Source organism: Streptococcus parasalivarius, assembly GCF_054785155.1.
In genome coordinates this window covers 57,672-449,110 of the sequence record NZ_BAABOB010000001.1, presented here as the reverse complement: position 1 = coordinate 449,110, position 391,439 = coordinate 57,672, and the positions used below count along the sequence as shown (strand labels likewise).

Genomic DNA, 391,439 nt, shown 5'->3' with positions numbered 1-391,439 from the left:
CTTTTATGAGAAACGAAAAAGACAATCGACAATAGCTTCAACTAAGCCACATACGATTGCCTCTATACATCGTCTCATTCGAACAATGTATTACCTCATTACGCATAACAAACTTTACGATTACTCTTTAACCCAAAATCGATAAGGCTGTCTATGCCGTATTATTGTAACACCTTGTTTCAAAAAATACCAGATGAGGTGTTTTTTTAGCATGCCCATTTATGGATAAAAAAGGGTTAAAAATAAGACAGTAACCTCAGAATAGCTACTGTCTTATCTCTTTTTTTACTTAAAGCCTTGATAGACTTGACAAATGGTAGAAAAGAGTCATAAAAAAGAATCAGCCAACATCTCTCAATAGCGAGAAATACCCAACTGATTCTTGAGTCTAAATATCTAGAAGAACTTTAATACTATTAGTCTTTTTTCTTAATGTACTGAGCCACTGGATAGTCCGCACTATCCAAGCTACCAGGTCGATTCATGGCCAAATCAACCAGATTTTTTCCAATCAGTGGCCCTGTCGTGAGCCCTGAAGATCCTAAACCAGAAGCAACAAGGACACTCTCAAGCTCTGGAACTTCTCCAAAGAAAGGAGAGAAATCACTCGTGTAGGCTCTCGTTCCCACACGTTCTGAGAAGGACTTAGCCGTACTTAAATCGGGGAAATAGGTCTTAGCCTCTTCCTCCAGACTTGCAAGTACAGTCTCATCAACTGTCAAATCAAAGCCTTGGTCATTTTCGTGGCTGGCTCCTACCGAAATCTTTCCACCAGCAAAGGGGATGACATCTAGTTCGCCCTCTGGCATCAAAACAGGCAACTTACCAGTATCTACCCCCTCAAAGAAATAGTCACGTAATTGACCTTTTTGGGGGCGAACATCTACTTCAAAACCAAGGGGTTCAAGCGTTTGACCTAGCCAGGCACCACAAGCGAGAATGACCTTATCAAAAGTTTGAGCATTAATCTCGTAAGTGCCATTGTCAAGAGGAGAGAGTGTAACTGGTCCCTCCACCTTTTCAAAACCAGAGGCCTCAATCAAGGTAGCTGTCAACTCTGCTCCTTCCACTCTGGCTCCTCCAGAAGCATAGAGATAATGGTCAAATCCAGTGAATTCAGGGAGATCCTCAGCATTTTTTATAGAGAGTTCACCAATAATGGGTGATTCTTCTAGTCTCGTTTTTGCATGCTGGTACAAAGCGTCCAATTTACTATCGTCTTTCTTGAGAAGGGCTACACCAGACTGATTATAGAAGTTCGTGTCATAACCATCCTTTTCAAGATCTGAAACTAAATCTTGGTAAAAATCTGCTCCCAAACGGGCCATGCGATACCAGGCCTTATTACGGCGCTTGGAAAACCAGGGGCTGATAATACCAGCTGCTGCCTTGGTTGCTTGTCCAAGACCATGATCAAATACTGTAACTTCTACGCCTTTTTCTTTTGATAAGTAGTAGGCAGCCGTTGAACCGACGATACCTGCACCAACGATTGCAATTTTCATTTTTTACTCCATCTATTTGAAAAGAGCTGAGTCCTATATCAATAGGCACAGCTTTTTATTATTCTTTTACCCCAAGGCCACGTCCATGACCATCATGACGACAAAGCCAACCATAAGGCCCAAGGTTGCTACGTCAGTATTACCATTGGTTTGTGATTCAGGAATCAATTCCTCCGTTACCACAAAAATCATGGCACCAGCCGCAAAGGCCAAAGCATAAGGAATGATTGCCATCATCCACATGACAAGGGCAGCTCCCATAACAGCCCCTATAGGCTCCACGATGGCTGACATAGATCCCCAATAAAAGGCCTTGATACGAGATTTTCCATCTGCTCGAATAGGAACTGAGAGGGCTGCACCTTCAGGGACATTCTGCAAACCAATACCTATAGCTAGACCAATGGCTCCCATAAGACCCGCGAATGTCATATTGCCACCAGCCAAGGCTCCGAAAGTCACACCGACTGCTAATCCCTCTGGAAAATTATGAATGGTGATAGCCAAAAAGAGCAGGGCTGTCTTGGACAACTTTTTCTTACGAGGTTGAATACCTTCTGCTTTAGAGATGTCATTCCCCAAATGCAAATGGGGAACGACGGCATCAATCAAACGAAGGGCAACACCGCCAAGCAAGAAACCAGATGCCGCAGGGAACCATGACCACTTCCCATAGCCATTTTGAGTCGCATAAGTTAAAGAGGGGTCCAAAAGCGACCAAAAAGAGGCCGCAATCATGACACCTGCCGCAAAGCCCATCATGATATCTAGCAATTTACGGCTAATATTCTTGAAGAAGAAAACAATGGCCGATCCGACAATGGTACAGCCCCAAGTAAAAAGACCAGCAAGCAAGGCCAAAAAGACCACATTTTGATGTAAAAGCCAAGTCACAGACACATCCTCCTACAAATGGTCAAAAGGATTGGTTGAGGACTGACTTTCAAGTATCGTCACATTCCAATCATGCTCAAGTTTCCAAGCCTCAAGTTTCTCAGCAATCTTTGAGATAAAAAGGGATTCGATATGGTGACCGGGATCAATTGCCAAGAGACCATTAGTAATCATTTCCTGTCCTGTATGGTAGTAAACATCACCAGTGATGAAGACTTGTGCGCCCTTTTTCAAAGCATCCTGGTAAAATCCTTGACCGCTACCCCCACAAATAGCCACACGGCTAACTAGAGGATTGTCATGATTATAACGAACCAAGCGAACACTATCTAAGCCAAAAACAGACTTGACTTTAAGAGCAAGTTCTTCAATAGTCTGAGGCACGATATCACCTACTCGACCGATTCCATGATTTTCAGAAGTCTGCGTTAAATAAGTGGTGTCTTTAATGTCAAGTAAGTCACAGAACCAATCATTCAGCCCATCATTAACGACATCAATATTAGTATGACTCACATAGACAGCAATATCATGCTTAACCAGGTCAAGTAAAATATCTCGGTCAGGCGAAGACACCAAATCCTTAACTGGACGAAAAATTGGAGCATGTTTAGCAATAATGAGGTCCACATTTTTTTCAATGGCTTCGGCTACCGTATTCTCACGAACATCCAAGGTGACCATAACCCTCTGAATCTCCTTATCCAGACTGCCAATCTGCAAGCCAACCACATCACCTTCCATAGAAAGCTCCTGTGGACAAAATTCTTCATAAGTCTTAATAAGTTCACTAGCTAACATGATTCAAAACCTCCTTAATGGTTTGAATTTTATCTTCAATAGCTGTACGATCAGCCTGATTGGCCAGTGGAATAGATCCTAAAGCAATCTCTAATTTATTGATTTCGCGTTGCCATTTGAGCTGGAAAACCTGAGATTGGTCTTTCATGAGATGAGGACCAAAACGCACTTCCTTGTCCGAAAGGCTCATGTGTCCAGCTTCTGCCACCATGATTTCGTAGTATTTGCCATTTTCAGTCATGATAGACTCTGCAATAATCTCAAAACCATTTTCCATCAACCAGATACGGAGATCATCTTCACGATTATTTGGTTGTAAAATCAGACGGTCTACGCCCTTAAGTTTGTCCTTTCCAGCATCAAGGATATCCGCAATAAGACGTCCTCCCATACCACAAATCGTGATAGTGGTTACGTCATCAGTAGGCTCAAAGGCAGCCAAGCCATTAGCCAAGCGCACGTCGATTTTATCTTGGAAACCAGAAGCTGAGACATTAGCAAGAGCAGATTCATAGGGCCCTTTTACAACTTCACCAGCAATAGCTGAAGTAATCAGGCCTTTTTCAAGTAAATAAATCGGAAGATAGGCATGATCACTGCCTACATCCAAGAGTTTTGCGCCTTTGGGAACATAGATTGCTACGTCCTTGAGGCGTTGAGATAATTGTACGTACATATTTCATCTTTCTATTTTTTTAAGTCTCTTCAATTATATCAAAAAAGGAGGTTGGTAAGAAATGCTTTTAACACATTTCCTAACAACTTCCTTTTTGCTTATACTTTCTCGCCTGTAAAGACGAAGAATTTAGAAATAATATAGTTCAATACAATGATAAGGACCTGAGAGAAGAGGCTCTCGATACCGTTTACCCAAGCATGACTATGACCAACAAATTGACCAATAATTTCTGGATAGGTATCGACCAAGAAATAGGCCAGAGCCAAATCCAAGACCAAGGTCAATAGGCGAGCACCCACGAACTTAACAAAGCGCGTAACCATACCTGTCTTTTCCTGATTAAAGACAAACATGTCATTTGTAAAAAAGGCAAAGATAATGGCAATCGCATTCGCTAAGACTGCTGAAAGTGTTCCTTGTTGGGCAAACTGGAAAATCAAAGTACGACTGACCATATAGACCAAAGTTGCCAAGACACCAAAGAAAAGGTACTTGAAAACTTCGGTGGCCATGAAGGCTCTGAGCTTAGCTATCATACTTAGTCCAATCCAATTTCTGCACGAACAACATCAGCAATCGTATCAACGTAGTAATTCACTTCATCATCTGTTGGGGCTTCTGCCATAACGCGAAGAAGAGGTTCAGTACCACTTGGACGAACCAAGATACGTCCATTTCCAGCCATCTCAGCTTCCATTTTTTCAATGATAGCTGCAATTGCAGGAACTTCCATAGCCTTATCTTTCATGCTATTTTCCACACGGATATTAACCAATTTTTGTGGATAGATAGTCACTTCTGAAGCCAATTCAGACAAGCTCTTACCTGTTTCAACCATGACTTTAGTCAATTGGATAGCTGTCAATTGACCATCACCAGTTGTGTTGTAATCCATGATAATAACGTGTCCAGACTGTTCACCACCAAGGTTGTAGCCGTTTTTACGCATTTCTTCGACAACATAACGGTCACCAACAGCAGTCACTGCCTTGTTAATGCCTTCACGGTCAAGTGCCTTGTGGAAACCAAGGTTTGACATAACTGTTGTTACAATAGTATTTTTAGCCAACTCGCCTTTTTGAGACAAATGTTTACCAATGATATACATCACCTTATCACCATCAACAATATCGCCATTTTCATCAACAGCGATGAGACGGTCACTGTCACCATCAAAGGCAAGACCAATAGCTGAGCCAGTTTCTTTAACCAAGGCTTGCAACTGCTCTGGGTGTGTCGAACCAACACCAGCATTGATGTTAAGGCCATCAGGTTGATCACCAATAACAGAGATTTCTGCGTTCAAGTCAAGGAAAATGTTACGTGCAGATACCGCAGCTGCTCCATTAGCCGCATCCAAGGCAACTTTCATGCCACCGAGGTCAACACCTGTAGCCACCAAGAATTTTTCGTATTTACGAAGACCCTCTGGATAATCTACAAGTGTTCCAAGTCCTTCAGCCGAAGGGCGTGGAAGCGTATCTTCCGTAGCATCGAGAAGGGCTTCAATTTCCGCTTCACGCGCATCATCCAATTTAAAACCATCGCCACCAAAGAACTTGATACCATTATCAAGAGCTGGATTATGGCTGGCTGAAATCATAACACCAGCGCTTGCATTTTCTGTACGGACCAAGTATGAGACGCCAGGTGTCGCAAGTACTCCAAGTTTGTAGACTTCAATACCCACTGAGAGCAAACCTGCTACTAAGGCAGATTCCAACATCTCACCAGAGATACGTGTATCACGTGCCACAAAAACTTTAGGACGGCCAGTCTCATGTTGGCTAAGCACATAACCACCAAAACGACCTAATTTAAAGGCCAATTCAGGCGTAAGTTCAACGTTTGCTTCTCCACGAACACCATCTGTTCCAAAATATTTACCCATAATTTTATTATTAGTGCTTGAGCACTAAATCCTCCTTAAACTGTGATGCTGTTTAGCAAGAGTCAATCTAGTGAAATCTATCTAGACAATCTAACTTTATAAGATTTCGCCAATATTTTCAACCCTTGATTTTAAACATTTTTAATTGGTTACATTTTTATGAGATTAGTCCCTCTCAATCCCATCCATTATACATGAATTTAGGAAAAATGTAACTCCCCTATTTTTGCGTAACTTTTAAGTTAACCTTAACAGTGCCAGGCTGAACCGTAACACCTTCTGCCTTAAGGTCTATTGTTTTTGAAGTGTCCTTAGTCACTTGGCTAATGTCCACAGGGACTGTAATGCTATCAATCTTATCCATAGCTTCTTGGCTACCAACAATAGTCACATGTCCACGATTAAAGCTATAGCTGATACTAGACACATTGCTAGCCTTATCTCCAGTCAGTTCGACCTTAACAGGAACAGATTTACTTAATTTTCGCAAACTAATCTTGGCATGCACCTTAGCTGGTGAGATTGAACTTGCTAGGACTGTTCCATTTGTCGAAACTGCTTGAAGGACCAAGTTCCCATCATAATCTTCAGACAGGTTGGAATCGCCTTCCAATACTGCTTGAACATGATCAATCTGGTTAATGATATCTTCACTCGACGTCACCTCTACCTTGGTTGCATCCAGGCTAACTTTTTTAACTTCATAGCCATTTGCTAACTTATCTGATGTGATGTTAGCTACGACGTCAAAGGTCTTGCTGGCTTTTTTACCAATAGTCGCCGTCAAGGTTGATGGCGATACTTGCGCAGACATCCCAGCTGGAAGATCCTTAACCTGAATAGGTACTCGACTGGTTCCTTGACCCAGATTCGACAAATCAGCAACTAATTTAAAGTGACGCGTATCACTACTTGTCTCAGTCGTTAAAGCCAGCTGTGTTGTCGCTGTCAAATAGACTTCGGCATCATAGGAATAACCACTGATAAAGTACTTATCACTATCATATTTAATATCCACAGGAACCGACTCAACGGTTTGTGTAAAGGTATTAGATGCACTTGAGCTATTGTTTTTATTTTGCGTATTTCCCGACCATGCCGTGAAAAAGAGTACCACAGCAAAGAAGAGAGCAACTAGCATCTGCCATAAACGATCATTTTTAAAGAAATTTACGAAACGCTTCATTTTTTGCTACCTCCAATCCAACGTTGGAAGAATGACTGACGTGGTTCTTGTTCTTTCAACAAGATAAGACTCAACTCTTGTTCAAATTCTTGAACCGAGAGATCATGGATGAAATCCCCCTTGTAAGCAATTGAAATCGCACCAGTTTCCTCAGACACAACAAAGGTCAGTGCATCTGTCTGTTCTGAAAGACCAATGGCAGCCCTATGTCTAGTCCCAAACTCTTTGGAAATCTTATTAGATTCCGTCAATGGCAGATAAGAACAAGCCGTCGCAACCTTGTTATCTCTGATGATAACAGCCCCATCATGAAGCGGTGTATTTGGGATGAAAATATTAATTAACAGTTCCCCAGTCACCACTGCATCAAGTGGAATACCAGTCGCAATCTGCTCTTGTAAGGTCTGAGTCTGTTCAATAGAAACCAGCGCCCCAATCTTACGAGGACTCATGTACTTAACAGCTTTAACGAAGGCTTGAACCAACTTCTCATCTGAGCTAAGCTCTTTATTTTGCAAAAAATGCTGAGGCGTACGTCCAAAGGTTTCAAGTGCAGAACGAAGCTCTGGCGCAAAGATTACAACCGCCGCAATGGCTCCATAGGTGATAACCTGATTCATCAAATAAGAAATCGTCGTGAAGCCTATAAAATCAGAAATCAGTTTGACTAAAATAAATAAGACAACCCCTTGAACAAGGGTCATAATTTTTGTCCCTCGTAGGGCCCTAATAAAGCGATAAATTAAAAAAGCAACAATCAATATGTCCAAACTATTGACGATAACTTTCAGCGGACTATCAAAGAGTGACCGCCAAAAATCAATATCAATGGACGAAAGTATTCCCATACATATCACACTTTCTTTTAATTTTTAAACAGTTTCTATTATACCACGAATTCTAACTATTTTGAGACTACAATCACTACTTTTTGTGATAAAATAAATTCATGACTATGAAAACTACCATGGGAATTCTGGCGGGAAAAGCTAGCCATTTCGTCCTTTCAAAATTGGGACGTGGCTCAACCCTGCCTGGAAAAATCGCCCTTAAATTTGACAAAGATATTTTAGACACTTTAGCCAAGGATTACGAGATTGTCGTTGTCACTGGAACCAATGGTAAGACTCTGACAACAGCTTTAACAGTAGGAATTCTTAAAGAAGCTTTTGGTGAGATTGTGACCAACCCTAGTGGAGCCAACATGATCACAGGAATCACTTCTACTTTCCTAACAGCAAAAAAAGCCAAGTCTGGTAAGAAAATCGCTGTCTTGGAAATTGACGAGGCTAGCCTTCCAAAAATCACTGAATACATCACTCCAAGTCTTTTTGTCTTCACAAATATTTTCCGTGACCAAATGGACCGCTATGGTGAAATCTATACCACTTATCAGATGATTTTAGATGGTGCTGCTAAGGCACCTGAGGCCACTATTTTGGCCAATGGAGACAGTCCTCTCTTTAATTCTAAAGAAGTGGTCAATCCTGTACGCTTCTATGGTTTTGACACTGAAAAACACGCTCCAGAGCTGGCGCATTATAATACCGAAGGAATTGTCTGCCCTAAATGTGAGAGCATTCTTCAGTATCGCCTCAATACTTATGCTAATCTGGGTGACTATGTATGCCTCAACTGTGACTTCCACCGTCCAGAATTAGACTATAAGCTAACAGAGTTGACTAAAATCACTAACACTACTTCTGAATTTGTCATTGATGGACAAGATTACAAGATTAATGTCGGTGGTCTTTATAACATCTACAATGCCCTTGCTGCCGTCTCTGTCGCTGAATTCTTCGGAGTAGCTCCAGAGCAAATCAAGGCTGGTTTTGATAAGAGTCGTGCTGTCTTTGGACGCCAAGAAACCTTTAAGATTGGTGACAAATCATGTACTCTCGTACTAATTAAGAATCCAGTAGGAGCCAGCCAAGCTCTCGATATGATTAAACTTGCAGATTATCCATTTAGCTTGTCAGTCCTTCTTAATGCCAACTATGCTGATGGTATTGACACCAGCTGGATTTGGGATGCCAACTTCGAAAGCATTCTCGAGATGGATATCCCTGAGATTAACGCTGGTGGTGTTCGCCATTCTGAAATTGCCCGCCGTCTTCGTGTAACCGGCTATCCAGAAGAAAAGATTACGCAAGCAGAAAAACTTGAAGATATTATGGCCTTGATTGAAAAACAAGATTGCGATCATGCCTATATCCTAGCGACCTATACTGCCATGCTTGAATTCCGTGATATTCTTGCCCAACGTCATGCTGTCGGAAAGGAGATGAACTAATGACTTATACTTCACTCAAATCTCCAGAAAATCGTGACTACACCTATGACCTAAATGTTGCCCACCTTTATGGTAATCTACTCAATACCTACGGTGACAACGGAAATGTCCTTATGATCAAATATGTGGGTGAAAAACTTAGTGCTAAGATGACCTTCGACATTGTTTCAGTTGGTGATGACTTCGACAAGGACCACTACGACATGGTCTTCTTTGGAGGTGGTCAAGACTACGAACAATCCATCGTTGCTAAAGACCTCCCAACTAAGCGTGAGGCTATTGGTCAATTCATCCAAGATAACAAAGTAATTCTTGCCATCTGTGGTGGTTTCCAACTTCTTGGTCAATATTACATCCAGGCTAACGGTGTCCGCATTGATGGTATCGGTGTTATGGGCCACTACACCCTCAATCAAGAAAATAATCGTTATATTGGTGACATCAAGATCCATAACGAAGAGTTCGATGAGACTTACTATGGCTTTGAGAATCACCAAGGGCGTACCTTCCTCTCTGATGATGAAAAACCACTTGGAAAAGTGGTCTACGGTAATGGTAATAACAAGGAAGACGGTTCTGAGGGTGTCCACTATAAAAATGTTTATGGTAGCTACTTCCATGGACCAATTCTTTCTCGTAACGCCAACCTGGCCTACCGTTTGGTCACTACTGCCCTTCGCAACAAATATGGCCAAGACATTAAATTGCCAAGTTACAATGACATTCTTTCAAGCGAAGTCGCTGAAGAATACGCAGATACTAAATCAAAAGCAGAATTTGAAAAATAATTCTATGACATAGCAAAATAGCGAAACCCTAAGGGTTTCGCTATTTTTTCATATCTATTTCCAAAGTCGTCTTTTCTTCAATCTGTCTTCAATTTTTCGATTATCAATCCTTAGAATGGCAATCATATCAAACAAGAGCCAAGTTCGTTTAGGATAAACAATGTATTTGGGAGACCAAATTGGAGAGAACTTCTCCTTATAACGTTGGAGCCCACTAAAAGAGTAAAAACGCTGCGCAAAGACATAGACCAAATTGGCAACCTTCTCTTCCAAAAAACTATCTTCTTCAGTACCCACATTTGCGAGTGGAGCCATTCCCATATCAAAGTACTGCTTTCCTTCTGCTTGGAAGTACTGGAAGAGTTTCACAAAGAGGTAATCCATGATGCCTTCAGGTGCCTTTTCAAAGTCATAACGCATAAGGTCAATCGTCGCCACCCGTTTGTTTTTGGTTGGCATGATGTTGGCAAAGGCTACAATTTCTCCCTCCTCACTCTCAACAATAGCAATCGGTGCTTGCTGCAGATAGGCTTCATCAAAGAAACCAAGGGAGAAGCCCTTCTCCTTACGACCGTTAAGCCAAATATCTGAGACAGCCTTCATTTCTTGCATCTGAGTCTCTGAAAATGGAGGGTCAAGTAACTTAAACTGGAAACCTGCTTTTTCAACACGATTGGTTGGCTTACGGAACTTCTTACCATGTTTACCATCAACAGAAAATGACGTCAAATCAACCATGGCATTTTCCCCAAATTTCATAAAATCAAAGCCATAATCATGAAGCATCAGGGTAATACTCTCATCTGCCTCATAAAACAAGGCTTGTAAATTCCAATCCGATAAGGTCTTCAAGAAAGATTCCCAAGCTACTCGGTAATAGTTTTCATTACCTATCGGATTTCCCATAACCACACACTTGTTACTGGTTTGTGCAAATTGGAAAACTACCTGGTCTTGTCCATCGACACGATACCAAAAGAGGCGTTTATCATGTAAATAAGCCAGGGCACTTTCTGATGCACCTCCATATTTCTCAAGGAGAGCTGTGAAGCGCTCATCATCCATGCTTTGACCAAAAGGCCTACGGGGTGCCAAAATTCTCAAGACTCCCCAAACAATAGTTGCAATGATAACTGATGCCAGTAAAATATCAAACCAAATATGAACAAAATGTCCAAGAACATCCCGGTTCTTAGGTGGCAACAAATGAGACCAAAAACCACTGCCACCCAGAACAAGAAGAACCAGAATAGTAAAGGCTAGGAAAAGAAAATCCTTGGTTTTGTCTTCCCAACTATAAACAAAGTAACGATGATACAACCTTTTTCTGATGATCAACATAAGCACCAAAGAGAGTAAAATTAGGAAAGACATGGCCCATGAAATACCATTGAGATTGACATAAATTAAGGCCAAGACAAAGGTTATCAAGGAGGCAACAAAAGCACCCTTAACCCGACGTCTAATGAGACGAGCCATGAAAATAAATAGGGTTCCAAATAGGATACTTGGGAATTGCCAAATCAACTGCTCCTGAATAGGATCAAAACGGCTAATAAAGTAGACATTAGCCAAGCGTTCAGGGATTAAGGCAGACAAAATCAAGAAAATCCCTAAAAAACGTAGCAAATATACGAGAAAACGGTGGAGACTTCCACCAAATACTCGTGAAGAAAGTTTGAAGTATTTCTCATTGATACGTCCTCCCATGTGTTTGAAAAAGAAGACAACACCAAGCAAGAAGGGAATAACGTAGTAGGTTAAACGAAAAAGCAAGAGCAGACTAACCGCAAGAGCATTGCTAACCCCCATAGAGGTCAGACCGGTAATCACAATCAAATCGAAACTACCAATCCCACCCGGAATCATAGAGAAGATACCAATAATAACCGCTAGGAAATAAAGTGGAACCAGATTATAAAGGGGAACATGTAAGCCCATTAAATAAGCCACACTGACAAAGCTCCCTAGGGCAGTTCCCCATTCAGCTGTCGAAGCTAAAAGAAGACTTAGCCTCGTTTTCAACGGTACTTGACCAAAATAGGCTAACTTTTCTCGACTAGAAACAAAGAAAATAAAAGGCAGATAAAGGAAAATACCCAATAAGAGTAACCAATACTTTCTTAAATCCGGACTTAGAGGAAAGAACCAAAAGACAGCGAATACCAAACCACTTAAAAGGGATAGGCCCGACATAAAGTAAGGCAATAAACGAGAAAGTGCCTTAACACCTGTCTTTTCCTGACCATCCTCAGAATAAAAGGAATATCGCAGACCCACATCGACCAAACCAGCAAAACCAGCCAAGTTATTAATAGTATTGACGGCCCAACTTGTTTCTAAGATATAGGATCTGGAATAATCCGTTTCCAGCTCCTTATTCAGTATGATGTCATACAAAAGCATGGGGGAGACAGCGACTAGTCCGATGACAGCCATCAAAACAAGATGCCAAATAGATAAACCGGCCAGAGCTGACTCCAGTGACTCTAAAGTGATGGTCCGTTTTAGGCGAACCAATTCTATGACGACAAGAACCGTAATCGAGATAAAAAAGATGGATTTAACGGCTGCTTTTAAAGGTTGAAGTCTCTCTAAAAGACGCTTCATGCCACCACCTCTTTTCGACTAATTCTCACAAGCTCACGAATCATTTGATTAAAGACCTTATATTTACGTTGAGCTAGACGATGCCCTTCTCGACGTTGGACATAGAGCTTATGAATCGGAAAGAGTTCTGAAATCTCTCTAGAATGCCTAATACTGATAACATCCCTTTGCCCCATAACTACCCAAACAGGATAGGCAGCCTGATGTAGACGTTCCCTATCTAGTGGCAAGTCATGAAGCATCAGACCCGTTACCTGAGCCATGATATCCATTTTAGATGAAAATGGTGACAAGGCTTTTAAGCAAAGATATTGTATATAGACCGCGAATCTTGAGCGTCTCGTCAACCCATTAAAGGTCATATTTCCCGCATTAAGCAAGAGCCCTGCAATCCGGTCAGGATAACGACTAGCATAAACCATAGCCAAATTAGCACCGTCACTATGACCGACAAATAAGGCCTTCTTGATATTCAAATATTGCAAAATTTCCTCCAAATCGGCAGCCATCTGTTCAAAGGTCATCTTAACACTCTGACGACTGGACCTGCCGTGATTACGACTATCAATGAAAATTAAACGATAGTCTCGATACAGAATTCCTTGCTTACCAAAGTAATTCCCTGACAAATTATTGCCATGCAAAAAAACAATTGGAAAGCCTTTACCGAGATCACGATAATAGATGATTTGACCATCTTTCACTTTGAATTCCATAATATTACCTACCTTTTCACTAACGCATTCTTATACGATAATTAGTCTTATAAGGTATTAGGGCTGATGAGTTGGACTTATCACATTCCAAAACCATCTAACCCCCTTCACTCCATTATAACACTTCCACTAGGGAAGAGTCAGAATATTTGTGCATTTTCTGCAAAAAGAAAAAGCCTTTTCAGGCTTCTCCTCTTATTGTTCGAAAGTTTGTTGAGCGATGAGCTTATTATAGTTTTCTTCATCTTCTTGGTTATCACGGACAACTTTAGATACTGTAAATGAAGATGAAATCAAACCAACACATCCCATGAGGTAGTAACCCTTAACCATCAAAGGCTCTTTAAGGGTATAAAGGCCTACCAACATCAAGATTACGAAGAAGGCAAATGATCCCCATGCCATCATGTTGAAAGATGTTGTGTTACGATACACTTTTTTCTTTACTTTGTTCATAAAGTTAGTCTCCTTTTATATACTAAAACTATTATACCAACAATGTAAGCCTTTCACAACTCAAAACATGAAAAGGTTCTCATCATCCCTTAACTTTCCAATTGTTCTGATAGGTCACTCCACTCTTCCATCAGAGCCTCTTGAGAAACTGATAAGTCATCCAGCTCTTTCTGTAAGTCAGACAATTCTGCCACGTCATTTGTTTCAAGCATGGCAGCAGAGATTTCCTCCAATCGTTCTTCAATCGTCTCTAGCTCATTTTCAATTTGCTCAATGCGTCGGCTTAATTTACGCATCTCTTTTTGATTGGCTTTTTGAGCTTGATAATCAGTAGCACCCGCTGAAGCGACTTGGACTTCCTCTGATACTTGATTTTCCTCTGCTTCAAGACGTGCTAACTCTTCAAGCTCCGCCTTCTTCTCAAGGTAGTAATCGTAATCTCCAAGATAAATGGTTGCCCCATCCTCAGAAATTTCCATCACTTTGGTTGCCACACGGTTGATAAAGTAACGGTCATGGCTGACAAAGAGAAGCGTTCCATCAAAGTCAATGAGGGCATTTTCCAAGACTTCCTTACTATCAATGTCCAAGTGGTTGGTCGGCTCATCTAGGATGAGGAAGTTGTTGTTTTCCATTGATAATTTAGCTAGGAGCAGACGAGCTTTCTCACCACCAGAAAGCATGGAAACAGACTTTTTGACATCATCACCTGAGAAGAGAAAGGCCCCCAGACGATTACGAATCTCAACTTCAGGAGTCGTCGCAAAATCATTCCACAACTCATCAAGTACAGTATTTGATGGTGTCAAGGCTGATTGGGTTTGGTCATAATAGCCCACTTCAACATTAGCACCATAGGTTGACGTTCCCTTGATAAAAGGCAATTTACCCACTACCGACTTGATAAAGGTTGTTTTCCCGATACCATTTGGACCAACGATGGCAATGGCATCCATCTTCTTAACATCCAGGGAAATAGGCTCTGAGAGAATCTCATCGTCATAACCAATAGCAGCATCTCTAACTGTCAAGACCACATTCCCAGAGACCTTATCCGCATGAAAAGTCATATTAGCTGACTTCTGGCCTTCTGTTGGCTTATCCAGACGTTCCATTTTCTCTAGCTGTTTACGACGGGCTTGAGCACGCTTAGTTGTAGAAGCACGGACAATATTACGATTAACAAAGTCCTCCAACTTAGCAATTTCCTTTTGTTGTTTTTCGAAGTTCTTTGCTTCAGTGGCCAACTTTTCAGCCTTAAGGTCCATAAATTTTGAATAGTTTCCGACATAACGATCTAAACTATGTTTGGTCAAATCTAGGGTTACAGTCGCCACCTTATCCAAAAAATAACGGTCGTGACTGACAATGATTAGAGCTCCCTGATAATTGACCAGGTAATTCTCCAACCAGGCAATGGTTTCGATATCCAAGTGGTTAGTCGGTTCATCCAGCACCAAGAGTTCAGGCTTCTCAAGCAGCATTTTCGCCAAAGCTAAGCGCGTGTTTTGCCCTCCAGAAAGATCTGAAATAGGCATTTCCCACATGCTTTCATCAAACTTAAAACCATTGAGAATGGCTCTGATATCAGATTCATAGGTAAAACCACCTCGCTGTCTGAAATCCTCAGAAAGGCGATCGTAGTCAGTCATTAACTTGTCCAAGTCTGACCCAGTTAACTCAGCCATCTTCATTTCCATGTCACGAAGGCGTTTTTCGTCTGCACGAAGACCTGCAAAAACATTTAACATTTCCGCATAGATGGTATTGCTAGACTCAAAGCGACTATCCTGAGCTAAGTAAGACAAATTCAAATCACGTTTTGTGTTGATTTCACCACTTGTCGGCGCTTCCTCTCCAACCAAAATTTTCAATAGGGTTGATTTCCCAGCACCGTTACGTCCAACAAGGGCAATACGATCGCGTTCATCTACCTGAATATTAATATTATCAAAGAGCACATCCCCTGAGAAAGAGCGCTCAATCTTGTTTCCTTGTAAAATAATCATAACGTTTCAATTATACCAAAAAAGCCAAGCTCCTGCTTAGGCTTTCTGACTTTCTTTCAAAATGCTTGCTACCTTAGTATTAATCAAATCGATAGCAACAGTATTTGTGACACCTTCAGGAATCACCACATCTGCGTAGCGTTTCGTAGGTTCGATAAACTGGTGGTACATAGGTTTAACCACACTGATATATTGCTCAATGATACTATCCAAGCTACGGCCACGCTCTTCCATATCACGCTTGATACGACGGATAATACGAATGTCATCATCAGTATCTACAAAAAGCTTGATATCCATCAAATCACGCAAGCGTTTATCCTCAAGTACCAAAATTCCTTCAACAATGAAGACGTCCTGTGGTTCCTGACGATAAGTCTTTTCACTACGAGTATGTTGGGTGTAGTCATAAATCGGAATATCCACTGGACGCCCAGAAATCAGCTCATTGATGTGTTCAATCATAAGATCTGTATCGAAGGCAAAGGGATGGTCGTAGTTAGTTGATACACGCTCTTCAAAAGTCAAATGTGACTGATCCTTATAATAAGAATCATGCTCAATCATAGCAATTTTCTCATCTGGAAAATTTGATAGAATGGCACGAGAAACACTGGTCTTACCTCCACCAGAGCCACCCGTAACCCCAATAATAATCGGTTTTTTAGGCATGGTTAATTCCTATCTAATATAGTCTTTCTTATTTATTCTACACTAAATCATGATATAATAAAAGCAAATCCATATAGAAAATGAGACTTTTATGTTTAAAAACTTTCCTGAACAATGGCAAGACCTCCTTAAAGAAAAAGGAATCACTACAGAGACTGCCATTCAAAAAGAACTCTTTGCACCAATCACTGAAGGAGACAATATCCTAGGTATCAGTCCTACAGGAACAGGTAAGACTCTAGCCTACCTTCTCCCATTGCTCCTCTCACTCAAGCCCAAAAAATCTCAGCAATTGCTTATCCTAGCACCCAATTCAGAGCTTGCTGGACAGATTTTTGATGTGACCAAACAATGGGCTGAGCCACTAGGACTCACTGCCCAACTCTTCCTTTCTGGCTCAAGTCAAAAGAGACAAATTGAACGCCTGAAGAAAGGACCGGAAATTCTCATCGGAACACCGGGCCGTATCTTTGAGCTGATTAAACTCAAAAAGATAAAAATGATGAATGTCAACACCATCGTCCTAGATGAATTTGATGAGCTTCTCAGTGATAGCCAATACCACTTTGTGACAAAAATCAGCCACCATGTTCCTCGTGACCATCAAATGATTTATATTTCGGCAACCAACAAAATTGATGATCAAAATCTTGTCGAAAATACCATCGTTTATGACCTATCTAATCAAGAACTTGACACCATCAAACATTATTATATCAGTGTTGATAAACGCAACCGTGTCGAACTTCTCCGTAAGTTCTCCAATATCCCTGACTTCCGTGGCCTTGTCTTTTTTAACAGTCTATCTGACCTTGGGGCTACTGAAGAACGCCTCCAATTTAACGGGGCTTCAGCGGTATCATTGGCTAGTGACATCAACGTCAAATTCCGTAAGGTTATCTTGGAAAAATTCAAGAATCATGAGATTTCACTCTTACTAGGTACTGACCTCTTGGCACGTGGCATCGATATTGAAAATCTAGAGGTAGTCATCAACTTCGATATACCTCGAGATCGCGAAGCCTATACTCACCGTGCAGGACGTACTGGTCGTATGGAAAATGAAGGTAGCGTCATTAGCTTTGTAACCCATCCAGAAGACCTCAAAAAACTTAAAAAATTCGCTAAAGTTTCAGAACTGGTTCTTAAAAATCAAGAACTTCACGAAAAATAAGACACGACAAAAGCACTTCAGTTTACTCTGAAGTGCTTTTAACATATACAGACTAGGCTTTTTTACCAAAGTCCTCAATCATTTGTTCCATTTCCTCACGACTTGGAGTTGTCAACATATAGAGGAAGTCACCTTGCAACTCTGCAAAGGCTGCAGGCATGATTTTCTTAACTTTAAGTTGTTCACGATACTTATCAAAAAGTTCTTCTTCTGAATAAGCATAGTGAGAGCTTGCACGACGTGAAGTCGCCAAACAGTAAAGTGGCTCAAACTGAGAAGCTGGGAATGGTTCGCCAGCAACGATATCCGCATACCCCTTGTACAAATCGAAAGAGTGAGCATAGTTATACACGTCGATTGTGAAACCACCTGCTGGACGGTTGTTATATTCAATAGCAATATAATCGTCACCATCACGGAAGAACTCAATATGGAAGAAACGTTCCTTCATACCAAATTCTTTGACAATTGCCTCACCATACTTACGTAACTTAGGATCCATTTCCTTAAGAACGTAGTAAGAATTATCCATCTTGTAAATCATCAAGTCAAGTGGTGTGTGGGCATAATCAAAAGTTGTCGAGAAGACAATATTACCATCATGATCAATCAAACCATCGAAAGTACAGATTTCGCTTGAAGTTACAAATTTTTCAAAGAAATAAACTGTTTCATGATCCCACTCAGCCTTAAAGTGATTGATATCATCTTCTGTTTCAAGTTTGAAGGTTGCAGCTGCACCAACCCCATTATCTGGCTTAGCAATCATTGGAAGACCGATTTCTTTCACAGCTTTATCCACATCTTCATCAGTTTTAATGACAGCACCAGGTACAACTGGAACTCCAGCTTTTTGGAAGAGTTTTTTCATTTCAGACTTGAATTTAGTCTTCTTAAGATCTTCTGGCTTAGCACCAAAAACATTGAACTGTTCACGAAGAGCAGCATCCAACTCCAACCAGTATTCGTTATGAGATTCGATTCGGTCAATTGGTCCGTGTTTATAGAAAAGAAAGGCTACCGCACGTTTAACTTCATCCAAGTTTTCCAGATTGTCTACACGGAAGTACTCAGTCAAAGCCTCTTTCAAAGGTTGATCCAATTGTTCATAAGGCTCTTGACCAATACCAAGAACAGTGATGCCCTTATTAGCAAGTTCAACTGTAAACTGTTGGAAGTTTTGTGGATAGTATGGTGAAATAACAAGATAATTCATTAGTAATTCCTCTTTTATAGTTATTTAGATGGGATGGACAAAGAAATTATAGGTTCATATTGTCAAGGAAATAAGGCATTTGTTTACGCCACCATTCCCAATCGTGAGCGACATCATGACCCCACTCAGAGAACCAAGCTGGAATATTCTTTTGTTCAAAGGCTTCCTTGAGTTTATAGTAAGATGGAAGACCATCTTGTTCCCAAGCACCAAGACCTGTACATACGATGATCTCAGCTTGACGGTAGCGGTCGATAAACCAACCATCATTTTGGTTCCAGATATAATCTGATGGGGAATTTTGGTAAATAGCTTCGTCCCCTCCAAACTCACCCACAAAGAAACGAGCATCGTAGACACCACTAAGGGCTACTACTTTATTGAAAACATCAGGGTGTTGCAAGAAGAAATTAAGCGCATGGTATGCCCCCATTGAACAACCTGTTGTCATCATTGGATCAAACCAACCAGTTTTGTGTTTGATAAATGGAATAGCTTCTTCAATAACATAACGTTCATAAGCGCGATGCATTTCAGCACGATCATGTGGGTTTTTCCAATCACAAAGCCAGCTTTCACTATCCACACTTGAAAGCGTAAAGAATTGTACGCGTCCTTCTTCGATAAAACGTGCACAGGCATCAATCATACCAAAGTCATAGTATTCGTTATGGCTACCACCTGATGAGGCAAAAACCACAACAGGGATACCAGCGTGCCCGTAACGGTTAACATACATTTCACGGTTAAGTTGACCACTCCAGTGGCTAAGATGTTCGATATTCATATTTATATTCCTTTTCCTAAATTAAATTAATTTGCGTTAATAAAGACTAGTCCCATTTTTCAGCGAAAAAGCGAAGACAGTCTGGTAAATTCTCGGCCCAAGCTTCTTCATTGTGTTCAGCACCAGATTGAATGTGAATCTTGATATTTTCCAAATCAACCCCACGAGCAATCAAATCATGATAATAGCTCAATGAAGAGTCTATATAAGCCTGCTTAATATTACCAGCCATCAAGGTCTTGTCAGTATCATCAGCCTCCTCAGTTCCTACATATATGTAGACACGTTGATCTGAATCGAGCTTTTGACGCGACATGTAACGATCAAAAGCATCCTGATGCAACCAGTTAGCTGAAGAAAATACCCCAAGACAACCAATCTGCTCCTTATAATCAAGCCCCATAAACTGAGTGATATTACCACCGAGAGATGAACCAATCATAGCTGTATGCTGACGGTCAGAGAGGGTACGGTATTCCTTATCAATAAAGGGTTTAACCACATCCATGACAAACTCTGCATACTCTACACCCTTACCTCCGAACTGGACACCAGGGATATTAGATTCTTGGTACTTCCACGCAGAATACTCATTCATACGGCCAGGGCCATCATTATCAATAGCTACAACAATCATGCGCGAAATATCAGGATTACGCTTGATTGTTGGGATAATCTTCCAAGAATAGCCAGAAAATGACTCCTTACTATAAAGAACATTCTGACCATCATGGAAATACACGACAGGGTAAGAACGATCTGTATCCGTTTCATAGTTCTTAGGTAGAAGAACACGCACACGACGAAGTTGACCAGTGTATGGTACCTCTAACTCATGCGTCTTCATAACCAAGTAAAAATAAGATTTATTCATTGTCAGAAAACTCTCTATATTCGAAATTTAGTTCTATTATACCATATTTTAAAAGAAAAAGAGCCCCTATTATTGGGACCCTTTACACTTTTTTAATGATTGAATAGCTGCACTCTTAGTAGTTTGCGATATCAAATACTGTTGATTTCACACGAGTCATAGCTTCGATAGAGTATTTCACACCTTGAGTTCCGGCACCAGATCCTTTAACACCAAGGAATGGGAAGTTGTCTGTACCACGTTGTGTTTTGTTGTTGATGTGAACTGTACCAACTTCAAGTTGTTCAGCAATTGCAAATGCACGTGGGTAGTCTTGTGTGAAGACAGCACCTTGAAGTCCAAATTCAGATTCGTTAGAAATCTTGATTGCTTCTTCAACTGAAGATACACGGATGAATGGCAATACTGGACCAAATGGTTCTTCCCAAGCAAGACGCATATCAGTTGTTACATGGTCAAAGACTGCTGGGTAGATAAGGTTACCTTCACGTTTCAATTCAGTTTTAGCAGTAGCACCTTGTTCAACTGCATCATCAATCAAACCTTGAACGAAATCAGCTGCTTTTGTATCGATAAGTGGTGTAACGCTTGCGCTTTCTTCAGGCATACCAACAGTGATATTACCTACCAAAGCAGTTACTTTTTCTACCAATTCATCTGCAACACTATCCATTACAAGGACACGTTTGATAGCTGTACAACGTTGACCTGAATAGTCAAAGGCACCAGCAACAATGTTTTTAGCAGTCAAGTCAAGATCAGCATCTTCAAGAACGATAGCGGCATCTTTACCACCAAGTTCAAGCATGATTGGACGCATAGCTGCCAAACGACCGATATTTTCACCAACTGGTGTTGAACCTGTAAAGTTGATGAAATCAACTGCTTTGTGCTCAACAATGTAGTCACCGATAACAGAACCACGACCTGTGATAGAGTTCAAGACACCTGCAGGGATACCAGCTTCAACAAATGCTTCAACCAAAAGAAGACCTGAGATAGAACCTTGTGTTGGTGGTTTGAAGGCAACAACGTCACCAGCAATCAAGGCAGGAGCAATTTTAGAACCAGCCAAGTTTACTGGGTAGTTAAATGGAGAGATAGCAAGTACAAGACCTACTGGTTCACGACGAACAACAGCAATTTTTTTCTTGCTACCAGCGTCAAAGGCACCACCTTCAAGTACTTCACCTTCCAAACGCAAACCTTCTTCAGCTGCATAGTGGATGATTTCAGCAGTACGAACGACTTCACCGATTGCAGATTTCAAACCTTTAGAGATTTCTTTAGAAAGAACTTGACCGATTTTTTCTGCATCACGTTCCAAGATATCTGCTGCTTTATGAAGGTAAGCTGCACGTTCAGCATATGAAAGCGCACGCCATGCTGGAAGTGCTGCCTTAGCTGCTGCGTAGACTTCGTCTACTTCAGCTTGGCTCATTGCTGGAACTGATCCAAGTTCCTCACCGTTTGCAGGTGCATAGATAGTAATTTCGTTTTCAGATGTTTTCCACTCACCATTGACATAGTTTTTGTATTGTTTAGCCAAGATAGTAACTCCTTTTATCTATTATAAGACCTATTCTATCATTTTTTTAGAAATATTCCAAGATTTAAACGAGAATTATTCAGAAAATTTTGACAAAAAATAGTTAAAATTGTTAACCTAGGTTAGCCGTATTCTACTCCTAACTAAAGAATGAGTCAATTATTTTGTCTCCGTTTAGATATAAAAAAAGTGAAAGCCTAAGCCTCCACTTTTTTTGATTAGTCTACGTTAACGTATTCTTTTGAAAGTTCAAGAACTTCTTCCATTGTTGCACATTCAGTAAGAGCACGGTTAGCGTATTCTTCCATTTTAGCTGTGTCAAGTTTCTTCATCAAGCTACGTGTACGAAGAACAGATGTCGCTGACATTGAGAACTCATCCAAGCCCATTCCAACAAGAAGTGGAACAGCAGTTTGGTCACCGGCCATTTCACCACACATACCAGCCCATTTACCTTCAGCATGAGCCGCTTTGATAACATTGTTAATCAAACGAAGGATTGATGGGTTATATGGTTGGTAAAGGTATGAAACTTGTTCGTTCATACGGTCAGCAGCCATTGTGTATTGGATAAGGTCATTTGTACCAATTGAGAAGAAATCAACTTCCTTAGCAAATTGGTCAGCAAGCATAGCTGCAGCTGGGATTTCAATCATGATACCTACTTCGATATCGTCTGCAACGGCAACACCTTCAGCAACCAATTTAGCTTTTTCTTCTTCAAGAATACCTTTAGCAGTACGGAACTCAGTCAACAAAGCAACCATTGGGAACATGATACGCAATTTACCGTGAACAGATGCACGAAGCAAAGCACGCAATTGTGTACGGAACATTTGATTACCAGTTTCAGAGATAGAAATACGCAAAGCACGGTAACCCAAGAATGGGTTCATTTCTTTAGGAAGGTCGAAGTAAGGGAGTTCTTTATCCCCACCGATATCCATTGTACGAACGACAACAGGTTTTCCGTTCATACCTTCAAGAACTGCTTTGTAAGCTTCATATTGGTCATCTTCAGTTGGGAAGTCTTGAGAATCCATATACAAGAATTCTGTACGATAGAGACCAACAGCTTCTGCACCGTTATCATTTACACCTTCAACGTCTTTAGGTGTACCGATATTAGCAGCCAATTCGAAATGTTTTCCATCAGCAGTAACTGTTTGAGCATCTTTAAGGAGAGCCCATTCAGCTTTTTGTTTAGCGTAAGCTTCACCAGCTGCTTTGAACTCAGCAATTTGCTCTTCAGTTGGGTTGATAACAACTTCACCAGTAATACCTGAAACAGCCAAAACATCACCATCTTTGACAAGTTCTGTGATGTTATTTGTTCCAAGAACAGCTGCGATTTCAAGTGTACGCGCCATGATAGCTGAGTGACTTGTACGTCCACCGATGTTAGTAACAAAGGCTTTTACGTACTTTTTGTTCAACTGAGCTGTATCAGATGGTGTCAAGTCATGAGCAACAACGATTGATTCTTCGTTGATTGTTGCTGGGTTAGGCAATTTCTTACCAAGCAAGTTAGCAAGCACACGTTTTGTAACGTCACGAATATCCGCTGCACGTTCTTGCATGTATGGGTTGTCTTCCATACCTTCAAAAATAGCGATAAACATGTCTGTTACTTCTGTCAAAGCAGCTTCAGCATTAACTTGTTTAGCACGGATAGTTTCTTTAATTTGACCAGTCATTTCTGGGTCAGCAAGAACCATCAAGTGAGCATCAAAAACGGCTGCCGCTTCTTCACCAAGGCTTTCAACTGCTTTTTCACGGATAACAGAAAGCTCGTCTTGTGACGCCGCTAGAGCAGCATCTAGACGAGCCTCTTCTGCACTTGTATCTTCAACTGTTACAGTTTCAAATGACAAGTCCGGTTGAACAAGCAGATATGCCTTAGCAACTGCAACACCATCAGATGCTGCGATTCCTTTAAGCATTTCTGTCATATTCTTATGCCAATCCTTCTTTTGTCATTGTTTCTGCGATTGCTGCGATTGCGTCATCGGCATCAGCACCTTCTGCAGAGATAGTTACGTCAGCACCTTGACCAACACCAAGGCTCATAACACCCATGATAGATTTAAGGTTAACTGCTTTACCTTTGTAGTCAAGAGTGATATCTGAAGCAAATTTGCTAGCTGTTTGAACAAGCAAAGTAGCTGGACGTGCGTGGATACCTGTTTCTGCAACAATGTGGAAATCTTTAGAAGCCATAATGGATTCTCCTTCTTCATTTGGAATATTTGAGTTATCAATGATAACCCTTACAATTTAGAATTATAACATAGCTAATTGAGATTATCAAGGTTAAAACGTACTTTCTACAAGTTTTTCAAAAGCCTGTCTCTCATTTTACTGCTCATTTTCATTTTTTTAAACATAAGCAAATACTAGTCTCTAGTTATTTACAACATTTTCTGAAAATTTCTTTCACGGTGTTTTCAATCGTTAATTTTCATTTTTGAGCAAAAACAATCACATAATTGAAAGAATTTGATTGCTAAAGGCACTCGTTGAATAAGCTTGTTTCCCAAATGCCAAGTCAGCTGTAAAGATATCGGCTTTAAATGTCTTTTCAATAGCACTTGTAATCAGTTGAGCTGCCTCAGTCCAACCAATATAATCTAGAAGCATGCAGCCAGATAATAGAACCGAGCAAGGATTAGCCTTATCTTGATCCGCGATATCCGGAGCTGTTCCATGTGTTGCTTCAAAAATAGCATGGCCTGTTTGATAGTTAATGTTGGCTCCAGGGGAGATGCCGATACCACCAACTTGTGCAGCTAAGGCGTCACTGGCATAATCACCATTCAAGTTGGTTAAGGCAACAACATCAAATTTTTCTGGATTTAAAAGAATCTGTTGTAGAAAGTTATCCGCAATTATATCATTAATCTCTAAACGACCAGCCAGCAATTCTTCTTTATATTCTTCCTGAGCCACTTCATAACCCCATTTACGGAAGCCACCTTCTGTAAATTTTTGAATATTCCCCTTATGAACCAAGGTCACTTTTTTTAGATTGTTCTTGAGAGCATAGTCAATAGCCGAGCGAATGAGACGTTTACTTCCTTCTATTGAAATCGGCTTGATTCCGATGCTACTTGATTCTGGGAAGCGAATTTTACTAACATTCATTTCTGTCTGGAGAAACTCAATCACGCGCTTAACATCTGCTGTTCCCGCTTCCCATTCAATTCCCGCATAAATATCTTCAGTATTTTCACGAAAAATAGTAATATTCGTTTTTTCTGGTTCCTTAAGCGGACTTGCTACTCCTTCAAAGTAACGAACCGGTCTAACACAAGCGTAGAGATCAAGTTCTTGACGTAAAGCTACATTTAAAGAACGAATCCCTCCACCTACTGGCGTCTCAAGCGGACCCTTAATAGCAACTAAACTTTCTCGAATAGACTCCAAAGTTTCTTTCGGCAACCACTCACCTGTTTCATCATAAGCCTTCTTACCGGATAGAAGCTCTTGCCACTCAATATGACGCTTTCCTTCATAGGCTACTTCTACTGCTTTATCAAAGATTGCTTGGGCATTCTTCCAGATATCATGTCCAACACCATCCCCCTCAATAAAAGGGATAATTGGATGATCAGAAACTTGAAGCTGTCCATTTGTCATTACGATTTTTTCTGCCATATAGCTTTCCTCCCTAGCGTTTTTCTAAAGGAATATAGGTCATATTTTCTTGTCCGATGTACTGTGAGCGTGGACGAATCAATTTGTTATTTTTTTGTTGCTCTTGAATATGAGCAATCCAGCCGGCAACACGACTCATAGCAAAGATAAGTGTGAAGATATCGCTGTCAATTCCTAGAGTATGGTATACGGTGGCTGAATAGAAGTCTACATTGGGAATTAATCCCTTCTTTTCTTTCATGAACTCTTCAATTTCTTGAGACATATTAAAGAATTCTTCATTCTCAGTACCCTCTGTCAACTTTTTGGCCATATCTCTTAAGAAAATTTCACGAGGATCCTGTTTCTTGTATACACGGTGCCCAAATCCCATGATTTTCTCTTTAGAGTCAAGTTTTTCCTGCAAGTAAGCATAAACATCACCTGATTCGCGGATTTCTTTAAGCATATCAAAGACGCGTTCATTAGCCCCACCATGCAGGGGACCTTTTAGAGCACCAATAGCTGTTGTAACACAAGAATAAATATCTGTCAGAGTCGAAGCACAAACACGCGCTGCAAAAGTTGAAGCATTCAACTCATGATCAGCATGTAGAATTAAGGCCTTATTCATAGCCTCAACTTCAATTTCAGAAGGTTCAACACCATTCAGCATGTAAAGAAAATTAGCAGCAAAACCTAAATCTTCTCTTGGTTTGAGGGGCATTTTACCAGTGCGTAAGCGTGCAAAAGTCGTAATAATTGTTGGCAATTTAGCCATCAATTCAATACTTTGCTGATAAACGGCTTCCATGGATCTCTCCTCAGCATCCACATTATATACCCCAAGAAGTGAAACTGTTGAACGTAAAACACTCATTGGGTGCAAATGTGGACGAGATTGGATAAGAATGCATTGTTCTACAGCATCTGAAATGTCATAGTTCTTACGCAACTCAGCTTCAAAATACTTGAGTTCCATTTGCGTAGGAAGATGACCATTCCATAAGAGATAAATCACTTCCTCAAAAGACGCTTTATTTTCCATAAACTCGGAAATATCATATCCTGCATAGGATAAATGGTCATCAATAATAGATGAAATCCTAGTATTACAGGCAATCATATCCTTAAGTCCATTAATTTCAACTGTTGTCATATTAGGCTCCCTTCAATTTTTTTCTTACAACCATTGGTAAGATACCACCATTTTTATAGTAGCGAATATCAGCATCTGCATCGAAGCGTACCAAGGCTTTAAAGGTTTTGGTTTGTTCAGGTGTTGAAGCTGTAACAGTGATAACATCATGGACACCTGGATTTTCTGAAAGATCAAAGCTAAAGGTCTCATGTCCTGTCAATCCAAGACTTTCAGCATTTTCCCCTTCCATAAATTGTACCGGTAAAATTCCCATCATAACTAGATTTGAACGGTGAATACGCTCAAAACTCTCAGCAAGCACTACTTTTACACCAAGGAGATTTGCACCTTTAGCAGCCCAGTCACGACTAGAGCCCATACCATAATCCTTACCAGCAATTACAAGCGTATCTTGATTAGCTTCTTTATATTTCATAGCAGCATCATATATAGGTAGAATATCACCATCATATTTAGTATATCCACCAATTTTTCCATCTGCTAGCTCATTCTTGATACGAATATTAGCAAAAGTTCCTCTCATCATGACTTCGTGATTTCCACGACGGCTACCATAAGAATTAAATTCTTGATAATCAACACCATTCTCAGTCAAATAACGAGCTGCTGGACTATTTCTGGCAATATTACCCGCTGGAGAAATATGGTCTGTTGTAACCGTATCACCAAATTTAGCCAAAACCTTCAAATTATTCAATGGTTTAATACTCAAATCATCTCCTAAAGCATCAAAGTAAGGTGGGTTTTGAATATAGGTAGAGTTTTGATTCCATTTATAATTTTGACTTTGTTCAGTAGGAATGGCATTCCACTTCTCGCTATCAGAAAAGACACTGGCATATTCATCTTGGAAGAGTTGACGGGTGACGTATTTATCAACATAAGTCTCAATGTCATCACGAGATGGCATAATCTCCTCTAAATAAACAGCTTGACCATTGTCGTCAAAGCCTAGAGGCTCAGTTGTCAAATCAATATTCGTGTTACCAGCCAAGGCATAAGCAACAACTAATGGTGGACTAGCCAAGAAATTCGCTTTAACAAGTGGATTAATACGCCCTTCAAAATTACGATTTCCTGATAACACAGCACTCGCTAAGAGATCATTGTCTACAATAGCCTTAGCCACTTCAGGACGTAAATCTCCAGAATTACCAATACAAGTTGTGCAACCATAACCTACCAAGTTAAAGCCAAGCTTATCTAGATAGGTTTGCAAGCCTGAAGCTTTGAGATAACCTGTAACGACTTTAGATCCAGGCGCCAAAGAGGTCTTGACTGTTGGAGAGACTTTGAGCCCCTTCTCAACAGCTTTTTTGGCTAAAAGACCGGCTGCCATAAGAACGTAAGGATTAGAGGTATTGGTACATGATGTGATTGCTGCAATGGCAACATGACCCGTTTGAATTGTTTCTGAATGATCCTCAAAATCAACTTTTGCAGTTTTTGCTAACTCTTCATTATCCAAACCGAAACCACGGACACCTGCTTCACGTACCACTGCATCTTGAAATTCTTGCTTAGCATCAGATAAGAGAATCAAATCTTGTGGACGTTTAGGACCTGAGATAGAAGGTTTAATAGATGACAAATCGACTTCAACAATCTTAGTATACTTGGCTGCTTTACTTGGATCATAGAAAAGATGATTGGCTTTTGTATAGGCTTCAGTGACTTGGATATGTTCCTCATCACGATTAGTTAAACGCATGTAGTTAAGAGTCTCGTCATCAATAGGATAATAACCACAAGTCGCACCATATTCCGGTGCCATATTAGCGACAGTAGCACGGTCAGCTAGAGATAAACTCTTCAAGCCAGGTCCAAAGTACTCAACAAATTTACCAACCACATTTTCAGAACGAAGCACCTGAGTAATCTTGAGAGCCAAATCTGTTGCTGTGGCAATTTTAGGCAGCTCTCCTGTCAGATGTACACCAATAACCTCTGGAATTGGGAAATAAGACGCTTCACCTAGCATAGCTGCTTCAGCTTCAATTCCACCAACACCCCAACCAAGAACGCCAATACCATTAATCATAGTCGTATGACTATCTGTACCAAACATAGAGTCAGGATATAAGAGTCCATCATTTTCAATAATGACATCACTTAAAAATTCAATATTAACCTGGTGAATAATACCTGTAGCTGGTGGAACAGCACGGTAATTTTCAAAAGACTGTTCAGCCCACTTAAGAAATTCATAGCGCTCGTTATTACGTTTAAACTCTAGATTGATATTATCTTCAAGAGCAGTATCACATCCATATGAATCAACTTGGACAGAGTGGTCGATGACCAAATCTACTGGAATCTCTGGATTAATAAATTCTGCTTTACCACCATTAGTTACTATAGCATCACGCATGGAAGCTAAATCAACAACAACAGGAACCCCTGTAAAATCTTGTAAGATAACACGACTTGGTTTAAAAGGTACTTCGGAAATTGTTGGAAAATTCGGAAATTTCATTAGATCAGAAATGTGAGATTCCTTAACATCGACGCCATCTTTTTTTCGGAGGAGACTTTCAAGTAGTATTCGAATGGTATAAGGTAGTTCTCCAACCTTAACATCATGAGATTTTGCTGCTTTTTCGAGATCATAGAAAGAGAATGTCTTACCATTTACAGTTAGATTTGAACAGTATTCTTGCATACTTGAACCTCCATTAGTTAAAAATTTTCTTTATTCTACACTGTTTTTTTTGAAAAAACAAATAGAATTGGCATTTTGATGTCACATTACATGACATTCATAGTTAGATATTTCTTTTTTACCATTTTCATAAACAAATTCTATTTAATTTAGAGAACTTAAAAAAGCCTTTGAAACACAAGATATAGGGTTGTGTTTCAATACTAAACACAAAATATTGTATTCCCTTAAGATATTTAGCTTGATTTTTCCCAATATTTTGGGTATTCTATTAGAGTTGAAAAAGTGGCTCTCTTGGCCACTTAAAATCTTTTTATAAAGGAGTATTTGCAATGGCAAAGATTACATTGTTTTCTAAAAACAACTGCATGCAGTGCAAAATGACTAAAAAATTCCTGGAAAAGGAAGGTGCTGATTTCGAAGAAATCAACATTGATGAACAGCCAGAAAAAATCGATTACGTAAAAAGTCTTGGTTTCACTGCTGCTCCAGTTATTGAAGCAGGCGATATCGTTTTTTCAGGTTTTCAACCGACTAAACTTAAAGAAATCCTTTAATTATCAAGTTTTTATATAGAAAGGAACTTGTTTGCTTAGTTTAATGTTTTAACCTTAATCTACTATTAAACTGAGCCTGGTATCTGTATTATGTCTTTAAAAAATCTTGGCGATGTTTCTTACTTCCGCCTCAACAACGAAATTAACCGTCCTGTTAACGGTCAAATTCCTTTGCATAAGGATAAAGAAGCACTTCGTGCCTTCTTCCTTGAAAACGTTAAGCCAAATTCAATGGCATTCAACAGCATCACAGATAAAATTAATTATTTGATTGAGAACGATTATATCGAGTCTGAATTCATCGGTAAATACGAACCTGCTTTCATCGAAAAGTTGTCTGCAGAAATTCATTCTCAAAAATTCCGCTTCCAATCTTTCATGGCAGCCTACAAGTTCTACCAACAATATGCCCTCAAAACAAACGATGGCGAGTCTTACCTCGAAAGTATTGAAGATCGCGTTCTTTTCAACGCCCTTTACTTTGCTGATGGTGATGAAAACCTTGCTAGTGACCTTGCTAACGAAATGATTCACCAACGTTACCAACCTGCTACTCCTTCATTTCTAAATGCTGGACGTAGCCGTCGTGGTGAACTCGTGTCATGTTTCCTTATTCAAGTAACGGATGACATGAATTCTATCGGACGTTCTATCAACTCGGCCCTCCAGCTATCACGTATTGGTGGTGGGGTAGGTATTAGCCTATCTAACCTACGTGAAGCTGGTGCTCCTATCAAAGGTTATGCTGGGGCAGCATCTGGTGTCGTACCTGTTATGAAGCTTTTCGAAGATAGCTTCTCTTACTCAAACCAACTTGGCCAACGTCAAGGTGCTGGTGTTGTTTACCTGGATGTTTTCCACCCAGATATCCTTGCCTTCCTTTCTACTAAGAAAGAGAATGCTGATGAGAAGGTGCGTGTTAAAACACTGTCACTTGGTGTTACAGTTCCAGATAAATTCTACGAGTTGGCACGTAATAATGAAGATATGTACCTCTTCAGCCCTTACTCAGTCGAAAAAGAGTATGGTAAACCATATAACTACATTGATATTACAGCTATGTATGATGAGTTGGTTGCCAATCCCAATATTACAAAAACCAAGATTAATGCACGTGAGCTAGAAACTGAAATTTCTAAACTCCAACAAGAATCAGGTTATCCATATATTGTCAATGTTGATACAGCCAATCGACACAACCCAATTGATGGTAAGATCGTCATGTCCAACCTCTGTTCTGAAATTCTCCAAGTTCAAACACCAAGTGAACTTAACGATGCACAAGAGTTTGTCAAACTCGGTACAGATATTTCATGTAACCTTGGATCAACTAATATCCTTAACATGATGACATCTCCTGACTTCGGACGTTCGATTAAGGCTATGACACGTGCACTTACCTTTGTTACAGATAGTTCAAGTATTGATGCTGTACCATCCATCAAAAATGGTAACCAACAAGCTCATACCTTTGGTTTAGGAGCTATGGGGCTTCACTCTTACCTTGCTAAACACCATATCGAGTATGGTAGCCCCGAATCTGTTGAATTCACTAATATCTACTTCATGCTTATGAACTACTGGACTTTGGTTGAATCTAACAATATTGCCCGCGAACGTCAAGAAACCTTTGTCGGTTTTGAAAAATCAAAATATGCTGATGGTTCTTACTTTGATAAATACGTTACAGGCCAATACGTTCCTAAATCTGACCGTATCAAAGAACTTTTCGATGGTCACTTCATCCCACAAGCCAAAGATTGGGAAGAACTACGTGAACTCGTTAAGAAAGATGGACTCTACCATCAAAACCGTTTGGCTGTTGCACCAAATGGCTCAATCTCTTATATTAATGACTGTTCTGCTTCTATCCATCCAATCACACAACGTATTGAAGAACGTCAAGAAAAGAAAATCGGAAAGATTTACTATCCGGCCAACGGTCTTTCAACAGACACAATTCCTTTCTACACTTCAGCCTACGACATGGACATGCGTAAAGTTATCGACGTCTATGCCGCTGCGACTGAACACGTTGATCAAGGTTTGTCATTAACCCTATTCTTGCGTAGTGAGTTACCAAAAGAAATTTACGAATGGAAAACAGAAAATAAACAAACAACTCGTGACCTTTCTATCCTTCGTAACTACGCCTTTAACAAAGGAATTAAATCAATCTACTACATCCGTACTTATACAGATGATGGGGAAGAGGTTGGTTCTAACCAATGTGAAAGCTGTGTCATTTAAGATAGTGATTTAACGATAGCAACTTCACTACTCTTATTTACAAAATGCATTAAAAGGTCGGTTCGCCGACTTTTTTAATAGATCAACTCAAAAAACTATATCATGATTTTGAATTATGATAAAATAGTAACGATATCAATAAAGAAAGAGGTTTCTAATGGAAACTTACTACAAAGCCATTAACTGGAATGAAATCGAAGATGCGATTGATAAATCTACCTGGGAAAAATTAACCGAGCAATTTTGGCTAGATACACGTATCCCACTTTCAAATGACCTTGATGACTGGCGTAAACTTTCCACTGAAGAAAAAGATTTGGTTGGAAAAGTTTTCGGTGGTTTAACATTGCTAGATACCATGCAATCTCAAACGGGTGTTGAAGCCATTCGTGCAGACGTCCGTACACCTCATGAAGAAGCTGTATTGAACAACATTCAGTTCATGGAGTCTGTTCACGCCAAATCCTACTCTTCAATCTTCTCAACTTTGAATACTAAATCTGAAATTGAAGAAATTTTCGAGTGGACTAACAGTAACAAATACCTCCAAACCAAGGCGAAAATCATTAACGATATCTATGAAAATGGAACGCCTCTTCAGAAAAAGGTTGCTTCAACATATCTTGAAACTTTCCTTTTCTATTCAGGGTTCTTCACTCCACTCTATTATCTTGGTAATAACAAGCTAGCTAACGTCGCTGAAATTATCAAGCTCATTATCCGTGACGAATCTGTTCACGGAACCTATATTGGCTATAAATTCCAACTTGGTTTCAACGAATTGCCTGAAGAAGAGCAAGAAAGTTTCCGTGAATGGATGTATGATCTCCTCTATCAATTGTATGAAAATGAAGAGCTCTACACTAAATCTCTTTATGACGGTGTTGGATGGACTGAGGAAGTTATGACTTTCCTTCGTTACAACGCCAACAAGGCTCTTATGAACCTGGGACAAGATCCACTCTTCCCAGATAGTGCGAACGATGTTAACCCAATCGTTATGAATGGTATTTCTACAGGAACATCTAACCACGACTTCTTCTCTCAAGTTGGTAATGGTTACCTTCTAGGAACTGTCGAAGCCATGCAAGACGATGATTATAACTACGGACTATAATAAAAAACTAGCTAAGCTAGTTTTTTATTGTGTTCAATACTATATTCGAAAAACAAATAGAAAAAAGAGTTCACGGTGAACTCTTTTTATTTTATTTTGCTTTTACTTCAAAACCTTCTGCTACACCTTCAGCAAAGTTTTCTTCAACAATGCTAGCACAGTGATCACAGATAGTCGCGTTGTAGCTACGTTCTTTAGTAGTTGGATCGATACGACGACAACGGTCACAGACATCACCTGTAGCACGTTCTACTGTGAATGCCACGCCTTCAAAGCTTACAGCAGATTCAGGTGCTTCTCCTTCAGCAATAGTCAATGCTGAAACAATCAAAAGTTGAGCAAGGTTAGTGTTCAAACCTTCAATAAGTTCTTTGACTTCATCATCAGGATAGATAGTCAAATGAGCTTCAAGCGATTTACCAATAACTTTTTCATTACGAGCTTCTTCCAAAGCTTTTTGAGCTTGGCCACGGAAATCCATGAAGGTATTCCATCTTTCAAGAAGTGCATCTTGACCCACAAAATCTTCTGCTTCTGGCAACTCTGACAATTGAACATAGTCTTCTGTTTCAAATTCAAGATATGACCAAATTTCTTCTGCAGTGTGAGGAAGAATTGGTGTCAATAGTTTTGTGATCTTGACAAGAATATCGTAAAAGACTGTTTGCATTTGACGACGTTCAAGTGATTCCGCACTCTCAATATAAACCACATCTTTGGCAAAATCAAGATAGAATGCAGACAACTCAACGTTAATAAAGTTAACCAAGACTTTGTAGATAGTCAAGAACTCAAAGTTTGCATAGGCATCACGAATAGTCTTAACCAATTGGTTAAATCGAATAGTCATGTACTGATCTACAGAACGCAAGTCTTCAAAGGCTACAGCATCAGTTGTTGGATTGAAGTCAGAAGTATTGGCAATCAAGAAGCGGAGTGTGTTACGAATCTTACGATAAGATTCTGATACTTGACTAAGGATATCCATAGAGATACGCACGTCATTGCTTGAGTCAACACTTGTTACCCAAAGACGCAAGATTTCCGCACCAAATTGTTTTTCAACATCGCTTGGAGCAATGGTATTTCCAAGAGATTTAGACATCTTCTCACCTTTACCATCTAATGTGAAACCTTGAGACAAGATTTGCTTGTAAGGTGCTACGCCATGGTTAGCAACAGATGTGATGAGTGATGAGTTAAACCAACCACGGTATTGGTCAGAACCTTCAAGGTAAAGGTCAGCTGGATAAGTCAGATTTGGACGATTCACCAAAACACCATTCCATGATGAACCTGAGTCAAACCAAACATCCATAATATCTGTTTCTTTCTTGAACTCGCCATTTGGAGAACCTGGATGTGTAAATCCTTCTGGCAAGAGGTCTTTGGCATCACGTTCCCACCAGATGATGGAACCATGCTCTTCAAAGAGTTTAGCTACATGCTCAATCGTTTCAGCAGTCATGATAGCTGTACCGTCTTCTGCATAGAAGATTGGAAGTGGAACACCCCAAGCACGTTGACGAGAGATAACCCAGTCACCACGGTCACGAATCATATTGTAAAGACGGACTTTACCCCATTCTGTATGGAATTTCACTTTTTCAATCTCATCCAGGATTTCTTGACGGAATTTTGAAACAGAGGCGAACCACTGTGGCACTGCACGCCAGATGATTGGTTTCTTCGTACGCCAGTCGAATGGGTATGAGTGTGAGATTTCTTCTTTGGCAAGGAGTAAATCGCCGAGTTTTTCCATAACAATTGGAGCCACTTTATCGTAGAACTGACCTTCAAAATCAGGTCCAGCATTTTCCATCATGATACCACGCTCATTAACGGTTACGGCAACTTCAAGACCATTAGCAATACCTACGTTATAGTCATCCTCACCAAAACCAGGAGCCGTATGGACGATACCTGTACCTGAATCTGTAGTAACGTGGTCACCAAGAATAACAAGCTCATCAACTTCTGTATCCCATGGGTGTTCAGTCACAATTTTATTTAATTCTTCACCACGGTATGATTGAAGTACTTCCACATCTGTCCAACCGAATTTCTCAGAAAGACTATTAAGTAATTCAGAAGCAACAACAAATTTGCGGTCTTCTCCAGCAGGTTTTACGAGAACGTATTCGATATCAGCACCAACAGTCAAACCACGTGAAGCTGTTACTGTAAATGGTGTTGTTGTCCAAACTACGATATAGGTATCTGTGTCTAGTACTCCTTTACCATCCTTAACCTTATTGGCATAGTAAAGTGAAGTTGAAACCAAATCATGGTATTCAATTTCCGCTTCGGCAAGGGCTGACTCAGATGACCATGACCAGTAAACTGGTTTTGCACCACGGTAGATATAGCCTTTATTCGCCATCTCACCAAAGACACGGATTTGGGCTGCTTCATAGTCTGGAGTTAAAGTCACATATAAATTTTCCCAGTCACCTGACATCCCCAAGCGCTTGAAATCATCACGTTGTTTATAAACTTGAGAAAGAGCGTACTCACGACAAAGGTTTAAGTACTCAACCAAGTCCATTTCTTTGCGCTTAACACCTTGCTTTGCCAAAACTTGCTCAATTGGCAGACCATGCGTATCCCAACCTGGAATATAAGGTGCGTTAAAACCTGACATAGACTTAGAACGAATGATGATATCTTTTGAGATATGATTCATGGCATGTCCAACGTGGATATTTCCGTTTGCATAAGGAGGACCATCATGCAAGACAAAATGCGGTTTCCCTTCATTTAGTTCTTGACGACGTTGATACATCTTAGCATCTTCCCACTCTTTTTGCCAGATTGGTTCTTTGTTAGGAAGTCCAGCTCGCATTGGAAAGGCTGTCTTACCTAGATTTAAGGTTTCTTTGAGTTTCATTATATCTCCTCTTTAATTTAATTTACTAAATAAAAAGAGCCTTCATCAAAAAGGACGAAAGCTCGTGGTACCACCTTAATTCAGAGCAAAAAGAATTTGCTCCCTCATATGTCCGTAAGGAGGACCATCCTTCTAACTTACTTATTTCAGTTAGAATGCTTGAAAATGATAACTATCCAAATAGGGAATGTAGGACTCACACCATCTCCCACTCGCTGTTAATATACTTGGTAAGTTGTATTTTTCTTATTCGCTAATATTCAATTTAAACGTTTGTGTTTCGTTTAGATTAATTTCACCTGTTGTCTCAGGTTGCAAATCAAAATCTTCATCTACTGGTGCTGAAGTTGGGAAATCTGCCACTTCGCTCTCGAAAGTGTCTGGAATACCAAACTCAACTGGAGTTGAAACAACTTCGTTTGTTTCATCAACTTCTGGACTAGAGAAATCTTCAACTTGCTTATTACTTTCAGCAACGCGACGTTGAAGTTCAGCCATTTCATCAGGAGTGAATTGACGAGTTGCATCAAATGAAGCTGCATCATTTGAATCAGGTACATGCTCATCCAAAACTTTTTCAACAACTTCTTTAAAGGCAGCATCTGAATTTTGAAGATAAATAGCTGTTGGTTGCAACAATTCACCCCATTCTGGAGCACTTGCTAAGCTAAGCTGACCTTCAACTGCAGCCAATAGGCGTTGGTGGAAGACACGACTTTGACGTTTAAGTTCTTCTGTTTCGATGGCAACACGTTTGGCTTCATCTGTTGCATCACGAAGAATTTCAGATGCCTTAGATTTAGCTTCTTCAACCAAATGAGTAGCATTGAAGTTAGCCTTATTAATCAAGTTAGCTGATTCGTCAGCCGCTGAAGCTTTAACTTTTTCTGCTGTTTCTTGAGCCAAAATAACTGATTGACTCAATGATTCTTTCATTTCATCAAAATAAGCCAATTTTTCTTCAAGCTCTTTTACACGAGCAGCAAGTTCACGATTGTCACGAACTAAATCTTCATAATCGTCTACAATAATATCAAGAAATTCATCAACTTCTTGCTCATTATATCCACGAAATTTAGTTGTAAACTGTTTATCTTTAATATCAAGTGCTGTAATAGCCATTACAGGCCTCCTTTATTTTTCATTACCATATTTAATGGTTTAAATTAAATAACTACTTTTTTCTCCGTCTTAACAGACTTTCAATAACGATTTTAGCTTTTCCGGACTTTGAAAATCCGTCTTGTTGAGCTAGTCGAAATCGACCATAACCTCTAACCGAAATCATATCACCAATAATAACCGCCTGATCAGCCTTCTCAACTTGTCTATAATTTAATTTTACTTTTCCTGAAGCAATAAGTTTTAAGGCGTTAGAACGAGATAAGTTTAATACCGTCGCCAACACATTATCAAGACGCATACTGGAAAGTAAGACAAAAGTTTTTGAATACTTTTCTTGATTTGAAATCCAATCGTCTTTACTTACTTCTTTTAGAGTAACCGAAACATTACCAATCTTAGTAATAGTCATTATCGCATAACTTGCTAAATGAGAAGCAATGTAAAATTGAACGCGTCCTTCTTCATCAAGAATAATATCTCCAAATACTTGACGATCAAGACCAAGCTGATTAATCAGTGCTCCCAAAACTTTTGGGTGTGTCAATTTATTGAACTGTCTCGCATATGAGATTTCTAATCGTTTAATTTCAAAGTCATCTTCTTCAAGCTCGTAATATTCGGGAGCAAGTATCACTCTTCCATACTCTTCAGATTCAAGAGTTGAACTCACAAAAAATTTTAAATTGTAATAATGAGCCAACTCTTCAATAATCTGAATTTCACGAGGATTCAAGAAATCAGTTAAGTAAGGACTGTACCTCTCATCAACTAAATGACAAAATCCCCTAACCTTCTCTAGAAAAGGCCGTTCATCTAACGAGTAATGCTGTTCAATTTTTTTAATATCTGACATCAGAGTAGAATAAATCTAAGAATTCTAAGTGAAAAGTTTAGTAGAAGTACAATTACGATTATTGAAAAATCAATACCAGCAAAAGCTAAATTCAGGCGACGAAATGGTGCGAGAATCGGTTGAACAATTTGTCTAATGATTCTTCCAAGGCTAGTATCATAAGCTCCTGGAAACCAGGATAACAAAGCATAGACTACAAGAAGAATCTCTATCACATTAACAACACGTGCCCAAATAACATAAAGTAATACAGACATCACTTAACGTCTCTTCATGTCGAAGTCGAAATTAGCTTCTTGGTTGCCGTGAGCCAAACCAATCTCTTCAATGTCAACTACGACATTAATTGGCGTAAGCAAATACATTGAAGAGCCAACTTTTTGCAAGTTGCCTGTAAGTACCTTGCTAGCACCATCAATAAAGTCAAGACAACGACGAGCTTGCGCTTCCAACATATATTGAAAATCGATTAAAACACATTCATTTTCAATCAATAGTTCTACAATTTCCTGAGCATCTTCATACTTTTTAGGATATTTAATTGCAATTGTTGTTTTAGTTGTATTCATTTGTTGTGGTCCCTGATTTGCTTGTGAACGACTCAGAGGTAAACTACGAAGGACTTGAGTTTCCTGTAAGTCTGAATTAACATGTTGGCGACGAGGAGGGACTGTTGCCTGAGAACGCTCAGGTTGACGTTGCTGACGAGGAGGTGGTGTCTGCACAGGTCTCTGTGCTTTTACTGGACGTGCTTTTACTGGACGTTCTTTAGCCTCTTCTTTAGCAGCATCTTCATAATCTGTTACTTCGTCGGTATCAAAATATGAAACAATTTTATCAATTGCGTCTTTTAATGCCATAAGGTTATTCTCCGTTCTCTTTAAAGAATGCACTGCCTATTCTGACAAAGGTTGATCCATTCTGAATAGCCATGTCATAGTCTCGACTCATCCCCATGCTTAACTGATCACAAGGAACATTCTTTAGTTTTTTCTCTTGAATTGATTGTCTAAGCTCATTTGTCTCAGAAAAAATCTTATCAAGTTCTTGAGCATCTGCATCAATTGGAGCCATGGTCATTAGTCCAACGATACAAATCTTATCAAGATTTTCAATTTGTTTTAGAACAGTATCAAGTTCTTCAGCTGAAAAACCATGTTTTGATTTCTCCCCTGAAACGTTAACTTGTAGGAAGCAATTAATAGTATGGTCGGCACGCTTTTGAATTTCCTCTGCTAATTTAACAGAATCCAAAGCATGAAAATAATCAACTAAATTAATAACATCCTTTACTTTACGACGTTGCAAGGTACCAATAAGGTGCCAAGTCAAATCATAATTTTTTAAAGCTTGATACTTATCTAAGAATTTATCAACGCGATTTTCAGCAATGTGCTTAATTCCCGTTTTAACCAATTCTTCAGCAATATCACTTGAAACATATTTGGTTACGGAAATAATATTGACTTCATCACTAGAGCGATTAGCCTTTTCACATGCTTCTTTTACCGCTTGATAAACATTATTTTTATTCTCTTCTATAGTCATTATTAACGATTTTTAAAGAATGGTGGTGTCTCCAATTCATCATCATCTTCAACATCACTTGAGAATGTAGACATAGTCAATTGACTATCTAGTTGACCAGTTTCAGGACGAGAAATATTATCACGTCTCAAATCCCAATTACCAAAAGCTGACTGCTCTTGTTGAGGAGCTGCCGCTGCAGGACGAACTCCTGGTTGTGGCATTGAAGGTGTTTCATTATAGTCAAAATTTGGTTGACGTTCAAATGAAGGTTGAGAAACTGGACGTTGCTCTTCTTGAGCAACTTGTTGAGTAGGAGCTGATGGTTGTGAAGGAGCTGTAGTCACTTTACGTGGTTGAGCTTTGATACCAGATGCTTTTTCAGCACGATCTTGGCGAACACCAGTTGCAACAACTGTTACACGGATTTCATCTTTCAATGTATCATCGATTGATGTACCAAGCCAAATGTTAACACCATTACCAGCTGCTTGGCCAACAATTTCAGAAGCTTCTTCTGCTTCCGTAAGCGTCATATCAAGACCACCAGTTACGTTAACGATAACATCTTCTGCACCATCAATAGTAGTTTCAAGAAGTGGTGAATAGATGGCTTTGCGTGCAGCTTCAACAATACGTTCTTCACCAGACCCAATACCGATACCCATAAGTGCATTACCTTTATTGGCCATAACTGTTTTCACATCGGCAAAGTCGAGGTTAATCAAACCTGGGTTAGTGATAAGGTCTGTAATACCTTGGACCCCTTGACGAAGAACATTATCTGCTTCACTAAGAGCTTCAAGAAGAGGTGTTTTCTTATCAACGATTTCAAGAAGGTTATTGTTAGAGATAATAAGAAGGGTATCAACTTGCTCACGCAACTCTTGAATCCCTTCGACAGCAAAGGCACCACGTTTGTTACCTTCAAATCCAAATGGACGTGTCACAACTGCAACTGTCAATGCACCCAAACTTTTCGCAATACGTGCAATAACTGGTGCTGCCCCTGTACCAGAGCCACCACCCATACCAGCAGTGATAAAGACCATATCAGCTCCTGTAAGTGCTTCTGTAAGTGTTTCTTCACTTTCTTCAGCTGCCTTACGACCAACTTCAGGTTGACCTCCGGCACCAAGGCCACGAGTCAATTTAGGACCCAATTGGATTACTGTTTCTGCTTTAGAAGAACTGAGTGCTTGAATATCAGTATTAGCTGCAATAAATTCAACACCAGCAAGACCTTCTTCAATCATTCGGTTGATAGCGTTTCCGCCACCTCCACCGACACCGATAACTTTAATTACCGCACCTTGAACTGATGCGCTATCAAATGAAAAACTCATTTTATTTCCTCGCTTTTACTAGATTCAATTAATCAAACATACTGCCGAAAATTCCACGAACACGATCACCAAGTTTTTGTTTTTGTTCATGATTTTCTTCTTCAACTGGCAGAGGTACCTCAATAGTGTTCTCAACAGGAATAGGATTTGGTTGAGGAGCCACTCGAGGTGCTGGAGCAGGAGTTCTATCAAAACTCAAGGAAGGAGCCTCATTGTCGATTGGTTTACGACGTAGATACTCTTCACCAGACACAGCCTGTTGCGCGATGATGTCAACTTCTGTAAGAAGACCAACATACTCAACAAGACTAATCACATTTGCAAACATTGGATTACGGATACCAACTTGGTTTGGCACGTAAAGTTTAACATTTGTTTCAAAAATCTCTTGAGCAACTTCAACCACACCTGGCATGATAGCTGTTCCACCTACAAGGACAATGCCACCAGGCAAATCAAGTAGACGTCCTCGAGTCAAGTCTTGTTTAACTCTATCAAGGATATGCTTCACACGAGCTGAGATAATCTCAGCAAGGTATTTTTCTGTAATTTCAACAGGTGAATTCTCACCTACAACCTCTACTTGGACAGTTTCTGTTTCGCTTGCTTCTTCAATATCTGCATTACCAAAATTGAACTTAAGCGCTTCAGCAATCTGCATTGAAGTCTTCAAAACTTTTGAAATATCCTTAGTGATGTACTCGCCACCTTCAGAATAAATATTGGTAAATTGAAGTTCTTGAGCACGCATGCTTGCAACAGTTGTTTGACCGCCACCCATATCAATAACAGTAGCACCAAACTCACGTTCACCTTCATTTAGAACAGCACGTGTCATTGCCAGAGGAGAGATGATAATATTCTCTACTTGAATACCAGCACGTTCAACTGTCTTACGAAGGTTGTGAAGAATTGTTGTTGGTCCTGTATAAATGAGACCTCTCATTTCAAGACGAATCCCCATCATGCCACGAGGATCACGAATTCCTTGGAAGCCATCAACAATAAACTCTTCAGGAACTAGTGAGATAACCTCACGCTCAGGTGTAATGCTCTTTGTCAAGGCTGAGCGAACAACACTTTCAACATCTTCATCTTTGATTTCTTTTGATTCACTTGTTACAGGAATCATACCTTGTGTAGGCTCAATTTGAAGAAGATTAGCTGGAAGCCCAACGTTCACTTGCTCAATAACAATCCCAGCTTTTTCTTCTGCTTGTTCAATAGCTGTTTTGATTGTTTTCGCTGCAGCGTCAATGTCAACAATGATGCCATCTTTCACACCAGAACTCTTAACATTACTTACCCCGATGACATTCATTGATCCATCAATAAACTCAGCAACAAGAACCTTAATCGAGCTAGTTCCTATATCTAATCCTGTAAAAAAGCCATCTCTAGCCATTCACTCGACCTCTCAATCTTTCCATTCAATATCTTTGTAAACTGTATAAAAACAGAATTATTCGGATACTATTGTACCATAAAAAAACGTAAAATGTCAGCATTTTACGTTTTTTATTATTCAATATTAACCTTGAGCAGGGGAAGGACGAAGAGTTGTTTCTTGACCAACAGTTGGATTTTCTTGTCCTTGAATACCCGGATTTTCAGAATTAGACTCTTCCTCAGAATGCTGTTCAGTTGATGTTGTAGTATCTTGATCTTCTTCAGAAGTTGTATTTTCTTCCTTTTTATCAGTCTTATCTTTGTCTTTCTTTTTATCCCCATCAGTTTTTGATGATTCAACCTCAGGAGTCGTTGTATAAAGTCCAACTTCCATATCAACAATACTTCCATCTGAAAGTTGGCTCTTAATTTTCTCGTAGTAAGGGAGCTTAACCGTTAATTGAGAAAGAGGAACACGAATGGAATTGCCATCATACAGCTCAATCGTTAGTAAATCTGAAGTTGCTTTAGTTGGCGTAAGATTAATAATTTGAATATTATTCTTGATTTTTGAATCAAGTTTATTTAATTCTTTTACTAAATCTTCGATTTTCTTCTCGTCATCCATCTTTAAAGTGATGAATTTATCAGGTAGATTGCTAGTTGAAACCGTTCCTCCTGTCTTACCACTTTCAAGAATAGAAACATAACCATTTGTAGTTTGACGATAAGCAACAATTGGGTATTCTTTTACTGCAATATTAAATTGATTTGGAAAACTATAAGTTACTGTAGCCTTTTTAACCCAAACATTGGTTTTTTCAACAGTTGATGCAATTTTTCCTTGGTTGAAAAAGACATGAGTGATATAGTCTGTATCAAGAATTCCACTTGCAACTTTCACATCTTCTGGTAGAGCATTTTTTGTTCCTGATACAGTGAGAACCTTTTGTTTTGACCAAGGTGAAATAAAGAAAAGTGAAAATACGATTAGGAGTGCAGCGATAAAAATAACTAGTCCCGCAAGATTTTGTTGTGCAATTGGAATATTGCTACTCGTATTCCCTTTTTTTCGTTTCTTCTTTTTGGTCTTTTTTTTCTTTCTAACCTTCTTTTTCACTGGTGGTTGGCTCTCATTTGAAGTCGCCCCTTCTGAATGAACGACCTTTCCATTCGCAAATTCTTCAGAATCTTCGGTTTCTTTTTTTCTCAAAAATTCGAGGTTTCTCTTCTGCCACTCTGTGAGAACTTGTTTTTCTTGTGATTCTTGATCCTTTTTTGCCATGAAATTCCTTTATTTTTTTGAAATACTAGTCACTAATAGGTTATAAAAATCATCAGGAGAAGTAATTTCCTCAGATTTAGCCATAGCTTCTTTGTAAGTCTCTGCATGTTCAACAAGTTGTTCAAGCTCATGATTTAAGGTTTCCCAACTTAACTCTGCTTCCTGTAATTGACGTGCGTAACCTTTTCGTTCAAAATAGGCAGCATTTTCAAGTTGGTCTCCTCGGCTAGCTTCTTTCCCTAAAGGAATAATTAAATGAAGTTTTTTCATAGCTAACAATTCAAAAATCGTATTTGAACCACCACGAGTGACAACTAAATCTGCCGTATCCATAAGAGGTTGATACAAATCTGTCACATAATCAACTCTATAAAGATGACGTTCTAAGGTATTCAATGAAGAGTCCCCAGAAATATTAATGACATTATATTTTTCAGTCAGTTGTGGAGTATTACTAATAAAATCATTAAATACCTTTGCACCAGCTGATCCACCTATGAAAAGGACAGTTTTTAACTTGTCATCAAACTGTACTTTAATCTTATCCAGAGCATCAGACTGATTGGACGTTGCCATCCCTACCTTTGTAATAGCACCTATATGTTTTGTCTTCGCCAATCCTTTAGATTGTTCAAAAGTCGTAAACATAGTAGTTGCAAATTTATAGGCGATCTTATTGGCCAAGCCCATAGAAAGATCAGACTCATGCACATATACAGGAACGCCTAATAACTTAGAAGCAATTACCGGTGGCACTGAGACAAATCCTCCTTTTGAAAAGAGTGCTTGAGGACGAATCTTGGCAATAATTGCAATTGACTGTAGAATCCCCCAACCAACTTTAAAGACATCCAACATATTTTGCCATGAGAAATAACGACGTAGTTTACCTGTAGCAATACTATGGAATGTCACATCCAAGCCAGATTTATCAATTTGCTCGTGTTCAATTCCGTGCTTATCACCAATATAGTGCACTTCCCATCCATCTTTTAGAAATTTTGGAATTAAGATAAGATTTAAAGTCACATGTCCAACAGTTCCACCACCGGTAAAAACAATTTTTTTCGCTTTTGCCATAGCCTATCCCTTCAATTGCTCAACAGTTGTGATAAATTCGTCACCACGCACTTCGAAATTCTTGTACATATCCCAGCTTGCATTTGCAGGGCTCAACAAGACAACATCTCCTGCACTGGCTTGATCAAAAGCAATACGTGTCGCATCTGCCACATCTTTGGCATCAAGATAAGTTACTCCTGCTTTATCAGCAGCACGCTTGACACGATGAGCTGATTCCCCTAAAATCACCATTTTCTTAAGACCGGTAATGTCAGGAATGAGTTCATCAAATTCATTACCACGGTCCAAACCACCAGCAATCAAAATAACTTTACTATTATCAAAACCAGAAAGTGCTTTTTGTGTCGCTAAAATATTAGTTGACTTACTATCATTATAGAATTTCACTTCATCGATAGTATCAACGAATTGGAGACGGTGCTTAACACCACCAAAACTTGCGAGGGTTTCCTTTATAGCTTGGTTTGAAATACCTGACAATTTTGCTACAGCTATAGTTGCCAAGGCATTTTCAACATTGTGACTACCAGGAACGCCAATTTCATCAGCTTGCATCACTAATTCACCTTTGAAGTAAAGAGCACCATTTTCAAGATAGGCACCATCTACTTTTTCCACTGTTGAGAATGGAACTACTTGTGCCTTAGTTTGTGTAGCTAATTCCTTAGCTAAATCTTGATTGAAGTTCAAAACAACAAAATCATCCACAGTCATTTGATTTTGAATATTCCACTTGGCAGCCACATATGCTTCAAAACTACCATGATAGTCAATATGTGTCGGCATCAAGTTAGTAATCACAGCAATATGTGGATGGAAGCTGTCAATCCCCATCAATTGGAAAGAAGACAATTCCATAACTAAGGTATCTTGATTAGTTACTGACTGTGCAACTTCTGACGCAGGGAAACCAATATTCCCAGACAAGACACCCGATTTACCACCATGATTTAGGACATCAGCAATCATAGTTGTCGTTGTTGTCTTACCATTTGACCCTGTAATACCGATAATAGGTGCTTCAGATACTAGATAGGCCAATTCCACTTCAGTCCAAACAGGAATACCTTTTTCTAGACCACGAGCTACCATTGGATTGTCATAACGAATTCCAGGATTTTTCACCATTAATTCAAAATTTTCATCCAAAAGTTCAAGAGGATGTCCGCCGCAAACAACCTTAATGCCTTCTTCAAGAAGGGCTTGAGCCGATGGATTTTCCTCAAATGGTTTACCATCATTTACTGTGACAATAGCACCCAACTTAGCCAATAGGCGAGCAGCTGCTTCACCAGATTTAGCCAAGCCAAGGACCAAAACTTTTTTATTTTCAAATTGTGTTACTGATTTCATAATTCGTCCATTCTCTCAAATTGTATCATAATCATTTTACCCTTTATCCCAAGCTATTTCAAGGAGTTACCTCTTCTTGGTAAAAGAAAAAGCCAATCTATCAGACTGACTTTTAATCTCACGCTACTTATTTATCTTCATGTTCAACTTTTTCATGATTAAGCTCCGACATGGCGAAAAAATCTTTCAAGGTGAAATAGCTCAATACAAGCATTCCAACTGTAACAAAGAACTCACCAGGTAGGCTGAAGAATTTAATGATTGATAGCACTGCCAAAAGTAGGAGCAATGCTAAGGTAGCCATGACAAAGAGAAGATTCATGGTGTTTTTTACCGACTTTGGTGCAATAAAGAAATAGAATGATGCAATCAATACAGCAACAATCAGATAAAACATCTCTTCTCCTCTCTATATATTATTCAGCTTCTGCTGCTTTTTTCTTACGTTTATTGGCTTTATCACGCTCTGCTTTATTCAAAATTTGTTTACGCAAGCGGATAGATTCAGGCGTTACTTCCATGTATTCATCATCATCCAAGAATTCAAGTGATTCTTCAAGAGTTAAGATACGTGGAGTCTTGATAACAGCCGTTTGGTCCTTAGTTGCTGAACGCACGTTTGTCATTTGTTTTGCTGTAGTGATATTGACACCAAGGTCATTTTCACGAGCATTTTCACCAACAATCATACCTTCATAAACTTCAGTACCTGGGTTAACAAAGATTGTACCACGTTCTTCAATACGCATAATTGAGTAAGTTGTCGCTTTACCTGTATCGATAGAAACGAGGGCACCACGGTGACGTCCACCAATTTCACCAGCAACAACTGGCAAGTATTGGTCGAAGGTATGGTTCATGATACCGTAACCACGTGTCATAGACAAGAATTCCGTAGAGAATCCGATAAGTCCACGAGCTGGTACAAGGAAGATAAGGCGAGTTTGACCGTTACCAACCATTTGCATATCAAGCATGTCACCTTTACGTTCTGAAAGGGCTTGGATGATAGAACCTTGGTACTCTTCTGGAGTATCAATTTGAACACGTTCAAATGGCTCACATTTCACGCCATCAATTTCTTTGATGATAACTTCTGGACGAGACACTTGAAGTTCGTATCCTTCACGACGCATTGTTTCAATAAGGATAGACAAGTGCAATTCACCACGACCTGATACAGTCCATTTATCTGGAGAATCAGTTGGATCAACACGAAGAGAAACGTCTGTTTGCAACTCTGCCAAAAGACGCTCTTCAACCTTACGTGATGTCACGTGTTTACCTTCACGGCCGGCAAATGGTGAGTTATTCGCCAAGAAAGTCATTTGAAGTGTTGGTTCGTCAATACGAAGAACTGGCAATGGTTCAACAGCATCAGTTGGTGTAATTGTTTCACCAACGAAGATGTCTTCCATACCTGAGATGGCAATCAAATCGCCAGCTTTTGCTTCTTCAATTTCACGACGTTCCAAACCAAAGAAACCGAAAAGTTTAGTAACACGGAAGTTCTTTGTTGTTCCGTCAAGTTTTGAAAGGGTAACTTGGTCACCAACTTTTACAGTTCCACGGAAGATACGTCCAATACCGATACGACCAACAAAATCATTGTAGTCAAGAAGCGACACTTGGAATTGAAGAGGCTCATCTGAGTTATCTACAGGAGCTGGGATGTGATCAATAATAGTGTCAAAGATTGGAGCCATAGTGTGCTCTTGATCAGCAGGGTTATCTGACAATGATGATGTACCGTTAATCGCTGACGCATACACAACTGGGAATTCCAACTGATCATCATCGGCACCAAGCTCGATGAAGAGTTCAAGAACCTCATCAACAACTTCTTCCGGACGTGCTGATGGTTTATCAATCTTGTTAACAACAACGATAGGTGTCAAGTTTTGCTCAAGCGCTTTTTTCAGCACAAAACGTGTTTGAGGCATTGTACCTTCGTAGGCATCGACAACAAGGACAACCCCATCAACCATTTTCATGATACGTTCAACTTCTCCACCGAAGTCCGCGTGACCTGGTGTATCCATGATGTTGATACGTGTACCGTTATAAGCAACGGCTGTATTTTTGGCAAGAATTGTAATTCCACGTTCTTTTTCAAGATCGTTTGAGTCCATTGCACGCTCATCAAGCTCTTTACGCTCATCAAGAGTGTGTGATTGTTTCAACAATTCATCAACAAGTGTTGTTTTACCGTGGTCAACGTGGGCAATGATGGCTACGTTACGGATATCTTCTCTAAGTTTAGTCATTTTTTCCTCTTTAATTTTTATTTCAACTTTTAAAGTATACCACATTTTCAACAAAATGGCAGAGCTCAGTTGATTGTAAACGTTTTTCAACAAGAAAAAGGTGCTGTCCACCTATAATTGGTCAGACACACCTTCTGTCATTAGTTATCAATTGTAAGTGCAAGACTAGCAGCTCCAATAATACCAGCATCATTTCCAAGCTCTGCTAATTTCACTTTTGTTGTACGGCGAACTTGTGGGAATGCATAACGTGTAAAGTATCCTTCAACACGGCTACGCAAGAATTCACCAGCTGCTGAAACACCACCACCGATTACAACTGAATCTGGGTTAAGAATGTTTGAAATGTTTGCTGTTGCAAGTCCGAGGTATTGAGAGACTTTATCAACAATGCTATTAGCAAACTTATCACCTTCAGCAGCAGCTACGAAGATATCTTTACTTGTCACTTGCTCACCATTATCTACAGCAGCTTTAATAGAAGAGTTTCCTTCGTATCCTTCTGCCAAATGACGTGCTAAACGTACAACACCTGTTGCTGAAGCTACAGTTTCCAAACACCCCTTGTTTCCGCATGTACATTCAAATCCTGTTTCAGGTTCAACAATAATGTGACCAATTTCACCACCAGCACCGGCAACACCATGAATTAAATTACCATCAGCGATAACACCGCCACCAACACCTGTACCCAATGTTACAAAGACAACATCTGGATTGTTAGCACCAGCACCAACCCAACGTTCCCCCAGTGCAGCCACATTAGCATCATTATCAATAGCGAATGGAATACCAAGTTCTTTTTCAATGACAGAGCCAACTTCTTGAGTTTCTGCCCAGTTCAAGTTAAAAGCACCCGTTACTGTTTTATTTTCACGGTCAACTGCACCTGGAGATCCCATACCAATTCCAATGAAGTCTTCAGCAGTAAGTCCATACATTTCCAAACGGTGTTTCAAAGATTCTACAATGTTAGGAACGATGTGGCGACCATTTTCAAGCGTATTTGTCTCAATAGCCCATTTTTCTTGCACTTCACCTTCCGAAGTCAAAATACCAAACTTAACAGTTGTTCCACCAAGGTCAATTCCTAAGAGTTTTTTAGCCATTTTCTTTCTCCATTTCAATGCGATGTTCACGTCGTAAAATCATTTCAGCAGTAAGATAGTTGTCCTTGTCCACTAAACCATTCTGGTAGAGGGCTTCTAATTCAATCTTCATCATCTCGATATCATAGAGCCTTTTACCCAAGTAAACTACTATACCAAACTGCTTCAACAACTGTTGAACGTCATATAATGTTTTCATAGAAATATTTTAGCAAAAAGCTTAAGGCATGACAAGATGAATTTGAAAACCTTTTCAGATTATCATTTAATTAGAAAAAAAGCCCAAGTCTATTTGACTTAAGCTCTTATCTATTGACAATTCGGACAAATGCCATGCAAAATCATCTGCTCACGAGTGATGCGAAATCCTGTTTGCGATTCTACCTCTTCTTTGAAAGACGGGATCGGTAAGTCTAAATCAGTAATTTGACCACATTTTTCACAAACAATGTTTAAGTGGTCATGTCCCATAAAATCATAATAGGTTGTATTATCATTATTAACCTTAATTTCAGAGACAATCCCTTCTTCAACCAACACTTTCAAGTTGTTATAGACCGTCGCTAAACTCATGCCCGGATTATCAGGGAGAAGGTCATAATATATCACATCAGCGCTAGGATGTTGATCAGACATCATCAAATAGCGGATAACAGCTTTACGAGATTCGGTCAATCGAATTCCTTTAGCTTTTAACTGATTCAGGACATCTTCATAAACGCCTAGACTACGTCGATGCTCAGACATATCGCCGCCTCCCTTCTTCTAAAAGTATTTTGTGTCTATTATACACTTTTAGAGGAACTCTTGACAATCATCTTAACTCAAAATTTGATTATTTCAAGCCTGGTGCTTGTCCAAGTTCTGCAGTCAACATCCAGATTGTCTTATCAATTTCTGATTTTGCTGCTGTAAAGATATCATTTGAAGGAGCATCTCCTTCTTCATCTGTGATATCCAAACCAACTTGGAACAAGACAGACAAGTATTTATATGTATCAACCAATAACTGAATTTGATCAGACATTGATTTATCAAATGTACCAGTAGTTTCAGTCAAACCTGAATTAGATGAAAACTCTACCAAAGTTGAGTAAGGTTCACCACCAATGGTAATCAAACGTTCACTAATAACATCAAGATGAGCATTCAAACTATCCATCAATTCATCCATTTTTGGATGAAGATAGAGGAAACCAGGACCACGCATATACCAATGAACTTGGTGAACAATTGAAGCTGCTACAGACAAATCAGCAACTGCTTGATTCAAAACTGCTTTAGTTTTTGTATTTGTTGGAGTTTCAGCTTGTTGGTTAACTGTTTCATTGATTGTTTCTTTAATTGAATCTACCATATTAATTCTCCTTATTTAGAATTACTATTATTTACACTTTTATTTTAGAATATTTCTAAATAATATGCAAGTGAAATGCTTTTTCTCATTCTTTTTCGAATAATTAGGTATGTTAAGCATTATTTATTTTTTTCTAGGAGCCTCTTTAGGCTCATTTATCGGACTAGTTTGTGATCGTTTTCCTGAGAACTCGATTATTTTTCCTAGTAGTCACTGTAGCCATTGCAAACATCAGTTGCGTTTTTCCGAGATAATTCCTATCCTCTCACAACTTTTCTTAAGATCTCGATGTCGTTCATGTCAGTCTCCTATCCCTTTTCGTTACCTCTTTATGGAACTATTTTGTGGGGTAATATGTCTTCTATATTTCTATGACTTTTTAAGTCTTAAAGTAACCTACTTTCTTTACTTCAGCCTTTGTTTATCTATTTTTGATTTGAAACAGAAATCCTATCCACTTCTGATCTGGATAGTTGGAACAGTCCCACTCCTATTCATGGGCAACTATTACCTCACATTTGCTATAGGGATAATCCTCGCTTTCCTTTCTTTTATAAAACATCTAAATATTGGGGAAGGTGATTTTCTCTACTTAGCAAGTGCCTCACTTATTTTCCCATTTTCAAAAATACTTCTAACTATCGAGCTTGCGTGCCTATTAGGGCTAGCGTACTTCCTTATACGAAGAAATCTTAAGGAATGTATCGCATTTGTCCCATTTCTTTTTCTAGGGATTGTACTTCTTACCTTTTATTCAATTGTATAGAAAAAAGCCGATAAACTCGGCTTTCTTTATTAGTTCATATTAACACGGTGCCACTCATTAATAACATAAGAGAGCATTCCTAATTGTTGGAGACCCCAACCGCTGATTTCATCTGAATTTTCAGTTGATCCACCAAGGTAACGTGTATAGATTGCAACCATATAAGGTGTATCTTCCATAACGATAGCATCAACGTTAAGTGCTTCACGGACATAACCTGGTTTTTGATAAATTGTCAGATTAGGAAGATATGTCTTATAGTACTCATTAGGGAATGACTCACCAATGTAGTGGAGAATATCTTTGTAATTATCTTGGTGTTTCCAAAGGTAATCCAAAACTTGGATGTAATAATCCGTCGTTGTCTTATTACCATGCATTTGGATAGTTTTCACTTCACCTTTTGATTTACCATATTTATCAAGCATGCCATAGAATTTTTCCATACCACCAAGGCGTTCCGCCAAAGCATAGGCTGGAGTATTCTCAGAGTAAACAAGAGAATACTCTTGCATTTCTGGAATAGTCATTGAACCACCGAAAGCAGCAACATAATTATCATGTTCGCCTTGATACTCATACTCAGTATTAGTAATATCAAAACGTTCAGTTAAAGAAAGTTTTCCTTTATTAACCTCATCCATGACAAGCATGTTTAGTGGCAATTTATAAGTTGATCCTGCAGTCATTGGCTGAGTATCATTCATAGAGAATTGCTCATTTGTCTTGGTATTTTTATATGAAAAGGCAATTTGGCTAGACTCGATACCTTGGTCAGCCATAAAAGCTTCAACCACTTGGTTCAATGTCATGTTAGCATAATCATAATACAATCCATTACCATACATGGTATCTGCATCTGCTTCCATGACTGCTTGTTTAGCTTCGGCTGATTTATTAGTTGGAGTTACCTTTTCCTCTTTTTCTTTGTCTTCTTTTTTAGTGACTTTAGAACTAGAGCCGAAGATATTTCCAAGGCTACCAGTGTGACCAGCTTGTTTCCCACGTCCTGCTAAAGCAAGCATGGCAACAAACAAAAGTATTACCAGAACACCTAGGAAGGCTAAGATAAGATATGCTTTTTTATCATCACGAGATGATTTTAATTTAGATTTCTTAGAGCGTCTACTTCTAAGTGGCAAGGTTTCAGTTTTTGTTTCTTTTTCCTTGTGCTCAACTGGTACTACTGTTTTTTCAGCTACTTTTTTGTCTGCTGATTTTTTAGAAACCTTTTTTGTATCTTTTTTCGCTTCTTTTTTGTTGGTCTTTTTAGCGCCTTTTTTGACATCTTTTTTAGTATCTTTAGTGTCTTTCTTGACGTCTTGTTGAAGGTCTTGTTTTACCGAATCTTTCTTTTTATCTTTAGTTTTTCGGCGACTTCCACTGTACTTCTTGCTTGAATGTTTTTTCTTTTTTTTCATAACAATAATAGTTTAAGCTATAATTCACTAAAAAGCAAGGAGATTTTACAATCATATTACAAAAAAATTATCCCCAACAGTGAGGATAATTTTAAACTTATTTAGCTGCTGCATAAAGCTCAGCAACTTTATTCCAGTTAATGATTTCAAAGAAAGCTTTGATGTAGTTTGGACGTACGTTACGGTAGTTTAGGTAGTAAGCATGCTCCCAAACATCAAGCGCCAAGATTGGTTTCTTACCGTCTGAGATAGGAGTGTCTTGGTTAGCAGTTGAAACAACTTCAAGTTTACCTTCATCGTTAACAACAAGCCACGCCCAACCTGAACCAAAACGAGTTGTTGCTGCTGCTGTGAAAGCTTCTTGGAAGGCTTCAAATGATCCGAAAGCTTCGTTAATAGCAGCTACTACTTCAGCAGTTGGTTCTTGTTTTTCAGGAGACAAAAGTTCCCAGAAAAGTGCGTGGTTAAGGTGTCCACCACCATTATTAATAAGTGCTTGACGAATATCAGCTGGGATTTGTTCCACATCAGCCAAAAGTGCTTCAAGGTCTTCACCAATTTCTGGGTGTTTTTCAAGAGCAGCATTAGCATTTGCTACATAAGTTGCATGGTGTTTATCGTGGTGAAGAGTCATTGTTTCAGCATCAATGTATGGTTCCAAAGCATCATATGCGTAAGGAAGGTCTGGAAGAATAATTGCCATAGTAAAGGTCCTCTTTTCATTTTTTCTTCATTTTACCGCAAAGTGGTAGAGCTTTCAAAAATTTTGCTTACAAAATCATAGAAAACTCTAAACCTCTAGCGGTTTGATACAATTTTTAAAAGTGCTAAATCAAACAAGTAGTCTTTATCTAAAGTTCCTGTTTTTATCTGGTAATCTGTCTCTACTAAAATCTTAATCGTCATCTTTAAGAATGCTACTGATAAGGGACGGCTATCTCTCAGTGCAAAACGAACCTGAAACTGATTAACTTTACGCCCTAGATAATCTGAGAGACTTGAAACAATTTGCTGCTCACTTTTACCTTGAGCAGATAAAAGTTTAACCTGTAAATAGGTACGAAACTGTCCCAACATAACAGCAATCAACTTAATCTCATCTTCACCCTGTAGCCGTAAATCATGAACCAATTCACGAACGCTCTGAATCTGTCCTCGTATAAGAAGTTGCGTCATATCAAAAATGTTATCTTGCAAACTTTTCGGAATAGCCTCAGCAATGTCCTGTGATGAGATATTCCCTTCAGTTTTATATCCCTTTAGAAAAGCTAAGTTTTTTTGAACATCTGAAAAATCAAAATTTGACTTGATTAAAAGTTCCTCAAAAACTCCTGTATCAAAAGTAAGCCCCTCTTGATGCGCCTGCTTTTGAAAATAGGTTCTAAGTTCTGCATCTTTTAAAGGACTAGCTTCAAGCACCATGGCATCACGTTTGAGAAGTTTGACTAAACGACGCTTTCCATCTAGCTTTCCTGCAGACATTAAGACAAGACGAGTTGTTTCAACAGGAGACTCAAGATAATTTTCAAGACGCTTCAACTCTTTCTCATCCAGATATGACTTTTTAGCAGTAGTCATATCTGCGAAATGATCAAAAATGACCACCTTCTCATCTGCAAAAAAAGGCATACTTTCTAAATCGAGCTCAGCATCTTGATAATCAGTCTCAGACATATCAAAATAAGAATAGGTCAAGTCACTAGGATCAAAACCAATTTGTTTTAAAAATTTTTCTTTAGCCTGACTATACTGTCCTAAATCCTCGCCCGCCAAGACCGTTATCATGGGGAGCTTTGCTTTGGACAGCTTTTCAATCGTTTCCATAGCAATCATGGTTTTATTATAACAGAATTTTCACCATAACAAAAAGCCCACCACTAAAGTGATGAACTTTACTTGATTAACCAGAGTTACGAAGACCTGTTGCAATACCATTGATGGTAATGTGAATAAGGCTAATTTCGTCATCGGTCAAATCATTGTTACGAAGACGTTTAATCAATTCAATTTGGATGTAGTTCAAGACATTGAAGTATGGCAAACGGAAGTCCAAACTTGCTTTAAGTGACGGACTCTCATCTAGGAAGCCATCATGTTTTTCAATCGCAAGAATGACATCTTTAGTCAACTGCCACTCATCCAAAATAATATTGAAGACACTACGAACTTCTTCACTTTCTGCCAATTGTGCATAGTGGAAGGCGATATTCATATCTGATTTTGAAAGCACCATGTCTACGTTTGACAAAAGTGAACGGAAGAATGGCCATGTTTCAAACATATGTTGAAGTTTCTCGAGGTTGCCTTCTTCAGCTTGGATAAAGCGATTAAAGGCAGAACCCACACCATACCAACCTGGGAACATGATACGGTTTTGTGACCATGAGAATACCCAAGGAATCGCACGCAGACCAGAAATCTCAGTAATAGTCTTACGAGCCGCTGGACGAGAACCGATATTCAAACTTGAGACTTCTTTAATAGGGCTTGCTTCAAAGAAGTAATCATAGAAATGTTCGTTTCCAAAGACAAGATTGCGATAGATAACATTAGAATCTTGAACGATACCATCCATCATTTCACGGAAATCAATCAATTCATCTGGATCTGCAATTTGACGTGTTACCATACGGTCAAGGGCAGCTGAAACAAGCATTTCAAGATTGTAGTAGGCAGCATCCTTATTACCATATTTATTACCGATAACCTCACCTTGTTCAGTCAAACGGATACGATCTTTAATGGTACCAAACGGTTGAGACGTAATGGCATCGTATGATGGGCCACCACCACGACCAACAGTACCACCACGACCATGGAAGAAGGTAATCTTAATACCACGCTCTTCACCAATCTTAGTCAATTCGTTTTGAGCTTTGTAAAGCGTCCAACCTGAAGACAAGTAACCACCATCTTTGTTAGAGTCTGAGTAACCCAACATGATTTCTTGGTAGTTATTGCTATTCTTAATCCAACGTTTAACGATATCATAACCAAGGTATTGTTTCATGATATCATTAGAGTTTTCCAAGTCTTCGATAGTTTCAAAAAGTGGAACGATTTGGACACGCGCACGTTCTGTATCAACCAAGCCAACTTCTTTAAGAAGGATAGCCAACTCAAACATATCTGAAACGCTCTCAGTGTGAGAGATAATATGTTGTTTGATGACATCTTCACCAATATAGTCTTTCAAGAGACGAGCTGTACGGAAGATTGCCAATTCTTTTTCAAGAATTTCTGACTTAGGCACATTAGTTGATGACAAAGTACGAGGATCTTCTTGCAATTCTTTGAGAAGAACCGCAACCTTTTCAACCTCAGTCAATTCACTATAGTTATCAACAATATTAGCAGACTTAAGCAATTCTGCCACACAAGTTTCATGAACGCTTGAATCCTGACGCATATCGATTGTAGCAAGATAGAAACCAAAGACTTCTACAGCTTGGAGAAGCTCTTCAAAATCACCTGAAATTAAGACAGCATCGTCGTTTTCAAGAAGTGAATTTTTGATTGCCAAAAGATCATCATGGAAATCCTCAGCTGTTTCATAAAATTCAGTCGTTTGTTGTGAGACAGCTTGAAGACTTTGGCTGAGACGTTGTTGCACGTAATCAGCTACTACTTCACCCGTTGAAGCTGAGCCTAGACGCACATTTTCAGAAAGACGTTTAGCAACTCTTTCCTTGCTAAAGTTTCCTTCTTTAAAGAAAAGAAGTGTCTGAATCAACTTAGACTGGATGTAACTAAAAGCACGACGGTAAGGTTCATTTTCACGATAAACAGATGTATCCGGAGAATGTTTCGCCATCTCTGCTACTGTATCTGAAACCTCAGTCAAGCGTGATGAGAGGGAGAATGAACGGTAAAGATTATCAACTTTTTCGATATAGTAATTGAGGATAACTTCACTTTGTACTGTTGCAGAAAGTTTAAGAGTTTCTGCTGTTACAAATGGGTTCCCGTCACGGTCACCACCAATCCACATTCCCATAGTAATAGGTGTTGGATTGTCAAGTTTGATACCTTTTTCAACCGCTAAACGTTTGAATTCATGCGATAAGTTCGTAATCGCCTTAATCAATGAGGAGTTATAATACTCCATAACGTTAGTGATTTCGTTTTTAACCTTAAGTTTTTTCTCACGAATGATATCTGTTTGCATCATGATTTCTACATAACGACGCAAATCTGCATACCATTTATCCTTGTTGATAAGACCAGCCTTAACATCACGATGCTTACGGAGAAGTTCGTGAATGTGGTTAGTCAATTCAAGCATGGTTTTACGTTGAACCTGAGTTGGGTGGGCTGTCAATACTGGCACGACATTGACATGTTCAAGAATGTCACGTGCATTTTCACTTTCAGCGACAACATCAAAGGTTTCAGACAACTTACCTAGATAAGATTCATCAATATTGTTCTTGTGGTTGACTTCATAAGCCAAATCCACGTCTTCAGAGATATTAATCAAAAGAGGTAACAAAGAGAAATAACGTGATGCAACGACCATATCGTCATTTGTCATTTCTGAAATGGCTTGTGTAAGGGCCACATAGTCACCTTCATCATAAAGTTCAACCAAATGTTGGATAGTTGTGAGACCTTGCTCTCCAGCCATGCCTCGTGTTGCATCATCCAACAATTCTTTCAAGATACCAACTTCTTCAGAGATGATTTCCTGATTGTTACTGCTTTCCAATTTGTTAAAAGCCAAACCTTATTCTCCTTACTTTATGTAGTACCCTCTTATCATATCACTTTTAAAACAAAAGTAAACCATTTTCCTTTAAATCGTCAGTTATTTTGCAATTTTCCGACTTTTTCAAATAAATTTTCAAGGCTATTTCCGAACTTTATTAAAAAAGACTCTGAAACAGAGTTCAGAATCTTAATTATACTTTTCTTGATAGAATTTGATTTCATCGCCATCTTCAACCTTAAGCTGGTTGGCTGCTTTTTCACCAAGTTTACCATTGACATCAAACATCCAATAGATCCCCTTATCCTTGTCTTGAGAAATACCATCAATTTCGGTAATAAAACCATCATTTTCTTGAACAGGATATATTTCTTCTAAAACATCAAGGACCGTATCACCTTTTTGGATTTCTACTGATTTTTTCTTACTTTCCTTATCTGTTTTCAAAATCAAAGTCACTTGACCTTGAACCTTAGACTGATGATTATTTGTGCTGCTAGTAAGTTTAGCTGCCTCATTTTTTCCACAAGCTGCTAGAGTAACAAGTGATAAAGCAAGAAAAATATATGTCGCTAATTTTTTCATTTCAAAAACCTCCTAAAAATAGACTGGATGAATGGATAGAATAGAAGCGTCGATACAGCATGATAGGTGTCGTAAAGTAGACCAGAAATAACAAAGGTAATCCCACTTTTAAATAGGAGGCCATAGCTGTAATCCATGAGAACCCCATAGAGAAAGGACAAGAGAGTTACCAAAGCAATCTGCCAAACAAGTGACAACCTAGGTGCAATCAAACTCCAAAGAGACATCAAGACGCCGAAGGCCAGAATCTGATTAAAGACCCAAGGACCAAAACCAAAGATGAATCCTGAGATGGACATGGTTAAAGCCATAATCAATAGACCATCAACCAAACCCAAATAAAGAACAGCCACAAAAAACATAGCTGTAATAGGCTGAATATTTGGCAATCCTATAAATGCTGATCGCAATCCTACTGCCAGAGCTGACAGAATGGCTATCCGAGCCATTCGTTGAATCGTTAGTTTCATACATCTATTATGCCAGAAATAAGGAAATATGACTAGTTTTTCAAAATAAAAACTAAAGATTTCTTGAAATACAGAGTAAGATCGTACAAATTTTAGAAAATATTGTTCTTTTTCACCCCCTCACAAGTATCAAACAGTCTGATTGGTTAGACTAGTTAATATAAAATGTACTCTCATTCGCTATCCTCTGTCATCTTGATAACACTAAATAATTAAGTTAAGTTAAATTCATAAGTTAACTTGACTTAATTGTTATTTTAAAGTATATTAAACTTAAGGAGGCAGCTAATGATTCAAATTGAAAATATTAATGTGTCTTATCAACAGACATTAGCTTTGGATAATATCACCTTAAACTTGGAGGGACCTAGTATTACTGGGATTATTGGACCAAATGGTGCTGGTAAATCAACTCTAATTAAAGCATTAATTGGTATTATTCCTCACTCTGGAAAAATCCTTTTCAATAAACAACCTATCCGTCAGCAATTGAATCGTATTTCCTATGTTGCACAGAAGGCTGATATTGATTTTAACTTTCCGATTACTGTCAAAGAGTGCATCTCTTTAGGACTCTATCCCAAAACCAAGTTCTTTAAACGTCTATCTAAAAGTGATTTATCTAAAGTCACAGATGCTTTAACACTACTCGGGCTAAATGATCTGGCCCATCGCCAGATAAGCCAATTATCAGGAGGCCAATTTCAACGTGTTCTAATCGCTCGTTGTCTTCTACAAGAGGCAGATATCCTCCTATTGGATGAGCCCTTCGTTGGGATTGATTCCGTTAGTGAAGATATTATCATGGACACCTTGAGAGAACTTAGGAAACAAGGCAAGCTTATTCTCATCGTTCACCATGATTTGAGTAAGGTCCCTCATTATTTTGACCAAGTCATCCTTCTCAATCGGAAATTGATTGCTAGCGGGCCTACTAATCTTATTTTTAATGAGGATAATCTCCGTAAAACCTACGGTAACAGTTTATTTTATAAAGGAGATGCAAATGTTTTCTGAATTTATTGATGGTTTGCTAAATTTCCACTTCTTACAGAACGCGCTTATAACGGCTTTAGTTATTGGAATTGTCGGAGGGGCTGTTGGTTGTTTTATTATTCTAAGAGGCCTGTCGCTTATGGGTGATGCGATTTCACATGCGGTTTTACCTGGCGTAGCTATTTCCTTTATCTTAGGTATTAATTTTTTCATAGGAGCCATCATCTTTGGACTTTTAGCTTCTACAATGATTACCTATATCAAAAGCAATTCCATTATTAAGAGTGACACGGCAATTGGGATTACCTTTTCGAGTTTTCTAGCTCTCGGTATTATTCTCATCGGTGTTGCTAATAGTTCCACAGATCTCTTTCATATTCTCTTCGGGAATATTCTAGCTGTACAAGACATGGATATGTGGATAACGATTATCGTTTCACTTCTCGTACTAGCAACTATTACAATCTTCTTTCGCCCTCTACTCCTAACATCCTTTGATCCAATTTTGGCCAAGTCTATGGGAGTTAAGGTCACCTTCTACCACTACTTACTTATGGTTATTCTAACTTTGGTTTCTGTAACTGCCATGCAGAGTGTTGGTACTATTCTTATTGTGGCACTTTTAATTACACCGGCTGCCACTGCCTACCTTTATGCTCATAGCCTAAAAACAATGATTCTTCTCTCATCAGGATTGGGGGCTCTGGCATCTGTTCTAGGTCTTTTTATCGGCTATAGTTTTAATATTGCAGCTGGTTCGAGCATTGTATTAACGTCTGCTCTACTCTTTCTCATCAGCTTTTTCATCGCCCCAAAACAAAGTGGCATGAATAAAACTTCTAAACAATAAAAAATAGGATGAAAATAATATGAAAAAAATACTATCAACAATAGCACTATTACTTTTAGCGGTAGTTGTTTTAGCAGCGTGTACCAATAAACAAGGCAGTAGCAAGGATAAATTACGAGTTGTTACGACTAATTCCATTATTGCCGATATCACCAAAAATATTGCTGGAGATAAAATCAAACTCCACAGTATTGTCCCCGTTGGTAAGGACCCTCACGAATACGAACCTCTTCCTGATGATGTTAAGAAGACATCACAAGCTGACTTGATTTTTTATAACGGTATCAATTTAGAAACTGGTGGGAATGCTTGGTTTACTAAGTTAGTCAAGAATGCTCATAAGACAGAAAATAAAGATTATTTTGCAGTTAGTGATGGTGTTGAGGTAATTTACCTTGAAGGTCAATCAGAAAAAGGTAAGGAAGATCCCCACGCTTGGCTTAATCTGGAAAATGGGATTATCTATGCTCAAAATATTGCCAAGCAACTGATTGCTAAGGACCCTAAAAACAAGACCTACTACGAAAAGAATCTAGAAGCTTATACTGACAAACTTAGTAAACTGGACCAAGAAGCTAAAGAGACATTTAACAAGATTCCAGATGAGAAAAAACTGATTGTCACTAGTGAAGGATGCTTCAAATACTTCTCAAAAGCCTATGGCGTACCATCTGCCTACATCTGGGAAATCAATACAGAAGAAGAAGGCACACCAGACCAAATCAAAACACTCGTGGAAAAACTACGTCAAACAAAGGTACCAGCTCTCTTTGTCGAATCTAGTGTCGATGAACGCCCTATGAAAACAGTATCTAAGGATACCAATATTCCTATTTATGCAAAAATCTTTACAGATTCTATTGCTGAAAAAGGGCAAAACGGTGATAGCTACTACAACATGATGAAATATAATCTGGATAAAATCACTCAAGGCTTGAATCAGTAAAAATCTTATCTAAGATATGTTCTGTATTCTTCTGATAAATCTGTTATACTAAGATGAGACTATTTTCAAAGGAACAGACATGACACCTAATAAAGAAGACTACCTCAAATGTATCTATGAGATTGGTACTGAAGAAGGCAAAATTAGTAATAAGGAAATTGCGAACCGCATGCAGGTGTCTCCACCTGCTGTGACAGAAATGATTAAGAAATTGATTTCAGAAGACCTCATCATCAAAGATAAAGCCAAGGGCTATCTTCTAACGAAAACTGGTAAAATCAATGTCGCTGAACTCTATCGGAAACATCGCCTCATCGAAGTCTTTTTGGTGGACCACTTGCAATACACTTGCGATCAAATTCATCAAGAGGCAGAAATTTTAGAGCATACTGTCTCTAATCACTTCATCGATGCGCTTGACCGCCTACTCAATTATCCTCAAACCTGTCCACACGGTGGGCAGATTCCTAAATCAGGTCAGCTCATAGAGGAAATCTACAACCAGACTTTTACACAAGACCTTGCTCCTGGAGAATATGTCCTTCGTCGAGTTCAAGATCAAATTGATCTACTCCATTATTTGAAGACTGTCGGTCTTAAAATTGGAACACCTTTTACCTTTGAAGGCTTTGACCCTTTCACACAACTCTACCGACTTCATATTGATGGAAGGGACATCCAAATCCCAGAAGCCATTGCTGGCAATCTTTATATTGAAGCAAACTAAAAAAGCGAGGCTGATGAACACACTTAGAAGTGTCATCAGTCTCACTTTTTTTACATTTGTTTCAAGCGTTCCACCCGTTCTGAAATTGGTGGGTGAGTATAAAAGAGCTTCTGCAAACCAGATTCTTTTTTAGGGTCATTGATAAAGAGGGCTGCGCTAGCATCATCCACGTGATGTTGCATTGGCGCACTATTATCAAGTTTGAGCAGAGCATTAATCATACCTTGTGGGTTACGTGTCAATTCGACGCTAGAAGCATCGGCTAAAAATTCACGCTGGCGTGAAATAGCCAACTGAACCAAGGTAGCTGCCAAAGGCGCCAGAATAATGGCAATCAAAGAAATAATGAGAAGAATAATTTCCAAACCGCTACTTCCATTACGGTCATCATCATTTCTACGACGGCCTCCACCCCAGAACATCATATTACGAGCCATCCCAGCTAGCATGGTAATGGCAGATGCCAAGGCAACTGCTATGGTAGAGATTCGGATATCGTAGTTGCGAATATGACTCACTTCATGTCCGATAACCCCTTCAAGTTCCTCACGATTCATAACCGCAAGAAGACCTGTTGTAGCAGCTACAGCAGCATTTTTAGGGCTAGATCCCGTTGCAAAAGCATTCATTGAAGGATCATCGACAATAAAGACACGTGGCATCGGTATTTGTGCCACCATAGCCATATCCTCAACAACATGATAAAGGTTCGGAGCGGTTTGTTCGTCAACCTCTCGTGCACCATTCATAGCCATAACGACATTGGTTGATTGGAAAATCATGGTAACGGCATAGATAAAACCAATAACTAAGGCAAGAATCAGACCACCAAAGCCTGAACCTAACCAAAGATAGCCGACACCGTAGCCAACAAGGCCCAACAAGAGGAAAAAGACCAGGAGCAAAAGCCAAGTCTTTCTCTTATTTCGAGCAATTTGATCAAATAACATATTAGTTACCTAGTCCACTGAAATCAACCTTAGGCACAGCTTTTTCTTCTTCTGGTGTTTCAAGGAATTCAGCAGCCTTAAAGCTAAACATCTTAGCAATAACATTGCTTGGGAATGTTTCCAATTTCACATTGTAGTTACTTGTCACACTGTTATAAAGTTGACGTGAATAGGCAATTTTATTTTCAGTGTTCGTCAACTCTTCTTGAAGTTGGCTGAAGTTGGCACTAGCCTTAAGATCAGGGTAACTTTCAGCTACGGCAAAGATTCCAGAAACCTGACGAGTCAATTCATCACTGGCACGCATCGCTTCTGCAGGAGAAGTCGCAGCTGCTACTTGATTACGAAGTTCTGCTACTTTTTCAAGCGTTGAACCCTCATATTTTGCATATCCCTTAACAGTTTCAATCAAGTTAGGAAGGAGATCATTACGACGTTTCAATTGAACATCAATTTGACTCCATGCCTCCTTGGTTTGCATACGGCTTTTAACCAAGCCGTTATAACTTGTAATAACAAAAATCACAAGAACAACAATAATGGCAATAATAATCCAAATCATATTTAGTTTCCTTTCTTATACTTAAAAAGAGTCGGTACGACTTCTCTTACAAGTATTTTGATAGTCTCAGTATATCAAATTTTCAGATAAAAGTGGTAAAATGTGAGCCGTTTTACAAAAAAACTGGACATCTTGTCCAGCTTTTTTTATTACTCTTTAGACGTGTGTCGTTTGCCTTGGGCTAGGGCATCTGCTTCTGTCATAGTAACGACATTTGCTTTGTTGGTGTTGCTAGGCATACTATTGATGTCATACCAATAAACATCTGCTGTTCCATGACGCGCCACATAAACTGTTCTATTCTCTTCTTGTATAGGTTGCACAGGCTCTGGTTCAGAACTTGGTTGTTCAGTCACCTGTGAACTCTCAGAACTAGGCTCAGATGGTGCTTCAGTAAATTCAGTTACCGTATTTGTTGCTGTCCCATCTGCATAATTGATTTCTGCATTTGGTGATTGGTTATCCAAGATAACATGCGTAACTCCCTGACTGTCAAGAGTCTCCTTATCTCCACCAAGTTTAATTTCCAAGAGGTTTCCAGAACTATCGATACCAACATACTGAAGTTCCACTTGACGAGGCAACAACTCGTCTCCACTGTAGATAGCTGTTACCTTATAATCTAACCAATAGTTAGGGTGGAGTGCCAGCCAGTTATCCAAGCGATTCTCGTAATAAAGCATGCCTGACTGATTACCTTCGTCGGTTCCTTTATAATTTCCAGAGTTCAACCAGGCAGTCATAGGTACTAAATTTTTACCCTCGTCATTGACACCAGAAAACTGATAGCCAATCAAATGTCCTCGATTCATTAACCAAGATTTTGATTTACCATCACCATAATAAAACTTATAGTTATGCCATCCTACAGGATCATATTTTATTTTACCGGGGCGTTTATTCTTTGGCTCGTCCTTATCTTGTAACTGTATATGAGCACTGTGGGCGCGTCCTAACTGGTCCTTTTCCTCCATGACAAACTGCTTTTGACCATTAAAAGCTAATATACCATTGTTCTCATCCGCTTGAGCTACTTGAGAGCTTACAGTCAACGATTGTTTGCTAGTATCTACTGAAAATCCGAAACCTAAAGTAAATACTAGAACAAGAAGGGCAAATAAACGAATCCTACTATTTCTTTTTTCTTTCATTATCTTCACTCCTTAATTTTTTATCACTTTAATTATACAGGACTATATCAAAGTGGATGATTAAAAATAAAGAATAATGATATTAGCCATCTTAGAACTTGCTTAAAAAACAAGAAACATCCATTTTCTTGGATGCTTCTTACCTATTATTTACCTGCTTTTTTACCTTGTTTTGTAAGATAAATTGTAGATATACTTAGTGCCGCAGCAACTCCGACAAGAAGGAAGACCGTTGTAGTATTAGACTTACCTTTTTCTTTTGAAGTACTAGCTTGACTTTCAGAACCCTTAGCAACCTGGTTTGCCTCAGTTGTTTTATCAATACGGGCGACATTCTTAGGTGTCTCATCCTTCTTGCTTTCCGCCCATTCTGACAAATCATTGCTAATCTCTTTGGCTACACCTTCAGAACTTGTAAGTGATGCCGCTTCTGAGGCTAATGTTTCAGATGCCATAACCGCCATGACTTTACTTGCAATCACATCCACAGATTTCTCATTCAACAGAGAATTAAAGCGAATAGCTTCTGAGGCGAGCTGACTGCTTGTTATAGGAGTTTTTAGGTCATTGTTATAAGCGACCTGACTATTTGGCGAGATGCTGACAACTTCAGATGTACTTGCTGTTGTTGGTGCTTCGGAAACTTTGACGTCAACCTGACTTGTTGAACCTTTTTCAATAACTTCTGAAGAAACCTCGCTTATCGGATCCTTTTGTGTACTTTCTGAAGTTGGAGATTTCTCTGGGCTGTCAGAAGTAATTACTACGTCAACCTGACTGGTAGATGAAGCTACTGGTATTTCCTCACTCTTTGGTGACTCAGAGGCTGGAGCAGTCGAGCTGGCTTCACTCTTTGGTGACTCAGAAACTGAAGTCTCAGAGACCACTTCACTGTTTGATACTTCGGAAACTGGAGCAGTTGAACGTGCTTCACTCTTTGCTGTTTCTGATGCTGAAGTTTCGAATACTACTTCACTATTGGATGCTTCGGAGACTGGAGTACTTGAATCTGCTTCACTCTTTGGTATTTCTGATGCTGAAGTCTCAGATACTGGATTATCGACTGGCTTTGGCTCAGACTTTGTTGGAGAAACTGTTGAAACAGCTCCAACAATCGTCGCCTTATTGTCAATCGTATTATTTGATATACGGATTTCTCCATTACCATTGTCACCCATCTCAAAGTTTTTGGTAATCACCGGCTCAGCCAAGGTATTCAATAGCTTATTATCGTAGATATCAACATTCTTGATTGTTCCACGAACTTGTTGGAAATCAATGGCACCACGATGGAGGTTATAGAGGTCATTAGTTGTCCCTGAACGTAGAATGGTATTGTCATGAATCTTAATTCCAGAATCATTGAGGTCAAAATTGTGGCCTGCAAAGACTGTGTTTACACGGATACCTGCTCCAGCAAAGACGTCCTTGATGAGGTTTCCTGAGATTTCATGACCCTTACCACCAAAAATACCGATACCAGCCGCACGCCATCCTGATTCAATGGTGTTGTTGAAGAATTTATTATTTTCCTCGGCTGCGGCATTTGTCCCATCTGAAATACTTGACCAGATAGCCAAACCATCATCACCATTCCCACGGATGTTAGAGTTTTTAACCGTTGAATTCTTGGTTCCTTGAGCAAAGTTAATACCATCAGCCAAGTTATTACGGATACGAGCGTTTTCAACAACAAGACCGTCCGTATACTTCATATTTCCCGTCTGGTCGTAGTCTCCAATCCACATACCAACTTCAAAATGCTGAACCCAGATATCGTGAATTTTAGAATCCTTACCAAGTGTTCCCGAAATAGCCTTGTACTGTGCATCCTCATTGTAACGAGAAGTCAAGTTGGAATCCATATAGAGATTGCTCAACTCAATACCATTACTGTTATGACCAAAGACAATACCACCACCATAGCGTTTGTCACTTGTGAAGTGTAGTTGCGTATGCCAAACACCGGCACCTGAAATTTTTAGATTATCCGCTTCGATATTAACTTGTTTGTCAAAATTGAAACGTCCTTCTGGAATATAGACAGATTTTCCGCTGGCTTTAGCTTCTTCAACAGCCGTAAGTAGGGCAGCTGTGTCGTCACTATCATCATTAGCAGATGCGCCCTTATCCACGATACTGATACTATTTTCACTTTGGGCAACTGGCGCTGGAGCCTGTTCTAGCTCAATAAAATCAATACCATAAGGGACATTGTCATCTTTCTTCTTAACGAGGGAAATTTTATCACCAGATTTTAATTGGATATCCTTGAGGAGGAGACGTGTCTCATCAAAACGAAAACGTGCACTTGAACCATCAAAAGCTTGATCATACTCATGGTCACCTTTAAGGTACTGCCATGCTGAATGAGATGACAAATCAAGATTACCAACGCTTGATCCATTAACCTGGACATCCAACTGACCTGACGCACCATCAGGTATTGTATAACGCACATTCAAAGCATTGGCTGGCTCAGTAACATTGAAAGTCACTGCCGCATCTTTTTTAGGAAGCTCGACAAAAGTTTGATTAGTCGCTTCCACAGCCGTAGATTCCATATCCGTTGACTGTTGGATTGTAGCGCCATTTTCAACAGTCGCATTTTCTGCCTCGTGAGTCCTATAAGGCATCTTTGCACCGTAACCATCAGTGCTATACTCCTTGCCTTGACCTTGGTCCTCAGTCGCATTGGTTAAAACGTTTGCTGAGGTTTCTTGAGTTTGTGGATTGCTTGCCTCAACCAATTGATCAATGGTAGGAGTCTGTTCAGCTACTTGAACAGTTGTTACCTGAGGTTGAACTGGAGCAATATTGGCAGGTTGCAACGCTTGCACTGGCTCTGCTGACGCTGGCTCTGAAGTTGCCAATTGGGCAGTTGAGGCTGTTTGAGGTGTCTGTACCTGATTTGAGGCATCAGTCAACTCACTAATCGATTGTGCCTCATCAGCCTGAGCTGCTTGCCCATTGGCAAGAGCCATGAACCCAATCAAGGCTGATGCTGCCCCAATGGAATATTTACGGATACTGTACTTTGGTTTCGTTTTTCTTTCTTTAAACAAGTCTATTCTCCTGATACTTTTTTTCACAATCTCTCTATCTTAGGACCAAGCCGTCCTTTGAAAGAAAATAAAGATTCCCTAATATTAAAAATCGCTAATGATTCTGTTGTTTTTCTTATTAAAAACAAACCAAAGTAAATTATAAAGGATGAGAAAACAAAATAAAAGGCTAGGTTATCCAGTTTAACAAGGCCTTAACAAAAATGTCATATTAGAAAGTTCAGTCACTCACCTCTAAATTATAGTCTAAAAATGTCGCACAAAAAGGTAATTTCTTTCACGTGTAAGAAAGACAAACATCTAATTTCCCTCCAATCCTTATTTAGCAAGATCTATCGGCTAAAACAATCAAATTGTTTTAAATCTGTTTTCTCAGATTTCTGTCAAACGTTTGACAGTCTTTTTTAATTTTATCTTTCAAAGTATTATTTTCCGAATGTTTTAGTATTACAAATGTTAAATACCCAAAAATAAAAAAAGAGACAAAAACTGCCTCTGACTTTTCAAAAAATGATTAAATCAACTGATTTTAAGATAACAATGCCTCTAGTTCCTCAAGCGATAGACCAGTCACATCTGATACTACCTCTAGTGAAAGGCCTTTTGACAGCATCTTGCGAATCAGTTCTAATTGTCCCTCATGACGGCCTCGTTCTAACCCTTGCTCCAAGCCTTCTTCACGTGCTTCATCGATAGCTGTTTCCATAGTCATGTCATAATTTTCTTGAATACGTATGCGTTCATCAATCATCGCCTTTTCCTCCTATCGGTTGGCTCTTACGATAACAATGCCTCTAATTCTTCAAGCGATAGACCAGTCACATCTGATACTACCTCTAGTGACAGACCTTTTAACAGCATCTTACGAATCAGTTCTAGTTGTCCCTCATGGCGACCTCGCTCCAAGCCTTGTTCTAGTCCCTGCTCTAACCCTTTCTCTATGCCTTCTTCACGTGCTTCATCAATTGCTGTTTCCATGGTCATGTCATAATTTTCTTGAATACGTATGCGTTCATCAATCATCGCCTTTTCCTCCTGTGTCCAGCTGGATGAATCCAGTAATGAATCGGCATGCGTGACCGCTTGACTAGGTTCCTTAGAAAATGGGAGATTCCCAAAAAACTCTAGCCACTGCCGCCCTTCATCCGTAATATGTTTACCTTTATTATACTTATCCAACTCTAAAAAGGCAATCTGAAGAAGGTTTTGCCGTTTCCCATCCTTATAGAAAGAATACAAAGGCTTGCCCGTCCGACTATTGGCCATCCAATAAGTATTAATCGGGGACTCCTCATCTGGCAACAAGGTCTTCTCCAAGATAGCTATGCCATAGACTGGCTCCATCTGCTCGTACATCTTATGCGTCTGTCCTTGTTGACGTAATTGTTGCACATTTTCCACCAGCTGGTTAGCCAAATAATAATGAAAACGATTGAGAAAATAATGCTGCTTACGCACCTGAATCTCAATAATGACCTCAGTTCCATCATTCAACTTAGCCCGAACATCCACCGAGGTTGAAAAGAGCTCATCCTCGTCAAAGTCCTTTTTATGAAGCTGTGTCCCCTCCAAAATCTGGGCATCCACAACATCCAAATTCAAAATATCTCGAATGAAAGCCACCGTCACCTCAGGCAGGCTAAAAATCTTCTTAGCCATGATATCCAAGGTCGGTGAGACATGCTTGTGTCTTTTTTCCATTTACCTTTCCTTAAGAAAAAATAGAGGGTTGGCCCCTCTACTTCTATTATTCGGAAAAAGCTTTAGAATATGTAGGTTATCTTATTTTATCGCATTTTTTAATGCTTGTTGGAGTTCTTCATCTACGGCATAGACGTATAAACCGTTTACTCCACGTGTCAGCAAAACATTTAACTCATTTCGTAATAATGTTTCTCCATAGTTTATCATTTCACCTGATTCAAGTTTTCTGTTTTGAACAGCACTTTTATTTTTACTCTCAGAAATATCAAATACGATTTTGCCGTTTCTATATTTAACAGATGGACCAATGATGACTCCCACATAATTTAGGTCAAATCCCTGAACGGTAAACGTTGATCCTACTTCATGAATCGTTTGAGACTGTTCTATCCAAGATAAATGCTTCGAGTCTTTTTCTTTTGCAAGTTGTCTGTTCCACGGACAAGACCAGTCTCCGATACGGACACACCAATACTCCGAATCTGTTGGCTTCGATTGGCTACTATATTCCCAATCGTAGGTTGCTGTCAAGCGTGAAATTCCTAAGTTCTGATCGTCATCCTTTTTTATGATAGCTTTTTGAAGCTCTTCAGGAGAGTCAAAAACTCTAATATCATAATCATTATCAATTGGAACCTCATTCACAACTCCAACATCAATCAGATTTCTTATCCACTCAACTGTTTCCTTTGTCGCATGGATACGCATTTGATTGTGTAGTGTAATGAGATTTCCTTTTAGATTTGCCTCGTGTTCTAATTTCAAGAAAGAATCATCTGTCCATATTTGGGATTTGTTCATGATCTGATTTTCATCATAAACAAGTACGACTACTTTTGATTTCGCAAGTAAATCATTTAAATGATTCCCTCCTAGATAAGCTTGATTTTTTGCAGTCAATAATAAATGGCCTTCATCAACCACTACAATTCCAGCATCGCTATTTTCTTTTTTCAGAGCATTCAAAAATTGAGTTGGTTTCATCACAACATTAATATTTGATCCACTCTTCCATTCTAATTTTTTCTCAATTTCTTGGTAAACACTGAGTTGGTCATCATGATTCACAACTAGATTGATATCATTATTTTCACGAATCATCTGAATATCTTCAGAATTCAACAAATCATCAACGAGAGAACTCATCAAAACTGTTTTTCCTGCACCAGCATCACCCTTTACTAAAATTAAAACTCCTGTTTCATTTCTACTGATAACAGAGATGATTTTTAGCAAAATTTCATTTTTGGCCTTTACTTGTTCATCCGTTAACTTGTGAAATGGAGAGGATTTAAATATCGCTGAATTTCGAATAAAACTTTCTGCTGGGAATAAATAATGGTTTTTCCGATTTAGGGTTCTCCATATCTTTGAGAAAATTTCGTCTAATTCTTCAGAAGTATAATATTGATTTTGAGGATTTCCTCTTCTATTCTGAACCCTTTCAACTTGGTCAACACTTGATAGGTAGAGCATTAACCTATTCTCAATATCCAAGGTCAAAGATTTATTGAAATGGTTATGCCCAATGACAAACATTTTTGATGTTTTAGATTGTTCAAATTGTCGCCAGTCTTCTCTATCCTTCTTTATATCATCTGACAAATGCTGATTTGTTCTTCGAATAATATCTGTTGTTTCTCCAACATATACGCTGTATTTGTTTTTAGTTTCATCATTTACGATATATACAGTTGGATAATCAAAAATAAGCTTAGAATGTTTTGGTGCGATAGTTTCTTTTAATTGATCAAATGTTCGACTGGAATAGTCGATTTCTAATACTACGGGTGATTGAATTTTACTCATTTTTTCTCCAAGTCCGTATACTTTTTATTATTTCCTTTGCTTAATTCCACAGGATATTTTTTTGCATTTATTTCAATTTTTTCTTTTATAATTTCTTCTACATCCAGATTCAAGTTATCTGCCATCATAAAAGAATAAATAAATACATCAGCAAGTTCTTCTTTAATTTCTTCAAGTGAGCTCTCTACAACTTCTTCTGAATTTTTCCATTGGAACAACTCAAGAAGTTCACTTGCTTCTAGTGATATGGAAATAGCTAAATCCTTTTCATTATGAAATTTTCGCCAATCTCTATCATCTCTAAATTGATTGATTTTATTCATTAATTCCTTCATTCTGCCACCTCAACACTGTCGTAATCCCTTACATTATAGCATTTTCACAGGTCCTTTCATAGTTTTGGGAAAATTCAAACAAAAAACACAGCTTGATGCCATGTTTTTATCATCTATTTACTCTCCCCTATGAATGGTAAACCCTGTGGCTTGTTGGTTTGCCATAATGGTCATGTCTGAAATCTGAACGCGTCGTGGTTGCTTTGTGACATAGAGGACAGCATCCGCAATATCTTGGGCTTGGAGGGCTTCCAAACCTTGATAAACCTTGGCTGCCTTGTCCTTGTCACCGTGAAAGCGAACTTGAGAAAAATCCGTCTCAACGATACCGGGCTGAATGGTTGTCACCTTGATATCTGTGGCAATGGTATCAATACGCAAGCCGTCACTGAAAGTTTTCACTGCGGCTTTTGTAGCTGAATACACAGCTGCACCTGCATAGGCATAGATGCCCGCCGTAGAGCCCATATTGATGATATGGCCCTCATTGGCAGCTACCATGCTTGGCAAAATCTGACGTGTCACCATCATCAAGCCCTTGACATTGGTGTCGAGCATGGTCAGCATGTCCCACTCCTCATAGTCCTGATAGGCTGTTAGACCTAGTGCCAGTCCTGCATTATTGACTAAAACATGGACTTGCCCCACACTTTTGAGAATGGCTTGGCAAACATCCTTGACCATGTCCATATCGGTAACATCCAGTGCAAAGGTCCAAACTTTTTGATTGGGATAGGTTGCTTGGAGCTCTTCTTTCAAGGCTTGAAGACGCTCCACACGGCGACCTGTTAGGATGAGATTTTCTCCCTCTTTAGCAAAGGCACGCGCCGTTGCTTCGCCAATTCCTGATGTTGCTCCTGTAATAAGTACGTTTTTAGGCATGATATCCTCCACTCCTATAGTCCAGCTGCCCCTAATCGTTATTTGTCAATTCACCCAACTTCTTGATAAAATCAGGAAGTTCAAGCTTGGGCAGGCTAGATTTCTTGTCCCCTGACTTCCAAAATATCGAGAGTAATTGGTTGAAACCATCTTGAAGAACCTTTTTTTGTTGGTCAGTAAGGTTGCCAAATTCTTGCAACAGTTGACCTAGCTTAGGGAGAGTTTTGATACTAATATCGTCTAGACTCTCAATTCCAGAATCAAGAATGGTATCAAAGAATAAATCACAGACTGGCTTAAGTTGTTGATTTGGCAAAGTCTCAATCCATTCTTGGAAGGTCTCTTTCAAGCGTTGACTCAACTCTGTTGACTGGTCCTCATAAACAAAATCATTTGCCACTAAATCAACCTCCCAAGTCAAGGCGTTATGTTGAGCAAATCCAATGCCTTCTGCTGCGACTAGCTGGGCAGGCCTATCCCAGTATAGCATAACTCCCACAACGGAATCTTGAGGTCTGATAACAGTCATCTTGGCTTTCAACCCTTGGTAAGAAGGCTTCTCTAAGAGGGGCTTCATCAATCCCGGAGAATCCAGAAGCAAGAGCTCTGCTATTTGCTCGCGTAGAGCAGTTGAGCCTTGGACAGCCGCATAGAGGGCAAGATTACCACCCTTGGAATGTCCAGAAACAGCAATATGGCCACTGAGTTTTGGCAAGTGCTCAGACAGAAAGGCAATAGCTGAGCGATGGGCTGGAATTTCCCTACTGTAGGTCAGCTGAAAATCCTCCTTCCAGCCAATAACACTATCATCTGTCCCACGAAAAACAATCTGCTGATAGTCCAGTTCCGGCAGGCTAAAAATCATGGCTGCAAACTGCTTTTCGACTTCCTTGTCCAAGACACTACAGTAGTCACTTAGATTAAGTCCAGCGAAACGCTTCGACCTGACCATGGCTTCAGCCAAATCTACCCGTTCCTTAGTCACCATGAAGGTATACTCAGGATTTAGCTCTTTACCCTCGGCATAGTCATGTAAATTGATGGTTTTCTGTAAATCACTTGCTGTGAGGCATTTTTCATAAGTCAGGTAGCCAATTTCATTGATGCAAACCTTATCCAAGAGATTAAGTGGCTCTTGGTCAAAAGGCATATCCTTAACCTTTTCAAGATAATCGATTAGATTGGACATAGTAATCTCCTTGAAGTCTTTCTTACTTTGATTTTACTAGAATTTTCAAAAAATTGTTAGTGAAAAATGTGATATGATAAGAGAGATTATTTATTAGGAAAAGGAAGCTTATGACTATTTCACGATTTTACCGTATTTTACTAGCTCTTTGTGGACTGGTAGGAGTCTCTATCCAAATCCATGACGATGGTTGGGGCATGTTGCTCTACTACACCGTTTTGTCCAATATCCTCGTCTTTTCTAGTTTGATTTTCTTTATCATCTATGACTTCAAAAAAGGGAATGCGACGACTAACACAAAACTCTTGCGTTACAAGGGTGGCGTAACCATGGCCATCCTCATCACTGGAGTCATCTATCACATCCTCTTGGCTCCTATTACAGAACCTGAAAAATTCTGGACCCTCCGCAATTTCTTGGTTCACTATATTGTCCCTTGGGGATTGGTGCTTGATACCCTCATTTTCGATGCTAAGAAAGCCTACCGTCTCCGTGAGCCAATTTACTGGTCAGTGGTCCCTCTGTCTTATTTTGCCTTTGCCCTTCTAAATGGCTTGGTTCTAAAACTCCCAATCCCAGGTGCCAAAGATAGCCCCTTCGCCTACTTCTTTATCAATGTCAATAAATTTGGTTGGAACAAGGTCTTGGTAAATGTCCTAGTCATCAGTGCCGGGTATATCGCTGTCGGCTATCTCTTGTACCTCTTGAAAAAATTTATCGGTCGTAAACCAGCATAAAACACAAACTGAGCTCCCAAACGGAACTTAGTTTTTTCTATTTCAACAAGCCTAATTTCTCAAAAGCCTTATAGAGGCCATCAGCTTCAACATCGTCTGTTACAAAGTCTGCCATAGCCAAGATTTCCGGCCCACCATTTCCCATGGCAACCCCAACCTCACAGTATTCCAACAAAGGGATATCAATCTTGGCATCGCCAAAAGCAATGGTCTCCGAACGCTCACCCCCCAAATGTTCCAAAAGAACATCGATGGCATGGGCCTTGTTAATATCCTTAACACCTAGATCACCAAATAAGGCTGTTTCACCTCGACCTCCCCAAGTATGGGCTTCAAGCTGTGGAAAAGCTTCTTTTGAATCTAGATGGTCCTGATAGGATTCTAAAACGAAACTGACCTTGTTTAGGTCATCACGGTAGAGCTCCCCACCATACTGAAGGCCATGAAGAAAATCTTCTGGCTCCTTACCAGCGACAGACTCTTCTGACTGCCCCTTTTGAATAGCGTAAGTCTTAAGTGTCTCACGTGCTCGCTCCCGAAAATCCGGACTGGCAAAGAGACCATTATTGCTCTCAAGATAAAAAGCTAGATGACGTTGGGTCAACCAATCCACAATCTTAGCAGCGTCTTCCTTGGAAATCAGCTCATGCATGAGGACTTGCCCATGATGCTCTACATAAGAGCCATTACCACCAATCATCCCATCCAAGCCAATTTCCCATAATTCTGGTTGCATTTCTGCCTTGCTACGACCAGTACAAACATAGACCAGATGGCCCTTTTTACGGGCCTGACGAATAGCCTTTACTGCTGATTCTGGAATGCGATTATGATAATCCACCAAGGTCCCATCAACATCTAGAAAAATAAGTTTTGACATGTTTTCACCTCGAGTCTTCTTTTACTTTATTATACCCTGATAATGCGACAAGAGATACTACTATCCTTGGACAAACTGATACTATCCTACGATAGTATTGTCTCCAATCCAATGCATTGCCATTTTGCATGAAAGAAGCTATGATGAAAGTATGAATGATTTAAAAACACTACTGAATCACCTGCCCTATAAATTAGCAGCCTATGATGCACAAGGAAACTTTCTCTATGACAATGGTGGCGCTGACGGTAGTTTCTTCCCCCGTGAGTCTGAAAATCTGCCTGATTGGATCATGTCTGAAGTGCTAGCCTCTCCTACCAAAGAAAGAAGTTATCAGATTCCAACAGACAGTTTTGATCAAGTCCTCATCCAAACCTACCAAGCTGCTATAGACAAAGATGGAAATGTCTTGGGATTTTGGGAGACCATCTATGATTTGAAGCAGCCTCTCAAAACCTATCTAGATAACTCTGCTCAAGCTCTTGTAGCCTGGTCGGATGCCACTAGTGGCGCTAGTTTCAAGGAGGAAACTGACTTTTAAGCTAAATTTCTTGCTTTAATAAATGAAAAATTCACTTAATTCAAGACTAGCTCAAAACACCCTTATTCATAAAATGTGCCTAAGTCAGCACTACAAAGGCTTTTTGGAAATCAGTCACTTTAATATCTCTCACAGAATTTATAAACACTCTATTTTGCATTTTTGCACTATTTAAGGTAAAATGGGAGTAATGAGAAAAAGAATAAAACCGATCGTTGTTTACGTGGTTCTAGCTCTTTTAGGATTAGCATTAGTTATTGCAAATATTCACAATACGTCCAAACAGCAGGCGCATCTCCAAAACGTGAAATCTGCTCTTCCTTATGCTACTACACCAAAAACAACAACCAGTAGTACATCTAGCAGTTCCGACGAGGAGCTGATACTCAATCCCATTATTGACCTTTCGGGGTGGCAACTACCTCAGGATATCGATTACGATGTCTTGTCAAATCATATTTCTGGTGCTATTATCCGCGTCTTCGGTGGATCACAGATTAGTAAGGATAGCAATGCCGCTAGTTCGAATGGGGTCGACAAATCTTTTAAAACACATATCAAAGAACTCAAAAAACGTGACGTTCCAGTTGCCGTCTATTCCTACGCTCAAGGTACTTCTGTTAAAGAGATGAAGGAAGAAGCTCGTATTTTCTACAAAAATGCTTCTCCATACAAACCTACTTATTACTGGATCGACGTTGAAGAAGAAACCATGTCCAACATGGAGCAAGGTGTCCAAGCCTTTCTCGCTGAGCTCAAACGTCTAGGAGCTGAAAACGTTGGTCTCTATATTGGTGCTTATTTCATGCTTGAGCAAGAAGTTTCAACTAAAAACTTTGATGCTGTTTGGATTCCAGCCTACGGTACCGATTCTGGTTATTATGAGGCTCTACCAAATACCGAAATCGACTATGACCTTCACCAGTATACGTCACAAGGAAGCCTGCCTGGTTTCGATAATATCCTAGATCTTAACCAAATCAATCCTGAGAAAAACAAACGTAAAACCTTTGAAAAACTCTTTGGTAAGATTAAGCAAAAACCAACTAAAAATAAGAAGACTACTTCGACAAGTTCATCTAGTAGTCAGTAAAAACCAGTGCCTAAGGCACTGGTTTTCTTCTTGTCAAATTGGCTTAGGCGTACTCGGATGAATGTGTTATAATGGATGGTAGAAAAGTATAACTTTAAAAGGAGATATGACAATGGCTAAGAAAGGCAAAGTCAAGAAGACCTTGGTTGACCAAATTCTTGATAAAGCTAATATTGACCATGATAGCTTATCCTTCAATGGTTTAGAAGGGGAGCTTCCAGAAGATGTGGCGCGTGAGAGCATTTATAAAACCCTCGCCCTTAAGGGAGATAAGACAGGACCAGTCATCGGCATCGTCCCTATCACCGAACACCTGTCTGAAAAGAAATTAGCTAAAATTTCAGGGAACAAGAAAGTTCAAATGATTCCACAAAAGGATCTCCAAAAAACAACTGGCTATGTTCACGGAGCTAACAACCCAGTGGGAATTCGCCAAAAGCATAATTTCCCTATTTATATCGATCAGTCTGCCCAAGAAGCTGGCTTCCTTATTGTCTCAGCGGGGGAAATTGGGCGTTCTATCCGTATCAATAGTCAAAATCTTGCTGATTTTGTTAATGCTGAATTTGCTGATATTAAGGAGTAATCATGAAACTGTATTTTGTACGTCACGGTAAAACCGAGTGGAACTTGGAAGGCCGACTTCAAGGCGCCAAGGGAGACTCGCCTTTGCTTAAAGAATCTATCGAACAAGTACGTGAGTTAGGTCACTATCTCAGTGACACACATTTTGACTTGATCTTCTCAAGTGACCTACCACGTGCTAAAAAAACCACTGAACTCATCATGGAGTCTCAAAAACCTAAAGCTAAAGTTACCTACACTAAAGCTCTGCGTGAATGGCAACTTGGTAAACTCGAAGGGCAAAAAATTGCACTCGTTCAGGCCATCTATCCAAAAGAAATGGATGCTTTCCGTCATAACCTAGCCAACTTCCGTGCCAATGACTTCCAAGCTGAGTCTGTCTACCAGACAACTAAACGTGTGGCCGAATTTGTTAAAACACTTAAAGATAGTGATGCTAAAAATGTCCTCATCGTCGGACACGGAGCTAACTTAACGGCTTCTATCCGTACACTCCTTGGTTTTGAACCTGGTCTTCTTCGTAAGGCCGGCGGTCTTGACAATGCTTCTGTCACTATTCTCGAAACCAATGATTTCGAGCACTTCACTCTTAAATGTTGGAATGATACGTCCTATATAGATGAACAAAACAAGATCAGCTAAATCAGCGACTGACTTCATAAGACAAGCGATCCTGAACAAGGGTCGCTTTTTAGCAGTCAAAAAGCCCTTAAATCTATTATTTTAAGAGCTTCACTTCCATTATTTCCACTTCGGTTCATCTGGCAAACGATTTAATTCGACACCAAAGTCTCGGGCCAAGTCCTCTAGTTCATTTTCAAAATCGTCTAGTTCCTGTGAGACAAGATCATACTGTCCTTCAGACAATAAACGCTTAAAACGGAGACCACGACTCAAGATAAATTCCACGTCTATTTTGGCAGTTCTATGGACATGTTCCCAATAGTTGTTAGCAAACCCTCTTTGCTTTTCCTCAGCATTAAGGTGGTCCACTAATGCATAATAGGAATCCCAAGCAACGCCCTTCATCTGCTCTGCATCTCTAATACCTTCGAAGAGATCGTTACGTTTGGCTTCGAGTGCTTCTACCTCTTTTCTCAAAGCATCACGTTCAGCACTCAGTGCTTCAATATCATGTTTTAAATTGTTGATTTCTACCATTTTCAAACTCCTTATCTCACGTTCTAGACAATAAAACGGCCATACGAGGCCGCTCTATTATCTTCCATATTTCATACGAAGGATTTTTTCCTGGTTCGCATTCAAACGAAGAAGGATAACCACTTTATCAATACTCATATTGCTCTCAAGAAGACGTTCAGCCGCCATCATAAGACCATTATTGATACCTAGTTGAAGGACTGGATTTTCATTATCATTGATATCAAAGATATATTTATTATTTGGAAGATCGAAAAGGACTTTTACCGCTCCAAAGAGTTGCTCAAAATTGTCGATTTCCAAGTCGAAGACTGGCTTAGTACCTGGTTTGAGGCTACGTCCACGGTGGTTAAACCACATAGAATGCCAGCCACCATTGAAGGCACCCATGACATCATTGTCATAAGAATCTCCAACGTAGAGCGTCGTCGATGGATTCATATCAAATTGCTCAGCTGCGAGGTTGAAGATTTCCTTCTCAGGCTTTTGGAAACCTGTCGCCTGACTGACGATGACACGCTTAGGGTCCACATAATCATAAAGTCCCAACTTCTTGACCTTCTTAAGTTGGTGCTCTGTAGGTCCATTGGTAATAATACCCATAGGAACATTTTTTTCCTTGAGGAAATCAAGGGTCATGCGCATCTCATCAAGCATGGTGATATTCTCCAACTCATGCTCGTAAACCTCTTGGAAATGCTTACCCGTTTCTTCATCAATTTCACGGTAGCCAAACTCCAAAAGGGTCTCTTTACAGCGCCAAAAACGGAAATACTCAGTTGTCCACTCACCGGCCATTACACGTGGAAAACCAACATCAGAATAGTGTCGGAAACGAATGTAGGCTTGATTCAGGTGGCTCATATCAAAGTCAGGGAAACATTTTTCCATGGCAATACGGTAAGGTGCCTGTTGGTCATAAATAGTATCGTCAACGTCAAAAACAATAGAAGTAATCATCTGTCCGTTCTTTCTTATATCATTCTCTTGTCAGAGACTTAAATAAATTAGGAAACTAACAACTAAACTACTACATGAGTCAGCTCTTAATTTAATCTTCAGTCTTGCAAAAGTAAGCTTTTAGTCAACTGTCTAGGGCAATCTTACTCGTCTGTTTTTTAACTAAGATGCAATTGCCCAAACAGTCTTATTATACCGTTTTTACCCTTTCTTTTCAATTTCCGACCCCACTTAAGGAAAGATTATTCGTGTTTTGAAGATAGAAAAAGGTTTGGAACAATTTGTCCCAAACCTAATGCATCTTGTCATATTTAGACGCTTATTTAATTTCTTTAAAGGTCATTTTTTGTTTGACTTCACCCTGACCACCTTTGGCAATCTGGTAAAAGAAATCTTTTGATGTGAAGTGGTCGCCATAAGCAAAGACCTTGTTGTACTGCCATTGTGACAATTGATCGTCCTCTTTTTTACCAAGAGTCAATGTTGTTTTTGTCACACTGTATTCCCACTTAGCTGTTTGGTCATTATAGGCCTTGTCAAAATCAGTCTGACTCTTAGCAGCATTAACCACTGTCGTACGATCTTGACTCACAAGCGCCTTGTTCCCACCTTCTTGGAAGGCTACATACATGACACGATTATTGACCTCACCGTTTAGAGTACTTGAGTATTGGTAAACCTTACCAGGTACAACACTATCTAAATGGTGTGTTCCCCAGTAATAGAAAGCACCAAATCCAGCTCCCGTAACCAAGAGACAAGCAAGAACAACACTAATAATGATATTTCTCTTTGACATGTCTTGCCCCTCTCTATTCGTCACCAGTTAGGTCAGAGAAAGTTGCCTCTGAGTCTGTTTCAGTGTGGCTTGAAGAACTTGATGATGAGCGTTCAAGGCTTGATGAGCTTGAACTCATGCGTGTTTCTGTTTGAGAATCATCACTTGATGACGCCTTAGATTCTGATGATTTTTCAGTGCTTGATGATGAACTTTCTTTTTCCTTGTAAACATCAACGTTGAAGGCCCACTTATCACCCTTGTAAGTTACCTTAATTTGCGCATATTTTGCCTTGATAAGCTCTGACATTTTACCACCATTGTTAAGGGTGTCGTAAATCTTTTGAGCGAGAGCTTTGGCATTGGCTTCAGTTTTGGCACCATCTTTAGGACCATTAGCAATATCTTCATCTTTAGCAGTTTCACCTTGACGGTAAAGAGCTGTACTTTCAGTGTCCTTCTTATCGCTAGCATTTACACCAGTCTTATCATCTGCATGTGAGAAGAATTTCCATGCAGGACTACCTGAGCGATTTTGTCGATAAACTTGTTCGAATTCGCTTTGAACCTTGTCTTGGAAAGCATCCTCAGTCAATTCTTTTTCTTTAGAAGCATCTGTGCTTGCTTTACTTTCACTACTGCTTGCTATTGAGCTTGATGCAGAAGCGTCAGAAGAACTTGTTGAACTTGATGAAGCGTCTTTAGATTCTGATGATGACGAAGATGAGTCCTTGCTATCTTTAGACTCTTTAGTATCTTTGTCTTTATCGTTATTATTGTTAGTCGTATTATTTGAGAATGAAACGCTATTGTCAGAATTATCTGGAGCGTAGATCACTGTATTCTTAGAATGGTCATCAGAGACAAAAGTGCTATTATTGATAATCACTCGGTTGTTATCACCGTAGTAGTTGTTGATAACAATCTTAGAATGTGCACAACGGTAACCATTACCAGTGACATGATAACCTGCTGGTACATCACCATCACGTTTCAAGATGAGGACATCACCTGCAAAGATAAGATCAATATTCTGAATATTGTTATCGTAGGCTAATTTTTCAATAGAAATTCCAGTCGCTTGAGAGATTCCCCACAAGGTATCTCCCCATTGAATCACGTACTGTTGGCCATCTAACTGCTGTGGATTGATATTCTGAGTTGTCAAATTATTTGTAATTTGTTCAGGTGTGCTGGCAATCCAGTTTGTAATATCAGCAGCGTGAGCACTCGTTTGATTTTGATAAAAGCTATCTGCTAACACAGATACCGTAGGCATCCCAATAGGTGCTAGTAAAGCGCCAAGCATCACGGCTTTACTAACATAATTTTTCTTTTTCATCGTATTTCCTCCTTATATCATACGAAACTTACTTTGCTATTGTACACCCTTTTTATTATATTTGTCAATAAATTCTATAACTTTCTAATCAAAGGTTAATGCTAGTTAACGATTTGTCCTAAAAATAGACAAATCCTAGCTTTATTTATCTGACATTTAATCATTTGTCCTATCTTTAGAAGGTGATTTATGATACAATAATTACGACTATTTTATGGAGGACTAACATGTCAAATCAACACATGGAAGAATTGAACGATCAACAGATTGTCCGTCGTGAAAAAATGGCGGCCTTGGCTGAACAAGGAATCGATCCTTTTGGTAAGCGATTCGAACGCACAGCTACATCTGGTCAATTAAAAGAAAAATACGCTGACAAAACAAAAGAAGAATTGCACGAAATCAACGAAACTGCTACTATCGCAGGTCGTTTGATGACTAAACGTGGTAAAGGTAAAGTTGGCTTCGCCCACATCCAAGACCGCGATGGTCAAATCCAAATCTACGTACGTAAAGATGCTGTCGGTGAAGAAAACTACGAAATCTTCAAGAAAGCTGACCTTGGTGACTTCCTCGGTGTCGAAGGTGAAGTTATGCGCACAGATATGGGAGAACTTTCTATTAAGGCTACTCATATCACGCACTTGTCTAAAGCCCTTCGTCCATTACCTGAAAAATTCCACGGACTTTCAGACATTGAAACGATTTACCGTAAACGTTACCTCGATTTGATTTCTAATCGTGAAAGCTTTGATCGCTTTGTCACACGTTCAAAAATCATTTCTGAAATCCGTCGCTATCTCGATGCTCAAGGTTTCCTTGAAGTAGAAACACCTGTTCTTCACAATGAAGCTGGTGGTGCTGCTGCTAAACCATTTATCACCCACCACAACGCTCAAGATATTGACATGGTGCTTCGTATCGCAACTGAGCTTCACCTCAAACGCCTCATCGTTGGTGGTATGGAACGTGTTTACGAAATCGGACGTATCTTCCGTAACGAAGGTATGGATGCCACTCACAACCCTGAGTTCACATCTATCGAAGTTTACCAAGCTTACGCTGACTTTCACGATATCATGAACTTGACTGAAGGTATCATCCAACACGCTGCTAAAGCCGTTAAAGGTGATGGACCTATCAACTACCAAGGAACTGAAATCAAGATCAACGAACCATTCAAACGCATCCACATGGTTGATGCAATCAAGGAAATCACTGGCGTTGACTTCTGGCAAGACATGACTTTGGATGAAGCCAAAGCAATCGCTGCTGAAAAGAATGTTCCAGTTGAAAAACACTACACTGAAGTTGGTCACATCATCAACGCCTTCTTCGAAGAATTCGTTGAAGAAACATTGATTCAACCAACCTTCGTTTACGGTCACCCAGTTGCTGTGTCTCCATTGGCTAAGAAAAACCCAGAAGATCCACGCTTCACTGACCGTTTCGAGCTCTTCATCATGACAAAAGAGTACGGAAATGCCTTCACCGAATTGAACGACCCAATCGATCAATTGTCACGTTTCGAAGCACAAGCTGCTGCTAAAGAACTCGGTGACGACGAAGCAACAGGCATCGACTACGACTACGTTGAAGCTCTCGAATACGGTATGCCACCAACAGGTGGACTCGGAATCGGTATCGACCGTCTCTGCATGCTCCTCACTGATACAACAACCATCCGTGATGTCTTGTTGTTCCCAACGATGAAATAAAAAGTGATATCCCATTAATCAAATAATGGGATATTTTTATATGAGGTATAAACGTGTTCAAAAAACTGAAGTCCCTATTTAAGAAAAAATCAATTGTGGGTGAACAGCCTGATACAACAATTAAAGAAAATCAACTAGACTTTCCCATAGACCGATCAGATTATTTTTTCGATCATGCACTTGTATTTTATTGTGAAGAAAATAATATCCCTTCAGAAAAACTAAGCCAATCAGACATGCTAGAGATTAGTAAAAGAGCTGCTTTTCATCTCAGTATCTTCGTCGCCTGGCTAGCAAAACATGATTTTCTGAATCCCCAAAGTGATGGGTTTAACCTTGAGGATGTACAAAAACTCAAGAATGAAACGATTACGGGTACAGACTATCTCTTTAAACATCTTGATGAAAAACTCTATTCAACTGATATCAGTAACACACTCCTTCCCTTCATCTCTGATTTTTATGAAGATTACATGGATTTCTGTTATACAGTCTTGGTTGATGATGTTGCTAGAACTGAATTTGACTGGAAAATCTATCACTTGGTTGAAGATGATATTGACGAGATGTTTACCAGTTACAAAGAACAATTAGTATAAATAGAAAAAAATTCTCTCGTAATTACCGTGAAACCTTCTTCTATATTTTGCTCTTGGAGACCTTACTCAAGTGTCCAAAACTCCCATCACCACTAGCATAGTGGTTAGTAAGCAAATAAGCTGGTTGATTCATCTGGATTGTGATAATAAAACCTACCAAAGTTACTACTATAATTGCAATTAGCACCAAACCATCACCTTCATGTTACTTTCCTAACATAGGGAAGTTGTTTAACTCAAAACTATCAAAAAGTTCTCCCTCTTGATAAACTCTGAGGGAGAACTTTCTGCTATTTAACGTAAGTGTGCAATGGATATGTAGGAAATTCAACTTCACGCGCTTTTTCAGATGTCACATAGCCAGCAGGTGCGTCTAACACTGTAGGGATTCGGTTGACAATGGTCGCACAGGTATGTGCTACTGTATCTGGTTTTGACACTGAAAAGACAAGATTAGGCTCACCAGTAATTTCCCAGTCACACATATCCCCATCATCTTCACGATATACCTTACCGATACACTCCACTTCAAACACAACTCCTTGATGAGTATGAATCGTTGTCACTGCCGACATACCTGTCACGTCACCAGCCTTAATAGTTCGACCAAGAGTTTCAGAATAGACATCCTCATCTAGAACATAAGGAACACTCTTTTGAGAAATATCCTTAATGGTCCAATTCATTTTTGAACAAATAGCTTCAGCGGAATTCCACATATAAGATGGGAAACTTTCAGCACTTGCAATTTCAGCATCAAATCGTTCTAAATCATAACCAGCACCATGAGCTTCTGCAAGGGCAAGTCCGTAGTCTTCTACATTATAGCTAACCTTACCTTTGATCTTATCGATTCTGTTGAGGCCTGCCATGGCAAGACAAGGCATATTAATCCAGTAAATATCTTGCATACCAGATCCCATGATTGTCACGCCATATTTTTTCGCTAATTTATCTAAGCGATTGGTCTCAGATGGTGAGGTTGTCCAAGGATAAATGGCTTCTTCACAAGTTGTTATAACATTGACCCCATGCTTAATAGCTGTTTCGAAGAAATCATACATTTCTGGCATATAGGAAAGAATTGTCACGATAGCGATATCAGCATCACAATTGCTAAAGACTTCCTCCGCATTGTTTGAAATTAGGACACCAGTTTTATAACCGAGTCCTGCAAAATCACCTACATCTTGACCAACAATGTTTGGATTATTATCAATCGCTCCAACGATTTCAATACCATGATCTAACATGTATTTAAAAAGAACTTGAGACATTTTTCCACAACCAAATTGTACTGCACGAATTTTAGTATTTTTCATAGATTTCGCCTTCTTTCTATAAAGGTTGTTATTTATTTCACAATTATATTATAATGTCTCTAGTAACTAGAGAGTCAATAGAAAGTTTGGTGGAAAATGAAAGACATTTTACGGATTGGAGAGTTCTCCAAATTAAATAATATTCCTATTCGTACGCTAAGATTCTATGACCAGATTGGTCTCTTGAAACCATATCAAGTCGACCCTGAAACCAACTATAGAGGCTATCATATCGAGCAATCATCCCTAGTGGATGCCATCCAGTATTTGCGTCAACTTGACTTCTCTTTGGAAGAGATTAAGGAAATCCTGTCTGATATCGAAAATTCACACCTTCACAAACTGATTATCGACAAGTATCAACAACTCATTGAAGAAGAAAAACGTATCAAAAAACAACTTCGAGAAATTGAAATCTATCAATCTGGAGCCTTACTTTACCAGACGAAATCACACTCTCAACACTTGGAAATCCAAACATTTCCTGAACGTTCTCTTTATCGCTTTCAGATTGATTCAAACATCTATCAGATGTCAACTGAGGAATACGAACTCCATTTACGGTGTTTTAAGCAAGAAATCATGCAATACAATCCTTTTTTCAATCATTTTAGTCGAGTAGGTTCAATTATGCCAAAAGAGAATTTCATCAGTCAAAACTTTGATTCTAAAGAGTTTACACTATTTGATGATGAACCCATCTATCACTCTCATTTAACCAAAAGCATACTCCCAAAAGGTAACTACGCTATACGATACTGTAAATCATTCGAAGAAGAAATCAAGCTCTTGCCTCAATTCCTCTTAGATATTCGTGAACAAGGGTATCAAATTATTGGAGACTATCTGTGTGAGGTCATCCATGAGCAGCCAAGCCTAGAAGAACAAAAAAGAGATATGTTTATTCGGATGCAAGTTAGAATTGGAATAAACAGTTAAAAGTTTCTACCTAAACCATTTTCATAACTAGTATTTGCTATAATAGGTTTATCCTGCAACTTAGAAAGGGATTATACAATGCCAGAGGGAATTAATTTATTTCAGGACACTTTGATAAAATCACTTAAGTTTGGTTTTGTTGATAACATTAAATATCAAGAGGGTGGGTATTCTCCTCAAATTCTTGTGAATAATAGTGATGAAAGGCGTTATGTCTTGACTGATCTACAAGAAGAATTGAGTAAGTGTACTGCTTTCTATTTTTCAGTCGCTTTTGTCACTAAAAACGGAATTGCCATGATTAAGTCTCAATTATCAGACCTAATGGACAAGCAAGTGCCAGGAAAAATCTTGATTTCCCCTTATCTAGATTTCAACGACCCTGATGCAATGCGTGAGCTACTAAAACTCAAAAACGTTGAAGTCCGTTTAACACCTGAAAAAATGCAGATGCACGCCAAATTCTATCTTTTCGAACATACTGGTAAACAGGTACTGATTTCAGGTAGTTCAAACCTCACACATACAGCTCTAAAAATTAATTATGAGTGGAATATCAAACTGACCTCTACTCATAACGGGGAGTTTATTCAAAATACCAAATCAGAATTTGACCGTATTTGGGAACAATCAGAGCTACTAACACACGAAATAATAGAGACCTATGCTAAAAAGAGAAAGAAAGTCATTAGTCTCACAAAGATTAATGATGAAGAAAAGCTTCCTTATTCAGCTGAAAAAATTGTTCCTAATAAAATGCAAGAAGCCGCACTAGAAGGACTCAGAAATATTCGGGAACAGGGAAAAGACAGGGCACTCGTTATCAGTGCCACAGGTACTGGTAAGACATTTTTATCTGCCTTTGACGTTAAACAATATAATCCTGAACGCATGTTATTCATCGTCCATCGTGAACAGATTCTCAAAAAATCTTTAATAGATTTTCAAAAAGTTCTGGGCTTTAATCCATCTGAAGGACATATTTATCACTCAGGTGATGATTTAACTGGAAAAAAATATATCTTCGTGACTATCCAAACATTATCACGCGAGGATAACTTAAAAGCTTTTTCAAAAGACTTCTTCGACTATATTCTCATTGACGAAGTGCATAAGGCTGGAGCTGATTCATACAAAAAAGTTATGGGCCATTTTACACCGAATTTTTATCTAGGTATGACAGCAACTCCTGAACGTACTGATGGCCAAAATATTTACGAGATTTTTGACTATAATATTGCCTATGAGATTCGCTTACAAGATGCATTAGAGAATGACATGCTCTGTCCTTTCGTTTATTTTGGTGTTAAAGACATTGAGATTGATGGTCAACTTATTGACGAAAAATCAAATATCTCAAACCTTACATCAGATGAGCGTGTCAAACATATTCTAAATAAAATTGATTTCTATGGTGTTTGTAATAATCAAGTTCGTGGACTTATTTTTTGCTCATCAAAAGCAGAAGCCAGAGAATTATCAAAAAAACTTAATCAACATGGAAAACGTACCATCGCATTGACTGGTGATGACGATATCAACTATCGTGAAAAGGTTGTTAAGCAATTAGAAGATGGGAAGCTTGAATATATCTTGACCGTTGATATTTTTAATGAAGGGATAGACATACCATCCGTAAACCAGGTAGTTATGTTGCGTAACACGCAATCAAGTATCATTTTTGTTCAGCAGCTTGGTCGTGGACTTCGTAAACATAAAAGTAAGGAGTACGTTACTATCATTGATTTTATTGGTAATTACAAAAATAACTATCTGATTCCAATTGCATTATTCGGTGATAAATCTATGAATAAAGATAATTACCGTCGTGAACTACGAGAACCAAATATCTTGAGTGGTTTAACAACCGTGAACTTTGAGGAAGTTGCTAAAGAACAAATCTTCAAATCGATTACAAACACGGTTCTATCTAACATGAAAATTCTCAAAGATGCTTTTACTGATCTTGAAAATAAACTTGGTAGAACGCCTATGCTAATCGATCATTTAACCTTTGATAATATTGATCCGATAGTATTTTTCAACAATAATAGCTTCAAAAACTACTCAGATGTTATTAACAAATTTTCAAACAAGTCAATAGAACTCACTGACACTGAGAGTAACTGGTTGAGTTTTATCACATTTGAACTTCTTCCTGGTAAACGAAAACATGAGCTTCTTCTACTTCAGGAACTCATCAAAAATGGTAATGTCTCGAAAGATAAATTTATTGAGATTCTGGAAACTGAACAATTATCTACTAGAGGCCCAATCATCTCCTCTGTTGAAAATGTATTAAGTCTTCAATTTCTTAAATCTCAAGAGGTAAAAAAATTCGGTACAGAACCTCTGGTCACTCTAGAAAATAATGTTTATAAACTCAATCTTGAGGTTCTTGAGAGTTACAAGAACTCTGACTTCAGCTTGCTTTTCAATGATGTTATTGACGCGGGGCTCTATAAAACGAGAGATTTTCCTGAAATATTTACAATCGGTCAAAAATATTCTCGTCGTGATGTCTGTAAACTTCTTAACTGGTCTAAGGATGAACCTCCACTTAATATAGGTGGCTATAAAATAGACAAGAGTACTAACACTTGTCCAATCTTCATCACCTATCATAAGGATGATGAAATCAGTGATACGATCAAATACGAAGATGAGTTGTTAAACGAAACTACTCTTAAGTGGTTTTCTAAAAACAAGCGCACGCTTGAGTCTCCAGATGTAAAAACAATTATCAATTCACCTGAAAATGGATTAGACCTAAAATTATTTATCATTAAAGATGATGCTGAGGGTGGCGATTTCTACTATTTAGGTGACTTGACCATCGTGCCATCTACCGTTGAAGAATTAGTACGTCCACTTGAAAGCGGAAATGAAAGTATTGTTACTATGAACTTCAAACTAGATAATCCTATTCCTGACACCCTTTATCGTTACATAACTAATAAATAAGAGCACCACGCATGTGATGCTCTTATTTTGATAACAATTCTACAGCTGGTCGGTCTACAGGCGCCCAATTCAAAGTTTTCAAGCGATTAGGCTCTAGCCAAGCTGAATCCTGATGTTCCAACAAATCTAGATTTCCAGAAACGAGTCTGGCATGAAAGGTTTTCATAACAACTGTTCCAAAATCATAATCATAGGAAGCTTCATTAACGAAGGAAATAATCTCAATCTGAGAATTTAATTCTTCATGAATCTCTCGTATCAAAGCTTCTTCAGGTGATTCTCCTTCTTCCAACTTACCACCAGGAAATTCCCAGTATCCTCCTAAACTTTTTCCTTCTGGTCGTTGGGCACAGAAGATTTTTCCATCCTTTTCGATGGCTGCAGCCACAACATTTATGATTTTTTTTGACATGTAACATTCCTCCAGATAGTATTCTATCAAAAAGCAATCACGACAAGCAAACTTTAATTTATAATTTAAAAACGCTTCCCTCAATCGAGAGAAGCATTTTCTTATTTCCAAAATTTTACCTTTGATGCTGCGACCCAAGCTGACAAACAAGCAAGGGCTACTACTGCATAGATAGCGTATTGTTTCGCAAGATAAATCCATGCTTTATTTTCTTCATGCCAGCGAGACTTCCAGAGGCCGATGTAATCTCCGGTCATTCCAGGATTTTTAAGGCCCTCCATGTAATTGACAGGTAGGTTATCAGGCTGATTTATCTGCACGTTAATGATAAAGATAAGCAAAGCAACCACGATGACAACTACGAGTGCCAGGGTAATCTTTTTCTTAGCTGTTAGCTGAAATGTTTTCAATTATTTTTTCTTCCTCATCTATGAAATCATCTTCTCTTATAGTTTAGTATAAAAAGTCAATTCTGAAAAGTCCTCTATGATATCAATGTAGGATAAGTCAATACCTTTCAAAACCTTGCACATCTTCCTCATAGTGTTATAATAAAATTGTCTGTCTGTCTAGAAATAATACACTTTTAGGCAGATATGACTTAGAAAGAGGTGTTTATGACATCTTCAAAGAAGGTTTCCCTTTCTGAGGTAAACCAATCCATAGATACACCAAATAATAATCGATTTTGGCAAAATCTTAAGGCTTTCTTGGGACCTGGGGCTCTTGTGGCCGTGGGTTACATGGATCCAGGGAACTGGATTACCAGTGTCGTCGGTGGGGCGACCTACAAGTATAGTCTGCTTTTTGTCATCTTAATTTCATCTTTAATCGCTATGCAGTTGCAACAAATGGCTGGGAAATTAGGGATTGTGACCCAAATGGACCTAGCTCAAGCGACTGCCTATCACTCGCCCAAATGGTTGCGATACACGCTTTGGGTGATTCTGGAGCTGGCCTTAATGGCGACGGATTTGGCTGAGGTGCTTGGTTCTGCCATTGCTCTTAACCTGCTCTTTGGTATTCCAATTATGGTTGCCATTCTGGTGACAATCCTAGACGTCTTCCTGCTACTGCTCATCATGAAGCTAGGATTCAAAAAAATCGAGGCTATTGTTTCAACCTTGATTTTGACCATCTTGGTTATCTTTGTCTATCTGGTAGCCTTGTCTGAGCCTAGTATTACGGGAATCCTAGAAGGTTATCTCCCTACACCAACTCTCTTTGAGCCTCATGCTGCTGGGCATACCAACCAGTTGACCTTGGCACTTGGGATTGTGGGTGCGACCGTTATGCCACATAACCTATACTTGCACTCATCCTTGTCACAGACTCGTAAGGTTGACTATTCTGATGGCAAAGACGTGACTAAGGCTGTCCGTTTCATGACCTGGGATTCTAACATCCAGTTGACTTTGGCTTTTGTGGTTAACTCCCTCCTCTTGATTTTGGGGGCAGCTCTCTTCTTTGGTCATGCTTCTGATATTTCAGCTTTCTCACAGATGTACAATGCTCTTCAGGACTCTAAGATTGCTGGTGCGGTAGCTAGTTCGACACTTTCAACACTCTTTGCCTTGGCGCTCTTGGCTAGTGGTCAAAACTCTACCATTACTGGTACTCTGACTGGCCAAATTGTCATGGAAGGCTTTCTCCACATGAGGTTACCGCAGTGGGTAATTCGTTTATTCACACGTCTCTTCGCCTTGCTACCTGTTATCGTTGTAGCTATTCTCTACGGTGATCAAGAAAAGACTCTGGATCAACTGCTGGTTTATTCACAGGTTTTCCTTTCACTTGCCTTGCCATTCTCTATCTTCCCTTTGATTTACTATACTTCTAAGAAATCACTCATGGGAAAACACGTCAATGCCAAGTGGAATACTTTCCTTGGTTATGCCATCGCTATTGTCCTAACCATTCTCAATCTCAAACTTATCATTGATACGTTTTAAACAAAATAAGGCCAGCGCCATGCTGACCTTGTTTTAGTTTTTGAAGGCGTCAACGAGAACTTGGAATTCTTCATTGCTAAGGGTAATCCCCTTACCCATCTTGGTATGGTCTGGACTCCATGTACGGATGTCATACTTAGCCGGTGCGCCATTAAAGCTCACACGATTGAGTTCCTTAGTCCAGCCCTTGTCATTCTCAGACAAGACCAAGAGTTTTTCTTCAATTTCAAATGAAAATTCTGCCATTTGCTTACCTCCACTAGCTTTATTCGTTTTTTTCTGTGAAAATTGTGTGTTTTAGAAAGAAGTTATCCACAAAATTTCACCTTTCATGCTATAATTATTTTATCAAGAAACGAGGGAAATGACCATGATAAACTTTTTAGAAGCAGTAAAGCATCAGCTTCATCAGTTTGTGGAAACAGGTCATAGCAAACCTGTCCACCTAATGCATAATCAGCTTATTAACGATATCTATCATGCTATTGATCATAACCAAATGGTCATGCTGACATTTAATCAGAAGACCTATAAGGGCTACATCAACCATTATGACAGAGAGCGACAAGCCATCTTTATCGAGCAAGATAAGATTATCAGCATGATTGAACTAAAAGAAATCAAACGTCTAAAAATCATATCACAACGAGGTTAAGTTTATCAGTTAACCTCGTTTTATTATGAGGTTGACTATTTCAGAAGTACTTGTTATAATAAGTTAACTATTAATTTACGAAAGGTTAACTAAAAAATGACGCAAAATCGTACACTGTCACTCATACTTCCCGCCTTCGGTGCTGCTATCATTGCCGCACTAGCTCAAATTGTTATTCCTATCGGTGCAGTTCCCATTACTCTCCAGACCTTCGCTGTCGGACTTGTTGCTGCCATCCTTAAGCCAAGAGAGGCAACTCTTGCCGCTACCCTCTACCTTATCCTAGGTGCCATTGGTCTACCGGTTTTTGCAGGTGGAGGCGGGGGGCTCCAAGCCTTCTTTGGTCCCTCAGCTGGCTATTTGTTGGCTTATCCATTTTTCGCCTTTGTCACTTCAAAACTAACGCATACTGAGACTCCAATTTGGAAAATCTTTGTGGCTTTTGTTTTGGGAGATGCACTTGTCTTTGTCGGTGGTATCCTTAGCCTACACTTTCTTGGAAAGATGGGGTGGTCTGCAGCCGTAGCTGTCGGTTTGACACCCTTCATCATCCCAGACCTTTTAAAAGGTCTGATTGTCGCTTTGGTGACTAAGCCAATTTTAAAAGCACTAAAAAATCATAGCTACTTTAACTAAAGAAAAAAGATTGAAGACTTTGTTCGTGGGAACAGAATCTTCAATCTTTTTATTTTTCAAAATAAATATCATAATGCTTTGAACAAGCTGGGTTGAAAGCACTGTGACAATTAGGACAAGCTACTGCCTCTTGATACTCCTCAATAGTCATCTCATGCTGACAAACGCCACAGATAAGGACCTTGTCCTGCTTGAGCTGACGAGGATAAGCTCGAAAGCTATGTTCCTCCAAGCTATCATGACACTGATAACAGGCATAATATTTCAGACACTCGAAGCATTTTAGGGCAACAATATCTAGCTCTGTGTGATAATGCTTGCACCTGCTCTCATTATCTACCAAGAGACCATATATTTTTCTCGTCATTAGGCACGAACAGTCTTACTTGACCCGTCTTTTTGGTAGAGGTTAATCAAACCTTCTTTGGTTGAACGAATCATGTCACCAGGTTTAACTTCTTGTGGCACGGTAATCGTAAGAAGTTCCATTGGGTTTGGTGCACGGTCAATCTTATTACCATTTGCATCGTGAAGGTCTTTGATGTCACACTCGAAATGACGGAAGCCTGGTCCGTAGAATTCAACGTGGTCACCTTCGAGGATAACGTTACGTTGACGGATTGTAGCTGTCATAGTGGCTGGATCAAAGTCTACTACTTCACCAACGAATTTGTATTGTGGAATCTTACGACGGGCACCAAAGAGTTGCTCGTTTTCTGTTGGTGTCTTGTAGTAGAAACCTGTTGCCAATTCACGTTGGGCAACTTTCCAGAGTTCGTTAATCAAATCATCTTTGATGGCGTAGAAGGCTTCTGCACTTTCCATGTAAGCGTCACAAGCAGCCTTGTAGCAGTTAGCAACTGTTGATACATAGTGGACAGATTTCATACGACCTTCGATTTTAAGGCTGTCAACGCCATTATCGATAAGGTCTGGGATATTTTCAATCATACACATGTCAACGGCTGACATTGAGTATTCTTCAGGAACTTCACCGTGGATACTCTTTCGCTCTTGGCCGAATGGCATGTCGTAAAGATCATATTTCCAACGGCATGACTGTGAGCAACCACCACGGTTGGCATCACGGTCTGACATATGGTTAGAAAGGGTACAGCGACCTGAGTATGAGATACACATAGCACCATGGACAAAGGCCTCAATTTCAAGGTCCGTACGTTTACGGATTTCAGCCAATTCCTCCATAGTAACCTCACGTGCCAAAACAACACGGGTCAAGCCATACTGTTTCCAAAAATGGAAGGTTTCAACGTTTGTCGCAGATGCTTGCGTTGACAAGTGGATATTTAGTCCTGGAGCGTAGGTTGAACAGATTTCAATCAAGGCTGGGTCAGATACGATAACGGCATCGAGTCCCATATCACGCAATTCACGGAACCACTCACCAGCTCCTTTTTCATTTCCTTCATGGGTAACCATGTTTGAGGCGACGTGCACATCAACACCACGTGCGTGAGCGTATTCGATGCCTTCACGAAGCTCATCCATGGTAAAGTTTCCGGCACGGCTACGCAAACCATAGGCTTGTCCACCAACGAAAACAGCATCTGCGCCGTAATTTACAGCGACTTTTAATTTTTCCAAAGTCCCAGCAGGTACCAAAACCTCTGGGCGTTTTTTAGTTGTAGTCATAATTTCTCCAATTTGCAAGATTGTCGATTTTAGTTTTTAGAAAGCTCCTTCGTTCCCTGAAAATGGAAAACTCTCAAACGAAGGAGGGAGGGTTATTATTTTACACGGTCAGGTTCATAATCATAGAAACCTGTGTCCAAACCACGGTTGGCTGGGTGTAATTTATGAATAGCCTCATCAAAGAGGAAGGCTTGATCTTGTGAAAATTCGCCAGCCTCGATGAGGTCACGAGCCTTCACAAAATACTCGGTGATTTTTACGAAGTTTTCACCTGGGCAATAAACACCGTCCAACTTCCAGTGGTCAAAACCATGTTCAACGAGCTCTGAAAGTTTAGTCATCATATCCAGGTCATTGTTGGCAAAGATATGTGTTCCATGCAAGTCTTCGTAAACTGAGTAGTGCGAATCTGGGTCACCAGGCTCAGAAAGGAAGAGGTCACGTTCTTTGGTAACAGCTTCATCCGTTTTGATAAAGTTGTAATAGTTTTGAAGAAGTGGTCGTTTTGAATGGTGAATGATACTGGCACCGTAAACCAAAACCTCGGCTGGAATTTGAAGATTTTCAGCCATGATGAAGAGTTCCGCAGATGGAATCTCACGGGCCAAAACAGCTTCAGATGCTCCTGCTTGTTTGCCCCAGAAATTAATCTGACGGCTAGAGGTTACCATGGTTGAAGCATCATAAATCATTTTGAAGGGACGTTTGTCACGGTTACAGATGTAGAAAACCCCTGCATCACCAACCGTGATGTAATCTGCCTTGATTTCTTCAAGAAAATCAAGGTAGTCTGGAAGAGCATCCATCATACCTTGGTGCATGAGGGCGTTAACGGCAACAGTCAATTCCTTGCTAGACTCATGTACCAGCTCTGCAATCTTTCGCATCTCTGCGAATGAAAAAGGCTTAGGCAAACGAAGGCCAAAAGCTTTTTCGCCGATGTAAATACGATCTACGCCAAGTTCTAGGAGCTCACGTGCCTGCTCGTAGCTCTCAGCAGTCGCTGTAATCACTATTTTTTCCATAACTCACATTATAGCACAAATGATTTGATTTTTTTAGAATTTTTAGGTTCAAAATTCTGTATCTAAATATTTTAAATTAGTTTTTAAATACTATAATTTTCACAAAAATCAAAAAAAACTTTGCAATATAAAATTTTTATGGTATTATTAATGAGATTCTAAATAGTGAAATACTGACCAAGTATTTTAACCTACACGAAAAAGTGATTTAGATATTTTATATAGAAAGGAGGCAGACATGGCTGACAACTTACACCGTCAATTTGATCACATTGAAGATTTCGAGACTGAGCATCCTCAAACGACGAATTATCAAGATTATCAAAGTCTAAATAGTAATAGTATTAAGCTACAAGATATGATTTTCTTTGGACGTGTCTCAAGCTTCTGTGTTTCAACAGTCCTAGTTGCCTTCCTTTTCTTAGTAGCACAGGTGGCTACCTTCTGGGCCTTCTTCTGGGCAATTACCATTAGCGTCATTGGTCAGATAGGCATTTATGTCCTAATCGAATATTATAAAGCACAAAAACGTTGACTGCTGGTCAACGTTTTTTTTCGTACTAAAAAAAGAAAGCATCATGTGCTTTCTTTATTATTTTGCTTCTGCTGCTTCTTCAGAGATATCTTTAATATCAATGACGATATCATCAACGATAGCTTTTGTTTCTGCTTCAACATCCGCTTGTTCAGGAGTTACTTGAGCTGTTTTCTCCTTGATAAGTTCAAAGCTTTCTTTTGCAAAGTCAGCAACTTGAGCTGTTTTTTCTTGAACGGCTTTTGTCAAATCATCTGCAGTGATGTCGCCGTTTTCAAATTTTGTTTTGTAGTCTTGGAAAGTATCGACTGCCAAATCTTTGTAGTCGCTAGCTTTTTCCACTACTTGATTTTGATAAGCTTTAGGATCTTCTTTGAATGAAGCGATTTCTTCATCGATACGTGATTTAACAGCTTTACCTTTTTCAGTTGTAAAGAAGTAAGCTGCTGCAGCTCCAGAAGCTGCACCAATGATTAGGGTGTTTAAAAATTTACTCATGAAAAGACCTCCTTATTTTTTCTTGTCTTTTTTACCAAATAGTTTTGAAGCAACTTTACCGATAGCAAAGGCTGAACCCGCCTTACCGACACTTGCTCCTGCTGCACTTGCTTTAGCACCGAGGTAACGAGCTTCAGTATTCAAGTCAGAAACACTTTCTGAAAGCTCAGCTACTGCTACAAAGAGAGGATCGATTGTTTGAACTTTTTCATTAACATCTTCAACCAAGACGTTTGCCTTAGCCAAGATTTCATTTGTTTGATGAAGGGTTACATTAATGTCTGTACGAAGCACAGCAACTGTTTCTTCAACTTCTTTGACCACATGGCGGGTACGAAGTAGGGTAGGGATCAATGCAATGAGGAACGCAGCAAGTGCGATTGCGATAATAAGAAATGCAATTTCTGCCATAGTTTAGGACTCCTTTGACCTTTTTAAAAGGTCGCTACAAGAAAACTGAAGTAAAATCTCCAATTTCCAGTGACCTTTGTTATGATAATTTTCATTATATTATAACAAAGTCTGAACTATATGACTAGCTTTTCATTTTATAATCTGCTTTTGGGCGTTGTTTACGGAAATATAAGAGACTAGCACCTAAGATAATGATGGCAATACTGACCCATTGTGAGACACGTAAGCCAGCAAACATGAGACTATCCGTACGCATGCCTTCGATGACAAAGCGTCCAAGACCATACCAGATAAGGTAAAATGAAGTGACATCTCCCTGTCGCAATCCCTTATTAAAACGTCGTAGTCCCAGAATTATGCCAAAACCAACTAGATTCCACAAGCTTTCATAGAGGAAGGTCGGTACACGGTAGCTTCCATCAATAAACATCTGCTGACGGATAAATTCTGGAAGATAATTCAGATGACTAACTGCTTTTCCGTAGGCCTCTTGATTGACAAAATTTCCCCAGCGACCGATACTCTGAGCAAGCATAACACCAGGTGCTGCAATATCAAGAAAATCCAAGACAGCAATGGCATGGCGTTTAGCAAACCAATAGAGGACAGCTGCACCAGCAATCAAGCCACCATAGATGGCAATTCCACCATTCCAAATCGCAAAAATTTCTGAAGGATTATGACTGTAGTAAGACCACTGGAAGATCACATAGTAGAGCCTTGCACCAACAATGGCTATAGGAAAGGCAAGAAGAATAAAATCTAGGATGTTTTCAGGGTCAATTCCCTTTTCGGGAGCCCAACGCTGAGCCAGATAAACGGCTAGTAAAAGACCAGATACGATACAAATGGCATACCAATGAATACTAATGGGGCCAATCCTTAGAGCAATAGGATCAATAGTAGCTAACATTAGTTTTCACCATTCTTACTAATGAGGTTGGTCAAACGTTCCTCAAAGGTTTTGGTTGCATCAAATCCCATTTGCTTAGCACGGTAGTTCATAGCTGCAGCCTCGATAACAACTGATACGTTACGTCCTGTCTTAACAGGAATACGGACACGTGGAATCTTAACGCCTTGCAATTCGATTTCTTCGTTTCCGTTTCCAAGACGATCAAAGATCTTGCCATTTTCAAAATTCTCAAGATAAATGGCCAACTGAACTTGAGAGGAATTACGAACAGCACTAGCTCCGTAGAGACTCATGACATCAATGATACCAACCCCACGAATTTCAAGAAGATGGCGGAGGATTTCCGCGGGCTCACCCCAGAGAGTCTCCTCATCCTTAGCATAAACATCCACACGGTCGTCAGCGACAAGACGGTGACCACGTTTCACCAACTCAAGCCCTGTCTCACTCTTACCGATGCCAGAGTCTCCTTGAATAAGAACTCCCATCCCGTAGATATCTACCAAAACACCATGGACACTAGTTCGTTCAGCTAATTGCGAGTTAAGATACCAAGACATGTCACCTGAAAGCGACGATGTGCCATTTCGTCCTTGAAGAACTGCTACACCATTTTCCTTAGCAGCTCGAAGCATCTCTTCCGGAATCTCAAGACCACGCGCCACGATAACAGCTGGAGTTTCCGCTTTAAACATATTCGCAAAAACAGAATAACGGTTGTAATCAGTCATGGTTTTAAGGTAGGACCACTCCTTCATCCCAACCAACTGAAGTCGTTCAGGTGAATAATAGTCAAAATACCCCGTCATTTCTAAACCAGGACGAGAGATATCAGCTGTTGTTATCGCTTTTGCCAAAAGCTCCTTATTTCCATAGACAACCTTGAGTTTAAGCCTATCAACCAGCATTTTAACAGTTACTGTCATGTTATTTCCTCCGATTAGTTACTAGTTTCATTGTATCATAAAAAGGTTTTCAATGCGTTTCTTAACGCAAAAAAGACCTATGACTAGCACCAAGGCCAATCGCAGGTCAATGTCTTTTAACAGTTACTTACCAATTCCACTCATCTTCGACAGGTTCAGCGTTTTTACGTTTACGTCCATCCTTGAGTTTGATTTCGGGATAAATATCTTCTTTGTAAGGAAGGAGAAAGGCTAAAACCAAGTATAGAAAGATTCCAAACTGCGTTGAAACCATTAGAATAACAGCCAAGATACGAGCCAAAGCTAGGTCCCAACCAAACTTATCTGCCAAACCTGCAACAACACCGGCGACGAGTCTATTTTTTCGTGTCTTATAAAAACGATTTGACATGGTCTTCTTCTCCCATCATTTCTTTGATTTAATTATATGATTTTTTTAAATTAAAAAAATCAGCCCTAGGACTGATTTAGAAAAATGAGCTTGCCTCGACACAGACCGCATCCAAACTTCTGTGTATTGACACGGCGTTTGCGACGGTAGATATGACCACAAGATTGGCACTGATAGAGGTAGTACTTCTCCTTTTGACCTTGCATCTTTGGAGCGTATCTAAGGCCTTCAACCTCGGCTAGTAAGTCCTTAAAATCTCTATCAACATGCTTGTAGCCCTTACCTTGAAAATAAAGGTGATAATGACAGAGCTCGTGGCGGACGATTTTTCGAAAGGTCTCAAGACCATGTTCCTCATAGAGTTTTGGGTTGAAATCTAAGTGTCCATCCTTGGGAAAGAACCGCCCTCCAGTGGTCCGGAGACGCTTGTTCCACAAGGCTTGATGCTTAAATTCCCAGCCAAAATCTTCTATAGAAACAGTCTTAACATAATCAGTTAGATTCACGTGGATTCACCAAGGAAAGATTAAGCTTTTCGTGTTCTAAGTCAATTTTTGACACCCATACGGTAACCAGATCCCCAACAGAAACCACTTGACTTGGATGGTTAACGAAACTCTTGCTCATCTCAGAGATGTGGATAAGACCATCCTCATGGACACCGATATCCACAAAGGCACCAAAGTCCACAACGTTACGGACTGTTCCTTCAAGTTTTTGCCCCACCGACAAGTCTTTGAGCTCAAGAACATCCTGGCGAAGTACCGGTGCTTCAAAATCATCACGCAAGTCTCGACCTGGTTTCAAAAGGTCAGCTATGATATCTTTAAGGGTTTCCTGACCAAGCCTTAACTCTTCTGCTGTGTCTTTAAGATTAAGAGCCTTCAATTTTGCCTTGGCAGAGTCGTCCAAATCTGTGATGTCTAACTGCTTGAAGAGAGCTTTCACCGCTGGATAAGACTCTGGGTGGACTCCCGTATTATCCAAGATATTTTTAGCATTTGGAATACGAAGGAAACCGGCGGCTTGCTCGAAGGCCTTGGCACCAAGACGTGGGACCTTCTTGATTTCAGCACGTGATGTAATCTCGCCATTTTCCTCACGGTAGGCGACAATATTTTCAGAGATAGTCTTGTTGAGCCCTGAGACATGTGACAAGAGGGTACTACTTGCCGTATTGACATTGACACCGACCTGGTTAACCACGGTATCTACGACGAAATCAAGATTTTCAGAGAGTTTCTTCTGGCTAACATCGTGCTGGTATTGGCCTACTCCGATTGATTTAGGGTCAATCTTAACCAATTCCGCCAGAGGGTCTTGAAGACGACGGGCAATAGAAATGGCAGAGCGTTTTTCGACCGTCAAGTCTGGAAACTCATGACGGGCCAACTCTGATGCAGAGTAGACCGAGGCACCACTTTCATTGACAATGACATAAGAAGTTTCTGGGAAATCCTTGAGGACTTCTGCCACAAAAGCTTCACTTTCACGGCTTGCTGTTCCATTACCGATCGCAATAATCTCAATGGCATACTTTTTGATGAGGTCAGTCAAGTCTTTTTTAGCCTGTGCGATTTTAGCCTGACTTGCTGGAGCTACTGGATAGATAACTTGTGTTGTAATGAGCTTACCAGTTTGGTCAACCACGGCCAACTTAGCCCCTGTACGAAAGGCTGGGTCAAAACCAAGTACCATCTTGCCTTTCAGTGGCGATACTAGAAGGAGGCTTCGAAGATTTTGAGAGAAAAGTTGAATAGCACCATCTTCTGCTGCTTCAGTCAATTCGCTTCGGATACGACGCTCCATAGCTGGAATGATTTTCTTCTTGAGAGATTGATTGATAACTTCCTCGATATAGTCATTTTTTTGTTTGAAACGAGCACTGTAGAAACGGTGCATTTTCTCAAGATTGTGCTTAAAGCTTACCTTGATAACGCCTAGTTTCTCACCACGGTTAAGGGCTAACGTACGGTAACCTTGAAGTTTAGACACCTTATCCTCAAAATCATAGTAAATCTTGAAAGTTTCTTTTTCATCCAGCGATTGATCCTTGAGGGTTGAAGTGATGTCACTGTTGTTCCAGATTTCGTTGTAGGTCCAAGAGCGCAAGCTATTGTCCTCAGAAAAGGCTTCAACCAAAATGTCCACAGCACCTGCAAGAGCCTTGTCAGCTGTTGGAAAGGCTTCAGATATCAGCTTTTCAGCTTCAGCCTTGAGGTTGGGACTATTTTGCAAGATAAGACGAGCCAATGGGAAAAGACCTGCTTCACGGGCAATAGTCGCCTTGGTGCGGCGTTTTTCCTTATAGGGGAGGTAGAGTTCTTCCACATCCGCCAACTTTTCAGCAGCTTCAATGGCTGCCTTGAGTTGGTCAGTCAATTTACCCTGAGCCTCAATCTTGGCAAGAACTGTTTCCTTACGGTCTTGAAGAGCCGTCAAGGACTTGTACATATCAATGATGGCCTTGATTTGCGTTTCATCCAGATTGCCTGTTTTTTCCTTACGGTAACGGGCAATGAAAGGAATGGTATTGCCTTCTGCGGTCAATTCCAAAACTGTTTCAACTTGTTGTTTTTTTAGGCCCAATTCCTGAGCCAATGTCTCTAGATTACGATTTTCCATAAGTTCTATTATACCACGAGAGGAGATTTGCTTGGGTAGAAAACCTTGTAGCTGAAGCGAGAATTTTTGAGCAAGAGGTAGTATAATAGAAAGGTAGACCTATTGTTAAGGGCTATTTCTTTCGGAAAATAGATGCATCTTCCTAGAAGCAGAGCTTCTTCGTCTGATGCCCTAATTTTTTGTCAGAAATGACGCCCTTAGTATCTTATTTAAACTCGGAGGCTTTTTATGGCGGTTATTCAGAAAAAAACAAATGAACTTGAAAGCATGATGGCATCTTTTGCGGCTATCCCTGATTTTGAAAAGGCGGGAACTGATCCTAAGAAGGACAAACGTCTTCAAGAAGATAAGAAGAAATAATAGTTATGGCTATTTTTCATCAACTACCAGATAGCGTTTTGCAGCTTCTGGCAGTTTTTCTGTCGATTATTATCGAAGCCCTGCCCTTTGTTTTGTTGGGAAGTATTCTGTCTGGCTTTATCGAAGTCTTTGTGACTCCTGAGAAAGTCCAAAACTTCCTTCCGAAAAACAAGGTCCTGGCTATTCTCTTTGGAACTCTAATTGGTTTTATTTTCCCTTCTTGTGAGTGTGGGATTGTTCCCATTATCACGCGCTTTTTAGAGAAAAAAGTGCCTAGCTACACGGCTATTCCTTTCATGGCAACTGCCCCTATCATCAATCCAGTCGTTCTCTTTGCGACCTATACGGCCTTTGGGAACTCTTGGTACTACGTGATTTTACGTTTCCTCGGGGCTTTCTTGATTGCCATGATTTTGGGAATTCTGCTCGGCTTTGTGGTGGATGACCAGATTCTTAAGGACAATCGTAAGGTCAGTCATGTGCACGACTATAGTGGTTTGTCAGCTGGTAAGAAAATTTTTCAGGCCTTGGTTCATGCGGTAGATGAATTTTTCGACACTGGACGTTACCTGATTTTCGGGAGCCTGGTGGCCGCAGGGATGCAGACCTACCTACCTACCCGTATTCTTACGACAATCGGGCACAATTCGGTGACAGCCATCCTCATCATGATGCTTTTGGCCTTTATCCTCTCGCTTTGTTCAGAGGCGGATGCCTTTATCGGGGCTTCCTTGCTCTCTAGTTTTGGAGTGGCACCAACAGTGGCCTTTCTCATCATCGGTCCTATGGTTGATATCAAGAACCTAATCATGATGAAACACCAGTTTAAGACACGCTTTATCGGGCTCTTTGTGGGAACTGCAAGTCTGGTAACAATCATTTACTGTCTGGTATTGGGGGTGATTTAATGTTACGCTTTCTCATCTTATCTGGCTATTTTGAGCTGGTCATGTACTTACAAGTTTCTGGCAAGCTCAACCAGTACATTAACATCCACTACTCTTATCTGGCTTATATTTCCATGGTGCTTTCCTTCATCCTCGCTGTGGTTCAACTCATCGTTTGGATGAAGCAAATGAAGGTTCACTCGCATTTGTCAGGTCGAGTGGCCAAGGTAGCCAGCATCGTCCTCTTGGCCTTTCCAGTTCTCACTGGGCTCTTGGTGCCAACGGTGACCCTGGATGCCAATACTGTATCAGCTAAAGGTTATCATTTTCCACTGGCGGCAGGGAGCGATCCTAACCAGGCCGACCAAGAGGGAACGACTATCCAGTACTTGAGGCCGGACACCAGCTCCTACTTCACCTCCTCAGCTTATGAGAAGGAAATGACTAAGGAGCTAGCCAAGTACAAGGGACGTGAGACCATCCAGATTACCACGGAAAATTACATGGAAGTCATGGAGCTCATCTACCTCTATCCTAACGATTTCGTGGGCAAGAAGATCACCTATACCGGCTTTGTTTACAATGACCCACAGACCAAGGGCTATCAGTTCATCTTCCGCTTCGGTATTATCCACTGTATCGCCGATTCAGGTGTTTACGGACTAGCGACGACCGGAAGTGACCAAACCTTTAAGGATAATACCTGGGTAAAAGTCACTGGTACCATCACTGTGGATTATTATCAAAATCTTAAACAGAGCCTCCCTATCCTCAATTTGACTGAGGTTAAAGAGGTCGGTCAGCCTGACAATCCCTATGTTTATCGCGTATTTTAAAAAGCCAAGTTCAGTTGAACTGGCTTTTTAAGTTGAATCAAACTGTACAGTTACTTAAATCTTGAGAGTACAAAAACAGGAAGTATTGAAAAGTGGCGCGTGTCATGTTGTACAGTTACTTAAATCTTGAGAGTACAAAAACAAAGGGCTATGTGGTCGATTTGAAAACCATGTTGTACAGTTACTTAAATCTTGAGAGTACAAAAACTGTTTCCAGTGGCAAACGTCTGAATGTTGAGTTGTACAGTTACTTAAATCTTGAGAGTACAAAAACTAAACGTCTTGTTGGTTTCGTTAGACTTGGTTGTACAGTTACTTAAATCTTGAGAGTACAAAAACCAATCAAAAATGTAGATGCTGATGAATTAGGTTGTACAGTTACTTAAATCTTGAGAGTACAAAAACCTGCTAGATAATCAGCAAACGCATTGTCATGTTGTACAGTTACTTAAATCTTGAGAGTACAAAAACGACCTTGACTGTTAAGAATGTCGAGGGGGAGTTGTACAGTTACTTAAATCTTGAGAGTACAAAAACACCCTAATAAATTGAGTGAGTATTTGCAAGTTGTACAGTTACTTAAATCTTGAGAGTACAAAAACCTCAAATGAAATTTTGATGTTTTTATACCCACATAGTGATTATAAAATCAATAACTGTCCTTGTCAATTCTTACTTTCTAAAAATTTCTGTAAAAGTTTTTCATCACATGTTTGTGAATATCTTATACGGTAATTAAAATGAAACAACTGATTTAGAATATTCAAAATCACTGAATCAACAAGTGAGAGACTAGGTTGTCTCGTCATTTTTGTTAATAAATACGGTGTCACAGTCTCTAAGGACATCCTAAAATCCTCTCTCCTTGGAAAATTATTACTTGGATAGTGTTGCACTACCCTTTCATACATAAACTCAACATCATACAAATGCTCCACCTGATCAGATAAAATATTGACGAACTTGCTATTTTCTTCATCAATCTTTAAATAGCCTTGATCACTTGGAAATAAAATAAAGGTTAGGTTTGGATACTTTTTGACTAGCCGACCAATCTGCTTATAAAAACTATCATATGATTCCTCTGAAATAAAACTATCAATATTTTTTAGCACAATGAGATATTTCTCTGTTGTTTGTGACAGAAGGCGGTCTAACATTTCTAAAAAGAGGGATAGTTTATCAGTATTTGAAACCCATTCAAAAGATAGATTCTTATTCTCAATGGCAAAAAATGGACTAAAATTTTTTGTGAGGAGTTGGTCTAGTGTTAGAGGACGATGCTCTAAATGGTATTCCACCTGACCACAGTTTAAGTTTATATGCCCATTCATCACTCCTTCTATAAGCTCTACTTGTTCATTTATTTTCTCCAAATGGGCTACAATATCAACTTTATTGACAATTTTACTAAGGTAACCGTGAGCAAGTGTTCCTTTCTTGTATTCCATCTGCTCCAGTAAATCCTTAAAACTTGAAATGTCGATATAGTGATAGCTACTTCGTTTCACTATTTCACCAGCCTCATCAAGTATGGTAGGCTCCTCATGATTAAAAATGCTTAAGTCCTCACTTGAGTATTTTTTTCCACCAAAATACCAGCTTAAAATCTGCCAAATATAATATTTGTATTCTTTATTTTGACCAACAATTTGAGTGATTTCACCAATATTCAATTCAATACGTTCTTTGTAAGGATGTTGTACAAAAAATTTCATATGACCACCAACTTATTATCACTGACGATTTCTTCTTGCTTAGTTTTGCCACCTATGATTAATGTCATCTCTGAAAATTGCTTTTCAGTAACCGCCAAAAGTCTCACATTTCCAGCAGGTAGATTGCTCATCTTTAACTTCTTATAAAATTTATTTGCAAAGCTTCTATTAGGACAAGTGCGATAGTAGACCGAAAATTGTAACATTTCAAATCCATTTGAAATTAATTCTTTACGAAAATTACGATAAATTCTTTTTTCATCCTTGGATTCCATTGGCAAATCAAAAAAACATAATAATCTCAATGCTTCATACCTCATCTTATTTTCTCCACTCTAAACTTGATACCACCGGACAGTGAAATTTACTACTATCTTTTTCCGAAATATATTTGATAAAGCCTTTGACATATTTATCCATAGCAACTGTCACTGAGCAAGTCTCTTTGCCATATTTGATTTTAGCATTGAGTAAATCTGTCAATCTCAACCTATACTCATATTTAAGAAATTCTTGATCTCGTAGATTATCATAAACCCAAACATCTACAATCTGTCTAAATGGCTCCATCAAGTCATCAACCAAATTAAACTGATTGTATTCATTTTTATGGAAGATACCTAATAGGCCATTTAAACCATAACCCGCCACTATTCTAGCCATCTGTGCCCTCATGATAGCGTAGCCATAGTTTAAGCCAGCATTGATGACATCGGCTTCTTGTTGGGTTACTCTGACAAATTGTTTACCAAAGAGCTCATTAAAATAGACCTTGGCAGCATGTCCCTCTCTATTGGTTCTATCACCTGGTTCTATCTGCTCTTTATAGTCTGAAAGTAGTCTAATGTTATCCAGACTTTTTTCAAACATGGCTAGGACATCCTCTTGGTTATTGATTTTATAGTAAGTCACAATCTGCCATGCCTTGTCCTTTTGTTTCTGAGACCAGTCCATCTGTTCTTTCAAGCGCTTGTAAGCTCTAAAATGGCCATTTTGTGAGTGATAAATCCCTGTTGGTAAATGTTCATTATCACAGACAACTAAGGCAATATTATATTTACTTAGGGCACTTAATAATCGAAGAGTAACAACTGTATCCCCACCTTCAGCAACTATTATCGAAATATCACTAAGTGGCACCGTAAACTCTTGTCCCATCTTTTGCACTAACAAGTTATCAAGCTTTAAGCGCATCTTCTCACTCTGACTGATATGTACAACTCTCCAAGTCATTTCTTCTCCTTTTTAAATAACGAAAACACCCTGCCATAAAATGACAGGGTGTTGATTTCGGCATGAAGCCTTATCTTTGTAGCTTCTGCAAGATTTAAGTAACTGTGTAAGGCGTCCCTTACACGATTATTATAATATATGATAACTATAATTGCAACACTTTTTAACAATTAATATTAAAAATCTAGCTTAGGCTTATCACCCTCATTTTTGATGATATGCTGATTTCCTAGGACATCCGTTCTTACCTTGTAAATAGAAATATTTTCTATCTGCATATTCTTTTGCAATTGATTAGAAGAAGGTGGTACCTTTCCTAATACCTCAAGTTCTTCTCCTTTCTCGAATCTTTCTTTTTCATAAGGTTTTAATTCTATTCTATGCTTTTCAAAACTTTTGGGATTATCCTTCCCAGTACGAGACCAAAATCTAAAGACTTGTTGACGATTTGTTTCAGTATCCTTAATTAAAATTAAATCATTCTTATACAATGTAAACTTAAATTCAGATTTCTTACCAATCCCTTCTTTCTCTCTTATTTTATTATACTTAACTTCTGAAATGCCGTAAGAACCTCCTTTTTCGAAACACAAATCTGCATACTTTAATCCCAAGAATTCATATTTTCTTGTTTCTGTATTGTAGTATACATCTGTTCTCCAAGGGTTCAAAGATAGCAAAGCTACAGGATTTTTACTTTCTGAAGGAGTTATATCAACAAATTTTCCTAGGAGATTATCGTAGTATTTCAGACTTTTAATTTCTGGTCCATTGCCTTTTCGACTATATTTGCGAATAGGTCCATTTTCAGTTCTATATTTTTCAAAAGGATTGAAATCAAACTCTTTTCCATTTTTATCGCATTCTTTAAATGGTTGATATTGTTCCAATATCTTCTCTATTACTTCATCCCAAGTTCTTTTATCCTTCTGAAACATTAAAAATTGGGATTTATCCTTCTTGTATAAATCTAAAAACTTATAAAATCCCGTTTTAGAAGGAGTTTTTGTCCCTAAAGCATAGATATCTTTTATTTTCCCTAAAGTATAAGTATATTCTTTTTTCTCTTTATCTAATTTCGCTTTTCTTGTCGCATAAATAGTGGCATCTGATATTTTACGATTAAACTTAGAATCCACTTGATATGAGAATAAGATACTGTCTTCAAATTGTTTACTCTTCAATGTATCAACAAAATGTTGATAAGGGGCTTTGAATACAGATTCCTTGTACTCATCATCACTAATAAGTTCACCTGTTTCAACATCAAGTAGTTGCTCTTCTGAATAACTTACAAGGGTATTCTTTTGTTTTTTCCACAAATTCAACTGACTTGAAGCAGCAATAATCAGCGCATCCACAGCATGGTGATGATAAGTATCACGAGTCTTATCGATTCCCCAATGGCGTCTCAATTGAGATGTGAATTGCCCACGAACCACGGAAACTTTTGTATCAATTTTGTGAGCTCTAAAGTGTTCTTGAAGGGCATTGAGGACAACTCTTGAAGCGTATCTTGTATCTACAAGATTTCGTTCAATAAATTTCTTTCGAACATCAAATTTTGAAATATCCTCTTCTGTAAGAAGGTATTCTTTTTTCTTGTTTGACAGTGCTTTTGACTCACGTACAAAAGCTTTTAATTCACGGAAAGACCATGCATCATCCATGCTATCTAAAGCCTGATAAGGTGTTCGTTGTCCTTTTTCTTGGTTAGCAGTTGCATAAACCAAAACCTTATTGGCAAGGCTATCATCGAAGGTAATCGAAAGAGGTAAAATATGATCTATTTCAAACTGATTAGGATTATTTATCAAATCATGGATTGAAATTGTCTTACCAGTATAAAGGCAACGTTCTCCTTGCTGATGCCAAAGGCGGATTTTAGTCGCTAATTGCTTATGACCGTGGAAAACGCTATGTGGTAATTCAGCCTTTCCATTATATTGGTTGGCAGCCTTAAGCATTGCTGCATCTTTTTCATCTTTGTTGGCTTTTTGAATCTTTTGAATAGCTTTCTTTTCATCATCTTTATTTGTTTCACGAGCCATTTCGATGACAATATTGTCAAAGTCTCCATATTCTTTAATTGCTGCATTTACGATTTTAATAGCTTGACGGACGGACTTAGCAACAACAGGATTATAGATTTCTTCAGTTAGTAGTCTCTCATCTATATATTTTGTTTTATTCGAAGACGAAGTTGTTTTTTGTTTTCCTAGTCGTGTCAGAATAGTCATTTGTTCTTCTGACGTCGCATATAATTCTGGGATTAATTCCATCATCAGTTTGACAGAAAAATTATGCCAGCCTTTTCCAAAAATGGAACTATTTGCTTTGCGGAATTGAACCAATTCGTCAACTTGCTCCTGACTAAAGGTCCCATCAGCAAACTCATGCTCTATCGCTTCTTGGATACCTTCCTTCTCCGTATTTAATGTTAAGACATAGGCTAATTTATCAAGTTCCTCTCTTGCCATTTTCTTAACATCAAGGGTTTCAAATGTCTTCATTTTTCGATAGGCTTCAAAAGTATGGATCTCAGCCTTATCTGATTTGTCGATACGGTATCCCTTGATATCTGCAAAATCACAAGAAAGTAGCTTAGCGATATATTTAAAGAGTTTCGCTGGACCCATTGCCTTTTCATTTTTGACATAATTAATGATTTGATTCTTCTGTTCTTCGCTCAACTTCTTGGTTTCTGTTGGAACTGTTAGATTGTTCAAATCATTTAGCAAATTGAATTCTTGAGCCGTGTAAGATGCTTTTGCTGCTCTATACTCTTCTGGATAAAATGTACATTTCCCGATTAGGATACCAAAAATATTGTCTAAAGTTATGTACTCATCTTCAGAATCTTTCTTAGTAGTATACCTTCCATAATCAGTCCGTGACTTTTCATTACCTGGTCCATGATAATATTTACGTTTTCCAGTTAAAATTTCGAGATAACGATTAATAAATTCATCTGTAATCTGTGGATTAAATTCTTGTTGGGTTTGTAGTATCCTTAAGGCTTCTGAACGATAAGCTGATGTTGGAAAGACATTAATTAAGCGATGTTTTTTTCCATCTTCCTCAACAGTAAAGTCACCACGTAATTGGCCATATTTTTGGTAGCGTTCCAACTGAATCTGTCCCGGTGTCTTAGTTTCTAATTGTTTACTATTTTCCTTAACAATTTGTGCATAGTCTCCTACTGATGAATTTCCGTCATCACTGGCATCATCGAGGTAACTAATCCCACGGTGTTTCACCATATTTTTAAGAGCGATAAACAATTCTTCATTAGACAATTCATCGATCAAGCCCTTAACTCGTAATTGATATGGGTTAAGATTGATTGAAACCTTCGTAAAATCGGTGATTAATCCACTTTCCTCAAACAGATGATTTAAACGAACTCTACGATGTTTTTTACGTCGCGTCAATCGTCTTCCTTGACGATTCGTTCTACGTACTAGATTATTCTCCGCTTGAGCTGCTGGGAAGATGCGTGAGTTTTTATGGATAATTTCTCCTGTCACTTTATTAAGGATACCTACACCAACAGAGCCTATACCGATATCAAGTCCTAAAACTAAGTCGCTCATTTAAAAATCTCCTTATTCTTTTTTCTAATATTTTACAATAATATCTGAAAATTCACAACATTATTTTGTTAGCGCTGTTAATATTTTAAAAAGCCAAGTTCAGTTGAACTGGCTTTTTCTTCTTGTGCAAAATGGATTTGTCTAGGCTTCTTTTGCTAGGGCTACTGCTTTTTCAAGGGCTTGGTCCGTCGACTCGCAGATATTATCTGGACCGATAGTCTGGATGAAGCCTGATTTTTCGAGAACTCGGTAGGGTTGGGCGTTAACGTGAGAAAGAAGCAAGGTCATGCCACGTTTTTGGCAGATAGCAAGCGTTTCCTCAAGAGCATCCAGACCAGAGATATCCATGGCTGGAACGTTTCGCATGCGTAGGATGAGAACATTCTTAGTTTCATCATTGATCACATTCAAGAAGTTATTGGCTGCACCAAAGAAGAGGGCACCGAAGATTTCATATACGACTGCATTTTTAGGGACTTGTTTCAAGTCGCTGTCCTCAGACAATATAGGATCTTCTAGATTCCCCTTGTCCACCCACTGACGGACTTGGGCTACGTCCGACATCCGTTTGAGGAAGAGGAAGGCTGCCAGAACCATACCGAATTCAATGGCAATCACTAGGTCAAAGAAAACAGTTAAGATAAAGGTTACTATAAGGACTGCTACGTCACTCTTAGGAGCACGTTGAATCATACGAACGACAGTACGCCAACCGCTCATGTTATAACCGACAATCATTAGGATTGAGGCCAGACAGGTCATAGGAATCAATGAGGCATAAGGCATGAGAAAGAGTAAAATCAGAAGCAAGGTAAGGGCATGAACCATCCCCGCTACTGGTGTCCGTCCTCCATTTTTGACATTGGCTGCGGTACGGGCGATGGCACCCGTTGCAGGAATCCCGCCAAAGAGGGCTGACATGATATTCCCAACACCTTGGCCAATCAATTCAGCATTAGAGCGATGATTACCACCAATCATCCCGTCTGAAACAACGCAAGAAAGTAGGGATTCAATGGCTGCTAGTATGGCAATGGTGAAGGCTGGCGACATCATTTGACGAATCAAAGAAAATGATAGATCAGGAACTGTGAAACTTGGAAGTCCTGCTTTGATGGTGTAAAGATCACCAATGGTTTTGACTGGGAGATGACCAAAAGCTACGATGGCTGTGGTTACAAGGATGGCAACCAGGGATCCTGGAATTTTCTGAGAAAGGCGTGGCCAAAAGATTTGAATGACTAGGGCCAAGATACCAATGGCTAGGGTCGCCCAACTAATGCTTGAAAGATGCTCCCCATAAGCTAGAAGTTTTTCTAAGAACTCAGCTGGCACGGACTTCATCTCAAGGCCCAGGAAATCTTTAACCTGTCCAGCCACAATCCCAACAGCTATCCCCAAGGTAAAACCAAGTGTGATGGTTTTGGGAATGAACTTGATCAGGTCACCAAAACGCAGGAGCCCCATGATAATAAGCATGAGTCCCGCCATGAGCGTGGCAAGGGTCAAACCAGCCATACCATACTGGGCAATGATGCCATAGATGATGACAACGAAGGCTGCGGTAGGTCCACCAATCTGAACCCGACTACCTCCTAAAAAGGAAATAAAAAAACCTGCAACAACTGCTGTGTAAAGACCTTGTTCGGGATTGACACCAGAGGCAATGGCAAGGGCAATCGACAAGGGCAGGGCAATGATAGCCACGATAATTCCTGCAATCAGGTCCTTGATGAACTGTCCCTTGGAATAATTCCTGATGGTAGTGAAAAATTTGGGTGTGATATATTTTAAAGCGTCCATTTTTTCCTCCTAACTACTATCCTAAAACTCTTTAACTCAGTGAAATAACTCTTTTTCAATGAGTGTCAGACGCTTATCAATTTTACAATCTTATGATAGCATAGGAAAAGCTCATTTTCTAGGGGATTGGGGGATTTAAAGCTATTATTTCAAGAATTTTTTAACTTTCTTAGTTTAGAAGTGAAGGTATCAAAAAACAAGTCCAGACTATGGACTTGTTTTGAAAGATTTATTATGGATTACCAACTTGTTGGCAAGGAAATCGGAATGTTAAGTTTAACCTTCATCTTGCTATTGGTCACAGAGGCTTGCTCAATTTCATAGCCGATTTCTGGAAGCTTGAGCTGAATTTGGTCATTAACCATGCGAACACCACTGCTGGACTGGGCAATGCTCTTCTTGAGGTAAGGAAGAACCAGTGATTTTGGAACTGGAAGGCGACCCAGGTGGGCACCTGCTAAGTCTAGTAGGATGACTTCCTTGTTAGTGCTGACCGTAAAATCAAGGCTAAATGTTGATCCGATAGGCCCAAGAGATACGGGAACCTTAGCTGTTAGATAGGAATCATTCAACTCTACGCTACTGTTTTGCAAGGTCTCGTCATTAGAATCAGCCATGCTTGCTTTTAGGATTTGACGAAACTGATTACTGTCAAGATTAATCTCAGTTGAAACCCCGCCTGATGAAAGGGACGCCCCACCAATACCAGCCTGGGCTAAATCAGCAAGGGATGTTTGTGTTGATACATTTTTTAATTGGTCCTGACTGTCGATCTTGTCCGGAATAAGTAGAGCCGCCACTGCAAAAAAGAGCACAATGACGAGGACAATGAGTCGTTTAAACCATTTCCACATAGGGATACCTCATTTCAATTTTTCACTTTTGACGTCTATTGTACTGTAATCAAGGGAAAAAAGCGAGTAAGAACTGGAAATTCTCTCATATTTTCTTAATGCAGAAGATATGGCTCCAGAACTTCAAAAACTTTTAAGTAAGCATTGGCATAAAGGTGGACGCCGTCATAGGTGTGCTCAGCCTTCTGCTCTTTCCTATCATTGACCAGCTCAGCATTACAATTAATGAAGTGGCAGCCATAGGTTTTGGCGATTTCCTCAAGAGCCTGGTTACAGCGGTCAAGATTTTCAGGAGTCCGCAGTTTCATCCACTGGATAGATGCCGGTGTCTGCCAAGGCAGATGTAGATTGGCTGGGTAAAAAGCCATCAGGTAAATCTTGGTATGGGGCAAAATAGCAAGTATTTGCTCCAGAATTTGGCTGATATTTGCCGTCATATGTTGGAACCACTGATCTCCATAAGGCTCCTCGGTCATGTCATTGGTACCGATATTGATGAAAACCTTGCTCGGTTGCAGATCCAAAAGTAGAGGATGGATATGCTGGAGAAATTCATCCGTATTCAAACCACTGATGCCTCGATTGTAGATGATATCGTCGATACCTCTACTCCTAGCAATTTCACAAATGGGAAAGAGCTCCATGAGAGAGGAACCCGTGAAGAGCGTCTCCCCCTTGATGGCGACCTCATTTAAGTACTGATAGTTTTTAAGTTTGATATCTTTTAATTCATCCATGATAACTTTCTTCTATATAATTTTATCTAAATGAGGGAGAAGGCAAAGAGAAGGCCTACAATCGTATTGGCCAGTGCGTGGATAAAGACACTTGGAAGAATGGAGCCATTTGCTTTCTTCTCATTGATAGCACCCAAAACGAAAGCTATGAGACTAATAAAGGCAAAAATAGCCATAGCTTTTAGGTCGCCGATTAGTTGGATAAACATATACCCATGGACGAGCCCAAATAAGAGAGACTGAACCAGATTTGCTCCTAGAAATCCTAGTTTTCCTTGCATCCTTTTTAATAGAAAACCTCTAAAGAAGATTTCTTCTGGCAAGGCAGTCCCTAAGATAGCATAGGCTAGAATAGCAGGAAGAGCTCCAATTCCCTTTCCAGAAAAAGCTGCTGTGGGCGTTTGGCTAGAGTCAAACCAACTAAAGACCACAATCGAAAAAAGAAGAAAAAGTAGACTAATACCCAAAATGGTCAGTAGTAATCGCCTCTTCATCTGACTCTCAACTTTCTTCAACCCAATCCAGTCAAAGAAACCGACCTTTTTCCTGCGCCAAATCAGCCAAGTGATAAAAGGAATGACAGAGACTATGAGCAGTTCCATAATACCGCTCATCAGTTTAGACATAAATAGGGTCATAAGTTTGTCCTCCATTTCTAATCAAAAGACAGCTTCGTTCTTTTGAAAACGATTACCTTTACACCTTGATTATACTACTTTTAGGGGAAGAAAAAGCCCATTTTCACCAGTCTTGCCACGTTTCTTTGGCACGAATCACACGGTCTTGCTTATAGTCAATATGGTAAACACGCCACCCACCAATCCAATCGTCCTTCAGCTTGTACTCAACACTTCCTTGAAGATCACTCCCCTTGCCCAAGAGTTTCTCAACTTCTTTTCTCGTCATGCCCTCAAGCTGATACTGCCGGTGAAAACTCCACATGAGTTTATGGCGCATGTGATCTGGGGTACGAGCCCATTTTTCAGGAGTAAAAATCCGGTCTCGCGGGACAATGATAGCAAAATGAACCAGACAAATGATTTCAATGATTAAGCAAAAGCCTTTTAGTCTCTTACGTCTGATTTCTGGGGTAAGATATGCCATAGGACTACCTTACTTTCTCTTGCTTCCAATGGTCGTCCAAAATCACTGTTTGCTCTTTAGAAAAGCGAATAAGGATGTCTCTGGCAACTTGTTGGGATACACGTGCGACATTTGTCAATTCTAATCCTAGCTCAGGTGTGTCGTGTTCCAAGCGATACTTGTCATCCTCGGATTCAACAAAGATAAAACTCATTGACCCTTTTTCGCTATAAGTGAGATAGAGACTATCGTAGGATACTGTAAGTTGCACCAAAGCATCCCAGATATCACTGTCACTTGGGTTTGTAATCGTCGCATAGTCTACCTGATCAGCTGTCGAAATACGCATGACAAGGCCTTCTGCTGCTTTCTTTTTAGATGCTAACCACTTAAATAAATGCATCGTTTTCCTCCTTTAGATGACTATTCCTTTTTGCTTGAGATTGTCCAGACATTCCTCTAAATAGGCAGCATCATGCTCTGGGTAAATGATGACTGGTAGCTTCTCCGCTTCAAGCTTATCGTAGGCTGGCATCTGCTTGCCTCGGTATTCCTTGTCCAACCACTCGGGGCTGACACGATAGCCACGTTCCGCCATTTCTTGCATAATAAGCTCATGGTATTTAAACAAACGATATGGTGAATACTCAAAAACATAGTTAACCGTAGCATGTTTTCGTTGCCATCCCTTACCACGAAGGGCGCAACATTCTCGGTGCTGCCCTAATAATTGCTGACGGGGCAATTTTGAAATCAGCTCTTGATGCCACAATCTCATTTTGCACCCCCATTAATTAAGGTTGACTCCTCCAGATAGCGATTTGGGTACTTGATGAGGAGCTCTTTGACGGATTCTACCAAACACTGCTGAGGAATTTGGCCTGCCGCATAGCTATCCAGTTGGGCCATAAACATTTCCTTCTCGCTGGCAGTCGCCTTTTTCTTAAAATACCCCCAGATATGTTGAAAGGCATTGACGACCTGACCAGGATTTTCAGGAAGGTCCAGGGCTTGATCAATGTAGGCCTGAACCTGATCCAAACTAACCTCATCATTCTTGAGATAGTTACGGATTTCTAAGTAAATCTTGTTTGAATGGCTGAGCACCAGATACTTATTGGCTGCCCAAAGTCGTTCGCACTGGCGACGGGGATTAATTGTTGTCATTAGAGACCTTCCTTAATGGCTTTTTTATCAGTATAGCATAGTTTAAAGGGGGATAATAGAGTATGATTTTGCTAGTGGGGAGTCATTTTGCTAAGGATAGTTGCATCTAGTTTCAGAAAAAGGTTTTTACTTGGTTTATGTATAAGCGTTTGCTATACTTAAGGTATCAAAGAAAGGAGACAAAGCCTATGACATTGTCCAAAAAACTCACACTTTCTCTTGCCTCTATGGCAGTTCTTGGTCTTTTAGCAGCCTGCTCAAACCAGAAAGCTCAAACACCTGAAAGCTCTGCTAGCACCCAACAAAGTTCAAGCAAGGTTTCATCTTCACAAAGTTCTGAAGCCTCTAAACAGACTGAAGGGCTAGATGGTACCTATAAAGGGACTGATGAAAATGATCGTATTACTCTAACCATCTCTGGAAATACTGGAACTTGGGAAGAGGACGAAGCAGATGGCGAGAAGGAAAGCAAGTCTGTGACAGTTAACTCCGACAATCAAAGTTTAACAATTGGTGACGATACCAAACACTATAAACTTGACGGCAATCAGCTGACTATTGAAGATAATGACCGTGATCCAAACGATACGATTGTCTTGACCAAATAATATCAAAAACCTTAGCCAAACCACTCTCTGGAATTTAGCTAAGGTTTTTTATGTTATACTATAGACAGAAAGAAAACGAATACAAACAGGAGGTTTACGATGACTCAAAGAAGATTATGGGTGACGCTATTTGTTGTGTCGATTATTGTAACTCTTATTGGACTGGGATTTTCTGTATATAATTATTATGTCTTTGATAAACCCTTTATGACCACGACTACAAAAGGTTTACTAGCAGCCTTTTTCCTGTGTGCGACAATGGTTGCCATCACCCTATCCAAATCAAGTAAGAAGTAAAGATATGAAAGAGGTATAAGTTTGTAGGCTTATACCTCTTTTGATACAACATTATTTAATCTTGTGTTTGTTCATCTTTTCTTCAAAGATGTCTGTCATGATCTTACGGAGCTCTTCTCTCTCTTTTTCAGCCTTTTGATGATGAAATGTATCCTTGGCCAAACGAGTCACCTCCTAAAAATGAAACTGTGTTATTATATCAACAGATAGGAAAGAAAAGCTCCCACCGAAATTCAGTGGGAGGTTCAACTCTATTTCTATGATTTTCGTACCGCCACCAGCCAAGAGGCTAGTAGGATTTCGAAAATAACCAGAAGGATAATCTGAGTAAGAGAACTCTGAACTAGGATAAGGACAGCCAGACTATCGATCAGCATATGGGCAAGGATACAAGGAGCAGCTCCTTTCGAATACTCTTTGAGAGCTCCAAATAGAAAAGTATTTCCTAAAATCATCAGGTAAAAAATGAGATAGTTGGAGGAACCTGCTGTAATCCAAGGGAGTTGATAGATAGGGATATGCCAGAGGAACCAGACAATAGAAAGAACCATCATTTTAGTTATAAAGTGCTTACTAAAGTAAAGATGTTCTTGTAAAAACCAACGCCAACCTACTTCTTCCAGCCCCCCATATAAAAAGGTCCAGGGAAAATATAGTAAGAAGGCCAAGAGGGTGTTCCCAGTAAAGCTAACATTCCTGAGAAAGAATGAGATTCCATAGTAGATGACTGGAATGAAGAGAGCTAGAATCCAGGACAGGGGACTTTCTTTTTGAAGAAAGACCTTTTTGAAAAATTCACCCAAGGATTTGACTTCACTCAACACAAGAGAAAAGACAGCCGCCATAATCAGGGGAACACAGTTCATTAGGATAAACAGTAGTGAGGCACCCAGACTACTCCTGTCTGGGAAACACCATAGGATAACTTGCCCTACTATATATGTAGCAAAGAGGGCAGACAGTACATACCAGATAGCGACTGATTGTTTTGAAATAAATTTGCTCATTTTTTCTCCGTAACGGGATGGTAAAATTGACAGTATCTCTTTTTTATGGAAGGTTGATTCGTAATTGTAGAAATAAACACATTGTCTTTAAAAATCTTATTTAATCTTGTGTTTGTTCATCTTTTCTTCAAAGATGTCTGTCATAATCTTACGTAACTCTTCTCTCTCTTTTTCAGGAAGGTCCCCTTGGCGCTTAGCCACTGCATAAAGTTCAGGATATTGCTTGGCTACACGCTCGACTGTCTTAGTCGTCGCATGCCCTCTGACAAAGAAAGGAATACGTTTAATCCATTCTTGTGGTACGAGAGCGAGCAACTTCTTAGCCGCTTCCTTATCAGAAATCTCAGCTGTGCTCAAACCTTTTTCGATTTGCTTTTGTTCTTGTTCTGTAAAATCTTTTAATTCCATAACTTGCTCCTCTTTATCTTTATATAGTAAATTTCACACCCATGCATGAGAATATACAACTGATTGGGATGGGATGTTGCTAGCTGTGAACAATAATAGAATTAGGAAAATCATGATTTCTTTTTTCCTAAAATACCGTACAAAAAGATCTGATGAATTTGCTCAACCTCTGTCTCTAAATTGTCACTATGGGCTAAGTGATTTCCCATACCATTAAGAGCATCCATGACATTTAAGATAAGCTCTGTCGATAGGTCTTCAGCAATAAGGCCCTCTGCTTTTCCGAGATGAATATAAGCACGATAGATGTCACGTTTTTTTGCAGTTATTGCTTTCGTTAGGAGAGTTGAGAAAACAGAATCTTCCACCGTTTTATCTTGAAAATAGTCCGAGATTTGCTGACTCATTTTCTCCTGACATAGGGCAAAAGCCTGGTCTAATTTTGTTTTAAAATCTAGATTGCTATTTAAAATGTCCTCAGCTTGTTGGGTTATTTCTTCAAACAAGTCATTAACACAGAGAGCCACCAAATTATCTTTGCTCCCAAAATAATTGTAGATAGAAACAGGTGATACTTCTGCTACCTCTGCAATAGATTTTATACTCGTTTCCTTAAAACCTTTGTCTTTAAACAAACGCAAAGCTGCTTGAATAACCGCTTGCTTCTTTTTCTCAGTCGTCTTTTGATATTGATTCATGTGAACACCTCAGTTACTACCAATTGTAGCATAAGTTTGAAATACATACCTGTATATTTCATTTTTTCTTGCTATTCTTACTAGCTTTCTCTATAATAAAGTTTGAATTTAAATCATCTATATTTCAAACTTTATTTTCAAAAATGGGAGGGAACATGCTCATTCAATATCTTATAAAGCAATCTAGAAATCCGAGTGGTCTTGTTGGCCGAGTGATTACCAACATCTGGTCGTCCTATTTTAAGGAACTCAGCCTTTGGGCAATAAAACAAACCACTATCCCTAACAATAGTCGTATTTTAGAAGTCGGTTATGGCGGTGGTAGCACTATCAAAAACCTACTTGCTTTAGATAAAAATCTTGACATTCATGGCATTGATATTTCCAAGGAGTCTTATCAAACTGCTAAACGGATGCTTTTAAAGTCAATAGAAAACGATAGTGTCCAGCTGATGGTTGGCAAGGTCGAAAACCTCCCCTACCAAAATCACTATTTTGATCTTGTCTTTGCCATTCAGACCCATATTTTCTGGAAAGATTTAAAAGAGAGTTTTCAGGAAATCTATCGAGTCATGTCCAATCATTCTACTCTGATTATTGCTTCCGAAAAAGAAAAAATTAAGTATCATATGACAGATTATGGGACAAGCCATGAATTGAGGCAGTTGTTAACAAGTATTGGCTTTTCAAAGATTGAAGAAAGACAGCATCAAAAATGGGTTTTGTATATTGTCACTAAGGGTGATTAGGAAATTTAATAAGAAACTCCTTAATCAAATCCAATGTCTCAACCCTAGCAAAACACGAAAAGAGAAGACTAATTTTGTCTTCTCTTCATACTAGGTTGTGGAACATCAACAATTACTTTACTTTTCTACCTCTAGCAAGTCCTATTCGTCCACAATTGCATCTTACAAATGGATAATTCTGTTAGAAAATAAGGAGATACGGGTCTTCCAGATAAGATATAACTTGTGCTAAAAATTCAGCTGCTGGAAGGCCATCGATGACTTGATGGTCGAAGCTCAGACTCAATGGAAGATAGTCTTTTTGAACAACCTCTCCCTCCTCATTAAATGCCAAAGCTTGTTGAGTTGCTCCTACTCCAAGAATTGCCACCTCTGGGGAGTTAAGGATTGGTGTAAAGTATTCTACACCTGGCCCCCCTAGATTCGTAATTGAGAAAGTAGAACCACTATATAGGTCAGATGGAAGTGTACCTTTTCGAGCTTGATTAGCCAGAGTCTTAATGCTTTGACCAAGATCTGCTAAAGTCATACGGTCTGCGTCTCGAATCACAGGGACAACCAAACCATCATCCAAAGCTGTTGCCATACCAATATGAATGCGTTCTTGAATCTGATGAATGCCGCCACCATACCAAGCATTCAAAGCTGGAAAATCTCTCAAAGCTTTGGTTACTGCTTTAGTTAATAGAGTTGTGATACCTAGTTCACCATTTTCAAGTGGAGTATGGACCTTGGCCTTAAGTTCTTTACGGAATTTCAAAAGCTCAGTCAAATCAGCCTTACGATGGAGTGTCACTTGAGCAGAAGAATGAAGACTGTTCATCATACGTTCGGCAATAATCTTACGCATGCCTTGGAGTCCCTCACCGTATTGGCCTGAGGTCATAGCTTGTGGTAGAGGTTCTACAACCTTATCAGCAACAAGACTTGGTTGATAAGCTTCTACATCACGTCTTGTAATACGACCATTTCCACCTGTCCCTTTAATAAGGGAGATATCATAGCCTTTCTCAGCAGCCATCTTACGAGCCACCGGTGTAATGAAAATGCGTTCACCACTAGTACGAGCTATAGGTGCTGTAGTAGATTTAGGACTAGACGGTGTTGAATCTTTAGCGACTTCAGTTGGAGCTTCCTCTTGTGCAGGAGCCTCTTGGGTTCCTACATCCTCTCCTTCCTGACCAACCCATCCAACAACTTCCTTACATTTAACTGTAACACCTTCACCATGCACAATGTCTAGAACAACCCCAGAAGCAGGGGATTCGACTTCACTAGTCAATTTTTCAGAACTAATTTCCAATAAAGGCTGACCACTTGTTACTGTATCACCAACTTGGACCAACCACTTTTGAATGAGTCCTTCAGTCATGGTTAGGCCGAGCTTGGGCATTAAAATTTCTGTTGCCATAAGCGCCCTCCTATCCTTTCAAGTCCTGAATCAATTCATCAGCTACTTTCAAAACCTTATCCGCATCAGGGATATAGGCTTGTTCTAAGTTTGTCGCAAATGGAACAGGAGTATTTGGTGCACAAACACATTTCACTGGTCCATCAAGATAATCAAAAGCTTTATCTGAAACTATAGATGCAATATCAGTTGCAGTATTGTTATGTGGGTTGGCCTCATCCACAATAATTAAACGACCAGTTTTCTTCACGGAATTTAACACTGTTTCTTCATCCCATGGAGCAACTGTACGAAGATCAATCACTTCTACAGAAATGTTGTCTTTTGCCAAGCGGTCTGCGACCTCATAGGCTACATACAACATCTTACCAATTGTCACAATTGTTAAATCGTTACCTTCTCTACGAACGGCAGCCTTACCAATTGGTACAGTATAGTATTCTTCTGGCACTTCCCCTTTTAATCCATATAAAGTCTTGTCTTCAGAAAAGATAACTACATTATCATCCTCTATTGATGCTAGGAGTAATCCTTTGGCATCATAAGGGGTAGCAGGAACGACCACCTTAATACCAGGAATCGATCCAAATAAACCGTAATAGGATCCAGAGTGTTGCGCCGCAGCTGAAGCTCCTGCCCCGTGCATAGTACGAACAACCATGGGAACTTTAGCTTTACCGCCAAACATGTAACGCATCTTAGATGCCTGCCCTAATAGGGCATCAAAACAGAATCCAATAAAATCATTAAACATCAACTCTGGTACAGGCCTTAGTCCCGTAAGCGCCATCCCCACCGAAGCTGATAGATAGCCGTGCTCAGAAATCGGAGTATCAATAACACGTTCCCTGCCATATTTCGGCATCAATCCTCGTGTGATACCCATGACACCGCCCCAGGCATCCTCGTTATTATTTTCTAAGTGTTCAACATTAACACCACCTGCGATATCCTCTCCTAGGAGAACAACTCGCTCGTCTCTTTCCATGGCTTGATCGAGCCCTTCATTGATGGCTTTCATAAATAATGTTTCTCTAGTCATTATGAATCCTCCTCAATCAGTCTGCAAATACGTCTTCGTAGAGAGCTTCTTCTTTTGGAATTGGGCTCTCTTGAGCAAAGTGGATTGCATCTTCAACATCTTTTTGTGATTGGGCAACAATCTCATCCAATTCATCTTGGCTAAGGATACCCTTTTCAGTTACCAGGTCACGAAATACTTCCAAGGCATCCACATCTGCCCATTCTTTTTCGATTCCATCTGGTGCTTTGTATTTTTGCTCATCTCCTTCGAAATGGCCATGGTTACGATAAGTAATAGCTTCAATTAACGTTGGACCATCTCCACGACGCGCACGTTCAACGGCCTCTTTAGCCACTTGATAAACAGCAAATAAGTCCTTACCATTAACGCGAACTCCAGGCATATTGTAAGCTTGTGCACGTTCAGCAATTGTTGGAGAACCTGATGAATACCATTGTGGTGTTGATTCTGCAAAAAGGTTGTTTTCATTTACAAATACCACAGGTAGATTCCAAATAGAGGCCATGTTTAAGCACTCATGAAAATTACCTTCATTGGCAGCACCATCACCAAAGAAACATACAGCAACATCATCAGTCTTTAGATATTTGTTGCGCATAGCAGCACCAGTCGCAAGACCAAAGCCTCCGCCTACCATACCATTAGCACCAAGGATTCCTTTATCCAAGTCAGCGATATGCATAGAGCCACCCTTACCTTTACCAAGCCCAGTAGACTTACCAAAGATTTCAGCCATCATTTTTTTAAGGTCTCCACCTTTAGCCACACAGTGTCCATGTCCTCGATGTGTGCTAGTAATGTAGTCTTTATCAGTCAGGTTAGCACATACCCCAGTCGCAATAGCTTCCTCACCTGAGTAAAGGTGAACAAATCCTGGAATTTGACCGATTGAAAAGAAATGTCGTGCATTTTCTTCAAAATTTCGAATATCCCACATTGTCTTATACATGGATTTAGCCTCTTCTTTTGAAACATTTTCCACACCAAGATCATGGGCAGTTTGAACCTTAACTTCTTCCTTGGTTAAGGTTTGTCCCTGATGTTTTTCTTTCATTAGGGCTTGTGGCAATTCTTGATAATGTGTCATATTGTTTCCTCCTTCTATAGAGAGCTTTATAAAAAACAAATATTATTGACAGATATATAGATTTGAAAAAATGAGAATGGCTGTGCTAAACCTATCCATCGACCTTAGGACCTTAAAATCAGTCTTGCAACTTCCTGAACTAACTCAGAAATTGTTGGATGTGCAAAAATTGTCTTATCAAGCTGATCAAGTGTTCCTTCAGCATCTTTCAAGACAATCAAGGATTGTAGAATATCAGTTGCATGTGGACCAACGATAACGGCACCTAATAGTAGATGATAGCGTTTTTCGGAGACAATTTTAACAAACCCCTTTGCTGAATTAGACGCAATGGCTCGACCATTATAAACATAAGGAAGTTGACCAACTGATATATCATATCCTTGTTGTACCGCCTCCTCTTCTGACAAGCCAAAGGAAGCAATCTCCGGCGTTGTAAAGAGCGACCGTGGAACACTTGAATTATCAACCGGTTCCTCAGCCTGACGACAAATGGCTCGAACAGCTTTGATTCCCTCGCTACTAGCAACATGAGCTAACATATATCCAGGAATCAAATCCCCAATCGCATAAACACCTGATTGAGATGACTCGTAATAACTATCTACCTTAATAAAGCCTTTTTCGGTCAGCTCCAAACCCATCATTTGGGCTAACTCAATATTTGGCTTACGCCCAGTTGCTACAAGTAAGTTATCATAAGAGTAGGACTTGCCATCTGCTAAAATTACAGCATTTTCTTTAACCCTATCTATGCTAACTCCCTCCAGAATGGTAATTCCAAGTTGTTCCATCTTTTCTCTAATAATGGAACGTGCTTCGTCATCTTCAGTTGCTAAAATTGTTGGTGCAACCTCTATCACTGTCACATCCACACCAAGTGGAGCCATGGCAAAAGCTAACTCAACGGAAATAATACCTCCACCAATGATAACCAAACGTTGAGGAAGTTCCTTTAAGTTGAAAAAGCTATCTGTTGTCAAATAGTTAACATCGTTAATACCAGGAATAGGAGGAATAAATGGATGACTCCCCGTCGCCAAAATAACAGACTTACCTGAGACTCTTTCACCATTAACTTGGAAGGTTTTATCAGAAATATAAGCTGCCTCACCTTCAATATAGGTAATACCTAATTGTTTAAAACTTGATTGAATACCAGACTGTAGTGTTGCTACGACTTGATCTTTGCGAGCAACAAGTTTTTGAAAATCAAGATTATCATTTAAAACTGTCACTCCATACTGAGAGGCTTCTTTAGCAGCTAATAGCCAATGGGCATGTTCAAGATAGGCTTTGGATGGGATACAGCCAACGTTCAAACAGGTGCCACCTATGGAGTTTTTCTCAATGACAGTTACCTTTTTACCTAAACGGGCAGCTTCTTCAGCAGCAACATAACCACCAGGACCTGCCCCTATAATGAGAATATCACATTGACTCAAAACAATACTCCTTTCTAGAATGGAAGTCGGCTGTTAGCCGAACCACTTCAAGTAGGACAAAAACTCGGAGATGTTTTTGAAAGCGTTTTCTATGCTTTGATTATAAAACTAATACTTATGAAAATCAAGTAATTCACTGAAAATGTGATGTTTTGATAGTGAAAATATTCACAAGTAATGCAAACGTTTGCCATTCCCTATTCGGGATGACGTCAGCACTTATATTTTGCTGATTTTTATAGACACTAGATAAATATAAATTTCCCCTAATCATTAAATAATTCTTCAAAATGTTATAAAAACACTCTAGCGTCTATAGCTTGGATAAAACTATAGAAATTAGAGTGCTTTTACTATTAGAAAGAATATATATATATGGAATTAAAAAGGAATTTTAATTAATCTAAAGAAAGTTGATTTTTCAACTGAATAATATTATAAGAATATCGATTTGTAGTTATTTTGAATGTAATCTTATAAGTGAATAATTAGGAGTAGAATATGACAACCCTATCTTTTTAGTAGAGTAGCTTTTTAGAATTATGTGAAAAATCAATTGACTTTATAACTATTTATCGTCTTTTTTTACCATATTTTTAACGCCTTCGATAGCTCCTTCAATAGCATCTTTGGCGTCTTCAGCAACTTCTTTCACTTTTGAGACTGCTTTTTCCGCAGCACCCTCTTTTTCTATTTTTTTATCACCAGTTAATTTTCCGACACCTTCTTTAAATGCGCCTTTAGCTTGGTTGAGTTTTTCTTCTACTGACATAATTTTATCCTCCTTTGGACATAAAGATTTTTAAATATGAACGCTCTTAAACAATACATTCAAATTTTTGAGTATAAAAAGATAAGTTAAATTATAGCTTTTGTGTTGAAGTCGAGTCATAAACAGCTTGAACACCCTCACTAACGTTATCTTTATTTGCTGATAAACCATTAGCTAGTCCATGTTTACCACTTTTTTAATTTATCGGCACTAAGTTTGCTAGTTGATTGGAGTCTTCCTGTCGAAATATTGAAAACTATTCTTTTTTCCCTAAGAAAAATGATACTACTGCAACAACAATAACTGCCCCTAAAATTGATGGAATTAAGGCCATTCCAGCTAGTCTAGGTCCCCAAGAACCGAAGAGTGACTGTCCAACAGATGAACCAATTAAACCTGCAAAGATATTGGCAATTATTCCCATGGAACCTCCCTTTTTAGTGATTCCACCAGCAATAAAACCTATAAAGCCTCCGACAATAATGGCCCAAAGCATAATGTCTCCCCCTTTCTAAATTGAGGAAAGTTAGATTATTTGGACAATCAAACAATCTAAAAAGTTACATTTTAGCTAAAACATTTTTTATATTAATCTTAACAATCATAAGATTAATGTTAGTATATACCTGTTAATAACAGTATAAGTTAATCAAATTGATAAGTCAATGAAAATGTTTGCGCTTACACAAAAATAGACATGAAAACCATCATTGACCTTTGCAATCGCTTGCATAGTTTTACAATTTCGCTTATCTCATTTTTTATTAAAAATCTACACATACTTCTACTATTATTAGGACTTCCTCTAAATGGATTGATTTATGAATAAAAAGTTTGATTAAACTGGTACATTCATATGATTGATTAACATTTTAGCCACAAAAGAAAATAGCCCTAAGACGTTCGAGTGACGAAAGTAAAAATAAAATGTATAATTGAGACATGTAAGCCCTTACACAATTTTCTTTAAATAGTAAGTATCTAACAAAATAGTATAAATAATACACCAAACACTTCATCACTTTCAGTAGGAGTTTAAAATTAATATGGAGTAGTGAATTGATTACAAATTGAAAGTAGAATATAAAACACGCCCAGGTAAAGAAGTTACAATAATAATGACCAATGATTTAGATACGTCGTCAAAGAGTGAGCTTAAAAAGTTGTTCCCTCAAGATATTCTTTCCTTTCAGAAGAGGTCAAACAGTATTGAGTAACTTCTTAAAAAGTTGACTATAGTAACAAAGAGGGAGTACTGTTATGGAAAAAGTTTTGAAGGATGATAAACTTTATTCTTTAATTGAATTTAGGGAAAAAATCTATGAGGATTTAGAATTATCAAAAAGTGACTTAACCACTTTATTGTGTGCGATGTTGATTGCATCTATTGGTTTGAATATGAATTCTATTCCAACAATCATAGGGGCAATGTTGATTTCTCCATTGATGACACCTATCCTTGGAGTAGGTTTTGCGTTAGCAATATTAGATACAAAACTTCTCAAAAAATCGTTTAAAGTTCTTTTTATTCAAGTTGCAGTAAGCCTTTTAGCCTCTACACTTTATTTTTTACTTTCGCCCATTTCTTACGCAAGTACGGAAATTATTGCTAGAACTTCGCCCACAATTTGGGACGTTGTGATAGCATTTGTCGGTGGATTAGCCGGCATTATTGGAGCACGAAAGAAAGAAGCTAATAACATTGTTCCTGGTGTCGCCATTGCAACTGCTCTTATGCCACCCGTTTGTACCGTGGGGTATTCTATTGCCACAGGAAATCTTGAGTATATGATAGGGGCGTCATATTTGTTCTCCATTAACTGCAGTTTTATTATGATTGCTACATATATTGGCACTAATGTGATGATGATTAAAAATCCTTATGTTAAACATAATCGTGAAGCCTCTAAAATGCGAAAAATATTAATTCTAGTCTCGCTTGTTCTTATTATTCCAAGTTTAGCTTCTGCAACTACCTTAGTTAGAGATACGCTAATCAATGAGTCTATCAATAATTATCTATCTGATCAATTTGAAAACCATACTATTTTGAAAAAGAATTATATTAAAGAAAACAATACACTAAAGCTAACTATTTCAGGTAAGTATCTTTCAGAAGCTGAGTTACAAAGTATCATTAACAAACAAAATGAATATGGTTTGAAAAATATCTCGATTCAGGTTTCACAATTAACAAATGATAGATTAACTGAAAAAGAATTAGTCGACTACATCATTCAATATAAAAACGATGATGATCTTCAACAAATAGAAAAGGATAAGTAAAAAGAATCCCCAAATAACAACAAGTCATGTGAGATATTAATTTGATAAGCATAAGAAACCGTTGAAAAGTATTGTCACTAGTAGTCCATAGGAGAAAATAGCAATGAAAAAAGTAATGATAATTATTAATCCAACTTCTGGAGGAGAAACAGCATTAGATTATAAAGAGAGCTTGGAGAATAAGGCTAAAGAGTATTTTGATTATGTTGAAACTAAGATTACGCAAAAAGCCAAAGATGCAACTCAATTTGCTGAAAAAGCCTCTAAAGAAAAATATGATGCAGTAATTGTTTTTGGTGGAGACGGTACTGTAAATGAGGTTATTTCAGGGATTGCTGAAAAAAATCACATTCCAAAACTTGGGATTATTCCTGGTGGAACTGGTAATTTAATCACTAAGCTATTAGAAATCAACCAAAGTATTGATCAAGCGATTGAAGAACTTGATTTCAATTTTACTAAAACCATTGATGTTGGAAAAGCTAATCAAAATTATTTTGGCTATATTTTTAGTATTGGATCTTTACCAGAAGCTATTCATAACGTTGATATTGAAGATAAAACAAAGTACGGTATCTTTGCATATGCAATCAATACGATGAAGTCCGTTGTGGAAGACGATGTATTTAATGTTCGTATTGAAAGTGAAAATGGCAATTATGAAGGTGAAGCTAGTCAGGTCTTAGTTCTTCTATCTAATTACTATGCAGACAAAAAACTATTTGATGAAAATACAGATGGATATGGAAATATCTTGATTTTAAAAGATGCATCCATCATTTCTAAATTATCGACTATCCCAGATTTGTTAAAAGGGGATCTAGTAGGTAACGATAATATCGAATATATCAAAGCGCGTAATATTAGGATTTCTTCAGAGGTTGAGTTAGAGTCAGATGTTGATGGAGACAAATCGGATAATCTTCCAGTAGATATAAAAATACTAGGGAACCATATCGAAGTATTCTCAGGCACCAAAGTATAGTTTTTTCCCTTCTACTTCTCCAACAAAAAAGTTTTAAATTATATAAGTTACTGCATCAGCAACAATAATAGTCCTGTCCTTTTTAAAGTTAGGATATAAGTCAAAGGTAAGTAAATTACTTTTAATATACGGAGTTAAGGCGTTTTTTGATTCATGTCTAAAAACTTTTCGGAAGCATCAACTGTGATGGTCATAACAAAAAGTAGTGAAGAGATTCCATCGTCGGAATCTTCTTCACTACTTTTCTTCTCTCTTTTCTACTCAATCACCAATAGCAGCATTTCAGAGCTTCCACTCTTCAATCAACCAGTCCGAAAAACCATCATATCTTTCTTGGAGATTATCATGATGACCGTAGGGGTCAAATGCTGAATAAGTGGACAAGCACTGTTTTTTGATGCATTCATGTACTTCTTTGGCAAAGCTAGGAGCCTTGGCCAGTCTATTCTTATGATTAGACCCTTCGGTCAAACCGTTACGTAAATAGACCGAGCAAGACTTATTAATAAGCTGGTGGGATTGACAGTAAGCTACAAAATCTGGATACCAGAAGGATCCACAAATGGAAAAGATAAAAGGCATCTTATCACTGCTATAAAGACTGTGGATAGCAGCCAGTCCACCCAGCGAGTAGCCTCCGTAAGCCATGCGACTGTCATCCAATCGAAACTCCTCTTGGATGCTATTTAAAATATGGCCAAATAGATGGTCATGATAGCTAGCTAGCTTGCCACCAAAATCAGGACTTCCAGGTCTCAAAGCCTGAGCATACCAAGGTGTAAAATCATCCAAGCGATTCTTGGGCTCAAGGCCTACCAGGATAACAGAATCCGCTAGTTTTCCCAGATAATCCAGTTGTCCATCGTTCAGAAAAACAGCTGGATAGGTCTTAGTAGCTTCATAAGACTCAGGAAGGGCAATCGTCACTCGAATGCCATGGCAGACAAAGTCTTTATTTATTAACAAAGTCATTAACCTTCTCAAGAGAATCAATCACAGATGGACCGTAATCCATAAGCTCATCATAAGAAATAGTCATGATTTTCTTGTTTTTAACGGCTGGTACATTTTCAAGAACAGCGTTCTTTTCCATCTTGTCTGTAGCATCCTTGTCCATGGCCTTATTACGGTCACTAGTTACATAGATAATCAATTCTGGTTCCATAGACACGAGATTTTCCAGAGTCAAATCTGATGTTCCTGTCGCAACATTGGTATAGCCAAGCTGATTAAGCATACTTTCTTGAAGGGCAGATTTGTAAGTTCCAAAGGTCTCATCGTTGTAGGCACACATGATCAGAGCCTTCTTCAAGTCTTTGTCAGAAGACTTGTTTTTCTTTTTAACGGCGTCGATACGCTTTTGGAGTTGTCCTGCATACTTGTCTGCCTTGTCTTGAACGTTGAAAATGTCACCAATATTTTTAACATCTTCGATGATATTATTCAAATCTTGTTTGGTTGTTGAAACAGAAGCTTTTTGCGTATAGACGGGAATGTCGTTGCTGTTCCACGTGCTGATGGTTCCCATTGATTTGTCTGAGAACATCATGTTACGACCAATAAGGGCATCAGGTCCGTAAGCCAAGATGGCTTCTTGAGAGATGGTCTTCTTATCACCGATATGTGGGATTGAGGCAATGTCTTCCTTATATTTATCGGTTACTTCATTGTCAGGGTTAAGCATACCGACAATCTTGTCTTTTAAACCAAGCTCAATCAAAATTTCCGTTGATGAAAGGTTGTTTGTGATAACCTTTTCTGGTGCCTTTTTGAAGACTTGATCTAGCTCAGTTCCTTGATCGTCATAAGTTTTGACGGTCAAAGGATACTGGGTTTCTGAGTTGGTCTTTTTCACCGTTTCTTTTGCTGCTGATGACGATGATGTGCTGTTTTTATATGTAGAACTGCATGCTGTCAATGTGAGGACTGCTGCAGCGATTAATGCGATACCAAAAGTTTTCTTGTTCATAAGGCCTTCCTTTCCTAGGCTTATAAATACTGAATCATTGCCTGCTGGTCATCCGTCCAGGTAATACGACTCTGAACATCATAAACCGCCTGCAAGGATTGTGGGGTTACGGCATCCCTTGGGACACCTTGGGCAACAATCTCACCCCCTTTCATTAAGTAAATATAATCTGAAAAACGACAGGCTAATTGAATATCGTGGAGAACTGCGAGAACATTAATGCCGAGTTCCTTGACCAAGGCCAACATCTCCAACTGATACTTAATATCCAAATGGTTGGTAGGCTCATCCAATAAAAGGAGTTTGGGTTCCTGAGCCAAAGCACGCGCTAGGATAACTCTTTGTTTTTCGCCACCTGATAAGGACGAATAATAGCGTGTCTTCTTTTCAGACATGCCAACCTTGTCTAGGGCATCCTGGACGAGCAAGTGGTCCCGCTCCGTTTCTTTTTGTAGAAAGGAAAGGTGGGGCGTTCGACCAAGCATGACAATTTCTTCCACCGTGCAATCAAATTGAAGGGTGTTAAACTGTGTCACAACAGCCATTTCTTTTGCAGTTTCCTTTAGGCTTACCTGATCTAGGCTTTTTCCATCAAGTAAAATCTGACCGCTATCTGGTTTTAACTGGCGATAAATGGTTTTTAGCAAGGTTGATTTCCCACTCCCATTTGGTCCTAGTATGGTCTGGAATTGTCCACCTTCGACCTTTAGGGAGACTCCATTTAGGATTTTTTTCTCTCCAATCGAATAATGAATATCCTTACACTTTACATCCATAAGTCTAAACCACCTTCCTACGATTTTTAGTCACAATATAAATAAAGAAAGGTGCGCCAACCAAGGCTGTAAAGATACCGATAGGTAGCTCTGCATTTTTAACGAGGATTCTAGCCAAGACATCTGCCCAAACCACAAACAAGGAACCTAGGAGAGTTGCCACTGGAAAAAGCTTACGATAGTTAGTCCCGACTATACTTCTAGCAATATGAGGAGTAATCAAGCCCACAAAGCCGATAATTCCACAGCTAGCAACCAAGACGGCTGTTATGACTGCAACGATGGCAATATAAAGATACCAATAGAGTTTAAGTGGGATTCCTAAAGTCAAAGCTGCTTCATCTCCCATCATCATGGCATTGAAGACACGATACTGAGTTGAGAAAAAGAGAAAAGCCAAACCAACCACTACTGCTGGAAGCATCAAATCTGACCAAGATGTTCCTGTCAATGAACCCATGGTCCAAAACTTAATGGTCATGACACTATCTGCTGTCGCTCCAATAGAGATTATAAAATTGGCAAAGGCAATAAAGAGGGCATTAACAACCGTTCCAGATAAAATCAAGCCAGAGGTGGTCACTCTCCCCTGCATAGAGGCAATGATTAAAACAAGAACTGTCGCTAGGATAGCCCCCACAAAGGCACCCAAGCCTACCACAGCTTTAAGGCCTAAAATGATGGCAAAGGTTGCTCCAAAAGTTGCACCCGCCGAGATTCCTAATATATAGGGCTCAGCAATAGGATTATTGACGGTTGACTGCATGACACTCCCAGACATGGAAAGGCCTGCACCAACTATTAACCCCAGGATAACCCTAGGAACTCGCATATTCCAGATAATAGCTTCAAGTGGTTTGGCTATGCTTTGACTGGCAATCGGAAACCCCAATTTTCTGAGGATGACACCATAGGTATCACCTATATCTATAGTGACCGCTCCTAAAGAAACTGCTATAAAAACTGACGCTACTAGCAAAAGTAGAAGCAAACAGAGCAGGCTTAGGTAGCGGGAAAAAACAAGGTGTTTTGTTTTTTTAAAAGGCATTAGCACCTCCTTTCCACCTGTAATGTCAGAAAATTTCGACAATACCTCTCTAGTATAACATGCCTCAAAAAGAAGGGCAAGGTCATTTGAGTATTACATAGAAAAAAGAGCAGTCTTGAACTACTCTTAAGATTTATAAATAATTGAAGGAAAGTGAGAAAAAAGTCGGTTTATCATTTAACTTTCTCCACACTGCTACTAGCAATTCTCATGGCAAGAAGGATTATGAGCACCTTAATCACAAGTGATAGCCATACGCTCTCAGTTGATGACAGTTGCGATAAAGTATTGATCAACGCATGTGTCATCACACAAAGCCAAAGGCTTCTGGTCTTTGTATAAATAGCGGATAAGATGAAACAATTGCTTAATAAGCCTAGCAAAAATGGTAGCAAATGAATCCTTGCCAAAGAGCCATCAATATAAAAATAGAGCAAATGCCATAGTGACCAAGCTACAAATGTACACAGCGTAGACACTAGATAGGTCAACTTTTCTTGCAAAGTAGGCTGGAAAAAATAACGCCAACCGATTTCTTCGATACCACCAAAGACGAGGGCTTTTACAAATAAAATTATGGGGAGATACCAAGTTGGAATAATCATTTCCCCACTAAAGACCTGTGGTAAAAAATCCAAAACTATAAAAATGAGGACTAAGAGATAGTTAAGAGGAGCTTGTTTGACTTGGAAAAAATCTCTGACAAGCTGTTTAAAACTGGAGTGATGATAGCGGATGCTAATAATTGCTCCCCAAATGGCTGAGGACAAGCCACCTAACATAAGGGTAAAGAGGCCAATTGGAGTCCCATAATCAACCCTAACTTCTCCTGCTCTTAGCAGCCAAACAAGGAGACTGACCAGTAAAATCTGTCCAAAGGTCCCTGACAGATAAAGCAACAAGGCTTGTTTTCTATTCATATCTTGATTCCTCTTTCTCCCCTATTCAAACTTTCGTCTCACGATAACCTAGTCCATATCCACCCATTTGCCATTGTCCATGATAAAGGGTTTGGCTAGACCTGGTCCAGTATAGTCCTTGTACTTGGTTGTGAGATACTTGTAGCAATCTTTTTTGCTGGCAAATTTAATGGCTTGGTAGGGCTCTTCAAAGGTCAACTTTTCAACAAATAAGTAGCCATCCGTCATAGGCACCAAGACTCCGACGTGACCGACAAAAAGGGAATCACCATCCAAATTATCGTGGACAACAACCGACAGCATGCGTGCCTTGTCATCAAAGGTGAACTGTTTGTAGTAATCCTCCATATGCTTAGCGTGAACCTTGACATCTTGGGTAGCTTCAGTCTTGACCCTTGAAAAAAGAATGTCAAAGTTTTCCTGGTCCTTGGCATTAAAGAGCTTGCCCTTGTCAATGGCGTCCTTGTCTTGGAAAAGGAGCTCAGTATCACTTTTGACTTGAGGAATCTTGATTTTGCCTTTCAGTAGCGTGTAGGTGTTGATACGGCAGTTGGTACCGATAAAGTCACCATGCTTGGCTGTCCACAGGCTACTGATTTTTTCCACATCATAGTCCGTTTTGGTAAATGGCGCAAAACTCCCAGAAAGACCTACAGAACCCACGGTGTCATTGTAATCAGTGACGAGATTGATAAAGTTATCCACACTCTCCTCGTTCAAATGTTTCGAGAGTATGGCTCGCACCTCACTAATACTAGCCTTACTATTAAGGTTGGAGTAATTTGCTTGCTCCTCTTTTTTGTGGAGATGTGCAAAAACTGCTAAACCGACAAGTAGCAGGCTAGAGATAGATAAAAGAATTAGCGTCTGTTTTTTCAAAGTTTTCATAGGCGCCTCCTTGGCTTCATTATACCAGATTTTGACAGCTACTTATTCTCAGGATACTTTTCCACAATATAAAGGCTTTTACTAGTCTCCAAAACCTTTACTTGTCATTCACAATATTGGCGAAAGCTTCTTGGATGTCCTTATTATTGGTAGGGTACATGTAAAACATGTTTTCAGGATTTCCCTGATTTTGCATGGAAACTAGGACCACTGGTTGACCTTTATGGATGGTGAAATGGTAGAGAATCATGGCAGAACCTGAATAACCGTAGCTATCCACGATGATATAGTCCGCTGTTCCTGTACCATCGTCAGAAAAGGCAACGTCTACCTTTTGTTGGTCGGTCATTGGGGCATTTTGTTCTGTCTTTTCACCTACAATAATGCGGTTATTTTTAGCAAAAGACATGGCACCAAAGAAATCGTCACTTCCGTTAGGTGTTAGCCTTCTATAACTTTCTTGATTCATCTTGTGCCCAAACTCCACCATGTAACTTGCGAGCTTGGCAGCCTTGTCACTATCCCAAAGGGCTGTCGTATTGGTTGGGCTAGTCTGGCTGGACTGGCTCTTGCTTTTCACTCTGTAATAAGACGTGTAAACCACCCCTGGCCCAGCAGACTCTGGAATTTGAACCAAACGATCTGTGTCTTTGACAGAATTGTCCGGAGACGGTGCTGCTTGATTGGCTGGCACAGGCACAAAAGGATTGACCCATGCCCTGGACCATTGTCCGCAAAATAAAACATAGGCTGACCGTTGAAATCTTTAACGACAGTCTTGCCATCAGTACTTCCTGTCTCTTCAGACTTTGTGAGCCCTGACTTGGTAATGGTCACAACATGACCACCGTCAGAAACCCAGTCACCTTCGATGCTTGAAAAATCACCATTTCGAATAGCATCCACATCCATGGCAGGCGTTTTGGCTTCTGATGAAGCATTCTGACTTTGAGAACTAGAACTTGAAGACGAGTCATACGCTTTGGAACTCGATTGTTTAGACTTGTTTGAGGAAGACGTTTGACCACTCTGACTGCTTGACGAAGCTACCGCAAGGGATGACGTCTGTTGCGCTTGTGAATGATGAGAATGCCAAGCAAAAATGGCACCACCACCAAGAAGCGTCATACAAGAAACTGCAAGAACTGACGCTGCGACCTTATGAGTCACAACATACTGACTTAAGGTTTGACAAAAGCTCTTCTTAGATGCTAACAATAAGCTCTCTACTTCTACTCGATTGGCCAAGAGACTACCATTTTGTATCGCCTCGTCGACCTCTGTCATCTTTGGGCGACGTCCATAAATCTTTATAAAATAGGTTAACCATTCTTCTGCTTTCATCTCATCTCCTTTTTGAAGCGTAATAATTTCATTTTAGCATAAATTAGGGATTCTAGTTGACTTGTAGAAAAGAAAAAACTGCAAGCAAGTAGCCGCAGTTAGTGTATAAACTTGATCATTATTTCTGACTATTTCCAAGTTTTTTAAGATAAGTATAGCCCAGATAGAAAAAGAAAAGCGCTAAAAGAATAAAGAACCCCATGACGAGTTTGGTCCCACCTAATTGATAGGCAATGTAAACAAAAGTATTAACCTTGATCTGACCACCCGTTTTTTCCAATAGCGAAAGGCTCTGTGAGTAATAGTGACCAAGCCAAATAGCTCCTAGCCCTAATAACGGATAAATAATGACACCCAAGACAGGGTTCTTTTTTAACAAATTATCTAACATACATCCCCCAATTTTTTTAATGCTATAGTAATAGCTTACCAAAGAATGACTAGAAAAGCAAAGTGCCTTTTTCAGTCCACAAGAAAACTAAAAGGAACCGAGCCGATAAGCTAATCCCTTTAAAATCTAAAAGACGACACGTGTTCCATGAACTTGCTCAAGACCAGGTATGGCAAGAAATTGGTCACGATTAGCCACGGAGATACCACCTCCTGCTAAAATATCCAACTGACCGTCTGCTAGCTGAACCAATTCTGCATAACGTTTCAAGCGTGAGTCTAGAGCAGTCTCAGGAGTTCCAGCACGGGTGAGCAGACGCGTCACACCATTTTCCTTGAGCCACTGGATAGCACTAGGCTGGTCTGCTTTAGGGATTTGGTCAAAGGCCATATGCATGGTGACCTCTAGGTCTCGACTAGCATCTAACAAGGTCTTTAGAGCTTCTGTATCGAGTTGGTTTTCTGAAGTCAAAGCACCTAGTGCAAATCCGTCAACACCCAATTCACGCGCACACTTGATATCTTCTAGCATGATAGCTAATTCCTGCTGGCTATAGACAAAGTCGCCCCCTCGTGGACGAATCATCACAATCACCTTAGCCTGATAATCCTTGGCCAACCCAACAGCCGCCTTTATGACACCATAAGAAGGTGTCGTGCCTCCAACAGCCAGATTATCACACAACTCCACGCGTTGAGCACCGGCTTGAAAAGCTTTTTCTAAGTAAGTCACATTCTCTGCACAAAATTCATATATTGGCATACTGAACCTCCAATTAGTTGTAGTAGCAAGGGGATTGACTTTCAGTTTCTCTTTTGATAACCCCATAACACTATAGCAAATGATAGCAATTGCCATAGAAGGATTCTCACAATCTGCAAACTATCTGCTTCAGAATTTGAAACCACATGAACTAGATTCGAAGCAAGATTGTTGAAAAAATGATCTCCTAACCCAAACCATAAGGAACCTGTCATTTTGTAGAGTAAGGACCATTTGATACTCATCATTCCCGCTAAGATAACATAGCCAATGCCCATGGCGATGAGGTTTACGAGTGACGACTCTCCTTGAAGATAATCTCTTAAGGGCATTACCAAGTGCCATATTCCAAATAGGAAGGCTATAAAGAATAGACTCTTGCGGTAAGAAAGCCCTTCAAGAATTTTTGTGAAAAGGCCACGAAATATTCCTTCTTCCATCCAGACATTTATCAGGTTAAACAACACACTTGAGAGAATAAGTAAGATTCCTACTTGAGATACTTTTTCGCTTGTTAAGGAAAAACCACTGGCGTAAAACGATAAGTGAACATTGCCATGAAGAAAAACGAGAGTAAGACTTTCAATGGCATATGCAAAAACGGAACACACTAAGCCAAAGAGTAGCCCCTTCCCTATACCACTCACTATTCCATCAGAACTGAAACCAATATCTTTCCATCTTAATTTACAAATTGAAAGTACTCCCCACAGTAGAAGAATTCCAAAAAGCTTATGTAGAAAATTCTCAGATAAGAAGGTTTCATCCGTCCTCATATAGAAGTATTCAATTAACCTTGCTACTGAGCAGATAACAAATATAATTGAACAACTTAAAATAGGTTTCTTTATTAGTTGATTTAGCATATCTTCCTTTCAAATAAGTCTTTTATAAAAGTTAATTTCAATATTTCACTCAGTCCAATTCCTTCTCTAGTTCTTTTAGAAAGGTGATTAAAAATTGATGGCGACTTTCTGCCATTTGTTTGGCAGTCTCCGTGTTCATTTCATCTTTTAAGAGGAGCAACTTGTCGTGGAAATGTTGGACGGTATCAGTAAGGGGTCTCCCTTTGTGGCCACCATAGGAAAAAGTTCGCGCAATTCCTACAGCTCCTATCGCATCCAGGCGGTCTGCATCCTGGACAATCTTGCCTTCTAAGGTTTCTGGATGTTTACCACGATTTTTGCTGAAAGAAACAGCATTGATAACCCGACAAATCTGGTCGATTTGGTTTTTAGGAGTACCAATCTCTTCTAGAAACATTCGAGCATTCGCATTATTCTCTGTTTGAAACAATTTATCATCATCAGCATCGTGAAGAAGAGCTGACAAGCCCACTATCTCCAGATCACATGGCCCTTCTGCTTGTGCGATTCTCATAGCATTGCTATAGACGCGAAGGGTATGTTCTACATCATGACCATCCGCTCGATCAGCAAATAAGGTTTTCACATACTGCTTAGCAGCAAGAATTCGTTCTTCGATCATCGTTCTTGTCCTTTGTATAATCTGTGGACAGTTCTATCTATTCATTTGAACTAGTAATGGAGAGGTGCAGTTTACTTAAAACCGCCTCTCAGCGATTACTACTTCTTCTTTTGTGGAAAAAGCGGGAGACCAAGTTTGGCAATCTTTTCAGCTGGGGTCCTCATGCCATCCTTGACCCATTTGGAAATCACTGAGACAATAGCTGAGCTCCAAAAGGAATTGAGGTAACTACCGGCACCATTTGATGAGCTACCATTTCGTTTTTCCAAAAAATCATAAACTGCCTTGGTCAATACCTGCTCAAAATTATAATCAATGGCAAGACTGATGATTTTGGCTTCTTTTTTGACTTCCTTAAGGAGATAAACCCAGACTTGGTAAAGATCCGTCTTGAGATTATAGCCGTCCAAGGACTTAGTAATCTTTGCAATGCTAGACTCAAAAATAGATTTCAAAATCTCTTCCTTAGAACCATAATTGCGATAAAAGGCAGCACGAGATACACCCGCACGCTCAACCAGTTCCGATATGGTAATCTTTTTAAAGTCTTTTTTCTCCAACAATTGCAGGAGAGAAATTTCGATGGATTCTCGTGTAATTGCTTTGTTTTCTTGGTTAAATCGTTTGAGATTTTCCAAGGATTTCTCTGAGATTTTTCTTTCTGCCATAACATTCACTTTCTATCTGTCACGCCTGATGATATACGCTTTCATAGCAATGCACTTCATGATAAAATTGTAAAAGAAGACAAAACACTTGTCAATGTACATTATGCAGATATGAGGTGTAACCTATGAAATGGAAAATTATTGCGGATTCAGGCTGTGACTACCGTTCTTTGGACAATCTGGCACCAGATACGGAGTTTGTCAGTGTTCCTTTGACTATCCAAGTGGGTGAGACCATTTACAGGGATGATGCCCAACTCAATATTGATCAAATGATGGAGGAGATGTATGCGACTACGACTGCTTCTAAGTCTGCCTGTCCGAGTCCTGATGATTATATGAAATCCTTTGAAGGAGCGGAAAATATCGTCGTCGTGACGATCACTGGAACCCTTTCTGGTAGCTACAATAGTGCTGAGGTAGCCAAGAAAATTTATCTGGAAGAGCATCCGAATACTAATATTCACGTGATTGATAGCCTGTCAGCTGGTGGCGAGGTCGACCTTATCGTTCGTAAACTCAATCACTTAGTCGCTGAAGGCCTTGATTTTGACCAAGTCGTTGATGCTATCACAAGCTACAAGTCTAAAACCAAGTTGCTCTTTGTTTTGGCCAAGGTCGATAATTTGGTGAAGAATGGTCGTCTAAGTAAACTTATCGGGACTGTTGTCGGACTCCTCAATATCCGTATGGTTGGGGAAGCTAGTAAGACAGGAACGCTCGAGCTACTACAAAAGGCACGTGGTCAAAAGAAAGCCATCAAGGCTGCTTTTGATGAACTCCTCAAGGCTGGTTATGCTGGCGGGCATATTACCATTGCCCACCGCAACAATGAAAAATTTATCGAGCAATTCTCTGAATTGGTTCGTGAAAAATTTGCCCAAGCAAGCATCGAAGTCCTTCCCACTTCTGGACTCTGTAGTTTTTATGCTGAAGAAGGCGGACTCCTTATGGGGTATGAAATTTAAGAAAACATTGAAAAGAGGCTGGACTACATGTTCGGTCTTTTAAAAATCAGATTATGCTATTTGATAATCAGCAGAATAGGATTTTAAAACTAAAAATTCTTTCTTGACAATCCAACGTAACCGCTTTCATCGCCTCCTTCATTTATGGTAAGATGGAAGTGACGCATTAGTGTCATATGCTTATCAATTTAAATACCCTTATTAAACATGGAGATAGTTTATGAAGCAGAAACATTCACATTTTCTAATCCCTGGAATACTTCTTCTAGGGATCGTTTTGCGGGCCCCGTTCACAACCTTGTCTACGGTCTTATCAGACATTGCTTCTGGTCTAGGTATTGAGGTCAGTTCTCTCGGTCTCTTGACGAGTCTGCCTCTCTTGACCTTTGCGATATTCTCACCTTTTGCGGCTAGCTGGGCCAAACGCTTTGGTATTGAAAGACTCTTCCTCGGTGTTTTAATTGTGATGACACTTGGTTCTGCTCTGCGTACCCTTAATCTCCCTCTTCTTTATGTGGGAACACTGTTAGTCGGAGCTGGGATTGCCTTTATCAACGTCCTTCTCCCAAGCCTAATTCAGGCTAATGAGCCAAATCAGTTAGGATTCTTAACCACACTCTACATTACAGCCATGGGCTTGTCCACAGCTGTGGCTTCATCAGTTGCCGTTCCAATCACTAAGGCAACCTCATGGCAAGGTTTGGTCTGGGTATTGACAGCAGTCTGTGCCCTGGCTCTTGTAGTTTGGCTTCCTAATGTCCGTCACAATCATTACTTAGAACAAGAAACTTCTACCAGCGAAAATTCAGGCAGTTGGTATAAGAGTGGCAAAGTCTGGGCCATCATGATTTTCGGTGGATTACAGTCACTCTTCTTCTATACCACTATCACTTGGCTTCCAACCATGGCCACTCAAGCCGGTGTCGGCGAGGCCAATGCCGGAATTCTAGCTTCCGTTTTCACACTGACGAGTATTCCATTCTCTATGATCGTTCCTAGCCTAATCACTAAACTTTCTGATCGTAACCGCCATTTGATGCTAGTGGCTACCGTCCTAGCAGGACTCATCGGAGTTGCCATGCTTCTAGTCAATACAGACAGCTTTGTGTATTGGTTAGTCCTTAACCTCTTAACCGGAAGTTCTGCTAGTGTCCTATTCCCTTACATGATGGTTTCCTTTTCAATGAAGGCTAGCACGCCTGAAAAAACAGACCAACTATCAGGTTTATCCCAAACCGGAGGCTATATCTTTGCGGCCCTTGGTCCAGTCTTGTTTGGTTCAAGCAAACAACTCTTTAACTCTTGGACCCCTGCTGTTTTAATTCTTCTTGTCTTGACCATAATCATGGGAATTGCCCTTTACAAAGTTGAAAAAACAGACCTTATTTTGTAAGAGAAAAACTAATAAAAGAAAATGCCCCACAGGTTGTGACTTGTGGGGTGTTATTTTGCGTGCGGCGAATGAATGCAACTTTTAAATACAAAGGTCGAAGTATTCGTATTTGTCTTTCGACAAGTTCCCTTAACCACATAACCCTATTTTTCTAGCCAAAAGAACGATTGCTTTAACATTTCTTTTGCTTGTCCAATCATACACGGTCCATGAGAAATAATAATATTCTTAGGTTCCCATTTCTTTATTTTGTGATAACTCCTCAAAGCTTGTTTTTTGCCAAATAAGAAACTTATTCTTAAATCTCTTGGTGTTTTACCATTTGGATAGTGATTATCGCCTATTTTAAACAGTAGCTTTTCAAAAAGCGATAATTTCTCAGTTTCAATGTTTTCAATAAGATCCGTTAAAATCAGAGTTGAACTTTCATTATGGAAAAAAACAACCTCTTTTACATAAAAACTTCCCTCAAATGTTGTAAAAAGAATTTCTTCGTTCCAATTGGCCTTGCTTAATTCCTGACCATAATCCAAACTCATTCCCGATTTTCTGGCACGCTTTTGAACACCACTAGCTAGCCAAACTTTTGCTTCAGGAAATAGTTGATGCCACTCATTTATATAACTATAATGTAAGACATTTGGAGCAATAAGGTGTTTTACCTCACCCAATTTCTTGATTTCAAAAAGTAAATTGTCATTAGGCTTAGTCGGTGAATGCACCCAAAGACCACCATTCTGTAGACGGATAACTGTCATTCTAGTTGAAAAAGGCACTTTGAAGAATTTGAAATCCATCAGTACTTCTTCCCCATCCACAATCCATAGGTTATCTGCTATCTTTTTTAAGGAATTGAGAGGACTATATTTTTTGACTTCCATGAAACTCAACTTTCTAAATTAATAAAGTATAATCAATCGTTATTCTCCAAAAATGGAACAACCAACTTAATCCACTCTTTAGGTAGGTAGGCTGATAAATAGCCATGATTATAGCCTTTTGCTTCATACAGGATAGTGTTGGGATGTAGCTGCTCAAATAATTTCGCCGATGCTTTCACACCGTTCAATTCTTTTTCGCCATAAATATAGAGAACCTGTGCTTTACTAGCAGAAATCTTGTCCTTCAACTTGTAGTCGCCCATATAGGTTTTGTAAATGGTCACTAATGTTTTGATAGGTGTCCTTGGCATATCCTCCATATAATAATTTTTTATCTCGTCTGGGTAAGCTAATTGGGGATAGGATTTATTCATTAAGCTTAACTGAAATTTACAAGAGGATTTACTAAACATCAGTTTACCAAATAAAGATACCAGTAGGATGCTAAATCTCGCCAACCTTGGCTGAGGAATACAGAGACTTCCATCTATGATGACTTTCTCAGCTATATCGCTGTCTAAGGACAAAAGTTCCATAGCAATTTGACCACCGAGTGAAACACCACCAATCGCAAACAACTTTCCATCATAATTCTGTCTAACATAGTTCAAAATTTCCTGTGCCGAGTCTTCCGTTGAGATATAGTCCCTTTGAAATTCTTCACCGTGGCCATTCAAAGTGGGTAAAATAACACGGTAGTCTTCTGACAAAATCCGTGCTTGACGAAGATAATTCCACCAAGAGCTACCCCCACCATGTATCAATAAAATGGGAGGCAAATTCTTATCACCAAATTCATGAAATTTCATATTTGATACCCTCCAAAATGTTTCATATAGCCACTACTATTCTTTTTTTGAAACGCCTATGTTCGCCTTTTTCATTCTACTTATAGAAAATCTTCACCCAATCTTGTTTTGCACTTAGAATACGAGCAACAAATACTGTATGATTCTCAATATAATAAAATGCGAGATAGTTCTCTATTGGCATATAACGATAGGGTTTCCCATCGTCAGTCATTTCACCGTAACCTCTACTAGACACAAGTGGACATGCTTCTGGAAATATTTCTAAGGTTTCAAGAGCAGTCAATATCAAATCAACTTTCCCATCCGCAGATTGTTGGCTATAAAAATTCATAACGATATAGTCATGAATTTCTCGTAAGTCCTGCTTAGCTCGATCCGTAAGAAAAACCTGATAGCGTTTCAACTTAGTCAAGGCCAAATTCCTTTCTCACATCTGCTACAGAAGTAACTTTACCTTGCGCAATTTCCTGATGCCCGATTAAAATTTCCTTCTTTAAATCCTCAAAAGCCACTTGATACTGTGTATCTTGCAAATCACTAGAAACAAATTCTCTTACATCAACTGTCCTATTGGCAATTTTTCTAAGTGCTGCATTGAGAACATCTGATACCGTAATTTTTTCGTCTGCTAAGATGTCTTTCGTTTTTTGGTAAAATACCGAATCTGCTCGAAAATTTACCGCTTGTGTCTTTGCCATATTAACAACTCCTTTTGTAAATACATTTTGTATATACATTCTAACATATAAAAGAAAAAGTATTCAACTAAAAAGAGAAATGATTAACGACAAAAAGCCTTGAAACCAAGGCTTTTCCTTCTACATATTTTCTAGGCTCGTACAAGCAGTGAGACTGCCTCCACATGTGATGCTAGAAAATATCTATATTATAGACCAAAACTTTTGTTCTTTTCTCAATTAGATAATATTTTTAGTTCAGTACAATTTTGGTAAGGTACGTTTTATTAATTTATCGGACGAATCGATACATCTCCAAGTCCAAAAGAGAAATTGTCAAAGATATCCTGATAGTCGAATGGAATTAGTTGCCCTGTCTGGCTCATAAGAGCAAAGTCCAAAGAAGGGAATTCGCTCCTCCTTTGTGAAGGACTGTTTATACAAGTTGCTGATGATTTCCCAGTGTTTAAAAGGATTGAATTTAATTTGTTTTAAGGTCATAAATTTCTCCTTAATTCCACCATCTAGCAAAATAGAAGTCTTTTTAAATATAACTCACGCCACGCCTTCGCAACGTTCTTTAGTTTAACGATTGAATCTCTTCTTTGACATATCCTTCTACATCTTCAATCTCTACAAACAGCGGGTCTAAGTGACACAAGAAGTGCCAATCTTCAGCGCCACGTTTTCTGTAGAGAATCGCTTCACCGTCTTCACTTCCGAAAAAGCTTCTGTCGGCTTCATATCCACAGCGTTCTAAGAAGTCTTTTGCCTTGCGATAGTTCGCTTCTCTTGCTTCGACATAGGCTTTCACTTCATCGTTGTTAACGACATACGCATCGATTTTTGAATACCCTTCGATCACTTTATCGTTTTTAACGGATAGATTCGAAATTTCTTTCCAAATAATGTCCATATTTTCTTCAGAATTAAACGAAAATCTAGATAAAGGGACAATATTTCCGTTAAAGACAATTTCCATATAATCCGGCAAGTATTTCGGGTTCACATACTCCACTTCAAACCCATCTTTAGTTTCTAAAGTATACCCAGGGATTTGAGCTACAAAGGCTCTCCCCTCTTCTAAAGAGTCAAACGTGACTAAATCCTTTTGATAATCACCTTGATAAAATTCCAATATAAGCATCGATAACCTTCCATTTAAACTTTACAGCGAGCGCTACACAAATTTATTTTTCAGATCTTACAAGCAGTGATACTGCTTCGACATGAAACGAGTGATCACTGAGTATATCAAGTGAAGCTGCCTGTATGTGGAAACATGTCTATAAACCTTTTAACGATCTCATAAGGTTATCATTTAAAGGTATTACCTCAACAAACTGGGATTTACTTAATTGAAATCCACTCTTCCTTTGAGAGACAGGTTATATGTTCTGTACGAAGAACACCTTCCAATGCACACGGAACCTTCTCTTTTGTATGATGATAACGGAACCCACATTTTTCCTGAACTCTCTTCGACTTTGTATTGCCGTCAAAATAACCACACCACATTTTCTCCAGATTCAAGTCATCAAATCCATGTCTCATCATCTCACGAACTGCTTCTGGTATAAGCCCCTGACCCCAATAGGGAACTCCAATCCAGTAGCCAATCTCCGCCTCAGTATCCGGAATCCCTTTATCACTTGCAGAGCCAATCATCAATCCTATGCTACCCACTGGCTGCATTGTTTCTTTTAAAACGATGGCATATATTTCAGGTGCTGAAAAATAATTTTTTATAATCTCCCTACTGTTTTCAACACTGGTATGTACAGGCCAACCAGCAATCGGACCAACCTCTGGATGACTGGCATATTGAAATAAATCATTGGCATCTCTTTCTTCCCATGGGCGAAGAATCAATCTTTCCGTTTCTAAAATCATTTTGTTCTCCTTAAATTCCAACTGTTTATAAAATCACTTCAAATGAAGGATTTTTCATGATTTGACTCTTTTTCACAATAGCATAAGGTTATCGTTAAAGGGTATTACCTCGACAAACTGGAATTTGCGTATGGAATCAGTTTTTGCGAAGTTCCATATAGATTGAGGTTTTCTCCTCATCCTCGGAAATCAGGTACTCCGGAAAGTCTTTCTGCTGAAAGCCAAGCCTCTCATACAACGCGATTGCTTTCATATTTTCCGGATTCGGATTGACCCATACAATCTCTGCACCGTTTAGGAACGCTTCTTTGATTGCATGGGAGAGCCCGGCCGTTGCAATTCCACATCCCCGTGCAAATCCAAACAATTTTATGTCCAGAGCGGCGCTTCGATGCTCTGCGTCGATTTCATAGAACGATTCTCCGCAGTATTTCCCGTCTTCGAAATAAGTAAGTGTCTTAAAACAGTTTAATATTCAGTTAGACAAACCGGGATTTAGAAAGATCTCCGCAAATAAACCATGTCTACCAACTGAATGCCACATTCATATATTGGATGGTCATAATTGTCTGTAAAGAAGTTCGGGGCGATATGTGATCGCACAAACCCACACTTTTCATAAAACGGAATCGTCATTGGACTATCGCCCGTTCCTACCTGCAGGGTAGAATACTCTTCTCTGTATTTCGTGATAATAAAATCAATCATGGCTTTCGCGTAACCTTTGCCTTGATATTCCGGAACTGTCGCAATATTCTTAATTTCAAGTACGCCATTTCCCACATCGATTACAACACACTCACATTTTATACCATTATCATCAAGTACATACATTTTACCCTTATCAATATAACGGTCTATCATATCCTCCTGCTCATCTGCCAATAATAGCAACTCAATATAATTTTTTTTGTTTTTCATAACCTCTATTATTTCCATCAACACACCCACTTCTTAAAATATTTATTGTTATTATTGTTTCGCAAATAATTTATAACCTCGATTTTAGCATCCCGCGGGTTCAATGATTTGTAATCAAATCCAATGATTTCAAAGCTGTCATCAAAAAATTGTTTATAGCGATTAGCTTCTTCTGCATTACCACCCTTACCATGAACATATATAACGGCATTTTTCATTCAAATTCTCTCCACAAATTCTAATTTGATTATTTCTTTTTCTTCGGTTTTGGTGCAGGTAACTCATCATACATTGAATTGAATAAGCCGGTTAAAAATTCTTTGTTGTCAACATCATCTACCAATAACATTTCCTTTGCTCCATCATATGGTAACTCGTACTTTGCATTTGGCATAGATGCTGTTGCAGATTTAACAGGCTTCACTAAAAATCTATCATCATAAATTCCACCCACAATTTTTCCACGATAATAAATAATATATTCACCCATCATTGATTTATATGTTATTTCTTCCAACTCAGATAGTTGTTCTAAAATGAAGTTTAAATATTCTTTACTTGAAGCCATTTTTTCTATCTCCCTTAATTACTAAAATTTCAATAGTCCATTTTCGTCAAACTTAAAATTTGGACCCCATGCAACTTCCCAACAGTATCCATCTAAATCCGAAAAATATGCATGATATCCACTCCAAAAAACTTCCTGTGGGTCTTTCACAATTTTTCCACCTGCTTTTCCTTACTAATTCTATTACTCGCCAATATCGTATAAATTAAATAAGCAATAAAAATGATAATAAAAATAACGTTAATTTTTAACACAAAATAGAGATTTAACAAATTTGCGAACGCATGAAATAATATACAGTACCCCACAGATCTCGTTTGACGGTAAAGAAGCCCTAAAACAAAACTTAAAAATAATGTATATGTGAAAAATAAAATAAAAGGAAATCCTTGATGACTTTCCCCAACTATAAACCATAAAGGCAGATGCCAAATCCCCCAAATTGATCCTACAATCAAATTAGATTGCCAATACGTATATTTTTTATCAAGTAACGGTTGTAATATACCTCTCCATCCTAATTCTTCATGTCCACCACCAAAAAAAATTAATTGAATAAAGAATAGTGGCATCAGATAAAGTGATACTCCGTTTAATTCTAAGGAAGATACAGAGAATAGTATCAATATTGCTAACATATGAATAATGAAATAAATACTACTATTTTTTCTTTTATTAAATACAAAATGTTTAAATTTTATATTGTTACTTTTCAAATAAAACCCACTTGCAATAGCTGGTCCAAGTGCACCAACTATATGTAATATTCTCCCTATAAAGGTTTCTAATCCCAAAATATGAGATTGTGTAAATATGGCAAGAAGCCCCCAAGCTATATAAGTAATTCCAAATGTAAAATAAAGATAATTTTTTAAATTCTTTTTATCAATTTCTGTCATTTATCTTCCTTATCTTGATTACTTTATGAATAAATTTTTTTACTGCTTCTAAGTTGCTCTCAATTTATAACTAACCATATTCTATCACAAAAACGCAAGAAAAAGCCTTGAAATCAAGGCTTTTCTATACTTTCACAAATAATCCTAATAAATTTCCATTCAACTTCTTCTAAGCATCTTTTCTAAAAAATAAATTGACAATCTCATCTTCTGAAAAGCCTAGCTCACCTAGTTTTTCAAACAAAATTTTCACTAGCTTGTTAGATTCTTGATATCTTAACTCCTTTATTTCTTGCTCGCTTTCTATGACAAAATATCCTAATGTTCCACAGCTAATAACCAAATTCTGTTCTTCGAGAACTTTCATTGCTTTTTGGACGGTTGCCGGATTACACTTCTCATTTTCTGCTAATCTCCTTATTGAAGGAATTTGTTGTTCAGGTGCATAATCACCTCTTAAAATAGTCGTTCTTAATTTTGATGCAATTTGTAAATATAGATGGGGTTTCATTTAATCTTTTTATTTGCCTTTTCCCTAACAAACTTCCAATATGCAGAATAGGGAATGACTGTAGCTAGTAGAAGATAGTATTTATTTGCAAACATATCTGCTTCTCCTTTTGCATTGAAATGAATCGGAACTTTTTCTGGAAGAAATCTACAAGTAACAACTATTATAGCTAGCATTACTAATAACACCAAAATATCTTTTATCAGTCTGTTTTTCATCTTATTTTCCTCCTTTAACTAGATAAAATTTAACTTGGTCATTTTTATATAAACTCTAAACGAAATAGCCAGTAAAATTACTGATACTGCCTGCAAAATAAATATAATCGGAAGATTAAACAGCCAATTAAGCAAAATAGGTGTAATAAGCGTAATCATACCAATAATTCCAGTTACAATAACAGGAAGACTTTGTTTGACAACTATCATCTCACTGTCCCAATCATAGTTAGGATATTTTTTATTTAATGAAATTCCGATTACCGTTATAAAAAGGGAGTAACATATAGGAACAATAACTAGATTCATAACTTGAATAGGATTCATATCAAGTTTCAGCATAAATACACATACAGAAATCATATAGCCAATCAAATGAAGTGTGAGAGTGACAGCTATCTTAGCATTTAAAATCATTTTCACCTCAACCGGAGAACTTTTCAAAATCCAAATATTTTTACCTTCTAAAGATATAGATGAAGCTGCTGGACAACTGAGTGAAAGCATAGATGCAATAAAGACGGGAGATAAGTTTGAAAGATACTCATTTATATTTTCAATTCCTGCAGAATTTCCTATTTGATCTACAGAATTAAACAGGAAACATATACTAAAGACACATAAGATAATCACTCCAAGCCCAGCATTCAAGACTGCCATATAAGAACTTAAAAATCGTCCAAGCTCTTTTTGATATAAGGCAAAAAATACCGATTTTCTTTCATAAGATACTTTGTCATTAGCATATCTTGATTTTGTATTAGCAAGTGTATTAAGTAGTCCATACTTCAACGAAGCAATTTTGACAAATAGATAAAAAACGACTATTGAAAGAACTAAATAAAATCCCATTCCACAGTACATTGGAAAATCGTAGTATGACATAAATAGTCTAGAAATTGGATACAGTCCAGTAATTTGCTTAGCTAGAGTAACCCCAATACTACTTTCATCACCTGATTGCATAGCTGATAATGCAAAATATCCAATTATACCTAGCATCGCAAATGAAAAAATAAGAGAGATAACATTTTTCCTTTTAAAAAAAGATGAAGCGACAACAATAACGATTCCCATGCATGCCGCTATACACATGGGGATCAAAGGGGCAAAAATTATAGAAGTAAAATACAATATAATCTGTAGGAGGTTTAAACTTCCGTTCAAGCCCCATACAATTCCGCCCGGAAGCATAAACATCAAGCCTATTAAAAAATTCAATAAGTACATAAACATGAACTTGCTGATGATAATATACGAACTTTTAACGGGTAAGGATAGGAGAATTTCCATATCTCGACTGCCAAATAAAATGCCATTCGAATAAAATACTGTCAAAAATAATATTGAAAAACTTGAGACAGAGACCATATATGCTGGTATCAAGTTCTGCTGTCCAACTTGTACCAATGTTTTAGCTGTTAGCATATTATAAAAAAAGCAAAATAAGGCAAGAGTTACTATGCCAAAACTCGCAATAGCCATTGAACTTTGTTTTTTATTTCCCGTCTCTCTAATCTGGTTAATGGGAAAAAAATTTATCAATTGTGCTCTAATTAGTATCCAAATGTTACTCATTGCCCTGCACCTCCATGAAAAATGCCTCCAATGATTCATTACCTTTGACGTCTCCTGTATTGCCACTTGCGATTAACTTTCCATTTTTGATAATGGCAATCTTATTACATAATTTTTCCGCAACATCCAATACATGGGTTGAAAAGAAAATAGCACCTCCATCTGAAACACACTCATGCATAATTTTCTTTAGTAAGAAAGTTGCTTTGGGATCTAGCCCAACAAAAGGTTCATCTAAAATCAACAGTTTGGGAGAATGTACAAGTGCTGAAATAATGGCTGTTCGTTGCTTCATACCATGTGAATATGAAGAAATAATCCCCGAAAGATGCTCAGTCATATCAAATAAATCACCGTATTTTTGGATTCTCTCCCTGCGTATTTTTGTAGGAATTTCAAACAGGTCAGCAATAAAATTAATATATTGAAGTCCTGTCATATGTTCATACAAATCTGGATTATCTGGGATATACGCCATCATTTTCTTACAAATAACAGGTTCTTCTTTAATAGAATGACCGTTGATAATTATACTTCCGTCTTCAAAATCATGGATACCGACAACTGCCTTTATCGTTGTCGTTTTTCCCGCACCATTTGCTCCAATAAAACCATAAATATCTCCAGGCTGTACTGAAATAGATAGGTTATCCACAACCGTCTTATCCCCATAACTTTTACTAAAATTCTTTATCTCTAACATATTTTTGCCTCCATTGACAATTTGTCAGTTATATTTTGAAATAATACCGATAGCTTGTTTTGATTTAGCTATCGGTACATAGTTCTCTTTACAAACATTCTATTTTTTTTTAATTGCTAAAGAGTCCTTTTGTATTTAGATTTTGTTCCAGCATTATCTTAAATGCATTCAAGTAATCTTTGACTGGTTCTTTCTTTGAAGTTTTTATACCTATGTTATTTGAAACAAAAACATAGGCTGTCATCAGAAATTCTGCTGTTTCTGATGGATATTTTACAGAAAATACTTTTTCTGAGATGCCTTGATTTATTATCCTCTCAAAATATATAGTCAGTTTTTCAATGAGCTTATGGGATAACTTATCTAACATATAACGATTTTCTTCAAGATCAACCGTCTTTTGTAACTCAGTTCCCTCCGCTGAAACGTTATCTGTAGAGATTATTGTGGCATCTATAAAGGCTCTTATTTTTTCAATAGCAGTTTTGTCGTCATCATTGACAATCACATGAATATCTCTCAATAATTTCTCTGAATAACGTTCCACAAGACAATACAGAATATCTTCTTTGTTCTTAAAGTGATAGTATAACAAACCTCGTGATATATTTACCTTATCGACTATATCCTGAGTTGTTGTGTTCGCATATCCTTTCTCCATAAAGAGGAGCATAGCAGCATCCATAATCTCAGCCCGTCGAATTTCTGGATCTTTTACATCTCGCATTTTATTCCTCCTGATTATAGATCATACTACTTTACTGACAAAGTGTCAATTAAAAATTATATTTTTGAAACCAGAAGAAAAAGCCCTGTCACCAAGGCTTTTTCGTCAACATTTTTTTCTACGCTTTTACAAGCAGTGATACCGCCTCAACATGATGCGTTTGTGGGAGTTCAAAGCTCCAGTGGAGCTTTGAAGCATCTCGCCTTGAAATATAAAAGCGAGATGCTTAACTGCGTTTTACCAATAAACTCACACACTCGGCGGTTCGGACTTACCGTATCATTTCGTCGGTCTCCCTCCTCATTCTACGAGTCCTATCGCATGGGCCGAACATCTGCTTCTACTTCGCTGATACCGCAGCTCGTACAAGCAGTGATACCGCCTCAACATGATGCGTCTGAGGAAAAAGATCCACTGGCTGAACTTTCTTCAATTCATAGCCTAATTCTTGATAGCGTTTGATATCACGCGCCATGGTTGCTGGGTTACATGAGACGTAGGTAATCTTCTCAGGTTGCATGGCGGCGCTAGCTTTGATGAAGCTTTCAGTCAAGCCCTTACGTGGTGGGTCCACAATGATAACATCTGGTTTGATGCCATCCTTGCTCCACTTGGCCATGGCATTTTCAGCTGAGTCAGCCACATAGTGGGCATTTGTAATGCCGTTGCGTTCTGCATTTTTCTTGGCATCTTCGACGGCTGTTTCGATGACTTCAACGCCGTAGACTTCCTTGACCTGTTTTGCAAATGACAAACCGATTGTCCCGATTCCTGAATAGGCATCAATAACAATGCTGTTGCTGTTTAAATCTGAGAAGTCAATAGCTGTTTGATAGAGTTTTTCAGCCATCTCGGTGTTAACCTGATAGAAAGATTGGGCAGAGATCTCATAGTCATTGCCCAACATACTGTCTGTGATGGTGTCTTGGCCATAAAGGGTGCGGAACTCCTTACCAAAGATGGCGTTAGTGTTCTTATCGTTGATGTTTTGGATGATGGAAACGACACTTGGGAAGGCTTCTGTAATCTTAGCAATGACTTGGTCAATGCGGAAAACTTTTGGTCTGGTCGTTACAAAGACCAACATCATCTGACCTGAATAATGACCACGACGAACTACCAAATGACGAATCAAACCTGTCTGCTCCTTCTCATCATAAGGTTTAAGGTCATAGCGACGGAGAAGGTCACGAACAAAGACAATGAGTTTATCAATTTCCTTGTCTTGGATAAGGAAATCTTCAATTGGAATCAAGTCGTGCGAATTCTTGCGGTAGAAACCTGTTTCAAGCTGACCTTTAACACGGCGAACGGGCACCTGTGCCTTATTACGGTAAGCGTACGGTGTATCCATCCCCAATGTTTCAGCGACTTCTACGTCTGAGATACCTGCTGTCTTATAGAGGTTGTCCACAACTTGTTTACGCTTGAACTTGAGCTGCTCCTCGTAGGTCATATGGCCAAAATCAGCAATTCCTGAACGGAGATAGGTTGCATCAATGTCCTGATTGCGGTTTGGTGAAAGGGTCACATACTCCTCAACCTTACCAAAGCCGATATTTTTCTTGAGCTTAAGCACGCGCATCTTGATGACTTCACCTGGTAGGGCGTTATCCACAAAAAAGACAAAGCCATCTACCTTAGCGACACCCGCTCCTTCATGTGTCAAATCGACAATTTCAACTTCTACAATAGCGTTTTTATTTAACATAATTCAACTTTCTTTACTCTGATAGGCCTCTAGGTTTTCCTAAAAAGCCACTTGCTACTCTCCATTATAGCACATATAAATTAAATTTATGGCTGGCCATAAATATTATAGATTTTTCAGAAAAGTCAAACGGTGCTATCATAGGTCCATGACAAAAAAATAAACGACTCAGCAACTAGGCTAGATGTCGTTTCTATCTAAAGGAGAATAATCATGCCAGATATTACCATTCATACAATCGAAACTGCACCGGAAGAAGTCAAAGACGTCCTTCAAACAGTCAAAGATGCCAATGGGGGATACATTCCAAACTTGATTGGTCTCCTTGCTAATGCGCCAACTGCGCTTGAAACTTACCGTACTGTCGGTGAAATCAACCGTCGCAATTCATTGACACCAACTGAACGTGAGGTTGTTCAAATTACAGCTGCTGTTACTAATGGCTGTGCCTTCTGTGTGGCAGGTCATACAGCCTTTTCAATCAAGCAAATCCAAATGACACCTCAACTTTTGGAAGCCCTTCGTAACCGTACACCAATCGAAGATGATCCAAAACTTGATACCCTTGCTAAATTCACTATTGCCGTGATCAATACCAAAGGTGCTGTTGGTGACGAAGCCTACAATGACTTCTTGGAAGCTGGCTACACTGCACAAAATGCCCTTGACGTTATCTTGGGTGTCAGCCTTGCAAGCTTGTGTAACTACGCTAACAATCTCGCACAAACACCGATTAACCCTGAACTTCAAGAATACGCTTAATTCAAAACGAAGCGATAAACAGAGGAGGACCTAAGCCTATGTCATATTTTTCAAAAGAATTCCTTACTTGGTTAGACACCAATGCTGATCTCATCGACCAAGAATCTGGACCAATTGCCAATCAACTCTTGAAAAAAATTGCTGGACATGATATTTTTAAAGTAAGCGTTCCCAAAGAGTATGATGGCTTAGGTGGTGAACCTACTCAAGTTGTTGATTTTCTTGGGGAACTCGCACAGCATTCCTTAACGGCTTCCTTTATTTCTTGGGGACATCGTACTTTTATCGAATATATTTTAAGCAGTGACAATCCCTACCCTAGACAAGCATGGTTAGCTGAACTGTTTAATGGTGAACGAGCTGGTGGTACCGGTTTGTCTAATGCCGTTAAATTTCTATCAGATATCGAGGAACTCAATGTCACTATTTCTCAAGAAGGTGATGACTACTATCTCGATGGTCGTCTTCCTTGGGTAACTAACCTTCGTTCTGATAAATTCGCTGCTCTCTTTGCTGCTGGATTTAATGATGACCGCCAACCTTGGATTATTACCATTCCATCAGAAGCTGAGGGATTGAGCCGTTCAGCTGATCTAGAATTTGTTTCCTTGCAGGGCTCCAACACTGCTAGTTTGACCTTCAATCATGTCAAACTAGACCCTAATTGGATTCTTTCCAAAGACGCTGTGGACTTTATCGCCCAAACACGACCTAACTTCCTTGGCTTCCAGTTTGGCTTAGCCTTTGGTTTGGCTCAACGCTCCCTTAATGAGGTAGAAAGCAGTCTAGCAAGCAATCGAAGCGTTCTTCGAAATGAGTTTGAAACAACACGTGAAGCCCTACTAAACATTCAAGACCAACTCTATGCAGGTCTTAATGATCCAAGCTACTTCATCGATAACCCACGTGAACTCTTCCAGCTTCGCATCGACATTGTAGATGTAGTGGCTAATAGCCTCTTATTAGAGCTTCAAGCTAGTGGTGGTCGAGGTTATCTTAAAGAATCTGATTCTAGTTTTATTCGACGTTGGAACGAAGGTGTTTTTCTTCCAATTGTATCTCCAAGTGCTGTGCAACTCCGTCATATCCTCGCAAATCAGTAATTAATCAGAAAGGTTTTACATGAAGGCGTTTTTCAGCAAGATTCCCTTGGCTCTATCGAGTTTACTTTTAGCCCTCTTTAGTTTATCCAATCAAATAAGTCAATATGCCCTGTTTTCACAGGGCATTTGGTGCTTAGCAAGTATCGGATTAGTCCTTATCTTAGGACGGTTATGGCTAGGGAAAGACCAGACCAAGGAAGATTTGAAAAACACAGTCATTGCTTCATCCTTCCCAAGCTTTTTCATGGCACTCTTTCTCTTTTTCGCTCGTCTACCCATCTCCTTAACTGGACAAACTGCTCTTTGGCTTAGTCTTCTACTTATCTACTTGGCCTATATCCTCTTCTTTAGCTACCGTTTTCTTAAATCTTTTAAGCTAGAAGATGTCTATCCAAGCTGGTTTGTGGTTTACGTAGGTCCTGCTATTAGCTTGGTAACTGCTCCAAGTACAATAGCAATCACTTTCAAGGCTACTATTCTAGGACTTACGGGACTTGCTGCTTGCCTACTCTTCATTCTTATTTTTTACAGATTATTCCGTATCAAAGTAAGTTCAGGTCTTCAAGCAAGTCTAGCAGTCCTTGCAGCTCCTCTTGCTCTCCTCATTACAGCTTACCTTAAGAGTGGGCAAGAAATTAATTCTTTACTGCTAGTTGGACTCTTACTATCTTCACAAGTATTTTATTTTTATGGTTTGGGACTCTTTACCAGACTCGTTAACAAGGGTTTTGTTCCACTTTTTGCTGCCTTTAGCTTCCCCTTGGTTAATAGTGCCAATGCTTTCAAGGCAGCGACTACAAGTCTTAAACTCGTAAATCTAGCTAGCCAACTGATTTATACCATCGAGCTCTTGCTAGTGCTTGCTATCATGGTTTATCTACTCTATCATTTTCTTAAGCTAATATACTATGCTCTTATACAAGCTAAATGCTAAAAAACAAGCAGGTTCAGTGTGAACCTGCTTTGTTTTCTTATCTAAATCCTAGTTCTTTTAATTTTGACTGATAGTTATCAAAATCAATTTCAATCCCTTGACCGCCATACAAATCATAACTGTCAATCCAATCACCATCCGAAGGAATGGTTTGCGAATTGATCCCTTTTTTGAAACTACCAGCATTTGAAAGTCCCAAATCCAACATATCCGTCATACTCATATTGGTTGAGGTTAGTGAGTAAACCTTCCCCAAAGCCTCAGGTCCATTGAAGAGATTAAGTGGATTCTTAAGCTGCTTCATAACAGCCTGCATCACTTGTTGTTGGCGCTTGGTACGGCCATAATCCCCTTCATCATCCTTACGGAAACGAGCGTAATTAAGAAGAGTTCGCCCATCCATCTGTTGCTTACCGACTTTAATGGTTTGATTTGGCACATGACCATTCTTGTCCATCTTCAAATCATCTGGGACTTGTACTGATGACACTTTTTTACCATCAATGGTCGCAAACTTCGCATTGATTTCCACACCATTCGGGAAGAGGGTATCGACCCCTGTCGCAAAGGTTTCAAAATCAACCATGGCATAGTACTTAATATCAATGTCAAAGTTTCGTTTGAGGGTCTCACGCATGAGTTCTGCCCCTTGATGATTATTTTGCTCACCAATATTGAAAGCCGTATTAAGTTTCAAGTCCTGAGAATAGTCGGTTTCTGAAGCCCCCTTGATATTGACCAAGGTATCTCGCATAAAGCTAACCATCTTAATCTTACCTTCTTTATTGCCCACATTGACAACCATGATGGAGTCCGTTCTGGCATCGGTAGAGTCTTGGCTAACTCGCTGGTCAGAACCTAGAATAAGGATATTAACCCCATCCTTGGTATCCTTACCATTAAAGGTCTCAACTACGGCAGGCTGATAGGATTTACCATTATTACCTGCAGCAGAAAGGTCTGTTCCCTTGTAAAATTGATAGGCCATGGCTATCACTAAGAACACAACTCCAAGACTCAAGCAACTAAGCACCAGCTTAACAACTTTCTTGAGCCTTCTCTTTTTCTTTGGTCGCTTCTTCTTGGCTACTTGCGACTTGGACCTTGGAGCCGACGTTGCTGAAGAGGTTGCTTGTCTTTGAACCTTTTTACGTTTAGGTTTAGGTTTACTTTGAGCGACTTCCTCCCGATAGACGGGCAAACCTTCCTCAGTTAGCTGATCGGCAGACTCATAATCACGCTCTTGATAGTAGTCAGAACGATTGTCATAAGGCTGATGCCATGCTGTTTGATAATCCACTCTTTGCGCTTGATACCGCCGCTCAGCTTCATAGGCATCCAACTTTCCTTGAAGAAAATTGAATTCTGAGGCCTGCTGTCCATTTAGGTGAGCAAGATTTTTTAAAAGATAGCTGTAACGTAACCGTTCATGATGCGTAAACGGCCCATTGTTAGATTTGGTCATAAGATTTCCCTTTAAATTTCATAGACTTGGTAAGCACCCAAGATTTTATATCCAATTCCAACTGCAGTCAGCTCTTCAAGAGCGAACTGAGCCAACTTTTCCTTTGTATAATCACAATCAATAATAAAGAAATACTCGCCAAGTACCGTCTTCAAAGGACGACTTTCTATCTTGGTCAAGTCAATGCCTCGCCAGGCAAAGGTTGATAAGGCCTTGTAAAGTGCCCCTGGCATATTGTCAGGCAGGGTCAAGGCCAGCGTTAATTTGCAATCAATCTGATTGAGCGGAATCTCAGGAACGGTGTTCCCCAACACCCAAAAGCGGGTATAATTCTTTTCAATCTCCTGAATATCCTTAGCCAAGATTTGAAGACCGTATTCCTTAGCAGCTGCATGCGGAGCGATGGCCGCATATGGCTGATCTGGATTATCAGCGACAAAACGCGCCGCAAAGGCTGTACTGGCTGTTGTCTCAATTTTAGCATGTGGAAAATGATCTTTAATGTACTTTTTCCCTTGGGCAATCGCTTGTGGGTGTGAGAAGATTTTCTCAATTTTCTCATGATGTTTCGTCGCCATCAACTGCTGCTTGATGGGCTGAACAATCTCTGCCACAGCACGAATATCGGCCTGATGGAAGAGATAGTCTAAACTCTCATGAACAGAGCCCTCGATGGAATTTTCCACCGGAATGACCGCATAATCCACACGTCCCTCTTCATAAGACTTGATGACTTCAGTAATGGTACCTAGAGAAACCAATTCTGCCTCAGGAAAAGCCTTTAAGGCTGCATTATGCGTAAACGACCCACTAGGGCCCAAATAACCTACATACATTTGATAAACCTTGCTACTTCTTCTGGCGTTCGGTTATCAACTGTGACAACCAAATCTGCTAAATCTTGATAAAGTGCCATTCGACCGTCATAAATAGCCTTAAAATCCTCTTTGGAATGATTGAGAAAGAGTGGGCGCTGATTCTGGGTATCCTTTTCAATGCGATCATAGACCACATCGAAAGAAGCATGGAGCCAAACGTTATGCTTACGATTCTTGGCTAAGAGCTGACGATTACGCTCCGTCACAACGACACCACCTCCAGTAGAGATGATAATATCATCTCCCTCTTGAAGGAGTTCTTCCAGAGTCTCAGACTCAATCTGACGAAAGCTTGCTTCGCATTCTTTGGCAAAAAAATCAGCAATGGACATCCCGATTTTCTCTTCGATGACCTGATCCATATCCACGAAACGACCATCCAGGTATGGGGCGACGGAACTCTTACCAACTCCCATAAAGCCCAATAAAACCTTAGCCATGCAGTAATCCTTCCAAATCACTAAAGAAGCTTGGATAACTTGTATTAATAGCTTCCGCACGTTGCAAGTCAACTTCGCCATCTTGAACCAAGAGGGCAGCAATGGCTGTCATCATACCAATCCTGTGGTCACCAAAGGTATTGATCTCTGCCCCGTGAAGAGCCGTCTTACCAGTGATAATCATACCATCCTCAGTTGGAACAATATCAGCACCCATAGCATTCAAGGCATCTGCTACCACCTGAATACGATCGGTCTCTTTGACCTTGAGCTCTTCAGCATCACGAATCACTGTCTTGCCTTGAGCTTGTGTCGCCAAGAGTGTGATAATCGGAAGTTCATCAATCAAACGTGGAATGATGTCACCGCCAATTTCGGTACCTTTAAGTTCTGAAGTTTCAACCGTAATGGTTGCAGATTTAGCAACTTGGTCAATATCTGAAAGGGTTATATTACCACCCATATCCTTGATAACATCAATGATTCCGGTACGTGTCTCGTTAACACCGACATTTTCCAAGACAATCTTAGAGTTAGGCACCACGAGTCCTGCTACCAACCAAAAAGCAGCTGAAGAAATATCTCCTGGAACCACAACTTCTTGGGCAGTGAAGGTTTGCCCACCAGAAATACGAATTTCCTTGCCATCAACTTGAAGCTGACCACCAAACTGCTGAATCATATCTTCCGTATGATTACGTGTTTTTTCCTTCTCAATGATGACAGACTCGCCATTAGCTTGAAGGGCTGCAAAAATAAGGGCAGACTTAACCTGAGCAGAGGCCACTGGCAATTGGTAATGTATAGGTTTAAGGGACTTGCTGCCGTGCATTTTCAATGGTGGCAAATCACGGTCAGTTTGTCCTGATACCTCTACTCCCATCTGACGTAAAGGAATAGTGACACGGTCCATCGGGCGTTTTGAAAGGGAGTCATCTCCAAACATCTCTACATCAAAATCTTGACCAGCAAGCACACCTGAAATCAAACGAATGGATGTTCCAGAGTTCCCCATGTCCAACTTGTTTTGAGGAGCCTTGAGACCATCAAAACCAACACCGTGAATGCGTACCACATCGCCATCATCCTCGATAGTCACACCCAAATCACGGAAGACCTGCATAGTTGAGAGGACATCCTCACCTCGTAAAATATCACGAACAGTTGTCACACCTTTGGCAAGACTTCCGAACATGATAGAACGGTGACTAATTGACTTGTCACCAGGGATGCGCAGGCTGCCATGAAGACCTTGGGCCTTGGTTTCTAGTTTCATAGGTTACTCCTAAAAATTTTATAGTTATTCCCATTATACCATATTTGAAAGTCCAACCATAGACTGAATTGTCAAAATATTCACTCGCTTGTATTGCCATACTTTTCTTTCAAGAAGGCAACTGCCTCTTGAACACGGTTCCGAATCAAGTCAGCAGACTCCTGCAAAAGATGTTTTTCCTCAGCCGACAAAGACAAGTGAACAGGAGCTTCCACCCCTTGGCGTCCTAAAATAACTGGATAGCCAAGATAAGTCTGATAGATTTCTTGATAGCTAGATACTGCCACCTCTTCTTGAGCGTCAGAAAGGATAATTGCCACCAAACGAAGAGCTGCACTGGCAATCCCGTAAGAGGTATATCCCTTACCATAAAAGACCTTGTGACCACCTTTCATTGAGGCCATAAAGAGTGCTTGACGTTCCTTTTCACTTGTCAATTTTGTAATATCTTGACCTTTGACCTTGACTTGACTCCAGGCTGTAAATTGGGAATTCCCATGTTCGCCAAGATTGTAGCCGGATACTGATTTTGGATTGACTGATAAATCATCTCCTACCGCTGCCTTCATTCTAGCTGTATCGAGTAGAGTCCCTGTCCCAATCACACGTTCTCTTGGCCAACCTGTGAACTCTTGATAGAGGGCTGATACGGCATCTACAGGGTTTGAGATAACCAAGAGTATGCCTTTAAAATCCAATTTTTTGAGTTCCTGAGAAACCTGATAAACAGCTTCTCGGGTAAATGGAAATTCAGCAAAACGGTCCTCACCGGCATTATGCTGTAACTGAATATTTCCAAGGGATGAAATAATAACATCAGCATCTTCGAGTGCTGCATAATCATTAACCACGATGTTGGCATAGCTAGGCAGATTGGCCATAGCATCTTTAAAATCCTGGGCATCCGCCTCAGCCTTTTTCTCATTGATATCTATAAAGACATAACTATCAGCCAAACCTTGAGCAATAGCTCCATGAGCTACCGCAGCTCCAACATTTCCCATACCAATAATTCCAATTTTACGAGCCATCATTTTCCTCCTTAATATTTGATCTTCATTCTTAGACAATCTCTTTTGAATGCAGAAAAGGGCCTGTCAACTGACACACCCTCTCTGATTAGCTATTCAATTCTTGCAAAGGTTTGAAGATGATACGTTCAATATCATTCAAATAAACAGACAAGCCTTGTTGTGCAGCCAAGTATTCTTTCAAAAGGGCATTAGCTTCCACTTTCTGCCCCAATTCTTGAACAGCTGCTTGTTCTTCTGCTGTTGGCATTGTACCAGCTTGCATTTTAGCATAGAAATCCTCTTGGAAATCAGTGAACTCTTTGAAAAGAGCACTAGCCTCAGCATCAGCTGCGATAGCTTCTTTTTTCTCTACCAAAGTTTTGTACTCAGGAAGGGCACGAATGCCACGTTCCAACTCATTTGCTAAATCATAAATATTTGTCATTTTATTCTCCTAGGCGATCACCACATGATAGTCTGTATTGGCTTCAATAACAGTCTTAGCATGTGTACGATCTTTTTCATTTTTAAAAGTAATTTGAAGGATACCATGGATATCCTCACGATTTTCTTCATTGATACGAAGATTAACCAAAGACGTTCCTCGCAACAATTCCATAATGCTAAGGATAACGTCCTCACGGTCAGGCACATCCACGAAAATATCGAAGGCACTTTCCACGCCACCCTTTTTGTGAATTTCCATCTCTTTACGCTTCTTACGACCATTGTCAAAGAACTCCCAAATGGCATTCTCATCCTCAGCCTTAATCAAGTCAGCCACATGGTCCAAACGTTTTTTGAAATCTTCAATACGATCCAAAACAGCAGGCCCATTAGTCATGAGAATGGAAGCCCACATACCGGGTTCACTTTCTGCAATACGGGTCATATCTCGGAATCCCCCAGCCGCAAAGTGATTAGTCATCTCGTGAGCCTGAGCATAATCAGCCGCCTGTTCCATAAGACCAGAAGCTAAAAGGTGGGGAAAATGACTGATTTGACTGGTTACACGGTCGTGTTCAGCCGCACCAATCTCCACAAAACGTGACTTAAGCCCAGACAAGATGTCCTTAAGCTCTGGGATAGTTGTCTCTCTTGTCAGACTTGTCGGTGTGAAAATATAATAGGCATTTTCAAAAAGCGTCACGTCGGCTGCAATAGCCCCTGATTTATGGGAACCAGCCATAGGGTGGGAACCTACAAACTGAACATTTTTACCTGTTAGGTAACGTTCAGCTGCCTCAACGATATCCAACTTAGTAGACCCTGCGTCTGTGATGATGACATTATCTTTGAGATCCAAGTCAGCCAATTCCTGCAAGTAGGCCACAGTTTGCTTAATTGGCACTGCAAGGATAATCACATCAGCAAGTGGGACAAACTCTTTGAAATCACTGGTTGCACGGTCAACGATACCACGCTCAAGCGCAATATTTCGAGAATAGTCAGAGCGATTATATCCAAGAATCTCATAATCAGGGTGGTCTCTTTTAATCCCTAAAGCCAAGGAACCACCAATTAAGCCCAATCCTGCGATATAAATTGTTTTCTTACTCATTACTACTCCCATCTATTGTCTGATGCTGCTTAAAAGTTTTTCACATAGTCACGGTGACGTGCTACCGCTTCTTTCAATTCTTCCATGTTATCGGAAGAGAATCTGTCCAAGATTTCATTAGCTACGACTGTAGCAACTACGGATTCCATAACAACACCCGCTGCCGGCAAGGCCGTTGGATCTGAACGCTCAACTGTGGCCTTGTAAGGTTCGTGTGTTTCGATATCTACTGACATCAAAGGCTTGTAAAGGGTTGGAATGGGTTTCATAACCCCACGCACCACAATCGGTTGACCATTGGTCATACCACCTTCGAAACCACCAAGATTGTTAGTGCGACGTGTATATCCGTCCTCTTCATTCCAGAGAATCTCGTCCATCACTTGAGAGCCCTTGAGGTAGCCATCTTTGAAACCAAGACCAAATTCCACACCCTTGAAGGCATTGATGGATACAACTGCTTGAGCAATCTTAGCATCAAGTTTTGTATCCCATTGCACATAAGAACCAAGACCAACAGGAACACCACCAACGACAGTTTCAACGACACCACCGATTGTGTCTCCCTCTTTTTTGATCTGATCAATGTAGTCTTTAATCTCTTGTTCACGTTCTTGGTTAACGACTGAAATCTCAGATTGTTGAGCCAATTCCTTGATTTGGGCTACCGTCAAATTCTCAGGCACATCAATTTCCTTACCACCAAAGACAACAACATGGTTAGCAATTTCAATATCGAGCTCAGCCAAGATACGTTTAGCGACAGCACCTACTGCCACACGCATAGTTGTTTCACGCGCACTAGAACGCTCCAAGGAATTACGCAAATCATCGAAACGGTATTTCATTCCACCAACCAAGTCAGCATGTCCTGGACGTGGGTGAGTGATTTTACGTTTGGTTTTCAAACGGTCTTCAATGTCTTCCACAGCCATGATGTCCAACCATTTTTGATGGTCTTTATTGATAACATGAAGGGTGATTGGAGCCCCTGTTGTTTTCCCATGACGAACACCAGAAGTGATTTCAACCTTATCCGACTCGATTTTCATACGGCCACCACGACCATAACCACCTTGGCGGCGTTTCAAATCAGCATTGATATCTTCAGCCGTCAAGGGAAGACCAGCTGGAACACCTTCGATAATTGCTGTTAAACGTGGGCCATGAGACTCACCTGCTGTTAAATATCTCATTTATTTCTCCAAGTACTCTTTCATTTCAACTAAAGGAATCTGATTGATAGCTGCCTTACCAATCTCTGGAACGATAACTGTCTTAATGCTATTGCCACGGGCTTTCTTGTCATGTGTGAGGGCTGTATAGAGCTCTTCAACACGCCATGGCTCATAGTCCACTGGCAAACCAAATTTAACACACATCTCAGCAATTTGACGTGTGATTCCTTGAGGCATTATACCTTTTTCCTCAGCAACACGAGAAATCTGAACCATTCCAATAGCTACCGCTTCACCGTGCATGACTTTACCGTAACCAGCTGTTTGTTCAACGGCATGCCCAATCGTATGACCAAAGTTGAGGTACATACGAACACCACCTTCAAACTCATCTTCAACCACAATTTTACGCTTAACGTTACATGAACGGTAAATAATGGTTTCTGAGTTTTCTAGGATACTGTGAACCGAACCATCAATGCTTTCAAGGAGCTGCCAAAGTTCAGGATCGTCAATCAAACCGTATTTGACAACCTCACCCATACCTTCGATCAATTCACGTTTACCAAGTGTCTCAAGGACATTAGGGTCAATCAAAACCCCATCAGGCTGAGCAAAAGTTCCCACGATATTTTTAGCAAATGGTGTGTTCACACCCGTCTTTCCGCCAATAGATGAATCTACTTGGGCAGTTAGACTGGTTGGAACTTGGACGAAATGAATCCCACGCATATAAGTTGAAGCGACAAAGCCTGCTAAGTCTCCAACAACGCCACCACCAAGAGCAACAATACCATCACTACGAGTCATGCCATTCTTAATCAAAAACTCATAAGCCTTATTAACAGTTTTAAGATTCTTACTCGCTTCACCTTCTAGAAAATCAAAAACGACAACCTCAAAACCTTCGTGCTCCAAGCTAAGCTTAACTTTCTCTGCATATAGAGCTCCCACATGATTGTCCGTAATAAGGGCAATCTTTTGTGGTTCCCAAAGTGACTTCACCCATTGACCGACAGTCTTAAGGGCTCCTTTTTCAATAATAATGTCATAAGGGTTATGTGTTAAATTTACCTCTAGTTTCATCGTCGTCCCCTCCTAGCTATTGTAAATATTTTCTAATTCCTGCCAAATGGCGTCTGTTGGCATGTCCTTGCCTGTCCACAATTTAAAGGCACCTGCTGCTTGATGAAGCAACATGCCAAGTCCGTTCACAGCCTCTATTCCCTGTTTCCTAGCTAAGGCCAAGAAAGGTGTTTCAAAAGGCTGATAAATGATATCAGCAACCAAGAGTCCCTTAGGAAATTTTGTATCTGTAGGAATAGGTAAGGATGCGCCATCCATACCTACACTCGTCGCATTCACCAATAAATCAGCCTGGCCTAGTTCCTCTTTAAAATACTTAAGATCATTTAAAGCATGAAACTCCAAGTGACAAGTTGTCTGTTCAAGTAAGGACTTAAAGCTCTCTTTTGCCTTATCCAATGACTGAGGGCGAACATAGACACTTACTTTTTTGGCACCATCAAGAACTGCCTGCGTCACAATAGCTTTAGCCGCACCACCAGCACCCAAAATCATCAGATGGGCATCTTTAGGGCTAAAGTTCTTTAGACTAGCAAAAAAGCCAAAACCGTCCGTATTATGACCAATCAAACGCCCATCACGATTAACAACTGTATTGACAGCACCAATCAGTTGAGCTGCAGGACTAATCTCATCCAAAAAAGGAATAACTGCTTCCTTATATGGCATGGACAAATTGATACCGAACATGTCGTAACGTCTAATATTTTTAACTGTCTCGGCTAGGTCTGATTCCGGAATCTCCCAGGCCACATAAACACCATTAACTTGTGTCTTCTCAAAGGCCGAATTATGAATGAATGGCGAAATCGAATGCTTGATTGGATTGGCGACAACAGCTGCTAGGCGTGTGTGTCCATCAATCTGCATCCAAAACCTCCCTGATTCTGCGCATGTCTGCTAAACTAATTTGTCCTGGAGCACTGGCATTATCAAGACTGGCAAAGGTCCATGATGACCCTATCAAGTCGCCCGCAAAACGTGACAAACGACCTAGTTTACCCATTGACATGGTCACAAACTCCTGCTCAGGATTAAAGGCCTTAAAGCCACGTGTGAAGTTCATAAGGTCGAGAACATCCTGCTCATGCTTAGGTATAACTGCGACCTTAACCACTCGTGGTGTCAAGTTTGCCATCTCAGAGAAAAGTTCCATGAGGTTTTCAGGTGTCTCCTCAAAGTTATGATAAGACAAAACCAAGTTTGAAAATTCGAGCATTTGATCAAAGACAGCCTTACGTGTGAAATACTCAAAATCAATATAATCTGGCGAATAAATCGCAGCTACATCCTTAATCAGTGCGACATATTCCGCATCCGTTAACTCAAGCCTACCACCCTCACGCGTTGTACGGATGGTAAAGACAATCTCAAAGCCTGCGAATTTCTCGAAAATAGCCGGAGCAACCGTTAAGATACTATCCTTATCTAAAAAATCTGCACGCCATTCAATAATGTCTGCCCCCTCAAAACGAGACAGTTCAAGCGCTTGTGCCTCCTCTAAACTAGTTGGCATAATCGGAACTACAATTTTCATTTATTTACCTTTATTGTGTATACTTTCAAATAATTTGATGTTGGATCATTAGGATTGACGGTAAAATCCGCTGGTAATTGTTGCAGGTTAACGAAGTCCGCTGAAACATCTCCCAAGCCCTTACGTAGTTGTTTCTTAAACTGTTGCACTGTCATATTAGCAGCATTGGTACTTGCGATGATTGTCCCATGCTCTGATAAAATATCAAGACTTTGTGCAATTAACTTGTGGTAATCCTTATTTGCTGAGAAAGTGCGTTTCTTATTTCGAGCAAAGCTTGGCGGATCGATGACGATAAGGTCATAAGATAAGCCTTTTTTCTTTGCATATTTGAAATAATCGAAGACATCCATCACGACCAAGCGATGATTTTCCATACTGAAGCCATTAGCTTCAAAATGAGCCGTCGATAATTCACGTGAACGCTTAGCCAAATCAACCGATGTCGTTTCAACCGCTCCCCCCATGGCTGCAGCCACTGAAAAAGCTGCCGTATAGGAGAACATATTCAAAACTGATTTTCCCAAAGCTAAGCCATTAACTAAACCATCACGCACTTCATGCTGATCAAGGAAAATCCCCGTCATTAGCCCATCATTGAGGAAAACTTCATAAGTTACCCCATTTTCTAAAATGGTGAAGGTATCAGCCGCCTCTTGCCCAAAAAGATGGTCTGATTCGAAATCAAGACCCTTGAAGCGGATTTTCTCATAGCCTCCCAAGACCTCAGGAAAGACCATTTGGAAAGCCTCTACAATATCATTTTTCAAGGAATAAACAAAGGCATTGTACCATGAAAAGAGGGCATAATCCCCATATAAATCAATTGTGAGACCACCAAAATCGTCACCATCTTGGTTGAAAAGACGAAAAGCTGTCGTCAACTCATTATCATAATAGGATTGACGTTTGGCCTTAGCCCTTTCAAAAAGTTCTTGAAAATAAGTCACTGTCAATTGTTGTTTTTTAGGGGACAGAAACCATCCTATCCCCTTATTTTGACTTGACAAATAGCCCGTTCCTAAAAAGTCTTTGGATTGGCTATACAGATAAACCAACTGATTATTTTCAGTTATTTTTGGAAAATCTTCGGCTAAAAGAAGCTGTTTTCCTTGTTTGATTTTTTTCTCCGCAAAGGGACTTACCGTCAATATACTCATGTTACTATTATACCAAAAAAATGCTATTATTTCTGTTTCGTAACTAGATTTTATCAATTATATGTCAAGGAATATCACACTCAATGGCAGTAAATTTTTGAGAGTCATTATCTTATTTGGTATAATGGTTAAGATAATATAGAATCAAAGGAAGTATTACTTTGAAAAAAATTACTGAAGCCTTTTGGAAAGGAGTTTCATCAAGACTTGGATTTATCCTCTTGTTACTCTTCTTTTACTGGCTAAAAACCATATTCGCTTATTACGTCAACATTAATCTTGAGTTGGAAAGCAGATATCAGGTTATGCTTTCGCTGATTAACCCTATTCCACTAGGATTAATGCTTCTAGGTTTAGGACTATACTTCAAGAAACGACGTTTCTTTTATAGCATTACCATTGCTATCTATGTCATCCTTAACCTCTTACTTATTGCTAATGTGATTTACTTTGGAGAGTTTACAGACTTCATCACTGTAAATACCATCCTAGCAAGTTCTAGTTCGGCAGCAGGACTAGGAGACTCAGCCAAGAACCTTCTTGAGCCAAGCTATATTTTCTACCTGATTGATGTTCCTTTCTTCATCTATGCTGGTTTCAGGAAAAAGCTTAAAATGGACAGCAAGCCATTTAATAAACGAGCTAGTTTCGCAGTTACTGCACTATCAACACTCCTACTCTCAGTTAACCTCTTCTTAGCGGAAGTTAACCGTGGCGAGTTGTTGACACGTGGTTTCTCAAATAACTATATTGTTCGTGCTATGGGGCTTCCCTTCTTCACAGCCTATTCTGGTAACTTAACTTATCAAGCTTCACAGGCTCGATCATCTGCAACAGCTGAGGATATGAAAAAGGTTGAGGCTTACGTTAAAGAGCACTATGCGGCACCTGACCCTAAGTATTACGGAATTGCTAAAGGAAGAAACGTCATCGTTATTCATCTGGAAAGCTTCCAACAGTTCCTCATTGACTACAAGCTCCAAGTAGACGGTCAATCCTATGAAGTTACACCATTCATCAATTCCATCTACCACTCAAACGAAACGCTAGCCTTTTCAAACTTCTTCCACCAAGTAAAATCAGGGAAAACTTCTGATGCTGAAACCTTGATGGAAACGTCTCTCTTTGGACTAAGCACAGGCTCATACATGGTAAACTATGGCGGTACCAATACCGCCTATGCGGCACCATCTATCCTAGCTCAAACAGGTGACTATACATCAGCTGTTTTCCACGGAAACACTGGATCCTTCTGGAATCGTAATAATACCTATAAACAATGGGGGTATAACTACTTCTTTGACTCATCAGCCTTCACTGAAAAAACTGATGAAAACTCCTTCCAGTATGGTCTAAATGACAAGTACATGTTCCCAGATTCCATCAAGTATCTGGAACAAATGCAACAACCTTTCTACGTTAAATACCTTACAGTATCTAACCACTACCCATATACTTCTCTCTCAGGTGATGAAAAGGAACAAGGTTTCCCACTTGCCGAAACAAAAGACGAAACAGTCAACGGATATTTTGCAACAGCTAACTATCTTGACTCAGCAATCAAAGACTTCTTTGATTACCTCAAGGAAACCGGTCTTTACGATAACTCGATTATTGTCATGTACGGTGACCACTATGGTATCTCTGATACACGAAGCAGCAATCTTGCTGAACTTCTCGGTAAGAACCCTGAAACTTGGTCAAACTATGATAAAGCCATGCTTCAACGTGTTCCTTACATGATTCATATTCCAGGCTATACTGGTGGTGGTATCTCTAACACCTTTGGTGGTGAGGTTGATGCCCTTCCAACTCTCCTTCACGTTCTTGGCGTTGACACTAGCTCTTATATCCAGATGGGACAAGACCTCCTATCTCCTGATAATAAGCAAACCGTCGCATTTAGAACCTCAGGTCAATATGTTACTCCTCAATACACCAGCTACTCTGGTCGACTTTATAACACTCAAACTGGGGAAGAAATTACCAACCCTGATGAGACAACTAAAAAAGATAACGAAGCCATTCGTAAGGCAGTAGCAACTCAACTTTCGATGAGTGACGCTGTTCAAACAGGTGACCTTCTTCGTTTCTATACGCCAAACGGTTTGAAGCATGTTGATTCTAGCAAGATTTCCTACACTAAACAGATGGAGCAACTAAAAGAAATCAATAAAAAGCTGAAAGATAAATCAACCAGCCTCTACAAACAAAAAGGCAATAAATCAACAGCTGATCTATTCAAGACCCCATCTTACAAGGAACTACATCCTGCAGAATCTGAATCGAGTTCAAGTGAATCAGAGCCAAGTAGCTCCTCAACGGAACAACAATAAGCCTTAAAAGCAGTCCTGTTTGGACTGCCTTTTTAGATTAAACAATTATCAATCCTACTTAACTGGAAAATCATAATCCTCATAGCACTCGCCTCAAACATATCTCTTGCTAGTTTACTATAAGCGTGATTAAATAGAGTTTGTAAGAAAACTTATAAAGGAGAACAGATATGAATCCAATGGACCTATTTAACCAAGTAAAAGAAATGATCGAAAAGAAAGATTTCGAAGCTGCTAAAAAGTTTGTCGATGACAATAAAGATGATTTAGGCGAATACTTTGACCAAGCTAAGTCACTTGTTTCAGGTAACGAAATGGTTAGTGGAGCTTTAGACAAGATTAAAGGTCTATTCTAAGATGCGATCCCCTCAATCCTATTGATTGAGGGGATTTTTTATGTTTAGAGTTTCTATTTAGAGACAATGCATAACACAATCTAAGATTCTTTAGAAACACAAAAAAGAGATTCCTAAGGAACCTCTTTTTATTCTATATAACTATAGAATTATTTTTTCAAGTTGTAGAATGATTTCAAACCACGGTATTCTGCAACTTCACCAAGTTGGTCTTCGATACGAAGCAATTGGTTGTATTTAGCGATACGGTCAGTACGTGACAATGAACCTGTCTTGATTTGACCAGCGTTAGTTGCAACTGCGATATCAGCGATTGTTGAATCTTCAGTTTCACCTGAACGGTGTGATACTACTGCTGTGTATCCAGCTTCTTTCGCCATTTCGATAGCGTCGAAAGTTTCAGTCAAAGTACCGATTTGGTTAACTTTGATAAGGATTGAGTTAGCAGCGTGTTCTGCAATACCTTTTTCAAGGTAAGCTGTGTTAGTTACGAAGAAATCGTCACCAACCAATTGAACTTTACCACCAAGACGTTCAGTAAGAGCTTTCCAACCGTCCCAGTCGTTTTCGTCCATACCATCTTCGATAGTGATGATTGGGTATTTGTTAACCAATTCTTCAAGGTAGTCGATTTGTTCTGCAGCAGTACGAACAGCAGCGCCTTCACCTTCAAATTTAGTGTAGTCGTAAACTTTACGTTCTGCATCGTAGAATTCAGATGATGCACAGTCAAATCCGATAAATACATCTTTACCTGGTACATATCCAGCAGCTTCGATAGCTTTGATGATAGTTTCAACACCATCTTCAGTTCCGTCGAAACGAGGTGCAAAACCACCTTCGTCACCTACGGCTGTTTCAAGTCCACGTTCTTTAAGGATTTTCTTAAGTGCGTGGAAGATTTCAGCACCCCAACGAAGAGCTTCTTTGAATGTTGGTGCACCAGCAGGTACAATCATGAATTCTTGGAAAGCGATTGGAGCGTCTGAGTGAGAACCACCGTTGATGATGTTCATCATTGGAGTTGGAAGAACTTTAGTGTTGAATCCGCCAAGGTAGCTGTAAAGTGGAACTTCAAGGTAGTCAGCAGCTGCGCGTGCTACAGCAATAGACACACCAAGAATAGCGTTGGCACCAAGTTTACCTTTGTTTGGAGTACCGTCAAGAGCGATCATTGCGCGGTCAATACCTTGTTGATCACGTACGTCGAATCCGATGATGTGTTCAGCAATAACGTTGTTTACGTTATCAACTGCTTTTTGAGTACCAAGACCACCGTAACGAGCTTTGTCACCATCACGAAGTTCTACTGCTTCGTGTTCACCAGTTGAAGCTCCTGAAGGAACCATACCGCGACCGAATGCACCAGATTCAGTGTAAACTTCTACTTCAAGTGTTGGGTTACCGCGTGAGTCAAGGACTTCGCGTGCGTAAACATCAGTAATAATTGACATTACAATACTCTCCTTATGAGTTAAATTTTTTTACACCTATATATTACCATAATATCAAGGCTTAAGCAAATTAAAACCAGAATTTTCTAGCGATTTTCTATTTTTTAATATTTTCAATTGTTTTTGAAAATCTCAGAAAGTAACTCAAATGAAAAGGAATTCAAAATATTGTATAATACAAGTAGAAAACTAAGAGGAGATTCCTATGACTTCACTTGAAAACAAAGTGCTCCAATGCGCTAGTGGCGAAAAACGCCTAAATCCCGATGAACTTCGTCAGTATTTTGGAACCTATGCGGAACGTGTAGTCCTAGCTGTTCTATTGGAGAATACCGAAAAGAAAACTGTAATTGACAATTTTCCGCAAATATTAAAAGACTTATTAGCCGTTTACCCTAATCTTAGTCTCAAACTTTCGCCAAAATTAGCTGATCAGACACAATTTACCTATATCAAGACCGCTCAAGCACTAAATATTTCTGCAACTATCGTTGACGAGGCCAAGGCCCATTCACCATACGGTCTTATCCTACATAGTAATCAAGCAGAGAATCTTGATAAAGTGTTATTTTCAGAACTCTATCCTGATATCCTTGCTCCTAGTGAAACTGAACCTATCCTTGAAAAAAAGGGATTTTTTGCTAAACTATTTGGAAAATAAAAGCTGATGCAAAGTCAGCTTTTTTTATATCACAATATTTTACTGAGCTTGATGACATTCCCAATATTGAGTCCTGTGCGATAGAGATTCTCCTTAGCGGTAGCTAAAACTTGGTCTAAGTCTGCTACTTGACCAATAATGGGAAAGGCAGCTGAAATGCCTGCTACCGGAAAATCAGGCAAGTCATCCTTCAGACTACCGCAGATAGCAATGACGGGAATAGCTGATGATGTCCGCCTAGCCACTCCGACCGGTGCCTTACCAGACAAGGACTGGCTATCCATACGTCCTTCTCCTACTATGACCAAATCAGCAGACTTCACACGTTGGTCAAAATCAACACAATCAAGTACAAAGTCAATCCCTGATTTAATTTCTGCACCCGCAAAGGTCACTAGGCCTGCAGCCATGCCTCCCCCTGCTCCTGAACCAGCCAGTTTTAAAACTTCAGGAGCAAAGTCAGTGTAGAATTGTGACATATCTTGGTCAACTTTTTTAAATTGTGAAGGAGCTAGGCCTTTTTGTCCACCAAAAATATAGGTCGCTCCATCTTGACCACACAAGGGATTATCTACGTCAGTAATCAGATGAATAGTAACACCAGACAAATCAATCTTATTTTTAGAGGATACCTTTTTAATAAGACCAAGATTAGCACCTATTGGCTCAAGCTCCTGTCCCTGAGAGTCATAAAAACGATAACCCAATCCATATGCCATACCAATACCACCATCATTAGTAGCAGACCCACCTACGCCTATGATAAAATCTCGGATGCCAGATTGAACCAAATGAACAATTACTTCACCCACGCCTTGTGTCGTTAGAGCTAGAGGATTTCGTTTATCCTTGGGAATCTGTTCCAAGCCACAAATCGCAGCCATTTCAAAAACGGCAGTCTGGCCATTGCTGGCAAAAGAAACACTTCCATCACTTGTATAGGCATGAGGAATCTCGATACTTTTCTTCTCAAGATTTAGATTTTCAGCAAGAGCATCTAAGGTGCCCTCGCCACCATCACCTATTGGCATGAGGTCAAACTCAGTGTCGGGTAAGGCCTTTTCAAAGCCCAATTTAAGAGCTAAGGCGACCTCTTTTGCAGACAAACTTTCCTTAAACGAATCAGGTGCAATCAAAATTCGCATAATCTCCTCCTTCTATTTTCCTTTTAGGTAAGGGGATAAAGCCTGAACTAACTCATCTGTCATATGTCGAGGACCTCGAACAGTTTTGATACCTAAACTCTTTAGTATATCACTGTCAAAGTCAGTATCATTAAAGGTGTATAAGGGTTTAATCCGCATCAACTCCTTAATACTCGCCTCTTCACGATAACCTTGATTAGGGATATTCGCTTCTAAAACCTGACAGAGGTAACGGATGGCCTTGGTAGGTGCCGTAATATAGATAGCCACCAAATCTCCCTTTTGCATATTAGCTTTCTGTGTCCAAAGAATCTCCTCATTTGCGGAGAACTCCTCTCCAATATCGTAGTATTTCAAATTTACCGGGATAATCCAATAATGAGGCTCAAAAGCCTTTCTAAGATGTTTTGGGGCCACTAGGGAGCGACTTTCACTAAGAAGCTCAAAAATGGTCTGGTCCGGCAATGTCCCATCTAAAACAAGACTAACCCAGGTCTTCTTGGACATATGGTAGCTAGGGAAAACCCCATCCATTTTCAAGAGCTTATCCATTTGCTTTGGATTAACCTTCAGGTTAACCACATCATAAATTAAATCCGCCTTTTCTCCATCAAGCCCTAGTTTTTCTCCCTTAAGAGGAAAAAACAAGGCATACCATTTACCATCAACCCTAAAGGACAAATAGCTTGGTTCCTTTTCGAAAGGATGGTCTGCTTGGTCTGAAAATTCTTGAACTAAAAACTGAGCTAGGCGATTAGCTTGTGGAGATGAGAAAAATTGATTTTCATAACAAGAATCAGCTAGCTGTGAGAGAAGTTCTCCATAAGCTTCTCTGACTTGACCAACGTAAGTTCCAGTGGTCTGAGGACTCCTGAAGATATCATAAGGCTCATCAAGATCGATATCAACAACCTGTCCCGTCAACTTGCCTTCTAAATCAATAAGCAGTCGAGCTTCAAGTTCATCAGCTATCAGTGTTTTTCTGAACTCGTAACCTTGCTCAGTAGTTGTAAAACCAAAAGGCTCTAGGCTATCCTGTTTTAGGATCTTCTGTTTAAAATAAGCATCCTCAAAAGTCATTAGTTCTCCCTTTTTCTAAAAAAGAGAAGTTGAGACAAACTTATGTCCCAACTCCTTTTTTATTTTGTTGACTGACGTAAGGTAAGACCGTGATTAAGAATAACATCTTTATCTTCAAGTTCTTCCTTATTCATAATTTTAGTCAACATACGCATGCTAACTGCCCCTAAATCATAGAGAGGATGATTAATACTAGAAAGGTTTGGACGTGTATAGCTTGTAATCGGTGAGTCATTGCTTGTGATGATTTCGAAGTCTTCTGGAACTGATTTACCTGCAGCAAAGAGGCCATTCAAGAGACCTGCAGCCAATTCATCTTCTCCAACATAGGCAGCAGTGGCACCAGAGTTCAAAACACGTTGTGCTAAATCAAAGCCATCTTTATAGCTATATTTGGCTTCAAAGACAAGACCTTCATTGTAACGCAAATTATTCTTTTCAAGTCCAGCCTTATAACCAGCTAGACGGAGCTTGCCATTAATATCATCAATTAGTGGTCCTGATACAAAGGCAACCTTTTCATTATTCTTGGCAAGTTGCGTTACAGAATCCTCAACGGCAGCTTTATAGTCGATGTTAACGCTCGGTAATTGGTGCTCGAGGTCCACTGTTCCTGCTAGGACAATCGGAGTACGGGTACGAGAAAATTCTGCACGAATTTTTTCCGTCAAGTGGTAACCCATGAAGATGATACCATCTACTTGTTTGGCAAATAGAGAGTTAATCACGGTAACTTCGTGATCGTCATTTTCATCACTAGATGCAAGAACAATATTGTACTTGTACATAGTTGCAATATCATCAATACCTTTAGCCAAAGTAGCAAAATAACTATTAGCAATATTTGGAATAACAACTCCTACAGTAGTGGTTTTCTTACTTGCCAAGCCACGCGCAACCGCATTTGGACGATAATCCAAACGATCAATGACCTCAAGCACTTTTTTTCGGGTGTTTTCTTTTACATTTTTATTTCCATTTACCACACGAGACACAGTCGCCATCGAAACGCCTGCCTCACGCGCAACGTCATAAATAGTGATTGTTTCATCAGTATTCATAAAAACACTTCCTTTCTCATTTTACGCTTACTCTTTCACGCTAATTGTATCAGATTCTGAAAACACTTTCAATTATTTTGACTGATTTTTACAAAAAAATGAAAGGGATTCCTTCTTCATGGTTATGAGGAAGAAAGCCGTTTCAGAAAAAGTCCTCTCATTTCGTGTTTCCAAGACTATACATCGCTTACAAAACTAGCCTAAAAAAGTCTCAATGAAAGTAAATGATTTAATGAAAAGCCAAAAAAACAGCTTGCATTTTCCTTATAAAAGTGACAGAATGAGTGTAAGAAATACAAAGGAGTTTTTTTCTATGTCTAAACTTGATCGCATTCGTCATTTTTTGAATGAAAATAAAGCAGGGCTAGCTATTGTTTCAGATCCTGTAACTGTCAATTATCTTACTGGTTTTGATTGTGACCCACATGAACGCCAAATGTTCCTCTTCGTCTACGAAAATCGTGAGCCTGCCCTCTTTGTACCTGCCCTTGAGGTTGCACGTGCCTCTGCTGTACTCGACTTCCCAGTCTTTGGTTATGTAGACTCTGAAAATCCATGGCAAAAAATCAAAGCTGGCCTAGCAAGCACAGACAGCCCTATTATTTATGCAGAGTTTGACAATCTCAATGTGACGAAGTTCCAAGGATTGCAATCGGTCTTTGAAGGTCGCTTTGAAAACCTGACACCATTCATTCAAAAAATGCGCGTTATCAAGTCAGCTGATGAAATTCAAAAAATGATTGTGGCCGGTGATTATGCTGATAAAGCTGTTAATATCGGTTTCGACAATATCTCTCTTGACGTTACTGAAACAGATATCATTGCTCAAATCGAATTTGGCATGAAGAAAATCGGTATCAATCAAATGTCCTTTGAAACGATGGTTCTTACAGGGAATAATGCCGCAAACCCACACGGTATTCCAGGAACTAACCGCATTGAAAATGATAGCTTGCTCCTCTTTGACTTAGGCGTTGTCAGTCAAGGCTATGTTTCAGATATGACACGTACTGTGGCTGTCGGTCAACCTGACCAATTCAAGAAAGATATTTACAATATCTGTTTGGAAGCTCAACTCACTGCTCTTGATTTTATCAAACCAGGTGTAACTGCCAGCGAAGTCGATGCTGCGGCTCGTAATGTTATTGAAAAGGCTGGTTACGGCGAATACTTCAACCACCGTCTAGGACATGGTCTTGGTATGGATGTCCATGAGTTTCCTTCAATCATGGAAGGAAATGACTTGGTTATCGAAGAAGGTATGTGCTTCTCTGTTGAACCAGGTATCTACATTCCTGAAAAAGTTGGTGTTCGTATCGAGGACTGTGGTTATGTTACAAAAGACGGCTTTGAAGTCTTCACACACACACCAAAAGAATTGCTCTATTTTGATGTTTAATTAATCCAGAAGGGTCTTCAATTAAGTTGAGGACCTTTTCGTTTGCACTCAAATTCAAAAGCCATATAAAAAGCTGACTCATCGTGAGTCAGCTTTTGCTATTTCTCCTCATGCTCTTGTCTAAGATAGTCAAGGCCTTCTTCAATCCATTCTGGCATTGCTTCTGCCAAAGGTTTAAAACCATAGTTCAAACGACTATCAGAAAAACGATGACGATGAGGGATTTTATTTTTTTCTTCCTCAAGGGTTCTCAAAGAAAGACTGGCCTTTTGTGTAAATTCATCAAAATCAACAACTTGAACTAAGACCTCCTGCTCTACCTTTAAGGTATTGTAGATATTGTCAATATAACCTGTCTTAATCTCTGAGATGTGAATCAAGCCAGTGGTACCATTTTCCAATGAAACAAAGGCACCGTAAGGCTTGATGCCTGTGATAACACCCCTAAGCTTGTCTCCAATTTTCATCTTAGTCTGCTACCTCAACTGTTTCAATTACAACATCCTCAAGTGGCTTATCTTGAGCTCCAACCTCAACATTGGCAATTTCATCAAGCACCTTGTAAGAATCTTCATCCACCAATTGACCAAAGACTGTGTGACGACGGTCTAGGTGAGGTGTTCCCCCATTTTCAGCATAAGCTTCTGCGATTGGTGCTGGCCATCCACCACGTTCAAGTTCCTTTTTAGCATAAGGAATTTCAGACGTTTGAACGATGAAGAATTGGCTACCATTTGTATCTGGTCCAGCATTAGCCATAGAAAGCGCACCACGGAGGTTATAAAGCTCTTCAGAAAATTCGTCCTGGAAGCTACCACCAAAGCTTGACTCACCACCCATACCTGTACCAGTTGGGTCACCACCTTGAATCATAAAGTCCTTGATAATTCTGTGGAAAATCACACCATCATAGTAACCACTCTTGGCCAAATTGACAAAGTTAGTAACTGTTAATGGTGCATGATCAGGGAAGAGTTTGATGACCAAATTACCATGATTTGTTTTAATTGTTGCGACTGGACCTTCTACTGTATCCAAGTCAAGTTGTGGGAAATGAAGTTCTTTTTCTACCAATCCGAGTTCCTCCAAGGCATTAAAAATGCCATCTTCTTCTATTGTTCCTGTAACGTAATCTGCTTTTTCTTTCAATTCTGGTGTGGCATTACCCATAGCAATCTTAAGTCCAACATAGTCAAAGATTTCCATATCGTTTGGACCATCACCAAACATCATGGCATTGACTGGTTTAAGATTTTCATGCTCCAAGACATGCTCGACACCAGAGGCCTTTGAGATACCATTTGCTACGACGTCAGAGGAGTGTTTGTGCCAGGGTACCATACGGACATGGGATGCGAGTTCTTCTGGTAATTCAAGGTCACCATCATTTTCCGCAAAAGTCCACATATGGTAAACATCATTCGACAAGTGAAAGTCTGGCTCCACATCACAAAGACCATAGACTGGTTTCATAGCATTATCAATCAAATCTGAACGCTCTGAGACAACTGGCTTATCCTTACCAGCAAAGCCCCAAGCAATTCCAATCTCTTTGCACCAAGCAACAAAAGCTTCTGTAACCTCACGAGCGAGGGGTTGGTTATAAATTTCTTCCCCTTTTCGATTAATCACATAAGTTCCATTGATGGTTACAAAATAATCGGGCTCTAGGTCTCGAATGTCCTCAACGACACCATAGTAGCCACGTCCTGTAGCAATCCCCGTCAAAATTCCTTTTTCTTTAAGCCCTTTGAAAACAGCCTTAATAGATTCAGGAATGTAGCCTGTCTTTTTAACACGAAGGGTGTCGTCAATGTCAAAGAAAACAATCTTAGTCTTCTTGGCCTTGTATTTTGTTTTAGCATCTACTGGCATCGCTAATCTCCTTTACAGTATCACAGCTAGAGTCAGGTATAGCTAGTATCCTAACTAAAGACCGCATGGTACTCTCATTATATCATGTCTTAAAGCCAAAAACAAAAAATCATCTAGGACTATAGTAGTCTTAGATGATAGGCGGTTTAACGGTTAACACTCTTGATAATACGTTTAATATCACGCTCTTGTTCACGACGCTTGATAGACTCACGTTTATCGTAATCGTGTTTCCCTTTGGCAATACCGAGCAATACCTTGGCAAAACCGTTTTTTAGGTAGACCTTAAGAGGAACTAGAGTCATTCCTGTACCCTTAAGATCATTTTGAAGTTTGGTGATCTGTTTCTTCTTGAGCAACAACTTTCTCGTACGGTCTGGATCTTGATTCCAAATATTTCCTTGCTCAAAAGGAGCAATATGGACATTGATTAACCAGGCCTCACCATTTTTGATTTGGGCATAGCCATCTTTAAGTTGGATGCGGGCCGCACGAACAGACTTAATCTCTGTCCCTGTCAGTACGATACCCGCTTCAATAGTATCAACGATACTATAGTCATGTCTAGCCTTTTTATTCTGAGCAACAACATTGCCTTCACCCTTTGGCATAGCAGTCCCTCCATTCTCATCCTATTTTCGTTTTTTAGCAACGTCCTTGTAAAAAGGTTTGTTCCCTTTTTTCTTACGACGACCACTCTCACGTCCCTTGTTATCATTATGAGGACGGTTTTGATTTTTACGTTTGTCTGGTTTCTTAGATGACTTACGTTTTTCGTCATAAGAGCCTTTACGACCATTACCATCTTGACGGTTACGGTTATCCCCACGTTTACCACGACGTTCGAAGTCTCCATTTTGACGGTCACGGCGTGGACCTCTATTGCGGAAGGCTTTCGCCTTCTCTTCACGTTCCTGACGTGCCTTGTGGTCTACTTTTTCAGTGATGTCATACTCACTTGGAAGGTATTGGAAGTCAATATCTCCGGTTTCCTTATCCGCACGTGTTAATTTGACACGGATAGGCTGACCAACTCGGAAAGTCTTACCAGTTTTCTCACCCTGAAGTGTCATGGTGCGTTCATTGTAATTGTAAAATTCTGGAAGGGTGGTGATGTGAACCAAACCTTCGATGGTGTTTGACAATTCCACAAACATACCGAATTTAACCACACTTCCGACAATACCGTCGAATTCTTGACCAACAAACTCTTCCATGTATTCCGCTTTTTTCATCGCTTCAACGACACGTTCGGCATCAATGGCACGGCGTTCAAGGGTTGAAGATGATGTCGCTAACTCAGGAATAACCTCTTCAAAATGTTCACGTGTTTCTTGAGACATATTGTTAGTGTACTCACGAATCATTCGGTGAACCAAGAGGTCTGGGTAACGACGGATTGGACTAGTAAAGTGGGTATAATACTGAGCCGCAAGTCCATAGTGTCCATGATTGTGTTCTGAATAGCGGGCTTGTTGCATTGAACGAAGCAACATCATATTCATAACTTCTGCTCCAGGTTTGCCTTGAACTCGCGCCATGAACTCTTGCAAGTCTAGTTGATCCATCTTATTGGCAGTTCCTTTGATTTGAACACCAAAGATAGAGGCATAATCCATGAAGCGTTGCAATTTCTCAGCTTTTGGCTCTTCGTGGATACGGTAGATAAATGGCAACTTAGCCTTAGCGAAGTGCTCCGCCACACATTCATTGGCAGCCAACATGAAGGATTCAATCATTCGCTCGGCTGTTCCACGTTCACGTACCACAATATCCACTGGCATTCCCTTCTCATTAACCAAGATACGAGCTTCAGATGTATCAAAGTTAAGGGCACCACGACGCTCACGCATGTCTTCTAAAATCTTATGCAGTTCTGCCATAGCTGATACAGAGTCCATGATTGGTTTAAACTGCTCAATCTTTTCTGGATTTCCAGCCAACATCTCATTGACATCACTGTAGGTCATACGGAAAGTTGTATTAATCACAGATTGGCAAATCTTATGATTAACCACCTTACCTTTTGGAGTAATCTCCATAATGGCTGACTGAGTCAAGCGATCAACATTGGGATTTAGTGAACAAATACCATTTGAAAGACGCTCAGGCAACATTGGCACCACACGGTCTGTCACATAAACCGAAGTCCCACGTGCTATGGCCTCACGGTTAAGAGCTGAACCTTCAGTGACATAGTAGGACACATCGGCAATATGAACACCAAGTTCAAAGTTACCATTTGGCAAACGTTTGATATGAACCGCATCGTCCAAGTCCTTAGCATCAGCTCCATCAATGGTAAAGGTTACCTCTTGACGAAGGTCAACACGACCAAGGAGGTCTTCCTGACTCGGTGCATCTGGTACAGCTTCTGCTTCCGCCATGACATCCTCTGGGAACTCTGAAACAATATCCATTGATTCTAAGACTTCCAAGACATCAATACCAGCATCCCCTTGATGACCAATAATGTCACGAACACTTCCTACGAAATAATCATAGTGACGGTTAGGATATTTTTCAATATCAACCTTGATAATTTCAGTACCGTCTAGGGCAACTGGTTCTTTCTTAATATAAATTGGCTGCTGAATTTTTTGATTTTTAGACTTAATGTAACCAGCATAAGGTTCTTTCTCGTCGCTAAGGATAAATTTCCCTACAACAGTCTTAAGCGAACGTTCTACAATTTCAACAACTCGTGCTTCCGCTGCTGTCCCACGCAAACGATCCGCTGGCTTCTTGATAACAACAGCAACAGTATCACCGTCAATGGCATGGCCAACATCATTACGACCAATGAACATATCATCTTCACTGTCATCGACATGCAAGAAACCAAAACCGTTCTTATTGGCACGGAAAACACCTTCAACAGTCACCTGATTTGGATTTTCTTTCTTAGGACGCAAGGAAACAGAGCCATCTCGATTAAAACGCAACTGTCCCTTACTTTCCATGGCTGATATGGCCTTGATGAGCTGAGGAAACTTTTCTCCCCCAGCATGATTAAGAGCCTGGGCTATGTCGTTTACACTGGATTTCCCATGCTCCTTCAAATAATTTATAATAGATTCTTTCATGATTTCCTTTTCTTTTATTTATTGACTATAACGCAAAAAATGAGCCAACCTCAGTCAGCTCATTACTTACTTGAGAGAATGGAAAGGACGATTGCATCTACAATCCATAGAAAAACCATGATTCCTGTAAAGCGTTGCATAAAGGCTTCAAAACCACGTGGTTTACTACGTTCAAATAGTGCTTCTGACCCACCACCATCAAAGACATTGCTACTTGGATTCTTTTGTGGCTGCATGAATACCGCAATCACAATAATAGCTGACATCACCAAGAGCAGCGTTAATAATAAGTCGTACATAGTTATTCCTCCGAAAAAGTCCTTTTTATTCTACCATAGAACCCTTTAAGATTCAACATGTAAGGTTACTTTTCTATCCTTGGGGCAGAATTTGGGTACCTGAATTTTCTCAGGATGATTTTGTTTATTTTTACTTGTGAGATAGTTGATGCTCCCACATTCACTACACTTTAAATTGATTTTAACTCTCACCTATATTCTTGACTCCTAGCGATTTTCTAAAGATGATTAAGGACCAGACAAAATTTCCAAAGACAATCATTGCGGTCACAAAGAAGACCCAGCGATAACCTAGTCCAGTCGCAACTGCTGAACCAACAAAAGGACCTAAAACTTGTCCAATGTATGAAAAGCTTTGATTAAAGCTAAATATTCTTGAGATTCCTTCCTTGGGTGTCATCTTGGTCAATAAAGAATTGACACTAGGCATAAGGGCACCCACACCGAAGCCATAGGCAAAACGTAAGATACCCAATTGCAAGGCTGAACCGGTAAAACCACAAAGGAAATACAAGAGGAAGCTATAAAATAGCCCCATTAAAAGCAAGCGATGATTCCCAATACGGTCTCCCAATTTTCCCAGAAAAGGGGTACTCAAGAGACTAGAGAAGCCCATAGCAAAACAATTAAACCTGAGTAAAACAGGATATTGTCCCTCTGACCTAAATAACGAATATAAAGGGCCAACATAGGCGCAATCGATTGGGCAGAAATCTGGATAATCATACTGGTCACAAAAAGGCCAATCAACATAGATTTGCTGGGAATTTTCGCAAAAACCTGAGAAAGAGTCATCATCTCTCCCTTTTCGATAGGTTGAAAATTCTCTCGCAAACCAAAGACAGTTAAGAGGCAGCAGATAAATAAAATGAGGCCCACCAATAAAAAGGTCCCTCTCATACCAAACGCCTCAGACAGGGTACCACCTAACAAAGGGCCAATCAGAACACCTGCCGTTAGACCCGTAGATAAGGTCCCCAGGGCATAGCCAGAACGGCTCTGAGGAACCTGACTCGCAATTAAAGCTGTGGCATTTGGAACATACCCCGCAAACAAACCAGTCAGCGTTCTTAAGAAAAGCAGCCAGAAAACATTTGGGACTAAGGCAAGACCTCCCATTGTAAAAGTCATCACCATACTGGCTCTAATCATCATGGGCTTTCGGCCATAACGGTCAGCCAAGCGTCCCCAAATAGGAGAAACCAGGGCCGAGGCTAAAGCAGAGATGGCAACAGACAAACCAGTATACCATTCAACCATGTCTCCTTTAACACCTAGTTCCTCAATGTAGAGGGCCATGAAAGGCATAACAATGGAGAAACTAGCACCAGTAAAAAAGGTTCCTATCCATGCAATTTTAAGGTTACGTTGCCAATCAGTACTTTTAAGCTCTTTTTGGCGCAAATAATCATCTTCTTTCTAAAATTCACTATCCATTATATCACAATGGCTAGCTATGAGGAGCTAGGTAAATCATTTATTGCGCTCTTCACTTTCTCCTTCAAATCATCGAGACTGCCGTTATTATCAAGAACCAAGCTGGCATAAGGCTTTTTCTCTTCTAAAGACATCTGGCTAGCGATACGCATACTAGCTTCCTTTGAACTTAAGTGATTACGTTTCATCAAGCGTTGGCGCTGGACATCAGGTAACACTGCCACCAACCAAATCTGGTCAAACCAGTCCTGATACCCATTCTCAATAAGTAAGGGAATATCCATGAAAAAAACATCTTCTTTCTTGGCCAAACAATCCCTTTGAGTTGCTAGTTCCTCTCGAATAATTGTCCCTTGAATCTCAGCAGACCGATGTCTCATCTCCTCATTCGAAAAAATCAGTTGCCCTAGTTTCGGACGATTCAATTCTCCATTAGGAAGGAGAATCCCCTCTCCCAACCAATCAAGTAAGGCACTATACAAACGGCCTCCTTTGGCCTGCATATCGTGGACAAGCTGATCAGCATCAATGACCTTGTAACCTGCCTCTTTAATCATTTCAACAACCGTTGATTTTCCTGAAGCAATACCACCTGTTAACCCAATAATCATCGTTTCTGACAATGAGGACACAAATGTGTCCCTCTCCCTCCTAACTTGATTTTCTCAATTGTGCTTGCGCAGCGTGGACAAGGCTGTCCCGTTTTTCCGTAAACCTGCAAATAGTTCTGCATGGTTCCGTCCTCACCAAGGGCATTACGATAGGTCCTTATGGTTGAGCCGCCTTTTTCAATGCCAAGCTGTAAAATGGCAATCGTTTGATCATGGACCCGCTTCATGGCTGCCTTGCTGAGTTCCTTTGCTGGCGTTTCAGGATGAACCTTGGCCGCCCAAAGCACCTCATCAACATAGATATTTCCTAGACCAGCCACCAATTTTTGCTCCAAGAGGAGACTTTTAATGGGCTTTGCAGAACTCATCAAGGCTCTCTCAAACGAGGCATATTTGAAGGCCTTCTTAGTAGGCTCAGGACCAAGCTTTTTCCTTGTAAAATAAGCCTCCTCTTGACTTTTAGCCAATAAATCAAAGGTTCCAAACTTGCGGACATCTTGATAGACGAGGGTGGAGCCATCATCTAACTTAAAAAATAAGTGAAAATGCTTGTTGCTAGGAACTCGATCTGTAAACAGCAGGTATTTTCCCTCCATACGCAAGTGGGAAATCATAATCAACTGTCCAAAGTCAAAAATCAAGTACTTGCCTCTTCGTCGCAGGGCTTGAATGGTTTGACCAGGTAAATCAGTCAAAAAACTATCGTAGGAGGTCTTAAGCATTTTGGGAACCTTGACCTCAAGCGACAAAATAGTCCGACCTACTACTAACCTTTCTAAACCTCGTCTAACAGTCTCTACCTCAGGTAACTCAGGCATCTGCTCCTCCTTTTAGCAAGAAAGCCGAGCAAGTGCCCAGCTTTTTAATATTCTTTTTCATTGTAACCAAAATCGGCCAAATCAAGTTTTTTATCACGCCAATTTTTCTTAACCTTAACCCAGGTTTCAAGGAAGACCTTGTCCCCAAGCATGACTTCAATATCTTTACGAGCAAGGGTACCAATTTTCTTGAGCATGGAACCTTGTTTACCAATAACAATACCTTTTTGGCTGTCACGCTCAACCATGATTGTCGCACGAATATGAATCTTATCCGTGTCTTCATCACGCTTCATCTCATCAATGACAACCGCAACGGAGTGTGGAATTTCTTCACGTGTCAACTGAAGGACTTTTTCACGAATCATCTCTGATACCAAGAAACGCTCAGGGTGATCGGTGATTTGGTCCGCTGGGAAATATTGGAACCCTTCCTCAAGGTTATCACTCAAGACATCCACAAGGTGGGAAACATTGTTCCCTTGGAGGGCAGATATCGGAATAATCTCCTTGAACTCCATTTGTGTACGGAAATCGTCAATCTGCTCTAGGAGCTGATCTGGATGGACCTTGTCAATCTTATTGATTACCAAGATAACTGGAACTTTAGCTTGTTTGAGGCGTTCGATAATCATATTATCACCCTTACCACGAGGCTCATCCGCTGGTACCATAAAGAGGACTGTATCAACCTCACGAAGGGTTGAATAAGCAGATTCCACCATAAAATCCCCAAGAGCCGTCTTAGGCTTGTGAATCCCTGGGGTATCGATAAAGACAATCTGTTCCTTATCGGTTGTGTAAATTCCCATAATTTTATTGCGGGTTGTTTGAGCCTTATCACTCATGATAGCAATCTTTTGCCCCATAACATGGTTCAAAAACGTTGATTTTCCTACATTAGGACGGCCGAGAATAGCCACAAATCCTGATTTAAATGTCATATAACTTCTTTCCTATTTCGTTTTAATTGAAAATTAAGTGCCAAATTTTAGGTATGAAAACAATCATCCCCGTAATGACTGCATAACAAGAAACCACTAAAACAGCTCCAGCTGCCATATCCTTGGCATTTTTGGCTAGCATCGAAAAGTGATAATTACTAGCTAAATCGACAACATTTTCAATGGCAGAATTAACAATCTCTAGGGCAATTACGAGAAAAACTGCCATCAAAAGAAAGAGCCATTCTGTCGCAGACACACGGAAAATCAAGCCAGCCAATACCACCAAGATAGCTGAAACCAAGTGCTTGCGCATATTGCGTTCTTCTTTAAAAGCCGTTATTATTCCTGTCAGAGCAAACTCAAAACTAGCTGTAAATTCTCTATTTTTCCACTTTTTTTGTGGATTATTGTCGCGTAAGTCCATAAGCAGTCAAAATTTCTTCCTGTAATCCAAACATTTCCGCTTCTTCTTCTGGGGTGTAATGGTCATAGCCATTGATATGGAGAAAACCGTGAACAGCCAAGAAACCCATCTCACGTTCAAAACTATGTCCATAATCCTCAGCTTGTTCATGAGCCTTATCAACGGAAATAAAGAGTTCACCGATATAACTATCAAACTCTCCCATCATTTCAGCTAATTCAGGATTTTCAGCCAATTCTTCCTCATCAAAGCTAATATCTAACTCAGGCTTATACTCCAAACTAATGACATCCGTTGGACGGTCTGTATCACGATATTCCAAGTTTAGTTCGTGGCTGCGTTCGTTGGTTACAAATGTAACAGCCATTTCCTTGTCTTCCTTGCCAAGTTTTTGTGCTGCAAAATCTAGCAACTCCAAGGTTTGTTCTTTTAATTTCTCAGAGACTTGTCCAGTCTCGTCAATCATTTCAATATACATAAGATTCTTTAGGAACGGCTATGCTCACTTCAAGCACAGAACCGCTCGCTTCCTTTCACTAACTCATTAGCTTTTTATAGAAATACTCAAATACATAGAATCCTAACTTTGAGTATTTTTAGTTTAATATTAATCACCTCATTATACCATAAGGACACAGAAAAAGCAGACTTAAGGCTAATTGTCTGCTTTTTGTATGGCCTCTCCGTGAATCGCTTACTTATCCAAACTATCCTTAAGACGTTGAATATGAATGGTTAAATAGACCTGTTCGTCCAAACTTAATTCAAAAGTATAACCTGTCTTAATATAGTTAGCAATCTTTTGGGTACAGATAAAGGATTCTGGATAATTTACCCTAACCTGCTCGTAAAGAAAAGCATCATTTTTACCACCACTAACCCCACTCACAATCCGTTGCGCTAGATAGCGAAGATGTGTAATAAATCGGTTATAAGAGAAACTATCCTCCTCTAAATCACAACCAAAATGAAGACGGACAATGTCACTAATTCCAACCACAATTTGAGTCATCTGTAGGTCTTTTTCATGGAGACTCGCATCCTTTTGTGCATTGACAAAATGTAAAGCGACAGAGGCAGCCTCATCATCTGCCAATTTAACTTCTAAATCCTTGGCAATCAAACGAAGAGCTTGTTTTCCAATCTCATACTCCCGAGGGTAAAATTTTCGAACCTCCCAAGCCAAGGGATTCTGCAGAGGAATACCTTCTCCACTTCTTTCAATGGCGTAATGTAGGTGGTCAGCTAGGGCGATGAAAAAAGAGGGGTCAAACTTGGTTTGTAAGACAGCTTCAGCAAAAGTAAGGATATTCAAAAAGACCTGCATTTCACCTTCAGGCAAATTGACATAAACACGAGACCATTCATCTACTGCCTCTGTATTTTCCAAAACAAAAGTCTTTTCAATCTTTTCCTTATCAACAAAGTCTCCGACCTTCTTTTGAAAGCCCAGTCCCTTACCCATGACAATGTATTCCACATTATTATCCAAAGCCTGAACAACATTGTTGTTTAAAATCTTTTCAATCTGCATCATGATCCCTCGTCATTAAAGCGTTTACTTTATTTTACCAAATTTTTAATGAGAAACCTACTTACTGCAAACAAAAAGCGCTGGACTTACCAACACTTTTCCTAAAGTTCTGTTCGATTTTCGATAGCTCTTAGCAAGGTCACTTCATCAGCATACTCGATGTCAGAACCAACAGCCAAACCACGCGCTAAACGAGTCACCTTGATTCCCGCAGGTTTGAGGACACGTGAAATATACATAGATGTTGCCTCACCATCTGCTGTTGCATTAGTAGCAATGATAACTTCGTCAACCTCGCTATCCATAAGACGAGTAATCAAACTTTTCAAGTTAATATCATCTGGTCCAACACCATTCATAGGGGAAATAAGCCCTTGAAGCACATGGTAGAGACCACGGTATTCCTGAATCTTTTCCATAGCTGAAACATCTTTGGAGTCTTCAACAACCAAAATCTTAGTACGGTCTCTCGTTTCATCTGTACAAATGTTACAGGGATCATCATCTGTCAAACGACCACAGACCGAACAATAAGTTAATTCACGTTTGGCTGCCAAGAGGTTTTTTGCGAAATCATTGACATCTTCATCAGACATACTAATGGTATAAAAAGCTAGGCGTGTCGCTGTTTTAGCCCCAATTCCAGGGAGTTTTGAAAAACTATCAATCAGCTTCGCAATTGGAGTAGGATAAAGCATGAAGGTCTCCTGTTCTTTATATGATTTTATTCATCTCTTATCTTTTGTCACTGTCATGGATATGTCTTTACCCAAGAACAAATACTCAAACACTATATCACAGAAAAATCCCTCGTGCAAGGCACAAGAGATTTGCATTTTTAGTGAGTATTTTGATAAAGTTCCATGATAGATTTGACCGCATTTTGATGAGCCTTACTCTTCCAGTCTAGAGCATGTGGATACATAATCCCAACTGCCAACTTAGTACCATCTTTGGCAGTCGCATAGGCCACGGCATTAAGGTTAACCGTTGTTACAGAGTTACCGGAAGCATCCGTTGCATAAGTTTCAGCTGTCCCTGTTTTACCACTAATTGGAATGATAGAACTTGCCATAGCTTTACCAGTCGCAAGGCTAGAACCGGAATTAACGACATCATTAAAGCCTTGTTGGATAATCCCCATCTGCTCAGAATCAAGAGGTAAGGTATTTAATACACGTGTATCTACCGTTGAAGCTAGAGTTCCTAAGCTACCATTAGTACCAGCATCATAGATACCTCCCACAATATGAGGTGCTACACGTTTACCACCATTGGCAATTGAAGCAACATATTGAGCCAATTGAATAGTTGTATAAGAGTCGTACTGACCAAAAGCTTCTGTCAAGACGTTGGCTACATTGTAATTCTTAGAAATATACCCTTCTGATTCTCCAGGCAAATCAAGTCCTGTAGATACCCCCATACCAAAATCAGCATAGGTATCACGAAGTGTCGTCATGGCCTTATCCATATTGTCAGTCGACAAGGCCATGCCTGGAACATATTGTTGGCCAAGTAGTTTGATTGCAATCTGCACCATATAGGTATTTGATGAATATTCTAGAGCCTGTGTCGCGGTAATAGGGCGGCTACCTTGATCTGTAAACCAAGACGTAATCGAGGCTGAACCAGCAATGTTGATTGGTTGGTCAGTCAAGACCTGATTTCCATAGATGGCACCTGAACGCCAACCAGCAGTTAGGGTTGCTCCCTTAACAACAGATCCTGGAATAAAGACATCAGTAATTGTTCCTAAGGCATTTGCTTTAAAATCTTGTGCTCCTTGTTCATGTTTTTGCCCCGCCATGGCAAGTACAGCACCAGTGTCAGCATTCATAACAACGGCATACATTCCTTCAGAATAGGTAGCTTTGTTCTCTGAAATCTCTGAAGAAAGCTGTTGACCTAGGATATCTTCAACTCCCTTTTGGAAATCAAGGTCGATGGTCAACTGCAGATTGTTACCCTTACTTCCCTTTTGAGTGATTTTATCACTAGCAACTTCGCCTTCCTTGTCTACTGTAATCTCACGAACAGTATGTTTCCCTTGTAGCTTCTCCTCATATTCTTTTTCTAGATAAGAAGTTCCTACACGGTCATTAAGGGCATAACCTTTTTTGAGGTATTCCTTGGCATCTTCTTGTGGCAAACCTGCTTCTGAACTTGAGACTTTCCCGATGAGAGGAGACAAGGCTGAATCAACCGTATGACGCTCCCAATCCTTAGCAACCGTAATACCATTAAGTTCCTTCTGTTTAGCTGCTACAATCGCAATTTGTTCAGGCGTCAAGTCTCCTGTTTTCAATGTGACTGTTGAGAAATTAGAAACAGCATTCATCTGTGAGTAAATGTAGACAATCTTAAGCTCATCCTCAGAGTAATCCACTGCTTCATCAGGAACCGCATCAACAGCATTATTGTAAATAGTAGCTTCAGCTAATTTATTACCAAACTTATCTGTTTTCTTGTCGTTTGGAAGATCATTAACCACACGTTTGTAGGTGGCAGAATCCGCTAGATAGAAATCGCGTTTCTGGCGTGCTGTTACCTTCGTCTCCGTTAGTGTTACCATGGTCGCTAACTTTTCAGCGACCTTCTTCATAGTATCTGATGACACCAAATTGCTACGTGTAAAGGTGATAACGTCCTTACTCTGGTTGGTCGTAAGAGCGACCCCCTTAGCATCAAAGATTTGCCCACGTTCGCTTGCAATTCTAACCGTATACTTGGAGTTATCCTCTAATTTCTTAGTATAAAACGATTTGTTATAAACCTTCATATAGGTCAAACGTGCAAAAAGTAACAAAAAAAGGACAAAGACTACACCAAAAAGCAAGTAAACACGACGTGAAATGTTTACTGGCTTTCTAGGTTTATTCGCTCGTTTTTCTTTTTGTTTTTGGCGCCGTTTTTCCCATTTTTGACTGAGTTTTTTCGAAAATGATGTCACTTTTTTTCCTCTATGTTCTCATAAAAATTCTCTTTTATTTTATCACAAATAAGCTTTAGCAAACTTAAAAAAATGTCGAAATCTAAAAAAACTTGCCTCAATATAAGACACGTTTTTTAGATTATATTGACAACTTTTTCATCCAGCTAGGAATGGCTTTACTGATATGTGTCGGCAAAACCACATAGGCATTTTTAGCCAGATCATCAGCGATAGCTGAGTGAAGCCAGGTAGCTACTGTGACAGCCTTATAGCGATCAATTGAAGGGAACTGGGCCAAAAAACCAGTAATCATACCAGCTAAGGTATCTCCCATTCCTCCTGTGGCTTGATAAGGCCCACCAACTTCTAAATGAGCTACTTTTTCACCCTGATAGACAGCCGTCTTGTGACTCTTGGCAACCAGGATTGTCCCAGCTTGGAACTCACCTAAGGTTTTTTGAGTGTTGGAAACTGTCTGCTCTGGAATCCTAAAACCAGACAAGCGTTCCCATTCTTTTTGATGTGGGGTGAGAGTAAGGTGACAATCTGTTAAGTCCTTCATATTTTTCTTAGCCAAAAGATTGAGAGCTGAACCATCAACAACCAAATTTTGATCTGCCCTAATATTTGCCAGCACCAAGTCCATAGCCTGACTAGCTGCACCATCTTCACCTAGGCCAGAACCGATTAATACCACATCAGCTGCCCTAAGATTCTCAAGAAATCTTTCAGTCTCTCTAAGGTCAAAAGCCATGGCTTCAGGGAGATGAGCATGAAGGGCTGTGATATTTTCACGATCCGTAGCCACTGTGACCAAGCCTGCCCCACTATTGACACAAGCTATGGCAGCCATAATGATGGCACCACCATAAGGATAAAGCCCACCAACTAAAAGCACTCGACCGTAAGAACCCTTGTGAGACTCTCTCAAGCGAGGTGTTATCACTTGCCTAGCTAAATCGTCATCAACTTTCATAAACTATCCTTTCGCACTACGAAGAGCAGCTTGATAGGTCTGTTCCATCAGCATTGTAATAGTCATAGGGCCTACACCACCTGGAACAGGCGTGATCATGCCAACCTTATCTTTCACTTGATCAAAATCAACGTCACCACAAAGTTTGCCTTCTTCATCACGGTTGATTCCCACATCAATGACAACAGCACCCTCTTTGACATATTCTTCTGTTACAAATTTTGCACGTCCAATAGCTACAATCAAGACATCTGCCTTGCTACAAACCTTAGCCAAATGCGGTGTTCGTGAGTGGGTCAAGGTAACTGTAGCATTCTTTTCTAGAAGAAGCTGAGCCATAGGTTTACCAACAATATTACTACGTCCGATAATAACTGCTGTCTTACCTTCCAATTCAACATTGTACTCACGAAGGATTTCCATAATCCCAGCCGGTGTACAAGGCACCATTTGACGGCGACCATTCCAGAGATTACCAGTATTCATAGGATGGAAACCATCGACATCTTTTTTAGGATCAATAGCCAAAAGAATACGCATTTCATTAATATGATTCGGCAGTGGCAACTGAACCAAGATACCATGGAAAAGTGGATCCTGATTATAGCGCTCAATAACTTCAATCAACTCTTCCTCACTAATACTCTCAGAAAGATTGATCGTCTGACTATGGAAGCCAGCCTTTTTAGCAGCACGTTCCTTATTACGCACATAAACCTGACTGGCAGGGTTGTCACCGACCATGATTACCACAAGTCCTGGCACAATCCATTCCTTTTCTTTTAGACGTGCTACCTTTTCATGCAATTGATCCTGCATTTTAGCAGCTAGGGCCTTACCATCCATTATTATCGCCATGGGTGTTCTCCAATACATACTTTTTTTTCAATTATACCATAGTGAGGACTCTTTGTGACTAAATTTTCTAAATTTTCAAAAGACGTTTCAAATGAAAACTAAAAAAGCTGGAATTGCCTTCCAACTTCTTCTGATTATGTTTCGTGACTAGTCCACAAAACCATTTTGCTGACTCCACCCCTTAATAACCTTCAAGGTCTTCTGCTGGTATTTGCCACTTTCATACATGTGATCTGCACCTGTTAAGGAAACGAGAACAGAATCACGGTAGTTCTTAGCTGTTCTTCTAGCAATATTAGGATGAGTCATCTTATCCTTGGTTCCTGAAATGACGAGAACAGGGCATAAAATGTTACTAAAGTCCACATAAGCTGCCTTTGTCTTATCAAACCAATGAAGAGCCATCTGAGTATAAACTTTTCCTGATTCAGGAACCAGACCAGCAAAAACTTCCTCTTTCAAAGCTTCCTCTTGTTCATTCATGCAATACTTGAAAAACTCCTTTTTATAAGGGGGCATGGCTTTTTTCCAAAAACCCCAGCGTAAAAAGTGTTTGCCAAAACAAGCTAACATGGTTGGATAAAAGGCATAAATATCTGCTGTCGGAGCAGGTCCCATGAGAATCATACCAGCAACTTCTGTCTTTTCAGCAACCATTTGAGCCACTAGACAGCCTAAAGAGTGCCCCAAAATGAGTGGTGGTTGGTCTAGACTTTCAATCAAAGCCACTAGATCATCTCGATAGTCCTGCAAGGTAACAGTCCCAACTTTAGCTAGGCACTCTTGATAAGGTAGGTCATGGTAACGAAAGCTAGGTGTATGCACCTTGTATCCCATTTGACGTAGACCTGTCGCAAATTCTCCCCAAACATTGCCATCACACCAGGTCCCATGAATTAGGACAATCTCTCTGTTCAAAACCATTCCTTATACATCTCCCTTTTTCGTTAAAAAATTAGATTATTTATCTATCTTATAGTATCATACTTCCAACCTACATACCTTTATACATTTCTTACAATCGTAAGAAAATGGTCTCTTATTCATTTAAGAGACCATTTTTCTATATATTATTAGCGATTAGCCTTATGCATTTCTTCCTTAACCGGACAAGAACACTCACAATCGCCACAAGAACCTTTTCCTTTGATATAGTGACGGATGCCAAGACCAGCCAAAGCAAAAATAATGAAGGCAATGATAAACGTTGACATAACAATTCCTCCTAAACCTAAATATGGGCTTCTTGAAGATTATCCAAGCTAATGATTTGATCCTTAATCTGACGTGGTTTACGAACCACAAAATAAATCATGGTCACTAACAGCAAGAAAGCAACAAAAGTCCAAATTGTCGTTGACTTGCCGTATAGGATAACTTGGCCAAACTGATAAAGAATTAAACTCACACAATAAGCTAGGCCTGTTTGAAAACCGATAGCACCAACCGTCCATTTAAGATTGGCCATTTCACGCTTAATAGCTCCAATAGCCGCAAAACATGGGGCACAAAGTAAATTAAAGACTAAGAAGGAATAAGCTGCTAGGGAAGAATAATCTCCTCGTAAAGCCTCAGCTAAACCAGCTTCACTGCTATTATGATAGAGAATACCAAAGGTGGCAACAACAGTCTCCTTGGCAGCTAATCCTGTAAGAGCCGCAACTGTTGCCTTCCAATTTCCAAATCCAAGCGGATCAAAAATCCAAGACAAACTCCTACCGAGAGTCGCCAAAATGCTGGCTTCCGTATCTACCGTATGTAGCGTAAAGTTGTAGTTAGACATAAACCAGATAAGAACTGTCAAACTGAAAATGATGGTTCCCGCACGTTTGACAAAACTCATAGCCTTACCAAAGGCATAGCGCAAAACTGACATGGCTTTAGGCCAATGGTAAGCAGGCAATTCCATTATAAACGGACTGGTTAGGCCACCCAAAAAACTCGTCTTTTTGAGAGCAATACCTGATAAGATGATGGTAGCCATCCCAATAAAATAGGTACTTGGTGCCACAAAAGAATTACTAGGGAAGAAGGCCCCTGCAATCAAGGCAATAATCTCCAACTTGGCCGAACAAGGCATGAAGGTTGCCGTCATAATGGTAATACGACGATCCCTTTCATTTTCAATCGTTCGACTAGACATAACCGCTGGAACCCCACAACCCGTCGAAATCAACATGGGAATAAAGGATTTCCCAGAAAGTCCAAAACGACGGAAAATACGGTCCATAACAAAGGCAATACGGCTCATATAACCAATGTCTTCAAGAATGCCCAAACAGATAAAGAGTACAAAGATTTGAGGAAGGAATCCTAGCACCGTCCCAATCCCAGCTACAATGCCATCAACAATCAGAGACTTTAGCCAATCCTGAACTTGGAGATAATCAAGACCAGAAGTTACCAAATCAGGAACATACTTACCAAAGAGTACATCGTTAGCCCAGTCTGTCCACATGGTTCCAACGGTCTGGATAGATAAGAAGTAAACCAAATACATGACTACTGCAAAAATTGGCAAAGCCAAAATACGATTGGTAACAATCCTATCAATTTTATCCGACAAGGTTAAAGCGAAATCTTCTGTATGACTCTGAGCCATCTGACAAACACGTTCGATAAAAGCATAACGCTCATTAATGACAATTGACTCCGCATCTTCTGTGAAAATTTCTTCAGTGATACGAATGATATCTTTGATTTCTTTTCGTTGGAATGGGGACAAGTCTAGCTCAGCCTCAACTAAAGCATCGTGTTCAAAGAGTTTAATGGCATAAAAACGCGCAGACCTTTGTGACACCGAATTTCCCAAGACTTCTAAAATTTGCGAAATGGCAGCTTCCAACTTATCATCGTATATTGGAAAGGCAAGGTCACCAACTGTAGAAGTTGTCGTATGAGCTGCCTTTTTCACTACCTGATCGACACCAGTTTGTTTGAGGGCACTGGTGGCCACTACTGGGACGCCTAGATGATAAGATAATTTATCAACATTAATCTGTTTTCCCTGAGCCTCCAAAACATCACTCATGTTAAGTGCTAATGTGACTGGAATACCTGTCTCAATCAACTGCGTTGTCAGATAAAGATTACGCTCCAAATTTGTCGCATCGACTACATTTAAAATGCTGTCGGCCCTTTGGCTCAACAGATAGTCACGCGCCACCTTTTCTTCAGGGCTATAGGGTGACATTGAGTAAATCCCTGGTAAATCCTGGATTTCTAAATCCTTATTCTTTTTTACCAGACCACTTTTTCGTTCTACAGTAACACCCGGCCAGTTACCAACACGCTGATTATTCCCTGTTATCAGGTTGAATAAACTAGTTTTACCACTATTAGGATTACCTATTAATGCAATTTCTGTCATTTTTCCTCTCCCTCGTCCAACATGACCACACTAATCATTTGCGCTTCCGACTTGCGTAGGGTTAATTCATACCCTCTCAAACTAATTTCTAGAGGATCTCCCAAAGGGGCTACCTTACGCAATAAGACCCGAGTACGCTTTGTAATTCCCATATCCATAAGACGACGTTTGGTTTCATTTGCTGAGAAAATATCCGTAACTATGGCAGAACGTCCAACTGGTAGTTCAGAAAGAGGGATTTTTTTCTGGTTTTCCTCTGCAGGTGCCAAATCAATTTTATCCAGAATCGAAGCGTCAAAAGCTAATCGACTCCCTTTAACAACAATAATAGCGCTGTTCTTGGTCTTAGTTACCACCTCAATAGTTTCACCGGCAGCCAATCCTAGGTTAGATAAGTGCAAAAGACTATCCTTAGGGAGGTTAATGCCAAGAATTCGGTAAGGTGTTTTTAAGGCCGCATCATATATGAGCATTTTTCTTGACCTACTTAATTATTTTTGATATGGCATCATTATAGCATATTTATCCATCTTTTCCGAAAAATTATCCTAAACAAGAATGATTCTAGAAAAGCAGAACACAAAAAGAAAAGGCCGGAAAAGTTCCAGCCTTCACAAACAATGTATACATACTTAATGAATATCTTACAAAACCTTACTCAAGAAATCCTTAGTACGACCTTCCTTAGTATCGTCGAAAATCTCTTGTGGTGTGCCTTCTTCTACAATAACACCGCCATCCATAAAGATAACACGATCAGCCACCTCATAGGCAAAGCCCATTTCGTGGGTAACGATTGCCATTGTCATCCCTGATTTAGCAAGGTCTTGCATGACGGCAAGAACTTCACCAACCATTTCTGGATCAAGGGCTGATGTTGGTTCGTCAAACAAGAGAACGTCTGGATCCATAGCCAAACCACGTGCGATAGCAATACGTTGTTGCTGACCACCTGATAGACTTGTTGGGTAGGCATCTGCCTTATCTTTCAAGCCAACCTTTTCTAAAAGTTCCATAGCTTTCGCGTCTGCATCAGCTTTTGAAACACCCTTGGTTTTAATCGGTGACAAGGTGATATTTTCCTTAACTGTCATGTTCGGGAAGAGGTTAAACTGTTGGAAAACCATTCCCATTTTTTCACGCATTTTGAAAATGTCGTTATTCTTATCTGTAATATCCACACCTTCAAAAGAAATAACGCCTTTTGTAGGTTTCTCAAGCAAGTTCATTGAGCGTAGGAAGGTTGATTTTCCTGATCCTGAAGGACCAATGATAACCACTACTTCACCCTTTTTAATATCTAGATCAATCCCTTTGAGAACTTCATTCTTACCAAAATACTTGTGAAGATTTTTAATCTCAATAATTGTTTCTGCCATTATTTACGTCCCTCCCCAAGTCGTTGTTCCATTTGTTTCAAGAGTGCCGTCATAGCTGTTGTTACAATCAAATAATAGAAGGCTGCGAACAAGAGCGGCGTCAAAGTCAAGTAGGTCGTTGTTGCAACAGTTTGTGCACCATTCCACAATTCCATAACCCCGATGGTTTGCAAGAGCGAACTATCCTTAATAATAGTGACAAACTCGTTACCTAAGGCAGGCAAGATATTTTTAATAGCTTGAGGCAAGACCACATACCGCATGGTATTCCATGGACGGATACCAAGTGAGTAGGCTGCTTCAATCTGGCCTTTAGGAATAGACTCGATACCTGCACGTACGCTCTCAGAAATATAAGCACCACTGTTCAAAGAAAGGACGATAATACCCGGAACGATACGTGACAAATCAAGGTTTAAAATCCCAAACTGCACAGTTGGAAGGTTCATATGGATGAGGTTAAAAGCAATCATAATCTGCACAACCATAGGAGTCCCACGGAAAACCCAAACATAAAGGCTTACTAGCCACTCCAAAGGTTTGATTCCAGAACGCTTGGCCAAGGATACCAAAACCCCGAGGATGGTTCCGAAGAAGACCACGCAGACCGAAATCATAATTGTTACTAAGACACCATAGTTAAAGTAAGACCAAAACTGCGGTAGAAATGAAAAATTCATCTAGATACTCCTTACTAATATTCTTCAATATTATATCAGAAGACTGTATAAAAATAAAGTATTTTCTTATAAATGCGATATTTCAGTATAAAAACTAAGTTATAGACATCGCTATCAAATCTCTCAAGCAAGACACCTCAAGTCCTCCTAAGATGACATCTTCCCAAAAGGTTTGTCAATGATTTGAAATACTGCCTATTTTGGTAACCCATACAAGCATTAGCCTATGCTTTCATCCTGATAAAAATGCCTGAAACTATCGAGTTTCAGGCATTTTGAGTTTTTGGAACCTTGTAAAGTCCCCAAATGATTTATTAGTAAAGCAAATCGTAGATTTCCATTGCAATCAAGTCGATGCTATCAAATGAATAAGATTCACGTGCTTCAACGTCACGCAATGTGAAAACTGGACCATTTTCAGGATCGTTGCTAAATGATACTTCGGCAACAACCACTCCTTCACGTTCAAAATTACGTTTCAAATTACCACCATCAGCCGCCATCATTTCAAGACGGTTAATGATTCTCACCAAATGTGATTCCATGTTATTTCTCCTATTAATTGTGTATTTCCTACTTATTTTATCACACTTATGGGAAAAATGGGGGAATTTTAAATATTTTTCAAGGAATTGTACATAATGGCCTTAATAGAATGCATACGATTCTCAGCTTCTTGGAAGATGATGTCACTGTATTTTTGGAAGACTTGATCTGTAATTTCTAACTCTGCCAAACCATATTTGTCATAGATTTCTTTCCCAATTTGGGTATTGAGATCATGAAAGGCTGGGAGACAATGCATAACGATAACATCTGGATTTTCTGTCTTGGCTAGTAGGTCTGCATTAATTTGATAAGGCAAGAGTAAATCAATACGAGATTTAAAATCTACCTCTTCACCCATAGATACCCAGACATCCGTATAAAGCATATCCACTCCCTTGACCTCTGAAATATCATCTGTAAGGGTTAAGTCTGCACCATTATTATGTTTCTGAGCTAAGGCTACAATCTCATCTTCGGGTTGCAGCACCTCTGGGGCTATAATCTTGACATTAACGCCTAAAATAGCCGAAGTGACCAAAAGTGAGTTGGCCATATTATTTCTACCATCTCCAATATAGGCGATGGTCAAGTCTTCCAAACTACCGAAGTGTTCCTTCAAAGTCATGAAATCTGCAATCATTTGAGTTGGATGCCAGGTATCCGTCAAACCATTCCAGACCGGAACCCCTGAGTACTTAGCCAAATCTTCAACATCTTCTTGTTTAAAACCACGGTACTCGATTCCATCAAACATAGATCCCAGAACCTTGGCCGTATCAACTACAGATTCCTTTTTACCTAACTGAATGTCTCCAGCACCAAGGTAGGTCACATTCATACCTAGGTCCTGACCGGCCACTGTAAAAGCTGAGCGAGTTCTGGTAGATGTTTTTTCAAAAATCAAGGCAATATTTAAGCCATCTAAATATTTATGCGGAATTCTTTCCTTCTTTAACTGTTTAAATTTTATAGATAAATCAATTAACTCCTCGAGTTCTTGCTTGGTAAAGTCGATTTCTTTCAAAAAGGATTTAGCTTGTGTCATAGGTATCTCTCTTTCATTCTGAATAATATAAAAATATTATATAATATTTATACATTATAAGCAAGTGATTTTGAATTAAAATTCAATATTAGCACTCCTGCTAAGAGAGCGCCAAACCTAGATACTTTTTTCTTGCAATCTACCTCCCGCATGCTATAATGGAGTCATAGATTTGACCTTTTTTGACCAAGAATATTTTCAATAAAGGTCTTTCCCAATTCAGATAGAAAAGAGGTACTGATATGCTCTGTCAAAACTGTAACCTTAATGAAGCTAGTATTCATTTGTATACCAATGTAAATGGTAATCAGCAACAAGTTGACCTCTGTCAAAATTGTTATAAAATCATGAAATCTGACCCAGAGAACCCCCTTAATCAATTCAATCAAACTGGAGGTTCCAGCTTCTTCGATGATTTCTTCAGTGACCTAAATAACTTCCGTTCTTCTAACGGTGATCTTCCCAATACACCTCCAACACAAGAAGGTGGTAACCGAGGAAACGGTGGCAATACACAAGGGCCAGGCCGTCCAGGAGGACCACGCCAACAAGCTCCTCAACAGCCACAAGGTCTTCTTGAAGAGTTCGGCATTAACATCACTGACATCGCTCGTCGTGGAGACATCGATCCAGTCATTGGTCGTGACGAGGAAATCATTCGTGTCATCGAAATTCTTAACCGCCGTACCAAGAACAATCCCGTCCTCATCGGTGAACCCGGTGTCGGTAAGACTGCTGTCGTTGAAGGACTAGCTCAAAAAATTGTAGATGGTAGCGTTCCTCAAAAACTCCAAGGCAAACAAGTCATCCGTCTTGATGTGGTCAGCTTGGTTCAAGGGACTGGTATCCGAGGCCAATTTGAAGAACGCATGCAAAAACTCATGGAAGAAATTCGTCAACGTCAGGATGTTATCCTATTTATTGATGAAATCCATGAAATCGTAGGAGCTGGTAATGCTGGAGATGGCAATATGGATGCTGGAAACATCCTAAAACCTGCCCTTGCTCGTGGGGAACTTCAACTGGTCGGAGCAACAACACTCAACGAATACCGCATCATCGAAAAAGATGCTGCCCTTGAGCGTCGTATGCAACCAGTTAAGGTTGACGAACCAACTGTTGAGGAAACCATCACTATTTTGCGTGGGATTCAGCCTAAATATCAAGACTACCACCACGTCAAATATACGGACGAAGCGATTACTGCAGCTGCAGAATTGTCCAACCGCTACATTCAAGACCGTTTCTTACCAGACAAGGCCATCGACCTTCTTGATGAAGCTGGTTCGAAGATGAACTTGACCCTCAACTTTGTTGATCCTAAAGATATCGACAAACGTTTGATTGAGGCTGAAAACCTCAAGGCTCAAGCTACTCGTGACGAGGACTTTGAAAAGGCTGCCTATTTCCGTGACCAAATTGCCAAATACAAGGAAATGCAAAAGCAAACCATCAAAGACCAGGATATGCCTGTCATCACCGAAAAACATATCGAAGCCATTGTGGAACAAAAAACCAATATTCCTGTCGGTGATTTGAAAGAAAAAGAACAATCACAACTTCTTAGTCTTGCCGATGATCTTAAATCACATGTTATCGGACAAGATGCTGCAGTTGATAAGATTGCTAAAGCTATCCGCCGTAATCGTGTTGGATTGGGTGCTCCAAACCGCCCAATTGGTAGCTTCCTCTTCGTAGGTCCTACAGGAGTCGGTAAAACTGAGCTCTCTAAACAATTAGCCATTGAACTCTTTGGTTCAGCTGACAGTATGATTCGTTTCGACATGTCAGAATACATGGAAAAACACGCTGTTGCTAAATTGGTTGGTGCCCCTCCAGGATATGTTGGTTACGACGAAGCTGGTCAGTTGACTGAAAAAGTCCGCCGTAATCCTTATTCACTTATTCTTTTAGATGAGGTTGAAAAAGCTCACCCAGACGTTCTTCACATGTTCCTCCAAGTACTTGACGACGGTCGTTTGACTGATGGTCAAGGACGCACTGTAAGCTTCAAGGATACCATCATCATCATGACATCAAATGCTGGTACTGGTAAAGTTGAAGCTAGCGTTGGCTTTGGAGCTACTCGTGAAAATCGTACCAATTCTGTTCTTAACCAACTTGGAGATTTCTTCAGTCCTGAATTCATGAACCGCTTTGACGGTATTATCGAATTCTCTGCCCTCAGCAAAGAAAATCTCCTTACTATCGTGGACCTCATGCTTGATAATGTCAACCAACGCTTGGCTAACAACGGTATCCACCTCAGTGTAACTGAGAAAGTTAAGGAAAAATTGGTTGACCTTGGTTACGATCCTAAGATGGGTGCTCGACCACTACGTCGTACCATCCAAGATCACATTGAAGATGCTATTACCGACTTCTACCTTGAAAATCCAAACGAAAAAGATCTCAAGGCAGTCATGACTTCAAAAGGCCACATTACCATTAAGTCTGCTAAAAAAGCCGAAAAAGCTACTCAAAAAGCTGAGGCAGCAAAAGAATCTGATTAAACAAATAAACCAAGTCATTACGACTTGGTTTATTTATCTTTTCATTTCCAATTTTCAAATTTATCCCTAATTCTGCCTAAATCAATAGGAAAATGAGCAAAATTTTAGTATAATATAGGCAAATAAACGTAAGGAGCAACTCATGAATCCAACATTTGGTGACAAGGTTGAGGGAGCTCATTATCAAACACGTTACGGTGTTTATGCTGTGATTCCTAACCAAGAAAAGACAAAGATTATTTTAGTCCAGGCTCCTAACGGAGCTTGGTTTCTCCCAGGTGGAGAAATTGAAGCAGGCGAGGATCACTATAGCGCACTAGAACGCGAGTTAATTGAAGAACTTGGGTTTACAGCCACTTTAGGCCAGTACTATGGCCAGGCTGATGAATACTTCTATTCAAGCCACCGTGACACTTACTATTACAATCCAGCCTATATTTATGAAGTTGTAGATTTTTCAAAAATTGGCAAACCTCTCGAAGATTTCAATAACCTGGCCTGGTTTCCAATTGATGAAGCCATTGCTAAACTTAAACGTGGCAGCCATAAATGGGGAATCAAACAATGGAAAGCAAACAACATATCAACTGGCAAATCTTAGGAGGAAACTATGAAACTCATTAATACGACCCGTACACACCAAGAACTCGTTCAAAACCAACTAGACAACACGGATGCCTTTCTCGTAGAGACCTACTCTGCTGGGAATACTGATGTTGTCTTCACACAAGCACCTAAGCATTATGAACTCTTGATTTCAAATAAACATCGTGCTGTTAAAGACAACGAATTAGAAGTTATCCGTGAATTCTTCCTCAAACGAAAAATCGACAAAGATATCGTTTTGATGGACAAACTTAAAACAGTACACACTGACAAATTGATTGAGATTTCATTCCCAACAACTGTATAAAACAGAACAAGCAATGGCTAACACCACTGCTTGTTTTTTAGTATGTTACAAAGCTATCGAAGCTTGATCCAGAACTTCCATAACCTGACGACTATGTTCCAACTGCTGGGCAACACTGTCAAAATCCTTGGTCGCCACCATCTTTTCAAAAGCTACAAATTCATCATACATACGATGTTGTGGACTATTAAGATTGACAACTCTCACTTTCTGACCATTGAGAGTGACTCCAATTTCAGTAAGAGTGTTGGTTGCACCAAAAATAGTAATAGCTCCCTTATCCCCTTGAATAGTTGAACGAATCTCCGCACTACAGTCTTTAGCTCCAATGGCAACAGCCTTAAAGTTACCATAGTCCAAAACTAGAATTCCTGACGTATCCACTCCTCGCTCCACATTAGGTAGATATTCCACACGATTAGGCTTACCAAAAAGGCCAACAAGAAGGTGAATATTATAGATATTAAGATCTCTAAGTGCTCCCCCACCCATTTCAGGGTTGAAGACAGGAGCAATTTCCCCATGTTTGAAGGCATCGTAACGTGATGAATATTGGGAATAATTGATATTCACAATTTTAATATCCCCAATATCAGACAAGGCTTCCTTAATCGCTGTAAAATTAGCCAGATATTGATTAGTAATAGCCTCCATCAAGAGAAGCTTTTTTTCTTGAGCAAGCTTAGCTAGCTCTTCAAACTCTTCTAAATGAAGGGTGAAGGGTTTCTCACAGATAACATGCTTTCCGGCCAAAAGTGCTTTCTTAGCATAGTCATAGTGGGTATGATTAGGCGTTCCGACATAAATCGTATCAACTTCTGGATTAGACAAAATTAACTCATAATCACTAGTCGCCTGAGATAAGCCATATTGTTTAGCTAGGGCTTCTGCCTTATCGAGCGATCGTGGTGTCGATAAGATAGCTTCAAGCTCGATGCCCTCAATAGTTGTTAACACAGGAAGAACCTCTGTCACAATCATTCCTGTCCCTAATAATGCAAGTTTCATCAACTTACCTCCTTCTTCCTCTAAACTCTTTTACTATACGGCGTAATTCTATAAACAGAAGTATAATGAAAGAGGACTCAAACAGAAACCCTCTAAAATTTAAGAACGGCCAAGCAGTTTCTTAACTCCTTGAATCGCTTTATATTTAAGTGGCTGTGGATAATAACGGAAGGTTCCCATCTTGCGTACAATATAACCATTAAAGTTTTGTTTAAATCGCAAAACCCCATCTGAACCATCAAAGATCCCCATAATACCAAGGAAGTTATAGAAAGTAATCCCACGTTTAATGGCTTGGGTCATCACATACTCTTGTAAGAGTGCTGGCGCATAAAACTTATTAAACTCCGGATAAGATCCACTAAAAAGATAAACAGCTTCTTGAGGTGTATAGACAAAAAGACTGCCAGCCAAAACAATATCTTCCTGACCATATTTATCAATAAAAGCAGTCGCTTCGCCCTTTCGAACATCAAAGGTCTCAAACTGACTTGATAACTCTCTTAATTGGTTTTGTTTTTTCTCAGATTTTGGGTTAGCCTCTAAATCAGCCTGTAATTTGACAATTCTAGCTCCCAACTTCGCTTGATCACTTTCCAAATGGTCATAGTAATCCTGAAAATTCAAGGTAGCCACCATAAAATCAGCATTGTCACCAAAAGCATCATAAAAATCTTGGTAATAATCTAGGGACTTGTCACTATACTCACGACGATCAGAGGTCGCTGAAGTAATTTCTTTAAAAATAGATAACTCATCACGTTTCAGTTTTTTCAGCTTAATCCCAAAGGTTTTGGCTTTTTTAACCAGAGGTTTCCCTTTTTTACTGAAAGACTTGATAAGATCTTTTTCTTCAATCCCAGATAAATCCTTCACATAGTGCCAGTCAGGCTCACCACCAGGATAACCTGTCTGTAAACCATCAAAGCTATAGCCTAAATCTGTCAATTGACTAATCAATTGCTTCTGCTCTTCACCAGTTGGTTCACCATTACTATCAAAAATTTGATAAGTATCATAAGGTTTGATCAACAGCTCAAGAGCACCATTTGCCTTAGCATAGTCCTTCAAACCTTGATAAAAGTCACTCAGATGAGCTGTATTTGAGTGAATCGGTCCACAATTCACCTCCATACGAAGCCCACCAGTCATAGGCATGCTGTAGACAATTGCTGAGACTTCTAGTTTATTTCCTTCTTTCCAAGCGACATAGCTAATGCTAAATCCACGTTTTTCAAGAAGCTTAGCCATTTCCTCCGTTTGCATAAAAGAACGCTCAGAAACCTGTTGAGCATGTGTGTTAAATTCTTCTTTAGTTACTTGAATGAAGCTCATTTTTTTCCTTCCTAAAATGGATAAAGTAAATGACGAGTGAGATAAAGAGCAAGATGGCAAGTACTGCCACTAATGGTATTCGAATCGGACGGATATTAAGCAACAAATCTCCACTAACTGCATAAACAATCGAGACTGGCGTCACTCCAATAAGGGTTGCCAAAATCCTCGTCCTTGTGGGTAAATTCATCTGAACACAAGCATAATTGACCAGTGCTGATGGTATAAAAGGAATAGAGAAGGCTAAAGAAATCCCAATAAAACGATGCTTAAAGTTTTCAATATAGTTTAGGAGTTTCTCCATTCGTTTGGACTTCTCTGGCTTTTCAAGTCTTCTCAGAATTTCAGAACTAGTCAAATTTCCAAAAGTATTACCAATAATATTCATCGGAATCGCAAGCATAGGGCCATAGAGTAGCCCAACAAAAATACAAAAAATAGAACTTGAAACTCCAGGAATAGCTGATGACAGAATCATAAGACTAATAAGGATAAGTGCATTTTGGAAATTAGCCTGCTTAAAAACTTCTCTTAAAAAGGCTTGATCATGCTTAGCGTTGATCCATTCCTTGATTAAGGGGATGAAGTTATTTAAAAGAGGCCATAAGAACACCAGTATTAAACCTGCTATCCCTATAAAAAATAGTCTTTTTTTGTCATTACATCTCCACAATTTTAATTACTCCTTTTATTATAACAAAAAAATGCCTTCATTGATTTAGAAAGGCATTTTTTACTGTGATTACTTGTTAATCAAATTTGCTTGTGACTTGTTTTCCAAGGCACCATTTTTAAAGTTAAGGGTAAGGCTACCTGTTTCACCCTTCTTAGCGACAAGGTTTGATGACCAAAGAGCCTGTGTCATTGTTGCATCTGAAGAGACAGCGATTGAATAAACATCCGGTGTGCCAAGCGTTTTGACAGCATCATCATAGCTAGTTCCATTTTTGAGGTTTTCATACATCTTCAGTGTGATTTTGGGATCACGGACGTAAGAAAAGTTTGAAATTGACTTAACGACAGTACTATTGTTAAAGAGCTTCGCTGTAACCACAACATTGTCATACTGCCAATTATAAACATCAAGCTTAGCATCTCCTGCTTGCTCTTGACCAGTTGATGAGGGTTCACCAAACCAGCCCTTCAAGCTATCAAGATTTGAGCCTCCTGAGAATTCTTGAGAAGCATTTGCCATGGTGATTTTATCGAAGTTCTGACGAACACTTCCATGCTTAACAGTTAAAATCTTTGAAGCCTCATTATCCAGAGATCCCTTCGTCTCAGTTTTAGACGAAGATTTTCCACAAGCAGCTAGAGTAAAAAGTGAGAGACCTAAAACGGTCAAAGACAAAAGTTTTTTCATAATAAATTCCTATATACACAAATAAAAGGCTGACGCCTCAAGTATTTATGGAGCCGGTGGGAGTCGAACCCACGTCCAAACACCTGCCAACATATTCGTCTACAACCATAGGTTATGTCTTTCATTTAACAGATAGACGACACATAACTCAAGCCTTCTATCTGCGAGCCTATAAATCTCTTTTCAACCAGCTAGGCAATGGTCAAACGTAGCTTATAAATCAATAAAACCTCTAAACAAACATAAGCAATCTGCTAGAAGTCACGCGAGCAGGTGTTTAGGCTGCTACAGCGTAAGAATTAGTATTTTTTGCAGTTATATTTAACTGAGCGTTTACGTCGCCACACGAGTCGCAGAATATGCCTCATAATGCCTGTCGAATCCGTAACGACCCCAATATGAGATACTGAGTATTATAGCAAATTTTTTAATAAATTGCAAAAGATTAGCCAAGCTGTCTCCCCAATAAATCCACCATAGAGACGCTAATACAGTAGTCAACTTTGATTTTAGGATAAGCTAGTAGCCATTCATCTGTATGTTTGCCTTTTTCCTTTCAACACTAAAAGATTTTACATAATAATTTCACTAAAACTTAGCAACTAAAAAAACGTTGAGCGAACAAATCTTTCAACGTTTTTCTTTTTGCACCCTAAGGGAATCGAACCCCTATCTCAAGAACCGGAATCTTACGTGATATCCATTACACTAAGGGTGCTAACAGTATACTATTATAGCATACTCTAAAATAGAAAAAAAGACATGTTTCCATGCCTCTTTTTTATCTTACAATTCGATATCTCCGAAAAGATCCGCCATTGAGAATCCAGATTGAGTTTCTGGAAGTTCGTAGTCACGTTTTTCTTGACGTTTTGGACGACGTGGACGTGATTGTCGTTTTTCGTTGTTTTCGCCTTCAGCGTTAGCTGGACGTTCTTCAAGAGCTTTGATAGAAAGTGATACACGTTCTGCATCAGCGTTTACTTCAAGAACTTTAACAGTAACGTCTTGACCTACTGAAAGAACATCTTTTGGATTTTCAACACGTTTGTGTGAAATTTGAGAGATGTGAACAAGTCCATCGATACCTGGCAATACTTCAACGAAAGCACCGAAGTCAGTCAAGCGTTTAACTTTACCTTCGATAACATCACCAGCAGCAAGTTTTTGTTCAACGCCATCCCATGGTCCAGGTGTTGTTGCTTTAAGTGAAAGTGATACACGTCCTGCTTCTTCGTCGATAGCAAGAACTTTAACTTCAACTTCATCACCTACAGATACAACTGATTTAGGTGAAACGTTACGTTCGTGAGACAATTCAGTCACGTGAACAAGTCCGTCAACACCACCAAGGTCGATGAAAGCACCGAAGCTTGTCAAACGAGCAACTTTACCAGTTACGATTGAACCAACTTCAAGTTTAGAGAAGACTTCTTTACGAGCTTCTGCAGCTTCAGCTTCAACAACTTCACGACGTGAAAGGATGAAACGGTTTTCAGCTGGATCAACTTCTTTAATTTTAGCGTCAAATTCTTGACCTACAAATTGTTCAGTGTTACGAACAAAACGAGTATCGATCATTGAAGCTGGAATAAATCCACGAAGACCTTCAAATTCAACTGAAAGTCCGCCTTTAACAGCGCGTGTTCCTTTAACAGTAACAACTTCTTCTTCACGACCAACAAGTTTATCCCAAGCTTTGCGAGCTTCCAAGCGTTTTTTAGATACAAGGTAAGTTACAGTATCAGTATCTTTACCAACAACTTGACGAAGAACAAGCACTTCAAGTGTTTCACCAACTTTAACAAGGTCTGCAACGTTTGCGTCACGGTCGTTTGTCAATTCACGACGTGTCAAAACACCTTCGATACCAGTTCCTTCGATAACAACATTTGCTTGATCATTATCTACTGAGATAACTTCAGCTGTTACAACGTCACCTGTGTTAACTTCGCTAACACTGTTTAGCAATTCTTCAAATTCGTTCATTCTAAAAAAATCCTCCAACAAGAGCCAGCCAATTCTGACCCTTGATAACAATATATTTTTCAAGGTACCCGCAAAGACAATTATTAACATAGACGGTGCCAATGCACCCGATACCTTTGACTGGGGTAGCTGGATTCGAACCAACGCATGAGGGAGTCAAAGTCCCTTGCCTTACCGCTTGGCTATACCCCAATAGCAAAATGCTATAAAAAAACATCTAAGCACTTGATATCGACTATCCCGATTCAGTTTCTTAGACATGGAGAGAGAGGGATTCGAACCCCCGAACCCGAAGGAGCGGATTTACAGTCCGCCGCGTTTAGCCTCTTCGCTATCTCTCCTTAAGAACAAGAAATAGTATAACACAGTTTCTTGACCAAAGCAAGCCTTTACTTTGGATTTTAATGATTAAGATTGTAGGCTTCGATAATGGCAGCTATTGCATCATCCATTTTCTTGTGGAAACCTGCTACGTTTTCTTTATCAACAACGGCAAACTTCCCATCGATTTCTACAATTTGTCCGATGACTTTCTTACCAACAAGAAGCTCAAAACCTTCAATGGTTGCTTTGTTTACAATGACTTTGGCATCTTTGATTTGGATTTCAATTTTTTTGTCTTTTTTACTCATAGATTTATACCCGATACCTAAATCGAGCCATCCTTTCTTAGTGTATGTTCTTAATTTTACCGAAAAAGAAAAAAGCTTGCAAGAGCAAGCTTTAAAATAATCATATATTTACTTGGAATTAGTCAACTTTAACAATCCATCCTTCAGGGGCTTCAACGTCACCAAATTGGATACCTGTCAACTCATCATATAGTTTACGTGTTACAGGTCCGACTTCTGTTTCTGAATAGAAGACATGGAAGTTGTCTCCATGTTGTACCCCACCAATTGGTGAGATAACAGCAGCTGTACCACAGGCACCTGCTTCAACAAATTTATCCAACTCAGCAATCTTAACATCGCCTTGAATAGCTTTCATACCAAAACGATTTTCAGCCAAGTAAAGCAATGAAAACTTGGTGATAGATGGCAAGATAGATGGGCTGAGTGGCGTAACAAATTCGTTATCAGCTGTGATACCAAAGAAGTTAGCTGAACCGACCTCTTCAATCTTAGTGTGGGTTGCTGGGTCAAGGTAGATAACATCAGAGAAATTACGATCATGGGCAATTTTACCTGGCAACATACTTGCCGCGTAGTTACCACCAACCTTAGCAGCACCTGTACCATGTGGTGCAGCACGGTCGTATTCGTCCTGGATAAGGAAGTTTGTTGGAGCCAATCCGCCTTTGAAGTAGTTCCCTACTGGCATAGCAAAAATTGTAAAGATATACTCATCTGCCGGGTGAACACCAATAATGTCACCAACCCCAATCAAGAGTGGACGGAGATAAAGTGTAGCACCTGTACCATATGGTGGAACGTATTCTTCATTGGCACGGACAACTTGTTTACATGCATCTACAAATTTGTCAACAGAAACTTGTGGCATCAAAAGACGATCAGCAGTACGTTGCAAACGTTTGGCATTTTCATCTGGACGGAACAATTGAATAGAGCCATCTTTAGTACGGTAAGCCTTGAGTCCTTCAAAAGCTTCTTGACCATAGTGAAGGGCTGGAGATGCTTCTGAAATATGCAAAGTTGCATCCTCAGTCAATTGCCCCTCGTCCCATTTGCCGTCTTTGAAATATGAGATATAACGGAATGGAAGTTTACGGTAATTAAATCCTAGATTTTCCCAGTCTAAATCAACTGTCATGTGTATGTCCTCTTTTCTGTTACTATGTGCTTTCTAGTATAGTCCTTTTCATTGAAAATTTCAAGGTTGTGTTGCAAAATTCTGACAATTCTTTTATAAGAGTTATTTGGGCAGCCAAAGAAAAAACTCTGTCCTCTAGTAAGAGAACAAAGCTTTCTTAACTCTATTTTTCAAGAATCTTAGCTGAGAAGACTTCCTTGTCTGCTAGTCCTTCAATGAAACTTCCGTTGCTAGTACGCTCTGAAAGATTAAGAAGTGATAAATCAACCTCTGCAGTTTCACCTGTTGTAGCTGTTACATACAGGGTCTGAGGAGTCTCTTCTACAGGTGTCGCTAGAAGATCTATCTCAGCTCCAGCATTTTCTGTAAAGACTGGACCAGCTGTGAAGACACGGTGAGGCTTAGTCTTAAGCTCACGAAGAACCTGGAGACCTCGACCAGCTCGCTTAGCCTGTGGAATGTCAGATGTCGCCACACGTTTGAGACTAGCTCGTTGTGTAAGCAAGTAGAAACTTTGCGTATTTGCCACAAAAACAGCCTGAACCTTATCGTCATCCTTAAGATTGATTGCCTTAACACCTGCTGCCTTAGCACCAACCACTGGAACTTCATCCGCATTGAAACGAAGGGCATATCCTTTTTGAGTGATAATCATGATATCATCCAATTGAATTGGAGTAACTGTGACAATTAAATCACTTTCATCCTTGAGTTTACCATATTTAACTGACTTAGACTTGTAGGTACGCCATGGCGTAAATTCCTTACGTTCGAAGCGTTTAATTTGACCAAGCTTAGTAGCTACTAGGTAAGTACCAGCATCAAAATCATCCAGAATTTCAGCGTAAAGCACTTCTTCATCCTTCGATAAATTGGTGATGGTTTGTGATAAATGCTCCCCCAGATCCTTCCAACGAATGTCTGGTAATTCGTGAATTGGGCGATAAATCACATTGGCCTGATTGGTAAAAATCAAGAGATGTTGTGTTGTCTTAGCCTGCTGAACCAGAATCAAGTCATCATCATCACGTTTTCCAACTTCTTCAATCGTTGAAGCATTGAAAGAACGTGGACTAGTACGTTTGACATAACCACCGCGAGTGATACTGACATAGGTTTCTTCTTCAACAATCAAACTTGCAGTATCAATTTCAATAGTCTTGGTTTCTGCTTGCAACTCTGAACGACGATCATTACCAAACTTTTTCTTGATATCACGGAGTTCACGCTTCATGACATTAAACATGGTGCGCTCATCACCAATGATGGCAGCCAAGGTCGCAATTTGCTCACGCAAATCGGCTTCCTCATTTTGGAGAGTGACGATATCCGTATTTGTTAAACGATAAAGTTGCAAAGTCACGATAGCTTCAGCTTGTTCTTCTGAAAAATCATAGCTGACTTTAAGATTTTCCTTGGCATCAGCCTTATTTTCAGAGGCTCGGATAAGGGCAATAACCTCATCCAAAATAGAGATAACACGAATCAGCCCTTCAACAATATGAAGACGTTTTTCAGCTTTTTCCTTGTCAAATTTTGAACGCGCAACGATAATATCGCGACGGTGGGCAATGTAGCTAGACAAAATCTTTTGCAAGCCCACCTGACGTGGGGTGAAATTATCAATAGCTACCATGTTGAAATTATAGTTGACCTGAAGATCCGTATATTTCAAAAGATAGTTAAGAATGGTTTGGCTGTCAGCGTCCTTCTTAAGTTCGATAGCAATACGCAACCCTGTACGGTCAGACTCGTCACGAACTTCTGCAATGCCTGGAACCTTGTTATTGACTCGAACATCATCGATTTTTTTAACAAGAACTGCCTTATTGACATCGTAAGGAATCTCAGTAACGATGATTTGTTCCTTGCCACCTTTGAGTTGCTCAATTTCAGTACGTGAGCGCACAACTACTCGGCCCTTACCAGTTTCGTAAGCTTTACGAATCTCATCTTTACCCTGAATAATAGCACCTGTTGGGAAATCAGGTCCTGGCAAGAATTCCATCAACTTTTCCAGTTTAGCAGATGGGTGGTCAATCATATAGACAACGGCATCGATGACTTCTGACAGATTATGCGGTGGAATGTCTGTAGCGTAACCAGCAGAAATCCCTGTAGCACCATTTACCAAAAGGTTTGGAAAGGCTGCAGGTAAAACGGTTGGTTCCTTCTCTGTATCATCAAAGTTCCAAGCCCAAGGAACAGTGTTTTTATCAATATCTTGAAGAAGGTAGCCAGCAATCTCTGACAAGCGTGCCTCGGTATAACGCATAGCCGCTGGTGGATCACCGTCCATAGAACCATTGTTACCGTGCATCTCAACTAGAATTTCACGATTCTTCCAGTCCTGGGACATACGCACCATGGCATCATAAATAGAGCTATCACCATGTGGGTGGAAATTACCCATGATGTTACCAACAGACTTGGCCGATTTACGATAGCCCTTATCATGGGTATTGCCATCCTTATTCATGGAATAAAGAATACGACGTTGAACAGGTTTCAAGCCATCCCGAATATCAGGAAGGGCCCGTTCTTGAATAATGTATTTGGAGTAGCGACCAAAGCGCTCTCCCATGATGTCCTCCAGGGACATGATTTGAATATTACTCATATAGGATACAAAGCCCGTAAAATACAAAGTGAAAATAGGAAATTCTTGCAGTGAGCGATGCTCACAAGAGAATTTATCTTTTTCACACAGTATTTAGGGCGTGTTCAACTCCTTTCAAAAAATGTAGAGTAGAATTTTTTAGGAAAAAGAATTCAGTTACTACAAGTAACTAAACGATCCTTTCTGTAGTTCAAAGTTAAAATAGATGATTGAATCAATGATTCAACAGTTTCGCCTCAGCATAAGCCATCATCTTCTTAGCCTCTTTGTGATTGTAGGCAAATCCCATCTTTTGGGCTAGGATTTGAGCTTCCCGATCAAAAACATTCATGGTAGCAAACAAAGACTGACTGATTTTCTCTATACTGGATAGATCAAGAAGTGCGGAGAACAACTTTTCCTTCTCAGCAGGCAAAAAGTGAAAGAGGTGCTTGTAGTTCTTTCCGATGTCAACTATTCCCTTATCACTTGCTACCTGCCAAGCTAAGACCTTGAGGAGTTCTTGCTGACAAATGCCATAGAGGTGATCAGTCGCATAAATAAGCTGATTTCTTCGAATAGCTTTTACCACATAAGCCGATACCCACCAAAATTCATTGCAAGTAGCTGCAAACTCCTCTTCAGTAGGCAGACAGGTCCAGTAACGTTTTGGGCTTGGCAAATACGATTCAAACAAACCTTTGTCATCTTTTATAACTTCAAAATTTGCTTCGCTGTCTACCCACTCTTGGATATACTCCTTAGGACAGAGGGTCAAATCAATGCGATTCCCATCTTCAAAAAGCATGAGATAAAGATGACGGTGGTCTACTACGTTATATTGTGAAATCAGGCGATTTCCAAACTGGTTTAGCCAAGATAAATCTGAAATCAGGTCTTCCAGATCATCAACTATATAGACCACATCGTAATCTTGAAACTCATCTTTTACGGACTGAGGATTCGTTCGGGATCCGGATAAAGCAATTGCTTCTACTTTCAGAGTATCAGCTATCTGCAAGATCAGAGTCATTATTTCTGTATCAGTTCTCATGTCGATTCCTTAACATTTCTACATTACGGCTTATTTATTTTATAGTAGAAAGTAATTAAAATACCGTATTTTCTTCCAAGGTAAATTTAACGTTATCTTCAATCCATTGACGGCGTGGTGCCGCCTTATCTCCCATAAGAACTGAGACACGACGTTCGGCACGCGCTAGGTCGTCAATAGTCACTCGGATAAGCGTTCTGGTCTCTGGATCCATAGTTGTTTCCCAAAGCTGGTCAGCATTCATCTCACCAAGCCCCTTGTAACGTTGGAGAATAGCTCCACGACCAAATTTTTGACGAAGTTCTTCAAGTTCCCCATCCGTCCAAGCATATTCGACAACTTCCTTCTTACCTTTCCCTTTGGACATCTTGTAAAGAGGAGGCAGAGCGATATAAACGTGTCCTGCTTCCACTAGTGGACGCATATAACGATAGAAGAAAGTAAGAAGCAAGGTCTGGATGTGAGCTCCATCGGTATCGGCATCGGTCATGATGATAATCTTGTCGTAGTTAATATCGTCAAGGTTAAAATCAGCTCCAACCCCTGCACCGATAGTATAAATCATGGTATTGATTTCTTCGTTTTTGAGAATGTCTGCCATTTTGGATTTCTCAGTGTTGAGGACCTTACCTCGAAGAGGAAGGATAGCCTGGAATTTACGATCACGGCCTTGTTTGGCTGATCCACCGGCAGAATCCCCTTCGACCAGATAAAGCTCATTTTTCTTTGCATTTTTAGACTGGGCTGGCGTCAATTTTCCTGACAAGAGCCCCTTGTCTTTTTTATTTTTCTTACCATTTCGGCTGGCATCACGTGCTTTTCTAGCAGCTTCACGGGCATCACGGGCCTTGATAGCCTTACGCACCAAGTTAGAAGCCAGATCTCCATTTTCCATAAGGAAATAAGTCAAGTGCTCTGAAACAATACTATCGACAATGGGACGAGCTAAAGGAGATCCAAGTTTGTCCTTGGTTTGGCCCTCAAACTGAAGGTGTTCCTCAGGAACCAAGAGCGAGATAACTGCTGATAAGCCTTCACGATAATCTGACCCCTCAAGGTTCTTATCCTTCTCTTTGAGAAGACCTGTTTTACGAGCATAGTCGTTAAGAGCCTTGGTAATGGCAGATTTGAAGCCCGTTTCGTGGGTACCTCCGTCCTTAGTACGGACATTATTAACAAAGGAAAGGATATTGTCAGAGTAACCGTCATTATACTGAAGGGCTAATTCCAAGTGGAAATCCTGCTGGTCCCCATCAATATAGATGACTGGTGTCAGTGTTTCCTTGTCCTCATTCAAGTATGATACAAAGTCTTGAACCCCATTTTCATAGTGGAATTCTTCCCAAACTTCTTCTTCGCCACGCAAGTCTGTCAATGTCATAGTGACATTCTTAAGAAGGAAGGCTGATTCTTTGAGACGTTCTGAAATGGTGTTAAATTTGAAGTCAGTCGTTGAAAAGATACTAGCATCAGGCATAAAGGTAACTTTTGTACCTGTCTTAGATTTAGGTGCCTTGCCGATTTTTTCAAGTCCTGTTACAGGGTGACCCCCATTTTCAAAACGCTGACGATAAACACTACCGTCACGGGTAATTTCTACCTCAAGCCAGCTAGATAGCGCATTAACAACTGAAGAACCCACACCGTGAAGACCACCAGAAGTCTTATAACCACCCTGTCCAAATTTACCACCCGCGTGGAGAACAGTGAAAATAACTTCAACTGTTGGTTTACCCATGGCATGCATACCTGTCGGCATTCCACGTCCAGAGTCAGAAACAGAAACGGAACCATCCTTATTTAGAGTGACAGCGATGACATCACCAAAACCAGAAAGAGCTTCATCGACCGCATTGTCGACAATCTCCCAAACTAGGTGGTGAAGGCCTGTTCCATCCGTTGAGCCAATGTACATTCCTGGGCGCTTGCGAACCGCATCCAACCCTTCTAGTACCTGAATGGCATCATCATTATAATTATTTACATTTATTTCTTTTTTAGCCAAGAGTGACCTCCAAAATTTTCATCCTTTTTATTTTATAAGTTTTCAGAAGAATTTGCAAAGGAAATCAAGAAAGCTCATAGGATATCTTTATGCTGACGAGCTTTGTCAATTACTAGGCTGTATGCTATAATTATCTCATGAAAATCTTATTGTTAATCCTTATCGCCTACTTATTGGGTTCCATTCAGACTGGTCTCTGGATTGGAAAAGTTTTCTTTCATACTAATCTTCGGGAGCACGGATCTGGAAATACTGGAACGACCAACACCTTCCGTGTCCTTGGTAAGACTGCTGGAACAATTACTTTCTTGGTAGACATGTTCAAGGGGACCTTAGCAGTTCTCTTACCTATTTGGCTGGGTGTCACGGAAGTATCACCCCTAGTCATTGGTTTCTTTGCCATTATCGGGCATGTTTTCCCAATATTTGCGGGATTTAAGGGGGGAAAAGCCGTTGCGACAAGTGCCGGGGTGCTTCTTGGTTTTGCCCCCCTCTACTGCGTCTTCCTGCTCATGGTCTTTGTTTTAACTCTCTATCTGACCAGTATGATTTCATTTTCAAGTGTCACTACCGCAGTTATTGGACTTATTACCATAGCTGTTTTTCCAGCTATCCACTTCTTGCTAGATGGCTATGACCTTATTTTCACTGGCGTCCTTACCATCATGGCTTTGATTATTATCTTCCGTCACACTGAAAATATAGCTCGTATCCGTAATCATCAAGAAAACTTGGTACCCTTTGGACTTAATTTAACGAAACAAAATCCAAAGAAATAAATCATTAATGACTATTGACCACTAGCCAAGCTAGTGGTTTTCTTGTTCGGCTAACCAACTGACAGACCCAAGACAAATAATAAAGATCCGAAGGCTACACCTCGGATCTTTTTTAGGCTTAAGCTTTGAAGCTAACACCATTTTCTTTCAATTTTTTAACTGTCGCAGGCCCTACTCCCTTAAGTGCAAGGACTTCTTCTTCAGTCACAGTAGCAAAAGCCTCTACTGAAGTCAAACCTTCATTATAAAGAGTTTCTACAAGGTTTGAACGAAGGCCTTCAACTTCTGGAAGTTCTGCGAAAGCTTCAAGACTAAGGTCTGTAGCTACCACTTCTTCCTTAGCAACTATCTTAGGTTCAGCAACAGGTTGTGGTGCTACTGGTGGCACTGGTGGAACAGGCGCAACGGGTGGAACAGGGGCTTTAACATTATTGAAAAGTCCTTGTTTTTTCAAACGGTGTTTAAAAGCTTTCTTTTTATTTTTTACTTTAGCCATGTTTAGTTTTCTCCTATTTTGATAGACGATACCTTTCTATAAAGTAGTATCGCCATTTTCTTTTTCATCCTTTATTATTTTTCATCCTTTATTAATAGTGACGTTCCCCGAACAAGCCATCTGGCATATCATGGAAACCTTTGCCAGCACGGTAGTTGGCAAACTTACCAATTAGGAAATTGTAAGCATCCAATTTAGCTTCATAGCGGTAACTTGCATCACGTGCACGTTCATCGCCGTCTTCTTCCCAGATTTTCTTGCTAGCGGCCAAGGCCGTTTCGTTTACTTTAACTTGGGTAACAACCCAGGCTTCGAAGTCTTTTAGAAATTCTTGTTCGTAGGTCATATTTTCCTCTTCATTTTAAAAACCAGCTTAACGCTGGCTTCATTTTCTACTAATAATGTGTAGAGCTCATAGCCTTACAGTCTCCTATTATAACAAATAATTAGAAATTTGACTAGGTTCTAAACTCTTTATATAAGGCTTTAATGTCATTTGGACGTGTGCGGCAGCAGCCACCTAAAATCTTAACTCCAAACTGAGCATGCCAATCTTTACTATGTTCAACTAAGGTTAGAGCATCCTTATCCTTAGGTTTCCAAGTCTGCGTACTGCCATCATAAATCTCACCTGAGTTTGGGTAAGTAATGAGGGCTTTTCCAGCATTCTTAAGAATAGCAAGAGCTTGATCATAAAGAAGAGGCGAACTACAGTTGATTCCTAGAGCCAAGATTTGGTCTGAATGGGAAACAAGCTGGGCAATCTCATCTAAAGAAGTCCCATCACTGATAGTGGCTGGTTCTTGGACTGTAAAACTGAGATAAGCTTCTGATTCTGGAAATTCTTCAGCCAGGAGTTCAATCAAGGCTTGTGCTTCTAAACGATTAGGAATGGTTTCCAAAGCTAGCAAGTCCACACCTTGATCTAGGAGAATTTGAATCCTAGGCCGATGAAACTCCTTAAGCTCCTCGATAGTAATTTGGCCATAATCACCACTATACTCAGAACCATTAGCCAAATAAGCTGCGTAAGGACCGACATCTCCAGAAATCAAAGGATATGGTCGTTTTGCTTTCTCAGTCTCATCTAATGCTGTCCAGACCTTATCACGTGCATTCTTTGCCAACTGAACTGTCAAGACAATAATCTGCTCCGCTTCTTTCTCAGTAAGTCCAGCCTCCATCAAGCCTGGCAAGGTCGCCTGATAAGACGATGTAGTAATCAAGTCAGCCCCAGTGGCTACATAGGTTTCGTGAATTTTCTGAATAACTTCTGGCTTTTCAAGAAGGTACTTGGCTGACCAGAGCTTACCTGAAATATCATACCCTAGGGCTTCCATCTCTGTTCCTAGAGCCCCATGAAGGATAAGGGGAGAATTATTTTCCAAATAATCTTTAAATATTGTCATACAAGGCCTCCTTACCATTTTTTAAAGCGAAGGTAGTGATAGAGGTAGCAGAAAATCATGAAAGGAATACCGAAGTAAAGTCCCGCACGTTGTGAACTATCCCAAGCAATCCCAAGCACAGAAATGGCCAAGAGAACGATTGTGATATAAGGTAGGATTGGGTTAAACGGTGTCTTGTAATCCAACTCATCATCAGAATGTTCTAAATTCCACTGTTTACGGAAGTTGATTTGTGCCAAAGGAATGGAGAGCCAGACAACAACAACTGCAAAACCAGCGATTGATACCAAAGCTAGATAAACCGTATCTGCAGCATAGATACTTGAAAAGAGCGATAAAACTGCTCCTGCCATGGAAATCAAAAGGGCTGTCATTGGAACTCCATGTTTATTAATTTTCACTAGCTTTTTATTGAGCATTCCCTCATTGGCCAAAGACCAAAGCATACGGCTTGAAGCGTAGAGTCCCGAATTCCCAGCAGAAAGAATAGCTGTCAGGATAACAAAGTTCATGATGTCCGCCGCAAATGGAATCCCCATCTTGTCAAAAACATCAACGAAAGGTGCTGAAGATACCCCTGCTTCTTTCATGGGAAGAAGCGAAGCCAATACCACAATAGTCAAGACAAAGAAGATAACCAAGCGTCCAATGGTCGTTTTAATAGCACGTGGAACAGCCTCTTTAGGATTATCTGTCTCACCAGCTGCGATACCGATTAACTCTGTTCCCGAAAAGGCGTAGTTAACCGCCAACATGACTGACACTATGGCAAGACCACCATTTGGAAAGAGACCATTAGCCGTCAAATGCTTGAACATAATAGCTTCACGATGACCATCAAAGCTGACCAAACCAAACATAGCCCCCAGACCTAGGATGATGAAAACCAAGATAGCAATAACCTTTATAGAAGAGAAGAAAGATTCCGCTTCCGCAAAAGACCTTACGCTCAGAGCATTAATTCCAAAAATTACCAAGGCAAAGAATGCCGCAAACATCCAAGCCGGAACTGATGGAAACCAACGTTGCATCAACATGGCCGCACCCAGAAATTCTGTTCCCAAGGCTACCGTCCAACAAATCCAATAAAGCCAAGCTACCGTAAAGCCAGTTCCCGGACTGATAAATTTAGTGGCATAGGTGTGAAAGGATCCCGTTACTGGCATAGCAACAGCTAGCTCACCTAATGAAAGCATGACTAAGTAAACAACGATAGCCCCCACAAGATAAGATAGTATCGCACCAAGAGGGCCTGCTTGTGCAATCGTATAGCCTGAGCTAAGAAAGAGACCGGTACCAATGACACCACCTAGCGAGAGCATAAAGAGGTGGCGTGAGGTCATCTTCCGTTGGAACTGACCTTCATTTTCATAATTATGGTTTTCCATAGATTCCTCCAATATATGTGATAAAACAAGCTTATCACAATATCATCCCCTTGGATAATAGGTGGAATCTATCAAAGAGATAGACAAAAACTATCGCAAGAAAAAAACTCGGATTGCTCCGAGCTTTTCTTATAATTCTGACAAAATCGTATCCCATGCTTCATCATAACCGTCACGTGTGACAGATGAAAAGACGATGAAATGGTCAATTCTTCCTATTGTTAGATTTTTGATAATAGTCTTTAATATTATTTTTTACTCCATCCAATAGAGGGATAAATTCAGTAAAGTCATACTTTGAATAATTTTTCAAAACATGTTTAGAGAAAATATCTTTTCCATAATGATTCGACCCTCCATGTTTAGAAAATTGTTTTCCTCGTAAAATAGGTGTTGAATTTCTCACGAGTAATAAGTCCTCAATATCTGAAAATACACCATTATTTATTTTAGGAATTAATGGGGTCGCCATTACATAGAGGGAATCTTTCTTAACAATTCTATCAAACGAACTATATCGAATCTGATTAAAATTATTTGTAGAAATGGCTAGATCTTTCGCAAAATTTGCAAAATTGTATAGTGGACCCTGAAGTTCATTATCAAACAAAAAAATAGTCGGATTATCTGGTGTCCTATTTGTTAATTTTTTAAAGTATTCAATATAATTAGGATAAACCACCTTTTCAACCTCGCCCATTTGAAATCTCTTTTTATCGGAAAAATATCTATACCAGTATTCAAAACCGGATCCCCCTTCTGGAACATTAAAAAGATACTCTATTGTATTTGAATGTTTCAAAAATTCAATTTTGAAAACAAAATCACTACCATTTTTTTCAATTAGTTCAGGGTATTTATAATATAATTTTTTCAATGCAGCCTTAATATATCTAGAATCAGTTTTTCCCTCAGTAACAATAATTGGTTTATCATTTCCATAAAAGTATCTGTAAAATAAAAACTTTTTATATTCTTTTTCCCTAGAATTAAATAGAGACATATACATTTTTTTCTCTTCTTTTCCTATGGTATAAAATCCTTTTGGTAAATTATATGTATCATGTCTCGAATTATAATATAAATGCTTTCGAAGGTCTCTATTACTAAAAATATATTTCCAATAATATTTTGATTCTGATTTTTTTCCCGAATCTTTTCCTATCAAATATTTTTGAGCATCAAAATTATTCTTTATTAATGATTTTTTATATGATAAATAATTATTAAATTGATCGATCTGTTGAACAAAAGCAAATCTACCTATTAGCTGATTAATCGTGCCTTCTCTACCATCGATTTCAAACCTTTGACTCAAATATAACTTATGAGCCATTGCACGTGTATTTTTAATATACTCCCTTTTTACATTTATCTTTTTATTAACAACTAAACCTGTAACCTCTTGGCGCTGCATATTGTTACTTAAGCGTGTTTTTTTATTATTTATTTTAAAACCAGATGCCACAATTACTTTTTCTAATTCTGCAAGGAATTTATCTAATTCTTTAGTTGTCCTCAGCTTGTTTGAAGCTAATTCTCGATTTGTTGAAAAAGTCATATCATCTGCATATCTACTGTATGTAAAGCGATATTTTTTTGCAATTTTTACAATTCGATAATCTAAGATTCTAGCAATTAAATTTGTAATAATTGGTGAAGAAGGTGCCCCCTGCGGTAACTTTCCTTTATAACAAGCAATTTGTGCAATAACAGTCGCAACGTCTGAAGATACACAAAAATTTCTATCCTTAATAAAAAACCCCCTCACTCTTCCAAAATTAAAGCTGTCAAAAAAATCTTCTAAATCAATATTTAAGACATATTTTTTATTTCTATGTAACTTTGCATTGGTTATTATACTTTTATTCTTTTCATAAGCGTGCGATAAATTAGGTATTTTTTTATTCTTTACTTTTGACTCAGATTCTAAATCTTCAATGTAACAATCCCACAAGAGATTTGCCAACTTTTTTTGAAGTATTTTTAATTCCTTTTTAGGAGCGTTAATTGTTCTCTCTCCTCCACTTTTTTTAGGAATTGTAAAAGTCTCATATAGTTCCTCTGTACGCAAAACATACAATACATAATTCATAAATCTACTATTTGAAAATCCCAAAAGTCTTGCAAAATCATCCTTGGACTCAACATTAGTTAATTTATTCATAAAACCTCCCCATATAAAAAAAAAGCGTATGAAAACTCTTACGCGGACGACAGTATACAGATACCAACTTTTCAGCTGATGTCATTTAAGTCACCTGAACTTTTTCATTTTTTCTTAATAGGAAATATACTGGAGGAGCTAAACACCTTCAACACATTTTCATTATTACTTGCGAATCACAAGTCAAAAATCTAATCATACGCTTTTTTTATACTATCATAGAGACTTCTTTATGTCAATAAATGATAAAATTCAAAAAAACTCGGATTTCTCCGAGCTTTTCTTACAACTCTGACAAAATCGTATCCCATGCTTTATCATAACCGTCACGTGTGACAGATGAAAAGACGATGAAATGGTCATTTTTATCGAAATTGAGTTTTTTCTTAATAATTGATTCGTGCTTGTTCCATTTTCCGCGAGGAATCTTGTCAGCCTTAGTCGCTACAACGATGACCGGAATTTCATAATACTTGAGAAACTCATACATTTGGATATCGTCTTGAGTTGGTTCATGTCGGAGGTCAACCAAGCTAACAACGACACGAAGATTATCTCGAGTCACAAGGTACTCCTCAATCATTTTGCCCCATTTGGCACGTTCTTTTTTAGACACACGGGCATAACCGTAACCTGGCACATCCACAAAACGAAGCTTATCGTCAATATTGTAGAAATTAAGCAACTGAGTTTTCCCTGGTTTCCCAGAAGTACGTGCTAGGTTTTTACGACCAAGAAGTGTATTGATAAAGCTTGATTTACCAACATTCGAGCGTCCTGCTAGGGCAACCTCAGGGAGGTCATCTTGGGGATAGTGGCTCTTATTCGCCGCACTGAGCAAAATCTCAGCATTGTGCGTATTTAGGACTTGTTCTTCAGCCATAGAACCTCCTTATGCTGTTTCCAAAACTGGAGCAGCTGTGCCGTCAACGGCTTCTTTTGTAATACGAACCTTAGTCACATCTTCCTGGCTAGGAATCTCAAACATGACATCCATCATGACTTCCTCAATGATAGAGCGGAGGCCACGCGCACCGGTCTTACGTTCAATTGCCTTACTTGCAATAGCTTCAAGAGCATCCTGGTCAAACTCCAGTTCAACCCCATCATAAGACAAGAGGGTTTGGTACTGTTTAACCAAGGCATTTCTAGGCTCTGTCAAGATACGAACCAAGTCGTCAACCGTTAACTGTTCAAGGGCCGCAAGGACTGGCAAGCGTCCGATAAACTCAGGGATAAGACCGAATTTTTGAATATCTTCAGCCACAATTTCTTGCATGTATGATGAGTCATCATCAATTGCCTTATTATTTTGACCAAAACCAATGATTTTCTCACCAAGACGTTGCTTAACGATATCTTCGATACCATCAAAAGCACCACCAACGATAAAGAGAATATTCTTAGTATCAATTTGAATCATCTCTTGGTTAGGGTGTTTACGACCACCTTGAGGAGGAACGCTGGCTACTGTTCCTTCTATAATCTTCAAGAGAGCTTGTTGAACCCCTTCACCAGAAACGTCACGAGTGATTGATACATTTTCACCCTTTTTAGCAATCTTATCAATCTCGTCAACATAGATGATACCACGTTCCGCACGTTCGATATTGAAGTCTGCCGCTTGGATCAGTTTGAGGAGGATATTTTCCACGTCTTCACCCACATAACCTGCCTCTGTCAATGATGTTGCATCCGCAATCGCAAATGGAACATTCAAGCTACGAGCCAAGGTCTGAGCCAAGAAAGTCTTCCCTGAACCAGTTGGTCCAATCATGAGAATATTTGATTTTTGCAAATCCACATCATTGTCTTCACGACTTTCTGTGAAATTGATACGTTTATAGTGATTGTAAACAGCTACCGCCAAGGCACGTTTGGCACGGTCCTGCCCCACGACATAGTTGTTCAAAATATCTAAAAGTTCTTTTGGCTTCGGAGTTTCAGCCAAGTCAGCCAAAACTTCTTCTGCCATTTCCTCACGAATGATTTCTTGTGACAAGGCCACACATTCGTTACAGATAAAGACGCCATTCCCAGCGATAATTTTCTTTACTTCTTCTTGGTTTTTGCCACAAAATGAACAATAAACCATTTCTTCATTACGATTTCCAGCCATTTATTCCTCACTCTTTTCTAAAATAGGGTGCCATAGAAGGCGTGAATAGTATTGACAAGGTTAGTAAAAGCATTTAAAAAGAGAAAAACTGCTAACCCATAACGTTTCTTGCGAAAGGCAGGAATGGCAGAGAGTACACAAAGCACCCCCAATAATGCAGTAAATAACCCAAAAACACTACGTTGCATGAACCTAGTCTCCTTCTTTTTCATAGCGACTTATGCTAAAGTCGTAGGCATTTTTATCATCCTTGACCACGCGGTCACGTGATACCTCTTTAAATGCCGTCATGTCTAGTTGTGGAAAATACGTGTCTCCCTCTAAATCAGCCTCAATAGTTGTCTTGATGAGTGCATCATAATGTCCATCAAAAGCCTTGTAGACACCAGCACCACCAGCAATATAGAGGTCCTTATCTTGCTGTTCGAACCAAGCCAGAGCTTCCTCAACACTCGTAACGGTCGTTACACCCTCACAGTCGAAGTCCTTATCTCGTGTCAAAATCAAGGTTTCACGTCCTGGTAGGCAACGACGGTTCATGCCATCAAAGGTCACACGTCCCATGAGAATTGCTGAGCCCATGGTCGTTTTCTTGAAATGTGCCAGTTCAGCAGGCAAATGCCAAGGCATGGTGTGATTCTTCCCAATAACATGGTTATGAGCTTCCGCCCAAATAGCAATGAGTTGTTTAGACACAGTATTTCCTTTTCTTTTTAAGTTTACAATCCATTCTAACAAAAAAAGAGAAAAAGAGCTTGGAAAAAACTTTGCCAGCTCTTTATGGACTTAAATTATCAACGTTTATTAAATTGCTAAGTCAAATTTGAGTTGAGGTTTAACAGGATCATAGTCAACCAATTCAAAATCTTCTGGTTTGATATCGAAGAAATTTGTCCCATCAGGAACATTGAGGACCAAACGTGGTTGGCAATCAGATGGTTGACGTTTGAGCAGTTCCTCGGCTTGCTCAAATTGATTGTCATAGATATGGAGGTTGTTGATGAAATAAAAGAATTTACCAACTTTCCAACCAAAGTGCTTGGTAATCATCATCTGAAGAGCCACATACTGCATGGCATTAATATGATGAGCCACCAGCATATCGTTAGAGCGTTGCGTCAAAGTGGCGTCCAAATAAATGTCCTCACCCACACGACGAACGTCAAACATGGTTTGGAAGGCACAAGGCTGAAGGCCAGCTGTCTCCTCGAAGGCCTCGTAATCCCAAAGGGAAATGACATTGCGACGGTTCCACGGATTAGCCTCCAACTGAGCCAGCAAACGGTTAATGATATCGTGCTTCTTAACGACCGCACCATAACGCTGACCAATTGAACGCTTGTCCCCATTATTGGCAGGCACGCCTTCAACTTCCCAATCATTCCAATAATGCACATTATACTTGTCTTCAAGGACATCTAGGCTGTTTGTCTGGTCTTGATAAATCCAAAACACTTCTTTGATGGCAGATTTGATAGCGATAGGACGAAGAGTGGTAATTGGAAACTCTCCCTTGCTCAAGTCATATTCTGCAAAAGCTCCAGTGATGTATTTGGAGTTGGCTGTGGTGCCATCCTTGTATTTAGGACGTGCTTGCTCCGACCAAACGCCTTCTTCCATGATTTTAGTGATATTTTCTTTAAAAATAGTGTCTGCTTTTGTCATGATTTTCCTCTTTATTCAATTGAAAACAAAGTATTTTTTGAGACTTTCCTTAAGTGATTACGGACGTCTTGGAACTTCGAAGAAGTTCCAAGACTAATTTTTGAGCCTATGGTCTCAAAAATCCAATTATCATTTCAATTTTACCTTATTCTAGTGCAAATGAGAACTAAAAGCTACGGCAATACCAAAAGTAAGTCTTGTGAAATCCTCTAGTTACTATCGAAACAGAAGATATAACTAACTATCAAAGTTTTTTCAAGGCGAAAGCGCTCTTTTATGGTAAAATCACTATAGATTAGTATTCTCTGGATACTCTACAATGAAGAAAAAAAGGAAACATCATATGTCTATTGGAATTGATAAGATTGGTTTCGCGACCAGTCAATATGTTCTAAACATGGCTGATCTCGCTCTTGCCCGTGGGGCGGAGCCTGAAAAATTCAGCAAAGGTCTGATGCTTGATGCAACCAGTATTACGCCGATTACAGAAGATATTGTGACGCTTGCCTCTGATGCGGCGACTGATATTTTAAATGACGATGACAAAAAAGCTATCGATATGGTCATCGTGGCTACTGAGTCTTCCATTGACCAGTCAAAAGCTGCTGCTGTCTATGTTCACAGTCTTTTGGGGATTCAACCTTTTGCCCGTTCTTTTGAAATGAAGGAAGCTTGTTATGCTGCAACTGCTGGACTTAACTATGCTAAATTGCACGTGGCAGCCCACCCAGAGAGCAAAGTTCTAGTTATCGCTAGTGACATCGCTCGCTATGGTGTCGGATCTTCAGGTGAGTCAACTCAGGGAGCTGGTGCTGTAGCTATGCTAGTCAGTCAGAATCCACGTATTTTAGAGCTTACAGATGACAACGTGGCACAAACTCGTGATGTCATGGACTTCTGGCGCCCAAACTACAGTTCAACGCCTTATGTTCAAGGCATCTATTCAACCAAGCAGTACCTTGACAGTTTGAAGACAACTTGGGCAGCTTACCAAGAGCGCCATCAAGCTGACTTTGCTGATTTTGCAGCTTTTTGTCTCCACCTTCCTTATCCTAAGCTAGCTCTTAAGGGACTTAATAAAATCATTCCAAAAGATTTAAATCCAGAGAATAAAGAGCGTTTGACAAAAAACTTTGATGCTTCAATTACCTATAGTCGCCAAATTGGAAATATCTATACAGGGTCACTCTACCTTGGGCTCCTTTCTTTGCTTGAACAGTCGCAAGACCTTAAAGCAGGAGATAAGATTGGCTTCTTCTCTTACGGTTCTGGAGCTGTCTCTGAAATTTTCTCAGGACGTCTGGTTGAGGGCTACAAAGACCTGCTTCGCTCAGACCGTCTAGATACCTTTGCCAAACGTCAACCCTTGAGCGTTGCTGATTATGAAAAACTTTTCTATGAAGAGGCGCAGTTGGATGACACTGGCTCTACTCAATTCACTGATTACCAAACCGGAGCTTTCCGTTTAACTGAAATCTCTGAACACCAACGTATCTATAAAGGAAATTAATATGACTAAACTCTCTTGGACTGGTTTTTCCAAGAAGACACCGCAAGAACGTAAAGAGCATTTGAAAAAGAATGCTCTTTTGTCTCAGGAAAATCAAGATCTTCTGGATAAGGACCAACAACTCACCCTTGAAACAGCCAATCAAATGGCTGAAAATGTTATTGGTCGATTTACACTTCCCTTTGCCGTTTGCCCAGATGTATTGGTAGACGGTATAACCTACCAGGTTCCTATGGTTACTGAGGAGCCTTCTGTTGTCGCCGCTGCTTCCTATGCTAGCAAGCTCATTAAACGCTCTGGCGGTTTCACGACTACGATTCATAATCGTCAAATGATTGGCCAAGTTGCCCTTTTTGACGTTCCTGATAAAGCCGCTGCTTCAAGTAAAATTCAAGCAGCTAATCAGGACCTCATAGAGATTGCCAAAGAGGCTCATCCTTCTATTGTTAAGCGTGGAGGTGGCCCTCGCAGGCTCTGGACTGAGGCTAAGGGAGACTTCCTCATTGTCTATCTAGCCGTTGATACCCAAGAAGCCATGGGAGCCAATATGGTCAACACCATGATGGAAGCACTGGTGCCAGAACTGGAAAATCTCTCAGAAGGTCAAAGTCTCATGGCCATTCTCTCAAATCTTGCCACCGAGAGTCTAGTGACAGCAACTTGTCGTCTTAGCACACGCTTCCTCAGTCGTAACAAGGAAGACGCTCATGATTTTGCTAAGAAAATGGAGATGGCTAGCCAGTTGGCCCAGGTGGACCCTTACCGAGCAGCTACCCATAACAAGGGAATTTTCAATGGTATCGATGCCCTAGTTATTGCGACTGGCAATGATTGGCGAGCGGTTGAGGCTGGTGGCCATGCCTATGCTAGCAAGGATGGTAGCTACCGTGGCCTGTCCACATGGACTTATGACCAGGAGGCTAAAGAATTGGTGGGAGAATTAACCCTCCCCATGCCAATTGCAACCCGTGGCGGTTCAATCGGACTTAACCCTAGTGTTTCTATCGCCCATGACTTACTTAATCATCCAGATGCTAAAACGCTAGCCAGTATCATCGTCTCTCTTGGTTTGGCACAAAATCTGGCTGCTCTCAAAGCTCTGACTTCAACAGGTATCCAAGCAGGACATATGAAACTTCAGGCCAAATCTCTAGCCCTACTAGCCGGTGCTAGCCCTGAAGAGATGCCTCACGTTTTGGCTGAACTTCTCAAGGCCAAACATATGAATCAAGAAACTGCACAAGCAATTTTGGAGAAACTTAGAACCCCATAAAAAGAGATACTGAAGCAGTTTTAAAAAATAACTCTGCCTTATTACATAAAAAATAAAGATGTTGGAAATATTATCTCAACATCTTTTTCATTTCTCGTAAGTTCTGACTTGACTCAAATTTCTATAATGTTATAATCTAGTTATGAAAACTAGATAAAGAGGTTTTTATAATTTGACAGTACAAGAATACCCTCTCTGGGAAGAATTACCAGAGATTGAACTCTATTTGGATCAGGTTTTGCTCTATGTCAATCAGGTCACCCAAAGTACTTTGGGGCCAAACGATAAGGGGCTAACCGCCTCTATGGTCAATAATTATGTCAAACATGGTCATGTCGCAAAACCCATCAAGAAAAAATATAATGCTGCTCAGGTAGCTAGACTTATTGTCATCACTAGTCTGAAGACCGTCTTTGAGATTTCTGAGATTGCTAAAACCTTGGAAATCCTACGTACAGATGCTGAAAGTCAAAAGAGTTACTACAATGACTTTGTAGCCTGTATGAATGGTCAGTTTCCCCAAGAGGCTCCGCAAGTCATACTCTCAGCCTGTCAGACGCTTCAATGCTACCGAGCTACCCATCAACTTTTGAACGACCTTGAAGGAGGAAACAATGTCTAATACTGCTACTTTTAACACTTCTCCCAACCTCAAACTCAGTAAAAAACTTAGCTTTGGTGAGGAAGTGGCAAACAGCGTGACACACGCTGTCGGAGCTATGGCCATGCTGGTCTTATTGCCAGTTACTGCCGTTCATGCCAACAATGGCTACGGAATGACTGCTGCCGTCGGCATGTCCGTTTTTGTCATTAGTCTCTTCCTCATGTTTTTGAGCTCAGCCATCTATCATGCCATGGATTATAACTCACCCCACAAGATGGTCCTAAGAATTATTGACCACAGCATGATTTATATCGCCATTGCTGGAAGTTACACCCCTGTCGCCCTATCGCTAGTTGGCGGATGGCTAGGCTACAGCATCATTATCCTTCAATGGGGAACAACGATTTTCGGTATTCTTTATAAAATCTTTGCTAAAAAAATCAATGAAAAATTCTCCCTCTTCCTCTATCTAATGATGGGCTGGCTGGTTATCTTCATTATTCCAGCTATCGTCACTAAGACAGGTCCAGCTTTTTGGGGACTTATGCTTGCTGGAGGATTATCATACACGGTTGGCGCAGCTTTCTATGCTAAGAAAAAACCATACTTCCACATGATTTGGCACCTCTTCATCATGTTGGCTTCGGCTCTCCAGTATATAGGTATCGTCTATTTCATGCTTCCTTAAAACTGATACCAGGCTTCAAATAGTTATGATATAATAAGGCCATACGGAGGTAAATCATATGAAGAAAGAACTCAGACGAGATCCTAACAACAAAATAATCGCTGGTGTTTGTTCTGGTATCGCCAACTATCTTGACATTGACCCTGTCATTATTCGCCTCATCTGGGCTGCAGCGATTTTCTTATTCGGAACAGGTTTTCTTTTCTACATCATTTGCTGGATTATTATCCCAGAAGAAAGCAAGTGGTAAGCTATAATTGAATATACAAAAAGTGATACAGACCTAAATTTCTTACCATTTAGGTCCATATCACTTTCTTTTTTTATTTTCTCAAGCGGAAAATCAAATAGCTGACGTTAACTAGGAGTAAAACACTCCAAAGAATAAGGAAAGGAATATTTCCTCGGACAGCATTGTGCCAAATACCTAGGGCGTATAAGGCCATAAATACTAGTGATCCTAGAACTGCTGTTCCTTTATTGTTTTGTGGTTGTTTAGACATATGAACCTCCTTTGTTTGCTTTTTCTGAACTGGTTTAAAGCCATAAACCATGGCGAGAAAAAGTCTGGCTTGACATTTGATATCATTAGCCAAAGATCTATGTGACTGGGCATAGATACCATTTGGATTGTAAAAAGACTTGTCAAAATGCTCAGGCTCTTTTCGGCCCCACTTCTTTCTCAATTTGTTGGGTGATCGAAAACCCTTGGTCATCCGATTACGAAAGGCAGGATCATGTGGTTGAACCGGCTCCACATCCAGTTGCCAGTGGCGTTTGAAATTGCCATAGTTGAAACTAGCACCATTAACCACTCCACTCTCGGTCACCTGCTCCGCATCGACCTCATTGAGAAAATTTCCCTGACTATCTAGAATAAACTCTACACGATTATAGAGGAGAATCTTGAGATTAACACTAGGAATCCCATCTGGATAAATCCCCTTGCCATCACAGAAAGAAATCTTTTGGTGCAGACGCCCCTGATCAAACATGGTGAAAGGTTTCCATCTAAGATAGACAGCTAAAGCTTCTTTGTCTGTCATCCCTGTTTTTTTATAATGTATCCGCACATACTGGGCCTGTTGACTCGAAATCAGGTAACGTAGCTGATGAATTTGGCGCTCTACAAGGCCTTCCTGAGACAAGCTATCACCAGGAAAAGCCAGATCTACTAACCTGGCAATATCCTTCCAGAAAGCATCATGAGGCGCCAAGTCAGGGTCAAAATAGGATAATAAACGCTGAGTTTCCTCTATCTCCCCAAATAGATCCCCTGGCATCTCTATATAAGCAAGCAATAACTTCAGCACCTGCAGTGGCTGGTATTCCTTTTGCCATTCCTTCCATAAGCTAGAAAAGGCTTTTGAGCCTATGAGCATCTCATCTCTCCTCAATAACATAAGTTAGTTTAATCAGTGGTCCCCTTTATGAAGTCCTCTATCTTAGCAACTACCTCTTTGGTCTGATAGTGATAAAGATAATGTGGGGCATCATAAAAAGTCAGTTCGATATTTTTCTGGTCCTTTGCAAATCTGGTCGCATAATTTCGCCACTCCTCCTTGCTAAAACTCGTGCCTTCTCCATTAGAAACCAAAAGTAAGGTGGGGATTTGTGAATCTATCTTAGCATCAACCTTTTTAGCATTTCCCTTAACAGATAGGCTCTCATTTAACATAGCTTGTGATAGTATTTGACGATAAGCTATTCGTTGATAGAGGCGGCGGTCCCTACTACTTAGATTTTCATTAGGCACATATAAGCGACTCGGTATATACCTTAAAAGACCTAATTGACTTCCCAAACGAGCCATACGTAAAATCTGGGAATGCATTTTTAAATGAGCGTAACTTTCTGGTAGAGCCCAATCTAAACCGATGACTGCCTGTATTTCACTTGGATATTTTTCTTGCCACAAAAGCGTTTCTAAGGAGGCCATCGAATGAGAAAGGATAATATAAGGACCTGATACATGAGCCTTGGCTAAGGCTTGACGTGTCTCAGAAAGAACTTCAGACACATCTCTGGACTTAGAGGTATCCTCACTATAACCATAGCCAGCTCTCTCTACAACGACTATCTTATACTGCTTAGAAAGCCCATCATACAAGTCTTTAAAATCTAGAATGGGAGAGGCCGTTCCAGCACCAGATAGAAAAACTAAGGTTTGTGGACCATTTCCCTTCACAAAGACGCTCATGTCATGGCCATTAACAGACACCATTTGCCCCATAGGGTTAAGAGAGGCCTTTTCTCTTTGCAAGGCTAACCTATGATAAGTAAAGCTAGCCAGTAACAAGACTAGAACTGCTCCCAGCAGAAAGCAAAGTCTTTTTATAAAAACATGCATGGTTTATCCTACTAAAAAGTCAGCTAGCTTAGCTAACCGACTTTCTGATTTATTCGGCATCTGGGCGTGATTTGCGAGCGATATCATCAAGGATATTTTCTACAAATTCTGACACAGCTTCTGTATGTGTTTGTTTTTGTCCATAGCGACGAACGTTAACAGTTCCGTCTTCCATCTCCTTATCACCAACAATCAATTGATAAGGGATTTTTTGTGTTTGAGACGCACGAATCTTATATTGCATTTTCTCGTTACGTTCATCCACTTCAACACGGATACCACGGTCACGAAGTTGTTTAGCAACTTCCCAAGCATAATCTGTGTGGGCTTCATTTGAAACTGGGATAACAGTTACTTGTTGAGGTGCCAACCAAGTTGGGAAGGCTCCTTTATAGTTTTCAATAAGAATAGCTGTAAAGCGTTCCATTGTTGAGATAACCCCACGGTGAATCATAACTGGACGGTGTTCTTCTCCATCAGCTCCGATGTATTTAAGGTCAAAACGTTCTGGAAGCAAGAAGTCCAATTGGATAGTAGAAAGTGTTTCTTCATTACCAAGGGCAGTCTTCACTTGGATATCAAGTTTTGGACCGTAGAAGGCAGCTTCACCTTCTGCTTCAAAGTAGTCAAGTTCCATGTCATCCATGGCTGATTTCAACATGCTTTGAGCATTTTCCCACATTTCGTCATTGTCAAAGTATTTGTGAGTATCTTTAGGGTCACGGTATGACAAACGGAAACGATAGTCAGTCAAGTTGAAATCTTCGTAAACATCGATAATCAATTGAAGCGTACGTTGGAACTCATCTTTGATTTGTTCAGGTGTTACGAAAGTATGACCATCATTAAGTGACATTTCACGTACACGTTGAAGTCCTGTAAGGGCACCAGATTTTTCATAACGGTGCATCATACCAATTTCAGCGATACGGATAGGCAATTCACGGTAAGAGTGGACATGGTGTTTGTAAACTTCGATGTGGTGAGGACAGTTCATTGGACGAAGGACAAAGGCTTCACCATCTCCCATATCCATTGTTGGGAACATATCTTCACGGTAGTGATCCCAGTGACCTGAAGTTTTATAAAGTTCAACTGAGGCAATTGGTGGAGTGTAGACGTGTTGGTAGCCTGCTGCTACTTCCTTGTCCACGATGTAGCGTTCCAAGACACGACGAATTGTCGCACCGTTTGGCAACCAGAATGGAAGACCTTGACCAACCTCTTGAGAAATCATGAACAAATCAAGTTCTTTACCAAGTTTACGGTGGTCACGTTCTTTAGCTTCTTCAAGACGTTTAAGGTAAGCCTTGAGGTCTTTTTTGTCGAACCAAGCTGTACCATAAATACGTTGCATCATAGCATTATCGCTATTTCCACGCCAGTAGGCACCTGCAACATTCAAAAGGTGGAAAACTTGGATACGACCAGTTGATGGCACGTGTGGGCCACGGCAAAGGTCAACGTATTCACCTTGACGGTAGATTGTCAAACCACCTTCGTCTTCTGAGTGTTCTTCAATCAATTCCAATTTATATGGGTCATTTTTGAAGATTTCACGCGCCTCGTCTTTTGTCACTTCTTCACGGATTGATGGGAAGTTTTCTTTAACGATTTTCTTCATTTCTTCTTCGATACGAGGAAGATCTTCGTTAGAAATTTGACCAGCTTGGTTGTCTGTATCGTAGTAGAAACCATCTTCGATAGCTGGACCAACACCTAAGTGGATGTCTGGGAAGAGGCGACGAGCTGCTTGTGCAAACAAGTGAGCCGCTGAGTGACGCAAAATTGGAAGGGCATCTTCGTGATCAGGTGTCACGATTTCGATGCTTCCATCTTCAGTGATCGCACGAGTAGTGTCAATCAATTTACCGTTGAATTTACCAGCAAGAGCTTTCTTAGCCAAAGAGTTACTGATAGATTGTGCAATTTCAAAAGTTGTAACGCCAGATTCGAATTCACGAACAGCGCCATCTGGGAAAGTAATTTGAATCATGATTTTCTCCTTTTATTAATTCATAGTTTCTAAGCATTGACTTTTTATTAGCAGACTACTTCCTAGTCTTAATGTTCAACTGCTTTTCTTTATCAGAGAGGAAGTTTTCCATTTCCGTCAGGATGTCTATATCCAAACGTTGAGAAAGTTCTACTAACCACCAGATATTTTCTGAAAGTTTATGTTCCAGTGTGTAAGGTGTTTCATCATAGTAGCGTCCTTGCTTGGTCATCACTAATCGTTGGAAATTTCCAATATCATTCGATAAAGCCAAGAGGTCTTCTTCTACCGTCCACTTGGAATCATGATGCTTAACTTCCAGATCGTGATAAGCTTGTCGGATTGCCCAACTGCGCTCCACTAATTCTTGCAACTCCATAGTTAGTCTCCTCATAAAAAAATTGCGACATCCTCAAAAGGACGTCGCAACGTGGTTCCACCTTAGTTCGTGTACGACAAAAAATGCGTCTGTCCTACACCTCTGATTGGCTCTAACGTGGCCACCGTTTTATGTTTGCATAAAAAATTTATCGAGTAGTCCCAATCATGTCCTCTGCGTGATTCCCAGCGACACACGCTCTCTGAAAGATTTCCCATGACTGATATGTCTCTATGCGTTATTATAGCATGAAACTGTAATTTTTCAAGCTAATTATCTCTTTTATTAATCAATTCTAAGATTTTATCTGACTAGGAAAATCTGATAGCTTTCCTAATCCAAAAGTTTCGTGATATTTTTGATTTTCTTGACCTGTTTAGCAGAGCCTTTGATGATACGAACAGAGCCGTTAACAGGCAAGGTAATGGCCTTGGTTGGCAAGTAAGTCACCATACGCGTCAAGCGTTTCATGGTACTATCTTCACCATTCAAATCATTGTGGAAATCCTTAGAAATCGTGAGGTCCAAGTAATACTCATAGACACGTTTTCCAAAGTTTTCGGCAGAAATTTCATAGAGCTTGTCGGCCCACTTAGTCTCGTCTTTTTCTGGCGTTGCAATGGCTGCTTCCAAAATGGCCCCAGCTAAATCATTATCATGATAATAAAGCGTTCCAAACATCTGGTCTGTGATGACATTGTCCAAATAAGGATTTCCATGAGCAATAATCGGAGTACCGCTAGCCAAGGCTTCCAGATAGGTCAATCCCTGAGTCTCACTGGTTGATGCCGAGATGAAGAAATCAGCAGCCTTATAGTAAAGAGCTGTTTCGCTAGGTGCAATCATACCTGTGAAAACAACCTTATCCAGAACACCAAGTTTCTTGGCTTGGGACTTCAGGTCTGGTAGGTAAGGCCCATCGCCAGCAACAACTAACCGAACCTTATCGTCTTCTTCTAAAACCGAAGGTAGAGCCGCCAGAACTGCTTGGATATTTTTCTCATAAGAGACACGAGACAAGCTCAACAACATGGTTTCATCCGAAGCAATACCAAGCTTGGCTCTCAAGTCCGCCACATCTTCCTCAGTAATCTCTGGACGCTGGAATTTTTCAAGTTCAATCCCCGTTGGAATGACCCGTTTTTCAGCAGCAACCTTGTACTTGAGTAAAAGGTCATAAACAATCTCGCTCGGACAGATAACCCCATCCAGATCGCTCATAAAGCCACGAACAATGTACTTAACCATACTTGGACGGATGACCATACCTTTGGCAATATAGCGGACATAGTCTTCATACTGAGTATGATAGGTGTGCACAACAGGAATCCTAAGTTCACGCGCAATAGCAATCCCTAGAAGCCCCAAGGAAAACTCTGTCTGCGTATGAATAATATCAAGCTTGTACTGTTTTGCAATTTCTAGAGCCTTAGAAAAGCCACGATAAGCCACACGACGGTCCTTAAAAGCAAAGAAAGGCACACTCGGAATACGGACAATCTGCCAGTCTTCATAGCGGTCAACATCTCTATCAGTCGTAGTAAAGATAAAGACATTATGCCCCATTTTTTCCAACTGCGTCTTCAGTGTGCGAATACTAGTCGCAACACCTGATACCTGTGGAAAATAGGTATCTGTAAACAATCCGATACGCATTTAAATCTCCAATACTTCTTTGTAGGCTTCAACAAGTTTTTGGGCGACATCATCAATCGAGCGACTCTCTGCAACCTTGTAACCTTCTTTACGTTTGTCCACTTTACCATCGATAATATCTTGTAAGGCTACTACAAATTCGTCCACGTTGTGCCCGAATGAAGCAGATTTGTCATCAACCCAGCCCTCATAAACAGGAATATCACGCAAAACCACATGTTGGTGACTGGCAAAGGCCTCTAGCACTACGATTCCTTCGGTTTCCTCATAGGACGGGAAAAAGAAGGCATTAGCACCACTCATAGCTCCCTGGAAGACAGCTCCCTTGAAGTAACCTGGGAAGCTGACATTATCAGGATGCTTACCATTGACAATGTCTCGAATCTTCTTAGGAATCAGCCATTTGCTGATACTACCTAACCAAATGAAACGAACATGGGGCATCTTTTCGGCAACCTTGACGAAATCTTCAATTCCCTTGCGTTGGAAATAAAGACCCGCACAAATAACCACTGGCTGTCCTTCCTCGATACCAAAGTAGTCTCGGAAAACTTCTTCCTTACGTGGATCCTTACCGTATTTTTTCAAATCAATCCCATTTGAAACAGCAATGATTGGTGTGGTAACTCCGTAAGACTGAATCAATTTTTTGGAATACTCAGATGGCGTAATCACGTAATCGGCCTTTTGATACATGTGGGCTAAATATTTCCCAAAAAGTGGGGCCAAAAGGTTAGAACCGATGAATGAATTCTCAAAGTCTTCACGTGTCGAATGACCATGCATGATGACCTTCTTGCCACGGCGTTTTGCAGCATGCAACAACATCAAGCTACGTGGACCATAAGTATTAATATGAACGACATCGTAATCACCCAAGATGTCCGTTGTATAGGGAATCCCCGCCAAGTCCAAGGCATGCATCTGATGGTGGAGAGCCCGTCCGATTCCTGATTTTTCAAGAACCGATTTTCCTTCAAGATAAAGTAGAACTTTCATACTCTTCATTATAGCTTAATTTAGTAGAAATTTCATCCTGCAGTTGGCTTTATCTTGATTTCTCATTTAATGAGATAGGCATTCCAACACTAAAAAAGATCGAGCATTCTCGATCTTTTAGGTCATCATCTTAAACGTCTTTACGGCGACGATGGCTATATGCTACACCCATGACTGCTGCCATTTCTGCTGCCACACCGAGGGCAAGCAAGGCAGTATCGTTAGCTTGACCAGTCTCTGGAAGTTGAGGTCCTGATTTCTCAGAGGATTGAACTGGCTTAGCTGGTTTTGGCGTCACCGGTGGAGTAGGCGGTGTTGGTGGTGTTGGTGGTGTTGGCGGAACCACTGGTGGTTTAGGTGGGACACTTGGTGGAGTCGGTGGTGTTGGCGGTGTAGGAGGTTTTGGAGGAATGTAACTATTGTTAAATTCTGTATCCAAAGGAAGGAGAACTGCTGCTACAAGCAGATTTTCCTTTTCACCCACAGTCTTGGTAACAGTCACCTGGAATTTAGCTACCATGTTATCATAAACCACATCGGCTTCATTGCCCTTGACTTCTTCAACAGTGTAGTAGTAAACACCTGGTTTGTCATAGACAATGTTTTCAAAACTAATGTTTCCTTGTGCATTATTGGTCACTGTTTGGATAACATTACCCTTGTCGTCCTTAAGAACGAAGCTAAATTCACCATCTTTGAGGTTACGGCCCGTAAGAACCTTGGTCAATTCGAATTTGGCCTTGGCTGGTTGCACTTCTTTAACATAGTTATTAAAGACAGTGTCTTTTGGATTAACGACCGTTGATACCAAAGCATCGCCATCTCGGGTCACTGTAATCCAGACAGTCGCTTTCATACCATCATAGATGATATCTTCGTTAGTTCCCTTAACTTCTTCAACAGTATAAGTGTAAGTTCCTGCCTTATCAAAGTGAAGTTCACTAAATGCAACTCGACCATCAGCTGTATTTCCAACAGTTTCGACAATATGGCCTGCACTATCTTTGAGGACAAATTGGAACTCATTAGCAGTCAAAGTTTGGTTAACACCTGCCTTAGTCAATTCCTTACTGAACTGAATAGCAGCTTTAGCTGGAGTCACAAACTTGTTGTTAAAGATGGTATCTTTTGGATTAACTACGGTTGAAACAAGAGCATCACCATCACGTGTTACCGTGATAGAAACAGCAGCTTTCATCGTATCATAGACAATTGCATCATCCTTACCTGCAAGTTCTTCAACAGTGTAGTTGTAGGTACCAACCTTGTTAAAGGTCAACTCACTAAAGGCAACCTGACCATCAGCTGTATTTCCAACAGTCTCAAGGACTTTTCCAAAACGGTCTTTAAGGACAAATTGGAATTGATCTGCTTTTAGATCTTGCTTAACACCTGCCTTGGTCAATTCCTTACCAAATGCAATTTTGGCCTTAGCTGGTGTTACCAATTTATTGTTAAAGATAACGTCTTCTGGATAGGCAACCTTAGCAACCAATTTAACCTGGTTATCTACAGTTTCACGAACAACCTGAATAGTGATATTAGCTTCTAGCTTATCATATACCACATCTTCATCATTTCCTGGAACTTCAGTCACACGATAATGATAGATGCCTGGCTTACTGAGTGAGAGATCTGAAAAGACAATTTTACCCTTAGCATCATTAGTGGTTTCCCCTAAGTCAACAGGATTGGCACTATCCGTCACATCAACCAGTTTGAAGGTGAATTCTTTGTCCTTGAGGTCTCTGCCTGCCAAGTCCTTCTCAAGCTCAAGATTGAAATGAGCGAGATTATCACCAATGGCATCTCCACGACCACCAACCAAGCGAATGGTTGACTTGTAAGAATCAGAAACAACATCCGCATGGAGTTTAATACGGTTGACAGGGTTGGTTGATTCTTCAACAGGTTTTGTCAAACGGGTTTGATACCAAACATAAACCATGCGGTCCAACTGATTGAGTTTAAGCTCAAAATGGGTGTCGTCATAAGAGAAACTCTTAATCAGGTCCATAGCCGATCCCTTGTCAATCCAAGGATCTGCTGAATCAATATAGCGGAGTTGCAAAGAACCATCCACAAATCGTTGATTGTCAGACCAAGTGTCAATCAATCTCAAGTTGTTAAGAACACGACGTGAGTAGTTAAGACGCATCTGCCAATTCAAAAGCGTCGGATCATTCTTGTCTTGACTACCCCACTTAGAAATAACCTCTTGACCTGGAGGAGGTGACTGCACTTTACCCACTGAAACATGAATGATACGTCCCTCAAAATCAAGAGTAAGATGTTCCCCTTCATCTACTTCTTCAGAATAAAGGGTATCCAACTCCAAACTCATGAGCTTATTGTTGGGATGTGTTTGGAAATAGTTATTAAAGGTCGTTGTGACACGATTCTTCTCAGGATCAATTTGAGCCAGACCTACAATTTGATTGTCTGGATTATAGACATTAATATCGTATCTAGTACGGAAACGCAACTGCTCAGGCAAATTAAAAATGACCTGATCTCCTTCATTGATGGTCATATCATCAGGGAAAGGAATATTGTGGTAGATTACCTTGCTAGTCGCGTACTTGCTATTTCCATTTGGAAATTCCATTTCCACATCAGGATTTTGAACATTAATTTCAGTTCCTGTCTTAGTCACCTTGACATCCGCTGGAATAGGGCGACTTAGATTGGTAATCTTAAGTCCGAAATTATCAGATGAAGTGGAACTACTATTACTTGCTGCAGCAAGTTCGCTAGCACTAGCTTCTCGTGTTTCACTAACAGTTACAGGTTTCTCACTAAGAGTTTCACTAGTCTTATCTTGTGATGAACTTGTTTGCTCAGAGCTTGCAACCGTTTGCTCTTGAAGCGCAACTTCACTAGAAACAGCAGTCACTGAGATAGCACTGGTACTTTCTGCCTGAACGGTAGGTTCAGCTGTCACCTCTTGACTTGAGACATTTGCGCTCGTCCTTTGGCCCCCACCATCAGACTCACTGGCTTCCTCAAGTACACTCGTCGCTGGTTGGCCTTTAGGCTCTTCAGCTTGATCTGCTTTGGCGGTACTTACACCAAAAACTGCAGACGAAAGTAAGACCGAAGCAACGCCCACCGTAAACTTACGGATGGAGAAACGCTGCCTCGAATCACCGAATCGGTTATTCATGATTCTATCCTCCCATTTTTACAAATCTTAACATTTTTGTAACCCTTTTCATTCTGAATTATACACTATTTTCAGAACTTTGCAAGATAATTATTTACCCCTTTGGAGGTTTTGTAAAGCTTTCTAAGATATCAATAGATAGTGAAATTTGTAAACCCTTATATGATAAGCTTTCTTTCGGAGTCTCTCTTTTAATATTATTTTTCTTTCTCATTTTATTGCCATAATTTTAATTCAACTTCCGTCTGAAAAATGCTAAAATTCAGATTTTTTCTTTAAAAAATGAGAAGCTTATCTTATCTAAAAGCAGAAAAAAACTGCCATTCTTAAATGAATAGCAGTCATCTTTAAATTAATTAAGAAAATGAGCATAAGCACTCATTTAATGTATTTTAGGCAAGTTCTTTGAGAAACTCAACCAAGATAGCAGCTGATTGTTTCCCCGCCTGAATAATGAATTCATCAAAGGTAATGTTAGCATCATGAGCCGCTGTATCACTCATGGCACGTACAACGATGAAAGGCTTTTTGACACTGTGTGCGGCTTGAGCAATAGCTGCTCCCTCCATCTCTACAGCCAAGACTTCTGGAAAATGCCCCTTAATGGCATCAATCTTGTCTTGACCTGCAATGAAGCTATCACCCGTAGCGATAAGCCCAATCTTAGAATCAATGGAAGCCTGAGCCAAGACCTTTTCGAAAGTCTCTACGAAGGTAGAGTCACTTTCAAAGTAAAGTGGCTGCATAGACATTTGCCCATAATCATAGCCAAAGGCTGTCAAATCAACATCGTGATAGGCTAATTTTGAAGCTACAACCACATCTCCAATTTTAAGTCCAGGTGCTACTGCTCCTGCAGAACCAGTGTTAATGAGGGCATCAACGCCAAAATGGTCTGCCAAGACAGCCACAGACATGGCTGACATAACCTTACCAACACCTGATTGTACCAAAACGACGTCGTGTTTTCCCAAACGTCCTGTGTAGTAGGTATTGCCAAGAACAGTTTCTTCAACCTTATTTTCCAATTGCTCCACTAGAAGCACTAACTCCTGCTCCATGGCAGCGATAATTCCGATTTTCATATAGTTCCTTTTCAGCTTGTAATCTTTCCTGAATCAGTAGCTAGGGCTATCTGACTCATAGACTTTTTAGAAATAAAAGACAGCAATGAAGAGAAGAATCAAGAGGACCACTACCCAAAAGAGGATGCGATTAAGCTTGTGTTGAAATTGATTGCGTTTGGCATTCTCAATTCGACGGCTCTTGTAGGCAGAAGGCTGATAATCAGCCTCATAATCCTCGTCATAGAACTCTTGATCATAGTCCTCATAATAAGGATGTTCCTCTAAATCGATTTCCCCACGCTTGGCCTGCTCAATGATATCGTCGGTCAAAAGTGGTTTGCCCATAGCTTATTTTCCTCCGAAATGAAGTGCATAGTATTGGAGTGCGATGATAGTTTTGGCATCCTGGATAGCCCCTGACGCTACAAGTTCCATACACTCTTCATAGGTCAATTCATAGAGTTCAAGGAACTCATCATCATCAAGTGGACGTGGATTTTCCACAGGTTTAAGGTTGGTCGCTACATAGAGTTTGATTCTCTCATTACAAAAGCCAATGGCTGTGTAAAATTCATAAATCAATTCCAGATCACCCTTGTATTGAGTCTCCTCTTCAAGTTCACGCGCTGCTGCAGCCATCTCATCGCCAGCTTCACCGACTTCCAGTTTGCCTGCAGGAATCTCGTAAGAAACCGCCTCAATAGCCTTACGGTATTGTTTTACGATAATGATTTTTCCTTCTGGGGTAACCGCTAAAACGGCTACTGCTCCCTTGTGGAAGATGAGTTCACGACCAGCCGTCTTACCGTCTGGCAAGAGGACCTCGTCTACTGCAACTTCAAAAATATGTCCCTTAAATTTTGACTCACGTTTGAGTGTTTTTTCTTCAAACTCCATGAATTGACTCCTTTTACTTCTGACCTCATTCTAAGCTACCTCTACTCTACAAGAGAATCTAGCTCAGATAGTCTTAAGCCTACTTTTGTTGGCTTGGGTGGTGAGGTTTCTTAATGGCATAGCCTTCTTTATTGACCTGACGGCCACGTCCAATGGCTACGCTGTCAGCTGGCACATCATCTGTGATGGTTGAACCAGCCGCTGTGAGAGCGTTAGCCCCAATTTCAAGCGGTGCAATCAAGGTTGAATTGCTTCCGATAAAGACATTGTTAGCAATTTGTGTCTTGAACTTGTGTTGTCCATCATAGTTTACGGTAATTGTTCCGGCACCAAAGTTAACGTCAGAACCAACTTCCGCATTACCAATGTAGGTTAAGTGACCAGCCTTGGTATTTTCACCGATAGTAGACCCCTTAACCTCAACGAAGTTACCGATATGAACATCTTTTTTGAGGGTTGAATCTGGACGAACATGGGCAAATGGACCAACGGTAACACCTTCTTCAACCACTGAGTGCTCAATCATAGAGTTAGTGATAACAGTTTTGGCACCGATAGTTGAATCAACAATATAAGTACCATTAGTAAGCACTGACTCTGCACCAATCTTAGTTTGTCCTTTAAGTGTCACATTAGCTTCAATGACAACATCTGGCTCAATTTCCACATCCACGTCGATATAAGTAGCGTTTGGATTTTGGAAAGTAACACCGTTGACCATGTGAGCTTTGTTGATACGACGACGCATAACATCTTCTGCCGTAGCTAGGGCAACACGGTCATTAACCCCAAGACTTTCTTCAAAGTCACGAAGGGTGAAGGCACCTACTTTTTCACCATTCTCACGGAAAATAGAAATGACATCAGTCAAATAGTATTCCCCTTGAGCGTTGTTAGTGTTGATATTTTTAAGTGCTTCGAAGAGACGTTTATTGTCAAAAACGTAAGTCCCTGTATTGATTTCTTTGACTTGTTGTTCGAATTCGTTGGCATCTTTTTGCTCAACAATCTTAGTCACTTCGCCATTTTCGTTACGGATGATACGACCATAACCAAATGGATTGTCCGCAGTTGCAGTCAAGATAGTGGCAACATTTTTGTGATTAACATGGAAATCAATAAGGTTTTTAAGGCTTTCACCAGTAATCAAAGGCGTGTCACCAGCAATAACAAGCGTTTGACCTTCAAGTCCAGCCAACTCATCTTCAGCCATCATTACTGCGTGACCAGTCCCCAACTGCTCAGTTTGCAAAGTGAAGGCAGATTGACCATCCAAAACCTCACGAACAAGTTCAGCCTTGTGACCAATAACAGTAACGTTCTTAGCTGGATCAATGGCTGAAACTGCACGGAAGACATGTTCAAGCATAGTGATGCCTGAAACCTTGTGCAATACTTTTGGAAGATCTGATTTCATGCGAGTTCCTTTACCCGCAGCAAGGATAATTGCGTAATTACTCATTTTCTTTTTCCTTCTTAAGATTTTTTTGTGATGGTTTCCTTCGTGGCGGTCTTAGCCTTGAGCCCCAAATCTCAGGGCCTCCACCTCCCACTGGGATAGCCTACGAAAGAAAGGGGCCTTGAAAACATAGTCTCTCATTTCTTAGAAAATATGTCCTCATAACTGAAGTTTTTTAGGGCCTCTGATTATCTATAATCGCCCTATTATACCATAAATGAAAAGGTTTTGGCAGAATGAAAGGTAATGAAAAAAGAGCTTACGCTCTTTTTTCTAAGGATAGTTGTCCTATAACCATTCTTTATATTTCTTAATATAGATATGCTTCACAAAGGTAACACTAAGCATATACAAAACGATAATAACAAACAAGAGAATGAAATAGAGACCATTTAGATGGCTAAGTTTTAAGAGACTAGCCAAAGGACTGTAAGGAAGAGAGGTTACAAAGACAGCAGCAAATAGGGTTGTCACAACAACAGATAGTGCTGGGTGGCTTTGAATAAATGGTAGTTTTGGTGAACGTAACATGTGGATAACCATGGTTTGAGACCACATAGATTCGATAAACCAACCTGTTTGGAAGATGATAATAAAGGCTGCTGCTTCTGGTGAACCATGAACATAGCCATGCCCCAAAATCATTGGCACAATGATGAAATAGAGCAAGATGTAAGTCAAAATATCAAATACAGACGAAATAGGTCCAAACCAAGCCATGAAACGCATGATTGATTTGGCTTCCCAGATATGTGGCTCTTTAAGAAATTCCTTGTCCACATTGTCAAATGGAAGAGCGATACAAGAAATATCATAGACAAGATTAAGGACAATTAAATGCACAGGTGCCATTGGTAGGAATGGTAAGAAGATGCTGGCAAAAAGGAGAGAAAAGATATTACCGAAATTTGAAGAAACAGTCATCTTGATATACTTGGTCATATTGGCATAGACCTTACGTCCTTCAACTAGACCTTTTTCCAAGACCATTAGATCCTTATCAAGCAAGATAACATCTGCAGTTTCTTTAGCAATATCAACAGCTGTATCCACAGAGATACCCACATCTGACACCTTCATAGATGGGGCATCGTTGATACCATCACCCATATAACCTACCTTGTGGCCATTTTCCTTAAGGCTTAGGATAATTCGTGCCTTTTGGTCTGGGGATAACTTAGCAAAGACTGTTGTCGTTTCCACAGCCTTAGCCAAATCTTGATCTGACATGGTATCAATGTCACTTCCAAGTAGGATGTGTCTCACATCTAGACCAACTTTTTCACAGACAGCCTGTGTCACCTTATCATTGTCTCCAGTCAAAATCTTTGTGGTCACACCATACTCTGCCAAAGCCTTGATAGCAGGTGCTGCTGATGGTTTTGGTGGGTCAAGAAAGGCAAGATATCCCGTCAAAATCATGTCACTTTCATCTTCGACACTAAAGACGTCATTTTCATTAAGCTGTGATTTATAGCTAACACCGAGAACACGCAAACCTTGTTCATTCAACTGGGCAACTTCAGCGAGAACTTCATCACGAACATCGTCGGTCAATGGGATAATGTCACCCTTGTATTCCACATAGTTAGAAACAGAGAGCATTTCTTCAAGGGCACCTTTTGTCACCATGCTGACAAAACCATCATTGTCTTTAACAATGACACTCATGCGACGGCGTTCAAAATCAAAAGGGAGCTCATCAATCTTGTGGAAGGTTTGGTCAAGGTCACGAACAATCTCGTGTTTCTTAGCTTCTCTCTCAGTTCGACTAATAATGGCACGGTCCATAAGATTTTTCAAGCCAGTTTGGAAATAAGAGTTAAGATAGGCTCTCCGAAGCACTGAAAGGTCAAGGTCGCCATGGATATCAAGAGGGTACTCAAGAACGATTTCATCCTGAGTCAGGGTTCCTGTCTTATCCGTACAAAGGATGTCGATAGCCCCTAGGTCTTGAATAGCATTAAGCTTTTTGATGACCACCTTTTCCTTGGCCATAATGATAGAACCCTTGGCAAGACTGGCTGTGATAATCATCGGCAACATTTCTGGGGTCAAACCGACTCCCACACTAAGGGCAAAGACGCCGGCTTCAAGCCAGTCCCCATCTGTTAAACCGTTAATCACAAAAACAACAGGAACCATAACCAACATGAGTCGAATCAAGAGCCAAGAAATGGAATTCATCTCACGTTCAAATGAAGTTGGTTCGTCATAAGTATTGATGGTCTGCTCAATTGCTCCCATCATGGTTTCATCACCAACAACTAAAACCAAGGCTGTTCCACGACCAGAGATAACATTAGTTCCCATGAAAGCAAGGCTCTCACTTTCAAGCAGGCTCTCTAGATTTTGACCATCTGCTTTAGCCAGACAAGCTTTTTCCACAGCATCGCTTTCACCTGTCAAGCCAGACTGTTGAACAAAGAAATCACGAGAATCTAGTAAGACCACATCAGCCGGAATCATATCTCCCGCACTTAGTTTGACCACATCTCCAACCACAATTTCATCAATTGGGATTTCTTGCTCACTGCCATCTCGAAGTACTGTTGCTGTATTGACAATCATGCGAGACAAATTACTGGCAGCCTTGTCGCTACGAAGTTCTTGAATAAAACGGATACCACCAGATATCAAAACTAGAGTGACAATGATGATAGAAGTCGTTGGGTCTTCTTCACCCTGTTTAGCAAGCCAGACATTGGTGATAAAGGAAACCAGAGCAATGACTAAGAGAATAACAGTAAAGGGATTGATGATAGATTCATAAATCTTTTTGATGATAGAATCCTCTTGTCCTTTGGTTATGACATTTTCCCCATAAAGGTCACGGTTTTCTTCTACTTGGTCTTCCTTCAAGCCATCCAAATGAGTCTTGTAGCGAGTAAGGGTTGTTTCAAGTGGCTCTTGAAGAGCAGCAATAAGTCTTTCTTTATTTGTTGACATTGGAATCTCCTTATTTAATCAGGAGCCAATCACTTATGGAGTCCCTAAGACACTAATCAGCGATTGACTGGTTAGGTGCGGTTCGGGGTGATCGTCGATTAGTCTCATAGGTTTCTCCTTTCATTTTTTTACATAGTGGGTGGACCTCAGATAAAAGAAAAGAGTCCTACCCATATACAGGTAAGACTCTATAAACTCGAGGTTGATTTTTTAATAGATTCTGTCAAAAAATGGACCGTTCAAGCTTTAGCTCCGCAAGGCGATGAAATGAGCTTAGTCTTGACCTTGGCGATCAGGACTGTTGACCAACGAGTAGTGTCTCCACTGCTTTGCGGTAGTCATCCGTATCCTTGTGGTAGCCTCACCTACCGTATTTCACTGAAAATAATACTCCTAAGGCGGTAACTTGTCAAGGGGAAAAGTTACTTTTTGCTTGAGTGGGTAATAAAAAAAGAGCTTCCGCTCTTTTTTGTAAGATATTCTTTTGTAAAATGGATTTTTTTAGACTTTCCTTAAGTGAGTACGGACGTCAGCGAACTTCTTCGAAGCTCCATGACTAATTTTTGAGCCCCTTCACTTTTTAATTTCTAGGCTCAGGCTAAAACAGTTCCCAAAACTGTTTTACTCTCAAAAATTCCGAGTTAGTCTTTTGATCGAATGAGTTAAAATTATCAAACCAAGATTGAGAATCAAAATTAAAGATTCAAAAAGAAACAATTTACTTCTTTTAAATTTTCTTTTGCTTAATTCTAGAAAGTTCTCAGCTCTTTCCTACTTTCTTTGCTTGATATAAGTCCCTTGTAGCTTACCGTGTAGAATGTAATCAACAGATTTGAGCTCATCAACAGTCCGACAATCAAGGGCACACATGATGAGACGAAGGTCATCTTTCCAGCCATTAACAATAGCCACAACCTTATCCACAGGGTAGCGTTCTACCAATTCAAGGACAGTTCGTGAGAGGCCTACACCTTTTGCTCCTAGAACCAGACATTTGACCATATCAAGTGGGTTCCGCACGCCACCAGAGGCTAGGATTTCCACATTATCACGAAGGTCTTGGGCTTGCAAGAGGGTCTGGACGGTGCTTTGTCCCCAGTCATTGAGGTAATCACGGTTGCCGCCTCGACTATTTTCAATATAGGCGAAGCTAGTCCCACCACGACCTGAGATATCCACAGTTTTGATGCCCTGAGACATGGCGTAACGAATGGTTTCCACATCCATACCAAAGCCGACCTCCTTGAGGACAAGTGGACACTCTATTTTCTGTGCATAAGCCGCCACATTTTCCTTCCAGGTATGGAAAATACGCTCTCCTTCAGGCATGAGGAGCTCCTGCACAAGATTAACATGGAGCTGTAAAAAGACTGGGTTCATAGCTTCCACCGTCTTAATTCCCAGGTCCACAGACTTATCCACACCGATATTAGTCGCAAGGTCTAAGTCTGGAAACTCTTGGCGATAGTCAAAGGATTCTGGTGCTTCCCCCTTTAGAGCAGCACTGTAGGAACCTGTCACCATGAGAATACCTGTTCGACTGGCCACCTCAGCTAGTTTTCGATTGACAGCCCCACCCTTGGCAGAACCACCTGTCATGGCATTGATATAAAAGGGAAGATCCCAATCTCGTCCCGCAAAATGTGTGGACAAGTCAATCTGATCTAAATCATAAGTCGGTAGAGACTTGTGGATAAGTTCCATATCGTCAAAACTATTGTAGGGCGACTGGTACTTAAGGGCATAACGGATGTGATCGTCTTTACGATTTGTCATAGGTTATTTCTTTACTTTCTTGCGTGATAATGTCTACTTAGCTGACCCCTAAACCTCATACAAAAGCTCTATACCTTCCTGCTGCCAGCGATTAACTAGGCTATCTCGGCTTGCTTGGTCAAAGGCAAAGGCGATACCACAGTCGCCACCACCTGCTCCAGAAGACTTAGCGATAGCATCGAGTCCTTGCTCTGCTTCTTTGAGTTTTTTCAGCTTGGCCACATAAATATCTGGACTAAGTGATTCCAACTGGTCACTGACAGCCTGAAGGCTGCTCTTAAGCAAGTTCTTATCTCCTGTTACCAGTGCCTTTAGGGCATCTTGGACGGCCACTTCGGTCTCACTTAAATACTTGCTTGATATGCGAGATTTGGCCATTTTAACCATGTCTTTTGAAATAGCAGCTTGCTTGGTCCACCCCACTAAAAAGTGAGCTTGGAGAACTGGCACTATAGGACTGATACGATAGCCCCAGTCTTTTTCCAAAAGCTCTGATAGAGTTATTTGGTCTATAAGCTCTGCTATTTTTGCACGGTCAAAGGAACGATAGGAAATCAGATCCTCGTATACGATACAAGCTAAATCTCCCATAGAACCATTATCTCCCTGCTTGAGAAGGGTGTAGCTAGCTAGCTTAAAGAGAATGTCTTTAGATAAGTCTTTCTGAAGAGCTATTGCCAAGGCCTTGAGGGTCAATACCACAACAGAACCCGAAGAACCGATACCAAATTTAACCCCATCTCGTTCCAACTTTCCAGTGATGGAAAGGTCCAGACTAGGCAACTTCTCACCACAAAAAGCCTCAAAAGTATTCAAGGCCTCTTGAATGAGGGCGTAATTTGCGTCTGGCTCACGGCCCACACTATAGTCAAACATGTCTGAAGACAGCTGTGTGCTTGGAGCTTCCTTGACCTCTGCTGACATGAAAATGGGAATAAATTGGATTAGGGCTGTCTGCCCATGTGTTAAGACTGAGTATTCTCCAGCAATGTAGAGTTTCCCACCAGTTTTTACTGTGACCTGACTGACCGACTGCTTAGGCATCTGGCAACTCCTTAGTGCGTGAAACGATGACCTGATAGTCCTTACGGAAGTGGTCTGCTAGGCGGTCTAGGTCTTCTTCCAGACAGAGCACCTTAACATTTGGTCCTGCATCCATAGTGAAATAACATTGCTCACCAGAGGCACGGAGGGCCTTAACCTTGTCCATAGCCTGATAAGAGGCTTCCGTTAGATATGAAAATGGTGGGTTAGCCGTACTTGTTGTTTGGTGCATACGAAGGGCATTGGCTTCTGTAAGCTCACCGACCGCTTGGAAATCATTTGCTTTGAGATAGGTCAACATATCCTTGTAATCCTGCTCAGACTGTTTAACCCACTCTGGGAAAGAGGTCGATGTTTCGGTGCACAATTTCATACCGTCCCGGCTTGATACGGGTTTCTTTTGATCTGTCAAAACCAGCATAATCATGGCCAATTTAAGGTCTGTTTCAACCGGGTAAACCTCACCACTATCCTTGTCCCAGGCTGCCAATGGTCCAAAGAAGGACCGTGATGACGAACCTGAAGCAAACTTGGCAATTTGAGCTAATTCAGACTGCGTTTTTCCGACTTGGAAGAGCTCGTTAGCTGCTTTAACTAGGGCAGAAAGACCTGAGGAACTTGATGATAGACCCGCTGCTGTTGGCATATTGTTCCATGTTTCGATTTTGACATGTTGATTTGGATTAGTACGGAAGAGATCTAAAACCTTGCTAGCCTTAGTCGTCTCTTTTTCCCCTTGGAGCTCATCATCGATATACATGACATCACCAGTCGCATCCTCAGGCAGAAAAGATAACTTGGTTTCCGTATACATATTTTCCAAAGTCAGTGAGATACTACTGGTTGAAGGAATCATACGCTCCGCATCCGCCTTACCCCAGTATTTGACAATAGCAATATTTGCGTACGATTTGACGCTTATAGGCTTTCTATCCACGTGTTTACGGCTCCTTTTTCTTGAAGTTTTTTAGCAATCGTTTGGGCTTGGTCTTTAGTACTTGTCAGGGCAATAATACAGCCACCAAGTCCTCCGCCTGACATCTTGGCTCCCAGTGCACCATGCTCCAGAGCAGTTGCTACTAGAAGATCCGACAAATCACAAGACACCCCTAAAGATTTAAGGTGATTATGGGCTTGAGACATAAGTTTTCCAAGAAGCTTTTGATCCTTGGCTTTGAGGGCGCGTTCTGCCTTCTTACTTAATTCGCCCAGTTGGTTGAGATCTGACAAGGCATCTAAACCAATAGCCTCAACCTTTTCCACAGCCTCACGGGTATTTCCATGGATACCCGTATCAGCAATGACCAGATAAGCACCTAAATTGACCTCGATTTCCTTGAAACCGATATTACGCGTAAAGCTAATGGCTTGATCACTCAAGCAGGTCTTTGCATCTAAACCACTAGGTTTACTATGGGCAATGGTCTCCGCCTGATGAACTAGCATTTCCAAGGTCTCCTGGCTAAGCTCCTGATCAAAATAATCAAAGACCGCTCGAATTGCCGCAATGGCTACAGCCGCAGACGACCCCATGCCACGCTTTTCAGGGACACTAGACTTAATAGCATAGCTGATAGGCTGATTCTTGATTTTCAGATAATTAAGAGCTGAAAAAATAGCCGTCGTCAAGGGATCTTGAGCCTTTAGCGTCAAAAGAGTCTCAGCCGCCTGAATCTGACAGACAACCTCAATATCCTTAAGAGGGAGGGCAAGGGCAGGATGACCATAAACGACCGAGTGCTCCCCCATCAAAATAATCTTACTGTGAGCCTTGCCCACTCCTACTTTCTTAGTCATAAATTACACACACTCACAGACGAATTTGCAGGCGAGTGTCTTTCTAGATTTTTCATACAGATTCTAGTGGTGACTCAAGGTCAATCAAGCATTCAAAGGAGACAAAGAGCACCAATCTAAAGAATTTTCTTATAGCACTTCTATCTTATCATCAAAGTGCAAAAAAAGCGACATCTAACCTAGGGTGTCGCTTTGTATGGATGATATACTCACAAAAAAGAGCCTCTCGGCTCTTTTCATTTTATATCGCAAACAAATCGTTTAGGTTCTCAGCCATAGTTGGGTGAGTGAAGATTTGCTTAGCCAAATCTGTGTATGGAATACCATGGTTCATAGCTAGGGTAATCAAATTGATAATTTCATGAGATTCTTGACCAAATAGGGTCACACCCAAGATTTCCTTAGTTTCAGGATTAACCACAGCTTTGAAGGCACCACGCAAATCACCGTTCACATGACCACGAGGCATACCTGCCACTGGCATTTCTTTAACTGCTACTGGCAAGCCTTGTTCCTTGGCTTGGTCTTCAGTAAGGCCAACCTGAGCCAAAGGTGGGTTTAGGAACATAGCTGTTGGAACAACTCCACGTGTTTCAAGGTTATAGCTACCATCTCCTGTTAAGTAATTAAAGACAATACGGAAATCATCTAGTGAAATGTAAGTGAATTGGAGACCACCATTAACATCACCCACTGCAAAGACACCAGGAACACTTGTTTCCAAATGCTTATTAACCTGAATACCTCCACGTTCTGTCAAGGCAATATCGGTATTTTCCAAGTGAAGAGGTTCGATATTAGGCTTGCGTCCTGTCGCATAGAGGAGAGCATCGAAACGGAAGTCCCCTTTGTCAGTAACCACGACAACTTCATCACCGTCATTCTTAACTTCAGAAGTTTTAACACCTTGCTCAAAGACAATGCCATCCTCTTCCATGTATTCCTTGGCCAACTTAGCAATAGATGGCTCTACACGTGGCAAGAAGCTAGTCGCTGCATCCAAGACAGTCACTTGGCTTCCCAAACGATTATAAAGGCCAGCAAATTCAAGACCGATATTACCACCACCTAGGACACCCAAGCGTTTTGGCAAGGCTTCAAGGGTTTGAATACCAGTTGAATCGTAGACATGCTCAGTTGTTGTCAAACCAGGAATAGGCAAGACATTAGACACGGCACCTGTATTGATGACAATAGTCTCAGCTGTAAGCTCTTGACGGTCATCACCTGCCACCACTTCGATGACCTTATTTGACACAAAATGTGCCTCTGCATCAATGACATCAACGCCATTGTCTGCCAACATTTTATAATTCTTAGCATTAAGACGACCAGTCACCGCACCACGTTCTTTCATAGTGTCGTCAAAAGACCAGCCCTTCTCAGCCGCAACAATCATAGTCTTGGTTGGGATACACGCAATATTAATGCAAGTACCACCATACATGGCTTTACTGCGCTCGATGACAGCAACTTTCTTACCAGCTGCATTCATCTTAGCAGCCAGAGTTTTACCGGCTTTACCGAAACCGATAACAATCAAATCATAGTTTAACATTTCTGTATCCTCCTATCTACCGCCATTCTATCATTTAATTTTTCAGACTGCACACAATTGAACCGAAAATAAAAAGAGGCTACAAGCTCCACTGTAACCCCTTTCTCATTCTATTTTAATAGGTTTCTATCAGTCCACTACCTAAGCATTCTTTCGCAGAAATTCTAATATCATTTTATTAAATTGCTTACTTTCGATAAAGGCTGCGTGACCCAGTTTGCTAAATTCATAATAGGAAGCATTTGGAATGCCATTTGCCAGTTCCCTGGCGCCATTCACTCCCAGAACCAGATCTTTTTTAGCTCCCAAGACAAGAGTCGGACAGGTGATTTTATCAAGGGACCTATGGCAATCAAACTCAAGAATTGACTTGGCTAAACAGACAAAGCGATGGCGTTTTTCCTTGCTTACAGACTTCAAAAATAATCTGTTAATCACATATAATTTCTTTAAAATAGAAGACGAAAATGATTTACTCATCGAATCCTTATTTAGCTGGTCCATATCGTTATTTTCAGCCATCTCTATCCACCCTCCGATGGTTTCTCTACTGATGGCATTATTGCGAGAGAGTGTCAGAGCTAATACTAGCTTCTTCACCTTTTGAGGATACTTGATAGCAAATAGCTGAGCAATCATGCCTCCTTGAGATATGCCTATGATAGAGGCATTATCAATATGTAACCCTTGCAAGGACTGATAGAGGTCATCCGCCATATCCTCAATAGAAACGCCTTCTTCGATGCGGTCCCTTCTATCAAAAATATAGACCTTGTACTCCCTAGCGTATCGATAAAATAGCGAGTAAATGGCAAGGTTGGACATATCACCTAATCGTTGCAAACTTAATCCCGTAATGATAATAAGAGTTTTGTCTCCCTTACCAAAAGTAACATAATCTACACCTGGGTCCGACAAATGATTTCTTTGAATGGTAAACATTATCTACACACTTTCATTGTAAGATTTAAGTATTATCATGCGTCCGGGGCATTATTTGATGCCATGATGATAATACTTACCAAGACAACAAAGGTAACTTGCCAAAGAATGAAGGCCATGAAATCCCCACCTTTAAAAATAAGCAGGTCACAAACTAAAACAGCCAACAGCACAGCATTTTTTCTAAAAAGTTGGTCATAGTTTTTCCCAAAAGTTTCAAAAGAAATATCGGCTCCTATCTTACGAACAAGCTTCACATGATAAATAATCTCAACCAGGGATGCCACAACTACTGTAATTAGCAGTTTGGTCAAAGAGACATCCATACGAAAACCAAAATAAAGAACGACAAGCTGAGAGAAAATAATTGCTGTGAAAACGCGAATATGGTTGGCCATTGTAAAGCCTCCTTAATACAAAAAAAATTCTGTGTACTCATAAAACTTCTGAATCAAAGAAAGTCATAATGGTATTAATCAGTAATAATCAATTTCAAATGGTGTAAACATTAATGTGTATAATTTATTGTTTAACTAATATCAAGATCCGAGGAAACAATTTCTCCTAACTCTTCATTGCTAATCGTTTCCAAATCTCCCAATCTATTAGCCTGATTAACAATACTACGTTCAAATAAATTTCTTATCTCTCGAGCATTAGCAAAATTCTCTGTTTTTTCAGAACATATAGTACTTAAAAATACCCCTAAATTTCTTTTCGCATCCTCTGATAACCTTAAGCCATACTTATGACAAAACAAATTGAAGATATCTAATAATTCTTCTTCAGTATAATCCTCAAATAAAATACTCTTATTAAATCTAGATTTCAGCCCAGGATTGGATAATAAAAATGCCTCCATTTGTTTAGTATAGCCAGCAACAATAACAACAAAATCATCTCTTTTATCTTCCATTGCTTTTAGAAGAGTATCAATAGCTTCCTGACCAAAATCAGATTCACCTTTTGCTAAGGAATAAGCTTCATCAATAAACAGGACCCCACCCATAGCTTCATCGATTTTTTCTTGAGTTTTAATGGCTGTTTGTCCAACATAGCCTGCAACCAGACCAGAACGATCAACCTCAATAAGTTGACCTTTTTCTAACACACCCAATTGTTTATAAATCTTCGCAATCAGTCTGGCTACTGTCGTCTTTCCTGTTCCTGGATTTCCTAGGAAGACCAGATGGTTAGAAGTCTTAGGTGTACTTAACCCTCTTTCTTTTCGAATCTTATTGACTTTCAATAGATTTATCAAAGACGAAATTTCTTTCTTTACACTCATAAGTCCAATTAAAGAGTCGAGTTCTTTTTGAAGATCTTCTAATGATTGCTCTGATTCCATATCCTCAGAAGATACTCTAGTTAAAGAAATATCCGGAGTAATTCCTTCGGTATCCTTTATGTAATTTTGATTTTTCGAGGAATCTAACTTTTCTTGTTTTTTAAGTTTTTTAGCATCTTCTTTATAATCATTTACAATTGCCAAATATTTAAGAAATTTATTATTATCAATATGATTCCTATCTAAACTGTTTGAAATATAATATTTTCCAATTTCAGCAATGACTGTCACATACAAGGATGACAAGGTAATCCCCTTATTGCTGAATACTTTCATATCAAGTAAAGATAAAATTTTAAAAGATTCCGGTAATTCATTATTACATGCTTTTGGGAGAAGGGGATTGTATTTTGTGTCGAGATACATCAATTTAAAGAATGAAATCCTATCTTTAGATTCATCTTTTGAAATATAATCTATAAACGTTAATATATCCACGATAACCAATTCATCTATAGATTTTATACTGACATCTCCAGAGGAATGTTTCTTGATGCTATTACAGGCTATCAGAAGATTGTTTACCGCATTTTTAATATCAATATTCATAAATAAAATCCTAATTATAATAATTCAATCTGCTTATGCATTTCATTATATACTCTTGACGTCTCCTCGGTTTGCCTATTTTCAAAAGCTTCTTCTAAAGCATTTTCCAGATCCTGCTTTAATTCGTTAATGTTAAACTCTCGAAGATTATTGAGAATAGCACCGTCCTTAATTGCCATAATTAATTCTTGATTATCTTCAATTTCTTGTTTTTGACAATTAACTTGATTAAATAATTCCTGACAATAAATATCTACCTCTAGAGTATTAAAACCTGCTTCAAAAAAGGCATAATCCTGAAGTCTTTGTATAAAATCGGGCATCGATAATTTACTATATATACTCATCCATTTAGAGTGGGACGAATGCCATGCATCACCATCGGATAAGATTTCCATATTATTAAGATAATAAAGTTCATCAAAATACTTAATTGAAGTTGTAAACATTGATAAAAGTGAAAAAATTGAAAGGATAGTTTCTTGCTTATCTGTAACTATTTCTTTTCTTAAACTATCATACAGAAGGTTTAAAACATTATATATATTATCAACCAAAACTCTCATTTTGTCTTCAGAATAAGGTTTTTGTCTTTTTCTACAGTCAAGCATATCCGTGTATTCCGAAAGGACCTTACCAAATTCAAAAGTTGTATTAACGTTATTCCCCTGTTTCATTGTATCTTGCAGTTGATTTAATTGTTTAGTAATATCAAAACTCAGTTTGTCAAGTTTCTCATACATAATAGCAAATCCAGCGGAAGTGGTAGCTAGAGTTAAACCATTAAGAATCAAACCAAGATTTTGTGATTTAGCAACACTCTGAATTAATTGTTGGTTATTCTGAAGCAAATTATTATTCTGAGCAACTATATTGACAATCTTTTCTGCAGTCTTTTTAGCCTCACTCTGTTCAAGCCCATTTAATACAACCTTCTGAAATGCCTTGAACTTACTATTTCTGCCACGCATGACGATTTCCATAATATTGTCATTATTTAGGAAAGGTTGTAATTGCTCAATTGATTCTATATTTAAAATACCTACCATGCTACTATTCTCCATCTACATTATGGTTAATAATTTCAAATAAAACTATTGTCGCTATGATATAGTTACACCATTCGAATGAAAATTCTTTATTTTGAACAAAAAATACATTCTTTGTTTCAAAAATATTTTTAGGTGTCTTAGACTTTTTCATTGACTGAAGAAGTTTACTAGAAGTTAAACTAGAGATAGAATAATCAAAATTAGAAATAGTATCATTTTTATTAATTATTTCAGCATAGAGACAAAACATAATTCGTGAATAATCCCGTAGTCCATTATAATCGATATCATTTTGCTTTTTGTACTCAATTATTTTATTATAATATTTTCTTGCTCTAGGGATATCCTCAGAATCAGTATTCTTTTTCCTAGGACTCTTTTCTATATATTTTGAAACTTTATCATCTAGAGATTGCATATATTTTTGTAGTAGATTAGGAAAATCCTTGTTGTTACTATACTCTACTTTCTCAAAGTAATCATAGAGTTTTTCAGCAAAAATACTCTGAGTGACTTCAGAATCATCAAGAAAATTAAATCCGAAAAATTCTCTAAAAAAATAAGTTTTAAATTCAAAAAAACTATCACTATCAAGAGATAGAATTGTATTTTTAAGTAATTCTTTTTTATCCATTATTTATCCATTCTTTTTATATACTTTTCTATAGCATGAAAGCCAATTCTATATCATAATTATACCATGAAAGCACTATCATTAATGACAAGAAAAAAATAGCTTTACCCATTATATACAAAAATAAGTCACACCAAATCATGGTGTGACTCCTCTTTGTTTATGCTAAATAATCTATTTATGCCAATTCATCAATTGATGTATACTCTCTGTTTAGACCTTTTGCAACCGGTTTGCTAGTAATATGACCTTGGTAAGTTGTAACCCCTTGACGCAGACCTTGGTCGTCGTTAATGGCTTTTCTGAATCCTTTTCCTGCAAGGGCTTCGATATAAGGCAAAGTGACATTGGTAAGGGCAATAGTTGATGTACGTGCCACAGCACCTGGGATATTGGCAACAGCATAGTGAAGGACACCGTGTGTTTCATAAACAGGCTCATCGTGAGTGGTCACGCGATCCGCAGTTTCAACAACCCCACCTTGGTCAACGGCAACGTCAACAATAACAGAACCTGGACGCATTTGTTTAACCATATGGTCAGTAACAAGTTTCGGTGCTTTAGCACCTGGGATAAGAACAGCACCGATAACCACGTCAGCATCACGAACACTCGCTTCAATATTGAGCGGATTTGACATAAGGGTTTGAATTTGGCTACCAAAGACTTCCTCAAGGACAGACAAACGTTTGGCACTGATATCAAGAATAGTCACTTGAGCTCCAAGTCCAAGGGCAATACGGGCTGCATGTGTCCCTACGACACCACCACCGATAATAGTCACTTTCCCTTTAGGAACACCAGGTACCCCACCTAGGAGAACGCCAGAACCACCCTCTTGTTTGGTCAAGAAGTGAGCACCGATTTGAACGGCCATACGTCCTGCGACTTCACTCATTGGAACCAAAAGTGGTAGGTGACCTTCTTGGCTACGTACTGTTTCATAGGCAACACCTGTTGTCTTAGCGTTGACCATAGCATCTGCCAATTCTGGAGCTGCTGCCATGTGCAAGTAAGTAAAGAGTAAAAGATCTTCGCGAAGGAAGCCATATTCAGCAGCAAGTGGTTCCTTAACTTTAACGACAAGCTCTGCCGCCCATGCTTCTGCAGCAGTTGCAACGATTTTAGCACCTTGATTTGCATAATCTGCATCGGTAAAACCAGAACCAAGGCCTGCATTTGTTTCGATTAACACGACATGTCCCTTAGCCACAAGACTTTGGACACCTGCAGGTGTAAGGGCTACACGGTTTTCGTTATTTTTGATTTCTTTTGGAATACCAATTAACATACGTTTCTCCTTATTCGGAAGTTATAAGGTCAACCATCAAAAAGATGACTTGACCACTCCCTATCTATTTTTGAAATGATAACGCTTTCATTTTAACTAAAATCAAAAAAAAAATCAAGAGAAAAAAATCTCCTCTATTTTTAGACCTTAGAATCATACTCCCCTAACTATCTAAACAATCCACAAAAGAACCCAACCAATCGGCTGGGTTCTTAAGTGTAAACTAAATGATCAAAAGATTTTTTCTCCTTAAGCACGTCCTCCTTTTCAATATCAAAAGTAGTACCAATTTAAAGTCCTTAACTCTTAACAGAATAATCAAAGAGTCCTTGGTCTTTTAAGGGCTTATGTCCCAAGAGAAACTCAGGATGCCACTGAACACCTATAAATGGGGCGTCAGTGAAGCTCTCAACTTCCTGACAGGGTTTTCATTACTGGTAATACCGATTAAGGGAATGGCCATTTGCCTTTCTCCTTAAAATAGTCAAGTAGGAAAAGGGCGTTTTCCACATAGTAATTCACAGCTACTGGCAAGGCCTCATCTTTCACAAGAAAATCATCATGGTGCCAGTCTGGTGCATTTTCTTCACCATTTGAGCCAACAAAGGCAAAGACTCCTGGTATTTCCTTTTGATAGGCCGCAAAGTCTTCGCCCCCTGTTGATGGCAAAGTTTCAATCACTTCTGCGAAGGCTTTAGAATTTTCAAAGATGAGTGGTGTGAGTGTCTGGTCATTGTAGGTCACGTAAGGTGAATTGCCCCAGGTTATCTCTACCTCAGCACCGAACTGGTCTGCTGTCGCCTGAACAACCTTTTCAAAGCGAGCAATGACATCTTCACGAACCTTAGGCTCAAAGGTACGAATTGTTCCTTCAAAAAAGCCTGCTGCTGGAAGAACATTCCAGGTATTTCCAACTTCGATATGAGTAACTGACAATACTGCCGATTCAAAGGGCGATACCGTACGAGCCACAATCTGTTGTAAATTGTTGATGATGGTCGTAGTGACCAAGACCGTATCCACACCCAAATCAGGACGGGCAGCATGGGACGAAACACCTTTAACATCAACCCTAAACTGCTCCACACCTGCCATGATAGCTCCCGAACGAAGACCAATCTGACCAGGTTTCAAGTGAGGATTATTGTGATAACCGATGATAGCTGACACACCGTCAAGACCACCCGCTTCAATGACCTGATAGGCCCCTTGGAAATTTTCCTCGGCTGGTTGAAAAATCAATCGAACGGTTCCCTTAAGCTCGGCTTCTCTTTCTTTTAAAAGCTGAGCAGCTCCGAGAAGAGAGGTCTGGTGAAAATCATGACCACAAGCATGCATGGCCCCATTGTCGCTGGCATAAGGGAGTCCTGTCTTTTCCTTAATCGGTAGGGCATCAATATCAGCACGCAAGGCAATAATCGGATAACCTGACCCAATCTCAGCGATAAGTCCTGTCTTCAAGGGATAATTTAAAGGCTCAATACCTAGATTTCTCAAATAGCCTTTCAAAAAGACTGTCGTCTCATGCTCCTCCTCAGAAACCTCTGGATGTTGGTGAATCTGATGACGTGTCTTTGCTAAATGATCGTAAAATGCTTCTGTCATAATGAACCTCCCTCTCTGATTAGTCTCGGATTGTCAATCCTTTTTTGAAACTCTCAATCGAATTGATTCCATCATACCACCAGAAGCGACACTTGAGAAATCAAAAATACTTATAATATTCCATAAGTATTTCTTATACCTCTAAAAAACACTGTCATTATAGGTATTGTAGTATAAAGACTAGCGATAAGATAGGCTTATCAGGTGATTGAAAGTTCCTATCGCACCTTAAGCCACATAGGGCTACTAACCCAAATAAGTACGCAAGATTGTTTTTTCCGCTTCAGTCAAAGTTCGGTAGGAACCTACTGCCATCCCTTCATCAAGCTTAAACTCTCCGAAAGAGATACGCTTAAGATAGGTCACCTTGACCCCATAAGCTAAAAACATCTTTTTCACTTGATGAAACTTGCCTTCTGAAATCGTGATTTTAGCGCAACTTTTATCACTCGCAGAACTTAAAACTTCCAGCTGAGCTGATTTACAAACAGTACCATCCTCAAAGACAACACCAGACTCAAAAAACGCAGGTGCATCAGGCCCCAGATTATCATTAACCTCAACGTAATAAGTCTTAGCCACATGATAGCGTGGGTGAAGCAGGGCAAATCCCAAGGGACCATTGTTGGTAATCAACACCAATCCTTCCGTATCTCTATCCAATCGACCAACAGGATAAAGCCCCTCTCGCTGATCTTCAGGCTTAATCAAATCAATGACTGTTTGGTGTTCCTTGTCCCTTCGAGCTGACACTACACCTGCTGGCTTATTCATAAGGTAGTAGACTTCTGGGGCATGCTCCAGTTCCTTACCAGAAACCGTGATGGTTTGAAGACTAGCATCCACATTAAGATTATCTTGTTCAGCCAAGATGCCATCCACATATACCTGACGGCTACGAATAAGCTTCTTGACTTGATTGCGAGAACCATAGCCTGCCTGTCCTAATAATTTGTCTAAACGCATAACCTTATTGTACCACGGATAAGCCTGGTCTAGCAGACTAAAAAAGCCCACCTAACATGGTAGACTTATCCATTATTAACACTTACACATTCACATGGAAGATATGCCCAACCAAGAAGGTCACAAGCATGGTCAAGAGTCCTACTGTCAAGTTACGCAACATAGCTTGTTTAACAGGCGCTTTCCCAAGTTTAGCACTGATATAGCCAGTCAAGAGCAAAGTCAGTGCAACCACGACCACTGTTACAGGAATACGGTAAGGCTCTGGGAAAAGCAGGATAGCTAATGTTGGTGGCAAAGAACCCACTGAAAAAGCAAAGAAACTAGAGATGGCAGCATGCCATGGGTTTGTGATTTCTTCTAAATCAACTCCATATTTTTCCTCAACCAAGACCTTGATAGGATTTTTACTAAAGGCCTGATTGACCTTAACTTCCGCTGCCGTTTCGCAATCTCCTTGGCTGAGGAAGGTTTGATATAAACTTTCTCTAGCTGCCTCAGGTGAGCAATCCAAAAGGGCTTGTTCCTTAGCGATAGCCGCTTCTTCGGTATCCTTTTGCGTTGACACACTGACATATTCGCCACCTGCCATTGAAAAAGCACCGGCAAAAATCGCTGACAAGGCTGAAATCAAGATAAACCAGATGTTAGATGTCGCACTGGCCACACCGATAACCACTCCCGCAATGGAAATGATACCATCATTGGCCCCCAAAACACCTGCTCTCAAAATATTCAAACGCTCTGCAAAATTCTTATCTTCCAATTTATTTGCTCCTTATTTAGAATCATTCTAAAAAACATTATAACAGTTATTTAGAATGATTACAAATAAGAAGTTTGAAAAAGAGCGTTTTATGTCATCCCAATAAAAAATCAGACCCAAAAGTCTGGTCTGATTCTAACACTATTTAGTCTTCATTTTCCAAATCGTCTAGCTGTTTTTCAAGACGTCTTCTCTCATATCTTCCCAGTGCAACGAGACCCCAATTCATAAAAAAGACAGAGGGAGCATACAACATATAAGTAACTGCCCAAGTCATAAGATATCTAGGATCCAAGGGATTATTATGATAGACATCATGGTTGTACCGATAGTTAGCTGACATTATCATAAGTGTGATAAGCCCAGTCACCAGTAAACAACCTAGGACTGTCATACCAGAACCCCCAAAAGTGTTAACACTAAGTCGTGCAGATCTATAAATAGACCAAATCCATGCTATCAACATTGGAAAGGCCAAGTAATTAGAGGTGATGGCACCCCTATTAAAGAAGGAGCTATAGACCAAGCATACAAGCGTCCCTGCAATCATTATGTAAAAACATTCAGCAGCAACCTTATTATTTAGAGCTTTCTCGCGTTCATCTGTAACCTTATTATTAATCAGTTTGAATTTCATCATCTTTACTTCCTTCCTAATCCTCCCAAAACAGTTGATCCAAAGTCCTATCCAGTGTCTTGCAAATGGCAATGCATAAGGCTAGGCTGGGATTGTACTTTCCAGCTTCAATCAAACCTATGGTTTGTCTTGTTGCACCTACAGCTTCTGCCAAGTCACCCTGGGTCATATCATGCTCTGCTCGAGCTGCTTTTAAACGTAAATTCTTTGCCACATGCCCCCTCCTTTACATCATATCTGATATTATCGTCGAAATTGATTAGGTTCACCATCTGTTTCCATTTATATTATACACTATATATTTCTATTTGCAATATATATATGCCATTATTTTAGAAATAAATTGCAAAATAAAGAGCCAAGATTTCTCTCAGCTTCTTAACTCGTTTAACTTAAGCAGGTGTTACATCCAAGCTCTCACCAATTGCCGCAAGGCGTTCAACAACGTCTTCTTGGCTCAAACCATTTTCAGGGACATAACGGTTGCGTGGGTGAACACGGCATTCATGTGAGCAGCCACGGAGGTATTTATCTTCATTTTCCTCTGAAGCAAGGATACGACGATTACAGAATGGGTTACCACAGTTGACATAGCGTTCACAAGGTGTGCCATCGAACCAGTCCTTACCGACAACGATAGGATCTACATGGTTAATATCAACAGCAATACGCTCGTCAAAGACATACATCTTACCATCCCAAAGTTCCCCTTGAACTTCTGGATCCTTTCCGTAAGTTGCGATACCACCGTGCAATTGGCCAACATCTTTGTAGCCTTCACGCACCATCCAACCTGAGAATTTCTCACAGCGGACACCACCAGTACAGTACACAACCACGCGCTTGTCCATGAACTCTTCCTTATGGTCGCGGACCCATTGTGGCAATTCACGGAAGTTGCGAATGTCTGGACGAATGGCTCCACGGAAGTGACCAAGGTCATACTCATAGTCGTTACGTGTATCGAGGACAACAGTATCCTCATCTAAAAGAGCATCTTTAAACTCTTTTGGTGATAAGTAAGCACCTGTAGTTTCAAGCGGATTGATGTCGCTGTCAAAGTTGTCATCCTCTAAACCAAGGTGAACGATTTCCTTCTTGTAACGAACAAACATCTTCTTGAAAGCTTGTTCTTCTTCCTCATCAATCTTGAACCAAAGGTCCTCCATCCCTGGAAGGCTGTGAACGTAGTCCATGTATTTTTGAGTGGTTTCATAGTCACCAGAAACCGTTCCGTTGATCCCCTCGTCAGCGACTAGGATACGTCCTTTGAGGCCGATTGACTTACAGAAAGCCAAGTGGTCAGCCGCAAATTGCTCAGCATTTTCGATGGGAAGGTATTTATAATAAAGCAATACTCGAATAGGTTTTGCCATTGTATATCCTCTTTCTTTATGAAATATCTATATCTGTTGTTTGATAGTCAAAGTCAACTTAACTATTATAGCGCTATCAAAGAGTACTAGGCAATTGATTTGTTTGGAGGAGAATTGTCACAAAAGAAAAAGGCTGAGTACCAGATGCCTCAACCTGAGTTTCGTAAGATTGTTTTCCATAAGATAGTATTACAATTTCGCAGCAGCTGCTTGATCCAGAATAAGAGTCACGTCTCGATGATTTTGCAAGACACTGGCTGGCACTTCCTCTGTCACCGGGCCCTTGACCATCTTGAAAATGGCATCTGCCTTCTTGTCACCATAGGCAAACAAGATAATCTTCTTGGCAGCCATAATGGAAACAATCCCCATCGAAATAGCCTTTGTAGGGACTTGGTCACGACTGGCAAAGAAACGGCTATTGGCTTCAATGGTGCTGTCAGTCAAGTCGACCACATGGGTTTGACTATCAAAAGGCGTACCTGGCTCATTAAAACCAATATGCCCATTACTTCCAATTCCTAAGATTTGCAAGTCAATGGCATGGTGCAACAAGATGTCATCGTAATCCTTAGCCGCCTGTTCCAAATCTTCAGCCATGCCGTCAGGCAAGAAGCTCTCTTTAAATGGCTTGGCGTCAAAGAGTTGAGCCTTCATAAAGGCATGATAGCTCTGCTCATGGTCCGGCGCTAAACCAACATATTCATCCAAATTGACACTGTAAAGTTCTGAAAAATCCAAGTCGCTTTCAACCATCTCTTGGTAGAGGGCGATAGGTGAACTACCTGTAGCCAACCCCAATGTTTGAGCACCCGCTGCAAGGCTCTCTTTAAGAAGATCAAAGGCAACTTTGCCTCCCTCAACTTGATTTTTAACTATAATCTTTTTCATTCTATTCACCTCGATATTGGTATATACCATTTTTCTTTATTATCTCTTTTTTTAACCTTTTTGTCAAGCGCTTTCACTCGACAAGTTTAATGACGGTCGTCCTATATCGTGCTATAATAAAAAGGCTGAACATTTTTAAACGAGGAAAGAAATGAATACAAACGATTTTGATTTTGAACTACCAGAGGAACTAATTGCCCAAACCCCATTGGAACAACGTGATGCCTCTAAACTCTTGGTCATCGATCCTGTAACCAAGGAAATGACTGATACCCACTTCGACCACATCATTGACCAGCTTAACCCTGGAGATGCCTTGGTCATGAACAATACGCGCGTGCTTCCTGCCCGCCTCTACGGTGAAAAACCTGATACACACGGCCACGTGGAATTTCTCCTTTTGAAAAATACCCAAGGTGATCAATGGGAAGTTTTGGCCAAACCAGCCAAACGCCTTAAAGTAGGTGCTAAAGTCAGTTTTGGCGATGGCCGTTTGGCTGCCACTGTCACTGAGGAACTGGATCACGGCGGACGTATCGTAGAATTTAGCTACGACGGTATCTTCCTCGAGGTTTTGGAAAGCTTGGGCGAGATGCCACTGCCACCTTATATCCATGAAAAATTAGAAGACCGTGACCGTTACCAAACGGTCTATGCCAAGGAAAATGGCTCTGCCGCTGCACCAACGGCTGGTCTCCATTTCACTCCTGAATTGCTTCAAAAGATTGAAGCTAAAGGCGTAAAATTGGTCTACCTCACCCTCCACGTTGGACTGGGAACCTTCCGACCTGTTTCAGTTGAGAATGTTGACGAACATGAGATGCACTCAGAGTTTTACACCCTCAGTCAAGACGCTGCCGATACTCTCAATAGTGTCAAAGCTGCTGGAGGTCGCATTGTTGCAGTAGGAACAACCTCAATCCGAACACTGGAAACAATCGGAAATAAATTCCATGGTCAACTCCAAGCTGACTCAGGCTGGACCAATATCTTTATCAAACCAGGCTACCAATTCACAGTCGTAGATGCCTTCTCAACTAACTTCCACCTTCCAAAGTCAACCTTGGTGATGTTGGTTTCAGCCTTTGCTGGTCGTGAATTCGTCCTTGATGCCTATAAACACGCCGTCCAAGAACGCTACCGCTTCTTCAGTTTCGGAGATGCCATGTTCGTCACACGACGTGCTGAAAAATAAATAGTGATGTTGAGACTTCTCTTACCGGGGAAGTCTCTCTTATTGCTCGTCACATTCAGAAAAAATCCACCAGTTATGAACTGATGGATTATTTTGTTTATTTCTCTGCAAACTGGCTATTATACAAATCGTAATAGAAGCCTTTATCTGCAAGAAGGGATTCATGGTTCCCTTGTTCGATGATTTGACCATCTTTAAGAACCAAAATCTTGTCTGCTTCTTGGATAGTTGACAGACGGTGAGCAATGACAAAGCTTGTTCGACCCTGCATGAGAGTCTTCATAGCCTTTTGAATCAAGAGTTCCAGACGAGTATCAACTGATGAGGTTGCCTCGTCCAAAATCAAAATTTTCGGATCAGCCAAAAGCGCACGCGCAATGGTCAAAAGTTGCTTTTGTCCCAGTGAAATGTTACTTGATTCCTGGTTCATTTCCATGTTGTAACCGCCTGGTAGCGTACGGATAAAGTGGTCCACATTGGCAGCCTTAGCGGCTTCAACAATTTCTTCGTCAGTTGCCTCAAGATTACCAAAACGAAGATTTTCTTTGATAGTTCCTTCAAAGAGCCAAGCATCCTGAAGCACCATACCAAACTGTTTACGATAATCTTGACGTGACAAGTTACGTATATCATGACCATCAACCGAGATAGAACCTGCAGTCACATCATAGAAACGCATGAGAAGATTGATAATCGTTGATTTTCCGGCACCAGTTGGGCCGACAATAGCGACCATTTCGCCAGGATTGACTTCAAGATTAAAGTCACGAATCAAAGGTTTATCAGCCACATACTGGAAGTCTACATGCTTAAAGCTAACCTGACCAGTTAAATCTCCTTCAAGCACCTCAGTAGCATCATTAGCCTCGTCTGGTTCATCCATCAGTTGGAAAATACGGTCCAAGGAAGATTTAGCACTCTGCAATTGTCCAGCCAACTGAGTCAAGTTCTGAATAGGTTGGTTAATCTGCCAAACATACTGAACAAAGGCCTGCATATTACCAATCGTCAAGCGTCCAGCCAAAACTTGCAAACCACCTAGAACAGCGACAATGAGATAGGTCAAGTCAGATAAACCATTAAGTACAGGCATCATGAGGCCTGAAATGAAATTGGCCTTAAAACCTACCTTCTGAAGGTCTTCCGTAATCTCTTTAAAGTCGTCTAAAGATCTATCCTCACGGCCAAAAAGTTTAAGCACATTGAAACCAGTCAGATTTTCCTGAACAAAACCGTTAAGAGTACCTAGGGCATCAGCCTGCTGCTTAAAGTAAGGTTGAGACTTACTCATGATAAAACGGGCACCAAAGAAAGTAATGGGAATAGTGACGACAACTATAGCTCCCAAATGAAGATTAAGATAAAGCACTGTTCCAATAACTAAGACTAGAGTAAAGACGGCATTAACAACCTGCAAGAATGATTGCTGCAAGGCATTCGAAACTGTCTCGACGTCACTAGTAAAGCGGCCCAAGAGGTCCCCAAATTGATGCTTGTCAAAGTATGAGACTGAGGTACGATTGATTTTATTTGTCATCTCATTTCGCATATCTTGAACCGTTGCTTGCACAGCATTGGTCATAAAATAGTTGGAATAGTAGGCAGCCAACTCATAAATAAGACCACGCAAGAGATAAACAACTAGAACCAAACCAACATAGGATACATTGATATGGGCGCCTTCTACCCCCTTAATGATATCCAGCGTATTTTTGGTCAGCTCTGTAATAGCTAAACCAATGACTACGGGTTCAATGACACTCATGATGACACTAACAATTTTCAAGAAAATGGCTAGGTAAAGTGGGAAACGATAAGCCTGCAAGTATGACCAAAGACGGCCAAAACTTGAGGAATGATTTGTTTTCTTTTTATTATTCTTCATTTTGACCTCCTTCTAGTCTTCCGTAAGACTCTTTTGATTCAATTGTGAATTAGCAATTTCACGGTAAATGTCATTGCTTTCCATAAGCTCTTCGTGACGGCCACGACCAACGATTTCACCCTTATCCAGAACGATAATCTGGTCTGCATCCATGATAGTTCCCACACGTTGCGCCACAATCAAGACTGTCGCATCCTGAGTCACTTCTTTCAGACGACGGCGCAAGGTCGCATCAGTCTTGTAGTCCAAGGCAGAGAAGGAATCATCAAAGATATAAAGATCAGGACGTTTAACCACCGCACGTGCAATTGACAAACGCTGCTTCTGTCCACCAGAAAGGTTGCTACCACCCTCAGCCAAGTGAGAATCATAGCGTTCTTCCTTACTTTCGATAAATTCCTTGGCTTGAGCCACATCAGTAGCTTGATTCAATTCTTCATGACTGGCATTTTCCTTACCATAACGGATATTTTCACCGATAGTCCCTGTAAAGAGTAGGGCTTTTTGTGGAATAAAGCCAATCTTACGACGAAGAGCCTTAAGATTGTAGTCACGGACATCTACACCATCAACAAGAATGCGTCCAAGTGTTACATCATAAAAGCGTGGAATCAACTGTACAAGTGATGATTTTCCTGAACCCGTTGATCCGATAAAGGCAATGGTTTCACCAGGTTTTGCCTTGAAGGAAATATTATGTAGGACAGGACTCTCCGTTTCACCAGGATAGGCAAAGGTCACATTATCAAACTCCAAATATCCCTTAGTCTCAGTCTCTGTCACCCCATCTTCATTTGGATTGATAGAAATAGGCATGTCCATAATTTCCTGCAGACGTTCACTAGATACCGCCGTACGAGGATACATGGTAAAGAGGTTGGCTAGGAAAAGGAAAGACAAGAGTGCATGGAAGCTATACTCAATAAAGGCAACCAAGTCCCCGATAGCTAAAGTCCCAGAGCCTAATGGCTCAAGGGCAAACCAAACAATAGCCACAATCATAGCGATGATGATTTGTACAAAAAGTGGCTCGGTCAAACCAGTCAATTTAAAAAGCTTGCTGGAATTATCCGCATAGACAGCATTTTCAGAAGCAAACTTCTTCTCTTGGAAATCTTCTCTAGCGAAAGCTCGAATGACACGAAGTCCAGTCAGATTTTCACGAGCATACTGGTTAATCTTGTCGAGAGTTGCCTGTTGCTTTTCAGAAAGCGGACGCGTTTTTACCGCCACATACCAGACTACTACGGCTAGGAAAGGCAAGGAGATTGCCACAATCCAAGCCAAAGATGGACTTGTCGTCAAAATCAAGAAGACACTGGAAACCATCATCAAAGGAGTGATAACCCCTAGCTTAAGAACCTGATCCGCAAACTGCATAAGCACAAAAGCATCTGATGTAATACGAGTCACCAAAGAGGATACCCCAATCTGCTCATACTCGTGGTGGGAATACTCCTGAAGCTTAGCATAAATGTCATTACGCATAACTTGCACCATAGTAGTGGTCAACTTACCAACCGCATAGGACAGAAGTATACGACCAACAATCCCAGTCAAAACTACACCAAACATGACCCAAGCATAAGCGTAAAGCTTATCAACATCACCACGGTTTATTCCCTCATCAATCATTCTGGCAAGAACCGTCGGCAAACCCAAGTTAGCAATAACAAATAAAATGGCTGCCGTAAAATTCATTGCTAGCCACTTAGGATAACGTCTGAGATAAGACCAAATATAAGCCATAAATTTCTCCTTTTCTTTTTAGCATTTACCATGCCTTTAAGATTTTTATAGTTATTTACAACCACTAAAGCCGTAAAAGACACAGAAAAAGGGCGTGACAAGCACGCACATCACCTACATTCTAACAAATGAAAATATTAAAAGCAATAGAAAAAACCAGAGCTTATGCCCTGGTTTTCTTTATTAAGCGACTTGATATGTTCACGGATAAAAAGAAGTTCACCAAGTTCCTGCTCCAAATCTTTTAACTGACGACTGAGTGTCAGCTGAGTAATCATCAGCTTCTCAGCTGCCTTGGAGATACTCCCCTCCTCAGCAATAGTAATAAAATAACGAAGCACTCTTAACTCCATGCCATCTTCCTAATTTTCCTCATAAGATTTAAACGGTTGATTCTTCTCAGGATATCGGTCTGGTGTAATGGCGAGTCCCATTTGCTCTTTTTCGTGATATAACTCTTTCATAAGCGACCACATCATCAACACTAGTACTATGGAAAATGGAAAAGCGACAATAATGAGCGTGTTTTGTAAAGCTGTCAATCCACCAGAAAACATGAGTGCAATAGCAATCAAGGCCAGCATGACACCCCAAACCACCTTTTTACGATTACTTGGATTTAGATCGCCATCTTCAGACAACATGGCCAAAACATAGGTGGCAGAATCCGCCGAGGTCACAAAGAAGGTTAAAACTAAAATAATTGCCAGGAGTGAAAGGACACTTCCCAGAGGATATTCATTAAAAGAGGCAAAAAGAATTTCTTCTGTGGCAAAACGTATCAAATTAACCCCCGAATCTTGTAGTGAAGTAGATAAGGTACCAAAAGCAGAAAACCAGATAAAACTAAGGACTGTTGGTGCCAAAAGCACTACTGTCAAAAATTCGCGAATAGTCCGACCTTTTGAGATACGGGCAATAAAGACGCCCACAAAAGGTGACCAGGAAATCCACCATGCCCAGTAAAAAATGGTCCATTGGTTAATCCAAGCCCGCTTGGTCTCATCAAAAGCCGCCGCCCGAAAACTCATACGGAAGAAGTTTTGAAAATAAAGGCCGATAGAGTCTGTCATGGTGTCAAATATCTTAACCGTTGGCCCCAAAACTATGACTCCAGCAAGCAAGACAACAGCTAAAATCAAGTTTGTATTAGATAGGATTTTAACACCCTTTCCTAAACCTGATAAGGCAGAAATAAGAAAAAGAATTGTCGCAATGATGATAATGATGACTTGCACAAGACTATTATTAGGAATACCAAAGACATAGGAGAGACCACCATTGATTTGTGAGGCACCAAAGCCGAGCGTTGTCGCTACCCCAATCACTGTCGCAATAATGGTGATGGTATCGATAATGGTTGCTATTGGTCCGTCCGCATATTTTCCAAAAAGAGGCTTAAAGACGACTGAGAGCTGATATTTCTCCCGTTTACGAAAGCCAAAATAAGCCAAAGACAATCCCACCAGGGCATAGACCGCCCAAGCATGAAATCCCCAGTGAAAAAAAGTAAAACGAAAAGCATCTGCGAGAGCATCCGCACTGCCTATTTCTGCATTGGGCGTCGAGATAGCAAAGTGACTCAAAGGCTCTGCTGCCCCATAAAAGACCAGCCCAATCCCCATTCCAGCAGAAAACATCATGGCAATCCATGACGTCGTCGAATGCTCTGGCCGACTCGTGGGATTACCCAAGCGAATCTGCCCTATCGGACTTACAATTAAAAAGACACAAAAAATTAAAATCCCCGTAACCAATAACAAGTAAAACCAGCCAACACTAGTTGTTAAGAGATTTTTTAAGTAAAAACTAATATTTTGAAACTGCTGGGGAACAAAGAGCCCTAACAAGACTAAAATAAATATTATGACGAGTGAAAGCTGAAAAACTTTTGTTATTTTAGAATGCTTCACCATTTTACCTCCTTATGTGTTCTTAGTTATAGAAAGTTTTTGAGAAAACTTAAAATTCTATATGGTTTCATTGTAACACAATTCTTTAATTTATACATATAACAACCGAATACTTCCAACATATTCGCACCGTATTCTTCAAATATTTGACTAATCTTTTGAGAAAGAGATCCCTTTTTCTTTTGTAATATTCTTGATTTTAGCTTTGAAACTATTAGCATTTGAAAATTTCACGACAAGACCTCCACATATGATTGTAGTTTTTCGGTTACTTTAAATAGTTGTGCATAGTGATACAACTTGGCATAATCAACAGCTCCTTTTTTAAAGTAAGCTTGAAAAGCTGGAGCAATAACTTGAATATCGACATGATAAGCTGTTCTCAAACACTCCACTAATGTTCGTTCCATATCATATACTGAGATAAACTGTCCAGCCTGTCGCTCCAGTCTAATAATACCGATTTCATGATACTTTCTAGCGACAATTGGCTTGACACCAGCTTCTTTCATTGGCCTCGTATTTGTCCCGAAAGGAAAAGTCATCACAGGCTCAAATGGAATGGTAAGGGACAGACCATGTAACCAAAGTGCTGTTTCTAAGGAATAAATTCCTTTTGGAAAACGGTACTGTAAACTAAAATAGTCATCGATATAGGTATCTGGCAGATGATAGATACCTCTTTCAATTGATTCCACTTTCCCTTTTGAGACTAATTGATTCAGTTGTTGATAAGAAAAGTTAAGCTCTTCCATATCACGAAAAGTTAGTACTCCATGATTATTTTTAATATAATTATAAACGGGTTTCTCTAACAAATCCATATCACCACCTCCAAAACAATATGCTAACAAATCAAGTCATTGTTAGCATATCCTTTTTTATTTCGTCGTATACGCAAAACTCAAGTTACTATCCACTCCAGATAATTTACAGAAGGTATAGTTTGGATTGCCATTGTAATTGGTTTCGGAGATAAGGAATGAGCCATTTGGGTAGAGTTTTTCGACGAAAGCCACATGTCCGTATTCTGCTAGTGTACCATGTCCTCCTCCCGCAAAGGAAATAATAGCTCCTGCTTGTGGACTTGTCCCTGTCTCCCCACCGAGACTTGCGGCTGTTCGTACCCAATCTTGGCCATTACCCATGGTACTGATAATTTGAATCTTCTCACCGTTTTTTCCTTTGAGTTTTAGACCCAGTTGGTTAATACGGGCTGCGACTCCCCAAGTACATTGGCCGTAAGCATACCCCATACCATCACCACCTCCTGGAATAGAGTTTTCAAAAAGGTCTCCTCGTACAGCTTCAAGTGCTTTTAGATCACTTTGTGCTGTCCCGCCGTTGGGTTGACTAAAGCCTTTTTCAATTTGGTAATACCACTCACTGGCTCGTGTCTGACGTTCAAGTAGTTTATCACCACTATTTCCTTCCCAGTAAATGAGAAAGAGTTGGGCGATATTTTGCAAGATTGGTACTAGACTCATATTCCAAGAGCTAACTGTTGAGGTTTGTTCGGCGAAGTCTGGGATTTCTCCGACATTAGCAAACTCATCCAGATAGCTTCTAACATGGATAGGCAGTTGCCCTTTAAAGTCCACATCAGCCTGTCTGGTCAAAGTGGAGAAAACCATAGAGAAAAATAAAGCAGATAGAAAACGAAAGGTAGTATCATTATCTGGAATAACAAGATAGACCATAGTCTTCTGAGTGCCCCACGTTTTCAAGTCCATAGAGTCTTTTTGAGTCAAATCAATCACCGATTGGATATTAAAAAGGGTAAACTTCGCTGTTGTGACCGCAATCACCGAATCCAACGTCTTATCCTTATAGTATTGAAAATCTGCCCAGTTTCTCATGGTAAAGTTCTCGTGACCGTATTTTTTAGCGTAATCTTCAAACAAGACTTTTGGGAGTTTATAATAACGCTCTGATGTCTGAAATTGATTAGCAGTAATACGTTTCATGATTATCCCTCCAAGACTAAAATTCCAAAATTCCCGAATTCATCAAATCAGATTAAACCTGTTTGTTCCATTTCATTTACCAGTTGAGTTGCTTTTAGATTATCAACTCCCATGATGGTCATGATATGGCTCTTCACGATTTGACGTGATGACTGTTCTTCCTTTTGCATAATTACCTCCGAAACGCAAAAAAAGGGGTAGACGATCTAGTGTCTACCCCCGAAAGTTTATTAAAACAAAAATCCTGCCAAAGAATTTTTGGCAGGAAACCAAATCAATTTATCAGTTTCTATCAATCGCTTATCGCAATAAAAAACCAGAGCTTATGCCCTGGTTTTCTTTATTAAGCGACTTGAGTCGTTACCTTATTATTTAAGAGTAACTGAAGCTCCAGCTTCTTCAAGTTTAGCTTTGATTTCTTCAGCTTCAGCTGCAGCAACACCTTCTTTAATAACTGATGGTGCACCGTCAACGATAGCTTTAGCTTCTTTAAGACCTTCGCCTGTGATTTCACGTACAACTTTGATAACGCCAACTTTTTTGTCGCCTGCAGATGTCAATTCAACGTCGAATGAATCTTTAGCAGCACCAGCGTCAGCAGCACCAGCTGCAGCAGCAGCTACAGGAGCAGCAGCAGTTACGCCAAACTCTTCTTCGATAGCTTTTACAAGGTCGTTCAATTCAAGGATTGAAGCTTCTTTAATTTCAGCAATAATGTTTTCAATGTTCAATGCCATTGTGATTTCCTCCAAATGTGTTTTTTAATATAGTGTTTTAAACGTAGCTTAGGCTACGAGTTGTGAAGATGGGCTTATGCAGCACCGTCTTCTTTGCTTTCTGCAACAGCTTTGACAGCGTATGCAACGTTGCGCACTGGCGCTTGAAGTACAGAAAGGAGCATAGAAAGCATACCTTCTTTGTTTGGAAGTGATGCAAGAGCGTTGATTTCTTCGACTGAAGTGAACGCACCGTCAACAACACCACCTTTGATTTCAAGAGCTTCTGCGTCTTTAGCAAATTCGCTAATAACTTTTGCTGGTGCGATAACATCTTCGTTTGAGAATGCTACTGCAGATGGACCAACAAAAAGTTCTTTAAGGTCTTCAAGACCTGCTTCTTCAGCTGCACGGCTCAAGATAGAGTTTTTGATAACTTTAAATTCAACGCCTGATTCACGAAGATTACGACGAAGAACTGTATCTTGGTCAACTGTAAGTCCACGAGAGTCAACAACAACGATAGATGCTGCTGCTTTCATTTTCTCAGCGACGATAGCAACCTGTTCAGCTTTCTTAGCAATAATAGCTTCACTCATTAGTAGTTTTACCTCCGTTTTTATTTTTGGGCTAGGCACAAAAAAATCGTACCTAAACCTAGACACGAAAGTACAATACGTTACAAAAAAATAGTTACGTTTTGTGCCTCGGTTGGATGTTTATGAGTTTAACTCCCCAACTGTCTTAGGTCAGTTTTTTCAAACCTTATTTATAATATCATGACCTAAATCAGACGTCAAGAAAAAAATACATTTTTTTTATTTTTTTCTCTATCTTTTTTTGAAGACCATAAAACCTCTCAAAATCTAAAGATTTCAAGAGGTTATTTCTAATCATATCTAAGAGCTTCGATAGGATCGAGTTTGGAAGCTTTATTAGCCGGTAGAAGGCCAAAGATAATCCCTACAGCTGCTGAAAAGGCTATGCTTCCCATGGCTACACCAAGAGAAACCGTCGCTTTAAGGTCCATGGCATTCCCAATGGGTCCAACGACTAGGGCTGCAAAGCCTAGCCCAATCAAACCTCCCAGAATGGTCAGAACCATGGACTCAATCAAAAACTGCGTCAAGATTTTACGACGTGTGGCACCTAAAGCCTTACGAAGACCAATCTCTCGTGTCCGCTCAGTTACCGAAACCAGCATGATATTCATGACACCGATACCACCAACTAAGAGTGAAATCCCAGCAATAGCTCCGACAACGGTGGTAATGGTTCCAAAGATCGTGTTCACCTGATCTAGGGCCGAACTCATATCTGCTGCCTTATATTCTCCATTGTCATCTTGGGCCAACTGGGTCAAGCGTTTAGCAGCATCCTTAGCAACGCTACTACTATTTTTCACATCGGTCACATGGAAAAAAATCTGGCCAATAGCATCAGTGTTATTTTCAGCCGCTAACTGGGTATTGGCCACAAGAGCTGTTCCAATTTCACCATAAGCACCGATTACTGTGTCTTTATTCTTATAAACACCAATCACACGATAATCATTGTTCCCAATAGTAACCACTTGGTTAAGGGCATCCCCATTTGTCTCAAAGAGTTTTTTAGCCACCATCTGATCAATGACAATAACTCGTGAAAAGTTTTTATAATCATTGTCTTGCAAGGAACGTCCTGTCAACATTTCTAACTTTTTGGCTTTAAAGTAGCCCTGACTGGCACCTGTGATATTAACATTCTTAACAGTCTTTTTTTGGAGGGAGATCGAGGAAGTTAGGCTGTTGGTCACAAAATAACTATCGATACCTGGCGTCTGCTTAGCCACTTGCTCTAACCAAACTTCTTTAACCGGTTTGGTAGGTTGTGCCAAATCTGCATAAGCAGGATCTAGCTCCTCACCCTTGGCTTCATAGTAGACTTGAACTGTATCCTTGTCACCAGTCACACTATCGGTAACACTCTGACGCATTCCATTTCCTAGCCCCATGATAAGTACTACCGCAGCAACACCAATGATGATTCCCAACATGGTCAGGAAGGACCTCATCTTGTGTGAACGGATAGAACTAAGAGCAAATTTCCAATTTTCCATTCCTACCTCCTAGTCAATCCGAACGCTATCAGTCGTATCCTGGGTAATTTCCCCATCGCGGATGACAATCTTACGTCGGGCATAGTCCGCAATCTCTGGCTCATGAGTAACCATGATGATAGTCTTTCCTTCACGGTTTAGCTGGGTTAAGAGCTCCATAATCTGCATCCCTGTCTTGGTATCAAGAGCACCCGTAGGCTCATCCGCCAAAATGATTGCCGGATCGTTAGACAATGCACGCGCAATGGCAACCCTCTGCTTCTGTCCACCAGACAGCTCCGATGGTAGGTGATGGCTACGGTCTGACAAGCCAACTTTTTCCAAGAATTGTTGTGCCCTTTGCTTACGTTCACGTGGAGATTTCCCTGCATAAATCAAAGGAAGCTCTACGTTCTTTTGGGCACTTAACTTTGGCAAGAGAAAAAACTGTTGAAAGATAAAGCCAATCTGGTCATTTCTTACCTTGGCTAGGCGATTTTCAGAGAGTTCTGCCACATCCTCGCCCTCGAGTTGATAGGAACCTGTAGTCGGTTGATCAAGAAGACCGATAATATTCATAAGGGTTGATTTCCCTGATCCAGAAGGGCCCATGATTGCCACGAAGTCCCCTTCTTCTACCGATAAGTCAATCCCCTTAAGGACCTGCAAGGACTCTTGACCATTTTTGAAAGACTTGGTGATACTCTTTAAAACCATAAGTGCTGGCTTAGTCACTAGACCTCACCTCTTCTCCACTAGTGTCTTTTGATTGTTTGCTATCAGCATCCGTCACATCTTTTAGGGTTTCGCCATCCTTAAAGGATTTATCTGCCTTGGTGATAACTTTTTGACCTTCTTTAAGTCCTGAAGCAATTTCCTGTTGCTTGGCATCCGCATTGCCAAGTTTGACCTTGACTTGCTTGATTTTCTGAGTTTCATCATCGTAAACCCAGACATAGTTGTCAGAGCCTTTCTTGGTCACAGCAGTTACAGGAACCAACAAGGCATCATCATCTTTTGTCACTTCAAGAGATACATTAAAACCTTGTTTCAGTTTTCCGATAGGACTAGTCAATTGAACCTTGTATTCATACTGAGAACCTGATTGACCTGAGTTGCCAGATGTCCCCGTTGACTGGTTGGCATTTTGCTTAGGATAATTGGAAACATAGCTGACCTTCCCTGTCCAAGTTTGATCAGGGTATACTTTGGAAGTAATCTTGACCTTTTGCCCCACTGAAATATTTGGAATGTCATATTCTGTTAAGGTCCCTTGAATCTCAAATTGGCCTTCACTTGTCACATGAACTAGGGTTTGGCTCTCTTTTGAAGCAGGGTCCACAGAGTCCGCAACTTCAACGACTGTTCCATTAGCATCTGAAACAATCACTGTTTGGTTGAGAACATCTTGTGCCTTTTCTAGCTCTGATGCTGCATTGGCAATGGCATCATTATAATCTTGCAAGGTTTGGTAATTACTTGCCTCGGTTTGCTGACGCTGTTGAGGACTAACGGTAGTTGTCGAATCATCCTCATCCGAATCACTACTTGTTTGTGTTGAAGCCGCAGGAGCCGTCCCATACTGTTGGAAATAATTACGGTCACGAACTGCCTTATTGTAGGCACGACTAGCCGTATCATAAGCCGCTTGGGCTGAGGTGCTGTCGTATTGGACCAGTTGCTGACCAACGCTAACTTCCTCACCAACAGAGACTGTCACAGTGGCATTGCGTCCAATAGTATTATCAAAATAAACGTACTGTTCCGACCGAGCCTTCACCATGCCAGTCAGAAGGGTGGACGAGGCCAACTGCCCCTTGGTTACCTTACTTGCTGTAGGGGACTCGGAAGCCTTATCATCTTTGCCACCACCTGCAAAAAGGTTAAAACCTAGGACCAAAAGGACAAGGAAGCCAATGCCTCCAATGATCCAAACTCTTTTTTTATTTTTAAATAACTTTGGACTGATTTTCTTTCGCATAAGTCTGTCTCTCTTTTCTTTTGTATCACATAAATAAAACAATTGTAATACTTTTAACTTTCAGTGTCAACGGCCTTCGCTTACATCCATGACACCATAGTGCAGCTTTTGATTGGGACGAATCTGACGTTCAAACCCAAGTTCCTCAAAAACGGTATCTCGAAAATGCGCCTTGATGATAATTTTTTCTCGTGCGACACGCTTAGCCTCATTTAACCATTCTTCAGTCAGACGGCTGCCATTGGCCAAAGGTTTGATAGCTTGTAGATTTTCCGATTCCTTGATAGTCTCTGAAAACATAGGATCGGCATAGATGATATCAAAAGAGTGATTAGCCTGGGATTTCAAAAAGGATAAGCTATCGCTCTTAATAGCCTTAATAGAACGCATGGCCTTTTCAAGCTGCTTGTCATCTGTCTGATATGTGGCCAGACCACGAGAAACCACCTGAAAAATCACTTCTTGACTCTCAAGGGCAGTCACCTTATTTCCCGCTGCCGCCATAACAAGACTATCAGAAGCCAGACCCATGGTCGTGTCGAGAATAGACTTGGAAGACGAACCCAAGAGATTGACTAGAGCATCGTGTGGTGCCTTAATCCGAAGAACTGCTGTATCTGGATGAAAGGACAGCTCACTGCCATCCTCATTGACAAAAGACAATCTGTCTTTATATAGAAGATAAAAAGCTCCAAATCGCTCTAAACATTTTGCCAAGGATAACTTGCGACGAGGTTGATAGTCAGCTCCCAGTTCGTGAGCTAATTCTTGGGCACGCGCAATCAAGGCCTCATTTTCACGTAAAGATGTGGTAATAATCATGTTACTAGTATAGCAGAATCTTAGGAAACAAAACCATAGTCTTAGCTTTCATTTTTGACCCATTAGCTTACATTTGTGTAAGAAAAAAGCCCCAGCAAGGCTGAGACTCAGAACATAATTAAACTATTTTTAAATATGAAATAGATTTTGCGAACCTAGTAAGCTTATACCGAGACTTTTGGCAGTGATGAAAATGCCTGAAACGATTAGTTTCAGGCGTTCGGAAGTTTTGAGACTTTCGGCTCAAAACTGAGTCATGGAACTTCGCAGAAGGTCGCTGACGACCGTCATCACTTAAGAAAAGTCTCAAAAGAAAACTTTGTCTTCAATAAAAAAGCCCCAGCAAAGCTGAGACTTCATTTCGTGATTAGATAGCTTCTGTTGTAAAGCTACGGCTTTCAAGCACACGCACCATAGCATCTGCTGTATCAAGCGCTGTGAAGAGTGGAATTCCAGCTTCAATAGCTGAGCTACGGATAGCTGCTCCGTCTTCGTCATAAGTACGTTTGTTACCAACCGTATTGATAATAGCTTGCGCTTTACCTGTACGAACAAGGGCTGGAATGTCGTTGTCATCATTTTCACCCAACTTGTTAACAAGCGTTGCGTGAACTCCATGTTCATTCAAGAACTTAGCTGTTCCTTCAGTGGCGTAGATACCGTAACCGATAGCATCGAAACGACGAGCCAAATCAAGGGCTTCTTCTTTCGTATCATCATGAATAGTAAAGATGACATTACCAAAGGTTGGCAAGTGGAGGTAAGAAGCTTCAAAGGCTTTATAGAGGGCTTTTTCAAGAGTCGCATCTGTACCCATAACTTCACCAGTTGATTTCATTTCAGGTCCAAGGAGACTATCTACCTTAGCCAATTTTGTGAATGAGAAGACTGGTGCTTTAACATGGACATGCTTGCTTTCTGGGTAAAGACCATCTTTGTAACCTTGTTCAGCCAATGATTTACCAAGAATCAAGTTTGTAGCAACTTGTGCCATTGGGATATCAGTCACTTTAGACAAGAATGGTACCGTACGGCTGGCACGTGGGTTAACCTCGATAACATAGACAGTTTCGTCCTTAATAACAAACTGAATATTCATCATACCAATACAGTTAAGACCGATAGCCAAGCGTTTAGTGTAATCAGCAATAGTCTCTTGGATTTTCTTAGAGAGGGTTTGTGGAGGGTAAACTGCCATTGAGTCCCCTGAGTGAACCCCTGCACGTTCGATGTGTTCCATAATACCTGGAATCAAGACATCCTTACCATCAGAGATGGCATCCACTTCACACTCACGTCCAATGATATAGCTATCAACAAGGACTGGGTGGTCTGGACTTGCCTTAACGGCTGTACGCATGTAAGAACGAAGGTCATCTTCATTTTCAACGATTTCCATGGCACGTCCACCCAAAACGTATGATGGACGAACAAGAACTGGGAAGCCAATCTTACGAGCTGCTTCAACCGCTTCTTCTTCATTTGTCGCTGTTTGTCCTGGCGGTTGTGGGATATCGAGGTCCTTAAGGGCTTGTTCAAAAAGGTCACGGTCTTCGGCACGGTCAAGGTCAGCAACCTGTGTACCCAAGATTTTCACACCAGCTTTAGACAATGGCTCTGCCAAGTTGATGGCTGTTTGACCACCAAACTGAACCACGACACCCTTAGGTTGTTCCAATTCGATAACGTTCATCACGTCTTCGAAGGTCAATGGTTCGAAGTAAAGTTTATCTGAAACTGAGAAGTCTGTTGAAACCGTCTCAGGGTTAGAGTTCATGATGATGGCTTCGTAACCTGCAGCCTGGATAGCTTTCACAGAGTGAACTGTCGCATAGTCGAACTCAACCCCTTGTCCGATACGGATAGGTCCTGAACCAAGAACGATGACAGATTCTTTATCAGATTTGATTGATTCGTTTTCCCACTCGTAAGTTGAGTAGAAATATGGTGTTGATGACTCGAACTCAGCCGCACAGGTATCAACCATCTTGTAAACAGGAACAATGTTATTTTCCAAACGTGTCGCACGAACTTGGTCAGCTGTTTGATTCCAAAGATCAGCAATCTTACGATCAGAGAAACCGTTACGTTTAGCTTCTTTCAAAACATCAACATCGCCTACGTGAGTAGCCAATTCTTGTTCCAATTCGAAGATATGGAGCAATTTGTCGAGGAAGAAGATATCAATCTTAGTCAACTCTGACAACTCTTCAATAGTATAACCACGACGGATGGCTTCAGAAAGGTAGAAGAGACGGTCGTCTTGAGCTTTGACAATCTTTTCAACCAAGGCGTCGTCTGTGACGTCCGCAAGCTCAAGCATTTCATTGTGGTAAACACCGATTTCAAGTGAACGGCAGGCTTTAAGAAGTGACTCTTCGATGTTACGACCGATAGCCATAACTTCACCAGTTGCTTTCATTTGAGTACCAAGACGACGTTCCCCGTGTTCAAATTTATCAAATGGGAAACGCGGAATCTTAGCAACCACATAGTCAAGAGCTGGCTCAAACATAGCGTAAGTTGTACCAGTGACTGGGTTAATCATTTCATCAAGTGTCAAACCAACAGCAATCTTGGCTGCCAATTTGGCGATTGGGTAACCAGTTGCTTTTGAGGCAAGGGCTGATGAACGAGACACACGTGGGTTTACTTCGATAACATAGTACTTGAAGCTATTAGGGTCAAGAGCCAACTGTACGTTACAACCACCCTCAATTTTAAGGGCACGAATGATCTTCAAGCTGGCATCACGAAGCATTTGGTTTTCAATATCTGACAAGGTTTGCGTTGGAGCAAATACGATTGAGTCCCCTGTGTGGATACCAACTGGGTCAAAGTTTTCCATGTTACATACCACAAGAGCGTTGTCTGCGGCATCACGCATAACTTCGTATTCGATTTCCTTGAAACCAGCGATAGAACGTTCAATCAAACATTGTGTTACTGGTGACAATTTCAATCCATTTTCAGCGATTTCACGAAGTTCTTCTTCATTGGCACACATACCTCCACCAGTACCACCAAGGGTAAAGGCTGGACGAACGATAACTGGGTAGCCAATCTCTGACGCAAAGGCAACTGCTTCTTCAACCGTATTTACAATCTCTGATTCTGGAATTGGTTGTTCCAAATCTTCCATCAATTGTTTGAAGAGATCACGGTCTTCGGCTTGGTCAATGGCAGACAATTTTGTTCCCAAAAGCTCTACTCCAAGCTCATCAAGAATACCAGCTTTTGACAATTCCATTGCCATGTTCAAACCAGTTTGTCCACCAAGTGTTGGCAAGAGGGCATCAGGACGCTCTTTACGAAGAATACGTGTGACAAACTCAAGCGTAATTGGTTCAATGTAAACCTTGTCTGCGATTTCTTTATCAGTCATGATTGTCGCAGGGTTAGAGTTAACAAGAACAACACTGTAGCCTTCTTCTTTCAAGGCCAAGCAGGCTTGCGTACCAGCGTAGTCAAACTCAGCAGCCTGACCAATGATGATAGGACCAGACCCGATAACCATAATTTTTTTAATATCAGAACGTTTAGGCATAATTTATGATACAAAGCCCGTTAAGGACCCAGTGAAAATAGGAAACGTGACGACGACGCCTAAGCATCTAGTCACCGTTTATCTTTTTCACACAGTCCTTAGGGCGTGTTCACTTCCGTGAACCTGTATCTTCTCCTTTCTATTTGACAACTCTCTGGTTGTCATTAAATAAGGTAGTAGACTAGGGCGAACAAGAGTCACACCCCACTATAGTCACTAGACAGTTGCAATTAACGACGTGCTTTTTCAGCTTGGAAAGCATCAATCAATTCCAAGAACTCATCGAAGAGATAGCTAGCATCGTGTGGACCAGGTGCTGCATCTGGGTGGAATTGCACTGAGAATGCAGGGAAGTCACGGTGACGAACACCTTCAACTGACTTATCATTAATTTCTTCGTGTGTTACCATGAGGCAATCTGGAAGTGTCTCACGGTCAATGGCATAACCATGGTTTTGGCTGGTGAAGTCAACACGACCAGTCGCAATTTCACGAACCGCATGGTTAAATCCACGGTGACCAAACTTCATCTTGTAGGCCTTGGCACCATTCGCCAAACTAAACAACTGGTGACCCATACAAATACCAAAAATTGGAATTTTGCCTTGAATGCCACGAATCATATCAAGTGCATACGGTACATCTTCAGGGTTACCCGGACCATTTGACAACATCACACCATCTGGATTAAGATGGAGAATTTCTTCAGCAGTGATATCATGTGGCACAACAGTCACGTTACAGTCACGTTTTGAAAACTCACGCAAGATAGAGTGCTTGAGACCAAAGTCAACCAAAACGATATTTTTACCAACACCTGGTGCTGGGTAGGCTGTCTTAGTTGATACCTGCTCAATATTGTTGGTTGGCAAAACAGTCGCACGCAATTGATCTTGCAAGTGCTCGATACTGTCACCAGGATTAGCCAAAGTCGCTTTCATGGTACCGTGTTGACGGATAATCTTAGTCAAGGCACGTGTATCAATACCAGAGATACCAGGGATGTTTTTTGCTTTCAAAAACTCATCCAAGGTCATTTGGTTACGCCAGTTGCTGGCACGACGGCTAGCCTCTGACACAACAACACCCTTGGTCGTTGGCTTAATTGACTCATAGTCGTCACGGTTAACACCGTAGTTACCAACAAGTGGATAAGTAAAAGTCAAAATTTGACCATTGTAAGACTGGTCTGTGATAGATTCTTGATAACCTGTCATACCAGTATTAAAGACGATTTCACCCGTCACATCCACATCAGCACCGAAGGCCTGACCTTCAAAAATAGTGCCGTCTTCCAAAATAAGTAAACGTTTTGCCATTATAGTAAATTGTTCCTTTCACTAAGATACAAAGGGCGTTAAACATCTGAATGAAAATCAAATCTAACAAAGAAGCTCTAGCCTCTAGGAAGATTTGTCCCTTTTCAAAGATTTAGCCCATGTTCTTTTTCGTCTGATTCTCTCAGGAATCGGTTAACGTAGTTTACGCTTTGCCATTTAAAATAGCTTCAATAATTGCCATACGGACAAAGACCCCGTTTTGCATCTGAGCAACGATACGAGCCTTAGGCGCCTCAACCAGGCTATCAGCAATCTCCACATCACGATTAACCGGAGCAGGATGCATGATAATCGCCTGATCAGCTAACTTGGCATAACGTTCTTCAGTCAAACCATAGAGAGCATGGTAGTCTTCTTTTGAAAATCCTTTATCGTCCCCATGACGTTCGTGCTGAACACGAAGCAACATGAACACATCCAAGTCCTCAATGACGTCGTCAATAGCCACATGCTGACCATAGACATCGAACTCATTCGAGTACCACTCTGCAGGACCAGCAAAATAAAGCTGAGCACCCAAACGCTTGAGAATCTGCATATTGGATTTAGCGACACGCGAATGCGTAATATCACCTGCAATACAAATCTTAAGATTTTCAAAGGTTCCGAACTCTTCGTAAATGGTCATCAAGTCAAGCAAACACTGACTTGGGTGTTGCCCTGAACCATCACCACCATTGACAATAGAGGTCTGGATGGTCCTACTATCAATCAACTGCTTGTAGTAATCGACTTCCGAGTGGCGAACCACACAGATGTCAACGCCCAAGGCAGACATGGTCAAAATCGTGTCATAGAGGGTCTCGCCCTTATTTACCGAGCTAGTTCCAGCATCGAACTCAATCACATCCAAGCCAAGTTTTTTCTCGGCCACTTCGAAGGACTTGTGTGTTCGTGTTGAATTTTCAAAAAAGAGATTGGCAGCGAAATACTGTCGATCCAGCTGGAAATCAGCTCTGCCATTTTTAAAATCTCCACCTCGACGAATCAGGCCCAAGACCTCTTCATTCGTGAGGGTTTCCATAGTCACCAAATGCTTCAGTGACACTTTTCCATCTGCAATCGCCATAGTTTTTCCTTTTAAATTGATTGACTAATCTTTGCTACCTTTTTTAGGATCTGGCAAAATTTGGTAGAGCAAGATACCAAGAATGGTTGAGCTTGCCACACCCGTGATTTGAAGACCACCAAGGTCAATCATCAAACCACCGATACCAGAAACCAAGATAACACTAGCAATCAAGAGATTCTTTTTATTATCAAAATCAATCTTATGTTCAACTAAAATTTTCAAACCGCTAGCAGCGATAACCCCAAAGAGGGCAATAGATAATCCCCCTAATACAGGAGTTGGAATAGAATGCAAAAGTGCTGATAGCTTACCAATAAAGCTCATCAAGACCGCAATCACTGCTGCGCCCGCAATAACGTAAACTGAGTAGACCTTACTGAGGGCCATAACCCCAATATTTTCACCATAAGAAGTTACCGGAGGAGCTCCAAAGAATCCAGCGATAATCTGTGCCAAACCATCACCAGTAAGGGTACGGTCAAGACCTGGATCTTTAAAGTAATCACGCTCAGTCAAACTGTTTAGAACCATGACGTGACCAAAGTGTTCAGTCATCGTCACAAAGGCAATCGGAGCCATGGTCAAAATCGCACTTGGATAGAGCTTGAAGCTATAATCCACAAATGGAATGTCAAAGTTTGGAACCTGAATCCAATGTGCCGCTGCTACCTCTGAGAAATTGATAAAGCTATGTCCTGTCAGCAAACCAAGAACCGCTGAGAAAATATAGCCCACAATTAAACCAAGTAAAATTGGGATAACACCAATAATCTTCTTGCCATACATGTTAAAGAGGATAACCGCAAAGAGGGTCACCATCGAAATCAAGAGAGCATAGATACTATAGCTTTTATTTAAAGTTGTTGCATCATTGACTGCATTAGCCGCAAGGTTCAAACCAATCACCATGATAATAGGGCCAACCACAATGGGTGGAAGGACCTTATCAATCCAGTCTTTACCCGCATACTTAACAATCAGAGCCACAAGCAAGTAAACCAAACCACCTGCCATGGCACCTTGAGCCACTGCCGCAATGCCATCAGTCTTCATAAGTGTCTGCATGGCCGCAATATAGGCAAAACTAGACCCCATGTAAGCTGGAATTTTGTACTTGGTCACCGTCAAGTGAGCCAAAGTTCCCAAACCAGATGAGAAAAGAGCAATAGCGGGATCAATCCCAACCAAAATCGGCACAAGCACCGTCGCACCAAACATGGCAAACAAGTGCTGGAATGACAAACCAACCAATAAACCAGGTTTCGGCATATCATTCACATCATATTTTACGTTATTCACGATATCAAAGGACTCCTTAAAATAAGATACAAAGGGACGTTTTAGCGTAGCTAAACATTTCTGTAGAAAAATAGGAAGTCGACAAGGCACTCCAAAGAGTGCTAGGAGACTTATCTTTTTTCCTAAGAAATGAGTCCCGTGTTCAATTAATAAGATACAAAGCCCGTCTAAAGCCTAAAGCAAAAATAGGAAATACGATGACGGAGCACCAGCTCCTAAGAGTATTTATCTTTTTTGCACAAGGCTTAGGGCGTGTTCAATTAACAAGATACAAAGGGCGATTCACCCTATCTGTCAGCCAACTTAGCTTGGATCGATAATGTTGACACTATCCTTACCATCAACTTCTGTCACCAAAACTTCGATTTCTTCTGACTCACTTGTTGGGATATTTTTACCAACATAGTCAGCACGGATTGGCAATTCACGGTGACCACGGTCAACCAAGACAGCCAAACCAACACGCGCTGGACGCCCATGGCTAACGATATTATCAATAGCTGCACGAATCGTACGACCTGTGTAAAGCACATCATCCACAAGGATAACATCTGTTCCATCAATTTCAATAGGGAAAACAGATGTGTCTTGTTCAGCCTTAACATCATCACGGAAAGCCTTAGTATCAAGTTCAATCAATGGCACATCAAGGTTTTCCAACTGTTTCAAGCGCTCTTGGATACGCTGAGCAATATAAACACCACGTGTCTTAATACCAGCCAAGACAATCTTGTCGAGATTTTTGTTACGCTCAATAATCTCATAAGTGATACGTGTAATGGCACGTTTCATGGTTACGTCATCGACGATCTCTTTTTTCTTCATAAAAAGAACCTTTCTAAATACAAAAAAATCCCCTCGAAAACAAGGAGATACACAAAAATATGAGTACAGTTCACCCGTACACTTCTCATGGCTCCTTGCCTGCCTCTCTGGACAGTGATTAAAGGACTTATTCAATTAGGTAAATTATAGCAAATTTCAGACTCTTTTACAAGAAAAAAACGGACGCCTCTCCCAAGAAAGACTATCCGTTTAATAACTGTTAAGCTTCTCTCAACTTCTCCAAGGTTTCCTTGAAAATAGCAGGTTCTTCCGCTGTAAATTCGACCAATTCTCCAGTCGTAGGATGCGTGAAACCAAGGGTCTTGGCATGTAGAAATTGACCATGGCCCTTGAGGGTCTTGCGTGGCCCATAAAGAGGATCTCCCGCCACCGGGTGACCGATATAAGCCATGTGCACACGGATTTGGTGGGTACGACCTGTTTCCAGTTGCAGTTCCACCAAAGTATAATTGCCAAAGCGTTCAAGAACGGTGAAGCGTGTTACTGCAGGTTTTCCTTTAGCTGTAACCGCCTGCTTCTTACGGTCCTTGTCCGAACGCCCAATCGGAGCCTCAATCACACCTCGATCGTTAGGCAGATTGCCATGCACGATAGCCACATACTTACGAAGTGACTTCTTATCCTTAAGCTCAGCCGCCAAAGCATTGTGAGCCTTATCATTCTTAGCAATCATAAGGAGACCTGACGTGTCCTTATCGATACGGTGGACAATTCCTGGACGAACCACACCATTGATAGACGAAAGGTCCTTAACATGGTACATCAGGGCATTGACCAAGGTACCAGACGTGTGACCAGCTGAGGGATGGACCACCATACCTTGAGGTTTGTTGACCACTGCCACATCCGCATCTTCGTAGATAATATCCAAAGGAATATCTTCAGCCTTGTACTCCAAGACCTCTTCTTCTGGCAATTCATAGGTGATGACATCACCCTCTTTAACCGCATATTTGGCCTTTGCCGACTTACCATTAACCAAGACTGTCCCTGCCTTGATTGCTTCATTGGCCTGACTACGTGACAATTCTGTCAAATCTGCCAAAGCCTTGTCCAGACGGTTTCCCGCCTCTTTAATGATGACTTCCATTTTCCTCTTTCCATAAGATTAAAATCAAGAGCAACACGCCCACCGTTAGATAGGAGTCTGCCACGTTAAATATCGCAAAATCAATAAAATCAAGCTGAACCATATCAACCACGTAACCCAAGTGCAGACGGTCAATAAAGTTACCAATACCACCTGAGATAATCAAAACCAAAGATAGCACCAGCCAAAGACTCTTCTGATAATTCTTAACCAGATAAACCAGAGCCGCACCAATCACTAGAACCGTCAAAATCACAAAGAAATATTTCTGATCCTGTAAAATCGAAAAGGCAGCACCACGGTTCTGTAGATAGGTCAAGCTGAAAAGTCCAGGAATAGCCTTGATAACTTGGTTAAGGGCAATATTTGCCACAACCCAATGCTTAACCCACTGATCCAGACCAATCAGAGCTAGAATAGCCAAAGGAATCGCAACCTTACGCATAAATCCTCCTATGGTTTGTATGTATCAAAGTAGTCAAACATAACATTGACAAACTTGAGAGCACAAGACGACAAGTTAATCCCCTTACGACGGACATAAACCATCTTGTTATCCAAATTATCCTCAAGTGGAATCACCGTAATCCCATTCACACTTTGTGCATCCAAGAAGCCAGACCCCGTCGCATAAGCATCCGTCCGTTCCAAGATACCGTTCAAAGTCGCACGGTCTGTCACGTTAAACATAAGAGACGAATCTGACGTATCCACAAAGTTCTCAGAATAGTAAAGGTACTCGTCCTTCTCCTGAGTGAAACGCACCGTAGGCAAGGCCGCCAAGTCTTCCATGACCAGACTTTCTTTTTTAGCCAGAGGATGCCCCTTACGGAGATAAATGTGCGTCTTAAACGGAATCAAATCAATAGCCTCGAGCCCAAGCTTGTCCATATTTTGCTGGATTCCCTTGCTATTTTGACGATTCAAATAGATAATCCCAATCTCACTGTGTCCCTTGGCTACCTCATCCAAAATCTGAATGGTTGTAGACTCAAAGATACGGAAATCCTTGTAATCAGGGTAACGCTCTGAAAAAGTCGTAATCAAAGGTGGCAAAAAGTCATAGTGCTGGCTGGCAATCGAAAACTGGTTGCCCTTTTCAGAAGCATTGAGATAGCGATTTTCAAAACTATCAAAACTGCGTACCACCTCAAGTGCACGTTCGTAAAAAGTCATGCCCTGACTAGTCAAGACAGCCCCCGTCGTTGTACGGGTGAAAATTTGAAAATTCAGCTCCTGCTCCAAATCCTTGATAGCCACTGATAGGCTAGGCTGGCTCACAAAGAGCTTGCTGGCTGCCTCACGGAAGGTTCCGCTGTTGGCAATGGCTACGACATAACGTAGTTGTTGTATGTTCATCTGTGACACTTCTTTCTTGAAAAATCAATCATCCCTATTATACCAGATTTCATCCTCTTTTGTTGATACTAAAAAGCCCAGGCAACCCTGAGCTTGAATGACTAACAAAGTAGTCTTATTCGTCTGATTTGTCTGTCAAGAAGTACTCGTTTTCACGTTTGTCATAGTCGAAGGTCAAACGAACAGTATCTACCTTACCATTTTCTGGATTATAATCACGGTAGCTAAGACTCACTGACTGAGTGAGATCGCCCTGTTCGGTTTGTCTCATTTCATGATAAGTGAAGCTAGCCTCTGGGTGTTTTTCAACTACCTCAGAAAGTCGTGTACCCTTAAGCAAATCAGCTTGTGTACCTACAGACAACTTTTCATAGTCATCTTTTGTCCAGTTGCTATGATAGTCATCAACTTCTTTAACCTTATCATAGTCGAAGGTTGCTGAGGCAGATTTCAAAACATAGACATCGCCTTTGTTCTCAAAAGTCAAACGCACATAGTTGTTTCCATCTGTGTTTTCTTTTCTATAGGTAAGGTCTAGCAAATCTGGTTTATCTTCCTCGTAAGCATCACTATACTCGGCATCAGTCGCCTTACCGTGAGCGTCCAAGACCTCATCCAATGTCAAAGTACCAACTTTCAACTCCTTAAACTGATCCTCAGTCCAGTCAAACTTATAATTCTCATCGATGTACAGATAAGCTCTGTCGTGACCGTCGCTTTGGAACTGCTCAGCATGGTTCATGACATATTTCACCGCTTGATAACCTGCTCCAGCAAGCGAAGTCATGAAGAAGATAATTGACATGACTAGGGCAATAATAGATAGTGCCTTGCGTGTCGATTTCAGACTCAAAACCAAAGTCACAATCGCCAAAATGATAAGGAAGAAAGCAAGGAAGGTAAAGACAAAACCGATAGGAAGCGTCCAAGACAAAACGACAAATAGAATCCCCAAAACTAGGATAATAATTGGCAAAGCAATATTAACAAAAGCATTGTTCTTGGTTACTTTTGGCTTGTAATAAGGGTTTTCCAAAGGTATCTGACTTGCCTTTGGAGCCTCTTTTTCTTGTTCTTTCTCCATGTCCAACTCAGGCATTGGCTTAGGAGCTTCCTCCTCTAATGCCACCTGAGCCTCGTCTAGTTGCTTATCTGCTACTGAGTCAGCTGTCACCTCTTCAGTAGTTTCAGAGCTATCCACCTGCTGAGTTTCAACCTGCTCAGACACTTGGGCACTTGGTTCCTCCGAAGCAATGACAAAGCCCTCTTTCTTAGCTTCCATAAACTCCTCAGGACTTGGTTTACGACCATTGGCGTCCTCAAAGTGACGCACCCATTCTTCTCTAGTTGCCATAGCTGACTCCTTTATCTCTTTTTCTTTATTTTATCATACTTTAATCTAGTCTTATGAAAATAAGGTCAGATATAAGATAGAATTTTTTGAGACTGCCTGATGTGCTTTAGTGTCAAGCCATCTCATGAAAATGGATGGAAGAGTCAAAACCACCCGTGAGAACGGGTGGCTTGCTCTTCGGCTGAAAGCCTCTGCTACCGGCCGAGGCCTAAAGGCCTACCGAATGGTTTCCCTTCAGCACCACCTTTGCTAGCTGACCCGTCTAGCGGGTCTCTTTAAGATTACTTCTCTTATTCTTCTCACCTGTAAACGGATCATACTCCTCAAATAGACTTAGCTGATCTGCTATCACGTCTTCTTGTAATTGATTACGAATATATTCTTCAATTCGCTTCTGATTTCGTCCAACCGTATCAACATAAAACCCTCGACACCAAAATTTGCGATTCCCATATTTATACTTTAAATTAGCGTGTCGATCAAATATCATTAAGCTACTTTTGCCCTTTAAATATCCCATAAATGAGGAAATACTTAGTTTCGGTGGTATACTCACCAACATGTGAATATGATCTGGGCAAGCTTCTGCTTCATGTATTTCAACACCTTTTCTTTCACATAATAATCGTAAGATTTGACCTATACTTGCTTTGTATTTCCCATAGATTATCTGACGTCTATATTTCGGTGCGAAAACAATATGATACTTACAATTCCATGTAGTATGTGCTAAACTATTATTATCCTGTCTCATCAGGGGTCCTCCTTTTGTATATTAGTTAGTGGTCGGGAAACCTTATCTAATATAACACTTTAGGGGGACTTTTTTGATACATCGCTAAAAGCTTTTCGGAACCACTAGCACAGCTAGTGGTTTTCGTGAGACAAATAAAAGAAACTGCCCCCCAAAAGTTAGATTTTTTCTGTCACACTTTTGGGGGGCCATTCACTTCTAGTGAATTATAGTATTTTCACTGTCCACTGTAAGTGGGAGTATATCACCTTCACCGTCTCAGAGGATAGGAATTAAAAGAAGATTTCAATAGAAAAAGGACTCTGCATTGAAAAAGAATCCTTAATTTCTTATAATCCCATCAAATAATTTCTTCAAATTCCCAAAACTCACCACTGGAAAGACGAGTCCTGAATAGAATAAGAGCACGGTGTTTAGAAAATCTACCAAGACTGAAATTCGTTGGAAGCGGATAGTCAGTCGAATCATGACAAGATAATAGCCGAGGAAAATCAGGAAACCAATCAGTACCACGAACAGTCCTTGGAAACTGATGATCTTCAAAGAAAAGTGAGTTGGTAAACCCTGATGAATCAAAAGCAGAGCAATCCAGAAGATCAAAGACAACCAAACAAAGTAAACTACTGCTCGTTGCAGGTAAATTCTATACACTGATTGCAAGGCATACTGGGTGCCAAAAGATTGCCCAGACCGAATCTCGTACTCCAACTCTTCATTTCCCAAGGAAACCACATGGGTCAAGATGAAATAATAATAGAAATAGGACAACTGAAAGTCAGAATTTCCTCTCAAAAGGCTATAAAAACCAAGAATGAAAATGACGTGGTAGAGGGTGTCAAACAGGGTATCCGCCCAGCGTCTCCTGCGAAAGAGATAAAATCGATTCACTTCATTATACATGGAACAAACTTCCCTTCTTTTTGGCATAGGTCAAACAAGTTTGAAAGCACAAGTAACCCAAGAGCCAGTAAATCAAACCGTATCCCAGTAATAATAAAAGAACGAACCAACTTGGCTGGCGGATAAAACTCACCAAGAGATGGAAAGGCAAGAAACGAGTTAAAGTAGCAATTAAATGACTCGATTGTTCCTGAAAACCAACCAAAAAGAGAATCCCGTAAGCAAGGAGGCTAGTAATACTGGAAATTTTTGTAAAGACAAAGGAAAAACTGGCAAAGAGAAAGCCTAGACCATAAAGGGACGCAATAACCACAAAGGACAGAAGAAAGGTAACAAATGTATCGACCCAGTCAGTAGGAAAGGCAATCTGCTGAACCAAGGCAACCAAGCAAAACAAAGGAATGGCCTTGACCAAGTCCAACAAAATCTGTACGATAATTTTGATAAAAAGCATGACAAAGATGCTCCTCCGACTCTGAATCACGTTGATAATGGTGCGGTCTGCAATCTCATCCTCGATAAAATAGGTCGGATGAGTGATACTGTGGCTAGAAAAATACCAAGTAAAAAGCAAGATAAACAGCTCAAAAGTATCTTTCTGACTGTCAAAATAGTTCAGAAAACCCGTAACCAGAAAGAAAATTCCCAAATTGGCAAAGAGAAGATTGACTTTGAACTGTTTGTATTCACTGAGTTGGCGACTAAACTCTCGCCCAATCGCTGCTAGCATCATTTGAGCACCTCATACAGCAAATCTTCCAAAGAGGCAGGTTCTCGAGTGAACTGCAAGACTTCCGTTTCTTCTAGCAATAGCCGATAAAGGTCTGGATTTCTGGTCTCTACCGAAATCCCACCATCAAGCACCTTGTAGTCCAGCTCAGTAAAGTTTTGTCTCAGTACACTTTCTGCACTCTTATCTAGAAGCAAGTGATAGACTTCATACTGGTGGACATTGCCAAAAATCTCTTCAAAGGTTCCATCACGATAAAGCCGCCCCTCCTGAATTACCACCACCCGAGTGCTGACCTTCTCGATAAAACTAGCATCATGACTGGTGATAAAAATACTGGCTTGATGGTGACGAGCATAATCCTGCAAAAGAGTCATCAGCTGTTTTTTTGCCAGCAAATCTAGCCCATTGGTCGGCTCATCCAAACAGAGTACTTTCGGTTTTTGCACCAAGGCTAAGATTAAGGTCAATTTTTGACGGTTGCCCTGGGACAGTTCTGAAACCAGCGTGTCCTTATAAGAGGTAAAAGCCAGCTGGTCACACAAGACATCCACCTCTGCCTTGATATGAGACAAGGCAATCCCATTCAAGCTTAGAAAATATTGGAGATTCTCCATAGCTGTCAAATAACTGTACAACCCCTGCCCGCTCTCCAAGACAAACTTGGCCAGCGAGTGGATTTTCTTGGAGCGATTAGAAACGCCATAGACACGAACCTCGCCCTTATCCTGCAAAAAAATCCCTGCCAAGAGCTTGATAAAAGTCGATTTACCGGCACCATTGCCACCAACGATGGAGAAGATTTCACCTGAATCCGCTTGAAAATCAGGAATGTCTAACACCAACTTCTTGTGAAAACTCTTTTGAACTTGTGAAAATGTTATGTTAGTCATTTAAGATAGCCCCTTGATTTGGAAGATTCCCTTTAATTTGTTCAATTATTTTTTCAATATCTATAATTTCAGTATTATTAGGAATAATTATATTGCTTTGGAATATAGAGATTGTAGATATACTCATTTTTCCCCTCTTCATTAACACTCTGAGCAATCTCACGAATTTTTTCATTAATTTGTTTTTCCATTTTATCCTCCAATACGGTTTAAAATTGTTTTAACTTCAAGCATTTTGCCATCAATTTCATACATTACTTTAACCACACCCTAACCCTGCATCCTCCTATACTCCTTCGATTTCTCGCCATACCAATCCTTAGCTGAGTAGTTAAACTGCTCTCTATATTGCTCAGAGTATTTGAAGAGGTAATAACCTCGTAGCAAATCAATGGAAAAGACATAAGTCGCAAAGACAAATATTGCTGGCATAATAGGCATCAACACGGCATCAATGCTCCCTCTTATATCACTTCCAGTGGAGCGGTCAAAGAGCACCAGTCCAGCTGTAATCCCGGTTCCACCTAAAAAAACCAAGCCATCCGAAATCTTTTCAGTCACAAGTGCTACCATGGGGCTAAACTCTGTCTGATTTTGAAGAGCTTCCTTCAGTTTACGGGGAACCGTTCGAATCAAATAATAAAACGAAAGAAGAAACATAGCCCCCGATAGTATACTGACAATATTTCGTCGTGTCATCATCATTATACCAGCACAGACCGTAAAGATAGCGAGTAAGACTACCATGTAAAAGTAGGTGCAAAATTTCAGCTTCATCGGGCTTTTTCTGTACCTTATTGAAAAGATCAGATAAACCAGATACATGATAAGATACAAGAAAATCATGGGCCACTGAATCCAAGAAAATGTAGGATCTTGTTCAACGGTCAAGCCCTTTATAAACATCGGTGTGGCAATGGAAGAAAAGTAAAGAAGAATTGAAGTGATAAATAAGCCAATAAATCGTTTCTAGCTCCCTTTTTGGTTGAGCTTTTCTACAGTATCCTTAGTGACAAGAGACTGACTTTGCTCGAATGTATAATTTAAGAATTTCAATAACTTTCTCCTTTTATCAAGAAAAAACAGGAAGGTTTCCCCTCCTGTTTCTTAATTAATCTTCGCCATCTGGACCTGATTTATAAGTAAGGTAGAATGTATCGTCATCTTCTTTGGTATCAAATGACAAGTAAACACTCTTGAGTTTACCATCTTCAGCCTCATAGTCACTATAAGAAATACTCATTTCTTTTTTGAATTCACCTTGACGAGATGTTGAGATTGTGTATTCTGCACTTGAAGCTTTAGGGTGATCCTTAACGATATCTTCAAGTTTCGTACCATTTGATGGATCAGTGTAATCACCCTTCTTGAGAGCATCAAACTGTTCTTTTGTCCAGTCAGCTTTGTAAGAGCGATCAACTTCTACCTTATCTTGAGGGAATCTACCTGAAGCATATGACAAGATAAATGTACCGTCATATTGTTTCTTAAAGTTTAGGTAAACACTTTCACCATAGTCTTTACCAGAGTAATTCAACTTCATCTCATCGCCAGAGATTTGTGCATCAGAAGCCTTACCATAAGTCTTGATGATAGACTTAACGGTATCCTTACCTGCTTTCAACTTCTTGAACTTAGATTCATTCCAGTCAAATTTAGCATTTTTGTCAATGTAGTCGTTGACATCAGTACTGTCACCTTTTGAGTCAGATTTAGAGTCAGATTTTGAATCGCTGTCATCATCTTTTTTGTCAGCGTCATCATCGTCTTTATCAGCAACTTTTGATGTCTTGCTTGAGCTTGTGTTGTCACTAGAGTTTTGAGAGATTTGGAAAATCAAACCACCAATAGAAACAAAGAGCATGAGACCAGCCACACCTGTTGCGATGATTGAGAGCAATTTCTTGCTTGACTTAAGGCTGAAGATAAGTGAAACCACTGCTACAGCAACTGCAAGCACTGTCAAGATAATGAAGAGCCATGCAGGACTGACAAACCATGCCAAAATAGCAAAGATTACTGCAAGAGCAATCGCAACGATTGGCAAGATAAGATTGAAGAGAGGTTTATCTGCTGAGCCAGCTGCTGCTGGATTAGGAACTGTTCCAAATCCTTGAGCTGAAGAGATAGGTGCCTTTTCAAACATGCTTGAATCAAATTGTGGTGTTGGTTGTTGCGCAGGTGCTTCTGAGAAGGCTGCTGTTCCAAATGGTGATTCACTGCTTGCTTGCTCAGCAACAGCATCTTCAGCTGTTTCAGCAACATCTGCGATGTCATCTTGTTCTGTGACTTCTTCAGTAGTAACTGGTTCTGTCGCTACTGCTTCAGTGACAGGTTCATTAGCTGGTGCTTCTACAGATGCTGCTTGAGCAGCCAAGGCACTTGTATCAAAGTCAGCTGCTTTAGCGTCCAAAAATTCTTGGGGGCTAGGTTTACGCCCATGTACCGACTCAAAGAGTTCAGCCCATTCTGCTTTAGTTGACATAAAAATCTCCTTTTATCAAGAAATCTAAACAAGAGATACCTTCGACTTGGCGAAGTTTTCTATAGTCAGGATCTAGACACCTATCTCTAATCAAGGCAAGTGCATATGTCCCTTAAAAAGTCCGACCTCACTTTACAACTTGAGGCAACCTTTCCCTATATCTAGTCCCATGTTCATTTTCTTGTTGATAGTTCCATTCTACCATATTTAAAGACCTCTGTTAACCGTTTCCCAAAAGGTTTTTTTCTGCTACAATAGTAGATATAATGCACCAAAGGAGTTATATATGAAAAACATTAAAAAGTACATTCCATTAATTATTGTACTTGTTATCGCAGGCCTAGGTTTTGCCTTTCGTGAGAACATCTCACGCGCCGTTCGTGGAGATGCCTACGTTGATAACAAGATATTCACTAAACAATTAGAAAAGGCTCAAAAATCTGGAAAAGATGCCTTTCCACAGTTGTCAGACAAGGTTGGTAAGGACGAAGCTGAAGTTATCCTCCACACTTCAAAGGGTGATATCACAGTCAAACTCTTCCCTACACTTGCTCCTAAGGCTTCTGAAAACTTCTTGAAGCATGCCAAGGACAAATACTATGATGGGCTTACCTTCCACCGTGTCATCAAGGACTTCATGATTCAAAGTGGTGACCCTAAGGGTGACGGTACTGGCGGAGAATCTATCTGGAAGAAAGGGTTCGCTGTTGAGCCTACACCATTCCTATACAACATCCGTGGCGCACTTGCTATGGCTAATACTGGTGCTAAAGAGTCAAACGGCAGCCAATTCTACATTGTTCAAAACAAGGATGATCAAAGCAAACAGCTAGGAAATGCTGGCTATCCAAAACCTATCATTGACGCCTACAAAAAAGGTGGTTACCCAGCTGGCGATACTAAATATACCGTCTTTGGTCAAGTCATCAAAGGCATGGATGTCGTTGATACCATTGGCAACCTTGAAGTCGATGACAACAGCAAACCAAAAGAAAATGTAACGGTCAATTCCGTTGAAGTCGTTAAAGACTACAAATTTAAATAAACAAAAATCCGAGAAGCTGATTCTCGGATTTCTTTTTTATTTAACAGCGGTGAGGAGATAATCACCTGTGTTAACGCGAGCTTCTTTAGTTGTTAAGACATCATCAAAGTCAGCTGTATTGGTCACAATGACTGGTGTGATGACTGGTAATTTAGCGTCTCGGATAGTTGCTAGGTCAAATTCTATAAGTTTTTGACCCGCTTCTACGACATCCCCTGCTTCCACATAGGTCTTGAACCCTTTTCCAGCAAGAGAAACAGTATCCATACCAATATGGATGAGAAGCTCTGCACCATTTTCAGTTGTCAAACCAATCGCATGACCAGTAGGAAAGACTAAATTCACCGTTGCCTTAGTTGGTGCAACAACAACACCATCGGTAGGATCAATAGCGATACCTTTACCCATAGCTCCTGAAGCAAAGACTTGGTCAGGAACTTGGTCAAGTGGTACGACATTCCCGATGAGTGGGCTAGCAATGATTTCTTGTTGAATTTCTTTAGGAGCAGGTGCAGCTTCCTCAGCTTTTTCTTCAACCTTAGCTGCTCCACCACCGTATAGATTTGGTACTCGTACAAAGAGTTGAATGAGGAAGGCGAGAATACCACCAACGACAGCAATAAGAATCGCAAAAATCACTTTAGTGAGATTACCGTCCGGTCCAATAAGACTTGGGAAGACAAAGACACCCAGACCACCTATTGAATACGCCTTAATATCTAGGGCCATCATGGCAGCTCCCATCAGTCCTGAAACACCACATGAAATGTAGAATGGCGTTTTCATTGGAAGAGTTACCCCATAGATAGCAGGTTCTGTAACCCCAAAAATAGATGAAATGAAGGCTGGCATAGAGATGGTACGGACTTTTTCTTCTTTCGTTTTAAGCATGATAGCTCCCAACACACCTGTTTGCGTGAAACATGGAAGAATAGCTGCTGAAAGAATAATAGAACTTCCGTTTGTTGCCACATCTAAGATAGCAAGGGGAACAAGTGCCCAGTGCATTCCGAACATAACCAAGACTTGCCACAAAACACCAAGTACAAGACCAAAGACAATCGGATTAAAGTTCATGATTGCTTGGAAAAGATTTGTCAATCCATCAGAGAAAGTATTGGCAACTGGCCCCACCACCAAGAATGTTAATGGGACAGTAATGAGTAATGTAAAGAAGGGTACTACGAAGACTTTAATGACATCTGGAGTAATCTTGGTAAAGAATTTTTGAATGTATGAAGCCACCCAAACGGCCAAAATAGAAGGCATTACAGTTGAGAGGTAGCCACCTGCAGGAAGCGCAAATGGAATAACTCCTAGAACATGACCTTGACCCGCTTTCTGAAGAGCAGTCACCAGCGTAGCAATATCAGGATAAACAAGTGCCGCTGCAATCGCAATAGCTGTAAACTCATTAACCTTGAAACGACGAGCAGATGTCAAAGCAATTAAGATTGGCAAGAACTGGAAGAAACCATCTCCTGCTGCATTCAAGATGACATACATAGGACTCGTTGCAGCTGACAAGCCACAAGCTGCCATGATAGCAACTATCCCTTTGATAATCCCCGCCGCAGCCAAAGGTCCAAGGAAAGGTTGGAAAATACTTGAAACCAAAGATACAAAGCGGTCAAAAAGATTCCCTTTAGGCGCATCACCTTCATCAATATCAAGACTACCACCTGCTGGAAGACCGCCAACTTGGAGAACCTCCGCATAAACATCAGGGACATGGTTACCGATAACCACCTGATATTGACCACCTGCCTTAACAACAGTAACAACACCGTCACGGCTCTTAAGGTAGTCATCATCTGCTTTAGACTCATCTTTCAAATCAAAGCGCAAACGTGTCACACAATGTTTTAAGCTATTGACATTTTGCTTACCACCGACGTGTTTGAGAATGTCTTCAGCTAATTCAGTATATTTAGCCATAAGGGCTCCTTTCTTTTCTAGGATTATTAGTCTCCTTTGAGGCTTTTTCAACGAAAAAAACCCAAATAAATACCAAGAACCAATTAGGGTGAGTATACACTACTCCCATTAGTTTTTCGTATTTATCTAGGTTTTGCCTGCTGACCAGTAACAATCCTTTTGCTATGGTTATATAATATCAGAGTTCAAATACTTTTGCAAGCCCTTACAAAAGTATTTTTTGTTTTTTGAGGTAAAATCTTGACCAAGATTATAAGTCATGATAAACTATTGTTAGTTTATAAACTAACAGAAAGAGAGTTACACGATGAAAACAAGTGCAATTATTGAATTTAAAGATACATACGCTAGCATGGAATGCCACGAGCTTGGTTACCAAACCAAGGAAACTGCCTTAGCTATTATTTCTCCTACTGGACATATTCTATCAAGTACACCGCTTTTCAGAAAGGTATATGGTTCAAATACTGCTCACATCGACCAACTTCCTTTCAATATAGATAACCTCAGTATCACAGCAAGAGGTCTTAGTAAAAAGGCTAAAGCCAACTTGGAAGATTGGATTACCCATACTATAATTCTTCCAATGGACTATGATAAGTCCTTTACTAAGCATCAAGAACTTTTGCACCTCTTAGCAGAGTCACCTATCGTTGAGTCTGTCCAATCTTTAACTTATAAGACAGTAAAGATTCATTTTTCCGAAGCACTCAATGATGAACATATTCGCCAACTGCAAGGTTTTATTCTCGCTCAGGCAGGCATCTATAGCTATATTGGGACATCTACAGTCTCAGACCGAAATGCCCATCAGGCTCTTGAATGGGCTAAACTTGATGTTAATGGTCGTTCGCACAACGATCACAAGCCTGCTATTTTCCATCGTAGTAAGGGCCTCTTAAGTGGTTTCTTTCACCATGGAAGCCAAGAAAGTATTGCATAGATAATAATTGGGACACCTTGTGTCCTTTTTTGGCAACTAAAAAACCCACCATAAAGGTGAGCTAAATCGATTTATTTACTGTGTTTCCAGTTACTGTAGATACTAAACACTACAATCCAGATGGTTGCTCCGATAGCTCCGACAACTGTTGACTTTTGCAAGAAGAGACAAACAAAGACGAAGATGAAGAAAAGGATAGTCAAAGGATTAAGAATCTTATAGGCTGGCATAAGGAAGCCATCTGCCATAAACTCTTGAGACTTACGGTACTTGAGATGAGCAAGCATGGTCAAAATATAGATGGCAATGTAGACACCTGATGAAGATGCGGTAATCAAAGCGAAGGCGTCAGATACACCAGGTAAGACGTTGATGAAGGCTGAAACACAAACTACAATGGCTGAAACAATGATAGCACGTGAAGGAATACCATTACGGGCCAAGGTATCAAGTTTCAAAGCTTTCATAACCTTACTGTTTGGTGTTTCCCTAGCGATTTGGAAAAGGTGACGGCCAGTTGAATAAAGTGTTGAATTCAAAGAAGAGGCTGCTGCTGTCAAAACAACAAAGTTAATGAAAGCAGCTGCCCACTTGATACCAGCCATTTGGAAGACCGTTACGAAGGGTGATTCATTAACTGGAAGTTTTTGCCATGGGAAGATAGCCATGATGGCAATGAGCGCTCCCACATAGAAGATTACAATACGAACCGGAATTTCCTTGATTGCCTTTGGCAACACCTTACGAGGATTTGCTGTCTCAGATGTTGTAATTCCTACAAACTCAATAGCTTGGTAGGCAAAGAAAACCATCTGGAAGGTCATGACAAAGCTTACCCAACCTTTAGGGAACATCTGGAAGCCTTGTGTAATGTTAGTAAGGCTCGCATGTCCAGCTGGCGTTTCAAAGTTAGTTGCTACCATAAATATCCCTGTGGCTATCAAGGCAAGAATGGTGATAATCTTGATCATTCCAAACCAAAACTCAACTTCCCCGAAAATCTTAACCGCAATCAAGTTCACCGAACTCAAGATAATCAGGAAGACAATCTGAATCTGCCAGGCAGGCCAACTTGGAAACCAAAACTGCACATAGTTCGAAACAGCTGTAATTTCTGCCATTCCAAGAAATACCAGTGATACCCAGTAAGACCACCCTGAGAAGAATCCCCAGCCTTTACCAAGGTATTTCGTAATAAAGTTAATAAAGGTATGCTGGTCCGGGTCCATGTAGAGCATCTCACCGATAGCTCGCATCATGAGGTACATGAAGACACCTGTCAGCATATAAACAAGGATAATTGAAGGTCCTGTTAGGGAAAGGGAACGCCCTGCCCCAAGGAAGAGACCTGTACCAATCGTACCAGCGATGGCAATTAGCTGAACGTGTCTGTTTTGAAGACCACGTACCATACCATTTTTAGTCTGGTTATCGTCATCGTTATGATGTTGCTTTTGCGACATTTTTTTCACTCCTATTCTATTTAACATGACTCAAGGAGCCCTGCTATTTTTAACATAACCTGTATTGTACCATTTTTGAAACAACCGGTCAATATTGTGTATAAAATTCAGAACATTCCGACAAAAAATAAGAACTCGGAATAAATCCAAGCCCTATTTTCAAATTATTAAGATTCTGGATCATCTAGGCTTCGCCCATGTAGACCCTTTTCACGTTGTACTTGTCGGAGTTTTTCAGGGGTAACATCATTACCTTCTTCATCAACAACTTTGATCCCTTCAATGTGGTGACGAACCGAACGACGATAACCTTCAATGTATTCTTCACGAAGTTTTGCTTGTTCCACCTCTTCTTCTGGAGTCAAACCTTCTGTTTTTTTCTTTTTAGCAAGCTCATTGATCCGAGCGATTTTTTCAGGTGTCATAATAAGACCTACTTTCTACCTGTCATCAGGTTATTATTTTGTATTCAATTGGTTAAAGGCTGCAACTGCTTTGGCTTTAGCCACAAGACCCGAAAGAAGGGCCAAACGGTTATTTTTAACAACTTCATCCTCTGCCATTACCATCGTGTTGTCAAAGAAAGCATCGATGACTGGGCTAAGAGCAAAGAGCTGAGCCAATTTGTCACTAGCTGAACCAGTCAATTCAAGCTCTTCAATTGCTTTAGAAAGGGCTTTTTCTTGATTATTTTCAAAGAGACTGGCATCGACTGCTACTGAAGCATCTGCTTTTTCTGCCAAGTTGAAGGCACGTGAGAGTGATTCAACAGCTGCCTTGTAACCATCAGCTTTAGCAGCTTCTGAGAGGGCGTCAGCTGCTTCAAGCATATCCGCAACCACGAAGTTTGAACCAGCAAGAACGGCTTCTTTGATATCTTTTGATGTGCGTCCCATCATCTTATCCACACGCGCTTTGATGAAGTTGATGACTTCTGCTTGATTGTCATAAGAAAGACTATCAAATGATAGGGCGTAAAGGCTGTCGATCAACTCATCCATAGGGATGTGCCAACCAAAGGCATCCAAGATACGAACAATCCCTTGCGTTGCACGACGAAGCGCATAAGGGTCATTCGAACCAGATGGAATCAAGCCAACTGAGAAGAAGGAAAGGAGGGTATCCAATTTATCTGCAAGCGCAAGGATGGCACCAACCTTAGTCTCTGGAAGAGCTCCGTCTGCTGAATCAGGAAGGTAGTGCTCACGGATAGCTGTCGCAACCGCAGCATCCTCACCAGCAAGGAGGGCGTATTTTTCACCCATGATTCCTTGCAATTCATCGAACTCTCCGACCATACCAGTCAAGAGGTCAAATTTATAGATTTCAGCTGCACGCGCTACGGCTGCCGTTTCTTCGGCAGTCAAACCAGCTTGCTCAGCCAATGACGCGGCAATGACACCAGCACGGGCCATGTGTTCTGAGAGAGAACCGATTTTTTCATGGAAAGTCACGTTAGCCAATTTAGCAACCAGGTCTTCAATCTTAAGTTTTTGGTCTTCACGCCAGAAGAATTCACCATCTTCAAGACGGGCCACCAATACTTTTTCATTTCCTCGAACAACATTTTCCAAGTGCTCGGCGTTACCGTTACGGACTGAGATGAAGTTTGGTTTAAGCTTACCGTCAAGGTCACGTACAACAAAGTAACGTTGGTGCGTTTCCATTGATGTCACCAAGACTTCTTCTGGAACGTCCAAATACTTAGTATCGAAACTTCCCATAAATGCAGTTGGGTATTCGACCAAGTTCAAGACTTCATTCAAAAGTCCTTCCTCGATTTGGACTTGAACACCTTGTTCTGCTTCGATAGCTTTGATTTGCTCACGAATCATGTTTTCACGTTCTTTGCTATCCGCAATCACGTAAACAGTACGAAGGTCTTCCTCATAAGAATCTGCATTGGTGATTTCCACTTCATGCCCAAGGAAACGGTGACCACGGCTCACACGACCTGACTTGATATCCAAGAAGTCAAGGTCAAGCGCTTCGTCGCCCAAAAGAACTGTCAAGGTGTGAACTGGGCGAATGTATTCAAATGTGTTGTTAGCCCAGTGCATGCTGACAGGGAAAGTCAATGAAGCAAGTACTTCTGGAACGCCAGCCAAGACTTCTTTGGCAGGTTTTCCAGCTTCGTGTTTAGTAACATAAACGTACTCTTCACCTTTGACTTCACGGAATTCGATATCGTCAACAGTCAAGCCTTTCCCACGGACAAATCCTTGCGCCGCTTTTGAGAAGTTACCTTCTGCATCCAAAGCGATTTTCTTAGAAGGGCCTTTAAAATCTTCGGTCAAATCGGATTGTTGATCAGCCAAACCAATCACACGGACTGCCAAACGGCGTGGTGTTGAGAAGGTTTGAATGCTTTCGTATGAGAGACGGTTATCATCCAAGAAGGCTGCCATTTTCTCCCCGAGTTGTTTTTCACTTGGTGTGACAACGTAGGCTGGCAACTCTTCAAGTCCAAGTTCTACTAATAAGTTTTTTGTCATGTTTTTTCCTTTACAAAATTCTTTTTTTGATAGGCGCCTATCCCTTTAGCAAGTCTTCGACTTGCCTCTGGGTAGCCATGTGGGCTCACTTTGTTTGCCCATTTTCCATTCTTGTAACTTTGCTTATTCTTCCTCTTCTGCTAGGAGTTTTGTGCGTGTGGCTTCGTCAAGAAGTGGGTAACCAAGTTTCTTACGTTCTGCAACGAAGGTTTTGGCTACGACACGGGCCAAGTTACGGATGCGGGCAATGTAACCGGCACGTTCTGTAACAGAAACAGCGCCACGAGCATCTAGCAAGTTAAAAGTATGTGAACATTTCAAAACGTAGTCATAGGCAGGGTGAACAAGACCCAATTCCAAAGCACGTCCTGCTTCTTTTTCAAATTTTTCGAAGTTTTCAAGAAGCATGTCTTGGTCAGAAACTTCAAAGCTGTATTTTGAGTGTTCGTATTCTGGTTGAAGGAAGATTTCTCCGTATTTAACGCCTGGAGCCCACTCAATATCGTAAACAGAATCTACTTCTTGGATGTAAGAAGCCAAACGTTCCAAACCGTAAGTGACCTCAGAAGTTACCGGACCAGTTGCCAATCCACCAACTTGTTGGAAGTAGGTGAACTGAGTGATTTCCATACCGTCAAGCCAAACTTCCCAACCAAGACCAGCTGAACCAGTTGATGGGTTTTCCCAGTTATCTTCAACGAAACGAATATCGTGTTCCAAAGGATTGATGCCCAATTTTTCCAATGACTCAAGGTAGAGCTCTTGGATGTTTGATGGAGAAGGTTTCATAACCACTTGGAATTGGTGGTGTTGGTAAAGACGGTTTGGGTTTTCCCCGTAACGACCATCTGCTGGACGACGAGATGGCTCTACATAAGCCGCATTCCATGGCTCAGGACCAATGGCACGAAGGAAGGTGTAAGGACTCATAGTTCCCGCACCCTTTTCATTATCATAAGCCTGCATGAGCATACACCCCTGGTCATTCCAGTATTGTTGCAAAGTCAAAATAATTTCTTGAAATGTTAATTTCTTAGACATTGAATACTCCTTAATTTAAATGATTTCTTGCGACACGAGTCTGCCTCGTCGATTATACGAGGTAAGACGAGTTAGTACTGCGTCTAGCTCGGACACCCTAGTGTTGAGCGTGAGGCAGTCCGACTATAAGGAGGTCTCTGCCGCTGACGCAGTGGAAAGTCAATTTTTTAGACATGTTTTACTCCTTATTCATAAAGTTTCTTGTGACTCAGGATACAAAAAGAACCGTGTCTCTGCTCCTAAGTCGTTTGACCTAGGGGCGTCAGAAACGCGGTTCCACCCTAATTTATTACTTCATTTTATCTGTTTGTTCTCAGCTCTTTGCTGAGAGAAAGCGCCACTTGCCTACTTTGCTCTACTTGGCTTCCACTGTCCCAAGCTCGCTAGAAAAACGCCATAAGCCCTTCTTTCTTGTCAGTATTATAGCAGAAATAGAGAAACTTGTAAAATAAAATTCTAATCCTTCTTACTAATCCCCATTTCCTGACGAACATGTGCATGGGAGTCTTCATGGAGAATCTCATTATCAATAATTGAAGCTTCTCGAAGTTCTTCGGCCTTTTTCTTGTCCCGATGGGTCAAGTCTTGATTGGGATCATAAGCTTTCTCAACGATAGACAAGAGATGATTTCGAATTTCCTTTTCCTTACGAATCTTAGCTTTTTTGCGGTAGTTAGCCACAACCAGCACGACCAACATCAGCATTCCCAGATAACCGATAATAGGATACATAACCGCTACCAGTTGACGGAAACCCATGAAGGAAATAGCAAAACCAGCAAGGGCAAATGCAGCCACAAAGAACTTGAAGCGTTTCTCACTACCTGCTGAAAAGCGTTTACCAAGGGCATAGTAGAGACTAAAGACGGTATTAAAAATCAAACCAAAGATCACCAAGGCGTAAAGTGTCGCAAAGATAGGATTCACTTCCTTAGCAATAGCCAACATAGGAACATCCGAGCTAGCAATTTTATCACTGTTAGCAAAGAGGATCAAGGTTGTGACAAAGAAAATCACACCAACCATAAATCCTCCCCAGGCTCCACTCTTTTCGGCTTCATTGATTTTGAGAATAGAGCCACCCATGACAAAGGCCATAGCGATGGCTGACATGACACAAACGGCAAAATAATTAACCACAGACAGCCAAATACTTGGGAAGGGAGATTGAATGGTTTGCGACACCTTATCCATCTCAGCAAAATCCCAATGACGTCCTAAAACATTGGTCACGAATATCATGGCAATCATAACCAAAATCATAGGGGTAAAAACTCCAATAACACCAATGATTTTTTTGAAATCTAGGAAACTCACAAAGATAGTCAGAGCTGTACACAGGAAGGCACCTACCCAAATCGGAAAGCCGAACTGTTGGTTTAGGTTAGCCCCTGCCCCCGCTGTCATCACAAAGCCAAACAGGAAACAAGTGATAATCAAAGCGATATCCAAAATACGGTAGATAACAGGATGACTGATTTCTGCCAGGACTACTGAGTGATTGTCTGAGCTGTAATAACTTCCCAAAGCAATCATGAGTCGCCCAAAGCCAACATGCAAGATTCCTAGAACTATGACACCTATCAGTCCCCAGGCTCCAAAACTAACAAAATACTGTAAGAGGTCCTGTCCTGAAGATACCCCTGCACCAATCATCACACCGACATAGGCCAGGGCAATGCTCCAAATACGTTTTGACATATTACCTCCTGTAAAATACAAAGTATTTTTATTTTACACTACTCTAACACCTTTGTAAAAATCAATAAAAAAACAGCACCTTCATAAGAAAGTGCTACTCATACTCTTATTTTTCCCAACCTTTTCGTCCATCAACAAAGGTTGCTTGTAATTCCAAGGAGTCATCTAATACAATAAAATCAGCTGGTAAACCTGCTTTTAGGCTTCCGCAAGTATTTTCAAGCCCAACCGATTTAGCTGGAACACTAGTGGCCATTTGTAAGGCTTGAGCAACTGTCACAAGTCCCCAATCAACTACATGTTTGACACCGTCTTTAAGTTGTAAGATAGATCCAGCTAGATTACCACCTTCTTTGAGGCGGGCGGTACCATTTTCAACAATAACAGGAAGTTCTCCTAACATATAGTCGCCGTCCGGACAGCCTCCCGCTGACATACAGTCTGTAACTAGGGCAACTCCTTGAGGTGTCTTTTGCTTGATAAGAACCTTACAAGCTGCAGGGACCACGTGATGACCATCTGCAATCAGCTCACCAATAGTTTCTGGACTATCGAAGGCTGCCCCAACCATACCTGGCTCACGGTGGGTAAAGCCACGCATCCCGTTGTAGACGTGAACCCAAACGGACGCCCCGGCTTCCACTGCTGCCATGGCTTCTTCATATGTGGCATCGGAATGACCTAGAGCAATAGTCACGCCTTGCTTGGTCGCTTCTTGAATAAATTCAGCCACTCCCTCACGTTCAGGAGCAAGGGCCAATTTAATTAGTTTTCCTTGAGCCGCCTCCTGCCATTCCTTCAGTTGTTCCACACTTGGATTGCCCATATACTTAGGATTTTGAGCGCCCTTGTAGGTTTCAGTGAAATAAGGTCCTTCAAAGAAGAGCCCTTGAATTTTGGCACCAGTCTCCTTACCAACCGTATTAGCTGTTGTTTGGCAAATAGCCTTCAACTCTTCAAATGGCGCTGTTAAAGCTGTCGGTAAGAAGGAGGTCACACCTGCTGAAAGCAAAGCTTGACTCATGCCTATAAGACTTTCCTCAGAATTATCCATGACATCATAACCCGAAAATCCATGAATGTGAGTATCTACAAGACCCGGAGAAATCTGATAATCACTATAATCTAGCACCTCTGCACCTTCTGGTACATTTTCCGTCCAGTCACCAAAACGGCTATCCTCAACCGCTAGGTAGCCACCTTCCTTGATTTTATGTTCAAAGTAAAAACGTTTGGCTGAAATATAATAGGTCATAGGACCACCTCTCATCATTTTTCTATGTTTTTAATACGCTTTCATTATAACAAAAAAGCCGAGAAATTTTCTCGACTTTCTCTATTAAATCACACCTTCTGTAACCTTTTCAACAAGGTTAATCGCATGGTCTGCGATACGTGTGTAATGTGAGAGGTAATCAACATAGTTGATACCTGCTTGCGCAGTACACTCACCATTGTTAAGACGTTTGGTATGTATTTTACGCAATTGTTTTTCAAGTTTTTCCAACTCTTCATGGCGAAGGATGACTTGACCTGCAAGTACCTTATCGTCATCTACAACAACACGAATACTATCAAGGGCGATACGGTGAGTACGGTTATAAACATCCGCAAGCTCAGCCTTGGCAGTATCAGAAAATTCAATTCCCTTATTATGAATGTGTTGTGAAAGGTTTGCACTTGCAAGTGCAAGGTCACCAATACGCTCCAAGTCACGAACAGAGTCAAGCACACTTGCCAACACTTCATTTTCAGAAACGCTTAGAGATTCGTTAGAGATGTCAATCAAATAAGTTGTCAATTCTTCGTCAATACTATTAACTGCTGTTTCATACTTCTCAACCTTATCGAAGTATTTTTCATCTCCCTTAGCAAAGAAAGCATAGGAAGCTTCCAAAGACTGGATGGCGTATGATGCCAAGTGCACCAATTCTTTCTTAGCATTACCAAGGGCGATAGCTGGTGCTTGTGTGATAAGCAAACGGTCCAAGTAGAGTGCTTCGTACTTGTTAATCTCATCTTCACCAGGAATAATCTTAGTCACAAGGTAAGCCAAGAGTCCGATGAATGGGAATTGAACAATAGTATTTGCGATGTTAAAAGTACCGTGAGCAAAGGCGATAGTCATCTCAGGTGTCAAACCAAGCACAGACTTAAACCATTGAATCAAGGCTGTGAATGGTACCAAGAGGATCAAACACAAGACCGTCCCAATGACGTTGAACAGTACATGAGCCCCTGCCACACGTTTAGCTGCAATGTTTGAACCAAGAGCAGCTAGAACCGCTGTGATAGTCGTCCCGATATTATCCCCAAAAAGGATTGGAAGGGCACCTTGCAGATCAAGCAAACCACCTGAATAGAGACTCTGAAGAATACCGATGGTCGCTGCTGACGATTGAATCAACATGGTCAAGCCAGCACCGATGATAACCCCCATGACTGGGCGATCACCCAAGGTTGCCAAGTAGTCCTTAAAGGCTGTAACTGACTTCAAAGGTTCTACCGCATCTCCCATAAGGTTAAGGGCAAAGAAAATCCCCCCTACACCAAACAAGATACGTCCTAGGTTATTGAGCTTCTTATTACTCGTAAAGAAGAGAAGCGCCGCCCCTATGAAAATCACTGGAAGGGCATAGTCACCAAGCTTGAAACCAATCATGAAGGAAGTTACGGTTGTCCCGATATTCGCCCCCATGACAATACCAATAGCCTGACGAAGACTCAAAAGCCCTGCCGAAACCAGACCTACGACAATAACGGTCACCCCTGAACTCGACTGAATCAAGGCCGTCATGACAATACCAATCAGAACCCCTAAAAATGGGTTGCTGGTATACTTATCGATGTAAAAACGCAACTTATCTCCGGCTGCTTGTTGAAGACCATCTCCCATGTACTTGATACTAAAAAGGAAAAGCCCCAAACCACCGAGGAAAGAAAACGCAATATCTTGCCAATTTACTGACACATTTTTGTCCTCATTATTTAAAATTTTTCGGTAAAACCGACCTTTCTATTGTATCGATTTATCAGAGAATAGACAAGACTTTTTCCACAAAATAATAGAAAGATCAGAAGAAAATCTGACCTTTCTAGATATCTCAATTAATCCACTTGAACATAACGGCGAACACCACTATAGCTGATGTAAGAAATCCAACTATGACCATCTTGAGTAACCTTCATATCAAAGTTAATCTGATCGCCTGCTTCTAAGTAAAATTCAACTGGAGCCGTATCACTAGGAGTATTTTTGACAGCCGTACGTTTGGTAAGCTTGTAGCTGCCAGATTCTGCTATGCCACCATCAATTGGAAGTTGATTGTCAGTAACTGTCACGTCTTTAGGTAGCGTCATATTATCTGATTCTTTTAAGTAGACCTTTGTTCCTCCAGTACTGGTTACTTGAATGGTATCTTGTTCGTAGCTTGGACCAGAAATAGCTGCTTTTTTAGAGACAAAGCTAATGTCTCCAACGATACCAGAGGTGTCCCCCCTATCTCTTGAGAGGGTAGCATCATACTTACCTGAGCCCTCTTGATAATCATCTTTCGGGTGTACATAATTATGAACTGTCGCTTGGCCTTGTGCAGTCATATCTCCTACTAGGTTAGTGTTGTTAAAGACCAGACGACTGCCATCACTAGACTTCCAAGTTCCGGCAATACTATCAAACTGACCACGCGCTACCGCACTCACATCCATATCCACAGTGGTCACTTGCGTATCCGTTTTAGCTTGAGCTTGACTGCAAGATTGACTTCTTGAAGCTTGACTATCACTTGAGCTCTTTGGTGCTTGGGATTGACTCGCTGAAGATTGATTCTCGTTTGAAGATTTAGGAGCCTGTGACTGACTGCTTGAGGGAACTGATGAACTATTTGAAGATGATGACTGAGCCTGACTACTGCTTGAACTTGGTGCAGAAGACTTTTTGTTACTTGGTGCACTTGAAGATTCAGTATTTGAACCAGAAGACTCCTTGACTTTAGCACTAGACTTGCTGGTCTTACCACTATCTTTATTGGATGATTTAACTCTACTTGATGAGGTCACCTGGCTGCTCTTAGGCGTCTTATCTGCTGAACTCGATTCCTTATGGCTGGAACAGGCCGTCAGCAAAGCCATTGAGGAAAGGGTAACCATTGAAAGCACGATTACTTGTGAAAATTTGTTTTTCATAATCATTTCCTCATTTCTAGTCTTTCATAAAAAGTAAAGATAGGGCCTATATTATAAGGAAACATCAGGTTCTCTCTACTTTTAAGGGAACAATATCTTCTACACTTTCATTATATCATTTTCTAATGTAAACGCTAATATATTAGCCTTGTAAATCCTGAAATAGAGATGAAAATATCTTGAATCCTTGTGATATAATAGAGACAAAAAATTGAAAGTTATACCATGACACTTTATCTTCTAGCACAAGTATTCTCAGCCATAGGTGCCCTATGTGTCGCCATATCCTCTTTTGCAAAATCAAAAAATAACATGCTCATCTGGCAAATTACCGACTATATTTTTACTGCTATTGCCAACCTGCTTCTCGGAGGCTATACCGGTGCTTTAACCATTAGTATTTCCATCATACGTAATAGCCTGATAGTCAAAAAGAAGATGACCAAGACAATCTTGACCATCCTCATCATTATTCAAATCATCGTCGGAACCTATCTCAATCAACTTGGGATTATTGGTTATTTACCTATCATCTCTTCAGTTTCCCATAGCCTAGCTATTGCTGCCACACCAAACCTTCAGTGGCTTCGCTGGATCATTATTGAAAATATGTTACTTTGGCTAATTTACGATTTGACCATTCAAGCTTACCCAGCTGCCATCACTGATGTCACTATCACACTTACTACTCTCATTGCCATTATCAGAAATCGAAAAACCTTTAGCAAACAATAAAGCTAAAGGTCTTTTTCTTATAGAGCCCAAGTACGAATGGCGTGTGCCACACCTGCCTCGTCATTTGTCAAAGTCACATACTTACACAAAGCCTTAATGTCGTCACTCGCATTACCCATGGCAACGCTTTGACCGACGAATTGAAGCATTTCAAGGTCATTAGCAGCATCGCCCAGAGCCATGATTTGATCTGGGTTAATGTCAAGCTTTTCTGCTAAATGTTTAAGCCCGCTAGCCTTTGTTGCCCCCTGCGGCATGATTTCAAAGATATAGTCTTGACTACGAACTGTGCTATAGCTCTGACTAAGTCCATCTTGCACGGCGTTTTGGAAGGCGTCCAAAGGTTCAGAATTTGCCATATACATGGCTTGGAAAATCACTTGCCCTTCCGCAAAGATTTCTTCCAAACTCCTAGCTTTCGCTTCTGTGAAAACAGTCCCAGCATCATAAGCTACTAACTCAGGCACCTCATCGCCCACAACATAGTAAGTTTTTTCACCAGTAAAGGTTAGAGCCACCTCTGGGAAGCCTTCACAAGCCTGCAAGAGTTCTTCCATTTCAGGGCGAGATAAACTTTCAGATTGAATCAAGGTCCAATTTTTAGTTTCATAAGTAGAGCAACCATTGTTCATGATAATATACTCTTCTTCACTCAATCCTAATTTCTCAAAATGAGGAAGAATACCTGAACGCGGGCGACCCGTACAGAGTACGATTTTAATACCTGCTGCAGCCGCCTCTTGAATAGCCTTGATATTCTCTTCAGGAATCTCTTTTTGGCTATTTAAAAGCGTCCCGTCCATATCTATTGCAATGAGTTTCACTTGATTCTGATTCATTTTACTCTCCTTCGACCCTAATAAGTGTCATAAATGGTTAACTGGTATTGTTCAATGATGCTGTTTAATTTGTCTCCATAAGTTGTATCCGTAGCGTAGACCCCTGTTAGGGCAGCAGTTGCATCCTTATAATTCTTAGTCTTGGAACGGTGTACCCCTACATAGTAGCTACCCTCAAGGAAGTCTACGTAGTCCTGTAAAGAATTTTCCACAGAGCCATAAGAACGAAAAGCTGCATCAATATAGTAAGGATTGCCCTTACCATCATCCTCCCAGGTTGGTAGGGTTACACTTTGACCATTGTAGTCCCCCTTAATCCCAAAGAAGTTATAGGACGGCTTCTGACTCAAAGTAGATTGTCCAGAGTCAGATTCCAAGATGGCCTGAGCAATCATGACAGATGCATAAAGATCGTTTCTAGCCGCCAAATAGCGGGACGTCTCGCCAATCTCGGCAATAAAAGCAACCGTCGTCTCATCCGTAGATGTCATGTTCTTTTCCATGGTCAACCTTGGAAAATTTAAACTAGCTAGGAGTCCCAATAAGGCAAATAGGCCAATAAAAATCAGACTCCACTTCTGGAAAAATTTAGGAAAGAGCAAGAAAGACTTCTTTTTCTTTTTAGTTTTCTTAGGTCTAGCTTTCGACTTGCTTTTCTTTTTTCCTTTTGCCAATTGGTCACCCCCTCAATCATACTAACTTCTCTAAGTATATCAAAATTCACTAAAAAAGACCCAAACCAACCGGTTTAAGCCTCCATTATATTAAATGGCGTCTCCACCACGTTCACCAGTACGAATACGGATAACATCATCAATAGGAACGATAAAAATCTTCCCATCACCAACTTCTCCTGTCGCCACGGCGCTACGAATGGCATCAACAACTTCGTCAACTGCCATGTCCTTGACTACAATTTCAACCTTAACCTTAGCTAATAAGGTAGGAACAATGCGCTGTCCACGAACAAACTCTGCAAAGCCACGTTGATTACCATAACCTAGGACTTGACTTACAGTCATTCCCTTAGCCAGACCACTACCAGTCAAGGCATTTTTCAAATCTTCTAATTTATCCGAACGAATAATCGCTTCTACTTTTTTCATCTGTATTCTCCTACGAATCTAAGCCCATAAAGGTTGGATAGGCTGTTTCCTTGTGTTCACAGTCATCGAGACCAATAGCTTCATCACGGTCACTAACACGTAAAGGCATATAATGAGCAATTACTTTAATAATACCATAGGTCACAAGAGCAGACCAAATAGCTGTAAAGATAATAGCTAAAATAGTCACTATAAACAGATGCGCCTTTCCATAAATCAAGCCAATATTGGCCTTATCTAGGGCTAAATCTGGTGTCGTAAAAATCGCAGTGGCAAAACCACCAAAGATACCTCCAACACCATGGCAACCAAAAGCGTCCAAAGCATCATCATAGGCAAAACGTTTCTTCAAGACTGAAATAGCATAGAAACAAATCGGACTAACCATAAGACCAATTAGAATAGCACTCCAAATTGAAACAAAACCAGCTCCAGGTGTGATTGCAACTAGACCTGCTACCAAACCGGTTGAACCACCAACCAAGGATGGATGTCCTGTGACATGTTTTTCAATTGCCAACCATGAAAACATGGCTGCAGCAGCTGACACATGAGTGGTTACTAGCGCGTGAACTGCCAAACCATTAGCAGCCAAGGCTGATCCTGCATTAAAGCCAAACCAACCAAACCATAAGAGACCCGCTCCCAATAGGACAAATGGAACATTATGAGGACGGTGTTCTAAAATACCAAAATCACGACGTTTTCCAACCACGATTGCCAAAACTAAGGCCGATACACCCGAAGTAATATGAACCACATCACCACCTGCAAAGTCAATCGTCCCCCATTTTGCAAGGAGCCCTTCATCCCAAACCATATGTGCAAATGGATAATAGACAAAAAGTAACCAAAAGACAACAAAAATGGCTAAAGGGGTAAAGCGCATCCGTCCTACCACTGAACCCGTCAATATCGCCACACAGATAATCGAAAACATCATCTGAAAAGCAGCAAACAGCATATCAGGAATGGTTAAACCACGGCTTGAGGCCGTTTCAGACACACCATTTAAAAAAAGGTGACTGAAATTACCGAAGAAATTCCCATGACCGCCAAAAGAAAGCGAGTAGCCAGCAACAATCCACAAGAGAGAAGCTATAGCTAAGGGAAGAACAGACATCATCATGGTATTGATAACATTCTTACGACGTCCAAGCCCACCATAGAAGAAGGCCAAGGCCGGTGTCATCAAACAAACCATGGCAGAACAAATCAATATAAAGGCACTGCTACCTGTATCCATGAAACCACTCCAATGCGTAAATTATTTTATGTCAGATAATATAACACAAAATTATGAGGCATACAAGTTTATTTACGGAATTTTTCGATAATTCTTTCTTTTCTAACATCTTGTGTTGCCACAAAAAAAGAGCCTCTTAAACCCCATGAAAAAGGTTATAAAGCTCTTGCCTGTTCATTTTTCGCTCTTTAGCAACGGTTTTTATAGCCTGATTAGGTTTCATTCCAGAGGCAATTAAAGCTTCTACAGCCTCTTCCGGGGTAACATTTGATGTTAGATTTTCTTCCTTATCATTTTCAGAAGCTCCAGCCACAATCAGTAAACATTCACCCTTGAGAGGATTACTAGCAATATAATCTAAAACTTCTGAAATAGATCCTCGTTGGTACTCTTCATAAAGCTTGGTCAATTCTCGAACTAAAGTTACTTGACGGTTGCCATAGACCTCATGCATATTTTCAAGAGTATCCACCACACGGTAAGGTGACTCGTAAAAAATCTGTGTCTCAGGATAAGACAGTTTTTCCTTGAAGAAATCAATCTGCTGTCCTTTTTTACGGGGTAGGAAGCCATAAAAAATATGAGGTTGGGGTGCTAAACCACTGGCAATCAAGGCTGTAATACCAGCCGATGCTCCCGGTAAGGCCACCACTGGAATATCCTCTGCAATGGCAGCTTTAACCAAATCATGCCCAGGATCCGAAATAGAAGGCATCCCCGCATCAGAAACCTGAGCCAAAGAAAGACCTGACTTCAAGCGCTCCAGTAAATCTGGAATTTTCTCATAGGCATTGTGCTCATGAAAAGAATACTGCTTCGTTTCAATCTCAAAATGCTTGAGCAAGAGACCCGTATTGCGCGTGTCCTCCGCACAAATAAGATCTACCTCTTTCAGGATTTGCACACTACGAAAAGTCATATCCTGCAAATTCCCAATAGGTGTGGGAACCAGATAGAGGGTACCGTAGCTAGATTGCCCCTTAAAACTCTTTTGAACCTGCATGTTTAGTCTCCGTACAACAATTCTGCACAGAAGCCACAAGCTTCATTATTATCACGACGTTGGCCATAAAAATCTGGACAAATGTGGAATCCATCATCATAAATAGCCTCGAGATTTACCTTGCCATGAGACATTTTAGTCCCTGTCTCCTCTTGAACCACTTGACTCAAGTGCTCACGTAGCTTGTCATTTTCCAACTTGAGGGCCGTATTTTCATCAAGAATCCCTGAGAAGTTCGCCTTAATCGCTTCCACTTCTGCCAACATCGACATCAAATTTTGTGATAATTCCTCGAATTTATCATACAATTCACGCTTTTCCATTTAGCTGAACTTCCTCCACTCCATAAGTTAGGGGCGCACGCCCTTTTTCAAATACAACCTTAATGGTCCCTGCAATTACATCAATGGCAACAACCTGACCTGTACCATCCTTGGTTTCAATGTCATCACCCAAGTCAGGATAACTAGCCTTGCTATCTCGGTAAAAGTCATCTTCATAACTGAGACAACACATGAGTCGTCCGCAGACTCCGTTCATCTTACCAGAATTCAAAGATAAACTTTGGTTTTTAGCCATCTTAATCGATACTGGTGGGAATTCACCCAAAAAACTAGAACAACAAAGTGCCCGACCACAAGGTCCTAGGCCACCATAAATCTTTGATTCCTCACGACTTGAAATTTGGCGCAACTCAATACGTGTCTTAAAGTAAGAAGCCAGATCTTTGAGCAATTGACGAAAATCTACCCGTTTTTCAGCTACAAAACTGATTAACACATAAGAGTTATTTAGTGGAAAGACAATATCAACCACCTTCATATCTAGCTGATTTTGAGCAATTAAATCAGCTACTACTCCCATACTCTTTTCAGCCTTCAAAAGATTTTCATCATATCTAGCAAAATCATTCTCTCCTGCCAATCCTTCAACCCGATTCAAATCCGCAGGCAAACTAACCTCAGGAAAATCTGTGTTTTCCATGACAACCTGGGCTAGGCGCTTATCTTTTTTCTCCAAAACGACTACAAAGTCATCTTTGGAGTAATTTTTATCAGGAACAACATATTCTACTGCTCCAGTTTCCTCAAATTTTATTCCAATGACTTCTGTCATGATAATACCATATACTCCATCGCATTTTGAAAGCTGACATTAGCTAGCCACATTTTTCGTGCCTCATAAACTAAGCCTAACCATCGTCTTGCTTGTGGATTTCGTATATCCTTCCCCAATTGATAAGTTAAAAAAGCCCAGACCATCTCTTGTTCCGACTTTTCACTACACTGGACAGCCAGTTTTGCAACATCCAAATAAAGCAGGTCCTGATTAGATAGCAGGGACTGTGTGAAACGCTCTACTGTATTAATCAGATCAAGAATCCTATTATCCTTAGTTAAGTCTAAAGCCTGAACATCATCTTTAGCAAAATCCGCCAACACTTTGGCTTGTGTCAGCAACAAGCCTTCCTTCTGCAGCAATTCTTCTAGATAAGCCCGATTCTTAGGAAAATAAAAGAGTTGAGCTCGACTTTTAATCGTCGGTAAAATACGACTATCATCAGCTGTCAAAAGAAAAATATAAATCTGACTTTGAGGTTCTTCAATAAACTTTAATAGACTATTGGCAGCATTGACATGCATCTTATCTGCATCACGAATGATAAACACCTGAGCCTGCCCCTCAAAACTCGATTGACTAAACTCTCTGGTCAACTGACGAATCGTATCCGTCTTAATAATCTGTCCTTGTGGCTCTACTAATTTAACATCAGAAAAGTCCCCCTGTGCAATCAAGCGACAAGGACGACAATGACCACAAGGTAGACTATTCTCAGGAGTCACACAAAATCGACTCTGTGCTAGCCAAATAGCCATGTCGAGACTTCCAAAATCACCCGAAAACAAATAAGCATGACTCAAACGATTTTCCCTGATAATTTGTGAAAACTCTTCAAATAGTTTGCTTTGACTTTCAGCTAACTTCATCTTGCTCCTTATAAATAGCCTTTAATTACTTTCCAAGCGTCCTCTACAACATCTTCAAAAGCCTGTGAGGCATCGATTAGCTTGATACGTTCTGGTTCAGCCTGTGCTAAATCTAAATAACCTTGACGTACACGCTGATGCAAGTCAAGCTTCTCTAAATCCAACCGATTGACTTCACGTTCACCGCTGGCTGCAATGCGGGCCAAACCAGTCTCAGAATCCACATCAAACAATAGGGTCACTTCAGGTTTATAACCATCGGTCGCATAGGCATTTAACCAGGCAATCTCATCCTGATTCAAGCCACGGCCAGTACCTTGATAAGCAACTGATGAATCAATAAAACGATCCATGATGACCATATTGCCTTTTTCAAGCTCTGGCAAAACCTTCTCAACCAGATGTTGACGACGAGCCGCAATATAGAGCAAGAGCTCTGTCTTAGCATCCATAGCCGTATTATTGACATCCAAAATAACCTCTCGGATTTGCTCTGCAATAGCTACTCCGCCTGGTTCACGTGTCGTCACAACCTGAGCTGGATAAACCTCTCTTAAACGTGGCAAAAGTGCCTCCAAAACTGTAGTCTTTCCAGCACCGTCCGGCCCTTCGATTGAGATTAATAACCCTTTTGACATGATACTTCCTTTTTTATTTTTTCACCTTCTATTTTATCAAATTTTAGCTTAGATGGAAGAAAAAAAGAGGTTTCTCCCCCTCCTTTTTTCTATCTAAATACTTCTGACCATGCCGATTGCAGGTTTCGAACCTGTGACCTACGCGTTACGAGTGCGTTGCTCTTCCAACTGAGCTAAATCGGCTGACACAGTCATTCTAACACTATACCCTAAAAAGTCAAGTTCTGTATGAAATTTACAAAAAAGAACTTGGACGAACCGAGCTCTTTCTTTTCTTACAATGATTTGTAAAGTTGACTTGCATTTTCAACAGTGAAACCATATTCTTTAAAGATACGGTCACCAGGTGCTGAGGCACCCCAAGTATCAATAGTAAGTGTTTTACCTGCAAGACCAACGTATTTGCCCCAACCAAAGCTAGTTCCAGCTTCGATAGCTAAACGTTTTGTCACAGCTGCTGGAAGGATTTCTTCTTTATATGCAGCATCTTGTTCATCAAAGAGGTTTTGTGATGGCATTGAAACAACACGAACATGCACACCTTCAGCTTCAAGAGCAGCCTGCGTATCAAGAGCCAATTTCACTTCAGAGCCAGTTGCAATGATGATACCATCAAGATCACCTTTTGCTTCTGAGATGATGTAAGCTCCTTTATTGACACCAGTTTCAGCATTTTCAGCAGTACCATCAAGGACTGGCAAGTTTTGACGTGTCAAGACTAGCATTGTTGGACGTTCAGTCTCAGCCAAGGCACGTTTCCATGCAGCATTAGTTTCATTACCATCTGCAGGACGGATAACGTTAAGGTTAGGCATTGAACGCACACTTGCCAATTGTTCGATTGGTTCGTGAGTAGGTCCATCTTCACCAACTGCTACTGAGTCGTGCGTCATAACATAAGTTACTGGCAAGTTTTGAAGAGCTGCCATACGTACTGCTGGAAGCAAGTAGTTTGAGAAGACGAAGAAGGTACCACCATAAACACGAGTACCACCATGAAGAGCAATACCATTCATCGCTGCAGCCATAGCAAACTCACGCACACCAAACCAAATATTACGTCCAGCATAGTTGTCTGCTTGGAAATCAGACTCAGCCTTAACCATAGTATTGTTAGAAGCTGAAAGATCTGCTGAACCTCCCCAGAATGAAGGAACTTGTTCAGAAATCTGTTGGATAGCTTGTTGGCTTGATACACGGCTAGCTACTGCTGAACCCAATTCATGAGCATTCAAGTTAACGTGTACAGGTTCATTTGCAAAGGCAGCCTTGTATTCAGCAGCCAATTCTGGGTAAGCAGTTTCATATTCTGCAAATTTAGTTTGCCAAGCATTTTCAGCAGCTTCACCACGGAATTTAATACCAACTTCAAAACGACGAGCAACTTCATCTGGAACTGTAAATGCCGGTGCATCATAACCGTATACACCTTTTGCGTGATCAATACCATCTTGACCGATTGGAGCACCGTGGACAGCTGATGTTCCTTGTCCTTCAGCTCCATAACCAATGATTGTCTTAACTTCAATGATAGATGGTTTATCTGTCTCAGCCTTAGCTTCTTCGATGGCTTTAGCAATAGCTTCCAAATCATTACCATCTTTGACAAGAATGTGTTGCCAACCATAAGCTTCAAACTTAGCCTTAACATCTTCTGTGAAAGCCATTGAAGTTGGTCCATCAAGTGAGATATCATTTGAATCGTAAAGAAGTACCAACTTACCAAGTTTAAGGTGACCAGCAAGACTGGCAGCTTCTTGAGAAACACCTTCCATCAAACAACCATCGCCATGGAGGGCATAAGTATAATGGTCAACAATATCAAAACCAGGTTTGTTAAATTTAGCTGCCAAGTGTGCTTCAGCCATTGCCATACCTACAGCATTAGCAATCCCTTGACCAAGAGGACCTGATGTTGCTTCAACACCATCAGTATGGTTAACTTCAGGGTGACCTGGAGTCTTAGAGCCCCATTGACGGAAATTCTTCAAGTCATCCATTGTTACATCATAGCCAGAAAGGTGCAATAGACTATAAAGCAAGGCAGAACCATGACCAGCAGAAAGAACAAAACGGTCACGGTTTGTCCAGTTACGGCTAGTCTTTGGATTAACATTCATCACATGGTTCCAAAGCACATAAGCCATTGGCGCTGCACCCATAGGAAGACCTGGGTGCCCAGAATTCGCGGCTTGAATTGCCTCGATCGAAAGCGAACGAATAGTGCTGACCGCCATTTGGTCAATTGCATCAAAAGTCATGATTCTAACTCTCCTTTTTGGAAAAAAATGCGGAGCATACAGACTATTAGCGTCTGAGCTCTAGTTATACTATTTTAATTATAGCATATTATCTATCTCTTTGGGCAATCCAATTCTATTTGTGAAACCCTAAACCTATAAAATATAGGACCTAAAGCGTTCGTTTTTACAAACCAATAGCATTTGTCATATCCCAAGCAATTATTAAATCTATTCATCAAAAAAACAAAAAAGCCGAGGGAAACCCCGACTTTATGTAAAATTATTTAACGAAGTCAAGCAATGCCAAGAAGCTTTCAGCTTCAAGTGATGCACCACCAACAAGAGCTCCGTCAACGTCTGGACAAGCCATGTATTCAGCAACGTTTTCAGGTTTAACTGATCCACCGTATTGAACACGTACTTTGTCAGCAACTTCTTGACCAAAGTCAGCAGCTACAACGTCACGAACAACTTTACACATTTTTTGTGCGTCGTCTTGTGAAGCTGATTTACCAGTACCGATAGCCCAGATTGGTTCGTATGCGATTACTGTTGAAGCTACTTGTTCTGCAGTCAATCCAGCAAGAGCAGCTGAAACTTGAGCACCTACGAATTCTGCTGCTTTACCAGCTTCGTAAGTTTCAAGTGATTCACCACAACAGATGATTGGAAGCATACCGTTAGCAAAGATTGCTTTTGCTTTTTTGTTGATGTCTTCATCAGTTTCGTGGAAGTAGTCACGACGTTCTGAGTGACCGATAACAACGTAGTCAGTACCGATTTCTTTCAAAACTTGTGGGCTAGTTTCACCAGTGAAGGCACCAGCATTTTCAAAGTAAGTGTTTTGTGCAGCAACTTTAAGGTTTGAACCTTTAGCAGCGGCAAGTACAGCTGTCAAGTCAACTGCAGGAGCTGCGATACCAGCTTCAACAAGATCTGATGAAGGAAGTTTTGATGCTACAGCTTCAACGAATGCTTTTGCTTCTTCTGGATTTTTGTTCATTTTCCAGTTACCAGCGATAAATGGTTTACGTGACATTTCACATACCTCTTCTTTTATTTATTTACTCGTTTATTTTATCACAAATCCCTTACTATTACTAGGATTTTAGGAAAATTCCGAAAACTCGATCTGCTTTATGTCTATTTATCACTATCAAAACTTAGCTTAAGGACCTTAAACAGTTTAAAAGTATAGAATCACAAGTATTTTTAAACACCAAAAAGAGCCGAGTAAACTCGACTCTCTCAATTATTGTCTGACGAATAATTGTATTGGGAACTTAATATTAATTAAGCTTCGATTTCAGATACGATACCTGAACCAACAGTACGTCCACCTTCACGGATAGAGAATGTTGTACCTTGTTCAACGGCGATTGGGTGGATCAACTCAACGTCGATAGTCACGTTATCACCAGGCATAACCATTTCAGTACCTGCAGGAAGTTCGATTGAACCTGTTACGTCAGTTGTACGGAAGTAGAACTGTGGACGGTAGTTGTTGAAGAATGGAGTGTGACGTCCACCTTCTTCTTTAGAAAGGATGTAAACTTCACCTTTGAATTTAGTGTGTGGGTTGATTGAACCAGGTGCAGCCAATACTTGACCACGTTCGATTTCATCACGTTGGATACCACGAAGAAGGACACCGACGTTATCTCCGGCAATACCTTCGTCAAGTTGTTTACGGAACATTTCAACACCAGTAACAACTGCTTTTTGGATTTCTTCTTTAAGACCAACGATTTCAACTTCGTCATTGACACGAACAACACCACGGTCGATACGTCCTGAAGCAACAGTACCACGACCAGTGATTGAGAATACGTCTTCGACTGGAAGCAACAATGGTTTGTCAGTGTCACGTTCTGGTTCTGGAATGTATTCGTCAACAGTGTTCATCAAGTCCATGATGATATCTTCGTATTTAGAATCACCTTCAAGAGCTTTAAGAGCTGAACCTTGGATAACTGGAATGTCATCACCTGGGAAATCGTATTCTGAAAGAAGGTCACGGATTTCCATTTCAACCAATTCAAGCAATTCTTCATCGTCAACCAAGTCAACTTTGTTCATGAAGACGATAAGGTGTTTAACACCAACCTGACGTGAAAGAAGGATGTGCTCACGAGTTTGTGGCATTGGTCCGTCAGTAGATGCTACTACAAGGATCGCACCGTCCATTTGAGCGGCACCAGTGATCATGTTTTTAACGTAGTCCGCGTGTCCTGGCGCGTCAATGTGAGCGTAGTGACGTTTTTCAGTTTCATACTCAACGTGTGCAGTGTTGATTGTGATACCGCGTTCACGTTCTTCTGGAGCAGCGTCGATTGAAGCGTAGTCTTTTGGTGTGTTAACTGCGCTAGGAAGACGACGAGCCAATACAGTTGTGATAGCAGCTGTCAAAGTAGTTTTACCGTGGTCAACGTGTCCGATTGTACCAATGTTAACGTGTGGTTTACTACGATCGTATTTTTCTTTTGCCATTTAGGAAAAGCCTCCAATAAAATATATTTTATAGATAGACAGTAGGCAATACAGTCTAACTTTACTCTACTATTCTATCAAAATGTCATAGAATTGCAAGTATTTTATATAGTTTTCAGTTTTTCTTTAGAGTAATTACAAATATTCCTTTCAATAATTCTATTTCTACTGCTCCTATTAGATTTCACTATCTTCATACTACTGCCTAACACCATCTAACGAAAAAAGAAGCCGTATTAACGACTTCTTCTTAAAGGTACGATTTTTTCATCTTGATTTTCCAATTCTTGAGTCTGAGATAACTCATCCTCAATCGCTTGAACAATATTATCACGCTTTTCATTAGCAGCGATGTTCAAGACAAAGGCTATCCCAACTGAAGTCACTAAAAGAGAGTTACCTCCTTGTGAAAGGAAGGGGAAGGTAACCCCTGTTGATGGAATCAGCCCTGAGATTCCTCCGATGTTAACGAAGACCTGCATTAGCATTAAGGCACCTACACCCAATGCCATCATAGAGTTAAAAGGATTTCGTGCCTTGACTCCCACAATCATAATACGAAGAATGAGGAAAAAGAGGAGGGCCAGAATCAAGCCAGCTCCGATAAGACCTAACTCTTCAATTGCAATTGAAAACACAAAGTCTGTTGTAGCTTCTGGGAGATAACCAGTTTTTTCAATCGAATTTCCAAGTCCAAGACCGAACCAGCCCCCATTACTCATAGCATAGTAAGAATGAGATAGCTGGAGACCAGATCCAGTCAAATCCTTGAACGGATTAAAATAGGCTGCGAAACGCTTGGCAACATATCCAAAGATAGGTACCTTAGCCATGGTTTGAACCCCAACCAAGGCAATTAACCCAAGGAAGGCTGACGAAATCCCAACAATACTGGCAAACAAGGCCGTAAACCAACGGTAGCCAACACCAGAAATTGAAAACATCACTACTGTAGTCAACACAATGATAGCCGCATTCCCCAAGTCAGGTTGGATAGCAACCAAACCGATCATACCAAGCAAATAGACACGCCAGTCATTAAGTTCCTTACCATTCCTAGGAATCCATCTATTCTTCGTCAAGGCTTGGTAGTCATAACGTTCTATGGCAGACTGTTTTTTTGAAAAAGTGTGTGCCAAGAACCAGACAACAATGATTTTAAGGTACTCCGCTGGTTGGAAAGACAAGGGACCAAGCACAATCCAACCATTGGCACCATTAATCTCCCTAGTGAAAAATTTGGCAATGACCAAAAGTAAAATCTCAAAGGCAATAACAACACCCAAAAGCTTATCTTTCCTGAGAAAGTTCAACTTCAGTCGGTAGATGAAAAAAATAGAGAACAAGGATACCAACCAAAAGGCTCCTTGGTTTATAACAGATGCAAAGGGATTGGCTCCCAAGGCCACTAAACGAGCACTTGTTGTTGAATACACTACTATTAGACCAACCACGGATAAGATTAAATAAGGTATCAAGATGGTGTAATCTAAAAGATGCTTCTTTTCAATTTTCATATCTTAAAAAAACTCATACTTTCTATTACGTTACTCTACATTTTATCTAAAAATATAAAGCTAACAGCTTATATTATAACACTTTGACACCTTAAACTAAAGTAAAAGCTAAATTAACCGTTTTCAGGACTGGAAATCTGATTTTTTATCTTACCTTCAGATATGTTTTACAATGAACTTTCTTTGATAACTTAGCTACTTCTTAGGTTTTCTTTCACGACAAATAAAAAACGGGACCAAAGTCTCGTTTTTTGTTGTCTTATTTTGTACCGACACTGATACGATTAAGTGCTCGACGGAGAGCAACCTGAGCACGTTGAACTTCATCAATACGGTCAGATTTAGTTGCTTCTTCCAAGTCACGTTCGGCACGTTGCTTGGCACGTTCGGCACGAGAAACGTCAATGTCGCGTTCACGTTCTGCTGAATCGGCAACGATAGTAATAAAATCATCTTTAACTTCGATGATACCACCGTTTACGGCAATCCAATCGACGTGACTCTCGTCATCCACACGACGAACCTTGAGTTCATCCACTTCAAGTGGTGCAATCAAGTTAATATGGCCTGGTAAGATACCAATTTGACCATCTTTAGTAACCGCGTGGATAAAGCTGGCATGGTGGTCATATTTCAGACCATCCGGAGTTACCACTTGTACGGTCATTTGTGCCATATCTTCACCTCATTAGTAGCCCATAGCTTTAGCTTTAGCTACTACATCCTCAATTGGACCTACGCTACGGAAGGCATCTTCTGGAAGATTGTCATATTTACCTTCAAGGATTTCTTTAAAGCTACGAACGGTTTCAGCAACTGGAACATAAGAACCTGGTTGACCTGTAAACTGTTCAGCAACGTTGAAGTTTTGTGACAAGAAGAATTGGATACGACGAGCACGTCCAACCAATGTTTTTTCTTCGTCTGACAATTCATCCATACCAAGGATAGCGATAATATCTTGCAATTCACGGTAACGTTGAAGCACACGTTGAACTTCAGTCGCAACAGCATAGTGTTCTTCACCAACAATTTCAGGTGAAAGGGCACGTGAGCTTGATGCCAATGGGTCAACGGCTGGATAAATACCCATTTGTGTCAACTTACGTTCAAGGTTGGTTGTTGAATCCAAGTGAGCAAATGCTGTAGCTGGCGCTGGGTCAGTATAGTCATCGGCTGGAACGTAGATGGCTTGGATTGATGTAACAGAACCTTTTTTAGTTGATGTGATACGTTCTTGCAATTGACCCATTTCAGTGGCAAGTGTAGGTTGGTAACCAACGGCTGATGGCATACGACCAAGAAGGGCAGAAACCTCAGAACCTGCTTGAGTGAAACGGAAGATGTTATCGATGAAGAGAAGCACGTCTTGACCTTCAACATCACGGAAGTATTCCGCAATTGTCAAACCAGTAAGAGCAACACGCATACGTGCTCCAGGTGGTTCGTTCATTTGACCGAAGACCATGGCTGTTTTCTCAATAACGCCAGATTCTTTCATTTCCCAGTAAAGGTCATTACCTTCACGTGTACGTTCACCAACACCTGTAAACACGGAAATACCACCGTGCTCTTGGGCAATGTTGTGAATCAACTCTTGAATAAGAACGGTTTTACCAACACCGGCACCACCAAAGAGTCCGACTTTACCACCTTTAAGGTAAGGGGCAAGCAAGTCGATAACTTTAATCCCTGTTTCAAGGATTTCAGTAGATGTTGACAATTCATCGAAAGTTGGTGCTTTTTTGTGAATTGGTTCACGCTCTGCATCTTCTGCAAAAGGTGCTTCCAAGTCAATGGTATCACCAAGAACGTTAAAGACACGTCCAAGGGTATCTTTACCAACAGGAACGCTGATTGGACGACCAGTGTCCAGAACTTCTAGTCCACGAGTCAATCCATCAGTAGATTCCATGGCAATGGTACGAACCACACCTTCTCCAAGTTCAAGAGCTACTTCGAGCACGATACGTTTAGACTTTTGTTCATCAGTATAAACGACCAATGCATTGTTAATCTCAGGGAGTTTATCACCGGCTGCAAACGCTACGTCTACAACAGGACCAACAACCTGAGCAATTTTGCCTGAGCTCATTGTTTTCTCCTTATGATAGTTTTTTGGATGACAATCATCCCTTTTTCATGTGTGTCTAATTAAGACAAATCTCTGCTATTCAAGTGCACTTGCACCACCAACAATTTCAGTAATTTCCTGAGTGATGGCAGCTTGACGCGCACGGTTATATTGGATTGTCAAATCGTTAATCACGTTCTTAGCATTATCAGTGGCTGTCTGCATTGCAGTCATACCCGCTGCGTGCTCAGCTGTTTTGGCATCTACGATAGCACCGTAGATAAGACTCTCCGCATATTGTGGTAAGAGTTGATCCAAAATAGTGTCACGATCTGGTTCCAATTCAAACTTGGTCAACACATGACCTTCTGATTCATTGGGATCCAAATCAGCGATAGGAAGCATTTGTTCCACACGAACTTCGCTAGACAAACTGTTAACATGGTGGTTATAGCACACATAGAGTTCATCAAAAAGTTCATTTTGATACATTCCTACAGCTTTAGAAATGATTTTTCCGACTTGATCAAAACTAGGTTGATCTTCAAGGCCACGAAGTTCAAAAGCAACATTCATGTTACGAGCCTTGAAGAAATCTGAACCTGTTCCACCAATAGAAATGATAGCATATTCATCTTCAGAATCATGGTCACGTTTAATCATGTCCAACACAGCTTTAAGAATTGTTGAGTTATAACCTCCAACAAGTCCTTTATCTGAAGTAATGACAATGTAACCTGTCTTACGAACTGGGCGTGCATCCAACATTGGATTTGACGAACCATTAATCAATTCTGAATGTAGAAGATCTGTTGTGATCTGTCTAATTTTTGAGGCATAGATTTGGAAATCTTTAGCAGCTTGCTCAGAACGTGTCAATTTTGATGCAGAAACCATTTGCATGGCTCCTGTGATCTGACTCGTTTTCTTTGTTGAAGCAATTTTTGCTTGGATTTCTCTTAGAGAGCCTGCCATATGCTGTCCTCCCTATTTCTATTTGTATTCTGACTGATCTTTGAAAGCTTGGATAGCTTCATTAAGTACAGATTCCTCAGGAATATCCTTAGTTGTACGAATAGTTTCAAAGATATCCTCATGGTGACTATCAAAGTAGTCATAGAGTGCTTCTTCAAAATCCAAGATTTGATCAACCGGAACACTATCCAAGAAACCGTGTGTCAAAGCGTAAAGTATAACAACTTGTTTCTCAACTGGAAGTGGTTTATGAAGCGGTTGTTTCAAAACTTCGATTGTACGACGACCACGGTTCAATTTCGCTTGAGTCGCAGCATCCAAATCTGAACCAAATTGCGTAAAGGCTTCAAGTTCACGATATGAAGCCAAGTCAAGACGAAGTGTACCAGCAACCTTCTTCATCGCTTTAATTTGCGCTGATCCACCTACACGTGATACGGAAGAACCCGCATCAATGGCTGGACGAATACCTGAGTTAAACAAGTTTTCTTGCAAGAAGATTTGTCCATCTGTGATTGAGATAACGTTTGTTGCGATATAAGCTGAGATATCTCCGGCTTGCGTTTGGATGATTGGCAAGGCAGTAATTGAACCACCACCAAGATCATCTGAAACCTTAGCTGAACGTTCCAAAAGACGTGAGTGGAGATAGAAAACATCCCCTGGGTAGGCCTCACGACCTGGTGGACGACGGAGAAGCAATGAAAGTTCACGGTAAGCCACGGCTTGTTTAGACAAATCATCATAAACAATCAAGACGTGTTTTCCGTTATACATGAACTCTTCAGCCATTGCAACACCAGCGTAAGGTGCGATGTAAAGCAATGGTGATGGTTGTGATGCTGAGGCAGTCACAACGATTGTGTAATCAAGAGCACCATGTTTACGAAGCGTTTCTACTTGTGTACGAACTGTTGATTCTTTTTGACCAATAGCCACATAGATACAGATCATATCTTGACCTTTTTGGTTCAAAATCGCATCAATGGCTACTGAAGTTTTACCAGTTTGGCGGTCTCCGATGACCAACTCACGTTGACCACGTCCAATTGGAACCAAAGCATCAATGGCCTTAAGACCAGTTTGCAATGGCTCTGAAACTGATTTACGTTGCATAACACCTGGAGCAGGTGTTTCAACTGGACGGAAACCTGTTGTTTCGATGTCACCAAGACCATCAACTGGTTGCCCAAGTGGGTTTACTACACGACCAATAAGGGCTTCACCAACTGGAACTTCCATGATTTTTCCAGTACGTTTAACAATATCGCCTTCACGAATTGCTACGAAATCCCCCAAGATAATGATACCGACATCATTAGTTTCAAGGTTTTGAGCCATACCATAGGCACCATTTTCAAATTCGAGCAACTCACCACTCATAGCATTATCAAGACCACGAGCACGTGCGATACCGTCACCGATATAGGTAACGACACCAGTTTCAGTGACGTCAAAGTTTGGCTGGAAGTTTTCAATTTGCTTTTTAATTAAAGCGCTAATTTCTTGTGCGTTAATTGCCAAAAGTCACACCACTTTCTATTTCAAATTCGTTTTAAAGGTTTGCAATTGACTGCGAATTGACGTGTCAACAACCTTATTCTTTGCTTTGATGACGAATCCTCCAATGAGGTCCTCATCAATTTTTTCTACTAAACGACGTGTCTTAATCTCAAATTTTTGTGAAACTATCGCCAAAAGTCTAGTTTTTTGTTCTTCAGACAAGGGACTTGCTGATGTCACAGTGACATCGTAAGTGTTGTCTTCTTGATCAAAGAGCTCAAGAACCAATTTCAAGACATCATAAAGAATGTTAGCTCGGTCATTGAGTGAAATTACCTCAAGAAAATTGTTCATGTATACTGAACAAGACTCTTGAAACAAGCTCAGACTTTCTTTTTTAGCCTCACTTGTCACATTTTCTTGAGACAAGAAGGTTTTTAGATTTGTTTCAGCAAAAACTGTTAGGATTTGCCTTACCTCTTCTTGGATTGTTGACACGGCGTCTTGTTCAAAAGCGACTTCTACCAGACTTCTGGCATACTGCTCAACAAGAGCTTGTGTTTTCTTATCCATTAAGCATCTCCTAATTGATCAAGATAGCTATCAATCAAGTCAGATTGCGCTTTTGCATCAAGGTTTTGTTTCATGACTTTTTCTGCCAAAAGGACAGTCAAGTCAGCAACCTCACCTTTAACGCCAGCAAGTGCTTCCACACGGCTTTGAGCGATATCTTGATTTGCTTTCTCTTTCAAGCGTTTAGCTTCATCATGTGCTTCTGCAATGATTTTTGACTCTTGAGTTTTACCAGTTTCCTTGGCCCCATCAATAATCTGAGCTGCTTCTGTGCGAGCACCAGCTAACTCATCTTGACGTTTTTGTGCCAAGCTCTCTGCTTCTTGACGAGCATTTTCAGCACTATCAATATCTGTGGCAATTTTCTTTTCACGAGCGGCAAAAATTCCTGTAATTTGATCCCATGCGAATTTACGAATGAGGTAATACAAGAGAAAAACTGAGCCGAGCGTAATAATGATATTACCAAGTGTCGTACTATTAATCAGTAATGACATTTCATTTCTCCCTTTCTTAATTATTCTTCGTTGACTTTATCACCAATGTAGTTAGAACTTAGGATAATAAAGACATAGGCTTGAATGAACCCAATAAAAGCTGAAAAGGCAACCCAGACAAGGTTCAAAGCAAAGGATACAGGTGCTGCAAAAGCAGACCATTTTACCAATTGAAGAATCAAGCCGGTTAGTACCTCACCAGAATAAATGTTACCAAACAAACGCAAAGCCAATGATGCAAGATTGGTTAACTGTTCCAAAATGTTCATCGGAAACATTGCTGGATATGGTGAAAGGTAGCCCTTTAGATAGCCTCTAAGCCCTTTTTTACGGATCCCCTCAATATGACTAACGAGGGTAATAATCAAAGAAAGAGTGATAGTAACACCGAAATTCGATGTTGGAGAAGACCAAAAATTGTAATGCTCACTTTTAACAGATACAAGCAGACCTAAGTTGTTTGCTGTAAACACAAAGGTGAAAATTACAAACAAGAGCAAACTATAATTTTTTGTGAATTTTCCAAGATTTTGAGAAATGGTGTTGTTCACAAATTCATAGATGAACTCAAGTACATTTTGTTTTCCCTTTGGTTTAATGGTCATCTTACGACTTGACCAAAAAACCACTCCAAATACGATAATTACTGTCAAGAGAGACATGGCAAGGATCGTCAAGTCAAAATCAATCCCAAATAATGAGACGGTTGGATTACTTGTAGTTTCCACTGCTCATCCCTCCTTCATCTTTTTTATTTGTCTATTAGACAATGTAGCTAAGGGCAAACAATACGAAGAAGGTACCTTCGATGAAGGCAACACCAGTAAACATCAATGTTTGAAGTTTGCTAAACATCTCAGGTTGGCGAGCTGCAGCTTTAGCGATATTGGCAACGAGGATACCCTCACCAAGAGATACACCCATAACGGCCAAACCGAGGGCTAAGATAGTTAAATTCATAGTCGAATTCTCCTTTTAATTATTTTTACCATGCTATTTTAGTCCTATTTTTCACGAAAGTCAATGAATTGACGGTTTTTTGGACTTTTTCACTGACTTTGCCTAACATTTTCACTTTATTTGCGTAAGCGTTTACTTTTAATGGAAAACTTTCTTCTTATTTCATAAAAACAAGCCTAACCTATTATTGTTAGACTTATTTGGGAGATTTATGAAAAAAAGAAAGATTCACTGTCTGACTTAAAGTCAGAACAAGTGAGGGTTACCGAACGACGTTCAGTAATACTTATTAGGATGGTTATAGTATAGCTTGGGTGGCTTAAAGAAAGCTGAAAAATAAAGATTCTTTATTTTTCCTCAGCGAAAAAACACGGCATTCCGCCGTGTCTCTTTCTTTATTTCACCAATTTCTTCATCTCTTCAATACGTACGACTGTCGCATCGTATTTAGCTTGGTAGTCTTCTTGTTTGTCGCGTTCTTTTTGGACGACTTCTGGTTTGGCATTGGCTACGAAGCGCTCGTTAGAGAGTTTCTTACCAACCATGTCGAGTTCTTTTTGCCATTTGGCCAATTCTTTTTCAAGACGAGCCAATTCTTCTTCGACATTAAGAAGGTCAGCGAGTGGCAAGTAGATTTCTGCACCTGTAATGATGCTTGACATAACCAAGTCAGGTACTTCGACATCTGCTGCAATTTCCAAATGTTCTGGGTTTGTGAAGCGTTTGATGTAGTTGACATTATCATTAAAGAAAGCATCGAGCTTGCTGTCGCTTGTCTTGATCAAGATAGTGATTGGTTTACTTGGCGCTACGTTCACTTCTGCACGTGAGTTACGAACGGAGCGAATCACATCTTTAAGGGCTTCAACACCAGCTGCCGCTTCTTCGTTTTCAAACTCTGGACGAACCACTGGGTATTCCGCAGTCACGATTGTTCCTTCAGAGATTTGTCCAAAGATTTCCTCTGTCACGAATGGCATAATTGGGTGGAGGAGACGAAGGATCTTGTCCAAAGTGTAAAGGAGAACAGAACGTGTGATAACTTTCTCTTCTTCGTTGTCGCTATAAAGGACTTCCTTGGTCAACTCAACGTACCAGTCCGCAAACTCATCCCAGATGAAGTTGTAGAGGATGTGTCCAGCGACACCAAACTCAAACTTATCAAAGTTTTCAGTGACCTTTCCGATCGTTTCGTTGAGGTTGTGGAGAATCCAGCGGTCTGTGACATTTCCAGCTTCCTTGTTGACAACTTTTTCCACATTGGCAGTTGCCTGCTCAAGAGTCAAGCCTTCATTGTTCATGAGGATGTAGCGAGAGATGTTCCAGATCTTGTTAATGAAGTTCCATGAAGCATCCATTTTCTCATAAGAGAAGCGCACGTCTTGACCTGGTGCAGAACCGTTTGAAAGGAACCAACGAAGGGCATCTGCACCGTATTTTTCGATAACATCCATTGGGTCAATACCGTTACCAAGGGACTTAGACATCTTACGTCCTTGCTCATCACGGATAAGACCGTGGATAAGGACATTCTTAAATGGTTGGCGACCTGTGAATTCCAATGATTGGAAGATCATACGAGACACCCAGAAGAAGATAATATCATAACCAGTGACAAGTGTTGAGGTTGGGAAGTAACGTTTGAAGTCTTCTGAGTCGACATCAGGCCAGCCCATAGTTGAGAATGGCCAGAGGGCAGAACTGAACCAAGTATCCAAGACATCTTCGTCTTGTTTCCAGCCGTCACCTTCTGGTGCTTCTTCGCCAACGTACATTTCACCCTCAGCATTGTACCAAGCAGGGATTTGGTGACCCCACCAGAGTTGGCGAGAAATTACCCAGTCGTGAACATTTTCCATCCATTGAAGGAAGGTATCGTTGAACCGAGGTGGGTAGAAATCAACCTTATCGTCTGTGTCTTGGTTAGCGATGGCATTTTGGGCCAATTGGTCCATCTTAACGAACCATTGTGTAGACAAACGTGGCTCAACAGGCACACCTGTACGCTCTGAGTGACCAACTGAGTGAGTCATTTTCTCGATTTCGACAAGAGCACCAATTTCTTCCAATTTCTTAACAACGGCCTTACGTGCTTCAAAGCGGTCCATACCGTTGAATTCGCCAGCCAATTCATTCATGGTACCATCATCATTCATGACGTTGACTTGCGGAAGATTGTGACGTTGACCAACCAAGAAGTCGTTAGGGTCATGAGCAGGAGTGATTTTAACCACACCAGTACCAAATTCAGGGTCAGCGTGTTCGTCTCCAACGATTGGGATTGGCTTGTTCAAGATTGGCAAGATAACATTTTTACCAATCAAGTCTTTATAACGCTCATCATTTGGGTTAACCGCTACGGCAGTATCCCCAAACATAGTCTCAGGACGTGTTGTTGCCACTTCAAGGGCACGTGAACCATCTTCCAACATATAGTTCATGTGGTAGAAGGCACCTTCGACATCCTTGTGAATAACCTCGATATCAGAAAGGGCTGTACGAGCTTTTGGATCCCAGTTGATGATAAATTCACCACGGTAAATCCAGCCTTTTTTGTAAAGTTCTACAAAGACTTTACGAACGGCTTTTGAAAGACCTTCATCAAGGGTGAAACGCTCACGAGAGTAGTCTACAGAGAGTCCCATCTTACCCCATTGTTGCTTGATAGTTGAGGCATACTCGTCTTTCCATTCCCAAACTTTATCAAGGAATTTTTCACGGCCAAGGTCATAACGAGAAATGCCGTCTTCAGCCAAACGCGCTTCAACCTTAGCTTGAGTCGCAATCCCTGCGTGGTCCATACCAGGAAGCCAAAGTGTATCAAAACCTTGCATGCGTTTTTGACGGATGATGATATCTTGAAGAGTTGTATCCCAAGCGTGACCAAGGTGAAGTTTACCAGTTACGTTTGGTGGTGGAATAACGATTGAATAAGGCTTAGCCTTTTTATCGCTAGAAGGCTTGAAAACATCCTCATCAAGCCATTTTTGGTAACGACCAGCCTCAACCTCGGCTGGATTGTATTTAGGTGAAAGTTCTTTAGACATGTGTTTGTCCTTTCTCTATATAAAAATTATCTAAATGGTATGAATTGCTAAATAATTTACATTTTACGATTTATATACTCCATTAAACTCTCATGTAAAATATCTGACTTTTTAGTAGCATCTTTTAATTTTTGGTGTATCTCCTCTAAACTTTTGACATATTCTTCAAATTCATTAGCTAAATCTTTAGGAAACTCTTCAAAAGAAATTTTTATTACACCATACTTATTTTCAAAGTAATCCATATAAGTTTTTACTTTCTTTTTTCGCTCCTCCAATACATCTTTTGGAATTTTTTTTAACCTTTTAGATGTTTCAAAAAAATCATCTACCCACTTATTTCCTTTGGAAGAATTACAAGATGAACAGGCTGGGATAAGATTTGAGATTTCATGGATATAACCAGAAGGTCTCTTATCTACAATTAAAGGTCGTATATGATCCCAGGAATTTGCCCTGTTCTCCCCACAATAGACGCATAAATAATTTTTGTCCTTATCCAACTCTACCAATTTTTTAGAAATGATATCCTCATAATCCGATTCAGTTGGCTTAACATAAGGAATAATACCATTAAAAAAAGCATTCGTAACAGAAGAAGAACGGCCACTCGGTTTAGTTCTACTCATAGCTTTCACTTCAATAGGCATTCACAACACCTCCATTTATAATATTAAGTATTAATTTAAAACATCACATCCAAATATTAACGTGGTTTAAAGCAATATAAAATCCCTGCCATAACTATGACAGGGACGAATGTGTATCCGCGGTACCACCCAGTTTTGAGTGGCAACCACTCACAGCTTTCTTGATTCAATTTGACCATCAGCAACCAGCTTTGACATTTGTGCGAATTTCTCAGTACCACCGCTTCCTGTAACAAATGGGCTTCAAAGCACCTCCGAATAGTGTTATTCTATCACATTTTTTAACTCCACACAAATAAAATTGAGAACAAATCAATTCAGATATACCAATACTTACGTAATTCACATCATTACTTTACTTTTCAAAAAGAATCTTACTGTCCATATTGAGTAATGAACTACTTCAATTTAACAAGAGGTTATTGTGCCAAATGTTCTTTTATTTTTTCCTCCTTATTCGCAATTTCTCTTAAAAAAACAATATATTTTTCTTCCCTATGGTTAGCATAAAAAATTAATTCAAATTCTATACAACCAATCAATATACAAAGTAATAATCCAACACTTAAATTTTTCCACCCTATTACTCCATAAGTAGTTAACCATTCTAGTATACCAATCACTAAGCTCTCACCCATTGACATACAAATAATTACTTTAGACACGATATCAAAAAGCATATTTTTGAAATTCTTTTTATATAAACTAAAAAATATAGCTAATAACATAACAACATTAAATATTGTTAGGAAAATTATGTAAACAACAGAATCTATCTTGAAAAAAATAAGTAGTAAATTAGATAAAAATCCAACAACAAGAATAAAAGATATTAAACTATTGAAAATATCATATTTAATCTCATACTTAGACCTCTCCCAGTCGTACTTCAAAAGCAAACGAACATAATCTGCTAACTCTTCTACCTGTTTAGTATTAGATATATCAATTTTTTTAATCAACCTCCATATATGACCGTCATGCAAATAAAAAGAGTCTTCGTCTTCAGCAGTTAAATTCTTTCCATATGGATTAATTCGCGATTTCAAGCGTTGAATAGCTTCTGAACGTTTACCTACTTTACCCAAGTCATCTAAAATAACTTGGATATCTTTTCTCCACTCTGAACGTTCTTTAGTTATAAAATCAAGTTTATTCTTTTTGCTAGTATTTATAAATACTAAAATCGCACTCAAGATAGCACCTATTCCTGCTCCACTAAGTAGTGCAATAATCTGACCTACTTCCATTTTTCAACACCTCGCTTTAAGGATAACCTATCTAACTGTTCGAAATTATCGAACAGTTCAACTAACAGTTATTACCGCCCTCCCACTCACTCTTCAGCAAGCCATATCTCCAATCATCACAGCGGTTTCCTTTGGCATCTTTGCGGTCTCTTATGCGAGCTTCAATGGTGAAACCAAGTTTCTCAGCGACACGTTGACTTTGGACATTGTATCCAAAACAGATCAGTTCAATCTTGTGAAGGCCCAACTCCTTAAAAGCCAGATTAATCAAGGTACATGCTGCTTCTGGTACATAACCTCGGCCCCAATAATCTGGGTGCAAGGTATAGCCAATCTCAAGCACATCATCTTCGTGTCGATGGTTGAAATCAACAGAACCAATCACTTTATCAGTCCCTTTGACCACAATACCGTAGCCAGCTGGAAGATTTTCCTTTTGATTGCGTTCAGGAAGGATATGCTCTAGGTAATAAATCTCATCTTTCAAGGTCTTAACGGGTGGGAATCCTGCAGGGTAGGAGACTTCTGGAAGACTGGCAAAGTCAAAGATTGCCTCTGCATCTGCCACTGTACGATTTCGTAAGATGAGCCGCTCCGTTTCGATTCGTTCGGGTAACTCAGCTCTTGTCATCCTTCTTCCTCGCTTTCTTGATGAAGCTTCCCATGGGGTCGACACGATTATCTAGATAGCGATAAACACGTTTATGACCATCTCCCATAAAGTAAGTCGGTGCAAAAGAATCATTACGAAAATGCCCCCTATCATCTATCAAACCAGGATCAGCAAGGCGGTCTAGAATCTTAGCAAAGATATGACAGATACCATCTTCCTCAATAATTCGATCTACCTGGCAATCCAAAACGATTGGACAGGCATTCAGGATAGGTGCTTGTGTCAAATCAGAAGGTTGAAAATCTATGCCGAGTTTAGCAATCTTCTCACGGTGACTAATAAATCCAGCCTGCTCCATCTCCAGCATAAAACTTTCATCAGGAATATTCACTGTGAACTTCTGATAATGTTTAATCTGGTCTGCCGCATTTTCCTCACTACCGACCCCTATAACGAGCCAATCTCCTAGACTATAAGAAGAACTACAAGTCGTCACATTATAGCCATAGGTCTGGTCCTGGTAACCCAAGATAAAAATGGGAAAACCATAGTACAATTTACTGGTCTCAAAAGATTGCTTCATGTCACCCTCCTCTGATAGGAACGTAGACCTCGCTTTCGCTCTGTCTGCATCAATATCTCTAAATTCACCTGCGACCTTCGGTCTTGGTTCTTTAAAAGCTATAGAAAATCCCTGCCATATCCATGACAGGGACGAATGTGTATCCGCGGTACCACCCAGTTTTGAGTGGTAACCACTCACAGCTTTCTTGATTCAATTTGACCATCAGCAACCAGCTTTGACATTTGTGCGGATTTCTCAGTACCACCGCTTCCTGTGACAAATGGGCTTCAAAGCACCTCTGAATGGTCTTATTTTATCACAATTTTAAGACCAAGACAAATGAAATTGCGGAGAATAAATTTAACCAGAGTATCAAGGTGAAGGTTATTTAGACTTTATGTTTAAACCTTTTATTATTTTATTCAAAATAATCTTTATTTAAATATAAGCCTTTAAAAACATTCATCATCATCTGACTAAAAAGCATAGCTATCAAAAACGATGTTACTATTAATATTATAGAGGCAAGAATGCTTAATATAAACTCTGGAAATTTATCGAAATCTGGAATAGCATTCAATAATTTCTCTATCACTTCTTTTACATCATCGCCTTTTTCTATGTATTTATTTTTTATTTTATCTAAAGGAAGGGAAGTTAAAATATTTAAAAAAACCAATGTATTGAAGCATCCTATCTGAAGCATGTACAAGTGATTTTTCATCTTTTGTGTAGCATGCCTATTATAGTAATTTGAATCCAACGAATTAACTTCTCCTATAAAAATAGGTATCAACACCGGTAAGAGCCACGATAATATACTTATAAATTCTTTTCCAATCTGATCAAATATTATCAATAAAAGTAAAATAATAAAAATACTTTGCCAAAGAACTAGTACATTACTACGTTCTTCACCCCCATTATCAATTTGTTCAAGTAATTGAGACCAAAAGAAAAGATTAATAATTGAGGGGATAACATATACACTAATTATTGAGATTACAGTCAAACCTTTAATAGTTGGAGAAATCAGTAGGCCAAAATATAAAAAGCAAACTATACTCGAAACTAAATAATTTTTAATATGAGTATTCCATAATACTTTCCCCTCTCCTAAAGAAATTTGATTTGAGCGTTTATATATATAAATTGCACAAATTTCTCTAATCAAAGGTATTATAAGGAACATAATAACACCAAACACTATTGTAAAAAGTAATTCAAATTTTTTAAGTACAATAATATTAGGTAAATCAGCTTTAAACAAAGAATACGTCAATATAATATAGAAAATATCAAAGATATTGAAAAATGCCAGCGTTGCTCCATTCTTGCTTATTTCTTTTCTAATACTATCAAGTTTTTCATCTAAAAAAAGAGCTGAAAGACTAATTGGAACATAATATAATAGTAAAAAGAGAGATCTATACGAAACAAAGATTAATACAAAAGATATAACTAAGAAAGCAACCGACACCCAAAAGGATTTCTTCTTGTTTCCTTTAAAAAATGATATAAGCACATAAGAAAAGTTGATTATTAAATAAATAATCTTAACAAAAAGGTCTGCGGAAATTTTAGGGACAAAACTTGAAATAAAATTCCCTATAAATAAAGTAACACCAACAATAATTATCGATAATAGGGATAATATTGGTAAAACTCCCAACACATCCCAAAGAGCACTAAACACTTTTTTCAAAACTTTCTCCTTTACACCCTAATCATCCATATATTTAATCAAATCAGCTTTGACATTTGTGCGGATTTCTCAGTACCACCGCTTCCTGTAACAAATGAGCTTCAAAACACCTCTGAATGGTCTTATATTATCACAATTTTAAGACCAAGACAAAAGAAATTGAGGAGACCTGAATTTGCAAATAAGTCAGACTACAGATTTTTCCTTGGAACATAAATCCAATCCCTCATTTTATACACATAAGAAAAAACCCTGTCTTCCGACAAGGATTTCATCTTATTTTTCTTCCTTAGCTCTTTCTTCTTTTAGCCATTTTTCATAGCTTTCGAGTAGATTGATAGCCATTTGGGTTGCCAAGGCAACTGAGAAGGCTTCCGTACCTTCAGTTGTTTCGTCTTGGACTTCCAATTTACTTTCTTCGTAAATGGCTTTGAGAGCCTTATTGCTAAGCGTGTCTTTAAATGCTTGGAATTCTTTCATGGTCAAAGCCTCCTTGATTCTACGGCAACATCTACAGCTACTGTTACCGTTTTCACTTTAAGTTTACACCATTTCAGAGAAATTGCAAGGATTTTCCTTAATAATAAGGAGAGCTTTCACTCTATCTGCGACCTACTGAGCAGGAGTCGCAGCCCCTGTGAGATACTCAGTCGTATAGGCTACGATAGCTCCCGAATCAGCATTTACCGCGTAATTATAACGTAGACCGCTAGCAGCATAGTCAAAGCTGATATTGTAGACCTTATCGTCTCCTTCAGTCTTCAATTCCGTTTTCAAGTTTGTCACAGAACCTTCAGCTAGGCCAGCATGGTTAAGAGCTGTTGTTTGCGCAGTCTCTTTTGATACAGCTGTCTCTTCCTTGCTTTCACTAGGTTGAGTCTCGTCTTTAGGTTCTTCACCTTTTTGAGCGTCATCCTCATCCTTAGTTGTTGGATGGTCACTCTTATGTTTCAAAATAGATCCTGACTGACCATCAATTGTATACTCAAAATGGTTGTCTGACGTTGTGAAACTAATCTCATAACTTCCGTGAAGCCCAGAACGTGCTTTCGAAACTGTTGATTGAGAAATCTCAGAAGTTTTGACACCTGCATTTTTGTAAGCAATGTCTGCCGCATCTTGTTCTGACAAGCGATAACCTGAACCGTTAAAGATAAACAGGCCTGCAGCGATGGCAACTGGGATAGCGAGCAGAATCAGATAGCCCGCTAGCTTTTTCATTTTTCGCATAAAATTCTCCGCTATTTTAATCTAATACTACTATTATATCTTAAAGTTCTAAAATTGTCAGATAAACTTGGCTCATTTTTAGGACAACATCATAAAAAGTTCCCGATAGCTATCAGGAACTTCTACGAAATGTTACTATTTGGCCAGTTACAAAGACTAGTATGGCCATCCAGATAAAGAGGAAGCCTTTCAACTCTCCAAAGCTGACCGTCTCACCAAAAATGAGGATGGCTACGAGAAGTTGAATCGTAGGATTAAGATACTGGATAAAACCAATAAGGTTAAGCGGCGCCCTTTTGACTGCTTCTGAGAAGCAAAGCAATGGAACGGCCGTCACCACACCGGATATGGCTAGGAGAAACATTTCCATGCTCGAATAGGAAGAAAATGATTCTGGAGAAAAGAAAACGAGATAGATAGCTACAAAAGGTAGTAGCAAGCCACTTTCTACTAGCATGGCTACGTCACTGGAGAGCCTAACCCCTTTTTTGATTAGACCATAGAAACCAAAGCTCAGAGCTAACCCCAATGATACCATGGGAAGTTTTCCTGTATTGGCAACAAGAACCAGTACTCCTATAAAGGCCAATACTACTGCTGCCCACATGGTCCTACTCAATGATTCACGAAGAAAAATGAGGGCAAACAGGATAGAAACAATAGGCATAATGTAATAGCCCAGGCTAGCCTGCATCGCTTGACCATGACCCACAGCATAGATATAAATCAACCAGTTAGCTGCTATGAGAAAACTAGCAAGTAGCATACGAAGCAAGGCTTTCTTATCCTGCCAAAGTTCTACAAGCTCCCCTTTGAAACGTGTATTTTGCTTAGCGACTAGGGCGTAAGTCAACATAGTCACTACAGTAAAAATAATCCGCCATGAGAAGGTGTTGTAAGCCGAAACACCTGCTAAAAGCTTCCAAAAAAGGGATAAAAATCCCCATTGAATATAGGTGGCTAGACCAAAGAGTAGCCCTTGATTTTTTCTAGTCAACGACAACACCTGCTTTATCCACAGATAGGATGAAGGTTTCACCATCTAAACCAAGACCATCGATAGCCGTTTTTAGAGCCTCAGCTTGATCATTTGGTATCAAGGTCATAACTGTTGGGCCAGCGCCTGAAAGATAGGTCGCATAAGCACTGTATTGACCTGACAATTCCTTAATAGTCGCAAATTCTTTAACCAATTTTTGACGGTAGCGTTCGTGGAACATATCCCCTTGAATAGCATGTCCCGCCTTAACCAAATCGCCTGCAAAGAGGGCAGCAATGGCAACGTTTGCAATAGATGATGCAGCTACAGCTTCTTTGTAAGATAGGTCACTTGGAAGTACCCCACGTGAATCAGACGTCTTAAGTTCATAGCTCGGAATGAAGGCTACAAAGGCACACTCTGGAAAGTCTGTCACGATGCTATTAACATGTTCATCCACATAAGAGGCTACAACGAGATTCCCAAAAATAGCTGGGGCAACATTGTCCGGGTGACCTTCAATCTTGGTTGCAATATCAAGTTTATCATCGTCTGAGAGCTGCAAGTTTGCCAATTGATTGGCCAACTCGATTCCTGCTACAATAACAGAACTTGAAGAACCTAGCCCACGCGCTAAGGGAATATCTGATGTCATCACCAATTTATGGGGCTGCAAATCAGACTTAACTTGCAAGGCAGTTGAAATGAGGAGGTTATTTTCATCTGAAGGAATATCTCCCAAATCATGTTCGATATGCCATGCATCCGCTGGTTCAAGCACCTCGACTGTCAAATATTTAGAAACGGCAACACCCACAGAATCAAAACCTGGACCAATATTGGCAGATGTTGCTGGAACAGTAATTTTCATAATAATACACCAAAAGGAGGAAAGCCATCAGCGACTTTTCTCCTTGAATACCTTTCTTATACGCACCAGTATGGGCTTATCAATTAGTTAGACAAAACTTTCAATGTATTGACAACAGTGAAGTCTTCTGCTGCTTCAAGTTTTTCAGTAACAGCTTTGAGTTGTGTCTTAGACATAGCATGTGTAATCACAACGATACGAGCTGTTGTGCCATTTGCTTTTTGTTGCAAGACTTGTTCAAATGAAATATCTTCTGAGTTGAAGATTTCAGACAAGTGAAGGATTTTACCTTTTTCGTCTGGCGTATCAAGGGCAAAGTAGTAATTACTCTTAACATCTGCTGGATTAGCCAATGGCAAGTCACGACGGAACTCGTTAAATGGTTTACCAACATTGCCATCTGAAAGACGACGAGCAATACGGATAATATCTGCCAAAACAGATGTTGCTGTTGGTTTTTGACCAGCACCTGGACCGTAGTACATTGATTCGCCAATACCGATAGATTCAACAAAGACTGCATTCATGACATCGTTGACACTAGCAAGTGGGTGATTTTTTGGCAAGAATGTTGGCGACACTTCTGCTGAGATACCTGATTCTACTTCACGCACATCACCAACCAATTTGATGACATAACCCAATTCTTGAGCAACAGCTACATCATCAGTAGAGATGTTTGTAATCCCCTTATGAGTCACATCGTCGAAATCAATTGTGGCACCAAATCCAAATTGGCTAAGGATAACAGCTTTATAAGCAGCGTCAATACCTTCAACGTCGTTGGTTGGATCACTTTCAGCATAACCAAGTTCTTGGGCAGTCTTAAGAGCGTCCTCATATGACCAACCTTCGTCAACCATCTTAGTCATCATGAAGTTAGATGTTCCGTTAAGCACACCAAGAATACGTGTCACCTTGTCAGACGTCAAAGAGTTAGCCAAAGTACGCAAAATTGGAATACCACCAGCAACGGCAGCTTCATAGTAGAAAGCCACGCCCTTATCTTGGGCAAGAGAAATCAACTCTTTACCGTGAGTAGCAATCAAGTCTTTGTTGGCAGAAACGACGTTTTTACCTGCTTCAAGCGCTTTTGTGATGAAGGTACGAGCTGGCTCGATACGACCCATCAATTCGACAACGATTTGAATCTCTGCATCGTTAAGGATTTCGTCAACATTTGTGACAAAATTGTAGTCGTTGCCTGCAGCGATAAGACGATTTTTTTCCTCGTCATCTTTAACCAAAACCTTGGCAATTTCGAGTTGGTCACGTGAGGCTGCAAGAACCTTTTCACCATTTTCCTTCAAGAGGAAAGGAATACCGCTAGCTACTGTACCAAAGCCAAGCAATCCAATTTTAATAGACATTTACGATTTCTCCTTAAAAACATACATTTCTTTAATTGTACCACATTTCTATCGGAATTGACAGAATATTGTTGCCATTTAAGAAGACAAGTATTCTTTTTTTACTGAAAATTCTGTGCATTTCCATCCCATTTTTGTTAGAATAATAGCTAGACCTATTTGAAAGGGGATACAATGACTTCTCAAAAGAAAAAATCAACTAAAACCAATAGAAAAAAACTGAACCTTCTTCTGCTTTTCCTAAATATAGTCCTTCTTGGCTTACTGGCAGTATTTATGCTTAACCGACCAAATCAGTCGAAAAGCAACCAACATCAGGCTCAGACCAGTCAGTCTAAGACGACAGCTAAATGGAAAACCTATGACGAACCTGTCCAAATCCCTATCCTCATGTATCATGCGGTACACGTCATGGATCCATCTGAAGCTTCTAACGCTAACCTTATCGTTGACCCAGACCTCTTTGAAGCACAAATCAAGGCCTTGGCGAAGGCAGGTTACTATTTCCTAACGCCTGAAGAAGCCTACAGAGCCTTCACTGAAAACGCCCTACCTGCTAAGAAGGTTGTCTGGCTGACCTTTGACGATGGTAACGAAGATTTCTACACCATTGCCTATCCTATTCTCAAAAAATACAAGGCCAAGGCAACCAATAATATTATCACTGGCTTTGTCAAGAAAGGGAACGCTGGAAATCTTACCGTCAAGCAGATGAAAGAAATGATGGCGCACGGCATGAGCTTCCAGTCTCATACGGTTAACCACCCTGATTTGTCAGCCACTGACAAGGCAACACAAAAGGTTGAATTAACGGATTCTATTGACTTCCTTGAAAATAAACTCAATACCAAGGTCAATACCATTGCCTACCCATCAGGTCGCTACAATCAAACGACACTTGACCTAGCTAAGAAAACTTACAAGTTAGGACTAACAACCAACGAAGGGCTAGCCAGTGCCAAGGATGGTCTTCTCTCACTTAATCGTGTCCGTATTCTGCCAACAACAACAGCTAAAGGACTTCTCAGCGAGATTGATACTGACAATGAGTAAAAGAAATCACTTGATTCAAGAATCAAGTGATTTTTATGTTCTAGTCAAATATTTCTGATAGGAGAGCTACACCCTTTTCGATTTCAGCATCACTTAGGGTGATTGGTGGCAAAAGACGAATCACGTTTGTCCCTGCAGTTAAGACAATTAACCCCTTATCTCGAGCTGACTGGACCAATTCTCCTAAATTGCCAGTAGTCTCAATGCCAATCATGTAGCCCAAGCCACGTACAGTGGTAACCGTCTCTTTATCAGATAAAGCTGCCTGCAATTTTGCTTGTAGCTGGTTTCCATTTTCAAGGGCAGTATCTAGAAAACCTGGGACCAACATAACTTCAAGCGTAGCTTTGGCCGCCGCCATAGCCAGTTTATTTCCTCCAAAGGTAGAGCCGTGACTTCCGTAAGAGAAGGCTTCTCCAAGAGATGACTTAGCAAGCATGGCACCAACTGGCACCCCATTTGCCAAACCTTTTGCCAGAGTAAAGATATCTGGTTCAATATTGTAGTGCTCATAAGCATAAAGCTTACCAGTACGACCAAGTCCTGTCTGAACCTCATCTACAATAAGATAAATACCCGTCTCCTTACAAAAGTCAGCCAAAGCCTTAACAAAGTCCTTATCAGCAGGTTGAACACCCGATTCCCCTTGAACCAACTCCAACATAATAGCCGCTGTTTCGTCACTGGCTAAAGCTTTAACACTGTCTATGTCGTTAAAAATAGCATAGCTAAAGTGGGGCACACCTTCACCAAAGCCTTGTTTGATTTTATCCTGACCAGTGGCGGACATGGATCCAAACGTTCGACCATGGAAGGAATTTTGAAAGGTAATGATTTCTTGTTTGCCTGATGCCTTACGAGCGATTTTTATAGCTGCCTCATTGGCCTCTGCACCACTGTTACAGAAAAAGGCCAGATAATCCTTGTCACCAATTAAAAGGTCAGCAACATCTTCTTGCAACTGATTGTGATAGAGATTTGGCTGGTGCAAAATCTTGCCCACCTGTTCTGTCAAAGCCTGATTGACATAGGGATGGTAACCCAGATTGGTTACCCCAATACCTGATGAAAAATCCAAGTAGGTCTTGCCAGTTGTATCTGTCAAATAATTGCCCTGTGCCGAAGCAAAATCAATCGCTGCCCGCTTATAATTTGAAAATAGTTTTGTCATCTCTTACTCCTTGATTATGGTACCATCTGTCAGGTTATCACCAATAATGACCTGCTCAACACCAGCTTGAACTGTCTGAACAGCACTTTGAATTTTAGGAATCATGCCCCCAGTAACCACACCTGAATCTATTTTTTTCTGAACGTCCACAAAATTCAGATGCTCCAAAACCTGATCATTCTCTAAAACACCCTTAACATCTGTCATAAGGATAAGTTTTTTGGCACCTAGACTAATTGCCACAGCTCTAGCAAGGTAATCCGCATTGATATTGAGCAAATCACCCTGCTCACTATAGCCTAAGCTAGGAATCAAGGGGATCTTACCTTGAGCAAGGAGTGCTACTAAGGTCTGATTGGTGATGTTTTTAACTTCACCCACAAAGCCATAGGTCTCTTGATCCAAAAAATCAGCATGAACAAGGTCCGGAAGCTCATCTATGACCTGATAGGCTGGCAAACCTGCAGTTGTCAGCTCACCTGCTAAGTTTTTCCCAACTATGTCAACCAAGGCTTCTTTAATCAAGGCCATATCTGACTGACTCGTCACACGAAGACCATTGACCTTGTGAATTGGAATATGATTCTCCTCCATCAGATGATTAATAGCAAAACCACCCCCATGGATGATAACAACTTTCTGACCAGCCTGCTGCCATTCTGACAGTTTAGCCAATATCTCGGGAGTTAGCTGCTTACTGGCTACTCCACCAATCTTAATTACAATATATTCAGCAGTCATCAGTTAACTCCTTTTCCTTAGATAGTCTAAGTGTGATAGAGGGCATTAATCTTAACGTAATCGTAAGAAAGATCACAACCCCAAGCGGTTCCTTTTTCATGTCCAGCATGAAGATCTACCGTAATGGTCACTTCATCCTCATGCATGATGTCTTTCATTTCCTCATCATCAAAGCTCACAGGACTAGAGGCTAGCATGACTGGCAGACCGCCAAGCATAATATCAACATTGTCCACAGGAACGTCCACACCGGCATAGCCAACAGCAGCTAGAATACGCCCCCAGTTAGGATCTTCACCAAAAATGGCTGTTTTGACCAGACTTGAACCAACAACAGATTTTGCCATCATACGGGCATCAAGGGCATTAGGGGCATTGATCACATCAACTTGGATGAGCTTATTGGCACCTTCACCGTCCTTGGCAATTTTCTTAGCCAATTCTTGCATCACGAAATTAAGCATTTTTGAAAACTTATCAAATTCTGGTGTACCTGGCAGAATCTCTTCATTGAGCGTGCAACCATTTGACATGACAAGAACCATATCATTAGTTGATGTATCCCCGTCAACTGTAATCTGATTAAAGGTCTTTTCCACATTTTGGCTCAAGGCTAATTGAAGGGTGTCACTAGAAATATTAGCATCACAAGTGATAAATCCTAGCATGGTTGCCATATTCGGGTGAATCATGCCTGAACCCTTAGCAACGCCTGCCATAGTAACCACATCACGACCAAAAGTCTCCGTCACAGCAATGGTCTTAGTTGCTGTATCTGTCGTCAAAATCGCCTTAGCAAAATCATCAGCATTCCCATTGACCACCAACTTGGAAAGACCATTTTTCAAGGTATCCATTGGTAGCAACTCACCGATAACCCCTGTAGAAGCCACACCAACCAAATCTGGTTCAACACCTAGCTTTTCAGCGGTCCACTCCTGCATGGTGTAGGCATCTTCTAAACCTTGGGTCCCTGTGCAAGAATTGGCTACTCCTGAGTTAACAACAATAGCCTTCATTTTCCCAGCTTTTTTCACCGAGGTCTTGGTCACAATTAGAGGAGCTGCAATCACCTTATTGGTCGTGTAAACTCCTGCCACATTGGCTGGTGTTTCAGAGACAATCCAACCAAAATCCATTTTTCTCTTTTTAAATCCTGCATGTAGCCCATCTGCTGAGAATCCCAGCGGACTAGCAATTGTTCCTTCAATGACTTTCATATTTTTTCTCCTAACTCTATGCTTACATCTACAAGTATGACGGTGTCATAAGCAAACCTTCCGTCTCATCCCACCCTTGCATGAGGTTGAGATTTTGCACTGCATGTCCAGCTGCTCCTTTAAGCAGATTATCAATGACTGAAATAACTGTCAGAACATTGGTTTTTTCATTATAGGCAAAGCCGATATCTGTAAAATTCGACCCAATAACGTTGTGTAGTTCTGGCAAACTATCTTGCACACGCACAAAAGGTTTATCATCATAAGCTTCTGCAAAGGCTGAAGCCACATCAGCTACAGTCACGTCCTTCTTCAACTTACAATAAACTGTAGCCATGATTCCTCGATTAACTGGTAAAAGAGACGTTGAAAACTGAATCTCAGGCATTTCCGGATTAAAGGTCTTCAAGGTTTGAACAATTTCAGGAATATGCTGATGATGATTGAGTTTATAAGTCACGTAATTATCATGAACATTGACAAAATGACTAGACTCACTTAAAGCCTTACCCGCACCAGTTAAACCAGACTTGGCATCCACAATGACACTATCCGTCTCAATCAGACCGGTAACAACCAAAGGAATCAAGGCTAACTCTGTCGCTGTCGCATAGCATCCAGGATTGGCAATAAATTTCTTACCCTTCACATCTGCATATTCTGATAATGCGTATGTAAATTTATTCAAAACACTCTGCTTAGCAGGTGATTTTTTATACCATTCTTGATAAACATCTGCTGGCAAGCGATGATCGCCAGACAAATCAATAATAGGAAAATCAGCCAGAACAAATTCCTCTGCTAGCGAACTAGCGACTCCTGAAGGTGTGGCAAAGAAAGTCAAATCCGCCTTTTGCATAATCTTTTCCGCATCGTAAGCTTCAATTTCTAAGTCACAAACACCTGTCAGATAGGGATACACATCAGACAATCGTCGGCCCACTTCCTTGGTTGCGTGAATAGAAACAAGTTCCACTTTTTTATGATTATTCAAAATTTTAACTAACTCTAAACCACTATAACCAGTGATACCAACGATTGAAATTTTCATTTATGCACTCCTTTTGAATAAATATGTAACTAGTTTATTGCATTTTTATTCGTTTGTCAAGGAGGAATTGAAATTAACATGAAAAAAACAAGCAGTCTTTTTCAACTACTTGTTTCATGATTGTTATCTAATTATTAAATAATTGCAAGTTGGCAATACGATCGACTGCTTCGACCAGACGTTCTGGCTCTACCAAAAGCCCAATACGAACATAAGCATCACCCGCTGGTCCAAACCCTTTTCCTGGTGCTACAGCAACATGGGCCTTTTCAAGCAAAAGATCCGCAAAACTCTCACTAGTGTAGCCCTCTGGTACAGGCATCCAAGCATAGAAAGAACCTTTGGATGGAAAGGCCTTCCAGCCAATCTTAGCAGCTGCCTGGACAAAGGCATCTCGACGGCTATCATAAGTCGCATTCAGTTGAGCAACAGCCTCCTCAGATTTAGGATCTAAGAGGGCTGCAATCCCAGCCTCCTGCAAGGCAGGAAAGATTCCCACAAAAAGATGGTCTTGAATCAGATTTAAGGCTTCAATCATTTGTTCATTCCCAGCAGCAAAGGCCAAACGCCAACCAGCCATATTGAAGGTTTTCGAGAAAGTATAGAACTCAACGCCCACATCTTTAGCACCAGGTGTTGATAAGAAGCTAGGATTCTCATAGCCTCGATAGCCCAAAGCTCCGTAAGCTAAATCACTCACCACACCAACTTCGTAAGTCTTAGCCCAGGCAACCAACTTTTCATAAAAGGCCTTAGTCGCCACAGCACCCGTAGGATTATTTGGATAATTGATATAGATAAACTTAGCACGCCGAGCTGTCTCTTCAGGAATGGCATCCAAATCAGGCAAGAAATCATTTTCAGCCGTCAAAGGAAAGGTCTCATAGGCTACACGTCCTAGACTCACTCCTGATAAATAATCAGGATATCCTGGGTCAGGTAGGAGCAGGAGGTCACCTGGATTCATCAAAGCTATGGGTAATTCCACAAGCCCAATTTTAGCACCTCCCATGACACAAATCTCACGCTCCGCATCCAAATCAACCCATAATGTTTCTTGTAAAAACTAGCAGCAGCTTCCTTAAAAGGATGATTGCCTCGAAACTGTGAATACTTATGGCTAGCAGGATTTTTCGCTGAGGTACAAAGCGCCTCAACAATATGGTCATAGGTTGGTTGGTCAGGATTGCCCTGACCAAGATTGATAACATCTGCTCCTTCCGCCACCTTGGCATTAACTTTAGCAACCAAACCTGCAAAAAACTGCTCTGGCAATGCCTTCAATAAGTCAGATTCTTCAAATAACATAAACACTCCTTAATGATACAAGTCCGTGCGACGATCCTCAAAAACAGGAATCTGACCTCGAACCTTATCTACCTCTTCAAGATTAATATCAGCCGTAAAAATTCCCTCCTCATGCTCCTTGGTTTGTAAGACCACATTTCCAAGTGGATCTATAACCATAGAATGTCCTGAAAAGATATCGTCCGGTCCTGCTCCAACACGATTGACAGCAACTACAAAAGCTTGATTTTCAACTGCACGCGCCTTTAACAAAATCTCCCATTGCTGCACTCGAGGTTCCGGCCACTGCGCTACCACAAAAAGTACCTTGGCCCCTTGTGCCATCTGTGTTCGCACCCATTCAGGAAAACGGATATCATAACAAATGACACTGGCAGCTATCACACCATCAAGCTCAAAAACAGACTCATTCGACCCAGCAGACATGTACTGGTCCTCTGCCATAAGGCCAAAGAGATGGACCTTGCTATAGGTATTGATTAAGTCCCCAGACTTATTATAGACATAGGTTGTATTGTAGAATTTGCCGTATTGCTCAATAGCAACAGACCCTCCGATAATAGCCACAGCATGTTTCCTAGCAAAATGAGACAAGAGTTCTTGAGAGTCCAATCCATGCTTATCCGCAAGCCCATCAAGTTCATTTAAAGCATAGCCTGTATTCCACATTTCAGGAAGCACAATAACATCAGGATTATCATCAAGCGCCCTTTCCAGCATCTCTATGACGTGTTTTTTATTTTCCACAGGCTGTCCGTGAACGACATCCATCTGTACCAACGCGATTTTCATAATAACCTCGATTCTATATTAACCATTATAGCACTCCAAAAGACGTCACAAAAATTGAAAAATTCAATCTCATGATAAAGAGAGGCTATCAGAAAAGGCTGGACATATTGTCCAACCTGATTCTTTATCTCATTAAGCAATATCGACGTAACGGCGAGCACCACTCACTGTCATGTATGAGAGCCATGTGTGACCGTCCGCTGTCAAAACCTTATCGTAGTTAACACTCATACCCTTGTCATAGTAGGCCAACTCTGGGCTTGAAACCTTGGCTTCTGCCTTGATTGACGCACGACCTGTGAAGGTATAACGGCCTGATTCTGGCAGACTTGGTTTATCGGCTGGCTTAGCAACGGATTTTGTTTCTGGTTTAGCTTCTGCCTTGGCTGCTGCAATATCAACATAACGACGAGCACCACTTGCTGTCATGTATGAAAGCCATTGACGACCATCAGCTGTGAGAACCTTATCGTAGTTAACACTCATACCTTTATCATAGTAAGCCAACTCTGGGCTTGAAACTTTAGCTTCTGCCTTGATTGACGCACGACCTGTGAAGGTATAAGTGCCTGATTCTGGCAGACTTGGTTTATCCGCTAGTTTAGCAACCGGTTTAACTTCTGGTTGGCTTGCTGGCTTAGACTCTGCCTTGGCTGCTGCAATATCAACATAACGACGTGCACCACTTGTTGTCACGTATGAAAGCCATTGATGACCATCGGCTGTCAAAACCTTATCGTAGTTAACACTCATACCCTTGTCATAGTAGGCCAATTCTGGACTTGAAGCTTTGGCTTCTGCCTTGATTGACGCACGACCTGTGAAGGTATAACGGCCTGATTCTGGCAGACTTGGGTTATCCGCTGGTTTAGCAACCGGTTTAACTTCTGGTTGGCTTGCTGGCTTAGACTCTGCCTTAGCTGCTGCAATATCAACATAACGACGTGCACCACTTGTTGTCACGTATGAAAGCCATTGACGACCATCGGCTGTCAAAACCTTGTCGTAGTTAACGCTCATACCCTTATCATAGTAGGCCAACTCTGGGCTTGAAACCTTAGCTTCTGCCTTAATTGACGCACGACCTGTGAAGGTATAAGTGCCTGTCGCTGGAAGACTTGATTGGTCCGCTGGTTTAGCAACTGGTTTAACTTCTGGTTTAGTTTCTGTAGCTTTAACTGTTGCAATATCAACGTAACGACGGGCACCGCTTGCTGTCATGTATGAAAGCCATTGATGACCATCGGCTGTCAAAACCTTGTCATAGTTAACACTCATGCCCTTGTCATAGTAGGCCAACTCTGGGCTTGAAACCTTAGCTTCTGCCTTGATTGACGCACGACCTGTGAAGGTATAAGTGCCTGTCGCTGGAAGGTTGATGGCACCTGTAGGGGCTGGTTTGCTTTCAGCAGGTTTGCTGCTAGTAGCATAATCGCCACCTTCAATACCAAAGTACTCTTCCAAGCTCAATCCTGAATCGTGGATGTCTTTAGCTTCTTTACCCACATAGCGGATATGCCATGCTTCTGACATGTAGCCGGTTGAAGCTTCTTTACCTGCTTGGAAACGCACGATAAAGCCATAGTTATGTGCATTGTCTTTAAGCCATTGACTAGCTCGTGAATCTTCAAGCAAGTTACCAGACTTATCAGTCAAATCAAAGACCAAACCAGTTTGGTGTTCGCTATATCCAGGACGAGCTGAGTAACGATCTGCAGCTGCCTGACCATCACGGCTAACATAATTGTCGTAAAGAGTCTTTTGATAGTCATAAGAACGGAAACCACTGTATGAACGTCCGACATTCAAACCTTGGTTAATCATATCATCACGAAGGCGGACAAAAGCCGCCTTAGCTGTAGGATTTTCACCTGGGTTATAGTCCTTAGAAAGACCATGCTTCTTATTGACAATGATAATATCATCGTATTTACCACGAACACTGTAGTAAGAACCGTTATTGGTCAATTTCCCTGTCACTTGAGTTTCAGTGATTTGAGGGACTGTAGCTGTAGTTTCGGTAATATAAGTTCGTTTACCATCCAACATATAGTAAAGATGCACAGAATAAGTACCAGCATCGCCCTTATGGCTAGCTGTGTCTACATGAACCTTGTAACTTCCGTCTGACTGTTTATCAGCATGGTACCATGTAAGGTCGTCTTGGCCATTCTTATCTGACCAGATTGGAACACGGACTTCTTTAACTTCTTTGCCACCACCTGAAACATTGGTAACGACAACATCAAAGCCATTAGACGTTTGGTTGGTAATCGTCAATTTCCCTGTTACTTGAGTTTCAGGGACTTTGGCTGTAGTTTCTGTGATATAGGTTCTCTTACCATTCAACATATAGTAAAGATGGACAGAATAGGTACCAGCATCGCCCTTATGGCTAGCTGTGTCTACATGAACCTTGTAACTTCCATCTGACTGTTTATCAGCATGGTACCATGTAAGGTCGTCTTGGCCATTCTTATCTGACCAGATTGGAACACGGACTTCTTTAACTTCTTTGCCACCACCTGAAACATTGGTTACGACAACATCAAAGCCGTTAGACGTTTGGTTGGTAATCGTCAATTTTCCTGTTACTTGAGTTTCAGGGACTTTGGCTGTAGTTTCGGTAATATAAGTTCGCTTACCATCCAACATATAGTAAAGATGGACAGAATAAGTACCAACATCTCCCTTATGGCTGGCTGTATCTACATGAACCTTATAACTACCGTCTGATTGTTTGTCGGCATGGTACCATGTAAGATCATCTTGACCATTCTTATCTGACCAGATTGGAACACGCACTTCTTGGACTGTCTTGCCACCACCTGAAACATTGGTAACGACAACATCGAAGCCATTAGAGGTTTGGTTGGTAATCGTCAATTTTCCTGTTACTTGAGTTTCAGGGACTTTGGCTGTAGTTTCGGTAATATAAGTTCGCTTACCATCCAACATATAGTAAAGATGCACAGAATAGCTACCAGCATCGCCCTTGTGGCTGGCTTTATCTACATGAACCTTGTAGCTACCATCTGACTGTTTATCAGCATGATACCAAGTGAGATCATCTTGACCATCTTTATCTGACCAAATTGGAACACGGACTTCTTGGACTGTCTTGCCACCACCTGAAACATTGGTAACCACAACATCGAAGCCGTTAGAAGTTTGGTTGCTTATAGTAAGGTCACCTGAAACACGGTTTTCTTGTGGTTTAGACTCAGTAGCTTTCAAAGTCGCAATATCCACATAACGACGTGTACCACTGTAACTAATATAAGAAATCCATTGGTGGTTATCCGCAGTCAAGACCTTGTCATAGTTCACCTTGTAGCCTTTTTCCAAGGTATAAAGCGTTTCTGCAGAAGCCTTAGGTTCGTTTTTAACATTCAAGCTACGTGTCACATTATAAGTACCACTTGCTGGAAGCTTTTCAGCACCTGTAGTTTCTGGTTTTACTTGATTAGTTTCTGTTGGTTTAACAGTTGGTGTTTCAGCTTTGGCAGGTGTCAAAGTCGCAACATCTGCATAATAGCGAACATAGTCATAACCAAGGTAAGAAATCCATTGGTGATTATCCGCAGTCAAAACTTTGTCATAGATAACATGGTCACCCTTACTGAAAACAAAAGTAGGTTTGAGGTCTGCTTTTGGTTCTTTCTTAATATTTGTGTCACGTGTAAAGTAGAAAGTTCCTGTCGCTGGGATGTTCAAAGCCCCTGTTGTAGCTTGAGCGCCATTAGAAGGCTTACCATCCCCATTACCACTATTACCGTTACCACTACCAGCTGCCACTGGTTTCACTGGCGCATAACGACGCACGCCAGAGTATGATTTGTAGCTAATCCATTGGTAGCCGTCAGCTGTCACGACTTGATCGTAAAGAACGCTGTCTCCTGGATTTACATAAAATTCAGCCTTGGCAGACACCTTAGGTTGATTCTTAATCTCTGTACGTTCCTTGTAGACATAAGTTCCTTGACTTGGAAGGTCGCTGTCTGTAGTTGTAGCTGGTTGGCTCACCAAACTAGTATTGACAGCTGCTCTCGTTAAGGCAGATACATCAAGGTTAGTGGCTGTTTCAGATGAAGCATTTGTGTTCCTTGTCGCTTCTGAGCTAGCAGTTGTTGATTCAGAAATTTTATCTGCTGCTTGTGAGGTACTAGCACTCACTTCACTTCTAGCCTCGCTAGTAGCAGTTTCACTAACTGTTTGACTCGTTGTTGAAGTTTCGCTAGCTTTCTCGCTTGATGCTACCCCATCGGTCGCTACACCACTGAAAATATCAGCTGCTGTCACAGCATCACTATCTGAGGTAGCACGCAAAGTGGCATCTGAAGGTGTTGAAACTTCATGATGCTCATCAGCCAAAGCTTGACCTGCAAAGACCAAACTAGCTCCTAAAAGAACTGATGCTGCCCCAAATGAATATTTACGAATGGAAAAACGTTGTTGTTCGTGTAAAAATTTTTCTCGTTTCATATCAATGATTCTCTCTATCGAATTGATGTTACTGTTTGATTGTAACACTCGGTGACAAATATTACAAGTATTTTACAGTATGTTACTGAATATTTCTCACTTGTCCATTAGTATACCAAATTTATTTGACTTGTTCACACCTAAATCATAAACTGTCCAATTTTTGTCATAATCGAAAGTCGAAGCAAGCCATACTTATTTATTCGTAATTTTCTTAGAAAAAGTGAAGAAAAATATAAAAGATCACTATTAAAATAGCAATCTTTTTTTCATGTTAATTACGATAAAATGGATAATTTTCTGCATCATCACTTTGACCAATAACAAGATGGTCTGAATCGCCATTACCATTTCCAGGAATAGCCCAAAAAGCTGCGCTATCAATATCAGAAGCAATTGTTCCTGAAAAATTTCCATTATTTAAATGTCCAGAATAGAGATGATAAGTATAACCACTCCCATTTTGTACTGTGCCATCTGGTGAAATTGTAACAAATTCTCCTCGAGAGTTTGTCCAAGTACCAGCGATTGAACTATAATCACCTGAACTTAGTTGCTTCCCATTAAACGATGATGATGATTGTGTTTCTTCTCCTGTTTTTTCTTTTGTAGGCTCAGAAACTCCTCCTGAAGATAAGACCGTTTCATCAGTGTCTTTAGTTGCAGAATCTTTGGCAACAGAAGACTCACTAACCTCAACTGTTTCATCTTTTGTGTCTTCATTTTTTACATGAGGGTTTGAATTTTTCTTATCGTTCTTAGTAGATTTACTTGAGCTTGAAGATGACTTCTTAACCGTTTTGGCTGGGCTACTACTTGTGCTAACACGCGCCGACTCATGACTATTAAACTTAGTCACTAAGAAGACAGCGAGGATAACTACAATAATAGCTGATAGGATACCAATGAGTTTACTTGTATTTTTCATGAGTGATGTTCCTTTTCTGATAATTTACTAGGTTATTATAATATATAGACAACTAAATTTTTCATTGAAGTCATAAACAGTCGTTTTTTCGTCATAATCAAACCACATCTTCTATTTTTAGTGTCTGTTTAAAACGATAGTCTTTAGATTGTGTTGACAAAGAACAATTAGGGTACTTCCCTAAAATCTCTCGAACAGTGGACAGACCTATACCGCGGCCCTCTCCTTTACTTGAGTGACCAAGTTTAAAGATACCGACTGTATTGATAGATTCTTGAGCAATGGTATTCTCCACTATCACCACCTTTGTCTCTCCACTGATAAGAGCAATGTTTACTTCTTTAGCACCGCTATCCAGACTAGCTTCAATAGCATTATCCAAAAAAATTGACAACACTGTTATGAAATCCAACAATTCCATCCTTGATACTTCAAAGACGTCGCTGACCTCAAGGTGAATGGTAATAGACTGTCCCTGTGATTCCAAAATTTTACTAGCCAGGACACCTTTAACGGCTTCATCTTTAATATTAATCAAGTTGGCAATTTCGTACTGTTTCCCCTCAATCCGAGTCTTTGTTTTTTCAAGGATGTTATCGTAGATATCGGAAATAATAGCCATATCCTTGGAGTCAATGCCATATTTGATACTAGACAAAACATTTAGGTAATCGTGCTTGAAGCGACGAAGATCCGTATAGAGTTGCTCGATTTGTTGACTATAATGAGCCAAATCACTCATTTGCCTATCTTTTTGGAGTAGGACTTCTTCTTTTAGTCTCTCACTGAAGGTCGCATTGATATAAACAAGGGTCGCAAGAAAGAGTAAAGCATAGGTCACCACGAGATAAACATGCCAATCTCTTCCTCTAGGGCTCTGTTGCACAAAAAAGGTAATATATTGGAGAAGGAGGGCATAAGATAACATTGATATATCTATGAGTAATAAAAAGTACTTTGAAAATGACTTTCGAAAACCATAGTTCAATGCTTTGAAATCCACTTTTAAGGTCTTAATGATTAACCAAAACACAGGAAAGACTAGCAACTCAATGACAAGGTTTAAATGAAAATGGTTAAGTACAATCAGATAATGACGATTGATGACCAAGGCAATCCCATAAATAATAAGATTGTGAACAAGACTTTCTATGACGATTGGAAACAAGCCATAGAAAATATCTAATAACCTATTGCCATAACGATTTCTGTAGAGGGAATAAACAACCAAGAAGGCATGCCCTAAAACATAGGATAGTGCTGGAGAAAGCACAAACAAAAATCGGATAATCAAGGGGATGATGATATACCATCTTAGCTTTATCTTCTCGGAGGTAATGTATTGATAAATGAGAATAAAGAGGATAATCTCCGCTAAAAAGTCTAGATTATCCAACAAAAAATTGATTGCTGTCATAGGCTGATTCTCTCAAGCAATTTCTTTAGTTTCAACTTTGAAACATAGCAAACGCCACCATTTTCAAAATAGACTGTCCCCGTACTTTTATCTAATTTGATGATATTTTCTGGATTGATAAGGAAAGATTTGTGGCATTTAAACAGTCTAGGATCACTCTTTTCAATTTGAGAGAGACTGCCATAAAACTCAATCTGCTCCTCTTTGGTATAAAGGATAACCTTGTGAACAATGTCTGATGTCTCAAAGTATAAGATATCATGAAAGGGAACCTGAATAACGGTCTTAGCATTCTCAATCCGAAAAGCATCTTCTGGATTCTGACTCTGTATCTTTTTGCAGGTTAATAAGATAATACTTTCCACACGCTTTTGAAAGTCCTCACCCTCCAAAGACTTATCAATAAAGTCTAGGGCTGCCAGTTGGTATTGAAAAGTCAAGGGCAGATACTCTGAATGGGTCGTGAAGAAAACAATATTGGCATAGGGATCATTCTTGCGAATCTGCTTAGCCACTTCCAAACCTTTTTTAGTATCGTCTTTAATTTGAATGTCCAAGAAAAAGAGCTGATGAGACCCTCGCTCGGTAATAGACTCTAATAGCTGATTGGGTTTGTCAAAAACCTCAAAGTCGCCTACTTTAATGTTATTTTTCTTAAGAACCGTATGAATAACCTCTTCAATACGATTTTGTTGGATAAAATGATCCTCTAAAACATAGATGTTAAGCATGGCATAACTTCCTTTAGCATAATCTTAAGAGAAATTCTAAGTTAGAGCATTTCTTTAATAAATGAACCTCTCTTATTTATTCAAAATGAGATTTATTGTTCTCTTTACTTATTTTACATTTTTATTACAAAAAAACAATAGTTTGTAACATTTTTTTGCTTCAATCAACTAAAAAAACACCCCACAAAGTTAGATTTTATCTGTCTAACTTTTGGGGTGCAGTTCATAAATAGCAATCTTTTTCGTACTAGTTACGATAATAAGGGAATCCCTCAGCAGTTTGGTCTTGACCAATAACAAGGTAATCAGAGCCGTTACTGCCTCCAGAAATCGCTCTCAATGCAGCTGAGCTTGTATCTGAGAAAACTCCTGCATAGAAAATATTATCTGAAACTCTTTGAGGCTTCAATTGAGCAGTATAACCTGTTGAGTTTTTAATAATTGTACCATCAGCATTAATTGTAACTGATTCACCATTCGCGTTAGTCCAAGTTCCCACAAGAGAGCTAATATCACCATTGTCAAGGGCACCAAAGTCAAGCGAGGATTGACTATTATTTGTGTTCTTCTCAGATTTAGCCTTATCTGTTCCAGCCACAGATTCAGCCACTTGTCCACCATCTGTAGCGCCTACTTGAGCTTGTTCTTGAGAAGAAGCTTTAGGTGCTACTGCTGAATCCTGATTGTCATTTTCTTCATTTGAAACTGCTGAAGATGATGATTGAGTTGATTTTTTATCCCTCTTAACAGCCTTACTTGAGCTTGAAGATGATTTCTTAACCGCTTGGACTGAACTGCTACTTTTGCTAACACGCGCCGACTCATGGCTGTTAAACTTAGTCACTAAGAAGACAGCGAGGATAACTACAATAAGAGCTAATACGATACCAATAAGTTTGCTTGTATTTTTCATGAGTGATGTTCCTTTTCTGATAATTTACTTGATTATTATAATATATAGACAGCTAAATTTTTCATTGAAGTCATAAACGGTGGTTTTTTCGTCATAATCAGAAAATAACATTTAAAATAAAAATACTATATACATCAAACTGCTATGGTTTTTGGAACAAGCATCTTAGCAACAATCTCTTTTTGTTTAGCTTTTGAAACCAAGCATGACTCTCCGTTTTCAAAATAAATAATACCTAACTCTTTGTCCAATCTCACAATGTTTTCGGGATTTACAACAAATGATTTATGGCATTTATATAATCTGCAGTCTTGTTTCACAATTTTTGACAATTGACCATAGAACTCAATCTGCTCTTCCGTTGTATGAAGAATCACCTTATGAACTGTTGGAGATGTTTCAAAATAGAGAATCTTATGAAAAGGAACTTGTATAGTTGCATTCTTTGTATCTACCGTAAAAGCACACTCTATTTGGCTAAGACCATTTTTAGAAAGTGCTAATCCAATATCAGAAATAATCCTATCTTCATATTCATTATCAGGCAAATTCTTATCAATAAAATCAAGTGCGGCTAAGCGATACTGAAAGGTTGAAGGTAGGAGTTCGGGATGTGCTGTGATGAAAACAATACTCGCATACGGATCTCGCTCACGAATCTGTTGAGCAACCAATATTCCCCCTTCGATATCACTATCAGATCCAATATCTAGAAAAAAGAGTAAATGCGAGCCCCTTTCCGTAATACGCTCTAATAATTGATTGGGTTTATCGTATAAATTGACCTTCCCAATTCTTAAAATATATATTTGTTTAGACTTGTGGATGGCATCCTCAAGACGAGCTTGTTGAAAATAATCTTCTTCTAAAACAAAAATATCTAACATGCTCAATACCTCCGTTTTATAACATTTCCTTTCAATAACTTGATGAATTAGCTATTTATAGAACGAATCCTATACTTTCATCTTGATTCTACAACTTTCGCTAATTTACAGCAAATATTTTCAAAACATATTGAACAATATATTTATTCAACTCTTGAAACTAAAAAACACCACTCTCAAAAGAGAGTGATGTTACAACTCTTAAGCAATGTCCACATAGCGTCTTGCACCACTATAGGTTACATAAGACAACCAGGTGTGGCCATCAGCTGTAAGGACCTTGTCATAGCGAACGGACATGCCTTTATCATAGTAGGCTAACTCTGGGCTTGCAACGCTTGGTTGAGCCTTGATAGAGCTAGGTTTTGTAAAGGTATAAGTGCCAGTTGCAGCTAAGCTTGGACTTGCTGGTTGAGCAACTGCTGTTGCCTTACCATCAATAGCAATGTAACGGCGGTTGCCTCCATGGCTAACATAAGAGAGCCATGTATGACCATCTGCAGTCACCAATCTGTCATAGTTAACGGACATACCAGCATCATAGTAGGCCAACTCTGGACTTGCCACACTTGGTTCTGCTTTAATGCTAGAGCGTTCCTTGAAAGTATAGGTACCAGAAGATGGTGTACTTGGTTGAACGGGTTGTTCTACTGGTTTAGTCACACTTGTTGGTGCGATAGCCACATAGAAACGATGTCCTGAATAGCTAAGGTAAGAAAGCCATGTATAGCCATCATTATTGACAACCTTGTCATAGTTAACTGACATACCTGAATCATAATAGCTAACATCTGGGTTGGCTACCAAAGGTTGAGTCTTAATGCCAGAACGGGCGGTAAAGGTATATGAACCTGAAGCTGGAAGATTGTGGCGGGTTGCATTTTGAACTGGAACAGTTGTGCTAGTGCCTCCGATACCTACCATCTTACCGTCTTGAACATAGTAGAGATGGACAATGTATTCGCCTGCTTCAGACTTATGGTCGCTAACATTGATACGAACCTTGTAGCTACCATCACTTTGTCTGTCAGCTTGGTGCCATACAAGATCGTCTTGACCATTTTGAGCTGTCCAAACTGGAACACTTACGCCTTGGATAGCTTTATCACCACCAGAAACATTAGTGATATGAACGTCAAAACCAAGGTTAGAGAGATTTTCAATATTGATAGTACCACTTGGTTTGCTTTCTTGTTGAGCAAGTTTAGCCACGGCTACATAACGGCGGTTGCCATTGTAACTGAGGTAAGAAAGCCATTGGTAACCATCACCACTGACAATCTTGTCGTAGTTGACTGACATACCAGCATCGTAGTAGGCCAACTCTGGACTTGCCACACGTGGTTCTGCCTTGATACTAGAACGTTCTTTGAAGGTATAAGTTCCTGAATCAGGAAGGCTATAGCTAGTAGTTGTGTGAGTTTCTTCAACCTTGGCAGGAACTGTGTAAGTTGTGCCACCCACACCAACTAATTTACCATTAGTTTCAACATAGTAAAGATGAACATTGTAGAGGCCACGTTCATTCTTGTGGTCAGTTAGACTGACGTTAACCTTGTAGTTACCATTGTTAAGACGAGTCGCATTGTACCAGATAATGTCATCTTGACCATTCTTTTCAGACCAGATTGGAACAGACACTCCGAGGACACCGTTTTGATCTGATACATTACTGATAACCACGCTAAAGTCACCATTGTTATGACTTTCAATAGAAATGTCGCCTCTTGGTTTAGCTACAGCCTCTGCAGCAGCACCCAGGTCGACGTAACGACGGGTGCCATTGTATGACACATAAGAAATCCAACGGTGGTTGTCCGCAAGCAAAGATCTATCGTAGTTGACTGACATACCTGGATCAAAATTGAACTCAGTCTTGGCAGTCAAGCTAGGTTGGTTCTTCACATCTGCAGGTTTAGTAAAATAATAAGTACCACGTTCAGGGATGGTTTCATCTCTAGTCGCTTCAGTGTTGCTACTAGTGTTTTCAGACTTCAAAGCTGCGATATCAGCGTAGTAGCGTTCATAATCGTAACCAATGTAAGAAATCCATTGATGATTGTCTCTCTTCAAAACCTTATCATAGATAACATGGTCACCTGTACTAAAGACAAAGGTAGGTTTGATATCCATGATTGGTGCTGTACGAATTTCAGTGGTGCGACGGAAATAGAAAGTACCGTTTGATGGGATATCAAGAGAACCATCAGCAGTCACAGGACCATCCACACCAGGTTGAGGAGCATCTACAGCTTCACGATCAGTAACTCTAGTTTCTGCTACTTCTGAAGTTGCTGAACGGTTAGTCTCACTTGCTGCTTCAGAGCTAGCTACTGATGACACTTCAGAACGTGGACTAGCCACTTCTGATTTAGATACAGAAGCAACAGCAGATGCAGAATGGACAACCTCTGCCGGTACTTCCAAAGAAGCAGCCTCGCTAGCCACTACACTACTAGCTTCAGAAGAAGCAACTTCACTGCTAGCAAGCTTAGGTCTTGGCGCTTCAGATCTTGAAGCTGGTTGATTGAGGACATCAGTAACAGCTTCTGAAGTTGCCTGGTCGATTTGAAGTGGTTCAGAATTATTTACAAAAACTTCATAATCCTTGCTGGTACTTGTGCTGTTGGCTTGTTCCTGAGCCAAAGCATGTCCACCAAGCATCAAGCTCGCACCAATCAAGACTGATGCAGCTCCAAAAGAATATTTACGAATTGAGTAACGTTGACGTTCCTTAACAACATATGCCTTTCTCATTTTGATCACTCTCACTTTCTAGGCTGTTTGATAAACATTGGAACCGTTTTCATATTTCTATTATACCCCTTTGAAATATTTTTTACAATTATTTCAATATTATTACTAAAGTTTTTAAAGTAAAAAAGATAGGATTTTCATCCTACCTTTTCAAGTTACTTTTATTGTATCACATCTTAGAGCTGTTCTGCTACTGCTGAAAGAAGATCTTGGATACCATTGGCATCGCTACCACCGGCCATGGCCATATCTGGTTTACCACCACCACGACCTGATACGATTGGTGCGAGAACCTTGATAACATTACCTGCGTGAACATCTTTAGACTTGCTTGCTACAAGAACATTAACTTTTTCGCCAATGTGAGCCGCAAGAACAAGAACGTCAGAGTAGTCTGCTTGTTTCCATTGGTCCGCGAAGGTACGAAGGGCACCTGCATCAGAAACTTCCACTTGGCTAGCAATGTAACGAACACCGTTAGCTTCTTTAACATCTTTGAAGACGTCACCAGCTGCAGCTGCAGCTGCCTTTTCTTTAAGCGCAGCATTTTCTTTTTGAAGGGCATGCAATTGCTCTTGAAGGCTAGCAACCTTGTTAGGCACTTCTTTCAATTGTGGTGCCTTAAGTGTTGCTGCGATTGCTTTGAGGGCATCTTCTTCTTCACGGTAAGCAAGGTAAGCTTCACGTGATGTCACTGCCAAGATACGACGTGTTCCTGAACCGATACCTTCTTCTTTAACAATCTTGAACATACCGATTTCAGCAGTGTTGGCAACGTGCGTACCACCACAAAGCTCAACAGAGTAATCACCGATTGAAACGACACGAACATTCTTACCATATTTTTCACCAAAGAGGGCCATAGCTCCCATTGATTTAGCAGTGTCAATATCTGTTTCAATAGTTGTTACTGGAGTAGCTTTCCAGATTTCTTCGTTGACTTGTTCTTCGATAGCACGCAATTCTTCTGGAGTTACAGCCTCAAAGTGAGTGAAGTCGAAACGCAAGAATTCTTGTTCGTTAAGAGAACCAGCTTGAACAGCATGATCACCGACGATGTTATGAAGGGCAGCGTGCAAGAGGTGAGTCGCTGTGTGGTTCTTCATGACACGGTGACGACGTGTGTGGTCAATTTCAAGTTTGTAGTTAGCTCCTACAACAAGTTCACCTTCAACTTCAACAGTGTGAAGGGCTTGTCCATTTGGTGCACGTTGAACATCAACAACACGCGCAACGACTGTACCAGCTGCATCTGAGATTGTACCGTGGTCTGCTACTTGTCCACCCATTTCAGCGTAGAATGGTGTTTGTTCAAAGACAAGGAGGGCTTGACCAGAGTTAACACTATCATGACGAGCATCATCAGCAACGATTACGCTCAAACGGCTTTCAGCAGTTTCCGCTTCATACAAGAACTCAGATGGTTCAGTGATGTTAGCGAGGGTTTCATTTTGCATACCCATAGAACCACCTTTGACGACGCTAGCACGCGCACGATCTTGTTGTTCTTTCATGGCAGCTTTGAAACCTTCATGGTCAATCTTGAAGCCTTCATCTTCAGCCAACTCTTCTGTCAATTCCACTGGGAATCCATAAGTATCGTAAAGTTTAAAGATGTCTTTACCTTCAAGCGTATCTTTACCAGATTTCTTAAGGTTAGCAAGAAGCTCATCAAGCATGCTTGAACCTGCATCGATGGTACGTGCAAAGGTTTCTTCTTCACGTTTAACAATTTTCTCGATAAAGTCTTTCTTCTCAAGAACTTCTGGGTAATAACTTTCCATGATTTGACCAACAGTTGGGACAAGTTTGTATAAGAAAGCGTCAGAAATACCGAGACGACGACCGTGCATTACGGCACGACGGAGAAGACGACGAAGGACATAACCACGACCTTCATTACCTGGAAGAGCACCATCACCGATAGCAAATGCCAATGAACGAATGTGGTCAGCAATAACCTTGAAGCTCATTGTGTCACCATCTGGATCGTAAGTTTTACCAGACATTTTTTCGATTTCACGAATGATAGGCATGAAGAGGTCTGTTTCAAAGTTTGTTTTAGCCCCTTGCATTACGGCTACAAGACGTTCAAGACCTGCGCCCGTATCAATGTTTTTATTAGGAAGTTCCTTGTATTCTGAACGTGGAACTGCTGGGTCTGCGTTGAATTGTGACAAAACGATGTTCCAAATTTCAATGTAACGATCGTTTTCAATATCTTCTTCAAGCAAACGGATACCAATATTATCAGGGTCAAAGTCTTCGCCACGGTCAAAGAAGATTTCAGTATCTGGTCCTGAAGGTCCAGCACCGATTTCCCAGAAGTTATCTTCAATTGGAATCAAATGACTTGGTTCAACACCGCAGGCAATCCAACGGTTGTATGAATCTTTATCATCTGGATAGTAAGTCATGTAAAGCTTGTCTTTTGGAAAATCAAACCACTCTGGGCTTGTCAAAAGCTCATAACCCCACTCAATAGCTTCATCACGGAAGTAATCACCAACTGAGAAGTTACCAAGCATTTCAAACATTGTGTGGTGACGAGCTGTCTTACCAACGTTTTCGATATCGTTGGTACGGATAGCCTTTTGTGAGTTGGTGATACGTGGATTTTCAGGAATCACAGAGCCATCAAAGTATTTTTTCAAAGTGGCAACCCCTGAGTTAATCCAAAGAAGGGTTGGATCGTTAACTGGAACCAAGTTAGCTGATGGTTCAACAGCGTGACCTTTTGATTTCCAGAAATCAAGCCACATTTGACGAATTTGTGCTGAAGTAAGTTGTTTCATTGTTTCTCCTTAATCAATTATTTCTTATTTTGAGCTATTCTCGAGCATTTCCACATAGTCAATAGCGACACATAGGGAAATGGCTAAATCGGCATAAGTATTTTCATAAACGGTAACAGTATAGGTCGATGTTAGATGGAAGAATTCCTTTTGAATCCTAGCAACTACCTGATCTTGACTATTAAGCAGTTGAAAATCCAGGTCCCAAATATTCCCCTCTATTCGCAAGCCAAGATTATCGACATCATACTTATCACGAAGAAAGGTTAATTTTTTACGAATGTAAAAACTCGAACCATCCTGTAAATCCACCGTAAATTTGGGTAAGAGACTAATAGGCTCCTTGGTGATATGACTGATCTCACGACCATCCTCGCCAAAAATTGTAAAGGTCTTTGGAATCTTAAAAAAGGATCCTTCGACCTGATAGGCAACTCTACCTTGATCATCCTTGATATCAAAGCGTTCACCACCCAATCGAAACTTCTGTTTGACAAAATAGGTTTTCATACGCCACCTCCACTATTGCCACACACTTCATTCAGAAAATACCCAAAGAATAAAAGACAAGACCACTAAACGAAGGGCGACGTGAACCGCGGTACCACCTTCATTCAATGAACTTGTCATTCTTATTTGTCTTTAATTGTGAACTTTGAGTAGCAAGTAACCAAATTCGTCCATGGCTCGCAGCGACCGCCATTTTTCTGTATCAGAAGCGATGATTACCAATCTCAAAGGGATGGCCAAAAATGTCATGATATTAGAACTTTTAGCCACTCTTCATTTTAACGTGTTTTAGGTCTTAGGTCAAGCTGATAATAGCATTATCAACTCTATCTTGTGATTTATTTGCTAGAGCTTGATGATGAACTTGATGAAGCCCCAGAACCAGTCACATACTGGTCAAGAATTGCGCTGAAGGCCTTGTCTACAACTTTAACATTGTATTTTTTAAGGACCTTAGCAATCACTGAGTTAGTGAAGTTAGTATCAGCTTTCTTACCATTGATGATAACCTTAGTCAAATCATCCTTATAGTTTTTCCAATCTGCATTTTTCTCAGATTTTGAAACAGTCTTGACGATGTAGTAAGTTGCAGCACCAGTTGAACTGTTTGAAACAGTCACTACATCAGAAACGGCATTAGCATCTTGCTTGAAGGCCGCTGTCAAAACATCTGTCGGGAAGTCTTGAGAAGCTGAGTTAACTGTCTTAGAAGTCACTTCCAAGCTGTTATCTTTAGCAACTTGTGAGAAATCTGCTCCTTCTGCTTTAGCTTCAGAGTCTACCTTATCTGCCACTGCTTTATCAGTAGTTGAAACTACTTGTACCTCTGTATTTGGTGTGTAGTTATCATAGGCAGCCTTGTAATTTGCTTCCGTCAAATCTTTTTGTGCGGCTTGGTTAACAGCATACTCAACCAATTTTTGTGTACGGATTTGAGTACGGTATGACTCTTCTGTTTGACCATAGGCTGCTAGTACTTGTGAGAATTGATCTCCGTATTGTTCTGAAGCTTGCTTATAAGCTTTGTCTACGTCTTCTTTGCTGACTTTGCTACCATATTCTTTTTCAAGAGCCTTTTGCAAAGTTGCACTCAAAACACTTTGTTGTGTTTGGCTGCTACCTTTAAGTGAATCAAAGACATCACCGACAGTAACAGTATCACCTTTCATAGATACCAAAGTTGTTTCTTCAGTCGTTTTGTTACCTAGAGAAACATACATAGCACCTGCACCAACGAGAGCTGAAACAGCTACAAGGGCAAGACCTCCGAGGAAGCGGCCACCTGAGCTTGGTTTACCAGCATCACGTGTCTTTTTCGTTTTAGCACGTTTAGCTTTTTCTTTCGCTTTTTCACTAGCGAGGGCGATGCTTTCCTCTTCTTCTTTTTGGCGATCAAGATGCTCTTGTTCTGCGTCTTTGTCTGCTACAACCTCTTCAACAGTTTCTTCAGTTGACTCAAGGTTTTCATTTTCTTTAGCCATTCTATCTACTCCTTAAATTGTCAATATCTTTGTTATTATACCACACTTACTTAAATAATGCTTAATCTGGCAAGATAATATTTTCAGAATTTTTCCGAAGCATAAGAAGTCCGTCACTCATAGGTACCAAACTAGCAGTCAAACCAGGGTTATCTAAGGTCGCATCAAAAAGACGATGCAAACCACGGTAAATCGTACGCTGACCACGACGAACCTCCATAATGTCCTTGGCAATATCCCCCCCTTGGAAGATATCATCAAAGACAATGACACCACCTACCTTGAGACGTTTTAGGATTTCAGGCAGAAAGACGATATATTTAGACTTGGCTGAGTCCATAAAAACAAAATCATAATCAGTGTCCAAATCTTGCAAAACTTCTGCTGCATCACCTTCAACTAAGGTAATTTGTTTGCGGCTGTCATACTTGGCTAGATTTTCCTTGGCAAAGCCAATCATTTCTTCATTACGATCAACCGTCGTAATCTGAGCATCAGGGGCATACTCAGCCATAAGAAGAGCTGAAAAACCAATAGCCGTTCCTACCTCAAGGATTTTCTTAGGCTGCAAGGTCTGTAACAAAAATCGGAAATAAGCAACAACTTCGTGCTGGATAATTGGAATATTTTCCTTACGAGCAAAGGCCTCCAGCTCAGCCAAATGCCCTTTATTTTCCTGAAGATGCGTTCGCATGTAGTCCACGATATCCTTGTTTACTACTGGGCGACGCATGTTGTGATTTGCGTTTTTACTATATGATTTAACCATGTGTTTTATTATATAAAAAATCCCTAGCGAGTGCTAGAGATTTTTCTTATCTATAACTCAAATCCTCATCATTAGACTACTTGACGAATAACCTTCTTTTTCAAGAGGTAAGCAATAACTAAAGCTACCACGTAAAGAGCAATGAAAACAAGCAAGGTCATCTGGTAAGATTTTGTCAATTCATAGGTTACCGACAGGAGCATTGGTCCCACCAAGGCTGCCATAGCCCAGGCAGTCAGAATATAACCATGAAGGGTAGCCAATTCCTTTGCCCCAAAGATATCGCTAAGGTAGGGAGGAATCAAGGAGAATCCTGCCCCGTAGCAAGTCATCAGAACAGCCATCGCAACCACAAAGACAAGTGGAACTTGCAGGACAATTAGGAAGATAGCCATAACGATATTAACCACAAAGAGGAGGATAAAGGTCTTCGGACGCCCAATATAATCCGACAACCCTGCCCACAGAAGGCGACCAAAACCATTGAAGATTCCCATAACACCGACAACAACTGCTGCTGATTTCGCTGACATCCCAACCATATCTTGAGCCATTGGAGAAATAGCAGAGACAAGGGCTAAGCCACATGAAATATTGATAAACAAGATAAGCCATAACCAGTAGAAAGTTGACGATTTCAGAGCTTCATTAGCCGTAACCCCTTTGCTCAAATCAGCAGCCTGACGGTTTGGACTCTTGTCAGCCAACAGTTGTGCTTCCTCTACACTTGGTCGTTTAATGAATTGTGAGACAAAAAGCATCACAATAAAATAAACAACTCCCAAGATATAAAAGGTCTGCTCAACACCACGTGCCTGAATCAGATATTGGGCAATAGGGCTGGTCAAGAGCGATGCAAAGCCAAATCCCATAATGGCAAGACCAGTCGCAAGCCCACGCTTGTCAGGAAACCACTTAATGATGGTTGAAACAGGCGTAATATACCCCACACCCAGTCCTAGACCACCAAGAATACCGTACCCAAGATAAAGTATCCACAGCTCTCCCTGAGCAATGGCAACTCCAGTTAGAATGTTACCTCCAGCATAGAGAACAGCCGACATACTTCCAGTCACTCTAGGACCAAATTTTTCAACCAAACGCCCCATAAAAGCTGCAGAAAGACCAAGACAAAAGATAGCCAATGAAAAGGCAAAAGAAACTGAAGATTGATCCCAGCCAGTCTGGGCCATAATAGGATTACGATAGATACTCCAAGCATAGGTAGACCCCAACATGAGATGGAGTAAGACACCACACGTTGCTACAAGATAACGATTGGTTGTTTTCACAAAAACCTACTTTCTATTTCTGAACATTGTTCACTTATCAATTATAAAACGTTAGGTTTTTAGTCTATCATGAATATAAACAAGGGGCTACAAATATGCTCATTAGTAATTTCCGTAGCAATCAAGACTTTTATACTGTAAATGTTCGTTTTTAGACATAAAAAGAACCACTCTTATTCAGAATGATTCTTTCATATAGTATAGTAACTTCTTTTTAAGAAAGATGAACACCTTTTTCAACCAAGGCTTCCAATTCAACGAGACGGTCTTCAAAAACTTTGAAGGCAGCATCCAAGTAGTCGGTATTGGTCATATCAACACCAGCTTTCTTGATAACTTCCAAAGGATAATCTGAGCTTCCCGCCTTAAGGTAAGTAAGGTAAGCTTCTTTATCCTCCTCAGTACCGTGAACAATTTTTTCAGCCAAGTAGCTTGCTGCTGCAAACCCTGTAGCGTATTGGTAGACATAGTAATTCATGTAGAAATGCGGAATACGTTCCCACTCAAACTGAATTTCGTAGTTATCTTCAGCTTTAAGGTTATAGTATTTCTCATTGAGGTCTGCGTAAAGTTTATTCATGAAGTCGGCTGTCAAGATTTGACCAGATGCATCTGCTTCATGGATAGCATGCTCAAACTCAGCAAATTGGGTTTGACGGAAGACAGTTCCCTTGAAACCATCCAAATAGTGGTTAAGAATAGCAAAACGTGTCTTGTCATCTTTAACCTCTTTAAGCAGTGTTTCTGTCAAGATATTTTCATTAGTTGTAGACGCAATTTCCGCCAAGAAGATTGGGTAATCTCCATAAACATATGGTTGTGTCTGACGTGTGAACGTTGAATGCAAGCTGTGGCCAGTCTCGTGAACCAAAGTAAAGAGATTGTCCAGAGTGTCTTGCCAGTTCAAAAGCATGAAAGCATTGGTATCATAGGCACCACCTGAGTAAGCACCTGAGCGTTTTCCTTTGTTAGGGTGAACGTCAATCCAACGTTCCGTAAAGGCTGCATGAACCCCTTTACTATACTCTTCACCAAAGATTGCCAAGACTTCCTCTGCTTTTTTGAGGGATTCTTCATAAGTAAGAGCAGTTTCAGTCTCAGAAAGTGGTGTGTAGACGTCATACATCTTAAGCTCGTCAAGCCCCAAGACCTTCTTACGCAAATCAAGGTAACGGTGCAAAAGTGGCAAATGCTTATTCACTGATTCCAAGAGTGAGTCATAAACACTCTCTGGAATAAAATTAGCCGCAAGTGCTGCATGACGTGCCGAATTATAGTGACGAACTTTGGCTTGGTAATTGTGAACCTTAACAACGCCTTGAAGTGTTTGTGCATAGGTATGTTGGAACTGCTCGTAAGTACCGTACATCGCTTCATAAGCACCCTTACGAATGTCACGGTCCTTAGATTCCATGAGGGTGATAAAGTTACCATGTGTCAACTCAACCACATCCCCTTGGCCATCTGATACCCATGGGAAGAGGATATCAGCATTATCCAAGACATTAAAGGTATCCGTTGGACCGTTGAAAATATCACCGGCTGCTGCCAAGAGCTCTTCAGCTTCTTGAGAAAGAACGTGATCCTTGTTGGCCAAAAGACGTTCGAAATAGTGGTCATAAAGTCCAAGACCTGGCTCTTGTTCTTTAAATTCAGCTAATTTCTTATCATCCAAGGCCATAAATTCAGGCTCAAAGTAAGCAAAGGCTTCACTCAACTGTGAATAAAGATTTGAGGCCTTTGCTTGGTACTCTTGATACAGACCTACTGTTGTGTCTTGGTCATTTTTCATTGACGCATAGACATAGATTTTCTCCAAGCGACGCATAAGGCTCATATAAAGTTCTGTTGCCCCAAGCAAGTTCTTAGCAGAATCCAAGAGATGACCTGCATAAGCACTAGCCTTCTTCAAATCCTGAACAGTGCTTTCATATTCGGTCTCCCAATCTGTATCTGTCGCAAAAATGGTCGTCAAATCCCATGTGTATTTTTCTTCTAAATGAGTTCGATTGTCTGACATAATATTCTCCTTAATTGTGTCTATTCTTTTCTATTTTAGCATAAAAGGTGGGAGGGTAGAGAGTTTGTCGATAAGAAAAATGCCTTTTTCGATAATATTTCTTAAAAAGCTTTTCAAAACCTTCAAGTGACTGTCTAATTTGGACAAATCCTTGCTTAGATTCAGGAAATCTCACTTGTGGGAAAAAATCCTGATCAGACAGACTTAACAAATTCATTCCCCTAAGATAGGCTTCTTCCTGCCTTCTCATCCACCTTGGATTTTTCCCCATTAATTCTCGTTGAATTACATGTGAGACTTTCTTTCGCTGAGTCACTTGATAGGTCTCAACCCTCTCTGCTTGATAGGGAAAACGTAAAACCGCCATGAGATTCTCTGTTAAAGACCAGGCCTTAGTTAAGTAATAGACTTTCCCAAAAATATCCTCATAGATAAGATACTTAAGTCTAATTTCCTCTTTCTTCCAATCAAGCTCCCATAGATGAAATCCTATCTTAGCCGTAAAATAGAGAAAGTCCCGCTGTAAGTTTGTTAAACGTCCATTCAACCAGAGTTCCTCACCTAAAATCCAACGCACCTCATAACCTGCTTGGTGATAGGCACGTGTCCTCTCTCTCAAACGTTGCTGAGATAAACGAGAACACTGAACTTCCAGAGCCAGGGAATCGCCAACAAATAAATCTGCAATTTGCCCCATCTCGGACAAAACCTTTTCAATACGTACTTTTTCACCATGATTAACCAAAGATTTATATAAGGCTGCCTTAAGGGATAAATGTTGGGCCGATTCATTCTCCGAGAAGAACTGACAATCTTGCAAAGACTTATGAGCAAAATGCGGACACATTACCTGCCCCTGCCTCAATAGGACTCTACCTTGACAACCTGGACAACAATAAGTTTCCTCGCGATTTAACTCAGTTTCAAGTGCTGAAACCAATTTCCCTTCCGGATTTTTTGCAATTAACACGACACCCTCCTTCATGCACTCTCTTACTTATTCGCAAAAGAATTCACAAAATAAAAAAACATCTAGATGACTCTAGATGCGCCCCCATTCAAACTGAAACTTGCTCCCTGCTGTATGGAAACTTAGGGTTACAGGTGTATTGCTTACCTTGGGATACAAGTGCCGCTCAGTCCATTTGCTCTCTTTTCAAAATACTCGATTTCTAGAGGAAAATCCCCCATTTACCCTGAAACCAAGACTTTGAAAACAGTTTCTATCCTACATAACCATTAAAAATAGCTATTGTAGCATAGACAGATGCTCTCACAAACATCTGGTCAAATTCCGTCACTGAAGCATCATCCCAATATGCTTATCACCCTTTTGTTCCGCAATCCCACTAAAAACTTAATCCTTGAGTTGATAATAAGATAAAACAATTTTTAGACTTTTACAAGTTAAAGTCTTTATTTACTAACATTGAACCACTATTTCCCTAGGTGCAGTTCAATACCAACAAACGCAAAACCGTGTTGGTCCAAAATGGTTTCTAGTTAAGAATATCTTGTGATTGATAGTCAGTCAATCTGAAGAACTTTCCCTCTAGCTTCTTTACGCAGAACGTCATACTGCTTACAAGATACTATTTCCTAGAAGAGTATTGGCTAAAAACCCCACTCTCAAAACATACCACCTATCAGCATTAGGTTTAGTCCACCTTCTGATAGGTATATTAGCAGTTACTGCTTTATTTTCTTTCCCTCTTCGCTTTTGAAGATTAGTCTCTACCGATTCTGCTGTTTTTGAATCTGTCATTTGCTCTACACGGATTAAAAATACCGCTAGCTCCCGCTACGATGATGCTGATGTTTAAAATCGATTAACCTAATTTTTTTGCTGTTTAAATCTTCTCTTTTTTAAATCATCACAATGAAACATTGGAATTTGATAACTTAGAATTCCAGATTCTAAGCTAGTCCTTTTTGACTAGGGAGTCACCCTGCCAAAAAAACAAACTCTTCCTAACACAATCTATTATACTGTATTATAATTTTTTGTCAATTAATTTATTTCATATTTTTTGAAAATAATATTTAGACCCTTGTTTTTTACATGGTTAACTATAGAGAAAAGCTTATAATATAGGCCTTTTTACAGTTTTGAAAAAATTAGAAAATGTATATCATTTTTTCTTTTTTGAGTCTAAATCAAGTAGTTTTACTAAATATCAGAAAATTTCATCTTCCTTGTTTCTAGCTAACTTGATTCTTCCAAACCAAAATAAGCTAGGAAAATTTCCTAGCTTTTTTTGTATTATCTTAGTGTTTACGTTTGTAAGTTGAGATACCGAACAAGGCCAAAGCTGATGTCACCATAGCTGCACCTGCTGCTGCAGAAGCTGCTGTTGATTTTTCACCAGTAGCTGGGAGAGCTGGAGCTTCTTCTTTTACAGGTACTGATGTTGGTGTTACAGGTTTACCTGGTGTAGGTTCTGTTGGAGTTGTTGGTACTTGAGGTTTTGGTTTCTCAGTTGTTTCTTCAACAGACACAAAGTTTTTGTGGTAAGTAACTGATGCTGAAACAGTATTTGGAAGAACTGGTTTATTTGGTTCTTCTGGCAATTCAGGAACAACTACTGTTGAGTTAGTTGCGAACCAGTAAGCAGTTGGAACGTTAAGGTTATTTCCGCTTACGATGAAGTCCATTGGTTGGCCTTTGAAGATTGTTGCAGCAGCACCATAGTAGGCATTCTTCGTACGAGGTGTTCCATCTGGGTTAATCGCATCCCAACCTTCATCTGTGACTTCACCAGTTGTTGGGTCTACTGTTGGGTCACTGTTAAAGCGAGAACCGTTAGCAACAAATTCATTATCATTTGTTGCATAAGCATAACCATCTTCATGCAAAGTGATAGATGAACCAGGGATTTGAACGTATTCATTACCATTCAAACCAACTTTTTCAATGTGGTTTCCAAGTTCAGTGTTCCAGTGGTTAAGTGATGAGATACTCAAAACTGAACCATTTTTAGACAAATCAAGTGGTTTCACTGATGACTCAGAATCAAAGAAGTTCAAGTTCATCTTAACGTGAAGTTTTTTGTTAGTGTCGTCAGTTTGTGAACCAATGAAAAGTGTCTTCGTTGGATCGTGGTACAACTTAACAATGGCTGAACCATCTGTACTTGGTGTTTCTACCAAAGTGTAAGTTGCAACGATTTTCTTAACTGGAGTACCATTGAATGATGTTCCGTTTAGATTGTTGTATGTTACAGTCAACGTTTGACCTGTAGCCATCTTCAACCATACATCTTCAGTATATTCACCATCAGCATTGATAGTGTACTGTGTACCGTTAGCTGCACTGAAGTCACTTGGAATGTAACGAGATGTGTTGAACTGTTCAAGGATTTCATCTACTGAGTGACCTGATTGGATTGTTTTATCCAAGTAGTCAACAGAACCTGCTGAATTTTCAACAGTCATAGTAGCATTAGATTCTGTTTTATAGATTAAACCAGCAGCATTTTCAGCCAATCCTTTTGTCAAAAGACGAGCTGTTGTTCCACCAGTATATTCTTTATAAGCTTTTTCCCAAGCAGCATAAGCAAGAACGTCTTGGTAGTATTTGTCCAATTGTGTTTTGTAATCTGCAAGTTTTTGTTTATATTCTGAAACCGCAGTTGTCAAAGCTGTTGTTTGAACTTTGTTGTCATTGTTGGCAGCTTCGACGCTAGTGTGTTTAACACCTGCTTCTTCTGTAGCTGTAAATCCTCCTGTTGCAACAACATTTGCTTTAGCAGATGTAAGAGCTGCATCAGCTTCTTCACGAGTCAATTTATTTTCAGAAACAACTGTATTTGAAGCCTCTTGAGCATCTTTAGCTGCTTGATCTTGAACAGCTTTAACATCAGCAGAATCTTTTGATGCTGCTGCAGTCGTTGTTGCAGCTTCAACAGCGTTATTGAAGTCAGGATTTGAAACTTCAGCAATAGCTTTAGTTGTTGTTTTTACAGTAGTATCTGTTTCAGTAGTAGTTTTTTCTTCTGTTCCAGGTACTGTAGTGACAACCGCTGCATCACCTGTTGTTTTAACAAGATTAGCACTTGATTCTGCAGTCGTATTTGATACGGTTGCATCAGTATCAGTAGTTGCTGTTACATCTTTAGCTTCATCCGCAGCTGCTAGGCTTGTAGCTGCGAGTCCTGCAAGCAATACGCTTGAATACAATGTTGTTTTAAATGGATTGACTTTCATTTACACTTTCTCCTTCTTGGTTAACATTTTATTAACCTATTTTCTTCACCGTTTAATATACTACCGTGATTTTCAAAATTTGGCAATAGCTTTCTGAAAAAAATATTATATATTTGCTACATGTTTTTAAAGTTTGACACACTTTTGTTATAATTTAACCATTTATTTACAATTAATTGTAATTCGTAAGGATTTTACAGAGTTTGTACTTAATACTTTCTTATAACTGTTCATTTTTTTCTCATAATAAACTATTTCAACGATAGAATAGGCTTCCTATTAGAAACAGGTCATCAAGAACTGGCCTCTTCATAACTAAAAACACATAAAAAACACCTTCAAGACCTTGACATTAAGCGTTTTTCGTTGTATGCTTGAAAAAAATGTTAAGAAAGTTGGGGGACTTTTCAATGACAAAAAAAGAAACTAGGACACTGATCCTTTTTGGGGTTAGTATTATTTTTGCGAACCTTGTACTTCGTTTGCTTCTTAAACCACTACCTGAGGAGATAGCCTATCTCATTAAAACGATTGTTCTTGGGTGCGGATATTACTTCCTAGTACATAGGCGTCTAGGTTTAAAACTCAAATCAGCTAAAAAGATAAGTTGGTCTGAAACCTTAAGTGTTTGTTGGTTAATTCTTTTGGCAGATTTTTTCTATATTTCTGCTAGTGCTTTTGGTATCAGTAAGGCACCCCATATGATTGGCACTGCCTTGATCATTGCCTTAGGGGCTGGCTTTTTTGAGGAATATTTTTCTCGTGGACTCTTCCTTAAACTCGCCTTCCAAGATGGTGTTAAATCTTCAAAACAGGTTTTAGGAGTCGTCCTCCTATCTGCCTTATCCTTTGGACTAGCCCATCTTGGAAATCTCACTCACCAACCCTTGAATGCTACCCTGTTTCAGGTTTATTATGCGACAGCTATAGGTATATTCTATGCGGCGATTTACCTACGTACTGGTAGCCTATGGTGGACTATTGTTCTGCACTGTTTGATTGATTTTGCTAGTGTACTTTTCTCACAATCAACACAGGCTGCTCCGGCTACAAGTATCTGGCATTTCATTCTCTGGTTACCTTTAATTGCCCTAGGACTCTTCCTTATTCGTCCTAAAAAATTGGAAGCTATTAGATATCTTAATGACTAATATTTCAAACTGCATCCCACAAGTTAGATTTTTGGTGTCTAATCTGGGGATGCAGTTTTTCATTTATCAGCACCACATTCTTACAACTTATCTCAATTTCCATTATTACTCCTAAAACGATTTAACCATAGAAATTTCATATCAGCTCTTCATCTATTCCTATCAGAATTTTGCTGATTTTAGACTTCTCATTTTGTTATAATATGACCTACAATCATATTTTTCTAAAGGGGATGCTTATGAATTTTCAACAATGTCGCTATGTTCAGACTATCGCTGAAACAGGGTCTTTTAGTAAGGCTGCTAAAAAACTCTTTTTGACTCAACCTAATCTCTCAGCATCCATCCGTGATTTAGAGGAAGAACTTGGAGTCCAACTCTTTGAACGTTCCAATACAGGAGCTAAACTAACTGATGACGGTCATGATTTTCTCAAATACGCCAAACGTATTCTTGGAGAACTAGATCTACTAGAAGGACGTTACCGTAAATCCTTTAAGAAATCATTCACTGTTGCCAGTCACCACTACGATTTCTTGTCACTTCCCATGGCTCACATTGCCCAACGTTTTCGTAGTGATTATCAAGAATTTCAACTGATTGAAACAACAACTAGGAAGATTCTCAAAAGCGTTGAAAGCTTCGAAAGTGACCTGGGGATTATTTATCTAGATGAAGATAACGACCATATCCTAGAACGCAGTTTCCAACACATGGATTTAACTTTTACCCCACTTGGAGAGTTTGAAACCAAGATTTTCTTAGGTCGCCAACATCCCCTAGCTCACAAAAAATCCCTCAACCTCAAAGATTTAGAGGGATACCCACAGGTCCGCTTTCGTCAAGAAAGCTCTGGAATTCATTTTGACGAAGATCCTCTCGAGGTTCTGCCTGACCAACAAGTGATTTACAGTAATGACCGAGGCAGTGTCATGAATTTGCTCTGTGCTTCAGATAGTTACGCTTCTGGCCTCGGTATTGTTAATAGTTTCATTAAGGACCAAATTGTTTTACTTCCACTGAAGAACAGTCCAAAGCACACCTTGGGGTTTGTGACAAATAATAAACAGAAACAATCCGCAATTATTCAAGCATTTATCGAGGAAATTCAGGATAGCTTACTACCCCACCACTAAGGAGAAGAAAATGGAATTTCAAACACTTAACAATGGCATCAAAATACCCGTGCTTGGTTTTGGTGTCTGGCAAATTTTCGATCAAAAGGAATGTCAAAAAGCCGTTGAAGACGCTCTTTCTGTAGGCTATCGATTAATTGATACTGCTAGTCTTTATCGAAATGAGGAAGCCGTGGGACGTGCTATTAAGGCATCTGATATCCCTCGAGAGGATATTTTCTTGACTAGTAAAGCCTGGATTAGCCAGCTCGGCTACGAAGATACCAAATTAGCCCTAAAAGAAACACTTCGTAAACTAGATACTGACTATCTTGATTTATATTTGATTCATCAACCTTTTGGCGACTTACATGGTGCCTGGCGTGCTATGATTGAGCTTCAGCATGAAGGACTTATTAGAGCCATTGGGGTTTCTAACTTCTCAACAGGACGTTTGGCAGATTTTGCCTTGCAAACACCTGTTATTCCAGCAGTCAATCAAATTGAGTTGCATCCCTATAAACAACACAAACTTATCCAGAAAGCTGATAAGGAATTTGGCACCCTAACGCAAGCATGGGCTCCTTTTCACAGAGGAGAGGATGGTATTTTTCAGGACCTAACCCTAACTGCTATCGCTGAAAAACATGGCAAGACAGTTGCTCAGATTATCCTCAGATGGCAAACCCAACAAGGTATTCTAACCATCCCTAAAAGCACCCATATCGAACGCATGAAGGAAAACTTTGATAGCTTTAACTTTCACCTAGACCAAACAGACCTTGATGCTATTAGTAAATTAGACAGATACCCAAATGCTTATGGTCCTGATGAAAGTGTGGAACGCATTAAGCATTTATTGAAATATAGTGTATAAGAAAACGAGTTCGACTGAACTCGTTTTTCTTATACACCAGCTCCTCTTGTGGCTTTCCTTAAGTAGTGACGGAGCTTAAGTGACATTCTCCATTAAATAATTTTCAGTTTTAAGGAATCAGAACTCCTAAGTGCTAGACTTAGATGTGCTTCAAGCGCCTTACTCACAACCGAAGTTCAGTAAAAAACAGTTTAGCAATTCTACGAATTGAAAAACTGTTTTTATTTAATATTTTACCCAATCACACTTCCATTTGGAACAGATGGATCCACTGTCAAAACAGTGAGTTTACCGTCATGTTCAGCAGAAAGAATCATACCTTGGCTGACATATTTCTTCATCATCTTGCGTGGCTTGAGGTTTGCCACGACTTGAAGTTTCTTGCCAACCAATTCTTGTTCGTTTGGATAGAATTTAGCGATACCTGAGAGGATTTGACGGTCTTCTCCGTCGCCAGCGTCAAGACGGAAGCGAAGCAATTTGTCTGAACCTTCGACTTTTTCCACTTCTTTAACTTCAGCGACACGGATTTCAACCTTGTCAAAGTCGTCAAATTTGATTTGGTCTTTTTCAGACTTAAGTTCGACCTCTTCTGGGTTCCATTCTTTCTCTTGAGGTTTGCCTGCGTTCATTTGAGATTGGATGTAGGCAATTTCTTCGTCCATGTCAAGACGTGGGAAGATTGGAGTTCCTTTTGAAACGACTGTCACATTTTCTGGGAAGCCTGAAAGTTCAAGATTTTCAAGGTCAAACTTCCCTGACAATCCGAGCTGTTCCATGATAGCATTTGAAGTGGTCATCATGAATGGTTGGATCAGGTGAGCTACCACACGAAGGCTAGCCGCCAAGTGAGCCATCACTGCTGCCAATTGTTCCTTGTCACCATCCTCTTTGGCAAGTACCCAAGGGGCTGTTTCATCAATATACTTATTGGTACGTGAAATGATGTTCCAAACGGCGTCCAAGGCACGTGGGAAATCTACAGCATTCATTTGTTTGTGGAATTCTTCGATATTTTCAGCCACAACCTTAGCCAAATCAGCATCAAAGTCTGTGACATTCTCAGCATAGCTAGGCACTTGACCACCGAAATACTTGTTAATCATGGCAACTGTACGGTTGAGGAGGTTCCCAAGGTCATTAGCTAACTCGTAGTTGATACGAGCCACATAGTCTTCTGGTGTGAAGGTACCATCTGAACCGACAGGAAGACTACGCATGAGGTAGTAACGGAGTGGATCAAGACCAAAACGCTCTACCAACATTTCTGGATAGATCACGTTTCCTTTAGACTTAGACATCTTACCGTCTTTCATGACGAACCAACCGTGGGCAACAAGACGTGTAGGCAATGGCAAATCAAGAGCCATAAGGATGATTGGCCAGTAGATTGAGTGGAAACGAAGAATATCCTTACCAATCATGTGGATAATTTCGTGGTTTTCATCATTTTGCCAGAACAAATCAAAGTTACCATGCTCATCCTGACCATAACCAAGGGCAGTGATATAGTTGATAAGGGCATCAATCCACACATAAACCACGTGTTTTGGATCTGACGGTACTTTTACTCCCCAAGTGAAGGTTGTACGTGACACAGCCAAGTCTTCCAAGCCTGGCTCGATGAAGTTTTTAAGCATTTCATTCATACGACCATCAGGTTGGATAAATTCTGGGTGTTCTTTAAAGAAGGCAGTCAAACGGTCTGCGTAGTTGCTGAGTTTAAAGAAATATGATTCTTCAGAAACCAACTCTACTTCATGCCCTGATGGAGCTACCCCACCAATGACATTACCTTGCTCATCACGGTAAACTTCTTCCAACTGACTTTCAGTGAAGAATTCTTCGTCTGAAACTGAGTACCAACCTGAGTATTCACCAAGATAGATATCTCCTTGTTCCAAGAGACGCTCGAAAACTTGAGCAACAACTTTTTCATGGTAATCATCAGTCGTACGGATGAATTTATCGTATGAGATATCCAAAAGTTGCCAGAGGTCCTTAACACCAACAGCCATACCATCCACATACTCTTGTGGTGTGACGCCTGCTTCTTCAGCCTTTTGTTGAATCTTTTGGCCGTGTTCATCAAGCCCAGTAAGATAGAAGACATCATAGTTCATCATACGTTTGTAACGTGCCAAGACGTCACAAGCAATGGTTGTATAGGCAGAACCAATATGCAATTTACCAGATGGGTAGTAAATAGGTGTTGTGATGTAGAATGTTTTTGTCATTTTAATTTCCTTTCATGTGTTAACAAATGGGCTAACACTGATGATATAACATCTTATTATAGCACGTTTTGGACACTAAAAAAACCAGACTAGCTGGTTTTAAACATTACTAGTTTTGAAAGAGCTTTTTATCAGCTCTAACATCACGTTCATAGTCGTAGTCTAATTTCTTCACGTCATCCTCTGATCGGCGTTTGAAGCTTCTTTCTTCGATAAGTTTGCCTTTCTTATTATAAGTAGTGACGATTAATTTATCACCCTTAACCTTGTATCGAACGGTTTCTTCGAGAGACTCTTTGTAGGCTTTAATGTAAATCTCTTTACTTTCGTCGTTATCAGCTTTAGTTCGATATTCACTAATTTTGTAGCGACTATCTACTGCTTGATTAATTACTTTGCTATATTCAGATAGCGACATGGTTAGTTTAAGCGTTCTAGACCAAGTGTCTGGACGGTAAGATCTATCTGTGTCATAATCTGAAAAATCAACTAGATTGTTCCCCCCAGCTAAGGTATAAAAATAGAATTTAACATTATCCCCTTTGACTTTAACAAAATCATGAGGCTCTAAGCCACTTTCCTTGAAAGATTCTATACCATCAACCATTTTCTTCTTATCTTTATGATAATAGTGATATGTTTCAAGCTGATAGGTTCCTTCAGGTATTTTACCGCCTTGTAGGTGCGTAAATGCATAGCCACCAAATGAAAGTGCCACTAGGACAATCGCCCCCACTACAGAAGCGATAATAATTTTAGCTTTCTTAGACAAGCCTGTCTTAGCAGGAGCAACTTGTGAAACGGCTTGTGTCACTTAGTCACTCAACTGAGCTTGCTGTAGATTAACACCCTCGTCCTTAGACTCTTGAGAAATAAATTCCCCATTAGCTTTTGCTTGTTGGATTTCTTCCTCTATCGGCTTACGATTATTGATTGTTTCGAAATAATCTAACCACTCTTTTTCGTTCATAAAAGTCCCCTTTTTCATTGATACTTCCATTCTACCAGAAAAAGACTCCAAAGCTATTTGATTAATTTCATAAAAAGAAAAGCGGTACCAGACTGGAGTTTTAGCTCTCCTTCTTGTACCACTTCATCTTGTTATGAAATAGGGGGGATTAAATTTTATCACTAGATTTTTTGCTACTATCACTTGAATCTGATTTTGATCCACTATTCTTACCGTCATTATATCCGCCATAGGTATCACCATAGTCATTACCATAGCCATAGCCGTAATCGTAGCCATAACCATAATCATAGTAATCCTTGAAGTCATCATATTGATCACTATAAGTCTTCAAATCTTTCTTATAATCTTTGATGGCATCCTTATAGTCATCCCAGCGCTCCTCAGCGTCTCCCTTACTCATACGTTTATAAGTAATACGTGACTGAAGCTTCCCCTTTTTATCATAAGTAGTCAGAGTGTATTCATCACCATGCTTGACATAAGTACGTTTTTCCTTCAAGGTATCTTTATATTCTCTTGTTGTTTTTTTAACGACTTTGTCAGCTGCCTCTTTGGTATAGAAGGAATAGTCTTTTCTCATCTTTTTCATGAAGTCTTTTGTGACATCTTCGACTTGATCCGCATTTAAAACTTGACTTTGTGTTTTATTCCACGGATCAAATACCTGAGGAACATCTATCTCATAGTCCATCAAACTAACATATGATTTATTGTCACTCTCTACTAAATTGTAGGTTCTAGATTGATTATTCTTTACAACTACAAAAGACTGAAACTCCAAATCTTCGTCCTTGTATTCATCTATGCCATCAACCATTTTATCTTTGTCTTCATCATAACGAGAGAAAGAAACTACCTCATATGTTCCATCTGCAATCTTACCTGATTGGTAGCGCCATAGTGAGTAGCCTCCAACGATAAGTAAAATTGCTGCCAAGGAACCTAAGACTGATGCCAAAATAATCTTAGTTTTCTTAGACATACCTTTTTTAGGGGGTACTACTTGTTGGAAAGTTGCTGCCGGTTGGGCAAACTGAGGCTGTTGCGTCATAGCAATTACAGGTTCAGCTGGTTTAATCGGTCTTTGCTCTGCCACTTGTCCATTTGAGCTAAAAACATTAGGTCGTTCAAGAATAAACTCGCCTGCTGCTTGAGCTTGAGATAACTCTGCGGGAGTTGGTTTACGACCGTTGACTAATTCAAAGTACTCAATCCACTCTTGCTGGTTCATAATAATCTCCTTTTTTATTGGTCTACTGTTCTATTGTACCAAAATAAATGGTGAAATAGTATTTGACAATTATCATAAAGACTGTAAGGTTTTTTAATAAAACATTTGGCTATGATTCTCGATCGTAAAGAGGTGCTTGGTCGGTAAGTAGTTCAACGCCAGATGAGATAATCCCCATCATGCCTTGAATAATTATAATACTTCAAGGCATACTCATAATCCCGATCATAACCACTTTTGACCTCTTTGGCTTCCCCTGAGCTCAATCGTTTAAAAGTTCTACGCGACTCAATATGTCCATCATCAGCATAAACAGTCAGAACGAGACCATTAGGTCGCTTTTCATAAGTTCTTTTTTGCTTCAACATTTTTTTATAATCGTCTACACACCTTTGGACAGATACTTCCTTTACTTTTGAATACTCCTCTCCCTTTTTAGAAATCTTATCAATATGAGAAATCACTAAAGCTTTATATTCAGAAACTGTTAAATCCTGTTTCAAAGTCCCAGTACGTGGGTAAAAAGTCTGTGGGAGCTTTTCATCGTGCTCAAATGGTGAGACAAAAGGTTCCCCATCCCCCACAAAAACATAATAAAATTGAGATTTCATATTCTCAACAACTATAAAATCCTCATATAAGCTATCATTATTCTCTCCTCGCTCAGTCCAATTTATCAATTCATTGGAATATGCCGATTTAGCCTCATATTTTACCATCTGATAGGTACCATCTGGAATATAGTTCTCTTGATACTTCCAAAATCTTCCCTCTCCTATGGCAATCAAAACTATCGCAACAAGTCCTAGAAAAACAATAATCCCAATCTTCCATTTTTTTGCCTTAGTCATACCTCTCCCCTTCATATTAGCCTACTCTTTAATACTATTTTACCAAAAATAGAGAGGAAATCTGTGACTTGACTACCAAAGAAAAAGAGGTTGAGAACTCATACTCTCAAACCTCTTTTCATCTATTTACTTTTTAAGATCCTCAGCACCAATGACTGGGTATTCAGTCAATCCTGACGCTGTTTCTTCTTCAAGCTTGTTTGTTTCCTCTGGTTTTTCCTCAAAGTCAACCTTAGGTGCATCTTTTTCATAAGCATTAATGATATCAGCTACAACTGGGTGACGTACGACATCGCTAGCAGAGAAGTGAACAAAATCAATAGCCTTAATTCCCTTCAATTTCTCCATAGCATCGACAAGGCCTGATTTAACACGACGTGGCAAGTCAATCTGACTCATGTCCCCATTGACAATCATCTTAGAATTAAAACCAAGACGGGTCAAGAACATCTTCATTTGCATGATGGTTGTATTTTGTGCCTCATCAAGGATAACAAAGGCATCCTCTAGGGTACGACCACGCATATAAGCGAGGGGGGCAATCTCAATAATTTCACGTTCCATGAGGCGGGTCGTTTGCTCCTTACCAAGAATTTGATATAAGGCATCATAAACAGGGCGAAGGTAAGGATCCACCTTTTCCTTGAGATCACCAGGCAAGAAACCAAGGCTCTCACCCGCCTCAACCGCCGGACGTGTCAGAACAATACGTTTAACTTGACCACGTTTAAGAGCTGTAACCGCAAGGGTAACCGCTAAAAAGGTCTTCCCTGTACCAGCTGGACCAATTCCAAAGACCACATCATGACTTTTAATGCTATCAACATAGACCTTTTGTCCTAAAGTCTTCACTCGGATAGGCTTACCACTGTTGTCCTTGATAATCTCTTCTTCATATAAAGCAACAAACTTGTCAATCGAACCATCTTGAGCCATGGTTAAGGCCGCAACAACATCTGAAGTGTTGACTAGCATTCCACGCTCCACTAAAACAAGGAGGGCTTGAATGGTCAAACGAGCCAATTCAATACTTTCCTCGTCATCTCCAAGGATCTGCACACGCTCTGTTCGAGCATGAATAATAACATTTAGGTTTTCCTCGATAAGTTTTAGATGGCGCTCATTGGTCCCAAAAAGTGACAAGACATCATCTGGGTGATTTAGGGTAATTTCAACAGAATACTCTTGCAAATAGAGTTCCTCTTTCTTTCGTCTTTTTCTCCATTATATCAAAAAAAGTCACGCCAGGCGTGACTTTTTATTATTCTGACTTATTCATTAAATGACACGTGAACGTGGTCATAGTGGTTTTCAGTAACGCTACCACGGTCTGGCATTTGGTTCCATGTGTTAGCTGGTCCGTAGATGTTGTTTACTGGTGCGTAGAATTGTTGTTTGTAGATGATGTACGAAATACCTGCATTTGAGATATTGTCTACTGCATATTGGGCAACTTGATCACCAACTGCTGAACCAACTGGTACCATAACGTCAACGGCAAGTCCTTTACCATGGTCTTGTGGATCACCTTCACGGTAACCACCGATATCAGTAAGACCAAATTGTGCCGCTACATCTTGACGGAAAGCTTCAGCTTGTGGTTGAAGGTGTGGATCCGTTGGAAGTGTATTTGTTGATGCAGGTTGTGCTGCTGGTGCCTCTGAAGCCACTGGTGCTTCTGATGCCACTTCTGATGTTGCTGCTGGTTCTACCGCTGGCTGTTCTGCTGGCGCTTCTGAAGCAGCTGGTGCCTCTGAAGACGCTTCTGATGTTGCTGCTGGTTCTGCCGCTGGCTGTTCTGCTGGCGCTTCTGATGTCGCTGGTGCTTCTGAAGACGCTTCTGATGTTGCTGCTGGTTCTGCCGCTGGAGCTTCTTCTTTTACTTCAGGCTGTGCTGGTGTTTCAGCAGCTGGAGTAGTTTCTGCTTCAGGTGTAGCTTCTGCTGACGCAGTGACATGATCAATAGCATCAGCAACTGGTTGTTCAGTTTCTGCGTATGCTGGTGCTTCTGATGCTGATGCGATAGCTTCTGTTACTTCTGAAACAGCTTGAGTTGACTCTTCTGTAACAGGTGCTTTAGTAGCTGTTGTGCTTACTGTTTCAACTGGAGCTGTCAAGTCCGCTGCAACTACAGATTGACCATTTACAGTCACTTCGTTAGTTGTCAAATTAGCTTCTGCAACTACAGGTGTAGTTGATGTTTCTGAAGCTGGAGTTTCAACTTTAACAGAGACAGCTTGATTATCAGCATTGTAAGTTGCTGTCAAGACTGTTCCAGGGTAAATCAAATCAATGTTTGTAATTTGATTGATGTTAGCCAAAACGTTCACATCGATACCCATAGCTTCAGCGATACTTCCCAAAGTATCACCGTATTGAACTGTATAAGTTTGTTGGTTATCACTTACAGCGATATCTGCTTTGATTTGATCTACTGAACGTGCTGCCCAGTTTGAAGTTTCATCGGCATGTACGTGACTTGCAGCAAAAAGTGAAAGTGCCGCGGTCGAGTAAAGAAGAGCCTTTGTTGTTTTAGATTTTGATAACATGTATAATTCATTCCTTTTTAATAATTTTAACATCTACAATAATACCACACTTTTTGTCAAAAGAGGGGGGATTTACTGCACTTTAAAGCAATTACTAACTAGTTGTAACAAGCCTAATTTATTGAAAAAAAGCTGATATATTTGTAAAAAATTGTAACAATTCATCCCATTTCAAATGGTAATTACTTTTTTAAGAAAATGCTAAAAGGTCATTATGCTTATCGTAAACTTAGTCACTATTAATGGGCTAGATAATCTTCCCAAATCTGGTCAAACTGCCCTAGATTAAAAGAAAAGCTAGCTTGATCTTCCAAGTAACGACTGACTTCTTCAAAGTCATCGGTATGCTTCGGGAAGGTTGAATCTTCAAAAGCCAAATCAGCCAAGATTGCTACTGGTTCATTGGATTTAGGATTACGCTGGGCCATCAGCCAAGTATAAAAGGATTTTCTCATGCCTTCTCCTAACCGATTAATTCTGTTCCAAACTGATCTTGTTTGATTTTTTTGGCCTTCATCAGACCACCTAAGGCTTTTTTAAATTGACCCTTAGAAATACCGAAGGTTGCCTTGATATCTGCTGGTGATGACTTGTCATTAAGCGTCATAAAGCCACCATTGCTCTCTAAATAGGTCAAAATCATCTGAGCATCATTTTCGAGCATTTCAAAAGAACGTGGTTTAAGAGAAAGATTGAGGGTACGGTCAACTTCTCTGAACCCAATCACACGCGCTTCAAGGACCTGACCTAAACGTGGCTCCGCATAACGTTCTGATGGATGGATGAAACCAAGCATGTTATTCTCTGGCAAATAAACAAAAGTTCCTGACAATTTGAGACGGTAGGCAATAGCTGGCCATTTTTGGTTTTGCATATTATCGTAAGCAGGTCCAGCCATACGTTGAAAGACCTCAGGTTCGGCAGGAAGTCCCCAAATACGGTCTTTTTTGTCAACATCGAGTTTGATGTAGAGTTTATCCCCCTTCTTAGGCCAAAGCTCTTTGAGTTCTGGCAAAACATCGAGAGAGACAACAATCTCCTTATCTGGAATTCCTACGTCTACAAAGACACCTAAATCCTTACGAACTTCAGTGACCTCTCCCCAATCATAAGAATCGCGAGTTGCCTTGATTTCCTTTTGAGTCAGACGTGATTTTTGCTTGCTATCTGTATAGGCAAAGCCTGTCACCATGTCACCAATGGCGTATTTTCCTTCTTCTTTAGACAAGGCAAAAGTCACACCGTCCTTTTGTACAAAGTAAAATTTATCATTTTCATCAGTTACTAGGGCAGTAATGATCGTTCCAAGTAATGTATTCATCTTTTTTCCTCTAAAAAGAGAGTCGGACAAGGAAGCTAACATAGTCCATGCTCTCTTGCTTCTGTCCCACTCTCCTTATTTTTCTATTAATTAAACAGTAAGGAGTTCTTTTTCCTTTTCTGCTGTCATGCTGTCAATCTTCTTAACAGCGTCATCAGTTGCTTTTTGGATATCTTTTTCCAAAGCTTTCAATTGATCTTCTGTGATTTCTTTGTCTTTTTCTTGCTTCTTAGCTTCATCCATAGCATCACGGCGGATATTACGGATAGCGATTTTAGCATTTTCACCGACTTTTTTCACTTCTTTAGCCAACTCTTTACGTGTTTCTTCTGTAAGTGCTGGGATAACCAAGCGCACAACAGAACCATCATTAGCTGGGTTGATTCCAAGGTCAGATTCATTGATAGCACGTTCGATATC

General features: G+C 40.2%; 369 protein-coding genes, 4 tRNA genes, 1 other RNA gene, 11 pseudogenes, 1 CRISPR repeat array, 1 riboswitch and 2 other annotated features (1 of these 389 only partly in view). Of the genes and pseudogenes, 59 read left to right on the top strand and 326 right to left on the bottom strand.

Annotated features, from left to right (window positions below; all coding sequences use genetic code 11):
• Positions 1–145: pseudogene (locus tag ACYVQ1_RS02240) on the top strand (IS110 family transposase); the annotation flags it as partial.
• 271 nt (positions 146–416) lie between these two features.
• On the opposite strand, the gene ACYVQ1_RS02235 reads toward ACYVQ1_RS02240, so the two are convergent.
• The 8 genes from ACYVQ1_RS02235 to cdaA all read right to left on the bottom strand — a co-directional run bounded on the left by ACYVQ1_RS02235 (position 417) and on the right by cdaA (position 7,804).
• Positions 417–1,505: an NAD(P)/FAD-dependent oxidoreductase gene (locus ACYVQ1_RS02235; RefSeq protein ID WP_461249675.1), complete on the bottom strand. Its 1,089-nt coding sequence runs from the start codon at positions 1,503–1,505 to the stop codon at positions 417–419.
• Positions 1,506–1,571: 66 nt separating this feature from the next.
• Entirely contained in the window at positions 1,572–2,399 is an 828-nt protein-coding gene (locus tag ACYVQ1_RS02230) for a ZIP family metal transporter (protein ID WP_368386713.1), read from the bottom strand.
• 12 nt (positions 2,400–2,411) lie between these two features.
• A complete protein-coding gene (locus ACYVQ1_RS02225; RefSeq protein WP_461249674.1) occupies positions 2,412–3,200 on the bottom strand; it encodes a Nif3-like dinuclear metal center hexameric protein in 789 nt (262 codons plus the stop codon).
• Complete coding sequence (locus tag ACYVQ1_RS02220) at positions 3,190–3,876, bottom strand: tRNA (adenine(22)-N(1))-methyltransferase (protein WP_461249673.1); 687 nt, start codon at positions 3,874–3,876, stop codon at positions 3,190–3,192. Before ACYVQ1_RS02220 ends, ACYVQ1_RS02225 begins: the two co-directional genes overlap by 11 nt.
• 98 nt (positions 3,877–3,974) lie before the next feature.
• Complete coding sequence (locus ACYVQ1_RS02215) at positions 3,975–4,415, bottom strand: GtrA family protein (protein WP_461249672.1); 441 nt, start codon at positions 4,413–4,415, stop codon at positions 3,975–3,977.
• Between the two features lie 2 nt (positions 4,416–4,417).
• A complete protein-coding gene (glmM, locus tag ACYVQ1_RS02210; protein ID WP_014634273.1) occupies positions 4,418–5,770 on the bottom strand; it encodes a phosphoglucosamine mutase in 1,353 nt (450 codons plus the stop codon).
• A 220-nt stretch (positions 5,771–5,990) separates the two neighbouring features.
• Positions 5,991–6,956 (bottom strand): CdaR family protein, encoded by a 966-nt coding sequence (locus ACYVQ1_RS02205; RefSeq protein ID WP_002890696.1) that lies wholly within the window; start codon positions 6,954–6,956, stop codon positions 5,991–5,993.
• A complete protein-coding gene (gene cdaA / locus ACYVQ1_RS02200; protein WP_461249671.1) occupies positions 6,953–7,804 on the bottom strand; it encodes a diadenylate cyclase CdaA in 852 nt (283 codons plus the stop codon). Before cdaA ends, ACYVQ1_RS02205 begins: the two co-directional genes overlap by 4 nt.
• 101 nt (positions 7,805–7,905) lie before the next feature.
• Here cdaA and murT point away from each other — a divergent pair, with 101 nt between their 5' ends.
• Together murT and gatD are read left to right on the top strand one after the other, a co-directional pair.
• The gene (gene murT, locus ACYVQ1_RS02195) at positions 7,906–9,249 is read left to right on the top strand and encodes a lipid II isoglutaminyl synthase subunit MurT (protein WP_037600975.1); all 1,344 of its coding nucleotides are present in this window, start codon (positions 7,906–7,908) and stop codon (positions 9,247–9,249) included.
• The gene (gatD, locus tag ACYVQ1_RS02190; protein ID WP_461249670.1) at positions 9,249–10,037 is read left to right on the top strand and encodes a lipid II isoglutaminyl synthase subunit GatD; all 789 of its coding nucleotides are present in this window, start codon (positions 9,249–9,251) and stop codon (positions 10,035–10,037) included. The genes murT and gatD overlap by 1 nt, the downstream gene beginning before the upstream one ends.
• A gap of 54 nt (positions 10,038–10,091) precedes the next feature.
• On the opposite strand, the gene mprF is transcribed toward gatD, so the two are convergent.
• The 5 genes from mprF to udk form a co-directional block, all read right to left on the bottom strand.
• A complete protein-coding gene (gene mprF, locus ACYVQ1_RS02185; protein WP_461249669.1) occupies positions 10,092–12,647 on the bottom strand; it encodes a bifunctional lysylphosphatidylglycerol flippase/synthetase MprF in 2,556 nt (851 codons plus the stop codon).
• The gene (locus ACYVQ1_RS02180; RefSeq protein WP_022495803.1) at positions 12,644–13,363 is read right to left on the bottom strand and encodes an alpha/beta fold hydrolase; all 720 of its coding nucleotides are present in this window, start codon (positions 13,361–13,363) and stop codon (positions 12,644–12,646) included. The genes mprF and ACYVQ1_RS02180 overlap by 4 nt, the downstream gene beginning before the upstream one ends.
• 195 nt (positions 13,364–13,558) lie before the next feature.
• Entirely contained in the window at positions 13,559–13,819 is a 261-nt protein-coding gene (locus tag ACYVQ1_RS02175) for a YiaA/YiaB family inner membrane protein (RefSeq protein WP_002883990.1), read from the bottom strand.
• 89 nt (positions 13,820–13,908) lie between these two features.
• Positions 13,909–15,828: an ABC-F family ATP-binding cassette domain-containing protein gene (locus ACYVQ1_RS02170; protein ID WP_461249668.1), complete on the bottom strand. Its 1,920-nt coding sequence runs from the start codon at positions 15,826–15,828 to the stop codon at positions 13,909–13,911.
• Positions 15,829–15,864: 36 nt separating this feature from the next.
• Positions 15,865–16,500 carry a uridine kinase gene (gene udk / locus ACYVQ1_RS02165; RefSeq protein ID WP_461249667.1) on the bottom strand — a complete coding sequence of 212 codons (636 nt, stop codon included), beginning with the start codon at positions 16,498–16,500 and terminating at the stop codon, positions 15,865–15,867.
• Between the two features lie 91 nt (positions 16,501–16,591).
• On the opposite strand from udk, the gene ACYVQ1_RS02160 reads away from it, so the two are divergent.
• Complete coding sequence (locus ACYVQ1_RS02160) at positions 16,592–17,674, top strand: DEAD/DEAH box helicase (RefSeq protein ID WP_461249666.1); 1,083 nt, start codon at positions 16,592–16,594, stop codon at positions 17,672–17,674.
• Between the two features lie 52 nt (positions 17,675–17,726).
• Here the strand turns inward: ACYVQ1_RS02160 and ACYVQ1_RS02155 are convergent, their stop codons facing one another.
• The 9 genes from ACYVQ1_RS02155 to acnA all read right to left on the bottom strand — a co-directional run bounded on the left by ACYVQ1_RS02155 (position 17,727) and on the right by acnA (position 29,560).
• A complete protein-coding gene (locus tag ACYVQ1_RS02155) occupies positions 17,727–18,890 on the bottom strand; it encodes an ATP-grasp domain-containing protein (RefSeq protein WP_139723867.1) in 1,164 nt (387 codons plus the stop codon).
• 46 nt (positions 18,891–18,936) lie between these two features.
• The gene (locus ACYVQ1_RS02150) at positions 18,937–19,677 is read right to left on the bottom strand and encodes an esterase family protein (RefSeq protein ID WP_002884014.1); all 741 of its coding nucleotides are present in this window, start codon (positions 19,675–19,677) and stop codon (positions 18,937–18,939) included.
• Between the two features lie 46 nt (positions 19,678–19,723).
• Complete coding sequence (locus ACYVQ1_RS02145; RefSeq protein WP_004182709.1) at positions 19,724–20,551, bottom strand: alpha/beta hydrolase; 828 nt, start codon at positions 20,549–20,551, stop codon at positions 19,724–19,726.
• Positions 20,552–20,666: 115 nt separating this feature from the next.
• A complete protein-coding gene (locus ACYVQ1_RS02140) occupies positions 20,667–22,100 on the bottom strand; it encodes an NADP-dependent glyceraldehyde-3-phosphate dehydrogenase (protein WP_002890682.1) in 1,434 nt (477 codons plus the stop codon).
• 218 nt (positions 22,101–22,318) lie between these two features.
• Positions 22,319–24,052, bottom strand: a complete 1,734-nt coding sequence (gene ptsP, locus ACYVQ1_RS02135) for a phosphoenolpyruvate--protein phosphotransferase (protein ID WP_002890681.1) — start codon at positions 24,050–24,052, stop codon at positions 22,319–22,321.
• Between the two features lie 4 nt (positions 24,053–24,056).
• On the bottom strand, positions 24,057–24,320 hold the full coding sequence (locus ACYVQ1_RS02130) for a phosphocarrier protein HPr (protein ID WP_002884015.1): 264 nt from the start codon (positions 24,318–24,320) through the stop codon (positions 24,057–24,059).
• Between the two features lie 261 nt (positions 24,321–24,581).
• A complete protein-coding gene (icd, locus tag ACYVQ1_RS02125; protein WP_461249665.1) occupies positions 24,582–25,757 on the bottom strand; it encodes an NADP-dependent isocitrate dehydrogenase in 1,176 nt (391 codons plus the stop codon).
• 13 nt (positions 25,758–25,770) lie between these two features.
• Entirely contained in the window at positions 25,771–26,895 is a 1,125-nt protein-coding gene (locus ACYVQ1_RS02120) for a citrate synthase (RefSeq protein WP_461249664.1), read from the bottom strand.
• Between the two features lies 1 nt (position 26,896).
• A complete protein-coding gene (acnA, locus tag ACYVQ1_RS02115; protein ID WP_461249663.1) occupies positions 26,897–29,560 on the bottom strand; it encodes an aconitate hydratase AcnA in 2,664 nt (887 codons plus the stop codon).
• A 332-nt stretch (positions 29,561–29,892) separates the two neighbouring features.
• On the opposite strand from acnA, the gene nrdH reads away from it, so the two are divergent.
• From nrdH to nrdF, 3 genes are all read left to right on the top strand, one after another.
• The gene (gene nrdH, locus ACYVQ1_RS02110; protein WP_004182714.1) at positions 29,893–30,117 is read left to right on the top strand and encodes a glutaredoxin-like protein NrdH; all 225 of its coding nucleotides are present in this window, start codon (positions 29,893–29,895) and stop codon (positions 30,115–30,117) included.
• Positions 30,118–30,207: 90 nt separating this feature from the next.
• Entirely contained in the window at positions 30,208–32,367 is a 2,160-nt protein-coding gene (gene nrdE, locus ACYVQ1_RS02105; RefSeq protein ID WP_002890676.1) for a class 1b ribonucleoside-diphosphate reductase subunit alpha, read from the top strand.
• A gap of 157 nt (positions 32,368–32,524) precedes the next feature.
• Entirely contained in the window at positions 32,525–33,484 is a 960-nt protein-coding gene (gene nrdF, locus ACYVQ1_RS02100; RefSeq protein ID WP_155124228.1) for a class 1b ribonucleoside-diphosphate reductase subunit beta, read from the top strand.
• A gap of 91 nt (positions 33,485–33,575) precedes the next feature.
• Here the strand turns inward: nrdF and ileS are convergent, their stop codons facing one another.
• The 18 genes and pseudogenes from ileS to ACYVQ1_RS02010 form a co-directional block, all read right to left on the bottom strand.
• On the bottom strand, positions 33,576–36,374 hold the full coding sequence (gene ileS / locus ACYVQ1_RS02095) for an isoleucine--tRNA ligase (RefSeq protein ID WP_461249662.1): 2,799 nt from the start codon (positions 36,372–36,374) through the stop codon (positions 33,576–33,578).
• A 47-nt stretch (positions 36,375–36,421) separates the two neighbouring features.
• Positions 36,422–36,634 (bottom strand) — a binding site (T-box leader).
• Complete coding sequence (locus ACYVQ1_RS02090) at positions 36,621–37,496, bottom strand: DivIVA domain-containing protein (RefSeq protein WP_002890673.1); 876 nt, start codon at positions 37,494–37,496, stop codon at positions 36,621–36,623. (Overlaps the previous feature by 14 nt.)
• Positions 37,497–37,548: 52 nt before the next feature.
• Positions 37,549–38,352 carry a YlmH family RNA-binding protein gene (locus ACYVQ1_RS02085; RefSeq protein WP_201710087.1) on the bottom strand — a complete coding sequence of 268 codons (804 nt, stop codon included), beginning with the start codon at positions 38,350–38,352 and terminating at the stop codon, positions 37,549–37,551.
• On the bottom strand, positions 38,352–38,609 hold the full coding sequence (locus tag ACYVQ1_RS02080; protein WP_002890670.1) for a YggT family protein: 258 nt from the start codon (positions 38,607–38,609) through the stop codon (positions 38,352–38,354). Before ACYVQ1_RS02080 ends, ACYVQ1_RS02085 begins: the two co-directional genes overlap by 1 nt.
• A gap of 3 nt (positions 38,610–38,612) precedes the next feature.
• Entirely contained in the window at positions 38,613–39,212 is a 600-nt protein-coding gene (locus ACYVQ1_RS02075) for a cell division protein SepF (RefSeq protein WP_037600934.1), read from the bottom strand.
• A gap of 4 nt (positions 39,213–39,216) precedes the next feature.
• Positions 39,217–39,900 carry a YggS family pyridoxal phosphate-dependent enzyme gene (locus ACYVQ1_RS02070; RefSeq protein WP_461249661.1) on the bottom strand — a complete coding sequence of 228 codons (684 nt, stop codon included), beginning with the start codon at positions 39,898–39,900 and terminating at the stop codon, positions 39,217–39,219.
• Between the two features lie 2 nt (positions 39,901–39,902).
• Positions 39,903–40,061 (bottom strand): annotated as a pseudogene (locus tag ACYVQ1_RS02065) (cell division protein FtsZ); the annotation flags it as partial.
• Between the two features lie 74 nt (positions 40,062–40,135).
• Positions 40,136–41,225: pseudogene (ftsZ, locus tag ACYVQ1_RS02060) on the bottom strand (cell division protein FtsZ); the annotation flags it as partial.
• A 28-nt stretch (positions 41,226–41,253) separates the two neighbouring features.
• Positions 41,254–42,630, bottom strand: a complete 1,377-nt coding sequence (ftsA, locus tag ACYVQ1_RS02055; protein WP_037600477.1) for a cell division protein FtsA — start codon at positions 42,628–42,630, stop codon at positions 41,254–41,256.
• Between the two features lie 126 nt (positions 42,631–42,756).
• Positions 42,757–43,899 carry a cell division protein FtsQ/DivIB gene (locus ACYVQ1_RS02050; RefSeq protein ID WP_461249660.1) on the bottom strand — a complete coding sequence of 381 codons (1,143 nt, stop codon included), beginning with the start codon at positions 43,897–43,899 and terminating at the stop codon, positions 42,757–42,759.
• A gap of 9 nt (positions 43,900–43,908) precedes the next feature.
• Positions 43,909–44,979: a UDP-N-acetylglucosamine--N-acetylmuramyl-(pentapeptide) pyrophosphoryl-undecaprenol N-acetylglucosamine transferase gene (locus tag ACYVQ1_RS02045; RefSeq protein ID WP_049545838.1), complete on the bottom strand. Its 1,071-nt coding sequence runs from the start codon at positions 44,977–44,979 to the stop codon at positions 43,909–43,911.
• A gap of 3 nt (positions 44,980–44,982) precedes the next feature.
• Complete coding sequence (gene murD / locus ACYVQ1_RS02040; RefSeq protein ID WP_461249659.1) at positions 44,983–46,335, bottom strand: UDP-N-acetylmuramoyl-L-alanine--D-glutamate ligase; 1,353 nt, start codon at positions 46,333–46,335, stop codon at positions 44,983–44,985.
• A gap of 127 nt (positions 46,336–46,462) precedes the next feature.
• Entirely contained in the window at positions 46,463–46,732 is a 270-nt protein-coding gene (locus ACYVQ1_RS02035; RefSeq protein WP_461249658.1) for a DUF3165 family protein, read from the bottom strand.
• 19 nt (positions 46,733–46,751) lie between these two features.
• Positions 46,752–48,602, bottom strand: a complete 1,851-nt coding sequence (gene typA, locus ACYVQ1_RS02030; RefSeq protein ID WP_002884130.1) for a translational GTPase TypA — start codon at positions 48,600–48,602, stop codon at positions 46,752–46,754.
• Positions 48,603–48,742: 140 nt separating this feature from the next.
• Positions 48,743–49,711, bottom strand: a complete 969-nt coding sequence (locus ACYVQ1_RS02025) for an ROK family glucokinase (RefSeq protein ID WP_037600464.1) — start codon at positions 49,709–49,711, stop codon at positions 48,743–48,745.
• Positions 49,704–49,910 (bottom strand): YqgQ family protein, encoded by a 207-nt coding sequence (locus tag ACYVQ1_RS02020; protein WP_002890657.1) that lies wholly within the window; start codon positions 49,908–49,910, stop codon positions 49,704–49,706. The genes ACYVQ1_RS02025 and ACYVQ1_RS02020 overlap by 8 nt, the downstream gene beginning before the upstream one ends.
• 110 nt (positions 49,911–50,020) lie before the next feature.
• The gene (locus ACYVQ1_RS02015; protein ID WP_314676629.1) at positions 50,021–50,458 is read right to left on the bottom strand and encodes a Fur family transcriptional regulator; all 438 of its coding nucleotides are present in this window, start codon (positions 50,456–50,458) and stop codon (positions 50,021–50,023) included.
• 88 nt (positions 50,459–50,546) lie between these two features.
• Positions 50,547–51,068, bottom strand: a complete 522-nt coding sequence (locus ACYVQ1_RS02010; RefSeq protein WP_461249657.1) for a Dps family protein — start codon at positions 51,066–51,068, stop codon at positions 50,547–50,549.
• Between the two features lie 109 nt (positions 51,069–51,177).
• Between ACYVQ1_RS02010 and ACYVQ1_RS02005 the strand changes: the two genes are divergently transcribed.
• Positions 51,178–51,834 (top strand): prepilin peptidase, encoded by a 657-nt coding sequence (locus ACYVQ1_RS02005; protein WP_461249656.1) that lies wholly within the window; start codon positions 51,178–51,180, stop codon positions 51,832–51,834.
• A gap of 29 nt (positions 51,835–51,863) precedes the next feature.
• On the opposite strand, the gene ACYVQ1_RS02000 is transcribed toward ACYVQ1_RS02005, so the two are convergent.
• From ACYVQ1_RS02000 to ACYVQ1_RS01975, 6 genes are all read right to left on the bottom strand, one after another.
• Positions 51,864–53,255, bottom strand: coding sequence for a serine hydrolase (locus ACYVQ1_RS02000; RefSeq protein ID WP_461249655.1), 1,392 nt, complete (start codon positions 53,253–53,255; stop codon positions 51,864–51,866).
• A gap of 97 nt (positions 53,256–53,352) precedes the next feature.
• A complete protein-coding gene (gene sodA / locus ACYVQ1_RS01995; RefSeq protein WP_417164744.1) occupies positions 53,353–53,958 on the bottom strand; it encodes a superoxide dismutase SodA in 606 nt (201 codons plus the stop codon).
• Positions 53,959–54,053: 95 nt separating this feature from the next.
• Positions 54,054–55,088, bottom strand: a complete 1,035-nt coding sequence (holA, locus tag ACYVQ1_RS01990) for a DNA polymerase III subunit delta (protein ID WP_461249654.1) — start codon at positions 55,086–55,088, stop codon at positions 54,054–54,056.
• Between the two features lie 67 nt (positions 55,089–55,155).
• Positions 55,156–57,978 carry a phosphoenolpyruvate carboxylase gene (ppc, locus tag ACYVQ1_RS01985; RefSeq protein ID WP_461249653.1) on the bottom strand — a complete coding sequence of 941 codons (2,823 nt, stop codon included), beginning with the start codon at positions 57,976–57,978 and terminating at the stop codon, positions 55,156–55,158.
• A 174-nt stretch (positions 57,979–58,152) separates the two neighbouring features.
• Complete coding sequence (locus tag ACYVQ1_RS01980) at positions 58,153–58,548, bottom strand: DUF4430 domain-containing protein (protein WP_461249652.1); 396 nt, start codon at positions 58,546–58,548, stop codon at positions 58,153–58,155.
• Complete coding sequence (locus ACYVQ1_RS01975; protein ID WP_073950591.1) at positions 58,545–59,018, bottom strand: hypothetical protein; 474 nt, start codon at positions 59,016–59,018, stop codon at positions 58,545–58,547. Before ACYVQ1_RS01975 ends, ACYVQ1_RS01980 begins: the two co-directional genes overlap by 4 nt.
• A 288-nt stretch (positions 59,019–59,306) precedes the next feature.
• Between ACYVQ1_RS01975 and ACYVQ1_RS01970 the strand changes: the two genes are divergently transcribed.
• The 4 genes from ACYVQ1_RS01970 (at position 59,307) to ACYVQ1_RS01955 (ending at position 62,537) form a co-directional block, all read left to right on the top strand.
• Positions 59,307–60,035, top strand: a complete 729-nt coding sequence (locus ACYVQ1_RS01970) for a metal ABC transporter ATP-binding protein (protein ID WP_461249651.1) — start codon at positions 59,307–59,309, stop codon at positions 60,033–60,035.
• Entirely contained in the window at positions 60,025–60,864 is an 840-nt protein-coding gene (locus tag ACYVQ1_RS01965; RefSeq protein WP_461249650.1) for a metal ABC transporter permease subunit, read from the top strand. Before ACYVQ1_RS01970 ends, ACYVQ1_RS01965 begins: the two co-directional genes overlap by 11 nt.
• 19 nt (positions 60,865–60,883) lie before the next feature.
• On the top strand, positions 60,884–61,810 hold the full coding sequence (locus tag ACYVQ1_RS01960) for a metal ABC transporter substrate-binding lipoprotein (protein ID WP_461249649.1): 927 nt from the start codon (positions 60,884–60,886) through the stop codon (positions 61,808–61,810).
• 79 nt (positions 61,811–61,889) lie between these two features.
• Positions 61,890–62,537, top strand: a complete 648-nt coding sequence (locus ACYVQ1_RS01955; protein ID WP_461249648.1) for a metal-dependent transcriptional regulator — start codon at positions 61,890–61,892, stop codon at positions 62,535–62,537.
• Between the two features lie 50 nt (positions 62,538–62,587).
• Here ACYVQ1_RS01955 and htpX read toward each other — a convergent pair whose 3' ends face one another.
• The 10 genes from htpX to ACYVQ1_RS01905 form a co-directional block, all read right to left on the bottom strand.
• The gene (htpX, locus tag ACYVQ1_RS01950) at positions 62,588–63,487 is read right to left on the bottom strand and encodes a zinc metalloprotease HtpX (protein WP_002890638.1); all 900 of its coding nucleotides are present in this window, start codon (positions 63,485–63,487) and stop codon (positions 62,588–62,590) included.
• Between the two features lies 1 nt (position 63,488).
• Complete coding sequence (locus tag ACYVQ1_RS01945) at positions 63,489–64,049, bottom strand: LemA family protein (protein WP_037600435.1); 561 nt, start codon at positions 64,047–64,049, stop codon at positions 63,489–63,491.
• A 149-nt stretch (positions 64,050–64,198) separates the two neighbouring features.
• Positions 64,199–65,200, bottom strand: coding sequence for a DNA/RNA non-specific endonuclease (locus tag ACYVQ1_RS01940; RefSeq protein ID WP_461249647.1), 1,002 nt, complete (start codon positions 65,198–65,200; stop codon positions 64,199–64,201).
• A 146-nt stretch (positions 65,201–65,346) separates the two neighbouring features.
• On the bottom strand, positions 65,347–68,265 hold the full coding sequence (locus tag ACYVQ1_RS01935; protein ID WP_461249646.1) for a YSIRK-type signal peptide-containing protein: 2,919 nt from the start codon (positions 68,263–68,265) through the stop codon (positions 65,347–65,349).
• Positions 68,266–68,794: 529 nt separating this feature from the next.
• On the bottom strand, positions 68,795–69,016 hold the full coding sequence (locus tag ACYVQ1_RS01930; RefSeq protein WP_145516247.1) for a transposase: 222 nt from the start codon (positions 69,014–69,016) through the stop codon (positions 68,795–68,797).
• Positions 69,017–69,042: 26 nt separating this feature from the next.
• Entirely contained in the window at positions 69,043–69,966 is a 924-nt protein-coding gene (locus ACYVQ1_RS01925) for an Rpn family recombination-promoting nuclease/putative transposase (protein ID WP_461249645.1), read from the bottom strand.
• An 81-nt stretch (positions 69,967–70,047) separates the two neighbouring features.
• Positions 70,048–71,778: a DUF2075 domain-containing protein gene (locus ACYVQ1_RS01920; protein WP_461249644.1), complete on the bottom strand. Its 1,731-nt coding sequence runs from the start codon at positions 71,776–71,778 to the stop codon at positions 70,048–70,050.
• Entirely contained in the window at positions 71,775–72,113 is a 339-nt protein-coding gene (locus ACYVQ1_RS01915) for a nucleotide pyrophosphohydrolase (RefSeq protein WP_461249643.1), read from the bottom strand. Before ACYVQ1_RS01915 ends, ACYVQ1_RS01920 begins: the two co-directional genes overlap by 4 nt.
• Positions 72,114–72,230: 117 nt before the next feature.
• Positions 72,231–72,995 carry an SDR family NAD(P)-dependent oxidoreductase gene (locus ACYVQ1_RS01910; RefSeq protein ID WP_461249642.1) on the bottom strand — a complete coding sequence of 255 codons (765 nt, stop codon included), beginning with the start codon at positions 72,993–72,995 and terminating at the stop codon, positions 72,231–72,233.
• 31 nt (positions 72,996–73,026) lie between these two features.
• Positions 73,027–74,184, bottom strand: a complete 1,158-nt coding sequence (locus ACYVQ1_RS01905) for an Mbeg1-like protein (protein ID WP_461249641.1) — start codon at positions 74,182–74,184, stop codon at positions 73,027–73,029.
• Positions 74,185–74,294: 110 nt separating this feature from the next.
• Here ACYVQ1_RS01905 and ACYVQ1_RS01900 point away from each other — a divergent pair, with 110 nt between their 5' ends.
• A complete protein-coding gene (locus ACYVQ1_RS01900) occupies positions 74,295–74,921 on the top strand; it encodes a Pr6Pr family membrane protein (RefSeq protein ID WP_037611496.1) in 627 nt (208 codons plus the stop codon).
• Between the two features lie 37 nt (positions 74,922–74,958).
• On the opposite strand, the gene ACYVQ1_RS01895 is transcribed toward ACYVQ1_RS01900, so the two are convergent.
• On the bottom strand, positions 74,959–75,801 hold the full coding sequence (locus ACYVQ1_RS01895) for an HAD family hydrolase (protein WP_461249640.1): 843 nt from the start codon (positions 75,799–75,801) through the stop codon (positions 74,959–74,961).
• Between the two features lie 151 nt (positions 75,802–75,952).
• On the opposite strand from ACYVQ1_RS01895, the gene ACYVQ1_RS01890 reads away from it, so the two are divergent.
• From ACYVQ1_RS01890 to ACYVQ1_RS01875, 4 genes are all read left to right on the top strand, one after another.
• Positions 75,953–76,342 (top strand): hypothetical protein, encoded by a 390-nt coding sequence (locus tag ACYVQ1_RS01890; protein WP_061652211.1) that lies wholly within the window; start codon positions 75,953–75,955, stop codon positions 76,340–76,342.
• A 190-nt stretch (positions 76,343–76,532) separates the two neighbouring features.
• Positions 76,533–77,435 carry a glycoside hydrolase family 25 protein gene (locus ACYVQ1_RS01885; RefSeq protein ID WP_037597645.1) on the top strand — a complete coding sequence of 301 codons (903 nt, stop codon included), beginning with the start codon at positions 76,533–76,535 and terminating at the stop codon, positions 77,433–77,435.
• A gap of 112 nt (positions 77,436–77,547) precedes the next feature.
• Complete coding sequence (locus ACYVQ1_RS01880) at positions 77,548–78,021, top strand: aminoacyl-tRNA deacylase (protein WP_021144404.1); 474 nt, start codon at positions 77,548–77,550, stop codon at positions 78,019–78,021.
• Between the two features lie 2 nt (positions 78,022–78,023).
• Complete coding sequence (locus tag ACYVQ1_RS01875) at positions 78,024–78,662, top strand: histidine phosphatase family protein (protein ID WP_461249639.1); 639 nt, start codon at positions 78,024–78,026, stop codon at positions 78,660–78,662.
• Positions 78,663–78,761: 99 nt separating this feature from the next.
• Here the strand turns inward: ACYVQ1_RS01875 and ACYVQ1_RS01870 are convergent, their stop codons facing one another.
• The 4 genes from ACYVQ1_RS01870 to ACYVQ1_RS01855 form a co-directional block, all read right to left on the bottom strand.
• Positions 78,762–79,181: a hypothetical protein gene (locus ACYVQ1_RS01870; RefSeq protein WP_461249638.1), complete on the bottom strand. Its 420-nt coding sequence runs from the start codon at positions 79,179–79,181 to the stop codon at positions 78,762–78,764.
• A gap of 57 nt (positions 79,182–79,238) precedes the next feature.
• Positions 79,239–80,141, bottom strand: coding sequence for an HAD family hydrolase (locus ACYVQ1_RS01865; protein ID WP_347105382.1), 903 nt, complete (start codon positions 80,139–80,141; stop codon positions 79,239–79,241).
• A gap of 319 nt (positions 80,142–80,460) precedes the next feature.
• Positions 80,461–80,940, bottom strand: coding sequence for a hypothetical protein (locus ACYVQ1_RS01860; protein WP_347105380.1), 480 nt, complete (start codon positions 80,938–80,940; stop codon positions 80,461–80,463).
• A gap of 13 nt (positions 80,941–80,953) precedes the next feature.
• On the bottom strand, positions 80,954–82,261 hold the full coding sequence (locus tag ACYVQ1_RS01855; RefSeq protein ID WP_461249637.1) for a LysM peptidoglycan-binding domain-containing protein: 1,308 nt from the start codon (positions 82,259–82,261) through the stop codon (positions 80,954–80,956).
• Positions 82,262–82,488: 227 nt separating this feature from the next.
• Between ACYVQ1_RS01855 and lysS the strand changes: the two genes are divergently transcribed.
• Entirely contained in the window at positions 82,489–83,979 is a 1,491-nt protein-coding gene (lysS, locus tag ACYVQ1_RS01850; RefSeq protein WP_104020832.1) for a lysine--tRNA ligase, read from the top strand.
• A gap of 236 nt (positions 83,980–84,215) precedes the next feature.
• Positions 84,216–84,578, top strand: coding sequence for a DUF7832 domain-containing protein (locus tag ACYVQ1_RS01845; RefSeq protein ID WP_461258401.1), 363 nt, complete (start codon positions 84,216–84,218; stop codon positions 84,576–84,578).
• A 290-nt stretch (positions 84,579–84,868) separates the two neighbouring features.
• On the opposite strand, the gene ACYVQ1_RS01840 is transcribed toward ACYVQ1_RS01845, so the two are convergent.
• A complete protein-coding gene (locus ACYVQ1_RS01840) occupies positions 84,869–85,900 on the bottom strand; it encodes an NAD(P)H-dependent amine dehydrogenase family protein (protein WP_073950162.1) in 1,032 nt (343 codons plus the stop codon).
• A 96-nt stretch (positions 85,901–85,996) separates the two neighbouring features.
• Between ACYVQ1_RS01840 and ACYVQ1_RS01835 the strand changes: the two genes are divergently transcribed.
• Together ACYVQ1_RS01835 and ACYVQ1_RS01830 are read left to right on the top strand one after the other, a co-directional pair.
• Entirely contained in the window at positions 85,997–86,839 is an 843-nt protein-coding gene (locus tag ACYVQ1_RS01835; RefSeq protein ID WP_461249635.1) for a MerR family transcriptional regulator, read from the top strand.
• A 78-nt stretch (positions 86,840–86,917) separates the two neighbouring features.
• A complete protein-coding gene (locus ACYVQ1_RS01830) occupies positions 86,918–89,803 on the top strand; it encodes a DUF3427 domain-containing protein (RefSeq protein ID WP_461249634.1) in 2,886 nt (961 codons plus the stop codon).
• 22 nt (positions 89,804–89,825) lie between these two features.
• Here the strand turns inward: ACYVQ1_RS01830 and ACYVQ1_RS01825 are convergent, their stop codons facing one another.
• Positions 89,826–90,215: a (deoxy)nucleoside triphosphate pyrophosphohydrolase gene (locus ACYVQ1_RS01825; protein WP_022495928.1), complete on the bottom strand. Its 390-nt coding sequence runs from the start codon at positions 90,213–90,215 to the stop codon at positions 89,826–89,828.
• Positions 90,216–90,316: 101 nt separating this feature from the next.
• Positions 90,317–90,625 carry a hypothetical protein gene (locus ACYVQ1_RS01820; RefSeq protein WP_461249633.1) on the bottom strand — a complete coding sequence of 103 codons (309 nt, stop codon included), beginning with the start codon at positions 90,623–90,625 and terminating at the stop codon, positions 90,317–90,319.
• Positions 90,626–90,832: 207 nt separating this feature from the next.
• On the opposite strand from ACYVQ1_RS01820, the gene ACYVQ1_RS01815 reads away from it, so the two are divergent.
• Positions 90,833–92,167 carry an Nramp family divalent metal transporter gene (locus tag ACYVQ1_RS01815; protein ID WP_461249632.1) on the top strand — a complete coding sequence of 445 codons (1,335 nt, stop codon included), beginning with the start codon at positions 90,833–90,835 and terminating at the stop codon, positions 92,165–92,167.
• A 33-nt stretch (positions 92,168–92,200) separates the two neighbouring features.
• Here ACYVQ1_RS01815 and ACYVQ1_RS01810 read toward each other — a convergent pair whose 3' ends face one another.
• Entirely contained in the window at positions 92,201–92,413 is a 213-nt protein-coding gene (locus tag ACYVQ1_RS01810; RefSeq protein ID WP_002886106.1) for a YdbC family protein, read from the bottom strand.
• A gap of 124 nt (positions 92,414–92,537) precedes the next feature.
• Between ACYVQ1_RS01810 and ACYVQ1_RS01805 the strand changes: the two genes are divergently transcribed.
• Together ACYVQ1_RS01805 and ACYVQ1_RS01800 are read left to right on the top strand one after the other, a co-directional pair.
• Positions 92,538–92,822, top strand: coding sequence for a hypothetical protein (locus ACYVQ1_RS01805; protein ID WP_461249631.1), 285 nt, complete (start codon positions 92,538–92,540; stop codon positions 92,820–92,822).
• Positions 92,823–92,918: 96 nt separating this feature from the next.
• Complete coding sequence (locus ACYVQ1_RS01800; protein WP_461249630.1) at positions 92,919–93,458, top strand: biotin transporter BioY; 540 nt, start codon at positions 92,919–92,921, stop codon at positions 93,456–93,458.
• A gap of 49 nt (positions 93,459–93,507) precedes the next feature.
• On the opposite strand, the gene ACYVQ1_RS01795 is transcribed toward ACYVQ1_RS01800, so the two are convergent.
• The 3 genes from ACYVQ1_RS01795 to ACYVQ1_RS01785 all read right to left on the bottom strand — a co-directional run bounded on the left by ACYVQ1_RS01795 (position 93,508) and on the right by ACYVQ1_RS01785 (position 96,136).
• Entirely contained in the window at positions 93,508–93,825 is a 318-nt protein-coding gene (locus ACYVQ1_RS01795) for a CHY zinc finger protein (protein ID WP_461249629.1), read from the bottom strand.
• Entirely contained in the window at positions 93,825–95,111 is a 1,287-nt protein-coding gene (locus tag ACYVQ1_RS01790) for a peptidase U32 family protein (RefSeq protein WP_004182776.1), read from the bottom strand. The genes ACYVQ1_RS01795 and ACYVQ1_RS01790 overlap by 1 nt, the downstream gene beginning before the upstream one ends.
• A 95-nt stretch (positions 95,112–95,206) precedes the next feature.
• The gene (locus tag ACYVQ1_RS01785) at positions 95,207–96,136 is read right to left on the bottom strand and encodes a peptidase U32 family protein (protein ID WP_461249628.1); all 930 of its coding nucleotides are present in this window, start codon (positions 96,134–96,136) and stop codon (positions 95,207–95,209) included.
• Positions 96,137–96,374: 238 nt separating this feature from the next.
• Here ACYVQ1_RS01785 and ACYVQ1_RS01780 point away from each other — a divergent pair, with 238 nt between their 5' ends.
• Positions 96,375–96,671: a DUF3270 domain-containing protein gene (locus tag ACYVQ1_RS01780; RefSeq protein WP_214252794.1), complete on the top strand. Its 297-nt coding sequence runs from the start codon at positions 96,375–96,377 to the stop codon at positions 96,669–96,671.
• A gap of 57 nt (positions 96,672–96,728) precedes the next feature.
• Here ACYVQ1_RS01780 and ACYVQ1_RS01775 read toward each other — a convergent pair whose 3' ends face one another.
• The 7 genes from ACYVQ1_RS01775 to ACYVQ1_RS01745 form a co-directional block, all read right to left on the bottom strand.
• Complete coding sequence (locus tag ACYVQ1_RS01775; RefSeq protein WP_145516268.1) at positions 96,729–97,169, bottom strand: YtxH domain-containing protein; 441 nt, start codon at positions 97,167–97,169, stop codon at positions 96,729–96,731.
• Positions 97,170–97,181: 12 nt separating this feature from the next.
• On the bottom strand, positions 97,182–97,580 hold the full coding sequence (locus tag ACYVQ1_RS01770; protein ID WP_002885965.1) for a DUF948 domain-containing protein: 399 nt from the start codon (positions 97,578–97,580) through the stop codon (positions 97,182–97,184).
• A 124-nt stretch (positions 97,581–97,704) separates the two neighbouring features.
• The gene (lgt, locus tag ACYVQ1_RS01765) at positions 97,705–98,496 is read right to left on the bottom strand and encodes a prolipoprotein diacylglyceryl transferase (RefSeq protein WP_461249627.1); all 792 of its coding nucleotides are present in this window, start codon (positions 98,494–98,496) and stop codon (positions 97,705–97,707) included.
• A complete protein-coding gene (gene hprK, locus ACYVQ1_RS01760) occupies positions 98,496–99,425 on the bottom strand; it encodes an HPr(Ser) kinase/phosphatase (protein WP_037600373.1) in 930 nt (309 codons plus the stop codon). Before hprK ends, lgt begins: the two co-directional genes overlap by 1 nt.
• 127 nt (positions 99,426–99,552) lie before the next feature.
• The gene (locus ACYVQ1_RS01755) at positions 99,553–99,816 is read right to left on the bottom strand and encodes a PspC domain-containing protein (RefSeq protein ID WP_002890561.1); all 264 of its coding nucleotides are present in this window, start codon (positions 99,814–99,816) and stop codon (positions 99,553–99,555) included.
• A 65-nt stretch (positions 99,817–99,881) separates the two neighbouring features.
• Entirely contained in the window at positions 99,882–100,322 is a 441-nt protein-coding gene (locus ACYVQ1_RS01750) for a SprT family protein (protein WP_461249626.1), read from the bottom strand.
• The gene (locus ACYVQ1_RS01745) at positions 100,309–102,441 is read right to left on the bottom strand and encodes a Tex family protein (RefSeq protein WP_461249625.1); all 2,133 of its coding nucleotides are present in this window, start codon (positions 102,439–102,441) and stop codon (positions 100,309–100,311) included. Before ACYVQ1_RS01745 ends, ACYVQ1_RS01750 begins: the two co-directional genes overlap by 14 nt.
• A gap of 228 nt (positions 102,442–102,669) precedes the next feature.
• Here ACYVQ1_RS01745 and ACYVQ1_RS01740 point away from each other — a divergent pair, with 228 nt between their 5' ends.
• Genes ACYVQ1_RS01740 through ACYVQ1_RS01730 form a run of 3 tightly spaced genes read left to right on the top strand, consistent with a single transcriptional unit; the run spans position 102,670 to position 104,524 of the window.
• The gene (locus tag ACYVQ1_RS01740) at positions 102,670–102,801 is read left to right on the top strand and encodes an SPJ_0845 family protein (protein WP_002885949.1); all 132 of its coding nucleotides are present in this window, start codon (positions 102,670–102,672) and stop codon (positions 102,799–102,801) included.
• 5 nt (positions 102,802–102,806) lie between these two features.
• Positions 102,807–103,709, top strand: coding sequence for a permease (locus ACYVQ1_RS01735; RefSeq protein ID WP_461249624.1), 903 nt, complete (start codon positions 102,807–102,809; stop codon positions 103,707–103,709).
• Complete coding sequence (locus ACYVQ1_RS01730) at positions 103,709–104,524, top strand: TIGR03943 family putative permease subunit (protein ID WP_461249623.1); 816 nt, start codon at positions 103,709–103,711, stop codon at positions 104,522–104,524. The genes ACYVQ1_RS01735 and ACYVQ1_RS01730 overlap by 1 nt, the downstream gene beginning before the upstream one ends.
• Before the next feature lie 41 nt (positions 104,525–104,565).
• Positions 104,566–105,126: direct repeats of the CRISPR family, unit length 36 nt; unit sequence GTTGTACAGTTACTTAAATCTTGAGAGTACAAAAAC.
• Positions 105,127–105,189: 63 nt separating this feature from the next.
• On the opposite strand, the gene csn2-St is transcribed toward ACYVQ1_RS01730, so the two are convergent.
• The 12 genes from csn2-St to ACYVQ1_RS01670 all read right to left on the bottom strand — a co-directional run bounded on the left by csn2-St (position 105,190) and on the right by ACYVQ1_RS01670 (position 116,715).
• The gene (csn2-St, locus tag ACYVQ1_RS01725; RefSeq protein ID WP_461249622.1) at positions 105,190–106,242 is read right to left on the bottom strand and encodes a CRISPR-associated protein Csn2-St; all 1,053 of its coding nucleotides are present in this window, start codon (positions 106,240–106,242) and stop codon (positions 105,190–105,192) included.
• On the bottom strand, positions 106,239–106,562 hold the full coding sequence (gene cas2, locus ACYVQ1_RS01720; protein ID WP_002946754.1) for a CRISPR-associated endonuclease Cas2: 324 nt from the start codon (positions 106,560–106,562) through the stop codon (positions 106,239–106,241). Before cas2 ends, csn2-St begins: the two co-directional genes overlap by 4 nt.
• A 1-nt stretch (position 106,563) precedes the next feature.
• The gene (gene cas1, locus ACYVQ1_RS01715; RefSeq protein WP_461249621.1) at positions 106,564–107,475 is read right to left on the bottom strand and encodes a type II CRISPR-associated endonuclease Cas1; all 912 of its coding nucleotides are present in this window, start codon (positions 107,473–107,475) and stop codon (positions 106,564–106,566) included.
• Positions 107,476–107,651: 176 nt separating this feature from the next.
• Complete coding sequence (cas9, locus tag ACYVQ1_RS01710) at positions 107,652–111,071, bottom strand: type II CRISPR RNA-guided endonuclease Cas9 (protein WP_461249620.1); 3,420 nt, start codon at positions 111,069–111,071, stop codon at positions 107,652–107,654.
• A gap of 141 nt (positions 111,072–111,212) precedes the next feature.
• Positions 111,213–112,874, bottom strand: a complete 1,662-nt coding sequence (locus tag ACYVQ1_RS01705) for a SulP family inorganic anion transporter (RefSeq protein WP_461249619.1) — start codon at positions 112,872–112,874, stop codon at positions 111,213–111,215.
• Between the two features lie 239 nt (positions 112,875–113,113).
• The gene (locus ACYVQ1_RS01700; RefSeq protein ID WP_247915871.1) at positions 113,114–113,728 is read right to left on the bottom strand and encodes a DUF2140 domain-containing protein; all 615 of its coding nucleotides are present in this window, start codon (positions 113,726–113,728) and stop codon (positions 113,114–113,116) included.
• A gap of 95 nt (positions 113,729–113,823) precedes the next feature.
• On the bottom strand, positions 113,824–114,465 hold the full coding sequence (locus ACYVQ1_RS01695) for a GDSL-type esterase/lipase family protein (RefSeq protein WP_461249618.1): 642 nt from the start codon (positions 114,463–114,465) through the stop codon (positions 113,824–113,826).
• A 26-nt stretch (positions 114,466–114,491) separates the two neighbouring features.
• Positions 114,492–115,091: a lysostaphin resistance A-like protein gene (locus tag ACYVQ1_RS01690; RefSeq protein ID WP_461258400.1), complete on the bottom strand. Its 600-nt coding sequence runs from the start codon at positions 115,089–115,091 to the stop codon at positions 114,492–114,494.
• A 115-nt stretch (positions 115,092–115,206) separates the two neighbouring features.
• Complete coding sequence (locus ACYVQ1_RS01685) at positions 115,207–115,569, bottom strand: hypothetical protein (protein WP_461249616.1); 363 nt, start codon at positions 115,567–115,569, stop codon at positions 115,207–115,209.
• A 4-nt stretch (positions 115,570–115,573) separates the two neighbouring features.
• On the bottom strand, positions 115,574–115,951 hold the full coding sequence (locus tag ACYVQ1_RS01680; protein ID WP_461249615.1) for a hypothetical protein: 378 nt from the start codon (positions 115,949–115,951) through the stop codon (positions 115,574–115,576).
• Positions 115,952–115,963: 12 nt separating this feature from the next.
• Positions 115,964–116,326 (bottom strand): TIGR02328 family protein, encoded by a 363-nt coding sequence (locus ACYVQ1_RS01675; protein WP_461249614.1) that lies wholly within the window; start codon positions 116,324–116,326, stop codon positions 115,964–115,966.
• On the bottom strand, positions 116,323–116,715 hold the full coding sequence (locus tag ACYVQ1_RS01670; protein ID WP_461249613.1) for a YbgA family protein: 393 nt from the start codon (positions 116,713–116,715) through the stop codon (positions 116,323–116,325). Before ACYVQ1_RS01670 ends, ACYVQ1_RS01675 begins: the two co-directional genes overlap by 4 nt.
• 188 nt (positions 116,716–116,903) lie before the next feature.
• Between ACYVQ1_RS01670 and ACYVQ1_RS01665 the strand changes: the two genes are divergently transcribed.
• Positions 116,904–117,323, top strand: coding sequence for an SP_0198 family lipoprotein (locus ACYVQ1_RS01665; protein ID WP_461249612.1), 420 nt, complete (start codon positions 116,904–116,906; stop codon positions 117,321–117,323).
• A 99-nt stretch (positions 117,324–117,422) separates the two neighbouring features.
• Positions 117,423–117,620 (top strand): hypothetical protein, encoded by a 198-nt coding sequence (locus ACYVQ1_RS01660; RefSeq protein WP_048674353.1) that lies wholly within the window; start codon positions 117,423–117,425, stop codon positions 117,618–117,620.
• A 257-nt stretch (positions 117,621–117,877) separates the two neighbouring features.
• Here ACYVQ1_RS01660 and ACYVQ1_RS01655 read toward each other — a convergent pair whose 3' ends face one another.
• The 3 genes from ACYVQ1_RS01655 to ACYVQ1_RS01645 form a co-directional block, all read right to left on the bottom strand.
• Complete coding sequence (locus ACYVQ1_RS01655; RefSeq protein WP_461249611.1) at positions 117,878–118,627, bottom strand: CPBP family glutamic-type intramembrane protease; 750 nt, start codon at positions 118,625–118,627, stop codon at positions 117,878–117,880.
• Between the two features lie 96 nt (positions 118,628–118,723).
• Complete coding sequence (locus ACYVQ1_RS01650; protein ID WP_037600327.1) at positions 118,724–119,035, bottom strand: hypothetical protein; 312 nt, start codon at positions 119,033–119,035, stop codon at positions 118,724–118,726.
• Positions 119,036–119,145: 110 nt separating this feature from the next.
• Positions 119,146–119,733: a TetR/AcrR family transcriptional regulator gene (locus tag ACYVQ1_RS01645; RefSeq protein WP_461249610.1), complete on the bottom strand. Its 588-nt coding sequence runs from the start codon at positions 119,731–119,733 to the stop codon at positions 119,146–119,148.
• A gap of 155 nt (positions 119,734–119,888) precedes the next feature.
• Between ACYVQ1_RS01645 and ACYVQ1_RS01640 the strand changes: the two genes are divergently transcribed.
• Entirely contained in the window at positions 119,889–120,482 is a 594-nt protein-coding gene (locus ACYVQ1_RS01640) for a class I SAM-dependent methyltransferase (RefSeq protein ID WP_461249609.1), read from the top strand.
• Between the two features lie 181 nt (positions 120,483–120,663).
• Here ACYVQ1_RS01640 and ACYVQ1_RS01635 read toward each other — a convergent pair whose 3' ends face one another.
• The 6 genes from ACYVQ1_RS01635 to ACYVQ1_RS01610 form a co-directional block, all read right to left on the bottom strand.
• On the bottom strand, positions 120,664–121,893 hold the full coding sequence (locus tag ACYVQ1_RS01635; protein ID WP_461249608.1) for a dihydrolipoamide acetyltransferase family protein: 1,230 nt from the start codon (positions 121,891–121,893) through the stop codon (positions 120,664–120,666).
• A 10-nt stretch (positions 121,894–121,903) separates the two neighbouring features.
• On the bottom strand, positions 121,904–122,935 hold the full coding sequence (locus ACYVQ1_RS01630; RefSeq protein ID WP_461249607.1) for an alpha-ketoacid dehydrogenase subunit beta: 1,032 nt from the start codon (positions 122,933–122,935) through the stop codon (positions 121,904–121,906).
• 16 nt (positions 122,936–122,951) lie between these two features.
• A complete protein-coding gene (locus ACYVQ1_RS01625) occupies positions 122,952–124,025 on the bottom strand; it encodes a thiamine pyrophosphate-dependent dehydrogenase E1 component subunit alpha (protein WP_049545232.1) in 1,074 nt (357 codons plus the stop codon).
• Between the two features lie 104 nt (positions 124,026–124,129).
• Positions 124,130–125,470: a dihydrolipoyl dehydrogenase gene (gene lpdA, locus ACYVQ1_RS01620; RefSeq protein WP_175061149.1), complete on the bottom strand. Its 1,341-nt coding sequence runs from the start codon at positions 125,468–125,470 to the stop codon at positions 124,130–124,132.
• 568 nt (positions 125,471–126,038) lie between these two features.
• The gene (locus ACYVQ1_RS01615) at positions 126,039–126,242 is read right to left on the bottom strand and encodes a CsbD family protein (RefSeq protein WP_080611441.1); all 204 of its coding nucleotides are present in this window, start codon (positions 126,240–126,242) and stop codon (positions 126,039–126,041) included.
• A gap of 256 nt (positions 126,243–126,498) precedes the next feature.
• Positions 126,499–126,738: a GlsB/YeaQ/YmgE family stress response membrane protein gene (locus tag ACYVQ1_RS01610; RefSeq protein ID WP_014634177.1), complete on the bottom strand. Its 240-nt coding sequence runs from the start codon at positions 126,736–126,738 to the stop codon at positions 126,499–126,501.
• Between the two features lie 764 nt (positions 126,739–127,502).
• Between ACYVQ1_RS01610 and ACYVQ1_RS01605 the strand changes: the two genes are divergently transcribed.
• Both ACYVQ1_RS01605 and ACYVQ1_RS01600 read left to right on the top strand, forming a co-directional pair.
• Positions 127,503–128,528 (top strand): TIGR00341 family protein, encoded by a 1,026-nt coding sequence (locus ACYVQ1_RS01605; RefSeq protein WP_461249606.1) that lies wholly within the window; start codon positions 127,503–127,505, stop codon positions 128,526–128,528.
• Positions 128,529–128,631: 103 nt separating this feature from the next.
• Complete coding sequence (locus ACYVQ1_RS01600) at positions 128,632–129,513, top strand: diacylglycerol/lipid kinase family protein (protein WP_461249605.1); 882 nt, start codon at positions 128,632–128,634, stop codon at positions 129,511–129,513.
• Positions 129,514–129,795: 282 nt separating this feature from the next.
• On the opposite strand, the gene ACYVQ1_RS01595 is transcribed toward ACYVQ1_RS01600, so the two are convergent.
• The 13 genes from ACYVQ1_RS01595 to ACYVQ1_RS01535 form a co-directional block, all read right to left on the bottom strand.
• Positions 129,796–130,485 carry an alpha/beta hydrolase-fold protein gene (locus tag ACYVQ1_RS01595; protein WP_461249604.1) on the bottom strand — a complete coding sequence of 230 codons (690 nt, stop codon included), beginning with the start codon at positions 130,483–130,485 and terminating at the stop codon, positions 129,796–129,798.
• Entirely contained in the window at positions 130,466–131,482 is a 1,017-nt protein-coding gene (locus ACYVQ1_RS01590; RefSeq protein WP_021144450.1) for an ABC transporter substrate-binding protein, read from the bottom strand. Before ACYVQ1_RS01590 ends, ACYVQ1_RS01595 begins: the two co-directional genes overlap by 20 nt.
• 20 nt (positions 131,483–131,502) lie before the next feature.
• Entirely contained in the window at positions 131,503–132,258 is a 756-nt protein-coding gene (locus ACYVQ1_RS01585) for an ABC transporter ATP-binding protein (RefSeq protein WP_148512766.1), read from the bottom strand.
• 4 nt (positions 132,259–132,262) lie between these two features.
• Entirely contained in the window at positions 132,263–133,306 is a 1,044-nt protein-coding gene (locus ACYVQ1_RS01580) for a FecCD family ABC transporter permease (protein WP_461249603.1), read from the bottom strand.
• Positions 133,307–133,479: 173 nt separating this feature from the next.
• Positions 133,480–134,226 carry a CPBP family intramembrane glutamic endopeptidase gene (locus tag ACYVQ1_RS01575; RefSeq protein WP_461249602.1) on the bottom strand — a complete coding sequence of 249 codons (747 nt, stop codon included), beginning with the start codon at positions 134,224–134,226 and terminating at the stop codon, positions 133,480–133,482.
• A 48-nt stretch (positions 134,227–134,274) separates the two neighbouring features.
• Positions 134,275–135,114 (bottom strand): DUF4300 family protein, encoded by an 840-nt coding sequence (locus ACYVQ1_RS01570; RefSeq protein WP_461249601.1) that lies wholly within the window; start codon positions 135,112–135,114, stop codon positions 134,275–134,277.
• Between the two features lie 97 nt (positions 135,115–135,211).
• Positions 135,212–135,694, bottom strand: a complete 483-nt coding sequence (locus ACYVQ1_RS01565; protein ID WP_461249600.1) for a DUF4767 domain-containing protein — start codon at positions 135,692–135,694, stop codon at positions 135,212–135,214.
• Positions 135,691–136,458, bottom strand: a complete 768-nt coding sequence (locus tag ACYVQ1_RS01560; RefSeq protein WP_461249599.1) for a DUF6287 domain-containing protein — start codon at positions 136,456–136,458, stop codon at positions 135,691–135,693. Before ACYVQ1_RS01560 ends, ACYVQ1_RS01565 begins: the two co-directional genes overlap by 4 nt.
• Positions 136,459–136,576: 118 nt before the next feature.
• Positions 136,577–136,849, bottom strand: coding sequence for a hypothetical protein (locus ACYVQ1_RS01555; RefSeq protein WP_118189054.1), 273 nt, complete (start codon positions 136,847–136,849; stop codon positions 136,577–136,579).
• Positions 136,850–136,975: 126 nt separating this feature from the next.
• Entirely contained in the window at positions 136,976–137,611 is a 636-nt protein-coding gene (locus ACYVQ1_RS01550) for a copper homeostasis protein CutC (RefSeq protein ID WP_461249598.1), read from the bottom strand.
• Between the two features lie 41 nt (positions 137,612–137,652).
• Complete coding sequence (locus tag ACYVQ1_RS01545; protein WP_461249597.1) at positions 137,653–138,477, bottom strand: CPBP family intramembrane glutamic endopeptidase; 825 nt, start codon at positions 138,475–138,477, stop codon at positions 137,653–137,655.
• A 49-nt stretch (positions 138,478–138,526) separates the two neighbouring features.
• The gene (locus ACYVQ1_RS01540) at positions 138,527–139,099 is read right to left on the bottom strand and encodes an HD domain-containing protein (protein WP_461249596.1); all 573 of its coding nucleotides are present in this window, start codon (positions 139,097–139,099) and stop codon (positions 138,527–138,529) included.
• A gap of 98 nt (positions 139,100–139,197) precedes the next feature.
• Positions 139,198–139,767 (bottom strand): TetR/AcrR family transcriptional regulator, encoded by a 570-nt coding sequence (locus ACYVQ1_RS01535; RefSeq protein WP_104020809.1) that lies wholly within the window; start codon positions 139,765–139,767, stop codon positions 139,198–139,200.
• A 125-nt stretch (positions 139,768–139,892) separates the two neighbouring features.
• Here ACYVQ1_RS01535 and ACYVQ1_RS01530 point away from each other — a divergent pair, with 125 nt between their 5' ends.
• Together ACYVQ1_RS01530 and ACYVQ1_RS01525 are read left to right on the top strand one after the other, a co-directional pair.
• Positions 139,893–140,735 carry a DegV family protein gene (locus ACYVQ1_RS01530; protein WP_461249595.1) on the top strand — a complete coding sequence of 281 codons (843 nt, stop codon included), beginning with the start codon at positions 139,893–139,895 and terminating at the stop codon, positions 140,733–140,735.
• A gap of 220 nt (positions 140,736–140,955) precedes the next feature.
• Positions 140,956–142,128 carry a CynX/NimT family MFS transporter gene (locus tag ACYVQ1_RS01525; protein ID WP_461249594.1) on the top strand — a complete coding sequence of 391 codons (1,173 nt, stop codon included), beginning with the start codon at positions 140,956–140,958 and terminating at the stop codon, positions 142,126–142,128.
• 143 nt (positions 142,129–142,271) lie between these two features.
• On the opposite strand, the gene ACYVQ1_RS01520 is transcribed toward ACYVQ1_RS01525, so the two are convergent.
• From ACYVQ1_RS01520 to rlmD, 18 genes and pseudogenes are all read right to left on the bottom strand, one after another.
• Positions 142,272–143,009 carry a DUF4336 domain-containing protein gene (locus tag ACYVQ1_RS01520; protein WP_461249593.1) on the bottom strand — a complete coding sequence of 246 codons (738 nt, stop codon included), beginning with the start codon at positions 143,007–143,009 and terminating at the stop codon, positions 142,272–142,274.
• 32 nt (positions 143,010–143,041) lie between these two features.
• Positions 143,042–143,818: an alpha/beta hydrolase gene (locus ACYVQ1_RS01515; RefSeq protein ID WP_461249592.1), complete on the bottom strand. Its 777-nt coding sequence runs from the start codon at positions 143,816–143,818 to the stop codon at positions 143,042–143,044.
• Positions 143,819–143,894: 76 nt separating this feature from the next.
• Positions 143,895–144,233 (bottom strand): type II toxin-antitoxin system RelE/ParE family toxin, encoded by a 339-nt coding sequence (locus ACYVQ1_RS01510; protein ID WP_461249591.1) that lies wholly within the window; start codon positions 144,231–144,233, stop codon positions 143,895–143,897.
• Positions 144,226–144,519: a type II toxin-antitoxin system RelB/ParD family antitoxin gene (relB, locus tag ACYVQ1_RS01505; RefSeq protein ID WP_205025338.1), complete on the bottom strand. Its 294-nt coding sequence runs from the start codon at positions 144,517–144,519 to the stop codon at positions 144,226–144,228. The genes ACYVQ1_RS01510 and relB overlap by 8 nt, the downstream gene beginning before the upstream one ends.
• 559 nt (positions 144,520–145,078) lie before the next feature.
• Complete coding sequence (locus tag ACYVQ1_RS01500) at positions 145,079–145,645, bottom strand: hypothetical protein (protein ID WP_461249590.1); 567 nt, start codon at positions 145,643–145,645, stop codon at positions 145,079–145,081.
• 203 nt (positions 145,646–145,848) lie between these two features.
• A complete protein-coding gene (locus ACYVQ1_RS01495) occupies positions 145,849–146,391 on the bottom strand; it encodes a GNAT family N-acetyltransferase (RefSeq protein ID WP_461249589.1) in 543 nt (180 codons plus the stop codon).
• Between the two features lie 136 nt (positions 146,392–146,527).
• Entirely contained in the window at positions 146,528–146,758 is a 231-nt protein-coding gene (locus tag ACYVQ1_RS01490; RefSeq protein ID WP_461249588.1) for a GNAT family N-acetyltransferase, read from the bottom strand.
• A 128-nt stretch (positions 146,759–146,886) separates the two neighbouring features.
• Positions 146,887–147,330, bottom strand: coding sequence for a GNAT family N-acetyltransferase (locus ACYVQ1_RS01485; RefSeq protein WP_270281927.1), 444 nt, complete (start codon positions 147,328–147,330; stop codon positions 146,887–146,889).
• Complete coding sequence (locus ACYVQ1_RS01480) at positions 147,330–147,530, bottom strand: hypothetical protein (protein WP_270281928.1); 201 nt, start codon at positions 147,528–147,530, stop codon at positions 147,330–147,332. Before ACYVQ1_RS01480 ends, ACYVQ1_RS01485 begins: the two co-directional genes overlap by 1 nt.
• Before the next feature lie 29 nt (positions 147,531–147,559).
• Complete coding sequence (locus ACYVQ1_RS01475) at positions 147,560–147,880, bottom strand: TfoX/Sxy family protein (protein WP_461249587.1); 321 nt, start codon at positions 147,878–147,880, stop codon at positions 147,560–147,562.
• Positions 147,881–147,901: 21 nt separating this feature from the next.
• Positions 147,902–148,042, bottom strand: a pseudogene (locus ACYVQ1_RS01470) (VOC family protein); the annotation flags it as partial.
• Positions 148,027–148,779, bottom strand: a complete 753-nt coding sequence (locus tag ACYVQ1_RS01465) for a lysostaphin resistance A-like protein (protein ID WP_461249586.1) — start codon at positions 148,777–148,779, stop codon at positions 148,027–148,029. The pseudogene ACYVQ1_RS01470 and the gene ACYVQ1_RS01465, both read right to left, overlap by 16 nt.
• A 169-nt stretch (positions 148,780–148,948) precedes the next feature.
• Complete coding sequence (locus tag ACYVQ1_RS01460) at positions 148,949–149,290, bottom strand: GntR family transcriptional regulator (RefSeq protein WP_270281931.1); 342 nt, start codon at positions 149,288–149,290, stop codon at positions 148,949–148,951.
• Positions 149,287–149,508 (bottom strand): DUF1648 domain-containing protein, encoded by a 222-nt coding sequence (locus tag ACYVQ1_RS01455; RefSeq protein ID WP_270281932.1) that lies wholly within the window; start codon positions 149,506–149,508, stop codon positions 149,287–149,289. The genes ACYVQ1_RS01460 and ACYVQ1_RS01455 overlap by 4 nt, the downstream gene beginning before the upstream one ends.
• Positions 149,509–149,526: 18 nt before the next feature.
• The gene (locus tag ACYVQ1_RS01450; RefSeq protein ID WP_270281934.1) at positions 149,527–151,086 is read right to left on the bottom strand and encodes a putative ABC transporter permease subunit; all 1,560 of its coding nucleotides are present in this window, start codon (positions 151,084–151,086) and stop codon (positions 149,527–149,529) included.
• The gene (locus tag ACYVQ1_RS01445) at positions 151,079–151,789 is read right to left on the bottom strand and encodes an ABC transporter ATP-binding protein (protein WP_118184635.1); all 711 of its coding nucleotides are present in this window, start codon (positions 151,787–151,789) and stop codon (positions 151,079–151,081) included. Before ACYVQ1_RS01445 ends, ACYVQ1_RS01450 begins: the two co-directional genes overlap by 8 nt.
• 109 nt (positions 151,790–151,898) lie before the next feature.
• The gene (locus tag ACYVQ1_RS01440) at positions 151,899–152,516 is read right to left on the bottom strand and encodes a TetR/AcrR family transcriptional regulator (RefSeq protein ID WP_084925524.1); all 618 of its coding nucleotides are present in this window, start codon (positions 152,514–152,516) and stop codon (positions 151,899–151,901) included.
• 340 nt (positions 152,517–152,856) lie between these two features.
• A complete protein-coding gene (gene rlmD, locus ACYVQ1_RS01435) occupies positions 152,857–154,227 on the bottom strand; it encodes a 23S rRNA (uracil(1939)-C(5))-methyltransferase RlmD (RefSeq protein WP_461249585.1) in 1,371 nt (456 codons plus the stop codon).
• A 213-nt stretch (positions 154,228–154,440) separates the two neighbouring features.
• On the opposite strand from rlmD, the gene ACYVQ1_RS01430 reads away from it, so the two are divergent.
• Genes ACYVQ1_RS01430 through ACYVQ1_RS01420 form a run of 3 tightly spaced genes read left to right on the top strand, consistent with a single transcriptional unit; the run spans position 154,441 to position 157,026 of the window.
• On the top strand, positions 154,441–154,989 hold the full coding sequence (locus ACYVQ1_RS01430) for a carboxymuconolactone decarboxylase family protein (protein ID WP_037611439.1): 549 nt from the start codon (positions 154,441–154,443) through the stop codon (positions 154,987–154,989).
• 38 nt (positions 154,990–155,027) lie between these two features.
• Positions 155,028–156,092, top strand: coding sequence for an acyl-CoA dehydrogenase family protein (locus ACYVQ1_RS01425; protein ID WP_461249584.1), 1,065 nt, complete (start codon positions 155,028–155,030; stop codon positions 156,090–156,092).
• A 19-nt stretch (positions 156,093–156,111) separates the two neighbouring features.
• A complete protein-coding gene (locus ACYVQ1_RS01420; RefSeq protein ID WP_461249583.1) occupies positions 156,112–157,026 on the top strand; it encodes a TDT family transporter in 915 nt (304 codons plus the stop codon).
• Between the two features lie 37 nt (positions 157,027–157,063).
• Here ACYVQ1_RS01420 and ACYVQ1_RS01415 read toward each other — a convergent pair whose 3' ends face one another.
• The 12 genes from ACYVQ1_RS01415 to ACYVQ1_RS01360 form a co-directional block, all read right to left on the bottom strand.
• Entirely contained in the window at positions 157,064–158,491 is a 1,428-nt protein-coding gene (locus tag ACYVQ1_RS01415; protein ID WP_461249582.1) for an LCP family protein, read from the bottom strand.
• Positions 158,492–158,502: 11 nt separating this feature from the next.
• The gene (gene pheA, locus ACYVQ1_RS01410; protein WP_461249581.1) at positions 158,503–159,327 is read right to left on the bottom strand and encodes a prephenate dehydratase; all 825 of its coding nucleotides are present in this window, start codon (positions 159,325–159,327) and stop codon (positions 158,503–158,505) included.
• Positions 159,318–159,809, bottom strand: a complete 492-nt coding sequence (locus ACYVQ1_RS01405; protein WP_461249580.1) for a shikimate kinase — start codon at positions 159,807–159,809, stop codon at positions 159,318–159,320. Before ACYVQ1_RS01405 ends, pheA begins: the two co-directional genes overlap by 10 nt.
• Positions 159,802–161,085 (bottom strand): 3-phosphoshikimate 1-carboxyvinyltransferase, encoded by a 1,284-nt coding sequence (aroA, locus tag ACYVQ1_RS01400; protein WP_461249579.1) that lies wholly within the window; start codon positions 161,083–161,085, stop codon positions 159,802–159,804. Before aroA ends, ACYVQ1_RS01405 begins: the two co-directional genes overlap by 8 nt.
• Positions 161,086–161,165: 80 nt before the next feature.
• Positions 161,166–162,116, bottom strand: coding sequence for an L-lactate dehydrogenase (locus ACYVQ1_RS01395; protein WP_461249578.1), 951 nt, complete (start codon positions 162,114–162,116; stop codon positions 161,166–161,168).
• Positions 162,117–162,204: 88 nt separating this feature from the next.
• On the bottom strand, positions 162,205–162,543 hold the full coding sequence (locus ACYVQ1_RS01390) for a YlbF/YmcA family competence regulator (protein WP_002890462.1): 339 nt from the start codon (positions 162,541–162,543) through the stop codon (positions 162,205–162,207).
• A gap of 9 nt (positions 162,544–162,552) precedes the next feature.
• The gene (locus ACYVQ1_RS01385) at positions 162,553–163,659 is read right to left on the bottom strand and encodes a prephenate dehydrogenase (protein WP_461249577.1); all 1,107 of its coding nucleotides are present in this window, start codon (positions 163,657–163,659) and stop codon (positions 162,553–162,555) included.
• A gap of 29 nt (positions 163,660–163,688) precedes the next feature.
• Positions 163,689–164,855 carry a chorismate synthase gene (gene aroC / locus ACYVQ1_RS01380; protein ID WP_461249576.1) on the bottom strand — a complete coding sequence of 389 codons (1,167 nt, stop codon included), beginning with the start codon at positions 164,853–164,855 and terminating at the stop codon, positions 163,689–163,691.
• Positions 164,856–165,923 (bottom strand): 3-dehydroquinate synthase, encoded by a 1,068-nt coding sequence (gene aroB / locus ACYVQ1_RS01375; protein WP_461249575.1) that lies wholly within the window; start codon positions 165,921–165,923, stop codon positions 164,856–164,858.
• A gap of 12 nt (positions 165,924–165,935) precedes the next feature.
• The gene (locus tag ACYVQ1_RS01370; protein ID WP_461249574.1) at positions 165,936–166,793 is read right to left on the bottom strand and encodes a shikimate dehydrogenase; all 858 of its coding nucleotides are present in this window, start codon (positions 166,791–166,793) and stop codon (positions 165,936–165,938) included.
• Positions 166,783–167,460, bottom strand: coding sequence for a type I 3-dehydroquinate dehydratase (gene aroD, locus ACYVQ1_RS01365; protein WP_461249573.1), 678 nt, complete (start codon positions 167,458–167,460; stop codon positions 166,783–166,785). The genes ACYVQ1_RS01370 and aroD overlap by 11 nt, the downstream gene beginning before the upstream one ends.
• Positions 167,457–168,620, bottom strand: a complete 1,164-nt coding sequence (locus ACYVQ1_RS01360; protein ID WP_461249572.1) for a class I SAM-dependent rRNA methyltransferase — start codon at positions 168,618–168,620, stop codon at positions 167,457–167,459. Before ACYVQ1_RS01360 ends, aroD begins: the two co-directional genes overlap by 4 nt.
• Positions 168,621–168,781: 161 nt before the next feature.
• Here ACYVQ1_RS01360 and ACYVQ1_RS01355 point away from each other — a divergent pair, with 161 nt between their 5' ends.
• The gene (locus tag ACYVQ1_RS01355) at positions 168,782–170,956 is read left to right on the top strand and encodes an LTA synthase family protein (RefSeq protein ID WP_461249571.1); all 2,175 of its coding nucleotides are present in this window, start codon (positions 168,782–168,784) and stop codon (positions 170,954–170,956) included.
• 170 nt (positions 170,957–171,126) lie between these two features.
• Positions 171,127–171,312, top strand: coding sequence for a hypothetical protein (locus ACYVQ1_RS01350; protein ID WP_002890454.1), 186 nt, complete (start codon positions 171,127–171,129; stop codon positions 171,310–171,312).
• A gap of 149 nt (positions 171,313–171,461) precedes the next feature.
• Here ACYVQ1_RS01350 and eno read toward each other — a convergent pair whose 3' ends face one another.
• Positions 171,462–172,766 carry a surface-displayed alpha-enolase gene (eno, locus tag ACYVQ1_RS01345; RefSeq protein WP_002886048.1) on the bottom strand — a complete coding sequence of 435 codons (1,305 nt, stop codon included), beginning with the start codon at positions 172,764–172,766 and terminating at the stop codon, positions 171,462–171,464.
• Between the two features lie 205 nt (positions 172,767–172,971).
• Between eno and ACYVQ1_RS01340 the strand changes: the two genes are divergently transcribed.
• Entirely contained in the window at positions 172,972–173,427 is a 456-nt protein-coding gene (locus tag ACYVQ1_RS01340; protein WP_461249570.1) for a YueI family protein, read from the top strand.
• A 29-nt stretch (positions 173,428–173,456) separates the two neighbouring features.
• Here the strand turns inward: ACYVQ1_RS01340 and ACYVQ1_RS01335 are convergent, their stop codons facing one another.
• Genes ACYVQ1_RS01335 through ccpA form a run of 3 tightly spaced genes read right to left on the bottom strand, consistent with a single transcriptional unit; the run spans position 173,457 to position 176,713 of the window.
• The gene (locus tag ACYVQ1_RS01335; RefSeq protein ID WP_461249569.1) at positions 173,457–174,572 is read right to left on the bottom strand and encodes a glycerate kinase; all 1,116 of its coding nucleotides are present in this window, start codon (positions 174,570–174,572) and stop codon (positions 173,457–173,459) included.
• A 12-nt stretch (positions 174,573–174,584) separates the two neighbouring features.
• Positions 174,585–175,652, bottom strand: coding sequence for an MmcQ/YjbR family DNA-binding protein (locus ACYVQ1_RS01330; protein WP_461249568.1), 1,068 nt, complete (start codon positions 175,650–175,652; stop codon positions 174,585–174,587).
• Positions 175,653–175,711: 59 nt separating this feature from the next.
• Positions 175,712–176,713, bottom strand: coding sequence for a catabolite control protein A (gene ccpA, locus ACYVQ1_RS01325; RefSeq protein ID WP_417164642.1), 1,002 nt, complete (start codon positions 176,711–176,713; stop codon positions 175,712–175,714).
• Between the two features lie 313 nt (positions 176,714–177,026).
• Between ccpA and ACYVQ1_RS01320 the strand changes: the two genes are divergently transcribed.
• Positions 177,027–178,112 (top strand): M24 family metallopeptidase, encoded by a 1,086-nt coding sequence (locus ACYVQ1_RS01320; RefSeq protein ID WP_461249567.1) that lies wholly within the window; start codon positions 177,027–177,029, stop codon positions 178,110–178,112.
• A gap of 98 nt (positions 178,113–178,210) precedes the next feature.
• Here the strand turns inward: ACYVQ1_RS01320 and ACYVQ1_RS01315 are convergent, their stop codons facing one another.
• From ACYVQ1_RS01315 to argF, 25 genes and pseudogenes are all read right to left on the bottom strand, one after another.
• Positions 178,211–178,579: a S1 RNA-binding domain-containing protein gene (locus ACYVQ1_RS01315; RefSeq protein WP_461249566.1), complete on the bottom strand. Its 369-nt coding sequence runs from the start codon at positions 178,577–178,579 to the stop codon at positions 178,211–178,213.
• A gap of 1 nt (position 178,580) precedes the next feature.
• On the bottom strand, positions 178,581–179,987 hold the full coding sequence (locus tag ACYVQ1_RS01310) for a Cof-type HAD-IIB family hydrolase (protein ID WP_461249565.1): 1,407 nt from the start codon (positions 179,985–179,987) through the stop codon (positions 178,581–178,583).
• Between the two features lie 146 nt (positions 179,988–180,133).
• Positions 180,134–180,598, bottom strand: coding sequence for an SsrA-binding protein SmpB (gene smpB / locus ACYVQ1_RS01305; RefSeq protein ID WP_002885905.1), 465 nt, complete (start codon positions 180,596–180,598; stop codon positions 180,134–180,136).
• Positions 180,599–180,619: 21 nt separating this feature from the next.
• Positions 180,620–183,073: a ribonuclease R gene (gene rnr, locus ACYVQ1_RS01300; RefSeq protein WP_461249564.1), complete on the bottom strand. Its 2,454-nt coding sequence runs from the start codon at positions 183,071–183,073 to the stop codon at positions 180,620–180,622.
• Positions 183,074–183,135: 62 nt separating this feature from the next.
• Complete coding sequence (gene secG / locus ACYVQ1_RS01295; protein ID WP_002886135.1) at positions 183,136–183,372, bottom strand: preprotein translocase subunit SecG; 237 nt, start codon at positions 183,370–183,372, stop codon at positions 183,136–183,138.
• Positions 183,373–183,417: 45 nt separating this feature from the next.
• Positions 183,418–183,564 carry a 50S ribosomal protein L33 gene (gene rpmG / locus ACYVQ1_RS01290; protein ID WP_002890443.1) on the bottom strand — a complete coding sequence of 49 codons (147 nt, stop codon included), beginning with the start codon at positions 183,562–183,564 and terminating at the stop codon, positions 183,418–183,420.
• Positions 183,554–184,728, bottom strand: a pseudogene (locus ACYVQ1_RS01285) (multidrug efflux MFS transporter). The gene rpmG and the pseudogene ACYVQ1_RS01285 overlap by 11 nt, the downstream one beginning before the upstream one ends.
• Positions 184,729–184,826: 98 nt before the next feature.
• Positions 184,827–185,420, bottom strand: a complete 594-nt coding sequence (coaE, locus tag ACYVQ1_RS01280; protein ID WP_461249563.1) for a dephospho-CoA kinase — start codon at positions 185,418–185,420, stop codon at positions 184,827–184,829.
• Positions 185,417–186,238 carry a DNA-formamidopyrimidine glycosylase gene (mutM, locus tag ACYVQ1_RS01275; protein WP_461249562.1) on the bottom strand — a complete coding sequence of 274 codons (822 nt, stop codon included), beginning with the start codon at positions 186,236–186,238 and terminating at the stop codon, positions 185,417–185,419. Before mutM ends, coaE begins: the two co-directional genes overlap by 4 nt.
• Before the next feature lie 44 nt (positions 186,239–186,282).
• Positions 186,283–187,182 (bottom strand): GTPase Era, encoded by a 900-nt coding sequence (gene era, locus ACYVQ1_RS01270; protein ID WP_461249561.1) that lies wholly within the window; start codon positions 187,180–187,182, stop codon positions 186,283–186,285.
• Between the two features lie 22 nt (positions 187,183–187,204).
• Positions 187,205–187,609 carry a diacylglycerol kinase family protein gene (locus ACYVQ1_RS01265; RefSeq protein ID WP_002890438.1) on the bottom strand — a complete coding sequence of 135 codons (405 nt, stop codon included), beginning with the start codon at positions 187,607–187,609 and terminating at the stop codon, positions 187,205–187,207.
• Positions 187,590–188,087: an rRNA maturation RNase YbeY gene (ybeY, locus tag ACYVQ1_RS01260; protein ID WP_002890437.1), complete on the bottom strand. Its 498-nt coding sequence runs from the start codon at positions 188,085–188,087 to the stop codon at positions 187,590–187,592. The genes ACYVQ1_RS01265 and ybeY overlap by 20 nt, the downstream gene beginning before the upstream one ends.
• Positions 188,088–188,303: 216 nt before the next feature.
• Entirely contained in the window at positions 188,304–189,143 is an 840-nt protein-coding gene (licT, locus tag ACYVQ1_RS01255; RefSeq protein ID WP_461249677.1) for a BglG family transcription antiterminator LicT, read from the bottom strand.
• A 101-nt stretch (positions 189,144–189,244) separates the two neighbouring features.
• Positions 189,245–189,841, bottom strand: coding sequence for a recombination mediator RecR (recR, locus tag ACYVQ1_RS01250; RefSeq protein WP_002889030.1), 597 nt, complete (start codon positions 189,839–189,841; stop codon positions 189,245–189,247).
• A gap of 140 nt (positions 189,842–189,981) precedes the next feature.
• Positions 189,982–192,096 (bottom strand): penicillin-binding protein PBP2B, encoded by a 2,115-nt coding sequence (gene pbp2b / locus ACYVQ1_RS01245; protein WP_461249560.1) that lies wholly within the window; start codon positions 192,094–192,096, stop codon positions 189,982–189,984.
• 121 nt (positions 192,097–192,217) lie between these two features.
• On the bottom strand, positions 192,218–193,054 hold the full coding sequence (locus tag ACYVQ1_RS01240) for an NAD(P)H-hydrate dehydratase (RefSeq protein ID WP_461249559.1): 837 nt from the start codon (positions 193,052–193,054) through the stop codon (positions 192,218–192,220).
• A 3-nt stretch (positions 193,055–193,057) separates the two neighbouring features.
• Positions 193,058–193,912 (bottom strand): bifunctional methylenetetrahydrofolate dehydrogenase/methenyltetrahydrofolate cyclohydrolase, encoded by an 855-nt coding sequence (locus tag ACYVQ1_RS01235; protein ID WP_461249558.1) that lies wholly within the window; start codon positions 193,910–193,912, stop codon positions 193,058–193,060.
• Between the two features lie 147 nt (positions 193,913–194,059).
• Positions 194,060–194,836 (bottom strand): alpha/beta fold hydrolase, encoded by a 777-nt coding sequence (locus tag ACYVQ1_RS01230; protein WP_195435537.1) that lies wholly within the window; start codon positions 194,834–194,836, stop codon positions 194,060–194,062.
• Positions 194,837–194,985: 149 nt separating this feature from the next.
• On the bottom strand, positions 194,986–195,126 hold the full coding sequence (locus ACYVQ1_RS01225) for a FeoB-associated Cys-rich membrane protein (RefSeq protein ID WP_002890392.1): 141 nt from the start codon (positions 195,124–195,126) through the stop codon (positions 194,986–194,988).
• A 17-nt stretch (positions 195,127–195,143) separates the two neighbouring features.
• The gene (gene feoB / locus ACYVQ1_RS01220; RefSeq protein ID WP_461249557.1) at positions 195,144–197,282 is read right to left on the bottom strand and encodes a ferrous iron transport protein B; all 2,139 of its coding nucleotides are present in this window, start codon (positions 197,280–197,282) and stop codon (positions 195,144–195,146) included.
• Positions 197,279–197,755, bottom strand: coding sequence for a ferrous iron transport protein A (locus ACYVQ1_RS01215; protein ID WP_461249556.1), 477 nt, complete (start codon positions 197,753–197,755; stop codon positions 197,279–197,281). Before ACYVQ1_RS01215 ends, feoB begins: the two co-directional genes overlap by 4 nt.
• A 171-nt stretch (positions 197,756–197,926) precedes the next feature.
• Positions 197,927–198,661 (bottom strand): amino acid ABC transporter ATP-binding protein, encoded by a 735-nt coding sequence (locus tag ACYVQ1_RS01210; RefSeq protein ID WP_461249555.1) that lies wholly within the window; start codon positions 198,659–198,661, stop codon positions 197,927–197,929.
• Positions 198,661–199,341 carry an amino acid ABC transporter permease gene (locus ACYVQ1_RS01205; protein ID WP_002890385.1) on the bottom strand — a complete coding sequence of 227 codons (681 nt, stop codon included), beginning with the start codon at positions 199,339–199,341 and terminating at the stop codon, positions 198,661–198,663. Before ACYVQ1_RS01205 ends, ACYVQ1_RS01210 begins: the two co-directional genes overlap by 1 nt.
• A 314-nt stretch (positions 199,342–199,655) precedes the next feature.
• Complete coding sequence (locus ACYVQ1_RS01200) at positions 199,656–199,886, bottom strand: DUF1797 family protein (protein WP_002885970.1); 231 nt, start codon at positions 199,884–199,886, stop codon at positions 199,656–199,658.
• Between the two features lie 68 nt (positions 199,887–199,954).
• Positions 199,955–200,935 (bottom strand): ornithine carbamoyltransferase, encoded by a 981-nt coding sequence (gene argF, locus ACYVQ1_RS01195; protein ID WP_461249554.1) that lies wholly within the window; start codon positions 200,933–200,935, stop codon positions 199,955–199,957.
• Positions 200,936–201,177: 242 nt separating this feature from the next.
• Here argF and ACYVQ1_RS01190 point away from each other — a divergent pair, with 242 nt between their 5' ends.
• The 3 genes from ACYVQ1_RS01190 (at position 201,178) to ACYVQ1_RS01180 (ending at position 204,361) form a co-directional block, all read left to right on the top strand.
• Entirely contained in the window at positions 201,178–203,448 is a 2,271-nt protein-coding gene (locus tag ACYVQ1_RS01190; protein ID WP_454380841.1) for an ATP-dependent Clp protease ATP-binding subunit, read from the top strand.
• Positions 203,449–203,590: 142 nt separating this feature from the next.
• Positions 203,591–204,049, top strand: coding sequence for an NUDIX hydrolase (locus ACYVQ1_RS01185; RefSeq protein WP_461249553.1), 459 nt, complete (start codon positions 203,591–203,593; stop codon positions 204,047–204,049).
• Between the two features lie 9 nt (positions 204,050–204,058).
• Positions 204,059–204,361 carry a DUF1827 family protein gene (locus tag ACYVQ1_RS01180; protein WP_073687522.1) on the top strand — a complete coding sequence of 101 codons (303 nt, stop codon included), beginning with the start codon at positions 204,059–204,061 and terminating at the stop codon, positions 204,359–204,361.
• A gap of 45 nt (positions 204,362–204,406) precedes the next feature.
• Here the strand turns inward: ACYVQ1_RS01180 and ACYVQ1_RS01175 are convergent, their stop codons facing one another.
• The 14 genes and pseudogenes from ACYVQ1_RS01175 to parE all read right to left on the bottom strand — a co-directional run bounded on the left by ACYVQ1_RS01175 (position 204,407) and on the right by parE (position 217,487).
• Positions 204,407–205,369, bottom strand: a complete 963-nt coding sequence (locus tag ACYVQ1_RS01175) for a Gfo/Idh/MocA family protein (protein WP_461249552.1) — start codon at positions 205,367–205,369, stop codon at positions 204,407–204,409.
• A 99-nt stretch (positions 205,370–205,468) separates the two neighbouring features.
• A complete protein-coding gene (locus ACYVQ1_RS01170) occupies positions 205,469–206,704 on the bottom strand; it encodes an aminoacyltransferase (protein ID WP_198463285.1) in 1,236 nt (411 codons plus the stop codon).
• The gene (locus ACYVQ1_RS01165) at positions 206,682–207,377 is read right to left on the bottom strand and encodes a TVP38/TMEM64 family protein (protein ID WP_461249551.1); all 696 of its coding nucleotides are present in this window, start codon (positions 207,375–207,377) and stop codon (positions 206,682–206,684) included. Before ACYVQ1_RS01165 ends, ACYVQ1_RS01170 begins: the two co-directional genes overlap by 23 nt.
• Positions 207,378–207,446: 69 nt before the next feature.
• A complete protein-coding gene (locus ACYVQ1_RS01160; RefSeq protein WP_461249550.1) occupies positions 207,447–208,067 on the bottom strand; it encodes a DUF3862 domain-containing protein in 621 nt (206 codons plus the stop codon).
• A 45-nt stretch (positions 208,068–208,112) separates the two neighbouring features.
• Positions 208,113–208,462, bottom strand: a transfer-messenger RNA (tmRNA) gene (ssrA, locus tag ACYVQ1_RS01155).
• Between the two features lie 251 nt (positions 208,463–208,713).
• Positions 208,714–208,785, bottom strand: a tRNA-Arg gene (locus tag ACYVQ1_RS01150).
• 68 nt (positions 208,786–208,853) lie between these two features.
• Positions 208,854–210,056 (bottom strand): 30S ribosomal protein S1, encoded by a 1,203-nt coding sequence (gene rpsA / locus ACYVQ1_RS01145; RefSeq protein ID WP_003094841.1) that lies wholly within the window; start codon positions 210,054–210,056, stop codon positions 208,854–208,856.
• A 120-nt stretch (positions 210,057–210,176) separates the two neighbouring features.
• Positions 210,177–210,248, bottom strand: a tRNA-Gln gene (locus ACYVQ1_RS01140).
• Between the two features lie 68 nt (positions 210,249–210,316).
• A tRNA-Tyr gene (locus ACYVQ1_RS01135) sits at positions 210,317–210,397 on the bottom strand.
• Between the two features lie 60 nt (positions 210,398–210,457).
• Complete coding sequence (locus tag ACYVQ1_RS01130; RefSeq protein ID WP_002950172.1) at positions 210,458–210,688, bottom strand: DUF2969 domain-containing protein; 231 nt, start codon at positions 210,686–210,688, stop codon at positions 210,458–210,460.
• Positions 210,689–210,806: 118 nt separating this feature from the next.
• Positions 210,807–211,838, bottom strand: a pseudogene (locus ACYVQ1_RS01125) (branched-chain amino acid aminotransferase); the annotation flags it as partial.
• A 154-nt stretch (positions 211,839–211,992) separates the two neighbouring features.
• Positions 211,993–214,449, bottom strand: a complete 2,457-nt coding sequence (parC, locus tag ACYVQ1_RS01120) for a DNA topoisomerase IV subunit A (protein ID WP_461249549.1) — start codon at positions 214,447–214,449, stop codon at positions 211,993–211,995.
• Positions 214,450–214,663: 214 nt separating this feature from the next.
• The gene (locus ACYVQ1_RS01115) at positions 214,664–215,482 is read right to left on the bottom strand and encodes an aminoglycoside 6-adenylyltransferase (protein ID WP_461249548.1); all 819 of its coding nucleotides are present in this window, start codon (positions 215,480–215,482) and stop codon (positions 214,664–214,666) included.
• A 55-nt stretch (positions 215,483–215,537) separates the two neighbouring features.
• Positions 215,538–217,487 carry a DNA topoisomerase IV subunit B gene (gene parE, locus ACYVQ1_RS01110; protein ID WP_461249547.1) on the bottom strand — a complete coding sequence of 650 codons (1,950 nt, stop codon included), beginning with the start codon at positions 217,485–217,487 and terminating at the stop codon, positions 215,538–215,540.
• Between the two features lie 137 nt (positions 217,488–217,624).
• Between parE and plsY the strand changes: the two genes are divergently transcribed.
• Positions 217,625–218,266 (top strand): glycerol-3-phosphate 1-O-acyltransferase PlsY, encoded by a 642-nt coding sequence (gene plsY, locus ACYVQ1_RS01105; RefSeq protein ID WP_461249546.1) that lies wholly within the window; start codon positions 217,625–217,627, stop codon positions 218,264–218,266.
• Positions 218,267–218,384: 118 nt separating this feature from the next.
• Here the strand turns inward: plsY and ACYVQ1_RS01100 are convergent, their stop codons facing one another.
• From ACYVQ1_RS01100 to ACYVQ1_RS01050, 11 genes and pseudogenes are all read right to left on the bottom strand, one after another.
• Positions 218,385–218,762, bottom strand: coding sequence for a helix-hairpin-helix domain-containing protein (locus ACYVQ1_RS01100; protein WP_461249545.1), 378 nt, complete (start codon positions 218,760–218,762; stop codon positions 218,385–218,387).
• Positions 218,763–218,853: 91 nt separating this feature from the next.
• Positions 218,854–219,108, bottom strand: coding sequence for a DUF1912 family protein (locus ACYVQ1_RS01095; RefSeq protein WP_002886199.1), 255 nt, complete (start codon positions 219,106–219,108; stop codon positions 218,854–218,856).
• 112 nt (positions 219,109–219,220) lie between these two features.
• Complete coding sequence (mmuM, locus tag ACYVQ1_RS01090; RefSeq protein ID WP_461249544.1) at positions 219,221–220,171, bottom strand: homocysteine S-methyltransferase; 951 nt, start codon at positions 220,169–220,171, stop codon at positions 219,221–219,223.
• 11 nt (positions 220,172–220,182) lie between these two features.
• A complete protein-coding gene (locus ACYVQ1_RS01085; protein WP_060971325.1) occupies positions 220,183–221,559 on the bottom strand; it encodes an amino acid permease in 1,377 nt (458 codons plus the stop codon).
• Between the two features lie 129 nt (positions 221,560–221,688).
• Positions 221,689–221,769 (bottom strand): annotated as a pseudogene (locus ACYVQ1_RS01080) (YihA family ribosome biogenesis GTP-binding protein); the annotation flags it as partial.
• Positions 221,765–223,726 carry a retron Ec67 family RNA-directed DNA polymerase/endonuclease gene (locus ACYVQ1_RS01075; RefSeq protein ID WP_193757572.1) on the bottom strand — a complete coding sequence of 654 codons (1,962 nt, stop codon included), beginning with the start codon at positions 223,724–223,726 and terminating at the stop codon, positions 221,765–221,767. The pseudogene ACYVQ1_RS01080 and the gene ACYVQ1_RS01075, both read right to left, overlap by 5 nt.
• A gap of 283 nt (positions 223,727–224,009) precedes the next feature.
• On the bottom strand, positions 224,010–224,609 hold the full coding sequence (gene yihA / locus ACYVQ1_RS01070) for a ribosome biogenesis GTP-binding protein YihA/YsxC (RefSeq protein WP_461249543.1): 600 nt from the start codon (positions 224,607–224,609) through the stop codon (positions 224,010–224,012).
• 9 nt (positions 224,610–224,618) lie between these two features.
• Positions 224,619–225,845 (bottom strand): ATP-dependent Clp protease ATP-binding subunit ClpX, encoded by a 1,227-nt coding sequence (gene clpX, locus ACYVQ1_RS01065; RefSeq protein WP_002890340.1) that lies wholly within the window; start codon positions 225,843–225,845, stop codon positions 224,619–224,621.
• Between the two features lie 17 nt (positions 225,846–225,862).
• Positions 225,863–226,033 (bottom strand): hypothetical protein, encoded by a 171-nt coding sequence (locus ACYVQ1_RS01060; RefSeq protein ID WP_002886174.1) that lies wholly within the window; start codon positions 226,031–226,033, stop codon positions 225,863–225,865.
• A gap of 4 nt (positions 226,034–226,037) precedes the next feature.
• The gene (locus tag ACYVQ1_RS01055) at positions 226,038–226,541 is read right to left on the bottom strand and encodes a dihydrofolate reductase (RefSeq protein WP_073687512.1); all 504 of its coding nucleotides are present in this window, start codon (positions 226,539–226,541) and stop codon (positions 226,038–226,040) included.
• A gap of 108 nt (positions 226,542–226,649) precedes the next feature.
• The gene (locus tag ACYVQ1_RS01050) at positions 226,650–227,510 is read right to left on the bottom strand and encodes a thymidylate synthase (RefSeq protein WP_461249542.1); all 861 of its coding nucleotides are present in this window, start codon (positions 227,508–227,510) and stop codon (positions 226,650–226,652) included.
• 343 nt (positions 227,511–227,853) lie between these two features.
• Between ACYVQ1_RS01050 and ACYVQ1_RS01045 the strand changes: the two genes are divergently transcribed.
• From ACYVQ1_RS01045 to ACYVQ1_RS01025, 5 genes are all read left to right on the top strand, one after another.
• Positions 227,854–229,020, top strand: a complete 1,167-nt coding sequence (locus ACYVQ1_RS01045; protein WP_461249541.1) for a hydroxymethylglutaryl-CoA synthase — start codon at positions 227,854–227,856, stop codon at positions 229,018–229,020.
• Between the two features lies 1 nt (position 229,021).
• Complete coding sequence (locus tag ACYVQ1_RS01040; RefSeq protein ID WP_461249540.1) at positions 229,022–230,293, top strand: hydroxymethylglutaryl-CoA reductase, degradative; 1,272 nt, start codon at positions 229,022–229,024, stop codon at positions 230,291–230,293.
• 172 nt (positions 230,294–230,465) lie between these two features.
• The gene (locus ACYVQ1_RS01035) at positions 230,466–230,915 is read left to right on the top strand and encodes a DUF1836 domain-containing protein (RefSeq protein WP_461249539.1); all 450 of its coding nucleotides are present in this window, start codon (positions 230,466–230,468) and stop codon (positions 230,913–230,915) included.
• On the top strand, positions 230,908–231,585 hold the full coding sequence (trhA, locus tag ACYVQ1_RS01030; protein WP_461249538.1) for a PAQR family membrane homeostasis protein TrhA: 678 nt from the start codon (positions 230,908–230,910) through the stop codon (positions 231,583–231,585). Before ACYVQ1_RS01035 ends, trhA begins: the two co-directional genes overlap by 8 nt.
• A gap of 58 nt (positions 231,586–231,643) precedes the next feature.
• A complete protein-coding gene (locus tag ACYVQ1_RS01025; protein ID WP_037613335.1) occupies positions 231,644–231,835 on the top strand; it encodes a PspC domain-containing protein in 192 nt (63 codons plus the stop codon).
• Positions 231,836–231,908: 73 nt separating this feature from the next.
• Here the strand turns inward: ACYVQ1_RS01025 and ACYVQ1_RS01020 are convergent, their stop codons facing one another.
• The 30 genes from ACYVQ1_RS01020 to ACYVQ1_RS00875 form a co-directional block, all read right to left on the bottom strand.
• Positions 231,909–232,967, bottom strand: coding sequence for a DUF3114 domain-containing protein (locus tag ACYVQ1_RS01020; RefSeq protein ID WP_461249537.1), 1,059 nt, complete (start codon positions 232,965–232,967; stop codon positions 231,909–231,911).
• A 29-nt stretch (positions 232,968–232,996) separates the two neighbouring features.
• Complete coding sequence (locus tag ACYVQ1_RS01015) at positions 232,997–233,935, bottom strand: alpha/beta fold hydrolase (protein ID WP_461249536.1); 939 nt, start codon at positions 233,933–233,935, stop codon at positions 232,997–232,999.
• A gap of 49 nt (positions 233,936–233,984) precedes the next feature.
• Entirely contained in the window at positions 233,985–235,931 is a 1,947-nt protein-coding gene (thrS, locus tag ACYVQ1_RS01010) for a threonine--tRNA ligase (RefSeq protein ID WP_461249535.1), read from the bottom strand.
• 55 nt (positions 235,932–235,986) lie between these two features.
• Positions 235,987–236,310, bottom strand: coding sequence for a MazG-like protein (locus ACYVQ1_RS01005; RefSeq protein ID WP_004251229.1), 324 nt, complete (start codon positions 236,308–236,310; stop codon positions 235,987–235,989).
• 333 nt (positions 236,311–236,643) lie between these two features.
• Positions 236,644–237,966, bottom strand: a complete 1,323-nt coding sequence (locus ACYVQ1_RS01000; RefSeq protein ID WP_461249534.1) for a glycosyltransferase family 4 protein — start codon at positions 237,964–237,966, stop codon at positions 236,644–236,646.
• A complete protein-coding gene (locus ACYVQ1_RS00995; protein WP_461249533.1) occupies positions 237,967–238,965 on the bottom strand; it encodes a glycosyltransferase family 4 protein in 999 nt (332 codons plus the stop codon).
• A gap of 130 nt (positions 238,966–239,095) precedes the next feature.
• Positions 239,096–242,131, bottom strand: coding sequence for a Spy0128 family protein (locus tag ACYVQ1_RS00990; RefSeq protein ID WP_461249532.1), 3,036 nt, complete (start codon positions 242,129–242,131; stop codon positions 239,096–239,098).
• Between the two features lie 392 nt (positions 242,132–242,523).
• Positions 242,524–243,216, bottom strand: a complete 693-nt coding sequence (locus ACYVQ1_RS00985; protein WP_002886153.1) for a 5'-methylthioadenosine/adenosylhomocysteine nucleosidase — start codon at positions 243,214–243,216, stop codon at positions 242,524–242,526.
• A 66-nt stretch (positions 243,217–243,282) separates the two neighbouring features.
• Positions 243,283–243,543: a cell wall synthase accessory phosphoprotein MacP gene (gene macP, locus ACYVQ1_RS00980; RefSeq protein WP_013990959.1), complete on the bottom strand. Its 261-nt coding sequence runs from the start codon at positions 243,541–243,543 to the stop codon at positions 243,283–243,285.
• Between the two features lie 3 nt (positions 243,544–243,546).
• A complete protein-coding gene (locus ACYVQ1_RS00975) occupies positions 243,547–244,095 on the bottom strand; it encodes an NUDIX domain-containing protein (protein ID WP_014633436.1) in 549 nt (182 codons plus the stop codon).
• A 79-nt stretch (positions 244,096–244,174) separates the two neighbouring features.
• Positions 244,175–245,557, bottom strand: coding sequence for a bifunctional UDP-N-acetylglucosamine diphosphorylase/glucosamine-1-phosphate N-acetyltransferase GlmU (gene glmU / locus ACYVQ1_RS00970; protein ID WP_014633437.1), 1,383 nt, complete (start codon positions 245,555–245,557; stop codon positions 244,175–244,177).
• 285 nt (positions 245,558–245,842) lie between these two features.
• The gene (mgtA, locus tag ACYVQ1_RS00965; RefSeq protein ID WP_461249531.1) at positions 245,843–248,503 is read right to left on the bottom strand and encodes a magnesium-translocating P-type ATPase; all 2,661 of its coding nucleotides are present in this window, start codon (positions 248,501–248,503) and stop codon (positions 245,843–245,845) included.
• Positions 248,504–248,727: 224 nt separating this feature from the next.
• Positions 248,728–248,883, bottom strand: a riboswitch (M-box (ykoK) riboswitch).
• Positions 248,884–249,274: 391 nt separating this feature from the next.
• Complete coding sequence (gene fni / locus ACYVQ1_RS00960; protein WP_461249530.1) at positions 249,275–250,279, bottom strand: type 2 isopentenyl-diphosphate Delta-isomerase; 1,005 nt, start codon at positions 250,277–250,279, stop codon at positions 249,275–249,277.
• Between the two features lie 48 nt (positions 250,280–250,327).
• The gene (locus ACYVQ1_RS00955) at positions 250,328–251,323 is read right to left on the bottom strand and encodes a phosphomevalonate kinase (RefSeq protein WP_461249529.1); all 996 of its coding nucleotides are present in this window, start codon (positions 251,321–251,323) and stop codon (positions 250,328–250,330) included.
• Positions 251,316–252,260 (bottom strand): diphosphomevalonate decarboxylase, encoded by a 945-nt coding sequence (mvaD, locus tag ACYVQ1_RS00950; RefSeq protein ID WP_461249528.1) that lies wholly within the window; start codon positions 252,258–252,260, stop codon positions 251,316–251,318. Before mvaD ends, ACYVQ1_RS00955 begins: the two co-directional genes overlap by 8 nt.
• On the bottom strand, positions 252,242–253,120 hold the full coding sequence (mvk, locus tag ACYVQ1_RS00945) for a mevalonate kinase (protein WP_461249527.1): 879 nt from the start codon (positions 253,118–253,120) through the stop codon (positions 252,242–252,244). Before mvk ends, mvaD begins: the two co-directional genes overlap by 19 nt.
• 241 nt (positions 253,121–253,361) lie before the next feature.
• Positions 253,362–254,678, bottom strand: coding sequence for an FAD-containing oxidoreductase (locus ACYVQ1_RS00940; RefSeq protein ID WP_461249526.1), 1,317 nt, complete (start codon positions 254,676–254,678; stop codon positions 253,362–253,364).
• Positions 254,679–254,819: 141 nt separating this feature from the next.
• Positions 254,820–255,620, bottom strand: coding sequence for an alpha/beta fold hydrolase (locus ACYVQ1_RS00935; protein ID WP_461249525.1), 801 nt, complete (start codon positions 255,618–255,620; stop codon positions 254,820–254,822).
• 35 nt (positions 255,621–255,655) lie between these two features.
• Positions 255,656–256,018 (bottom strand): hypothetical protein, encoded by a 363-nt coding sequence (locus ACYVQ1_RS00930; RefSeq protein ID WP_461249524.1) that lies wholly within the window; start codon positions 256,016–256,018, stop codon positions 255,656–255,658.
• 131 nt (positions 256,019–256,149) lie between these two features.
• On the bottom strand, positions 256,150–257,517 hold the full coding sequence (locus ACYVQ1_RS00925; RefSeq protein WP_461249523.1) for an AAA family ATPase: 1,368 nt from the start codon (positions 257,515–257,517) through the stop codon (positions 256,150–256,152).
• Positions 257,518–257,531: 14 nt separating this feature from the next.
• On the bottom strand, positions 257,532–258,566 hold the full coding sequence (locus ACYVQ1_RS00920; RefSeq protein ID WP_461249522.1) for a hypothetical protein: 1,035 nt from the start codon (positions 258,564–258,566) through the stop codon (positions 257,532–257,534).
• Between the two features lie 4 nt (positions 258,567–258,570).
• Complete coding sequence (locus tag ACYVQ1_RS00915; RefSeq protein WP_461249521.1) at positions 258,571–259,203, bottom strand: hypothetical protein; 633 nt, start codon at positions 259,201–259,203, stop codon at positions 258,571–258,573.
• A gap of 178 nt (positions 259,204–259,381) precedes the next feature.
• The gene (ald, locus tag ACYVQ1_RS00910) at positions 259,382–260,494 is read right to left on the bottom strand and encodes an alanine dehydrogenase (RefSeq protein ID WP_461249520.1); all 1,113 of its coding nucleotides are present in this window, start codon (positions 260,492–260,494) and stop codon (positions 259,382–259,384) included.
• 447 nt (positions 260,495–260,941) lie between these two features.
• Positions 260,942–262,099: an amidohydrolase gene (locus ACYVQ1_RS00905; RefSeq protein ID WP_461249519.1), complete on the bottom strand. Its 1,158-nt coding sequence runs from the start codon at positions 262,097–262,099 to the stop codon at positions 260,942–260,944.
• Positions 262,100–262,345: 246 nt separating this feature from the next.
• Entirely contained in the window at positions 262,346–263,065 is a 720-nt protein-coding gene (locus ACYVQ1_RS00900) for a 16S rRNA pseudouridine(516) synthase (protein ID WP_461249518.1), read from the bottom strand.
• A gap of 82 nt (positions 263,066–263,147) precedes the next feature.
• Entirely contained in the window at positions 263,148–263,831 is a 684-nt protein-coding gene (locus ACYVQ1_RS00895) for a VIT1/CCC1 transporter family protein (protein WP_461249517.1), read from the bottom strand.
• A 145-nt stretch (positions 263,832–263,976) separates the two neighbouring features.
• Positions 263,977–264,471 carry a DUF6773 family protein gene (locus ACYVQ1_RS00890; protein WP_461249516.1) on the bottom strand — a complete coding sequence of 165 codons (495 nt, stop codon included), beginning with the start codon at positions 264,469–264,471 and terminating at the stop codon, positions 263,977–263,979.
• A 13-nt stretch (positions 264,472–264,484) separates the two neighbouring features.
• On the bottom strand, positions 264,485–264,682 hold the full coding sequence (locus tag ACYVQ1_RS00885) for a helix-turn-helix transcriptional regulator (RefSeq protein WP_180473436.1): 198 nt from the start codon (positions 264,680–264,682) through the stop codon (positions 264,485–264,487).
• 178 nt (positions 264,683–264,860) lie between these two features.
• On the bottom strand, positions 264,861–265,844 hold the full coding sequence (trhO, locus tag ACYVQ1_RS00880; RefSeq protein ID WP_461249515.1) for an oxygen-dependent tRNA uridine(34) hydroxylase TrhO: 984 nt from the start codon (positions 265,842–265,844) through the stop codon (positions 264,861–264,863).
• A gap of 189 nt (positions 265,845–266,033) precedes the next feature.
• Positions 266,034–266,735: a glucosamine-6-phosphate deaminase gene (locus ACYVQ1_RS00875; protein WP_461249514.1), complete on the bottom strand. Its 702-nt coding sequence runs from the start codon at positions 266,733–266,735 to the stop codon at positions 266,034–266,036.
• Between the two features lie 151 nt (positions 266,736–266,886).
• Here ACYVQ1_RS00875 and queA point away from each other — a divergent pair, with 151 nt between their 5' ends.
• The gene (queA, locus tag ACYVQ1_RS00870; protein ID WP_461249513.1) at positions 266,887–267,930 is read left to right on the top strand and encodes a tRNA preQ1(34) S-adenosylmethionine ribosyltransferase-isomerase QueA; all 1,044 of its coding nucleotides are present in this window, start codon (positions 266,887–266,889) and stop codon (positions 267,928–267,930) included.
• Positions 267,931–268,027: 97 nt separating this feature from the next.
• Here the strand turns inward: queA and ACYVQ1_RS00865 are convergent, their stop codons facing one another.
• The 30 genes and pseudogenes from ACYVQ1_RS00865 to ACYVQ1_RS00720 form a co-directional block, all read right to left on the bottom strand.
• A complete protein-coding gene (locus ACYVQ1_RS00865; protein ID WP_461249512.1) occupies positions 268,028–269,815 on the bottom strand; it encodes an ABC transporter ATP-binding protein in 1,788 nt (595 codons plus the stop codon).
• Between the two features lie 12 nt (positions 269,816–269,827).
• Positions 269,828–271,564, bottom strand: coding sequence for an ABC transporter ATP-binding protein (locus tag ACYVQ1_RS00860; RefSeq protein WP_461249511.1), 1,737 nt, complete (start codon positions 271,562–271,564; stop codon positions 269,828–269,830).
• 137 nt (positions 271,565–271,701) lie between these two features.
• On the bottom strand, positions 271,702–271,917 hold the full coding sequence (locus tag ACYVQ1_RS00855; RefSeq protein ID WP_139724129.1) for a LysR family transcriptional regulator: 216 nt from the start codon (positions 271,915–271,917) through the stop codon (positions 271,702–271,704).
• Positions 271,918–271,926: 9 nt separating this feature from the next.
• Entirely contained in the window at positions 271,927–273,480 is a 1,554-nt protein-coding gene (locus ACYVQ1_RS00850; protein WP_461249510.1) for a BCCT family transporter, read from the bottom strand.
• A gap of 165 nt (positions 273,481–273,645) precedes the next feature.
• Positions 273,646–273,711, bottom strand: a pseudogene (locus tag ACYVQ1_RS00845) (nucleotidyl transferase AbiEii/AbiGii toxin family protein); the annotation flags it as partial.
• Positions 273,708–274,301, bottom strand: a complete 594-nt coding sequence (locus ACYVQ1_RS00840; protein ID WP_461249509.1) for a type IV toxin-antitoxin system AbiEi family antitoxin domain-containing protein — start codon at positions 274,299–274,301, stop codon at positions 273,708–273,710. The gene ACYVQ1_RS00840 and the pseudogene ACYVQ1_RS00845, both read right to left, overlap by 4 nt.
• Before the next feature lie 57 nt (positions 274,302–274,358).
• Entirely contained in the window at positions 274,359–275,435 is a 1,077-nt protein-coding gene (locus ACYVQ1_RS00835; protein ID WP_461249676.1) for a type IV secretory system conjugative DNA transfer family protein, read from the bottom strand.
• A gap of 56 nt (positions 275,436–275,491) precedes the next feature.
• Positions 275,492–275,614 (bottom strand): hypothetical protein, encoded by a 123-nt coding sequence (locus ACYVQ1_RS00830; RefSeq protein WP_002269975.1) that lies wholly within the window; start codon positions 275,612–275,614, stop codon positions 275,492–275,494.
• A 198-nt stretch (positions 275,615–275,812) separates the two neighbouring features.
• Positions 275,813–276,181 (bottom strand): 50S ribosomal protein L7/L12, encoded by a 369-nt coding sequence (gene rplL / locus ACYVQ1_RS00825; protein WP_004183006.1) that lies wholly within the window; start codon positions 276,179–276,181, stop codon positions 275,813–275,815.
• Positions 276,182–276,255: 74 nt separating this feature from the next.
• Positions 276,256–276,759 carry a 50S ribosomal protein L10 gene (gene rplJ, locus ACYVQ1_RS00820; RefSeq protein ID WP_003095623.1) on the bottom strand — a complete coding sequence of 168 codons (504 nt, stop codon included), beginning with the start codon at positions 276,757–276,759 and terminating at the stop codon, positions 276,256–276,258.
• A 31-nt stretch (positions 276,760–276,790) separates the two neighbouring features.
• Positions 276,791–276,927, bottom strand: a sequence feature (ribosomal protein L10 leader region).
• Positions 276,928–277,049: 122 nt separating this feature from the next.
• Positions 277,050–278,258 carry an ABC transporter permease gene (locus ACYVQ1_RS00815; RefSeq protein WP_461249508.1) on the bottom strand — a complete coding sequence of 403 codons (1,209 nt, stop codon included), beginning with the start codon at positions 278,256–278,258 and terminating at the stop codon, positions 277,050–277,052.
• Positions 278,259–278,267: 9 nt separating this feature from the next.
• Entirely contained in the window at positions 278,268–278,954 is a 687-nt protein-coding gene (locus ACYVQ1_RS00810; RefSeq protein WP_155124436.1) for an ABC transporter ATP-binding protein, read from the bottom strand.
• 10 nt (positions 278,955–278,964) lie between these two features.
• Positions 278,965–280,218, bottom strand: a complete 1,254-nt coding sequence (locus ACYVQ1_RS00805) for an efflux RND transporter periplasmic adaptor subunit (RefSeq protein WP_461249507.1) — start codon at positions 280,216–280,218, stop codon at positions 278,965–278,967.
• A 66-nt stretch (positions 280,219–280,284) separates the two neighbouring features.
• On the bottom strand, positions 280,285–281,040 hold the full coding sequence (locus ACYVQ1_RS00800; protein WP_461249506.1) for a class I SAM-dependent methyltransferase: 756 nt from the start codon (positions 281,038–281,040) through the stop codon (positions 280,285–280,287).
• Between the two features lie 367 nt (positions 281,041–281,407).
• Complete coding sequence (carB, locus tag ACYVQ1_RS00795) at positions 281,408–284,587, bottom strand: carbamoyl-phosphate synthase large subunit (RefSeq protein WP_461249505.1); 3,180 nt, start codon at positions 284,585–284,587, stop codon at positions 281,408–281,410.
• Positions 284,588–284,817: 230 nt separating this feature from the next.
• Entirely contained in the window at positions 284,818–285,906 is a 1,089-nt protein-coding gene (locus ACYVQ1_RS00790; RefSeq protein WP_002890257.1) for a carbamoyl phosphate synthase small subunit, read from the bottom strand.
• A 163-nt stretch (positions 285,907–286,069) separates the two neighbouring features.
• Positions 286,070–286,996: an aspartate carbamoyltransferase catalytic subunit gene (locus tag ACYVQ1_RS00785; RefSeq protein WP_461249504.1), complete on the bottom strand. Its 927-nt coding sequence runs from the start codon at positions 286,994–286,996 to the stop codon at positions 286,070–286,072.
• 24 nt (positions 286,997–287,020) lie between these two features.
• Positions 287,021–288,298 carry a uracil-xanthine permease family protein gene (locus ACYVQ1_RS00780; protein WP_048676126.1) on the bottom strand — a complete coding sequence of 426 codons (1,278 nt, stop codon included), beginning with the start codon at positions 288,296–288,298 and terminating at the stop codon, positions 287,021–287,023.
• A 303-nt stretch (positions 288,299–288,601) separates the two neighbouring features.
• Positions 288,602–289,123 carry a bifunctional pyr operon transcriptional regulator/uracil phosphoribosyltransferase PyrR gene (pyrR, locus tag ACYVQ1_RS00775; protein WP_002890254.1) on the bottom strand — a complete coding sequence of 174 codons (522 nt, stop codon included), beginning with the start codon at positions 289,121–289,123 and terminating at the stop codon, positions 288,602–288,604.
• Positions 289,124–289,343: 220 nt separating this feature from the next.
• Positions 289,344–290,234, bottom strand: coding sequence for an RluA family pseudouridine synthase (locus tag ACYVQ1_RS00770; RefSeq protein ID WP_002886027.1), 891 nt, complete (start codon positions 290,232–290,234; stop codon positions 289,344–289,346).
• Positions 290,218–290,679, bottom strand: coding sequence for a signal peptidase II (gene lspA, locus ACYVQ1_RS00765; protein WP_037602007.1), 462 nt, complete (start codon positions 290,677–290,679; stop codon positions 290,218–290,220). The genes ACYVQ1_RS00770 and lspA overlap by 17 nt, the downstream gene beginning before the upstream one ends.
• 8 nt (positions 290,680–290,687) lie before the next feature.
• A complete protein-coding gene (locus ACYVQ1_RS00760; RefSeq protein ID WP_021144556.1) occupies positions 290,688–291,593 on the bottom strand; it encodes a LysR family transcriptional regulator in 906 nt (301 codons plus the stop codon).
• Positions 291,594–291,708: 115 nt separating this feature from the next.
• The gene (locus tag ACYVQ1_RS00755; protein ID WP_461249503.1) at positions 291,709–292,947 is read right to left on the bottom strand and encodes a CD20-like domain-containing protein; all 1,239 of its coding nucleotides are present in this window, start codon (positions 292,945–292,947) and stop codon (positions 291,709–291,711) included.
• Between the two features lie 262 nt (positions 292,948–293,209).
• Positions 293,210–293,701 (bottom strand): IS200/IS605 family transposase, encoded by a 492-nt coding sequence (tnpA, locus tag ACYVQ1_RS00750; protein WP_461249502.1) that lies wholly within the window; start codon positions 293,699–293,701, stop codon positions 293,210–293,212.
• Positions 293,702–294,022: 321 nt separating this feature from the next.
• Positions 294,023–294,601, bottom strand: coding sequence for a hypothetical protein (locus ACYVQ1_RS00745; protein WP_461249501.1), 579 nt, complete (start codon positions 294,599–294,601; stop codon positions 294,023–294,025).
• On the bottom strand, positions 294,594–295,334 hold the full coding sequence (locus ACYVQ1_RS00740) for an ABC transporter (protein ID WP_461249500.1): 741 nt from the start codon (positions 295,332–295,334) through the stop codon (positions 294,594–294,596). Before ACYVQ1_RS00740 ends, ACYVQ1_RS00745 begins: the two co-directional genes overlap by 8 nt.
• Positions 295,331–296,224, bottom strand: coding sequence for an ABC transporter ATP-binding protein (locus ACYVQ1_RS00735; RefSeq protein ID WP_461249499.1), 894 nt, complete (start codon positions 296,222–296,224; stop codon positions 295,331–295,333). Before ACYVQ1_RS00735 ends, ACYVQ1_RS00740 begins: the two co-directional genes overlap by 4 nt.
• 89 nt (positions 296,225–296,313) lie before the next feature.
• Positions 296,314–296,415 (bottom strand): annotated as a pseudogene (locus ACYVQ1_RS00730) (immunity protein YezG family protein); the annotation flags it as partial.
• A 79-nt stretch (positions 296,416–296,494) separates the two neighbouring features.
• Complete coding sequence (locus ACYVQ1_RS00725; RefSeq protein WP_461249498.1) at positions 296,495–297,001, bottom strand: hypothetical protein; 507 nt, start codon at positions 296,999–297,001, stop codon at positions 296,495–296,497.
• Positions 297,002–297,335: 334 nt separating this feature from the next.
• Positions 297,336–298,709 carry a hypothetical protein gene (locus tag ACYVQ1_RS00720; RefSeq protein WP_461249497.1) on the bottom strand — a complete coding sequence of 458 codons (1,374 nt, stop codon included), beginning with the start codon at positions 298,707–298,709 and terminating at the stop codon, positions 297,336–297,338.
• 286 nt (positions 298,710–298,995) lie between these two features.
• Here ACYVQ1_RS00720 and ACYVQ1_RS00715 point away from each other — a divergent pair, with 286 nt between their 5' ends.
• Positions 298,996–299,754 carry a peptidylprolyl isomerase gene (locus ACYVQ1_RS00715; RefSeq protein WP_021144561.1) on the top strand — a complete coding sequence of 253 codons (759 nt, stop codon included), beginning with the start codon at positions 298,996–298,998 and terminating at the stop codon, positions 299,752–299,754.
• 36 nt (positions 299,755–299,790) lie between these two features.
• On the opposite strand, the gene ACYVQ1_RS00710 is transcribed toward ACYVQ1_RS00715, so the two are convergent.
• Positions 299,791–301,692 carry a beta-glucoside-specific PTS transporter subunit IIABC gene (locus tag ACYVQ1_RS00710; protein ID WP_461249496.1) on the bottom strand — a complete coding sequence of 634 codons (1,902 nt, stop codon included), beginning with the start codon at positions 301,690–301,692 and terminating at the stop codon, positions 299,791–299,793.
• Between the two features lie 307 nt (positions 301,693–301,999).
• On the opposite strand from ACYVQ1_RS00710, the gene ACYVQ1_RS00705 reads away from it, so the two are divergent.
• A complete protein-coding gene (locus ACYVQ1_RS00705) occupies positions 302,000–302,635 on the top strand; it encodes a hypothetical protein (RefSeq protein WP_002890245.1) in 636 nt (211 codons plus the stop codon).
• A 71-nt stretch (positions 302,636–302,706) separates the two neighbouring features.
• On the opposite strand, the gene ACYVQ1_RS00700 is transcribed toward ACYVQ1_RS00705, so the two are convergent.
• From ACYVQ1_RS00700 to ACYVQ1_RS00665, 8 genes are all read right to left on the bottom strand, one after another.
• The gene (locus ACYVQ1_RS00700; protein ID WP_461249495.1) at positions 302,707–304,098 is read right to left on the bottom strand and encodes an amino acid permease; all 1,392 of its coding nucleotides are present in this window, start codon (positions 304,096–304,098) and stop codon (positions 302,707–302,709) included.
• Between the two features lie 167 nt (positions 304,099–304,265).
• Positions 304,266–304,523, bottom strand: coding sequence for a DUF896 family protein (locus ACYVQ1_RS00695; protein ID WP_002886085.1), 258 nt, complete (start codon positions 304,521–304,523; stop codon positions 304,266–304,268).
• Positions 304,524–304,556: 33 nt separating this feature from the next.
• Complete coding sequence (gene glyS, locus ACYVQ1_RS00690) at positions 304,557–306,593, bottom strand: glycine--tRNA ligase subunit beta (protein ID WP_461249494.1); 2,037 nt, start codon at positions 306,591–306,593, stop codon at positions 304,557–304,559.
• Between the two features lie 123 nt (positions 306,594–306,716).
• Entirely contained in the window at positions 306,717–307,634 is a 918-nt protein-coding gene (glyQ, locus tag ACYVQ1_RS00685; protein WP_031575254.1) for a glycine--tRNA ligase subunit alpha, read from the bottom strand.
• A gap of 456 nt (positions 307,635–308,090) precedes the next feature.
• Positions 308,091–309,335 (bottom strand): YkvI family membrane protein, encoded by a 1,245-nt coding sequence (locus ACYVQ1_RS00680; protein ID WP_461249493.1) that lies wholly within the window; start codon positions 309,333–309,335, stop codon positions 308,091–308,093.
• 106 nt (positions 309,336–309,441) lie between these two features.
• Positions 309,442–310,590, bottom strand: a complete 1,149-nt coding sequence (gene nagA / locus ACYVQ1_RS00675; RefSeq protein ID WP_461249492.1) for an N-acetylglucosamine-6-phosphate deacetylase — start codon at positions 310,588–310,590, stop codon at positions 309,442–309,444.
• An 84-nt stretch (positions 310,591–310,674) separates the two neighbouring features.
• Positions 310,675–312,306, bottom strand: a complete 1,632-nt coding sequence (locus ACYVQ1_RS00670) for a Na/Pi cotransporter family protein (protein WP_461249491.1) — start codon at positions 312,304–312,306, stop codon at positions 310,675–310,677.
• Positions 312,307–312,443: 137 nt separating this feature from the next.
• Positions 312,444–313,520, bottom strand: coding sequence for an SH3 domain-containing protein (locus ACYVQ1_RS00665; protein ID WP_461249490.1), 1,077 nt, complete (start codon positions 313,518–313,520; stop codon positions 312,444–312,446).
• A 225-nt stretch (positions 313,521–313,745) separates the two neighbouring features.
• On the opposite strand from ACYVQ1_RS00665, the gene ACYVQ1_RS00660 reads away from it, so the two are divergent.
• The gene (locus tag ACYVQ1_RS00660) at positions 313,746–314,255 is read left to right on the top strand and encodes a YgjV family protein (protein WP_461249489.1); all 510 of its coding nucleotides are present in this window, start codon (positions 313,746–313,748) and stop codon (positions 314,253–314,255) included.
• 17 nt (positions 314,256–314,272) lie between these two features.
• On the opposite strand, the gene ACYVQ1_RS00655 is transcribed toward ACYVQ1_RS00660, so the two are convergent.
• From ACYVQ1_RS00655 to ACYVQ1_RS00495, 33 genes are all read right to left on the bottom strand, one after another.
• Positions 314,273–315,094, bottom strand: a complete 822-nt coding sequence (locus ACYVQ1_RS00655; RefSeq protein WP_461249488.1) for a Cof-type HAD-IIB family hydrolase — start codon at positions 315,092–315,094, stop codon at positions 314,273–314,275.
• A gap of 17 nt (positions 315,095–315,111) precedes the next feature.
• Positions 315,112–315,768 (bottom strand): glucosaminidase domain-containing protein, encoded by a 657-nt coding sequence (locus tag ACYVQ1_RS00650; RefSeq protein ID WP_002890229.1) that lies wholly within the window; start codon positions 315,766–315,768, stop codon positions 315,112–315,114.
• A gap of 90 nt (positions 315,769–315,858) precedes the next feature.
• The gene (locus ACYVQ1_RS00645; RefSeq protein ID WP_002886165.1) at positions 315,859–316,200 is read right to left on the bottom strand and encodes a P-II family nitrogen regulator; all 342 of its coding nucleotides are present in this window, start codon (positions 316,198–316,200) and stop codon (positions 315,859–315,861) included.
• A gap of 10 nt (positions 316,201–316,210) precedes the next feature.
• A complete protein-coding gene (locus ACYVQ1_RS00640) occupies positions 316,211–317,446 on the bottom strand; it encodes an ammonium transporter (protein ID WP_461249487.1) in 1,236 nt (411 codons plus the stop codon).
• Positions 317,447–317,582: 136 nt separating this feature from the next.
• Positions 317,583–318,449, bottom strand: a complete 867-nt coding sequence (rsmI, locus tag ACYVQ1_RS00635) for a 16S rRNA (cytidine(1402)-2'-O)-methyltransferase (RefSeq protein WP_461249486.1) — start codon at positions 318,447–318,449, stop codon at positions 317,583–317,585.
• A gap of 2 nt (positions 318,450–318,451) precedes the next feature.
• Positions 318,452–318,772 (bottom strand): DNA replication initiation control protein YabA, encoded by a 321-nt coding sequence (yabA, locus tag ACYVQ1_RS00630; protein ID WP_002887582.1) that lies wholly within the window; start codon positions 318,770–318,772, stop codon positions 318,452–318,454.
• Positions 318,759–319,565 carry a regulatory iron-sulfur-containing complex subunit RicT gene (gene ricT / locus ACYVQ1_RS00625; protein ID WP_461249485.1) on the bottom strand — a complete coding sequence of 269 codons (807 nt, stop codon included), beginning with the start codon at positions 319,563–319,565 and terminating at the stop codon, positions 318,759–318,761. The genes yabA and ricT overlap by 14 nt, the downstream gene beginning before the upstream one ends.
• Positions 319,562–320,437, bottom strand: a complete 876-nt coding sequence (locus ACYVQ1_RS00620) for a DNA polymerase III subunit delta' (RefSeq protein WP_461249484.1) — start codon at positions 320,435–320,437, stop codon at positions 319,562–319,564. The genes ricT and ACYVQ1_RS00620 overlap by 4 nt, the downstream gene beginning before the upstream one ends.
• A gap of 8 nt (positions 320,438–320,445) precedes the next feature.
• On the bottom strand, positions 320,446–321,075 hold the full coding sequence (tmk, locus tag ACYVQ1_RS00615; protein WP_461249483.1) for a dTMP kinase: 630 nt from the start codon (positions 321,073–321,075) through the stop codon (positions 320,446–320,448).
• 110 nt (positions 321,076–321,185) lie between these two features.
• Positions 321,186–321,258: transfer RNA gene (locus ACYVQ1_RS00610), tRNA-Thr, on the bottom strand.
• A gap of 92 nt (positions 321,259–321,350) precedes the next feature.
• A complete protein-coding gene (tkt, locus tag ACYVQ1_RS00605; RefSeq protein ID WP_461249482.1) occupies positions 321,351–323,336 on the bottom strand; it encodes a transketolase in 1,986 nt (661 codons plus the stop codon).
• 262 nt (positions 323,337–323,598) lie between these two features.
• The gene (gene tpiA / locus ACYVQ1_RS00600) at positions 323,599–324,357 is read right to left on the bottom strand and encodes a triose-phosphate isomerase (protein WP_002890214.1); all 759 of its coding nucleotides are present in this window, start codon (positions 324,355–324,357) and stop codon (positions 323,599–323,601) included.
• Positions 324,358–324,611: 254 nt separating this feature from the next.
• Entirely contained in the window at positions 324,612–325,808 is a 1,197-nt protein-coding gene (gene tuf, locus ACYVQ1_RS00595) for an elongation factor Tu (RefSeq protein WP_002890213.1), read from the bottom strand.
• Between the two features lie 236 nt (positions 325,809–326,044).
• Complete coding sequence (gene ftsW / locus ACYVQ1_RS00590) at positions 326,045–327,325, bottom strand: cell division peptidoglycan polymerase FtsW (protein WP_461249481.1); 1,281 nt, start codon at positions 327,323–327,325, stop codon at positions 326,045–326,047.
• Between the two features lie 259 nt (positions 327,326–327,584).
• Positions 327,585–328,001: a F0F1 ATP synthase subunit epsilon gene (locus ACYVQ1_RS00585; RefSeq protein WP_002890211.1), complete on the bottom strand. Its 417-nt coding sequence runs from the start codon at positions 327,999–328,001 to the stop codon at positions 327,585–327,587.
• A gap of 12 nt (positions 328,002–328,013) precedes the next feature.
• Positions 328,014–329,420, bottom strand: coding sequence for a F0F1 ATP synthase subunit beta (gene atpD / locus ACYVQ1_RS00580; RefSeq protein WP_002890209.1), 1,407 nt, complete (start codon positions 329,418–329,420; stop codon positions 328,014–328,016).
• A 75-nt stretch (positions 329,421–329,495) separates the two neighbouring features.
• The gene (locus ACYVQ1_RS00575) at positions 329,496–330,374 is read right to left on the bottom strand and encodes a F0F1 ATP synthase subunit gamma (protein WP_002890208.1); all 879 of its coding nucleotides are present in this window, start codon (positions 330,372–330,374) and stop codon (positions 329,496–329,498) included.
• Between the two features lie 18 nt (positions 330,375–330,392).
• Complete coding sequence (atpA, locus tag ACYVQ1_RS00570) at positions 330,393–331,898, bottom strand: F0F1 ATP synthase subunit alpha (RefSeq protein WP_002890206.1); 1,506 nt, start codon at positions 331,896–331,898, stop codon at positions 330,393–330,395.
• Between the two features lie 15 nt (positions 331,899–331,913).
• Positions 331,914–332,450: a F0F1 ATP synthase subunit delta gene (locus ACYVQ1_RS00565; RefSeq protein ID WP_461249480.1), complete on the bottom strand. Its 537-nt coding sequence runs from the start codon at positions 332,448–332,450 to the stop codon at positions 331,914–331,916.
• The gene (atpF, locus tag ACYVQ1_RS00560; protein WP_002886161.1) at positions 332,450–332,947 is read right to left on the bottom strand and encodes a F0F1 ATP synthase subunit B; all 498 of its coding nucleotides are present in this window, start codon (positions 332,945–332,947) and stop codon (positions 332,450–332,452) included. The genes ACYVQ1_RS00565 and atpF overlap by 1 nt, the downstream gene beginning before the upstream one ends.
• A gap of 20 nt (positions 332,948–332,967) precedes the next feature.
• The gene (gene atpB, locus ACYVQ1_RS00555; RefSeq protein ID WP_461249479.1) at positions 332,968–333,675 is read right to left on the bottom strand and encodes a F0F1 ATP synthase subunit A; all 708 of its coding nucleotides are present in this window, start codon (positions 333,673–333,675) and stop codon (positions 332,968–332,970) included.
• 34 nt (positions 333,676–333,709) lie between these two features.
• Positions 333,710–333,907 carry a F0F1 ATP synthase subunit C gene (locus tag ACYVQ1_RS00550; RefSeq protein ID WP_002886037.1) on the bottom strand — a complete coding sequence of 66 codons (198 nt, stop codon included), beginning with the start codon at positions 333,905–333,907 and terminating at the stop codon, positions 333,710–333,712.
• A 395-nt stretch (positions 333,908–334,302) separates the two neighbouring features.
• The gene (locus ACYVQ1_RS00545; RefSeq protein WP_461249478.1) at positions 334,303–336,954 is read right to left on the bottom strand and encodes a valine--tRNA ligase; all 2,652 of its coding nucleotides are present in this window, start codon (positions 336,952–336,954) and stop codon (positions 334,303–334,305) included.
• A gap of 56 nt (positions 336,955–337,010) precedes the next feature.
• Positions 337,011–337,604 (bottom strand): HNH endonuclease, encoded by a 594-nt coding sequence (locus tag ACYVQ1_RS00540; RefSeq protein WP_461249477.1) that lies wholly within the window; start codon positions 337,602–337,604, stop codon positions 337,011–337,013.
• Positions 337,605–338,023: 419 nt separating this feature from the next.
• The gene (locus ACYVQ1_RS00535; RefSeq protein WP_461249476.1) at positions 338,024–338,854 is read right to left on the bottom strand and encodes a hypothetical protein; all 831 of its coding nucleotides are present in this window, start codon (positions 338,852–338,854) and stop codon (positions 338,024–338,026) included.
• Between the two features lie 61 nt (positions 338,855–338,915).
• Positions 338,916–339,485: a GNAT family N-acetyltransferase gene (locus ACYVQ1_RS00530; protein WP_461249475.1), complete on the bottom strand. Its 570-nt coding sequence runs from the start codon at positions 339,483–339,485 to the stop codon at positions 338,916–338,918.
• Complete coding sequence (locus ACYVQ1_RS00525) at positions 339,472–340,050, bottom strand: flavin reductase family protein (RefSeq protein ID WP_461249474.1); 579 nt, start codon at positions 340,048–340,050, stop codon at positions 339,472–339,474. The genes ACYVQ1_RS00530 and ACYVQ1_RS00525 overlap by 14 nt, the downstream gene beginning before the upstream one ends.
• A gap of 400 nt (positions 340,051–340,450) precedes the next feature.
• Complete coding sequence (locus tag ACYVQ1_RS00520) at positions 340,451–341,737, bottom strand: hypothetical protein (RefSeq protein ID WP_461249473.1); 1,287 nt, start codon at positions 341,735–341,737, stop codon at positions 340,451–340,453.
• A gap of 276 nt (positions 341,738–342,013) precedes the next feature.
• Positions 342,014–342,217 carry a hypothetical protein gene (locus ACYVQ1_RS00515; RefSeq protein ID WP_347107280.1) on the bottom strand — a complete coding sequence of 68 codons (204 nt, stop codon included), beginning with the start codon at positions 342,215–342,217 and terminating at the stop codon, positions 342,014–342,016.
• Positions 342,218–342,349: 132 nt separating this feature from the next.
• Entirely contained in the window at positions 342,350–342,967 is a 618-nt protein-coding gene (locus ACYVQ1_RS00510) for a PepSY domain-containing protein (protein WP_461249472.1), read from the bottom strand.
• Between the two features lie 112 nt (positions 342,968–343,079).
• Positions 343,080–343,964, bottom strand: coding sequence for an EamA family transporter RarD (gene rarD, locus ACYVQ1_RS00505; RefSeq protein WP_461249471.1), 885 nt, complete (start codon positions 343,962–343,964; stop codon positions 343,080–343,082).
• Positions 343,957–344,817 (bottom strand): homoserine kinase, encoded by an 861-nt coding sequence (gene thrB, locus ACYVQ1_RS00500; RefSeq protein WP_461249470.1) that lies wholly within the window; start codon positions 344,815–344,817, stop codon positions 343,957–343,959. The genes rarD and thrB overlap by 8 nt, the downstream gene beginning before the upstream one ends.
• A gap of 83 nt (positions 344,818–344,900) precedes the next feature.
• Positions 344,901–346,187: a homoserine dehydrogenase gene (locus ACYVQ1_RS00495; RefSeq protein WP_060973221.1), complete on the bottom strand. Its 1,287-nt coding sequence runs from the start codon at positions 346,185–346,187 to the stop codon at positions 344,901–344,903.
• Between the two features lie 174 nt (positions 346,188–346,361).
• Here ACYVQ1_RS00495 and ACYVQ1_RS00490 point away from each other — a divergent pair, with 174 nt between their 5' ends.
• Positions 346,362–347,240 (top strand): polysaccharide deacetylase family protein, encoded by an 879-nt coding sequence (locus ACYVQ1_RS00490; protein WP_461249469.1) that lies wholly within the window; start codon positions 346,362–346,364, stop codon positions 347,238–347,240.
• A 40-nt stretch (positions 347,241–347,280) separates the two neighbouring features.
• Here ACYVQ1_RS00490 and ACYVQ1_RS00485 read toward each other — a convergent pair whose 3' ends face one another.
• The 22 genes and pseudogenes from ACYVQ1_RS00485 to ACYVQ1_RS00380 all read right to left on the bottom strand — a co-directional run bounded on the left by ACYVQ1_RS00485 (position 347,281) and on the right by ACYVQ1_RS00380 (position 378,714).
• Positions 347,281–348,411 carry an acetylornithine transaminase gene (locus ACYVQ1_RS00485; RefSeq protein ID WP_461249468.1) on the bottom strand — a complete coding sequence of 377 codons (1,131 nt, stop codon included), beginning with the start codon at positions 348,409–348,411 and terminating at the stop codon, positions 347,281–347,283.
• A gap of 3 nt (positions 348,412–348,414) precedes the next feature.
• Positions 348,415–349,152, bottom strand: a complete 738-nt coding sequence (gene argB / locus ACYVQ1_RS00480; protein ID WP_461249467.1) for an acetylglutamate kinase — start codon at positions 349,150–349,152, stop codon at positions 348,415–348,417.
• A gap of 26 nt (positions 349,153–349,178) precedes the next feature.
• Positions 349,179–350,372 carry a bifunctional glutamate N-acetyltransferase/amino-acid acetyltransferase ArgJ gene (gene argJ / locus ACYVQ1_RS00475; RefSeq protein WP_461249466.1) on the bottom strand — a complete coding sequence of 398 codons (1,194 nt, stop codon included), beginning with the start codon at positions 350,370–350,372 and terminating at the stop codon, positions 349,179–349,181.
• A gap of 28 nt (positions 350,373–350,400) precedes the next feature.
• Entirely contained in the window at positions 350,401–351,423 is a 1,023-nt protein-coding gene (gene argC, locus ACYVQ1_RS00470) for an N-acetyl-gamma-glutamyl-phosphate reductase (protein WP_461249465.1), read from the bottom strand.
• 127 nt (positions 351,424–351,550) lie between these two features.
• Positions 351,551–352,731 (bottom strand): annotated as a pseudogene (locus ACYVQ1_RS00465) (aminotransferase class I/II-fold pyridoxal phosphate-dependent enzyme).
• A 9-nt stretch (positions 352,732–352,740) separates the two neighbouring features.
• The gene (locus tag ACYVQ1_RS00460; RefSeq protein ID WP_048676257.1) at positions 352,741–353,523 is read right to left on the bottom strand and encodes a carbon-nitrogen family hydrolase; all 783 of its coding nucleotides are present in this window, start codon (positions 353,521–353,523) and stop codon (positions 352,741–352,743) included.
• A gap of 132 nt (positions 353,524–353,655) precedes the next feature.
• Positions 353,656–358,008, bottom strand: a complete 4,353-nt coding sequence (gene ldcB / locus ACYVQ1_RS00455; protein WP_461249464.1) for an LD-carboxypeptidase LdcB/DacB — start codon at positions 358,006–358,008, stop codon at positions 353,656–353,658.
• A 274-nt stretch (positions 358,009–358,282) separates the two neighbouring features.
• Positions 358,283–358,936, bottom strand: coding sequence for a DUF6287 domain-containing protein (locus ACYVQ1_RS00450; protein ID WP_461249463.1), 654 nt, complete (start codon positions 358,934–358,936; stop codon positions 358,283–358,285).
• A gap of 97 nt (positions 358,937–359,033) precedes the next feature.
• Positions 359,034–360,353, bottom strand: coding sequence for a GHKL domain-containing protein (locus ACYVQ1_RS00445; RefSeq protein ID WP_461249462.1), 1,320 nt, complete (start codon positions 360,351–360,353; stop codon positions 359,034–359,036).
• On the bottom strand, positions 360,350–361,084 hold the full coding sequence (locus ACYVQ1_RS00440) for a response regulator transcription factor (RefSeq protein ID WP_461249461.1): 735 nt from the start codon (positions 361,082–361,084) through the stop codon (positions 360,350–360,352). The genes ACYVQ1_RS00445 and ACYVQ1_RS00440 overlap by 4 nt, the downstream gene beginning before the upstream one ends.
• Positions 361,085–361,331: 247 nt before the next feature.
• Positions 361,332–361,997 carry a DUF6287 domain-containing protein gene (locus tag ACYVQ1_RS00435; RefSeq protein ID WP_347099759.1) on the bottom strand — a complete coding sequence of 222 codons (666 nt, stop codon included), beginning with the start codon at positions 361,995–361,997 and terminating at the stop codon, positions 361,332–361,334.
• A gap of 134 nt (positions 361,998–362,131) precedes the next feature.
• Positions 362,132–362,884 carry a response regulator transcription factor gene (locus ACYVQ1_RS00430; protein ID WP_347099757.1) on the bottom strand — a complete coding sequence of 251 codons (753 nt, stop codon included), beginning with the start codon at positions 362,882–362,884 and terminating at the stop codon, positions 362,132–362,134.
• A gap of 201 nt (positions 362,885–363,085) precedes the next feature.
• The gene (locus ACYVQ1_RS00425) at positions 363,086–365,641 is read right to left on the bottom strand and encodes an SH3 domain-containing protein (RefSeq protein WP_461249460.1); all 2,556 of its coding nucleotides are present in this window, start codon (positions 365,639–365,641) and stop codon (positions 363,086–363,088) included.
• A 176-nt stretch (positions 365,642–365,817) separates the two neighbouring features.
• Positions 365,818–368,436 carry an alanine--tRNA ligase gene (gene alaS / locus ACYVQ1_RS00420; RefSeq protein ID WP_060973372.1) on the bottom strand — a complete coding sequence of 873 codons (2,619 nt, stop codon included), beginning with the start codon at positions 368,434–368,436 and terminating at the stop codon, positions 365,818–365,820.
• A gap of 24 nt (positions 368,437–368,460) precedes the next feature.
• The gene (locus ACYVQ1_RS00415) at positions 368,461–368,946 is read right to left on the bottom strand and encodes an LURP-one-related/scramblase family protein (RefSeq protein WP_461249459.1); all 486 of its coding nucleotides are present in this window, start codon (positions 368,944–368,946) and stop codon (positions 368,461–368,463) included.
• 132 nt (positions 368,947–369,078) lie between these two features.
• Positions 369,079–369,216 carry a hypothetical protein gene (locus ACYVQ1_RS00410; RefSeq protein ID WP_157747910.1) on the bottom strand — a complete coding sequence of 46 codons (138 nt, stop codon included), beginning with the start codon at positions 369,214–369,216 and terminating at the stop codon, positions 369,079–369,081.
• Positions 369,217–369,284: 68 nt separating this feature from the next.
• Positions 369,285–370,427, bottom strand: a complete 1,143-nt coding sequence (locus ACYVQ1_RS00405; RefSeq protein ID WP_002885515.1) for a peptidyl-prolyl cis-trans isomerase — start codon at positions 370,425–370,427, stop codon at positions 369,285–369,287.
• A gap of 61 nt (positions 370,428–370,488) precedes the next feature.
• The gene (locus ACYVQ1_RS00400) at positions 370,489–371,196 is read right to left on the bottom strand and encodes an O-methyltransferase (RefSeq protein WP_014633986.1); all 708 of its coding nucleotides are present in this window, start codon (positions 371,194–371,196) and stop codon (positions 370,489–370,491) included.
• A 71-nt stretch (positions 371,197–371,267) separates the two neighbouring features.
• On the bottom strand, positions 371,268–372,488 hold the full coding sequence (locus tag ACYVQ1_RS00395; protein ID WP_461249458.1) for an L-lactate MFS transporter: 1,221 nt from the start codon (positions 372,486–372,488) through the stop codon (positions 371,268–371,270).
• A gap of 214 nt (positions 372,489–372,702) precedes the next feature.
• Positions 372,703–374,508 carry an oligoendopeptidase F gene (gene pepF / locus ACYVQ1_RS00390; RefSeq protein ID WP_461249457.1) on the bottom strand — a complete coding sequence of 602 codons (1,806 nt, stop codon included), beginning with the start codon at positions 374,506–374,508 and terminating at the stop codon, positions 372,703–372,705.
• 10 nt (positions 374,509–374,518) lie between these two features.
• Positions 374,519–375,478, bottom strand: coding sequence for a competence protein CoiA (locus tag ACYVQ1_RS00385; RefSeq protein WP_461249456.1), 960 nt, complete (start codon positions 375,476–375,478; stop codon positions 374,519–374,521).
• A 1,298-nt stretch (positions 375,479–376,776) separates the two neighbouring features.
• Positions 376,777–378,714, bottom strand: a complete 1,938-nt coding sequence (locus ACYVQ1_RS00380) for a GbpC/Spa domain-containing protein (protein ID WP_461249455.1) — start codon at positions 378,712–378,714, stop codon at positions 376,777–376,779.
• 410 nt (positions 378,715–379,124) lie between these two features.
• Between ACYVQ1_RS00380 and ACYVQ1_RS00375 the strand changes: the two genes are divergently transcribed.
• From ACYVQ1_RS00375 to ACYVQ1_RS00365, 3 genes are all read left to right on the top strand, one after another.
• Positions 379,125–379,865: a CPBP family intramembrane glutamic endopeptidase gene (locus ACYVQ1_RS00375; RefSeq protein ID WP_289092562.1), complete on the top strand. Its 741-nt coding sequence runs from the start codon at positions 379,125–379,127 to the stop codon at positions 379,863–379,865.
• Positions 379,866–380,104: 239 nt separating this feature from the next.
• Positions 380,105–381,001, top strand: a complete 897-nt coding sequence (locus tag ACYVQ1_RS00370; protein ID WP_002885507.1) for a LysR family transcriptional regulator — start codon at positions 380,105–380,107, stop codon at positions 380,999–381,001.
• A gap of 10 nt (positions 381,002–381,011) precedes the next feature.
• Entirely contained in the window at positions 381,012–381,857 is an 846-nt protein-coding gene (locus ACYVQ1_RS00365; protein WP_461249454.1) for an aldo/keto reductase, read from the top strand.
• A gap of 233 nt (positions 381,858–382,090) precedes the next feature.
• On the opposite strand, the gene metG is transcribed toward ACYVQ1_RS00365, so the two are convergent.
• The 9 genes and pseudogenes from metG to frr form a co-directional block, all read right to left on the bottom strand.
• Entirely contained in the window at positions 382,091–384,094 is a 2,004-nt protein-coding gene (gene metG / locus ACYVQ1_RS00360) for a methionine--tRNA ligase (RefSeq protein ID WP_461249453.1), read from the bottom strand.
• Positions 384,095–384,203: 109 nt separating this feature from the next.
• Positions 384,204–385,082: pseudogene (locus ACYVQ1_RS00355) on the bottom strand (hypothetical protein).
• Positions 385,083–385,212: 130 nt separating this feature from the next.
• Positions 385,213–386,298, bottom strand: coding sequence for a hypothetical protein (locus tag ACYVQ1_RS00350; RefSeq protein ID WP_461249452.1), 1,086 nt, complete (start codon positions 386,296–386,298; stop codon positions 385,213–385,215).
• A 152-nt stretch (positions 386,299–386,450) separates the two neighbouring features.
• A complete protein-coding gene (locus tag ACYVQ1_RS00345; protein ID WP_461249451.1) occupies positions 386,451–387,149 on the bottom strand; it encodes a hypothetical protein in 699 nt (232 codons plus the stop codon).
• Positions 387,150–387,275: 126 nt separating this feature from the next.
• Positions 387,276–388,340 carry a PhoH family protein gene (locus tag ACYVQ1_RS00340; protein ID WP_461249450.1) on the bottom strand — a complete coding sequence of 355 codons (1,065 nt, stop codon included), beginning with the start codon at positions 388,338–388,340 and terminating at the stop codon, positions 387,276–387,278.
• An 80-nt stretch (positions 388,341–388,420) separates the two neighbouring features.
• Entirely contained in the window at positions 388,421–389,698 is a 1,278-nt protein-coding gene (locus ACYVQ1_RS00335; RefSeq protein ID WP_461249449.1) for a LysM peptidoglycan-binding domain-containing protein, read from the bottom strand.
• A 239-nt stretch (positions 389,699–389,937) separates the two neighbouring features.
• A complete protein-coding gene (locus tag ACYVQ1_RS00330) occupies positions 389,938–390,153 on the bottom strand; it encodes a YozE family protein (protein WP_002885591.1) in 216 nt (71 codons plus the stop codon).
• Positions 390,154–390,161: 8 nt separating this feature from the next.
• The gene (gene cvfB, locus ACYVQ1_RS00325; RefSeq protein ID WP_037599563.1) at positions 390,162–391,019 is read right to left on the bottom strand and encodes an RNA-binding virulence regulatory protein CvfB; all 858 of its coding nucleotides are present in this window, start codon (positions 391,017–391,019) and stop codon (positions 390,162–390,164) included.
• A gap of 90 nt (positions 391,020–391,109) precedes the next feature.
• On the bottom strand, positions 391,110–391,439 hold the 3' portion of the coding sequence (gene frr, locus ACYVQ1_RS00320; RefSeq protein WP_002885567.1) for a ribosome recycling factor. 228 nt of this gene lie beyond the right edge of the window; the window shows 330 of its 558 coding nt (coding positions 229–558); the start codon falls outside the window, past its right edge; the stop codon is at positions 391,110–391,112.

Excerpts from the sequence above, each read along its gene's own strand:
- ldcB (WP_461249464.1), bottom strand. The coding sequence starts at position 358,008 with ATGAAACGAGAAAAATTTTTACACGAACAACAACGTTTTTCCATTCGT.
- ACYVQ1_RS01840 (WP_073950162.1), bottom strand. The coding sequence starts at position 85,900 with ATGAAAAATACTAAAATTCGTGCAGTACAATTTGGTTGTGGAAAAATG.
- ACYVQ1_RS01670 (WP_461249613.1), bottom strand. The coding sequence starts at position 116,715 with ATGACAACAATTAATCCCCGTCGCCAGTGCGAACGACTTTGGGCAGCC.
- ileS (WP_461249662.1), bottom strand. The coding sequence starts at position 36,374 with ATGAAACTCAAAGAAACCTTAAATCTAGGTAAGACAGCCTTTCCAATG.
- ACYVQ1_RS01810 (WP_002886106.1), bottom strand. The coding sequence starts at position 92,413 with ATGGCAGAATTTTCATTTGAAATTGAAGAAAAACTCTTGGTCTTGTCT.
- macP (WP_013990959.1), bottom strand. The coding sequence starts at position 243,543 with ATGGGCAAACCACTTTTGACCGACGATATCATTGAGCAGGCCAAGCGT.
- ACYVQ1_RS01795 (WP_461249629.1), bottom strand. The coding sequence starts at position 93,825 with ATGACGAGAAAAATATATGGTCTCTTGGTAGATAATGAGAGCAGGTGC.
- ACYVQ1_RS01485 (WP_270281927.1), bottom strand. The coding sequence starts at position 147,330 with ATGGAAATAATAGAGGTTATGAAAAACAAAAAAAATTATATTGAGTTG.
- ACYVQ1_RS01585 (WP_148512766.1), bottom strand. The coding sequence starts at position 132,258 with ATGGATGTAAAGTGTAAGGATATTCATTATTCGATTGGAGAGAAAAAA.
- ACYVQ1_RS01675 (WP_461249614.1), bottom strand. The coding sequence starts at position 116,326 with ATGAGATTGTGGCATCAAGAGCTGATTTCAAAATTGCCCCGTCAGCAA.
- ACYVQ1_RS01785 (WP_461249628.1), bottom strand. The coding sequence starts at position 96,136 with ATGGAAAAAATAGTGATTACAGCGACTGCTGAGAGCTACGAGCAGGCA.
- glmU (WP_014633437.1), bottom strand. The coding sequence starts at position 245,557 with ATGAGTAATTACGCAATTATCCTTGCTGCGGGTAAAGGAACTCGCATG.
- ACYVQ1_RS00525 (WP_461249474.1), bottom strand. The coding sequence starts at position 340,050 with ATGAAGCAATCTTTTGAGACCAGTAAATTGTACTATGGTTTTCCCATT.
- ACYVQ1_RS01430 (WP_037611439.1), top strand. The coding sequence starts at position 154,441 with ATGCCAGATATTACCATTCATACAATCGAAACTGCACCGGAAGAAGTC.
- ftsA (WP_037600477.1), bottom strand. The coding sequence starts at position 42,630 with ATGGCTAGAGATGGCTTTTTTACAGGATTAGATATAGGAACTAGCTCG.
- ACYVQ1_RS01965 (WP_461249650.1), top strand. The coding sequence starts at position 60,025 with ATGTTTTCTGAATTTATTGATGGTTTGCTAAATTTCCACTTCTTACAG.
- ACYVQ1_RS01890 (WP_061652211.1), top strand. The coding sequence starts at position 75,953 with ATGAATGATTTAAAAACACTACTGAATCACCTGCCCTATAAATTAGCA.
- yabA (WP_002887582.1), bottom strand. The coding sequence starts at position 318,772 with ATGGAAAAGCGTGAATTGTATGATAAATTCGAGGAATTATCACAAAAT.
- ACYVQ1_RS02170 (WP_461249668.1), bottom strand. The coding sequence starts at position 15,828 with ATGATTATTTTACAAGGAAACAAGATTGAGCGCTCTTTCTCAGGGGAT.
- ACYVQ1_RS02215 (WP_461249672.1), bottom strand. The coding sequence starts at position 4,415 with ATGATAGCTAAGCTCAGAGCCTTCATGGCCACCGAAGTTTTCAAGTAC.
- ACYVQ1_RS00905 (WP_461249519.1), bottom strand. The coding sequence starts at position 262,099 with ATGACAGAAGCATTTTACGATCATTTAGCAAAGACACGTCATCAGATT.
- ACYVQ1_RS01185 (WP_461249553.1), top strand. The coding sequence starts at position 203,591 with ATGAATCCAACATTTGGTGACAAGGTTGAGGGAGCTCATTATCAAACA.
- ACYVQ1_RS01660 (WP_048674353.1), top strand. The coding sequence starts at position 117,423 with ATGACTCAAAGAAGATTATGGGTGACGCTATTTGTTGTGTCGATTATT.
- ACYVQ1_RS00400 (WP_014633986.1), bottom strand. The coding sequence starts at position 371,196 with ATGGTTAAATCATATAGTAAAAACGCAAATCACAACATGCGTCGCCCA.
- ACYVQ1_RS01830 (WP_461249634.1), top strand. The coding sequence starts at position 86,918 with ATGCCAGAGGGAATTAATTTATTTCAGGACACTTTGATAAAATCACTT.
- ACYVQ1_RS02085 (WP_201710087.1), bottom strand. The coding sequence starts at position 38,352 with ATGTCAGATATTAAAAAAATTGAACAGCATTACTCGTTAGATGAACGG.
- ACYVQ1_RS01525 (WP_461249594.1), top strand. The coding sequence starts at position 140,956 with ATGAAGCAGAAACATTCACATTTTCTAATCCCTGGAATACTTCTTCTA.
- ACYVQ1_RS01100 (WP_461249545.1), bottom strand. The coding sequence starts at position 218,762 with ATGGCTAAAGTAAAAAATAAAAAGAAAGCTTTTAAACACCGTTTGAAA.
- aroA (WP_461249579.1), bottom strand. The coding sequence starts at position 161,085 with ATGAAACTAGAAACCAAGGCCCAAGGTCTTCATGGCAGCCTGCGCATC.
- nrdE (WP_002890676.1), top strand. The coding sequence starts at position 30,208 with ATGTCTTTAAAAAATCTTGGCGATGTTTCTTACTTCCGCCTCAACAAC.
- udk (WP_461249667.1), bottom strand. The coding sequence starts at position 16,500 with ATGCCTAAAAAACCGATTATTATTGGGGTTACGGGTGGCTCTGGTGGA.
- ACYVQ1_RS01405 (WP_461249580.1), bottom strand. The coding sequence starts at position 159,809 with ATGGCTAAGGTTTTATTGGGCTTTATGGGAGTTGGTAAGAGTTCCGTC.
- ACYVQ1_RS01705 (WP_461249619.1), bottom strand. The coding sequence starts at position 112,874 with ATGGACGCTTTAAAATATATCACACCCAAATTTTTCACTACCATCAGG.
- nagA (WP_461249492.1), bottom strand. The coding sequence starts at position 310,590 with ATGACCTATTATATTTCAGCCAAACGTTTTTACTTTGAACATAAAATC.
- ACYVQ1_RS00645 (WP_002886165.1), bottom strand. The coding sequence starts at position 316,200 with ATGAAAAAAGTAGAAGCGATTATTCGTTCGGATAAATTAGAAGATTTG.
- ACYVQ1_RS00655 (WP_461249488.1), bottom strand. The coding sequence starts at position 315,094 with ATGAATCAGAATCAAGTGAAACTCATTGCAATAGATATGGACGGGACG.
- ACYVQ1_RS00330 (WP_002885591.1), bottom strand. The coding sequence starts at position 390,153 with ATGAGAAAATCCTTTTATACTTGGCTGATGGCCCAGCGTAATCCTAAA.
- ACYVQ1_RS01340 (WP_461249570.1), top strand. The coding sequence starts at position 172,972 with ATGACTTCACTTGAAAACAAAGTGCTCCAATGCGCTAGTGGCGAAAAA.
- ACYVQ1_RS02145 (WP_004182709.1), bottom strand. The coding sequence starts at position 20,551 with ATGAATAAATCTTATTTTTACTTGGTTATGAAGACGCATGAGTTAGAG.
- recR (WP_002889030.1), bottom strand. The coding sequence starts at position 189,841 with ATGCTTTATCCTACTCCAATTGCGAAGCTGATTGATAGTTTTTCAAAA.
- ACYVQ1_RS00485 (WP_461249468.1), bottom strand. The coding sequence starts at position 348,411 with ATGACAAAACTATTTTCAAATTATAAGCGGGCAGCGATTGATTTTGCT.
- ACYVQ1_RS01835 (WP_461249635.1), top strand. The coding sequence starts at position 85,997 with ATGAAAGACATTTTACGGATTGGAGAGTTCTCCAAATTAAATAATATT.
- ACYVQ1_RS01645 (WP_461249610.1), bottom strand. The coding sequence starts at position 119,733 with ATGAATCAATATCAAAAGACGACTGAGAAAAAGAAGCAAGCGGTTATT.
- ACYVQ1_RS01230 (WP_195435537.1), bottom strand. The coding sequence starts at position 194,836 with ATGGTTTTGAACAGAGAGATTGTCCTAATTCATGGGACCTGGTGTGAT.
- ACYVQ1_RS01075 (WP_193757572.1), bottom strand. The coding sequence starts at position 223,726 with ATGAATAAATTAACTAATGTTGAGTCCAAGGATGATTTTGCAAGACTT.
- thrB (WP_461249470.1), bottom strand. The coding sequence starts at position 344,817 with ATGAAAATTACTGTTCCAGCAACATCTGCCAATATTGGTCCAGGTTTT.
- ACYVQ1_RS02080 (WP_002890670.1), bottom strand. The coding sequence starts at position 38,609 with ATGTCTGTATTACTTTATGTTATTTGGGCACGTGTTGTTAATGTGATA.
- ACYVQ1_RS02025 (WP_037600464.1), bottom strand. The coding sequence starts at position 49,711 with ATGGCTAAAAAACTCTTAGGAATTGACCTTGGTGGAACAACTGTTAAG.
- ACYVQ1_RS01420 (WP_461249583.1), top strand. The coding sequence starts at position 156,112 with ATGAAGGCGTTTTTCAGCAAGATTCCCTTGGCTCTATCGAGTTTACTT.
- ACYVQ1_RS01515 (WP_461249592.1), bottom strand. The coding sequence starts at position 143,818 with ATGAAATTTCATGAATTTGGTGATAAGAATTTGCCTCCCATTTTATTG.
- ACYVQ1_RS00405 (WP_002885515.1), bottom strand. The coding sequence starts at position 370,427 with ATGGCTAAAGAAAATGAAAACCTTGAGTCAACTGAAGAAACTGTTGAA.
- ACYVQ1_RS02010 (WP_461249657.1), bottom strand. The coding sequence starts at position 51,068 with ATGGTAGATTCAATTAAAGAAACAATCAATGAAACAGTTAACCAACAA.
- argJ (WP_461249466.1), bottom strand. The coding sequence starts at position 350,372 with ATGAAAGTCATTGAAGGAACAATTGCTAGTCCGCTGGGATTCTCAGCA.
- ACYVQ1_RS01085 (WP_060971325.1), bottom strand. The coding sequence starts at position 221,559 with ATGGAAAACCATAATTATGAAAATGAAGGTCAGTTCCAACGGAAGATG.
- ACYVQ1_RS00370 (WP_002885507.1), top strand. The coding sequence starts at position 380,105 with ATGAATTTTCAACAATGTCGCTATGTTCAGACTATCGCTGAAACAGGG.
- licT (WP_461249677.1), bottom strand. The coding sequence starts at position 189,143 with ATGCAGATTGAAAAGATTTTAAACAACAATGTTGTTCAGGCTTTGGAT.
- ACYVQ1_RS01215 (WP_461249556.1), bottom strand. The coding sequence starts at position 197,755 with ATGCTCATATATGATGCGGCCTTAAAAACACCTTACCGAATTCTTGGC.
- ACYVQ1_RS01045 (WP_461249541.1), top strand. The coding sequence starts at position 227,854 with ATGTCTATTGGAATTGATAAGATTGGTTTCGCGACCAGTCAATATGTT.
- ACYVQ1_RS00830 (WP_002269975.1), bottom strand. The coding sequence starts at position 275,614 with ATGCAAAAGGAAGAACAGTCATCACGTCAAATCGTGAAGAGCCATATC.
- ACYVQ1_RS00860 (WP_461249511.1), bottom strand. The coding sequence starts at position 271,564 with ATGGCTTATATTTGGTCTTATCTCAGACGTTATCCTAAGTGGCTAGCA.
- ACYVQ1_RS01500 (WP_461249590.1), bottom strand. The coding sequence starts at position 145,645 with ATGCTTATATTGGAATTTTATCAAGGTGATTATCAAAAGGATTTAGTC.
- aroD (WP_461249573.1), bottom strand. The coding sequence starts at position 167,460 with ATGAAAATTGTAGTTCCGATTATGCCAACTAGTTTAGAGGAGGCACAA.
- ACYVQ1_RS01005 (WP_004251229.1), bottom strand. The coding sequence starts at position 236,310 with ATGGAGTTGCAAGAATTAGTGGAGCGCAGTTGGGCAATCCGACAAGCT.
- ACYVQ1_RS01665 (WP_461249612.1), top strand. The coding sequence starts at position 116,904 with ATGACATTGTCCAAAAAACTCACACTTTCTCTTGCCTCTATGGCAGTT.
- ACYVQ1_RS00345 (WP_461249451.1), bottom strand. The coding sequence starts at position 387,149 with ATGACTAAGGCAAAAAAATGGAAGATTGGGATTATTGTTTTTCTAGGA.
- ACYVQ1_RS01825 (WP_022495928.1), bottom strand. The coding sequence starts at position 90,215 with ATGTCAAAAAAAATCATAAATGTTGTGGCTGCAGCCATCGAAAAGGAT.
- lysS (WP_104020832.1), top strand. The coding sequence starts at position 82,489 with ATGTCAAATCAACACATGGAAGAATTGAACGATCAACAGATTGTCCGT.
- ACYVQ1_RS02130 (WP_002884015.1), bottom strand. The coding sequence starts at position 24,320 with ATGGCTTCTAAAGATTTCCACATTGTTGCAGAAACAGGTATCCACGCA.
- ACYVQ1_RS01050 (WP_461249542.1), bottom strand. The coding sequence starts at position 227,510 with ATGACAAAAGCAGACACTATTTTTAAAGAAAATATCACTAAAATCATG.
- ACYVQ1_RS00770 (WP_002886027.1), bottom strand. The coding sequence starts at position 290,234 with ATGGAAGTCATCATTAAAGAGGCGGGAAACCGTCTGGACAAGGCTTTG.
- murT (WP_037600975.1), top strand. The coding sequence starts at position 7,906 with ATGACTATGAAAACTACCATGGGAATTCTGGCGGGAAAAGCTAGCCAT.
- pheA (WP_461249581.1), bottom strand. The coding sequence starts at position 159,327 with ATGTATGTAGGTTATTTGGGCCCTAGTGGGTCGTTTACGCATAATGCA.
- ACYVQ1_RS02035 (WP_461249658.1), bottom strand. The coding sequence starts at position 46,732 with ATGTTTTATCTGATTGTTGCTGTATTGATTGCATCATTCTATTTCTTT.
- ACYVQ1_RS01895 (WP_461249640.1), bottom strand. The coding sequence starts at position 75,801 with ATGTCAAAACTTATTTTTCTAGATGTTGATGGGACCTTGGTGGATTAT.
- tmk (WP_461249483.1), bottom strand. The coding sequence starts at position 321,075 with ATGTCAAAAGGGTTATTAATCTCAATCGAAGGGCCGGACGGTGCTGGA.
- ACYVQ1_RS01700 (WP_247915871.1), bottom strand. The coding sequence starts at position 113,728 with ATGTGGAAATGGTTTAAACGACTCATTGTCCTCGTCATTGTGCTCTTT.
- ACYVQ1_RS01335 (WP_461249569.1), bottom strand. The coding sequence starts at position 174,572 with ATGCGAATTTTGATTGCACCTGATTCGTTTAAGGAAAGTTTGTCTGCA.
- ACYVQ1_RS01350 (WP_002890454.1), top strand. The coding sequence starts at position 171,127 with ATGAATCCAATGGACCTATTTAACCAAGTAAAAGAAATGATCGAAAAG.
- trhA (WP_461249538.1), top strand. The coding sequence starts at position 230,908 with ATGTCTAATACTGCTACTTTTAACACTTCTCCCAACCTCAAACTCAGT.
- ACYVQ1_RS00990 (WP_461249532.1), bottom strand. The coding sequence starts at position 242,131 with ATGAATAACCGATTCGGTGATTCGAGGCAGCGTTTCTCCATCCGTAAG.
- ACYVQ1_RS01265 (WP_002890438.1), bottom strand. The coding sequence starts at position 187,609 with ATGGACTTACGCGACAATAATCCACAAAAAAAGTGGAAAAATAGAGAA.
- eno (WP_002886048.1), bottom strand. The coding sequence starts at position 172,766 with ATGTCAATTATTACTGATGTTTACGCACGCGAAGTCCTTGACTCACGC.
- ACYVQ1_RS01000 (WP_461249534.1), bottom strand. The coding sequence starts at position 237,966 with ATGCGTATCGGATTGTTTACAGATACCTATTTTCCACAGGTATCAGGT.
- ACYVQ1_RS00620 (WP_461249484.1), bottom strand. The coding sequence starts at position 320,437 with ATGAAGTTAGCTGAAAGTCAAAGCAAACTATTTGAAGAGTTTTCACAA.
- rplL (WP_004183006.1), bottom strand. The coding sequence starts at position 276,181 with ATGGCATTGAACATTGAAAACATTATTGCTGAAATTAAAGAAGCTTCA.
- ACYVQ1_RS00550 (WP_002886037.1), bottom strand. The coding sequence starts at position 333,907 with ATGAATTTAACTATCTTAGCCCTCGGTTTGGCCGTTATGGGTGTATCT.
- ACYVQ1_RS00735 (WP_461249499.1), bottom strand. The coding sequence starts at position 296,224 with ATGACTAACATAACATTTTCACAAGTTCAAAAGAGTTTTCACAAGAAG.
- ACYVQ1_RS00745 (WP_461249501.1), bottom strand. The coding sequence starts at position 294,601 with ATGTATAATGAAGTGAATCGATTTTATCTCTTTCGCAGGAGACGCTGG.
- ACYVQ1_RS01625 (WP_049545232.1), bottom strand. The coding sequence starts at position 124,025 with ATGACACATTATCAAGAATTGCCACAAGCCCTAATGAAAGAAAAACAT.
- ACYVQ1_RS00575 (WP_002890208.1), bottom strand. The coding sequence starts at position 330,374 with ATGGCAGGCTCTCTAAGAGAAATCCAAGCAAAAATTGCTTCAACAAAG.
- ACYVQ1_RS00585 (WP_002890211.1), bottom strand. The coding sequence starts at position 328,001 with ATGGCACAAATGACCGTACAAGTGGTAACTCCGGATGGTCTGAAATAT.
- ACYVQ1_RS00640 (WP_461249487.1), bottom strand. The coding sequence starts at position 317,446 with ATGGATACAGGTAGCAGTGCCTTTATATTGATTTGTTCTGCCATGGTT.
- ACYVQ1_RS01160 (WP_461249550.1), bottom strand. The coding sequence starts at position 208,067 with ATGAAAAAACTTTTGTCTTTGACCGTTTTAGGTCTCTCACTTTTTACT.
- ACYVQ1_RS01205 (WP_002890385.1), bottom strand. The coding sequence starts at position 199,341 with ATGAATTTTTCATTTCTACCGCAGTTTTGGTCTTACTTTAACTATGGT.
- rplJ (WP_003095623.1), bottom strand. The coding sequence starts at position 276,759 with ATGAGTGAAGCTATTATTGCTAAGAAAGCTGAACAGGTTGCTATCGTC.
- typA (WP_002884130.1), bottom strand. The coding sequence starts at position 48,602 with ATGACTAAACTTAGAGAAGATATCCGTAACGTAGCCATCATTGCCCAC.
- ACYVQ1_RS00740 (WP_461249500.1), bottom strand. The coding sequence starts at position 295,334 with ATGATGCTAGCAGCGATTGGGCGAGAGTTTAGTCGCCAACTCAGTGAA.
- secG (WP_002886135.1), bottom strand. The coding sequence starts at position 183,372 with ATGTACGACTTATTATTAACGCTGCTCTTGGTGATGTCAGCTATTATT.
- ACYVQ1_RS01605 (WP_461249606.1), top strand. The coding sequence starts at position 127,503 with ATGGAAAAAGTTTTGAAGGATGATAAACTTTATTCTTTAATTGAATTT.
- cas9 (WP_461249620.1), bottom strand. The coding sequence starts at position 111,071 with ATGAGCGACTTAGTTTTAGGACTTGATATCGGTATAGGCTCTGTTGGT.
- ACYVQ1_RS00490 (WP_461249469.1), top strand. The coding sequence starts at position 346,362 with ATGACTTCTCAAAAGAAAAAATCAACTAAAACCAATAGAAAAAAACTG.
- ACYVQ1_RS01465 (WP_461249586.1), bottom strand. The coding sequence starts at position 148,779 with ATGACAGAAATTGATAAAAAGAATTTAAAAAATTATCTTTATTTTACA.
- ACYVQ1_RS00380 (WP_461249455.1), bottom strand. The coding sequence starts at position 378,714 with ATGAAAGTCAATCCATTTAAAACAACATTGTATTCAAGCGTATTGCTT.
- coaE (WP_461249563.1), bottom strand. The coding sequence starts at position 185,420 with ATGATTATTGGGTTAACAGGTGGTATTGCTTCAGGAAAATCAACGGTT.
- ptsP (WP_002890681.1), bottom strand. The coding sequence starts at position 24,052 with ATGACAGAAATGCTTAAAGGAATCGCAGCATCTGATGGTGTTGCAGTT.
- ACYVQ1_RS02090 (WP_002890673.1), bottom strand. The coding sequence starts at position 37,496 with ATGGCTATTACAGCACTTGATATTAAAGATAAACAGTTTACAACTAAA.
- ACYVQ1_RS01175 (WP_461249552.1), bottom strand. The coding sequence starts at position 205,369 with ATGAAACTTGCATTATTAGGGACAGGAATGATTGTGACAGAGGTTCTT.
- ACYVQ1_RS01775 (WP_145516268.1), bottom strand. The coding sequence starts at position 97,169 with ATGAGTAAATTTTTAAACACCCTAATCATTGGTGCAGCTTCTGGAGCT.
- ACYVQ1_RS02225 (WP_461249674.1), bottom strand. The coding sequence starts at position 3,200 with ATGTTAGCTAGTGAACTTATTAAGACTTATGAAGAATTTTGTCCACAG.
- queA (WP_461249513.1), top strand. The coding sequence starts at position 266,887 with ATGAATACAAACGATTTTGATTTTGAACTACCAGAGGAACTAATTGCC.
- ACYVQ1_RS01905 (WP_461249641.1), bottom strand. The coding sequence starts at position 74,184 with ATGTCCAATCTAATCGATTATCTTGAAAAGGTTAAGGATATGCCTTTT.
- mprF (WP_461249669.1), bottom strand. The coding sequence starts at position 12,647 with ATGAAGCGTCTTTTAGAGAGACTTCAACCTTTAAAAGCAGCCGTTAAA.
- nrdH (WP_004182714.1), top strand. The coding sequence starts at position 29,893 with ATGGCAAAGATTACATTGTTTTCTAAAAACAACTGCATGCAGTGCAAA.
- ACYVQ1_RS01880 (WP_021144404.1), top strand. The coding sequence starts at position 77,548 with ATGGCTAAGAAAGGCAAAGTCAAGAAGACCTTGGTTGACCAAATTCTT.
- ACYVQ1_RS00460 (WP_048676257.1), bottom strand. The coding sequence starts at position 353,523 with ATGAAAATCGCGTTGGTACAGATGGATGTCGTTCACGGACAGCCTGTG.
- gatD (WP_461249670.1), top strand. The coding sequence starts at position 9,249 with ATGACTTATACTTCACTCAAATCTCCAGAAAATCGTGACTACACCTAT.
- ACYVQ1_RS01545 (WP_461249597.1), bottom strand. The coding sequence starts at position 138,477 with ATGCTAAATCAACTAATAAAGAAACCTATTTTAAGTTGTTCAATTATA.
- ACYVQ1_RS01060 (WP_002886174.1), bottom strand. The coding sequence starts at position 226,033 with ATGCAACGTAGTGTTTTTGGGTTATTTACTGCATTATTGGGGGTGCTT.
- ACYVQ1_RS00935 (WP_461249525.1), bottom strand. The coding sequence starts at position 255,620 with ATGTTTACCATTCAAAGAAATCATTTGTCGGACCCAGGTGTAGATTAT.
- ACYVQ1_RS01315 (WP_461249566.1), bottom strand. The coding sequence starts at position 178,579 with ATGAAAATTGGAGACAAGCTTAGGGGTGTTATCACAGGCATCAAGCCT.
- ACYVQ1_RS00530 (WP_461249475.1), bottom strand. The coding sequence starts at position 339,485 with ATGACAAGAGCTGAGTTACCCGAACGAATCGAAACGGAGCGGCTCATC.
- ACYVQ1_RS01330 (WP_461249568.1), bottom strand. The coding sequence starts at position 175,652 with ATGACTTTTGAGGATGCTTATTTTAAACAGAAGATCCTAAAACAGGAT.
- ACYVQ1_RS01980 (WP_461249652.1), bottom strand. The coding sequence starts at position 58,548 with ATGAAAAAATTAGCGACATATATTTTTCTTGCTTTATCACTTGTTACT.
- ACYVQ1_RS01930 (WP_145516247.1), bottom strand. The coding sequence starts at position 69,016 with ATGATTGATGAACGCATACGTATTCAAGAAAATTATGACATGACTATG.
- ACYVQ1_RS01920 (WP_461249644.1), bottom strand. The coding sequence starts at position 71,778 with ATGAGTAAAATTCAATCACCCGTAGTATTAGAAATCGACTATTCCAGT.
- metG (WP_461249453.1), bottom strand. The coding sequence starts at position 384,094 with ATGACAAAAACATTCTACATCACAACACCTATTTACTACCCATCTGGT.
- ACYVQ1_RS00450 (WP_461249463.1), bottom strand. The coding sequence starts at position 358,936 with ATGAAAAATACAAGTAAACTCATTGGTATCCTATCAGCTATTATTGTA.
- ACYVQ1_RS01200 (WP_002885970.1), bottom strand. The coding sequence starts at position 199,886 with ATGGAATCACATTTGGTGAGAATCATTAACCGTCTTGAAATGATGGCG.
- atpD (WP_002890209.1), bottom strand. The coding sequence starts at position 329,420 with ATGAGCTCAGGCAAAATTGCTCAGGTTGTTGGTCCTGTTGTAGACGTA.
- ACYVQ1_RS00425 (WP_461249460.1), bottom strand. The coding sequence starts at position 365,641 with ATGAGAAAGGCATATGTTGTTAAGGAACGTCAACGTTACTCAATTCGT.
- ACYVQ1_RS00785 (WP_461249504.1), bottom strand. The coding sequence starts at position 286,996 with ATGGCGATTGCAGATGGAAAAGTGTCACTGAAGCATTTGGTGACTATG.
- cas1 (WP_461249621.1), bottom strand. The coding sequence starts at position 107,475 with ATGACTTGGAGAGTTGTACATATCAGTCAGAGTGAGAAGATGCGCTTA.
- ACYVQ1_RS02220 (WP_461249673.1), bottom strand. The coding sequence starts at position 3,876 with ATGTACGTACAATTATCTCAACGCCTCAAGGACGTAGCAATCTATGTT.
- ACYVQ1_RS01130 (WP_002950172.1), bottom strand. The coding sequence starts at position 210,688 with ATGAGTAAAAAAGACAAAAAAATTGAAATCCAAATCAAAGATGCCAAA.
- ACYVQ1_RS01115 (WP_461249548.1), bottom strand. The coding sequence starts at position 215,482 with ATGAGAACTGATACAGAAATAATGACTCTGATCTTGCAGATAGCTGAT.
- pepF (WP_461249457.1), bottom strand. The coding sequence starts at position 374,508 with ATGTCAGACAATCGAACTCATTTAGAAGAAAAATACACATGGGATTTG.
- ACYVQ1_RS01690 (WP_461258400.1), bottom strand. The coding sequence starts at position 115,091 with ATGTCTAAACTGATGAGCGGTATTATGGAACTGCTCATAGTCTCTGTC.
- ACYVQ1_RS01480 (WP_270281928.1), bottom strand. The coding sequence starts at position 147,530 with ATGAAAAATGCCGTTATATATGTTCATGGTAAGGGTGGTAATGCAGAA.
- tkt (WP_461249482.1), bottom strand. The coding sequence starts at position 323,336 with ATGACTTTTGATGCAATTGACCAAATGGCGGTCAGCACTATTCGTTCG.
- ACYVQ1_RS02155 (WP_139723867.1), bottom strand. The coding sequence starts at position 18,890 with ATGAATTATCTTGTTATTTCACCATACTATCCACAAAACTTCCAACAG.
- ACYVQ1_RS01610 (WP_014634177.1), bottom strand. The coding sequence starts at position 126,738 with ATGCTTTGGGCCATTATTGTCGGAGGCTTTATAGGTTTTATTGCTGGT.
- ACYVQ1_RS01650 (WP_037600327.1), bottom strand. The coding sequence starts at position 119,035 with ATGGAATTAAAAGATTTTACAGAACAAGAACAAAAGCAAATCGAAAAA.
- ACYVQ1_RS02005 (WP_461249656.1), top strand. The coding sequence starts at position 51,178 with ATGTTAAGCATTATTTATTTTTTTCTAGGAGCCTCTTTAGGCTCATTT.
- ACYVQ1_RS02045 (WP_049545838.1), bottom strand. The coding sequence starts at position 44,979 with ATGGCAAAAGCGAAAAAAATTGTTTTTACCGGTGGTGGAACTGTTGGA.
- ACYVQ1_RS00875 (WP_461249514.1), bottom strand. The coding sequence starts at position 266,735 with ATGAAAAAGATTATAGTTAAAAATCAAGTTGAGGGAGGCAAAGTTGCC.
- ACYVQ1_RS01805 (WP_461249631.1), top strand. The coding sequence starts at position 92,538 with ATGATAAACTTTTTAGAAGCAGTAAAGCATCAGCTTCATCAGTTTGTG.
- ACYVQ1_RS01870 (WP_461249638.1), bottom strand. The coding sequence starts at position 79,181 with ATGGTAGAAATCAACAATTTAAAACATGATATTGAAGCACTGAGTGCT.
- ACYVQ1_RS01865 (WP_347105382.1), bottom strand. The coding sequence starts at position 80,141 with ATGATTACTTCTATTGTTTTTGACGTTGACGATACTATTTATGACCAA.
- ACYVQ1_RS01015 (WP_461249536.1), bottom strand. The coding sequence starts at position 233,935 with ATGCATGTTTTTATAAAAAGACTTTGCTTTCTGCTGGGAGCAGTTCTA.
- acnA (WP_461249663.1), bottom strand. The coding sequence starts at position 29,560 with ATGCAAGAATACTGTTCAAATCTAACTGTAAATGGTAAGACATTCTCT.
- ACYVQ1_RS01385 (WP_461249577.1), bottom strand. The coding sequence starts at position 163,659 with ATGAGTAAGAAAACAATTTATATCGCAGGATTGGGCTTAATTGGTGGT.
- ACYVQ1_RS00890 (WP_461249516.1), bottom strand. The coding sequence starts at position 264,471 with ATGATGAAATTCAAACTGATTAATAATAAGGTTACAGATGAACGCGAG.
- rlmD (WP_461249585.1), bottom strand. The coding sequence starts at position 154,227 with ATGTTAAATAAAAACGCTATTGTAGAAGTTGAAATTGTCGATTTGACA.
- ACYVQ1_RS00800 (WP_461249506.1), bottom strand. The coding sequence starts at position 281,040 with ATGATTATTACCACATCTTTACGTGAAAATGAGGCCTTGATTGCGCGT.
- ACYVQ1_RS01685 (WP_461249616.1), bottom strand. The coding sequence starts at position 115,569 with ATGGCATATCTTACCCCAGAAATCAGACGTAAGAGACTAAAAGGCTTT.
- ACYVQ1_RS00985 (WP_002886153.1), bottom strand. The coding sequence starts at position 243,216 with ATGAAAATCGGAATTATCGCTGCCATGGAGCAGGAGTTAGTGCTTCTA.
- ACYVQ1_RS02020 (WP_002890657.1), bottom strand. The coding sequence starts at position 49,910 with ATGAAAACATTATATGACGTTCAACAGTTGTTGAAGCAGTTTGGTATA.
- ACYVQ1_RS01440 (WP_084925524.1), bottom strand. The coding sequence starts at position 152,516 with ATGCGAGATGTAAAAGATCCAGAAATTCGACGGGCTGAGATTATGGAT.
- ACYVQ1_RS01210 (WP_461249555.1), bottom strand. The coding sequence starts at position 198,661 with ATGGCAGAAACAATTATTGAGATTAAAAATCTTCACAAGTATTTTGGT.
- lspA (WP_037602007.1), bottom strand. The coding sequence starts at position 290,679 with ATGCGTAAGGTTGCGATTCCTTTGGCTATTCTAGCTCTGATTGGTCTG.
- glyQ (WP_031575254.1), bottom strand. The coding sequence starts at position 307,634 with ATGTCTAAGAAATTAACATTTCAAGAAATTATTTTGACTTTGCAACAA.
- ACYVQ1_RS02050 (WP_461249660.1), bottom strand. The coding sequence starts at position 43,899 with ATGGCAAAAAAGGATCAAGAATCACAAGAAAAACAAGTTCTCACAGAG.
- fni (WP_461249530.1), bottom strand. The coding sequence starts at position 250,279 with ATGACAAATCGTAAAGACGATCACATCCGTTATGCCCTTAAGTACCAG.
- ACYVQ1_RS00440 (WP_461249461.1), bottom strand. The coding sequence starts at position 361,084 with ATGCTTAACATCTATGTTTTAGAGGATCATTTTATCCAACAAAATCGT.
- ACYVQ1_RS01860 (WP_347105380.1), bottom strand. The coding sequence starts at position 80,940 with ATGTCAAAGAGAAATATCATTATTAGTGTTGTTCTTGCTTGTCTCTTG.
- ACYVQ1_RS01370 (WP_461249574.1), bottom strand. The coding sequence starts at position 166,793 with ATGCAGATTGATGGACACACACGCCTAGCAGCTGTTGTCGCCAATCCA.
- ACYVQ1_RS01770 (WP_002885965.1), bottom strand. The coding sequence starts at position 97,580 with ATGGCAGAAATTGCATTTCTTATTATCGCAATCGCACTTGCTGCGTTC.
- ACYVQ1_RS01240 (WP_461249559.1), bottom strand. The coding sequence starts at position 193,054 with ATGAAAGTTGATGACGATTTAGCTAGGCAAGTGATAACACCTCGCTTG.
- ACYVQ1_RS01855 (WP_461249637.1), bottom strand. The coding sequence starts at position 82,261 with ATGAAAAAGAAAAATTATGTTAGTAAAGCCGTGATGCTTGGCGCTTTA.
- ACYVQ1_RS01735 (WP_461249624.1), top strand. The coding sequence starts at position 102,807 with ATGGCTATTTTTCATCAACTACCAGATAGCGTTTTGCAGCTTCTGGCA.
- ACYVQ1_RS00495 (WP_060973221.1), bottom strand. The coding sequence starts at position 346,187 with ATGTCTATTAAAATTGGATTGCTTGGCTTTGGTACAGTAGCTAGCGGT.
- ACYVQ1_RS00840 (WP_461249509.1), bottom strand. The coding sequence starts at position 274,301 with ATGGATTTGTTAGAGAAACCCGTTTATAATTATATTAAAAATAATCAT.
- ACYVQ1_RS01790 (WP_004182776.1), bottom strand. The coding sequence starts at position 95,111 with ATGACTACAACTAAAAAACGCCCAGAGGTTTTGGTACCTGCTGGGACT.
- ACYVQ1_RS01630 (WP_461249607.1), bottom strand. The coding sequence starts at position 122,935 with ATGACTAGAGAAACATTATTTATGAAAGCCATCAATGAAGGGCTCGAT.
- ACYVQ1_RS01900 (WP_037611496.1), top strand. The coding sequence starts at position 74,295 with ATGACTATTTCACGATTTTACCGTATTTTACTAGCTCTTTGTGGACTG.
- ACYVQ1_RS00850 (WP_461249510.1), bottom strand. The coding sequence starts at position 273,480 with ATGGTGAAGCATTCTAAAATAACAAAAGTTTTTCAGCTTTCACTCGTC.
- ACYVQ1_RS00975 (WP_014633436.1), bottom strand. The coding sequence starts at position 244,095 with ATGGAGTTTGAAGAAAAAACACTCAAACGTGAGTCAAAATTTAAGGGA.
- glyS (WP_461249494.1), bottom strand. The coding sequence starts at position 306,593 with ATGACAAAAAACTTATTAGTAGAACTTGGACTTGAAGAGTTGCCAGCC.
- ACYVQ1_RS01415 (WP_461249582.1), bottom strand. The coding sequence starts at position 158,491 with ATGACCAAATCTAACAATGGGCCGTTTACGCATCATGAACGGTTACGT.
- ACYVQ1_RS00540 (WP_461249477.1), bottom strand. The coding sequence starts at position 337,604 with ATGCCTATTGAAGTGAAAGCTATGAGTAGAACTAAACCGAGTGGCCGT.
- glmM (WP_014634273.1), bottom strand. The coding sequence starts at position 5,770 with ATGGGTAAATATTTTGGAACAGATGGTGTTCGTGGAGAAGCAAACGTT.
- aroB (WP_461249575.1), bottom strand. The coding sequence starts at position 165,923 with ATGAAACTAGAGGTAAATTTAACACATAACCCTTATGACATTATTATT.
- ACYVQ1_RS00510 (WP_461249472.1), bottom strand. The coding sequence starts at position 342,967 with ATGCGAAAAATGAAAAAGCTAGCGGGCTATCTGATTCTGCTCGCTATC.
- ACYVQ1_RS00760 (WP_021144556.1), bottom strand. The coding sequence starts at position 291,593 with ATGAACATACAACAACTACGTTATGTCGTAGCCATTGCCAACAGCGGA.
- ftsW (WP_461249481.1), bottom strand. The coding sequence starts at position 327,325 with ATGAAAATTGAAAAGAAGCATCTTTTAGATTACACCATCTTGATACCT.
- aroC (WP_461249576.1), bottom strand. The coding sequence starts at position 164,855 with ATGAGATATTTAACAGCAGGTGAGTCTCATGGCCCACGTTTAACAGCA.
- tpiA (WP_002890214.1), bottom strand. The coding sequence starts at position 324,357 with ATGTCACGTAAACCATTTATCGCTGGTAACTGGAAAATGAACAAAAAT.
- ACYVQ1_RS01955 (WP_461249648.1), top strand. The coding sequence starts at position 61,890 with ATGACACCTAATAAAGAAGACTACCTCAAATGTATCTATGAGATTGGT.
- ACYVQ1_RS01745 (WP_461249625.1), bottom strand. The coding sequence starts at position 102,441 with ATGGAAAATCGTAATCTAGAGACATTGGCTCAGGAATTGGGCCTAAAA.
- ACYVQ1_RS01800 (WP_461249630.1), top strand. The coding sequence starts at position 92,919 with ATGACGCAAAATCGTACACTGTCACTCATACTTCCCGCCTTCGGTGCT.
- cdaA (WP_461249671.1), bottom strand. The coding sequence starts at position 7,804 with ATGGGAATACTTTCGTCCATTGATATTGATTTTTGGCGGTCACTCTTT.
- ACYVQ1_RS00720 (WP_461249497.1), bottom strand. The coding sequence starts at position 298,709 with ATGTCAACTAAAGCAGAATGGGCTGAACTCTTTGAGTCGGTACATGGG.
- smpB (WP_002885905.1), bottom strand. The coding sequence starts at position 180,598 with ATGCCAAAGGGTGAAGGCAATGTTGTTGCTCAGAATAAAAAGGCTAGA.
- ACYVQ1_RS00915 (WP_461249521.1), bottom strand. The coding sequence starts at position 259,203 with ATGGATAAAAAAGAATTACTTAAAAATACAATTCTATCTCTTGATAGT.
- ACYVQ1_RS01225 (WP_002890392.1), bottom strand. The coding sequence starts at position 195,126 with ATGTCAACGTTTATCATTGCCTTCATTATTTTTGCTTTGGCTGGTCTT.
- ACYVQ1_RS00705 (WP_002890245.1), top strand. The coding sequence starts at position 302,000 with ATGAAAACAAGTGCAATTATTGAATTTAAAGATACATACGCTAGCATG.
- ACYVQ1_RS01875 (WP_461249639.1), top strand. The coding sequence starts at position 78,024 with ATGAAACTGTATTTTGTACGTCACGGTAAAACCGAGTGGAACTTGGAA.
- thrS (WP_461249535.1), bottom strand. The coding sequence starts at position 235,931 with ATGATTCAAATTACTTTCCCAGATGGCGCTGTTCGTGAATTCGAATCT.
- ACYVQ1_RS01590 (WP_021144450.1), bottom strand. The coding sequence starts at position 131,482 with ATGAACAAGAAAACTTTTGGTATCGCATTAATCGCTGCAGCAGTCCTC.
- ACYVQ1_RS01235 (WP_461249558.1), bottom strand. The coding sequence starts at position 193,912 with ATGGCGATAATAATGGATGGTAAGGCCCTAGCTGCTAAAATGCAGGAT.
- ACYVQ1_RS00995 (WP_461249533.1), bottom strand. The coding sequence starts at position 238,965 with ATGAAAGTTCTACTTTATCTTGAAGGAAAATCGGTTCTTGAAAAATCA.
- ACYVQ1_RS01945 (WP_037600435.1), bottom strand. The coding sequence starts at position 64,049 with ATGATTTGGATTATTATTGCCATTATTGTTGTTCTTGTGATTTTTGTT.
- ACYVQ1_RS01940 (WP_461249647.1), bottom strand. The coding sequence starts at position 65,200 with ATGAAAGAAAAAAGAAATAGTAGGATTCGTTTATTTGCCCTTCTTGTT.
- ACYVQ1_RS01960 (WP_461249649.1), top strand. The coding sequence starts at position 60,884 with ATGAAAAAAATACTATCAACAATAGCACTATTACTTTTAGCGGTAGTT.
- ACYVQ1_RS02015 (WP_314676629.1), bottom strand. The coding sequence starts at position 50,458 with ATGTCTGAGCATCGACGTAGTCTAGGCGTTTATGAAGATGTCCTGAAT.
- ACYVQ1_RS00900 (WP_461249518.1), bottom strand. The coding sequence starts at position 263,065 with ATGCGTTTAGACAAATTATTAGGACAGGCAGGCTATGGTTCTCGCAAT.
- ACYVQ1_RS00925 (WP_461249523.1), bottom strand. The coding sequence starts at position 257,517 with ATGAATATTGATATTAAAAATGCGGTAAACAATCTTCTGATAGCCTGT.
- pyrR (WP_002890254.1), bottom strand. The coding sequence starts at position 289,123 with ATGAAGAAAAAAGAGATCGTCGATGACGTAACCATGAAACGTGCCATT.
- ACYVQ1_RS00445 (WP_461249462.1), bottom strand. The coding sequence starts at position 360,353 with ATGACAGCAATCAATTTTTTGTTGGATAATCTAGACTTTTTAGCGGAG.
- ACYVQ1_RS01555 (WP_118189054.1), bottom strand. The coding sequence starts at position 136,849 with ATGTTAGATAATTTGTTAAAAAAGAACCCTGTCTTGGGTGTCATTATT.
- holA (WP_461249654.1), bottom strand. The coding sequence starts at position 55,088 with ATGATTGCTATGGAAACGATTGAAAAGCTGTCCAAAGCAAAGCTCCCC.
- ACYVQ1_RS00725 (WP_461249498.1), bottom strand. The coding sequence starts at position 297,001 with ATGAAGCTGAAATTTTGCACCTACTTTTACATGGTAGTCTTACTCGCT.
- ACYVQ1_RS01560 (WP_461249599.1), bottom strand. The coding sequence starts at position 136,458 with ATGAAAGCAGAAGAATGGTTAACCTATTTTATAAAGATTTATGGACGT.
- parC (WP_461249549.1), bottom strand. The coding sequence starts at position 214,449 with ATGAGTAATATTCAAATCATGTCCCTGGAGGACATCATGGGAGAGCGC.
- hprK (WP_037600373.1), bottom strand. The coding sequence starts at position 99,425 with ATGACAGTAACTGTTAAAATGCTGGTTGATAGGCTTAAACTCAAGGTT.
- ACYVQ1_RS01570 (WP_461249601.1), bottom strand. The coding sequence starts at position 135,114 with ATGAAAACTTTGAAAAAACAGACGCTAATTCTTTTATCTATCTCTAGC.
- mmuM (WP_461249544.1), bottom strand. The coding sequence starts at position 220,171 with ATGACAATATTTAAAGATTATTTGGAAAATAATTCTCCCCTTATCCTT.
- ACYVQ1_RS02235 (WP_461249675.1), bottom strand. The coding sequence starts at position 1,505 with ATGAAAATTGCAATCGTTGGTGCAGGTATCGTCGGTTCAACGGCTGCC.
- ACYVQ1_RS00755 (WP_461249503.1), bottom strand. The coding sequence starts at position 292,947 with ATGGCAACTAGAGAAGAATGGGTGCGTCACTTTGAGGACGCCAATGGT.
- nrdF (WP_155124228.1), top strand. The coding sequence starts at position 32,525 with ATGGAAACTTACTACAAAGCCATTAACTGGAATGAAATCGAAGATGCG.
- ACYVQ1_RS00430 (WP_347099757.1), bottom strand. The coding sequence starts at position 362,884 with ATGTTAGATATTTTTGTTTTAGAAGAAGATTATTTTCAACAAGCTCGT.
- plsY (WP_461249546.1), top strand. The coding sequence starts at position 217,625 with ATGAAAATCTTATTGTTAATCCTTATCGCCTACTTATTGGGTTCCATT.
- ccpA (WP_417164642.1), bottom strand. The coding sequence starts at position 176,713 with ATGAATACTGATGAAACAATCACTATTTATGACGTTGCGCGTGAGGCA.
- ACYVQ1_RS00660 (WP_461249489.1), top strand. The coding sequence starts at position 313,746 with ATGACACTTTATCTTCTAGCACAAGTATTCTCAGCCATAGGTGCCCTA.
- argC (WP_461249465.1), bottom strand. The coding sequence starts at position 351,423 with ATGAAAATTTCAATCGTTGGTATCACTGGTTATAGTGGTTTAGAGTTA.
- ACYVQ1_RS01360 (WP_461249572.1), bottom strand. The coding sequence starts at position 168,620 with ATGAGTATATTGACGGTAAGTCCCTTTGCGGAGAAAAAAATCAAACAA.
- csn2-St (WP_461249622.1), bottom strand. The coding sequence starts at position 106,242 with ATGAAATTTTTTGTACAACATCCTTACAAAGAACGTATTGAATTGAAT.
- ACYVQ1_RS02070 (WP_461249661.1), bottom strand. The coding sequence starts at position 39,900 with ATGACTATAGAAGAGAATAAAAATAATGTTTATCAAGCGGTAAAAGAA.
- mvk (WP_461249527.1), bottom strand. The coding sequence starts at position 253,120 with ATGACTAAGAAAGTAGGAGTGGGCAAGGCTCACAGTAAGATTATTTTG.
- ACYVQ1_RS00940 (WP_461249526.1), bottom strand. The coding sequence starts at position 254,678 with ATGTTAAACTATGATTTGATTGTTATCGGTTTCGGTAAAGCCGGTAAA.
- yihA (WP_461249543.1), bottom strand. The coding sequence starts at position 224,609 with ATGGCTGAAGAACAAGTCCTAAATACGCACAATGCTGAGATTTTGCTC.
- ACYVQ1_RS01095 (WP_002886199.1), bottom strand. The coding sequence starts at position 219,108 with ATGACCTACGAACAAGAATTTCTAAAAGACTTCGAAGCCTGGGTTGTT.
- alaS (WP_060973372.1), bottom strand. The coding sequence starts at position 368,436 with ATGAAACAACTTACTTCAGCACAAATTCGTCAAATGTGGCTTGATTTC.
- ACYVQ1_RS02120 (WP_461249664.1), bottom strand. The coding sequence starts at position 26,895 with ATGACAACAGTTGAAATTAATGGACTTAAGGATATGATTGCCTGTAAT.
- murD (WP_461249659.1), bottom strand. The coding sequence starts at position 46,335 with ATGAAATCAGTAACACAATTTGAAAATAAAAAAGTTTTGGTCCTTGGC.
- rpsA (WP_003094841.1), bottom strand. The coding sequence starts at position 210,056 with ATGAACGAATTTGAAGAATTGCTAAACAGTGTTAGCGAAGTTAACACA.
- htpX (WP_002890638.1), bottom strand. The coding sequence starts at position 63,487 with ATGTTATTTGATCAAATTGCTCGAAATAAGAGAAAGACTTGGCTTTTG.
- ACYVQ1_RS00815 (WP_461249508.1), bottom strand. The coding sequence starts at position 278,258 with ATGGAAAATTGGAAATTTGCTCTTAGTTCTATCCGTTCACACAAGATG.
- ACYVQ1_RS00515 (WP_347107280.1), bottom strand. The coding sequence starts at position 342,217 with ATGAAAGAATTCCAAGCATTTAAAGACACGCTTAGCAATAAGGCTCTC.
- ACYVQ1_RS01535 (WP_104020809.1), bottom strand. The coding sequence starts at position 139,767 with ATGGCAGAAAGAAAAATCTCAGAGAAATCCTTGGAAAATCTCAAACGA.
- cas2 (WP_002946754.1), bottom strand. The coding sequence starts at position 106,562 with ATGAGGTATGAAGCATTGAGATTATTATGTTTTTTTGATTTGCCAATG.
- ACYVQ1_RS00715 (WP_021144561.1), top strand. The coding sequence starts at position 298,996 with ATGAAAAACATTAAAAAGTACATTCCATTAATTATTGTACTTGTTATC.
- ACYVQ1_RS00805 (WP_461249507.1), bottom strand. The coding sequence starts at position 280,218 with ATGCGAAAGAAAATCAGTCCAAAGTTATTTAAAAATAAAAAAAGAGTT.
- rnr (WP_461249564.1), bottom strand. The coding sequence starts at position 183,073 with ATGAAAGAATCTATTATAAATTATTTGAAGGAGCATGGGAAATCCAGT.
- ACYVQ1_RS01925 (WP_461249645.1), bottom strand. The coding sequence starts at position 69,966 with ATGGAAAAAAGACACAAGCATGTCTCACCGACCTTGGATATCATGGCT.
- ACYVQ1_RS01550 (WP_461249598.1), bottom strand. The coding sequence starts at position 137,611 with ATGCCAATATATGAATTTTGTGCAGAGAATGTGACTTACTTAGAAAAA.
- ACYVQ1_RS01040 (WP_461249540.1), top strand. The coding sequence starts at position 229,022 with ATGACTAAACTCTCTTGGACTGGTTTTTCCAAGAAGACACCGCAAGAA.
- ybeY (WP_002890437.1), bottom strand. The coding sequence starts at position 188,087 with ATGTATATTGAAATGATTGACGAGACTGGACAAGTCTCTGAGAAATTA.
- rsmI (WP_461249486.1), bottom strand. The coding sequence starts at position 318,449 with ATGCAGGTTCAAAAGAGTTTTAAGGGGCAATCTAGCTACGGTACCCTC.
- ACYVQ1_RS01970 (WP_461249651.1), top strand. The coding sequence starts at position 59,307 with ATGATTCAAATTGAAAATATTAATGTGTCTTATCAACAGACATTAGCT.
- ACYVQ1_RS01460 (WP_270281931.1), bottom strand. The coding sequence starts at position 149,290 with ATGAAACCCCATCTATATTTACAAATTGCATCAAAATTAAGAACGACT.
- ACYVQ1_RS01755 (WP_002890561.1), bottom strand. The coding sequence starts at position 99,816 with ATGTCAAATCGTTTTTATAAGACACGAAAAAATAGACTCGTCGCCGGT.
- ACYVQ1_RS02150 (WP_002884014.1), bottom strand. The coding sequence starts at position 19,677 with ATGAATATCGAACATCTTAGCCACTGGAGTGGTCAACTTAACCGTGAA.
- cvfB (WP_037599563.1), bottom strand. The coding sequence starts at position 391,019 with ATGAATACATTACTTGGAACGATCATTACTGCCCTAGTAACTGATGAA.
- ACYVQ1_RS01635 (WP_461249608.1), bottom strand. The coding sequence starts at position 121,893 with ATGGCAACAGAAATTTTAATGCCCAAGCTCGGCCTAACCATGACTGAA.
- ACYVQ1_RS00350 (WP_461249452.1), bottom strand. The coding sequence starts at position 386,298 with ATGAACCAGCAAGAGTGGATTGAGTACTTTGAATTAGTCAACGGTCGT.
- ACYVQ1_RS01530 (WP_461249595.1), top strand. The coding sequence starts at position 139,893 with ATGAAATGGAAAATTATTGCGGATTCAGGCTGTGACTACCGTTCTTTG.
- ACYVQ1_RS01395 (WP_461249578.1), bottom strand. The coding sequence starts at position 162,116 with ATGGCTCGTAAAATTGGAATTATTGGTATGGGAAATGTTGGAGCTGCG.
- ACYVQ1_RS01595 (WP_461249604.1), bottom strand. The coding sequence starts at position 130,485 with ATGACTTTGTTAATAAATAAAGACTTTGTCTGCCATGGCATTCGAGTG.
- lgt (WP_461249627.1), bottom strand. The coding sequence starts at position 98,496 with ATGTTAGCTACTATTGATCCTATTGCTCTAAGGATTGGCCCCATTAGT.
- ACYVQ1_RS02000 (WP_461249655.1), bottom strand. The coding sequence starts at position 53,255 with ATGAAAAAAAAGAAAAAACATTCAAGCAAGAAGTACAGTGGAAGTCGC.
- ACYVQ1_RS01655 (WP_461249611.1), bottom strand. The coding sequence starts at position 118,627 with ATGAGCAAATTTATTTCAAAACAATCAGTCGCTATCTGGTATGTACTG.
- clpX (WP_002890340.1), bottom strand. The coding sequence starts at position 225,845 with ATGGCTGGAAATCGTAATGAAGAAATGGTTTATTGTTCATTTTGTGGC.
- icd (WP_461249665.1), bottom strand. The coding sequence starts at position 25,757 with ATGGCAGAAAAAATCGTAATGACAAATGGACAGCTTCAAGTTTCTGAT.
- carB (WP_461249505.1), bottom strand. The coding sequence starts at position 284,587 with ATGCCTAAACGTTCTGATATTAAAAAAATTATGGTTATCGGGTCTGGT.
- ACYVQ1_RS02180 (WP_022495803.1), bottom strand. The coding sequence starts at position 13,363 with ATGGAATTCAAAGTGAAAGATGGTCAAATCATCTATTATCGTGATCTC.
- tuf (WP_002890213.1), bottom strand. The coding sequence starts at position 325,808 with ATGGCAAAAGAAAAATACGATCGTAGTAAACCACACGTTAACATTGGT.
- ACYVQ1_RS01885 (WP_037597645.1), top strand. The coding sequence starts at position 76,533 with ATGAGAAAAAGAATAAAACCGATCGTTGTTTACGTGGTTCTAGCTCTT.
- ACYVQ1_RS00680 (WP_461249493.1), bottom strand. The coding sequence starts at position 309,335 with ATGTCAAAACGTATTTGGAGCATTGCCCTGGCCTATGTCGGTGTGATG.
- ACYVQ1_RS00790 (WP_002890257.1), bottom strand. The coding sequence starts at position 285,906 with ATGGCAAAACGTTTACTTATTTTGGAAGACGGCACTATTTTTGAAGGT.
- ACYVQ1_RS02175 (WP_002883990.1), bottom strand. The coding sequence starts at position 13,819 with ATGAACAAAGTAAAGAAAAAAGTGTATCGTAACACAACATCTTTCAAC.
- ACYVQ1_RS00955 (WP_461249529.1), bottom strand. The coding sequence starts at position 251,323 with ATGCCTAAGCAGTCGGTCAGTCAGGTCACAGTAAAAACTGGTGGGAAA.
- ACYVQ1_RS01475 (WP_461249587.1), bottom strand. The coding sequence starts at position 147,880 with ATGGCTTCAAGTAAAGAATATTTAAACTTCATTTTAGAACAACTATCT.
- ACYVQ1_RS00535 (WP_461249476.1), bottom strand. The coding sequence starts at position 338,854 with ATGGAAGTAGGTCAGATTATTGCACTACTTAGTGGAGCAGGAATAGGT.
- ACYVQ1_RS01190 (WP_454380841.1), top strand. The coding sequence starts at position 201,178 with ATGCTCTGTCAAAACTGTAACCTTAATGAAGCTAGTATTCATTTGTAT.
- ACYVQ1_RS01425 (WP_461249584.1), top strand. The coding sequence starts at position 155,028 with ATGTCATATTTTTCAAAAGAATTCCTTACTTGGTTAGACACCAATGCT.
- ACYVQ1_RS01390 (WP_002890462.1), bottom strand. The coding sequence starts at position 162,543 with ATGACAAATATTTATGATTTAGCAAATGAGTTGGAACGTGGCATTCGT.
- ACYVQ1_RS01320 (WP_461249567.1), top strand. The coding sequence starts at position 177,027 with ATGTCTAAACTTGATCGCATTCGTCATTTTTTGAATGAAAATAAAGCA.
- ACYVQ1_RS01615 (WP_080611441.1), bottom strand. The coding sequence starts at position 126,242 with ATGTCAGTAGAAGAAAAACTCAACCAAGCTAAAGGCGCATTTAAAGAA.
- ACYVQ1_RS00365 (WP_461249454.1), top strand. The coding sequence starts at position 381,012 with ATGGAATTTCAAACACTTAACAATGGCATCAAAATACCCGTGCTTGGT.
- mutM (WP_461249562.1), bottom strand. The coding sequence starts at position 186,238 with ATGCCTGAGTTACCTGAGGTAGAGACTGTTAGACGAGGTTTAGAAAGG.
- ACYVQ1_RS01915 (WP_461249643.1), bottom strand. The coding sequence starts at position 72,113 with ATGAAGGAATTAATGAATAAAATCAATCAATTTAGAGATGATAGAGAT.
- ACYVQ1_RS00930 (WP_461249524.1), bottom strand. The coding sequence starts at position 256,018 with ATGGCCAACCATATTCGCGTTTTCACAGCAATTATTTTCTCTCAGCTT.
- atpF (WP_002886161.1), bottom strand. The coding sequence starts at position 332,947 with ATGTCATTACTGATTAATAGTACGACACTTGGTAATATCATTATTACG.
- argF (WP_461249554.1), bottom strand. The coding sequence starts at position 200,935 with ATGACACAAGCTAAATCCTTTTTGAAAGAAATCGACTTTACCAAGCAA.
- ACYVQ1_RS01495 (WP_461249589.1), bottom strand. The coding sequence starts at position 146,391 with ATGATTTTAGAAACGGAAAGATTGATTCTTCGCCCATGGGAAGAAAGA.
- ricT (WP_461249485.1), bottom strand. The coding sequence starts at position 319,565 with ATGACAGAAGTCATTGGAATAAAATTTGAGGAAACTGGAGCAGTAGAA.
- ACYVQ1_RS01815 (WP_461249632.1), top strand. The coding sequence starts at position 90,833 with ATGACATCTTCAAAGAAGGTTTCCCTTTCTGAGGTAAACCAATCCATA.
- ACYVQ1_RS00695 (WP_002886085.1), bottom strand. The coding sequence starts at position 304,523 with ATGACACCTGAAAAAATCGCTCGGATCAATGAGCTTGCTAAAAAGAAA.
- ACYVQ1_RS02075 (WP_037600934.1), bottom strand. The coding sequence starts at position 39,212 with ATGGCATTAAAAGACGCAATTGATAAAATTGTTTCATATTTTGATACC.
- ACYVQ1_RS01910 (WP_461249642.1), bottom strand. The coding sequence starts at position 72,995 with ATGCCTAAAAACGTACTTATTACAGGAGCAACATCAGGAATTGGCGAA.
- feoB (WP_461249557.1), bottom strand. The coding sequence starts at position 197,282 with ATGACAGAAATTGCATTAATAGGTAATCCTAATAGTGGTAAAACTAGT.
- ACYVQ1_RS00710 (WP_461249496.1), bottom strand. The coding sequence starts at position 301,692 with ATGGCTAAATATACTGAATTAGCTGAAGACATTCTCAAACACGTCGGT.
- ACYVQ1_RS01640 (WP_461249609.1), top strand. The coding sequence starts at position 119,889 with ATGCTCATTCAATATCTTATAAAGCAATCTAGAAATCCGAGTGGTCTT.
- ACYVQ1_RS00865 (WP_461249512.1), bottom strand. The coding sequence starts at position 269,815 with ATGAAGAATAATAAAAAGAAAACAAATCATTCCTCAAGTTTTGGCCGT.
- ACYVQ1_RS00435 (WP_347099759.1), bottom strand. The coding sequence starts at position 361,997 with ATGAAAAATACAAGCAAACTTATTGGTATCGTATTAGCTCTTATTGTA.
- ACYVQ1_RS01445 (WP_118184635.1), bottom strand. The coding sequence starts at position 151,789 with ATGTTAGAGATAAAGAATTTTAGTAAAAGTTATGGGGATAAGACGGTT.
- ACYVQ1_RS01310 (WP_461249565.1), bottom strand. The coding sequence starts at position 179,987 with ATGCCAGTAGATGCTAAAACAAAATACAAGGCCAAGAAGACTAAGATT.
- ACYVQ1_RS00855 (WP_139724129.1), bottom strand. The coding sequence starts at position 271,917 with ATGGAGTTAAGAGTGCTTCGTTATTTTATTACTATTGCTGAGGAGGGG.
- ACYVQ1_RS01740 (WP_002885949.1), top strand. The coding sequence starts at position 102,670 with ATGGCGGTTATTCAGAAAAAAACAAATGAACTTGAAAGCATGATGGCA.
- ald (WP_461249520.1), bottom strand. The coding sequence starts at position 260,494 with ATGTTAATTGGTATTCCAAAAGAAATCAAAAATAACGAAAACCGTGTA.
- era (WP_461249561.1), bottom strand. The coding sequence starts at position 187,182 with ATGACATTTAAATCAGGATTTGTGGCTATTCTCGGCCGTCCTAATGTA.
- ACYVQ1_RS01580 (WP_461249603.1), bottom strand. The coding sequence starts at position 133,306 with ATGCCTTTTAAAAAAACAAAACACCTTGTTTTTTCCCGCTACCTAAGC.
- ACYVQ1_RS01680 (WP_461249615.1), bottom strand. The coding sequence starts at position 115,951 with ATGCATTTATTTAAGTGGTTAGCATCTAAAAAGAAAGCAGCAGAAGGC.
- ACYVQ1_RS01450 (WP_270281934.1), bottom strand. The coding sequence starts at position 151,086 with ATGAGTAACATTTGGATACTAATTAGAGCACAATTGATAAATTTTTTT.
- ACYVQ1_RS01780 (WP_214252794.1), top strand. The coding sequence starts at position 96,375 with ATGGCTGACAACTTACACCGTCAATTTGATCACATTGAAGATTTCGAG.
- ACYVQ1_RS01180 (WP_073687522.1), top strand. The coding sequence starts at position 204,059 with ATGAAACTCATTAATACGACCCGTACACACCAAGAACTCGTTCAAAAC.
- mgtA (WP_461249531.1), bottom strand. The coding sequence starts at position 248,503 with ATGTCAACAAATAAAGAAAGACTTATTGCTGCTCTTCAAGAGCCACTT.
- ACYVQ1_RS01520 (WP_461249593.1), bottom strand. The coding sequence starts at position 143,009 with ATGGAAGTCAAAAAATATAGTCCTCTCAATTCCTTAAAAAAGATAGCA.
- ACYVQ1_RS01600 (WP_461249605.1), top strand. The coding sequence starts at position 128,632 with ATGAAAAAAGTAATGATAATTATTAATCCAACTTCTGGAGGAGAAACA.
- ACYVQ1_RS01025 (WP_037613335.1), top strand. The coding sequence starts at position 231,644 with ATGAAGAAAGAACTCAGACGAGATCCTAACAACAAAATAATCGCTGGT.
- ACYVQ1_RS01575 (WP_461249602.1), bottom strand. The coding sequence starts at position 134,226 with ATGAATAGAAAACAAGCCTTGTTGCTTTATCTGTCAGGGACCTTTGGA.
- ACYVQ1_RS00335 (WP_461249449.1), bottom strand. The coding sequence starts at position 389,698 with ATGTTATCAAAATCTAAAACAACAAAGGCTCTTCTTTACTCGACCGCG.
- ACYVQ1_RS00920 (WP_461249522.1), bottom strand. The coding sequence starts at position 258,566 with ATGGTAGGTATTTTAAATATAGAATCAATTGAGCAATTACAACCTTTC.
- ACYVQ1_RS02160 (WP_461249666.1), top strand. The coding sequence starts at position 16,592 with ATGTTTAAAAACTTTCCTGAACAATGGCAAGACCTCCTTAAAGAAAAA.
- ACYVQ1_RS01020 (WP_461249537.1), bottom strand. The coding sequence starts at position 232,967 with ATGCTCATAGGCTCAAAAGCCTTTTCTAGCTTATGGAAGGAATGGCAA.
- ACYVQ1_RS00665 (WP_461249490.1), bottom strand. The coding sequence starts at position 313,520 with ATGAAAAACAAATTTTCACAAGTAATCGTGCTTTCAATGGTTACCCTT.
- ACYVQ1_RS02205 (WP_002890696.1), bottom strand. The coding sequence starts at position 6,956 with ATGAAGCGTTTCGTAAATTTCTTTAAAAATGATCGTTTATGGCAGATG.
- ACYVQ1_RS00375 (WP_289092562.1), top strand. The coding sequence starts at position 379,125 with ATGACAAAAAAAGAAACTAGGACACTGATCCTTTTTGGGGTTAGTATT.
- tnpA (WP_461249502.1), bottom strand. The coding sequence starts at position 293,701 with ATGAGACAGGATAATAATAGTTTAGCACATACTACATGGAATTGTAAG.
- sodA (WP_417164744.1), bottom strand. The coding sequence starts at position 53,958 with ATGGCAATTATTCTTCCAGACCTTCCTTACGCATATGATGCTTTGGAA.
- ACYVQ1_RS01170 (WP_198463285.1), bottom strand. The coding sequence starts at position 206,704 with ATGAGCTTCATTCAAGTAACTAAAGAAGAATTTAACACACATGCTCAA.
- ACYVQ1_RS01975 (WP_073950591.1), bottom strand. The coding sequence starts at position 59,018 with ATGAAACTAACGATTCAACGAATGGCTCGGATAGCCATTCTGTCAGCT.
- ACYVQ1_RS01730 (WP_461249623.1), top strand. The coding sequence starts at position 103,709 with ATGTTACGCTTTCTCATCTTATCTGGCTATTTTGAGCTGGTCATGTAC.
- trhO (WP_461249515.1), bottom strand. The coding sequence starts at position 265,844 with ATGGCAAAACCTATTCGAGTATTGCTTTATTATAAATACCTTCCCATC.
- ACYVQ1_RS01455 (WP_270281932.1), bottom strand. The coding sequence starts at position 149,508 with ATGAAAAACAGACTGATAAAAGATATTTTGGTGTTATTAGTAATGCTA.
- ACYVQ1_RS00700 (WP_461249495.1), bottom strand. The coding sequence starts at position 304,098 with ATGTCGCAAAAGCAACATCATAACGATGACGATAACCAGACTAAAAAT.
- argB (WP_461249467.1), bottom strand. The coding sequence starts at position 349,152 with ATGACTGCTGAATATATTGTAATTAAGATTGGTGGAGTAGCCAGTAAG.
- ACYVQ1_RS01695 (WP_461249618.1), bottom strand. The coding sequence starts at position 114,465 with ATGGATGAATTAAAAGATATCAAACTTAAAAACTATCAGTACTTAAAT.
- ACYVQ1_RS00810 (WP_155124436.1), bottom strand. The coding sequence starts at position 278,954 with ATGGTTTTAAAGAGTATCACCAAGTCTTTCAAAAATGGTCAAGAGTCC.
- ACYVQ1_RS00565 (WP_461249480.1), bottom strand. The coding sequence starts at position 332,450 with ATGGATAAGAAAACACAAGCTCTTGTTGAGCAGTATGCCAGAAGTCTG.
- relB (WP_205025338.1), bottom strand. The coding sequence starts at position 144,519 with ATGGCAAAGACACAAGCGGTAAATTTTCGAGCAGATTCGGTATTTTAC.
- ACYVQ1_RS00415 (WP_461249459.1), bottom strand. The coding sequence starts at position 368,946 with ATGAAAACCTATTTTGTCAAACAGAAGTTTCGATTGGGTGGTGAACGC.
- ACYVQ1_RS01845 (WP_461258401.1), top strand. The coding sequence starts at position 84,216 with ATGCTAGAGATTAGTAAAAGAGCTGCTTTTCATCTCAGTATCTTCGTC.
- ACYVQ1_RS01540 (WP_461249596.1), bottom strand. The coding sequence starts at position 139,099 with ATGATCGAAGAACGAATTCTTGCTGCTAAGCAGTATGTGAAAACCTTA.
- ACYVQ1_RS00545 (WP_461249478.1), bottom strand. The coding sequence starts at position 336,954 with ATGTCTAAAGAACTTTCACCTAAATACAATCCAGCCGAGGTTGAGGCT.